At 64.3% G+C, this 441,538-nt stretch carries 468 protein-coding genes, 7 tRNA genes, 1 other RNA gene and 5 pseudogenes (2 of these 481 cut by a window edge); 213 read left to right on the top strand and 268 right to left on the bottom strand.

Features of this window, described 5'->3' with window-relative positions:
* Both NO363_RS03295 and NO363_RS03290 read right to left on the bottom strand, forming a co-directional pair.
* A protein-coding gene (locus NO363_RS03295) for a DUF58 domain-containing protein (RefSeq protein WP_256686883.1) crosses the window boundary here: on the bottom strand, window positions 1-330 show its start. The gene continues 645 nt to the left of window position 1, outside the view; only the first 330 of its 975 coding nucleotides appear in the window; the start codon lies at window positions 328-330; its stop codon lies off the left edge, out of view.
* Window positions 327-1,319: an AAA family ATPase gene (locus NO363_RS03290; protein WP_256686881.1), complete on the bottom strand. Its 993-nt coding sequence runs from the start codon at window positions 1,317-1,319 to the stop codon at window positions 327-329. The genes NO363_RS03295 and NO363_RS03290 overlap by 4 nt, the downstream gene beginning before the upstream one ends.
* A 190-nt stretch (window positions 1,320-1,509) precedes the next feature.
* Between NO363_RS03290 and NO363_RS03285 the strand changes: the two genes are divergently transcribed.
* Entirely contained in the window at window positions 1,510-1,995 is a 486-nt protein-coding gene (locus NO363_RS03285; protein WP_256686880.1) for a DUF5797 family protein, read from the top strand.
* Here NO363_RS03285 and NO363_RS03280 read toward each other — a convergent pair whose 3' ends face one another.
* Both NO363_RS03280 and NO363_RS03275 read right to left on the bottom strand, forming a co-directional pair.
* Window positions 1,996-3,036: a DUF5787 family protein gene (locus tag NO363_RS03280; protein ID WP_256686879.1), complete on the bottom strand. Its 1,041-nt coding sequence runs from the start codon at window positions 3,034-3,036 to the stop codon at window positions 1,996-1,998.
* A gap of 21 nt (window positions 3,037-3,057) precedes the next feature.
* Window positions 3,058-3,483 carry a bis(5'-nucleosyl)-tetraphosphatase gene (locus tag NO363_RS03275; RefSeq protein WP_256686878.1) on the bottom strand — a complete coding sequence of 142 codons (426 nt, stop codon included), beginning with the start codon at window positions 3,481-3,483 and terminating at the stop codon, window positions 3,058-3,060.
* 98 nt (window positions 3,484-3,581) lie between these two features.
* Here NO363_RS03275 and NO363_RS03270 point away from each other — a divergent pair, with 98 nt between their 5' ends.
* Window positions 3,582-3,896, top strand: a complete 315-nt coding sequence (locus tag NO363_RS03270) for an uS10/mL48 family ribosomal protein (protein WP_256686877.1) — start codon at window positions 3,582-3,584, stop codon at window positions 3,894-3,896.
* A 39-nt stretch (window positions 3,897-3,935) separates the two neighbouring features.
* On the top strand, window positions 3,936-5,213 hold the full coding sequence (locus NO363_RS03265) for an amidohydrolase (RefSeq protein ID WP_256686868.1): 1,278 nt from the start codon (window positions 3,936-3,938) through the stop codon (window positions 5,211-5,213).
* 37 nt (window positions 5,214-5,250) lie between these two features.
* On the opposite strand, the gene NO363_RS03260 is transcribed toward NO363_RS03265, so the two are convergent.
* The 7 genes from NO363_RS03260 to NO363_RS03230 form a co-directional block, all read right to left on the bottom strand.
* A complete protein-coding gene (locus NO363_RS03260; protein ID WP_256686866.1) occupies window positions 5,251-7,665 on the bottom strand; it encodes a heavy metal translocating P-type ATPase in 2,415 nt (804 codons plus the stop codon).
* Window positions 7,666-8,511: a sulfite exporter TauE/SafE family protein gene (locus NO363_RS03255; RefSeq protein ID WP_256686864.1), complete on the bottom strand. Its 846-nt coding sequence runs from the start codon at window positions 8,509-8,511 to the stop codon at window positions 7,666-7,668.
* A 345-nt stretch (window positions 8,512-8,856) separates the two neighbouring features.
* On the bottom strand, window positions 8,857-11,127 hold the full coding sequence (locus tag NO363_RS03250) for a CDC48 family AAA ATPase (protein WP_256686862.1): 2,271 nt from the start codon (window positions 11,125-11,127) through the stop codon (window positions 8,857-8,859).
* Window positions 11,124-11,369 carry a DUF7127 family protein gene (locus tag NO363_RS03245; protein WP_256686860.1) on the bottom strand — a complete coding sequence of 82 codons (246 nt, stop codon included), beginning with the start codon at window positions 11,367-11,369 and terminating at the stop codon, window positions 11,124-11,126. Before NO363_RS03245 ends, NO363_RS03250 begins: the two co-directional genes overlap by 4 nt.
* Before the next feature lie 224 nt (window positions 11,370-11,593).
* Window positions 11,594-12,178, bottom strand: a complete 585-nt coding sequence (locus tag NO363_RS03240; RefSeq protein WP_007742437.1) for a DUF7110 family protein — start codon at window positions 12,176-12,178, stop codon at window positions 11,594-11,596.
* 94 nt (window positions 12,179-12,272) lie between these two features.
* The gene (locus NO363_RS03235) at window positions 12,273-12,617 is read right to left on the bottom strand and encodes a glutaredoxin family protein (RefSeq protein WP_007742436.1); all 345 of its coding nucleotides are present in this window, start codon (window positions 12,615-12,617) and stop codon (window positions 12,273-12,275) included.
* 123 nt (window positions 12,618-12,740) lie between these two features.
* Window positions 12,741-14,435, bottom strand: coding sequence for an AMP-binding protein (locus tag NO363_RS03230; protein ID WP_256686857.1), 1,695 nt, complete (start codon window positions 14,433-14,435; stop codon window positions 12,741-12,743).
* 49 nt (window positions 14,436-14,484) lie between these two features.
* On the opposite strand from NO363_RS03230, the gene NO363_RS03225 reads away from it, so the two are divergent.
* Window positions 14,485-14,853, top strand: a complete 369-nt coding sequence (locus NO363_RS03225; protein WP_256686856.1) for a hypothetical protein — start codon at window positions 14,485-14,487, stop codon at window positions 14,851-14,853.
* Window positions 14,854-14,932: 79 nt separating this feature from the next.
* On the opposite strand, the gene NO363_RS03220 is transcribed toward NO363_RS03225, so the two are convergent.
* The 3 genes from NO363_RS03220 to NO363_RS03210 all read right to left on the bottom strand — a co-directional run bounded on the left by NO363_RS03220 (window position 14,933) and on the right by NO363_RS03210 (window position 17,282).
* Entirely contained in the window at window positions 14,933-15,487 is a 555-nt protein-coding gene (locus tag NO363_RS03220; RefSeq protein ID WP_256686854.1) for a signal peptidase I, read from the bottom strand.
* 108 nt (window positions 15,488-15,595) lie between these two features.
* Window positions 15,596-16,282, bottom strand: a complete 687-nt coding sequence (locus tag NO363_RS03215; RefSeq protein WP_256686852.1) for a TasA family protein — start codon at window positions 16,280-16,282, stop codon at window positions 15,596-15,598.
* Between the two features lie 199 nt (window positions 16,283-16,481).
* Window positions 16,482-17,282 carry a hypothetical protein gene (locus NO363_RS03210; protein WP_256686851.1) on the bottom strand — a complete coding sequence of 267 codons (801 nt, stop codon included), beginning with the start codon at window positions 17,280-17,282 and terminating at the stop codon, window positions 16,482-16,484.
* 348 nt (window positions 17,283-17,630) lie between these two features.
* On the opposite strand from NO363_RS03210, the gene NO363_RS03205 reads away from it, so the two are divergent.
* From NO363_RS03205 to NO363_RS03195, 3 genes are all read left to right on the top strand, one after another.
* Window positions 17,631-18,410 (top strand): helix-turn-helix transcriptional regulator, encoded by a 780-nt coding sequence (locus NO363_RS03205; RefSeq protein ID WP_256686849.1) that lies wholly within the window; start codon window positions 17,631-17,633, stop codon window positions 18,408-18,410.
* Between the two features lie 108 nt (window positions 18,411-18,518).
* On the top strand, window positions 18,519-19,151 hold the full coding sequence (locus tag NO363_RS03200; RefSeq protein ID WP_256686847.1) for a DUF7344 domain-containing protein: 633 nt from the start codon (window positions 18,519-18,521) through the stop codon (window positions 19,149-19,151).
* Window positions 19,151-19,417 carry a hypothetical protein gene (locus NO363_RS03195; RefSeq protein WP_256686845.1) on the top strand — a complete coding sequence of 89 codons (267 nt, stop codon included), beginning with the start codon at window positions 19,151-19,153 and terminating at the stop codon, window positions 19,415-19,417. The genes NO363_RS03200 and NO363_RS03195 overlap by 1 nt, the downstream gene beginning before the upstream one ends.
* Before the next feature lie 33 nt (window positions 19,418-19,450).
* On the opposite strand, the gene NO363_RS03190 is transcribed toward NO363_RS03195, so the two are convergent.
* A complete protein-coding gene (locus tag NO363_RS03190; protein WP_256686844.1) occupies window positions 19,451-19,771 on the bottom strand; it encodes a 2Fe-2S iron-sulfur cluster-binding protein in 321 nt (106 codons plus the stop codon).
* Window positions 19,772-19,876: 105 nt separating this feature from the next.
* On the opposite strand from NO363_RS03190, the gene NO363_RS03185 reads away from it, so the two are divergent.
* Window positions 19,877-21,244 (top strand): geranylgeranyl reductase family protein, encoded by a 1,368-nt coding sequence (locus NO363_RS03185; RefSeq protein ID WP_256686843.1) that lies wholly within the window; start codon window positions 19,877-19,879, stop codon window positions 21,242-21,244.
* Here the strand turns inward: NO363_RS03185 and NO363_RS03180 are convergent.
* From NO363_RS03180 to NO363_RS03165, 4 genes are all read right to left on the bottom strand, one after another.
* Entirely contained in the window at window positions 21,241-22,155 is a 915-nt protein-coding gene (locus tag NO363_RS03180; protein WP_256686841.1) for a hypothetical protein, read from the bottom strand. The genes NO363_RS03185 and NO363_RS03180 overlap by 4 nt on opposite strands.
* On the bottom strand, window positions 22,152-23,330 hold the full coding sequence (gene priS, locus NO363_RS03175) for a DNA primase small subunit PriS (RefSeq protein WP_256686839.1): 1,179 nt from the start codon (window positions 23,328-23,330) through the stop codon (window positions 22,152-22,154). Before priS ends, NO363_RS03180 begins: the two co-directional genes overlap by 4 nt.
* 259 nt (window positions 23,331-23,589) lie before the next feature.
* On the bottom strand, window positions 23,590-25,293 hold the full coding sequence (locus tag NO363_RS03170) for a glycosyltransferase family 39 protein (protein ID WP_256686836.1): 1,704 nt from the start codon (window positions 25,291-25,293) through the stop codon (window positions 23,590-23,592).
* A 6-nt stretch (window positions 25,294-25,299) separates the two neighbouring features.
* Window positions 25,300-27,180, bottom strand: coding sequence for a dolichyl-phosphate-mannose--protein mannosyltransferase (locus NO363_RS03165; protein ID WP_256686835.1), 1,881 nt, complete (start codon window positions 27,178-27,180; stop codon window positions 25,300-25,302).
* A 276-nt stretch (window positions 27,181-27,456) separates the two neighbouring features.
* On the opposite strand from NO363_RS03165, the gene NO363_RS03160 reads away from it, so the two are divergent.
* The 6 genes from NO363_RS03160 to NO363_RS03135 all read left to right on the top strand — a co-directional run bounded on the left by NO363_RS03160 (window position 27,457) and on the right by NO363_RS03135 (window position 32,223).
* Complete coding sequence (locus tag NO363_RS03160; RefSeq protein ID WP_256686834.1) at window positions 27,457-28,203, top strand: FAD-binding protein; 747 nt, start codon at window positions 27,457-27,459, stop codon at window positions 28,201-28,203.
* A gap of 293 nt (window positions 28,204-28,496) precedes the next feature.
* Complete coding sequence (locus NO363_RS03155; RefSeq protein WP_256686832.1) at window positions 28,497-28,856, top strand: DUF7552 domain-containing protein; 360 nt, start codon at window positions 28,497-28,499, stop codon at window positions 28,854-28,856.
* A complete protein-coding gene (locus NO363_RS03150; protein WP_256686830.1) occupies window positions 28,853-29,644 on the top strand; it encodes a DUF7260 family protein in 792 nt (263 codons plus the stop codon). Before NO363_RS03155 ends, NO363_RS03150 begins: the two co-directional genes overlap by 4 nt.
* 178 nt (window positions 29,645-29,822) lie before the next feature.
* On the top strand, window positions 29,823-30,470 hold the full coding sequence (locus NO363_RS03145; RefSeq protein WP_256686829.1) for a DUF6517 family protein: 648 nt from the start codon (window positions 29,823-29,825) through the stop codon (window positions 30,468-30,470).
* A gap of 72 nt (window positions 30,471-30,542) precedes the next feature.
* Window positions 30,543-31,712, top strand: coding sequence for an NAD-binding protein (locus NO363_RS03140; protein ID WP_256686827.1), 1,170 nt, complete (start codon window positions 30,543-30,545; stop codon window positions 31,710-31,712).
* A 61-nt stretch (window positions 31,713-31,773) separates the two neighbouring features.
* The gene (locus NO363_RS03135; RefSeq protein WP_256686825.1) at window positions 31,774-32,223 is read left to right on the top strand and encodes a universal stress protein; all 450 of its coding nucleotides are present in this window, start codon (window positions 31,774-31,776) and stop codon (window positions 32,221-32,223) included.
* A 4-nt stretch (window positions 32,224-32,227) separates the two neighbouring features.
* Here the strand turns inward: NO363_RS03135 and NO363_RS03130 are convergent, their stop codons facing one another.
* From NO363_RS03130 to NO363_RS03120, 3 genes are all read right to left on the bottom strand, one after another.
* A complete protein-coding gene (locus NO363_RS03130; RefSeq protein ID WP_256686824.1) occupies window positions 32,228-33,262 on the bottom strand; it encodes an LLM class flavin-dependent oxidoreductase in 1,035 nt (344 codons plus the stop codon).
* Between the two features lie 49 nt (window positions 33,263-33,311).
* Window positions 33,312-33,866, bottom strand: coding sequence for a DUF5518 domain-containing protein (locus NO363_RS03125; protein WP_256686823.1), 555 nt, complete (start codon window positions 33,864-33,866; stop codon window positions 33,312-33,314).
* Between the two features lie 120 nt (window positions 33,867-33,986).
* On the bottom strand, window positions 33,987-34,709 hold the full coding sequence (locus NO363_RS03120) for an AIM24 family protein (protein WP_256686821.1): 723 nt from the start codon (window positions 34,707-34,709) through the stop codon (window positions 33,987-33,989).
* A gap of 212 nt (window positions 34,710-34,921) precedes the next feature.
* Between NO363_RS03120 and NO363_RS03115 the strand changes: the two genes are divergently transcribed.
* From NO363_RS03115 to NO363_RS03105, 3 genes are all read left to right on the top strand, one after another.
* A complete protein-coding gene (locus NO363_RS03115) occupies window positions 34,922-35,356 on the top strand; it encodes a DUF4870 domain-containing protein (protein WP_256686819.1) in 435 nt (144 codons plus the stop codon).
* Window positions 35,357-35,470: 114 nt separating this feature from the next.
* A complete protein-coding gene (locus NO363_RS03110; protein WP_256686817.1) occupies window positions 35,471-35,917 on the top strand; it encodes a hypothetical protein in 447 nt (148 codons plus the stop codon).
* Window positions 35,918-36,083: 166 nt separating this feature from the next.
* Window positions 36,084-37,421, top strand: a complete 1,338-nt coding sequence (locus NO363_RS03105) for a tryptophanase (RefSeq protein ID WP_256686815.1) — start codon at window positions 36,084-36,086, stop codon at window positions 37,419-37,421.
* Window positions 37,422-37,439: 18 nt separating this feature from the next.
* Here NO363_RS03105 and NO363_RS03100 read toward each other — a convergent pair whose 3' ends face one another.
* The 5 genes from NO363_RS03100 to NO363_RS03080 form a co-directional block, all read right to left on the bottom strand.
* Complete coding sequence (locus NO363_RS03100; RefSeq protein ID WP_256686814.1) at window positions 37,440-38,468, bottom strand: sodium:calcium antiporter; 1,029 nt, start codon at window positions 38,466-38,468, stop codon at window positions 37,440-37,442.
* Between the two features lie 67 nt (window positions 38,469-38,535).
* The gene (gene speB / locus NO363_RS03095; RefSeq protein ID WP_256686813.1) at window positions 38,536-39,345 is read right to left on the bottom strand and encodes an agmatinase; all 810 of its coding nucleotides are present in this window, start codon (window positions 39,343-39,345) and stop codon (window positions 38,536-38,538) included.
* A complete protein-coding gene (locus tag NO363_RS03090) occupies window positions 39,346-39,723 on the bottom strand; it encodes a translation initiation factor IF-5A (RefSeq protein ID WP_007742380.1) in 378 nt (125 codons plus the stop codon). It lies immediately after the preceding gene.
* A 49-nt stretch (window positions 39,724-39,772) separates the two neighbouring features.
* Window positions 39,773-40,840 (bottom strand): aminotransferase class I/II-fold pyridoxal phosphate-dependent enzyme, encoded by a 1,068-nt coding sequence (locus NO363_RS03085; RefSeq protein WP_256686812.1) that lies wholly within the window; start codon window positions 40,838-40,840, stop codon window positions 39,773-39,775.
* 45 nt (window positions 40,841-40,885) lie between these two features.
* Window positions 40,886-41,410, bottom strand: coding sequence for a DUF7509 family protein (locus tag NO363_RS03080; protein WP_256686811.1), 525 nt, complete (start codon window positions 41,408-41,410; stop codon window positions 40,886-40,888).
* A 169-nt stretch (window positions 41,411-41,579) separates the two neighbouring features.
* Between NO363_RS03080 and NO363_RS03075 the strand changes: the two genes are divergently transcribed.
* Together NO363_RS03075 and NO363_RS03070 are read left to right on the top strand one after the other, a co-directional pair.
* Window positions 41,580-41,951, top strand: coding sequence for an ArsR/SmtB family transcription factor (locus NO363_RS03075; RefSeq protein WP_256686810.1), 372 nt, complete (start codon window positions 41,580-41,582; stop codon window positions 41,949-41,951).
* A 34-nt stretch (window positions 41,952-41,985) separates the two neighbouring features.
* Window positions 41,986-42,711 (top strand): guanosine phosphorylase, encoded by a 726-nt coding sequence (locus NO363_RS03070; protein ID WP_256686809.1) that lies wholly within the window; start codon window positions 41,986-41,988, stop codon window positions 42,709-42,711.
* On the opposite strand, the gene NO363_RS03065 is transcribed toward NO363_RS03070, so the two are convergent.
* The 3 genes from NO363_RS03065 to dacZ form a co-directional block, all read right to left on the bottom strand.
* On the bottom strand, window positions 42,708-42,983 hold the full coding sequence (locus tag NO363_RS03065; RefSeq protein ID WP_256686808.1) for a ubiquitin-like small modifier protein 1: 276 nt from the start codon (window positions 42,981-42,983) through the stop codon (window positions 42,708-42,710). The two genes, NO363_RS03070 and NO363_RS03065, sit on opposite strands and share 4 nt — an antisense overlap.
* 69 nt (window positions 42,984-43,052) lie before the next feature.
* Complete coding sequence (locus tag NO363_RS03060) at window positions 43,053-43,832, bottom strand: mechanosensitive ion channel domain-containing protein (protein ID WP_256686807.1); 780 nt, start codon at window positions 43,830-43,832, stop codon at window positions 43,053-43,055.
* Entirely contained in the window at window positions 43,832-44,644 is an 813-nt protein-coding gene (dacZ, locus tag NO363_RS03055) for a diadenylate cyclase DacZ (protein ID WP_256686806.1), read from the bottom strand. The genes NO363_RS03060 and dacZ overlap by 1 nt, the downstream gene beginning before the upstream one ends.
* A 138-nt stretch (window positions 44,645-44,782) precedes the next feature.
* Here dacZ and NO363_RS03050 point away from each other — a divergent pair, with 138 nt between their 5' ends.
* Both NO363_RS03050 and NO363_RS03045 read left to right on the top strand, forming a co-directional pair.
* Window positions 44,783-45,319: an FxLYD domain-containing protein gene (locus NO363_RS03050; RefSeq protein WP_256686805.1), complete on the top strand. Its 537-nt coding sequence runs from the start codon at window positions 44,783-44,785 to the stop codon at window positions 45,317-45,319.
* A 64-nt stretch (window positions 45,320-45,383) separates the two neighbouring features.
* A complete protein-coding gene (locus tag NO363_RS03045) occupies window positions 45,384-45,953 on the top strand; it encodes a hypothetical protein (RefSeq protein ID WP_256686804.1) in 570 nt (189 codons plus the stop codon).
* Between the two features lie 102 nt (window positions 45,954-46,055).
* Here the strand turns inward: NO363_RS03045 and NO363_RS03040 are convergent, their stop codons facing one another.
* From NO363_RS03040 to NO363_RS03025, 4 genes are all read right to left on the bottom strand, one after another.
* Window positions 46,056-46,565 (bottom strand): hypothetical protein, encoded by a 510-nt coding sequence (locus NO363_RS03040; protein ID WP_256686803.1) that lies wholly within the window; start codon window positions 46,563-46,565, stop codon window positions 46,056-46,058.
* 54 nt (window positions 46,566-46,619) lie between these two features.
* Complete coding sequence (locus tag NO363_RS03035) at window positions 46,620-47,042, bottom strand: DUF7994 family protein (RefSeq protein WP_256686801.1); 423 nt, start codon at window positions 47,040-47,042, stop codon at window positions 46,620-46,622.
* Between the two features lie 358 nt (window positions 47,043-47,400).
* A complete protein-coding gene (locus tag NO363_RS03030; RefSeq protein WP_256685615.1) occupies window positions 47,401-48,573 on the bottom strand; it encodes an ISH3 family transposase in 1,173 nt (390 codons plus the stop codon).
* A 69-nt stretch (window positions 48,574-48,642) separates the two neighbouring features.
* On the bottom strand, window positions 48,643-49,134 hold the full coding sequence (locus tag NO363_RS03025) for a hypothetical protein (RefSeq protein WP_256686799.1): 492 nt from the start codon (window positions 49,132-49,134) through the stop codon (window positions 48,643-48,645).
* A 310-nt stretch (window positions 49,135-49,444) separates the two neighbouring features.
* Between NO363_RS03025 and NO363_RS03020 the strand changes: the two genes are divergently transcribed.
* Entirely contained in the window at window positions 49,445-50,725 is a 1,281-nt protein-coding gene (locus tag NO363_RS03020) for an RNA-guided endonuclease InsQ/TnpB family protein (protein WP_256686797.1), read from the top strand.
* A gap of 8 nt (window positions 50,726-50,733) precedes the next feature.
* On the opposite strand, the gene NO363_RS03015 is transcribed toward NO363_RS03020, so the two are convergent.
* From NO363_RS03015 to NO363_RS03005, 3 genes are all read right to left on the bottom strand, one after another.
* The gene (locus NO363_RS03015; protein WP_256686795.1) at window positions 50,734-50,892 is read right to left on the bottom strand and encodes a hypothetical protein; all 159 of its coding nucleotides are present in this window, start codon (window positions 50,890-50,892) and stop codon (window positions 50,734-50,736) included.
* A 151-nt stretch (window positions 50,893-51,043) separates the two neighbouring features.
* Window positions 51,044-51,127: transfer RNA gene (locus NO363_RS03010), tRNA-Leu, on the bottom strand.
* Between the two features lie 39 nt (window positions 51,128-51,166).
* Window positions 51,167-51,682, bottom strand: a complete 516-nt coding sequence (locus tag NO363_RS03005) for an MOSC domain-containing protein (RefSeq protein ID WP_256686793.1) — start codon at window positions 51,680-51,682, stop codon at window positions 51,167-51,169.
* Between the two features lie 123 nt (window positions 51,683-51,805).
* Between NO363_RS03005 and NO363_RS03000 the strand changes: the two genes are divergently transcribed.
* The 3 genes from NO363_RS03000 (at window position 51,806) to NO363_RS02990 (ending at window position 53,818) form a co-directional block, all read left to right on the top strand.
* A complete protein-coding gene (locus NO363_RS03000; protein WP_256686791.1) occupies window positions 51,806-52,435 on the top strand; it encodes a DUF8102 family protein in 630 nt (209 codons plus the stop codon).
* A gap of 68 nt (window positions 52,436-52,503) precedes the next feature.
* The gene (locus tag NO363_RS02995; protein WP_256686789.1) at window positions 52,504-52,806 is read left to right on the top strand and encodes an antibiotic biosynthesis monooxygenase family protein; all 303 of its coding nucleotides are present in this window, start codon (window positions 52,504-52,506) and stop codon (window positions 52,804-52,806) included.
* Between the two features lie 166 nt (window positions 52,807-52,972).
* Window positions 52,973-53,818 carry an SDR family NAD(P)-dependent oxidoreductase gene (locus NO363_RS02990; RefSeq protein ID WP_256686787.1) on the top strand — a complete coding sequence of 282 codons (846 nt, stop codon included), beginning with the start codon at window positions 52,973-52,975 and terminating at the stop codon, window positions 53,816-53,818.
* On the opposite strand, the gene tbsP (NO363_RS02985) is transcribed toward NO363_RS02990, so the two are convergent.
* Complete coding sequence (gene tbsP, locus NO363_RS02985) at window positions 53,812-54,630, bottom strand: transcriptional regulator TbsP (protein ID WP_256686785.1); 819 nt, start codon at window positions 54,628-54,630, stop codon at window positions 53,812-53,814. The two genes, NO363_RS02990 and tbsP (NO363_RS02985), sit on opposite strands and share 7 nt — an antisense overlap.
* A gap of 96 nt (window positions 54,631-54,726) precedes the next feature.
* Window positions 54,727-55,131 (bottom strand): VOC family protein, encoded by a 405-nt coding sequence (locus tag NO363_RS02980; RefSeq protein WP_256686784.1) that lies wholly within the window; start codon window positions 55,129-55,131, stop codon window positions 54,727-54,729.
* Window positions 55,132-55,308: 177 nt separating this feature from the next.
* Between NO363_RS02980 and NO363_RS02975 the strand changes: the two genes are divergently transcribed.
* A complete protein-coding gene (locus NO363_RS02975; protein ID WP_256686783.1) occupies window positions 55,309-55,743 on the top strand; it encodes a DUF5804 family protein in 435 nt (144 codons plus the stop codon).
* 3 nt (window positions 55,744-55,746) lie between these two features.
* Here NO363_RS02975 and NO363_RS02970 read toward each other — a convergent pair whose 3' ends face one another.
* From NO363_RS02970 to mvk, 5 genes are all read right to left on the bottom strand, one after another.
* Window positions 55,747-56,376 (bottom strand): SDR family oxidoreductase, encoded by a 630-nt coding sequence (locus tag NO363_RS02970; RefSeq protein WP_256686781.1) that lies wholly within the window; start codon window positions 56,374-56,376, stop codon window positions 55,747-55,749.
* Window positions 56,377-56,423: 47 nt separating this feature from the next.
* A complete protein-coding gene (idsA3, locus tag NO363_RS02965; protein WP_256686779.1) occupies window positions 56,424-57,467 on the bottom strand; it encodes a geranylfarnesyl diphosphate synthase in 1,044 nt (347 codons plus the stop codon).
* Window positions 57,464-58,810 carry a ribonuclease J gene (locus tag NO363_RS02960; protein ID WP_256686777.1) on the bottom strand — a complete coding sequence of 449 codons (1,347 nt, stop codon included), beginning with the start codon at window positions 58,808-58,810 and terminating at the stop codon, window positions 57,464-57,466. Before NO363_RS02960 ends, idsA3 begins: the two co-directional genes overlap by 4 nt.
* Before the next feature lie 165 nt (window positions 58,811-58,975).
* The gene (locus NO363_RS02955; protein ID WP_256687921.1) at window positions 58,976-59,704 is read right to left on the bottom strand and encodes an isopentenyl phosphate kinase; all 729 of its coding nucleotides are present in this window, start codon (window positions 59,702-59,704) and stop codon (window positions 58,976-58,978) included.
* A gap of 169 nt (window positions 59,705-59,873) precedes the next feature.
* Entirely contained in the window at window positions 59,874-60,857 is a 984-nt protein-coding gene (gene mvk, locus NO363_RS02950) for a mevalonate kinase (RefSeq protein ID WP_256686776.1), read from the bottom strand.
* A gap of 170 nt (window positions 60,858-61,027) precedes the next feature.
* Between mvk and NO363_RS02945 the strand changes: the two genes are divergently transcribed.
* The 3 genes from NO363_RS02945 (at window position 61,028) to NO363_RS02935 (ending at window position 62,211) form a co-directional block, all read left to right on the top strand.
* Window positions 61,028-61,606, top strand: coding sequence for a GrpB family protein (locus tag NO363_RS02945; protein ID WP_256686775.1), 579 nt, complete (start codon window positions 61,028-61,030; stop codon window positions 61,604-61,606).
* 92 nt (window positions 61,607-61,698) lie between these two features.
* Window positions 61,699-61,968: a type II toxin-antitoxin system HicB family antitoxin gene (locus NO363_RS02940; RefSeq protein WP_256686773.1), complete on the top strand. Its 270-nt coding sequence runs from the start codon at window positions 61,699-61,701 to the stop codon at window positions 61,966-61,968.
* Entirely contained in the window at window positions 61,969-62,211 is a 243-nt protein-coding gene (locus NO363_RS02935; RefSeq protein WP_256686772.1) for a type II toxin-antitoxin system HicA family toxin, read from the top strand.
* Window positions 62,212-62,215: 4 nt separating this feature from the next.
* Here NO363_RS02935 and rpsB read toward each other — a convergent pair whose 3' ends face one another.
* The 13 genes from rpsB to NO363_RS02870 form a co-directional block, all read right to left on the bottom strand.
* Window positions 62,216-62,977: a 30S ribosomal protein S2 gene (gene rpsB, locus NO363_RS02930; RefSeq protein ID WP_256686771.1), complete on the bottom strand. Its 762-nt coding sequence runs from the start codon at window positions 62,975-62,977 to the stop codon at window positions 62,216-62,218.
* On the bottom strand, window positions 62,974-64,173 hold the full coding sequence (gene eno / locus NO363_RS02925) for a phosphopyruvate hydratase (protein WP_256686769.1): 1,200 nt from the start codon (window positions 64,171-64,173) through the stop codon (window positions 62,974-62,976). The genes rpsB and eno overlap by 4 nt, the downstream gene beginning before the upstream one ends.
* Window positions 64,170-64,349, bottom strand: a complete 180-nt coding sequence (locus NO363_RS02920; RefSeq protein ID WP_256686768.1) for a DNA-directed RNA polymerase subunit K — start codon at window positions 64,347-64,349, stop codon at window positions 64,170-64,172. The genes eno and NO363_RS02920 overlap by 4 nt, the downstream gene beginning before the upstream one ends.
* Before the next feature lie 5 nt (window positions 64,350-64,354).
* Complete coding sequence (locus NO363_RS02915) at window positions 64,355-64,546, bottom strand: DNA-directed RNA polymerase subunit N (protein ID WP_256686766.1); 192 nt, start codon at window positions 64,544-64,546, stop codon at window positions 64,355-64,357.
* A gap of 16 nt (window positions 64,547-64,562) precedes the next feature.
* A complete protein-coding gene (locus tag NO363_RS02910; protein ID WP_007742331.1) occupies window positions 64,563-64,958 on the bottom strand; it encodes a 30S ribosomal protein S9 in 396 nt (131 codons plus the stop codon).
* 5 nt (window positions 64,959-64,963) lie between these two features.
* Window positions 64,964-65,398, bottom strand: a complete 435-nt coding sequence (locus NO363_RS02905; protein ID WP_004055415.1) for a 50S ribosomal protein L13 — start codon at window positions 65,396-65,398, stop codon at window positions 64,964-64,966.
* Window positions 65,395-65,745, bottom strand: a complete 351-nt coding sequence (locus tag NO363_RS02900; protein WP_004055416.1) for a 50S ribosomal protein L18e — start codon at window positions 65,743-65,745, stop codon at window positions 65,395-65,397. The genes NO363_RS02905 and NO363_RS02900 overlap by 4 nt, the downstream gene beginning before the upstream one ends.
* 18 nt (window positions 65,746-65,763) lie before the next feature.
* Window positions 65,764-65,848, bottom strand: a tRNA-Leu gene (locus NO363_RS02895).
* A gap of 126 nt (window positions 65,849-65,974) precedes the next feature.
* Window positions 65,975-66,721: a DNA-directed RNA polymerase subunit D gene (locus NO363_RS02890; protein WP_256686762.1), complete on the bottom strand. Its 747-nt coding sequence runs from the start codon at window positions 66,719-66,721 to the stop codon at window positions 65,975-65,977.
* A 3-nt stretch (window positions 66,722-66,724) separates the two neighbouring features.
* Complete coding sequence (locus NO363_RS02885) at window positions 66,725-67,120, bottom strand: 30S ribosomal protein S11 (protein ID WP_007742328.1); 396 nt, start codon at window positions 67,118-67,120, stop codon at window positions 66,725-66,727.
* Window positions 67,117-67,644 (bottom strand): 30S ribosomal protein S4, encoded by a 528-nt coding sequence (locus NO363_RS02880; protein WP_256686761.1) that lies wholly within the window; start codon window positions 67,642-67,644, stop codon window positions 67,117-67,119. Before NO363_RS02880 ends, NO363_RS02885 begins: the two co-directional genes overlap by 4 nt.
* 1 nt (window position 67,645) lies before the next feature.
* Window positions 67,646-68,161: a 30S ribosomal protein S13 gene (locus NO363_RS02875; RefSeq protein WP_256686759.1), complete on the bottom strand. Its 516-nt coding sequence runs from the start codon at window positions 68,159-68,161 to the stop codon at window positions 67,646-67,648.
* A 16-nt stretch (window positions 68,162-68,177) separates the two neighbouring features.
* Window positions 68,178-68,262, bottom strand: a tRNA-Ser gene (locus NO363_RS02870).
* 157 nt (window positions 68,263-68,419) lie between these two features.
* Here NO363_RS02870 and NO363_RS02865 point away from each other — a divergent pair.
* A complete protein-coding gene (locus tag NO363_RS02865; protein WP_256686758.1) occupies window positions 68,420-69,439 on the top strand; it encodes an Mrp/NBP35 family ATP-binding protein in 1,020 nt (339 codons plus the stop codon).
* On the opposite strand, the gene NO363_RS02860 is transcribed toward NO363_RS02865, so the two are convergent.
* The gene (locus NO363_RS02860; protein ID WP_256686756.1) at window positions 69,440-69,883 is read right to left on the bottom strand and encodes a DUF7960 family protein; all 444 of its coding nucleotides are present in this window, start codon (window positions 69,881-69,883) and stop codon (window positions 69,440-69,442) included. It abuts the gene before it with no gap.
* An 85-nt stretch (window positions 69,884-69,968) separates the two neighbouring features.
* Between NO363_RS02860 and NO363_RS02855 the strand changes: the two genes are divergently transcribed.
* Together NO363_RS02855 and NO363_RS02850 are read left to right on the top strand one after the other, a co-directional pair.
* Entirely contained in the window at window positions 69,969-70,994 is a 1,026-nt protein-coding gene (locus tag NO363_RS02855) for a tyrosine--tRNA ligase (protein WP_256686754.1), read from the top strand.
* A 150-nt stretch (window positions 70,995-71,144) separates the two neighbouring features.
* Window positions 71,145-71,453 carry a transcription initiation factor IIB family protein gene (locus NO363_RS02850; RefSeq protein WP_007742319.1) on the top strand — a complete coding sequence of 103 codons (309 nt, stop codon included), beginning with the start codon at window positions 71,145-71,147 and terminating at the stop codon, window positions 71,451-71,453.
* On the opposite strand, the gene NO363_RS02845 is transcribed toward NO363_RS02850, so the two are convergent.
* The 6 genes from NO363_RS02845 to NO363_RS02820 form a co-directional block, all read right to left on the bottom strand.
* Complete coding sequence (locus NO363_RS02845) at window positions 71,454-71,942, bottom strand: phosphopantetheine adenylyltransferase (RefSeq protein WP_256686752.1); 489 nt, start codon at window positions 71,940-71,942, stop codon at window positions 71,454-71,456.
* Window positions 71,943-71,982: 40 nt separating this feature from the next.
* On the bottom strand, window positions 71,983-72,438 hold the full coding sequence (locus NO363_RS02840) for a helix-turn-helix domain-containing protein (RefSeq protein ID WP_256686750.1): 456 nt from the start codon (window positions 72,436-72,438) through the stop codon (window positions 71,983-71,985).
* Window positions 72,439-72,474: 36 nt separating this feature from the next.
* Complete coding sequence (locus NO363_RS02835) at window positions 72,475-73,584, bottom strand: glutamate--cysteine ligase (RefSeq protein WP_256686749.1); 1,110 nt, start codon at window positions 73,582-73,584, stop codon at window positions 72,475-72,477.
* 284 nt (window positions 73,585-73,868) lie between these two features.
* Window positions 73,869-74,636 carry a VOC family protein gene (locus NO363_RS02830; RefSeq protein WP_256686747.1) on the bottom strand — a complete coding sequence of 256 codons (768 nt, stop codon included), beginning with the start codon at window positions 74,634-74,636 and terminating at the stop codon, window positions 73,869-73,871.
* A gap of 31 nt (window positions 74,637-74,667) precedes the next feature.
* On the bottom strand, window positions 74,668-75,105 hold the full coding sequence (locus tag NO363_RS02825) for a TIGR04206 family protein (RefSeq protein ID WP_256686746.1): 438 nt from the start codon (window positions 75,103-75,105) through the stop codon (window positions 74,668-74,670).
* Complete coding sequence (locus tag NO363_RS02820) at window positions 75,105-76,214, bottom strand: OBG GTPase family GTP-binding protein (protein ID WP_256686745.1); 1,110 nt, start codon at window positions 76,212-76,214, stop codon at window positions 75,105-75,107. Before NO363_RS02820 ends, NO363_RS02825 begins: the two co-directional genes overlap by 1 nt.
* Window positions 76,215-76,505: 291 nt before the next feature.
* Between NO363_RS02820 and NO363_RS02815 the strand changes: the two genes are divergently transcribed.
* The 6 genes from NO363_RS02815 (at window position 76,506) to NO363_RS02790 (ending at window position 80,817) form a co-directional block, all read left to right on the top strand.
* Window positions 76,506-76,985 carry a 50S ribosomal protein L11 gene (locus NO363_RS02815; RefSeq protein ID WP_256686744.1) on the top strand — a complete coding sequence of 160 codons (480 nt, stop codon included), beginning with the start codon at window positions 76,506-76,508 and terminating at the stop codon, window positions 76,983-76,985.
* Between the two features lie 86 nt (window positions 76,986-77,071).
* Window positions 77,072-77,335 (top strand): amphi-Trp domain-containing protein, encoded by a 264-nt coding sequence (locus NO363_RS02810; RefSeq protein WP_256686742.1) that lies wholly within the window; start codon window positions 77,072-77,074, stop codon window positions 77,333-77,335.
* Between the two features lie 109 nt (window positions 77,336-77,444).
* Window positions 77,445-78,083 (top strand): 50S ribosomal protein L1, encoded by a 639-nt coding sequence (locus NO363_RS02805; protein WP_007742308.1) that lies wholly within the window; start codon window positions 77,445-77,447, stop codon window positions 78,081-78,083.
* A complete protein-coding gene (locus NO363_RS02800; RefSeq protein ID WP_256686737.1) occupies window positions 78,083-79,123 on the top strand; it encodes a 50S ribosomal protein L10 in 1,041 nt (346 codons plus the stop codon). The genes NO363_RS02805 and NO363_RS02800 overlap by 1 nt, the downstream gene beginning before the upstream one ends.
* A 20-nt stretch (window positions 79,124-79,143) precedes the next feature.
* On the top strand, window positions 79,144-79,482 hold the full coding sequence (rpl12p, locus tag NO363_RS02795; RefSeq protein WP_256686736.1) for a 50S ribosomal protein P1: 339 nt from the start codon (window positions 79,144-79,146) through the stop codon (window positions 79,480-79,482).
* A 93-nt stretch (window positions 79,483-79,575) separates the two neighbouring features.
* A complete protein-coding gene (locus NO363_RS02790; protein ID WP_256686735.1) occupies window positions 79,576-80,817 on the top strand; it encodes a tripartite tricarboxylate transporter permease in 1,242 nt (413 codons plus the stop codon).
* A 215-nt stretch (window positions 80,818-81,032) separates the two neighbouring features.
* Here NO363_RS02790 and NO363_RS02785 read toward each other — a convergent pair whose 3' ends face one another.
* The 3 genes from NO363_RS02785 to gdhB all read right to left on the bottom strand — a co-directional run bounded on the left by NO363_RS02785 (window position 81,033) and on the right by gdhB (window position 84,501).
* Window positions 81,033-82,286 carry a Glu/Leu/Phe/Val family dehydrogenase gene (locus NO363_RS02785; RefSeq protein WP_256686734.1) on the bottom strand — a complete coding sequence of 418 codons (1,254 nt, stop codon included), beginning with the start codon at window positions 82,284-82,286 and terminating at the stop codon, window positions 81,033-81,035.
* A 67-nt stretch (window positions 82,287-82,353) separates the two neighbouring features.
* Entirely contained in the window at window positions 82,354-83,190 is an 837-nt protein-coding gene (locus NO363_RS02780) for an HpcH/HpaI aldolase/citrate lyase family protein (protein WP_256686732.1), read from the bottom strand.
* A 30-nt stretch (window positions 83,191-83,220) separates the two neighbouring features.
* Entirely contained in the window at window positions 83,221-84,501 is a 1,281-nt protein-coding gene (gene gdhB, locus NO363_RS02775) for a glutamate dehydrogenase GdhB (RefSeq protein ID WP_256686731.1), read from the bottom strand.
* Window positions 84,502-84,664: 163 nt separating this feature from the next.
* Here gdhB and NO363_RS02770 point away from each other — a divergent pair, with 163 nt between their 5' ends.
* Together NO363_RS02770 and NO363_RS02765 are read left to right on the top strand one after the other, a co-directional pair.
* Window positions 84,665-85,117: a MaoC family dehydratase gene (locus NO363_RS02770; protein WP_256686730.1), complete on the top strand. Its 453-nt coding sequence runs from the start codon at window positions 84,665-84,667 to the stop codon at window positions 85,115-85,117.
* Between the two features lie 131 nt (window positions 85,118-85,248).
* Window positions 85,249-87,012: a beta strand repeat-containing protein gene (locus NO363_RS02765; RefSeq protein WP_256686728.1), complete on the top strand. Its 1,764-nt coding sequence runs from the start codon at window positions 85,249-85,251 to the stop codon at window positions 87,010-87,012.
* A 65-nt stretch (window positions 87,013-87,077) separates the two neighbouring features.
* On the opposite strand, the gene NO363_RS02760 is transcribed toward NO363_RS02765, so the two are convergent.
* Window positions 87,078-87,830, bottom strand: a complete 753-nt coding sequence (locus NO363_RS02760; protein ID WP_256686726.1) for a ribonuclease H-like domain-containing protein — start codon at window positions 87,828-87,830, stop codon at window positions 87,078-87,080.
* A 107-nt stretch (window positions 87,831-87,937) separates the two neighbouring features.
* Between NO363_RS02760 and NO363_RS02755 the strand changes: the two genes are divergently transcribed.
* Together NO363_RS02755 and NO363_RS02750 are read left to right on the top strand one after the other, a co-directional pair.
* Window positions 87,938-88,255 (top strand): cupin domain-containing protein, encoded by a 318-nt coding sequence (locus NO363_RS02755; RefSeq protein WP_256686725.1) that lies wholly within the window; start codon window positions 87,938-87,940, stop codon window positions 88,253-88,255.
* Window positions 88,256-88,298: 43 nt separating this feature from the next.
* Window positions 88,299-88,730 carry a PaaI family thioesterase gene (locus tag NO363_RS02750; protein ID WP_256686724.1) on the top strand — a complete coding sequence of 144 codons (432 nt, stop codon included), beginning with the start codon at window positions 88,299-88,301 and terminating at the stop codon, window positions 88,728-88,730.
* A 24-nt stretch (window positions 88,731-88,754) separates the two neighbouring features.
* On the opposite strand, the gene NO363_RS02745 is transcribed toward NO363_RS02750, so the two are convergent.
* On the bottom strand, window positions 88,755-90,491 hold the full coding sequence (locus NO363_RS02745; protein WP_256686723.1) for an acyl-CoA carboxylase subunit beta: 1,737 nt from the start codon (window positions 90,489-90,491) through the stop codon (window positions 88,755-88,757).
* Between the two features lie 108 nt (window positions 90,492-90,599).
* Between NO363_RS02745 and NO363_RS02740 the strand changes: the two genes are divergently transcribed.
* Entirely contained in the window at window positions 90,600-91,214 is a 615-nt protein-coding gene (locus NO363_RS02740) for a class I SAM-dependent methyltransferase (protein WP_256686721.1), read from the top strand.
* Here the strand turns inward: NO363_RS02740 and NO363_RS02735 are convergent.
* Complete coding sequence (locus NO363_RS02735; protein ID WP_256686720.1) at window positions 91,211-92,059, bottom strand: class 1 fructose-bisphosphatase; 849 nt, start codon at window positions 92,057-92,059, stop codon at window positions 91,211-91,213. The two genes, NO363_RS02740 and NO363_RS02735, sit on opposite strands and share 4 nt — an antisense overlap.
* Window positions 92,059-92,853 (bottom strand): class I fructose-bisphosphate aldolase, encoded by a 795-nt coding sequence (locus tag NO363_RS02730; protein ID WP_256686718.1) that lies wholly within the window; start codon window positions 92,851-92,853, stop codon window positions 92,059-92,061. Before NO363_RS02730 ends, NO363_RS02735 begins: the two co-directional genes overlap by 1 nt.
* 113 nt (window positions 92,854-92,966) lie before the next feature.
* On the opposite strand from NO363_RS02730, the gene NO363_RS02725 reads away from it, so the two are divergent.
* Window positions 92,967-94,406 (top strand): DHH family phosphoesterase, encoded by a 1,440-nt coding sequence (locus tag NO363_RS02725; RefSeq protein WP_256686716.1) that lies wholly within the window; start codon window positions 92,967-92,969, stop codon window positions 94,404-94,406.
* Here the strand turns inward: NO363_RS02725 and NO363_RS02720 are convergent.
* The 3 genes from NO363_RS02720 to NO363_RS02710 are packed head-to-tail and all read right to left on the bottom strand — an operon-like array spanning window position 94,403 to window position 95,424.
* Window positions 94,403-94,699, bottom strand: a complete 297-nt coding sequence (locus NO363_RS02720) for a PRC-barrel domain-containing protein (RefSeq protein WP_007742283.1) — start codon at window positions 94,697-94,699, stop codon at window positions 94,403-94,405. The two genes, NO363_RS02725 and NO363_RS02720, sit on opposite strands and share 4 nt — an antisense overlap.
* 48 nt (window positions 94,700-94,747) lie before the next feature.
* Entirely contained in the window at window positions 94,748-94,915 is a 168-nt protein-coding gene (locus NO363_RS02715; RefSeq protein WP_256686714.1) for an HEWD family protein, read from the bottom strand.
* A 53-nt stretch (window positions 94,916-94,968) separates the two neighbouring features.
* Entirely contained in the window at window positions 94,969-95,424 is a 456-nt protein-coding gene (locus tag NO363_RS02710; RefSeq protein WP_256686712.1) for a DUF7992 family protein, read from the bottom strand.
* 103 nt (window positions 95,425-95,527) lie between these two features.
* Between NO363_RS02710 and NO363_RS02705 the strand changes: the two genes are divergently transcribed.
* A complete protein-coding gene (locus NO363_RS02705; protein ID WP_256686710.1) occupies window positions 95,528-96,262 on the top strand; it encodes an NAD(+)/NADH kinase in 735 nt (244 codons plus the stop codon).
* A 36-nt stretch (window positions 96,263-96,298) separates the two neighbouring features.
* On the top strand, window positions 96,299-96,748 hold the full coding sequence (locus NO363_RS02700; protein WP_256686708.1) for a DUF7313 family protein: 450 nt from the start codon (window positions 96,299-96,301) through the stop codon (window positions 96,746-96,748).
* A 427-nt stretch (window positions 96,749-97,175) separates the two neighbouring features.
* Here the strand turns inward: NO363_RS02700 and NO363_RS02695 are convergent, their stop codons facing one another.
* Genes NO363_RS02695 through NO363_RS02660 form a run of 8 tightly spaced genes read right to left on the bottom strand, consistent with a single transcriptional unit; the run spans window position 97,176 to window position 102,288 of the window.
* Window positions 97,176-97,448: a DUF7314 family protein gene (locus tag NO363_RS02695; RefSeq protein ID WP_256686706.1), complete on the bottom strand. Its 273-nt coding sequence runs from the start codon at window positions 97,446-97,448 to the stop codon at window positions 97,176-97,178.
* Window positions 97,441-97,785, bottom strand: coding sequence for a DUF7315 family membrane protein (locus tag NO363_RS02690; RefSeq protein ID WP_007742277.1), 345 nt, complete (start codon window positions 97,783-97,785; stop codon window positions 97,441-97,443). Before NO363_RS02690 ends, NO363_RS02695 begins: the two co-directional genes overlap by 8 nt.
* Complete coding sequence (locus NO363_RS02685) at window positions 97,782-98,570, bottom strand: cytochrome b family protein (RefSeq protein WP_256686705.1); 789 nt, start codon at window positions 98,568-98,570, stop codon at window positions 97,782-97,784. Before NO363_RS02685 ends, NO363_RS02690 begins: the two co-directional genes overlap by 4 nt.
* A 4-nt stretch (window positions 98,571-98,574) precedes the next feature.
* Complete coding sequence (locus tag NO363_RS02680) at window positions 98,575-99,369, bottom strand: cytochrome b (RefSeq protein WP_004055460.1); 795 nt, start codon at window positions 99,367-99,369, stop codon at window positions 98,575-98,577.
* Window positions 99,366-100,277, bottom strand: coding sequence for a ubiquinol-cytochrome c reductase iron-sulfur subunit (locus NO363_RS02675; protein ID WP_256686703.1), 912 nt, complete (start codon window positions 100,275-100,277; stop codon window positions 99,366-99,368). The genes NO363_RS02680 and NO363_RS02675 overlap by 4 nt, the downstream gene beginning before the upstream one ends.
* Before the next feature lie 2 nt (window positions 100,278-100,279).
* A complete protein-coding gene (locus tag NO363_RS02670; protein ID WP_004055462.1) occupies window positions 100,280-100,669 on the bottom strand; it encodes a DUF7318 family protein in 390 nt (129 codons plus the stop codon).
* Window positions 100,670-100,671: 2 nt separating this feature from the next.
* Window positions 100,672-101,325: a plastocyanin/azurin family copper-binding protein gene (locus NO363_RS02665; protein WP_256686701.1), complete on the bottom strand. Its 654-nt coding sequence runs from the start codon at window positions 101,323-101,325 to the stop codon at window positions 100,672-100,674.
* Between the two features lie 57 nt (window positions 101,326-101,382).
* Window positions 101,383-102,288: a DUF7319 domain-containing protein gene (locus NO363_RS02660; protein ID WP_256686699.1), complete on the bottom strand. Its 906-nt coding sequence runs from the start codon at window positions 102,286-102,288 to the stop codon at window positions 101,383-101,385.
* A 92-nt stretch (window positions 102,289-102,380) separates the two neighbouring features.
* On the opposite strand from NO363_RS02660, the gene NO363_RS02655 reads away from it, so the two are divergent.
* Window positions 102,381-102,869 (top strand): DUF7321 family protein, encoded by a 489-nt coding sequence (locus NO363_RS02655; protein WP_256686698.1) that lies wholly within the window; start codon window positions 102,381-102,383, stop codon window positions 102,867-102,869.
* A gap of 148 nt (window positions 102,870-103,017) precedes the next feature.
* On the opposite strand, the gene nth is transcribed toward NO363_RS02655, so the two are convergent.
* Complete coding sequence (nth, locus tag NO363_RS02650; protein ID WP_256686696.1) at window positions 103,018-103,704, bottom strand: endonuclease III; 687 nt, start codon at window positions 103,702-103,704, stop codon at window positions 103,018-103,020.
* Window positions 103,705-103,774: 70 nt separating this feature from the next.
* Window positions 103,775-105,358 (bottom strand): SLC13 family permease, encoded by a 1,584-nt coding sequence (locus NO363_RS02645; RefSeq protein ID WP_256686694.1) that lies wholly within the window; start codon window positions 105,356-105,358, stop codon window positions 103,775-103,777.
* 115 nt (window positions 105,359-105,473) lie between these two features.
* Here NO363_RS02645 and mvaD point away from each other — a divergent pair, with 115 nt between their 5' ends.
* From mvaD to NO363_RS02630, 3 genes are all read left to right on the top strand, one after another.
* Window positions 105,474-106,445 carry a phosphomevalonate decarboxylase MvaD gene (gene mvaD / locus NO363_RS02640; RefSeq protein WP_256686693.1) on the top strand — a complete coding sequence of 324 codons (972 nt, stop codon included), beginning with the start codon at window positions 105,474-105,476 and terminating at the stop codon, window positions 106,443-106,445.
* Window positions 106,446-106,511: 66 nt separating this feature from the next.
* Window positions 106,512-107,636: an NAD(P)/FAD-dependent oxidoreductase gene (locus tag NO363_RS02635; protein ID WP_256686692.1), complete on the top strand. Its 1,125-nt coding sequence runs from the start codon at window positions 106,512-106,514 to the stop codon at window positions 107,634-107,636.
* 47 nt (window positions 107,637-107,683) lie between these two features.
* A complete protein-coding gene (locus NO363_RS02630) occupies window positions 107,684-108,307 on the top strand; it encodes a hypothetical protein (protein ID WP_256686690.1) in 624 nt (207 codons plus the stop codon).
* 66 nt (window positions 108,308-108,373) lie between these two features.
* Here NO363_RS02630 and ffs read toward each other — a convergent pair.
* Both ffs and NO363_RS02620 read right to left on the bottom strand, forming a co-directional pair.
* Window positions 108,374-108,686: signal recognition particle sRNA (ffs, locus tag NO363_RS02625), an RNA gene on the bottom strand.
* Between the two features lie 437 nt (window positions 108,687-109,123).
* Window positions 109,124-109,534, bottom strand: coding sequence for a DUF7548 family protein (locus tag NO363_RS02620; protein ID WP_256686689.1), 411 nt, complete (start codon window positions 109,532-109,534; stop codon window positions 109,124-109,126).
* Window positions 109,535-109,618: 84 nt separating this feature from the next.
* On the opposite strand from NO363_RS02620, the gene NO363_RS02615 reads away from it, so the two are divergent.
* Window positions 109,619-109,936: a DUF5798 family protein gene (locus NO363_RS02615; protein WP_256686688.1), complete on the top strand. Its 318-nt coding sequence runs from the start codon at window positions 109,619-109,621 to the stop codon at window positions 109,934-109,936.
* A 41-nt stretch (window positions 109,937-109,977) separates the two neighbouring features.
* Here the strand turns inward: NO363_RS02615 and NO363_RS02610 are convergent, their stop codons facing one another.
* Together NO363_RS02610 and NO363_RS02605 are read right to left on the bottom strand one after the other, a co-directional pair.
* Window positions 109,978-110,385, bottom strand: a complete 408-nt coding sequence (locus NO363_RS02610; RefSeq protein WP_256686687.1) for a CoA-binding protein — start codon at window positions 110,383-110,385, stop codon at window positions 109,978-109,980.
* 38 nt (window positions 110,386-110,423) lie between these two features.
* A complete protein-coding gene (locus NO363_RS02605) occupies window positions 110,424-111,263 on the bottom strand; it encodes a geranylgeranylglycerol-phosphate geranylgeranyltransferase (protein ID WP_256686686.1) in 840 nt (279 codons plus the stop codon).
* 87 nt (window positions 111,264-111,350) lie between these two features.
* Here NO363_RS02605 and NO363_RS02600 point away from each other — a divergent pair.
* Window positions 111,351-111,425, top strand: a tRNA-Arg gene (locus NO363_RS02600).
* Between the two features lie 68 nt (window positions 111,426-111,493).
* On the opposite strand, the gene xacF is transcribed toward NO363_RS02600, so the two are convergent.
* Window positions 111,494-112,957, bottom strand: coding sequence for a 2,5-dioxovalerate dehydrogenase (xacF, locus tag NO363_RS02595; protein ID WP_256686685.1), 1,464 nt, complete (start codon window positions 112,955-112,957; stop codon window positions 111,494-111,496).
* 96 nt (window positions 112,958-113,053) lie between these two features.
* On the opposite strand from xacF, the gene NO363_RS02590 reads away from it, so the two are divergent.
* Window positions 113,054-113,920, top strand: a complete 867-nt coding sequence (locus NO363_RS02590) for a fumarylacetoacetate hydrolase family protein (RefSeq protein ID WP_256686684.1) — start codon at window positions 113,054-113,056, stop codon at window positions 113,918-113,920.
* Window position 113,921: 1 nt separating this feature from the next.
* On the opposite strand, the gene rpiA is transcribed toward NO363_RS02590, so the two are convergent.
* The 5 genes from rpiA to aceA form a co-directional block, all read right to left on the bottom strand.
* The gene (gene rpiA, locus NO363_RS02585) at window positions 113,922-114,791 is read right to left on the bottom strand and encodes a ribose-5-phosphate isomerase RpiA (RefSeq protein WP_256686682.1); all 870 of its coding nucleotides are present in this window, start codon (window positions 114,789-114,791) and stop codon (window positions 113,922-113,924) included.
* Window positions 114,792-114,794: 3 nt separating this feature from the next.
* On the bottom strand, window positions 114,795-115,835 hold the full coding sequence (locus NO363_RS02580) for an NADP-dependent phosphogluconate dehydrogenase (protein ID WP_256686681.1): 1,041 nt from the start codon (window positions 115,833-115,835) through the stop codon (window positions 114,795-114,797).
* 126 nt (window positions 115,836-115,961) lie between these two features.
* The gene (locus NO363_RS02575; protein ID WP_256686679.1) at window positions 115,962-116,963 is read right to left on the bottom strand and encodes an AIR synthase family protein; all 1,002 of its coding nucleotides are present in this window, start codon (window positions 116,961-116,963) and stop codon (window positions 115,962-115,964) included.
* Between the two features lie 54 nt (window positions 116,964-117,017).
* A complete protein-coding gene (gene aceB, locus NO363_RS02570) occupies window positions 117,018-118,334 on the bottom strand; it encodes a malate synthase AceB (RefSeq protein WP_256686677.1) in 1,317 nt (438 codons plus the stop codon).
* 141 nt (window positions 118,335-118,475) lie between these two features.
* Complete coding sequence (gene aceA / locus NO363_RS02565) at window positions 118,476-119,531, bottom strand: isocitrate lyase (RefSeq protein ID WP_256686676.1); 1,056 nt, start codon at window positions 119,529-119,531, stop codon at window positions 118,476-118,478.
* Window positions 119,532-119,719: 188 nt separating this feature from the next.
* On the opposite strand from aceA, the gene NO363_RS02560 reads away from it, so the two are divergent.
* Together NO363_RS02560 and NO363_RS02555 are read left to right on the top strand one after the other, a co-directional pair.
* The gene (locus NO363_RS02560) at window positions 119,720-120,211 is read left to right on the top strand and encodes a DUF6789 family protein (protein WP_256686674.1); all 492 of its coding nucleotides are present in this window, start codon (window positions 119,720-119,722) and stop codon (window positions 120,209-120,211) included.
* A 113-nt stretch (window positions 120,212-120,324) separates the two neighbouring features.
* Window positions 120,325-122,091 (top strand): cbb3-type cytochrome c oxidase subunit I, encoded by a 1,767-nt coding sequence (locus tag NO363_RS02555; protein WP_256686673.1) that lies wholly within the window; start codon window positions 120,325-120,327, stop codon window positions 122,089-122,091.
* 1 nt (window position 122,092) lies between these two features.
* Here the strand turns inward: NO363_RS02555 and NO363_RS02550 are convergent, their stop codons facing one another.
* The 4 genes from NO363_RS02550 to NO363_RS02535 are packed head-to-tail and all read right to left on the bottom strand — an operon-like array spanning window position 122,093 to window position 125,148.
* The gene (locus tag NO363_RS02550; RefSeq protein WP_256686672.1) at window positions 122,093-123,262 is read right to left on the bottom strand and encodes a hypothetical protein; all 1,170 of its coding nucleotides are present in this window, start codon (window positions 123,260-123,262) and stop codon (window positions 122,093-122,095) included.
* Window positions 123,263-123,315: 53 nt separating this feature from the next.
* Complete coding sequence (locus tag NO363_RS02545; protein ID WP_256686670.1) at window positions 123,316-124,146, bottom strand: MBL fold metallo-hydrolase; 831 nt, start codon at window positions 124,144-124,146, stop codon at window positions 123,316-123,318.
* 47 nt (window positions 124,147-124,193) lie between these two features.
* Window positions 124,194-124,817, bottom strand: a complete 624-nt coding sequence (locus NO363_RS02540; RefSeq protein WP_256686668.1) for an HAD family hydrolase — start codon at window positions 124,815-124,817, stop codon at window positions 124,194-124,196.
* A 55-nt stretch (window positions 124,818-124,872) separates the two neighbouring features.
* On the bottom strand, window positions 124,873-125,148 hold the full coding sequence (locus NO363_RS02535; protein ID WP_256686667.1) for a 4a-hydroxytetrahydrobiopterin dehydratase: 276 nt from the start codon (window positions 125,146-125,148) through the stop codon (window positions 124,873-124,875).
* A gap of 181 nt (window positions 125,149-125,329) precedes the next feature.
* Between NO363_RS02535 and dnaG the strand changes: the two genes are divergently transcribed.
* A complete protein-coding gene (gene dnaG, locus NO363_RS02530) occupies window positions 125,330-126,739 on the top strand; it encodes a DNA primase DnaG (protein ID WP_256686665.1) in 1,410 nt (469 codons plus the stop codon).
* On the opposite strand, the gene NO363_RS02525 is transcribed toward dnaG, so the two are convergent.
* Complete coding sequence (locus NO363_RS02525) at window positions 126,718-127,134, bottom strand: GNAT family N-acetyltransferase (RefSeq protein ID WP_256686663.1); 417 nt, start codon at window positions 127,132-127,134, stop codon at window positions 126,718-126,720. The two genes, dnaG and NO363_RS02525, sit on opposite strands and share 22 nt — an antisense overlap.
* The gene (locus tag NO363_RS02520; RefSeq protein ID WP_256686662.1) at window positions 127,131-128,495 is read right to left on the bottom strand and encodes a DUF92 domain-containing protein; all 1,365 of its coding nucleotides are present in this window, start codon (window positions 128,493-128,495) and stop codon (window positions 127,131-127,133) included. Before NO363_RS02520 ends, NO363_RS02525 begins: the two co-directional genes overlap by 4 nt.
* Window positions 128,496-128,826: 331 nt before the next feature.
* On the opposite strand from NO363_RS02520, the gene NO363_RS02515 reads away from it, so the two are divergent.
* Both NO363_RS02515 and NO363_RS02510 read left to right on the top strand, forming a co-directional pair.
* Complete coding sequence (locus tag NO363_RS02515; protein ID WP_256686660.1) at window positions 128,827-129,435, top strand: undecaprenyl diphosphate synthase family protein; 609 nt, start codon at window positions 128,827-128,829, stop codon at window positions 129,433-129,435.
* A gap of 62 nt (window positions 129,436-129,497) precedes the next feature.
* Window positions 129,498-129,896, top strand: coding sequence for a hypothetical protein (locus NO363_RS02510; protein ID WP_256686658.1), 399 nt, complete (start codon window positions 129,498-129,500; stop codon window positions 129,894-129,896).
* A 21-nt stretch (window positions 129,897-129,917) separates the two neighbouring features.
* Here NO363_RS02510 and uppS read toward each other — a convergent pair whose 3' ends face one another.
* Window positions 129,918-130,847, bottom strand: coding sequence for a polyprenyl diphosphate synthase (gene uppS, locus NO363_RS02505; RefSeq protein WP_256686656.1), 930 nt, complete (start codon window positions 130,845-130,847; stop codon window positions 129,918-129,920).
* A 124-nt stretch (window positions 130,848-130,971) separates the two neighbouring features.
* Here uppS and NO363_RS02500 point away from each other — a divergent pair, with 124 nt between their 5' ends.
* The 8 genes from NO363_RS02500 (at window position 130,972) to NO363_RS02465 (ending at window position 136,691) form a co-directional block, all read left to right on the top strand.
* Complete coding sequence (locus NO363_RS02500; RefSeq protein WP_004055492.1) at window positions 130,972-131,166, top strand: cold-shock protein; 195 nt, start codon at window positions 130,972-130,974, stop codon at window positions 131,164-131,166.
* Between the two features lie 2 nt (window positions 131,167-131,168).
* Window positions 131,169-131,363, top strand: coding sequence for a cold-shock protein (locus NO363_RS02495; RefSeq protein ID WP_007742214.1), 195 nt, complete (start codon window positions 131,169-131,171; stop codon window positions 131,361-131,363).
* A gap of 75 nt (window positions 131,364-131,438) precedes the next feature.
* The gene (locus NO363_RS02490; RefSeq protein WP_256686649.1) at window positions 131,439-131,834 is read left to right on the top strand and encodes a DUF5778 family protein; all 396 of its coding nucleotides are present in this window, start codon (window positions 131,439-131,441) and stop codon (window positions 131,832-131,834) included.
* Window positions 131,835-131,870: 36 nt separating this feature from the next.
* Window positions 131,871-132,950 (top strand): siroheme decarboxylase subunit beta, encoded by a 1,080-nt coding sequence (gene ahbB, locus NO363_RS02485; protein WP_256686647.1) that lies wholly within the window; start codon window positions 131,871-131,873, stop codon window positions 132,948-132,950.
* A 145-nt stretch (window positions 132,951-133,095) separates the two neighbouring features.
* Window positions 133,096-133,755: a precorrin-2 dehydrogenase/sirohydrochlorin ferrochelatase family protein gene (locus NO363_RS02480; protein WP_256686645.1), complete on the top strand. Its 660-nt coding sequence runs from the start codon at window positions 133,096-133,098 to the stop codon at window positions 133,753-133,755.
* Window positions 133,752-135,086: a glutamyl-tRNA reductase gene (gene hemA, locus NO363_RS02475; RefSeq protein ID WP_256686643.1), complete on the top strand. Its 1,335-nt coding sequence runs from the start codon at window positions 133,752-133,754 to the stop codon at window positions 135,084-135,086. The genes NO363_RS02480 and hemA overlap by 4 nt, the downstream gene beginning before the upstream one ends.
* 310 nt (window positions 135,087-135,396) lie before the next feature.
* Window positions 135,397-135,738: a tRNA-binding protein gene (locus tag NO363_RS02470; RefSeq protein ID WP_256686641.1), complete on the top strand. Its 342-nt coding sequence runs from the start codon at window positions 135,397-135,399 to the stop codon at window positions 135,736-135,738.
* Between the two features lie 68 nt (window positions 135,739-135,806).
* Entirely contained in the window at window positions 135,807-136,691 is an 885-nt protein-coding gene (locus NO363_RS02465; protein WP_256686640.1) for an HFX_2341 family transcriptional regulator, read from the top strand.
* Between the two features lie 69 nt (window positions 136,692-136,760).
* On the opposite strand, the gene NO363_RS02460 is transcribed toward NO363_RS02465, so the two are convergent.
* Both NO363_RS02460 and NO363_RS02455 read right to left on the bottom strand, forming a co-directional pair.
* On the bottom strand, window positions 136,761-137,810 hold the full coding sequence (locus tag NO363_RS02460; protein WP_256686639.1) for a hypothetical protein: 1,050 nt from the start codon (window positions 137,808-137,810) through the stop codon (window positions 136,761-136,763).
* Window positions 137,811-137,879: 69 nt separating this feature from the next.
* Window positions 137,880-138,599 (bottom strand): DUF1405 domain-containing protein, encoded by a 720-nt coding sequence (locus tag NO363_RS02455; protein WP_256686637.1) that lies wholly within the window; start codon window positions 138,597-138,599, stop codon window positions 137,880-137,882.
* A 234-nt stretch (window positions 138,600-138,833) separates the two neighbouring features.
* Between NO363_RS02455 and pdxS the strand changes: the two genes are divergently transcribed.
* On the top strand, window positions 138,834-139,742 hold the full coding sequence (gene pdxS / locus NO363_RS02450; protein WP_256686635.1) for a pyridoxal 5'-phosphate synthase lyase subunit PdxS: 909 nt from the start codon (window positions 138,834-138,836) through the stop codon (window positions 139,740-139,742).
* A gap of 29 nt (window positions 139,743-139,771) precedes the next feature.
* Here the strand turns inward: pdxS and NO363_RS02445 are convergent, their stop codons facing one another.
* From NO363_RS02445 to NO363_RS02435, 3 genes are all read right to left on the bottom strand, one after another.
* A complete protein-coding gene (locus NO363_RS02445; protein ID WP_256686634.1) occupies window positions 139,772-140,998 on the bottom strand; it encodes an MFS transporter in 1,227 nt (408 codons plus the stop codon).
* 96 nt (window positions 140,999-141,094) lie between these two features.
* Window positions 141,095-142,087, bottom strand: a complete 993-nt coding sequence (locus NO363_RS02440; RefSeq protein ID WP_256686632.1) for a radical SAM protein — start codon at window positions 142,085-142,087, stop codon at window positions 141,095-141,097.
* 93 nt (window positions 142,088-142,180) lie between these two features.
* Window positions 142,181-142,321 (bottom strand): hypothetical protein, encoded by a 141-nt coding sequence (locus tag NO363_RS02435; RefSeq protein WP_256686631.1) that lies wholly within the window; start codon window positions 142,319-142,321, stop codon window positions 142,181-142,183.
* 180 nt (window positions 142,322-142,501) lie between these two features.
* On the opposite strand from NO363_RS02435, the gene NO363_RS02430 reads away from it, so the two are divergent.
* The 3 genes from NO363_RS02430 to NO363_RS02420 all read left to right on the top strand — a co-directional run bounded on the left by NO363_RS02430 (window position 142,502) and on the right by NO363_RS02420 (window position 144,821).
* Complete coding sequence (locus tag NO363_RS02430; protein ID WP_256686630.1) at window positions 142,502-143,584, top strand: DUF373 family protein; 1,083 nt, start codon at window positions 142,502-142,504, stop codon at window positions 143,582-143,584.
* An 83-nt stretch (window positions 143,585-143,667) separates the two neighbouring features.
* The gene (locus tag NO363_RS02425; RefSeq protein ID WP_256686628.1) at window positions 143,668-144,633 is read left to right on the top strand and encodes a nucleotidyltransferase family protein; all 966 of its coding nucleotides are present in this window, start codon (window positions 143,668-143,670) and stop codon (window positions 144,631-144,633) included.
* Between the two features lie 59 nt (window positions 144,634-144,692).
* On the top strand, window positions 144,693-144,821 hold the full coding sequence (locus NO363_RS02420) for a hypothetical protein (RefSeq protein WP_256686627.1): 129 nt from the start codon (window positions 144,693-144,695) through the stop codon (window positions 144,819-144,821).
* Between the two features lie 3 nt (window positions 144,822-144,824).
* Here NO363_RS02420 and NO363_RS02415 read toward each other — a convergent pair whose 3' ends face one another.
* Window positions 144,825-145,532 carry a diphthine--ammonia ligase gene (locus NO363_RS02415; protein WP_256686626.1) on the bottom strand — a complete coding sequence of 236 codons (708 nt, stop codon included), beginning with the start codon at window positions 145,530-145,532 and terminating at the stop codon, window positions 144,825-144,827.
* A 94-nt stretch (window positions 145,533-145,626) separates the two neighbouring features.
* Here NO363_RS02415 and NO363_RS02410 point away from each other — a divergent pair, with 94 nt between their 5' ends.
* From NO363_RS02410 to NO363_RS02400, 3 genes are read left to right on the top strand one after another with little or no spacing between them, the layout of a single operon-like run.
* Window positions 145,627-146,043 carry a zinc ribbon domain-containing protein gene (locus NO363_RS02410; protein ID WP_256686624.1) on the top strand — a complete coding sequence of 139 codons (417 nt, stop codon included), beginning with the start codon at window positions 145,627-145,629 and terminating at the stop codon, window positions 146,041-146,043.
* Window positions 146,044-146,080: 37 nt separating this feature from the next.
* Entirely contained in the window at window positions 146,081-146,527 is a 447-nt protein-coding gene (locus NO363_RS02405; RefSeq protein WP_256686622.1) for a DUF5810 domain-containing protein, read from the top strand.
* A 24-nt stretch (window positions 146,528-146,551) separates the two neighbouring features.
* Window positions 146,552-146,971 carry a DUF5809 family protein gene (locus NO363_RS02400; protein WP_256686620.1) on the top strand — a complete coding sequence of 140 codons (420 nt, stop codon included), beginning with the start codon at window positions 146,552-146,554 and terminating at the stop codon, window positions 146,969-146,971.
* Window positions 146,972-146,980: 9 nt separating this feature from the next.
* Here the strand turns inward: NO363_RS02400 and NO363_RS02395 are convergent, their stop codons facing one another.
* The 3 genes from NO363_RS02395 to dnaK form a co-directional block, all read right to left on the bottom strand.
* Window positions 146,981-147,562 (bottom strand): VIT1/CCC1 transporter family protein, encoded by a 582-nt coding sequence (locus NO363_RS02395; RefSeq protein ID WP_256686619.1) that lies wholly within the window; start codon window positions 147,560-147,562, stop codon window positions 146,981-146,983.
* Window positions 147,562-147,849 (bottom strand): DUF211 domain-containing protein, encoded by a 288-nt coding sequence (locus NO363_RS02390; RefSeq protein ID WP_256686618.1) that lies wholly within the window; start codon window positions 147,847-147,849, stop codon window positions 147,562-147,564. The genes NO363_RS02395 and NO363_RS02390 overlap by 1 nt, the downstream gene beginning before the upstream one ends.
* A gap of 90 nt (window positions 147,850-147,939) precedes the next feature.
* Window positions 147,940-149,862, bottom strand: a complete 1,923-nt coding sequence (gene dnaK / locus NO363_RS02385; protein ID WP_256686616.1) for a molecular chaperone DnaK — start codon at window positions 149,860-149,862, stop codon at window positions 147,940-147,942.
* A 196-nt stretch (window positions 149,863-150,058) separates the two neighbouring features.
* Between dnaK and NO363_RS02380 the strand changes: the two genes are divergently transcribed.
* The gene (locus tag NO363_RS02380; RefSeq protein ID WP_256686615.1) at window positions 150,059-150,772 is read left to right on the top strand and encodes a YqjF family protein; all 714 of its coding nucleotides are present in this window, start codon (window positions 150,059-150,061) and stop codon (window positions 150,770-150,772) included.
* Here the strand turns inward: NO363_RS02380 and NO363_RS02375 are convergent.
* Entirely contained in the window at window positions 150,762-151,388 is a 627-nt protein-coding gene (locus NO363_RS02375) for a nucleotide exchange factor GrpE (protein ID WP_256686614.1), read from the bottom strand. The two genes, NO363_RS02380 and NO363_RS02375, sit on opposite strands and share 11 nt — an antisense overlap.
* A 100-nt stretch (window positions 151,389-151,488) precedes the next feature.
* Between NO363_RS02375 and NO363_RS02370 the strand changes: the two genes are divergently transcribed.
* From NO363_RS02370 to NO363_RS02350, 5 genes and pseudogenes are all read left to right on the top strand, one after another.
* Window positions 151,489-152,826 carry a DEAD/DEAH box helicase family protein gene (locus NO363_RS02370; RefSeq protein ID WP_256686612.1) on the top strand — a complete coding sequence of 446 codons (1,338 nt, stop codon included), beginning with the start codon at window positions 151,489-151,491 and terminating at the stop codon, window positions 152,824-152,826.
* A 139-nt stretch (window positions 152,827-152,965) separates the two neighbouring features.
* Window positions 152,966-154,537: a DUF790 family protein gene (locus NO363_RS02365; protein ID WP_256686610.1), complete on the top strand. Its 1,572-nt coding sequence runs from the start codon at window positions 152,966-152,968 to the stop codon at window positions 154,535-154,537.
* 201 nt (window positions 154,538-154,738) lie between these two features.
* The gene (locus NO363_RS02360) at window positions 154,739-156,058 is read left to right on the top strand and encodes a multicopper oxidase domain-containing protein (RefSeq protein WP_370525579.1); all 1,320 of its coding nucleotides are present in this window, start codon (window positions 154,739-154,741) and stop codon (window positions 156,056-156,058) included.
* Complete coding sequence (locus tag NO363_RS02355) at window positions 156,055-157,257, top strand: ZIP family metal transporter (protein ID WP_256686607.1); 1,203 nt, start codon at window positions 156,055-156,057, stop codon at window positions 157,255-157,257. Before NO363_RS02360 ends, NO363_RS02355 begins: the two co-directional genes overlap by 4 nt.
* Window positions 157,258-157,329: 72 nt before the next feature.
* Window positions 157,330-157,695: pseudogene (locus tag NO363_RS02350) on the top strand (plastocyanin/azurin family copper-binding protein).
* Between the two features lie 115 nt (window positions 157,696-157,810).
* On the opposite strand, the gene NO363_RS02345 reads toward NO363_RS02350, so the two are convergent.
* The 3 genes from NO363_RS02345 to NO363_RS02335 form a co-directional block, all read right to left on the bottom strand.
* Entirely contained in the window at window positions 157,811-158,620 is an 810-nt protein-coding gene (locus NO363_RS02345; RefSeq protein WP_256686605.1) for a DUF7847 domain-containing protein, read from the bottom strand.
* A gap of 176 nt (window positions 158,621-158,796) precedes the next feature.
* The gene (locus NO363_RS02340; protein ID WP_256686604.1) at window positions 158,797-159,318 is read right to left on the bottom strand and encodes a DUF7122 family protein; all 522 of its coding nucleotides are present in this window, start codon (window positions 159,316-159,318) and stop codon (window positions 158,797-158,799) included.
* A complete protein-coding gene (locus NO363_RS02335) occupies window positions 159,315-160,223 on the bottom strand; it encodes an RsmB/NOP family class I SAM-dependent RNA methyltransferase (RefSeq protein WP_256686603.1) in 909 nt (302 codons plus the stop codon). The genes NO363_RS02340 and NO363_RS02335 overlap by 4 nt, the downstream gene beginning before the upstream one ends.
* Before the next feature lie 80 nt (window positions 160,224-160,303).
* On the opposite strand from NO363_RS02335, the gene NO363_RS02330 reads away from it, so the two are divergent.
* Window positions 160,304-161,041 (top strand): proteasome assembly chaperone family protein, encoded by a 738-nt coding sequence (locus NO363_RS02330; RefSeq protein WP_256686602.1) that lies wholly within the window; start codon window positions 160,304-160,306, stop codon window positions 161,039-161,041.
* 293 nt (window positions 161,042-161,334) lie between these two features.
* Here NO363_RS02330 and map read toward each other — a convergent pair whose 3' ends face one another.
* Both map and NO363_RS02320 read right to left on the bottom strand, forming a co-directional pair.
* Window positions 161,335-162,228, bottom strand: coding sequence for a type II methionyl aminopeptidase (map, locus tag NO363_RS02325; protein ID WP_256686601.1), 894 nt, complete (start codon window positions 162,226-162,228; stop codon window positions 161,335-161,337).
* Window positions 162,229-162,267: 39 nt separating this feature from the next.
* The gene (locus NO363_RS02320) at window positions 162,268-163,116 is read right to left on the bottom strand and encodes an isoaspartyl peptidase/L-asparaginase (protein WP_256686600.1); all 849 of its coding nucleotides are present in this window, start codon (window positions 163,114-163,116) and stop codon (window positions 162,268-162,270) included.
* A gap of 101 nt (window positions 163,117-163,217) precedes the next feature.
* Between NO363_RS02320 and icd the strand changes: the two genes are divergently transcribed.
* Window positions 163,218-164,471, top strand: coding sequence for an isocitrate dehydrogenase (NADP(+)) (icd, locus tag NO363_RS02315; RefSeq protein ID WP_256686599.1), 1,254 nt, complete (start codon window positions 163,218-163,220; stop codon window positions 164,469-164,471).
* A 209-nt stretch (window positions 164,472-164,680) separates the two neighbouring features.
* Here icd and NO363_RS02310 read toward each other — a convergent pair whose 3' ends face one another.
* Entirely contained in the window at window positions 164,681-165,016 is a 336-nt protein-coding gene (locus NO363_RS02310; RefSeq protein WP_256686598.1) for a cupin domain-containing protein, read from the bottom strand.
* Window positions 165,017-165,076: 60 nt separating this feature from the next.
* Here NO363_RS02310 and NO363_RS02305 point away from each other — a divergent pair, with 60 nt between their 5' ends.
* On the top strand, window positions 165,077-165,601 hold the full coding sequence (locus NO363_RS02305; RefSeq protein WP_256686596.1) for a DUF5817 domain-containing protein: 525 nt from the start codon (window positions 165,077-165,079) through the stop codon (window positions 165,599-165,601).
* 3 nt (window positions 165,602-165,604) lie between these two features.
* Here NO363_RS02305 and NO363_RS02300 read toward each other — a convergent pair whose 3' ends face one another.
* Window positions 165,605-166,771 carry a hypothetical protein gene (locus NO363_RS02300; protein ID WP_256686594.1) on the bottom strand — a complete coding sequence of 389 codons (1,167 nt, stop codon included), beginning with the start codon at window positions 166,769-166,771 and terminating at the stop codon, window positions 165,605-165,607.
* A gap of 116 nt (window positions 166,772-166,887) precedes the next feature.
* Here NO363_RS02300 and NO363_RS02295 point away from each other — a divergent pair, with 116 nt between their 5' ends.
* On the top strand, window positions 166,888-167,619 hold the full coding sequence (locus NO363_RS02295; protein ID WP_256686592.1) for an ABC transporter ATP-binding protein: 732 nt from the start codon (window positions 166,888-166,890) through the stop codon (window positions 167,617-167,619).
* Window positions 167,620-168,864, top strand: a complete 1,245-nt coding sequence (locus tag NO363_RS02290; RefSeq protein ID WP_256686590.1) for an ABC transporter permease — start codon at window positions 167,620-167,622, stop codon at window positions 168,862-168,864. It abuts the gene before it with no gap.
* Here NO363_RS02290 and NO363_RS02285 read toward each other — a convergent pair whose 3' ends face one another.
* Window positions 168,865-169,233 carry a hypothetical protein gene (locus NO363_RS02285; RefSeq protein ID WP_256686588.1) on the bottom strand — a complete coding sequence of 123 codons (369 nt, stop codon included), beginning with the start codon at window positions 169,231-169,233 and terminating at the stop codon, window positions 168,865-168,867.
* 56 nt (window positions 169,234-169,289) lie between these two features.
* Window positions 169,290-170,501: a hydroxymethylglutaryl-CoA reductase (NADPH) gene (gene hmgA / locus NO363_RS02280; RefSeq protein WP_256686587.1), complete on the bottom strand. Its 1,212-nt coding sequence runs from the start codon at window positions 170,499-170,501 to the stop codon at window positions 169,290-169,292.
* Between the two features lie 79 nt (window positions 170,502-170,580).
* Here hmgA and NO363_RS02275 point away from each other — a divergent pair, with 79 nt between their 5' ends.
* From NO363_RS02275 to nadC, 4 genes are all read left to right on the top strand, one after another.
* Window positions 170,581-172,110, top strand: coding sequence for an amidohydrolase (locus NO363_RS02275; protein ID WP_256686586.1), 1,530 nt, complete (start codon window positions 170,581-170,583; stop codon window positions 172,108-172,110).
* Window positions 172,111-172,261: 151 nt separating this feature from the next.
* Window positions 172,262-173,395 carry a quinolinate synthase NadA gene (gene nadA, locus NO363_RS02270; RefSeq protein ID WP_256686584.1) on the top strand — a complete coding sequence of 378 codons (1,134 nt, stop codon included), beginning with the start codon at window positions 172,262-172,264 and terminating at the stop codon, window positions 173,393-173,395.
* A 1-nt stretch (window position 173,396) separates the two neighbouring features.
* On the top strand, window positions 173,397-174,923 hold the full coding sequence (locus NO363_RS02265; RefSeq protein WP_256686582.1) for an L-aspartate oxidase: 1,527 nt from the start codon (window positions 173,397-173,399) through the stop codon (window positions 174,921-174,923).
* On the top strand, window positions 174,913-175,773 hold the full coding sequence (nadC, locus tag NO363_RS02260) for a carboxylating nicotinate-nucleotide diphosphorylase (RefSeq protein ID WP_256686580.1): 861 nt from the start codon (window positions 174,913-174,915) through the stop codon (window positions 175,771-175,773). Before NO363_RS02265 ends, nadC begins: the two co-directional genes overlap by 11 nt.
* Before the next feature lie 45 nt (window positions 175,774-175,818).
* Here the strand turns inward: nadC and gpmI are convergent, their stop codons facing one another.
* Complete coding sequence (gene gpmI / locus NO363_RS02255) at window positions 175,819-177,339, bottom strand: 2,3-bisphosphoglycerate-independent phosphoglycerate mutase (protein ID WP_256686578.1); 1,521 nt, start codon at window positions 177,337-177,339, stop codon at window positions 175,819-175,821.
* Between the two features lie 184 nt (window positions 177,340-177,523).
* Here gpmI and NO363_RS02250 point away from each other — a divergent pair, with 184 nt between their 5' ends.
* On the top strand, window positions 177,524-178,141 hold the full coding sequence (locus tag NO363_RS02250) for a hypothetical protein (RefSeq protein WP_256686576.1): 618 nt from the start codon (window positions 177,524-177,526) through the stop codon (window positions 178,139-178,141).
* Window positions 178,142-178,191: 50 nt separating this feature from the next.
* Here the strand turns inward: NO363_RS02250 and NO363_RS02245 are convergent, their stop codons facing one another.
* Window positions 178,192-178,533, bottom strand: a complete 342-nt coding sequence (locus NO363_RS02245; RefSeq protein WP_256686574.1) for a DUF7113 family protein — start codon at window positions 178,531-178,533, stop codon at window positions 178,192-178,194.
* A gap of 87 nt (window positions 178,534-178,620) precedes the next feature.
* Between NO363_RS02245 and NO363_RS02240 the strand changes: the two genes are divergently transcribed.
* Window positions 178,621-179,055 carry a universal stress protein gene (locus NO363_RS02240; RefSeq protein ID WP_256686572.1) on the top strand — a complete coding sequence of 145 codons (435 nt, stop codon included), beginning with the start codon at window positions 178,621-178,623 and terminating at the stop codon, window positions 179,053-179,055.
* A gap of 49 nt (window positions 179,056-179,104) precedes the next feature.
* Here NO363_RS02240 and NO363_RS02235 read toward each other — a convergent pair whose 3' ends face one another.
* The 5 genes from NO363_RS02235 to NO363_RS02215 form a co-directional block, all read right to left on the bottom strand.
* A complete protein-coding gene (locus NO363_RS02235; protein WP_256686570.1) occupies window positions 179,105-180,628 on the bottom strand; it encodes a glutamate-cysteine ligase family protein in 1,524 nt (507 codons plus the stop codon).
* Between the two features lie 114 nt (window positions 180,629-180,742).
* A complete protein-coding gene (locus tag NO363_RS02230; protein WP_256686568.1) occupies window positions 180,743-181,081 on the bottom strand; it encodes a DUF5615 family PIN-like protein in 339 nt (112 codons plus the stop codon).
* Window positions 181,082-181,084: 3 nt separating this feature from the next.
* The gene (locus NO363_RS02225; protein ID WP_256686567.1) at window positions 181,085-181,363 is read right to left on the bottom strand and encodes a DUF433 domain-containing protein; all 279 of its coding nucleotides are present in this window, start codon (window positions 181,361-181,363) and stop codon (window positions 181,085-181,087) included.
* Window positions 181,364-181,424: 61 nt separating this feature from the next.
* On the bottom strand, window positions 181,425-182,525 hold the full coding sequence (locus NO363_RS02220; RefSeq protein ID WP_256686565.1) for a DNA topoisomerase IV subunit A: 1,101 nt from the start codon (window positions 182,523-182,525) through the stop codon (window positions 181,425-181,427).
* Between the two features lie 10 nt (window positions 182,526-182,535).
* Entirely contained in the window at window positions 182,536-184,917 is a 2,382-nt protein-coding gene (locus NO363_RS02215; RefSeq protein WP_256686564.1) for a DNA topoisomerase VI subunit B, read from the bottom strand.
* A 195-nt stretch (window positions 184,918-185,112) separates the two neighbouring features.
* Between NO363_RS02215 and gyrB the strand changes: the two genes are divergently transcribed.
* Both gyrB and gyrA read left to right on the top strand, forming a co-directional pair.
* Entirely contained in the window at window positions 185,113-187,041 is a 1,929-nt protein-coding gene (gene gyrB, locus NO363_RS02210; protein ID WP_256686562.1) for a DNA topoisomerase (ATP-hydrolyzing) subunit B, read from the top strand.
* Window positions 187,042-187,280: 239 nt separating this feature from the next.
* Window positions 187,281-189,719, top strand: a complete 2,439-nt coding sequence (gene gyrA, locus NO363_RS02205; protein ID WP_256686560.1) for a DNA gyrase subunit A — start codon at window positions 187,281-187,283, stop codon at window positions 189,717-189,719.
* Between the two features lie 4 nt (window positions 189,720-189,723).
* Here the strand turns inward: gyrA and NO363_RS02200 are convergent, their stop codons facing one another.
* The 3 genes from NO363_RS02200 to NO363_RS02190 are packed head-to-tail and all read right to left on the bottom strand — an operon-like array spanning window position 189,724 to window position 192,156.
* On the bottom strand, window positions 189,724-190,128 hold the full coding sequence (locus NO363_RS02200; protein ID WP_256686559.1) for a hypothetical protein: 405 nt from the start codon (window positions 190,126-190,128) through the stop codon (window positions 189,724-189,726).
* Entirely contained in the window at window positions 190,125-191,612 is a 1,488-nt protein-coding gene (gene cysS, locus NO363_RS02195; RefSeq protein ID WP_256686558.1) for a cysteine--tRNA ligase, read from the bottom strand. Before cysS ends, NO363_RS02200 begins: the two co-directional genes overlap by 4 nt.
* A gap of 25 nt (window positions 191,613-191,637) precedes the next feature.
* Window positions 191,638-192,156 carry a DUF7523 family protein gene (locus tag NO363_RS02190; protein WP_256686556.1) on the bottom strand — a complete coding sequence of 173 codons (519 nt, stop codon included), beginning with the start codon at window positions 192,154-192,156 and terminating at the stop codon, window positions 191,638-191,640.
* A 335-nt stretch (window positions 192,157-192,491) separates the two neighbouring features.
* Between NO363_RS02190 and NO363_RS02185 the strand changes: the two genes are divergently transcribed.
* A complete protein-coding gene (locus NO363_RS02185; RefSeq protein ID WP_256686554.1) occupies window positions 192,492-193,364 on the top strand; it encodes a CbiX/SirB N-terminal domain-containing protein in 873 nt (290 codons plus the stop codon).
* Entirely contained in the window at window positions 193,364-194,422 is a 1,059-nt protein-coding gene (locus tag NO363_RS02180) for a DR2241 family protein (protein ID WP_256686553.1), read from the top strand. The genes NO363_RS02185 and NO363_RS02180 overlap by 1 nt, the downstream gene beginning before the upstream one ends.
* Before the next feature lies 1 nt (window position 194,423).
* Here the strand turns inward: NO363_RS02180 and NO363_RS02175 are convergent, their stop codons facing one another.
* The 3 genes from NO363_RS02175 to NO363_RS02165 all read right to left on the bottom strand — a co-directional run bounded on the left by NO363_RS02175 (window position 194,424) and on the right by NO363_RS02165 (window position 197,090).
* A complete protein-coding gene (locus tag NO363_RS02175; protein ID WP_256686552.1) occupies window positions 194,424-195,077 on the bottom strand; it encodes a DUF7524 family protein in 654 nt (217 codons plus the stop codon).
* 2 nt (window positions 195,078-195,079) lie between these two features.
* Entirely contained in the window at window positions 195,080-195,274 is a 195-nt protein-coding gene (locus NO363_RS02170) for a methytransferase partner Trm112 (RefSeq protein WP_004055557.1), read from the bottom strand.
* Window positions 195,275-195,725: 451 nt separating this feature from the next.
* Window positions 195,726-197,090, bottom strand: coding sequence for an adenylosuccinate synthase (locus NO363_RS02165; protein ID WP_256686550.1), 1,365 nt, complete (start codon window positions 197,088-197,090; stop codon window positions 195,726-195,728).
* 262 nt (window positions 197,091-197,352) lie between these two features.
* Here NO363_RS02165 and NO363_RS02160 point away from each other — a divergent pair, with 262 nt between their 5' ends.
* Entirely contained in the window at window positions 197,353-197,658 is a 306-nt protein-coding gene (locus NO363_RS02160; protein WP_256686548.1) for a hypothetical protein, read from the top strand.
* Between the two features lies 1 nt (window position 197,659).
* On the opposite strand, the gene NO363_RS02155 is transcribed toward NO363_RS02160, so the two are convergent.
* The 9 genes from NO363_RS02155 to NO363_RS02115 all read right to left on the bottom strand — a co-directional run bounded on the left by NO363_RS02155 (window position 197,660) and on the right by NO363_RS02115 (window position 205,674).
* A complete protein-coding gene (locus tag NO363_RS02155) occupies window positions 197,660-198,220 on the bottom strand; it encodes a GNAT family N-acetyltransferase (protein WP_256686546.1) in 561 nt (186 codons plus the stop codon).
* 59 nt (window positions 198,221-198,279) lie between these two features.
* Entirely contained in the window at window positions 198,280-198,984 is a 705-nt protein-coding gene (locus tag NO363_RS02150) for an acyl-CoA synthetase family protein (RefSeq protein WP_256686544.1), read from the bottom strand.
* 243 nt (window positions 198,985-199,227) lie between these two features.
* A complete protein-coding gene (gene lrpA1, locus NO363_RS02145) occupies window positions 199,228-199,656 on the bottom strand; it encodes an HTH-type transcriptional regulator LrpA1 (protein ID WP_004055562.1) in 429 nt (142 codons plus the stop codon).
* A gap of 58 nt (window positions 199,657-199,714) precedes the next feature.
* Window positions 199,715-200,662 carry a thiamine pyrophosphate-dependent enzyme gene (locus NO363_RS02140; RefSeq protein WP_256686542.1) on the bottom strand — a complete coding sequence of 316 codons (948 nt, stop codon included), beginning with the start codon at window positions 200,660-200,662 and terminating at the stop codon, window positions 199,715-199,717.
* A 3-nt stretch (window positions 200,663-200,665) separates the two neighbouring features.
* On the bottom strand, window positions 200,666-202,561 hold the full coding sequence (locus NO363_RS02135) for a 2-oxoacid:acceptor oxidoreductase subunit alpha (protein ID WP_256686540.1): 1,896 nt from the start codon (window positions 202,559-202,561) through the stop codon (window positions 200,666-200,668).
* Between the two features lie 172 nt (window positions 202,562-202,733).
* Window positions 202,734-204,155, bottom strand: coding sequence for a sugar transferase (locus tag NO363_RS02130; protein ID WP_256686539.1), 1,422 nt, complete (start codon window positions 204,153-204,155; stop codon window positions 202,734-202,736).
* A gap of 159 nt (window positions 204,156-204,314) precedes the next feature.
* Window positions 204,315-204,385 (bottom strand) — tRNA-Gly (locus NO363_RS02125).
* 79 nt (window positions 204,386-204,464) lie between these two features.
* On the bottom strand, window positions 204,465-205,118 hold the full coding sequence (locus NO363_RS02120; protein WP_256686538.1) for a class I SAM-dependent methyltransferase: 654 nt from the start codon (window positions 205,116-205,118) through the stop codon (window positions 204,465-204,467).
* 40 nt (window positions 205,119-205,158) lie between these two features.
* Window positions 205,159-205,674, bottom strand: a complete 516-nt coding sequence (locus tag NO363_RS02115; protein ID WP_256686536.1) for a DUF7549 family protein — start codon at window positions 205,672-205,674, stop codon at window positions 205,159-205,161.
* Window positions 205,675-205,812: 138 nt separating this feature from the next.
* Here NO363_RS02115 and NO363_RS02110 point away from each other — a divergent pair, with 138 nt between their 5' ends.
* The 8 genes from NO363_RS02110 to NO363_RS02075 all read left to right on the top strand — a co-directional run bounded on the left by NO363_RS02110 (window position 205,813) and on the right by NO363_RS02075 (window position 213,608).
* Window positions 205,813-206,271, top strand: coding sequence for a DUF5793 family protein (locus NO363_RS02110; protein WP_256686534.1), 459 nt, complete (start codon window positions 205,813-205,815; stop codon window positions 206,269-206,271).
* A 38-nt stretch (window positions 206,272-206,309) separates the two neighbouring features.
* Window positions 206,310-207,662: a phosphohexomutase domain-containing protein gene (locus tag NO363_RS02105; protein WP_256686533.1), complete on the top strand. Its 1,353-nt coding sequence runs from the start codon at window positions 206,310-206,312 to the stop codon at window positions 207,660-207,662.
* Window positions 207,663-207,708: 46 nt separating this feature from the next.
* A complete protein-coding gene (locus tag NO363_RS02100) occupies window positions 207,709-208,842 on the top strand; it encodes a BMP family lipoprotein (RefSeq protein ID WP_256686532.1) in 1,134 nt (377 codons plus the stop codon).
* A gap of 66 nt (window positions 208,843-208,908) precedes the next feature.
* A complete protein-coding gene (locus tag NO363_RS02095) occupies window positions 208,909-210,465 on the top strand; it encodes an ABC transporter ATP-binding protein (RefSeq protein ID WP_256686531.1) in 1,557 nt (518 codons plus the stop codon).
* On the top strand, window positions 210,462-211,721 hold the full coding sequence (locus NO363_RS02090) for an ABC transporter permease (RefSeq protein WP_256686530.1): 1,260 nt from the start codon (window positions 210,462-210,464) through the stop codon (window positions 211,719-211,721). Before NO363_RS02095 ends, NO363_RS02090 begins: the two co-directional genes overlap by 4 nt.
* Window positions 211,718-212,803: an ABC transporter permease gene (locus NO363_RS02085; protein WP_256686529.1), complete on the top strand. Its 1,086-nt coding sequence runs from the start codon at window positions 211,718-211,720 to the stop codon at window positions 212,801-212,803. The genes NO363_RS02090 and NO363_RS02085 overlap by 4 nt, the downstream gene beginning before the upstream one ends.
* Before the next feature lie 224 nt (window positions 212,804-213,027).
* Window positions 213,028-213,399 carry a nuclear transport factor 2 family protein gene (locus tag NO363_RS02080; protein ID WP_256686528.1) on the top strand — a complete coding sequence of 124 codons (372 nt, stop codon included), beginning with the start codon at window positions 213,028-213,030 and terminating at the stop codon, window positions 213,397-213,399.
* Window positions 213,399-213,608, top strand: coding sequence for a DUF8527 family protein (locus NO363_RS02075; protein ID WP_256686526.1), 210 nt, complete (start codon window positions 213,399-213,401; stop codon window positions 213,606-213,608). Before NO363_RS02080 ends, NO363_RS02075 begins: the two co-directional genes overlap by 1 nt.
* Here NO363_RS02075 and NO363_RS02070 read toward each other — a convergent pair.
* Window positions 213,605-214,558: an Rv3626c family coenzyme F420 biosynthesis-associated protein gene (locus tag NO363_RS02070; RefSeq protein WP_256686525.1), complete on the bottom strand. Its 954-nt coding sequence runs from the start codon at window positions 214,556-214,558 to the stop codon at window positions 213,605-213,607. The two genes, NO363_RS02075 and NO363_RS02070, sit on opposite strands and share 4 nt — an antisense overlap.
* Before the next feature lie 38 nt (window positions 214,559-214,596).
* Window positions 214,597-215,040 carry a hypothetical protein gene (locus NO363_RS02065; protein ID WP_256686523.1) on the bottom strand — a complete coding sequence of 148 codons (444 nt, stop codon included), beginning with the start codon at window positions 215,038-215,040 and terminating at the stop codon, window positions 214,597-214,599.
* A gap of 95 nt (window positions 215,041-215,135) precedes the next feature.
* On the opposite strand from NO363_RS02065, the gene NO363_RS02060 reads away from it, so the two are divergent.
* Genes NO363_RS02060 through purF form a run of 4 tightly spaced genes read left to right on the top strand, consistent with a single transcriptional unit; the run spans window position 215,136 to window position 218,072 of the window.
* Window positions 215,136-216,194, top strand: a complete 1,059-nt coding sequence (locus NO363_RS02060; protein ID WP_256686521.1) for a M20/M25/M40 family metallo-hydrolase — start codon at window positions 215,136-215,138, stop codon at window positions 216,192-216,194.
* A gap of 50 nt (window positions 216,195-216,244) precedes the next feature.
* On the top strand, window positions 216,245-216,481 hold the full coding sequence (locus tag NO363_RS02055) for an LSM domain-containing protein (protein ID WP_256686519.1): 237 nt from the start codon (window positions 216,245-216,247) through the stop codon (window positions 216,479-216,481).
* The gene (locus tag NO363_RS02050; RefSeq protein ID WP_256686517.1) at window positions 216,478-216,651 is read left to right on the top strand and encodes a 50S ribosomal protein L37e; all 174 of its coding nucleotides are present in this window, start codon (window positions 216,478-216,480) and stop codon (window positions 216,649-216,651) included. Before NO363_RS02055 ends, NO363_RS02050 begins: the two co-directional genes overlap by 4 nt.
* A complete protein-coding gene (purF, locus tag NO363_RS02045) occupies window positions 216,651-218,072 on the top strand; it encodes an amidophosphoribosyltransferase (protein ID WP_256686515.1) in 1,422 nt (473 codons plus the stop codon). Before NO363_RS02050 ends, purF begins: the two co-directional genes overlap by 1 nt.
* On the opposite strand, the gene NO363_RS02040 is transcribed toward purF, so the two are convergent.
* Window positions 218,073-218,888 carry an alpha/beta fold hydrolase gene (locus NO363_RS02040; RefSeq protein ID WP_256686513.1) on the bottom strand — a complete coding sequence of 272 codons (816 nt, stop codon included), beginning with the start codon at window positions 218,886-218,888 and terminating at the stop codon, window positions 218,073-218,075.
* A 123-nt stretch (window positions 218,889-219,011) separates the two neighbouring features.
* Here NO363_RS02040 and NO363_RS02035 point away from each other — a divergent pair.
* Window positions 219,012-219,096 (top strand) — tRNA-Leu (locus tag NO363_RS02035).
* A 589-nt stretch (window positions 219,097-219,685) separates the two neighbouring features.
* Here NO363_RS02035 and NO363_RS02030 read toward each other — a convergent pair.
* A complete protein-coding gene (locus tag NO363_RS02030; protein WP_256686510.1) occupies window positions 219,686-220,750 on the bottom strand; it encodes a polyprenyl synthetase family protein in 1,065 nt (354 codons plus the stop codon).
* A gap of 88 nt (window positions 220,751-220,838) precedes the next feature.
* Here NO363_RS02030 and NO363_RS02025 point away from each other — a divergent pair, with 88 nt between their 5' ends.
* The 5 genes from NO363_RS02025 to purM all read left to right on the top strand — a co-directional run bounded on the left by NO363_RS02025 (window position 220,839) and on the right by purM (window position 225,939).
* The gene (locus tag NO363_RS02025; protein WP_256686508.1) at window positions 220,839-222,140 is read left to right on the top strand and encodes a M28 family peptidase; all 1,302 of its coding nucleotides are present in this window, start codon (window positions 220,839-220,841) and stop codon (window positions 222,138-222,140) included.
* Between the two features lie 142 nt (window positions 222,141-222,282).
* Window positions 222,283-222,732 carry an acyl-CoA thioesterase gene (locus NO363_RS02020; protein WP_256686506.1) on the top strand — a complete coding sequence of 150 codons (450 nt, stop codon included), beginning with the start codon at window positions 222,283-222,285 and terminating at the stop codon, window positions 222,730-222,732.
* A gap of 52 nt (window positions 222,733-222,784) precedes the next feature.
* Window positions 222,785-224,281: a TraB/GumN family protein gene (locus NO363_RS02015; RefSeq protein ID WP_256686504.1), complete on the top strand. Its 1,497-nt coding sequence runs from the start codon at window positions 222,785-222,787 to the stop codon at window positions 224,279-224,281.
* Window positions 224,278-224,904, top strand: coding sequence for a zinc metalloprotease (locus NO363_RS02010; RefSeq protein WP_256686502.1), 627 nt, complete (start codon window positions 224,278-224,280; stop codon window positions 224,902-224,904). The genes NO363_RS02015 and NO363_RS02010 overlap by 4 nt, the downstream gene beginning before the upstream one ends.
* A 63-nt stretch (window positions 224,905-224,967) precedes the next feature.
* Window positions 224,968-225,939 carry a phosphoribosylformylglycinamidine cyclo-ligase gene (purM, locus tag NO363_RS02005; RefSeq protein WP_256686500.1) on the top strand — a complete coding sequence of 324 codons (972 nt, stop codon included), beginning with the start codon at window positions 224,968-224,970 and terminating at the stop codon, window positions 225,937-225,939.
* A gap of 28 nt (window positions 225,940-225,967) precedes the next feature.
* On the opposite strand, the gene NO363_RS02000 is transcribed toward purM, so the two are convergent.
* The 3 genes from NO363_RS02000 to NO363_RS01990 form a co-directional block, all read right to left on the bottom strand.
* Window positions 225,968-226,510, bottom strand: coding sequence for a CBS domain-containing protein (locus NO363_RS02000; RefSeq protein ID WP_256686492.1), 543 nt, complete (start codon window positions 226,508-226,510; stop codon window positions 225,968-225,970).
* 354 nt (window positions 226,511-226,864) lie between these two features.
* Complete coding sequence (psmB, locus tag NO363_RS01995; RefSeq protein ID WP_193788318.1) at window positions 226,865-227,578, bottom strand: archaeal proteasome endopeptidase complex subunit beta; 714 nt, start codon at window positions 227,576-227,578, stop codon at window positions 226,865-226,867.
* A gap of 48 nt (window positions 227,579-227,626) precedes the next feature.
* Window positions 227,627-227,800, bottom strand: coding sequence for a hypothetical protein (locus tag NO363_RS01990; RefSeq protein WP_004055595.1), 174 nt, complete (start codon window positions 227,798-227,800; stop codon window positions 227,627-227,629).
* Window positions 227,801-228,054: 254 nt separating this feature from the next.
* Here NO363_RS01990 and NO363_RS01985 point away from each other — a divergent pair, with 254 nt between their 5' ends.
* On the top strand, window positions 228,055-228,417 hold the full coding sequence (locus NO363_RS01985) for a DUF555 domain-containing protein (protein WP_256686488.1): 363 nt from the start codon (window positions 228,055-228,057) through the stop codon (window positions 228,415-228,417).
* On the opposite strand, the gene NO363_RS01980 is transcribed toward NO363_RS01985, so the two are convergent.
* From NO363_RS01980 to NO363_RS01960, 5 genes are read right to left on the bottom strand one after another with little or no spacing between them, the layout of a single operon-like run.
* A complete protein-coding gene (locus tag NO363_RS01980) occupies window positions 228,414-229,163 on the bottom strand; it encodes a proteasome assembly chaperone family protein (protein ID WP_256686486.1) in 750 nt (249 codons plus the stop codon). The genes NO363_RS01985 and NO363_RS01980 overlap by 4 nt on opposite strands.
* A gap of 3 nt (window positions 229,164-229,166) precedes the next feature.
* A complete protein-coding gene (locus NO363_RS01975) occupies window positions 229,167-229,349 on the bottom strand; it encodes an RNA-protein complex protein Nop10 (protein ID WP_256686485.1) in 183 nt (60 codons plus the stop codon).
* Between the two features lie 9 nt (window positions 229,350-229,358).
* Complete coding sequence (locus NO363_RS01970; protein ID WP_256686483.1) at window positions 229,359-230,159, bottom strand: translation initiation factor IF-2 subunit alpha; 801 nt, start codon at window positions 230,157-230,159, stop codon at window positions 229,359-229,361.
* Window positions 230,156-230,368 (bottom strand): 30S ribosomal protein S27e, encoded by a 213-nt coding sequence (locus NO363_RS01965; RefSeq protein ID WP_244701659.1) that lies wholly within the window; start codon window positions 230,366-230,368, stop codon window positions 230,156-230,158. Before NO363_RS01965 ends, NO363_RS01970 begins: the two co-directional genes overlap by 4 nt.
* Window positions 230,369-230,370: 2 nt before the next feature.
* The gene (locus NO363_RS01960) at window positions 230,371-230,652 is read right to left on the bottom strand and encodes a 50S ribosomal protein L44e (protein ID WP_004055622.1); all 282 of its coding nucleotides are present in this window, start codon (window positions 230,650-230,652) and stop codon (window positions 230,371-230,373) included.
* Window positions 230,653-230,794: 142 nt separating this feature from the next.
* Here NO363_RS01960 and NO363_RS01955 point away from each other — a divergent pair, with 142 nt between their 5' ends.
* From NO363_RS01955 to NO363_RS01945, 3 genes are read left to right on the top strand one after another with little or no spacing between them, the layout of a single operon-like run.
* Window positions 230,795-230,902, top strand: a complete 108-nt coding sequence (locus tag NO363_RS01955) for a C2H2-type zinc finger protein (RefSeq protein ID WP_152420480.1) — start codon at window positions 230,795-230,797, stop codon at window positions 230,900-230,902.
* A 56-nt stretch (window positions 230,903-230,958) separates the two neighbouring features.
* Window positions 230,959-231,225, top strand: coding sequence for an HAH_0734 family protein (locus NO363_RS01950; protein ID WP_256686475.1), 267 nt, complete (start codon window positions 230,959-230,961; stop codon window positions 231,223-231,225).
* A 19-nt stretch (window positions 231,226-231,244) separates the two neighbouring features.
* The gene (locus tag NO363_RS01945; protein ID WP_256686473.1) at window positions 231,245-232,252 is read left to right on the top strand and encodes a matrixin family metalloprotease; all 1,008 of its coding nucleotides are present in this window, start codon (window positions 231,245-231,247) and stop codon (window positions 232,250-232,252) included.
* Here NO363_RS01945 and NO363_RS01940 read toward each other — a convergent pair whose 3' ends face one another.
* The 5 genes from NO363_RS01940 to NO363_RS01920 all read right to left on the bottom strand — a co-directional run bounded on the left by NO363_RS01940 (window position 232,253) and on the right by NO363_RS01920 (window position 235,466).
* On the bottom strand, window positions 232,253-232,417 hold the full coding sequence (locus NO363_RS01940) for an FmdB family zinc ribbon protein (protein WP_256686471.1): 165 nt from the start codon (window positions 232,415-232,417) through the stop codon (window positions 232,253-232,255).
* A 186-nt stretch (window positions 232,418-232,603) separates the two neighbouring features.
* Window positions 232,604-232,882 (bottom strand): hypothetical protein, encoded by a 279-nt coding sequence (locus NO363_RS01935; RefSeq protein WP_256686469.1) that lies wholly within the window; start codon window positions 232,880-232,882, stop codon window positions 232,604-232,606.
* 54 nt (window positions 232,883-232,936) lie between these two features.
* Entirely contained in the window at window positions 232,937-234,862 is a 1,926-nt protein-coding gene (gene thrS / locus NO363_RS01930) for a threonine--tRNA ligase (RefSeq protein ID WP_256686468.1), read from the bottom strand.
* 61 nt (window positions 234,863-234,923) lie between these two features.
* Window positions 234,924-235,274, bottom strand: coding sequence for a DUF5802 family protein (locus NO363_RS01925; protein ID WP_256686466.1), 351 nt, complete (start codon window positions 235,272-235,274; stop codon window positions 234,924-234,926).
* 48 nt (window positions 235,275-235,322) lie between these two features.
* Complete coding sequence (locus NO363_RS01920) at window positions 235,323-235,466, bottom strand: hypothetical protein (protein ID WP_162832755.1); 144 nt, start codon at window positions 235,464-235,466, stop codon at window positions 235,323-235,325.
* Between the two features lie 118 nt (window positions 235,467-235,584).
* Here NO363_RS01920 and NO363_RS01915 point away from each other — a divergent pair, with 118 nt between their 5' ends.
* From NO363_RS01915 to NO363_RS01900, 4 genes are all read left to right on the top strand, one after another.
* Complete coding sequence (locus NO363_RS01915; protein ID WP_256686465.1) at window positions 235,585-236,154, top strand: hypothetical protein; 570 nt, start codon at window positions 235,585-235,587, stop codon at window positions 236,152-236,154.
* Window positions 236,155-236,191: 37 nt separating this feature from the next.
* Window positions 236,192-236,869 (top strand): ArsR/SmtB family transcription factor, encoded by a 678-nt coding sequence (locus NO363_RS01910; RefSeq protein ID WP_256686463.1) that lies wholly within the window; start codon window positions 236,192-236,194, stop codon window positions 236,867-236,869.
* Between the two features lie 104 nt (window positions 236,870-236,973).
* Window positions 236,974-237,501, top strand: coding sequence for a hypothetical protein (locus NO363_RS01905; protein ID WP_256686461.1), 528 nt, complete (start codon window positions 236,974-236,976; stop codon window positions 237,499-237,501).
* Window positions 237,502-237,739: 238 nt separating this feature from the next.
* A complete protein-coding gene (locus NO363_RS01900) occupies window positions 237,740-238,063 on the top strand; it encodes a DMT family transporter (RefSeq protein WP_256686459.1) in 324 nt (107 codons plus the stop codon).
* Window positions 238,064-238,110: 47 nt separating this feature from the next.
* Here the strand turns inward: NO363_RS01900 and NO363_RS01895 are convergent, their stop codons facing one another.
* The gene (locus tag NO363_RS01895; RefSeq protein ID WP_256686458.1) at window positions 238,111-238,593 is read right to left on the bottom strand and encodes a DUF8526 domain-containing protein; all 483 of its coding nucleotides are present in this window, start codon (window positions 238,591-238,593) and stop codon (window positions 238,111-238,113) included.
* Window positions 238,594-238,655: 62 nt separating this feature from the next.
* The gene (locus NO363_RS01890; protein ID WP_256686456.1) at window positions 238,656-239,546 is read right to left on the bottom strand and encodes a ribonucleotide-diphosphate reductase subunit beta; all 891 of its coding nucleotides are present in this window, start codon (window positions 239,544-239,546) and stop codon (window positions 238,656-238,658) included.
* Window positions 239,547-239,679: 133 nt separating this feature from the next.
* Here NO363_RS01890 and gatD point away from each other — a divergent pair, with 133 nt between their 5' ends.
* Window positions 239,680-240,948, top strand: coding sequence for a Glu-tRNA(Gln) amidotransferase subunit GatD (gene gatD / locus NO363_RS01885; protein ID WP_256686454.1), 1,269 nt, complete (start codon window positions 239,680-239,682; stop codon window positions 240,946-240,948).
* Entirely contained in the window at window positions 240,945-241,865 is a 921-nt protein-coding gene (locus NO363_RS01880) for a GNAT family N-acetyltransferase (protein ID WP_256686453.1), read from the top strand. The genes gatD and NO363_RS01880 overlap by 4 nt, the downstream gene beginning before the upstream one ends.
* Before the next feature lie 404 nt (window positions 241,866-242,269).
* Here the strand turns inward: NO363_RS01880 and NO363_RS01875 are convergent, their stop codons facing one another.
* The gene (locus NO363_RS01875) at window positions 242,270-243,157 is read right to left on the bottom strand and encodes a 1,4-dihydroxy-2-naphthoyl-CoA synthase (RefSeq protein ID WP_256686452.1); all 888 of its coding nucleotides are present in this window, start codon (window positions 243,155-243,157) and stop codon (window positions 242,270-242,272) included.
* 285 nt (window positions 243,158-243,442) lie between these two features.
* Here NO363_RS01875 and NO363_RS01870 point away from each other — a divergent pair, with 285 nt between their 5' ends.
* Genes NO363_RS01870 through NO363_RS01855 form a run of 4 tightly spaced genes read left to right on the top strand, consistent with a single transcriptional unit; the run spans window position 243,443 to window position 246,775 of the window.
* Window positions 243,443-244,381, top strand: a complete 939-nt coding sequence (locus tag NO363_RS01870; RefSeq protein WP_256686451.1) for a glycine betaine ABC transporter substrate-binding protein — start codon at window positions 243,443-243,445, stop codon at window positions 244,379-244,381.
* A complete protein-coding gene (locus NO363_RS01865) occupies window positions 244,378-245,091 on the top strand; it encodes an ABC transporter permease (RefSeq protein WP_256686450.1) in 714 nt (237 codons plus the stop codon). Before NO363_RS01870 ends, NO363_RS01865 begins: the two co-directional genes overlap by 4 nt.
* On the top strand, window positions 245,088-246,101 hold the full coding sequence (locus tag NO363_RS01860) for an ABC transporter ATP-binding protein (protein ID WP_256686448.1): 1,014 nt from the start codon (window positions 245,088-245,090) through the stop codon (window positions 246,099-246,101). Before NO363_RS01865 ends, NO363_RS01860 begins: the two co-directional genes overlap by 4 nt.
* A complete protein-coding gene (locus NO363_RS01855) occupies window positions 246,098-246,775 on the top strand; it encodes an ABC transporter permease (RefSeq protein WP_256686446.1) in 678 nt (225 codons plus the stop codon). The genes NO363_RS01860 and NO363_RS01855 overlap by 4 nt, the downstream gene beginning before the upstream one ends.
* A 2-nt stretch (window positions 246,776-246,777) precedes the next feature.
* Here NO363_RS01855 and menD read toward each other — a convergent pair whose 3' ends face one another.
* Both menD and NO363_RS01845 read right to left on the bottom strand, forming a co-directional pair.
* Window positions 246,778-248,544 (bottom strand): 2-succinyl-5-enolpyruvyl-6-hydroxy-3-cyclohexene-1-carboxylic-acid synthase, encoded by a 1,767-nt coding sequence (gene menD / locus NO363_RS01850; RefSeq protein WP_256686444.1) that lies wholly within the window; start codon window positions 248,542-248,544, stop codon window positions 246,778-246,780.
* The gene (locus NO363_RS01845) at window positions 248,541-249,881 is read right to left on the bottom strand and encodes an isochorismate synthase (RefSeq protein ID WP_256686442.1); all 1,341 of its coding nucleotides are present in this window, start codon (window positions 249,879-249,881) and stop codon (window positions 248,541-248,543) included. Before NO363_RS01845 ends, menD begins: the two co-directional genes overlap by 4 nt.
* A gap of 255 nt (window positions 249,882-250,136) precedes the next feature.
* Between NO363_RS01845 and NO363_RS01840 the strand changes: the two genes are divergently transcribed.
* From NO363_RS01840 to fer, 5 genes are all read left to right on the top strand, one after another.
* Complete coding sequence (locus NO363_RS01840; RefSeq protein ID WP_256686440.1) at window positions 250,137-250,352, top strand: DUF7120 family protein; 216 nt, start codon at window positions 250,137-250,139, stop codon at window positions 250,350-250,352.
* A 149-nt stretch (window positions 250,353-250,501) separates the two neighbouring features.
* The gene (locus NO363_RS01835) at window positions 250,502-250,780 is read left to right on the top strand and encodes a UPF0058 family protein (RefSeq protein WP_256686438.1); all 279 of its coding nucleotides are present in this window, start codon (window positions 250,502-250,504) and stop codon (window positions 250,778-250,780) included.
* 71 nt (window positions 250,781-250,851) lie between these two features.
* Window positions 250,852-251,247: a cytidine deaminase gene (cdd, locus tag NO363_RS01830; protein WP_256686436.1), complete on the top strand. Its 396-nt coding sequence runs from the start codon at window positions 250,852-250,854 to the stop codon at window positions 251,245-251,247.
* On the top strand, window positions 251,244-252,071 hold the full coding sequence (locus NO363_RS01825; protein WP_256686435.1) for a nucleoside phosphorylase: 828 nt from the start codon (window positions 251,244-251,246) through the stop codon (window positions 252,069-252,071). Before cdd ends, NO363_RS01825 begins: the two co-directional genes overlap by 4 nt.
* Before the next feature lie 87 nt (window positions 252,072-252,158).
* Window positions 252,159-252,812: a ferredoxin Fer gene (gene fer / locus NO363_RS01820; protein WP_256686433.1), complete on the top strand. Its 654-nt coding sequence runs from the start codon at window positions 252,159-252,161 to the stop codon at window positions 252,810-252,812.
* A 47-nt stretch (window positions 252,813-252,859) separates the two neighbouring features.
* Here the strand turns inward: fer and NO363_RS01815 are convergent, their stop codons facing one another.
* Window positions 252,860-253,336, bottom strand: a complete 477-nt coding sequence (locus NO363_RS01815) for a GNAT family N-acetyltransferase (RefSeq protein ID WP_256686432.1) — start codon at window positions 253,334-253,336, stop codon at window positions 252,860-252,862.
* 87 nt (window positions 253,337-253,423) lie between these two features.
* Between NO363_RS01815 and NO363_RS01810 the strand changes: the two genes are divergently transcribed.
* From NO363_RS01810 to NO363_RS01800, 3 genes are read left to right on the top strand one after another with little or no spacing between them, the layout of a single operon-like run.
* A complete protein-coding gene (locus NO363_RS01810; RefSeq protein ID WP_256686430.1) occupies window positions 253,424-254,272 on the top strand; it encodes a DUF502 domain-containing protein in 849 nt (282 codons plus the stop codon).
* Window positions 254,269-254,679 (top strand): archease, encoded by a 411-nt coding sequence (locus tag NO363_RS01805; RefSeq protein ID WP_256686428.1) that lies wholly within the window; start codon window positions 254,269-254,271, stop codon window positions 254,677-254,679. Before NO363_RS01810 ends, NO363_RS01805 begins: the two co-directional genes overlap by 4 nt.
* A gap of 46 nt (window positions 254,680-254,725) precedes the next feature.
* Complete coding sequence (locus NO363_RS01800; RefSeq protein WP_256686426.1) at window positions 254,726-256,183, top strand: RtcB family protein; 1,458 nt, start codon at window positions 254,726-254,728, stop codon at window positions 256,181-256,183.
* Here NO363_RS01800 and NO363_RS01795 read toward each other — a convergent pair.
* Genes NO363_RS01795 through NO363_RS01780 form a run of 4 tightly spaced genes read right to left on the bottom strand, consistent with a single transcriptional unit; the run spans window position 256,180 to window position 259,342 of the window.
* On the bottom strand, window positions 256,180-256,473 hold the full coding sequence (locus NO363_RS01795) for a DUF7969 family protein (protein WP_256686425.1): 294 nt from the start codon (window positions 256,471-256,473) through the stop codon (window positions 256,180-256,182). The genes NO363_RS01800 and NO363_RS01795 overlap by 4 nt on opposite strands.
* A 50-nt stretch (window positions 256,474-256,523) precedes the next feature.
* Complete coding sequence (locus NO363_RS01790) at window positions 256,524-256,931, bottom strand: YlbF/YmcA family competence regulator (protein WP_256686423.1); 408 nt, start codon at window positions 256,929-256,931, stop codon at window positions 256,524-256,526.
* Between the two features lie 39 nt (window positions 256,932-256,970).
* Window positions 256,971-257,630: an alpha/beta hydrolase gene (locus NO363_RS01785; protein ID WP_256686421.1), complete on the bottom strand. Its 660-nt coding sequence runs from the start codon at window positions 257,628-257,630 to the stop codon at window positions 256,971-256,973.
* A 59-nt stretch (window positions 257,631-257,689) separates the two neighbouring features.
* Window positions 257,690-259,342: an NADH-quinone oxidoreductase subunit D gene (locus NO363_RS01780; RefSeq protein WP_256686419.1), complete on the bottom strand. Its 1,653-nt coding sequence runs from the start codon at window positions 259,340-259,342 to the stop codon at window positions 257,690-257,692.
* A gap of 113 nt (window positions 259,343-259,455) precedes the next feature.
* Between NO363_RS01780 and NO363_RS01775 the strand changes: the two genes are divergently transcribed.
* The 3 genes from NO363_RS01775 (at window position 259,456) to NO363_RS01765 (ending at window position 261,950) form a co-directional block, all read left to right on the top strand.
* A complete protein-coding gene (locus NO363_RS01775; protein WP_256686418.1) occupies window positions 259,456-260,115 on the top strand; it encodes a helix-turn-helix domain-containing protein in 660 nt (219 codons plus the stop codon).
* Between the two features lie 160 nt (window positions 260,116-260,275).
* Window positions 260,276-261,325, top strand: coding sequence for a diphthamide biosynthesis enzyme Dph2 (dph2, locus tag NO363_RS01770; protein WP_256686417.1), 1,050 nt, complete (start codon window positions 260,276-260,278; stop codon window positions 261,323-261,325).
* 70 nt (window positions 261,326-261,395) lie between these two features.
* On the top strand, window positions 261,396-261,950 hold the full coding sequence (locus NO363_RS01765) for a GNAT family N-acetyltransferase (RefSeq protein WP_256686416.1): 555 nt from the start codon (window positions 261,396-261,398) through the stop codon (window positions 261,948-261,950).
* A gap of 250 nt (window positions 261,951-262,200) precedes the next feature.
* Here NO363_RS01765 and NO363_RS01760 read toward each other — a convergent pair whose 3' ends face one another.
* The 5 genes from NO363_RS01760 to NO363_RS01740 all read right to left on the bottom strand — a co-directional run bounded on the left by NO363_RS01760 (window position 262,201) and on the right by NO363_RS01740 (window position 267,197).
* Window positions 262,201-263,037 (bottom strand): aldo/keto reductase, encoded by an 837-nt coding sequence (locus tag NO363_RS01760; RefSeq protein ID WP_256687999.1) that lies wholly within the window; start codon window positions 263,035-263,037, stop codon window positions 262,201-262,203.
* 114 nt (window positions 263,038-263,151) lie between these two features.
* Window positions 263,152-263,868, bottom strand: a complete 717-nt coding sequence (locus NO363_RS01755; RefSeq protein WP_256686414.1) for a hypothetical protein — start codon at window positions 263,866-263,868, stop codon at window positions 263,152-263,154.
* A gap of 174 nt (window positions 263,869-264,042) precedes the next feature.
* On the bottom strand, window positions 264,043-265,140 hold the full coding sequence (locus NO363_RS01750) for an NADH:flavin oxidoreductase/NADH oxidase (protein ID WP_256686412.1): 1,098 nt from the start codon (window positions 265,138-265,140) through the stop codon (window positions 264,043-264,045).
* A 127-nt stretch (window positions 265,141-265,267) separates the two neighbouring features.
* Window positions 265,268-265,549 carry a DUF7550 family protein gene (locus NO363_RS01745; RefSeq protein WP_256686410.1) on the bottom strand — a complete coding sequence of 94 codons (282 nt, stop codon included), beginning with the start codon at window positions 265,547-265,549 and terminating at the stop codon, window positions 265,268-265,270.
* 76 nt (window positions 265,550-265,625) lie between these two features.
* Window positions 265,626-267,197: a restriction endonuclease gene (locus NO363_RS01740; RefSeq protein ID WP_256686408.1), complete on the bottom strand. Its 1,572-nt coding sequence runs from the start codon at window positions 267,195-267,197 to the stop codon at window positions 265,626-265,628.
* A 143-nt stretch (window positions 267,198-267,340) separates the two neighbouring features.
* On the opposite strand from NO363_RS01740, the gene hisF reads away from it, so the two are divergent.
* Complete coding sequence (gene hisF / locus NO363_RS01735) at window positions 267,341-268,156, top strand: imidazole glycerol phosphate synthase subunit HisF (protein ID WP_256686406.1); 816 nt, start codon at window positions 267,341-267,343, stop codon at window positions 268,154-268,156.
* A 31-nt stretch (window positions 268,157-268,187) separates the two neighbouring features.
* On the opposite strand, the gene NO363_RS01730 is transcribed toward hisF, so the two are convergent.
* The gene (locus NO363_RS01730; RefSeq protein ID WP_256686405.1) at window positions 268,188-268,415 is read right to left on the bottom strand and encodes a DUF7860 family protein; all 228 of its coding nucleotides are present in this window, start codon (window positions 268,413-268,415) and stop codon (window positions 268,188-268,190) included.
* A gap of 87 nt (window positions 268,416-268,502) precedes the next feature.
* Here NO363_RS01730 and NO363_RS01725 point away from each other — a divergent pair, with 87 nt between their 5' ends.
* Entirely contained in the window at window positions 268,503-268,739 is a 237-nt protein-coding gene (locus NO363_RS01725; RefSeq protein ID WP_256686404.1) for a DUF8151 family protein, read from the top strand.
* Between the two features lie 3 nt (window positions 268,740-268,742).
* On the opposite strand, the gene NO363_RS01720 is transcribed toward NO363_RS01725, so the two are convergent.
* On the bottom strand, window positions 268,743-269,024 hold the full coding sequence (locus NO363_RS01720) for a DNA-directed RNA polymerase subunit L (protein WP_256686403.1): 282 nt from the start codon (window positions 269,022-269,024) through the stop codon (window positions 268,743-268,745).
* A gap of 80 nt (window positions 269,025-269,104) precedes the next feature.
* Here NO363_RS01720 and NO363_RS01715 point away from each other — a divergent pair, with 80 nt between their 5' ends.
* On the top strand, window positions 269,105-270,769 hold the full coding sequence (locus NO363_RS01715) for a rhomboid family intramembrane serine protease (protein ID WP_256686402.1): 1,665 nt from the start codon (window positions 269,105-269,107) through the stop codon (window positions 270,767-270,769).
* 173 nt (window positions 270,770-270,942) lie between these two features.
* Complete coding sequence (locus NO363_RS01710) at window positions 270,943-272,187, top strand: divalent metal cation transporter (RefSeq protein WP_256686400.1); 1,245 nt, start codon at window positions 270,943-270,945, stop codon at window positions 272,185-272,187.
* On the opposite strand, the gene NO363_RS01705 is transcribed toward NO363_RS01710, so the two are convergent.
* Window positions 272,184-272,807, bottom strand: coding sequence for an METTL5 family protein (locus tag NO363_RS01705; RefSeq protein WP_256686399.1), 624 nt, complete (start codon window positions 272,805-272,807; stop codon window positions 272,184-272,186). The two genes, NO363_RS01710 and NO363_RS01705, sit on opposite strands and share 4 nt — an antisense overlap.
* 96 nt (window positions 272,808-272,903) lie before the next feature.
* Here NO363_RS01705 and lipP1 point away from each other — a divergent pair, with 96 nt between their 5' ends.
* A complete protein-coding gene (gene lipP1, locus NO363_RS01700) occupies window positions 272,904-273,845 on the top strand; it encodes a LipP1 family hormone-sensitive lipase (protein ID WP_256686398.1) in 942 nt (313 codons plus the stop codon).
* A 73-nt stretch (window positions 273,846-273,918) separates the two neighbouring features.
* Here lipP1 and tbsP (NO363_RS01695) read toward each other — a convergent pair whose 3' ends face one another.
* The 3 genes from tbsP (NO363_RS01695) to NO363_RS01685 form a co-directional block, all read right to left on the bottom strand.
* Window positions 273,919-274,749 (bottom strand): transcriptional regulator TbsP, encoded by an 831-nt coding sequence (gene tbsP / locus NO363_RS01695; RefSeq protein WP_256686397.1) that lies wholly within the window; start codon window positions 274,747-274,749, stop codon window positions 273,919-273,921.
* 375 nt (window positions 274,750-275,124) lie between these two features.
* A complete protein-coding gene (locus NO363_RS01690; protein WP_256686396.1) occupies window positions 275,125-277,188 on the bottom strand; it encodes a hypothetical protein in 2,064 nt (687 codons plus the stop codon).
* A gap of 174 nt (window positions 277,189-277,362) precedes the next feature.
* Window positions 277,363-277,728, bottom strand: coding sequence for a hypothetical protein (locus NO363_RS01685; protein ID WP_256686394.1), 366 nt, complete (start codon window positions 277,726-277,728; stop codon window positions 277,363-277,365).
* 105 nt (window positions 277,729-277,833) lie between these two features.
* On the opposite strand from NO363_RS01685, the gene NO363_RS01680 reads away from it, so the two are divergent.
* Window positions 277,834-278,565: an alanyl-tRNA editing protein gene (locus NO363_RS01680; protein WP_256686392.1), complete on the top strand. Its 732-nt coding sequence runs from the start codon at window positions 277,834-277,836 to the stop codon at window positions 278,563-278,565.
* 194 nt (window positions 278,566-278,759) lie between these two features.
* Window positions 278,760-279,647 carry an NAD(P)H-binding protein gene (locus NO363_RS01675; protein ID WP_256686389.1) on the top strand — a complete coding sequence of 296 codons (888 nt, stop codon included), beginning with the start codon at window positions 278,760-278,762 and terminating at the stop codon, window positions 279,645-279,647.
* Here NO363_RS01675 and purL read toward each other — a convergent pair whose 3' ends face one another.
* Complete coding sequence (purL, locus tag NO363_RS01670) at window positions 279,648-281,786, bottom strand: phosphoribosylformylglycinamidine synthase subunit PurL (RefSeq protein WP_256686388.1); 2,139 nt, start codon at window positions 281,784-281,786, stop codon at window positions 279,648-279,650.
* A gap of 142 nt (window positions 281,787-281,928) precedes the next feature.
* On the opposite strand from purL, the gene NO363_RS01665 reads away from it, so the two are divergent.
* Window positions 281,929-282,618, top strand: coding sequence for a PHP domain-containing protein (locus tag NO363_RS01665; RefSeq protein ID WP_256687997.1), 690 nt, complete (start codon window positions 281,929-281,931; stop codon window positions 282,616-282,618).
* A gap of 814 nt (window positions 282,619-283,432) precedes the next feature.
* Here the strand turns inward: NO363_RS01665 and NO363_RS01660 are convergent.
* Entirely contained in the window at window positions 283,433-283,927 is a 495-nt protein-coding gene (locus NO363_RS01660; protein ID WP_256686386.1) for an NUDIX hydrolase, read from the bottom strand.
* A gap of 83 nt (window positions 283,928-284,010) precedes the next feature.
* On the opposite strand from NO363_RS01660, the gene gatC reads away from it, so the two are divergent.
* The 3 genes from gatC to NO363_RS01645 are packed head-to-tail and all read left to right on the top strand — an operon-like array spanning window position 284,011 to window position 286,160.
* Entirely contained in the window at window positions 284,011-284,289 is a 279-nt protein-coding gene (gene gatC, locus NO363_RS01655; protein WP_256686384.1) for an Asp-tRNA(Asn)/Glu-tRNA(Gln) amidotransferase subunit GatC, read from the top strand.
* Window positions 284,286-285,551, top strand: coding sequence for an Asp-tRNA(Asn)/Glu-tRNA(Gln) amidotransferase subunit GatA (gene gatA / locus NO363_RS01650; RefSeq protein WP_256686383.1), 1,266 nt, complete (start codon window positions 284,286-284,288; stop codon window positions 285,549-285,551). The genes gatC and gatA overlap by 4 nt, the downstream gene beginning before the upstream one ends.
* Window positions 285,552-285,611: 60 nt before the next feature.
* The gene (locus NO363_RS01645; protein ID WP_256686382.1) at window positions 285,612-286,160 is read left to right on the top strand and encodes a plastocyanin/azurin family copper-binding protein; all 549 of its coding nucleotides are present in this window, start codon (window positions 285,612-285,614) and stop codon (window positions 286,158-286,160) included.
* A 72-nt stretch (window positions 286,161-286,232) separates the two neighbouring features.
* On the opposite strand, the gene NO363_RS01640 is transcribed toward NO363_RS01645, so the two are convergent.
* The 9 genes from NO363_RS01640 to NO363_RS01600 form a co-directional block, all read right to left on the bottom strand.
* Window positions 286,233-286,817 carry a helix-turn-helix domain-containing protein gene (locus tag NO363_RS01640; protein ID WP_256686380.1) on the bottom strand — a complete coding sequence of 195 codons (585 nt, stop codon included), beginning with the start codon at window positions 286,815-286,817 and terminating at the stop codon, window positions 286,233-286,235.
* Between the two features lie 68 nt (window positions 286,818-286,885).
* The gene (locus NO363_RS01635) at window positions 286,886-287,347 is read right to left on the bottom strand and encodes a NuoI/complex I 23 kDa subunit family protein (protein ID WP_007739051.1); all 462 of its coding nucleotides are present in this window, start codon (window positions 287,345-287,347) and stop codon (window positions 286,886-286,888) included.
* Window positions 287,348-287,357: 10 nt separating this feature from the next.
* Window positions 287,358-288,497, bottom strand: coding sequence for a complex I subunit 1/NuoH family protein (locus tag NO363_RS01630; RefSeq protein WP_007739050.1), 1,140 nt, complete (start codon window positions 288,495-288,497; stop codon window positions 287,358-287,360).
* A complete protein-coding gene (locus NO363_RS01625; protein ID WP_256686376.1) occupies window positions 288,494-290,170 on the bottom strand; it encodes an NADH-quinone oxidoreductase subunit D in 1,677 nt (558 codons plus the stop codon). Before NO363_RS01625 ends, NO363_RS01630 begins: the two co-directional genes overlap by 4 nt.
* Window positions 290,167-290,859: an NADH-quinone oxidoreductase subunit B gene (locus NO363_RS01620; RefSeq protein ID WP_007739048.1), complete on the bottom strand. Its 693-nt coding sequence runs from the start codon at window positions 290,857-290,859 to the stop codon at window positions 290,167-290,169. The genes NO363_RS01625 and NO363_RS01620 overlap by 4 nt, the downstream gene beginning before the upstream one ends.
* Window positions 290,856-291,257, bottom strand: a complete 402-nt coding sequence (locus NO363_RS01615; RefSeq protein WP_256686373.1) for an NADH-quinone oxidoreductase subunit A — start codon at window positions 291,255-291,257, stop codon at window positions 290,856-290,858. The genes NO363_RS01620 and NO363_RS01615 overlap by 4 nt, the downstream gene beginning before the upstream one ends.
* An 84-nt stretch (window positions 291,258-291,341) precedes the next feature.
* Entirely contained in the window at window positions 291,342-291,950 is a 609-nt protein-coding gene (gene purE, locus NO363_RS01610; protein WP_256686371.1) for a 5-(carboxyamino)imidazole ribonucleotide mutase, read from the bottom strand.
* The gene (locus NO363_RS01605; protein WP_256686370.1) at window positions 291,947-293,098 is read right to left on the bottom strand and encodes a 5-(carboxyamino)imidazole ribonucleotide synthase; all 1,152 of its coding nucleotides are present in this window, start codon (window positions 293,096-293,098) and stop codon (window positions 291,947-291,949) included. Before NO363_RS01605 ends, purE begins: the two co-directional genes overlap by 4 nt.
* A gap of 36 nt (window positions 293,099-293,134) precedes the next feature.
* Window positions 293,135-294,853, bottom strand: a complete 1,719-nt coding sequence (locus NO363_RS01600; protein ID WP_256686369.1) for a flippase activity-associated protein Agl23 — start codon at window positions 294,851-294,853, stop codon at window positions 293,135-293,137.
* Between the two features lie 87 nt (window positions 294,854-294,940).
* Here NO363_RS01600 and ribH point away from each other — a divergent pair, with 87 nt between their 5' ends.
* Together ribH and NO363_RS01590 are read left to right on the top strand one after the other, a co-directional pair.
* On the top strand, window positions 294,941-295,345 hold the full coding sequence (gene ribH / locus NO363_RS01595) for a 6,7-dimethyl-8-ribityllumazine synthase (RefSeq protein WP_256686368.1): 405 nt from the start codon (window positions 294,941-294,943) through the stop codon (window positions 295,343-295,345).
* Complete coding sequence (locus tag NO363_RS01590) at window positions 295,342-296,484, top strand: pyridoxal phosphate-dependent aminotransferase (protein WP_256686367.1); 1,143 nt, start codon at window positions 295,342-295,344, stop codon at window positions 296,482-296,484. The genes ribH and NO363_RS01590 overlap by 4 nt, the downstream gene beginning before the upstream one ends.
* Window positions 296,485-296,502: 18 nt before the next feature.
* Here NO363_RS01590 and NO363_RS01585 read toward each other — a convergent pair whose 3' ends face one another.
* The 3 genes from NO363_RS01585 to NO363_RS01575 form a co-directional block, all read right to left on the bottom strand.
* The gene (locus NO363_RS01585) at window positions 296,503-297,795 is read right to left on the bottom strand and encodes an MFS transporter (RefSeq protein WP_256686366.1); all 1,293 of its coding nucleotides are present in this window, start codon (window positions 297,793-297,795) and stop codon (window positions 296,503-296,505) included.
* A 464-nt stretch (window positions 297,796-298,259) separates the two neighbouring features.
* Window positions 298,260-299,078 carry an HD domain-containing protein gene (locus NO363_RS01580; RefSeq protein ID WP_256686365.1) on the bottom strand — a complete coding sequence of 273 codons (819 nt, stop codon included), beginning with the start codon at window positions 299,076-299,078 and terminating at the stop codon, window positions 298,260-298,262.
* Between the two features lie 47 nt (window positions 299,079-299,125).
* Window positions 299,126-299,605, bottom strand: coding sequence for a redoxin domain-containing protein (locus NO363_RS01575; RefSeq protein ID WP_256686364.1), 480 nt, complete (start codon window positions 299,603-299,605; stop codon window positions 299,126-299,128).
* Window positions 299,606-299,769: 164 nt separating this feature from the next.
* Here NO363_RS01575 and tatA point away from each other — a divergent pair, with 164 nt between their 5' ends.
* Together tatA and NO363_RS01565 are read left to right on the top strand one after the other, a co-directional pair.
* Entirely contained in the window at window positions 299,770-300,102 is a 333-nt protein-coding gene (tatA, locus tag NO363_RS01570) for a twin-arginine translocase TatA/TatE family subunit (protein ID WP_306169492.1), read from the top strand.
* A gap of 38 nt (window positions 300,103-300,140) precedes the next feature.
* Window positions 300,141-300,213: transfer RNA gene (locus NO363_RS01565), tRNA-Arg, on the top strand.
* Window positions 300,214-300,466: 253 nt separating this feature from the next.
* Here the strand turns inward: NO363_RS01565 and NO363_RS01560 are convergent.
* Together NO363_RS01560 and NO363_RS01555 are read right to left on the bottom strand one after the other, a co-directional pair.
* Window positions 300,467-301,447, bottom strand: a complete 981-nt coding sequence (locus tag NO363_RS01560; RefSeq protein ID WP_256686363.1) for an MBL fold metallo-hydrolase — start codon at window positions 301,445-301,447, stop codon at window positions 300,467-300,469.
* Between the two features lie 103 nt (window positions 301,448-301,550).
* A complete protein-coding gene (locus tag NO363_RS01555) occupies window positions 301,551-302,573 on the bottom strand; it encodes an NAD(P)/FAD-dependent oxidoreductase (protein ID WP_256686361.1) in 1,023 nt (340 codons plus the stop codon).
* A gap of 133 nt (window positions 302,574-302,706) precedes the next feature.
* Between NO363_RS01555 and NO363_RS01550 the strand changes: the two genes are divergently transcribed.
* Window positions 302,707-303,654 (top strand): diacylglycerol/lipid kinase family protein, encoded by a 948-nt coding sequence (locus NO363_RS01550; protein ID WP_256686360.1) that lies wholly within the window; start codon window positions 302,707-302,709, stop codon window positions 303,652-303,654.
* 43 nt (window positions 303,655-303,697) lie between these two features.
* Here NO363_RS01550 and NO363_RS01545 read toward each other — a convergent pair whose 3' ends face one another.
* From NO363_RS01545 to NO363_RS01515, 7 genes are all read right to left on the bottom strand, one after another.
* Complete coding sequence (locus NO363_RS01545) at window positions 303,698-304,261, bottom strand: peroxidase-related enzyme (protein ID WP_256686359.1); 564 nt, start codon at window positions 304,259-304,261, stop codon at window positions 303,698-303,700.
* An 83-nt stretch (window positions 304,262-304,344) separates the two neighbouring features.
* Entirely contained in the window at window positions 304,345-304,485 is a 141-nt protein-coding gene (locus NO363_RS01540; protein WP_256686358.1) for a hypothetical protein, read from the bottom strand.
* A 56-nt stretch (window positions 304,486-304,541) separates the two neighbouring features.
* Window positions 304,542-304,793 (bottom strand): MTH865 family protein, encoded by a 252-nt coding sequence (locus NO363_RS01535; RefSeq protein WP_256686356.1) that lies wholly within the window; start codon window positions 304,791-304,793, stop codon window positions 304,542-304,544.
* Window positions 304,794-304,869: 76 nt separating this feature from the next.
* Window positions 304,870-305,649 carry an HAD-IIA family hydrolase gene (locus NO363_RS01530; protein WP_256686354.1) on the bottom strand — a complete coding sequence of 260 codons (780 nt, stop codon included), beginning with the start codon at window positions 305,647-305,649 and terminating at the stop codon, window positions 304,870-304,872.
* A 616-nt stretch (window positions 305,650-306,265) separates the two neighbouring features.
* Entirely contained in the window at window positions 306,266-306,967 is a 702-nt protein-coding gene (locus NO363_RS01525; RefSeq protein WP_256686353.1) for a cell division protein ZapB, read from the bottom strand.
* A gap of 246 nt (window positions 306,968-307,213) precedes the next feature.
* A complete protein-coding gene (locus NO363_RS01520) occupies window positions 307,214-307,561 on the bottom strand; it encodes a DUF8112 family protein (protein ID WP_256686342.1) in 348 nt (115 codons plus the stop codon).
* Between the two features lie 175 nt (window positions 307,562-307,736).
* Window positions 307,737-308,108 carry a hypothetical protein gene (locus tag NO363_RS01515; RefSeq protein ID WP_256686340.1) on the bottom strand — a complete coding sequence of 124 codons (372 nt, stop codon included), beginning with the start codon at window positions 308,106-308,108 and terminating at the stop codon, window positions 307,737-307,739.
* 202 nt (window positions 308,109-308,310) lie between these two features.
* Here NO363_RS01515 and NO363_RS14145 point away from each other — a divergent pair, with 202 nt between their 5' ends.
* The gene (locus tag NO363_RS14145; protein WP_370525576.1) at window positions 308,311-308,538 is read left to right on the top strand and encodes a winged helix-turn-helix transcriptional regulator; all 228 of its coding nucleotides are present in this window, start codon (window positions 308,311-308,313) and stop codon (window positions 308,536-308,538) included.
* A gap of 472 nt (window positions 308,539-309,010) precedes the next feature.
* Here NO363_RS14145 and NO363_RS01510 read toward each other — a convergent pair whose 3' ends face one another.
* The 3 genes from NO363_RS01510 to NO363_RS01500 all read right to left on the bottom strand — a co-directional run bounded on the left by NO363_RS01510 (window position 309,011) and on the right by NO363_RS01500 (window position 314,777).
* Window positions 309,011-312,541 (bottom strand): S8 family serine peptidase, encoded by a 3,531-nt coding sequence (locus NO363_RS01510; RefSeq protein WP_256686338.1) that lies wholly within the window; start codon window positions 312,539-312,541, stop codon window positions 309,011-309,013.
* A gap of 141 nt (window positions 312,542-312,682) precedes the next feature.
* Entirely contained in the window at window positions 312,683-313,828 is a 1,146-nt protein-coding gene (locus NO363_RS01505) for a glycosyltransferase family 4 protein (RefSeq protein WP_256686337.1), read from the bottom strand.
* Window position 313,829: 1 nt separating this feature from the next.
* Window positions 313,830-314,777: an alkaline phosphatase family protein gene (locus NO363_RS01500; protein WP_256686336.1), complete on the bottom strand. Its 948-nt coding sequence runs from the start codon at window positions 314,775-314,777 to the stop codon at window positions 313,830-313,832.
* Between the two features lie 305 nt (window positions 314,778-315,082).
* On the opposite strand from NO363_RS01500, the gene NO363_RS01495 reads away from it, so the two are divergent.
* Together NO363_RS01495 and NO363_RS01490 are read left to right on the top strand one after the other, a co-directional pair.
* Window positions 315,083-316,291, top strand: a complete 1,209-nt coding sequence (locus NO363_RS01495; RefSeq protein WP_256686335.1) for an O-antigen ligase family protein — start codon at window positions 315,083-315,085, stop codon at window positions 316,289-316,291.
* 416 nt (window positions 316,292-316,707) lie between these two features.
* Complete coding sequence (locus NO363_RS01490; protein ID WP_256686334.1) at window positions 316,708-317,748, top strand: hypothetical protein; 1,041 nt, start codon at window positions 316,708-316,710, stop codon at window positions 317,746-317,748.
* Between the two features lie 55 nt (window positions 317,749-317,803).
* On the opposite strand, the gene NO363_RS01485 is transcribed toward NO363_RS01490, so the two are convergent.
* The 6 genes from NO363_RS01485 to NO363_RS01460 all read right to left on the bottom strand — a co-directional run bounded on the left by NO363_RS01485 (window position 317,804) and on the right by NO363_RS01460 (window position 323,205).
* Complete coding sequence (locus tag NO363_RS01485; protein ID WP_256686333.1) at window positions 317,804-318,970, bottom strand: glycosyltransferase; 1,167 nt, start codon at window positions 318,968-318,970, stop codon at window positions 317,804-317,806.
* 87 nt (window positions 318,971-319,057) lie between these two features.
* Window positions 319,058-320,239 (bottom strand): CDP-glycerol glycerophosphotransferase family protein, encoded by a 1,182-nt coding sequence (locus NO363_RS01480; RefSeq protein WP_256686331.1) that lies wholly within the window; start codon window positions 320,237-320,239, stop codon window positions 319,058-319,060.
* Window positions 320,240-320,250: 11 nt separating this feature from the next.
* Complete coding sequence (locus NO363_RS01475; protein ID WP_256686329.1) at window positions 320,251-320,952, bottom strand: phosphocholine cytidylyltransferase family protein; 702 nt, start codon at window positions 320,950-320,952, stop codon at window positions 320,251-320,253.
* 76 nt (window positions 320,953-321,028) lie between these two features.
* Entirely contained in the window at window positions 321,029-321,718 is a 690-nt protein-coding gene (locus NO363_RS01470; protein WP_256687993.1) for a glycosyltransferase family 2 protein, read from the bottom strand.
* Window positions 321,719-321,785: 67 nt separating this feature from the next.
* Window positions 321,786-322,915, bottom strand: a protein-coding gene (locus NO363_RS01465) for an IS630 family transposase (RefSeq protein WP_256686327.1) whose coding sequence is annotated in 2 segments (ribosomal slippage) — window positions 321,786-322,489 and window positions 322,489-322,915 — 1,131 coding nt in all. Because the reading frame shifts where the segments join, the coding sequence is not laid out codon by codon here.
* A gap of 41 nt (window positions 322,916-322,956) precedes the next feature.
* Complete coding sequence (locus NO363_RS01460; protein WP_306169491.1) at window positions 322,957-323,205, bottom strand: glycosyltransferase family 2 protein; 249 nt, start codon at window positions 323,203-323,205, stop codon at window positions 322,957-322,959.
* Window positions 323,206-323,327: 122 nt separating this feature from the next.
* Here NO363_RS01460 and NO363_RS01455 point away from each other — a divergent pair, with 122 nt between their 5' ends.
* From NO363_RS01455 to NO363_RS01440, 4 genes are all read left to right on the top strand, one after another.
* Entirely contained in the window at window positions 323,328-324,512 is a 1,185-nt protein-coding gene (locus tag NO363_RS01455) for a glycosyltransferase family 4 protein (RefSeq protein WP_256686325.1), read from the top strand.
* A 167-nt stretch (window positions 324,513-324,679) separates the two neighbouring features.
* The gene (locus NO363_RS01450) at window positions 324,680-325,936 is read left to right on the top strand and encodes a polysaccharide pyruvyl transferase family protein (protein ID WP_256686324.1); all 1,257 of its coding nucleotides are present in this window, start codon (window positions 324,680-324,682) and stop codon (window positions 325,934-325,936) included.
* A 27-nt stretch (window positions 325,937-325,963) separates the two neighbouring features.
* A complete protein-coding gene (locus NO363_RS01445) occupies window positions 325,964-326,962 on the top strand; it encodes a sulfatase-like hydrolase/transferase (protein WP_256686323.1) in 999 nt (332 codons plus the stop codon).
* A gap of 171 nt (window positions 326,963-327,133) precedes the next feature.
* Complete coding sequence (locus NO363_RS01440; protein WP_256686321.1) at window positions 327,134-328,453, top strand: sulfatase-like hydrolase/transferase; 1,320 nt, start codon at window positions 327,134-327,136, stop codon at window positions 328,451-328,453.
* Between the two features lie 86 nt (window positions 328,454-328,539).
* On the opposite strand, the gene NO363_RS01435 is transcribed toward NO363_RS01440, so the two are convergent.
* Together NO363_RS01435 and NO363_RS01430 are read right to left on the bottom strand one after the other, a co-directional pair.
* Entirely contained in the window at window positions 328,540-330,030 is a 1,491-nt protein-coding gene (locus NO363_RS01435) for a flippase (RefSeq protein WP_256686319.1), read from the bottom strand.
* Window positions 330,031-330,090: 60 nt separating this feature from the next.
* Window positions 330,091-332,550, bottom strand: a complete 2,460-nt coding sequence (locus tag NO363_RS01430; RefSeq protein ID WP_256686318.1) for a hypothetical protein — start codon at window positions 332,548-332,550, stop codon at window positions 330,091-330,093.
* A gap of 407 nt (window positions 332,551-332,957) precedes the next feature.
* On the opposite strand from NO363_RS01430, the gene NO363_RS01425 reads away from it, so the two are divergent.
* The gene (locus NO363_RS01425) at window positions 332,958-333,344 is read left to right on the top strand and encodes a helix-turn-helix domain-containing protein (protein ID WP_256686317.1); all 387 of its coding nucleotides are present in this window, start codon (window positions 332,958-332,960) and stop codon (window positions 333,342-333,344) included.
* Window positions 333,345-333,457: 113 nt separating this feature from the next.
* Window positions 333,458-333,724, top strand: coding sequence for a type II toxin-antitoxin system VapC family toxin (locus NO363_RS01420; RefSeq protein ID WP_256686315.1), 267 nt, complete (start codon window positions 333,458-333,460; stop codon window positions 333,722-333,724).
* A gap of 64 nt (window positions 333,725-333,788) precedes the next feature.
* On the opposite strand, the gene NO363_RS01415 is transcribed toward NO363_RS01420, so the two are convergent.
* Window positions 333,789-334,802, bottom strand: coding sequence for an alcohol dehydrogenase catalytic domain-containing protein (locus NO363_RS01415; RefSeq protein WP_256686313.1), 1,014 nt, complete (start codon window positions 334,800-334,802; stop codon window positions 333,789-333,791).
* A gap of 156 nt (window positions 334,803-334,958) precedes the next feature.
* Between NO363_RS01415 and NO363_RS01410 the strand changes: the two genes are divergently transcribed.
* Window positions 334,959-336,716 carry a MutS-related protein gene (locus NO363_RS01410; protein WP_256686312.1) on the top strand — a complete coding sequence of 586 codons (1,758 nt, stop codon included), beginning with the start codon at window positions 334,959-334,961 and terminating at the stop codon, window positions 336,714-336,716.
* A gap of 203 nt (window positions 336,717-336,919) precedes the next feature.
* A pseudogene (locus tag NO363_RS01405) lies at window positions 336,920-337,132 on the top strand (2Fe-2S iron-sulfur cluster-binding protein); the annotation flags it as partial.
* A 146-nt stretch (window positions 337,133-337,278) separates the two neighbouring features.
* Here the strand turns inward: NO363_RS01405 and NO363_RS01400 are convergent.
* Complete coding sequence (locus NO363_RS01400) at window positions 337,279-338,556, bottom strand: RNA-guided endonuclease InsQ/TnpB family protein (protein ID WP_256686311.1); 1,278 nt, start codon at window positions 338,554-338,556, stop codon at window positions 337,279-337,281.
* Window positions 338,557-338,760: 204 nt separating this feature from the next.
* Between NO363_RS01400 and NO363_RS01395 the strand changes: the two genes are divergently transcribed.
* Entirely contained in the window at window positions 338,761-340,134 is a 1,374-nt protein-coding gene (locus NO363_RS01395) for a UDP-N-acetyl glucosamine 2-epimerase (protein WP_256686309.1), read from the top strand.
* A gap of 36 nt (window positions 340,135-340,170) precedes the next feature.
* Here NO363_RS01395 and NO363_RS01390 read toward each other — a convergent pair whose 3' ends face one another.
* Window positions 340,171-341,103, bottom strand: coding sequence for an NADP-dependent oxidoreductase (locus NO363_RS01390; RefSeq protein ID WP_256686306.1), 933 nt, complete (start codon window positions 341,101-341,103; stop codon window positions 340,171-340,173).
* Window positions 341,104-341,197: 94 nt separating this feature from the next.
* On the opposite strand from NO363_RS01390, the gene NO363_RS01385 reads away from it, so the two are divergent.
* From NO363_RS01385 to NO363_RS01365, 5 genes are all read left to right on the top strand, one after another.
* Window positions 341,198-342,163: an AIR synthase family protein gene (locus NO363_RS01385; protein WP_256686304.1), complete on the top strand. Its 966-nt coding sequence runs from the start codon at window positions 341,198-341,200 to the stop codon at window positions 342,161-342,163.
* Window positions 342,164-342,236: 73 nt separating this feature from the next.
* A complete protein-coding gene (locus NO363_RS01380; protein ID WP_256686302.1) occupies window positions 342,237-342,707 on the top strand; it encodes a redoxin domain-containing protein in 471 nt (156 codons plus the stop codon).
* Between the two features lie 128 nt (window positions 342,708-342,835).
* Window positions 342,836-342,964 carry a hypothetical protein gene (locus NO363_RS01375; protein ID WP_256686301.1) on the top strand — a complete coding sequence of 43 codons (129 nt, stop codon included), beginning with the start codon at window positions 342,836-342,838 and terminating at the stop codon, window positions 342,962-342,964.
* A 3-nt stretch (window positions 342,965-342,967) separates the two neighbouring features.
* Window positions 342,968-344,194 carry an RNA-guided endonuclease InsQ/TnpB family protein gene (locus NO363_RS01370; protein ID WP_256686299.1) on the top strand — a complete coding sequence of 409 codons (1,227 nt, stop codon included), beginning with the start codon at window positions 342,968-342,970 and terminating at the stop codon, window positions 344,192-344,194.
* Between the two features lie 331 nt (window positions 344,195-344,525).
* Entirely contained in the window at window positions 344,526-344,981 is a 456-nt protein-coding gene (locus NO363_RS01365; protein WP_256686297.1) for an FxLYD domain-containing protein, read from the top strand.
* Window positions 344,982-345,218: 237 nt separating this feature from the next.
* Here the strand turns inward: NO363_RS01365 and NO363_RS01360 are convergent, their stop codons facing one another.
* Complete coding sequence (locus NO363_RS01360) at window positions 345,219-345,482, bottom strand: hypothetical protein (protein WP_256686295.1); 264 nt, start codon at window positions 345,480-345,482, stop codon at window positions 345,219-345,221.
* Window positions 345,479-345,997: a DUF7342 family protein gene (locus NO363_RS01355; RefSeq protein WP_256686294.1), complete on the bottom strand. Its 519-nt coding sequence runs from the start codon at window positions 345,995-345,997 to the stop codon at window positions 345,479-345,481. Before NO363_RS01355 ends, NO363_RS01360 begins: the two co-directional genes overlap by 4 nt.
* A gap of 237 nt (window positions 345,998-346,234) precedes the next feature.
* Here NO363_RS01355 and NO363_RS01350 point away from each other — a divergent pair, with 237 nt between their 5' ends.
* The 5 genes from NO363_RS01350 to NO363_RS01330 all read left to right on the top strand — a co-directional run bounded on the left by NO363_RS01350 (window position 346,235) and on the right by NO363_RS01330 (window position 352,583).
* Window positions 346,235-347,389 carry a metal-dependent hydrolase family protein gene (locus NO363_RS01350; protein ID WP_256686292.1) on the top strand — a complete coding sequence of 385 codons (1,155 nt, stop codon included), beginning with the start codon at window positions 346,235-346,237 and terminating at the stop codon, window positions 347,387-347,389.
* Between the two features lie 105 nt (window positions 347,390-347,494).
* On the top strand, window positions 347,495-348,022 hold the full coding sequence (locus NO363_RS01345; protein WP_256686290.1) for an SHOCT domain-containing protein: 528 nt from the start codon (window positions 347,495-347,497) through the stop codon (window positions 348,020-348,022).
* A gap of 177 nt (window positions 348,023-348,199) precedes the next feature.
* Window positions 348,200-350,230, top strand: a complete 2,031-nt coding sequence (locus tag NO363_RS01340) for a hydantoinase/oxoprolinase family protein (RefSeq protein WP_256686288.1) — start codon at window positions 348,200-348,202, stop codon at window positions 350,228-350,230.
* Entirely contained in the window at window positions 350,227-351,870 is a 1,644-nt protein-coding gene (locus tag NO363_RS01335; RefSeq protein ID WP_256686287.1) for a hydantoinase B/oxoprolinase family protein, read from the top strand. The genes NO363_RS01340 and NO363_RS01335 overlap by 4 nt, the downstream gene beginning before the upstream one ends.
* On the top strand, window positions 351,867-352,583 hold the full coding sequence (locus NO363_RS01330; protein WP_256686285.1) for a maleate cis-trans isomerase family protein: 717 nt from the start codon (window positions 351,867-351,869) through the stop codon (window positions 352,581-352,583). Before NO363_RS01335 ends, NO363_RS01330 begins: the two co-directional genes overlap by 4 nt.
* Before the next feature lie 240 nt (window positions 352,584-352,823).
* Here the strand turns inward: NO363_RS01330 and NO363_RS01325 are convergent, their stop codons facing one another.
* The 8 genes from NO363_RS01325 to NO363_RS01290 form a co-directional block, all read right to left on the bottom strand.
* A complete protein-coding gene (locus tag NO363_RS01325; protein ID WP_256686284.1) occupies window positions 352,824-353,174 on the bottom strand; it encodes a hypothetical protein in 351 nt (116 codons plus the stop codon).
* Between the two features lie 301 nt (window positions 353,175-353,475).
* Window positions 353,476-354,528 carry an RNA-guided endonuclease TnpB family protein gene (locus NO363_RS01320; protein WP_256686282.1) on the bottom strand — a complete coding sequence of 351 codons (1,053 nt, stop codon included), beginning with the start codon at window positions 354,526-354,528 and terminating at the stop codon, window positions 353,476-353,478.
* 231 nt (window positions 354,529-354,759) lie between these two features.
* Window positions 354,760-355,143: an SWIM zinc finger family protein gene (locus NO363_RS01315; protein ID WP_256686281.1), complete on the bottom strand. Its 384-nt coding sequence runs from the start codon at window positions 355,141-355,143 to the stop codon at window positions 354,760-354,762.
* Window positions 355,144-355,526: 383 nt separating this feature from the next.
* The gene (locus NO363_RS01310; protein WP_256686279.1) at window positions 355,527-357,614 is read right to left on the bottom strand and encodes a dipeptide ABC transporter ATP-binding protein; all 2,088 of its coding nucleotides are present in this window, start codon (window positions 357,612-357,614) and stop codon (window positions 355,527-355,529) included.
* Entirely contained in the window at window positions 357,611-358,522 is a 912-nt protein-coding gene (locus tag NO363_RS01305; protein WP_256686277.1) for an ABC transporter permease, read from the bottom strand. The genes NO363_RS01310 and NO363_RS01305 overlap by 4 nt, the downstream gene beginning before the upstream one ends.
* Window positions 358,522-359,514: an ABC transporter permease gene (locus NO363_RS01300; protein ID WP_256686276.1), complete on the bottom strand. Its 993-nt coding sequence runs from the start codon at window positions 359,512-359,514 to the stop codon at window positions 358,522-358,524. Before NO363_RS01300 ends, NO363_RS01305 begins: the two co-directional genes overlap by 1 nt.
* 64 nt (window positions 359,515-359,578) lie before the next feature.
* Window positions 359,579-361,552, bottom strand: a complete 1,974-nt coding sequence (locus tag NO363_RS01295; protein WP_256686274.1) for an ABC transporter substrate-binding protein — start codon at window positions 361,550-361,552, stop codon at window positions 359,579-359,581.
* Window positions 361,553-361,667: 115 nt separating this feature from the next.
* Entirely contained in the window at window positions 361,668-362,318 is a 651-nt protein-coding gene (locus NO363_RS01290) for a helix-turn-helix domain-containing protein (RefSeq protein WP_256686272.1), read from the bottom strand.
* Between the two features lie 245 nt (window positions 362,319-362,563).
* Here NO363_RS01290 and NO363_RS01285 point away from each other — a divergent pair, with 245 nt between their 5' ends.
* Window positions 362,564-362,884 carry a DUF7116 family protein gene (locus tag NO363_RS01285; RefSeq protein ID WP_256686270.1) on the top strand — a complete coding sequence of 107 codons (321 nt, stop codon included), beginning with the start codon at window positions 362,564-362,566 and terminating at the stop codon, window positions 362,882-362,884.
* Here the strand turns inward: NO363_RS01285 and NO363_RS01280 are convergent.
* Complete coding sequence (locus NO363_RS01280; protein WP_256686268.1) at window positions 362,881-364,056, bottom strand: pyridoxal-phosphate-dependent aminotransferase family protein; 1,176 nt, start codon at window positions 364,054-364,056, stop codon at window positions 362,881-362,883. The two genes, NO363_RS01285 and NO363_RS01280, sit on opposite strands and share 4 nt — an antisense overlap.
* 71 nt (window positions 364,057-364,127) lie before the next feature.
* Here NO363_RS01280 and NO363_RS01275 point away from each other — a divergent pair, with 71 nt between their 5' ends.
* The 4 genes from NO363_RS01275 to NO363_RS01260 all read left to right on the top strand — a co-directional run bounded on the left by NO363_RS01275 (window position 364,128) and on the right by NO363_RS01260 (window position 366,721).
* Entirely contained in the window at window positions 364,128-365,162 is a 1,035-nt protein-coding gene (locus tag NO363_RS01275; RefSeq protein ID WP_440939889.1) for a metal-dependent hydrolase, read from the top strand.
* Between the two features lie 37 nt (window positions 365,163-365,199).
* Window positions 365,200-365,784, top strand: a complete 585-nt coding sequence (locus NO363_RS01270; protein WP_256686265.1) for a hypothetical protein — start codon at window positions 365,200-365,202, stop codon at window positions 365,782-365,784.
* Window positions 365,781-366,449 carry a DUF2238 domain-containing protein gene (locus NO363_RS01265; protein ID WP_256686264.1) on the top strand — a complete coding sequence of 223 codons (669 nt, stop codon included), beginning with the start codon at window positions 365,781-365,783 and terminating at the stop codon, window positions 366,447-366,449. The genes NO363_RS01270 and NO363_RS01265 overlap by 4 nt, the downstream gene beginning before the upstream one ends.
* A 71-nt stretch (window positions 366,450-366,520) precedes the next feature.
* Window positions 366,521-366,721 carry a dodecin gene (locus tag NO363_RS01260; RefSeq protein WP_004053820.1) on the top strand — a complete coding sequence of 67 codons (201 nt, stop codon included), beginning with the start codon at window positions 366,521-366,523 and terminating at the stop codon, window positions 366,719-366,721.
* Between the two features lie 24 nt (window positions 366,722-366,745).
* Here the strand turns inward: NO363_RS01260 and NO363_RS01255 are convergent, their stop codons facing one another.
* Window positions 366,746-368,092 (bottom strand): alkaline phosphatase family protein, encoded by a 1,347-nt coding sequence (locus NO363_RS01255; RefSeq protein WP_256686263.1) that lies wholly within the window; start codon window positions 368,090-368,092, stop codon window positions 366,746-366,748.
* Window positions 368,093-368,224: 132 nt separating this feature from the next.
* Between NO363_RS01255 and NO363_RS14140 the strand changes: the two are divergent.
* Window positions 368,225-368,439, top strand: a pseudogene (locus NO363_RS14140) (RNA-guided endonuclease TnpB family protein); the annotation flags it as partial.
* Between the two features lie 13 nt (window positions 368,440-368,452).
* Here NO363_RS14140 and NO363_RS01245 read toward each other — a convergent pair.
* Window positions 368,453-368,581: a hypothetical protein gene (locus NO363_RS01245; RefSeq protein WP_004053815.1), complete on the bottom strand. Its 129-nt coding sequence runs from the start codon at window positions 368,579-368,581 to the stop codon at window positions 368,453-368,455.
* A gap of 161 nt (window positions 368,582-368,742) precedes the next feature.
* On the opposite strand from NO363_RS01245, the gene NO363_RS01240 reads away from it, so the two are divergent.
* The 3 genes from NO363_RS01240 to NO363_RS01230 are packed head-to-tail and all read left to right on the top strand — an operon-like array spanning window position 368,743 to window position 373,807.
* Window positions 368,743-370,644, top strand: a complete 1,902-nt coding sequence (locus NO363_RS01240; RefSeq protein ID WP_256686262.1) for a hypothetical protein — start codon at window positions 368,743-368,745, stop codon at window positions 370,642-370,644.
* Between the two features lie 2 nt (window positions 370,645-370,646).
* The gene (locus NO363_RS01235; RefSeq protein WP_256686260.1) at window positions 370,647-372,749 is read left to right on the top strand and encodes an acetate--CoA ligase family protein; all 2,103 of its coding nucleotides are present in this window, start codon (window positions 370,647-370,649) and stop codon (window positions 372,747-372,749) included.
* On the top strand, window positions 372,746-373,807 hold the full coding sequence (locus NO363_RS01230) for a phosphotransacetylase family protein (protein WP_256686258.1): 1,062 nt from the start codon (window positions 372,746-372,748) through the stop codon (window positions 373,805-373,807). The genes NO363_RS01235 and NO363_RS01230 overlap by 4 nt, the downstream gene beginning before the upstream one ends.
* A 19-nt stretch (window positions 373,808-373,826) precedes the next feature.
* Here NO363_RS01230 and NO363_RS01225 read toward each other — a convergent pair whose 3' ends face one another.
* From NO363_RS01225 to NO363_RS01210, 4 genes are all read right to left on the bottom strand, one after another.
* Entirely contained in the window at window positions 373,827-375,080 is a 1,254-nt protein-coding gene (locus NO363_RS01225; protein ID WP_256686256.1) for a M20 family metallopeptidase, read from the bottom strand.
* A complete protein-coding gene (locus tag NO363_RS01220) occupies window positions 375,073-376,491 on the bottom strand; it encodes an APC family permease (protein WP_256686255.1) in 1,419 nt (472 codons plus the stop codon). Before NO363_RS01220 ends, NO363_RS01225 begins: the two co-directional genes overlap by 8 nt.
* A gap of 86 nt (window positions 376,492-376,577) precedes the next feature.
* Window positions 376,578-377,276: a helix-turn-helix domain-containing protein gene (locus NO363_RS01215; protein ID WP_256686254.1), complete on the bottom strand. Its 699-nt coding sequence runs from the start codon at window positions 377,274-377,276 to the stop codon at window positions 376,578-376,580.
* 106 nt (window positions 377,277-377,382) lie between these two features.
* Entirely contained in the window at window positions 377,383-377,916 is a 534-nt protein-coding gene (locus NO363_RS01210; RefSeq protein ID WP_244702208.1) for an inorganic diphosphatase, read from the bottom strand.
* Window positions 377,917-378,097: 181 nt separating this feature from the next.
* Between NO363_RS01210 and NO363_RS01205 the strand changes: the two genes are divergently transcribed.
* Complete coding sequence (locus tag NO363_RS01205; protein ID WP_256686252.1) at window positions 378,098-378,448, top strand: PadR family transcriptional regulator; 351 nt, start codon at window positions 378,098-378,100, stop codon at window positions 378,446-378,448.
* 17 nt (window positions 378,449-378,465) lie between these two features.
* On the opposite strand, the gene NO363_RS01200 is transcribed toward NO363_RS01205, so the two are convergent.
* Window positions 378,466-379,014 carry a DUF7108 family protein gene (locus NO363_RS01200; protein ID WP_256686251.1) on the bottom strand — a complete coding sequence of 183 codons (549 nt, stop codon included), beginning with the start codon at window positions 379,012-379,014 and terminating at the stop codon, window positions 378,466-378,468.
* The gene (gene rnhA / locus NO363_RS01195; RefSeq protein ID WP_256686250.1) at window positions 379,007-379,597 is read right to left on the bottom strand and encodes a ribonuclease HI; all 591 of its coding nucleotides are present in this window, start codon (window positions 379,595-379,597) and stop codon (window positions 379,007-379,009) included. Before rnhA ends, NO363_RS01200 begins: the two co-directional genes overlap by 8 nt.
* A 150-nt stretch (window positions 379,598-379,747) precedes the next feature.
* On the opposite strand from rnhA, the gene NO363_RS01190 reads away from it, so the two are divergent.
* Genes NO363_RS01190 through NO363_RS01175 form a run of 4 tightly spaced genes read left to right on the top strand, consistent with a single transcriptional unit; the run spans window position 379,748 to window position 383,075 of the window.
* Window positions 379,748-380,713 (top strand): transcription initiation factor IIB, encoded by a 966-nt coding sequence (locus tag NO363_RS01190; RefSeq protein WP_256686249.1) that lies wholly within the window; start codon window positions 379,748-379,750, stop codon window positions 380,711-380,713.
* Between the two features lie 39 nt (window positions 380,714-380,752).
* Window positions 380,753-380,950, top strand: coding sequence for a hypothetical protein (locus NO363_RS01185; protein ID WP_256686248.1), 198 nt, complete (start codon window positions 380,753-380,755; stop codon window positions 380,948-380,950).
* 59 nt (window positions 380,951-381,009) lie between these two features.
* Window positions 381,010-382,278: a DNA repair protein NreA gene (gene nreA, locus NO363_RS01180; RefSeq protein ID WP_256686246.1), complete on the top strand. Its 1,269-nt coding sequence runs from the start codon at window positions 381,010-381,012 to the stop codon at window positions 382,276-382,278.
* 41 nt (window positions 382,279-382,319) lie between these two features.
* Window positions 382,320-383,075, top strand: a complete 756-nt coding sequence (locus tag NO363_RS01175) for a CPBP family intramembrane glutamic endopeptidase (protein WP_256686245.1) — start codon at window positions 382,320-382,322, stop codon at window positions 383,073-383,075.
* A gap of 17 nt (window positions 383,076-383,092) precedes the next feature.
* On the opposite strand, the gene NO363_RS01170 is transcribed toward NO363_RS01175, so the two are convergent.
* Both NO363_RS01170 and NO363_RS01165 read right to left on the bottom strand, forming a co-directional pair.
* Window positions 383,093-383,689: a CPBP family glutamic-type intramembrane protease gene (locus tag NO363_RS01170; RefSeq protein WP_370525601.1), complete on the bottom strand. Its 597-nt coding sequence runs from the start codon at window positions 383,687-383,689 to the stop codon at window positions 383,093-383,095.
* Between the two features lie 73 nt (window positions 383,690-383,762).
* Window positions 383,763-384,056, bottom strand: a complete 294-nt coding sequence (locus NO363_RS01165) for a DUF5789 family protein (protein ID WP_256686243.1) — start codon at window positions 384,054-384,056, stop codon at window positions 383,763-383,765.
* Window positions 384,057-384,568: 512 nt separating this feature from the next.
* Between NO363_RS01165 and NO363_RS01160 the strand changes: the two genes are divergently transcribed.
* On the top strand, window positions 384,569-385,234 hold the full coding sequence (locus tag NO363_RS01160; RefSeq protein ID WP_256686242.1) for a type I 3-dehydroquinate dehydratase: 666 nt from the start codon (window positions 384,569-384,571) through the stop codon (window positions 385,232-385,234).
* Here NO363_RS01160 and NO363_RS01155 read toward each other — a convergent pair.
* Complete coding sequence (locus tag NO363_RS01155; protein ID WP_256686241.1) at window positions 385,231-386,373, bottom strand: DUF373 family protein; 1,143 nt, start codon at window positions 386,371-386,373, stop codon at window positions 385,231-385,233. The two genes, NO363_RS01160 and NO363_RS01155, sit on opposite strands and share 4 nt — an antisense overlap.
* Before the next feature lie 87 nt (window positions 386,374-386,460).
* Here NO363_RS01155 and NO363_RS01150 point away from each other — a divergent pair, with 87 nt between their 5' ends.
* Window positions 386,461-386,949, top strand: coding sequence for a nucleoside deaminase (locus NO363_RS01150; protein ID WP_256686240.1), 489 nt, complete (start codon window positions 386,461-386,463; stop codon window positions 386,947-386,949).
* A 4-nt stretch (window positions 386,950-386,953) separates the two neighbouring features.
* Here NO363_RS01150 and sppA read toward each other — a convergent pair whose 3' ends face one another.
* The 4 genes from sppA to NO363_RS01130 form a co-directional block, all read right to left on the bottom strand.
* Window positions 386,954-387,862 carry a signal peptide peptidase SppA gene (gene sppA, locus NO363_RS01145; RefSeq protein ID WP_256686238.1) on the bottom strand — a complete coding sequence of 303 codons (909 nt, stop codon included), beginning with the start codon at window positions 387,860-387,862 and terminating at the stop codon, window positions 386,954-386,956.
* 77 nt (window positions 387,863-387,939) lie between these two features.
* Window positions 387,940-388,830, bottom strand: a complete 891-nt coding sequence (locus NO363_RS01140; RefSeq protein WP_256686236.1) for a coiled-coil protein — start codon at window positions 388,828-388,830, stop codon at window positions 387,940-387,942.
* 208 nt (window positions 388,831-389,038) lie between these two features.
* On the bottom strand, window positions 389,039-390,700 hold the full coding sequence (locus tag NO363_RS01135; RefSeq protein WP_256686235.1) for a glycosyl hydrolase 2 galactose-binding domain-containing protein: 1,662 nt from the start codon (window positions 390,698-390,700) through the stop codon (window positions 389,039-389,041).
* 76 nt (window positions 390,701-390,776) lie between these two features.
* Window positions 390,777-392,042, bottom strand: coding sequence for an RNA-guided endonuclease InsQ/TnpB family protein (locus NO363_RS01130; protein ID WP_256686234.1), 1,266 nt, complete (start codon window positions 392,040-392,042; stop codon window positions 390,777-390,779).
* 257 nt (window positions 392,043-392,299) lie between these two features.
* Between NO363_RS01130 and NO363_RS01125 the strand changes: the two genes are divergently transcribed.
* Both NO363_RS01125 and NO363_RS01120 read left to right on the top strand, forming a co-directional pair.
* Window positions 392,300-392,713, top strand: a complete 414-nt coding sequence (locus NO363_RS01125) for a DUF371 domain-containing protein (RefSeq protein WP_256686233.1) — start codon at window positions 392,300-392,302, stop codon at window positions 392,711-392,713.
* Between the two features lie 30 nt (window positions 392,714-392,743).
* A complete protein-coding gene (locus NO363_RS01120; protein WP_256686232.1) occupies window positions 392,744-393,547 on the top strand; it encodes an endonuclease III domain-containing protein in 804 nt (267 codons plus the stop codon).
* Window positions 393,548-393,794: 247 nt separating this feature from the next.
* Here NO363_RS01120 and NO363_RS01115 read toward each other — a convergent pair whose 3' ends face one another.
* From NO363_RS01115 to NO363_RS01105, 3 genes are all read right to left on the bottom strand, one after another.
* Complete coding sequence (locus NO363_RS01115) at window positions 393,795-394,697, bottom strand: DMT family transporter (protein ID WP_256686231.1); 903 nt, start codon at window positions 394,695-394,697, stop codon at window positions 393,795-393,797.
* Window positions 394,698-394,871: 174 nt separating this feature from the next.
* A complete protein-coding gene (locus tag NO363_RS01110) occupies window positions 394,872-395,042 on the bottom strand; it encodes a hypothetical protein (RefSeq protein WP_256686230.1) in 171 nt (56 codons plus the stop codon).
* Window positions 395,043-395,298: 256 nt separating this feature from the next.
* Entirely contained in the window at window positions 395,299-397,209 is a 1,911-nt protein-coding gene (locus NO363_RS01105) for a beta-CASP ribonuclease aCPSF1 (RefSeq protein ID WP_256686228.1), read from the bottom strand.
* Window positions 397,210-397,544: 335 nt separating this feature from the next.
* Here NO363_RS01105 and NO363_RS01100 point away from each other — a divergent pair, with 335 nt between their 5' ends.
* Window positions 397,545-398,021, top strand: a complete 477-nt coding sequence (locus tag NO363_RS01100) for a DUF7984 family protein (RefSeq protein WP_256686226.1) — start codon at window positions 397,545-397,547, stop codon at window positions 398,019-398,021.
* On the opposite strand, the gene NO363_RS01095 is transcribed toward NO363_RS01100, so the two are convergent.
* From NO363_RS01095 to NO363_RS01080, 4 genes are all read right to left on the bottom strand, one after another.
* Window positions 398,018-400,756 (bottom strand): TRAP transporter permease, encoded by a 2,739-nt coding sequence (locus NO363_RS01095; RefSeq protein WP_256686225.1) that lies wholly within the window; start codon window positions 400,754-400,756, stop codon window positions 398,018-398,020. The two genes, NO363_RS01100 and NO363_RS01095, sit on opposite strands and share 4 nt — an antisense overlap.
* A complete protein-coding gene (locus NO363_RS01090) occupies window positions 400,753-401,259 on the bottom strand; it encodes a DUF1850 domain-containing protein (protein WP_256686224.1) in 507 nt (168 codons plus the stop codon). The genes NO363_RS01095 and NO363_RS01090 overlap by 4 nt, the downstream gene beginning before the upstream one ends.
* A gap of 63 nt (window positions 401,260-401,322) precedes the next feature.
* A complete protein-coding gene (locus tag NO363_RS01085) occupies window positions 401,323-402,510 on the bottom strand; it encodes a TAXI family TRAP transporter solute-binding subunit (RefSeq protein ID WP_256686222.1) in 1,188 nt (395 codons plus the stop codon).
* A gap of 156 nt (window positions 402,511-402,666) precedes the next feature.
* Complete coding sequence (locus NO363_RS01080; RefSeq protein WP_256686220.1) at window positions 402,667-403,179, bottom strand: macro domain-containing protein; 513 nt, start codon at window positions 403,177-403,179, stop codon at window positions 402,667-402,669.
* A 185-nt stretch (window positions 403,180-403,364) separates the two neighbouring features.
* On the opposite strand from NO363_RS01080, the gene NO363_RS01075 reads away from it, so the two are divergent.
* Complete coding sequence (locus NO363_RS01075) at window positions 403,365-404,834, top strand: MDR family MFS transporter (RefSeq protein WP_256686219.1); 1,470 nt, start codon at window positions 403,365-403,367, stop codon at window positions 404,832-404,834.
* A 94-nt stretch (window positions 404,835-404,928) separates the two neighbouring features.
* On the opposite strand, the gene NO363_RS01070 is transcribed toward NO363_RS01075, so the two are convergent.
* The 5 genes from NO363_RS01070 to NO363_RS01050 all read right to left on the bottom strand — a co-directional run bounded on the left by NO363_RS01070 (window position 404,929) and on the right by NO363_RS01050 (window position 411,011).
* Entirely contained in the window at window positions 404,929-405,798 is an 870-nt protein-coding gene (locus NO363_RS01070; RefSeq protein ID WP_256686217.1) for a pre-peptidase, read from the bottom strand.
* Window positions 405,799-405,962: 164 nt separating this feature from the next.
* Window positions 405,963-407,258: an RNA-guided endonuclease InsQ/TnpB family protein gene (locus NO363_RS01065; RefSeq protein ID WP_256686215.1), complete on the bottom strand. Its 1,296-nt coding sequence runs from the start codon at window positions 407,256-407,258 to the stop codon at window positions 405,963-405,965.
* A gap of 251 nt (window positions 407,259-407,509) precedes the next feature.
* Window positions 407,510-409,054: an alkaline phosphatase family protein gene (locus NO363_RS01060; protein ID WP_256686214.1), complete on the bottom strand. Its 1,545-nt coding sequence runs from the start codon at window positions 409,052-409,054 to the stop codon at window positions 407,510-407,512.
* A 39-nt stretch (window positions 409,055-409,093) separates the two neighbouring features.
* Complete coding sequence (locus NO363_RS01055; protein WP_256686213.1) at window positions 409,094-410,128, bottom strand: lysylphosphatidylglycerol synthase transmembrane domain-containing protein; 1,035 nt, start codon at window positions 410,126-410,128, stop codon at window positions 409,094-409,096.
* Between the two features lie 4 nt (window positions 410,129-410,132).
* A complete protein-coding gene (locus tag NO363_RS01050; protein WP_256686212.1) occupies window positions 410,133-411,011 on the bottom strand; it encodes a polysaccharide deacetylase family protein in 879 nt (292 codons plus the stop codon).
* A 152-nt stretch (window positions 411,012-411,163) separates the two neighbouring features.
* On the opposite strand from NO363_RS01050, the gene NO363_RS01045 reads away from it, so the two are divergent.
* Complete coding sequence (locus NO363_RS01045) at window positions 411,164-412,261, top strand: DUF2304 family protein (RefSeq protein WP_256686211.1); 1,098 nt, start codon at window positions 411,164-411,166, stop codon at window positions 412,259-412,261.
* A gap of 108 nt (window positions 412,262-412,369) precedes the next feature.
* The gene (locus tag NO363_RS01040; RefSeq protein WP_256686209.1) at window positions 412,370-413,230 is read left to right on the top strand and encodes a glycosyltransferase family 2 protein; all 861 of its coding nucleotides are present in this window, start codon (window positions 412,370-412,372) and stop codon (window positions 413,228-413,230) included.
* Window positions 413,231-413,257: 27 nt separating this feature from the next.
* On the opposite strand, the gene NO363_RS01035 is transcribed toward NO363_RS01040, so the two are convergent.
* Together NO363_RS01035 and NO363_RS01030 are read right to left on the bottom strand one after the other, a co-directional pair.
* A complete protein-coding gene (locus NO363_RS01035; protein WP_256686208.1) occupies window positions 413,258-414,061 on the bottom strand; it encodes a class I SAM-dependent methyltransferase in 804 nt (267 codons plus the stop codon).
* 92 nt (window positions 414,062-414,153) lie between these two features.
* On the bottom strand, window positions 414,154-414,915 hold the full coding sequence (locus NO363_RS01030; RefSeq protein WP_256686206.1) for a class I SAM-dependent methyltransferase: 762 nt from the start codon (window positions 414,913-414,915) through the stop codon (window positions 414,154-414,156).
* Window positions 414,916-415,026: 111 nt separating this feature from the next.
* Here NO363_RS01030 and NO363_RS01025 point away from each other — a divergent pair, with 111 nt between their 5' ends.
* Window positions 415,027-415,491: a dTDP-4-dehydrorhamnose 3,5-epimerase family protein gene (locus NO363_RS01025; protein WP_256686204.1), complete on the top strand. Its 465-nt coding sequence runs from the start codon at window positions 415,027-415,029 to the stop codon at window positions 415,489-415,491.
* A 109-nt stretch (window positions 415,492-415,600) separates the two neighbouring features.
* Here NO363_RS01025 and rfbB read toward each other — a convergent pair whose 3' ends face one another.
* Window positions 415,601-416,530: a dTDP-glucose 4,6-dehydratase gene (gene rfbB / locus NO363_RS01020; RefSeq protein ID WP_256686202.1), complete on the bottom strand. Its 930-nt coding sequence runs from the start codon at window positions 416,528-416,530 to the stop codon at window positions 415,601-415,603.
* A gap of 52 nt (window positions 416,531-416,582) precedes the next feature.
* Here rfbB and NO363_RS01015 point away from each other — a divergent pair, with 52 nt between their 5' ends.
* The gene (locus NO363_RS01015; protein ID WP_256686200.1) at window positions 416,583-417,488 is read left to right on the top strand and encodes an SDR family oxidoreductase; all 906 of its coding nucleotides are present in this window, start codon (window positions 416,583-416,585) and stop codon (window positions 417,486-417,488) included.
* Between the two features lie 66 nt (window positions 417,489-417,554).
* Here NO363_RS01015 and NO363_RS01010 read toward each other — a convergent pair whose 3' ends face one another.
* Window positions 417,555-418,631, bottom strand: a complete 1,077-nt coding sequence (locus NO363_RS01010; RefSeq protein ID WP_256686199.1) for a glucose-1-phosphate thymidylyltransferase — start codon at window positions 418,629-418,631, stop codon at window positions 417,555-417,557.
* Window positions 418,632-418,807: 176 nt separating this feature from the next.
* On the opposite strand from NO363_RS01010, the gene NO363_RS01005 reads away from it, so the two are divergent.
* Window positions 418,808-420,703 carry an ArnT family glycosyltransferase gene (locus NO363_RS01005; RefSeq protein ID WP_256686197.1) on the top strand — a complete coding sequence of 632 codons (1,896 nt, stop codon included), beginning with the start codon at window positions 418,808-418,810 and terminating at the stop codon, window positions 420,701-420,703.
* Window positions 420,704-420,857: 154 nt separating this feature from the next.
* Here NO363_RS01005 and NO363_RS01000 read toward each other — a convergent pair whose 3' ends face one another.
* From NO363_RS01000 to NO363_RS00990, 3 genes are all read right to left on the bottom strand, one after another.
* Window positions 420,858-422,012: an MFS transporter gene (locus tag NO363_RS01000; protein ID WP_256687992.1), complete on the bottom strand. Its 1,155-nt coding sequence runs from the start codon at window positions 422,010-422,012 to the stop codon at window positions 420,858-420,860.
* Window positions 422,013-422,242: 230 nt separating this feature from the next.
* Window positions 422,243-423,289, bottom strand: coding sequence for a pyridoxal-phosphate-dependent aminotransferase family protein (locus tag NO363_RS00995; RefSeq protein WP_370525574.1), 1,047 nt, complete (start codon window positions 423,287-423,289; stop codon window positions 422,243-422,245).
* 93 nt (window positions 423,290-423,382) lie between these two features.
* Window positions 423,383-423,727 carry a pyrimidine dimer DNA glycosylase/endonuclease V gene (locus NO363_RS00990; protein ID WP_256686194.1) on the bottom strand — a complete coding sequence of 115 codons (345 nt, stop codon included), beginning with the start codon at window positions 423,725-423,727 and terminating at the stop codon, window positions 423,383-423,385.
* A gap of 251 nt (window positions 423,728-423,978) precedes the next feature.
* On the opposite strand from NO363_RS00990, the gene NO363_RS00985 reads away from it, so the two are divergent.
* The 3 genes from NO363_RS00985 (at window position 423,979) to NO363_RS00975 (ending at window position 428,467) form a co-directional block, all read left to right on the top strand.
* Entirely contained in the window at window positions 423,979-425,259 is a 1,281-nt protein-coding gene (locus NO363_RS00985) for an RNA-guided endonuclease InsQ/TnpB family protein (protein WP_256686192.1), read from the top strand.
* Window positions 425,260-425,575: 316 nt separating this feature from the next.
* Window positions 425,576-426,973 carry a ribonuclease FAU-1 family protein gene (locus NO363_RS00980; RefSeq protein WP_256686191.1) on the top strand — a complete coding sequence of 466 codons (1,398 nt, stop codon included), beginning with the start codon at window positions 425,576-425,578 and terminating at the stop codon, window positions 426,971-426,973.
* Between the two features lie 246 nt (window positions 426,974-427,219).
* Window positions 427,220-428,467, top strand: a complete 1,248-nt coding sequence (locus NO363_RS00975; RefSeq protein ID WP_256686189.1) for an RNA-guided endonuclease InsQ/TnpB family protein — start codon at window positions 427,220-427,222, stop codon at window positions 428,465-428,467.
* An 83-nt stretch (window positions 428,468-428,550) separates the two neighbouring features.
* Here the strand turns inward: NO363_RS00975 and NO363_RS00970 are convergent, their stop codons facing one another.
* Genes NO363_RS00970 through NO363_RS00960 form a run of 3 tightly spaced genes read right to left on the bottom strand, consistent with a single transcriptional unit; the run spans window position 428,551 to window position 430,879 of the window.
* Window positions 428,551-428,811 (bottom strand): lipoyl domain-containing protein, encoded by a 261-nt coding sequence (locus tag NO363_RS00970; protein ID WP_256686188.1) that lies wholly within the window; start codon window positions 428,809-428,811, stop codon window positions 428,551-428,553.
* Window positions 428,812-428,822: 11 nt separating this feature from the next.
* Window positions 428,823-429,860, bottom strand: coding sequence for an alpha-ketoacid dehydrogenase subunit beta (locus tag NO363_RS00965; RefSeq protein ID WP_256686187.1), 1,038 nt, complete (start codon window positions 429,858-429,860; stop codon window positions 428,823-428,825).
* Window positions 429,860-430,879, bottom strand: coding sequence for a thiamine pyrophosphate-dependent dehydrogenase E1 component subunit alpha (locus NO363_RS00960; RefSeq protein WP_370525600.1), 1,020 nt, complete (start codon window positions 430,877-430,879; stop codon window positions 429,860-429,862). The genes NO363_RS00965 and NO363_RS00960 overlap by 1 nt, the downstream gene beginning before the upstream one ends.
* 308 nt (window positions 430,880-431,187) lie before the next feature.
* On the opposite strand from NO363_RS00960, the gene NO363_RS00955 reads away from it, so the two are divergent.
* On the top strand, window positions 431,188-431,823 hold the full coding sequence (locus NO363_RS00955; protein WP_306169490.1) for a cyclase family protein: 636 nt from the start codon (window positions 431,188-431,190) through the stop codon (window positions 431,821-431,823).
* 305 nt (window positions 431,824-432,128) lie between these two features.
* Here NO363_RS00955 and katG read toward each other — a convergent pair whose 3' ends face one another.
* The gene (gene katG, locus NO363_RS00950; protein ID WP_256686185.1) at window positions 432,129-434,291 is read right to left on the bottom strand and encodes a catalase/peroxidase HPI; all 2,163 of its coding nucleotides are present in this window, start codon (window positions 434,289-434,291) and stop codon (window positions 432,129-432,131) included.
* A 274-nt stretch (window positions 434,292-434,565) separates the two neighbouring features.
* Here katG and NO363_RS00945 point away from each other — a divergent pair, with 274 nt between their 5' ends.
* The 3 genes from NO363_RS00945 (at window position 434,566) to NO363_RS00935 (ending at window position 436,538) form a co-directional block, all read left to right on the top strand.
* Complete coding sequence (locus NO363_RS00945; RefSeq protein WP_256686183.1) at window positions 434,566-434,961, top strand: hypothetical protein; 396 nt, start codon at window positions 434,566-434,568, stop codon at window positions 434,959-434,961.
* Window positions 434,962-435,165: 204 nt separating this feature from the next.
* Window positions 435,166-435,477, top strand: coding sequence for a stress response translation initiation inhibitor YciH (gene yciH, locus NO363_RS00940; protein ID WP_256686181.1), 312 nt, complete (start codon window positions 435,166-435,168; stop codon window positions 435,475-435,477).
* Between the two features lie 131 nt (window positions 435,478-435,608).
* Window positions 435,609-436,538: a carbohydrate kinase family protein gene (locus NO363_RS00935; RefSeq protein ID WP_256686180.1), complete on the top strand. Its 930-nt coding sequence runs from the start codon at window positions 435,609-435,611 to the stop codon at window positions 436,536-436,538.
* On the opposite strand, the gene NO363_RS00930 is transcribed toward NO363_RS00935, so the two are convergent.
* A complete protein-coding gene (locus NO363_RS00930) occupies window positions 436,535-437,329 on the bottom strand; it encodes a BtpA/SgcQ family protein (protein ID WP_256686178.1) in 795 nt (264 codons plus the stop codon). The genes NO363_RS00935 and NO363_RS00930 overlap by 4 nt on opposite strands.
* A gap of 83 nt (window positions 437,330-437,412) precedes the next feature.
* Window positions 437,413-437,803, bottom strand: a pseudogene (locus tag NO363_RS14135) (transposase); the annotation flags it as partial.
* Here NO363_RS14135 and NO363_RS14130 point away from each other — a divergent pair.
* From NO363_RS14130 to NO363_RS00905, 5 genes and pseudogenes are all read left to right on the top strand, one after another.
* Window positions 437,801-438,097: pseudogene (locus NO363_RS14130) on the top strand (inorganic phosphate transporter); the annotation flags it as partial. The pseudogenes NO363_RS14135 and NO363_RS14130 sit on opposite strands and share 3 nt — an antisense overlap.
* Window positions 438,098-438,537: 440 nt before the next feature.
* Entirely contained in the window at window positions 438,538-439,818 is a 1,281-nt protein-coding gene (locus NO363_RS00920; protein ID WP_256686177.1) for an RNA-guided endonuclease InsQ/TnpB family protein, read from the top strand.
* 379 nt (window positions 439,819-440,197) lie between these two features.
* Window positions 440,198-440,458: a winged helix-turn-helix transcriptional regulator gene (locus NO363_RS00915; protein WP_256686176.1), complete on the top strand. Its 261-nt coding sequence runs from the start codon at window positions 440,198-440,200 to the stop codon at window positions 440,456-440,458.
* A 186-nt stretch (window positions 440,459-440,644) separates the two neighbouring features.
* Entirely contained in the window at window positions 440,645-440,896 is a 252-nt protein-coding gene (locus NO363_RS00910) for a hypothetical protein (RefSeq protein WP_256686175.1), read from the top strand.
* A gap of 291 nt (window positions 440,897-441,187) precedes the next feature.
* Window positions 441,188-441,538 carry the start of an amidohydrolase family protein gene (locus NO363_RS00905; protein ID WP_256686174.1) on the top strand. It continues 444 nt past the right edge of the window, so the window shows 351 of its 795 coding nt (coding positions 1-351); it begins with the start codon at window positions 441,188-441,190; its stop codon lies beyond the right edge, outside the window.

The following is a 441,538-nucleotide window of genomic DNA, read 5'->3' as shown; positions in this document are numbered from 1 at the left end:
GTACTCGATCGTCGTCGGCACGCTCAGGGTCGCCCCGTCGAAGTTCGATGCCAATCCGTCACCGACCTGCTCGGAGAGCCGTGCGACGAGCGGGTCGTCGGTCTCGATGGCGAGTTCGATACGGCGCGTCTCACCCGGAAACCCAGCGGCTGGCGGGCGACGCCGGATGGTCGGGCGGTCGGCAAGCAGGAGCTGGACGGCGGCTGCGACGAGCGCGACGAGCGCGGGCACGACCAGGGCGTTCAGCGAGCGAGCCCCGAACGTGACGGCGAGCCAGACGGCCAGCACGACCAGCGCGATCAGTCCGATCGCCCGGCGCGTCGGTCTCATTCGACTCGAACCGACGACAGCGCCGCCCGGATCACGTCACGGCCCGTCTCGTCGCTCTCGCCGACCGGGCGGACCCGATGGGCGAGGGTGACGACCGCTTCGTGCTGGATATCGTCGGGAACGACGTACTCGCGCCCGTCGAGGGCGGCCCGTGCCTGGGCGGCGCGCAGCAGCGACAGCGATCCGCGCGGGCTCACGCCGAGCTGGGCGCGCTCGCGGGTGTGGTTGGCGAGTCGGGTGACATACTCGCGAACGGGCTCGGCGACGGTGATCGCCGCGACCCGCTCGCGGGCGGCCCGGAGCTGATCGAGGCTGGCAACCGGTTCGAGGGTCTCGATGGGGTGGGTGCCGACGACGGTTTCGAGCATCGCCGATTCGTCGTCCGGGGTCGGATAGCCGAGTTCGAGCCGTTTCATGAACCGATCGACCTCGGCCAGCGGGAGTTCGTACGTCCGATTGCGCTCGACGGCGTTCTGTGTCGCGATCACGGTGAAGGGATCGGCGAGCGCGTGCGTCGCGCCGTCGACGGTGACCTGCTGTTCTTCCATCGCTTCGAGCAGCGCGCTCTGGGTCTTCGGCGGCGCGCGATTGATCTCGTCGCCGAGCACGACGTTGGCGAAGATGGGGCCGCTCCGGAACTCGAACTCCCGTGTCTTCTGGTTGAAGACGTTCACGCCCGTCACGTCGGAGGGAAGCAGGTCGGGCGTGAACTGCACGCGGTTGAACGAGCTCTCAAACGAGCGCGCGATGGCGCGCGCGAGCATCGTCTTGCCCACGCCGGGCACGTCTTCGAGCAGAACGTGGCCGCGCGCGAGCATCGCCGTCACGATATGCTCGATGGCGTCGTGGCTGCCGACGATCACCTCTTCGGTGTTCTCGATGACGGCGGTGGCGAGTTCGCCGGTCTCGGCGATCGAGAGACGGGGCTGGCGGTCGGTCGCGGCGGCCGCGGGCCGCCCGCCATCGGTATCGGCGTCCGCATCCGTCATGGCTGCGGCGGCGTTGGGGCGCTCGGACGGGGGATGAAACACTCGTACCGACGCATTTGCACGTTTGTGGGGCCGAGCGCTTGTAACGTTGCTGCTTCACTGTGACTAACAATCGCACGATCGCTCACCGATCGACACCAGCGACGTGATTCCAGAAAGAAGTTATAGCCGCTTTCCATACCGCCGGCCGATGGCCCTCTCCGAGGAGGCACAGGAGCGTCTCGCCGACGTGGTGGCTCTCCAGCCGACGAAGAACGGCGAACTCGAGGAGCGCTGGGGGATGGACAGCGGCAGCGAGGTCCACCAGTATCTCGAAAGCGAGCTCAAAGCGTACTACTACCGCGACGAAGACAGTCTGATCCGTGCGACCGCCGACGCCGCCGATCTCGTGGGAGCTGACACCGAAAGCGACGGGCCGCGAACGGTGACAGTGCCCGCACTCCAGGCACAGGTGTTCGCCGTCGTCGCCGACGAGAACGACCGCGCCGAGAGCGTCGTCTCGGTCCTGCACAGCCTCCGCGACGCTCACGACATCGACCCCGCGCCCGAGGACGTGCGCTCGGCGCTGCGCGGGCTGGCCCGCCGCGGCGTCGTCGACGTCGTCCAGAAGACCGTGCCGACCTTCCGGCTGGCCGTCGAGCGCGAGGACGTGGTCGTCGAAGCGCTCGACGAGTAGCTACTCCTCGGCCGGTCGTTGACGCTCGCGCCGATCAGCCAGCAAGCGTCGGATCGCCTTCCCTGGACCGCCCTCGATCGGCCAGTCGCGTGATCGCCACGCAGGCGGTTCGGGCTCGAATTCCGGACAGGAACCTGCACACTCGGCGGCGCTCTGGTGCTTTTCCTTCGCCGCACACCACGGCAGGGCAGTACGACCCGACTCACGCAACTCGAAGTGCCGACAGTCGGGGCGCATCGTGTCGACGTACGACCGCCAGCCGCGCTCGTAGGCCCGCTCGGCGATGGCGAGTCGTTTCTCGGCCTTCCAGTCCGGATCGGCGAAATCGACGGTCGCCGTACCCTCGTCGCCGCTGGCCCGGTCGGTGATCCGCGTGCCCGCCTCGCTGGCGGCGAGCGTCCGAGGATGCCACGCGACGCTTGTGGTGTCTTCGTCGTCCGTGTCGACGACCAGGACGCCCGCCTCGACGGGGAAATCCTCCAGAAGGACGGGTTCGATCGAGTGCCCGGTGCTGGCGGTGGCGACCCAGACCTCGTCGCAGAGCGCGAGCGCCACGTCGCGTTCGATCTGCCCGGCGAGGGCGCGCGCAGCGCTCGCGTCGAGATCGGGTTTGTTCTCGATGGCGACGATCCGCTCGACCCAGTTCGGATAGCGCCATTTCCGCCGGAGTTCGATGCGATTGTTCTGCCGGCGAGTTTCGACGATCCCGCGGCCAGCGGCTCGATGGACCGCCTCGCGCACGTATCGCCAAGGGAAATCGGGCTCGGGCAGGGCGTCCCGATACCACGTCCACGATTCGGGGGCGTTTCTGACGACACGGAGCAGGTCGCTATCGAGCGCACGAGTGCCGAAGTGAGCGCGCCGAGCGAGTGCCTCCCTGTCGGCTTCGATTATCACCGTGTCCCAGCGCCGGTGTTTGGTGCCGAGCTGGCGAGCGACGATCGCCGCCGTGTCGGGATCGAGCTCACCGTCGGGCGGCCAGTTGCGCTCGGCCCAGCCACAGACCCCGAGTTCGAAGACGAACTCGCTGTCGGGGCTCACATCCCGTCGGCCACCGGTTCCTCAGTAGTCCGCATCGTCGATGTAGTCGTGGGCCTCCCGGAAGATGTCGCGCGGACCATCTTGGGTGATCGTGTTGAGCGCCTGCTCGTAATCGCGCCACTGGTGATCACGATGTTCGTGGGAGAGCTCGGCGCTGGCCTCGGCGGATTCGGCGATGAACAGATGCACCGTCTTGTGGATGGTTTCGCCGCCGGCCTGGAACACGTAGTTGTACTCGCGGCGGAACCCGTCGATGAGCCTGAAATCGCTAATCCCCGATTCCTCCGTTACCTCTCGAATCGCCGTCTGCTGGAGTTCTTCCTCGCCCTCGACGCCGCCTTTGGGGAACTCCCAGTCCCCGGGGCGGCTCTTGAGCAAGAGATACTCGCGGCGGCCTCTCGTGTCGCGAAAGAGGATAGCCCCCGCGCTCGTCGCTTCGACTGCCATTGGAGTGACTATTCGGGCAGCGTTTAATTGGTTGTTGTTTCACCGGGCGACGCAGCCAACCGGGGCCGTTTTGAGCGGTCGGGAACTCACTACCGAGTATGCCTTTCGTCACGAAGCTCGCCCTCACGAGCGGCGACCGGGGCGCGCTCGATCGCACGGTCACGGAGATCAAGGAGAGTGCCGCCCGCAAGGGCGTCGAGTTCGGCGGCCCGCACGCGGGTCAGCCCCGCCAGCAGCGCGCCCCACAGTCGAAACGACTCTCGACGACCGGCGGGCGGTTCGCCGACTGGACCTACACGATCTACTCGCGCACGATCGAGATCGTCGGCCACGACGAGTTCGCCCGCAGCGTCGCCGATAGCGGGTTCCCCGCCGGCGTCCACGTCGAGATCGACGTCGAACGGGTCCGCTGAGCCGTCCGGATTTAAGAATCGGGGCCCCGCAGTCGGGATATGCAGGACACCCGCCACGCCGACCTCGTCGAACTGCGCCGCGACCTCCACCGCTACCCCGAACCCGCCTGGCGGGAGTTCTACACCACGAGCCGTATCGTCGAGGAATGCGAACGCATCGGCGTCGACGAACTCCACGTCGGCCTGGACGCCCTCGCCGACGGCGAGCGCACGGCCGTGCCCGACGACGCCGAACTCCAGCAATGGTTCGATCGCGCCCGCGAGGCCGGCGCACGCGAGGACGTGCTCGACCGACAGGAGGGTGGCTACACCGGCGCAGTGGCGGTACTCGAACGCGGTGAAGGTCCCACGGTCGCGCTCCGAGTGGACATCGACGGCTTGCCGCGCGAGGAGTCGAAGAACGAGGAACACACACCGGTCAGGGAGGGGTTTCGCTCCGAAACGGGCGCGATGCACGCCTGTGGGCACGACGCGCACACGACGATCGGCATCGGGGTGCTCGAAGCGATTGCCGAAAGCGACTTCCAGGGAACCCTGAAGCTACTGTTCCAGCCCGGCGAGGAGATGGTCGCCGGCGGGAAGCCGATGGCCGACAGCGGCCATCTCGACGACGTGGACTACCTCCTGGCCGTGCACGTCGGGCTCGACCACCCGACGGGCGAGGTCGTCGCGGGCATCGACGACTTCCTCGCGGTCCACCACTTCCGCGCGGACTTCTCCGGTGCACCCGCCCACGCCGGCAACGAGCCGAACGCGGGCGACAACGCGGTCCAGGCGATGGCGACCGCCGTTCAAAACCTCTACGCGATCCCGCGCCACGGCGACGGTCCCACGAGAGTGAACGCCGGAATGGTCGGTGGCGGCAGCGCGACGAACATCGTTCCCGAGGAGGCGTTCATCGAGGGCGAGGTACGAGGCCAGAGTACGGAACTGATGGAGTACACCCGCGAGCACGCCGAGCGGATCCTCGACAACGCCGCCGCGATGCACGGCTGTTCGCTCTCGCTCTCGACCGTTGGCGGCGCGCCGAGCGCCGAAAGCGACGCCGGGCTCGTCGATATCGTCCACGAGATCACGACGGAAATGGGAAGTGTCGAGACGGCGACCGAACGCGACGCGCTCGGCGGCAGCGAGGACGCGACCTATCTCATGCGAGAAGTCCAGGAGAACGACGGGCTGGCGACCTACGTCTGCGTCGGCACCGATCATCCAGGAGGGCATCACACTGCGACCTTCGACGTCGACGAGGAATCGATCGCCATCGGCGTCGATACACTCACCGATTCGATTCAAAAGATCGCCGAACGACGACCGTAGCGCCGCGATTCTGACGATGACCGGTGTGAGCGCCAGGTCAGTTCGACTGCGGTCGGGGCTGTACCTGCGGGCGCTCGCTGGACGGTATCGACCGCTCGGACTCGTCCAGGAGCCGGCGCTTGGAGTTGTAGACGACGATGAGGCTGCTGACGGCCATCATGAGGGCGGCGAGCAGCGGCGTGATGACGCCCGCGATCGCGAGCGGAATCGCCACCGCGTTGTACGCGCCCGCCCAGAGCAGGTTCTGCTTGATGCGCCCGCGCGTCGCCGTCGCCAGCGAGAACAGTTCGGGCACGGCTTCGAGGCGGTCGTCCATCACGACGGCATCGGCCGCCTCGATGGCGATCTCGGTGCCGCTCGCGACGGCGATGCCGAGATCCGCGCTCGCGAGCGCCGGCGCGTCGTTCGTCCCGTCGCCGACCATCGTCGTCGTCCCGCGTTCGCGCAGGCCACGGACGATCGCACCTTTCGACTCGGGACGCACGCCCGAGAACACCTGGTCGACGTCGGGATGACTCGCGAAGGTTCCGGTCATCCGCTCGTCGTCACCGGTCAGCACGACGATCTCGCGGTCGTCGGCCGCGAGGTCCGAGACGACGTCGGCCCAGCCCTCGCGAGGAGTGTCGCGCACGGTCACGAGCCCGCGCACTGCGCCATCCCACGCGACTGCGGTCGGATGGGTTCCCGAATCGTAGGCTTCGGTGACGGCTTCCTCGATCCCTTCCGGCATCGCCCACTCGTCGCCGAACGAATCGGGATGGCCGACGACCACGCGAGTGTCGTCGACGAGTGCCGAGACCGTGCGATCGGCGCGCTCGAAGGCGGAGACCGAGCGGGTGGTCGGCGGTGCGGCCGCATCGATGGCGGCGGCGATCGGGTGGCTCGACCGGCGCTCGACGGCGGCGGCCATCGCGAGCACCTCGTCCTCGTTTCCGCCAACGACGTCGGCGAGTTCCATTTCTCCTGTGGTGAGCGTCCCCGTCTTGTCGAAGACGACGATATCCGAGTCGTCGACGCGTTCGAGCACGGTCTCGTTGAGCACGAGCACGCGATCGTCGGCGGCGTCGCGGGTGGCCGCCGCGAGCGCGAGCGGCGTGGCGATGCCGAGCGAGCAGGGACACGAGATCACAAGTACCGAAACGCCCGCCAGCATGGCCGTGCTCACGTCGTTGCCGAGCGCGAGCCAGCCGACGGCCGTGAGCGCGGCGATCGAGACCACGAGCGGGACGAACACGACCGCGAACCGGTTGACGAGGCGCTGAACGCCCGAATCCGAGCTCTTGACGCTCCAGAGCAGTTCGACGAGCCGATCGATCGTGCTCGTGGCGTCCGGGCCGACTTCGACGATGATCGCGCTGTCGGTGAGCACCGATCCGCCCAGCACGTCGTCGCCGTCGGATTTGCGCTGCGGGACCGACTCGCCGGTGACGAGCGCCTCGTCGATGGCCGCGGTGCCCTCGACGATGGTTCCGTCGACCGGGATGCGCTCGCCTGGCTTGACGAGCAAGTGATCCCCCGGTTCGCAGGCGTCGATATCGATCGTCTCGGTGGTATCACCGACCATCCGGCGCGCCTCGCTCGCCCGCGAGTCGGTGAGTTCGGTCCGGTTGCCGAGCGCAGCGCGCTTGACGCGCGACTCGATGTGGTTACCGATCGTGACGACGACGAGCACCATCACCGCGACGTCGAAGTACGGGTCACGCCCGCCGGCGAGCAAGGTCACCAGCGAGTAACCGTAGGCCGCGAACACGGCGATAGCGATGAGCACGTCCATGTTCGGCCGGCCGACGCGCAGGCTCACGTAAGCTCCGCGGAAGATCGGATAGCCGAGGCCGATCAGGATGAGCGTGCTCCAGACCGCGAGCGGGCCGAACACCATCGTCTCGATGGTTCCGCCGTAGAGGAAGCTCTCGGGATAGATGCCGAGATAGACGGGATAGATGAACAGGATGTAGGGGATCAGCACGGGCATCATCACCACTGCGGCGAGAATCGCTCGATATTTCCCGAACTCGACGCGCGAGCGCAGCGAGTCGTCCTCCTCGTCGGGCCCGCTCGCACGATAGCCGAGGCGACTCACCGCCTCCGCGAGTGCGTCGCGGTCGGTTTCGGCGGGATTGTAGACGATCCGGAGCATCTCGGTCGCGTAGCTCGCTCGCGCCTCGTGGACGCCCGACTCCTCCTCGGCGAGCAGTTCGATGAACCCCTCGCAGGTCTGACAGTGCATCCCGTCGACGGAGAGATAGGCCGTCTCCGCGCTATCGGGAACCGAGAGTTCGGGGTCCTCGTCGGCCGCGCGCTCGCGGATGGCCGTGATCGAGAGCTCGGTCTCCTCGTCCTCGTCGACGAGGCGGGCGACTTCGAGACAGCCACGACAGCAGAACTCGCCGTCGACGTCCGGATCGGTGATCGGTTCTTCGACGGGGAGTTCGCAGAGCGTACACGCCGCCATTCAGGCGCTCCCACCCGGTCCGAGCGGCTGGTAGTAGGGGATCTCCGGCAGCGGGAGGGTGATGCCGAAACGCATGAAACCCATCGCCAGCAGTACGTAACCGAGCCCGATAAACAGTACGCCGAGGCCGTAGTGGACGACCTGTCGCTGGCGTGCGCTCACCGACTGGATGACCGTGCCGTAGAGAAAGACACTGGGTATCGTGCCGAGACCGAGCGCGCCGAGCGAGAGGAGTCCGTGAAGGGGCGATCCCTGTGCGAACGCGTAGAGGAAGGCGGGATAGAGCAACATGCACGGGAGCAGGCCGTGGAGCGCGCCCAGACCCATGATCCCGACGCCGTTGACCCAACGGTCGATGCGCGTCGAGATGGCCGTGTAGCTCCGGGCGAACAGCGAACCGATCCCCGTGCCGGCGACGATCCCCTCGACCGTGCCCTGTTGATAGCCCGCCAACCGAGTGACGCCCATCACGACGATCGCACCACCCATCACGATGCCGATCGCGCCCTGAATCGGGCCGAGCACGCCCGCGAGTTCCACCGTGCCGTAGAGGAGTGCGCCGGCGAGGCCGAACAAGCCGCCGATGAGCGCGTAGCTAATCGTGCGCCCGAGATTGAACAGCGCGTGCTGGCGCACCTCGTAGAGGGTGAGCGCGCCCGACCAGCGGTCGTCGGTCTCCATGCGCTCTGCGTAGGTCGCGACCAGCGGTCCGCACATCCCGATACAGTGGGCACCCCCAAAGAGCCCGATGAGGAAGAACACCACCAGCCCGTAGCCACCGGTCGCGACTCCCGAGAGCTGACCGGAAATCCCCGTCCCGACGGCCGCGAGCGGGCTGGCAACCATTGCCGTCGCTACGGTACGGTCGACGTAATGGGTTCTGGTTCGATGCTCGAACCGCGACCGCGAACGCGAGTTTCGGCGGCCCGGGCCGCCCGGCGGTGGCCGCGGTGCGGTCCTGGCGGATGAAGGGCGAGGCGCGCGAGCGACCGTAGGGAGCGAGTAGCGAACGGAGTGAGCGCGCGCCGAGGGCTTCGGCGGTGCTGGGCGGTTTGTGGAGAACAAAGTGTCCGCACGAGCGTAGCGAGTGCGGTTCACCGCTCGCGCGGTTTGCGAGCGGGAGTTTTTGGTGGAGATTTTTACGAGGGGTTGAGCGCGCCGAAGGCGCGCGAACCCCGACGTAAAAAGGTCCTATTGGAAGGTACGACCGACCTCGCGCTCCTCGGTGGCGGGTTCGCCGCTGTCGAAGCGGTCCTCGATCTCGTCGTAGCGCTCCTTGGTTTCGGCGGTGACGCTCGGGGTGACCTCGTCGAGCGCCTGGTCGAAGTGCTCGTCCTCGATGCGGACGTTGCCGACGCTGCCGTCGAGATCCTCGGGATCGACGCTTTGGATGAATTCGCGGGTTGCGGCCATCGCGGCCTCGCGGGTGACGGCTTCGATGTCCGCGCCGACGTAGCCCTCCGTCCGCCGGGCGAGATCGGCGAGAGCCACGTCGTCGGCGAGTGGTTTGTCGCGCGTGTGGACCTCGAAGATCGCCTCGCGGGCGTCCTCGTCGGGCACCGGGACGTGGACGTGTCTGTCGAGCCGCCCCGGGCGCAGGAGTGCGCTGTCGATGAGGTCGGGTCTGTTGGAGGTGGCGATCACCACGACGTCCTCCAGCTCTTCGAGCCCGTCGAGCTCCGTGAGGAGCTGGGAGACGACGCGTTCGCCCACACCGGAGTCGCCCATGTTGCGGCCGCGCTCGCCGGCGATCGCGTCGATCTCGTCGAAGAAGATCACCGTGGGAGCGTTCTCGCGTGCCTTGGAGAACACTTCACGGACGCCCTTCTCCGATTCGCCGACGAACTTGTTGAGGAGTTCTGGCCCCTTGATCGAGATGAAGTTCGACTGGGCCTCGTTGGCGATGGCCTTCGCCAGGAGCGTCTTCCCCGTACCGGGCGGGCCGTACATCATCACGCCCTTGGCGGCGTTCATGTCCATCGCCTCGAACACCTCGGGGTAGTCGAGCGGCCACTGGACGGTTTCGCGGAGGCGCTCTTTGGTGCTCTCCAGGCCGCCGACGCTCTCCCAGGTGACGTCCGGAACCTCGACGAAGACCTCGCGGAGCGCGCTCGGCTCGATGCCCTTGAGCGCGCTCTTGATGTCGTCACGAGTGACCTGCATCGATTCGAGCACTTCGGCCTCGATCTCCTCCTCGTCGAGATCGAGTTCGGGGCGGATCCGGCGCAGCGCGTTCATCGCCGACTCTTTGGCGAGGCTTTCGATGTCCGACCCCACGAACCCGTGGGTGTTCTCGGCGTAGGTGTCGAGATCGATACCGTCGGCAAGCGGCATCCCGCGCGTGTGGACCTGCAGGATCTCCTTGCGGCCTTCCTTGTCGGGGACGCCGATCTCGATCTCGCGGTCGAAGCGGCCACCCCGGCGCAGCGCGGGGTCGATCGCGTCGACGCGGTTGGTGGCGGCGATCACCGTCACCTGGCCGCGCTCTTCGAGCCCGTCCATCAGGCTGAGGAGTTGGGCGACGACACGGCGCTCGACGTCGCCGGAGGTCTCGTCGCGCTTGGGCGCGATCGAGTCGATCTCGTCGATGAAGACGATCGCCGGCTCGTTTTCTTCCGCTTCGTCGAACATCTCGCGGAGCTGTTCCTCGCTCTCGCCGTAGTATTTCGACATGATCTCGGGACCCGAGATCGTCTCGAAGTGGGCGTCGATCTCGTTGGCGACCGCCTTGGCGATCAGCGTCTTGCCGGTGCCGGGCGGGCCGTGCAGGAGGACTCCCTTCGGGGGTTCGATGCCCAGCTGCTGGAATAGCTCGGGGTGGCGCATCGGCAGCTCGATCATCTCGCGGACCTGTTCGAGCTCGCGGTCGAGTCCGCCGATGTCCTCGTAGGTCACCGATGGGGTGGTGGCGCTGTCGCCGCCATCGCCAGCGTCGGAGACGATCTCCTCGGCGGGTTTCTCACTGATCTCGATGTCGGTGTTCTCGGCGACGATCACCGTGCCGTCGGGGTTCGTTTCGGCGATCCTGAGGGGGATGCGCTGGCCCGAACCGCCCGAAAACGGCCCGAAGCCGAGCGAGAACGGGATCGTCTGGCCCTGCGTGATGGCCTGTCCCGAGAGCTTGTCCTGGACGTAGGGGCCGATGTTCCCCCGGATACGGAGGTTCTGGGGCAGCGCCACCGTGACCGACTGAGCGGGCTTGACTTCGGCTTTCTCGACGCTCACGCGATCGTCGATGCCGACCTGGGCCTCGCTGCGGAGCTGGCCGTCGATGCGGATCACGCCCTGTCCCTGATCGTCAGGGTAGCCGGGCCAGACACGTGCGATGGCGCGGCCCTCGCCGCCCTCGATCAGGATGTAGTCGCCGTTTTCGAGGTCGAGCTCGTCCATCGCCGCGCGGTCGACCGCCGCCAGTCCGCGCCCGGCGTCCTTCTGTTTGAGCGGTTTGATCGTGAGGTTCATTGCGTCACCTCGACGGTAAGCACGCCGTTGTTGATGGTCGCTTCGGCCGTTCCCGACTCCGGGATCTCGAAGTCGGCCTGTTCGTCGCCGCTGACGATCATCACCGTGTCGTCGACGATATCGACCGTCGCCTCGTCGGCGTCGGAGCCGATGTCGGCCGCGTAGACGACCGACGCGTCGTACTCGTACCGGCTCAACGCGTCGCCGTCTCGGTCATCGAACTGCTGGAGTGTTGGTGTCATCCTAACTCTGAGTTAGGGCTACTACTATATAAACGTTTCTCGAAATCGACACCCCCGTGTCGGGAAGAGAGAGTGAACGATGGGGTTGCGGTTCAGGGTCGGTTGGGGTTCGGAACGAAAGAGGATATCGGTAGCTGGGGCGCTGAACTGTGGATCGATCAGTGGAGAAGCGGTTTCGGTCGTTCGCCTACTGCGGAGCCGCGATACCGTCTCGCAGCCGGTCGCTACGAGATGAACTCGTTGTTGCGCCAGTCGACGCCCTTGCTCGCGGCCGGCCCCTCGGTGGGGTCCTCGACGACTTCGAGGGAGGCCGGTCGTTCCTCGCCGTCGACGATGCGGGTGGCGGTGAGATCGCCCTCGCAGGCGGTGATCGCCGTCAGAGTGCCCTTCTCGGCGATCCGGGCGATGTCACGGAGCACCTCGAACATGGCGTACTGGACGGCGGTGTTCTGGAGAACGGTCTCCCGATCTCCCTTGAAACAGGCGTATTCGACGAGTTCGGAGGGCGGCATCTCGTCCTCTTCGCCGGGACCGCCACCCCAGCGCGGGCCGCCGGCGGGCGGTTTCTGTTCCTCTGGTGGTTCCTCGTAGACCCGGTTTTCGGACACGCTGGCTTTCAGCTGGGCCGTCGGCGTGTATTTACTCAGCGAGTCGTCCTCGGCGACGGCGCTGACGATGAGCGTGTTGTTCCGACGGGTGAGATCGATCGATTCGAGCTCCTCGGGGAGGGGTGGATCGTCGAGGAACTCGTGCAGGTCTTCGAGGGGCAGTTCGAGCGTCGAGTGGAGTTTGAATACACAGTCCTTCATGATATCACCGGCAGTCGGGCGTGCTGCCGACGCTGCCCGTTCGTCGATATATCGGTGGTCCGGACGTATATTCCCTGTCTTTCGTCCATCGCCATCACTCGCCGGCCAGCGCCGGTTCGAGATCGCCCTGCTCGTCGAGTTCGGCCAACACGTCGCTGCCGCCGATGAACTCGCCGTCGACGTAGGTCTGGGGCGTCGTCGTCCAGCCGCTGTGGGCTTCGAGCGCCGTCCGATACTCGTCGATCGATTCGAGCACGTCAACCGTCTCGAACTCGTCGCGATACTGGGAGATCAGCCCGAGCGCGCGATCGGAGTAGCCACACTGGGGCATCAGCTCGTTGCCCTTCATGAACAACACCACCTCGTTCTCGTCGATCGCCGCATCGACGCGCTCGGTGACGGTCTCCTGCTCCAGTCCGCTGTCAGGTTGGAACGGCATACCCCCTCGTAGGGGACGTTCGGTCAAATGCATTGTGCCGCCGATGTTCCCCGTTCTGCTACCCTCCATGTCCGTCCCCAGACCCTTCCCTCGACGACCGACAGGAGGCAATGGCACTGCGGACTACTCGGCGGCCTCGGTCGCCGGCTCGGTGCGCTCGCGCAACGCCTTCTTGTCCGTCTTGCCGATATCCGTCAGCGGAACGTGCTCGACGAACTCGACCTGGTCGGGCACGGCATGCTTTGCGACACGATCTTCCAGATAGTCGACGATCCCTCCTTCCGTGAGATCGCCGTCGTAGTCGGGATCGGGCTCGACGTAGACTTTCACGCGCTCACTGCCCGGTCGCTCGGGATCGGGAACCCCGACCGTTGCCGGGCGCTTGACGCCCGGATGGCCGAACAGCTCCTCGTCGATCTCCTCGGAGTAGACCTTCAGCCCGGAGACGTTGATCATGTCCTTCACGCGATCGACCACGTAGAACCGGCCGCTTTCGTCGATCCTGGCCACGTCGCCGGTGCTCACGAACCCCTCGTCGTCGAAGGGCTGTTTGTCGGCATCGAGATAGCCCTGCATGCGCTGCGGACCGTTGAGATACAGCTCGCCCTCGCGCTCGTCATCGATGGCCTCGTCGAGCGGGATCGGTTCGCCGGAGTCGATGTCGACGAGCTTCACCTCTGTGTCGGGCACCGGCACGCCGATGGTCGGCTGGTCGAACCCGCCATCGTCGGAGCTGCCGCCGGTCATCATGTCGAGCAACCCACGCGTGTTGAAATGCGTGATCGGCGACATTTCTGAGAGTCCGTAGCCCTGTGAAACGCCCGTGCTCTGCTCGGCGAAGGCGTCCTTCGTCTCGCTCGCCAGCGGTGCCGATCCCGAGATGCCGATGATATCCTGTCCCAGTTCCTCGTCGACGATCTCCATGAACTGGGTGGGCACGCCCATCATGATCACCGGATCGTGTGTCTCGATGAGATCGCGCATCGTCCCCGTATCGCGCGCGTCGGGGACCGTGAGCACGTCGAGTCCGAGTTCGATCAGCGAGTGCAGTACCGAATACCCGTAGGCGTGATAGAGCGGCAGCGCCATCAGCGCCGTCTCGCCGCCGCGCATCAGCTGTGCCATCCGACTCATGTTCGCCGTCGCCTGGAGGGCGTTCGCGGTGACGTTGCGATGGGTGAGCAGACAGCCCTTCGGCCGGCCGGTGGTGCCGCCGGTGAACAGCAGTGTATGGACGTCCTCCTCGGGATCGAAGTCGATAGCGGGCGGCGCGTCGTCAGCGTTTTCGATCACGTCGGGTAGCCATTCGGCACCAGCGACGTCGTCATGATCGGTCGGCGGATCGTCGGAATAGTCTTCGATATCGGTAAGCATCAGATGGTCGATGTCGAGGTCGTCGCGGAGCGAACACAGCAGCTCGCGGTGGTCGTCCTGGCCGATGAGCACTTCCGGATTGCCCTGTTCGAGACGATAGCGCAGGTCGTCGTCGGCGTCGAGAACGTCGTTCGGGATGTGGACGCCGCCGGCCCGCGAGATCGCGTAGTCGGCGAGCACGAACTGGATCGAGGTCGGCAGGATGGTCGCCACGCGATCGCCCGTCCCGACGCCGCGGTCCGTGAGCGCGCTCGCCAGCCTGTCGACCTGTTCGGCGAGCTCAGGGTATGTGACTTTCTCGCCGAGCTGGACCAGCCCCTGCTCGGGATGGGCGTCGGCGCTCTCGTAGAGAAAAGCGTGAGCCGGCTCGTCGGGATACGGTTCGAGGGTCTCGGGGATGCCGAACTGTTCGTACTCGTCGAACCACGGCGCGGCGTCGGGCATGGTTCGTGGTAGCCCGCAGCGTGTCTAAACTCGTCTGCGGCTATGCCCGGTGGTTCAAGTTGCCGTCCCGTTCGTCGTTGTCGTCTCGGCCGTCGTGGTTTCGGCCGTCGTCCCGTCGGTTGTCGTTTCAGATGTGGACGTGGGCGTCCCCGTAGTCTCAGTCGTCGACGGCGTCACCGTCGTGAGGGCGGTCGTGTTCGATCTCGCCTCTGTAGGCGTATCCGTCACGTTTGGTTCGGTAGTCATCGATACCGAGGTCGTGGTGGAATTTGTAGTCACACTGGACTCCATCATAGTCTCCGTTCCGTTTGCCGTCGTATTTGTTTCGTTTGGAGTCGTTGTCGTGTTCGCAGTGGTGTTCCATGTCCCAGAAGAGAAGGAAACTTCGCCAGCTGCCGAATCTCCAAGTTGGGCATAGGTAACGGCACCGCCGCCGGCACCTGCGATGGCGATAGCGCACACCGCGACAACCGTAATGAGTCGAGTTCGTTCCATCATCAATCCTCCGAGTTTGCGTCTGCCGGCCCATCGGTCTCGGTCGGTGTGCTTCGCGCCGCGGCCGCGAGATCGTAGAGCTCCCCGAGTATCAGTAGCCCGAGTGGTATCCCGACCAGCGCGAGAAATCCCATCTGGGTGCCTGCGAACTTGATCACGTACCCGATGAATGGAATCGAGAACGCGAATGTCCCGATGACATTCCTGTCGGATACTTGTTGCGGGTCTCGGTTCTCGTTTGCATCACCCTTCGTAACGAACTCTCGACCCTCGTCCATCTGGATGATTTCAACGACACGGTGAGTTGTTGGAGTTGGCTCGTCTTCGGTGGCAAATGTGATGATGTCACCGCGCTCGATAGATTCCGGTGACTGTTCGGCCACGAGGATGGCATCGCCCGTCGAAATCGTCGGTTCCATGCTCCCCGAGAGGACGACGTAGCTGTGGTCTGCGCCGACAGCATTCGGTACGGCGTAAAGGGCAAACGGGACGACTAGTGCGATCAACACGATCAGTACGACAAACCGCAGGATCGTCCCGCGATCAGGCGTGTTCATGATCGTGGTTCCCGTCTCCCAGATTGCTGTCCTGTGGATCGCGATCGCCGAGTTCGTTCAAGCTTCGTCGTTTGTATCGGTGTCATCATCACAATCAATATCGCTGTTTCAGTCACCGGTGCACGGATTGTTCGTCCCGTCGTGGTGACGGGCCTGCATCGCGTGGAATCGGAGATTGAATCCGAACTCCTTGTTCTGAACCGTGGCGTCGGTATCGTCAGGAAGTTTCCAGTCGATGCAGAGACACGGTCCGATAGTCTCGCCCGACGAACTCGGCTCGTACGCAGTCTGTTTGCCTGCATCGCGATCCCGGCCCTTGTAATCGAGCGGAACACCATCGTTGAGTGCCGAGAACACACTACTGAGGCTCCGATTCTGCTCACCGATGGGATTCCCCTTCGTCCCGTCCTGATCGCAGTAGCGAACCGTGGCCTCTATCGCATCCGCGAGATCGCTACTGGTAGTCAACTCGCCACAAGTCCAGAGGTACGCCGAGTTTTTGGCGAGCTCGAAGCAGAACTTCAGTTGCCCGGAGTCACCGGCCATGAGGTTGCTATAACCGGGTAACTCGGTCGATTCCTGACCGTCGATAGTGCCCGAATCCGTTTGTTCTTCAGTACCCACGTATGTCCTGTCGTAATGAACACGCAAGTCGAGCGATCCGCTCGTGAACGTCGCTTTCGTGCTCGCGGTGTCGCTGAAGACTGCGTACGTGCCGGCACCCCCGAGCGCGCCGATCCCGCCAGCGGTGGCGATCGCCGTCAGTACGCGTCGTCGTGTGGTTTCATCGGTCATCTGTGATCTGTTGTTTCGAAAAATCGCGCGCCGGGAGCGTTTCGACTGCCAGTGGGGCTGGCAGCGCGCTGTGCGGTCGCCAGTCTGTCATTGCCGTCAGGTCAGGGGTTCGGTGTGTTGTTCCCGGGAGCGAAGGTGTTCGGCATGTACGGTCCCTCAGAGTGACGGTATTGCTTGAACACGGTCCCGAGACTGATTGTCACGCTGTCGTTCTGTACCTCATTTCCGACTGTGTACGGAAGATGCCAGTCGTAACCGAATCTGAGGTTGTCCCCCCCCCCCCGTATAGCGGCACCGCATCCTGTGGATCGTGGTCCGTGTCATCTTTCGCGAGATCACCCGACAGGAGGATGCAGCCATCGTCGACTTCGGTATCTGCTGGAGGCGACTGATTCGGGTTGTTCCAGTTTATCGTTTCAGCTGCGCTCTGGCGTGCTGCTTGCTTGAGCGTTAGTGGCCGAAGCTGATCGAAGTCATTTGCTCCTTCGCGGCTGTTCCAGAACGCCTCCGACGTCCCGTTGGAATACTTGCCCATCGACCCATTCCAGTCGGAGTCAGGGCCGTCGATATCGAAGAACGAGTTTGTATTGCTCGGCGAGTAGAACGGGATGGTCTGAATCTTATTATCTAGCTTACCATCCTCGTTAGTAATGTCGAGGCAGGATGCAACCCATGCGGGGTTGCCTTGGAGTGAGATGTCGAGCGTGACCGAGCCGTAGTCGCCTGGCTTGATATCGGACAGTGTGACCTCGACGCCCTCGCCCTCGCCAGACACTTCCACGTTCGTGAGACTGTTACTGATGTCGTTGTCGTTGTAGCTCCCGGTGAAGGTAGTCGAACCGTCGAGTTCGCCAGCCTCCAACGTCGCATCCAGCGTCTGTGATTCGTCACTAAACGCGGCCCACGAGCCCGCTCCGAGCGCGCCCGCCGCACCGATCGTTGCCATGCCGCCGAGCACCCGTCGCCGGGTTAGCGGTGATTTGTCGTTGTCGTCTGCCATTGTCTTGGATCTCCGTGTTCCGTTCCCCATCAGCGGGGACCATCGTCCGCCGTCGCCGCACGCCCCGCGAACATCGACATCGATGCAGCGTGGCGCGCTACCTGAGGCCATGAGCCATACCTCCATTGTATCACGCTGCCTGAACAAATCGCAGGCACCGCTTGAAGCGGCGCAAACGCGGCCTGAACGGTGGTAAAGGGAGCCTGAAGAGCAGTACAGACGGCCTGAATCAGGGGTACCGACAGCCAAACGGGCATCAATACTCACGAGGAGCGTTGCCGGAACAGATCGGCGAGATCTAGTTGGCTAGAGTCCAAATCTAAGTGATACCGTGTTTCGTATTGATATATGAGTGCAATCGACACCATCGAACTGCTCGCACGGTCGGAGCATCGCGTACGGATCCTCGATCTGCTGTGCGAGAACGGCACGCTCGAAAAACACGTACTCGGAGATCGAATCGATGCCTCGCGGACGACGATCGGGCGGAACCTCGACGCACTCGAAGAGCAGGGCTGGATCAGTCGGACGAACGGGACGTGTACGATCACCCGGCAGGGCAAGCTGGTCGCGGAGGCGTTCGCCGATCTCGTGAGCGAAGTGGAGCTCACGGACAAACTGCGATCGTTCATGCGGTGGGTTCCCGACGACACGCTCGACCTCGATCTCTCGCTGCTCGCGGAGTCGAAAATCACGCTGGCACAGCCTGGCGATCCGTACGCGATGATCAACAAGCAGGTGCAGCTCATCAAGGAAACGGAGTGGTATCGGGTCGTGCTCCCGTTTACCGGACTGCACGCAACGGAGGCAGCGAACGAGCAGATCGTCGGAAACGGCGCGGAGGGCGAGCTCGTCGTCGAGCCGGATATCGCGGATCTCTACTGTTCGGCCCAGGAATACGCCGAGCTATTGAGAGAAATGGTGGCAACCGAGCGACTCGAACTGTTCGCCTACGACGGAACGTTGCCGTACTCGCTCGGAGTGTTCGACGACACAGTACAGATCGTCGTTGCCGAGGATGATGAACCGCGTGCGCTGCTGGAGACGACCAACGAAACGGTGCGTGAGTGGGCGTTGGAGCGGTATCGCAGCTACAAACGCCACGCCGACGGGTTCAGCGTATCGTAAACGTCCATCGAGAAATCACTCTCCAACAGAGAAGGCCACGCACAGCCGGTGTGCAGCCCTTGCACGCTGTGCAGGAAGTACACTAATACTGAATCCAACAAGATAGACATGGGCACGGCCACGAGCGACCCCCCGGCCGAACCGGACGTGACCGACGGACAGCCGTCGGTGGAGCCGGTGGGGGCGGACGAGAACGATCGGAGTGGCCAGAATCTCTCACGGGATGCGCTCTTCGATGTACTGAGCAACCACCGCCGACGGTACGCGCTGCACTCGCTCAAACAGCACGAGCGAACGGCGAACATCGGTGACCTCGCCGAGCAGGTCGCCGCATGGGAGAACGGCGTCCCGCAAGTCGATCTCAGCGCCGCCGAGCGAAAGCGCGTCTACACCGCCCTCCAGCAGTTCCATCTGCCGAAAATGGACGCTGCAGGCGTCATCGAGTTCGACGACGCACGGGGTACCGTCTCGCTCACTGACGCGGCCGACGGCCTCGACGTCTATCTCGATGTCGTCGGCGAGGACGACATCCCGTGGAGTCGGTACTACCTCGGCCTGTCGGCGATGGCGCTCGCGGGCGTCGGGGGCGTCTGGCTCACCGGCTTCGAGCTGATGCCCGAGCTGACGTGGGCCGCACTCGTCGCTGGCGTCGTCTTCGTCTCGGCGCTCGTCCACAGCTACTACGACCGACGGATGCAGCTCGGTGCGGCCGACACGCCACCGGACGCGCCGGAGCGCTGATGTATCTCGTTCGGACGGTCACGACGACCGCCTGCCGCCGAGGAGACGGCAACACGGTTTCGGATCGCCCACGCGAATCGATCGACGACAGTGATGCCGACCGCACTCCGTCGATGACGGTCGTTCGCGCGATCTCGCGACTCCCCGGCATTCGGAAGCGAGCACCCCGCCGGAACACGCTCGTCGTGTTCACCTATCTACTCCTCGCAACGTTTCTCGCCGGCCTGTTCGACTGGATCGTCGATACCGTTCCGCTCGCGCTGTAGTGTGCTTTGGCAGGCGGAACCCCGACCTGAGAATCAGTTGTCGGCCGGTGCGGGCTGGCCGGTCTCCGGCTCGATGCTCGGGGGGTATTTCCCCCGATCGAGCTTCAAATCGGAGAGCGGCCGCGCCATGCAGGTGAGGGCGTACTCCTCGGCTTCGCGCTCGGAGAAGCCGCGGGCGGCCGGCTGCGTGACCTCGCCCTCGACGATCTCGGCCGAGCAGGCCAGACACATCCCGACCCGACAGGAGTACTCCTGGGCGATCCCCTCTTCGAGACAGCGCGAGAGGATGGTCTCGGTCTCGGCGACGGTGATCGTCTCGCCGGTCGAAACGAACTCGACGGTGTGCTCGGTCATACACTCCACTCAGCCGGCCCCGACAAAACCCTTTACCCATGTCGGCCGACGGGATGACCGCGACGGGTGGGAAGAGTTTTCCACCCGCCCCTCGACCATCGCCCAATGCGAACGCACGAACCCGACGTCACCATCGTCGGCGCGGGGACCGCCGGCTGCTACGCCGCCGCAACCCTCTCGCGAGCGGGCTACGCTGTCGTCATCGTCGAGCGCAAAACGGCCGACGAGGCCGGCCACATCGCCTGTGGCGACGCGCTCAAGGGAGCCGACGCCTTCCCCGAGGCGATCCCGAAATCCCACATCGCACCCTCGTTCACCAACACCGCAGTCGATCACGGCCGCTTCGAGATCCCCCAAGAGGACGCCGTCCTCGACATCCCCGTCCCGGGCGAGCTCGCGGTCATCGACCGACTCGAATACGGCAAGCTCGTCATCGAGGGAGCCGAGCAAGCAGGAGCGGAGATCCACTACGACACCGTCGTCAACGACGTCCAACAGAACGACGAGCGCGTGACGGGACTGACGGGCAAGCGACAGGGCGAGCCAGTCGAGTACGAGAGCGAGCTCGTCATCGATGCCGCCGGCGCGCTCTCCGTTCTTCAGGACAAAGCCGATCTCGCGGACGCGACCTTCGACACCAACGTGAACTACTCGCAGTTTTCGTCCGCGTACCGCGAGATCGTCGAGGTCGACGAGCCCGTCGAGTGGCAGGACGCACTCGTGCTCAAGCCAACCCAGCGCGCGGCCGGCTATCTCTGGTATTTCCCGCGGACGCCGACCGAGATCAACGTCGGGCTGGGCTTCCAGATGAGCGAGGAACCGATGGAGCTCGTCGAGGCGCTGCGGCGCGATCTTCGCGAGCGCTCGGAGTTCAAAAACGCCACCGTCAAGGACAAGCTCGGCGCGGCACTCCCGACACGTCGGCCGTACGACTCGGGCGTCGCCCCCGGCTTCATGGCCATCGGCGACGCCGCCGCTCACGTGAACCCGACCACCGGCGGGGGCATCGCGGGAGCGGCCTACGCGGGCAAATACGCCGGCGAGGCGGCCATCGACGCCATCGAGGACGGTGACGTGAGCGAGGACGCGCTCTGGGAGTACAACGAGCGGGTGATGGACCACTTCGGTGGGCGCTACGCGGCGCTCGACGTCTACAACATCTTCGTCATGGCGACCGGCCTCAACAACCTCACCGGTCTGCTGGCCGCCCTGCCCGCAGCAAAGCTCTCGGACGCGCTCTACTCGGGCAGCGCGACGATCGATCTCCCGCTCAAGATCAGAACCGCGATCAAGAGCTTCGGCCACTGGAAGACGGTGTTCGATCTCTACGAGACGAAACAGGAGGCCGACCGCCTGCTCGATCACTACGAGGAGTACCCCGACAGTCCGGACGAATTCGAATCGTGGCAGGCCCAGCGCGACGGGCTGATGGACGTCATCTACGCGACAACCGGCGCGAGCGCGAAATACTAATCGAGTCGTTCGGCCGCGTCGCGCTCCAGAAGCGGCGTCACGTTCACGTCGGGCAGCGTCACCACGTCCTCGCTCGCGAGCTCGTAGGTCCGCTCGTCCGCGCCGAGGATTTCGCCGACATCGCGCGTGATGCGAACGGTCGTTCGCTCCGTTTCCCGCTCTGCATCGTCGTCAGCCGCAGTATCCCCACCCGATTCCGCGCTCGTGTCGGCCGTATCGGGCGAAGCCTGCACGGTTTCGGATGTGGGTTCGGCTGCCGATCCGCTCGACGGATCCGGCGTTTCACCCCCCATCACGTCGGCCGCGCTGACGCCGCCCTCTGCCTCCGGTGGAGATTCCCGTCCGCTCGTGCCCTCCGCAGCCTCCGATTCGACGGATTCGGGTGCTGTCGGCGGCTCCGTCGCCGCCGGCGAGGGCGCATCGACACCGTCGTGTGGACTCTCGTCGGGTGCTGTGCCGGATGTCGTGACGGCCGATTCGGTCTCCATCGAGCGGTCGGCATCGCTCGTCGCATCGGCGGAATCGTTGGCGAGAACGCCGTCGAGGACGTGCTCGCGGTTCGATTCGATCGCATCGACGAGTGTTCCAAACAGATCGCGCTCCTCCTCGGTGAGCCCCTCTTTCTCCGCGGGCATGCCGGCGGCGGCGAGACTGGCGAGTTTGACGAGTTTGCCGACGCGGCGCTCGTAGATCGCTTCGACGGTGTCCTCGGCTGTCTCGATGTCGTCGGTGAGTCGGCGAACCTCTGGTGCGTCGAAGGGGTCGTCGGCGGCGTCGGCCGCGCGCTCGCGTTCGGTTCTGAGCTCGGCGACGAACGCACCCACGTCGCTGTAAAAATCCTCGCGCAGATGCTGGAGGCTGTCCTTCTGGCGCTCCTTGCTCCGGGTCGACTGGAGATCTCCGAGGTTCATTCTTCGCCCTTCTCGGCGCTGCCACGCGTCATGAGGAACACGCCGACGTACTCCGGGACGTGAGATGTCCCCGCCGGCACCGTAAAGCTATCGCCAGCGAGTTCCGTGGTCGTTGCCTCCTCGCACTCGACGGTGATCTCCTGCCCACGGAACGTTTCCGGGATCGCGTCGACGAGCGGATCGAACCTCTCGATCTCGTCGCGTGCGAGTCGCTCGACGGAGAGCCCGCTGCCGCCGTGGAGGCTGCCCGGCAGGCGGATCAAGCGATTGGTGTCGGTGGTGACGGGTTCGTCGATCGGCGCGTTGTCCGCCGCGACCACTTCGGGGAACAGTCGCTGGGCGAGCGCGTAGAAGGCCGGATGGACGTCGACGTTTCCCGCCTCGATCTCGTCGCCGTTCGTCCGCGCGGCGCGCAGTGCAGCCGCGGCCTTGCCCTCGCCGATGCCGTCGAACTCTCGGAGGCGCGCGAGTGCGTCGTCCTCGTCCATGTCGAGCAGCTCGTCAACGAAGTCGAGGAGGTGGCGGTGGGCGCGTCGGCTCCAGCCGCCGGTCGTGTCGAGCGTGCGCTTCTGGGCCGGACTGCTCCGGCCGGCCGTGCCGCCGACCGCCTCGTGGGAGATGAGCGCGTCGATATCGAGCCCGATCCCGCGGACATAGTCGACGATCTCCCGGCGCGCGTCGCTTTCGAGCGGCTGGACGCCCGCGTCGCGGACGTGAACGTGGTAGCCACGCCCGCCCGAGAAGACGATCGTGAGCTCCCGAAAGCCGAAGTCGTTTTCCAGGAAGTCGAGCAGGCGCAACAGTGCGGCCTTGCACTTTGCGAGCATCTCCTTGTACGAGTCCACGCCGAGCTCCACGCTCGGAAGGTGGTCGGCGTCGAGATCGAAGACCAGATCGGAGCCGCGCCAGTCCTTCTCGGCCATCGAGTTCGCGCCGGGATCGTCGTATCGCCCCGCCGAGAAGTAGACGTGACGGGGGCGCTCGCGCGCGAGGAAATCCGGGAGGGAGCCGAGATCGAGCGTCGAGTTGTGGCGCACCATCGTGGTTCCGGGACCGGCGGTCCACGGGATATGGCCCCACTCGCGCGCGTCGGCGTCCGGCGGCAGCGTCGGCTCCGTTCGGCGGTAGTGGTCGCGAAAGCGCCCCCGGAGATACGCGCGCGTGCGCTCTTCCATCGGGCGACCCATTCGAGAACACCACGCAAAACGTTGCCGTCTCGCCGACGCCGACCGAACTCCACGTTCGCCATCGGATCGGACGATGGAGGGGTTCCCGTCGAATCAGTTCTGGATAGACGAGTAGTGGGTGGCTCGGTAAAGGGCCTCGTCACACGGGGCTCGGCGGGGGTAACGGTTCGTCATCGCCACCACTGGGGTCGAGCGGGGCGGCGGGCAAAAACGCTTCCACACCGCCGGGCCAGCGGCGATCCCATCGTCAGTCGTAGCGAAGCCAGATGAGCAGCCGCTCGTTCTCGCGGGTCTTCGTCGAGACGTTCCCCGGAACGCTGTGGAACGACTGCAGGCGGCCGAAGGTGACGCGATTCTCGTGGCCCTGCAGCCGCAACCACGACCGGACCGAGTGTGGCTGGAGCATCGTCGCCTTGTGCGCCCGCCCGAGTCGCTGCGGACGATAGTCGATTTTCGTGGGAACCCCGGCGATGGCGACGGGCGTCCCAGAATCGATCTCGCTCACCGAACGATCGATCTCGTCGAGCACCGACCGCGTGACGTCGCCCGTTTCACCCCAGCCCGAATCGGCGTACAGCAGCGGTGATGCGGCGAGCGACGGGATCAAGAGAACCAGCACGGCGACGACGACCAGCGCGTCGGTGTCCCGATCCGAAAACGTCCGCCATCCGTCGACGGCGGGAAGCGCGGCGTCGAGACAGACCGCGGCCAGCGCGAGCAGCGGGATGACGAAGAAATACGCGTCGCGGAAGGCGAACTGCTTGGCGAGGAAGAACAGAGGAAGCGGTGAGAGCAGCCACAGAAGGAAAAAGCCAGTCGAGCGGCCGGCGGTGAACGAGCGAGCAGAAGCGACGGCAGCCAATAGCGCGCTCGCGGCGGCGATGGCGAAGACGATCCCGGCGGTGTACCAGCCGGCGTGATCGATCGCATCGACCGACGCGAGCGGCGACGCGCCCGGAAATCGGGCGACGACGAGCAGAACGGCGAAGCCGGCGATGGCGACGACGAGCGGGAGGGCGCGCCGCGGGGCGATCCGGTCGAGCGCGCGATCGCGAGCGAACGAGACGAGCAGCGCCAGCGGGACGGCAGCCACGACGACAATCACGAGCGGCGTCGAAACACCGCCGATCGCGGCGAGAACGTCGGCCTGATAGACCAGCGAGAGCACGTACTGCACCGGAAAGAGGAGTGTCTGGGAGAGCGGTGGGTCGTGCGTGTAGCCACCGATGCCGCCGAGCACGGCGAATCGGACGGCGAGATAGCCCACCGCGACGGCCGCCAGCGGGGCCACCGCGACGATGGCGCGGCGATACGTCGAGCGTCGGCGCAGCGAGGGCCCGTCGAGCACCAGCCAGAGGAAGGCAAGCGGGCCGACGACGGCCGCGGTTTCCTTGGAGAACAGCGCGAGTCCGTAGGCCACGGCCGATCCGACGCGCAGCCGTCGGCTGTCACGGCGGACGCTCTCGACGAACAGCCAGAGCGCGAGCAACCCGAACAGGGCGAGCAACATGTCCTGCCGCCGCGAGATCGCCGGCACGACGTCGGTGCCGAGCGGGTGGATCGCGAACAGCGCACCCGTGAGCGCGCCGGCGCGGAGCGAGTCGGTGAGCGAGCGAATCGTGAGCACGACGAGCACGCTGACGAACCCGTGCAGCAGCAGGTTCGTGAAGTGGTAGCCGAACGGGTCGACGCCCCAGAGCGCGTACTCGGCGGCGTAGACGAGGTTGACGACCGGCCGGTAGAACCGCCCGGCATCGAGATAGGAGGTGCCGTACAGCAGTGGTTTCGTGAAGATCGTCCGGAGATCGGCGAGCGAGGCGATGCGACTCGTCTCGACGAGCGCGATCGAGTCGTAGGAGGTGAACCAGTAGCCGAGCGACTCGACGTGTGCCAGCACGGCCAGCGAGAACACGAGCAGCGCCGCGAGCGCGACGCCGTGTGATCGCTTCATCGGTGGTTACTCGTCGATAACGCGACCGGGGGTACTCCTCTTTGTGGTCGCCTCGCGATCCGTCGCTCGCCGAACCCAGACGAGGGTCGCCCGCTCGCGTACCTCGGCGTGGAAGTCGAGCTTGGGGAGATCGGAGACGGCCGCCGGCCGGACGAACCGAACCTGTGTGTCGGCCGTGTCGGTGAGCGAGAGCCACGCCTCAACCGAGTACGGCCGCAGCGGCGTCACCGATTGCGCGTGTGGAGACGACTGCTCGCCGGCGTCGAACGCGTTCGGGAAGCTCGCGACGTAGATCGGCTCGTCGCCGGGCGCGTCGTCGATCGTGTCGGCGAGGCCCGACAGCGAGCGTTCGTTGAGCGCGCCCGCCGAGCGCCAACTGTCGCCGGCGTAGAGAAGCGGCGATGCACTGACCACGGGAACGAGCAGGAGGAGAACGACGGCGATACGCGCCACGTCACCGGTGGGCAACGCGACGGTGTGGTCGCTTCCGAGTGTGCTGCGGGCGGCGGAGATCACTCGCTCCAGGGCGGGAACCACCACCAGCGCGAGCGCGGCCATCGCGGGTGCGGTCGCGAGATAGGCGTTGCGTATCCCAAATCCGAAGGTGAACGGCTTGCTCGCGACGAACCCCCGCGTGCCGAGCAGGACGATCGGCACGAGGATCCAGCAGGCGAAAAACGCCAACTGTCGGCATCGCAGGCCGTCGATAACGATACTGTCCGCGAACAGCGCGGTGGCGAGACCGGCGAGACAGGCACCGACGAACAGCAACCCGGCGAGGTAGCTCCCGAGAGGATCGGCGACGGCCGGTAACGCCACCGAGCCAAGCGATTCGCCGGCGAGCACGAGCGGGATGCCCGCGAAGCCGACGACGCTCGCGACCGGTGTGAGCGCCCGCAGCGAGCGAAAGCGACCACGATGGAAATAGCCCCGCCGGAGCAGCGTCATCACCGCGACTGCACCGACGATCAGCACGATGGCGACGATGACGAGCGACGGCACCCCGACGGAACGCAACGCCGGTAGCTCGACGACGGCGTTCTGCGGGACGAACAGCCAGAGGAGATATTTCACACCGAACAGGAGTCGATCGGCGAGCGTAGCGCTCGTCGGGACCGCGTAGCCGCCGAGACCGCCGAGCACGGCGATGCGGACGGCGAGATACAGCGCCGTGACGGCGACGAACGGGCCGATCGTTCCGACGAGGGTTCTGACGATCCGCGTTGGACGGTCGCTGTCGCGGTCGAGTAGTACCCAGACGATGGCTAGAACGGGAACGACGAGCGCCGTCTCCTTCGCGCCGATCGCGAGCGCATAGGCGACCAGCGCGCCCACGAGCCCGCGATGGCTCGTCCACTCCCACGGGAGTCGCTCGTCCGGCGGGGTCGCACGATACCAGCGGACGAAGAGGGTGAGCGCGGCCAGCACGAAGATCGTCAACAGGGTATCCTGTCGCCGTGCTGTCACGGGGACGACCTCGGCGCTGACTGGGTGGATTGCGAACAGCGCCCCCGCGAGCGCGCCGACCGCCCGACGGCGTGTGATTCGAGCCGCACAGACGGCGACGAGTCCGGCGGCGATCGTGTGCAGGAGGACGTTCGTGAGATGGTAGCCGACGGGGTTCAGCCCCCAGACGGCGTAGTCGATGGCGTAGCTGAGCGTCGAGATCGGCCGGTAGAACAGCGCAGTGGCGGTGAAATCCGAGCCGGCCATCAGCGGTTGGGCGAACAGTGCGGCGAATCCGGCGGGGTCGGTCGCACGGCTCGTCTCGATCAACGGTAGCGTGTCGCTCGCGACGAACCAGTAGCCGAGCGTTTCGGCGTGAGCGAGGAACGCGAGCGACACGACCGGCAGGAGCCACCGCCACCGGCCGGACCACGAGCGCATACGTCGAACAGAGCTAGTCGGCGCGCATAAGTGGGTCGAAGTCCGCTTCGGCAAGCGATCGGTCCCCACAGCTCGTTCGAAAGCGGGTTTCGACCCGTGGGAATCGGTTCGGTCGTCCCGTGGACAACTGTTTTCGTGATCGTTCTCGAACATCGGCCAACAGTATATCGATGCCGAGGAGATCGAGCGTCGTGGCGCGGCGGGTCAGCGGGCGCTCCTGAAACACATCGACAACGATCTCATCCGTGAGCACGCAGCAACCCTCGATCAGCAACGATGACTGGCAAATCGGACGATCACAGCGCGTACAGCGTCGTCATCGTCGGCGGTGGCGTGGCGGGCCTGTCAGCGGGGATCTTCACCGCACGACACGGTCTCGACACGCTCGTCGTCGACGGCGGCGACTCGATCATGCGACGGAACGCCCATCTGGAGAACTATCCGGGCTTTCCCGCCGGCATCAACGCCCGATTGCTCCTCGAAATGATGAGAAAGCAGGCCGATGGGGCCGGCTGTGATCGTCGCTCGACCGAGGCGACCGCCGTCGAGGCGAAAGCGGATGGTTTCGCGGTCGAGACGGCCAGCGACGACCGCTATCACGCCGAGTACGTCGTCGCCGCGACGAAAAACGCCACCGACTATCTCACCGACGTCGACGGAGTCGGGATCGTCGATCGCGGGAAGACCTACGTCGAGACGGACGAACGCGGGCGGACGGGCGTCGAGGGGCTCTACGTGGCGGGCCGCCTCGCCGAGAAACCCCACCAGGCGATCGTGGCCGCCGGCCACGGTGCCGAGGTCGCCGTCACGCTTCTGGAGGACGACGACCGCCCGTTCTATCACGATTGGGTCGCCCCCGAGGGCTATTTCACCGATCGCGAGCGAGAGCTGCCACCCGGTGTCGAGGAAATCGGCGAGAAGGAACGCCGTCGCCGGGCGGATGCGTCACGGGAGACGCTGCGCGAGCACGTCGCCGAACCACATCCCGACGAGCAGCAGACACATCCGAGTTTGGAGGACTGATCCCGTCGAGCGCTGAGTGAGGTTTGCGAATCGGCGGCGATGTGGGTGAGTCTCACGGTGGTTTTACATGTCTTTAGGCCGACCTAAAGTGCATGGTCGATACCAGAGTCGCGGTTCCAGTGTGCGGCGGAACGGGCACGGCTGCCAGCACGCTCGTTCGCGATGGGGTGTTCGCGGGCCGTGCGAGCCGAATCGGTGCCGATAGCGCGACGAGCGGATCGAAGACAACGGATGAAGCCACGACGATCACCGATTCGCGACTGTCCCTTCGAACGACACGAAATCAACCATCGATGACCGAACCCACGCTCGACGATCTCCGCGCTCGAATCGACTCCCTGGCGGCCGACGTCGGCCGGTACACCATCGTCTGCGCTCGCACCGGCGCGCGACCGGTGCCGATCGCCGGGCGACAGTTCCCCGATCGGGAAGCGGCCACGCGGGCCGCCCGCGCCGCCCAGCGCTACCGCATGCGGCTGCGCCGCTACGACCCCCGAGTGGCCTACCACGATCTCATCGTTCGTGAAGCGATGGCCGCCGGCGAGGATCGAAACACGTGCACGGCGACGAGCCGTGACTGGCAGTACCGGTTTTGGGCACTCGCCGACCGCGAACTCGCGCGCCTGCGTGCGGCCCGCGGGGGCGAGCCATGACTGTCGAGACCCATATTCGACAGGCGATCGATCGCGTGCACGAGGAGCAGGCGGCCATCGACGGGAAACAGGCGGCGTACAAGCGCTTCGTCACCGGCGTCGAAGGGGTTGCCGTCGAGACGCCGACTTCCCAGCGGGGCGGGCTCCGAACCGGCCCTGCCGCCACGGTGGCGGCGAGCTCGTCGGGTGGATCGAACAGTCGCCGGCAGGTCCGTGAACGGTTCGCCGAGACGGTTCGCCCGCACAGCACTGCGGACGTCGACGATCCCGAAACGCTGCTCGAAACGATCGGGGCCGAACTCTCCGAGCAAGTCGCGATGGCTCTCGCGCCGCAGAACATGACGGGGTTCACCGCCAACCTCAAGCAGGGCGTGCTCTCCGAGGCGGCACAACGACGCCACGAGCTCCGGGCGATGGAGCGGGCGCTCGACCGCGAAGAGACGTCACTCGTCGCGGCGAACGACGCCATTGACGAGCTGCTGGCGTGGATCGTCGACGCGAACGAGACGGCGCTTACCGACTGTGGGTTCGCGGCGCTTCGAGCACGACACGAGCGCTTGGACGGGTTCGATGACCAATGCGGGACGATCGCTCACGAGCGCCAGTCGCTGCTGCACGCGACCACCAGTGTCGACGCACAGGTCGGCATCACCCAACAGGAGCTCGTGAACTGTCTCTACGACGGGTTCCCGGTGGCGTATCCCGTTCTCTCGACGATCGTTCGGGTCGAACAGATCTGTGACGAGTGCCAACGAGCGATCCGAGCGCATCTGGTGCGACGGGTGTGAACGAACGATCGACAGAACGGCTGCCATCCCCGCGAATCACACACGTTTCGAGGGTTCACTCATACTAACTAATACATCGCGGAGCGATCACGCGATAGATGCATCGTCTCCTCACTCGGCGGGATATTGGGAGTCCGTAATTCGTGTGAACGCTTCTCGATGCTGCGTGCGATGACTGATGCCCATCGAGGACGTACTGCGATCGATGGCCGACATCCGAGCGCCGAGCGTTCCCGACGACCGCCTCGACGGCTGGACGATGGTCGAGGAGACGACCGAGACGCTGTTCGCGCTGCCGACGATGCGGGTGAGCGGCCACACGCTCGTCTACGAGGACGGCCCGCTCCGCGAGGCTCTGCGGGCGGCCGACGACGCCCTCGACATGCCGTGGCGGTTTTTCTTCGCCACCCGTCTCGCCTTCCGTCCGCCGCTCGCACCCGGGATCGGCACGGCGTCGGTGCTGCCGACCGTCGCAACTGAACTCCGGCGATCGTTCGCGTCCGACCTCGAAGACAGGGGCTTTCGCGCGGTCGAACGGGGGCGAAACCAGCGCATGCGTACCGATACTGGCGATCGTGCCCGCCTCACGAAATACACCGCTCGATACGCCGTCGAGCGTCACGACAACGATAGTGACGACCCCGATCACGACATCGCCATCGAGGGCTGGGTCGCCGTCTGGACGCGGCGGGGCGGGTTCCGCATCGCTGGCGGTGCCTACCCGACCCAGGGGTTCGTCGGACTGTGCGAGAGCGCCGGGGTCGACCCCGACGACCCGAACGCGTACCGTGAGGAACTGCTCGGGCTGCTCCGCGCCGTCGAGTGAGGGCCCTCCCGTTCATGAGCGGCTCGCTGACCAGCATTTTTATCCCCACGATGGGCGATTGCCCGAGCGCGCATGCGATTCAGGCGCGTTCTCGACGCGATACGAGCGACGACGCGGCGGCGGGTGGGCGCGCGACGGCTGCGCGTACTGCTCGGCCGGCGAGTAGCCGTCTGGCTGACCGTCGCGGTGGCGCTGCTGTCGATCCTCACCGGCGTGGCCGTGCTCGGCTCGCCGGAGACGTTCGGCCCGCTGACGGGGGTTATCGCCAGCGGCATCCGGCGAACTGCGGGGTTCTCGGCGGTGATCACGGGCTTTCTGCTCCTCATCAGCGCGCTCGATCTGCGCAGCGGGCGGCGCGCAGCGTGGCTCGCGACCGTCGTCCTGCTCTCGGTGACGGTGTTCGAGGCGATCGTCCAGTCGAGCGTCGTCTCGTTTCCGGTCGCCACCCTCTCGGTGGCGACGCTCGTCGTGCTGGTGCTCACCCGCAACCGCTTCGACAAGGAGCTCGATCTCTCGACAACGCAGATCGCGGCACTCATCGCCGTCAGCGGCGCGCTGCTCTACGGCACCGTCGGCGCGTACACGCTCCGCGAGTCCTTTCGTGGCGTCGAGACGCTCACCGATGCCTTCTACTACACGATCATCACCGCGAGCACCGTCGGCTACGGTGACGCGACGCCCGTCACCGGCCAGGCACGGCTGTTCACCGTCTCGGTTATCGTCGTCGGCGTGTCGAGCTTCGGGCTCGCGATCGGTGCGCTCGTCTCCCCGGCGATCGAGGACCGCCTCACGCGCGCGCTCGGAACCATGACAGACACACAGCTCGCCGAACGCGACGATCACGTGCTCGTACTCGGCTACGGCAGCCTGACCGAATCCGTCCTCGACGAACTCGATATCGACGATCTGGTGCTCGTCGTCCCGGAAGCCGACGAACCGAAACTCCCGCCGGCCGCCGAGCGCGAGCTTCCCGTCTTCGTCGCCGATCCAACCGACGACGCGGCGCTCGACCGTGCCGGCATCGACCGCGCTCGGGCGGTGATCGTCGCCAGCGACGACGACGCGACCGATGCGCTGGCGGTGCTCACTGTCCGCGAGCGCAATCCCGAGATCACGGTCGTGGCCGCCGCCACCGAGGGCGAGAACGGCCCAAAGCTCGAACGCGCCGGCGCGGACACCGTCGTCACTCCAGCCGCCATCGGCGGTCGCCGGCTCGTCGAATCCGCGCTCGGTGGGGAGTGAATCACGTGTCGGCCCCGATCGAACGACAATTTCTATAGGCGAAGCGGCGGTAGTGAGTCGTATGACCGAACACGTCCTCGTCCCCATCGACGGCTCGCCGCGCTCGGAGCGGGCGCTGGAGCACGCACTCGACATGAACGACGTCGAACTCACCGTCATCACCGTCATCAATCCCTTCGACACCGATCCGAACACGATCGGCCTGCAGTCGCCGACCGGGATTCCCGGTCTGCCCGGCTACTCCGAGGAGTGGTACGAGGGCGCGCGAGCGGAGGTCGAGGAACTCCACGCGGCGGCAAGCGAACAGGCTGCCGAGGCCGACATCGTGCTATCCGGCGAGATCGAGGTCGGCGATCCCGCACGGCGTATCCTTCGGTATATCGAGAACAACGAGATCGATCACGTGGTCGTCGGCAGCCACGACCGCACCGATCTCACGCGCATCCTGCTCGGCAGCGTCGCCGAACGGGTCGTGCGGCGCTCGCCGGTGCCGGTGACGGTCGTCCGCTGAGGGCTCAGTTGGAGGAGAGATCGAACGCGTCGGCGAGCAGTTCGTGCGAGCGGAGCACGTCGTCGGGATCGGCGAGCTGGCTCTGGACCATGACACGCTCGACGCCGGCCTGTGCGGCCATCTCTTCGAGGAGTTCGCGTGCGGTCTCGGGACTACCCGAGATCTGTCGCGGCCACTCGCCCGGTTCGAGCGGTTGCTCGGTCGGTTCGGGCACGCCGCCGAGCTCCTCGATCGCCTCCTCGGTCGAACGGATCGGCGGCGCGTCGGCGATGCCACTCTGAAGTCGCTTGCGAGCGGCTTCGGTCGTCGCGCGCAGCCGTGCGGCCTCCTCGTCGGTCTCCCCGCAGGTGACGTTCACCGCGAGCATCCCTTCTGGACTACTCGGCCCGGCACCGAACGACGAGGGCTGGAACCGCTCGCGATAGGTCTCGAACGCCTCGACGGCGGGGCCGGGTCTGATGAACGACGCGAAACAGTAGGGGAGCCCCAGCTCGCCGGCGATGGCCGCGCTCGATGGGCTCGATCCGAGCACCCACACCTCGGGAACCGACTCCGCCGAGCGAGCGATGTCGAGCTCGCTGAACTGGTGATCGTCGGGAAAGCCGTCGTGGAGGTGGGCGGCGGTCTCGTTGATCTTCTCGGCGTGGTCGTCGCTGCGCCGGCGCTGGCTGCGATCGGGCTGGAGGGCGTAGTCGCCCACCGGATTGCCGGTCGCCCGGCCGAGCCCGAGATCGATGCGATCGGGCGCGAGCGCGTCGAGCACGCCGAACGTCTCGGCCACCTTGTACGGGCTGTAGTGGTTGAGCAGCACAGTACCGGAGCCGACGCGGATGCTGTCGGTCTTGGCCGCGATATGGGGAATGAGTGCCTCCGGGGTGGTGCTTGCGAGGCGATCGGGGAAGTCGTGATGCTCGGCCACCCAGAAGCGCGAGTAGCCGAGTTCCTCGGCGTTCCGTGCGCGCTCGACGGTGTTCTCGAACGCCTCGGTCGCCGACCCGTTCTCGGGTACTGGTGCCAGATCGACTATCGATAGTTCCACATGATAAATGGCGTCGGCGGACGAATAAACCGTCCCATCGCCCGAGCAGCTATCGTCGATCGTCCAGGATCGCGTCCGTCAGCCGCGCGCTCGATCGGTCATCACGCTCGGAGTTCGCTGGCGTAGAGCCGGTATCCGCCGTGCGATCGGCACCCACTGGGCGGTCGCGGGGGCTGCGCGGGGCGTCGTTGCGGTCGCGAGAGTGCCGTCCGCTGTCGTGGTGGTCACGGCTGGCACCATCCACGAGGCTGCCGATGGCTCCGCCGAGGGCGCTGTTCGCCCCGAGGACGACGGCGACGACGACCACGAACAGGGTCGTCCCGAGCCCGGCGAGCAGGCCGCCGGATTGGCCCAGAACCCCGATCTCGATGCTCGCGATGGAGACTCCGATACCGAGAGAGATCGCCAGCAGGAAGCCGCCGAGCGAACCGGCGAGCAGCCCGTGCCAGAGCCCGCCACCGATGGAGGTTTCGGCGCGATAGCCGGCGACAAACCCGCCGACGAGACCGGCGACGAACTGTCCGATCCCCGGAACGACGAGGCCGACGACACCGAGCACGAACTCGACGGTCAGCCCCAGCCCGACTGCGCGCCAGTTCGTCATGGTCGAATTCGGTGCTGTCCGAACTAAACGGTCACGGGCGCGCTCGTGTCGAAGACGATTGATGAATGGTGGGGGAGGGTCCGAAAGAAGAACAGGGTGTTCGGTGGGCGTCAGCAGGGTTCAGAGGAAATCGCCGACGTTGATTCCCTCCCCCGTGCCGGCGCTTTCACCGCCCGATCCGCCTCCATCGGGGTTGCTCTCCTCGTAGGGCTGGACGATGACGAACCCGTCTTCGCCAGCGAACTCCAGTTGGAAGCTCTCGCCCGACGAGCGCCCGATGAAACTCTTGATGTTCAGGTCGCGCTTCGCGCTCGGCGAGACGTTCGCGCTCCAGGCGACGGTCGCGTTCGGGTCGGTCCGGACGGGCGTCGGCAGCACCAGCGGCTCGCCGTGAGTGGTGATGGCGATGTGACCCGGTCCCTTCAGGTAGACGTTGAACATACCGCCCGAGGAGACCCCGGCGATGGAACTCATCATCTTGATGTCCCAGTTTACTGACTCTTCGAAAGCGAGTACGTCGTTGCCGTTGACGCTCACCTCGTCGTCGGCGTCGAGTTCGAGGATCTGTACCTCTTTGCCGTCGTCGGCGAGATAGAGATGGCCAACGCCGCTCGCGCGCATCATCACGCCTCCCTCGCCGGTGACACGCTTTTTCAGCATGCCTTTCAGTCCGCCGGAGGATTTGCGCTCGAAGGCAACCTCACCGGTGTAGCCGATCATCGAGCCGGCCTTGGCCATGACGGCCCCGTCGAGGGCGACGTCGAGCATCTTCGAGCTCTCGCGGTCGAACGTCTTCGTGGTCTCGTCTGGTCCGTGTGATCGGACGAAATCGTCGAAATCCATTGATGTGCTCCGAGCCACTGGGTGGCTCGCCCGAAGAGAGGCCGTTTCGGGAGATATAGCCATCGCATGCTACCATCCCACAGTGTGAAACGATCCCGCGATGTGCAATGATCCCACACGATGGCTATACCATCTGCACGCGCCTTTGTTCGTCCGTTGGCGGCGTCGCCGCCGGCGCTCGTGCGAACGATCGAACCCACAGGAGACCACAGATGGCAAGCAGCACACAGGACATCGGTATCGACGAGGAATCGACGGCAAGCGAAAGCGAATCCGGACTCGACAGCACCACCGCGGGGGCACTGTCGTATCTGTTCGGCTTCGTCTCGGGACTGCTCTTCTATCTCATCGAGCGCGAGGACCGGTTCGTGCGCTGGCACGCCGCCCAGAGCATGGCCTTCACCGGCGTGCTCGTCGTCGCGTACATCGCGCTCTCGTTTCTCGGAACGGCCGTCTCGATGGCAACGGTGAGCGGGAGTTCAGGCCTCTTCCTCGCGGGGAGTCTATTCGGACTGATCCTCGGACTGGTCTGGCTCGTCGTCTCGCTCGGGAGTTTCGTCGCCTGGATCTATCTGATGATCAAGGCCTACCAGGGAAAGGTCGCCAGACTCCCCATCGCCGCGTCGATCGCCGACCGGCTCGCGTAATCGCGACACAACTCTCCCTCTTCTAACCACACACGACACACGATACGAACGCCCGATCACGGCGTGACACCGGGAGCCGACGGTCAACACGCCGATGAACACCCACAGCGAACGATGACACCGATCACGACCGAACGAAGGCTGAACGCCTACACCGACGAGGAGCACGGCTACCGTCTCGCTCATCCCGCCGACTGGTCGGTCGCGGTCAACGGCGGCGACACGACGTTCGCGGCCCCCGACAGCGACGTCAGCGCCGTCGTCGAGTGGGACGGACGAACGACGGCGGCGTCGACGACCGCGCTGCTCGCCGAACTCGACGTCGACGGATACGTCACCGGATTCGAACTGTTCATGGACGGAGCCGTACGGGTGGCGAGCGGGCAGACCGGCTGCGTGCTCGAATGCACCTACGTCGCCGGCGGCGAGCGCTGGCGGCTGTGCTATCTGTTCGTCTCCGCGAACGACACCGACTACAGCCTCGGCATCGATTGGCGCGACGCCGTTACCTTCGCAGCGACCGCCGGTGCGATGGTCGAGTCGTTCGCCGTGACGGCGTAGTCGTATCGCCGTGCGGGGGAACTCACCACGGCGCACTGGAATATCGTCGAGAGCTGCCGGTACGTCGGACGGCGATGTCCGAAATCGAACATCGAGGTCCAAAACCGGTTTTCGAGCCACTGATTTCCTCGATTAGCGTTTTCACGCGCTCGACCCTCGATGGGGTATGCGAGCGTACAAGGCGAAGTCGGTCGAGCGAATCGAACTTCCCGACCGCGAGGCGCGCGAGCGCCACCTCCGCGAGGCGGGCTACAACGCCTTCGAACTCGACGCCGAGGCGGTGTTCGTCGATCTGCTGACCGACAGCGGAACGGGCGCGATGAGCGACGAGCAGTGGGCGGCGCTCCATCGTGGCGACGAATCCTACGCCGGCAGTGAGAGTTTCCAGGAGCTCGAAGCCGCGGTCGAGGACGTGATGGGGTTCTCGCGGATCGTCCCCGCCCATCAGGGCCGCGGCGCGGAGAACGTCCTCTACGGCGCGCTCGTCTCGGAAGGCGAGTACGTCCCGAACAACACCCACTTCGACACGACGCGGGCACATATCGTCAACGCCGGCGGCGAGCCCGTCGACTGCCCGGTTGAGAGCGATCCCGGCGATCCCTTCCAGGGAAACCTCGACACCGATGCGGTGCGCGAGTTCGCGAACGAGGTCGGTGCCGAGCGGATCCCGGCCGTCGTCGTCACGATCACGAACAATTCCCTGGCCGGCCAGCCCGTCAGCATCGCCAACCTCCAGGCGGCCCGCGCGGTCGCCGACGAGATCGACGCGCGGCTCGTGATCGACGCCTGCCGGTTCGCCGAGAACGCCTACTTCGTCGCTCGGCGCGAGGCGGAATTCGAGGGCGAGAGCGTCGCCAGCGTCGCCCGCGAGCAGCTCTCGATGGCCGACGCGATCGTGATGAGCGGGAAGAAGGACGGGCTCGCCAACGTCGGCGGGTTCGTCGGTGTGCGCGAGAACGACGACGAGCTCTACGAGCAGGCCCGCCAGCGCGGCATCTTATTCGAGGGGTTTTCGACCTACGGCGGGATGGCCGGCCGCGATCTCGAAGCGATGGCCGTCGGGCTGCGCGAGGCGGTCGAGAGGCCCTACATCGAATCACGCGTCGAACAGGTCGCCGAACTCGGCACGCTCCTCCAGGAGGTCGGCGTCCCGATCCGCACGCCGACCGGCGGTCACGCGGTCTACGTCGATGCCGGCGAGTTCCTGCCGGAAATTCCACGCGAGCAGTTCCCCGGACAGGCGCTCGTCTGTGCGCTCTACGAGGAGGGTGGCGTGCGCACCGTCGAGCTCGGCGAGCTCGCCTTCCCCGGTGAGGATCGCCCCCAGCTCGTCCGGCTCTGTCTCCCACGGCGCACCTACTTCCGCGATCACCTCGAACACGTCGCCGAGACGTTCGCGGCGGTCGCCGACCGCCGCGAGGAGCTCCCGGGCTACGAGATCGTCGACGAGCCCGCGATGGCCGAACTTCGCCATTTCAGCGCCGAGCTCCGGCCGCTCGACTGAATTTGGTTATCGACGCCGTCAGGAACCGCGCAGCAGGTGTGTCACGCCGGCGGTCTCGGCGACGACCCACGCGACGAACAGTCCGTAGCCGACGAGCAGCGCGTACGATTCGAGGGTGGTGATCGAGAGTTCGGTCCGGAGAACGGTGAAGAGCAGCACCGTCGCGAGCGTGAGCACGCCGAGCATCGGGACGGCGACGGCGAAATCGATCGGGACGCTCCCGACGATAAGGACGCCGATCGGGATCGCCACGAGCAGGTCGAACGTGTTCGAGCCGAGCACGTTGCCGAGGCTGGTGGTGGAGTTGCCCGCGCGGGCCGCACGCACGCTTACGAGCAGGTCTGGCAGGCTCGTCGCCGCCGCGATGACGGTGACGCCGGCGAGGAACTCGGGCACGCCGAAGGTGGTACCGAGCGCCTCGACGCTGCCGACGAGCTGTTCGACGGCCACGAGGATGACGACCAGCCCGACGGCGAGCTTGCCCCACGCGCGCCCGATATCGGTCTCGGTGTCGCCGTCGGCGTCGTGATCGTTCACGTCCTGCCACTGGATGAAGAGATAGAGCCCGTACAGCAGCAGCGGGATCAGCGCGAGCGGACGCGTGACCTGCCCAACGAGACCGTTTCCTGTCGGGATATAGATGACCGCGAGCGAGAACGTGACGACGAGCGTGGCGACAGCGAGCATGTAGAACTGCGCCTCCTTGTAGACGATCTCGCGGTTCGCATCGAGATCCGAGTCGGTGGCGATGCCCGACAGTGCGGGGATCATCAGCACGTTGAACACCGCCGAGCCGACGATCGCCCCGACGCCCATGTCGAAGGCACCGGCGAGCGCCGTGAACACGACGCTCGACAGTTCGGGGAAACTCGACCCGACCGCGACGACGATCGAGCCTTGAACCACTGCCGGCAGGCCGTAGTGGGCGGCGAGCCGTTCGGCCGACGACTCCAGCCAGCCGCTGCCGAACCAGATGAGGCCGGTCGCGGCGACGATCACGAGAGCGTGGACGATCGGGCTGTCGGGGAACACGCCACCGAGGACCATCGTCGGTCGTTCGGCCACCCGTCGAATCAAGTCGTCGATAGCCCGCGACAGAAAAGGACCGGCGAACTCAGTCGTCCGCTCGCGCCGCGTGCGCGTAGACGAACTCGCGGAGGAGTTTCCCACCGAGGGCGGCGGCCTGGCCGTCGTCGCGGTCGTTGACTTCCACGACGTCGAAGCCGACCGATCGGGGAGCGACCGCCCGGACGACCCGACGCAGCTCGCGGGGAGCCAGCCCGAACGGCTCCATCGTCCCCGTGCCCGGCGCGAAGGCGGGGTCGGCAGCGTCGATGTCGACGCTCAGATAGGCGTCGCCGTCGAACTCGGGTTCCCAGTCGGTGATGTCCTCGGGCGGCACCACCGTGACGTCGTCGCGGTCGGCGCGCTCCCACTCGGCTTCGCTGCCGGTGCGCGCACCGAGGACGATTACCTCGTCGACGACGTCGAGGGTGCGCCGGGTGACGGTCGCGTGGCTCAGTTCGTTGCCCGCGAACTCCTCGCGGAGATCGAGATGGGCGTCGAGACAGACGAAGACATCGGGATTAGTCGCGCGCACGCCCGCGGCGCTGACGGTGTGTTCGCCGCCGACGAGTAGCGGGAGACGGCTCTCGCCCTCGATATCCGTGACCATCCCCTGGAGGAAGTCGAGATACTCGGCGGCATCCTCCCAGGCGTCGAGATCGCCGGCGTCGTGGACGCCGAGATCGGTGAAGTGGGCTTCCGTGCGTCGGTCGTAGTCGTCGAAGGTGTGTGCGTGGTGGCGCACCTCGCGGGGACCGAACCGCGTGCCGGGCTGGAAGCTCGTCGAGACATCGAGCGGTGCGCCCAGAAGGACGTAGTCGGCCGTTTCGCGCGCGTCGTTCGCGCCGGGAAAGCCCATTCAGACGATCTTTCGCTGTTCGTCCATCTCCAGATACTCGATCTCGTCGTCCGGCGAGAGCTCCGTGTCGCCAGGGGTCTTGATCGTGAACGTCTCGTAGGTGTCGAGATCCATCACCTGTGCGACGTCCTCGCTCTCGACGCTGACGACCTGGCCCTGTTTGCGCTGGATGATCGGCACCCAGACCTTGGCGTCGACGGGTTGGGTGAAGTTGCGCTTGTTGTCGTCGAAGACGCCCTTCCCCTCGACGCGTGCCTTCGCACTGCCGTGTTTGCCGGGTTTCGCCGTGCTGTAGGCGGTGATCTTGCACGGCGCGTCGTCGATCATCACGTAGCTTCCCTCGTCGAGCTCGCGGACCTGATTCTGTTGCCTAGCCATGTCCGCGATTGCTGACGGGGCGGTATAAACGGTTTGGATAGCCCGGATGCTATCGGGCGTTCTCGACGACCCGACCGACGCGCTCCAGTCCATCCTCCAACTCGTCGGTCGGCAAACCGAACCCCAGCCGAAAGCGGTCGTCGAAACCGAACAGGTCGCCAGGCGCGAGCACGACCGATTCCTCTTCGACCACCGTGCGACAGAACTCCCGGGAGTCGTCGAACCCCTCGGGAATCGTGGGAAAGGCGTTCACGCCGACGGGTTCGTGCCAGTCGAGCCCGTACGCTGCGAGGAACTCGCCGACGCGCTCGCGATGCTCCTGCGCGAGCGCACGGTTCTCGTCGAGAATCGACTCCTCCTCGGCGAGCGCCTGTCGGGCGACGTGCTGGCCGAAGATCGACGGCGAGATCGTCGTATAGTCCTTCCAGCGGCGGGCGGCGTCGACGATCTCGGGCGGGCCGGCGAGCCACCCGAAGCGCAGTCCCGCCAGCCCGTGAGCCTTCGTCAGACTCGTCGTGCTGATCCCCCGAGGGCCCAGACTCGCTACCGGCGGGAGGGAATCCTCGGCGAGCAGGCGATACACCTCGTCGCAGAGCAGATAGGCGTCGTTGTCGGCCGCGAGATCGGCGAGCGCGTCGACCGTATCTTGTGAGTGGTATTTCCCGGTCGGGTTGTTCGGGTTGTTCACGACCACGAGCCGCGTGTTCGGTTCGATCGCGTCGGCGACGGCATCGGGATCGAGGGTCCACTCCGGGGGTGCCAGCTCGACCGTCGAAACGTCCGCGATCGAGCGGGGCAGCGCGTGCAGCGACTGGTAGGTCGGCGTGACGACGACCGCGTGATCCCCGTCGTCGAGCGTCGCGAGCATGGCGAGGAGATTGGCCTCCTGCGTGCCGCAGGTGAAGACCACCTCGTCGGCCGAGCGGCCGTAGCGTGCGGCGATCTCCGCTCGGAAATCGGGGTCGCCGTCGGTCGGGATCACGTAACCGAGATCGCCCGGATCGGTGTCGAAGCGCGCGGCGGGCAGGCTTCTGATGCCGCTCTCGGCGAGCATGATATCGGCGTCGTGTTCGTACTTCCCGAACCAGCGTTCGAGTTCGAACGGTTCGATTCGCATGCTGTCGCTACGCGAACGATGGTAAAAACATGCGGTGCTGTGAGGTCAGTCCGATTCTGGTGGAAATGATAGTTTATCAGTCATTTCACGACGCATCACGTCGCGGATGAAGAGGCGTGCTTCGTCGTAGAGATCGTCCTCGGCATCAAATGTCCGAACGGTGGCATCCCACCGGTCGGCGACGGCGGCGATCATCGCGCTTCGGACACCCGCTTCGTGGAGGAAGAGCACCCGCTCGCGTGCCCGATTGCTCATGTCTTCTAACACCGCTCCCGTCTCGATCCCGACGCCGAGATTTCGTCCGTCGTTCCGAACGACGAAGATCACTGCATTGCTCGCTCGGGCAAACTCCAAACTCTGTGTTCCGGCATCCATCTCATCGAGTTCGATTCCGACATCAGTTGCGAGGAAGGCGTTGAATCCTTCCGAACGAAGCCGGTCGCGGACCTGTTCGAGAAACACGAACGCCGCCTCGTTCTCGATGTCGTGAGCCTTGTACGCCCCCATGACATACACGAGAAACCGTCGATAGCGTGTGGGTTCGAGACTGTCAAGGAGACGGTCGCGCATGCAGATGGCTAGATGAGGTTGCTACATATAAAATCAGGCTTTTTCAGTTTTTAATGACTCAACAGCAATAGAGTTATGTATGCTACATCACGTAGCGGATTTGCTGTCGGCGTCGCTGAGGACAGCAAATCCCAGTGAAATGGAAAACCAGACAGCTATCGGGACCAAAATGGCCAAAACAGAACATCGGGGTGCGCCCAAGCTACCTGAAGAGAGCGTGCTCTCGCTCGAAGAATATCTCGCCATGCAGCGCGCCATCGGCGAGGAGACACGCTACAGGGTGCTTTCCGCACTCCTCGCCGAAGGCGAACTGAGCGCAACGGAACTCGCCGAGGTACTCGAAATCCCCTCGAACCGGCTGCACTACCACCTCGACAAACTCGAATCGGTGGGGCTGATCGCCAATCGGAAGCGGAAGGAACGCGGCGCGGATGGACTGTATTCGTACTACGCCGCGACGGCGCTCGGCGAAGCGATCATGACCCACGGGATCTCCGAGCTGCTGGCCGAGGAACGCGAACTGCTCGAACGATACGGATAGACCGACTTTTCATGCCGGCCATCGAGTTCGGGACATGGCCAAACAGCCACACCTGCTCGTCGAACCGGACGATCTGAACGACGTCGCGCTGCTGCCGGGCGATCCCGGGCGTGTCGATCGCATCGCGGGCCACTGCAAGGACGCGACCACGGTGGCCGAAAACCGCGAGTACAAGATCGTCAACGCGAGCTACGAGGGGACTCCGGTGACGATCTGCTCGACGGGGATCGGCTGTCCGTCGGCGGCGATCGCCGTCGAGGAGCTCGCCAACGTGGGTGTCGAGAGCGTCATTCGCGTCGGAACGACGGGCGCGCTCCAAGCGGACATCGAGGTCGGCGACGTGGTGGTCGCGACCGGCGCGGCCAAAGACGAGGGGACGACGGGGCGCTACGAGCGCGATACCGTCCCCGCGGTGCCCGACTACGACGTGCTCTCCGGGCTGGTCGAGGCGGCCGAATCACGCGAGGAGCCCGTCCACGTGGGCGCGATCGCCTCGGACGACGCCTTCTACGCGGAGACCGACGAGTACATCGAATCGTGGGAGCGCGCGGGCGTGCTCGCCGTCGAGATGGAGGCCGCGGCGATCTTCACGCTCGCGCGCCGGAAGGGGCTCCGTGCGGGCGCGCTCTGTACCGTCGACGGCAACCTCGTCGCCGGGTCCCAGAAGGGTGAAACCGACGGCGAGGAGCTGCCCGAGAAGGCGAAGGACAACGTCGAGCGCGCCATCACCATCGCGCTCGACGCCGCGGTCGCGCTCTAACCGCCGCTGACCGGCGGAAACGCGGCGAGTTCGTCGTCCTCGTCGAGCTCCGTATCGAACCCATCGCCGACGGTGAACGGATCCTCGCCGTTGTGGAGGAGGTTGATATGTTCTCGCAGTTCGCCGTCCTGGACGATCTCGTCTTCGAGCCCCGGGTGGCGATCGAACAGCGCCGCGAGCGCGTCGTTGAGCGTCGCGTTCGGCTCCGTCTCGATCGCGACCTCGCGCTCGCCGGCGGTCTCGGCGAGCGTAGCGAACAGTTTCCACTGCATACTCACTCCACGGGCGGCGACCACAAAGAGGTTGTCCGAGTCGGCCTGGATCGAAAGGCTTGTTCGGCGCTACCGAACGCGGATGATGCCCGAGCGGAAGACGCGGTCGTTCGGGACGATGAACTCCTCACCGTCGTTCTCGACGTGAGTGACGAGGACGTCCACCTCCTGAACGATGCCCGATCGCCCGTCGATGCGGACCTCGTCGCCGATGGCGATCGGTTCGGCGAGCAGAAGATAGAAGCCGGCGGCGCTCGCGGCGAGGAGATCGCGGCAGGCAAGCCCGCCGAGGAAGACGAGTCCGAAGGCGTAGGCCCCGAGCAGCACCAGCAAGGCCACGTTCGACACGCCGACCTGTCCGAGCGCGAGCAGCGCCGCGACGTAGATGATGCTGTATTTTACCAGTAGCGCGAGCAGCCCGATCTCGGGGAGCTTCACGCTGCGGAGTCGCTCGGAGACGAACACCTCGGCCTTGTCTGCAACGATGAGTCCGAGCACGACCACCAGCGCGGCGACGAACAGCTGCGGGAGGAAGTTGATGAACTGCCGGAGATACACCCGCACGTCGAGCACGGCGGAGATGGTGAGCGCGAGCACGACGAACACGAGGACGACGAACAGCGCGAACAGCCCCGCGAGCATCGACACCGTCGAGCTGCCGAGCCGCCCGACGGTGCGCTCGAAGGCGGTGCCCTCGACGGCCTCGCCGACGCCGGCGGCCACGAGCATCCGCTCGCTCACCTGGCCGACGAGATAGGCCACCAGCACGCCGACGACCAGCATGATGACGATCAACACGAGATCGAACCGGCCGCCGAGAAGGTTCTGGAGCAGCGCCCCGAGGGCCATCAGTACTCCTCCGGATCGAGTTCGAGGATCAGCTCGCCGCCCTTGAACGCCCGCACCAGCCGATCGCTCTCGCTCAACACGACCGCCGTCGCGTTCGTATCGCGCGTGACCGACGCCGCCGCCATGTGACGCGTGCCAAGCCCCTTCGGGATGTCGACGCCCTCGGCGTTCGCTTCCAGATAGCGATAGGCCGAGACGATCTTCCCCGAATCGCTGATGACGAATGCGCCGTCGAGCCGGGAGAATTCCTTCAACATCACGTTCACGATCGGGTCGCCGACGTGGACGTGTGACTTCTCGAACGGGTTGTACGAAAGGGGGCGGGACTTGTTCATCACCTTGCCGGCATCGCCGATGACGAACAGCGCGCCAACCGGTTTCCCCTTCTGCCCTTTCTGGCCGAGTTCGACCGCCACGTCGACGACGGCGCTGATGACCGCCGGATCGGCGCGCGAGTTCGTGAAGAGATCGTAGACGCCCGAGCGATCGAGATCGCCCACACGCACCCGACAGACGCTGTCGATCACGTCGTCGAACAGTTTCAGCGCGCAGACCACCTCGTCGCCTTCGGCGAGAAATCCTTCCTCGGCCGCGCCCTCGACGCCGAAACGGATGCGCTCTTTGGCCGCGACGAACTCGAGCGGGAGCTCGACGAACCGCTCGGCTCCGACGCCGTTGTCGCCGGCACAGACGACCACCGAGACGTCCTCGATCTCCCGACAGCGTTCGTAGTAGGCCTCGCTCGGCGAGAACAACAACACCGTCTCGACCCCCTCGACGAGTTCGTCGAGCAGGTCGCGTACGTTCGCCATTCGTATACCATAGCGCCAGCCGAACCCGCAAAAAGGTTGTGACAGCGGCGTTTCTCGGTCCGTGGCCATATCACCATAACCGCCACTAAATTTCATCATCGTCCACAGGTTTTTGAGTGCCGCGGCTAACGCATCGGTATGCAACGACGCCGAGTGCTCGTCGGCATGGGCAGCGGCTGCGCCGGGCTTCTGGCCGGCTGTCTCGGCGCTGGCGAGGGCAAATACGCACGGCGCATCGCGATCAACGGCTCCCCCACCGCAACGGCGACCGAGACGACCGCAGCCACCGGGGCCACGGAAGCCACCGGCGCTACCGAAGCTACTGGAGCCACCGAAACGACCGAACTCACCGAAACGACCGATGCACCGACGAGTCAGGGACTCGTCCTGCTCGACCACGAGTTCTATCGGAGCGGTTCGGGCGGCGTCCGTGGACGCACCGCAAACCGCGGCGACGTCGATCTCGACTTCATCGCGGCGTACGCCCGGTTCTTCGATCGATCGGGCACCGACATCGGTCGCGCCTCCGACAGCCAGAGCGACTTCGCGGTCGGCGAGACGTGGGCGTTCGACGCACAGGCGCTCGACACCGACCCCGCGAACGTCGCGCGCTACCAACTCGTGCTCATCGACCAGCGCTCCTCGGAAGCCGATCCGTTCGCCGGCACGGGCTGAGTGATATAAGGGGCCGTGCTGACCTCGCCGAAGGCTTTTGCCTCGATGCACGAGTGCATCGAACATGGCCGTCCGTTCGCGTCTCGCTGCGCTTCGCTCGCGGCTCTCGCCGAGTATCGACACCAGCGCGGTCGAAGGCGTCGTCATCGGCGGGCTGTTCGGCGCGCTGCAAGCCGGTCTCGTCATGAGTCTCTATCGCACCGAGATGGTCTACGAGATCGGCGGCATCGTCGGTTTCTACTCGCTCAACGGCGGCTGGTACGTGCTGTTGGCGCTCGGAATCCTGTTCGGCATTCCGTTCGTCGCGTTCGTCTCCGGATCGATCAACTCGTTCGCCAACACGGTCATCATGCTCTCCTCGCGGAGTTCGGTACTCCAGAAACTGCTCGTCCCGCTGCTCAAGCGCTCGGCGCTCGGCGTCACCTGTGCCGGCGTGGGCCAGCTCTACGGGATCGCCGTCGGCGTGCTCTTCCAGCTGATCGCCATGCCGGTCTGGCTCCGGCTGGTGATGGGGCTGTCGGTGCCGGCACCGTATCTCACCGTCGGCGGGATCGTCGGCGTCGTGGCGTGGGCGCTCTACGGCGGGGCGATGGGGCTCGTCTACGGACTGATCCTCGAAAATTCGACGGGGTAACTCGTACTGTCGGACGGAACTGATCGGAAATCCGTGCTGCGAAACGTCGCCCATGCGACGGATCTCCACGGTCCGGTCATCGCGGACTTCCGTCCGACAGTATCAGGCGAGGCGATCACGAACCCAGCGGAGCGCGCTGCCGACCACACCGCCGACGGCACCGTCGAACCCCACGAGCACAGGGAGCACGACGAGCGTGGCGATCAGCGCGACTAGCGGCTGTCGGGAGAACACTCCCGAAATCGCCGGCGTGAACGCTCCGATGATCGTCGGCGTCTCGATGAAGACGAACCCCAGAAGCAGCCCCTGGCCCACCCCGAGACCGGCGAGGATGATCCCGCCGACGACCGCCGCGACGACGCCGTGGACGATCCCGCGCACTAACCCGCCAGCAGCGTAGGCCGCGATGAACCCGCCGACGACGCCGCCAGTGATGAAGCCGAAAAACGGGATGATCGGAACGACCAGCGAGAGCAACCCAATCAGAAACGTGGCAGCGATGCCGGCGTAGAGTGCCTTCTTGTCGATGGTGCCCGCGAGCGCTTCAACGCGCTCGGCGACGCCGGTCCGCACCGTCTGCACGCGCTCGCTCGTTCGTGACCGAATGCTCATGTCTATTCCTACCACGCCCGACGCATAGTCGTCGTGACGGCGTGAAACGGTACTTTAAGTCCGTATCGAGTCGAGGATCGGGCCGCTCTCGAACGTCGAGAGGTCGAAGTGTCGCCCGCCACGGATCCAGTCGAATCCCATGAATGCAAGTGAGCCGCCGCCACCAACGGCACAGATGACGAGAAAAATACTCTCGGTGCTGCCGTAGGGCGACGTTCCGTACACCATCGGTAGCAAGTACGAGGCGGCCATTCCGGTACCGATCAGGACGTCGCCAGCGCCGACGAACTGATACCACGTGCCCCGAGGCTGCGCGCCGGCACCGCCAATGACCATCAGAACACCGCCGAGAGCGAGGACGCCGTTCGTCGCGGCGGTCGCCGGGTTCTCGAGAACCGTCGTATCGAAGGCAAACAGGAATCCCAGATTGGCCACGATCATCCCAAGACCGAGCACCAGAAACCAGCGCCGCTTCATACGAGTCTTTTCTGCTACGATAGCAAGTAGCTTGTGCTGAACGATACCGGACTGATTTCGATGGTCCACTACGCAGATCCATTGTGTGTAGATAAGTTTGCAGAACTGCGAGCGAGCAATTGTCTATCCGAAAATGGCATAATTATTATATTATACGTATCTGATTGTCGGTAGTTCCCAACTGAAATCTCAACATCTCCTCTGAACCGGTGTGCTATCGAGGTAAACATCGTAGTGGACCGGTTGGCTGGAGGTCAGAAGCGCCGCTGCGTACTCAACGCTTCCCAGCATCGACTCCTCACGAACCCAGCCAACAGCTGGAGCTCACGAAGGGCACCCCCGAGGCCGCGGGCTGGCCTCAGCCCGCGGCCGCGGTGTATGCGTCCGGCACGCCGACACCATTCATCTCGATCTTCCACCGCCGCTCCAACTCTTCTTCCAACGCGTGTCGAATCCAGTCACAGAACACCGAGAACGTGAACTCCTCGGGCAGGTCGCGCCCGCCTCGGCGAGGGCGGGCGACGACCGCCCATCGTAGCACCAACCACAGGTTCTCCAGCAGAAAGCTCACCACCACGAACGCAAACCGCACGATCGGATCTTGCGTCGACGTTACCGCTCGTGCACTCCGAAACAGACGGTAGCTCGATTCGATCGCTGACCGCTTTCGGTAGCAGTGTTCGACCTGTGTAGGCGTGCGATCGCCCAGATCGCACGCCGCGTACCCTCGGACCACTTCACCATGCTTGCCGCGATCGCCGTTCTGATACGAGACAGAGACTGCGAGCGGGAAGCGCAGTTCCCGCTCGCTGTCCTTGTACATCCGGTAGGTCGTCATGTACGATTTGTGCGTCTCAAGCTTCTCTTCGAGCCGGTCGCCTTTCTCGGCGACCGGCACGACAGTCGCGGCGATCTCTCGTGAGCGGCGGATGACGCGCTCGTTGTAGAAGCCCGAATCAGCCAGTAGCAGCTCGATCTCGAAGGGATAGGCCTCGACGCGGTCGAGGACGCGCTCGACCGCGTCGGCCTGCTTCTCGTCGCTGCGGACGTACGTCATCGCGAGCGTGATCGGTTTCCCGTTCGAGACGAGGTAAGCAGTGCAGTATCGGTGGCAGGTCGTGGTACCGTCTTTGGGGCTCATTCGACAGAGTTCGCCTACCTCGTCGCTGTAGGTGCCGTGATAGGGGTTATCGACGAAATCGATGGAGACGATCCTCGACCGGTCAGGGTCGAGGATCGTCATAGCCAACTGCATGAACAGGAGGTTAGCGGCGAATTCGAGCCAGCCTCGATCGAGCGTGTGGAGCCACTCGAAGACAGTATCGTCACAGGGAGCCTCGTGATTCTCGGCACAGACCTCTCGAATGGAGCTCTGATTGGTGCTGGCAAGGATAACGACGGACCAGATGTCGCCAGGATCGAGGGGCGAGCCCTCGATCCCTGGCAAGGGAAGCTCTCCGATCACATCCGCCGCTACACCTTTGACATCCCACGCCGAAAGGAAGCCGTCTGGTTGCGGTAATTCTAACACATTCACCCAACCAGACATCTTCTGCAATCAGACCGACGCTTTAGCTCCGCCTCTCAACTCGATTGGGAACTACCGATTGTTTGTTAGAAGATCTTCAATATCCTCAGGGGGTCTATTTGTTTCATCCGCGATAAACATGACTGAATCCTCCGTGGCTATCTTATCAGGAAATGCGTAGTGTTGTCCATCTATTGTGATACGTTTACCGCCTTCATCCTGTTCCCGGTCTGTTTTAGTTACCTCATTCACCATATTATTTTCTAATCGACTCACCTTCTTGTCTAAGCTCGATATAGTTTTTAATATCTCAGCAAGATTTTGATCTGCTGGATTTGCACTTTCACGTAAAGATTGCATCTCTGCCGATCGGGAAATCGGATTGTCAAACTCAGAATCACCGCTATCTAGCAATTCTAATTGTGAACGAATTTTCGTTCTCGCTTCTTCAGCCATTTCTACATCCAAGCCATATTTTATTGTCCTCAAATCCGATATATCAAATGGGATTGAATCTGTCGATTCAATCAATTGAATATATGGCTCACCAGTTGCATGTCTCACTGCCAGTTCATAGAATACATTTGGGTTGTGACCCGTGAGGTCCGCTATTACCAAATCACTCTCAACTGTCTTCTGAATAATCTGGCTCGTAATGCTACCCGGCTGGTCCAATTGATCTGCTCTAGATACTGAATAATTATGTGAAAGACAGGCGCAAAACCTCTCCCTTTAGGGAGGGGATACGCGCCGTAAGCTGTGTCTCACTACTGTGCAACCACCGGCTACCCGTCGGTGGCCAGCCAGATATTCGTCGTCGGTGTCGGATCGGTGGATTCACGTTGACGTGGCGCATAACCAGTTATGAAGTTAGATGCCGACGCGAACTATCCGAACGTTCGAGGCCACCATCCCGAACCAGCAACAGGTTCAGGACGACCTCGATGCACTCGGGTGGGCCGCGTCGAAGCTCTGGAACGTCGGTCGCTACTATGCACAAGGCGTGTGGGACGAAACGGGTGAGATTCCCGATGACGGGGAACTCAAACGCGAACTCAAGGGCCACGAACGCTACACGGACCTTCATTCACAGTCCAGTCAGCGCGTTCTCGAAGAACTCGCTGAAGCGTTCAACGGCTGGTTCGGGAAGCGTCGGAACGGCGATAGCCGTGCCCGACCGCCCGGCTACCGCAAACGCGGCGATTCGCACCCACGCTCCACGGTGTCGTTCAAAGCGGCTGGCTTCAAACACGACGAACAGTATCAGCGCGTTCGCCTCTCGAAAGGCCGGAATCTCAAAGAACACCGTTCGGACTTCGTGCTCTGTGGGTACGAAACCCGTCCCGACGTGGACCTCACCGAGTGGGACATCCAGCAGGTTCGGGCCGTCCACAAGCGCGGTGAGTGGCGGCTTCAGTTCGTTTGCCGAACAACCATCGACCCTGAACCGCCGGGCGACCAAACGGCGGGTGTGGACCTCGGAATCAGCAACATCGCTGCCGTGTCGTTCGGCGACGAAACCATGCTGTTCCCTGGTGGATGGCTCAAAGAGTCCAAGCACTACTACAAGCGCGTCGAGTACGAGTGCGAAGGCGAGAACGGGCTTTCGCGCCGCGCTCGGAACGCGAAGCGCACACTCAAGGACCGCCGAAAGCACTTCCATCACACCCTCTCGAAGCGTATCGTCGTCGAGTGTGTCGAACGCGGCGTCGGACGGCTCATGGTGGGCGACCTCGGTGGCATCCGTTCGGAAGACGACGGCTCCGGTTGGGACTGGGGCCGCCACGGGAACAAGATGCTCCACGGATGGGGCTTCGGCCTCCTCACGACGATGCTCGAATACAAGGGTGAAGCCGCCGGTATCGAGGTGGTTGTGGAGTCCGAGCGGGACACGTCAAAGACGTGCTCGGTGTGTGGCCACAAGAACGGCAGCCAGCGCGTCGAACGTGGTCTGTACCACTGCCAGCAGTGCGGACGGACGGCGAACGCCGACGCGAACGGCGCGGAGAACATCAGACAAACGCTACTCCCGAATCCAGCCGCATTTGACCGGCTCGATAGGGATAACGGCTGTTTGGCACAGCCAGTAGTGTGTTCGTTCGATGCTACGGATGGTCGGTTCCATCCACAAGAACGAGCACGTTGCGAACCCTAATATCCCAACTACGGTCGGGAATCCTCGCCGTTCACGGCGGGGAGGATGTCAAAGTCAGATACTGCTTCCTCCACGATATACTCCATGAGTGTATCTGAACGTTCGCGAATGTCGCTTCCTTCATCTCCGATAGGAGCTATGAAAAAGCATTCCTCATTGTTACTCATTGCGAAGGACTATCTAATCTCCAGTATCTAAAATTTTGCTGTGATATTCGCCAGAGACAATTCAATCATATGGGGCCGTTTTCCTCTCCCCCTATCAATAATACATAGAACAAAACTCAATGACATGGGGTCAGTTGCTCCCCACTGTTATTGCGCGGGACCGGATTTGAACCGGCGGACCCCTACGGGACAGCGTCCTAAGCGCTGCGCCGTTTCCAAGCTTGGCTACCCGCGCGCAGTCTGCCTTCCGGCGAGTCGAAAAAGAATCTGTCGCTTACTGGCCCATCAGCCGGCTCTTGATCGCATCGGCCACGTCCTCGCCGTCGGTCTCGCCGAGGGGTTCGAGCTCGTCGCCGACGTGGAGATCGCCACCCTCGACGACGCTGACGCAGATGCCGCCACGGTGGTTTTTGAGCGCACGGGCGACGCCCGACTCGTCGGCGACCTGCTCGACGTGGGCACACGGTGGGCGCGGGCGCGTCCCCTCGAAGGTCGCCTCGCCGATGCGGAACTGCTGATCGAGCAGCTCCTGGACCGAGATGCCGCGCGTGACGATGTTGCGCCGGTGGCGACCGTCCGAGAGATCGATGTCGTACTTCTCATGGATCTCCTCGATGGCCTCGCTTTCGATGAGCGTTACCTCGCACTCGTCCATCCCGGAGTAGTAGCCCGTGCCCATCATGTAGCGATCGCCGCGCAGCCCCTGCCGTTCGACCGCCTCGATCCCCTCGACGGTCTCCATCGGCGCAGAGCCCTCCGGCGTGGTGTAGATCGTCTCGACGGTGGCCATGCCTCCGGTTGGCGAGCGTGTTGGAAAATCCTTCGTTCCGTGGCCAAGCGGCCGAGCACGTGAACGGGAACCGTCATGGAGCGGACCACGAACCCCTTTGTTGCCGGCCGATCGAGGGATTACATGGACCACGACGCCGACAGACCACGTGGCGTCCTCTCGCCGGCCGATCGGGCGTTCCTCCGCGGAGAGACCGAGATGACACACGACCAGTCGCGCCGGAACGCCGAGGCACGCATCCGCGAGCGCATCGTCAACGCCATCGAGGACTTCACGCTACTCGTCCACACGCTCAAACCGAAGGACAGGGAGGGGGTTTTCGACACCGTCGACGATCCGGCGTTCGTCGATGGCGTGCTCTCGATGCTCTCCTTTACCTATCTCGGACTGAAGGAAAGTGGGATGGATTTCGAGCAGGTGCTCGTCCCTGCCGTCCGCCGCGCCGAGGAGGTTCACGCCGCCGGCACGCTCGGTAGCACCGCTGACGTCGCCGTCGATTTCGACGTCCGCGCCGAGTACGGAACCTCCGTGGACGACACCGCCGACCGCATCCGCTCGGACACGCCGGTAACGCCCGAGGAGCTGTTCGCCGTCGCGATGGCCGACGATCCCGTCGTCTCCGAAGCGGAGACGATCCTCGTCCGGCTGCCCCACGGCACCGACGCCGACGACGGCGTTCTGGATCGGCTCGCGAGCTATCTCGATGCCGAGCTCACTCACCGACCGCCGAACCGCGTCGAGCTCTCTCTATAATCCGTTTTGGATTATTGTGTCGGCCATTGTTGCGGTAGGTTTATGCCGATTGCGGGACAAACGGAAGTATGTTCGTTGCAGCGAACCGATTCACGGTCGCGGACGGCTACGGGGACGAGCTCGTCGAGCGCTTCACCGAGAGCTCCGAGGACATCGCCGAACAGCCGGGGTTCGTCAGATTCGACTTCCTGACACCGCCCGAGGACGGCAACACCTACATCGCACAGACCTACTGGGAATCGGCGGAGGACTTCGAGGCGTGGACCGAGAGCGAGCAGTTCGCGAACGCCCACGACGGCGACGCGCCGACGGAGATGTTCGAGGGCCATCCGACGCTCGAAACCTACGAGACGGCCATCACACACGAATAGCACACGTCACAACCATCGCTTCTAACGCGACGGCAGCGACGACTGGATACATCCGTTTCGGCAGAAAGCGTTCGCTCCATTCGCTGCCGTCGCGCTTCCAGTCCCGTCAGCAGACGCATCTCCCAGAAACGTTATTCGTATCGCCGGAGCAGTTCAGAGCGCTACCATGACCGACCCCACGGAGCCACCGGAACTCGCACGCGAGGACGTGCTGACGCTCGACGATACCAGGTTCACGAGCGACAACGTCGCGCTCGTCACCGGCGCTGGCTCGGGCATCGGCCAAGCGACGGCGCTCGCGCTCGCCCACAACGGGCTGACGGCCGTGGCGACCGACATCGACGAGGACGGACTCGAGGAGACGGTCGCCGAACACGACGCACTCGATCTCGACGGGACAGTCGAGACGGTCGCCGGCGATCTGACCGATGACGACGACATCGATCACGTGGTCGATCGGGCAGCCGACTGTGGGCAAATCACCTTCCTCACGAACATCGCGGGCCTGCAAACCGTGGCTCCGATCGAGGAGTTCCCGATGGAAAAATACGACATGATGCAGGAGGCGATGCTCCGCGCGCCGCTCGCGCTGACGAAGGGCTGTCTCCCGCACATGCGTGAGGGCGACGGCGGCGCAGTCGGCAACATGTGCTCGATCCACGGCCACTACGTCACGCGCGACAAGGTCGCCTACAACATGATGAAGTTCGGGCTCCGGGGGCTCACCCAATCGATCGCCGCCGAGGGCGACGGCGACGTCCGCGCCTTCTCCTTCTCGACGGCCTACGTGAAGACTCCGCTCGTTACGGACCAGATCGCCGACACCGCCGAGGAACGCGGCATCAGCGAACAGGAGGTCGTGGAGGACGTCATGCTCGGCGAGGCCAGGGTCACAGAGATGATGGATCCGATCGAGGTGGCGAACGTCTTCACGATGGGCTTTTCCGAGCACGCGAGCCACCTCGACGGCGGCGATCTGCTGTTCGACGGCGGCTACACGCTGACCTACTGACGGGCCGCAGCGAGCAGCTCCGCCGCCACGCTCACGACCTCGTCGGCATCGATCCCTCGGAGGCGATCGTCGCCGAGCAGAAGCCGGAGGCGTGGGCGGCCGACGTCGATCGGTACTTTCTCGGTCTCGATGAGCCCGCCCTCTTCGAGACGCGTCTTCTTCCGTGAGAACGTCGCCCGGCTGGCGATGCCGACGCCCTCGCCCCAGGTGCTGATATCGTACAGCAGCGCCTCGTTGCGGGCGGCCGCAAGCAGGCTGACGTCCACCTCGTCGAGATCGTCGTCCGCTTCGGCGAGTGCGATGCGCATACGCTCGAAGTCGGCGGCCAGTTCCTCATCGAACTCCCGTTCGAGGCTCTCCTGGACGCGCGACAGCGGCGGCGTGCGGAGGTTGAACGACTCGGCATCCGCCCAGCGGTCGGTGTACTCCTCGCGCGCCGCATCGACGAACGACGCGTCGTCGGTGGCGAGCCCGGCGGTCCGTTCGTCGGTGGTGACGAGCGAGACGACCCGGTCGTCGGTGACCAACAGCGGTCCGTCGAGGCGCTCGGTACTCATCCGTAGCGACAGGCTCTCGTTGGCGACCAGATCGGCGATGACGCTCGCGTCGGTGAACTCGCTCACCGACGCTTTGAGCACCGATTCGGTGGCCAGCAGGCGGACCGATGGCCCGTTTGCACGGTCGGCGAGCATCGCTACCAGTCCGTCGACGACCGTCGGTGAGGGACCGACCACGAGCACGTCCTCAGTGGCGTCGTCGAGAACCGTCCGGCAGACATCGGCGACGTTCTTTTCGATCAGGGGTGGCTGCATTGTGAGACTCATCCGGATGGGACAATGAGCCGGAGCGACGTAACGAATGACTCTAGCTGTTTAAATCGAGCCGGCATCCATCGCCTGGCCGTCCGATCAATGGAGTTTGAGTTCGATCCGGCGGCCGTCGGGATCGCGGACGTAGGCCGCCCAGTCGCGGCCGTAGACGCCGAGGCGCTCGCGCGGCTCGTCGTCCTCGACTTCGATGCCGGCCTCGCGGAGCTCGTCGAGCAGTCGCCCTATCGCTTCGCGCGTGTCGGTCTCGTTCGAGCGCAGGAGAATACAGATATGCTCGCCGTCGACATCGAACGGTTCGTCGGTCGGGACGAGATGGAGATGTCGCCCGCCCGCGGCGACGGCGACGAACGGCACCTCGTCGCACTCGAAACGCTCGCGATCGCGGATCGAGAGCCCGAGCTGATCGTGATAGAATTCGAGCGCCTCGTCGATATCGCGGACGCGGATCGCGACGTGGTCGAGATCGACCGGTTCGAATGCCATGTAACCGATAGCGACCGCCGGGGCAAAAGCGCGCTGCACGGGCAGCGATTCCACCGGTTCCGAGCGATCGAATTTCCTTCGAACCGGTTTCGCCCACCAGCCGCGTGCCGTCCCGACGAGCGCCGATCGAAAACGGGCGACGAAACGGCTTTGAGCGCGCCCGTCGTCCCTCCGGCCGTGACGCAGGTCTGTCTCGTCGGCGGGGACTGCGAGCTCCGCTACGAACTGCTCTCGCGCGAGACCGCCCGGCGCGCGCTCTCGACGTACGATCTCGCGGAGCCGTACACGAACACGCTCTCGCTCACCACCGTGAGCCTCGGCGCGGCCGTCTCGCTACTCAACGATCTGAACTGGTATCTCGTCCGCTTCGCGAGCGACGCGCTCGTCCGCGATCCATCGATCAGCGACACGGAGTGGCTCTCACGCCCGCTCGCCGAGGCGATCCGTGACGGACACGTCCAGCCCGACGAGACCGGCGATGCGTATCGGGTCTACCCGATCGAAGACGAATCGCTCGCCGCGCCGTCGTTTGCCACTGGACGGGACGCGTTCGATCACGAAAACGAACTCGTTGTCCGGATCACCGAGGACGAGTACGAGGGTGAGGGCTGAAACTCACTCGCCGGTGGGCGAGCGAAGCGCGCTCTCGATCGGTTCGTCGCCCGCCAGGATTTCGAAGGTCTCGCCGTGCGTGCTCGCCATGTCGATCGCCGTCACGAGCGTCCGCGCGACGTCGGCGCGCGTGATCTCGCCGGGGTCGAGTTTCGTCGCCGCTCGGATCTCTCCGGTCGCGGGATCGTCGGTCAGCGCACCGGGCCGGACGATGGTGTACGTCAGTTCGCTCCCCTGGAGACGGTCGTCGGCCGCCTGTTTGGCGAGCAGGTAGTCGTACAGCGCGTCGGGGCCCGCCTCGGGATCGTCGGCGTTCATCGAACTGAGCATGACGAACCGCTCGACGCCCTCCTCCTCGGCGGCCTCGATCATCCGGATCGCTCCGTCACGGTCGACACCCTCGACGTCCTCGCCGCCCGAGCCCGCCGCGAAGACGATCGCGTCGTGGCCGGCGACCGCGTGTGCAACGTCCTCGGTCAAATCCGCGACGACCGTCTCGACGCCGAACGCTTCCATCTCGTCGACCTGCGATTCGGTGCGCACCATCGCCGTCGTCTCGTGACCGCTGTCGCTCAGGAGCTCTGTGATATGCTGGCCGACCTGTCCATGTGCGCCCGCAACGAGAACGTTCATGGGCAGGGTACGGCCCGCCGATCCCTAAATCGTCCGCTTCCGCGGGCTCAGTAGCCGCGCTCGATGAGATACTCCGCCAGCCCGGCGAGCAGTTCGTGTGCCTCGTTGTCCGGCAGCACGTCGAGCCGGGACTTGCCGCGCTCGACGAGATCGCGACTCAGTGTTCGCGCGTACTCGATGCTGCCGGCCTCTTCGAGCGTGGCGACGGCGGCGTCGGTCTCGGCTTCGGTCACGGCGTCCGGGTCGTCTGTCGTGACGAGCGATTCGACGTCGACGCCCTGCTCGCGGGCGTGCAGCGTCACCGCCGTTCGCTTGCCCTCGATGAGGTCGCTGCCGCGCTGTTTGCCCAACTGCTCGCTCGGCACCGTCAGATCGAGCACGTCGTCGCGGATCTGGAACGCACGGCCGACGTCGAGTCCGTACGCGCCGAGCGCATCAGCGGTCTCCTGATCCGCGCCGAGCAGGAGCGCCGGGACCCGTGCAGCGGCCGCGTAGAGCACCGCCGTCTTCTGCTCGACCATGTGGATGTACTCGTCAGTCGTGACCGCTTCGCGGCGCTCGAACTCGACATCGAGCGACTGGCCTTCACAGATGCGCGTACAGGTCTGTGCGAGCTCCGAGAGCGCCTGCACCATGCGCTCGGGTCGGCCGCCGGTTTCGAGCATGAACTCGAAGGCCTTCGAGTAGAGCGTGTCGCCGGCGAGGATTGCCGTCTCGGTGTCGAACGCCCGATGGACGGCCGGGACGCCACGCCGGAGGTCGTCGTCGTCCATGATGTCGTCGTGGATCAGCGTGAACGACTGGATCGTCTCGATGCTCGCCGCCGCCGCCATCAGATCGATCTCGTCGCTCCCGTCGAGCGTCGGCACGGCCTCGTACTGCTCGCCAGCCACGTCATCATCGACGAGCGCTTCGGCGACCAGCAGCGTCACGACCGGCCGGAGCCGCTTGCCGCCGGCGTCGAGCAGGTGGCGCGAGGCACGGTAGAGTCGCTCGGGTTCCTCGATCGGCAGTCGCTCGTCGAACGCCGCGTTGACGAGCTCCCGCCGGCTCTCGACGGCCGCCTTCACTGTCGACGCCGGGGCGCTCATTCCACCAGCGAGATGACGTTGCCGTTGCGCGTCGCGTGGACGTCACGGCCCATCCGGTAGCCCTGACTCTCGGCGAGGTCGACGTAGCGCGCGAGATGCTCCATGTCGTTGTGCGCGGGGATCACGTGCTGGGGCTGGATGGTGTCGAGCATCTCGTAGTGACCCTCCTGAGACATGTGACCGGAGACGTGGACATCGTCGTAGATACGCGCACCCTGCATCCGCAGGAGCTGTTCGGACTGGTAGCGCTGGCCCTCGTTGGTCGGCTCGGGGATGATCCGTGCCGAGAAGACCACCTTGTCGCCCTCGTCGAGCTGGTAGGGTGTCTCGCCGCGGCCCATCCGGGTGAGCATCGCGCGCGGCTCGCCCTGATGGCCCGTGACGATCGGCAGGAAGTTCTCCTTGCCCTCGTTCATGATTCGTTTGAACGTTCTGTCCACCGACTGGCGGTGGCCGAACATGCCGAGATCGTCGGGGAAGTCGACGAAGTCGAGGCGTTCGGCAGTACCGGAGTATTTCTCCATCGAGCGGCCGAGCAGCACGGGCTGGCGACCGATGTCCTTGGCGAACTCGACGATGGAGCTGACGCGCGCGATCTGGCTGGAGAAGGTGGTGGCGACGATCCCGCCGTCGTAGTCCTCCATGCTGTAGAGGACGTCTTTGACGTGATTGCGCGCGTGTTGCTCGCTCGGGGTGCGGCCCTTGCGACCCGCGTTCGTGCAGTCCTCGATGTAACAGAGCACGCCCTCGCCCTCGCGGCCGATCTCGCGGAAGCGATCCATGTCGATCGGGTCGCCGATCACCGGCGTGTGATCCATCCGCTTGTCGAGCCCGTAGATGATCGAGCCCTCCGGCGTGTGGAGCACGGGGTTGATCGCGTCGATGATCGAGTGGGTGACGTTGACGAACTCGAGTTCGAGCCCGTTGCCGATCTCCATCGAGTCACCGGCGTCCATCTTGACGAGATCGTTGCCGACGCCGAACTTTTCCTCCGATTCGACCTGCTGTTTGACCAGTTCGATGGTGAAGGGCGTCGCCACGACGGGGGCGTCGTAGCGATGGGCGAGTTTCGAGATGGCCCCGATGTGGTCGAGGTGGCCGTGGGTGGGGACGATGGCCTGGACCTCGCCGTCGAGGTCAGACATGACCCTGTCGTCGGGGATCGCGCCCATGTCGATCAGGTCGAGACTGTGCATTCGCTCGGTCTCGACGTTGTCGTGGATGAGCACCTTCGAGAGGTTGAGCCCCATGTCGAAGACGACGATGTCCTCGCCCGCCCGCACGGCCGTCATCTGCCGGCCCACTTCCTCGTAGCCGCCGATTGTCGCGATATCGATTTCCATAGTTGTTGCTCCCGAGCCGCCCGCGCGCACGAAGGACTGGCTGGCCGGTCGCGTGACCCGCCCGCCCGCCCCGAACCGCACCCGGGGCGGTCTCTCGGATAGGTGGGGCTATGGGCAGGGGTGGTATAAACTCCGTGGGTCGCTACGCAGCACAGAAAACGCCGCTCAGCCGACGCGCGTCCCGGGTGAGCCGCCGTCGAGAAACCCCTCCAGCCCATCCAGCCCGAACACCGACGCCGGCGCATCCATGTCGAGCAGCGCCCGGACTTTCGCGGCCATTCCTCCGGTGACGTCGGTCGCGTCGCTCCCGCCGAGCGCCGACCGAACCGTGGCGAACGACTCGATACGATCGATGACTCGACCCTCTTCGTCGAACACGCCCGGAACACCCGCACACAGCCCCACACGCTCGGCGTCGAACTGTTCGGCGAGTGCCACCACGAGCTCGTCACCGCTCACGACCGTGACGCCGGCCCCCGTATGGGCGATGACGTCTGCCTGGATGGTGGGAACAAAACCTTCTGAGAGCATCGTCTCGACCGGCGTCGACAGCGACAGCTCCCCGTCGCCGTCGCGGGCAGCGGCCGAGAGAGGATGGATCGGCAGCGCAGGAACGTCCCGCTCGTGCAGGGCGACGAGCACCGCGTCGTTCAGCCGTCGCATCGCGTCGTGGACCGCGAACGCGCCGGTGACGTCGTGGCTCCCTGCCTCACTGCTGATGCCGTGCTCGCTGGCGTGGTGATGGCCGAAGCTCCCGCCGCCGTGGACAAGCACCAACTCCTCGTTGTAGTCCGCGATCGCTGCGGCCGCGCGCGCGAGGTTCTCCTCGTCGAGCGTCTCCGGGGAGTGTTTGTCGGTGATGACGCTCCCGCCGAGCTTGAGAATCACGGTCATTCCGCTTCGCTCCATTCCCTGCCGTTTGCTCGTGGTTCGAAAGGCGCTTCGCGCCTTTCGTCATCTCGGAAGACCTGCGGTCTTCCGATGACTCTTCGAAGTGCCTTCGGCACTTCGAGATCACGAAACGGATTCGCCGTTTCGAACGACTTTGCTCGCAAAGACAGCGTCATCCGTCCTCCCGGCGCACGCCCTCGAAGTCGAGTTCGGCGCGGAACGACTCCACGCAGCCGGGCGTGTAGCCGAGCGCCGTCCGACTGGCTTCGCTCTCGTCGAGCGCGACGATACAGCCACCGCCGCCCGCGCCCGTCAGTTTCGCGCCGCGCGCACCCGCCTCGCGGGCGGCCCACACCATCGCGTCGAGCGAGCGCGACGAGACTCCGAGCGCACTCAGGAGGCCGTGGTTGACGTCCATCAGCCGCCCGAGTTCGGCGATATCGCCCTCGTCGAGCGCGCGCTCGCCCCGGCGGACGAGATCGCCGATGGCTTCGACCGTGTCGGCGGCGAAATCGTACTCCTCGCGGAGTGCGCGCACGCCCGCGACCAGTTCACCGGTGTCGCCTGCACCGCCGTCGTAGCCGATGACGAATGGCAGGTTCGGCGCGTCGAGCCGTCGGCAGTCGTCGCCCTCCACCCGGACTGCACCGCCCATCGCCGAACAGAACGTGTCCGCGCGCGAGGCCTCGCCGCTCTGGACTTCGCGTTCGACGCGATAGGCGCGCTCGGCGAGTTCTTCGGTGGAGAGTTCGACGCCGAGTTCGCGCGTCGCGGCGTCGATACCTGCGACCGCGACCGCCGCCGACGAGCCGAGTCCCGCCCCGAGCGGGATGGCGCTCTCGATGGCCACGTCGAAGCCCACGTCGGGCGCGTCGGCCGCATCGCGAGCCTGTGCGACCGCACCGTCGACGTACCCGGTCGCGGCCTGGACCAGCGACTGCGGGACGTCCACGTCGGGCACGCCGTCGCCGCCGTACTCGACGGTGAACCCATCGAGGGTGAGATCGCCGGCATCGACCCGGAGCCGACCGTCCGAGCGCGCCGACACCTCGACCGTCGCGCGGCGCTCGATGGCACAGGGCACTGCGGGTTCGCCGTAGACCACCGCGTGCTCGCCGAAGAGATAGACCTTCCCGGGGGCGCTCGAAACGGTCATGCGCGTTCTCTGCGGGCGAGCCTAACAGTCGTTGCGAATGCGTCGGCTAACCGGTCGATTTCGAAATCGGAAACAAAACGACAGCGATCACAGCATCGGTCAGTACATGACCCAGAAAGTGGTGAACTGACGGGACAAAACGGAAGTAGCTCGCTCCATATCGCTGAATAATGGTCAACCCAAACGACGACCCTATCGAGCTGATATCATCCCGATATGGGGAATGGAGAGAGCGATTCGCGGACGAGCGCGAGCGGCTCGACGATATCGTGTTTTCCAACGGTCTCGACGAGTGTGTCGAACGTATCGAACACGTCGGCTCGACCGCAGTTCCGGATCTGCCGGCGAAGAACATCGTCGATATCGATATCGTCGTCGAGGACAGAGCGGTGACCGATATCTCACGGATACTCGAAGTCGAGCTAGGTGGCACTCGTCTCGAAAACACGAGTAGCTGGCATCCCGTTTTCCGCCTCGACGACGGCCAGCGGTTCAACGATCACGTTTTCGCCACGTCGGGTGACAAATGGAAGATCAGCGTCGTCACCCGTGAGGTGCTCCGTGAACGTCCCGAGTTGCGCAAAGAGTACGGACAGTTGAAACGGGAGTTAGCCCACGAAAACGATGATCTGACGACGTATTCACGGGGAAAGACCGCATTTATCGGGCGTCTTCTTCGGGACGGTCGGGAAGCCGACGATCTGAAATTCGACTTCACAGTGCCGCAGCCGCAGTCAGAGCAGGCGTAGAGCAGGCGATCGGAAACCACGCTCCGCTGGCGACGGGTGTTCCTCGTGTCCCCCACACGAAGGGATAAGTAGCCATCTCCCATAGCGGAGTTATGAGCGCCGACCAGCGGCGGATCACGCTCACGGAGGAGGATGACTGGTGGGTCGCGACGGACGAAAACGTCGGCGAGCACGGCGTCACCTCACAGGGGCGCACCAGACAGGAGGCACTCGAAAACCTCGACGAAGCGGTCGCGCTCCATGCGGGCGAAGCCGGCGAAGCGATCACCGCCGAGGACCTCCGCGAGTGGGGCATCGATCCCGAAACGGTCCCCGACGAGCCGACCGTCCCCGACGCACCCTGGTTCGACACCGAGAAATAGATGGTGCGTCGATTCACCGGCGAAGAAGTCGCCACAGTGCTCATCGACAACGGCTACTATCCACAGGACAGAACCGGGAGCCATCTCAAACTCCGCTACGAACACCCCGAAACGGACGAGGTGCGAACCGTGACGGTCCCGCTACACGGCGAGATCGCGACCGGCACGCTCCGAAACATCGCTCGGCAGTGTGGCGCAAACGATTTCGAGAAGTTCCGTTCGTGGATCGATCGTAACCGCTGACGAATTAGATGCCTTCCTCGAAGTCATCGAGCGCGTAGCCCGGCTCGCCACCGGTGCGGTCGACGGTTTCGTTGGCGAGCAGCCAGTAGACGACCGACAGCGCCCGTCGCCCCTTGTTGTTCGTCGGCACGACGAGATCGACGTTGCTCACGGAGTTGTTCGAGTCACACATCGCGATCACCGGAATACCGACGGTGACGGCCTCCGTGACAGCCTGCGAGTCGCCGATCGGGTCGGTCACGACGAGTACGTCGGGTTCGATGTAGCCGTCGTAGTCCGGGTTGGTCAGCGTCCCCGGAATGAACCGTCCGGTCCGGGCACGCGCGCCGATCGCGTCGGCGAACTTCTCGGCCGGGAACCGACCGTACTGACGCGAGGAGGCCACGAGCACGTTCTCGGCGTCGTAGTTCGCAAGGAAATCGGCCGCCGTGCGGACCCGCTCGTCGGTGCGCCCTACGTCGAGGACGTAGAGCCCATCCGTGCGCACGCGGTGGATGAACCGCTCCATGTCCTGGGTCTTCTGCTGGGTGCCGATGTGGACGCCAGCACCCAGATAGTCCTCGACGGGGATGAGGAGGTCGGCCTCCTCGTCGGCCATCACGTCCTCGTCGAAGGTTGGACCCGTGTCGGTGTCCGATTGGTCGTCGCTCGATTCGTCTCTGACGTCTGTGTCGGGGTCCTCTGCGGGATTCGCGCCGGCCTCGCCGGTCGGCTCCTCGTCGATCTCCGTTTCGGCCGCTTCGAGACCCTCTTCGTTGTCGCTCATGCGGTTTCCTCGATTCTGATGAGTTCGTTCAGTTTCGCTGTTCGCTCGCCGGCGACCGCGCCCGTCTTGATGAACGGGGCGGCGGTCGCCACGGCGAGGTGTGCGATCGTCGTGTCCTCGGTCTCGCCCGACCGGTGAGAGATCACCGGCGTGAGACCGTTCTCGACGGCGAGTTCGACGGCGTCGACGGCATCCGACAGCGTGCCGATCTGGTTCGGCTTGACGAGAATAGCGCTCGCCGAGTCGGCCTCGATGCCGCGTTCGAGGCGCTCGACGTTCGTCACGAACAGATCGTCGCCACAGATCAGCGTCTCGTCGACCCGATCGGTGAGATCGGCGAAGCCCGCGAAGTCCTCCTCGTCGAGCGGGTCCTCGACATAGGCGAGATCGTACTCGTCGGCGAGCTCGGCGACGTACTCGATCTGCTCGTCGGGCGTGCGTTCGGTGTCGCTGTACCGATAGGTCTCCTCGTCGGCGTCGTACATCTCAGCTGCGGCCACGTCGAGGCCCATGCTGATCGCGAAGCCGACCTCGTTGGCCACCCTGTCGGTCGCTTCGGCGACGACCTCGAACGCCTCCTCGTCGTCGATGTTCGGTGCCCACGCGCCCTCGTCACCCTTCGCGGCCGGCACGCCACGATCGGCGAGGATCTCGCCGACCGTCTCGTGGACCGCCGCGTTGGCGAAGACCGCATCGGATGCGCTCGGCGCGCCGATCGGCACGGCGAGGAACTCCTGAATGTCGGTCGCGTCGGCCGCGTGCTCGCCACCGCCGATGACGTTGCCGAGCGGCGTGGGCAGCTCGTCGCCGCGGAACGCGCCGCCGAGATGCTGGTACAGCGGCGCACCGAGCGTGTCGGCGGCCGCCTTCGCGGCGGCCATCGAGATCGAAACAGCGCTGTTCGCGCCGATCGTCGAGAAATCGCCAGTGCCGTCGGCGGCGCGCAGCGCCGCGTCGATCGAACGCTGATCGCCGGCGTAGACCTGGCCCTCGATGCGCGGAACGGCGTGCTCGCGGGCGGCGGCGATCGCCTCGCCGGCGGGCGATGAGGTCGCTTCGTGAGCGCCCGTGCTCGCGCCGCTCGGGGCGGCTGCCCTACCGAACCCGCCGGATTCGGTCGTGACCTCGGCCTCGACGGTCGCGTTGCCGCGCGAGTCGAGCACCTCGCGAAGCCGGATTTCGGTGACGAGCGTCATCGCTCACCCCGTTTGACGGTGAACGGCAATACGTCGGCGTCGTACTCCTCGGCCGCGATGAGGATCGGTTCGGTACTGTCGGTCCCTACCAGCACGGGCGCGCCGTAGGCGATCTGGAGCGCTCGCGCGCCGATGATGCGTGCCTTCTCGTAGCGGTTGTAGCGTTGGCTTGCCATCGACATCACTGATAGGGAGCCACGATGTCCACGAGGTCGGTGTGCGAGACGAGCATCCGTCGACAGCAGTGGCGATCCACCCCGAGATCGTCGAGGACCTCGCCCGGATCCTCGCCATCCTCGACGCGGGATTCGAACGCTTCCCAGTGCTCGCTGACGACGTTACCACACGTGAAACACCGGACCGGGACCATCATAACTATCGACCACCCATCAGCGGTAGGATTTCTGGTAGCGTGCCCGTGCGCCCGGACCGCCCCACTTCTTGGATTCGGACTGGCGGACGTCGTTGACGAGCAGCGACCGGTCGAACTCCATGTACGCGTCACGGAGTTCGGCATCGTTCGAGTGCTGCACCAGTGCGCGTGCGATCGCCGTCCGCACCGCGTCGGCCTGTCCGACCGTCCCGCCGCCGCGCACGTCCACGGAGATATCGACGTTCTCGCGCTGCTCGTCGGCGATGCGGAACGGTTCGAGCATCTTCAGCCGCGCGAGCTCCGGTTCGGCGAGTTCGACGGGCTGTGCGTTGACGCGCACGCGACCCTCGCCGTCCGAGACGGTCGCGCGGGCGATGGCGGTCTTCTTCTTGCCGGATGTGTTCGTTACCATGTTAGTTACCACGTGACGTTCGCGCCCAGGTTCTCGCTGACGTCGCCGAGCTGGACGAACTTGATGTTCGAGAGCCGATCCAACGACGTCCCATCCAGGATCTCGGCGTCGGCGTCGAAGGGATCGCCGATGTAGACCCGAATCCCTTCGAACGCCTCGCGACCGCGCGGGCGCTTGTAGGGCAGCATGCCACGGATCGACCGTTTCATGATGCGATCCGGGCGTTTCGGGTAGTACGGCCCGCTGTCGGAGCCGAGCTCGGCGCGCGTCTCGAAGACGTCCATCACATCGTCGTCGCTGCCGGTGATGATGGCCTCCTCGGCGTTGACGATCGCGATCGTCTCGCCGTCGAGGGCGCGCTCGGCGACCTGACTGGCGACGCGACCGAGGATGCAGTCGCGCGCGTCGATCACGATGTCGGGCTCGAATTCGGCGCTCATCGGATCACCCGTACGTCGGCACCCTCGGGATGCCGTTCGAGCGCGTCTTCGAGCGTGAGCGGTTCACCGACCTGTTCGATCTTCGTCTCGGCCGTGCCCGAGAAGTCGACCGCCGCCACGGTGACGGGCTTTTCGAGCACGCCGCTGCCCAGCACCTTGCCGGGGACGACGACTGTCTCGTCTTCGTTCGCGTAGCGTTCGATCCGCCCGAGGTTCACCTCGGCGTACGTCCGCCGGGGCTTTTCGAGGCGGTCGGCCACCGTCTGCCAGACGGGGCTATCCCGTTCGCTGGCGGCCGACTGTAACTCGGCGATGAGACTCGTGAGTCTCGGGTTCGTTTTGTTCATAAGTTGTCTGAGAAACCATGCAGGGAGCAGGATTCGAACCTGCGAACTCCTACGAGACAGCGCCCTGAACGCTGCGCCGTTGACCTGACTTGGCTATCCCTGCACGCGAATTCGTTTTTCTCCCGTCCCCACAAACCAGTTTCGGTCGCCGACACACTTCTCGGCGTCGCCACCGCTGGCTCGCCGACCGTCGGCACGCGCGCTCGCGACTGGTTCGTGGGGCGATCGATCACAGTTGGACGGCCTCGCTGAGTTCGGTCGCGCGCGCGTCGAGCGAATCGACCGCCGCGAGCACCAGCTCCTCGACGCTCATCGAGCCGTCCGTCTCGACGTCGAAGACGAACGCGTTCGGCACGTCCTGCACGTCGAGTTCTTTCCCGGGATAGCGCTCGGTGAGGTCGTTGTCGAACTCCTCGGTGGGGATCAGCTCACCGTCGTCCTCGATCACGCCGCGGAGGATGTTCGGCTCCTCGTCGGCGAACTCCTCGCGGTCGCCGACGACGTCCACGGTCTGGAGATGACGATAGCCGACGGCGACGCCGCCCTGGTGTTTGGCGTGGGTCTTCCCGGTGTCGAGAACAGCATCGGCCTCGATTTCGAGGCGCTGGTCGTCCTTGAGCTCGATGATGGGAACGTTCTGCTCGGCGGGCTCGACCATCGAGTCCATGCTCTGGAGATCGCCCGAGTAGGCCGTGTCGGGCCCCGACACGTCGAGACCGAGGGTGACGCTCTCGCCCATCTCGAACTCGTCGGGCGGTGCGGCGAGGGGCACCATCCCCAGGCGATGGCCGATCTGCTCGTCGAACATCACCGAGGAGTTCTCGACTACCCGGACGGTGTCGATCGAGAGGGTCGGCACGTCCGCGATCATCGCCCGGCGGATGCCGTTGGCGAACGCGGGCGTGATCCCCCGGACGAGAAAACGCGCTTCGCGTTCGTCGTGATCGACGAACTCGACGTCGTACTCGGTGCTCATCGGTCAGAACCCGCTCGATTTGGGGGCGCGTGTCCCGTCGTGCGGGATCGGTGTGACATCCTCGATACGGCCGATCTCGAGACCGGCGCGCGCGAGCGCTCGGATGGTCGCCTGTGCGCCCGGCCCCGGACTCTGCTGGAGGTTGCCACCGGGACCGCGGAGCTTGACGTGGACGCCCTCGATACCCTGGGCGAGCACCTCCTCGGCGACGGTCTCGGCCATCTGCATCGCCGCGTACGGCGACGCCTCGTCACGGTTCTGCTTGACGACCGTGCCGCCGCTCGATTTGGCGAGCGTCTCGGCACCGGTCTGGTCCGTGACGGAGATGATGGTGTTGTTGAACGACGCGAAGACGTGGGCGACCGCCCAGCGGTCCTCGGTCTCGTTTTCGGCGCTCATTCCTGGCCCTCCGCGCGTTCGGGATGCAGTTCGTCCGCGAGCGAGCTCGTCTCGTCGAAGGCCACGCTGTCCTCCTCGGCGATGGCAACCTTCCGCGAGGGTGCCGTCACCCGCGCGTCGTCGACGACGATGTGGCCGTGAGAAACGAACTGACGGGCCTGTTTGGGCGTGTTCGCCAGTCCTTCCCGGTAGACCACCGTCTGCAGGCGGCGTTCGAGTACGTCGGTGACCTCGAGACTCAGCACGTCGTCGATGCTGTCGTTTTCCGAGAGGATGCCGAGCCGTCGGAGCCGGTCGAGGAACGCCTCGCCCTCGCGCTCGGCCGTCTCGGCGTCGCCTTGGGCGTCACCGAGCAGTCGTCGTGCCTCCTGGCGGAAACCACGAAGTTCGGACTGGGCGCGCCAGAGTTCCTCCTTGTTCGCCAGGCCGTAGCGGCCGATGAGGTTCGACTCCTCGGCGATGCGCTCGCCCTGGAAGGGGTGGTTCGGCGTCTCGTAGCCTTTGGTGTTGGAGCCGAGGGCCATTCTACTCGCCCTCCGCCTCCTCTTCCATCTCTTCTTGAAGCGCTTCGACGTTCACGCCGATGGTACCCTCCGAGCGGCCGGTGGATTTGGTGCGCTGACCGCGGACCTTCTGGCCGCGCTCGTGACGCACACCTTTGTAAGAGCTGATCATCTGCATGCGGTTGATGTCCTGCTGACGCGTCAGCGAGAGGTCGTTGCCGACCTCGTGGCTCGACTCGCCCGTGAAGTAGTCGTTCGGGCGGTTGGTGAGCCACGCCGGCACGTCCGATGCGAACCCTTCGACGTGCTCGACGATCGATTCGACATCGTCGTCGTCGAGACGACCGAGGGTCGCCGTGCGGTCGATCTCTGCCTGTTCGGCGATGATGCGAGCGGTGCGCCGGCCGACGCCGTTCATGCCGGTTAGCGCGCGCTCGACGCTTTTCGTCCCGTCGAGGTCGGTTTGGCCGATGCGGACGAAGTAGCGGATGTCCTCCTCTTCGTCCTCGGCCTGTGTGTCTGGGTCTTCTGCACTCATGGTGGGGTGATTCGAGCGTCGTGGCGGGGATTCGAACCCCGGAGGCTGTGCGCCACAGAGTTAGCAACCCTGCGCCTTGGGCCAGACTTGGCTACCACGACCCGTTCGTAGTTTCGCCCTCCCGGACTCGGGGGCGATCCCCCTACAGTACGTCGTATGCACTCTATCCCGACGCGGGTATTTAAGAACAACGGACCGCCCCCAGGTCGGCTCTCGACGGGTCCCAATCCTTATCGCTCGCGCAGGGCAGGATTCAGCATGAACGAATCCGACGTGCGCTCGCTGCTTCGCGAGGTCGAGGATCCCGATCTCGGCACGGATATCGTCTCGGGAAACCTCGTCAACGACGTCCGTATCGAGGACGACATCGCTCACATCTCGCTCGCGCTCGGCGCGCCCTACTCGCCCACCGAGAGCGCCATCGCCGCCCGCGTGCGCAAGGTACTCGATGCGGAGGGGATCGAGAGCGAACTCACCGCAGATATCGAACGCGAGGAGGAGGTGCTGCCGGGCGTGAAGAACGTCATCGCCGTCGCCAGCGGGAAGGGCGGTGTCGGCAAATCCACCGTCGCCGTGAACCTCGCTGCCGGCCTCTCCCAACTCGGCGCGCGCGTCGGCTTGTTCGACGCCGACATCTACGGCCCGAACGTCCCGCGAATGGTCGGCTCGGACGAACGCCCGAAGGCCACCGCCGAGGAGCAGCTCATCCCGCCCGAAAAGTACGGGATGAAGCTGATGAGTATGGACTTCCTCGTGGGCGAAGACGATCCCGTCATCTGGCGCGGCCCGATGGTTCACAAGGTTCTCACCCAGCTGTTCGAGGACGTCGAATGGGGCGCGCTCGACTACATGGTCGTCGACCTCCCGCCCGGCACTGGCGACACGCAGCTCACCCTCCTCCAGAGCGTGCCCATCGCCGGTGCCGTCATCGTCACCACGCCTCAGGAGGTCGCCGTCGACGACGCCAGGAAAGGATTGGAGATGTTCGGCAAGCACGAAACTCCGGTCCTCGGAATCGTCGAGAACATGAGCGGGTTCGTCTGCCCGGACTGCGGCAGCGAACACGACCTCTTCGGACGGGGTGGTGGTCGCGAGTTCGCCGCCGACGTCGACATGCCGTTTTTGGGCGAGATCCCGCTCGATCCGCGCGTGCGCGAAGGCGAGGATGGCGCACCGCTCGTCCTCGGCGATGGCGACACTGCCGACGCACTCCGTGAATTCACCGAGAACACGGCGAACAACGTCGGCATCGTCCACCGCAACCGGCGGCGCGAGTAGTCAAACCGCCGCGACGCCCAGCTCCTCGAAGCTCCAGAGCCGAATCTTCGCCTCCACGAGATCGCGCTGCTCGCTCAGTTCGTCCTCGTCGAACTCCCGGATGACCCGCCGGCTTTCTCGCTGCATGCGCGCTTCGAGATCGGTCTGGTCGGGTTCGTCGCGTACGTCGTTGAGCAGCGCCTCGAAATCCTCGCGGATGTCGAGGGAGGCACGGGCCGCGTTGCAGCGCGAGAGCGGGTTGAGACCCATGTCGAGCACCAGCTCGCGGACGAGCCCCCAGTCGCTCGCGCAGAAGTGGATCGACACCTCGCCGACGATATCGCGCCAGGCGATCGGGCCCGAGTTCTTCAGCAGTTGGACGGCTCGCGGGGGCAGATCGAGGCGCGTGGTGGTGTCGGGATCGCCACAGAGACAGCAGGGTTGCTCGGTCTTGCCGGTGTACACGCTATCGGTAGGGGTTCCGGCGGAATGGGTCTTTCACCGTCGGACGAAGGGAATCGCTTAACAGCGCGCACAGGACACGACAGGTATGAACGACAGCGAGCGCCGACGGCTCGTGACGCGCAACACCGCCGAGGTCGTCACCGACGAGGAGCTCGACGATCTCCTCGAGAACGATCCGACGATCTACGTCGGCTACGCGCCGACCGGCGAGATGCATATCGGCCACTTCACGACGATCCGCAAGCTCGCGGACTTCCTCCGGGCGGACCTCGACGTCACAGTGTTGATCGCCGATCTCCACGCCCACCTCGACGACGAGAAGAGCCCCTTCGAGCTGCTCGACGAGCGCACGGCCTACTACCGCGAGGCGATCGAGGGGATGGTCGCGGCGGCCGGTGCCGATCCCAAGGAAATCGAGTTCGTCGAGGGCCGCGAGTTCGAACTCGATGCCGAGTACTCGCTCGAACTGCTCAGAATGGCCGCCGACACCACCATCTCACGAGTACAGCGTGCCGGCAGCGAGGTCGTCCGCCAGTCCGAGAACCCCAAACTGGGCGGTCTCATCTACCCGCTGATGCAGACCCTCGACATCGACGCGCTCGATGCCGACATCGCCTACGGGGGGATCGACCAGCGCGGCATCTACATGCTCAGCCGTGAGCTGTTCGCCGACCGGGGCGATGAACCCCCGGTCTGTGTGTTCGCGCCGCTGCTGGCGGGACTTTCGGGCGGGAAGATGAGCGCCTCCGACGCGACCTCGAAAGTCAATCTCACCGACGACGCCAACACCGTGGCCGAGAAACTCCAGGGCGCGTACTGCCCACAGGGCGAGGTCGAGGACAACGGCGTGCTCGAATACATGGACTACCTCGTCTTCCCGATTCTGGACGAACGCGGCGAGTCGTTCGAGATCGAGCGGCCCGACGAGTACGGTGGCGATCTCACCTACGAGAGCTACGATGAGCTCGAAGCCGACTTTGTGAGCGGCGAGCTCCACCCACAGGACCTGAAAAACGCCGCCGCAGGATACGTCTCGTCGGTCATCGATCCCGTTCGCGCGCGGATCGATGCCGACCGGCTGGCGACAGCCTACCCCGAGAAGTACGAGTAGCGACCGACTCTTCTCCACCCTCTCCTCTCCCCTACTTTCTACCCTCCTCCCTCACAACTGATTGGGACGAATCCGAGCATGGCTGGCCGTTCCGATCTGCCGAACGACGGCCCGCGGACCATTTATCCCCTGTAGACCCTATCCTCGGCCATGTACCGGGCGCGCGACGAACTCGCGAACGAGGAGTGGCTCGCCGAACTCGATACGGCAGCCGACGAGCTCTCGCTCGACGACAGGGCCCGCGAGCGCGCCGCCGACCTGTTCCTCTCGACGGTGCCCGAACGCGAGCGGTCGAAACGGGCGGTGCTGGCGGCGAGCCTCTATGCCGGCGCGCTCATCGCCGGCGACCGGCGTTCCCAGTCGACCGTCGCCGAGGCTGTCGGCGTCGCGCGGCTCACGGTCCAGAAACGCTGGCGGGACGTCCTCGACGAAGCAGGGCTCGATCCGCCGGAGTGGTGATCAGTTCGGGTGCGGGCGACCCTCGCGCTCGGGCGTGAGGCTGCCGTGTTCGTCGATCTCCCCGTTGACGATGCGCGTGCTGGAGACGATGCCGCCGTCCTCGGCAGTAAGATGATCGACGACCTCGATGTCGAGGGGGTCGAGATCGCGCTCGCGGCGGCGCTCGTTCACGCGCTTGCCGCCGGTTTCGGTCTCGGGCGAGACGACGAGTACGTCGAACCCCTCCTCGACGGCGATGCCGGTCGGCTCGCTGAGACGACGGATCTCGTACGAACGGTCGTGTTCGTCGGCGAGGGCGGACAACTCGTTGGCGAGATCCGCCCGTCGCTGCTCGAACGGACGAACGTGGCGCTCCTCGTGGCGTGTTTCCTGCGCCAGTTCGTCGCTCGTCAGCCCCACCGTGACGTCGCCACGCTCGAAGGCATGCTCGAACAGCCGTCGATGGCCGTCGTGTATCGGGTCGAACGTGCCGCCGAGCGCGACCTGCATACCCGTCACAGACTCGCCCGTGGCTTAGGGATGTCGCTCCTTACCGCTCGTTGTCATCGGCCGCTTCGACGGGGATCGTCACCGGTTCGGAGCGTCTCCCCCCGTTTCGGCGCTCGCGGCGACGCGGCGCGAACAGCCCTTCGAGTTCGTCGCGGAACCGATCGATCGCGGCGTCGATCAGTTCGTCGGGTCGTGCGGCCGTGTACGTCGATTCGTCGCCGTCGTGGCGCTCGACGACCTGCTCGTCGTCGAACTCGTCGAGAACACGCCGGACGGCGGCCGGATACAACCCCGTGCCGGTGGCGATCTCCTCGACGGTCGACTCCGGCTGTCGTCGGAGATAGACGTACACTCGCGTGCGCGTGTCGGTGTCGAGCGCCCGCGAGAGCAGATCGACGAGCCCCTCGTCCATCCGGTCGTCGACGACGTCCGCTCGCTGGCGGTCGAGTTCGGCGCGGACGTCGTCGGGTTCGATCTCGTCGGCATCGTCGTCCATGTCCGAACGGAGTCGATCGCCGGGCAAAAGCCTTCCTCACAGCACGAGCGACCGACAGAGCGCGTCGAGGCCCTCCTCGCGGAGGAGCCGGCGCTGTCTGGCTGCGCCGCTCTCGGCGGCCGCGACCGCGCCGATGCCGTCGATCCCGAGGCGATCACACTCGCGCTCGACGAGCGTGTCGAGGGCGATCGTCCCCGTTCCTTCGCGATCGACGAACGACGCGTCGTGACCGTGCCGGAGCGCACGCCACTTGTTCTCGTCGAGGAACTCCCGGCGAAGTCCGTCCGACGATCCGTGGCCGTTAGATCGGTAGGCCGCCCAGGGTTCCCGCTGGTCGTTGTACCGTTCGGCGAGATCCATCACGAGCGCGTGGACGTACTCGACGAACGCGAAGACGATCTCGGGGTCGGCCTGGCCGTCGGGCGCGCGCACCTCGACGGTGCCGTGGCCGGTGTGGGGTCGCACATCGTACCAGAGCGCGCCGCGGTCGTCGATGGAGCCCAACTCGACCATCCGCCGCTCGAAGCGCTGGAACGCCGCGAAGCTCTCGAAGGGCGTCGGCATCCCCGTATTCGGCAATCCCTCGAATATTTTTGCGCGCGCGGAGGCGAGTTCGGTATCGAACCCGTTCCAGAACGGTGAGTTCGCCGACAGCGCCAGGATCACGGGGAGATACCAGCGCAGCTCGTTCGCGATCCACGTCGCCTTCTCCGCGTCGTCGACACCGACGTGGACGTGGATCCCCGCCGTCGTGTTGCGGAACTGTGGATAGCGGATTCGATCGAGCTGAGCGCGATAGCGCGGTTTCTCGGCATGTTCGAGCTCGCGCCACTGGGCTGCGGGATGGAGACCAGCTGCCGCGATGGAATAGCCGTGGGTGGCGGCGTGCTCGACGAGCGCCTCACGGACCGCGACGAACTGCTCGCGCGCATCCGCGAGATCCTCACAGATGGGCGTCTGCGTCTCGATGATGAACTTGAACAGCTCGTGGGCCAGCCTGTCGTCGAGGATCGCCGGCGGCTCCATCTCGTAGACGAGTTCGTCGGTGCCCGCCGTGGGCCGCCCCGCATCGTCGACGATGTAGAACTCCTCCTCGACACCCAGCGTTCCCATCCGCGTGAAGTTGTCGGCCGAACCCACGTCCATTGCGCCACAGCTACCCGCTCGGGCGATTAAAAGCCCACCTTTTGCTGCGGTCGGTCGCGCGCGAGGCGCGCTCCCTCCCTGGCAAAATCTGGACCAAAAACCTCCTCCCTCCCTACGGTCGGTCGTCGGCCCGCTCGCTCACTGCGTTCGCTCGCGGTACAATCACTCACCACCCGCTCCGCAAACCGTCCCGAACCGCAAACCGCACAGCACCGCCGAAGCCCTCACTCGCTCACTCCGTTCGCTCGTTCGCCCTTCATCCTCCAGGACCGCACCCGCTGCCGCTACCGCGTCACGATCTCGATCTCGTGGCCGTCGGTGTCCTTCGTGAAGGCGTACTGGTGGTCGCAGGATTCGGGATCGCGGTAATCCGCCGCGCCGCGGGTCATGAGCGTGTCCCAGGCATCGTCGAGATCGTCGGCGCGCACCGCGACGTGGCCCCATGCATCGCCCAGTTCGTAGGAGCGGTCGTCGTAGTTGTAGGTGAGTTCGACACTCATCGCCTCCTCGGGCGCGTCGGTTGGCTCGACGAAGTAGTTCGCGAAGGAATCGGCCTCCCAGCGGCCCTCGGGGCGTTCGTCGTACTCGAACTTCCGGGTCCAGAAACCGATCTGCTCGTCGGCGTCGGTGACGCGCATCATCGTGTGGTCGATGCTCCATTTCGCCCCGTGGTCGCGCTGGACGATCTCGATCTCGTGGCCGTCGGGATCCTCGACGAACGCGTAGCGCCCGCCACAGGATTCGGGATCGCGATAGTCCTCGACGCCCTCGTCCATCAGCTCGTCGTAGGCCGCTTCGAGTTCGCCTTCGGGGACTCTGACCGCGATGTGGCCCCACGCATCACCGAGCTCGTAGGAGCGCCCGTCGTGGTTGTAGGTGAGCTCGAGGAGCGCAGCGTCCTCGTGGGCGTCTGCTGGCCCCATGAAGACGTTCGTGAACGTGTCGGCCTCCATCCGACCCTTCTCCTCGTAGTCGAGATGCTCGGCGTACCAGTCGATCGATTCGTCGAGATCCGCGACCCGCATCATCGTGTGATCGAGCAGTGCGTCCATGCGCCGCCGTACCCGTCGCGCGGGCAAAAGACTACGGGACCGTCCGCCGCAGCGCGGGCCAGTAACACCACCACGCGAGCGCGAGCGCCAGAACCGGCCCGAGCGGGATCGCCAGCCGGCCGGTCCGCAGGAAGCCGACGGCGAGACCCAGATGGCTCACGCCGGCGAGGACGAGCAGCCCACCCGTCACGCGCCGATCCTCGCGACCGAGAACGCCACCGACGGCGCTGACCAGCGCGCCGAGGTAGAGCAACACGCTCGTCGGCCACGCGCGCAGAAATCCGGGTAGCGCGGCGAACCCGCCGGCGAATCGGAGGTAGTCGGTGAGCGGCGTGAGATGCAGCGGCGTCGTGTTCGCGAGCCCGAACGGGAAGACGAACGTGAGCACCGCCCCGGTGACGATCGTCCACGGGACGAGCCCGAGCACGATCACGGCGAGTAGTCGTCGCCGGGCGGAGACGCGAGCCATCAGCGGCGCGCGACGATACGGAGGACGTCCTCGTCGCGGAGCTGGTGATCCGTCCCGACCTGCTGGTCGTCGTGTTTCGCACTCGGACCGGAGACGCGCGCGAAGCGGAACCGATCTTCCAGTTCGCCACCGAGTTTCTCGCAGGCGTCGCCGACGGTCTGGCCGGCTTCCAGGATCAGCGGCTCCTCGTAGTCCGTCCCGCGACCGGGCTTGTCCATGTAGATGCGGATGAGTCCCAGCGCCTCCCAGATCCGATCGGTGAGCGCGTCGAGACCTCTCCCTTCCGCGGCGCTGATGAAGATTGCCTCCTCCGGATCGATATCCTGCTCGCGGAGCTCCTCGTTCACGGTATCGAGATAGTCGCGCTCGATGAGGTCGGCCTTGTTCACGGTGACCAGCGAGGGGAGATACACCCGATTGTCGAGGATCCCATCGAGCAGCCCGTCGAGATCGACGGGTTCGGTGATGGCGACGTCGGCGTTGACGTAGCCGCGCTCGCGGAGCACCTCACGAACGGTGTCGTCGGCGAGATCGACCTCCGGGGCGGTCGTGACGTCGATACCACCCTTGCCCTTCGGCGTGATGCGAACCCTCGGGGGCCGGCTGTCGAGACGGATCTTGTTCTCGTAGAGTTCGCGCGCGAGCGGTTCGTACCGATCGATCTCGAACACCGAGAGCACGAACACGACGAGATCGGCGGTCCGGATCACCGAGAGCACTTCCTGGCCGCCACCGCGACCGCCCGCCGCGCCCTCGATCAGCCCGGGCACGTCGAGCAGCTGGATGTTGGCTCCCTTGTGTTTGAGCATGCCGGGGTTCACGTCGAGCGTCGTGAACTCGTAGGAGCCGACCTCGCTTTCGGCGTTCGTGAGCGCGTTCAACAGCGTGGATTTGCCCGCGCTCGGCATGCCAACGAGTGCCACCGTCGCGTCACCGGTCTGTTCGACCGAGTAGCCCTGGCCACCGCCGGCGGAGGACTGGTTTTCGAGCTTCTCCTTTTTCTCGGCGAGTTTCGACTTCAGCCGCCCGATGTGGGCCTCCGTGGACTTGTTGTACGGCGTCTCCGCTATCTCGTCGCGGAGGTCCTCGATCTCGTCTTCCAGCCCCATCGCCCGGAGATGAGGCGTGGGCGTCGAAAAGTCCTTCACATCCGCTCGCCGATACTGTCGGTCGGCGCTCGGGACGTGGGCTCCCGTGACAACCGAGAGACGACGAAACGCTCGCACGACGACGAGTGGTAGCTATACTGTCTGACGGAAGCACGTGGAGCTCGGATCGGGAAAATTCACTGCAACGAGCGATAGTTCGCCTCACGGTTTCCGATCAGTTCCGTCCGACAGTATACTTCCGACCGACAGTAGAAAAGCAATCCTTAACCTCGCGGCGACGATTCTCCGGATATGGCTGGAACCATCGAAGTGCTCGTTCCTGGCGGGGAGGCCGATCCGGGGCCGCCGCTCGGCCCGGAGCTCGGCCCGACGCCGGTGAACGTCCAGGAGGTCGTGAGCGACATCAACGACGAAACCGAAGCGTTCGACGGGATGGAAGTCCCCGTCACCGTCGACTACGACGACGACGGTGCCTTCTCGATCTCCGTCGGTGTACCGCCGACCGCGGCGCTCGTCAAGGACACGGCGGGCTTCGAGACGGGCAGCGGCGAACCCCAGAAGGACTTCGTCGCCGACATCTCGGTCGAGGAGGTCAAACAGGTCGCCGAGCAGAAAGGGCCCGACCTGCTGGCCTACGGCACCAAAAGCGCCGCCAAGGAAGTCGCCGGCACCTGCGTCTCGCTCGGCGTGACCATCGACGGTGAGGACGCACGCACCTTCGACGACCGCGTCGATGACGGTCAGTACGACGACGTGCTCGCGGAAGCGTAACTGCACGAACGACCGTCTCGTTCCGATATCACAGATCCGAACCGTACCGGTAGGTTTAGGCATCGTTGTAGAGTAGCCTCGTGGGCATGTCCGACGAGTACGAAACCGAACGCGAGCTGAGCCGTGAGGCGGTCGCCGATATCTTCGAGAGTTTCGCCGAAGAGCTGCGCGGCGAGGGTGAGCTCACGCTCGCCGTCGGCGGTGAGCACGTCCGTATCGACCCGACCGACCCCTGCGAGTTCGAGGTCGAAGTCGAAGAAGAGTCCCCGCGATTCGGCGCGGCCGAGCGAACCGTCGAGTTCGAACTGGAGTGGACACGACAGGACGACGAACCCGACCTCGTCGAGTAGTCGGTTCGCTTCGACGAGTTTAAACGGACACGGCGGTGGTTTTACGACGAGACAGGCGTCGCCTGTTTCACGCCGTAGCAGCCGTGAAGGCGTACTACGGAGGTGGAAAATGGCAGATCAGGACATAGAAGAGGCCGTGACACGCGCACTCGACGAGGCCCCACCGCGGAACTTCGGTGAGACGGTGGACCTCGCCGTCAACCTGCGCGATCTCGACCTCGACGATCCATCGAACCGCGTCGACGAGAGCATCGTTCTTCCGGAAGGCACTGGCCAGGAGACCCGCATCGTCGTCTTCGCCGAGGGCGAGACCGCCCTCCGCGCCGAGGAGGTCGCCGACGACGTCCTCGACGGTGACGAGCTCGAAGAGCTCGGGGATGACGACGACGAGGCCAAAGACCTCGCCGGCGAGACGAACTTCTTCATCGCCGAGGCCGACATGATGCAGGATATCGGTCGGTATCTCGGGACGGTGCTGGGCCCGCGTGGGAAGATGCCCACGCCGCTCCAGCCCGACGACGACGTCGTCGAGACGATCAATCGGATGAAGAACACCGTGCAGCTCAGAAGCCGCGACCGGCGGACGTTCCACACGCGAGTGGGCGCGGCCGACATGAGCGCCGACGAGATCGCCGACAACATCGACGTCATCGTCCGGCGACTCGAAGCCAACCTCGAGAAGGGTCCCCTCAACATCGACACGATGTACGTGAAAACCACGATGGGGCCGTCCGTGGAGGTGGCCTGATGTCCGCCGAGGGCGACCACCAGACCGAGACGGTTCCCGACTGGAAGCGCGAGGAGGTCGCCGATCTCGCCGAGCTCATCGAGACGTACGAGAGCGTCGGCATCGTCTCCATCGCGGGGATTCCGAGCCGACAGCTTCAGGCGATGCGCCGCGATCTCCACGGTTCGGCCGAGCTCCGCGTCGCACGCAACACGCTACTGGTGCGCGCGCTCGACGACGCCGACGATGGCGTCGAGGAGCTGACCGACGAGGTCGACGGACAGGTCGGACTCATCGGTGCCGACGCCAACCCGTTCGGTCTCTACCGCGAGCTCGAAGCCTCGAAGACCCCGGCACCGATCAACGCCGGCGAGGTCGCACCCAACCCGATCGAGATCCCCGAGGGCGACACCGGGATCGACCCGGGGCCGTTCGTCGGCGAACTCCAGCAGGTCGGCGCGGCCGCGCGGATCATGGACGGTTCGATCCAGGTCACCGAGGACTCCACAGTATTGGAAGAGGGCGAGGAGGTCTCCCCGACCCTCGCGAACGTGCTCGGCGAGCTCGAGATCGAGCCCAAGGAAGTGGGTCTCGATCTCAGAAGCGTCTACGCCGACGGCATCCTGTTCGAACCCGACGAGCTGGCCATCGACATCGACGAGTACCGGGCGGACGTCGAGGCGGCCGCTGCCGCCGGGCGGAACCTCTCGGTCAACGCAGCCTATCCGACCGCAGAGACCGCCGGGACGCTGCTCGGCAAGGGCAGCACCGAGGCAAAGAGCCTCGGCCTAGAGGCAGCGATCGCCAGCCCATCCCTCGCCGACGATCTCGTGAGCCGCGCGGACGCACAGATGCGTGCGCTCGCGGCCAACATCGATGACGAGGAGGCCCTGCCCGAGGAGCTCCGCGGTGTCACGGCCCCTGCCGAGACGGGCGACGACGAATCGAGCGACGATCAATCGGCCGACACCGAGTCCGAACCCGACACTGACGCCGACGACGAAGACGATGATGACGACGGCGGCGACGCAGGCGAGGGTCTCGGCGAAATGTTCGGCTGAAAAACACTACTGATACAACAATGGAATACGTTTACGCAGCACTCATCCTGAACGAGACGGACGAAGAGATCAACGAAGAGAACGTCACGGACATCCTCGAAGCGGCCGGTGCGGACGTCGAGGAGTCGCGTGTGAAGGCGCTCGTGGCCGCCCTCGAGGACGTCGACATCGAGGATGCCGTCGAGCAGGCCGCCGCAGTGCCCGCGGGCGGCGCTGGCGGTGCCGGTGGCGCAGCGGCCGGCGGCGAGGCCGACACCGACGAGGCCGAAGAGGAAGCCGACGAGGCCGAAGAGGAGGAAGCGGATGACGACGAAGACGACGACGCTGGCGGCGAGGGCCTCGGCGAGCTGTTCGGCTAAATAGACCCCTCCCGACCCACTCACTTCTCGATTTATTCGTCGTGGATAGCGGTGCGAGCGTTTACGTCGGATGGCGCGACCACTCCGTAGCGGATGGTATCGCTGACCGAGAGCGTGGTGTTCGCCCCCGAATCCGCACTCCCAGCGCTCGGGTTCGTCGCCGGCGGGATCGCGCTCGGGACGGTAAGCGGTCTCGTGCCCGGGCTGCACGCGAACAACTTCGCGCTGCTGTTGGCGGCGGCCGCGCCGCAGGTTCCGGGACCCGCGCTGTTCGTCGGGGCGGCGATGTTGGCTGCCGGCGTCACGCACACGTTTCTCGACGTAGTGCCGACGCTCGCGCTCGGTGTGCCGGATGCGGCGATGGCCGCGTCGGCGCTGCCGGGTCATCGGCTCGTGATCGCGGGGCGAGGGCGCGAGGCGTTGCGGCTGTCGGCGCTCGGAAGCGCGCTCGCGGTCGTTCTCGCCGTTCCGCTCGCACTGCCAATGACGGAGCTGATGGTGGCCGTGTATCCGATGGTGCGGGCGCGGCTGCCGCTCGTACTGGCCGGGATCGTGCTCTTTCTGATCGTCACCGAGCGATCGAATCCGGCGCGCGTCGGTGGGCTGCTTTCGTTTCTCCTGGGTGCCGGGCTGGGCTGGCTGACGCTCGACATCGAGCCGAGCGCGCCGCTTGCGAGCGGTGGGGTGTTGATGCCGCTGTTCGCTGGGTTGTTCGGCGCGCCGGTGTTGATCGAGGCGATCGACGGGGCCGGGGTGCCAGAGCAGGCCGATACGGCGGTGACGACGCCCCGGCGAACGATCGGGCTGACGGCGTTCGTCGGGACGGTGTCGGGTGCGATCGTGGGCTATCTCCCGGGTGTGTCGGCGGCCGTCGCGGCGACGGTGACGCTGCCCGCGGTGCCGAACGACGACGGCGCGCGTGGCTTTCTGGTGGCGACGAGCGGCGTCAACACCAGCAACACGATTTTCGCTCTGTTCGCGCTCGTCGCGCTCGGATCGCCCCGTACGGGAGTGCTGGTCGCGCTCGATTCGACCGGTGTGCCGCTCGATCTCCCGCTCTTGCTGGCGGGAGTCGGCCTCGCCGCTGGGGTCGGCTTCGTGTTCGTGCCGGTCATCGGCGATCGGTATCTGCGGACAGTCGGTCGGGTCGATTACACGTATCTGTCGGTGGGCGTGCTCTGCTTGCTGGTCGTGCTCGCGTACCTCTTTTCGGGGTTCATCGGCATCGGCGCGTTCTGTGCGAGCGCGCTGATCGGGCTGGTACCCGCGATGGTCGGCGCGCGCCGCGTGCACCTGATGGGTGTGCTGATGGGGCCGCTGATGCTGGGGATCTGAGCGGTGCTGTCGGCGGTTTGCGGTGCGGAGGTTGTGCGGTGCGGTTGCGGGAGGAGTGCCACGCGGCTGCGATGGACCACCCATCGCAGCCGCACGGGGAGGGACGGGGGCTTGAGCGCGGGCCGGGCCACGCGCCCGGCGCGCGCAATGCGGTGCTGTGCGGTCCTGGTGGACATTGAAAGGGCGAGCGAGCGCGCCAGCGCGAGCGAGGGCTTTCAGGGGAAACGCCCGTTCTTCTCGGCGGCGTCAAGCACGCGCTGGATGGCGATGACGTAGGCGGCGGTGCGCAGACTGGGAAGATCGCGCTCCTCGTAGGTGTCGATGAGCGCCGCGAAGGCATCCTCGATGACGGCTTCGAGCTCGTCGTTGACGCGCTCTTCGGTCCAGTGGAAACGCTGGCGGTTCTGCACCCATTCGAAGTAAGAAACGGTGACGCCGCCAGCGTTGGCGAGGATGTCGGGGAGAACGTAGACGTCGCGGTCGGCGAGCACGTCATCGGCGGCGGGCGTGAGCGGGCCGTTGGCAGCCTCGATGACGATGTCGGCGGCGAGCTCCTCGGCGGTCTCTTCGTCGATGGCGTTTTCGAGCGCTGCCGGAATGAGGAGATCGACGTCAAGCGTCAGCAGTTCCTCGTTGGTGAGTTCCTTGGTACTCGGGTAGTCGGCGACGCAGCCGGTTTCGGTTTTGTGATCACTGACCGCGTCGGCGTCGAGCCCGTTCGGGTCGTAGATCGCGCCGCTGGAGTCGGAGACCGAGACGATGTTCGCGCCGCGGTCTTCGAGCAGGCTGGCGGCGATCGCGCCGGCGTTGCCGTAGCCCTGGACGGCGACTGACGCGCCGTCCATCTCGATGTCGAGGTAGTCGAAGGCTTCGCGGGCGGTGAGCATCACCGAGCGGCCCGTCGCCTCGACGCGGCCCTCGCTGCCGCCGGCGTCGAGCGATTTGCCGGTGACGACGCCGGGAGCGGTGACGTCTTCGAGCTGTTCGTAGGTGTCCTTGAACCAGTTCATCTCGCGCTGGCCGGTGTTGACGTCAGGGGCGGGGATATCGCGATCCGGGCCGACCAGCGGGCGGAGCTCAGTGGCGAACGCCCGGGTGACGCTTTCGAGCTCCGCCTCGGAGTAGTCGTGTGGGTCGATGACGATGCCGCCCTTGCCGCCGCCGAAGGGGACGTCGACGAGCGCACACTTGTAGGCCATCCAACCTGATAGTGCCTTCACCTCGTCGCGTGAGACGTTCGGATGGTAGCGGATCCCGCCCTTGTACGGGCCGCGATCGCCGTTGAACTGCGAGCGAAAGGCGGTCAGCGTCGTGAGTGAGCCGTCGTCGCGTTCGACCGAGAGAATGGTTTCGAGCATGCGCTCGGGCTGTTTGAGCCGTTCGAGCTCGCCGTCAGAGAGATCGAGAAAGCCCGCAGCCTCGTCGAGCTGCGTCCGGAAGCTCTCGAAGGGGTTGACTGTCTCTGTCATACATCCGCCTTGCAGAGATAGCTGTTAAGAGCGTCGCATTCCCCCGGAGTTGTCGGTCCAACTATCGTTATGGATCGTCGGTGCGAGCGCGGTCGAGGACGCGCTCGGCCTGGGCGATCAGCGGCGCGTCGATCATCTCGCCATCGACGCGGAAGACGCCCCGGTCCTCGGCGTCGGCGTCCGCTTTCGCGTCGAGGACGCGCTCGGCCCACGCGATGCGGCCGTCGGCCGGCGTATAGGCGTCGTTGATGACCGTGACCTGCGCGGGATGGATGGCGAGCTTGCCGTCGTAGCCGAGGTCGAGCGCGAACTCGGCGTCCTCGCGGAGGCGCTCGGTCGCGTCGATGTCGGTCACGAGCGTATCGATGGCGTCGATGCCGGCCGCGCTCGCCGCGAGCACGGTCCGTTCGCGCGCGTAGAGCACTTCCGTTCCCGCGTCGGTGCGCCGGGCACCGAGATCGGCGGCGAGATCCTCGGCCCCGAAACAGACCGCCGTCGTGGCCGCGGCCGCGGCGATGGCGTCGGCGGCGAGCACGCCGGCAGCGGTCTCGATCAGCGCGAACACGGGGTAGGCAGCGTCGTGTGCAGCTATCGCGTCGGCGAGCGCCGCGACGTCCTCGCCACGCTCGACTTTCGGAAGCATCAGCGCGTCGAGGCGTGGGTCGCCGTCGAGAAGGACATCGAGATCAGTGTCGTATTCCGGCGTAACGCGAACGCAGACTTCACAGTCGGGATCGAACTCACTCGTGAGCAGGTCGGCGAGCGCGTCGCGTGCCTCCTCCTTTCGGGCAGGCGCGACCGCGTCTTCGAGATCGAAGACGACGACATCGGCACCGCTGTCGGGGGCCTTTCTGCACATTTCCGGGCGATCGGCCGGCGTGAAGAGGACGCTTCGTCTGGCCATGCTGAACGGAGACGGGCGCGTGGTTTGAATCTACGGCCAGAGACCGCGGACCTCGTGAGCCGCGGCGACGCGCCGGAGACCGACGATGTAGGCTGCCTCGCGCCACGTCACGTCGTCGTGAGCCGTGTACGCCCCGCGGACGTCGTTCCACGCCGTCAACATCTCGCTTTCCAGCTCCTCGTTGACCTCTTCGAGCGTCCACGCGCGGCGGTTGATGTCCTGAAGCCACTCGAAGTAGGAGACCGTGACGCCGCCGGCGTTGGCGAGGATATCCGGAATGAGAGGGATCCCGCGCTCGGCGAAGATCTCGTCGGCGCGCGTCGTCGTCGGGCCGTTCGCCCCCTCGACGATGAGGTCAGCCTGGACGTCGTCGGCGTTGTCGACGGTGAGAACGTTGCCGAGGGCGGCAGGAATCACGACGTCGACGTCGAGTTCGAGCAGTTCGTCGTTCGCGAGGCTCTCGGGCGCATCGTAGCCCGAGACCATCCCCGGCTGTTCCTCGTGAGAGATGACGTCGTGCGTGTCGAACCCGTCCGGATCGCGGATGGCCCCGTTGACGTCGGCGAGCGCGACGACGTTCGCGCCGAACTCGTCGAGCAGGCGGGCGGCGTTCGCGCCGACGCTCCCGAAGCCCTGAATCGCGACCGTCGCCTCCTCGATATCGTGGCCGTAGTGGTCGATGGCCTCGCGGGCGATCACGGCGACGCTCCGGCCGGGAGCCTCCTCACGGCCGTAGCTCCCGCCGATCACGGGTGGTTTGCCGGTGACGACGCCGGGATGGCTCTCGCCCTCCTGCATCGAGTAAGAGTCCATGAACCACGCCATCGTCTGGGCGTTGGTGCCCATGTCGGGGGCCGGAATGTCTCTCATGGGACCAACGACGTCGCGGAGTTCCTCGGCGAGGCGGCGCGTGAGCCGTTCGTTTTCCCGCTCGCTCAGCGTCTTCGGGTTGGCGACGACGCCGCCCTTGCCGCCGCCGAAGGGGATGTCCATCACCGCGCACTTCCAGGTCATCCACATCGAGAGCCCGACGCACTCCTCGGCGGTCACGTCGGGGTGGTAGCGCAGTCCACCCTTGAACGGTCCGCGTGCGCTGTCGTGGTGGGCACGATAGCCCGTGAAGATCCGTGTCTCACCGCTGTCCATCTCGATCGGTACGGAGACCTGATGGACGGATTTCGGGTGTTTGAGTCGCTCGACGATGCCGGGATCGACGTCGATGTGTGACGCCGCACGGTCGAGCTGGTGGCGGGCGGTCTCGGCGGCGGTTTCGGGCGGGTCCTCGGACTCGGTTGGAGCTGTCGTCGTCATGATGGAATGGGTGTTCGCCGCCGGCCGTTCGGATCGATGCCGGCGACCGTGCCGTAGCCGTTGGACGCCCGGCCCTATAGATATTGGTATAACTGCATCGGCAGCGCCATCATTTGCGGGCGGCGACCGATGGCTTTTGCCCCCGGCGCGCGAGCGTCCGTCCATGACGGGGCGCTACTACGAGGAGTTCATCGAGGGCGAAACGATCGAGCACGACAAGCGGCGGACGGTGACGGAGGGCGACAACCAGCGGTTCTGTGACATGACAATGAATCAACAGCCACTCCACCTCGACAGCGAGTTCGCCGCCCAGACGGAGTTCGGCGAGCGGCTCGTCAACGGGCTGTACACGCTCTCGCTAGCCGTAGGACTGACGATCCCCGACACCTCCGACGGCACCATCGTCGCCAACCTCTCGTACGACGACGTCGAGCATCCACGACCGGTCTTTCACGGCGACACGATTCACGCGCGTTCGACGGTCGTCGAGAAGCGTGAGACCAGCGACGGCGAGCGCGGGGTCGTCACGATGCACGTCGAGGCGTTCAATCAGGACGACGAGCCTGTCTGCACGTTCGATCGGACCGTGCTCTCGCTGAAACGCCCGACCGAATGAGTTCGGAATCGGCACCACCGAAAAGAATATAGTACGGTGGTGTATCATACCCATCGACGTGAACGGAGCGACGGCGGGCGATTCGATGACCGAAATCACCGGCCGTCCTCGCCGACCATACAAACGAAATCATGACACAGGACAAGCCATATCGAAGCGTGGCTCTCGTCGCGCTGGTGGTGCTCGCCGCAGTCGTCGGCGGCATCGCCACCGCGGGGACGGTCGCCGCCCAGGACGGCGACAACGCCACCAACGACAGCGCGAGTGAGGAGGAGTTCTACAACCCATCCGACGGTGAACCGCTGAACGTCCGCTTCAGGGACGGCGCGGCGAACACCGTCGAGTCGATCGCCGAGGGCGTGCTCAATCTCAACATCGTCTACGGGCTGTTCGACGGTCCCTACGATGTCGAGATCAGCGCGCCCGGTCTCAGCGACGAGCAGATCGAGGAGGCGACCTTCGACGAGTCGGGATACGACACGCAGGACCTCGACCGAACGGATATCGTCGGGATGGATATCACCGGTCTGCCGGCCGGCAACTACGAGTTTACCGTGAGTGTCGCCGATGGTGAGGCCGAGCAGACGGTGCCCCTCGAAGTCACCGGCGACGACGGCGCAGTGGCGAACGAATCGGCCGACGGGGCGAACGAAACGACCGAGACGGCAAACGAGTCGGCCGATGGAGCGAACGCGTCGGCAAACGAAACGACGACTAACGCGACGAACGAGACGACCGCGAACGCGTCGGCGAACGAAACGGCGAACGCAACGACGGCCAATGCGACGGGCGAGACCGAGATCGGCACCGCGACGGCGGCCGGGACTGACGCCAACACCACGATCACGGCCGTCCCGAGCGCGCCGAACACCAGCGCCAACCACACGGTCTCGACGGTCGTCGGCGCGGATGCGGCGGGCAATCTGAGCGAGCTCACGATCGACTATGGCGAGAGCAACGCCTCGATCGGTCTCGTCGGCGGCAGCATCACTACTGCCACGCTCGGCGGCCAAAGCGTCGTCAACAACACGACCGCACCGACGATCGGTGCTCAGGGACAGAACCTTACCATCGGCTTCGACGGCACGGTCGACGCGAGCGAGGGCGACCGGCTGAACGTCACCTTCGGCGGCGTCACGAACCCGCCCGAGGCCGGTGACTACACGGTCGGCGTCGCGGTCAACAACGGGAGCAGCCAGAACACGACGCTCACCATCGGCGAGAACGCGACGGCTGGCGCGGCGACCGAGACCGAGATGGGGAGCGGATCGGCGGCCGCAACGAACGGCAACGCCTCGATCACGGCCGACCCCTCGGCAGCGGGCAACGAGAGCACCAACCATACGGCGTCGATCGTCGCCGGACCGAACGCGACGGGCAATCTGAGCGAGCTCACGATCGACTACGGCGAGAGTAACGCCTCGATCGGCCTCGTCGGCGGCAGCATCTCGACCGCCACGCTCGGCGGTCAGAGCATCGTCAACAACACGACCGCGCCGACGATCGGTGCCCAGGGTCAGAACCTCACCATCGGCTTCGACGGCACGATCTCCGTCAGCGAGGGCGACCGACTCAACATGACCTACGGCGGCGTCACGAACCCGCCCGAGGCGGGCAACTACACGGTCTCGATGACGCTCAACAACGGCAGCGTCCGGAACGCGACGCTCGAAATCACCGAATCGACTGCGTCCGCCACGACCGCCGGCGGCGGAGCCGACACCGCAGCGACCGACGGCGGAGCCACGACGGCGACCGGCGACGAGACCGCAGCCGGCACCGCTGATGAAACGGGCGGCGGACAGGCGACCGAGGCAGGCGGTCCGGGCTTCGGCATCGCCGTCGCGATCGTCGCGCTGCTCGGTGCGGCGCTGCTCGCAACGCGACGCAGCTGATCGACGACTTTTCGACGAACACTTTTCTCGACGAAAACGGATCGGAGACGGGATCGGTTATGAGATCAGCGCCGTTCGGTATCACCGACGAACACCGACTCGTGAAGGCGGCGCGTAACGGTGTCGAGCAGTGATTTGAGGTTTGCCGTATCGGCGCGATTGTATGCAACCAGCGTATCGAGGGCGTCCTCGTCGCCGCGTCCGTATGCGTGCCAGAGCCGGACTGCATCCCGCCCGGAGATATCCGGTCGGTCGCGCTCGATACCGATTTCCTCCTCGATCGCCTTCAGCCCGCCAGTGAGATCGAGCTGCCGACAGGGGTACATCACGTCGAGATGTGGCTGCGTGATGTCGAGCTCGAACGAGCGTTCGAGAAAGGGGACATCGAAGCGCTTGCCGTTGAACGACACCAGCAGATCGGCCGCGTCGAGTTCGCGGCGGATGGCCTCCTGTGTGAGGTCATCGCCGCGGACGAGCGTGGTCGTCTCGCCGGCACGATGGAAACTGACGGTCGTCACGTCGTTGTGGCGGGCGTCCAGACCGGTGGTCTCGATATCGAAAAAGCAGGCGTTCCCGCGGAAGTTCTCGTAGAGCCGCCAGCGACTGCCCGACGGGAAGGCGCGGTCGAAAAACGCCGCATCGCCGGCCGCGAGACGATCGCGGGCACGATCGATGTAGTCGGTGATGTTTTCGCCCTGCACGTCGCCGACGGACGAGGGTTCGAAATCGTCCCAGTGGGTGATCCCCTCGCGCCAGAGCCGGCGCTCGGTTTTCTCGCCGACACCGCGCACGGGCACGAAGCTGTTCTCGATGCGCACGAGGACACGAGGCGACGCTGACGCCTAAGCGTTGCTCATGGAGCGTACGAACCGAGCGGCGACCGGCCGGCAGTGCGCATTTCCGTCCGGCCCGCCAATCGATGGTGATGTCACACACGAAAGTGAACTACGGAGAGACCGAGACCACGTACGGAATGCACTTCCTCCGGGAGCCGCTCAACTGTGAGGATCACGGCGTCACCGTTGTCGACGCTGAACCGGGCTGGGAAGGTCCGGAGCATGAACACGGCGACGAGGACCACGAGGAAGTGTATCTTCTCGTGAAGGGCGAGGCGACCATGACCGTGGAGGGCGAGGAGTTGTCGCTCGAAAGCGGTGACGCGATTCGGGTCGCGCCGGGCGCGACGCGCCAGGTGACCAACGGCGACACCGAAAGCCAGTTCGTCATCACCGGCGCGCCCTGACGACCATCGAAATCGATATCGTTGATCGAGGCCGTTCTTGACCGTGAACGAGACGCACTTTCGAAAACTGGAGCGGATGTACCAGCGTGCACCCATCAACGCCGACGAGGGAACGAGCCTCACCGTCGCCGAGGGCGCGGCGACGCTCGACGTGCCGATATCTTCGGGGAGTCACCATCCGCTCGGTGCGGTTCACGGTGCAGTGTACTTCAAAGCGCTCGACGACGCGGCGTTCTTCGCGGCCAACTCGCTCGTCGAGGACGTCTTCGTGCTCACGACGAACTTCACCATCCATCTCGAACGCCCGGTTTCCGACGGCACGATCCACGCCGAGGGGCGCGTCGTCAACGACAATCCCAACCAGCTGATCGCCGAAGCGGTCGTCCACGACGACGCCGACAACGAACTCGCGCGTGGCTCCGGCGTCTTCCAACGAAGCAACAGCGAACTCACCGCCGACATCGGCTACGAGTAAGCGACGACGCTCGATACCGGTGATTCAGAGAATCGTACCGTGTTTCTTGTCGGGCAGCGATTTGTCGATCCCCTCGTAGAACGCGAACCGGGCGGCGAGTTCCTCGCGAAGCTCGCTCGGCGGGACGATGTCGTCGATGACGACCTCGCTCGCCATCCGGTGGGCGTCGATGTCCTCGCGATACTCCTCACGGAGTTCTGCCTCGCGTGCGGCGCGCTCCTCGTCGTCCTCGATGTCGTCGAGGCGGTTCCGATAGACCGCGTTGATCGCCGCCTCAGGACCCATGATGGCGATCTCGCCCGATGGGAGCGCGAGCGTCGATTCGGGGTCGTAGGCCGGCCCGGACATGGCGTAGATGCCCGCGCCGTAGGCCTTCCGGACGACGACGCACTGCTTTGGAACGGTGGCCGAGGAGGTCGCGTAGATCATCTTCTTGCCCTGTTCGAGGATGCCCTCCTTTTCGACGTCCGAGCCGGCCATGAATCCCGGCGTGTCGCAGAGATAGAGCAGCGGGATGTTGTAGGCGTCGCAGGTCCAGATGAACTCGGCGGCTTTCTCGGCTGCGTCGGGGAAGATCGCACCCGCGCGCTGGGCCGGCTGGTTCGCCACGATCCCCACCGGTCGGCCGTCGATGCGCGAGAACGCCGTGACGATCTCCGGGCCGTACTGCTCGCGGAGTTCGAGCACCGAGCCCTGGTCGGCGACGCGATCGATGAGCTCGTGCATGTCGTAGCCGCGGTTCGGACGATCGGGCACCACCGAGTCGATACCGGCGGGCGAGCGCGACGGTGGACGTGAGTCGGATCGTGGGGGTTTCTCGTCGGAACTGTCGGGGAGGTAGGTGACGAGTTGAGCGACGAGTTCGCGGGCGTGTTCTTCGTCCTCGGCCACGAGATCCGCACTGCCGGATTCGGCGGCGTGGACCTGCGCGCCACCCAGCTCCTGGAGATCGATCTCCTCGCCGGTGACCATCTCCACCATCCGCGGGGAGGCGATGGCCATCGCGCTCATCCCCTCGACCATCACCGTGAAGTCGGCGAATACGGGTGTGTAGGCCGCACCGGCGATGCAGGGACCGTAGAGCACGCAGATCTGGGGCACCCGACCGGAGAGCATCGAGTGGTTGTAGTAGTATTTCCCGATTCCTTCTCGGTTGGCGAAAAAGCCCGTCTGCTGATCGATGCGTCCACCCGACGAATCCATCAGGTAGAGGACTGGCCGGCCGGTCTTGAGCGCGCGCTGTTGCATACGCAGGAACTTCTCGACGCCCTTCTCGGCCATCGAGCCCGCTTTCACGGTGAAGTCGTTGGCCATCGCGTGGAGCGTTCGCCCCTCGAACTCGGCGGCCCCCGTGAGCAGTCCGTCGGCCGGCAGTTGGTCGTCGCTGTCGAAGTTGGCGAACTTGCCGTCCTCGAACGAAAATCCGTCGTCGAACCAGAGATCGAGGCGGTCGCGGACGAACAGTTTGCCCTGGTCGTCCAGGCGATCCTTGTACTTCTCCGGGCCGCCCTGTTCGATATCGGCAATCTCCTCGCGGAGGAGTTCCTCGCGTTCGGTCGGCCCGTCCGTGGTCGACGCCTGTGATCCGCCCGCCCCGTTCGCTGCGGATCGGTCGTCGCTCGCCGGCGGTTCGGCGGTCGTCGCAGGCGCGTCGCCGTCGCCAACGTACACCTCGATCGCCGTCCCGGTATGTTCGGCCAGCGCGCTGCCGATGACGCGTGCTTCCTCGTCGCTCGCCCCCTCGCCGATGCGGATCTCCATACCGATACTGTGCAATAATTGCGGAAAGACTTTTCCATGTCGTCGACCCGACCGGATCGAACGCGGACGGCGAAACGGTTTGGCCGTCGGCCGTGTCGGTACCGACGAATGACGGGCGACAAGCGCGCCATCAGGGACGGCTACGACGCGATCGTCGACGAGTATCTGGCCCGTCGAACGAACGAGCACGCCGATCGACCCCATCTCGACTGGCTATGCGACCGACTCGCCGACGGCGCACGGGTGCTCGACGCCGGCTGCGGCGCGGGCGTGCCGGTCGCCGAGCGCTTGGCCGACGATCACGACGTGGTCGGCGTCGACCTCTCACGCGAACAGCTCCGTCGCGCCCGTAAGGACGTCGCGCAGGCACGGTTCGTCCAGGGCGACATGAGCGCGCTCGGGTTCGTCGACGACGGTTTCGACGCAATCTGTGCCCTCTTCTCGCTGATCCACGTCCCGCTCGACGAACACGCCCGCGTCGCGGCGGCGTTCCATCGCGTGCTGCGACCCGGCGGACTGGCCGTGCTCACCGTCGGCGGCGACGAAGGCTGGGACGGCACCAACCCCGACTGGCTGGAGACGGGCGTGGAGATGCGCTGGAGTTTCCCCGACACCGAGACGAGCGCACGCCAGTTCGCCGACGCCGGGTTCGAGATCCACGAAACGCGGTCGATCGAAAACAGTACGTTCGAAGTGCTGTTCGCCGAAAACCGGAAGAACTAGCCGTCGAGCGTCGCTTCGAGCCGGTCGATCAGTCCCTCGTTGCCGACGTGGACCGGCACGCGCTCGTGAAGTCCGTCGGGTTCGATATCGAGCAGCGATCCGTCGCCATCCGAGGAGCGCCCGCCGGCCGATTCGACGATGTACGCGATCGGGTTGCCCTCGAACTGGAGGCGGAGTTTGCCCTCGGGGGCCGAGTCGAGCGCCGGGTAGGCGAAAATCCCGCCGTAGGTGAGCACCTGGTTCACGTCGCCGATCATCGCGCCGCCGTAGCGGAGTTTGAGCGACGAATCCGACTCGATCTCGCGGGCGTAGTCGGTGAACCCGTCGGTCCAGTCGGGTACGCGCCCGCCGAAGCCGTAGACGGTCGGCTCGTCGGGCAGCGAGAGGTCCTCGTTCACCGTGTGTCGCTCGCCGTCCTCGACGACGGACTCGGTCGCGGTGTCGTCGACGGCGGTCATCATCGTCGTGATCGGGCCGTAGAGCGTGTAGGCCGCCCCGACGAGATCGTGGCCGCCGGCCGGGAGCTGGGCGTCGTAAATCCCGACGATCGTCCCCATCGTGTTGTTCGGCTTGATGTTCGAGGAGCCGTCGAGCGGATCGACCGCGACCGAGAGCTCCGAGCCGTCGCCGATGACCTCCTCACGTTCCTCGCTCGCGTAGCTGCCGACGCCGTCGATCGCGAGCAGGCGTTCTTCCAGGAGTTGGTCGGCGTGGACGTCCGCCGCGAGCTGCTCCTCGCCGCTCGGGTTCTCGTCCTCCTGATATTCGCGCCGGCCGACGAGCCCCGCGCGGATCTCGGGGGCCGTCTCGGCGATCGTCTCGAAGATCGCGTCGATGATGTCCATCACGAGAGTGCGGCGTCGACGGATGCGCCCTCGTGGATGACCGCTTCGAGCGCATCGAGCAGCTGCGTCGGGTTCTCGCGCTGCCAGATGTTCCGGCCGACGGCGAGTCCCGCTCCGCCGGCGTCCATCACGGCCTTGACGTTCTTGAGGAACGCCTCGTCGGAGACCTTGGAACCGCCGGACATGATGACCTTCGCGCCGTTCTCCCCGCCGGCGGCCTGGACGGTGTGTTCCATCGCCTCGCGGCTGCCGGGATACTTGACCTTCGCTACGTCCGCGCCGAGTTCGAGCGCCTCGCGTGCGGCGTAGGCGATCGTGTCGGCGTCGGAGGCGTTTCTGAGCCCCTGGCCACGGGGGTACGACCACATCACCATCGGGAGATCGTGTGCACGGGCGGCCTCCTGGGCGTCGCGGAACTCCTCGGCCATCTCGATTTCGCTGTTCGAGCCGCCGTAGAGGGTGAACCCCACGGCGTCGGCACCGATGTCGGCGGCGTAGTCGACCGTGCAGTTCACGGCGCTGTCGGGTTCGCCCATCCAGAGGTTCGAGGTGCCGTTGAGCTTCGTCAGCAGCGAGACGTCGTCCTCGTAGGAGGGGTAGTAGCCCTCGGCAAGCCCCTTTTGGACGGCGACCGAGGTGACGGCGTCGTGGGTCGCGACGTCGAAGACGGTCTCGGGAGCCATCCGTTCGGGATGCTCGGTGAAGTCCGAGGGGCCATGTTCGAGGCCGTGATCGTAGGCGAGAATCAGGATCTTGCCGTCGCGTGCGAGCGGTGAGTCTTCGAGCGAGAGCATATCCGAAGTGTCCACCGACAGCGACAAATAGTTTGCGTGAGAGCAGCGCCCTCCGGGGACGACCGCCGAGAACACGCAGATTATAAACATGGCTCTCCCAGAGTGGACGGACAATGAGCACCGGTATCACGATGGCCTCGATGTCCTCCTATGCGATCTTGGGCTGTGGCAGCGTGGGCTACGCCGTCGCCGAGGAGCTCGTCGACGAGGGCAAGGACGTCCTCATCGTCGACGTCGACGAGAGCCGCGTCGAGGCCCTGCGTGACCAGGACATGAACGCCAAGACCGCCGACATCGCCGACGAGGGGGTGCCCGAGACGGTCGCCGATCGGGACGTACTACTCGTGCTGTCGACAGACATCGACGCCAACGAGGCGGCCATCGCGAACGTCCGCGCACGCGGCGACGAACAGTTCGTCATCGCGCGCGCCTCGGACCCGGTGACCGCCGACGAGCTCCGCGAAGCGGGTGCCGACGCCGTCATCAACCCCTCGTCGGTGATCGCCGACGCCGCGCTGCGCGCGCTCGAAACCGGCGAACTCGAACACAAGGCGGGACTGCTCGCCGACGTACTCGACGACACCGAACAGCGCCTGGCCATCCTCGCCAACGACAACCCTGGCCCGGACTCGATCGCCAGCGCGGTCGCACTCCGGGCGATCGCCGAGGCGCGCGGCATCGAAGCGGACATCCTCTACGAGGGCGAGATCGGCCATCAGGAGGACCGCGCGTTCGTCAATCTCATCGGCGTCGATCTGCAGGCGCGCGCCGACGTCGACTTCGGGGAGTACGACACGCTCGCGCTCGTCGATCACGCCCAGTCGATGGAGGAGACGATCGACCGGCCGATCGACGTCCTCATCGACCACCACGAACCCGACGGCGACTACGAGGCGGCCTTCTCCGACGTGCGCGCGAACGTCTCCTCGACGTCGACGATCATGACGAAATACGTCCAGGAGTTCGATCTCGGCCTCGACGACACCGTCGCGACCGCGCTGCTCTACGGCATTCGCGCCGAAACGCTCGACTTCAAGCGCGATACGACACCGGCCGACCTGACCGCCGCCTCCTATCTCTACCCGTTCGCCGACCACGACACCCTCGAACAGGTCGAATCGCCGTCGATGTCGCCCGAGACGCTCGACGTACTCGCCGAGGCGATCGGCAACCGCGAGGTCAACGGCTCGTATCTCGTCTCGAACGCCGGCTACATCCACGATCGCGACGCGCTCGCACAGGCCGCCCAGCAGCTCCTGAATCTGGAAGGGGTGAGCACGACCGCCGTCTTCGCCATCGACGACGAGCGCATCACCCTTTCGGCGCGCTCGAAGGACATCCGCATCAACATCCGTAACGTGCTCGAAAGCGCCTTCGAGGAACACGGCGAGACGGTCGGCCACTCGACGGACGCGACGGTGTCGATCCCGCTGGGCATCTTCACCGGCATCGAGACGACCGATGACAACCGCGAAACGCTACTCGCGCTCACCAAACAGGCCGTCCGGCGCAAGCTCTTCGACGCACTCGGCGTCGACGACAACGGAAATTAAACGGTGGCTTCGGCCTCTGTCTCCTCGCTCGGTTCGCGCAGGCGCTCGATCGCCTCTGTGACGAGAACGATATCGCCAACCGACCGCACCCACCGGAACGGGACGACGACGCCGCTGGCAGTGCGCGCACGCCCGGTGAGCAGTTCGCGGTTCAGTCCGCCGACCGCCAGGCCGGTGACGATCTCGCGATCGAGATCGAGGCGGACGTCCTCGACCTCGCCGACGAACAGACCGTTGTTCGAGTAGACCTCACGGCCGACGAGCGAGTCGATTTCGGCTTCCGTCGCATCCATACGCGAACGTACGCCGACGGGGACTTAACTGTTGGCGAGTTCGACCGGCTACGACTCGGCGAAGGGGTTGTACGCGCCGTTGATATCCCACTCGTGGATGCAGTGGCTGCGACCGCTCTCGACGATCCGCCAGTTGTCGGTCGTCTCGTCCCAGACGTCACGACGACCGCAGCGTTCACATTCGCGCTCGTCGGGCGGGGTGGCCGTCTCGTTCATGCGGGCCGTTCGCGGCCATGCATATCAACCCCACGGGCGGCGACGAGCGCCCGTCAGAAGTCGGGGAGGTCGTCCGGTGCGTCGTAGTCCGCCTCCCAGTCGATGTATTCCTCCTTGAGCACCTCGCAGACGAGCTGGCCGAGTTCGGTGAGTCCGGCGTTGATCGAGGAGACTTCGCCCCACGAATCGAGCTCCGGATGGAGATCGCGTTCCTTCCAGTCCTCGGGCAGCCCGGGGGCGTGGTAGCCCACCCGGTCGGCGAAATCATCCCAGAAGAAATCGAAACGATCGACGAGTCCGAGATCGCGAACGATGGCGAACTCGCGTTCGCTCATTTCGGTGTCGGCCGCCCAGTGCTCGAACGCCTCGTCCCACGCACCTGCGTGGAGGAAGGATTCGAGTTCGTCACGGCGGTACTCGTCACCGCCGACGTCGGCGTCCTCGTAGGCGTCGGCGTCGACGCCGGCTTCGAGCGTCGGCGGTGGCGGGGTCTCGACTGCGAGGCTCATACGGATCGATGGCGGCCGGCGCTGATAAAGCGTTCCCGTCGCCGTCGCGCGAACCTTGCCACGAGCCCGCAGTCTTTTGACCGGCCGGCCACAACCGACCCCGATGAGTGACGGGGAGACGGTTGACAGGGGCGAACGACCGGATATCGGGGTACTCGTGTCCGCCGACGGGGCGGCCGACGTCGTCGAAACGGTTCGGGCCACCGGCGGCGTCGCCGAAACCACCACCGTGGAGACGATCGACGGAACCGATCTCGTGATAGCGCCTGCCGGCGACGCGATCGCGGAACTCGTCACGGCGGACACCACGATACCCGTTCTTCCGCTCACCGACGATCTTCGGCCAGAAACTGCCGAGCGGCTTCTCGATGGACGATACACCGTCACGGAGCGGCCGCTCGTGGCCGTCGAGACCGACGGCGGGATCGCTCACGCACTCTCCGACGTCACCCTCGCGACGGCGGCCGCGGCGACGATCTCCGAGTTCTCGCTCGACCGGCCGAACCGGAACACACCGATCGCCCGATTTCGCGCCGACGGCGTGGTCGTCACGACGCCGGCGGGTAGTCGTGGCTACGCCCACGCCGCTGGCGGGCCGATCGTCGCGCCCGGGAGCGACGTGCTGACCGCCGTCCCGATCTCACCCTTTGCGACCGATCCCGACCACTGGGTCGTGCCGCTGGCCGATCTCTCGCTTACCGTCGAGCGCGACGACGCCGACGTGGAGCTGCTGGTCGATGGGCGGACGGTCGAAACGGTCGAGCCGGGAGCGACGGTGGAGCTTGTGCGCGCCGGAACGCTGCCGGTCGTCTCGCTGCACGATGGCGACCGGGAATGAGAAACCTTCTAATGGAGTCGCGTTGGACGATACCCTATGAATCCACTCTCGCTGTTCGGCCCGGTCGATGCCGTGCTCGGTAGCGGCGAGCCACCGCTGATCGTCTACGTGCTCGTCGTCCTCGCCGTGGTGAACCTCGCGACGCGTGCGCTCTCGCACCGCTCGAACGTCTCGCAGGCGGACGAAGGCGGTGCCGACGCCATCGAACAGCATCCCGCCCACATCGCCACCACCATCCTGCTCATCCTCGGCTCGTTCTACCTCGGCACCGTCGAACTCCACTCGGGGATGGTGCTGTCGGTGCTCGTCGTCGGCATGTTCGTCACCGACTTCTTCGAACTCGAGGCCAGACGTGTCGAGGTGCGCAACGACCGCGAGATCGGCCAGCCGAAGGCGGCCGTCGCTGCCTCCGTGCTCGTCGTGCTCTACGCGGCCTACCTCAGCGTCTTCTTCGTCATCGCCCCGCTGTGGAACGCGGTCGTCTGAGACGACGCGAGCGATCGAACCACCGGTCGAGAATGTTTTGCGACGCCGTCGGAATGGTCTGTTTCTACTCTTCGCTCAGTGGGCCGTGATCAGCGCGCTTGTCCGCGAGTCAAGCGAGGCGCGAACGGAGTAAATCCCTCAACTGACGAACACCAGTACAAATCGGCGTGCGAGGGCTGCACGAGCGCAGCGAGTGAGCGAATCGGCTGGGAGAAGTACGTGGCTGTCACGGCGGTTGGCAGTAGACTGGTAGCCGAATATACTGCGCTCTCAACGAATCGGAGTGGCCCAGCAAACTGGATCATAAACACCTGCAGAGCCGTCTCAGGTCTGGACAACAATGCGTCGTCGGGCCGTCAAGGATAGTAAGAGACGGCTGCAATCGCTGCTCGTGGAGTGTAGCAGCCGACAGAAAATGCAGACCAAATTAGTTCGACGAGCGGCGATCGCGCAGTGCGGCACGGACCTGCCGGCCGGCCGGGATGAGCACCCAGAAGGTGATCGCGCCGAAGATGGCGAACCAGAACAGCGCCTCGCGCAGGGTGAGTGCGATGTTGCCGTAGATCGCGGGATCGGTCGGGACCTCCGCGATGAGCTGCGTGCTCTCGAACCCCTCGGTCGTGTACCAGCCGGAGAAGACCATCCAGCCGAACAGCCCGCCACAGAGGGTAGCGAGCCCCTTGACGAATTCGTCACTCATTGTCCGATTCTCCACCGCTGTCGTCTTGAGCCTTTCCCATCCCCTCGGTTCGAAAGCGCGTGCCGAGGACGTAGATACCGGCTCCGAGCGCGATGAAGCCGATGCCGACGAGCGCGCTCACGAGCGTGAACAGACTCCCGCCGGCGTCCGCGAGCCCGATCGTCTCGAACAGCACCGAGAGCGGTCCGGCACCGCCGGTGGCGGCGTCGAGAAAGCCGAACCCCAAAATGACGCAGACGATCGCTAGCAGCGTCGAGAACACCGTCACCGCCTTGTAGGCGCGCAGCGGGACGACGATCTCGCGCGACTCGCTCGCGCCCTCGCTGTCGTCGCTCACCGCGGTGGCCGCAGCCGGTAATACCGCCGGTTGAGCTCGAACATGTAGCCCTCACGCATCGCCTTCAGAATACCGTAGGTGATGAACCCAGCCACGAACGGCAGGAGGAACGTCAGGTCGAACAGCAGGTGGACGTTCACCCACGCCGGCCAGAGGTTCTTGATCGACAGCCCGCTGACCATTACGGCGAAGACGACGCCGAAGACGCCGACGGCCGACCAGAACGGCTGCTCGACGGGCCGACGCGCGCTCCCCTTGTTCAGGAACGGCACGAGGGCGATGAACCCGACGACGACCAGGTTGGCGAGCACGCCGTAGGTGGCGTCCTTCATCAGCTTCTGGCCGCCGAGGATGGCGAGATCGGGGTTCAGCGGCCCGAGTTTCAGCAGGCCGAACGACCAGTAGAGATACCAGTCGGGCAGGATGATCGCCGGCGTCGTCGACGGATCGGCCGGCGCGCCGAGATGCGGCGGCAGCGCGGCCGCCAGAAAGAGGATCAGGCCGACGAAGAAACTCGTCAGCGAGAGGTTGCGGATCATCTCGTGGGGCCACGTCGGGAACGCGAGCACGTCACGCTCGACGTAGCTCGACTCCGTTCGCAGATCCTGATCCTCGCGCCGGGAGCGCTCGAAATACTCGTAGGTGAGTCGCGAGAGTCCCTGGCGGCGCTCCTTGCGTTCGCGCCACGTCGGCGTCTCGTCGTCCGGCGCGACGATTCCCGAGCCGTCGGCGGCGACCTCCTCGGTGGCGTCGTTTCTCTCGTCCGTGTCGGTAGTGTCTGTCATTGTACTAGTGTGGCTCCGCGATCCCCTGCATCCAAACGATCCCGATGTGGACGGCGATCAGCGACGTCACGACGAACGGCAACAGGAAGACGTGTAACAGATACATCCGCATGAGCGTCGCCTGGCCGAGTGCGAACCCGCCGAAGATCAGCTGGGCGACCCACTCGCCGATCAGCGGGATCGAGAGGCTCATCTCGACGCCGATCTGGCCCGCCCAGTAGGCGAGCTGATCCCACGTCAGCAGATAGCCCGTGTAGCCGAACACCATCGTCAGGCTGATCAGGACGATGCCGAGGATCCAGTTGAGCTCGCGCGGCTCCTTGTACGCGCCGGTGAAATACACCCGCAGCATGTGCAGGAAGACGGCGGCGGTCATCACCTGTGCCGCCCACCGATGGAGACTCCGGAGGAAAAAGCCGAAGTTGAGATCGGTCATGATCATCGTCAGCGCGTTGTAAGCCGCCGACGGATCGCCGGCGGTCGACGGTGCGTAGTAGAACCCGAGCAGCGCGCCCGAGAGCGCGGCGACGACGTACGCGATCGTCGAGAAACTCCCGAGCGCGTAGAGTGGATACCAGTACCAGAACTTGTTGTCGAGGTTGTACTGCTCGGTGTGGCTCTTCGGCATCTGGAGGTTGACCTTGTAGTAGAGGTTCTCCAGCACTTCGAGATAGTCGACGATGCGCAGGCGCTTGTCGAGCCACATCAACACCGTGAGATACGTGCTCTCGATCGGTGTCAGCTCTTTCTGCTCCATCCAGCCCGCGTGATCGTGTTCGTCGGGGCGTTCGAGGCTCATGCGCTGCTCTCCCCGCCGCTACTGCCACTACTACCGCCGCTTTCCCCACTATCCTCCGGTCGCGGGAGCGAGGTGAACTGAAGCTTCACGGGGTTGAACGGGTCGTACACCGACTGGTGGCAGGGACAGTAGACGTCGTTCGCGCCGCCGAACTTCGCGCTCTGAGCCGAGGACTTGAACCCTGGCACACAGCAGAAGTGGGTACACTTGTTCAGCCACGCGATGAACCCCTTCTCGGTACTCGCCTTGATCCACTCGGGGTGGTCGCTCTCCTTCGCGAGATCCTCGATGCGCGTGCTCCGGAGGATCTGTATCGGGGCCGTCTCCTGGGGCGGGAGATCCTCCGATCGCCAGCGACCCATCGCCGGCTTGCCGAGTCCGTCCTTGCCGATGTCGTTGCCCCACGACTCGTAATCGTCGAAGTCGCTGACCTTGAGCTTGTCACCGGCGCTCAGATCGCTCATCCAGTCGTAGCTCGTCGAGGCCGACTCGGAGACGCGGAAGAAGTTGTCCTGATCGGCGTCGGGCGCGATGCCAGCGTACGTCTGGACGCCACAGTACTGGAACCACTCGCTGGAGTAGGTGATGCCGCCGAGCTGCGTCTCCGCGACCTTCACCTCCTCGTTGTCGACCGTCTTCGTCTCCACCTCCGGCCAGACGCCCTTCAGATAGCCGTCCGAGTCGATCTCGACCGGTATCTGTGGCATCCCGCGTGGTGCCGGGCCGGCAGTGTTCTCGATACCGAAATACTGCGTCGCCCCACCACCGGAGCCCGAGGAGGTGGTGGCGTATTTGATCCCGGTCGCACCGGTGATGCCGGTCGCTCCGAGCGCCGATGCACCGACGACGCCCTTCACGAACCGTCTGCGTCCCGATTCAGCCGGATAGCTGTCTTCGTCTTCTGGCATTGTTATTTCTTGTAGTACGGATAGACCGCTCGTTTCACACTGTCCCACATCCCGCCACCGGCCATGCTCGTCCCCTCCATCTGCTCCTCACGGATGTAGAGGTCCTCCCACTTGCGCCGGCGTTTCTTGACGATCATCACGTCCGGGAGGAACTCCTTGCGGTAGAGCAGGAGGACGAACGCGAGGTCGACGAAGACGACCGCCAACACCGCGCCGAGATACATGTTGCCGACCTCCCTGGTCCCCCAGCCGTTGATCAGTCCGTAGGCGAACAGACCGACGAACACCACCTCGACGATGGTGAGCAACACGATGGCGACGGCCGCGGCGGTGCTCTCTCTGGCCGGCTCGTAGCGGTGAATATCGCCGTAGGTACTACCTGACGTTGACATTTTCAGTCACCTCCCTTCGCGTTCGGTGATTCGCCGTATTTCACGACGAAAAACGTGTAGACCAGCGAGAGCACCATCATCAGGATGGTGGCTATCCCGACGAAGTGCGCTTGGAACGGCACGCCCATCTCCTCGGGGCTCGGTTCTTCCTCCCCACCGCCACCACCGCTGCCGCCACCGCTCGATCCGACTTCGATGGTGCCGACCATCCCTGCCGACTCGTGTGGCGTGCAGACGTACTCCTGAGCGCCGGCTTCCTGGAAGGCCGGCGTGGTGTAGCTGAACCCCTTGTCCTCGATCGGCTCGTGGCCCCAGTCGCCGTTGCTCGGGCTCACGTTGTGACCGCTCGACTCCCAGACGAACTTCACCTTCCCGCCCGTCGGGAGCGAGAGCGTCTCGGGTTCGAACTTCAGCGAGCCGCCGGGGCCGACCTTCACCGTCTTCGTCGGGCCACCGCCGCCCCCACCGCCCCCGCCGGCGCTCTGATTGCCGCCACCGCTCTGGTTGCCACCGCCGGAGGCGTTGCCACCCCCGCCGGACGCGTTCCCGCCGCCACCGCCGGACGCATTGCCCTGCTGTGCGGCGGCGGTCCCGCTGGCGGCGGCCGAACCACCTGCCGCGGCGCTTGCTGCCAGCAGAAAATCCCGCCTGTTCATGTGTATCCACACTCTGGACTGGCTTCGCATAAGTCCACCGGATGCGGGTATCGCGCCTCAGACGGAGGAGGCCGAGTCGTCCAGTTCGTCCGTCTGTGGGTCGTCGTCGGTACCCTCGACGGCGGAGGCGTCGGCCGGCTCGCGGTAGCGCTCGGGGAGGAAGTCGGGGCGCTCGTCGGAGCCGATACCGACCGCCCGCAGCCGGTCGCGATACTCCTCCGAACGGAACTTGTCGGAGAGCCGCGCGTTCGCCACCTGGACGAACAACAGGATCGCGAAGAGGACGAACACGATCCCAGCGACCGGCGCGAACAGCGTCTCGACGGGGAAGAACACCCACGCGACGATGAGTCCGAGCCCGGCCAGTAGCTGGGCGGCGGCGACGAGCTGGAGCATCCAGTTACCGAGCTCGCCGCCACCCTCAGGGACTGCCGACGGCTCCGGCAGCAGCTCCCCTTCCGGTGGTTCGGCGACATCGTATTCGTCCATCGAACAGAGCGCGACGGTCGGTTTGACGTCCCGCAGCACGGTGCCACGCCCCTCGACGCTCCCGTCGGGGTAGACGACGGCGTAGCCCTCGTCGGAGTAGGCGAGCAGGCCGTCCTCGACACCTTCGAGCCTGGCGAACACGTCCCGCTCGGCGATGCGATTTCTGAGATCGGCCTCGACGCGCGCGAGAAGTGCGTCACCGGTGATCCACGAGTCGGCGTCGAAGGCCGCGTCCCACTCGTCGGCGCTCATCTGGGCCATGTCGGTCGGCCCGAAATCGTCGAAGTCGTACGTCTCCTCGACCCGCTGGCGGAGCTGATCGGTCGAGTCAGCCGCGTCCGCGTCGGTCGCTGCGGATTCGGCCTCGTTCCCGGTGTCGGCTTCCTCGCCGACAGCGGCGCGGCTGTCGGCGTCGGTGCCGCTCTCACCTGCTCGCTCGTCTCCCTCGTCCGCCGTGGGTCGGGAGTCGGCCATCGTCTCTCGTACGCCACCGATCGGGTTAGGCTTTCCGACCGCCAGCGCACGGGTTTCGGCAGCCTTTAGCGCCCACGACGGCGATCTTCGCCATGTTCGGGCTGACCGACGCGACGGTGGCGACGATCGTCGCGATACTGGTCACGGCGAGCTTTCCCTGCTTTCTCTACGGCGCGTGGATCATGATCGACACCGAGAAGGTGACGTGGGGCGTGCTCGTCTACCATCTCAAGTTCATCGTCACCGGACTGACGCTCACGACCGTGCCGCTGCTGGTCTGGATGCTCCCCCGCCTGTTCGGCCAGCTCGGCGGCGCGTCCGCCCTGCACGCCTTTCTCGGACTGCAAGCCTACGCGCTGCTCGCCTTCGCCTTCACGGGGATCGTCCGCATCTTCCGAGCGAAACGGAAATACAACCTCTATCACGATTACGACGAGGACGTGCTGCTCTCGGAGATCGGCTCCGACCGGATGGATCACTGGCGGAACCGGCTGCGCATCGGCGTCTTCGGCTACGTGATCTTCTGGCTGCTGGCCTATCTCGTCGGCATCGCTCGCTTCGCGTTCGCCTATTTCCTCTGATGAACGGTACACCGCCCGACGGAGGTCGGACGGTGGATGCCACGTGCAGCCCCGCCGGCTGCGTCTCGTCGCTCGACCCCCGCACAAAAACCACCGTCGATCGTTCGTTCGTTTTGCGACGAAACGACACGGAACCGTCCGAAACGACCTATGTCCACTCCTCGCCGCTGGCGAGATCGGTCGGCGAATCGAGCTTCGACGACGGACAGATGTCTTCGAGTACACAGTCCCCACACTCCGGGTTGCGGGCCGTGCAGGTCGCCCGCCCGTGGTCGATGAACAGATGTGTGAACGCCTGCCAGTGTTCGGCGGGGACGAACTCCATCAGATCCTCCTCGATGCGCTCGGGTCGCTGCTCCTCGGTGAGTCCGAGCCGTCGCGTCAGCCGCTGGACGTGCGTGTCGACGACGATCCCCTCCACCACGTCGTAGCCGTGCTGGAGGACGACGTTCGCCGTCTTCCGGCCGACACCCGGCAGTTCGGTGAGTTCGCTCATCGTGTCGGGAACGTCTCCGTCGTACTCTTCGACGACGATCTGTGCCGATTCGCGGATGTAACTCGCCTTGTTGTTGTAGTAGGTGATCGAGTTCAGCGCCTCGGCAAGCTCCTCCTGGGGCGCGTTCGCGAACGCTTCCGGCGAGGGGTAGCTCTCGAAGAGCTCGTCGGTGGTCTCGTTGACCCGCGCGTCGGTACACTGTGCGGAGAGGATCACCGCGACGAGCAGTTCGAACCGATCCGAGAAATCGAGCGAGATGGTCGTGTCCGGATACTCCGCGTCGAGACGGTCGATGACAGCAGTGGCCTGTGCCTCACGCGAATCGAGCGGCGTGCCCATGCGCCGCCTCCGACCGACCGCGGTTTGAGGCGTTCGATCGGGGACCGACGACCCCGGATTGAATGACCGCTCAGAACAGGACGATCGGCCAGACGAACCGGAACAGCAGGATGATCAGGACGGTGAGAACGGCCGTCATCAACAGATTGAGCACCACTCCGGCACGCATCATATGTGACTGTTTCATCCGACCGCTGCCGAAGACGATGGCGTTCGGCGGCGTCGCCACCGGGAGCGCGAACGCGAAACTCGCCGCGATCGCGCCGCTGACCGCGAGGACGATCCCGGCCTCGACCGACGTGATCCCGAAGGTCGACGCGAACACGCCGCCGGTACCGATGAGCAGCGGGACGATGATCGTCGAGGTGGCGGTGTTGCTCGTCATCTCGGTGAGGAAGATCACCAACACGACGACGACCCCGATGACGAGAACGGCGGGCTGGTTCGCCAACGAGCCGAAGATCGTGTCGGCGAGCCACTCGGTCGCGCCGGTCTCGGCGAACGCGTCGGCGAGCGAGATGCCGCCGCCGAACAGGAGGATCGTCCCCCAGTCGATGTCGACGAGATCGTCCCACTCGACGGTGTCGGCGAGCACGAGCGCCGGGATCGCGTACAGTCCGACCATCACGTAGTAAAGTAGCCCCTGATGGCCCGAAACACCGAAGATCGTCGGGCCGTCGCCACCGAACAGCGTCGTGAACACGCGCGGCGGGAGCACGCCCTCGAAGAGGATGTCGAGCCCGCCGACAACCCACAGCCCGGCCGTGATGGCGAAGATCCACGCCACGCGCCGCCCGCGTGCGCTCAACGAACCCTCCTCTTCGAGATACTCTTCGGCCTGTGCTCTGGCCTCGCTCACGTCCGAGACTTCGGGTGGGTAGAGCACGAAGGTGAGGACGTACCAGACGATCGGCAGCGTGATGATCACGACCGGCATGCCGACGAGCAGCCAGTCGAAGAAGGTGAGGCTGTAGTTCGACAGCGAGGCGAGCTGGGCGGCGACCACTGCGTTCGGCGGCGTCCCGATGAGCGTCCCGACGCCGCCGACGCTCGCGCCGTAGGCCGTTCCCAGGAGGGTGGCGATCTGCATGTTCGAGAACGAGGCCGCCTCGTCGTCCTGGTCCTGGATCTCGTCGCGACCGATGACCTGGGCGAGCACCCCCAGCGCGATCGGGGTCATCATCGCCGTCGTCGCCGTGTTCGAGACCCACATCGAGAGGAAGGCGGTCGCGAGCATGATGGCGAGGATCAGCAGACGGGCCGAGGAGCCGAGTCGAGCCATCATCCAGAGCGCGATGCGACGGTCGATGTTGTACTTCTGGAGCGCGTTGGCGATCATGAAGCCCGCGATGAAGAGGAAGATGAGGTGGTCGGCGAAGCCCGTGAGCGCCGGGTCGATGTCGTCGTAGACCCCGAACGCGGTGAGGAGCACGGGTATCGACAGCGCCGTCACGGGCAGGGGCAGCGCGCCCGTCACCCAGAGCGTCCCCGCGAAGAAAGTGGTGGCGATGGCGTACTGGCCTCGGATCGAGAGCGCGGCGGGCGTCGGCGCGTTGGCGATCAGCGCCGTCCCGGCGATGGCGATGGCGAACAGCAACAGCCGTCCAGCGGTCGTCTCTCGGCTCGGAAGGTTCACGATGGAAAACCGGGACATTCTCCGCTTAACGGTTTTCATTCCCGACATCGACGCGACCGTCCGCAGCGGTCACGAACCGCACGGCGCTCTCACAATTCGGGACGTTTATTCGCGCGTCACCCGCCACACAGGTATGAAAGCCACTGCGCGGGCACACCCGATCCAGGGGCTCGTGAAGTACCACGGGATGCGCGACGACGAACTCAGACTTCCCTATCACGACTCGATCAGCGTCTGCACCGCGCCGAGCAGCACCACGACGACCGTGGCGTTCGACGAATCGCTCGACGAGGATCGGTACGTCATCGACGGCGAAACGGTCGACGGGCGAGGTCGCGAGCGCATCGAAGCAGTCGTCTCGCACGTGCGCGAGCGCGCGGGAATCAGCAAGCACGTGCGCTTCGAGAGCGAGAACGACTTCCCGACGAACGTGGGCTTTGGCTCCTCCTCGTCGGGCTTCGCGGCGGCGGCGCGGGCGCTCTGTGCGGCGGCGGAACTCGATCTCTCGCTGCCGGAGATCTCGACGGTCGCGCGGCGCGGATCGGCCTCGGCTGCACGCGCAGTGACGGGTGGGTTTTCGGATCTCCACGCCGGGCTGAACGATACCGACTGTCGGTCAGAGCGCATCGAGAGCGGGCTCGAAGACGATCTCCGGATCGTGAGCGCACTCGTGCCCGCGTACAAGGAGACCGAGGAAGCCCACCGCGAGGCCGCCGACAGCCACATGTTCGAGGCACGCCTCGCCCATATTCATGGTCAGCTCGCCGAGATACGCGACGCGCTCCGAAACGACGATTTCGAGCGCACGTTCGAACTCGCCGAACACGACTCGCTCTCGCTCGCCGCGACAACGATGACCGGCCCCTCCGGCTGGGTCTACTGGCAGCCCGCGACGCTCGAAATCTTCGACGTGGTTCGCGATCTCCGCGAATCCGGTATTCCAGCCTACTTCTCGACCGACACCGGCGCGAGCGTCTACGTCAACACGACGGCCGAACACGTCGACCGCGTCGAGAGTGCCGTCGTCGACTGCGGCGTCGAAACTCGGACGTGGGAGGCCGGTGGCCCCGCACGCGTGCTCGACGAGTCGGAAGCGCTGTTCTGACGAATCAGGACATCCTGGAGGGCCGCATTCTCAAGCCATTTAACCGACTGGCCCCTACGAAAAACGATGCGAATCGCCGTTCTCGGGGCCGGCTATGCCGGTCTCACGCTGGCCCGTCAGTTGGAGAAGGAGCTTCCGGAGTCGGCCGAACTGGTCGTCGTCAACGACCGGCCGGACCACCTCGTCCAGCACGAACTCCACAGAGTGGTTCGCCGGCCGGCGCTCGCCGACGAGATCACGGTCGCGCTCGACGACGCCCTCGACCGTGCGACCGTCCGCGTCGCGCGCGTCACGGACGTCGACCACGAACAGGGTGTCGCCGAGCTCGACGACGGCCAACTGGAGTACGACGTCGCGGCGGTCTGTCTCGGTGCCGAGACGGCCTTTCACGACCTGCCCGGCGTTGAGGAGCAGGCCACGCCGCTCAAACGACTACCCGACGCTGCCCGCATCCGCGAGGAGTTCCTCGATCTCGATGCCGGCGGCCGGGTCGTCGTCGGCGGTGCGGGGCTCTCGGGCGTGCAGGTGGCGGGCGAGCTGACCGCGCTCGCGCGCGAGGAGGGGATCGACCGCGAAGTGCTCCTGCTCGAACGCCTCGACAGCGTCACGCCGAACTTCCCGGCGGCATTCCAAGAGGCGGTCCGCGAGGAGCTCGAAAGCCGTGGCGTGGTCGTGCGGACGGGACGGGCCGTCGAGCGCGCTACCGACGAGACGATCGAGTGCGAGCACGAGACGATCGACTACGACCAGTTCCTCTGGACCGGCGGCATCCGCGGACCGGGCGCACTCTCCGGCGAGCGACCGATCGTCTCCGACACGCTCGAACTCGGCGGCGACACGTTCGTCGTCGGCGACGCCGGGCGAGTCACGGACGCCGACGGGGCGGCGGTGCCCGCGAGCGCTGCGGCGGCCGTGCGCGAGGCACACAGCGTCGCCGGGAGCATCGTCGATATCGTCGAGCACGACGGGTCGACCGAGATGTTCGACCCGCGGCCGGAGCGATTCAGGTTCGACGCGCCGGGCTGGCTCGTCAGCGTCGGCGACGGCGCGGTGGCGCAGGTCGGGCCGACCGTCTTCCGCGGAACGGCGGCGAAAGCGATGAAGACCACGGTCGGCGCGGGCTATCTCTCTTCGGTCGGCGCGATCGCGAACGCCGCCGATCTCGTTCGCGAGGAGCTGGCGAGCGACTAACGACGATTATCGAGGGTATTATACGCGGCACGCCGGCTGATTGAGATATGACCAGACGCGTCGCACTGAGCGTGGTGCTCGCAGCCATGCTGTTGCTCGCAGGCTGTTCACAGCTCGCAACGGCTCCGAACGAGGCCGGCGAGACGACCACCGTCGAATCGAACGCGACCACGACCGACGTGACCGAGACGACGCAGACGGCGACCCGAGCGCCGACGCCGACGATCCAGGGACAGGTGGCGACCACGACGGCGTCGTCGACACCGACCGCGACGGCCACGCCATCGCCGACGGCCACGCAAACCGCGACGCCGACTACGACGGCGTCGCCGACCGTAGCGGCCACGCCATCGGCCACCGACACGCAGACGACGACCGGCGAGGCGAAGCACGTCGTCATCATCGGTGGCGAGCCCGACGAGAAGGTGAATTATCGAATGACGGTCACGGGCTCGATCGACCGTCGCGGGCAGAGCTACGGCGCACCGATCGACGACAGCGGCGTGACGCAGGACCCCGATCTCGACATCATCTCCGGCTCGACCGTCGCCGGGCGGCTCGGCGGTGGCGGTGACGCCTACCGGATCACCGGCGAGATCACGGACTTCGAGGGCGGGGACGACGTCTCGGTCTACGTCGACGGCGAAGAGATCGATGTCGATTCGGAGTAGCGACGGCGAGTGCTGTTTTTGATCTGAGAGGCGTTCGGTACGCTGCGCTGATTGGTATGTAACGAGAGACGGACGCCCGGGGTTGCCCGGCGTTCCGGCACGGGGAAGCCCGCGTGCCTCCTCCACCCCGCGACCCGTCGAGCGATGGCTGTCCGGCGGTCCGCTGCTCGCTTCCGCGCCTGACGGACTGCCGCCGACTAACCGCGGCCGGTCGTCCCTGCGGACGAACGCCCACGGACCGCCGCCCCCGACGGACGAGGCTTCGACGTTGGCTTGCGGGGCCCGTGCCGGTCTGTCCGGACGCGCCCAGGGTTCGGTCCCCGCTGAAGACCGTGGTGCGGGTTGAGAGCAGGGCCTAACTGCCCGACCTAGTCCGGTTCGAAATAGCTAACTCCCGCATAAGGACTTTTCGTTCCACCGTTTGCTGCACTCAGTCGCTCCCTTCGGTCGCTCCTTCGCTGTCTTCGCGCGGCTCCGCCGCGTGAATGGCCCGAGGCGCTCCGCGCCTCGCTGGCAAAATCTGGACCAAAAGCCTCGTCGTTCCCTCGTCTCGCGGCTTCGCCGCTCGACATTCGAGGCGCTTCGCGCCTCGCTTCGGTCACTCCTCGGCCCGCTCACTCGCGCTGCTCGTTCGCGGTACAAAATCACTACACGTTCCGCAAGCCGCTCCGCAACCACACCGCCGAAGCCCTCGCATCCCGTCGGGATGCTCGCCCTTCATCCACCAGGACGTGTTCTCTCGGCCAGCAGCCACGTGCACAGACACCAGAAGAGGTCATGTCTTCAGTTGTGCCCCGCCAACGATGGCGGGAACCTCTACACGAGCGCGAGCGCGCGAGCGTACCAGACGCCGCTGGCCGGAACCACGAGCGAGACGAGGGTCAGCAGCCAGCGATGGAACTCGATGAGCGAGGTGGTCGACAGCTGGAAGACGGTGCTCTCGGGCACCGTCAGGCTCCAGACGAGCGAGACCCCGGCGATCACCAGGCCGAACACGAGCGCGACGCCGGCGGCGGTCGCGGGATCGGTGCGCCCCGAGCGCCCGGCAGCGAGGACGATCACCGTCACCGCGGCGAACAGCCCGGCGACGAGCGGGTTGACCGCCCCGTCGCCGTAGTAGATGCCGATCGCGCCGGCGTCGGCACCGAGATACGGTGCGAGAAGCGCCAGCAAAACGAGACCACAGCCGACGATGCCGACAAGCGGGGCGACCCGCGACCCGTCCATACCCACGTTTCGACCGGCGGCGTCTTAATCGCCCCGTTCGAGCGCGAACCAAAGAGCCACGTAGCTTCGCGCCAACCGACCGACATGGGACTCGGCAACACGGCGAAGAAGCTCCAGCGGGTGGCCGACATGGCCGAAACGCTCTACGAGAAGGTCGACGAACTTCGCTCGCAGGTCAACGAGGTCAAGGCACACGTCGAGACGACGAGCGAGCGCGTCGAGCGTATCGAACGCGATCTCGACGACCAGCGCGCCATCCTGAATGCGCTGGCGCGCGAGCAGGACATCGACGTCGATTCACTGCTCGCCGGAGCGGCCATCGAGGAGGCCGAACCCGGCCACGCGAGCGACGCCGGATCGACGACCGACGACGCCGACGGAACGACTGCGACTGGAGAATAGCCACACGTTCGCCGCTATTTCAGTTCCTCTGACCGATCCGTTCAGCAGAGTCGCTGGTGTTCGACTTTCATACAGCGATCCTCGACGACCTGCCGGCCATCCGCCTCGGCGCGTTCGGTCGCCGCCTCGGCGCGAATACCGAGCTGTGTCCAGATGACGGGCGCGTCGTCGCGGTCGAGCGCCGCATCGACGATCCCGCTCACCTCGTCGCTCGGCCGAAACACGTCGACGATGTCGATCTCTTCGTCCACGTCGGCGAGCGAGTCGTACGCCTCGCGATCGAAAATCTCGTCGGCGTGGGGGTTCACCGGGATCACTTCGTAGCCGTGCTCGCGGAGGTAGCGCGGGATCTCGTGGGCGTCCTTGCCCGGCGTCGACGAACAGCCGACGACCGCCACCGTCTCGTGATCGAGGATCGCGCGGAGCTCGTCGTCGTCAGTGACTGGCATAGTAGTGATAGGCCGCCGGCGAGGATAAGAACACCGGCCTACACGGCGACCGCGAGCCGGCCGACGACGAACGCGCCGCCCGCGAGGAACATCGCGTAGCTCAGGTGCTCCTGCCCTGCAGTGGGGTCGCCGAAGCTCTCGACGGCGGCGACGGCCATGACCAGATCAGCGATCGCGACGACGGCGAGATACGGCCAGCCGAACGTCTCTTGGAGATAGGGCAGCGGACTGGCGAGCAGCGCGACCGCGAGCAGGCCGGCAGCGAGCCAGAGCGCAGGGCGCTTGCCGATGGCGATCGGCAGGGTGTGGAGCCCCTCGCGGCGATCGCCAGCGACGTCCTCGACGTCCTTAACGATCTCGCGGGCGACCGTCGACAGCGCCGCGAGCGCGAACAGCACGACGACCGCCTCGGTGATCCGTCCGACGGCCGCCGCGCCGAACAGGAACGTGCTCCCGCCGAGATAGCCGACGACGAGGTTGCCGACGCCGGGCAGTCCCTTGAACAGTTCCGTATAGGCGACGAGCGCGAGGAGGTTGACGACGGCGATAGCGATGGCGGCGAGCGGCAGCGCGAGCGCGAGCACGACCGCGCCGCCGAACAACAGCACGCTGAACCACAGCGCCACACGGGGCGTGACCGCACCGCGGGGGATCGGGCGGTCGGGCTCGTTGATCCGGTCGATCTCGCGATCGAAGTAGTCGTTCATCGCGTTGCCCGCGGCAGTGGCGAAGACGGTCGCACCGACGGCCGCAGCGACCGCGACCGACGCGTCGAGACCACCGGCGACGAACGCGCCGATGAACGTGAGCATCCCCGCGGCGACGGCGTTCACGGGTCTGGTGAGTTCGAGCAGGCCACGAGCACGCTCGCCGGACATGGCCTCTCTCCCGGCGGTATGCGCATAAATGGCGCGAAACGCGACGACCGGGGGATTTAACTACGACTCGGCGCAACCGAGGAGTACGGGCGCTTAGCTCAGTTTGGACAGAGTACTTGGCTTCGGACCAAGCTGTCGCGGGTTCAAATCCTGCAGCGCCCACTCCTTTCGACGAACTCGAGAAAACGTGAACAGTGTGGAGTGCGTCCGAAAGCCGGAAGATCGCCGATTCAGTAGCTGTCGTAGACGGTCTTGATGATGGTGAAGTAGTCCATCCCCTCCTCGCCCTGCTCGCGGTAGGTCTCGCTGGAGGAGGCGTTCATCCCGCCGAAGGGCACGTGGAGTTCCAATCCCGTGGTGGCCTCGTTGACCTTCACGATGCCGAAGTCGACCTCGTCGACGAACCGGTTGGCTTCGTTGTGATCCTCGGTGACGATCCCCGCGGCGAGCCCGTATTCGACATCGTTGGCGAGTTCGATCGCCTCGTCCAGATCGGAGAACGTCATGATCCCGGCGAACGGGCCGAAGACCTCCTCCTGCATCACGGTCGCGTCGGAGTCGAGCCCCGTCACGACCGTCGGTTCGACGAAGTGACCGTCCTCGTACTGGCTCCCGTCGGGCTGGCCACCCCCGTATTCGATCGTCGCGCCCTCCTCTTTCGCGGTCTCGATGTAGTCGAGGGTAGTTTCGAGCTCGCTTTCCGAAACTTTCGGCCCCATCCCGGGGTCCTCGACCGAATGGCCGATCTCGACGTTTTCCGCGTAGTCGACGAGCGCATCGACGAACTCGTCCTCGATCGACTCGTCGACGAGCACGCGCTCGGTCGCGGTACAGGCCTGTCCCGTGACGCCGAAGGCACCGCCGCCGACGATCCGGACGGCCTCCTCGATGTCGGCACTCTCGGTCACGACCGTCGGGTTCTTCGAGCCGAGCTCGGTCTGGATGCGCTTGTGCGCGTCGGTGGCCTGCTCGTAGATCATGTCGCCGACCTGCCGACTGCCGGTGAACGAGACCGCATCGACGGCCTCGTGCTGGATGATCGGCTGGCCGACCGCCTCGCCGCTCCCGGTGAGGACGTTGACGACGCCGTCGGGGACGCCAGCCGCCTCGGCAGCCTCGTCCATGCACTCGACGACCTTCAGATAGACCGTCGGTGCATCGCCCGAGAGTTTACAGACGACGGTGTTGCCAGTCGCGAGCGCCGGGGCCATCTTCCAAGCGGGGATCGCAATGGGGTAATTCCATGGCGTGATCAGCCCGGCGACACCCACCGGCTCGCGCACGGTGTAGAGGTTCTGTCCCTGCGCGCTCGGGTTGTAGCTCTCGCCGGCGTAGTCCATCGCGCGCTCGGCGTAGTAGTAGAAGATGTTGACCGCGCGACCCACTTCCCCGGACGCCTCGGAGAGCGTCTTCCCCTCCTCGCTCGCGAGCGTCTCGGCGAGTTCGTCGCGGCGCTGGTCCATCCGTTTGGCCGTCTCGCGCAGGAACTTCCCGCGTGCGGGACCGGGCGTGTCGGCCCACTCGTCCTGTGCGGCCGCGGCCGCCTCGACAGCTCCATTGGCGTCGGCCTCGCTCGATTGCTGGACCTCGGCGACGATCTGTGTCGTGTCCGATGGGTTGCGTACCTCGAAGGTGTCACCAGTTTCGCTCGCGCGCCACTCGCCATCGACGTAGTTCTCGTAAGTATCTGCCATCTCCAAACCCCTACGGGTCCAGGGCATACCGTTCTTTCGGCTTCGATAGCAAGCCCCACCCCGTGAAACTTTGTGGACGGCCCACCACGGTCCGGTATGCGCTACTACCGCACGATCCAGGACGGTGCGGCGCGGCTCGTCGCCCGCGACGGCGAGAAAGCCTACGATCTCACGGCCGCCCGCGAGGGACTCGACTCGTTCGCCGCGCTGGCGAACGTCGCCGACGTGCTCGGCACGGGCATCGACGGCGTCGTGGAGGGGTTGACCGCTGACGCGCCGCTGCTCGACGCCGACTCGGTCGCCGAGCGCGCGGCGATGCCAGCCGCCCCCGACGAGGTGTGGGCCGCCGGCGTCACCTATCAGGTCAGCAGCGACGCCCGCGAGGAGGAGAGCGGCCGCGGCGAGATCTATCAGGGCGTCTTCGAGGGCGACCGGCCGGAGCTGTTCTTCAAAGCCACCGCATCCCGGACGGTGGGACCGGGCGAGAAAGTGGGGATCCGCGGCGATTCCGACTGGGACGTGCCCGAACCCGAACTCGCGGTCGTCGTCCACCGCGGCGACATCGTCGGCTACACCATCGGCAACGATATGAGCAGTCGCTCGATCGAGGGCGACAATCCACTGTATCTCCCGCAGGCCAAGATCTACGACCGCTGCTGTGCCATCGGGCCCGCGATCGCCTCGCCCGAAACCGTCGGCGATCCACAGGATCTCGAACTCTCGATGCGAATCGAACGCGGCGAGGAGGTCATGTTCAACGATAGCACCTCGACCACCCAGCTCGTGCGCTCGCCCGAGGAACTCGTCTCGTATCTGAATCGCCACAACGCGACGCCCGAACTCGCCGTCCTGCTCACGGGCACGTCGCTGGTTCCCGAAGAGTTCACGCTCGAAGCCGACGACGAGATCGCCATCGGGATCGAGAACGTCGGTCGGCTCGAAAATGGGGTAACACCGGTTTAGTTCAGAACGAGACCGTGTCGACGTCGTCGTCGGTCCCGAGATAGACGTCGTCGACCATGTCGAGGAAGATCCCGTGTTCGAGCACGCCGGGGATCTGCTCGATGTCGCGGGCGGTCCCGCTGGTGTCGTCGAGCCCGCCGAAGTCGCAGTCGATGACGAGGTTGCCGTTGGCGGTGAATAGGGGCCCGTCCTTGCGCTCGGCCATCCGGAGTTCGGGGTCGCCGCCAACTGCTCGGAGATTCTCGGCGACGACCTCGCGTGCGTCGGGCATCACCTCCACAGGCACGGGATAGTCGAGCGGGTCGGTGGCTTTCTCCTCGTCGGTGGCGATGACGAGTCGATCGGCCATCGCGTCGATGATCTTCTCGCGGGCGTGCGCGCCACCGCCACCCTTGATCACCGTGGGCTCCTCCTCGGAATACTGGTCCGCGCCGTCGATCGTCACGTCGAGTTCGGTCACTTCGTCGAGGTTGACGAGCGGGATGCCCGTCTCCTTGGCGAGTTCGTGACTCTGGAGCGACGTGGCGACGCCGCGGACGCCCTCCAGTTCGCCCGCGCGGAGCAGCCGCCCGATCTCGGCGACCGCCCACGCGGTCGTGCTACCGGTGCCGAGACCGACGTCCATCCCGCTCTCGACGATGTCCTGTGCTGTGCGCTCGCCACCCCGCCGCCGGCGCTCGTCGAAGACGCCGTCGGTGCCGCTCTTGATGCGCCGCGGCGACGGGATGATGGCGATCTGCTCGCGGATCGCCGATTCGTCCGTCTCGACGCCCGCCGCGTCGAGTTCCTCGTGAGCGTTTTCGACCACTTCGTCCTCGGTTGCGGCCCAAACGTGGATATCGTTCTCGTCGTCGATGAATTCCTTTGCCATGGTTCAGTCCTCTTCGTCGGCGAGCGGTCCGACCGGGTCGACGTCCTCGTCGTCGCGGAGATCGTGACGCGCCTCGTTGTCGACCCGCCCGTGCAGGCGTTCGCTCCTGATACCCTCGTCCTCGCCGAAGGGGTGTTCGCCGAAGCCGTGGCGCATCATCGCGATGGCCCGGTAGGCGTGGCGTTGGTTGCCACGTGATTTGAACAGTTCGGTGACCGACTGGCTGATGACTGGGATCGGCGTCTCGCCCTTGTACGCCTCGCTCACGAGCCAGTTCACCTCGCCGGTGTCCTCGATGTAGTTCGGAATGTCGTCGAAATCGGGCGCGTCGGACTGCTGGTCCTCCTTGCGCAGGCCCTTCTCCATCAGTTCGACGAGCCAGCTCTCGATGACCGCCCCGTTCGACCAGTTGTGGAAAACGTCTGCCATGTCGAGATCGAACTGCCCCGCCTCCAACAACTCGACACCCTCGGCGATCGACTGGAGCATGCCGAACTCGATACCGTTGTGGACGAGTTTGACGAAGTGGCCGCTACCCGGCGGACCGACGTGGAGCAGTCCACCGTCGACCGAGAGCAGATCGAGATACGGTTCGGCGATCTCGAACCCGTCCTCCTTGCCGCCGACCATGAAGCAAGCCCCTTCGCTCGCGCGCGGCGGGCCGCCACTGGTGCCCGTATCGAGGTAGTAGATCCCCTGGTCCCACGCGCGCTCCTCGCGGCGGATCGAGTCGCGCCAGAAGGAGTTGCCGCCGTCCATCACGACGTCACCCTCCGCCAGGTGATCGAGCAGGTCGTCGAGTTCGTCGTCGATCATCGGGCCGGCGGGCAGCGAGAGATAGATCACCCGTGGCGCGTCGAGTTCGTCGACGAGCGTGTCGTACGCGCCCGCGTCGTAGACCTCGACGCCTTCCTCTTCGAGCTCCGGACGGTCGGCCGTATCGAAACCGACCACCCGGACGTCCTTCTCGACGGCCTGTTTCGCGAGGTTGCCGCCGATCTTTCCCAATCCGACGATGCCGAGTTCGAGATCAGTGTCTGACATGAATGGGTTCTGCTGAGCCGCTGTCGTTCCATCGCCACGATCCACTCGATCGCGTGCCGTTCGTCAATCACCTCACAGCACGAAAGTATAGAACTGTCGCCTGCATTCGTCGGCCCGTCTGAGTCACTAAACGTAGTCGGCGTAGACGTCCCACGACGGGTCCGCGGCGGGCGGTTCGATCCGCTCGCCGTCGACGTATGCCCCGCTACCCGCGGAAACCTCGCCGACGACGGCCGCGGTCGTCCCGCGGGATGCGAGCGCGTCGAGAACGGGGTCGACGCCCGAAGGATCGACCGCGATCAAGAGTGAGCCGGCGCTGGTCGCCGCCCACGGGTCGATGTCGAGGAACTCGCAGACGGGTTCGACGCCAGGACGCATCGGCACGCGCTCGCGGTCGACATCGAAGCGCACGCCCGTGCTCGCGGTCATCTCGCAGAGCGCGCCGCGGAGTCCGCCTTCGGTCACGTCGTGCATCGCCGTCACCGGGCCGGCAGCCGCGGCCGCAAGCGCGTCGCGCACGGCCCGCGCATCGTCGAGGCACTCGCGGGCTGTATCGATCGTCGATTCGGGCAGCTCCATCTCGTCGCCGAACAGCGTCGTCAGCAGACCGACCGCCTCGACCGCGGGACCGGTCGTCAACAGGAGCGTGTCACCGGGGTGCGCGCCGTCCGGGCGAACGATCTCGTCCCGATCGCCGACACCCATCACCGTCGCGCCGCCGACCCAAGGGAACGAACAGCCCTCGTAGCGGGCGGTGTGGCCCGCGACGACACTCGCACCCAGATCACTGGCCTCGCGGTCGAACGCCTGCCAGAAAGTAGCAAATTCCGCGTCGGTCATCGACGGCGGGAGCGTGAAATCGAGCGAGAGATAGGCTGGCGGGAGCCCCGAGACCGCGACGTCGGCACAAACGACCTCGAAGGCGAACCGACCCGCATGCTCGAAGCCGAGCTCCGGGAGAACGGAGATCGGATCGGTGGCGACGACCAGCGAGCGCTCGCCGAGATCGACGACCCCGAAGTCGACGCCGTGCTGTGGGCCGACGGCGACTTCCTCGCGCTCGGCACCGAGATGTGGGTAGATGTGTTCGTCGAAGAAGGCGCTATCGACTTTACCGTATGCTGGCATGACGGCGTTACTCGCTACCGATAAAAACGGTGTTCGGTTCGGATCGGGCCGGTTTCAGTTGCCGACGTCGGTGGCACGCTCGACGACATCGGGGCTGTAGAGCTCCTCGAGGTCGTCGTGCTGGTCCGGACGGTGTTCGTAGACGTCCTGGAAGAGGCTGACGGGCGTCATCGACGCCTGATAGGTCGCCTCGTCCCACATCCGGTCGTTGGCGACATCCACTGTGACGCCGTCGATCTCGATGGTCGCGGCGCGCTCCATCGCGATCGCACCCGTTCCCGCATCGCGGGCCTCTTCGAACTGCTCCATCGAGTCGACGATGTCGTCCATGCTCGGGACGTACTCGACCATGTCGAGCAGTTCCTCGCTGAGTTCCTCCTCGTCGAGGTGGCGCTCGTCGCTGCCGACCGTCAGCACGTAGCCGTCGCCGTCTTCGGAGAGCGAGAGTCGGTCGCCCGTGTAGATTTCTTTGCCGTCCTCACTGTCGAGGGCGACCTGCTGGCTACCGTCGTCGAGCAGCCACGACCCCGTCGCCGGCGGCAGGCCCGACGTGTTCGCTTCGACCACTTGCCCAGGGGTGAGCGACCAGATGCCGAGCATCCCCTTGGCCTGGTTGGCGGTCATGCGCTCGCGGTAGCCCTCGACGTCGCGGATGTCGTCGTAGGGACCGTCGACCGAGATCAGACCCGCCGCGCTCGCACCGCGCGAGGTGTTGTGACGCAGCTCCGGCCACGCCGGCAGATTGCCTGTCGGCGTGATCGCGCGCATGTCCTTCGTGTAGTCGACCTCGCCGTCGACGAGCATGAACAGCCGTTCGAGGTTGTTCGTGGGTTTGCCCATCTCTTCGCGCAGCTCGCCCATCGCGAGTTCGGCGGCACCCGACTCGACGATCACCGACATCGCCAGTGAGCCTTCTTCGAGGCCGTGCTCGTGCTCGACGATCGTGACGAACTCGTCGGCCTTCTTCCAGTCGTCGATCCCACCCACTTCCGGGATCACGAACCCGTCGAGGTGCTCGACGGCTCCCTTCTCCGGGTCGGCGATCGACAGCATGCGCTTGAGCCCCTGATGGCGCGTCTCGGGACTGTCGCGATGCCAGACCACCCGCGGGTGGATCTCGCCGGGGAACTCCGCGCCGTTCTCCGAGACTACCTCGACGATGTTCGCCGCACCCTCGTCGCGCATCGACGGTGCCGTCGCGTCTTCGTTGTCCGGCACCCACACGTCCGGTGCCTGCATTCCACGGAGTTGGCTCGCGCTGCGGATCATCTTCGCCGAGTCCTCCTCGCCCTCGACCGCCGTCGGCGAGGTGAAAAACGTCCGCACGAACTTCCGCTCGTGGAGTCGCTTGTCGTGTTCTTTTTGTTTCATATCAGTAGATGGCTGTATCGCCGCCGGGCGTCGCTGGCTGGCTATACGTGCATTCGCTGCCACGTCGCATGGACAGTTACCCAGTGGACCGATGGGGTACTGTCTGTTTCGATCCGGCGACGCGAACGCCGTTCGTGGCGTTCAGTCGTCGTCGCCGTCGGCCTCGGCCGTCAGCGGGTCGCGCTCGTCCTCCGAGAAGCCCTCCGACCCCTCGATGCGCGAGCGCGCCTCGGGATCGAACTCCATCTCGATGTCCTGGAACTTGTCGACGAACGAGAGCTCGTGGTGGCTCTCGGTCTCGTGGCCGAGATATTTCTCCTCCAGATCGAACTGACCCTGTTCGGCGTTCTCCGCGAGGTTCTTCATGTCCTCATAGGCGGCGTGCGCCCCCGAGTGCAGCGCGAACAGCGTGATGAACTGGTAGCTGTAGCCGAGATCGCCCAGCTCCTGGAACGTGAGCGGGTCGTCCTGCTCGGACCACGCGAACGAGCTGGAGTAGTTGAACGCCAGATCGAGCTCCGGGTGGGTCTCGTGGATCGTCTCGGCGTAGTCGACGGCGTCCTCGCGACTGGGGTCGGGCATCTCGGGCCAGACGATGTCGACGCCGGCGTCGGCGTACAGCCGCCCGCGTTCGAGATGTTCCTCCCAGTCACCGTTCGCCGAGCCGTAGGCGTCCGTACGCGCGATGATCACCGTGTCGTCGGACTGTTTGGCGTCGACGGCGGCCTCGAAGCGCGCCTGTGCGTCCTCGCGCGAGACGATCTGCTTGCCCGCGATGTGGCCACATCGCTTCGGCGTCACCTGATCCTCGATATGGATCGCCGCGACGCCGGCCTTCTCGTACTCGCGGACGGCGCGGCGGACGTTGTGGATGCCACCGTAGCCCGTATCGCAGTCGGCGATCACGGGGAGGTTGGTGGCCTCGACCATTCGTTTGGCGTTCTCGACCATCTCGGTCATCGTCACCATCTCCAGGTCGGGGAAGCCGAACTGGCCCAGAACGGTCGAGTAACCGCTCATGTAGGCGGCGTCGTGGTCGGCCATCTCCGCGAGCCGGGCGTCGAGAGCGTGGTACATCCCCGGCGCGAAGACGTAGTCCTGTTCGTCCAGCATTTCGCGCAGCTCGCGGGCTGCGGGGTTGTCGACGTCCTTCGTGAAGACGTCCGTGTCTCCGATGAGTTCTTTCGGCGTTGGCATGGTTGGTCTCGTGGCGGCGAACGGACCCCAGACGGGGACGGCGCGATCCGCTCGCCGACCGCATCGGCACCGACAGCAAGGAGGGTAAAAACTGTTATGATCTTTTATGATAATATTCATTAGATGGTTTTGCGATGCGGAAGGCATCTAACGGATATAAATGTCGGACGGTAGCATGGGGGTAGGCGATGGACGGGGAGACGATGGACGAAGCGGCGCGGCCGGCACGGATGACCGGACTTTTTCCTCCCCTCGACCGAGGGCCGGTCATGCACAGGGCGCTGCGTGCGATCACCGGCGGCCTCGTCGGAACGGTGGTGTTGGGTGGATTCCTGCTCGTTCTCGACACGCAGGCACGCGGCACACTGTCGGTCGCGGCCGTCGTCGGCCGCTTTCTCGGCATCGATGGCCGGCCGCTGATCGCCATCGCGCTGTTCGCGGTCGTCACCGTCGTCGTCTGGCCGGCGCTGTTCGTCGCCGTCGAGGAGTATCTCCCGTTCGGTCCCGATCCTGCAGCCCGGGCGGTGGCCTTCGCCGCCGTCATCGGGATCGTCTTCGTCGTCGTCGGCCGCGGCTCGATCACGGGCCCGATCCTCGTCATCTACGTCGGCTTTTCCGTGCTCGCCCATCTCGCCTACGGCTTCGCGTTCGGCAGCATCTACGGCCGGCTCGCTGGCTGAACGGTCATCGATGGAACCGGTCAAACCAACGGGTGAACTCACGTTTATACACGGGGGGCGAGTAGGCGAGCCATGGTTCCGGATCGACGGCCGGCAGCCGGGGAGGAGCGGCCATGATCGGCGGTGGGATCGTGCTGACGGTCATCGCCGTCCTGCTGGTTGCAGTCGGGACACGGTTCCTGCAAACCAAGGGCTGGTCCGCGCCGATCCCGCGCCCCGACGGCGGCTATCTCTCCGGCGGTGAAACCGACACCGAACACGCCGAGAAACAGTCGGGCCTGCTGCGCTGGCTGACGACCGTCGATCACAAGGACATCGGCGTTCTCTATCTCGTCTTCGGCACCGTGGCGGCGCTATGGGGTGGTACGGAAGCGATGATGATTCGGACCGAGCTGCTGACGCCGACGGCCGACGTCTGGACCGCAGCCACCTACAACGGCCTCTTCACGACCCACGGCATCACGATGCTGTTTTTCTTCGTCACGCCCGTCTTCTTCGGCATCGCCAACTACTTCCTGCCGCTTTTGCTCAACGCCGACGACATGGCGTTCCCGCGGATCAACGCCATCGCCTTCTGGATGCTGCCGCCGTCGCTGCTGCTCGCGCGGGCGGGGCTGCCCGCCGACGCGCTCGGCAAGCTCCTCTCGACCGTCGGCGTGAAGATCCCGTTTCTCGAAGCGCTCCATCCCCCAGAGACCGGCTGGACGCTGTACGCACCGCTGTCGATTCAGAGCGGAAACCCGCAGGTCGACCTGCTCCTGTTGGGCCTGCATCTGAGCGGTATCGCGACCACCCTTGGCGCGATCAACTTCATCATCACCGTCGTCTCCGAGCGCGGCGACGACATCGGCTGGCCCGATATCGATATCTTCAGTTGGACGATGCTCTCGACCAGCGGCATCGTCCTGTTCGCCTTCCCGCTGCTCGGCAGCGCCGTCATCATGATGCTGCTCGATCGCAACTTCGGGACGACGTTCTATCTCATCGAAGGCGGCGGGCCGATCCTCTGGCAACATCTGTTCTGGTTCTTCGGCCATCCGGAGGTGTACATCATCTTCCTGCCGGCCACAGGGCTGGTGAGCACGATCCTCCCGAAGTTCTCCTCTCGCAAACTGTTCGGCTTCAAGTTCATCGTCTACTCGACGCTGGCCATCGGCGTGCTCTCCTTCGGCGTCTGGGCACACCACATGTTCTCGACCGGTATCGACCCACGCGTGCGAGCGAGTTTCATGTTCGTCTCGCTCGCGATCGCCGTCCCGAGCGCCGTCAAGGTGTTCAACTGGATCTCGACGATGTACGACGGCCGGATCCGTCTGACCGCGCCGATGATCTTCGCCGTCGGCTCGATCGGGACGTTCATCCTCGGCGGCGTCACGGGCGTCTTCCTGGCGGCGATCCCCATCGATCTCGTGGTCCACGACACCTACTTCGTCGTCGGCCACTTCCACTTCATCGTCATGGGGATCATCCCGATGATGATGTTCGCGGCGAGCTACTACTGGTATCCGATCATCACGGGGCGGATGTACGATCAGCTCCTCGCCCGGCTGCAGGCGGTGCTCACCATCGTCGGCGTCCCGATAACGTTCGGCTCGATGCTCATCATGGGCGCGCTCGGCCTGCCACGGCGCTACGCCAACTACCCCGACCAGTTCGCCCTGCTCCAGCAGATCGCCTCCGTCGGCGCGTTCATCATCGGCATCGGCGTGTTGCTCTGGCTGTGGAACATGGTGCAGTCCTATCGCGTCGGCCCGCGCGTCCGCGACGCCGACGTCTGGCAGCTCAAACGTGACGACGCCTTCACCCGGGAGTGGCAGTGGTTCGAGGAGAAACTCGCCGACCGCTACGGCACCGACGGCGGCGATCCCGACGACGACTGAGTCAGGACTCCTCGGAGACGCCGCCGAGCACGCTCGAAATCCGCTCGCGCCACTCCTCGATCTCCTCGACGTCCGCCCGGAGCTCCGCGACCGACTCCTGGGTCGTATCGACGGCAGCCTCGGTGTCGTCGATGTTCTCGTCGAGCGCCGCGATGTCGTCGGCGTTCGTCTCGACGGCCGCATCGAGGCGCTCGATGGCGTCTTCGGTCTCGCTCGTCCGCTCGTCGAGCGCCGCGAGTTCGTCCTCGATGGTCGCGACCTGATCGGTCAGATCCTCGATGAGCTGGCGGGCCGGCCCGTTCTCATCGATGAACTCCTCTAGGGCGTCGGTGTAGGCTTCGAGATCGCTGATCCGTGACTGGAGGTGGGTGAGACGCACCTCGCTGCCGGCGTCGTCGGTATCGAGTTCCTCGGCGAGTAGCTCGCGATCCGCCTCCGCGAGGTCGCCGGCGCGGAGTTCGGCCGCCAGCGCCGCCCCGACGTCGCCCTCGGTAACGCCGATGTCGCCCGTATCGACCTCACCGTCACGTGGCTGGCCATCTGCCGTGTTCGTTCCGCCGGACTCTCCGGCTCCGTCCGCCGCAGCCGCTTCGGCTCCCGAGATGTCGACTTCCTCGATGGTGTCGTCGCCATCGGGACCCGCAACGTCGCGATCGCCAGCGATGACGTCGCGGGCAGCCTGGCTGCTGTCGCGACCCGACGTGGCGGCCGAAGTGTCGTCGCCATCCGATCCGTCGGCGGCGGGTTCGGCAGCGGTGTCGTCGGTATCGGCCCCACTCTCGGCGTCGGCCACTTCGGTAGTCGATCTCTCGCCATCGGGATCGCCGATCTCGACCGTCGGATCGGTCATGAACCGTTCGGGGTCGTGATCGTCGGTTCGCACGCCGTAGACCGTTCGATACTCCTCGTCGGCCGTGAGGCGGTGCTCGAAGATCGCGCTGTCGCCCTCGACGGTCCAGTCGTCGCCGCCGTAGTCGGGATGGAAGCCGAGATCCGCCGCCGGAACGCCCTCGGGGATGGGATCGACCAGCCGGACCGTCGCCTCGTCGTCGCGCTCCGAGTGGAGGCGGAAGTCGACCGTCGGGACGGGGAACTCCTCGGTTTCGTACGATTTCGTGAGCGTGATCCCGTCCTCGGAGATCGTCCGTTCATCCGTGTCAGAATCACTCATACCGAACGATCGGCCACGATCCTCTTAAACGTTCAGCGCCGTATCACCGGTCCTCAGAGTTCGATACGATCGCCGATCTCGACGATTTCGAGATCCGCGGGGTCGTCGTAGCTCCGAGCGTGGTGAGACAGCGCCGTCGGATCGGCCGTCAGCCCCTTCCACATGTCCCAGTGCGTCGGGACGAGTCGATCGATCCGGAGCTGTCCGGCGGCCTCGACGATCTCGTTTTCGTCGCAGTACCAGCGTTTCTCGGCCAACTCACCCGTGTGCTTGTCGGGAAGCAGCCCGGTCGAACCGAACGCGAGCGCGCCGAGGTCGATATCGTGGCGCTCGCCGACGGCTTCGAGGCTCGCGTCGGGTTTCGTGTCGCCGCCGTGGAAGAAGGTCCCCGCCGGGTGATCGACGACGTAGCTCACCGGCTGGGTGGCGTCGGGATCGTGTGCCGTCTCGACCGTGACGGTGAATTCGCCGAGTTCGACCGTGTCCTCGACCGCCAGTTCGGCGAGCTGGTCGGCTGCAACGTCCCACTCGTCGGTCCAGGCTTCCTCCTCGCGCGCGACCGCGATGCTGTCGGCGGGGCCGTAGAACGTGGCATCGGTGGCTTCGAGAATCGGGGCCTGCGAGGGGCCGTGGACGTGATCGGTGTGTTCGTGCGTGGCGAGGATTGCGTCGGCCGCCCTGACGTCGCTCGGCGCGAACGGAACAGGGATCATGCGCACGGTCCGCGGCGGATCGCCCGTACCGAGATACGGGTCGATGAACAGCGTCGTCGCGCCGTCCGTGAGCGCGAAACCGTTGCAGCCGAGATACCAGATCGCGACGCCGTCGGGGTCGGCGGTGTCGATCTCGCGAACGAGCCAGTCGTCCCAATCGCTGTGGACCATACCGACACCGGGCGAGCGAGTCGCCTAAAACTCCCGATCGATCCGGATCAGACCGGGAACCGTGAGATACGGTGATCACCACGGACACAGCGCCCGCGACGCTCGTGGCCGTGGCGTTCGAGATGGATGCCGTCGAGACCGGCGTTCCACGCCGCGCCGACGTCGTGGGGCCCGTCGCCGACGAGCACGCCCTCGTCACCGGCGACGCCCATCTCCTCGATCGCCAGACGGACGGGTTCGGGATCGGGTTTCCAGCCGAGATCGCTCGTACAGCAGACGACCGTCTCGAATCGGCCGTGCAGATCGAGTTCGGAGAGAACCGGCTCGGTGAGATAGCGCTGGCAGTGAGTGACGATGCCGACCGGGACGTCGAGTGACGCGAGGAATGCGGCGGCGTCGTCGTAGACGAAGGTCGCCGCCGCGCGGGCGCTCGGGTCTTCGATCGCGTGGAGCGTCGACCAGAACCGCTCGGCGTCGAGACCCCACTCACGGAGCTGTTCGTCGCGGAACCCGCCGAGGCCGTTCCAGAGCGTGTGCGCCTCGCGGTCGTCGAAAGTGTAGCCGAGGCGCTCACCCACGCGGTCGAACAGCCGACGGACGTACGTCCATTCGACGTCGACGAGCGTGCCGTCGAGGTCGCACAGCCAGAAATCGTACTGGGGTAGCTCCATCGGACTTATCAGGTATGTGCGGGAACCTCATAGCTGTTCTGCCGGCAGCACGCGCTCACCGTGCGTCGTCGAAGTGTTCGGCCATCTGGATGTCCTGATCGGTGACGCCACCCTCCTCGTGGCTCGTCAGCGCGATCGCCACCTCGTCGTAGCGGATCGTGATCTCGGGATGGTGGAACTCCTCGTCGGCGATCTCGGCGGCCTCGCTCGCGAATTCGACCCCGTCGAGATACTCGTCGAACTCGTAGGTGCGGACGATCTCGTCGCCCTCTTGGTTCCATCCCTCCGGTGTGCGATCGTCGATCTCCTCGTCGGTCAGAACGTCTGCCATGTCCGATCATGGATCAGGAAACGAATAAGCGTTGGCCGTCGGGTGTAACGACCGACGGACGTCGGACGGAGAGGGGGCATGGCGGTAGGTATATCCGTTCAGGAAGGCGAGTACGAAACGTATCAGTGTCGCAGTTCATCACGGTCACAAACCGGCCCCGACAGGGGAACACCACTCACTCATGGAGGATACGGACAAATACCTGATTCACGCGGACGTCACCGCCGACGGGGTCGTCGAGCGCAACGACGTCGTCGGTGCGATCTTCGGCCAGACGGAGGGACTCCTGGGCACCGATCTCGACTTACGGACGCTCCAGCAGTCCTCGAAGGTCGGCCGGATCGACGTCAGCATCAACTCACAGAACGGCCAGTCGTTCGGCCGCATCACCATCGCCAGCGGACTCGACAGGGTCGAGACCGCCATTCTCGCGGCGTCGCTCGAAACGATCGAACGCATCGGCCCCTGTCGCTCGACGGTCGACGTCGAGCGCATCGAGGACGTCCGGGCCGCGAAACGCCGCGAGGTCGTCGAGCGCGCCAAAGGGCTCCTCGGGGCCTTCGAGGAGAGCACGATGAGTTCGGCCGAACTCGTCGAACAGGTCCGCGAGAGCTCACGCACCGGCGAGGTCGTCGAATACGAGGGGCTACCGGCCGGGCCACGAGTGGCCGACGGCGACGCGATCACCGTCGTCGAGGGGCGCGCCGACGTGGTCGTCCTCCTCGAGTACGGCATCAAGAACGCCGTCGCCGTCGAGGGGACCAACGTGCCCGACGCGGTCGCGGCGCTCACGACCGAGCGCACGACGACGGCGTTTCTCGACGGCGACCGCGGCGGCGATCTCATCCTGAAGGAGCTCGCCCAGGTCGGCGAGGTGGAGTACGTCGCGGTCGCACCCGCCGGCAAGAGCGTCGAGGACCTCTCGCGCGAGGAGGTCCACGAGGCGCTGCGCGGAAAGGTCGCCCACGAGCTCGTCGCCGAGGCGGGCAGCCCCCGCGAGGCCGTCGCCGCGACCGACGGCAGCGCACGACCCGCGCCCGCGACCGACCGCGCCGCACCCGCGACGGCCGAGCCGGCGGTTTCGGAACCTGGAGAAACGACGACCGCCGAGGGCGAGCCATCACCCGCTCGCCCACCCCCGACGGACGCCGGGAGCGGGGCAGCCGTCGAGTCGGCCGTCGAACCGACCGGCGAAGCGACAGCCGACCCGACCGAATCGGTCGACGAGGACGAATCGGCGGCCGAGAGCGAACCTTCGTCGGAGGAAGCGGTCGAGGAGACCGACGAACCGGCGACGCTCGGCGCACACGTCCGGGGCGTCATCGACGACGAAACCGATCAGGCACGGCTGCTCGACGGCGATTTTTCCGTCATTGGGACCGTCCCGGCCGCGGAGACGTTCGACGCGGTCGCGGAGGCGTCGGCGGTGCCCGTGGCAGTGGTGATCGACGGCGAGCTCGACCAGCGCGTGCTCGACGTGGCCGCCCAGCGCGGCGTCGAGCAGATCGTCGCACGCTCGACCGGCGAATTCGTCAAGCGACCGACCGACGTGCGCGTGCGGACCGCCGATCAGCTCCGGTCGTCCGACTGATACACCATTGCCACGCCGTCGCCGTGTTCGTAGTGATCGGGAAGGAAACGATCGATTCGGAAGCCGTGGCGCTCGTAGAACCGTCGCGCACGCTCGTCGTCCGCGCGTGCGGTGAGCCGACAGTCGTCAGCATCGTCGAGAACGGCCTTCAGCAGCGCCGAGCCGTGGCCCGCGTTGCGATGGCCGGGCGCGACGGCGAGCTCGGCGAGATGCGTCGGATCACTGCCGACCGCGAGTGCGTAGCCGACGGCCGTCTGACCCGAAACGAGCACGCGTCCGGGTCCGGTGATCGCCGTTTCGAGCAGCTCCGGCCAGGTCGATGCGAGCGATGCCGATTGGATGGCGAGCAGGCGCGGGCGATCGGCGGGCGTGGCCGATCTGATCCGATGGCTCATAGCGCCGCGAGACCGGTAGCCGCGGCGAGCGCTGCACAGACCAGCGCGGCCGCGAGCGTGGCGAGGAAGTTCACCGTCTGATTGCCGATACGGCGGTCGGCGAACGCGAGACCGGCGAGCACACCGGCGAACAGATCGCCGACCGCTCGGTTCTCGAAGCGCGCACCGAGTAGACTGTCGACGACCATGCCGGCGATGCCCGCGAGTGCGACGACGATCGCGCCCGCTGGCGAGATCGGGAGGAAGAGGAAGCCGAGAACGGCGATGAGCACCGCGCCGAACAGGCCTGCGACGACCCCCTGCCACGTCACGCCGCCGTCGGTGCCCGGTGGGACGGGTTCGAACGTCGTGATGAGTCGGGGCGTGTCGAACAGCCCGCCGATCTCGCTCGACAGCGTGTCGGCCATCGCCGCGGCGAGCGAGCCGGCGAAGGCGAACACGAAGGGGCTGGCCGTGAGCGGCAACATCGGGCTCGCGGCGTAGGCCAGCACGGCACCGAGCGCGACCGCGGAGTTCGCGAGCACGTTGGCGCTGCCACGCGCGCCGTCGTTGCCCTCGGCCAGTCCGCGCTTTCGCTTCCGATCGTAGCGGAACTTGCCGGCGAGCCCGCCGCCGCCGAAGAATGTGATGAGCAGCGCGAACCAGCCGAACCCGCCGAGAACGACCATCAGCAGTCCCGCGAGCACGCCCGTCACCATCCCGGTGATCGACGCGGTGTCGAGCGCGTAGGCGAGCGCGCCGAAACCGGCCGTGACGAGGAGCGCGAGCGCGACACCGATCGGGCTGATCGTCGGTTCGAGCGCGGCCAGCAGCCAGAGCAACAATCCCATCGAGAACAGCACGAGCGGGTCGTCGCGGACGAACAGCGCGAGGCGAACCAGCGCGCCGAGCAGCGCGGCGCTCGCGGCGAAGAAGACCGCGAGCGCGGGCGACGGTGCCGGGGCGGCGAGCCCGACGACGAACTGGCCGAGCACGCCTGCGAGTGTTCCGCCAACGACGAACGCGACCGTGGCGGCGACGGGTTCGTGTCGGCGCTGGCGAGCCGCCGCCTCGGCGAGGTTGCCACCGGAGAGTACGAGCACGCTGGCGACGAAGACGAAGACGGGCATGCCGAACAGGGGGACGAACAGCGCGAGGCCGGCCGCCGCGAGCGCGAAGCCCGCCAGGCCATAGAGCGTGCGCTCCTCGTGATCGCCGGGCCGGGCGAACAGTTCGAAGGCCGGCCCGTCCTCGACGACGAACGCCGCGAGCGCGGCGACGACCACGAAGGGAGCGGCGGCGGCCGGTCCCAACAGCGGGGCGGCGAGCGAGAGCGCGCCGACGAGCGCGAACGCGCCCGCCCGCCGGAGAGGCCACGTCACTGCCCGTCGTTTCCCCGATAGCTACTTAACGCTCCCGAAGCCGCCAGCGACTGCCCGTCAGCCATTCCCAACTGAAATCGACCGCTGTGGCGCGCGATGAATCCGGCCGGAGGCCGGAGAACGCGCGAGGGATGAGCGAACGACCGAAGGGAGTGAGCAAATCGGTTGGGGAGGTATGTGGGCTGTGCGGGGCGGTTGCGGTCTCTCATTGTCGTCTACATTCCGTCGTCGCTGCTGTAATCACCAACCGAGAATGAATCCTGAGAGCGATAAACGATAATTTCGTCGACGAAACGTGAAGGCTTAGGTGAATCAACCGCTCCGTTTCACCGTGGGACTGTACGACCGCTATCTCGCCGCTCGCATCCGCCGCACCGAGGCCCCGCTGCCGGGCTGTGTCGCGGTCGTCATCGCCGAGCGCGATCTGCTTGAAGACGGTGCCTATCGAACGGTCGAGGAGTTCTTCGAGTGGGCCTTCGAGTACGACGCCGACTGCGTGCTGGTCTACGTGAGCGTGCTCGATACGGGCGCGGTGCCGGCCATCCGTCGGGTGTTCGAGCGCTGTGACGCCCCGCGCGAACTCGCCGTTCGCGGTCCGGACGACGACGAGCGCGCCGACGCACCGATCAACGTGAGCATCGGTCTCGGCGGCAAACACGAGTTCGCGGCGGCCGTTCGCGGCGCGGCCACGGCTGTCGAGGCCGGTACGCTCGCACCCGAGGAGATCGACGCCGAGACGATCGAGGATCGACTCGTCTTTCCGACCGCCCCCGATCTCGTCATCAAGACGGGTGCCGAACGGCTCTCGGATTTCATGATCTGGCAGTCGGTCTACTCGGAGCTGTACTTCACCGACGTGAACTGGCGCGATTTCCGCAAGCGCGAGTATCTCCGCGCGCTGCGGGATTATCAAAGCCGACAGCGCCGGTACGGACAGTAAAGCATCGACGTTCTCTGGTTGCGACAAGAGTTATGCTCGATTGAAGCGAAGAATCGAACACAATGAGCGTCGCGAACGATCGCGATCGCGATGAATCCGGATCGACGCTCGCCCGAGGTGCCGGACTGCTCGCAATGGTCGCCGGGTTACTCGGGGCCGGCTACCTGCTCGTAACGGCGGTGATCCCATACCTGTTCGTTGAGGGCGAAAGCCTCGCAGTAGCGAACGCGCCACTGATCCTATTCTGGTCGATCGTCGTCGTTGCCCTCTCGCTCGGAGTCGGCTACTGGACGTGGACGGAACGGCTATGGCGCGTCTGGGCGCTCGCAGTAGCGGTGTCGACGCTCGCAGTGCTTTCGTTGTTCAGTATCGGGCGAGCGATCGTCCCGTTCGCTGCGCTGTCGGTTGTCGCCGCAGCTCTGCTGACCATCGAATCGCGCCGATCGGGCGTCGCAAAATAGCGTCCCTCCGTCGTCACCGGTTCAGTCGGCCGTCGTCGGTTCGGTCTCGTTCGCGTTGTGCTCGACACCGTCGAGTTCGCCGCGTGGGAGATATTCGCGGAAGCGATCGACGATGGCGCGCGCCTCGTCGAGTTCCGCGCCGCCCACCGCACGAACCAGTGCGAGCGCGCGCCGCGCGCGGGTGCGTCGCCACGACTGCTCGCGTGATTCGTAGGTGCGGATCGCGCGCAGGAAGTCCTTCTTGGCGAAAGCGGGCCAGTAGGGTGTGCAGAAGAAGACCGCCGCCTCGTTGCCGTTGGCGTGCCACGGCAGGAAGTTCGAGGTGCGCTCGTCGCCCCCCGTGCGGATGATGAGGTCCACGTCGCGGGCGGGACCGGCGTAGAGGCGGCGCTCGATCGTCTCGGCGTCGATGTCACCCGGGGCAGTATCACCGGCTTCGACCGTGCGTGCGACGTCGCGGGCCGCGCTCAACAGTTCGGCACGGCCGCCGTAGGCGAGCGCGATGTTGAGCTGGAGAGCGTCGTAGTCGGCAGTCTTCGTCTCGGCGTAGTCGATGGCGTCACGGAGATCGTCGGGCAGTCGGTCGGTCTCGCCGATGGCCCGGATCCGCACTTCGCGTTCGTGGACGCGCTCGGCGTCGGCGAATTCGCGGAGTTTCTCTTCGAGCAGTGAGAAGAGATGGTCGCGCTCGTCGGCCGAGCGGTCGAAGTTCTCCGTCGAGAACGTGTAGAGGGTGAGCTCCTCGACGCCGATCTGTGCACACCAGTCGAGCACCGCCTCGGTGGTTTCGGCACCGGCACGGTGGCCGTCGGCGGCGTCCTGGCCGTGTTCGTCCGCGTAGCGTCGGTTGCCGTCCTGAATGACGGCGACGTGCGTGGGTGCGCCGTCGATCTCGCGTTCGAGAAGGCGCTCGTAGGCTTGGTTCAGCAGGCTGTGCGTGCGCGAGGCCATTCATGGCTCATAACCGGGGGGGTGAAATGAATCTTCTGGCATGCGGACGGATCGTGCGACGGCGGGACAGGCCGGGCGACCATTGCGCAGGTTTTTATGTTACCGGTGCATCCCATCGAGTGCAATGGCGTCAGGTACGGTTGACTTCTTCAACGACACGGGCGGCTATGGGTTCATCGAAAGTGACGACGCGGACGAGGACGTCTTCTTCCACATGGAAGACGTCGGCGGCCCCGACTTGGAGGAAGGACAGGAGGTAGAGTTCGACATCGTGCAGGCTGACAAGGGACCGCGGGCGGAGAACCTGGAGCGGCTGTAAACATGGCTGAAGGACAAGTGGACTTCTTCAACGACACGGGCGGCTACGGCTTCATCGAGACCGACGAAGCCGACGAGGACGTCTTCTTCCACATGGAAGACGTCGGCGGCCCCGACCTCGAAGAAGGCCAGGAAGTCGAGTTCGACATCGTGCAGGCCGACAAGGGCCCGCGCGCCGAGAACCTCGAACGACTGTAAACGACGGACGACTTTTCGACTCCTCGGCGCAGCGGCGACCGGGGAGCGTATCTTTATCGGGTGCGAGCGACGGGTATGAGCGAGACGCTCGACGACGAGCTCAGACGACGGACCGAAGCGCTGCTCGAACCCGGCGAGATCGAGTTGCAGGGGCTGATCGTCCACACCGAGTACGATTCGAACGAGGAGAGCATGCTCCACCGCGCGACCATCGAGATCGGCGACACGATCGCCGAACACGCCGAGACGGACGACACCTACGTCTACTCGGGCACCGACGATCCCGATTTCGGCCTCAATCAGCATCAGGGACTCACCATCGAGGGCGACGAGTTCGTCTGGGAGTGCCAGCAGCTTCTCCGCGAGGGAACCTACGACGTCGTGTTCTACTACGAGACGAGCGCCGACCACGAGGGGATCGTCGACGACCTCCAGGCGGAAGGCTACACGGTAACCGGCGTTCCCGAGTAGCGGGGCGTTTATGGCCGCCGCGAGCCGAGAGACTGTATGACGAACGCGGACGCGACGGTCGCGCTCGACGAGCGCGAGCGCGCCATCATCAACGCCTTTCAGGGTGGATTCCCGGTCGTCGAACGCCCGTTCGAGCCGGCCGCACGCGCCCTCGCCGAGCGCGGCATCGACGCCACCGCCGACGAACTGCTCGACACGATCCGACGACTCGACGAAGAGGGGACGCTCTCGCGATTCGGCGCACTGATCGACGCCGAGGCGATCGGCGGGACGGCCACTCTGGTGGCGATGCACGCACCCGAAGATCGATTCGACGAGATTGCCGAGCAGGTGAACGCCCACCGCGAGGTCGCGCACAACTACGAGCGCGAGCATCCGCATCTCAATATGTGGTTCGTCGTCTCGGTCGCCGACGACGAGGACGTCGAGGGCGTGCTCGAGGCCATCGAGGACGAAACCGGACAGGAGACCTACAACCTCCCGAAACAGCACGAGTTCCGCGTCGAGGCGAAGTTCCTGCTCGACGGCCCGATCTCCCAGGGGGATCTCGATCTGTCGGATCTCGGTCCCGACGTCGAACCCAGTGGACGAGGATCGCTAACGCCGGCCGAGCGTGATCTCGTCATCGAACTTCAGGGCGGGCTGCCGCTCACCGAGACGCCCTACGCGGACGTCGCCGACGCGATCGATCAGGACGTCGAGTGGGTCGCCGAGACGATCAACCGATTCCTCGCCGAGGGGAGACTCCGGCGTGTCGGCGTCGTGCCGAACCACTACGCGCTCGGCTACACCGAGAACGGCATGACCGTCTGGGACGTGCCCGACGACCTCGTTTCTGAGGTCGGACCGGCGATCGCCGAACTAGAGTTCGTCACCCACTGCTACGAGCGCCCGCGCCACGAGGGCGTCTGGCCGTACGACTTCTTCGCGATGACGCACGGCCGCTCCGAAGAAGAAAGCGAGCGCCGGATCGAGCAGGTGCGAGAGCGGATGGGCGACTTCTTCGACGTCGGCGACGAGGACTGGGACACGCTGTTCTCGACGCGTATCCTGAAGAAGACGGGCATCAGGATGGACGAACGCGCCGCGGCGAACACCGAGGAAAGCGAGACGTGAGCCAGCGTCGAGCAGCGTGCGGTGCGGTCGAAGCACTCAGACCGCGAGCGAGCCGCGTAGCGGCGAGTGAGCGGTTTTTTTGGTCCAGATTTTTTACGCGAGCGGTGCGCGTCAGCGCACCCGAGCGTAAAAAAGGTGGGTGGGGATGATTCCGCTGCTGCACGATTTCAGCGGGGAGGCAGTACTGATTTTCGGCGGCGGGCCGGTCGGCGCGCGCAAGGCACGCCGATTCGCGCGCGAGGCACGGGTCGTGGTGGTGAGCCCGGCGTTCACCGACGCCGAGTTCGGCGATGCGGAACGCGTGCGTGCCGCGCCGTCGCCCGACGACGTGCCTGAGTGGTTCGAGCGGATCGCCCCGGCGCTCGCGATCGCGGCGACGGACGACGAGGCGGTGAACGACGCCGTGGCACGGGTCGCGCGCGAGCGCGGAACCCTCCACAATCGTGCCGATCGGAGCGGCGGAGCCGTCGAGCGGAGCCATCTTGACGTGACCGTGCCAGCGACGGTTCGCGACGATCCCGTCCTGATGGCGGTCGCCACCGGTGGAACGAGCCCGGCGCTCAGCCGATATCTGCGCGAGCGCTTCGAGGAGGAGTTCGCCGGTGTGGGCGCGATGGCGACGCTCACGGGGGAGCTACGCGAGCAGTTGCGCGAGGACACGCCGGCCGAACAGCGACGGGCGGCCGTCCGGGCGGTCGTGCGCTCCGATCGGGTTTGGAAGGCTTTAGGTGATGGAACCCATACCGCGGAGCAAGAGGCCCAATCGGTGATCAGCGACGTGCTCTCGGGGATGAACGAACGATGACTGTCGCCACGGGGATCATTTCCGGCGTGAGCATCGCCCATCAGCGCGCGAGCGTCGAGCAGATCGAAGCGGCCTGTGCGCGCGACGAGCGCGAGACCGTCGAAGCGCTGTGCGCTCACGAGGGCGTTCGCGAGGCGTTCTCGCTCCAGACGTGTAATCGGGCGGAGCTCTACGTCGTCGCTGACGATCCCGATCACGGCCGCGAGAGCCTTTCGTCGATCGTCGCCGACAGTCCCGACGAGGTCGTCCGCGAGCTCGGCCACGAGGAAAGCCTCCGCCATCTCATGCGAGTCGCCTGCGGGCTGGAGTCGCTCGTACTCGGCGAGGACCAGATTCTCGGCCAGTTGCAGGACGCCTACACGAACGCCCGTGCGGTCGGCGGGATCGGCTCGATGTTCGAGGAAGGCATCCAGAAGGCCATCCACGTCGGCGAGCGCGCACGCACCGAGACCGCCATCGACGAGGGCGTGGTCTCGCTCGGCAGCGCCGCCGCACGGCTCGCCGACGAGGAGCGCACGCTCGCCGACGCCACGGGGCTGGTCGTCGGTGCGGGCGAGATGGGGACGCTCGCCGCCCAGTCGCTCGGCCGCTCGGTTGACCACCTGTTCGTCGCCAACCGCACCGAGGAGAAGGCCGCTCACGTCGCCGACCAGGTCGAAGCCGACGGCGCGGCGCTCGACCTCGACGACCTCCCCGAGGCGCTCTCGCTCGCCGATGTCGTCGTCTCGGCGACGAGCAGCCCCGTTCCCGTGCTCGATCGCGAAGCGCTCGCATCCGCCGGCGAAACCCTGCTCATCGACATCGCCCAGCCGCGCGACGCGACACAGGCCGCCGCCGAACTCCCGACCGTTACCCACTACGATCTCGACGCGCTCGAATCCGTCACGGAGGCGACGCGCGAGCGCCGACAGGAGGCCGCCGAGCGCGTCGAGGCGATGATCGACCGCGAGTTCGACAATCTGCTCGCCCGCTACAAGCGCCAGCGCGCCGACGCCGTCATCGCTGCGATGTACGAGAACGCCGAACGGATGAAGGAACGCGAACTCTCGCGGGCGCTCTCGAAGCTCGACACCGATGGGATGACCGACGACCAGCACGCCGTCGTCGAATCGCTCGCCGACACGCTCGTGAGTCAACTGCTCGCCGCCCCCACCAAGAGCCTGCGCGACGCCGCCGAGGACGACGACTGGGCGACGATCAACAGCGCGCTCCGGCTGTTCGACCCGTCGTTCGACGCCGACGACACACCGGCAACCCTCGGCACGAACGACGTTCCCCAGGAAACGCAGTACGCGCTCGCCTCGGCCGTTCGTGAACATCTCGATGACTGAAACCCCACTTTTTTACACGGGGTCCTCCTTCGCTCCGCTCAGTCGAACCCCGTCCAAAAACCTGGACTAAAAATCCCCGCTCGCAAACCGCGCGAGCGGTGAACCGCGCTCGCTCCACTCGCGCGGAGAGCAACGCCACCTACGACGCACCGCAACCGCCGAAGCCCTCGGCGCGCTCCGCGCGCCTCGCCCTTCATCCGCCAGGAAACCGCGGCCGCACCCGCACGGCGGCCGCACCGCATCCGCCCCGTGGCTGCCGGCCGCACATCGCTTTCGCTGGAATGATGCATATTGCACGTCCAACGATGACATGGGCATCGACGAACCCGATATCGATCCTGAACGCTTTCTCGACGACATCGAAATGCGCATCGGCGAGATCGTCGCCGTCGAGGCGTTCCCCGAAGCTAGAAAGGACGTCTACAAACTCGAAGTGGAGTTCGGCGACGAGACACTCCGATCGGCCGCCGGGTTGACGATGTACGAGCACGAGGAACTGCTCGGCCGGCAGGTGGTCGCGGTCGTGAACGTCGGCACGGTCTCGATCGCGGGCTTCGAGAGCCAGTGTCTCGTGACCGGCGTCGACGGCGACGAGGGCGTGGTCCACCTCCAACCGGAGCAGCCGGTCGAAAACGGCACGCGCGTCTACTGAGTCGAAACGGGTAGCGGATGGCGATCCGACTCGACAACCCTTATTCGTGGTTCACCGATAGAACGGGTATGCAGACCCACATCGTGCCGGTCGGCTTCGATTACGACCGGCTCATCGCGCCGCTCGTTCGGGACAAACGCGACGTCGACAGGGTGATCCTCCTCGAAGGCGCGGTCGGGAGCGAGGCGAACGTCGAATACTCGCGCAAGCTCGCGGCGAAGCTCGAACAGGACTTCACGAACCTGCTCGGCGCGGAGACCGAGCGGTTCGTCGTCGAGGACGTCTACGACTACGACGGGGCCTTCGAACAGGCCTACGCGCTCATCAACGACGAGCTCGACGCCGGCCACGGGGTCTGGGCGAACGTCAGCGCGATGCCCCGAACCGTGAGCTTCGCCTTCGCCACCGCTGCCCACTCGATCGGCGTCGAACGGAGCGAGGACAGGGATCGGATCCACACCTACTACACGATCCCCGAGAAATACCTCGAAACCGAACTTGCCGAGGAGCTCCGCCAGCAGATCGACTTGCTGGCCGATCTCGACGATGACGACGAGCGCATCGACGAACGCCTCCACAGCGCGCGGGACCTGCTTGCGGAGTTCGACGAGCGCGGGACGACGATCGGCGCGAAGGCGATCGACGGCGAACACATCCTCGAGATCCCCGTAGCGTCGTTCTCGAACGTCAAACCGTTCGAGGAGCTCATCCTGTTCAAACTCGGCGAGGACGGCCCCTTCGAGAGCGTCTCGGAGCTCGCCCAGGCGCTCGCGCGCGAGCTGAGCGAGGAGTACACCGACAGCTTCCGCTCGAAGGTCATCTACAACGTCGATCGGCTGGGGCCTGGCGGCAAGGGCTACGTCGAGCAGGACGCCCACGGGAAGTCCCACCGGACGCGCCTCTCGCGCATCGGCGAGCTCTGGGTACGCTCGCATGCGGACAGGGAGACGTGAGCGGGACGAGAATCGAATCCGAGGATGAGAGAAGAGGAAAATCGAGGGACTGCGAGTCGGCTATCGTCGTCAGACCCACTTCAGCCCGTGCGGCGACGCCGGCGGGGTGAGCAGGCTCGTCGGCAGGTCGCCGCTCGGGTCGGGATCGTTGTACGCCCGCGGGGCGACATCGTTCGGCCCGTCCGGATAGAACAGTGACGCGAGCGCGTGGATATGCTCGCGGCCGACATCGAGTTCGAACTGGCCGCCGCCGTACATCCGGATGTCGTTCTCTCGACAGTAGTCGATCGTGTCGAGTACGGACTCCACCGAGCCGAACCGCGAGGGTTTGATGTTGAGCCAGTCCGGTTCCCACGGGAGGTCCTCGATCGTGTCGACGCCCTGGATCGGGTAGTCCCACGTCACGCGTGACTCGTGACCCGCGAACAGCTCCCGTGTCTCGTCGGTCAGCGCCGGATCCTCGACAAGTGCCTCGGGAAACCCCTGGATGATCCGCTTGTAGAGATCGGGATCGGGCGGCTGGTCGACCATCGTTCCGTGGTACTGGCCCTTGAGATCGAGAATCCGAACGGCATCGGTCGCCGCCAGCCGTTCGACGAGTTCGGTCGACCAGTCCGACGTGGGATCGAGCTTGAACTCGAGCGCCGGGTTCCGGTCGAGCCAGTCGTCGACGCGCTCGCCGGTCGGTGGCTCCGCCAACCGCGTGCTCACGACGAACCGGACGGGATCGTACGAGCGATCGAGGCGCTCGGCGAGGGTCGTCCCGGCCTGTTTCAGCGCGAGATCGAGCGCTGCACTCTCGAACGCCCACCGCCGGTAGTCGCGGGCGGTCGGCTGGTCGGGCTCGTTATCGGGGAAAAGATCGATCCTGGCCAGCTGCTCGGAGAACGAATCGAGCGTGTACTCGCCCGCGACGGGGAACGTCGCCGTCGAGTCGCGGAGCGCGTAGTGGGCTTCATTGTCGTAGATGACGTCCTCGCCCTGCCCGGTCTCGCCGTCGCCGTGCAGCGAGACGACGGTCGTCGTGCGGGTGAAGCCGCTCGACGTGTCCCGTTCGCGCTGGGCCAGTTCGTAGTCGTCGATGGTGAGATCGAGATCGGCGACCCGGTCGTAGAGCATGCCCGCGGTACGCCCACCGACTATTTAACTCCACCTCGGGCCGAGTGCTCGCCAGCGGCGACGACGAACTCAAGCCCGTGCTTCGAGCTTCTTCACCCGCGTCGCCAGCGCGAGGAAGGTCGCGAGCAGCGTCAGCGCGAGCGCACCCGCCGCGACGTACTGGTGGGCGGGCACGACGTGCTCGATGACGCCGTCGACGATCGGCTGGACGGGGAGAGTCGTGTGGTGGTACGTGCCGACGACGGGGACGAAGTAGTCGACGAGGTCGTTCAGTCCGTACCACGCGAGCGCAACGGCGACCGCCCACACGGGAAAGTCGGAGTAGCGGTGGATCACGAACCCTTCGAGCGCCATCGCGAGATGGCTGAAAAAGAGGAAGACGTAGAGCCACAGCGGGGTGCTCGCGAGGAACGCATCCTGGAAGACGAGCAGCGTGTAGGGGGTCCAGAGCCCGAGTTTGAGGCAGCCGAAGAAGGCGAGCGCGTCGAGCCACTCTCGAGAGTGGCCGAGTTTCCAGCTCGCGATCGACAGCGCGATGAACAGCGTCGCCACCGGGCTATCGGGGACGAACGGCCACGCAAGAGCGGGTTCGAGACCGAACTGAAAGCGGTAGTACCAGAAGCCGAAGGCCGTGCCCGCGAGGTTGATCGCGACGACGAGCCAGCCGAGCCGCAGCCCCAGATCCTCGATCGCTTTCGGCACCGGCGCGACGTACCGCGGCAGCGCCTCGCGGTCGGGCACCGCCCCATCGAGCAAGCGACGGAGTGGGCCAACCCGTCGTTCGGCCATTGGCCAAGAATCGACCGGCCGCGACAAAACGGTGCTGATCGGTTGACGAGGGAGAGTGGGGGGACGTGTACGATGACAATAAGGGAAAACGTTCGGCGTTCGTTCGACTATCACTCCCTTAATTGATTATAAATTGAGTTTCAAGGATCGAGCTAGTTATTCAGCCATCAACGCCACCATCAGTGAGAGTTGATCAAAGAACGGCGTTAAGTGAGTGGGGATTCAACTCGTGACATGGCCGACGAGACCGATTTAGAGGAGCTGAAGCGGGGTACCGAACTCGTCAAACGCGGGTTCGCACGGATGCAGCAGGGCGGAGTCATCATGGACGTCGTCAACGCCGAACAGGCCCGCATCGCTGAGAACGCGGGTGCAGTCGCCGTGATGGCGCTCGAAGCCGTGCCGGCCGACATCAGAAAGCGCGGCGGCGTCGCACGGATGGCCGACCCCGCCGACATCACCGAGATCATCGAAGAGGTCTCGATCCCGGTGATGGGGAAATCACGGATCGGCCACACCAAGGAGGCCCAGATCCTCGAAGCCACGGGCGTCGACATGATCGACGAGAGCGAAGTCCTCACGCCTGCCGACGATGACTACCACATCGACAAGCGAGAGTTCACCGCGCCGTTCGTCTGTGGCGCGCGTAATCTCGGCGAGGCACTCAGAAGGATCGGCGAGGGCGCGGCGATGATCCGGACGAAGGGCGAAGCCGGGACGGGAGACGTGAACCAGGCCGTCTTCCACCAGCGCAACATCCGCGGCGCGATCCGCAAACTGGAGGGGATGACCCACGAGGAGCGCGAGGCCTACGCCCGTGAGATCGAGGCCCCCGCCGAACTGGTCCACGAGACCGCCGACGCCGGCCGCCTCCCGGTCGTGAACTTCGCCGCCGGCGGCATCGCGACGCCCGCCGACGCCGCGCTCATGATGCACCACGACTGTGACGGGATCTTCGTCGGTTCGGGCATCTTCGGTGCCGAGAACCCCGAAGCGATGGGCGAGGCGATCGTCGAGGCGACCAACAGCTGGGACGATCCCGAGAGGCTCGCGGCCATCGCGACGAACGCCGGTTCGGGCATGAAAGGCGACGCGAACGCCGACCTGCCAGAAGAAGAGAAACTGCAGGGTCGCGGCGTCTGAACGGTCGATTTCTCACACGCTCGATTCCTCTACGCGCGCGTTCGTGCCGGAAGGAAGACGTAACAGACGACCGCGAGTGCCGTGAGCGCAGCCAGCACGACGAACGACTCGTCGGCGAGTCCGGCATCGAAGAAGAGTCCGACTACAGTTGAGCCGGTCGCAGCGATCAGGAAGAACGTCGTCCGGAAGAAGCCCCATGCGGTGCCTTGGACCGCGTTCGGGACGACGGCGATGATGTAGGCGTTGCTCACGGGATTGATCGCGAGCCGCGAACCGAGCAGGACCGTCAATAGTGCAACCGGGACGAGTCCATCGACGAACGGCAGCGCGAGCAGCGGGAGGACGCCGAAGCCGGCGGTCGCGAGCAACACCGTGCGATCGCCGTAGTAGTCGGCGGCGTTGCCGGCGACCGACTGGGCGAGCGCCCCGCCGACGAAGAAAAGCGCGAACAGGGCGGCGGCGCGCTCCTGGGAGAACCCCTTGACCGCGATGAAGTATGTTGGTAAAAAGGAGGTCAATCCCTGCATCACGAACAGCGAGAGCGTGGCAGCGCTCACCGCCGTCACCGTGCGCCGCGAGACGGCGGTCCAGAGCGCGCGCAGCAGCCCGCGAATCGAGGGACGACCCGACGGGCTGGCGGTCGGCGTACGTCGTGAAAGCACCCGTCGGATGGCGACCGCAACGGCGAGGTAGGGAATCGCGAGCAACACGACGGTCGTCTGCCAGCCCAGCGGACCGACGAGCACGCTGGCGGCGAACGGCAACAGCGCCGAACCGACGCTGCCCGCCGCGAGCGTGAGGCCGATGGCGGTGCCGTCGTGCTCGCCGAACGTTGCCGAGAGGGCGGTGCCGCGCGCCGGGCCGTACAGTCCAGTCCCGAGGCCGAACAGCGCACAGCCGCCGAGAAACAGCACGAACGTCGGCGCGAGGCTCACCGCGACGACCGCACCCGCCGAGACCGCGAGGCTCGTCCCGAGCAGCGCGCGCTCGCCGAAGCGATCGGTTAGCATGCCGGCCGGGAACTGCATCAGCGCGTAGGCCGCCCAGACGGTCGTGACCGCCACGCCCGCCGTCGCGTTCGAGACGGCGAAGAACTCCTTGACCTGCGGGAGGATCGCCGGAAAGAGATAGCGCCCGCCGAGCACCGTCAGCCAGCCGGCGGCCACGACCGCGAGCGTCCAGCCACGCCCGTCGCCGCGCAGCACTTGCGCCGTCCGTCGCACACGATTTCTGAGCGATTCGAACGACGCCTCCATTCGATCTGGAATGGGGGAGAACGCCGTATGAACGTGGTGATACGACCACGATTCCGTTCCGTCGGCGACTCACGGTCGCAAAAACCGACGTGAGAATCAGGCCAGCGGCGTTCGCTCGACCACGGTGCCGTCGGCGGTCGGGTACTGCTCGACGATCTCGCCCCTGTTCACGTCGCCCTCGTCGATCATCTCTTCGAGGAGCCACCAGGCGAGTTCGACGTGTTCGGATTTCTGGCTGTAGAACTCCTCAGGGACGCCGAGCTCCGCCAGTCGGTCGCCGCTCTCCCAGGCCTTGCCGTAGACGAGAGTGCCGTCGTCGGTCACTTCGTCGAACTCGCGCCTGATGACCTTCGCCATCCGCTTCAGACGATTGCGGTGCTGGGCGGCGTCCTTGAACACGCTCGTACAGAAGTAGACCTTCTCGTGATCGCCCATCGCGTCGAGGATGTCGTGGGAACCCTCGACGGCGCTCATGTGGCCCTCGCGGCGCTCGAAGCCCTGCTCCTGCATCCGTTCGTAGTTGCCGTCGCTCATCTCGAATTCGTTGATGTTGCAGAAGTCGGCCGCGCCCTCGTCGAGGAACTCGATGAACTCCTCCTCGGCCCGGATGCCGGGGATCTCGAACGCTGGCGTCAGACCCTCTTCGCGGGCGATATAGAGGATCTCCTCCCATTCGGTGCCGTGCATGTCGCCCCACAGTTCGTAGGGCGGATGGAAACGGATCTCATCCAATCCGGCCTCGGAGAGCCGGCGCATGTTCTCGCGTCCACCGGTGATACCCGTGTAGAGATGGGTGTGGTGATCTTCGCCGAACTCGTCTTTGAGCATCGAAAGATAGCGGCAGGTCTTGGCCATCGCCTCCTGGGGCTCGCCACCGGTGATCGAGGTCCCGAGCGCCTCCATCCGGTGGGCCTCCTCGATCACGTCGCTGTCGTCCTCGACGAGGCGCTCGTTGGCGTAGACGTCGGTGACGTTCTTCCGGTTCTCGCCGAGCGGACAGTAAAAGCAGTCGCGCTGGTCGCAGTAGCCGTAGACGAACAGCACCATCTTCCCGCCCTTGGCACACTGTTCACAGCCCTTCGAGATCATTCGTTGAAACGACTGGGGGCGCAGTCCTGAAAAGGCGTACGGCTTGGATCGGCCGTCCTCAGTGTTCGAGCGAGACAGCGCCCGGGACGACTGCTACTCCCGATATCGATCGGGCAGTCGGTGGCTCAACACCATCTCCTCGCGGAAGCGTCGCGCGTCGGTTCGGTCGTCAGAGTCGTTGCGGCTGATCTCGGGCACCATCGGCGCGCCGGTGTTCTCGATATCCGTGTACATCTGTTGTCCTGCGAACGACGGCGACGAGTGCGCCATCGTTCGACACGAACCACTGATCCGGCCGGCCCCAATAAATGTAATGATAGAACATGTACTAAAACTCCTGTGTGGGTTAGGACGTATTAGGTGCGTAGCGGCCAGCACCGAAAGCAGTTAACGGCGGGTCGCGTAGCCGGCCGTATGCTGCTGGTGCTGTGTATCGACCTCGACGACGACCTCGGGCGAAAGGCCGGCGTCGAGACGCCCGTCGTGGGTCGGGAAGCGGTCGAGAGCGCCGCCGTTTCGCTCGCCACGGCCGATCCGGAGGACTCCGACTCGAACGTACTCTTCGAGGGGTTGCACATCCACGACGACATCACCGACGAGCAGGTCGCGGTCGCGGCCGTCACCGGCGTCGAGAGCGGCGGCGTTGCGGCCAACAGGAAGGTCGGCGAGGAGATCGACCACATCCTCGCGGGGCTGACCACCGGCGAGGACGTTCACGCACTGGTGGTCACCGACGGCGCACAGGACGAGTCGGTGATCCCGGTGATCCGCTCACGGCTCCCGATCGACGGCGTCCAGCGGGTCGTCGTCCGGCAGGCCCAGAACCTGGAGTCGATGTACTACACGATGAAGCAGGTGCTCGACGATCCCGAGACGAGAGGCACGATCCTCGTTCCGCTCGGCATTCTCCTGCTCATCTACCCGCTTGCCGAGATCGCCAGTCAGCTCGGCGTGCCCGGCGCGGCGGTGTTCGGCTTCATCTCGGCGCTGCTCGGGCTCTACGTTCTCTTTCGCGGTCTCGGTCTCGAACGTGCCATCGACGAGGCGGTCGCGCGGGCGCGGCGCGGGCTCTACGCCGGCCGAGTGATGCTCATCACGACGGTGGTTGCGGCGGCGCTGCTCGCCATCGGCGGCGTCCGCGGGATGACGACGTTCGACGCTCACAGCGCCGTGGCAGCGCTCAGCCTCGTCGAGGCGATCGCCGCCTTCATCGTCGGCGCGACGCCCTGGTTCGCGGCCGCGGGCATCACCAGCAGCGTCGGCCGCATCACCGACACCTATCTCGCCGAGCGCTTTCGCTGGCGGTATCTCAACGCCCCCTTCTACGTGCTCGCCATCGCGGCCGTGCTCTACGCCGTCAGCGCGTTCCTCCTCGGCGAGGTGGGACTGACCTACATGGCGGTCGCGCTCACCGCCGGCACGCTGTTGGGGCTCGTCAGCACGCTCGCGTTCGCCATCGTCGAGTCGCGCTTCCCGAGCACTCCGGAACCGGTCTGAGGGCCGTCCTCATCGGATGGTGGCGACCGTCACCGGAGTGGGCAATGGAAAGGGACTTATCCGGCCGCCGAGAGCGAATTTGCATGGATGCAATCGTACTCGCCGGAGGCTACGCGACACGTCTCTGGCCGATTACGAAACACCGGCCGAAGATGTTCCTGCCGGTTGGCGGGGCTGACGTGATCGACCGGATCTTCGACGAACTGGAGACCGACGACCGTATCGAGGACGTCTACGTGAGCACGAACGAGCGCTTCGCCCCGGAGTTCGAGCGCCACATCGCGGAGAGCGAGTTCACGAAGCCACGCCTCAGCGTCGAGGAGACCAGCGACGAGGACGAGAAGTTCGGCGTCGTCGGCGCGCTCGCCCAGCTCGTCGAGCGCGAGGGGATCGACGACGACCTGCTGGTGATCGCCGGCGACAATCTCATCAGCTTCCCGCTCAGCGACTTCGTCGACGAGTTCGAGTCCCGGGGCGCGCCGACGATCGCGGCCTACGACGTCGGCTCGAAGGAGCGCGCGAGTTCCTACGGGCTGGTCGAGCTCGACGGCGATCGGGTGGTGGACTTCCAGGAGAAGCCCGACGAACCGAACAGCACCCTCGTCTCGATCGCCTGCTACGCCTTCCCCGCCGAGGCGCTCGCCTTCGACGAATATCTCGCTGGCGACAACAATCCCGACGAGCCGGGCTGGTTCGTCCAGTGGCTGCAAGCCACCCGCGCGGTCTACGCCTACACATTCGACGGCGCGTGGTTCGACATCGGCACGCCCGAGAGCTACCTCGAAACCGTCGCGTGGGCGCTCGACGGCGACGCCGCGATCGACGCCGACGCCACCGTCGAGAACAGCGAGATCGGCAGCGGCGTCCACGTCATGGACGGCGCGGTCGTGCGGAACTCGACGGTCGAGCGCTCGGTCGTCTTCCCGAACGCAACCGTCGAGGACTGTACGGTGCGGGATTCGATCCTCGACGAGGAGGTCGACGTCGCCGGCACCGAGCTCACGGGCGCGCTCGTCGGCACACACACGAAACTGCCCGACGGCGACTGAGCTCGCGGGCACCCGCGACCGACCGCAGCTCTCTTTTGCACCGCCGCCCTCGCGCGGGTATGGCATCGCGTTCGACGAAACTCGTCACGGGTATCGCACTGCTGATCACCGTCTCGTTCGCCGTCCACTACGCACTGTTCGGGTCGCTGCCGGTCGGCAAGCCCGCGCTGCTCGACAGCGACGAATAAGCCTCAGGAGTCGCCGAGCCACGCATCGGTAACCTGCAACTGGCCGCGAACGCCGTCCCATTCGGTCTCGTACTCGAGCTTCAGCGGCCGCTCCATCTGCGGACTGTCAGTCACGAGCGTCTCGAACCCGCCACCCTCGCCGAGGAGGTGAACGCCGTAGTCGTCGCCGATGGCTTCGAGTTCGTCGAAGGCCTCGGCATCGAGCGTGCGCCCGAGCCAGGACTCGTCGAGCCCGGCGGCCGCCACGGCGATCACACGGATCTCGAAACCGGTAGCGAGCATCGCGTCGGCGAGCGCTCGGGGATCGCGCTGCCAGAGCGGGGCGAACAGCTCGATGTCGAGGCGTTCGCACATCGCCTCGATCCGGCTGGTCTGGAACTCGCTTTCAATCGCACCGGCAACCACGCCCGTGAGTCCGTCGTCCATGTCGGCGTCGAGCTCGCGGAGCGCGCATTCGAGCGGTTCGAGCTCGGCATCGCCGCGCGCGCTGGAATCAGTCCCCTCGTGGCCGCCCGATTCGACTTCGAGCAGCTCGATGCCGATGCTCTCGGCGGCCAGTCCAGCGAGCTCGGTCGCCGGGACGTGGTAGAGAAAGGAATCCTCGTCGGGATGGACGGTGACGAGTCGCTCGACCGGCAGTCCGTCGTCGAGCGCGCGATGGAGCGCCCACGCGGAGTCCTTCCCGCCGGAGAACAGGCTCACCCACGCCATGCCGGTGTTACCGCGCCGGCGACTAAACGCACTCCGATCCGGGCGGCGTCGTGGACCCGAACGTTCAGGAACCCCCACGAGCTACGTGGGGGCGATGAACGGACATCGTTCGGGGAAACGCCCGCTGCTCGCCGCCGCGCTGGCGCTTCTCTACCCGGGACTCGGCCACCTCTACCTGCGCGAGTGGCTGCGTGCCCTCACCTGGTTCGGGCTGACGTTCGCGACCGTCGCGATCGCGCTGCCGGCCTCGGCGATCCCCGAGAACGGGGCGGGGTTCAGCCTCGACGCGGTGATGCAGGCGAGCGAGGCGCTCCCGATGGAGGCCGAGATCGCGATCTTCGTCCTCTTCGTGCTCAACACGGTCGACGCCTACCGCATCGCCCAGGGCTCCCGAACCGAGCAATCGACCGCTGCCGACGGCAAGCAGCGTTGCCCGAACTGCGGGCGCGAGACCGACGCCGATCTCGAGTTCTGCCAGTGGTGTACCGAACCGCTCGCGGCCGACGAATGAGCGCGGGATAGAAGCGCGTCGAGGGCCAAGAACCGATATGGGCTATGCCTGTCCCGTCTGTGAGACGCCGCAGGCCGACGCGCGCCACCTCGCCAACCACCTCGCGTTCACCGCGCTGCTCGGCGACGACGACCACGAGTCGTGGCTCGACGAGCACGCACCGGGCTGGGAGCAGTCCGGCGAGGACGAACTCGCCGAGCGAGTCGAGGAGGGCGCTGCCGAGGTCGAGTTCCCCCAGGTCTTCGAGGACACGACCGGTCACGACCATCACCACGGCGACGAGCCACGGCCGGGCGAGCTCTTCGACGAGCGACCGACGCGCGGGCCGTCGAATGAAGGGAGCCTCGACGCCGAGACCGCCGCCGCGGTCGAACAGGCGCGCGCGATGACCGAGGACACAGGCGACGAGAGCGAGATGGGCGACGGAACTGCAGCGAGCGACGAGAGCGGCGACAATGGTGGCGACGCGGACGAAAACGAGTAACCGTCCGCCGGGCGAACCGCTCGTATGCACACGGTTGGACGGTTCGCGCCGAGCACCGAGGAGGCCGCCCGCGAGCGCTACGAGGCGCTCGGCCCGACGGCCCAGACCGTCGTTCGGGAGGTCGCGACCGCGATGGAGTTCGACAAGCCGGAGTACGACGAGCGCGTGACGAGCACGGTCGTCGAGCGGGCGCGCAACGCGCTGTTCGCTTCGGAACTCGAGGTCTCGGTCGGCCAGCGCGAGGCGTTCGACGACTGGCGGGCGGAGCATTCCGAGTACGAGACCCACGTCATCGGTAACGAGAACGTTCCCCGAATCGCCTGGCACACCGTCCCCTTTTCCGAACAGGCCGTCGCAGCGACGTTCGCCAACGAGGAACGCGCAGCCGTCGAGACCCTGCGCCGGCAGGCGTTCGGGCGGCTCTACCGCGATCTCGTCGAATAGGATCCCGGGTCAGCCGGGGAGGAAGACGTTGAGAACGGCGACGACGACGCCAGCGAGCCCCATGCGAATGCCGGCGACATACCAGCGCTGGCGGGAGATAGAGGCCATATATGCCCCAAACGTGAAGAGGATGCCAACGGCCATCGCGACGGAGACGAGCGTCGCCTGCAACAGCGAGAAGACCGTGCCCTCGAACAGGAACGGCACGAGCGGGACGATGAGCCCGAGCAGCGGGCCGAGCCCGCTCATGAGCGCGTTGACGACCTGATTGCTCATCTTGTCGCGCTCGATGCGCGTGTCGCTCAGGTCGGCGAGCATCGCCTCCTCGGTCTCCTGGATCTCGGCGCGCATCTCCGCACGCTCGATCTCCCAGACGCTCCACACCCCGGAGGTGGTGAGACCGACGGCCGCGGCGAGACCGAGGCTGATCACCGTGAGCCCGTCGGAGATGCCCGAGAGATACGCCCCGACGGTGACGCCGACGCCGGTGAGCGCGCCGTCGAACCCGTTCGAAACGAAATAGCGGCGGGCGATCGGGCCCACCATATCGGTGTCGACCCGGTCGGTCAACGACGTCTCGTCGTCGGCCATCAGTCCTGTGCCGTCGGGACGTCTTCGACGATGTACTCGCCGCAGGCGACCTGATCGATCGAGTGAATCCGTGCGCCGGTGTCCTCGACTGTCGCACTTACCGTCTCGAAATCGATGTCCTCGCCCTCGATGGTGAACTTGATGTTACGGACCTCCTCGTCCATCTCCAGGAGCACGGCGTTGACGCCATCGATACCGTCCAGATCGGCGATCTCGTCGGCGACCGCAAGCATGGTCGGCTCGTGGGGCTTGAGAACGTCGATAACGAGTTGGCGAATGGTGGCCATCCCGCATCCGTACGATGCAGGGCGGTAAGGGTGTGTTGGTATGTCGGTTTGTGACCGGTGATTCCTGTTCGAACGAACGGCGAGACTGGCTTAGGCCGACGACTCGTCGTCCTCGTCGTCGATGTCGACGTCCTCGAAGTCGGCGTCGACGTACTCCTCGTCGTCACCGTCGCCGCCAGCACCGCCCATGTCGCCCATCCCGCCGGGGCCGGCACCTGCTGCACCCGCACCGCCAGCGCCGCCCGCACCGCCAGCGGCCTGCTGGGCGGCCTCCTGCTGTTGGTACATCTGCTTGCCGATCTCCTGAAGCTCCGTCGAGAGCTCCTCGGTGGCGTCTTGGAGCTCCTCGGTCGTCGCGTCCTCGTCCTCCAAGACTTCCTCGACGTCCTCGATGGCGTCCTCGATGTCCGTCCGGAGGTCGTCCTCGACTTCTTCCTCGTTCTCTTCGAGGAGCGTGTTCGCGCGCTGGACCGAGCTCTCGGCCTCGTTGCGCGCCTCGATGCGCTCGCGGCGCTGCTCGTCCTCCTCGGCGTACTCCTCGGCTTCCTCTTGCATCCGGTCGATCTCGTCGTCCGAGAGCCCCGCACCGCCCTCGATGGTGATCTCCTCGGAGTTGCCCGAGCCCTGGTCGTGGGCCTCGACGTTGACGATGCCGTTCTCGTCGATGTTGAACGTCACCTCGATCTGGGGCGTTCCGGCGGGCGCGGGCGGGATGCCAGAGAGCTGGAACTCGCCGAGGAGTTCGTTCTCGTCGGCGATCTCGCGCTCGCCCTGGAACACGCGCACCTGAACCTGAGTCTGGTTCGCGGCCGCGGTCGTGAACACCTTCGACTCCTCGGTCGGGATCGTCGTGTTTTTGTCGATGAGGCGCTCGAAGAGGCCACCCTTGACCTCGATCCCCAGCGAGAGCGGCGTCACGTCGAGCAGCACGATGTCGTCGACGTCGCCCGCGAGCACGCCACCCTGGATGGCCGCGCCGAGGGCGACGGCTTCGTCGGGGTTGACGTTCTTCTGGGGGTCCTGACCGACGATCTCCGAAACCTGTTCCTGGACCTGGGGCATTCGCGTCGACCCGCCGACGAGGATCACCTCGTCGATGTCGTCGGCGTCGTAGTCCGCGTCGTCGAGCGCCTGCTGGGTCGGGTCCACAGTTCTGTCGATCAGGTCGGAGGTAAGCGATTCGAACGTCGCACGGGTGAGTTTCTCCTCCAGATGGACCGGGCCCGAATCCGTCGCCGTGATGAACGGGAGGTTGATCGTCGTCTCCTTCCGGTTGGAGAGCTCGATTTTGGCCTCCTCGGCGGCGTCCTTCAGCCGCTGGAGCGCCTGGCGGTCCTCGCGGAGGTCGAAGCCGTGTTCGGATTCGAACTCCTCGGCGAGGTGGTCGATGATGGCCTCGTCCCAGTCGTCGCCACCGAGGTCGTTGTCGCCGTTGGTGGCGACGACCTCGTAGACGCCCCCACCGAGATCGAGCACCGAGACGTCGAAGGTCCCCCCACCGAGATCGTAGACCATCACAGTCTGGTCGGAGTCGTCGTCGAGCCCGTAGGCCATCGACGCCGCGGTCGGCTCGTTGATGATGCGCTCGACGTCGAAGCCGGCGATCTCGCCGGCGTCCTTCGTCGCCTGGCGCTGGCTGTCGGAGAAGTAAGCGGGGACGGTGATGACGGCTTTCTCGATCTCGTCGCCGAGATACTCCTCAGCGTCGCGCTTGATCTTGCCGAGGATGAGCGCCGAGATCTCCTCGGGCGTGTAGTCCTCACCGTCGATCTCGACGGTGTGGTCCTCGCCGATGAACCGTTTGATCGATTCGACAGTTCGGTCGGGGTTCTGGATGGCCTGGTTCTTCGCGGGTTTGCCGACGAGGCGCTCGTCGTCGGTGAACGCCACCACGGAGGGTGTGGTGCGGTCGCCCTCGCCGTTGACGATGATTTCAGGATCGCTGCCTTCCATCACCGCGAACGCCGAGTTCGTCGTCCCGAGGTCGATACCGAGGATCTTGTTGCTCGCCATTGTTGCCCCCAACTATCGCTTTGGGCCGGTTAAAAGTTGCTAGATACGCCGACTCATCCCACCGCGCGCTGGTCTCCCCTGCTGCGGTTTTCGGGCCATCCCCACTGCCGACCCACGGCGTATAAATCGGACCGCAACACGACCGCTCGTCGGATCGATCGGAAAGGGCCAAACCGCTCGCCGCCCTCGATCGAGCATGGTCGTCGCGCTCGCGATGGAGTGGCGGGAGCTCCTGTTCGCCAACTGGCCCGTGGATCCCGACGTCGTCTCGGCACACCTCCCCGACGCGCTCGCCGTCGATAGCCACGACGGCAGCGCCTGGCTCTCCGTCGTGCCGTTCACCAACGCCGCCGTTCGCCCGCGTCGGCTGCCGAGCCGACTCGGGATCGATCTCCCCGAGCTCAATCTACGAACCTACGTCACCGTCGACGACACGCCCAGCGTCTACTTCTTCAGCCTCGACGCCGAGGGGCTGCTCGGCGTGATCGGCGCACGCCTCTTCCATCATCTTCCGTACTACTACGCGCGCATGCGCCACGAGCACGACGGGAACAGCCGCAACCGCTTCGAGAGCCGACGCCTCCATCCAGGAGCCAGACCCGTCGGGTTCCGGGCGAGCTACGAGCCCGAACCCACCAGCGAACGACTCGATCTAACTCCCGGCTCGCTGGCGACGTTTCTTACCGAACGCTACCGGTTCTACACCGAAGCGCCGGACGGGAGCGTTCGCTACTCGAACGTGAACCACGATCCCTGGCCGCTGTATCCCGCCGACGTGACGATCGAGGAGAACACGCTCTTTCGCGCGAACGGCTTCGCCGACCCACCCGGGGAGCCGGTCTGTTATTACAGCCCCGGCGTCGACATCACCGCGTCGCCGAGTCGAGTGCGAAAAAACGCTACTCGCTGACGGTGATCTGTGCCGGGCGGAGCACCTTCTCACCCATCTCGTAGCCTGGGCGGTAGAGTTCGGCGATCGTGTCTTCGGGCTGCTCGCTGTCGACGCGCAGCATGACCTCGTGGCGCTGCGGATCGACCGCGTCGCCCGCGTCGGGTTCGATCGCCGTGACGTTCTCCTCGTCGAGAATTCGGTCGAACTCCTCCAGCGTGCTCTCGACGCCCGGGCGGATGTCCGCGTCTGCGTCCTGCGAGAGCGCCCGTGAGAGGTTGTCGCGGACGTCGAGCAGGCGCTCGACGAGATCCTCGGTGGCGCGCTCGCGTAGTTCTTCCTGCTGGCGCTCGGTGCGCTGCTTGTAGTTCTGGAAGTCCGCCTGTTTGCGCTTCAGTTTCGATTCGAGCTCGTCGATTGCCGCGTCCTGTTCCTCGATGCGCCGCTCGGCGGTCGCGGCGCGCTCGCGCAGTGTGCGTACCTCCGCCGCGAGCTCGTCGGTCGTCGCCTCTGCGATGCGCGCTTCGAGGCTCTCGAACCCCTCTTCGTCCTCGCTCACGCCGTCGGTGCCCGCGTCCTCCTCGTCCACTGGCGCTTCGGCGGCCGACTCGTCGACCCCGACGTCGTTGTCGCTCATGCTCGAACCGAGTCGACACACGGACAAAAGGATTCAGAAAGCCGCTGCGCAGCGGCGAGCGGATGGACAGCGATTAACGACGCGCACCCGTACGGCGGCCGTGGCGGACGTCACGCTCAGCTTCGAGGACGGCACCATCCGCGTCGCGGGCGGTGCCGATCTCGATCTCCCCATCGACCGCGATCCGCGATCGAAGACCGGTCGTGCGCCCGCCGTGCGCTACGCGGCGCTCGTCGCGGCGCTCGACGATCGCGGTATCGACTACGACGACCGCGTTCTCGCCGCGCCAGCGCTCGACGTCTCCTCGGCCTACGAACTCCGGGAGTACCAGCGAACGGCGCTCGAGGCGTGGCGCACGAACGACCATCGGGGAGTGCTCGAACTCCCCACGGGCAGCGGCAAGACAGTCATCGGCATCGAAGCCATCGAGGAGCTGGGGACCGCGGCGCTGGTCGTCGTCCCCACGATCGATCTCCTGGAGCAGTGGCGGCGCGAGCTCGAAACCGAGTTCGGGGTGCCGATCGGCCAGCTCGGAGGTGGCGAGCAGCGTGTCGAGGCGCTCACTGTCGCGACCTACGATTCGGCGTACCTGCGTGCCGAGGACATCGGCGACCGGTTCGGACTCGTCGTCTTCGACGAAGTCCACCACCTCGGCGGCGCGGGCTATCGCGACATCGCCCGCCTGCTCGCCGCACCCGCCAGATTGGGCCTGACGGCGACCTTCGAGCGACCCGACGACGCACACGAGGTCATCGAAGAGCTCTGTGGCCCGCTCGTCCACCGCATCGCGCCCGACGAGCTCGCCGGCGATCATCTCGCGGCCTACGACATCAAGCGCCTCGACGTCGCGCTCTCCGACGAGGAACGGGCGGAGTACGACGAGCATCGCGAGACGTTCACGAACTATCTCGCGCGGTCGAACCTCGACATGCGAAGTGGCAGCGACTACCGGAAACTCGTCATGCGCTCAGGCTCAGATCCGGCGGCGCGCGAGGCGCTGCTGGCGAACCAGCGCGCTCGCGAGGTGATGATGAACGCCGACGCCAAGGTCGCAACTCTCGCCGACCTGCTCGATCGCCATCAGGATGATCGAATCATCGTCTTCACCGCGCACAACGATCTCGTCTATCGTCTCTCCGAGCGGTTCCTCCTGCCGGCGATCACCCACCAGACAGGGGCGAACGAGCGCCGCGAGATCCTCGAAAAGTTCCGGAACGGGAGCTACTCACGGGTCGTCACGGCGAACGTTCTGGACGAGGGTGTGGACGTTCCGGACGCGAACGTCGCGGTCGTCCTCTCGGGCAGCGGTTCCGAACGGGAGTTCACACAGCGCCTCGGCCGGGTGTTACGCCCCACAGAAGACGGCGGGCGGGCGCTGCTCTACGAGGTCGTCACCGAAGCGACCGCCGAGGAGCGCGTCGCCGAGCGCCGACATTGATACTGTCGGACGGAACCAATCGGAAACCCGCGAACCGGAACGTTGGCAATACTGTGGATTGCCACGAACCGGCCTTTACGTACTCCGTCAGACAGTATGAGGACGAGGGCGTTTTGGCCGTCGCGGTTCGAACAGTTCTGTGCTCACGAAGGACCTCCTCCGAGTGTCGCGGGCGGGTGGTGGCTACCACCCGCAGTTCACAGGCAGGGAAGATCGCCCGCTCGCGGCACGGGTCATCGGGGTCTATCAGGGTCACGTCGGCCGGTCGCGCGCCGGTCTCGACGACGCACTCGCGGAACTCGAAGGGGAGGCCGACGATTTCAAACTCGTTCGCGGGTTCGCCAAGCTCCTGGAACGCGAGGCGACCTTCGAGACGCGCAGCGAGCTGGCCCCCAAGCGTGCCCGCAGCACGGCGTTCGCGGCCGCCGAATCCGTCGGCGTCGTGACCGAAGACGACCGCGAACGCGCGCTGTCGCGGGCCGCAGACGGGCTCGATGCCACGTCGGAGACGGTCGCGGATTCGCTGTACGCCGATCTCGACGAGCGGCAGATTCTCGTCGACCTCGACGTTCCCTGGGACCCCGAGGAGCTCTGCGCCCAATATGACCTCTCGCTGGCGCAGACAGCTCTGTTCGACGCGACCGAGCTGCGCGTGCGGAGTGCCGACCCGAAGGCGCTCGTCTCGGCGGTCAAGCGGCTGCGACTGCTCTACGAGATCCGGAAGACAGGCGAGTCAGGAACGGCGCTCTCCGAACGCGAGGTCCGCGTAACGGGTCCCGACAGCCTCTTTCGTCGGACCAGACGGTACGGCACACGATTTGCCCGACTGCTCAGGAGCGTCACGAAAGCGGGCGAGTGGGAGCTCGCGGCGACGATCGACGACCGCGGCACCGAGCGCGAACTCCGACTCACACAGGCAGATCTCCAGCCGTCGGGAACCAAGCCGGTGATCGAAGTCGACTACGACAGCCGGGTTGAGGCCGACTTCGCCACGCGGTTCGAGGCGCTCGATCTCGACTGGGAGCTCACCCGCGAGCCCGAACCGCTTGAAACCGGCGCGCGAGTGATGATCCCCGACTTCGCCTTCGAGTGGCAGCATGGGGTTCCCGCCGATGCGACTGGTGACACGGAAGCAGGGACGACGTCTCCCCGTGATTTCCGTGTCTTCTTCGAGATCATGGGGTTCTGGACGCCCGACTACGTCGAAAAGAAGCTCGCCCAGATCGAGGAGCTGGAGTCGGTCGAGCTCGTCGTCGCGGTCGACGAATCGCTCGGCGTCGGCGAGGAGCTCGAAGCCCGCGACGCGCGTGCCATCCCGTATTCGGGATCGGTGCGGGTACGTGACGTCCGCGATGCGCTCCGCGAGTACGAGAACCGTCTGAACGCGGAGAGTGCGGCGGCGCTGCCCGACAAACTCGTCCCGGAGGACGAGGTGGTTTCGCTATCGGCGCTCGCCGCCGAGCACGGCGTAAGCGAGAGCGCCATCGAGGGCAAGGAGTTTCCCAAGCACGAACTGGTCGGCCGGACGCTCGTTCGTCCGTCCGTTCTCTCGGCGCTCGACGCCGACATCGAACCGGGGATGGCGTTCTCGACGGTCGAAGATCGGATCGCCGAGTCAGAAATCGACGACGCGAGCGCGGTGCTTTCGCGGCTCGGCTATCGCGTGGAGTGGGAGGGGTTGAGCGGCGGGACGGTGCGCGAGAAGGACTGATTCGTCCGTTTCGTGTCGTATCGATGTATTGGCCCGATCGTTCCGATAGCGCTGTCCTGCTCTCTCGTCGTTGATTAGATAAAGCTAATTCTATGTTTAGACAGAAACAACTAAATGGGTAGGTAACTCGTGTCCAATCGAAATGGTCGACGAACGATCGACTGCCCACACTGCGACGTGGGCGTCACTGCGAGGGGTATCATGCCATCGATGAACGAAGACGACGCGGCGTCGATGACCGAGCAGCTCGAGAACCGGCTGGTCGATTCCATCGAGGACCACGAGGGCGTCTCGCGCCGCTCGGTACTGGGCGGCCTCGCTCTCGCCGGTGGCTCGGCCATCACGGGCATCGGAGCCGCGCAATCGGGGAACGAAAGCGGCGGCAACGCGACTTCCGGCCACGATGCCAGCTTCGGCACCCCCGGAAAATACACCGAGAAGAACTTCGACCCACACGGCTATCTCCGGGAGTTCAACACCGGCGACTCGACGAACAAGCGTGACGCGATCTTCGGCAAAAAGGACGATCTGAACGCCGGAGTCTCGGAGGAGAACGGACAGACCGTTCGTGAGTTCAATCTCATTGCCGTCCCCCAGGAGATCGAGATCGCACCCGGCGTCACCTTCCCCTCGTGGACGTACAACGGGCAGGTTCCTGCGCCAACGCTCCGCGTCGAGGAGGGGGACCTCATTCGGATCAATTTCACGAATGCGTTCGCCGATATGGCGCACACGATCCATCCACACGTCCAGAACCTCAACCCGGCAATGGACGGGGTGCCACAGAACGGGCCGGGAGCGATCAAACCCGGCGAGACGTTCACCTACGAATGGCAGGCCCGGCCCGCCGGCACTCATCTCTACCACTGCCACATGCTCCCGCTGAAGGCGCACATTCACCGGGGCATGTACGGTACGATCATCATCGACCCGAAACCCGAGAAGGTCCGTGAGAACCCGCGGGATTACATCGATTATCACGGGCCGATCACCGACGAGGTGCGTGAGATGGCCGTCGAGCGCGCGAAGAGTCGGAACATGATCTCACACGCCGACTACGTTCCCGACGGCTACGATGATATCGACGAGATGGTGATGATGATGAACGGCTTCGATACCAACTTCGATGCCGACAACGAAGTCTACGCGGCCAACACCCGTGCGTTCGCCTACGCACCGGCGACGACCCACAAATACGAGGGCGAGTGGGAAGGCGGCAAAACGAAACACCCCATCGAGATCAAGAAGAACAACCTCCAGCGAGTGCACGTGATTCAGACGCTCGAATACGACTTCGTGAACTCGTTTCATACCCACTCACAGTTCTTCGATTACTACGATGCCGGGACGACGCTGTTCCCGAACCGGAGCACCATCGACACCGTGATGATGTGTCAGGCCCAGCGCGGCCTGTTCGAGATCGACTACAGCGACCACCAGCCGGGGCTGTACATGTTCCACGGCCACCAGTCGGAGTTCGCCGAGCAGGGCTGGATGAGTTTCTTCGAGGTGACCGAATGACGGACACACCGAAATCCGACGGCGGCGTTGCACGGCGACAGAAACAGCCCTTCGGCCTTCCACGGTGGGTCATGGGAGTCGTGCCGATCGTGTTGCTCGTGTTGCTCGTCGGCGGGTTCGTGATGACGACGCCGCTGGCTGGGCTTCAGACCGGTGAACCCCTTCCCGACGTGGGAATCAGCCAGACGTCGCTGCCGAACGACCACACGATCCGTCTCCAGGTGACGAACAACGCCCCCGAACCGATAACGATCTCACAGGTTCGGATCGACGAGGCGAACTGGGGTTTCTCGATAAGCGGAAGTGACAACACGCTCGCCCCGCGCGAAAGCGCCACGATCGACATCCCCTACAACTGGATGGAGGGATACGACTACGACGTGGGGCTGATAGCGGCTGACGGGACGACGTTCCCGGTAACCATCGAAGCGGCCCAGCTGACGACCGGGCTGACCGGACAGGTCGTCGGGACGCTCGCGTTCGTCGGGTTCCTGATCGGCGTCGTTCCCATCGCGCTCGGGATGTTGTGGTTCCCGTTCATGCAGTCGATGAGTGAGAAGTGGCTCAACGCCGTGCTCGCGTTCTCGGCCGGCGTTCTCGGCTTTCTCGTCTTCGACGCCGGATTCGACGTGTTCGAAAGCGCCGGCGACGTGCCGTCGGTCTTTTCGGGACCGATGATCGCCGTGCTCGGGATCGCCGGGTCGTGGCTGGTGCTGCAGGCGATCATGGACTGGCGAAACGACGGTGAGGAGTCGCGGCTCTCGATCGCGTACTCGGCAGGGCTTGCGATCGGACTGCACAACCTCGCGGAGGGGTTGGCCATCGGCACCGCGTTCGCCACGGGCCGCTCCGCGCTGGGCGTGTTCCTCATCATCGGATTCATGATCCACAACGTTTCGGAGGGCCCGGTGGTCGTCGCACCGCTTGCGGACGGCAAACGGCCGGCACTGAGACACTTCGTGGCGCTCGGCCTGCTCGCAGGCGCACCCGCCATCCTCGGCGGCTGGATCGGGAGTCTCTCCCAGTCGCCGCTGTTGAGCACGCTGTTCCTCGCGATCGGGATCGGCGCGCTGTTGCAGGTCGTCGTCGACATCGTCGACATGGTCCGTCGCTCGGGATCGATCCGCTCCGCGCCGAACATGCTGGGATTCGCCATCGGCCTCGTGTTCATGTACGGGACGAGTCTGATCGCAGGCTGATCCACCATGACCAAGGACAGTTCCACACGACGGGCGTTCCTCCGCGGCAGTGGCGGAATTATCACCGTTGCGATGGCCGGTTGTGTCGGAAGTTCCAGCCAGGGCGATTCGAACACGAAATCGGTCGGAATGACCGACGACCTGAAGTTCGATCCGGAGACGGTACACGTCTCCGTCGAAACGACCGTCGTCTGGGAGAACACGACCGACGCGAGCCACACCGTGACGGCCTACGAGGACGAGATTCCAGACGATGCCACGTATTTCGCCAGCGGCGGCGCGAATTCCGAGCAAGCAGCGCGGGAGAACGTCGACAGCGGGTTGCTTCGTCCCGACGAGCAGTCCGAACACACGTTCGAGTAGACTGGTCAGTACGGCTACTTCTGCATCCCACACGAACGTTCGAAGATGGTCGGCACGGTCGTCGTCGAGGAGTAGCCGGCAGTTTCCCGACGCCGGACATCGAACCGTTGACGTGACACCGATGTGAACTATGTTTCTTCGAATCACGATCGCCTCGATCGGATCATCGCTCCAATCGTCAGGAGTGCCACTACGGCGACGCGCTCGATTCGGTCGGACGGATGTCGCGATAGAACGCGACCCCGTAGGTCATCGAGAACGCGCCGACGACGCCGGTGAGTACGAGAAACACCACTGCGGCCACGGCAATGACGCCGAGCGAAGATGTCTGTACGCCCCCGGTCGCCGGGAACGTTCCGACCAGACCGAGTACAGCCCCGAACGCACCGAAAACACCGCTGATGAGCATGACGACGAGCATGTAGCCGAGTGTGCTGAGTTTGTGGCCGCGGACCGCCCCCACGCTACGCTTGAAGCCATCGACAGCGCCGAGATCGTCGATCACGATCGCCTGGCCGAAGAACTGGATGAAGAAGAACAGCACGAAGTACAGCAGGAATGCCACCAGAACGACGGCGGCGATGGCGAGAAACGCGGCTCCGCCGGACGCATCACCGCTTGCGGAAACGACGGCAAAACCGCCGATAGCGCCGATGAGGAACAACGCGATGACGTACACCACTCCCAGTCCCATCATGATGAGAAGGGCACCGAGCATGGAGACGTAGTTCGCCTTGCCGGCACGCACGAACGTCCCGAGACTCGTCGTTCCCGTGACGGCTTCGTTGCCCATGCCGATGATGCCGCCGAAGAAGAACGGATAGAGCACCAGCAAGAGCAACGAGAGCAGTCCGGAAACGATCACGATGGTGGGTGAATCGACCGACTGCATGAATATCTGTGGCAGTTGGACGAGTCCGAGCACCAACGCGACGACAACGAGAATCGGATTTCTGATCACTGCGGCGATCGATCGACGTCCTGCGGATATCGCACCCATGTCAGCACCGAATGTAGAGAGCCGCCAAATACTTTGTTACCGACACCGAGTAACGACAGAAAGTCGCTGCTGAGTCATCGATTTCGAACATTCCCTGGGCTCTCGAAACACCTGCTGAGCCTGCTTACCGTCGTCTCGCCCGTCATCAGCATGGTGGTGCTGGTGGGATGGTCCGGTTACTCTCCATCGATCAGTTCGCGGCGTCGACCCTTCGGCACCTGTGAGCGGAGCTCGCCATCGATGAAGAGGCCAACGCCAAGTGGTTCGACGTCACCGGCGAGGTCGTGCGCCGCGATCAGATAACCCCAGTCGCCGTCCCAATCCACGTGCTGGTCCTCGCCGGCGACGAACCGCCGCGCTTCGGCATCGGCCAACTCGACGACGTTTTTCTCGGCATGCCGTCCGAATCGCTGGACCGCGTTCGTGGTCGGTTTCCAGTGTTCCTGGCGCGTGCGGAGAAACGTCATCCCGAGCGCCTCGGCTTCGAGCGGGCTCGCCGCCTCGCCACGAAACGCCCAGAGCTTCCCCCCACCTTTCTCCCAGAACGAGTAGTGCTCGAAGATCCCGGGGGCGACCGCGTAGCGCTCGTCCCAGAAATCGAGGAGTTCCTGGCGCGTGGCTCGGCCCTCGACGACGCGCTCGTCGGCGGTTGCGGGCAGGCGATCGAGCTGCGAACCGTCGTTCACCCGATCGCTCATCCGCCGACCTCCACCTTCGCGCAGAAAAAGCCGCCCGTATCGTTCAGATGGGGGTAGATCCGTTTGGCCTTCCGCACACGCCGATCGAACGTCTCGCCCTGCCATTCGGTGACGCCGGGACGGGTTTCGAGCGCACAGGAGAACTCGACGAGTCGGCAGTCCTCGGCCGAAAGAACGCTGTCGAGCACGGCCTCGTTCTCCTCGGGCGCGAACGTACAGGTCGAGTAGACCACGCTCCCGCCAGAGCGGGTCGCCTGCACCGCCCGCCGGAGGATCGACTCCTGCGTTGCGGCGATGGAGTCGATATATTCGAGCGACCACTCGTCGAGCGCGTCCGGGTTCTTCCGGATCGTCCCCTCGCACGAACACGGCGCATCCACGAGCGCGCGATCGAATTCGTCGAACTCGAACGGTTTGAGCGAATAGTTCCGTGCATCGCGGTTCGTCACTGCCATCGAGGTGACGCCGAGGCGTTCGGCGTTGAATCGGAGCGCCGAGAGTCGGCCCAGACTCCGATCGTTCGCGACGATCGTCCCCTCGTCGTCAGCGAGTGCGGCGAGCTGGGTCGCCTTCCCGCCGGGGGCTGCACAGGCCGCCCAGACGCGTTCGTCGGGCTGGGGATCACAGACGAGCGCCGGCAGCGTCGAGACCTCCTCCTGGCCGTGCAGCCAGCCGTGATAGGCTCCCCACGTCCGGCCCGGACTGGTCGAATCGAGTCTGAGAAGGCCCGGATGCCACTCGACGGGCTCGTACGCCACACCCTCGTCGTCGAGTGCGTCCATCGCCCGCTCGGGCGTCGCCTTGATCTCGTTCACCCGGACGACCGACGGAAGCGGGCGCTCACAGGCCGCGCGGAACGCCGAGAAATCGTCGACGAGCGGTTCGTACCGTTCGAGAACGTCCATTAGGGAACCATCCATCCGGGGTCGCTTGTCGATTTCGGAGTCGGGGGAGCCTTAAGTCGTCCCGCGACGAAAGTGTGGGCATGGCACATATCGACGTCGCGGCGGACGATATCGACCTCGACGAACCGACGCTCGTCGAAGGGTTGCCGGGCGTCGGGCTGGTGGGCAAGATCGTCGCCGACCACCTCGTCGATGCCTTCGAGATGGATTACTACGCCGGCATCCACTGCAGCGGCGTCCCGGAGGTCGGCGTCTATCGCGGCGAGCGCTCCGCCCTCAGACCACCCGTGCGCCTCCACGCCGATGCCGAACGGGACCTCCTCGTCCTCCAGAGCGACGTCCCGGTCTCCCCGAACGAGGCGACCGGGTTCGCCGACTGCGTCACCGGCTGGCTCGCCGACAACGACGTCACGCCGCTCTACCTCAGCGGCCTGCCCGATCAGTCCGACGAAGTACCCGAAGTGTATGGAATTTCGACCGGCTCAGGCAACGACCTGCTCGACGACGCCGGCATCGTCCCGCCCGCCGAGGGCGGCCTCGTGAGCGGCCCGACCGGCGCGCTGCTCTATCACGCCGAGCAAACCGACCTCACGAGCGTCGGCCTCATCGCCGAAACCAACCCGCAGTTCCCCGATCCCGAAGCCGCCCGCGCGGTGCTCGAACACGGCATCGAACCACTCACTGGCATCGGGATCGACACCTCGGATCTCGTCGAACAGGCCGAGGAGATCCAGGAAGCGCGCGAACGCCTCGCCGAACGAATGCACCAGGCCGACGACGAGAGCTCACAGGCCGAACCGATCCGGATGTTCCAATAGTACCTTTTTACTTCGGGGGGTCGCGCTCGCTTCGCTCGCTTGACCCCCACTCGCAAAAAGCTACGCTAAAAACACCCGCTCGCTACGCTCGCGCGGACACTTTGTTCTCCGCAAACCGTACCGCACAGCACCGCTGAAGCCCTCGGCGCGCTCACTACGTTCGCTACTCGCTCCCTTCGGTCGCTCACGCCTCGCCCTTCATCCGCCAGGAGAGCCATGCTCTCCTGAGCCTGCGGTCGCAAAGCGACCGCAGACGCTAGGAACCGGACCGCCGGCGGCTGTCGGCCACCGTTTCAGCGCTGGGTCGTCACTTCGCAGCCGTCCTCAGTGACGATGACGGTGTGTTCTTTCTGGCTGACGAGATTGCCTGCGCTCTCCTTGAGCACCGGATAGCTGTGGACGACGTTCTGGCGTTCGAGCCGGCGCAGCGCCATCTCCGGCCGATCGACGTCGAGCCAGCGTGTCGCGAACGGGAGGGTACGGAACTCCTCGGTGATCTGATCGAGTGCCTCGCGCGCGTCGTGGTTCCTGACCGAGCGCTCGTTTTCGAGCGCGAAGATCTCCGCCTCGTTGCCCTCGCCGACTTTGCCGCTGCCGTCGGTAGCGAACGGTTCGATGGCGACGACATCGCCGGCTTCGAGTTCGACGCTCTGACTCACCGCGCGGTTCGGGATGTTCGGCGGGGTGTGTTGCTCCCAGTGGGCGAGCCCGTGGCCGGTGAGATTGACGACCGGGTTGTAGCCGTAGTCGTCGATGACCTCCTCGATGCGCGCACCGATCTCGCCCGTGCTAACGCCGTCCTCGACGAGTTCGAGTGCGGCCTCCAGCGCGGCTTCGGGCGCTTCGGCGAGGTCGGGATTGCCCGAGAGATCGACGGTGACGGCCGTATCGGCGAGCCAGCCATCGACGTGGACGCCGATGTCGAGGTTCACCATCTCCTCGCCGAAGGTGGTCTCCTCGTCGATGCTCGGCGTCGCGTGGGCGGCCTCCTCGTCGATCGAGATGTTGACCGGGAAGGCCGGTTCGCCGCCCAGTTCGCGTGTACGCTCCTCGGCCCACTGGGCGATTTCGAGATGGCTCACGCCGACCTCGACGCGCTCTGCGGCCTCGTCGCGCACTTGCGCGAGGATCTCGCCCGCTTCGCGACATTTCTCGTGCTCCTCGTCCGAGAGGTCCACGTCGCTCATACCGTGCGATGGGGCGTTCGGGCCAAAGGTCTGCCGTTCTCAGAAATTGGTGCTCGTCTGCATCGCCGCCGAGTTGTACGCGCTCCCCGTCTGCCCCGACTCGTCGAGAACGATAACGCCGGCCGTGGAACCGGTCAGCACTTCGAACTCGTCGATGGCGTTCGCCGCAGCGTCCGCGGGCTGCTCGCCGTCTTCGAGCCGTCGCACCGCCTCCCGCGCGAGCGTCGACCGGGCGATGTCCTCGCCGGCACCGGTCGCGCTCGCCCCGCCGGCCGGCGAGGCGTAGAACCCACAGCCGATCTGTGGCACGTCGCCGACTCGGCCAGCAAGGGCGAACCACCGCCCGCCGGTCGAAGTCGCGGCCGCGACGTGCCCCTCGTCGACGGCGACCGCACCGACCGTGTCCGCCCCGCCGAACCGCTCGCGCACCCACTCGATGCGCTCTCCGATCTCGTCCGTCTTGGGTGGGTCGGCAGCCCTAAAGCGCTCGCGCGTGCGCTCGGTCGTGAGCTCTTCCGGTTCGATGTCGAACCCCTCGGCAAGCGCGGCGGCGTGCTCGCCCGCGAGGAGCACGTGTGGCGTCTCCGCCATGACACGACGAGCGACGCCGACCGCGTGACGAACACCGGCCATCGAACAGGCCGCACCCGCCTCGCGCTTGTCGGTCATGATCCCGGCATCGGTTCTGACGACCCCATCCTCCTGGATCGCCCCGCCGACCCCGGCGTTGAATAGTGGGTTCGATTCGAGGACGTCGATCGCGCGCACGACCGCTTCGACCGGCGTCGATGCCTCCGTACCGACGGAAGCGGCCTCGTCGAGAACCGACTGTCGCCGTTCGGGGTCGTCGGGTTCGTCGCCCGCACCGCCGTGAACGATGAGCTGCATGGTTCGTGACGCGACAGCAACCGGCATAACGATCCCGAAGCCGTCCTCAACGGACGTTTGCGAAAGACAGGCCTTTTGGTACGGCCGGGCGAATCTTCGGTATGTCTTATGAACGGGTCGATGTTCCGAGCGCGGGCGAGCAGATAACCAGCGACGACAGCGAGTTCAACGTACCCGACGATCCCGTCATCCCCATCATCCACGGCGACGGCATCGGGACCGATGTCGCCCCGGCCGCCCAGCGGGTACTCGGCGCGGCCGCCGAAGCCACCGGCCGTGAGATCCACTGGATGCGCATCTACGCCGGCGAATCCGCCCGCGAGCAGTACGACGAAAACCTCCCCGACGACACGCTCGACGCGCTGCGCGAGTTCAAGGTCGGCATCAAGGGCCCGCTAACGACGCCCGTCGGCGCGGGCTACCGAAGCCTCAACGTCGCGCTCCGCAAACGACTCGATCTCTACACGAACATGCGGCCGACCTACCACATCGAGGGCGTCCCCTCCCCCGTGAAGGACCCCGACGCGATGGACATGGTCAACTTCCGGGAGAACACCGAGGACGTCTACGCCGGCATCGAGTGGGAGGCCGGCACCGACGAGGCCGAGCGAGTACGGGAGTTCGTCGAGGAAGAGATGGGCTTCACCGAGTCGATCCACGACGGGCCCGTCGGCATCGGCATCAAACCCATCTCCGAGTTCGGCACCAAACGACTGGTCCGTCAGGCCATCGACTACGCACTCGAAAACGACCGCGAATCGGTGACTTTGATCCACAAGGGTAATATCATGAAGTTCACCGAGGGCACCTTCCGCGACTGGGGCTACGAGGTCGCCCGCGAGGAATACGGCGAGAACGTGATCACCGAGGACACCCTCTGGGACGAGCGCGACGGCGAAGCGCCCGACGCCGACGTGGTCGTCAACGACCGCATCGCCGACAACATGCTCCAGCAGATCCTCACCCGAACGGGCGAATACGACGTCCTCGCGATGCCGAACCTCAACGGCGACTACCTCTCGGACGCCGCCGGCGCACAGATCGGCGGATTGGGCATCGCTCCCGGCGCGAACATTGGCGACGGCCGCCTGCTCGCCGAACCCGTCCACGGCAGCGCGCCGAAATACGCCGGCCAGGACAAGGTCAACCCGACCGCGATGATCCTCTCGGGACGCATCATGCTCGACCAGCTCGGCTGGAGCGACGCCGCCGACCTGATCTACGACGGCGTCGAGGACGCCATCTCCTCGAAGAAAGTCACCTACGACATCCACCGCCAGATCGAGGGCGGCGAGAAACTCGCCACCAGCGAGTTCGCCGACGTCGTCGTCGACAGCATCGAGAGCAACGCATAGACCAGGCCAAAGATTGACGACGGAAGCGTCGGAAGATGAGCCATGCCGGCATCCAGTATTCCGTCGGGTCCGCTTGAGCCGATACTGTTCTTCCTTGTCGTTTTTCTCGTCGGTGGGGCTATCGGACTGCTCTACAGATGGGCGCGAAAAGTCGTTCTAAGACGATTTGGCTAAATGATGACAGTGAACACCCTCCGGATTGTTATTTTTCACTCAGCCCAGTCGGGGTTCTCCCTGGGCGGGCTGAACACGTCGATGCCGCGGACGACGTCCTCGCCACGGTTCTCGACGCCGTGGGACTCCCCGCCGGCGAGCACGTAGCTGTCGCCCGGGCCGAGTTCGCGTTCCTCATTGTCCAGGAGGAAGGTCAGCGTTCCCGCGACGAGATAGCCGGCCTGCTCGTGTGGGTGGCTGTGTGCCGGGACGCTCGCACCTGGTTCGATCGCGAACCGCTGAACGTTCATCTCTTCACCGCCGGCCAGCATCGCGAGGTGGACGCCGTCGATCGCCTCGGTCGATTCGCGTTCGGTGCCGATGATTTCCATGATCCTCTCTCGTTCCGTGGCTACCTAAAGGTTCAACAGGGTCGATCTGCAAATTCGGGCATGTACGCGGTCGTCGGCTGCAGTGACTGCGAGAGCTTCTGGGTCGTCGAGGGTCGCCCGGAGACGACGAGCTGTCCCAGCTGTCGCACGCGCCATCGCTTCGAGCAGCTCGCGAAGTTCGCCGAGACCGACACCGCCGACGCCGCCCGCCAGGCCCGGACCGCGCTGCTGGCCGATCGTAGCGAACACGCGCCCGACGAGCTGGACTCGTTCACCGCGCTCGAATCACAGGCCGAACGGGGTGGGATGAGTGATGACGAGTATCTCGAACGGTCGGGGCTCGACGCCGAAACGGTGCGCGAGGCGGGCGAGCGCGCGACCGAGGGTGGCGAGGGAAGCGGAAACCAGAGCCGGATAGACGTCGTCCGCGCGGCGCTCGCCGATCTCGATCGCCCCACCGAGGAGGAGGTCGTCACCTATGCGCGCGATCGTGACGTCCCCATGGATTTCACCGAACGCGCACTCGAAAAACTCGTCCGCCGGGGCGCGGCGAGCGAGCATCAGGGACGATATCGCTCGCTCTGAGGCTTACTCGACCGCTTCGGCGAGCTCGACCGCCTCGTCGGTCGAACCCTCGGTCACGAGCGCGTGGGTGGTCTCCCCGTCGGTCCAGACGACCACCGTCCGATCGTCCATCGTCGCCGCGGTCGCGTCCGCTCCGTCGACGGTGACGCTCGTTCCGTTCAACCGTTCGTAGGGGACCTGCTCGCCGTCGGTCGTGACGAGCGTGGCGTTCGTCGCGCCGTCCGCGTACTGCTGGGCGACGATCGTTCCGTCGCCGGTCCCCGCGATGGTCGCCTCTTCGAACTCGAACCCGTCGGCGGCGAGTGTCGGGAGATCACCGTCGACGGCCTCGTTCGTGGCGTCGAACGCGTCGTAGCTCTCGGTCGTGCTCGCGGCGCGGTCGGTCGGCGGCGCGAACGTGCTCTCGTGGACGCTCGCGTTGAAGCGCTGGTCATCGTAGCGCACGGTCGTCGTGTTCACCCCGTCGGTGACGCGCGCCTCGAGCAGTCGCGAGTCGTTCGTCGCGACCCACATCGTGCCCTCGACATCGACGCTCTCGTTGTCGTGGCTGAGCGAAACGACGTACGCCTCGGTTCCGTCGACGGTTTCGGTGCCGGTCCGGGTCGCGCTGAGGTTCGCCTCGGAGAGGTTCGTCGGCAGCGAGCTTTTCGTCTCGTTCAACTCCGCCGGCAGCGACTCGCAGTCGACGGTCGAGAGGTTCGCGGCAGCCGCCTCCATCTCGTCGGTACCGGATGCCGAGTCGTTGGCGTCGAACGTCGCCGCGCGCTCGCTGGCCGCCTCGCAGAGCTCGCTCGCGTTTTCCGAACCGTTCTCGACAGTCCAAGAACGCTGGAGCATGGGCGAATCCACCCAGGCGACGCTGCCGTTGGTACCCATCGCCACCGTTCGGCCGTCCGTCGTGAGCGCGACGCGCGCGCCCTCGTCGTCGGCGAGGGCGTACTCGACGGTGCCGCTGTAGTTCGCGCTCGCGTTCGACATCGTGACGTCGGCGCTGCCGGTGAGCGTCTCGGCGCTCTCGTACTTCTCGTGGCTATCGTTGAGAATCGCCTCGCCGGACGGGCCGTCGGTCGACTGGGCGAACGCCACGCCGCCGACGACCGCCCCCACGACGCAGACCAGCACGAGGGCGATGGCGGGCGAGACGCGCCCACGAGTTCCGGAATCGTCCATTGCAAACTACTAGCACTGGACGAGTAAATACCCACGGTCGCGGCCCAAATCGTCCGTCTCTCAGTTCGGTATCGATCGACGACATCTTCATTGGGCCGAGTCCGCTATCGTTCCCAGTGAGTTCCACAGCCGAGACGCCGTCGGCCGACGATAGCGTGGTCCGACTCGCGGACGTGCGGAAGACCTACGACCTCGGCGGCACGGTCGAGGCGCTCGCCGGCGTCTCGCTCGCGCTCGCTGCGGGCTCGTACACGGCGGTGATGGGACCGAGCGGGTCGGGCAAAAGCACGCTGTTGAACCTCGTCGGCGCGCTCGACACGCCGACCGAGGGCCGGGTCACGGTCGCCGGCCACGACGTCGGGACGGATTCGGAGGCCGAACGCGCCGGGATCCGGGGAACGGAGATCGGCTTCGTCTTCCAGACGTTCAACCTCATGCCGCGCCTGGACGCGATCGAGAACGTCGCCCTCCCCCTTCTGTTCGACGACTGGTCGCGCGAGCGCCGCCGCGAGCGCGCCCGCGAACTGCTCTCACTCGTGGGACTCGGGGATCGCCGCGACCACCGCCCGAACGAGCTCTCGGGCGGCCAGCGCCAGCGCGTCGCCATCGCCAGGGCGCTCGCGCCCGATCCCGCGGTCGTGCTCGCCGACGAGCCGACCGGCAACATCGATACCGAGACCGGGGCCGAGATCATGGGGCTGCTCGACGACGTGAACGCCCGCGGCAACACCGTCCTCCTGGTGACTCACGAGCGGGCCATCGCCGAGCACGCCGAGCGGATCGTCCACATCCGCGACGGGACGATCGAGTCGATCGAACAGCTCGACGGGGCGGGACGGGACGCGTAGATGGACGCCCGCGAGACGCTGCGGATGGCCGGGCGGTCGATCCGCTCGCACAAGCTCCGGTCGGCGCTCACGGTGATCGGCGTGGTCATCGGGATCGCGTCGGTCGTGACCTTCGCCTCGGTCGGCGCGAGCGTCGAGGCGGACATCGTGAGCGAGGTCGGGTCGTCGAGCGCGAGCAACGTCTACGTGCTGCCGTCGCCGGCCGGCGAAGACGACGGCGGACCGGGCTTCGGCGGAGTCAGCCAACCCGTGTTCACCGAACACGACGTCGGCCAGCTGGAGAACACGCCGGGCATTCGACAGGTCCTTCCTCGCGGAAACGTCCGCGTGAGCGCGCTCACCCACGCCAACGACACGGTTTCGAGAAATCAGATCACCGCGACGACACCCGCCTCGTTCCCCAAGGACGCGATCGTCGCCGGCCGGGCCTTTCGCTCGGGTGCTGAGGAGGCTGTCGTCAGCCGCTCGGCGAGACAGGCCTTCGAGGGTAACCTCTCGGTCGGTGATCGACTCACGATCGAATCGGAGGACGGCAACGCAACGACGGTCGACGTCGTCGGCGTCGTCAACCGGACGGCCGGCCAGCTTCCCTTCGCCTCCTTCGCCGGCCAGCCGCGGTTCTACGTGCCGACCGACCCGTTCTACGAGCGCACCCTCGAAAGCCCGGCCGTCGGCGCGAGCCAGCGCGCCTATCCCCAGCTCACGGTCGTCGCCGACCCCGCGCGGGTGAGCACGGTCAAGGGAAGCGTCCAGAACTATCTCGCCGGATCGGACGCGGCCGAGCTGAAGCCCGAGTCGGTCGAGCTGACGGCACAGACGAGCGGCGACTTCGTCGAGGAGATCCAAGACATCGTCGGTCAGGTCACGCGGTTCGTCACGGCGATCGCGGTGATCGCGCTCGTCGTCGCCGCCATCGGCATCGCCAACATCATGCTCGTCAGCGTCGCCGAGCGCACCCGCGAGATCGGGATCATGAAGGCCGTCGGCGCGCGCAACCGCGACGTGATGGGATTGTTCCTCGCCGAGGCCACGATTCTGGGCGCTGTCGGAGCCATCATCGGACTCCCGCTCGGGGTCGCGGTGAGCTACGGCGCGACGATCTACGCCGAAGTGGCGTTCACGCCGGCCTACGGCTGGTTCGCGATCGCCGTGGCCGTTGGGATCCTCGTCGGCGTCGTCGCCGGGCTTTATCCGGCGTGGCGCGCGGCACGTGTCGATCCGATCGACGCGCTTCGCTACGAGTAGTCAGGGATCGCTGTCGTCGTACTCGACCGGAACGACGTGTTCGTCGCTCTCGCGGTCGGCGTTCAGGTCGACTTCCTCCTTCAGCTCCGGACGCACCTCCGAGCCGAGGCGCTCGGCGAGCTTCTCGATTTCTTCGTCGTCGAGCTCCGCGTCGGGATCGGGCAGATCGAGGTCGCCGACGAACCGTTCGGGCCGCAGCGCGACGCCCGATTCGGGCTGCGTGAACCCGTTTTCGTTGGCAAGGAGTTCGGTCCGTCCATCGCCGTCGACGCGGATCGCGGGCTCGCCGGGCATCGATTCGACGTACTTCTGCTGGAGCGCCGTGACGACCAGGTCCGGGTCGAGGACGACGCGTTCGATCTCGGTCATGGCGTCCCCGTTTCTCGCTCCTGATTTATGTCGTCTCTGGCCGCGGCCAGACCATCCTATCGCCCGAGTTCTGCGTGTGCACTGGAGAGATGCCGGGAGGCGAGCGCCCCCAGGAGGGACAGTTCGCCCGCGAGCGCGCCCGCGGCAATCACCTCGGCGAGCCGGTCGGCGTTCGCGCCCGGCGGATCGCCGCCGCCGCGCAGGCCGAGCACGGAGAGCCCCTCGGACTGGGTGGGGAGTTTCGTTCCGCCGCCAACGGTGCCGACCTCCAGGCTCGCGAGCGAGACGCTCGCGTACAGTTCGTCCTCGCGGGCCTCGACGGTCGTGATGGCGTTCGCCCCCTCGACGACCTGCGCGGCGTCCTGGCCGGTCGCCAGGAACGCGGCGGCGACGACGTTCGCAGCGTGGGCGTTGAAACCCAGACTCCCCGCTTTAGCTGACCCAATGAGATTCTTCCGAGTGTTGAGCTCCGCGATCGCGTCGGGGCTGGCGTGCAGGCGCTCCTCGACGACGTCGTTCGGGATCCGCACGTCGGCGGTGACGCTCCGGCCCCGCCCCTCGACGGCGTTGATCGCCGCGGGTTTCTTGTCGGTACAGAGGTTGCCGGAGAGCGCGACGAGTTCGGCTGTCGTCTCGCTCTCGACGACCTCGCAGGCCTCGCCGGTGGCGATCGTCGCCATGTTCATTCCCATCGCGTCCTTTGTGTCGTAGCCGAACCGGAGGAAGACCGAATCGCCGACCGCGTAGGGCGTGATGTCGACGAGTTCGCCGTGGCTCGTCGTCGCTTCGGCGGCGTCGGCGAGTGCGTCGCGGTTGTCGCGCACCCACTCGACGACTGCTTCGGCCTCGACGATATCGGCCACTCGAAAGACCGGCGCGCGCGTCATCGCCCGTTTCGTGACCCTGGCGTTCGCACCGTCGGCCGCCCGAAGCACCGCACAACCGCGATTGACCGAGGCGACGAGCGCGCCCTCGGTCGTCGCGAGCGGCAGATGCGTCTCGCTATCCGCGCGATCGCCGGCGACCGGTAGCGGGCCGGCGACGCCGAGCGGGATCTGTACCGTGCCGATCATGTTCTCGATGTTCGGCTCGGCATCGGCGGCGTCGATGGCGTACTCGCCGACCGTATCGAGGGCCGTTTCTGCTTCGTCCGCGACGAGCCGCCGGCGTGCAGCGGTGGCGGTATCGGCGTCGGCGTGTGATTCCAGTTCGTGCAGGGCGATCTCGCCGTCCCTGACGCGGTCGACGAGCTCCGCGGCGTCGCTCATGGCTCACCCCTCGGCGGGGCGGTTCTAACCAGTTCCGCTATCCCGAAGCGTTTTCGCGCCCGCCGTGCCTCCCAAAACCATGACCGACCCTGCCGATCTCGTGCTCACGAACGCGGAGATCCACACGCTCGCCGCCCCCGATACGACCGCCGAGGCGCTCGCGGTGCGCGACGGCGAGATCGTCCGCGTGGACTCGGCCTACGAGATCGACTTCCTCGACGGCGTCGAGACGACCACGATCGACCTCGACGGCCGCGTTCTCCTCCCGGGATTCATCGACGCCCACACCCACATGACGGCGGTCGGCAAGCGCCTCGTCCACGCCGATCTCGCGAATGCCGACGCCCGCGACGAAGCGGTCTCGCTGCTCGCCGAGCGCGCCGACGCGACCGACCGCGAGTGGATCCTCGGCTACGGCTACGACGAGAGCGACTGGGGGAGTCCACGGTATCTCGATCGATCGGATCTGGACGACGTGAGCACCGATCGCCCGGTCGTGGCGTTCCGCGAGGACATGCACACCGCCGGCGTCAACAGTGTCGTCCTGGATCGACTCGGCGAGCAACTACCCGACGACGATGTACGGACCGAGAACGGGGATCCCACGGGTGTGATCGTCGAGAACGTGCTCGGGCCGATCCGCGACGCCATTGCCCCCGATCGGGCGGAGACGCGTGAACTGCTGCTCGCGGCACAGGAGTACGCCACCGAACGCGGCGTCACGGGCGTCCACGACATGGTTCGGCAGTCACACGCACCGCGGGCCTACCGCGACCTCGATCTGGCGGACGAACTCGCCGTGCGCGTGCGCCTCAACTACTGGTCGGATCACCTCGACGCGCTCCGCGAGGTCGGACTGACGACCGATCACGGCAGCGAGTTCGTCCGCACGGGCGCGATCAAGACGTTCACCGACGGTAGCCTGGGCGGGCGAACGGCAAAGCTCACCGAGCCGTACGCCGACGCACCCGACGCGACGGGCCAGTGGGTCGTCCCGCCCGCCGACCTCGACGATCTCGCCGAGCGCGTCGACGACGCCGGCTTTCAGATGACCGCCCACGCCATCGGCGACGCGGCCATCGACGCCGTGCTCGATGCCTACGAGCGGACCGACGCCGACGAGGCGCGCCACCGCATCGAACACCTCGAACTCCCCTCCGAAGAGGCGATCGACCGCCTCGCCGACATGGGTGCTGTCGCGTCGGTCCAGCCAAACTTCCTGAAGTGGGCCGGCGAGGACGGTCTCTACGACGCCCGCCTCGGCACCGAGCGGCGGGCGCGCTCGAATCCTATTCGGAATCTACTCGATGCCGGCATCCCCCTCGCCTTCGGCAGCGACTGCATGCCGCTCGACCCGCTGTTCGGCATCGAGCAGGTCGTCGCTGCGCCGGACGAGCGCCAGCGCCTCACCGTGACCGAGGCGCTGCGCGCGTACACCGCGGGTGCCGCGTACGCCGGCTTCGACGAGGATCGACTCGGAACGATCGAGCCGGGCAAGAGGGCCGATTTCGCCGTTCTCGATCGCTCGCCGTGGGAGGCTGCCGACATCGCGGCCATCGACGTGGCGATGACGGTCGTCGATGGCACGATCGTCCACGACGCGCGCTGATAGTCGGTTGTCGACCATCGATTGTCGATTGATCAACCACGTTTCATTCGCATGTCGTACTGGACAGTCGAGCGTATGCTGAACACTGTTTGAACAGAAATTCTTTTCAAAGACGGGTACTGGTGACTAGTGCTGACGGAGAACGGGAACCATGCCAGAACTCGAAACTACATCCCTCGAAACAGAACTCAGCCTCTTCAAATACGACAATCTGGAGCGGCTGCCGTCACAGTACCGCGACCTGTCGGAACACGAGCGCTCGAAGCGGATCAAGGCCGCTCGTGACGAGCTCGGCGACGACGTCCTGGTGCTCGGCCACAACTACCAGCGCCGGGAGATCGTCGAGCACGCCGACTTCATCGGCGATTCCTACGCGCTCTCGCAGCGCGCCGCCGAGTCGGACGCCGACTACGTCGTCTTCTGTGGTGTGACCTTCATGGCCGAGTCCGCGGACATCATCACCGACGACGACCAGACGGTGTTGCTCCCGTCGATGGAGGCGTCGTGCCCGATGGCCGGGATGGCCGAGGCGCTCCAGGTCGACGCCGCGTGGGCCGAGATCACTGCGGCCGCACCCGACGAGACGATCGTCCCGGTGACGTACATGAACTCCTACGCCGATCTGAAGGCGTTCTGTGCCGATCAGGGCGGGTTGGTCTGTACCTCCTCGAACGCCCATCGCGCCTTCGAGTGGGCCTTCGAGCGCGGCGACAAAGTGCTCTTCCTCCCGGACAAACACCTCGGCGAGAACACCGCCCACAGACTCGACATGGCGGACGATACGGCCGTTTGGGACCCCTGGGATCCCGAAGGAAAGGACGCGGACGAGGTGGCCGACGCCGACATCGTGCTCTGGGAGGGGTACTGCCAGGTCCACGAGCGATTCCGCGAAGACCACGTCACGCAGATCCGCGACGAGCACCCCAACGCGAACGTGGTCGTCCATCCCGAATGTCGGCGCGAGGTGGTCGAAGCCGCCGACGTGGTGGGATCGACGAGTACGATCACCGACACGGTGGCCGACGCCGACGCGGGCGAGACGTGGGCCATCGGCACCGAGATCCACCTCGCGAACCACCTCGCACGATGGCATCCCGAGGTCGAGGTGATTCCACTCTGTGGCGACGCGTGCATGGACTGCAACGCGATGCGCCAGATCGACCCCAACTACCTGACGTGGGTGCTCGACGGGCTCCGTGAGGGCCAGGAGCGAAACGTCATCGAGGTCGCTCCCGGGGAGAAAGAGCGCGCCGCCGTGGCGCTCGACAGGATGTTGGAGATCTGAGATGGCTAACGAATCCGATCCGACGACCGACGTGCTGGTGATCGGCAGTGGCGTCGCGGGCTGTGCGGCGGCGCTCGGGGCGGCGCGGGCGGGCAAGGAGGTGGTGGTAGCGACGAAGGCCGAACGGCCGAAGGACGCGACGAGCTGGTGGGCGCAGGGCGGCGTCGCCGTCTCGCGGAGCAACGCCGAGGGGTTCAAACAGGACATCGTCGCGGCGAGCGACGACACGGCCGACCCCGACGCGGTCGACGTGCTGGTCGAGAACGCGAACGAGGCCGTCCGCGACGTGCTGATCGAGACGCTCGACGTGCCGTTCGACACCGAGGCGGACGATCCCGACACGTTCGACTACGGTCGGGAGGCCGCCCACGGCGAGCGACGCATTCTCCACGTGAACGCGAGCACCGGCCGGCACGTCCTCGGCCCGTTCCTCTCGCATCTCGACGAGCAGCCGAACGTCACCATCCAAGAAGACACTGCGGCGCTCGATCTCCTCACGCGAGAGGGGCGCGTCCACGGCGCGATCTGCGAACACGACGGTGATAGCGATCCGATATACGCCGGGGCGACCGTGCTCGCGACGGGCGGTATCGGCGCGCTCTACGGGCGCTCGACCAATCCCGACGGCGCGACTGGCGACGGGATCGCGATGGCTGCACTCGCCGGCGCTGATGTGGCAGACATGGAGTACGTCCAGTTCCATCCGACGGCCTACGCCGGCGAAGCCGCGAAGCCATTCCTGCTGAGCGAGGCGCTCCGCGGCGAGGGTGCGATTCTGAGAAACGACGGCGGGGATCGGTTCATGCCCGAGCACCATCCCGACGCCGAGCTCGCACCGCGCGACGTGGTCGCCCGCGCCGTCGCCGCCGAACGCGACCGAACGGACGACGTTCTGCTGGACGTTTCGCCGCTGGATTTCGAAACCGAATTCCCGGATCTCGCGGCGAACTGTGACGAGCGCGACGTCGATTTCCGATCGGGGATCCCGGTCGCGCCGGCCGAGCACTTCCTCTGTGGCGGCATCGCGGTCGACTCCCGTGGGCGGACGAGCCTCGATCGACTGTTCGCGGTCGGCGAGTGCTCCCGAACCGGCGTCCACGGCGCGAATCGGCTGGCCTCGACGAGCCTGCTCGAAGGACTGGTCTGGGGACTCCGTGCCGGACGGACCGCCGCCGCGAGCGGGGTCAACCCCGTGATCGTCGATGCACCCGACCTGCGCGACAGTGATCCCGCACTCCCGGCAGCGTTCGCGGCGGAGAAGTTCACCCGCCTTCGCGGGGTGATGGACGAGTTCGTCGGCCTCTCGCGGAGTCCCGATGGGCTTCGCAGGGCGAGCGCGGCCATCCGGCGGCTGAAGGGCGAGGTCGATGCCTACGTCCGCACCCGTACCTCGCGAGAGCTCTACGAACTCCGTGCGGCGACCGTGACAGCACTTTTGATCACTCGGGCCGCACGCGAAAACACCGACTCCCGGGGCTGTCATCATCTCGTCGACACTGCCGACGATCCCGAGGTCCATGCCGATTGATCGCAGTCGCATCGAGCGCTGGCTGCGCGAGGATCTCGGCCATCACGACGTGACAAACCACGTGCCGGGCGAGACCGCAGGGAGATTGATCGCCACGGAGGACGGCGTCACCGCGGGTATCGAAACCGCCGCGGCCGTCTTCGACCATCTCGACGTCGAGACGGAAGTTCTCGTCGACACCGGCGATCGCGTCGAGGCGGGCCAGCAAGTGCTGGCGGTCGACGGACCGGCGCGGGCCGTTCTCCGCGGCGAGCGCGTCGCGGTCAACGTCGCGAGTCACGCTTCGGGAATCGCGACACGAACACGCGCGGCCGTCGACGCCGCCCGCGAGGCGAGCGCGGCCCGACGAACCCCGGACGATCGAACGGCGAACAGCCGGGAGATCGGCGACGGGGTACGGATCGCCGGTACGCGCAAGACGACGCCCGGCCTCAGGGGAATCGAAAAGCGTGCCATCGTCGCGGGCGGCGGCGACACGCACCGTCTCGACTGCTCGCAGATGGTGATGGTGAAGGAGAACCACATCGCCGAGATGGGCTTCGAGAGCGCCATCGCACACTTCCGCGAGCGCGCGTCGTTCGCCACGAAGATCGAAGTCGAGGTCGAACGCCCCGCGGACGGTCGCCGGGCCGCCGATGCCGGCGCGGATATCGTGCTGTTCGACAATCTCGCGCCGGACGCGGTCGCCGAGGGTGTCGCGGAACTATCCGACGACACGCTCGCGGAGGCCAGCGGCGGCATCACGATCGAGACGGTGCCCGAGTACGCCGCCACCGGCGTCGATGTCGTTTCACTCGGTTCACTCACCCACTCGGCCCCGGCGCTCGACTATTCGTTTCGGACGGGCTGAAGCCCGGGGAGACTCCGCCGAGCGGGGGAAGGGGGCGGGCAGGCTTCAGTCGAGCAGTAAGCGGCCGGTCATCGCGTCGGGAACCTCGATCCCACAGCGTTCGAGCACGGTCGGTGCGAGATCAGACAGTTCGCCGCCGTCCCTGATGCGTTTCCCGCCGTCGCTGCCGTCGGCGGCGAGGAAGACGATCGGCACGGGGTTGGTCGTGTGCGTCGTGTCCGGATCGTCGGGCGTCCCCATGTCGTCGGCGTTGCCGTGGTCGGCGGTCACGAGCACGTCGGCCCCCGCCTCGCGGCAGGTGTTGACCAGTCTGGCTAGCTGTGTGTCGACGGTCTCGACGGCTTCGACGGCCGCCAGGAAATCGCCCGTGTGGCCCACCATGTCGGCGTTCGCGTAGTTGAGTACGAGCACGTCCGGATCCTCCGATTCGATGACGCCGATGGCCGTGTTGGTCACTTCGACGGCGCTCATCTCGGGCTGCTGGTCGTAGGTCGGTACGTCTGGACTCGCGACGATCTCCCGGTGCTCGCCGTCGAACTCGACCTCGCGCCCGCCGTTCAGGAAGTATGTCACGTGGGGATACTTCTCGGATTCGGCGATTCGCAGTTGGGTCTTCCCGCGTGCTGCGAGCACCTCACCGAGCGTGTCGGCGGGTTCGTGGGGTGCGAACGCGACCGGGAACGAGAAGGTCTCGTCGTACTCCGTCATCGTCATGAGTTCGATTGCGGGCGGGGTCGTCCCGTCGTCCCACTCCGGCCGCGTATCGGTGAGCATGCGGACGAGTTGGCGCGCGCGATCGGCACGGAAGTTGAAGAAGAGGATGCTGTCGCCGTCTCGAACCATGCGCTGCGCTGTACCCTCGATCAGCGTCGGCTCGACGAACTCGTCGGTGTCACCACGTTCGTAGGACTCTTCGACCGCTTCGACGGCCGTCTCGGCCGTGTGATCGGCCTCGCGCTCGACGATGGCGTCGTAGGCCCGTCTCGTGCGCGCCCAGTTCTCGTCACGATCCATCGCGTAGTAGCGCCCCGAGACGGTGGCCACGTCGCCCGTCCCGCACCGCTCGATCACACCCTCCAGATCCGTGAGATACTCGACGGCGCTTTTGGGGGGTGTGTCCCGCCCGTCGGTGAAGGCGTGTGTGATCGCCTCGACGCCCCGCTCGGCGGCGATCTCGACGAGTGCGTGGAGATGGCGCTGGTCGGAGTGAACGCCGCCGTCGCTCACCAGTCCCATCAGGTGGACGCGCCCGTCGTTCGCCTCCGCGTGGGCGAACGCCTCCTCGATGGCCTCGTTCTCGACGAGTTCGCCGTTCTCGACCGCCCGCGTGATGCGGGTGTAGCTCTGGTCGATGACCCGGCCCGCGCCGATCGTGAGGTGGCCGACCTCGCTGTTTCCCATCTGGCCCGCCGGGAGGCCGACCGCCCGTCCCGAGGTGTCGAGGGTGCCGCTCGCGCCGCGGTCGGTGAGCTCGTCCATCGTCGGCGTGTCGGCCTCATGGACCGCGTCGAGTCGGTCGTGGTCGCTGAGTCCCCAGCCGTCGAGCACGACGAGTGCCGCCTGCATACCCCGATTTTCGCCAGCGATGCGTAACTACCCTTCGCACTCGCTAGTTGCTAAGTCATCAATGTGGTTCCGAAAAAACGTAAATAGAACATGACTCATTCATGGTTATTTCAGTATATTCTGTGATGAGCGTTGCAAAGAATGTGTTAGGTTTAAATCCTGTACAATAGTGATTGCTGAATATATGGTTGACATAGCTATTCTCACCGGTGTAATTGGAATTATTGGTACTGCTATTGGTGCAGCTATCCAAGGTCTTGCCAGCATCAGAAAAGCTAGAATTATGGAATCTGAACGTACAGAACGTAAAAGATCAGAGTTTTACTTACAGTACAAAGTGGATACACTAATCGATTTGCATCAAAAAATCGTTCATCTTCGTAGTGCCACCTCTGGCTATTCAACAGAACATTTTGATGTGGAAGAGATGGTGCCGAAATTTCGAGACGAAAAAGACAATGTCATGTCCCGTATTAACGCTGCTCAGGAAGCACATACGAAGGCACAAATCTATCTTACTGCCCCAGAATCAGCAATAATCTCACGTTTTATATGGCAATCAATCAACGTTTGTGAGCGAATGTCGGAAATTTCTGGTTCAACATGGGCAGATGTCAGTTACGATGAAGAGCAGTATGAGGAGGCGTTCCGGAACGCACATGGTGTACTGAAACTCGCAATCGATAGTCCTGCGACAGAATATTTCGATGATGAAACGGTCACAGACGAAAATGCAGAGGAAGAAATTGAGAAAATTGAGAGAGCGATAAAAGATATACAGAGCGATAGCAACAATTCATAAGCGCATATTCTTCTCTTGTATAATATTGGCATTTTTTCGTATTTGGTGCCTCACTCGGCCGCCGAATCGGTCTTCTGCATCTCGATATCGACGTCCGATTCGGCGACGCCGACGCGAGCGAACTGTGTCCGGAGATGTTCTTTCGCGCCTTCGATGGCCTGTTCGCGCGTCTCGAAGCCGTGGGCGACGGGCGACTCGAAGGCGACGTTCACGGTCGCGCCGTCGATCTGCTGGCGCTGGCCGCCGGATTCGACCTCGTAGAAGGAATCGCAGACCCAGACGTACGGCGCGTCCTCGTCGGGTGCGCCGCTGAAGGAGGGGGCGGTCTCCCCGCGCTCGTAGAGCGTGCCGGTGAGTGCCGTCCCGCCGGCACGGCCCCGAATCAGGAGCATACCGTCGCTACCCGCCCGGCGACCAAAACCTCGGTGTTCGCCGCCCGCGGCGGAGCACTTAACAACTCACCCGTGGTACTTTTTCACATGACGAAACGGCTGCTCGTCCCGATCGACGGCTCCGAGCAGGCGTGGACCGCGCTCGACCACGCCACGACCGAGCATCCCGAGGCAGCGCTCACGCTGCTCTACGTCATCAACCCCGTCGGGGGCACCGCCGGCGTGAGCGCGGGCGCGCAGATCGCCGACGTGGGCTACGGCGAGGAGTGGTACGAGGCCGCCGAACAGCGCGCCGAGGCTCTGTTCGAGCGTGCCAGCGAACGCGTCGGCGACCGCGAGATCGAGACCGAGACGACCGTCGGTCGGCCCGCCCGTGCCATCGCCGCGTTCGCCGAGGGGAACCCCATCGACGCGATCGTGATGGGGAGCCACGGCCGCGACGGCGTCTCACGGATCGTCCTCGGCAGCGTCGCCGAAACCGTCGTCCGGCGCGCGCCGGTGCCGGTGACGGTCGTTCGCTGACCGACATCGGTCGTCTCTTTCCCACTTCCACAAGAACTCGTCTGGACGATCAGTCGGCGAGCCAGTCGGCGAAGCTGCTGTCGCCGATGATCGTCTCCGACTGGCGGTCGATGTACGCCCGCTGCATGCCGTGGACGGCCGCCTCGAAGTCGTCGCCGTCGTCGAGGCGCTCTCTGACCTCGTGGCGTTTCCAGCGCGCCGGCGTCACTTCGTGGCGGGCGCGCTGGCGCAGCGGCCAGAGATATTTGGCGGCCTCGCTCTCGGAGAGGCCGCGCGATTCGAGCCCGTCCTTCGCGTGGGCGAAGAGGTCGGAATAGAGCTCGTCGTACGAGCGCGTCTCGCGGCCGTCGTTGGTGATCCAGACGAGATCGGCGTCGAGCCCGTCGTGCATCGCCGCGTAAAAGTTGCCGTGGGCGTCCTGCCAGTCGAGGTTCGCCACCGGATGCTCGCGCCGGGTCAGACTCTCCATCAGGCCCGCGAAGATCGCCTGGAAAGCGATGGTGTCTCGCACCGTGGGCTGGCCACCGATCGGCCGGAACTCGATGCGGGCGTTCGCCGAGGACTTGCTCGCACCCTCGAAGACCGGTCGCACCCAGCGCCAGTAGGTGCCGTGTTTCTGACGGAAAGTGGCGAAGGCGTCGTCGAAGCGGTTCGACTCCTCGATCGGCATCGGCACGATCGTGTCGTCGGCTGCGATGCGATCGACGGCCTCCTCGGCCGAATCGAAGTCGTGGGGGAAGCGGACCTTCCCGGTGCCACCGTCGGGGTTGAGAATGGCCTCGAAGACGTGGATGCGGTGGCTCATCCAGCCGTCGTCGAGGATCGCTTCGGGGGCTGCATCGTCGTAGAGACTCGGTGGGAAAAACGGCGAGTTGACGCCGAGGGCGAGCAGCGGTCCCGCGATCCGCAGCGCGTAGGTGAAATACTCGGGCAGATCAGCGGCGTGGGCGACCTGATAGTGGGGCTGGATCGAGGTGATCAGGCTCTCTGGCATCACCGTATTCGCCGACAGCGAGACGTGCGGCGCGTCGACGTTCATCCCGACCGCGTCCGCGCCGGCGGTGTTGGCCATCGCGTGATAGCGGACCGAGTCGCTCATGTTCGAGGCGATGCGCACCTCGCGGTCAGTGATCGAGCCGGTGAGATAGTCGCGTGCCTGCTCGCCCTCCGAGGGGATCGTCCACATGCCGTCGCTGACGAGCCGCAGGTCCGCTGATGCGACGCAGTCGAGAGCCGTGCGGAGGCGGGCGCTGACTTCGGCCTCCTGGGCGGCGAGCCCGTGTGGATTCAGCGGCTGCGGGCTCGTGCGCATCTCGGCATTGTGCAGCCCGAGTTCTTTCTCGAAGCCGATATATTCGAGCAGGCGGCGCGGCACCCGCGCCAGCGCGCTCGTCTCGCGATCCACCCCATAGAACTCGTATTCGAGCCCGATGATCGCCTGCGGGTTGTCGAACGTGCCGGCGTCGAGTTCGCGCTTGATCACCTCGGCTTCGTCCTCGGCACGAGCGTGGAACTCCTCGTCGTCGACGGCGAGCACGTCCTCGACCCGCCCCGCGAGATCCGAGCCAGACATGCCTCGCCGTGTGCGAGCGAACGACTTTAACTTCGCGGCTGAGGGAAACGATAGACCCTCGACTACTATCTCTCGATTATCGAGCCGATGGTCGGCTCGCGCCGTGTCGGCCCGTCAGAGCCATTGACCCAGCCACTCGACGTGATCGGTCATCTCCCGGGTGGAGAGATGCGTGTCGATGCACCTGATTGCCCGGACGAACTCGCCCGGCGATCGGCCCTGGTTGCTATATCTGACAATCCCGGCGTGTTCCATCTCACGACCCAATACGGCGAAATCGTCATCGTTCGTCAGGATGATTCGTCCCCGCTGGCGACACTCCAAGAGATGAGCTTCGTCGGCGAGCCCTCGCTCGTACTCTTCGCCCACTGTCTCGACGGTATACCCTTCGGCTTCGAGTGCCGTGACGATCGCGCTATCGACGTGTTCGTCGGCGCGAAAGGAGAGACCCATTCGTCACTGCTCGATTGTTTCGGGTGCTTTCGACTCGCGGCGCAGCCATTCGTCGCGCTCGCGTCGGCGCTCGCGCGCGGCGTTCATCTCGTCGATGTGCTCGTAGTAGTACGCGAGCGCGGCGTACACTTCCGCGGGCGTGATGTCGAGCTGATCGACGACGTGTTCGGGCGTCCGACCGTGGTCGAGCACTCGCTCGGCGATGTCGAGCACCGCGATCCGTCGCCCATCGAGGCGGGCCTTACCACCGAGCACCCCCTCGGTCTTCACGATCTCGGCCATGTCTCCTTTCGTCGCTCCCGGGAGATAAGCCTCCGGGCTCGACGCCCCGTTGGTTCGCCCGTTACAGCACGCCCATCTCGGTCAGCCGTTCCGGGAGATACGTGTCGGTGACGAAGTCCAGCCCTCGGGAGGCGAGCGCCTGCTGTTCGGCCTTCTTCTCGATGTCGAGCTGGAGTTCGATCTGCTCGCGCCAGTAGTCGGTCTGGAAGCGGGGATCGCTGAGTTCGCTTTCGAGAGCGTTGATGTCCGAATCCGCGAGCGGGTCGGTCGGCAGGTCGTACTCGACGATGTCGGTCGGCTGAATCCCGATGAATCGCGCTTCGGGCGTGGCGAGATAGTCCGAGAGATGGGCCGACTTGATCGAGCCGTAGGCAACCGAGCCGTAGATCCGGTAGGACCACGGGTCGCCGTCAGTGAACACCACCACGGGAAGGTCGAGCTCGTCGTGAAGGCGCTTGGTGATTCGCCGGGTCGCGCGGGCGGGCTGGCCCTTCAGGTGGACGACGATCGTACCGTAGTCGTCGTCGAACCCGTTTTCGACGAGCCTGTCGCGCATCCCACCCGTCTCGACACAGAGGATGAACTCGGCGTCGTGATCGAGGAACTCGATCGTGTCCGGGTTGTTCGGGATCTGGTAGCCACCCTCGCCGACGTCCTTCTGGCAGTGGATCTCGCGCTCGCCACGTCTGGTTTGCTCGCGGAGGTAGAGCGGCCCCATCAGCGTCGCGCCCGACTCCTCCGGGCGCATGTGGAAGTCCTCGCGGGTCACCTCCGAGACGATTTCGAGGTCCTCGACGAGCTGGTTCGATTCGTCCTGATCCGAGAACTGCGCCTCCTCGTTGTCCCAGCTCTCCGAGAGATAGTAGAGCTCACGCAGGGTCGACGAACGGTCTTCGCCGAGCTGGTCGGCGAGGAAGTCGATCGTGTAGATCGCCTTCAGCAGTTTGCGCGCGCCGCGAACCGAGTTCGCGCTGCGCGTGCTCGTGCGGTCGCCGTAGACCCAGACGTCACTGTTCTCGTCGTACTCGATGTTGGATTTCGTCCGCGTCGGCAGCTCCATCTCGGGGATCTGGCCGGCGGCGAACTGGTCGTAGAAGTCGGCCGCGAGCTCGATGAGTCGCTCGCGCGCCGAGTCGTCGCTGTCGGATCTGTCGGTGCTCATTGTGGTGCAGCTATGTGTTGACGGTGAGTTTCGCGTTCTCGATACCGGTCACGTCGAGATCGTAGTCGCTCTCGTCGGCGAGTTCGTACTTCAGGACGCTGTCGTCGTCGCTGCCGACCTCTGGCGACCACTTGATGAACCACTCGCCGTCCATCTCGACGACGCGCGCGCCGTCGGAGACGCTCGTGGGTTCGGCCGAGACGATCTCGGTCAGCTCGGGCGACTCGCTGGTCCCGCTGTTGTTCTCGACGACGAGCTCCACGTGGGAGTTCTCGACGCGGCGCTCGACGAGGACGTTGTTCATGATGCGCGCGAGCGAGTCGTCGATCTTCAGCTCCTCGCGCTCGGTGACGGTCGCGAGCTTGTCGGCCATCTCGGGGAGAATCGAGCCGAGGACGTCCTGTTTCTCCTGACGCTGTTGCATCGAGCGGCGCTTGTTCAGATAGCTCTTCAGCTCGCGGGCGGCCTCGCGGACGGCGAGTTCGATCTCGTCCTCGATCGCCGGGATGTTGGCGATGGCGTCCTTCGACTCGCTCGTGAAGGGCACGTTCGTCGAGGCGACGTGGATCATGATCACCGCCGGCCCGTTGGGCATGCCCGAGCCGCCGGGCTGGTCGAGCCCGTAGTTGCGCCAGCCGATCCCCTTGAGAACGTCGGTGGTCGCACAGGCCCCGCGCTGGTAGACCAGCGGAACCCGGTTCGCAAAGCGGAGCAGTTCGACGCTCCCTTCGGCGGGGAGGTCGCCGCCGTAGGCGATGCCGGCCTCGACGATGAACGGGTCGCCGCCGTGGACGCCCGCGTCGCGCGTCGCCGACGCGTAGAAGTCGGCGTCGAACTCCTTTTCGAGCCCCGAGCGCACGAGATCCGCGGTGATCGGCGAGAGACAGTCCGTCGGCGGCGCGATGATGTCCGTCTCGGCCATCGCGCTCAGAAGGGCGCTCGCGGTGTCACGATCGTCGGCGACGGCGGTGACGTTCGGCGGATCGTCGGGCACCGTCCGCGCGACGTTCCAGAGCGCGTCCGTGACGTTCTCGCGGGCGGTCTCGCCGAAAGAGACGTCCTCGCGTTCGGCGGTCATCGCGGCGGCGCGCTCGACGTACTCTTCGAGCGTCTCCCGCCGCAGTCGGTCGCGCGCCCGACCCTCGCCGTCGAACTTCGCCGCCAGCCGTTCGGCGAACGATTCGATGACGCCGTCGTCCTTGCGCGTGCTCGTCGCCTCGTCGGCCAACGTGTAGAAATCGGCCGTCCGGTCGTCGCGGACGATCGCCCACGCCGCCGCGACCGCCTTCTCCTGGACCGTGTCGCCGAACGTCGTCCCCGTCTCGTCTGTCGTCGCTGCGGCGGCGCGCTCGACGAGCGCGGCGAGTTCGTGATGGGCGAGGCGGTCGTGTTCGTGAATCGCGTCGGCGACGCGGCCGGCGAACGCGTCGGTAGCGTCTTGCCCCTTGTTCACCACCGCCTCCGCGACGGCTTCCTCGATGTCCGCCTCGTGGGTCGCCGGCGTCCGCCAGGCCATCTCGCGGCCGTAGTGGCGGTCGGTGAACGCCCCGATGACGTTCGTCGCCGTCTTCGTGCCGACGCGAGTGAACTCCTCCTGGAGGAACCCCGAGACGCTGTAGGAGTCGGTCGCTTCGAGCATCTTGAGCAGCGTGCCGAGCTCGACGCCGTGGGGATGGGGGCGGATCTCCTCGGTCTCGGCGGGGAGCTGATCGGTCGCGCGCTCGGCCTTGAACTCGCCGTTGGGCTCGCGGAGCTCGATGCGGGCGTGGGGATTGACGACGGCTGTGTGTTTCACGTAGTCCCTGAGCTGGCCGCGTGCGCGCATGTTCGCCTCCATCTCCAGTTCGATGCGCGTGCCGTGGGTCCGATCCCAAGTCGTCGTCTCGTCGACGGAGACCTCGGGCTCGTTCGAGTCGGTGTCGATGATGAGCTCGAAGTATTTCGCCTCGCCACCCTGCGTCCGGCTGGTGATCTTCGCGGGTTTACCGCTGGTGAGCTGTGAGTAGAGCACCGCCGCCGAGATGCCGATCCCCTGCTGGCCGCGGGCCTGTTCGCGTTTGTGAAAGCGGGAACCGTAGAGGAGCTTCCCGAACACTTTGGGAAGTTCCTCGCTCGTGATGCCGGGTCCGTTGTCCTCGACGACGAGCCGGTAGTAGTCGCCGACCTCCTCGATCTCGATGTAGATGTCGGGGAGATGGCCGGCTTCCTCGGCGGCGTCGAGCGCGTTGTCGACGGCCTCCTTGACGGCGGTGACGAGTCCTCGGGCCCCGCTGTCGAACCCGAGCATGTGCTTGTTCTTCTCGAAGAACTCGGCGATGGAGATCGAACGCTGGCTCGCCGCCAGCTCGTCGGCGACCCCCTCGTCGTCGAGCGTCGACTGGAGGGATGGCATTACCCGGCGTATTCGAGCGACGGTTAAAACGACCGCGGTAGCAGGGTGGAAGTGGAGGTGATCGCTCGACCGACGAACCGAAACCGTGCCCGTCGGCCATCGCATCGGCCGAATCCGTTCGCTTTCGCGTGTTCTCGTCCGCGCGCGTGCGGGAGACTTATGCCCTCGGAACCACTATCAATCGATAGCTTATATATGCCCCAAGACGAGTACGGAGCCGGACAGATACAGGTCTTAGAAGGGCTACAGGCGGTACGGAAACGCCCGGCGATGTATATCGGGTCGACGGATGCGCGTGGTCTCCATCATCTGGTGTACGAGGTCGTCGACAACGCCATCGACGAGGCGCTCGCCGGCCACTGCGATTCGATCTCGGTCACGGTTCACGACGGCGAGCACCCCTCGGTGAGCGTGACCGACGACGGCCGGGGGATCCCGGTCGACGAGCACGAGGACGGCAAGTCCGCCCTCGAAGTAATCATGACCGTGCTCCACGCCGGCGGGAAGTTCGACAAGGAGTCCTACCAGGTCTCCGGTGGCCTGCACGGCGTCGGCATCTCCGTGGTGAACGCGCTCTCGAAGTGGGTCGAGGTGACCGTCAAGCGCGACGGCGCGGTCTGGGAGCAGCGTTTCGATCACGGCGAACCCGAGGGTGATCTCGAACGGGTTCGTGACCTCCGCGACGACGAATCGACCGGCACGAAGCTCCAGTTCTGGCCAGACGAGGCGGTCTTCACCGACACGACGTTCGACGCCTCAACGCTCGCCAACCGGCTGCGCGAGCTCGCCTTCCTCAATTCCGGCGTCGAGATCGAGCTCGACGACGAGCGCGACGGGAGCCGCGAACGGTTCCGCTACGACGGCGGCATCCGCGAGTTCGTCGTCTATCTCAACGAGACCAAGAGCGCCCTCCACGAGGACGTCATCTACTTCGACGACGCCGCCACCGTCGACGACGGCGAGATATCCGTCGAGATCGCGCTCCAGGCGACCGACGAGCTCCAGGGCTCGATCCACGCCTTCGCCAACAACATCAACACCCGCGAGGGCGGCACCCATCTCACCGGGTTCAAGACCGCGCTCACACGGGTCGTCAACGACTACGCGAGCGATCACGGGCTCCTGAAACCCCTCGACGACGAGAACCTCACGGGTAGCGACATCCGCGAGGGGCTCACAGCAGTAATCTCGATCAAGCACCCCGACCCGCAGTTCGAGGGCCAGACCAAGACCAAACTCGGCAACAGCGAGGTCCGTGGTGTCGTCGAGAGCGCCATCCACGAACAGCTGGATACCTACTTCGAAGAGCATCCCGACACCGCCGAGGCGGTCATCGGCAAGGCCGTCGAGGCGGCCAAGGCCCGCCGTGCGGCCAAGAAGGCCGAGGAGCTCACCCGCCGGAAGTCGGCGCTCGAATCCACAGCCTTGCCGGGCAAGCTCGCCGACTGTCAGAGCCGCGATCCGACGGAGTCCGAACTGTTCATCGTCGAGGGCGATTCGGCCGGTGGCAGCGCCAAACAGGGTCGCGACCGCGAGTTCCAGGCCATCCTCCCGCTGTTCGGCAAGGTGCTGAACGTCGAGAAGCACAGACTGGATCGCATTCTCGAAAACGAGAAGATCCGCAACCTCATCACCGCCATCGGGGCAGGTGTCGACGAGGAGTTCGACGTCGAGGAAGCGCGCTATCACAAGATCATCATCATGACCGACGCCGACGTCGATGGCGCGCACATTCGGACGCTCTATCTCACCCTGCTCTACCGCTATCTCACGCCGCTGATCGAGGCCGGCTACGTCTACGCCGCCCAACCGCCGCTCTACCGGGTTCGCAACGGCGGCGAAACCTACGACGCGATGACTGAAGCAGAACGAGACGAGATCGTCGAAGAGAAGTGTGGCGGCACGCCCGATCAGGTCCAGCGGTTCAAAGGATTGGGCGAGATGAACCCCGAGCAGCTCTGGGAGACGACGATGAACCCCGAGAACCGCATCCTGAAGCAGATCACGCTGGAGGACGCCGCCGCCGCGGACAAGATGTTCAACGTCCTGATGGGTGACGCCGTCGAACCCCGCCGACAGTTCATCAAGAGTCACGCGACCGACGCCGACTGGGTCGATATCTAATCGTGTACCGTTTTCCTTCGGGGTGCTCGGAAAAAGCTACGCCAAAAACACCCGCTCGCTGGTGTGACCGCACCGCCCCGCACAGCACCGCCGAAACCCTCGGCCCCCGAAGCGGGCCTCCCCCTTCATCCACCAAGGACAACGGTCCCCCCACTACGACCCACCGCTCCCGCAGCCGCACCGCCACAGCGCGGCAGCCGCGCTGTAACCCGTTTCAGTATCACCGATAGCTACACCACATGAGTTCAGACATCCCCCAACCAGGATCGAACGCGGCCGCGAACGTCGATTCGGTCCGCATCGAAGACGAGATGGAACAGTCGTATATCGACTACGCGATGAGCGTCATCGCCGGGCGCGCGCTGCCCGACGTCCGTGACGGCCTCAAGCCCGTCCATCGGCGCATCCTCTACGCGATGCACGAGGAGGGCGTCACCTCGAACGCGGGCCACCGAAAGTCCTCCTCGGTCGTCGGGGACACGATGGGTGACTACCACCCGCACGGCGACTCGGCAATCTACGACGCGCTCGCCAGGCTGGCCCAGGACTTCTCGATGCGCGCGCCGCTAGTCGACGGCCAGGGCAACTTCGGCTCCGTCGACGGCGATCCGCCGGCCGCGATGCGCTACACCGAGGCACGGATGAGTTCCATCGCCGAGGAACTGCTCTCGGACATCGAGAAGGACACCGTCGATTTCACGCCGAACTACGACGACCGTCTCGAAGAGCCGGACGTCCTCCCGTCGGCGTTCCCGAACCTTCTCGTCAACGGCTCCTCGGGCATCGCGGTCGGGATGAGCACCAATGTCCCGCCGCACAATCTGGGCGAAGTGATCGACGCGACGATCCACCTGATCGAGAACCCCGACTGCACTGTCGAGGATCTGATGGAGCACGTAAAGGGGCCGGACTTCCCCACGGGCGCTGAGATCGTTGGTCGCGAGGCGATCCATTCGGCGTACACCACCGGTCGCGGTCGCGTGCGGATGCGCGCGAGCTACGAGATCGAGGAGGCAGGTAGCCACGAGCGCATCGTCATCACCGAACTCCCCTACCAGCAGAACAAGGCCAAACTCGTCGAGCATATCGCCGATCTCGTCAACGACGGCACGCTCGACGGCGTGAGCGATCTCCGCGACGAGTCCGACCGCGACGGCATCCGTATCGTCGTCGACCTCAAGCGCGGCGCGCTCACCGATGTCGTCGAGAACCAGCTGCTCGAACACTGCCTCGAGAAGACGTTCGGCGTCATCAACCTCGCGCTGGTCGACGGCGAGCCGCAAGTGCTCGATCTCAAAGAACTGCTCGGCCACTATCTGGAGCACCGCCGCGAGGTCGTCCGACGACGCTCCCAACACGACCTTGACGAGGCCGAGGAGCGTGCGCACATCCTCTCCGGGCGACTGACGGCGCTCGAAAACGCCGACGACGTCGTCGAGTTGATCCGCGAGGCCGACGACCGCGACGCGGCCAAGAGCGCTCTCAGGGAAGTCTACGAGTTCTCCGAGCGACAGGCCGACCACATCGTCCGGATGCAGCTGGGGAGTCTGACGGCGCTCGAAGCCGAGGAGATCGAAACCGAGTACGAGAACGTCGAAAGCGAGATCGACCGCCTCGAAACCATCCTCGCGAGCGATGCCGAGCTCGATCGCGTCATCACCGACGAGCTGCGCGCGGTTCAGGACGAGTACGCCGACGACCGCCGGACACGGATCGTCGAGGACTACGGCACCGTCACGCGCGAGGACCTCATCCCGGACGAGGAGGTCGTCGTCGTGATGACCGAGAACGACTACATCAAGCGGATGCCGGCCGGCCAGTTCGATCCCCAGGGTCGCGGCGGCAAGGGGATTATCGGCACGAAACTCAAGGACGGCGACCGCGTCTCGGCGGTGTTCCGGGCGAACACCCACGACTACCTCCTCACGTTCACCAATCAGGGCTACGTCTATCGCCTCAAGGTCTACGAGGTGCCCGAGATGGGGCGGACCGCCCGCGGGAAATCCGCGATCAACCTCGTCGATCTCGACGATGGCGAAGCGATCACCGCCGTCGTGGCGACCGACGATCTCACCGACGAGGAATGTCTCACGATGGTCACGCACGACGGCTACGTCAAGCGGACCTGCGCGAGCGAGTTCGAGAACATCCACTCGGGCGGACTGATCGCCACCCGGCTGGAGGACGGCGACGAACTCGTCGACGTCGCAGTCACCGACGACGACGGCGACCTGCTGATCGGCACACAGCAGGGGATGGCGATCCGCTTCCCGAAGGAGGAGGCCCGGGAGATGGGACGGAGCGCCCGCGGCGTCAACGGCGTCGATCTCCAGGGGGACGACGCGGTCGCGGGGGTCGTCGCCGCCACCGACGACACCGACCTCCTCACCGTCACCGAGAACGGCTACGGCAAGCGCACGCCGATGAGCGAGTACAGCACCCAGTCGCGCTACGGCAAGGGACTGAAGGACATCAAGACGAACGAGCGCAACGGCCGCGTCACCGCCATCGAGGCCGCGACCGCCGACGACGATCTCGTGGTGATGAGCGATACCGGCCAGATCATGCGCACGCCCGTCGGCGACATCTCGACCGTCGGCCGGAACACGATGGGCGTGACGATCATGGCGCTCGAAGACGGCGACGGTATCGCCTGTATCGACGTGCTCGAAACGTAACCGGTCAGACGATCTCGTTGTCCCGCAGCAGGTCCGCGAGCACGTGTACGAAGAGAACGGATTCGGTGAGCCGCTCGACCGGACGGCTCACCCGCCGCGCGAGCGCGATCAGCGCACCGCCGATGAGGACGTGACTCAGAATCCTGAGACTGGCCATCTCGCCGGTCCCCTCGAAGAGGTTCTCCTGGTCGACGAACACCCGCTTCGGATCCCGCAGACAGTCCGTGAGATGGTGCCAGTCGCCGACGCGCAGTCGGGCGAGTACGAAGTGATCGAGATCGATGAGTACGCCGAGCCCGAGTCCGTAGGCCGCAAGCGCCGCCAGTCGGCGTGGCGAGCGCTCGTCAGTGCGTGCGAGAACCCACCCGACGACGGGGATACTGAGCAGGAAATGCTCGCCGGATTTCATTCGCCCGCCCCCAGGCGGTAGGTCGGGCCGTCGTCGGTGTCCTGAATCTCGACGCCGAGCGCCTCCAGTTCGGTCCGGAGCTCGTCGGCGCGGTCGTAGTCACCTGCCTCGCGAGCCGACTCGCGCACGTCGAGCAGGAGTTCGACGAGCTCGTCGGCGATGCCGACCTCGCCTGTCGCCCCCTCGGTGAACTGCAGGCCGAGTATCCCTTCGCCGAGCTCCTCGAACGTCTCGACCGCGCGTTTGAGCGCCCGATAATCGTGTTCGTCCTCGGCGTCGAGCCGGGAGTTGACGACCGTCGAGAGTTCGAGCAGCGCCGCGAGCGCGCCCCTGGTGTTGAAATCGTCGTTCATCGCGGTCGTGAATGCCTCGCGCGTGTCGTCGACGGCATCGCGCAGTCGCTCGTCGTCGACCTTCGTTCGTGCGTCGGGCCCGTCGAGCGCCGCGACCGCTCGCTCGTGGGTACGTTCGAGCCGTTCGGCGCGTTCGACGGCTTCCTCGATGGCCGCCTCGCTGTAGGTCTGGGTACTGTTGTAGCTGCCCGACAGCAGGAAGGTGCGGATCGCGTTCAGGCCGTAGTCGGCGAGCGCCTCGTCGACGGTGATGAAGTTGCCGAGGCTCGAACTCATCTTCTCGTCGTCCATCGCGAAGAGATCGGCGTGGAGCCAGTATTCGCTGAACGTCTCGCCCGTGGCGGCCTCGCTCTGAGCGCGCTCGTTCTCGTGATGGGGGAAGACGAGATCGCGTCCGCCGACGTGGATGTCGATCGTCTCGTCGAGATGAGCCATGCTCATCGCCGAGCATTCGATGTGCCAGCCCGGTCGGCCCTCGCCCCACGGCGACTCCCAGGTCTGGCCGGACGACGGCTCGACGCCCTCGTCGTGGCGATGCTCGGCGACGGCCTCGGGCGAGACACCGCCGGCCTTCCAGAGCGCGAAGTCGGCCGGATGGCGTTTCTCACTTCGCTCGTCGGGATCGCCCTGTGATTCGATCTCGTCGAGGCGCTGGTTCGAGAGTTCGCCGTACGATTCGAAGCTTCCCACGTCGAAATAGACGGAGCCGTTCGACTCGTAGGCGTGCCCGCCTTCGACGAGTCGCTCGACGAGGTCGACGATCTCGGGGATATGCTCCGAAACCCGCGGGTAGACCTCCGCACGCTTCAGGTTGAGCGCGCGCATGTCGTCGAGCGTCTTCTCGATGAACCCGCGCGCGACCGCGCCCTCGGAGTCGCCGAGGTCGTTCTCCCCTACTCGGGCGACGATTTTCTCGTTTACATCGGTAAAATTCTCGACGTGGCGCACGTCGTACCCCAGATGTTCGAGCCAGCGGTGCATCACATCGACGTGGACCCACGTGCGCGCGTGGCCGAGATGAGCGCGGTCCGAGACCGTCAGGCCACAGTAGTACAAGAGTACGGAATCGGGGTCCTGTGGCTCGAACGGTTCGCGCTCGCCGGTGAGGGTGTTCTCCACGCGCAGCGTCATCGTCCCATCTACGCGGGCCAGCGCTTCAATCCGTCGGAGTCGTCGCAACTCCCCCGAGCGCCTCTTCGACGACCCGCACTGCGTCGGGACCCGCCCGCCGATCCACGGCGATCAGAAGCGCGTCACCGGCAACGCCCGCAGCCGTCACGTCGATTCCCTCGACGGCCAATCGGTCGAGAACGTGCGCGAGCGCTCGGGCATCGACTTCCCCGGTGGCGAGCACGCCCGTCAGCGACCCGGCATCGGGCACGAGCGCGTGGCTGCCGACCGCGAGTAGCGCCTCGCTTTCGTCGGGTCCACCATCTCCCTCGTCCACATTTACCGCACCGAGGCCACTCTGCATCGTCACGCGGGCGTCGCGCGCATCGGATTCGTGGTCGGGCAACTCCTCGGCGTAGCGCCGCAGCGCAGCGGCAACCGGATCGAGATCACCGACATCGAGGAATCGTGCGGCGGCGGTGTAGTTGAGCACGCCCGCCTGGAGCGCCTCGAACACGAACGGGTTTCGACGCACCGCACGTCTGGTGTCGGCGGCGAGGGTCATGCTTCGGAATGAACTGTCGAGCACGAAAAACTCGACGTACCGAATCGTGGACGATGTATCGCACCGAGACCGCGAATCCTGACCCAAATGAGAGACCGCAACCGCACCACCACAGCCCACATACCTCCCCAGCCGATTGCGCTCCTCGCTCGCTCCGCTCGCTGCGGTGCTCATCCCTCACACGCCGATCCGCGCTCGGTGCTCGCTTGGCTCACACACGAGCGCGAGCGCGCGCCGACCGCAACCGTCCCGTTCGTCGATTTGATGGTGAAGTGGATTCGCCCCAAGAGTGGGGAGGCGAAGCCACTAAACCGGTCGCACTCCTCGATTTCAGTATGCCGGCACTGGTCATCGTCGCCCACGGCTCGCACCTGAACCCCGGCTCGCACGACCCGACCTTCACCCACGCCGACACCGTGCGCGCGGCGGGGGCCTTCGACGAGGTGCGCGAGGCGTTCTGGAAGGAGGAACCCTCCTTCCGGGAGGTTCTGCGGACCGTCGAGAGCGAGGAGGTCTACGTCGTGCCGCTGTTCGTGAGCGAGGGCTACTTCACCGAGGAAGTCATCCCGCGCGAGCTCCGCCTGGAGGACTGGGACGTCTCGCTGTGGGATTCCGACGGGACGGACGCCGACACGGCCACACTCACGGCCGCCGACGTCGATAAAACGATCCACTACTGCGGCCCGGTCGGCACCCACCCCGCCATGTCCGACGTCGTCGTCCAGCGTGCCGAGTCGGTGACGGGCGATCCGGACGTGGGCGAGGGGTTCGGTCTCGCGGTCGTCGGCCACGGGACGAATCGCAACGAGAACTCGGCGAAGGCGATTCACTACCACGCTGATCGCGTTCGCGAGATGGACCGGTTCGACGAGGTCAATGCGCTGTTCATGGACGAGGAGCCGGAGGTCGACGACGTGACCGACTACTTCGAGAGCGAGGACGTCGTCGTCGTGCCGCTGTTCGTCGCCGACGGCTATCACACTCAGGAGGACATCCCCGAGGATATGGGGCTGACCGACGACTACCGCGAGGGCTACGAGACACCCACCGAGGTCGAGGGCCAACGAATCTGGTACGCCGGCGCGGTCGGGACCGAACCGCTCATGGCCGACGTGTTGCTCGAACGCGCGGCCGATGCGGGCGCGGACGTCGAGGAAGCGCTCGACATCGTTCGCAAACGGACCGCCACGCCGGCGGCCGGTGATTGATGAACGATTCCCAGTTGGCGGCGCTCCGCGAGGCCGCCGCCGACGGCGTGACCTGCGATGGGCTGTCGGCCACGCAGGATGATTCGGGCTACGCGTTCGTGACGCCGGAAGTGAGCCACGACGGCCTGAGCGAGGAGGAGTTCGACGCGCTCGCGACGGAGAACCCGTGGTTCGTCTCGAACTGGCACTTCTGGCGCGGGACGAGCGAGACCAACGAAGCGTTCCTCCGCTGGGTCGAACACGCGAGCGAACTCGGCGTGCGCGAACGGTACGAGACGCTCGTCGACGGGCTCACGCGCGAGTGGGGCCAACTGCTCGTTACTGCGACGCTCGGCACCGACGGCGAGCGCAGCTACGAACTCCGCCACACGGCCGACGCGGCCACTGCCGTCACGGGGCTCGACAGCTATCACGATCCGCGCGAAGCACGCGAGATCAGCACGCTTGACGACGATGGCCGGTATCGTCCGCTGAAGACCGCACCCAGCCTTCAAGCGGGCTGGCGCTTCGGCGATCTCGACGGCCGCGATCTCGTGCGCACGGTCGAATTTTTCTACCCGGCGACGGTCGCCAACTGGTATCGCGAACAGGTCGGCAAGCTGGACGTCAGCCACTTCCGCGAAACCGCCGAGCGCCAGACGGGGATCTACGGCGTGATCGACGATCTCGACGTCGATAGCGTCGAAAACCTCGCCGAGGCCTGCTGTGTCGATTCACAGTGTCTCAAACGCCGCGAGTGGGACAAGGACGAAGAGACGCCTCTCGACGCACCCCGTGGTGACGGTGAGTTCCCCTGTCGGGAGCCGTGTTCGCTCGTCGTCGCCGCCGCCCGACAGTTCGCCGTTCTCGAAGGCGAGGAGACGCGCACCTACGAAGTCGAACTGACGCCGAGCGAGCGCTCGCAGCTGACGGAGCTGGTCGATGCGGTCGCCGACGGACGCGTCGACGAGATCCGCGAGGCCGACGTCGGCGACGGCGCGAACCGGTATCGGGCGCGCTACCTCCGGGCGAAGCGACTCGCCGACGGCGAGTTCGAGGGTCTGCGCGAGAAAAGATGAGTCAGGAGAGCAGGAGATAGCCGGCGACGATGAGTCCGGCGAGAACGGCGACCGCGCCGATGTACATGGCGACACCCTCGACGAACAGCAGCGCGATTCCCAGCAGGATCACCACCGCCGTGGCACCGAGCAGTCCCGAACTATCGAGGCCGCCTGCACTACTCGATCGCGACATGCCTCCGGTGCTCGATCGCGTTCTCCCGGTCGATCGCGACCGTGTCCCGCCGCCCGTCGACCGTGTCGGGGGGCTCGTCGGGCCGGCATCGACGGTGTCGTCGGTGCGTTCGATGAGCGATTCGTCGATCTCGACGCGCTGCTTGCCGGCGGTCGGCTCGATCGTGATCTCGACCTCCTCGGTCTGGCTGCCGTAGGCGGTGGCGACGGTGAGATGGCCCGTGACGGGGCCGCTCTCGTGGACGCGGATCGGAACGCGCACCGTCGCGCCCGGACGGACGTAGTGGTTGCTCGTCGGGATCGAAGCGATCTCGGAGAGCGCGTCGTCGATACGGAGATGGACGTGGGTCGCCTCACCGTGGTTGTCGAGCTCGACGACGAACGAATCCGAACTCGCGAACGTCGCCGGCAGCTCGACGGCGTGGAGCTCCGCACGGTTGAGATGAACCGAGAGCGTCCCCGAAGCGGTCGACTCAGCCATATTCAGGCCGGCGCGTCCTCGCGCATGTCCGGCGGAAGCAGGTTCGGAATCCCCTCCTCGATCGGGTACTCCTCGCCACACTCGGAACAGACGAGTCGCCCTTCGAGCACCTCGTCGTCGGTTCGCTGGATGACTTCGAGTTCGAGCTCCTGCTTGTCCATCGGACACCGCACGATCTCCATCAGCGACTCCTTCATCGTCGCTCGCCCCAATTCATGCGCGAGACGACGACCGGCGGTGATAAAAGCGTGGCGCTCGCCCAGCGGCGATCGCGGGGTGGCGCGGTTGCGGGGCGACCGCGCCGCGGCCTGCGGGGTAGTGCGGTCCGTGACCGCGGCTGCGGTGCTGAGGCGGCTGGCGATGCCGGGCGGTGCCTGGCGTCTCGGCGAGTGGAACGAGCCGAGGCTCAGGAGAGTGGTTCGAAAGACGCTTCGCGTCTTTCGTCATTGAGCGGGAGCGAAGCTCCCGCGAGATCCAAAAGAGCCCTCGGCTCTTTTGACGATCACGAGAGAGCTTCGCTCTCTCGAACGACTATGCTCTCTTGGTGGATGAAGGGCGAGGGGCGCAAGCGAGGCGGAGCCGAGCGAGTAGCGAACGGAGTGAGCGCGCCCCGAGGGCTTCGGCGGAGGCAGTGCTGTGCGGTGTCGTCTACCCGAGCGGGTCCTCGCGGACGATCGTCTGCTCGCGGCCCGGCCCGACGCCGACGGCGTAGATCGGGACGTCGAGTTCCTCGCTGATGTAGTCCAGATATGCGCGTGCGTTCTCGGGGAGTGCGTCGTAGCCCTCGTCGGCGATCGCGTCCCAGTCGGCGTCGTCCCAGCCGTCGAAGCTGCGGAAGGACGCCTCGCAGTCGGCCCACCGTTCGGTCGTCGCCGGTAGCGTGAGTCGCTCCTCGCCATCGAGCGTGTAGGCATGACCCACTCGCACCTCGTCGAGCCCGGCGAGCGTGTCGATATGGTTGACAACGAGCCCGGTGAACCCGTTCGCGCGCGTCGAATGGCGGAGCATCGGCATGTCGAGCCAACCGATGCGTCGTGGCCGACCCGTGACAGTACCATATTCACCGCCAGCCTCGCGGAGTTCCGTGGCGAGTGCCTCGTCGCCGCGCTCGGTGTCCTCGTCGTAGTCGGGCGTCTGGCCGACCACGCCACCGAGTTCGGTGGGAAGGGGGCCGGTGCCGACCCGTGAGAGATAGGCCTTGGCGATCCCGACGATCTCGCCGTCACCGACGATCCCCGGGCCGAGTCCCGTGCCGGTACAGGTCCCGCCTGCTGTCGGGTTCGAGGAAGTCACGTAGGGGTAGTTGCCGTGATCGATGTCGAGGATCGTCCCCTGTGCACCCTCGAAGAGCACGTCCTCGCCGTCGTCGATGCGGTCGGCGAGGAAGGTCCCGGCATCGACGGTCATGTTCTCCTCGGCGAGCCGTTCGCCGAACGCCGCATACTGGTCGTAGAGCGCGTCGATATCGAACGCCTCGCCGGTCTCGACGCCGAAGACCTCCTCGGCGAGCGCGCGTTTCTGCGGGACGACGTATTCGAGGCGCTCGCGCAGCACGTCGGTGTCGAGCAGGTCGCCGATCCGGATGCCGCGCCGGCCGGCCTTGTCCTCGTAGGTCGGGCCGATGCCGCGACCGGTGGTGGCGACGTCGAAGTCGCTCTCGCTCTTGACGTCTTCCTCGATGCCGTCGAGAACGCGATGATAGGGGAAGATGACGTGCGCGCGGCGGGCAACCCGGATGTCGGGATCGACGCCGCGCTCCTGTAGCGCGTCAAGCTCCTCGAACAGCGTCTCGGGGTTGACGACGCAGCCATTGCCGAGTACGTTGACTTTCCCGCGGATGGCACCGCTCGGTACCAGCGAGAGCTTGTACTCCTCGCCGTCGTGGACGACGGTGTGACCGGCGTTGTCGCCGCCCTGATACCGACATACCACGCTGGCCGATTCGCTCCAGCGGTCGGCCATTCCGCCCTTGCCCTCGTCGCCGAGCTGTGCGCCGACGATGGTGACTGTCATGTCCTTCGGTTCCGACCTTCCGGGTAAACCGATTTCGATGTGCCGGCAGTCATGACGGTGACGTCGAACACCACTTGATGGTATTCATCGTCATTCGGTGTCGAAGGCCAGAAAGTATATGATACATGGCCACTAACGCCCGAAATAGCGAATCCGGTGACGACGGGCCGGCCGATCGCAGTCGTCCCACTGTGGCTGGATTTTTCGACCGGAATCCGGAGGAGTAACGTTTAAACCCCTCACGCACGAGTTAACAAATGCCATGATAGACCGACTTGAGAAAGAGGTCGATATGCTGGAACGCCATCTGCAGGTGCTGCGGATGGTCATCGAGAGCGAACCGATCGGCATCGTGAAGATGTCCAACGAGACGGGCTACCCCCATCACAAGGTGCGCTACTCGCTGCGCGTGCTCGAAGAGGAATCGCTCATCGAGCCGTCGAGTCAGGGTGCCATCACGACCGAGCAGACCGAGGAGTTCGTCGACGAACTCGACGGAAAAGTCGACACGATCGTCGATAAGCTCTCGGGAATGAAGATCAGCGATACGGCCGAAGCCACCTCGTAGCTCACTGCTCGCGCCACTCGCGGCGCAACAGTCCGTACTGAACCGAATCTCGGTACTCGCCATCGATGAATCGATTCTCGCGCGCACGACCTTCCTCGACGAAACCGAGCGATTCGAGCAGCCCGCGCGAGGCCGCGTTGAAATCGAAGGCGTGCGCGCCGAGGCTGTGGACGTCGAACGTCCGGAAGACGTACTCGACGACGAGCGAGACCGCCTCTTTGCCGTAGCCCTGTTCGTGATGATCAGGGACGAGCCAGTAGGCTAGGCTAGGTCGATCCCAGTCGACGCGCCTGACAGTGACGACACCGATCGGTTCGGTTTCGTCCTCCTCGGGATGGTCCGGCCCTGCATCGTCGAGACAGACGACGAAACCGACGTTGTGTTCGTCCTCGATGAACTCCTCGAAGTAGTCGTCCATCTCGCTGTCGTTCATATGTGTGACGGTGCCGAGCGGGTAGCGGATTTCGGGATTGGCGTGTGCACGCTGGAGGAACTCGCTGTCCTCGCGCTCGACGGTCCGCAGCGTGACCCGTTCGCCCTGCTCGATGAGCGTTCCTGGCATGGCCGATGAGCGAACACCACATGGATATTTCTTTCGGATCGATTCGATGAATCGAGAACTCAGAAACAGTCCGCCGGATCAAGCGATCGCGGTTCGGGTGCGTCGTCGCTCGCGATCGCCACATCCGCGACGATATCGCCGTCAGGGAGCGTGATGGTCGCATCCGCGAGCAGTGGGGCGACGATGCCGCCCGCGACGGTTCCGGGTCGAGAGAGCGGTGCGCGCACGGCGATCGTCTCGCCCGCCTGCATGGCCACCGATTCGATCGCGCTCTCGGCGGCAGTGAGCACCGCGGTGTGCGTAACCCCTCCTCCATCGGTCGCGAGAACGGAGTCGTCAGGATCGATCGTCGCCGGGACGAGCGTCGGGTTCTCGCTCCAGACGTCGCGCTCGAAGTATTCGACGTGGGCGTCGTCCGGGGGGTCGCCGTAGGCGATCTTCGTGCCGCCGGGCGGCAGTTCGAACGCGTCGATCTCGTCGGTCGGCGCGATCACCGCACGCGCGTCGGTCGTCGGTGACGGCTCGAAGCGGGTGACGGCCCCGATCGACACCGCACCGAGAAAGCCGAGGAGCGCTTCGGGAGTCCGACCGACGATGGCGACCGTGTGACCGCTTCGGACACCGCAGTGGTGCAGGAAGTTGCCCGTTTTCCAGGCGTTCGTGAGGAGTCGGCGGGCGTCGTACTCGCGGCCGGTGGTGGCGTCGTGGAGGACGATCCCCTCGCCCCGGCGCTCGCGTACGAGGAGACCACGCAGCGTGTCCATGCCGTCGTTTCGCACCCGTAGCGTGAAAACGCCGCCGGCCGATGGTTGTGGAGGTAGTGCGGTTGCAGTCGTTCTGCCGTCTGTAGTCGCATCATGACCTGAACTCAGCGGAGCAAGTGCAAGCTATGCCGATAGAGTATCACGCGAACGATATTCAGCGAGAACCGGCGAACCCGGTGGATCGTGAACGGCGAATGGGACCGAGCAACGCGAGAGGACGCCTCGTCCGTGGAAAACGGACCCCTACTTGAGTCGTTCCTGCAAGAAGGAGGGGTGGGCGGCGGTGACGCCCTCGATCGAGAGGATATCGTCGGCGATGACGTTGCCGACGGCGTTGCCGTCAGGTGCGCGGATCTCAGCCATCAGCATGTGGTCGCCGCTGGAACTGTAGAGCGTCTCGATCTCGTCGAGCTCCGTGATGGTGCGCGTCGTCTCGACGTAGCGGCCGCTCTCGACCTCGATACCGACGAGCGCGATCGAGCGCCCGGAGAGCTTCTTCGGATCGATGTCGGCCGAATAGCCCGTGATAACGCCGTCGCGTTCGAGTTTGTCGATGTACTTGCGAACGGTGGGCTTCGAGACGTCCGCTCGGTTCGCGATGTCGGCGTACGAGGCCTGCGCATCCTCCTCCAGGACGGAGAGAATGCGGTCCTCGGTGGAGTCCGCGCTCATGTCGACTAGTTGGTGTCCATGAAAAAAGATCTTCCGAATCAGAAAACGCGCTGGCGATCTACTTGTGGGCGTCGAGGAGGTCGTAACTGCGCTCCCAGTCTGCCTCCGCGTCGAAGTAGCGCTCGGCCAGCGGCTCCTCGGGCATCTCACCAGTGGAGCGTTTCTCCTCGCCGTACGACCGGCGCTCCTCGTCGATGTAGAACCGACCGGTGAGCACCTCGCCCTCGTAGAGTTTGTCCTCGGTCTCGTGCATCATCTCGGCTGCCTCCTGGCGGTCGTGGACGTCGAAGTCGAACTCCTCGGAGTCCTGGACGTCAGTGTAGGGGACGTACTGTTTGGCGTCCTTGTTCCAGGTCGGACACTGCGTCAGGAAGTCCACGTGGGCGAACCCGTCGTGTTCGATCGCCTCCGTCAGGATCTCCGTCGCCTGCCGCGGGTTCACCGCCGCCGTCCGGGCGATGTAGGACGCACCGGACGTCAGCGCCAGCGATAGTGGTCGAATCGGATCTTTCGCCGAGCCGTGGGGCTGGGTCTTCGACTCGTGGCCCTTCGGGCTCGTCGGGGAGGTCTGGCCCTTCGTCAGCCCGAAGATCTCGTTGTTGAACACGATGTAGGTCATGTCGTGGTTCTCGCGGGCGGTGTGCATGAAGTGGTTCCCGCCGATGCCGTACCCATCGCCGTCGCCACCCGCCGCGATCACCTCGAGTCCCGGGTTCGCGAGCTTCGCCGCGCGGGCGATCGGCAGCGACCGCCCGTGGATCGAGTGCATCCCGTAGGACTCGAAGTAGCTGTTCAGTTTGCCCGAACAGCCGATGCCGGTGACGAGAAGCGTCTCGTCGGGCGTGCGCCCGACTTCGGGCATCGCACCTTTGAGCGCCTTCAGGACACTGAAGTCGCCACAGCCCGGACACCACGTCGCCTGCGGTTCGATCCCCGGCGTGAACGCCTCCCGATCGATCTCCTCGCCCTGTGCCGCCTGTCCGATCGCGCTGAATGATTTGCTCATGTCTTAATCACCTGCCGCGGGTTCGATCCGCGTCTGTGCCGTCGGCGGTTCGTCGCCGCCGTTGACCTGGATGTCGAACCCCTCGACGACCTCCGCCGGTTCGAACGGGTTGCCGTTGTATTTGAGCAGGCTCGACATCTTCTCGCCGAACCGTCCGAGTTCCTTCTGAGTGAGCCCTCTGAACTGGGCGGTGATGTTCATCTCGACGACCAGGCATTCGTCGACCGACTCGAGGAACGCCGTGACGTCTTCTTTGGGGTAGGGCATCAGGTCGCTCACGCCCAGCATCTTGACCGACTCGCCCTGCTCGTTGAGGCGGTCGACGGCCTCCTCGACGCTGCCCTGCTGGCTTCCCCAGACCAGAATGCCGTGCTCGGCGTCTTCTGGACCGTAATACGTCTGATTCGAGTGCTCTTTGTCGTCGAGATCCTCTCGAATCGATTCGAGTTTCCGCGTGCGCCGGTCGACCTGCGCGACGCGATTGTCCGGACTCTCCTCGATGTGGCCTTGCGGGGTGTGTTCGTTGCCCGTCGCCAGGAACCGACCGTCCTTCTGGCCCGGAATGCTCCGCGGGCTCACGCCGTCTTCGGGGTCGTGCCGGAACCGGTTGAACGTCCCCGACGCGTGGTGGGGTGCATCCGCGATCTCCTCTTCCGAAAGGACACTGCCGAGATCCGGGTTGGGCTCGCGATCGAAGTGGCTCGCCGGCACGCTCGCGAGTTCACCCGAAAGCTTCTGATCGATCACGATCACGACCGGAATCTGATACTCGTAGGCCACCCGGAACGCTTCCCGGGACTGCTCGTAGGCCTCCGCGACCGTACCAGGGGCGAAGACGACACGATTGGAGTCGCCCTGACTCGTGTAGAGGATGTGCTCGAGGTCGCCCTGCTCGGGTTTGGTCGGCATCCCCGTCGAGGGACCAGCCCGCATCGCTTCCACGAGCACGATCGGCGTCTCGGTCATCTCCGCCAGTCCCAGTGGTTCGGACATCAGTGCGAACCCGCCGCCCGAGGAACCGGACATCGCCTTGACACCCGCGTGGGAGGCACCGATCGCGAGCGACGCCGCCGCGATCTCGTCTTCGACCTGCTCGGAGATCCCTCCAATGGAGGGCAAGTGCTGGGTCATGATCGTGAACACGTCCGTCCACGGTGTCATCGGATAGCCCGCGATGAACCGGCAGCCCTCGTCGATCGCACCGTACGCGACCGAGTGACTCCCGTTCAAGAGGACTTGCTCTTCGTCGTGACTCCCGGTGGGCACCTCCAGATCGTGGGTGAACTCCATCTCGCTGACTTCGGCGTGAGCCTCCTCGAGCACTTCCACGTTGGTTTCGAGCATCTCGCCGCTCATCGTGTCGGCCATCAACTCCTCGAAGATCCCCGTGTCCATGTCGATCAGCGCCGCGGTGGCGGCCACGCCGGCTGTGTTGCGCATGATCTCGCGGCCGTGCTCGCGTGCGAGGCTTCGGAGGTCGAGCGGGTAGACGTGCCAGTCGTTTTCCTCGACGCGCTCGTCGAAATCCTCGACCTCGTCGGTGTCGAGCAGCCCCTCGTCGTAGACGATCACCCCGCCCTCGCGCAGCTCGTCGAGGTTCTCCGAGAGCGGTTTGACCTCCTCGTTGCCGTAGTAGGCCTCCCCGTCCTGGGGATTCCGGGCGAAACTGTCACCGAGTGCCAGCAGGAAATCGTAGCCGTCGCCGCGCGATTTCACTGCGTGGTCGGCCGCTCGCACCTCCACGTAGGTGTGGCCACCGCGGATCCGCGATGGGTAATGTCTGTGTGTGAATACGTCCAGCCCCGTGCGCATCAGCGCCTTCGTGAAGTTCTGGCTCGTCGAGTCGATCCCGTCACCGGAACCGCCCGCGATCCGCCAGATGAGTTCTTCTCCTGTCATAGTTAGCCTCGCCGCTTCCTGCTCCGATCTTTGTGAGGACATTATAAAAGGGTTTCCGGTATATCAAGACTAATCAATCATGTGGGTTTGGTATATATTCCCAGTCGATGATGACGTTCCGGTGGTCGAGACGGCTGCTAACGGCACGTCTCCGAACTCCGTAATCGGTCGATCAACGGGCGGCGACGGTCTCGACGAGATCGCTCAGAACGAGCCAGACCTGTCTGACGACGATCTGAAGATCGAACCAAAACGACTGTTCGTTGATATACTTCACGTCGTACTGGAGCTTTTTATGTGGCCGAGTGCTTGATACATCGTGGACTTGGGCGAGTCCTGTGAGTCCGGGCTTAACGAACCAGCGTTTGCGCCATGTACTGATTTCTTCTTCTAAGTGTTCTTCCTCATCAACCCAGACGGCACGCGGCCCCACAACGCTCATATTCCCGCTGAGAATCGAACCAAGCTGAGGGATTTCATCGAGGTGTGTCCGGCGGAGTAGACGGCCGACACGAGTGATTTGAGTATTGTCCCTATCATCAATAGGGGTGGAGTCTTCACTATGCGGTATCATGCTCCGGAACTTGTAGACGCGAAACGTCTCGCCGAACTCGGCGGTTCGTTCCTGACCATAGAAAAGTGGCCCGCCATCGTCGAGTTTGATCGCGGCGGCGATGGCGATGATGACCGGCGAGAGCGCCACCAGCCCCGCGAGCGCGAAGGCGATGTCGAACCCGCGTTTGATGACGCGATCCTGCCAGTCCCACGGGACGAGTTCGGTGTCGATGAGTTCGCCGACGCCCGTACCGCTCGTGAGCACGCTATCGGCGTGCTTGCGGTGGACCTTCGCGGTGACGCCGTGGTTGTAGCAGGTGGCGAGCGCACCGAAAAAGGCCGCGCGATCCGAGCGTTCGAAGGCGAGCACCGCCGTATCGATGTCATGATCGACTAACAGATCGTCGAGTCGCGAGAGACTACCCAGATGATCGATCTCGTCGAGCCGTCCATCGAGCGCTTGCCCGCCATCGGCGACGCCCATCGACGGCCGGCTCCGATCGGCGTCGTAGCGGATCGCCGGCGCGATGTAGCCGACGATCGGGAGGTCGGTCGTCGCGAGCAGTTCACCCATCGCGTCCGGATCGTCGCCGACCAACACCGCGCGCTCGGCGGTTGGCTCCGGCCGGCGACGGATGGCGACGAACCACGCCGGCAGCACGACCGAAAGCAACAGCGTCGTCGCCACCAACGTCGTCCGCGGGAGTCGATAGGTGTAATCGAAATAGCCGATCGCCGCGAGCGCGAGCGCGCCCATGAAAAGCCGCCGAAGCGTGAGTGAGATCGTATCGAGGATGCGCCGTGGATGGGGTTTGAACAGCGTCAACAGCGCGGCGGCCACCACCGCCAGCGCCGTCGCCATCGCCACCACCAGCGCCTCATCGGACAGTACCGTCACAGGGAGCCGATCGAGCAGCGGGATCGTCGTCACCAGCCGCTGGACGAACGGATAGTTCGCCACGGCGATCGCACAGACGACGAGAACGCTTGCGCCGAAACTGCTCGCGACGCGATATCGCCATCCGGTGTTGGGGTCCATGCTGAACGAGCGAATCGAATAAACCAGTGCCAGCAGCGGGCATAAGTATTGTGGAATGGCTGATGCAAGCGGAGACGCCATCGGTCAAAAGAGCCATCGTAGCGCCGAGAGAGCACGATTACTGCGGAACGGATCGAGCGCCGATCCGATTGGTTCGGATGCGCCAGCGGGGAATCGAACCCCGACCGAGGGCTTGGAAGGCCCTTGTCCTACCATTAGACCACTGGCGCGCTCACTACGTTCGCGTCGAACATCGGCAAACGTGGCTCGTCCCGACATCGACGCATATCGGCGGTTGCGGATCGGTGATTAAGTCCGTTTCCCTTCGGCACGCACCACCCCGTAGCAGTTGCCCCGCTCCTCGAAGACCCGGTCGACGGCGAGCGTACTCTCGTGCAGATCGTCCTCGAACGCCGCTGGATCGTAGATGTGGTAGTAACGGGGAACGGCCTCGCCGCCGGGCAGCGTCCAATCGACCGTCGTGTCGAACGCCTCGTCGGCCTCGAACCGGTCGTGTGACGTGCTCCACGCGCTCACGAGTGCACGCCCATCAGGGACGAGAACGCGCGCGAGTTCGTCCAGGCTCGCGATGCGTGCCTCGTGGGTCGGTAGATGGTGGATTGTGGCGATATACACCGCTAACCCCACGGTATCGGACGCGATCGGTAGGCGAGTCGCATCGCCCTGACAGAGATCGACGGGGAACCCCTCGCGCTCGCGGCGTTCGCGTGCCGCCTCGACGACCGTCCGGCTCGCGTCGAGCCCGACGACCCGGTCGGCGCGATCGGCGAGCACCGCGGCGTGGCGGGCGTTGCCACAGCCGAGATCGAGGCCGAGCGCGACGCCGTCGCTTCGATCGACGAACCACTCGACGGCCGGCCACGCGTGTGCGCGAGTCTTCGCGAAGTGGTCGCCGATGCGATCGTATGTCTCGCGCACATCGCGCCGGCTCGGATCGCCCATTGCTGAACGGAGTTCGCCGCTGGGGCGGTTCAATTCATCGTTATCCACTCGCACCGGCGCTCGTACGAGTGTCGTGCGTGCGATCGACGGTGAGCAGCCCCACACCGAACAGGAGCAGCGCGATCACGCCGATCGGGATCGGCACGGGCGATGTCGACTGCCAGAGCAGCCACATCGCGCCCGAGAGGACGAGCGCCATGCCGAGACAGAGCGCACCCATCGCCCGCACCGGATCGAACGCCCCCACGAGCAGGCGGTCGCCAGCGACGACGAGCGCCAGCGCCAGCGCCAGCGCGACGACGAGCAACGCCGCCGCGACGAGCCAGAGCGTTCCCAGCCGGGCGAGATCGCCGCCATACTGCGAGCCGATGTCGGTAATGGGGACCGCGGCCCGCGCCATGTCGAGCGAGCGTGCGCCGAAGGAGAGCTCGACCACACCGAAGACGAACCGGACGACGACCGACTCGGCGAACGCGCCGTCGGAAACCGACACCGACCACGGGACCAGCGCGGCGACGAACGCCGCGAACGCCGCGAGTTCAGGTGCACGATCCATGATATCGAATCACAGTGGTGCTATCGGTGGAGACGGGTAAAACCCATCGGTAGTTGTGGCGAGCGAACCCATGCCGGGGGCGAGGACATCCCGGCGTTACGTTCATGACGACAGGGGACATAGGCCGAACAGAACCGAATGAGGCGCGAGAACTTCGACATACACGTCACAAACACCGAGTGGGTTGCGAACGGGGGCGACCCCGGCAAGCCGACGGTCGCCATCGAGTTCGATGGGCCGAACGAGGTGCTTCAGTCGCGTCTCGCCGGCACGGACGACGCCGTCGTCGATGCCGAGGAGACCGACGTCAACTACCGCTTTCATTCCGACGAGAACGAGGGCGTGCTCTCGATCACCAACCGCATCACCGGCGATTTCGTACTCGAACTGAACGCCGACGCGGACGGCGTCCTCGATTTCATCCGCGCGGCGCGGGCCTATGGCGACCACACCGACGACGACGGTCGCTATCGCATTACCGTCGAGCAGGACGGCGAGCGACTGCTCGCCCACGAGAAATCGACGTTTCTCGTCTATAACGAGGACGGCAACCTCGTCCGCCAGCACAGCCTGATCCCCGGCGGCGTCGAACTCTAAACCGCCCGACTAAATAGCCCACCGTCCGAAAACCGTCCATGAACCTCTTCGGCACCGCGGGCATCCGCGGTAGTGCCACCGAGCGCGTCACACCGAGCCTCGCGCTCGCGGTCGGTCGTGCGGCCGGCACGGACGCTCCGAACACTGAGTTCGTCATCGCGCGCGACGGTCGCGAGACCGGTTCGGCGCTGCTCGCGGCGCTCGAAGCCGGCCTGGAAAGCGCCGGCGCGGACGTTCGCCGTGCCGGAACGCTCCCGACGCCGGCGCTGGCGTTCGCCTCGCGCGGGCGGCGCGGCATCATGGTCACGGCGAGTCACAACCCGCCGACGGACAACGGGCTCAAACTGTTCACCGACGGCCAGGAGTACGGCGACGACGCCGAGGCACGCATCGAGGAGCGCGTCGACGCCAGAGACCCGCCGGCGAGCTGGGACGAGTGGGGCCACACCGAGCACGTCGAACCGCTCGTGGCCTATCGCACGTACGTCGCGGACTACGCCCACGAACACGGCGGCAGCCTCGACGGAACGACCATCAGTGTGGACTGTGGCAACGGGATGGCGAGCCGGGCGACCCCGCAGGTGCTCTCGGCGCTCGGGGCCAACGTGACGGGCGTCAACGCGAACGTCGACGGCCACTTCCCCGCCCGTGGATCGAAGCCGACGCCGGAAACGCTCGCGGAGTTTCGGGAGTTCGTCGCCGACGGCGAGACGGAGCTCGGGTTCGCCCACGACGGCGACGCCGACCGGGTCGTCGTACTCGACGGCGACGGCGAGATCGTCCACGAGGACACGATCGTCGCGATCCTCGCCGAACGGTACACCCGCACGAGCAACGCCGGCGATCCCGTCGTCGTGACGACGCCGAACGCCTCCTCGCGCATCGACGAGCGCGTCGCGGAAGCGGGCGGGCGTGTCGAGCGCGTCCGACTCGGCGCGCTCCACGAGGGGATCGCGGCGGCGCGTGCGGCCGGCGACGAGGACACGGCGGTCGTCTTCGCAGCCGAACCCTGGAAACACATCCATCCCGCACTCGGGCCGTGGATCGACGGCGTGGCGAGCGCCGCGACACTCGCCCGACTGGTCGCCGAGACCGGGCTCGATACGCTCCGCGAACCGGTCGCCGAGCGCCCCTACCGGAAGGTGAGCGTGGATTGTCCCGACGAGCGCAAGGAGGCAGTGATGGACGAGCTGGCGGAGAGTCTCGGTGAGACGTTCCCCGACGGCGAGCGCTCGACCGCTCACGGGGTGCGCATCGAACTCGACGACGGCTGGGTGCTCGTCCGACCCAGCGGCACCGAACCCAAAGTCAGGGTCTACGCCGAGAGCGAGCGGGTCGATGCGCTCGTCGAGCGGACGGTCGGGGCGATCGAGGCGGCGCTCCCGGCGTAAACCTCCGTTACATTTAAATCATCATCGTCATTGATATGGGTAGAGTATGTCCTCAGACAGACGGCAGTTCCTCCGGATCGCGGGTGCAGCAGGTATCGCTGGCCTCGCTGGCTGTACGAGCGGCGGTGGTGGCTCGGGCGGAACGAGCGGCAACGGAAGCAACGGTTCGGGTAACGGAACGAGCGGTGGCTCGGGCGGCTCCGGTGGCTCGGGCGCGAACATCGGGATGATCTACGCGAAAGGTGGCCTGGGTGATAAGTCGTTCAACGACATGGCCAATCAGGGCGTCAAACGTGCGAAAAAACAGCTCGGCATCAGTTTCAACCAGGCCCAGCCCGAGCAGAACTCCGATTTCCCGACGTTCCAGCGCCGCTACGCCCAGTCGACCAGCCCCAAATACGATCTCGTCTCGTGTATCGGGTTCGCGCAGGTCAGCGCCCTCTCCGATGTCGCGCCGAATTTCCCCGATCAGAGCTTCCTGCTGGTCGACGGCGTCGTCGAGGAGCCGAACGTCGCCAACTACGTTTTCAAGGAGCACGAGGGTTCCTTCCAGGTCGGCCATCTCGCCGGGCTGTTGACGACCAAGGAGCTGAGCGCCGGCGGCGGCAAGACCGACCCCAGTAACGCGAAACTCGGCTTCGTCGGCGGCGAGGAAGCGCCGCTGATCAAGAAGTTCCAGGCCGGCTTCGAGAAGGGTGTCAACTACGCGAACGAGGACGCAAGCGTCAACGTCGCCTACACCGGCTCGTTCTCCGATCCCGGTGCGGGCAAGGAGGCGGCGGTCTCGATGTACAACGACGGCGCGGACATCGTCTATCACTCCGCCGGCGCGACCGGTATCGGCGTGTTCCAGGCGGCCAGCGAGCAGAACCGCTACGCCATCGGCGTCGACTCCGACCAGTCGAAGAGCTCACCGAAGTTCTCCGACGTCATCCTCGCGAGCATGGTCAAACAGGTCGACAACGCCGTGTTCACCGCGATCGAGAACGTCGTCGACGGGAACTTCAAGGGTGGCAACACCAAGACGCTCGGGCTCGAAAAGGACGGCGTCAAGGTCGCGTACGGCAAACAGCTCGGCTCCGAGATCCCCAAGGACGTCAAGGACGCGCTCAAGAAATCGCGAAAGAAGATCGTCTCGGGCGAGATCAAGGTGCCGAAGAAACCAGGTTCGGGCTCGTAATCGACCAGCCGTGTTCGACCACGAGAGAACCCACGAGAGGAACCGACCACGGAGCGTGGGCGACGCATGACGGACGCGGTCGTTTTGGACGACATCACCAAGCGTTTTCCGGGCGTCGTCGCCAACGACGCGGTCGATTTGACTGTGGAGGCGGGCAGCGTCCACGCGCTGCTCGGCGAGAACGGTGCGGGGAAATCCACGCTGATGAACGTCCTCTACGGGCTCTACCAGCCAGAGGGCGGGACGATCGAGCTCGACGGCGAGGTGCGGGAGTTCGATGCGCCGCGCGACGCCATCGACGCCGGCATCGGCATGATCCACCAGCACTTCATGCTCGTGCCGCCGATGACCGTCGGCGAGAACGTCGTGCTCGGCAACGAACCCACCAAGTGGGGCGGGCTCGCGACCGATCGCTCACGGGCGCGCGAGGCGGTTCGTGAGCTCTCCGAGCGCTACGGCTTCGCCGTCGATCCCGACGAGCGAGTGGAGGATATCAGCGTCGGCGAGCGCCAGCGCGTCGAGATCCTGAAGGCGCTCTACCGCGGTGCCGACCTGTTGATCCTCGACGAGCCGACGGCGGTGCTCACTCCCCAGGAGGTCGAGGAGCTGTTCGATGTCTTCGAGGAACTCACCGCCGAGGGGAAGACGGTCCTGTTCATCACACACAAACTCGGCGAGGCGATGACGGTCGCCGACGACATCACCGTCCTCCGCGACGGCGAGAACGTCGGCACCGTCGACGCCGACGGGACCGACCGCGAGCAGCTCGCCGAGATGATGGTCGGTCGCGAGGTCGTGCTCGACATCGAAACCGAGCCCGTCGAGGCCGGCGAGACGGTGCTCGATGTCGACGAGCTCACGGTCACCGAAGAGGGGGCCGACCAGGTCCGAAACGTCGATTTCGCGGTCCGTGAAGGCGAGATCCTCGGCATCGCCGGCGTCGACGGCAACGGCCAGGCCGAACTGGTTGAAGCGCTCACCGGGCTCCGATCACCGGACACGGGAACGGTGCGCCTCGACGGAGAGGATCTCGCGGGCGTTTCACGGCGCGGCCACATCGAACGTGGGATGGCCTACGTACCCGAGGATCGCCAGGAACGCGGACTCGTCATGGAGTTCGATCTCACCGAAAACGGCGTGCTCGGAAGCCAGCACACCCCGCCCGTCGGCGGGACACGTATCGACTGGCCGAGCGCGCGCGAGCACGCGAGCGACGTCATCGAGACCTACGACGTGCGCCCGCCGAACCCCGAGGCGAGAGCGAAATCGCTCTCCGGGGGCAACCAGCAGAAGTTCCTCGTCGGCCGTGAACTGGAGCGCGATCCGGGGATGGTCGTGGCGACCCACCCGACGCGGGGTGTCGACGTCGGCTCGACGGAGTTCGTCCACGACCGACTGCTCGCGCTCCGCGAGGCCGGCGTCGCAGTGCTCCTGATCTCGGCGAACCTCGCCGAGGTGCGCGGGCTCTCCGATCGGCTCGCGGTGATGCACGACGGCGAGTTCGTCGACGTCGTCGATCCCGATACGGTGACCGAAGAGGAACTCGGCCTGTTGATGGCCGGCGAACGCCCCGACGAGCCGACGACGGCCGAGAGCGTCAGCGCCGACGGGGGTGAACGATGAGCGCGCGCGATCGCATCGAGAGCGGGCTTCGCCGGCTCGTGGCGGCGTCGTGGGCCGAGCGGTTAGGATTGAGTTTCGCGGCGCTCGTGGCATCGGTGCTCGTCGGTGGGCTGATCGTCTTCTTCTCGGGAACGGCCGCGACCTGTCAGGAACCGGCCTACGGCGTGTTCGGCCTCACTTCCTGTTACAACCCCATCTCGGTCTACTCCGTGCTCGTGACGGGCGCGTTCGGCAGCATCCTCTCCGACCCGTTCAACTTCAACGTGGCGCTCACGTTCAAGGAGACGACGCTGCTGATCTTCACCGGGCTGTCGGTGGCGGTGGCCTTCCGAGCCGGACTGTTCAACATCGGCTCGCAGGGCCAGCTGATCTTCGGCGGGCTGGCGAGCGCCATCACCGTGCTCACCGCCGGGCCGCTGCTGACGGGCGTCGGCGGATTCCTGCTGGTGCCGCTCGGCGTCCTCGCCGGCGCGCTCGCCGGCGCGCTCTACGGGGCGGTGCCGGGCGCGCTCAAGGCCTATGCCGGCGCGAACGAGGTGATCACGACGATCATGCTCAACTTCGTCGCCGAACAGATCGCCTTCTTCGTCGTGTCGGCGTATTTCGCCGCGCCCGACAGCCAGTCGGTCGAGACGAGCCAGATCCCGCCGGCCGCGGTGCTCGAATCGGCGCTGTTCGGCTCCGGCAGCGACTTCTCGATCGTCGCGTTCGTGGGCGGACTGGTGCTCGTCGCCGGCCTCTACTACCTGATCAAGTACACCGCCTTCGGCTTCGATCTCCGGACGAGCGGGCTCCAGCCCGAGGCCGCACGGTTCGGCGGCGTCGACGCCAAGCGCACGATCGTGTCGAGCATGGCGCTGTCCGGGGCGTTCGCGGGCATCGGCGGCGCGGTCTGGGTGCTGATGGTGCTCGGTCGGTTCCAGACGGGCGTGCCCGCGCTCGGCTTCGACGGCATCACCGTCTCGATTCTCGCCGGCAACAACCCGCTGGGCGTGGTGCCCGCGGCGCTGCTGTTCGGCGTGCTCAAGAGCGGCTCGCTGGCCGTCCAGCTCTCGACCGGAGTGCCGATCCAGCTGGTCGGCGTGCTCCGTGGACTGATCATCCTGTTCGTGGCGATGCCGGAGTTCTTCCGGCTGCTCGGGAAGCAGTTCGTCACGACCGATCGCGAGCCGGCCGTCGCCACGGACGGCGGCGAACAGACCCCCACAGAGCCATCATCGACCGGTGGGACGGACGACCCGGGAGGTGAACGATGAGCGTCGGACGGCTGCGATCGGCGCTAGATGGCGGTCTTCGGCACACTCTCGCCTATGGGCTGGCCGGGCTGGTGGTGCTCGCCGCACTCTACGGCCTGGTCTTCCCGGAGACGATGGTCGGCGACCTGCTGCGGCTGGCGACCAGCAAGAGCACGCTCGGCGCGGCGCTCCGGCTCGCGGTACCGATCGCCTGTGCGGCCGTCGGCGGCATCTTCGCCGAGAAAGCCGGCGTCATCAACATCGGACTGGAGGGGCTGCTGATCATCTCGGCGTTCACCGGCGTGTTCGTCACCGACGCGGTCGGCTCGGTGTTCTCGATTCCGGGCATCTGGGTCGGCTTCGTCGCCGGCGTGCTCGCGAGCACGCTGTTGTCACTCCTGTTCGCGGTCGTCTGCATCAGGTTCCGGGCCGATCAGATCATCGCCGGGCTCGCGGTCTGGCTCATCGCGCTTGGACTCGCACCGTTCGCGGCGACGGTCATCTACGGCAGCGTCAACACCAGCAGCGTCGGCACGCTCGGCACGTGGACGATCCCCGTGCTCTCGGAGCTGCCGTTCGTCGGCCCGGTGCTGTTCGACGCCAGCCCGACGGTCTATCTGATGTTCTTGGTCGTCGGCGGCGGCTGGTACGTGCTCAATCGGACGTCGTTCGGCCGGCACGTGCGCGCGAGCGGCGAGAACCCGAAGGCGCTCGACACCGCCGGCGTCGACGTGACGCGGGTGCGCTATCTGGCGATCACGCTCTCGGGCGTGCTCTCAGGGATCGGCGGCGTCGGCCTCTCGCTCGGCCAGGTCGGACAGTTCATCGGCAACGGCCAGACGATGGTCAACGGCAAGGGGTTCATCGCCATCGTCGCCTACCTGTTCGGCAACTACAACCCGCTCGGTGCGTTCGGAGCCTCCGTTCTGTTCGCAGGGCTCGACGCACTCCAGCTTCGCCTCCAGCAGATCCCAGCCTACGCGGTGCCGAGCTCGCTCGTCCAGACGATCCCCTACGTCACGGTGATCGTCGTCCTCGCGCTCGTCGGCCACACGCGCGTCCCCTCGGCCGCGGGCGACCACTACGAATCCGGCGAGGACTGAGCCCTCTTTTTCACTACTCAGGGCCGTTCGACGACCGCTCCCGAACGAGTGTTACAAGCAGCGGGTTGATGACGACCGCACCGGTATGTGAGCTATGCGCGTTCGTGACTGGCAAGACGAGGCCGAACAATTGCTCGACACCGAACTCGACGAACTCGTCGCCGAAGACGGAACGGATCGCGGCTTCCAGTAAGTGTAAACCGGATCGCCGCCACCGCCCGACAATGAGCGCCGAAGCCACGATCGAGGAATACTACGATGCGCTCCGTGCCGGCGAGCCGCTCGCAGCCTTCTTCGCCGCCGACGCGCTCGTCAAATTCGGCATCGGCGAGTGCTTAGAGGGCTCCGACGGGATCGCCGCGGGACTCCGCGAGCAGACGCGCACGACCGAGAACTGGACCGTCGAGAGCCACGATCTGCGGGTCAGGGAAGAAGAGGAGTGGGCCTGGTTCGCAGACGATGTCCGGATGGCGTGGTACGACACCGAGAGCGACGAACACCACGACCATCGAGCGCGGTGGAGCGGCGGGCTCCGCCGGACGGACGACGGCTGGCGGTTCGTCGGGATGCACGTCAGCGTGCCCGGTGACAGCTGATGGTCGGGCCGACCACGCGCGAGGAGCGACGGACGGCCTCGCGCCGGTTCAAACTCGCGTTCGTCGTGCTCGTCGGCCTCTCGGGCGGCCTCATCGCGTTGCAGGGCGGCGGATCGCTTTTCACTGTACTGCTCGCGGTGCTCGCCGGCCTGCTCGTCGGGATCGTCATGGTCGTGTTTGCCTTTCCGAGCGGTCTTCGCGAGGATTAGTCGACGCGCGCGAGCCACGTCTCGGGTGCATCGAGTTCGTCGTCGCTCGGGAGGTTTTCGGGAGCTTCCCAGACGAGGCTGGCCGTCTCGATATCGCGCGCCTCGACGACGTATTCGAAGAAGGCCTTTCCGCGCTCGTACTGGCGGCGCTTCATGCCGAGCCCAAGCAGACGGCGGACGAGGGCGGCGATCGGACCGCGACCGCGCCGGCGCGCCTCGACTTTCTCGCGCAGGTCCTCGTACTCGTCGTCGAACGCGCGATCCATCAGCAGTTCGGCGTAGCCCTCGACGGCGGTCATCGCGGCGTTGAGCTCGCGCATCGACTGGCGGTCGATCCGGCCGTCGCCGAGTGCGTCGACGCTCTGCTCCATTCTGGCTTCGAGGTGATCGGGCAGCCACGGGGCCGCGCCGAACTCGGCGGCGTGTGTCACCTCGTGGAAGGCGATCCAGCGGCGGAACCGCTCCTCCGAGACGTCGAGTTCGTCGGCGACGCGGGCGATGTTCGGCTGGACGAAATACAGCGCGTGCGACTCGGCCGGCGATTCGGCGAGCAAGAGGGGATCGTACTGACCGAGCACGTTGTTGGCGAGGAAGGCGAGCGCGACACTCATCGAACCGGTGTTGAGCATACGTGCGAACCCGGCCAATCCAGGGCCGGTCGTTTCGAGCGTTCCCAGTACGCGCTCGAAGGTGGCCGTGTTGGCGTCGATCCAGTGGTGGCGGTTCTGCACCTCGATGGTGTCCGGTACGTCGAAATCGACTCCCGCGACCTCGCTGACGCGTGTGCGTGCGTCGCGGACGTCCCGCGCGTAGCCGTCGCGTTCCGCCGCCGAAAGCGAGAGTTCACCGGGATCGACGGCGGCCGTCGCCGCCTCGGTGACGGCTCTCCAGTCGATGAGGCCGTCGCCGGAGGCCGTCGTGATCGCACGAACGCTATCGGAGAGGGTCACGGGAGAAACGACGTACCGACCGGTCAAAGCGCTTTGCCTTACAGCTCTTCGAACTCGTTCTCGAACTCGTCGTCACCGCCGAGATAGCGCCGGACGAGCATGACGACACCGGCGAGCACGAGCAGTTTGAGCAGCGTCCGCGTCTTGCTGCGACCGCCCGACTCGTCGTCCTCGTCGGCGACGGTCTCGTCGATCTCGACGACGGCACCGTGCTCGTCCTCGTCTCCCTCGCCGACCTGTACCGTGTTGCCACCGTCGGCGCTGGCCTCGGTCGAACTCGCCTCCGTCGAACCCACCTCGGACGAATCCGATTCGGTGCCGAAGTCGGTCTCGGCGAACGACGACTGCTCGTCGTCGGTTTCGGCGAACCCGAGTCGGTCGCGGACGAGATCGCCGACGTCCGACGTGAGCTCCAGATCGCTCGTGAACTCGTTGTCCTCGGCGTGCAGGTGGAGTTCGAGCAGGGTCAAGTTGTCTGCCATGCCGACGAGTTCGCTACGAGCCACCTTATTCGTTTGGGCTTCGAGTGCCGGCAGCGTGGCGGGAGCTTCATCAGCCTCGAAGCGGTACGACGACCGTGAACGAACGACAACGTGCGTTTCTGGACGAACTGCTCACGACGCCGAGCCCGTCGGGTTTCGAGACCCGCGGCCAGCGCGTCTGGGTCGACTACGTGAGCGAGTTCGCGGATGAAGTGCGAACCGATTCGTACGGCAACGCCATCGCCGTCTTGGAAGGAGCGAGCGATGCACCGACCGTCGCGCTGACCGGCCACGCCGACGAGATCGGCTTCGTCGTGCGCGACATCGACGGTGAGGGGTTCATCAGGATCGGTGCCATCGGCGGTGCCGACAAGACCGTCTCGCGCGGCCAGCACGTCACGATCCACGCCGCCGACGGCCCGATCGAGGGCGTCATCGGCCAGACGGCGATCCACCTCCGCGACGACCACGAGACAGCCGACATCGAGGACCAACACGTCGACATCGGCGTCACGGACGAGGAGCGCGCACGGGAGCTGGTCGCGGTCGGCGATCCGATCACGATCGAGAGCACGATCAGCGAACTCGACGACAGCCGGCTCGCCGCCCGCGGCATGGACAACCGCATCGGAACCTGGGCCGCCGCCGAGGGGCTGCGCCGCGCGAGCGAGGCCGACGTCGACGCGACGGTCTGCGCCGTGAGCACCGTCCAGGAGGAAGTCGGCCTGCAGGGGGCGAAGATGATCGGTTTCGAGCTCGCGCCCGACGCGGCGATCGTCGTCGACGTCACCCACGCGACCGACGACCCCGGGACGCCCGGCAACCGCAGTACGGGCGTCGAACTCGGTGACGGACCGGTCATTGCCCGCGGCGGGGCGAACCATCCCGCTCTGGTCGACGCGCTGCGCGAAAGCGCCGACACGGCCGACATCGCGACCCAGCTCCAGGCGACGGGTTCGCGGACGGGCACCGACGCCGACGCCATCTTCACCGAGCGTGGCGGGATCCCGTCGCTCAACCTCGGCCTGCCGAACCGCTACATGCACACGCCCGTCGAGGTCATCGACACCGACGATCTCGACGCGCTCGCCGACCTACTCGGCGCGTTCGCGGCCGACGTCGAGGCCGACGACGCGTTCGCCGTCGATATCTAGGCCCGTACGCGGTCGGTACGTTTAAGAGCGCAACCCGGCGAGTGGGCCGTATGAGTGGACGCCCCCTCGACGTACTCGAAGCGAACCTCGGCGACGGCGTCGCCGTCCGACTGAAGGACGGCGTGACCTACACGGGCGAGCTCGGCGGCTACGACCAGCATCTGAACGTCGTACTCGAACCCGCAGGCGGCGATTCCGAGCCGTCGACCGGTGCGGACGAGGCGACCGAGACGGTCGAGAGCACAACGATTATCCGCGGCGACAACGTCGTCTCGATAACACCATGACATCCGGCGGAACGTCGTCCCAAGGGAAGAAGAACAAGACCGTTCACGTGAAATGTCGCCGCTGCGGCGAGGCCTCCTACCACAAGACGAAGAAGGTCTGTTCGTCCTGTGGCTTCGGGAAGTCCGCCAAACGGCGCGACTACGAGTGGCAGGACAAAGCCGGCGAGTAATGGACGAAAAGTGCGGCGTCGTCGGCGTCTCACTTGCCGACCGCGCCGCCGCCCGCCCCCTTTACTACGCGCTGTACGCCCTCCAGCACCGCGGCCAGGAGTCGGCGGGCATCGTCACTCACGACGGCTTTCAGCAGCACTCCCACGTCGAGATGGGGTTAGTCGGCGACGCCTTCGATCCCGACGACATCGCCGAGCTCAACGGCTCGAACGGGATCGGCCACGTCCGCTATCCGACCGCCGGCAGCGTCGATACCGCCTGCGCACAGCCGTTCTCGGTCTCGTTCAAGAGTGGCTCGCTCGGGCTCTCACACAACGGTAACCTTGTAAACGCGGACACGATCCGTGACGAACTCGCCGGGATGGGCCACGCCTTCACCTCCGACGGCGACACCGAGGTCATCGCCCACGACCTCGCGCGCAACCTCCTCGACGCGGATCTCGTGACCGCCGTCGAGGAGACGATGGCCAAGGTCCACGGCTCGTACTCGCTCGCGGTGATGCACGACGACCGCGTGCTCGGACTCAGGGATCCAGAGGGCAATCGCCCGCTCTGTCTCGGCGAACTCGACGACGGCTACGTACTCGCCAGCGAAAGCGCCGCCATCGACACGCTCGACGGCGAGCTCGTCAGAGACGTGGAACCGGGCGAACTGATCGTTCTCGACCCCGACGGCACGGGCTACGAGAGCCACCGACTCACCGACCCCGACAACACCGCACGGTGTTTCTTCGAACACGTCTACTTCGCCAGACCCGACTCGACCGTCGACGGTAAACTCGTCTACGAGGCGCGCCGCGAACTTGGCCGCGGGCTCTGGGCCGAGAACGGCATCGACACCGACGTCGTGATGCCCGTCCCCGACTCGGGCCGAGCGTTCGCCTCCGGCTACGCCGAGGCCGCCAACGAGGATGGCGGGGGCGTCGAGTTCGCCGAAGGGCTGATGAAAAACCGGTACGTCGGGCGCACGTTCATCATGCCGAGCCAGGACGAGCGCGAGCGCGCCGTCCGGCTCAAGCTCAACCCGATCAAATCGACCGTCGAGGGCAAGACCGTCACGCTCATCGACGACTCGATCGTCCGCGGGACGACCTCGACCCAACTGGTCGAACTGCTCCACGACGTCGGTGCCGCGGAGGTCCATCTCCGCATCGGCTCACCACCGATCGTCGCACCCTGCTACATGGGCATCGACATGGCGAGTCGCGACGAGCTCATCGCCGCCGGGAAGACCGTCGAGGAGGTCCGAGAGGCGATCGGTGCCGACAGCCTCGGTTTCCTCTCGCCCGCATCGATCGCCGACGCGCTCGACACGGCACGCGAGGACCTCTGCATGGGCTGTGTGACCGGCGAATACCCCTACGATATCGACGGCGAGGCAACCGACCGCGCCGTCAGCCGACCGGTCATCGGCGACTGATCAGTAAACGTCTTCGAGAAACGACCGGATGGCCGCGGTCGCCGCTTGAGGGTTCTCGATGTTCGAACTGTGGCCAGCCTCGGGAATCAGTTCCTGACGGGCGTCGGGAAGCGCGTCGAGCATCGATTCGGTGCGTTCGGGTTCGAGCGAGACGTCCTCCGCGCCGTGGACCGAGAGCACGGGCACGTCGATGGCAGACAGTTCGTCGGTGAAATCCGGGCGATCGAGCCACGAGTGCATCTCCCGATAGAACCCTTCCGGCGGGTAGGTCCGCCAGCGCTCGGTCCAGTGCTCGACGAGATCGGGGTTCTCCGCCAGCGTCGTCGCGCCGAACAGCTGGTTTTTCGCGACATCGACCAGATGATCGGCGAATTCGCCGTCCGCGCTGATCTGTGCGGCCATCTGTCGGTACTGCTCGCGCTCCTCGTCGGTGTGGGGCTCGGCGATGGCGTCGATCAGGACGACGCCCGCCAACTGCTCGGGATAGCGCTCGGCGAAGCGCAGCGCCATGAACCCGCCCATTGACATCCCACAGAGGACGAACGTGTCGATGTCGAGCGCGTCGGTCAGGGCGTCGAGGTCGTCGGCCAGATCGTAGAGATCGTACTCGGTCGCGTACTGGTCGGTGCGCGCACGGAGATCGTAGGCCACCGTCCGGTAGTCGTCGCTGAGGGCGTCGATCTGCGGATCGTACATCGTCCGATCCATCAGCGTCCCGTGTGCGAAGACGATTGCCGGCCCCTCGCCGCGATCGGTCACGACCGTCTCCGGACGCAGTCGGTACCGCTCGGTCGCCGTCTCGCTCGGTTCAGGCATGACAATAACACGGCTGCGAGCGGCTTATATCTAGGCGCGTGTGCTCCGGGGACGTGCAATCGTCCGACAGGGAGCAGTGAGATGGAAGCGCTTTTATTGGGCCGGGCGATAGCAACGACTCGCGCGTGGGTAGCCAAGCTAGGCCAACGGCGCAGCGTTGAGGGCGCTGTCCTGTAGAGGTCCGCCGGTTCAAATCCGGTCCCACGCATTCCTGCTGCGAGCAATCCCGCGAGCAGCAGGAATCGAACGGAGGGATTTAAACCCTGCCAGTCGCAGCCGGCGAGCGCAGCGAGTCGGATTGTCTGGCTCCGGTTCAAATCCGGTCCCACGCATCCACCTTTTGCTGTCGTTCGAAAATCGCTGCGCGATTTTCGTGATGACGAGACGCCGGAGGCGTCTCGAACCACGCTTCGCTCGCTCGTGGCAAAATCTGGACCAAAAGCCACCGGCAGAGCGAATCTCTCCCGAGCCTGCGCTCACTTCGTTCGCGCAGACAGCGTCACCCCCTTCGGGGGTTCCTCGGCCCGCTCACTCGCGTTGCTCGTTCGTGGTTCGATACCTATGACAACCGCAGACCGCACAGCCACCGCCCCGCACAGCACCGCAGAAGCCCTCGCATCCCTCCGGAAGAGCTTCGCTCTTCCGTGCTCTCGTTCGCTTCGCTCACGAGAACTCCGGTCGCTCGTTCGCCCTTCATCCGCCAGGAGAGCACACTCTCCTGAGCCTCGGCTCGTTCCACTCGCCGAGACACCAAGGTCAGCAGGCCGCACAGCACCGCCACAGCCACAGCAGCCGTCTCAAACGTCGCGTTCGACGACGAATCGAGTGAAATCGGCGAGGTTGTCGGCGGGCTCGTCGGCGAGATCGAGTTCGGCCAGATGGTCGCGTGCTTCGGCGGCGATGTCGAGGGCGCACTCGCGGGCGTAGGCGACGCTGTCGGTCTCCTCGAAGATGGCGATGACCTCGGCGATCTCCTCGGTGCTGTTCTCGTCGGCCCAGAGCAGTTCTTCGAGTCTGGCGGCACGCTCGGGGTCGGCCTCGCGGGCGGCGTGGATCGCCATCAGCGTCTTCTTACCCTCGCGGACGTCGTTGCCGATCCCTTTGCCGAACGCGCCGCCGGCCTCGGTGGCGGTCTCGACGTCCAGAATGTCGTCGCCGATCTGGAAGGCGATCGACATCAGTTCGGCGTAACGTGCGGCGTGGTGTTCGACCTCTTCGGGCTGGTCGGTGAGGATCGTGGCCAGCCGGGCGACGATGCGCCCGAGACAGCCGGTCTTGCACGCACACATCTCGAGATACTGTTGCTCGGAGATCTCGATTTCCTGTTGGTTGTGCCAGTGGATGTCCATTCCCTGCCCGAGATGCGTCCGATTGAGCTCGTGCATCAGCATCTCGTAGATCGCGAGGCGTGTCTTGGCCGCGAGGTCGGCAGGGTCGCGCGAGACGATCTTGAGCGGGAAGAAGTACATCGCGTTGCCGGCGTTGAGTGCGACGTCGGTGCCGAACTCGTGGTGGAGCGCCGACTCGCCGCGGCGCATCGTCGCGCCGTCCTCGACGTCGTCGACGATGATCGTCCCATTGTGGAGGATCTCCGGGATGCAGGCGTAGGGCAGATACTCGTGTGGATCGGCACCGAACCCATCGATGAGCAGACAGCAGACGACCGCGCGCCAGCGCTTGCCACCGCGATCGAGCAGGTTCCAGACGGGTTCGGAGAGCGCGTGCTGGATCGCCGTCGCGTCGTAGTCGTAGGTCGGTGGGCCGAAGAACGATGTCGCGTAGTCGGCACTGGTCTCGCGTGGCAGCAGCCGCTCGATCTCCTCGTCGATGACCGGCCGCCACGCCGCGAGCACGTCGCGCATACACCGAACGGGTCGGGGATGAGCTAAAAAGGCTCGCTCTCACCCGCGAAGACGAAACGCTTAGCACGCGCTCGCCGGCAGCTATCGCATGCACGACTGGATCGGCGAGACGTTCACGAGCGACACTGGCTGGAACCACCTCGAGGCCCTCGTCGATATCGGCAACCGTATGGCCGGCAGCGAGGGCGAGCGCCGCGCCGCAGCACTCACCCGTAACGCGCTCGCCGACGCCGGCGCGCGTAACGCCCGCCTGGAGGAGTTCGACATCCAGGGCTGGACGCGCGGTGAGAGCGCGATCCGCACAGATGATACCGACGCATCCTGCATCGCGCTCCCGCGAAGCCCGAGCGCCGACGCGACCGGCGAGTTCGTCGATCTCGGTCACGGTCTCCCCGAGGACTTCGCGGCTCGCGACGTCGAGGGTGAGGTCGTGATGGTCGCGAGCGACGTCCCCGACCACCACGACCGGTTCGTCCACCGCAGCGAGAAGTACCACCGCGCGGTCGCGGGCGGGGCGAGCGCGTTCGTCTTCCGCAATCACGTTCCCGGCCAGCTCCCGCCCACGGGGAGCGTCGCCGGTGCCGACGGCCCGATCGGCGAGATCCCGGCCGTCGGCGTCTCGAAGGAGGTCGGCGCACGCCTCGGTCGGCGGTACGACGGAGAGCAGGTGAGCGTCGCCGTCGAGGCCGACATCCACGACGCGACGAGTCGGAACGTCCACGCCGAACTTGGACCGCAGAGCGACGAACGAATGCTCGTGACGAGCCACGTCGACGCCCACGACATCGCCGAGGGCGCGATGGACAACGGTGCGGGCACGGCGATGGTCGTCGAACTCGCCCGCGCGCTCGCCGATCGGGAGGACGAGCTCGACATCACAGTAGAATTCGTCGCGTTCGGGGCCGAGGAGGTCGGTCTCTGTGGCTCCGAGCATCTGGCCGCGGAGACCGATCTCGATTCGGTGAAGGCGATCCTCAACAACGACGGCGTCGTCGCTGGACGCACGCTGGCGCTGCTGACGCACGGCTTCGACGAACTCGGTGCGGTCGCGGAGGAGGTCGTCGATCGCTTCGATCATCCAATGAAGACAGTCCCGAAACAGGGCCCGCACAGCGATCACTGGCCGTTCGTCCGCTGGGGCGTGCCGAGCTATCACGTCAAGAGCGACACGGGACCGGATCGTGGCTGGGGACACACTCACGCCGACACGCTCGACAAGCTCGACTCGCGCACGTTCCGCGAACAGGCGATCCTCCTCACCGAGCTCGCTGTCTCACTCGCCGACGACGAGTTCACGGTTTCCCGCGCCGATCCCGACGAGATCGCGGCCGCGCTCGAGGCCGAGGGCGAGGCCGCCGGGATGAAAGTCACCGGCGAGTGGCCGTACTGATACTGTCGGACGGAAGTACGTGAAGTTCAGATTGAGAAAATTTACTGCAACGAGTGATGTTTCACCTCACGATTTCCGATCAGTCCCGTCCGACAGTATGAGAGATACAGCAGGCTCATTCCGCTGCGCGCGAAGGACCGATATGACCGATCTGCGATCGACCTACATCGAGAACCGGGAGATGGTCCAGCCAAACCACGCGAACAACCTCCAGAGCGTCCACGGGGGCAACGTGATGAAATGGATGGACGAGATCGGTGCTATGAGCGCGATGCGCTTCGCGGGCAACTCCTGTGTCACCGCGCGGATCAATCAGGTCGATTTCGAGCGCCCCATCAGAGTCGGCGACGTCGCGCTCATCGAATCCTACGTCTATCAGGCTGGCCGGACGAGCGTCCACGTCCGTCTCCAGACCTACCGCGAGGACCTCACCAGCGGCGAACGCGAGAAGACCACCGACTCGTACTTCGTCTACGTCGCCATCGACGAGGACGGCAACCCGACGCCGGTGCCCGAACTCACCGTCGACTCCGAGGAGGGCGAGCGACTCCAGGCCGCCGCGCTCGACGATGCGGACGAGCGGCACGAGTAGCTCGGAACGCTATCCCGACAGGGGTAAGGAAGGCCAGTTCGTCCACGTCGTAATGAGCGATTCGACGGCGACGACGGACGAGGGAAGCGTCCACGTCGTCGGGACGGCCCACGTCTCTCACGAAAGCGTCGACGAGGTCGAGCGCACCATCGCCGAGGAGCGCCCGGACGTCGTGGCGGTCGAACTCGACCAGGGTCGCTTTCGCCAGCTCAAGGGCGAGCAGCCCGACGATCTGTCTGCGGGCGATCTTCTTCGTGGGAACACGGTCTTTCAATTTCTCGCCTACTGGATGCTCTCCTATGTGCAGACGCGTCTCGGTGACGAGTTCGACATCAACCCCGGAGCGGACATGCTCGCGGCCGTCGAAACCGCCGAGGAGCACAGTTCAGATGTCGCGCTCGTCGACCGCGACATCCAGATGACGATCCAGCGGTTCTGGGCGCGGATGACCGCCGGCGAGAAGCTCAGCATGCTGTTGAGCCTCCCGCTCGGGTTCGCCTCGCCGCTGGCGGTCGGCATGGGGATCGGCATCGCGCTCGGGACCTTCCTCGCCATCCCGATCGAGGCGTTCGTCGGTCCGCTCGTGCTGCCGGCGACGGCCGCAGTTCCCGGGCTCGTCGTCGCGGTGGCCGACTTCCTGGCGGTGGCGATCCTCTCCGGGCTCGTCCTCGGGACGATCCTCACCGCGGCGTTCGTCTGGAGCATCCCTGAGGAAGAGGAGGAAACCGAGGAGTTCGATATCGAGGACATGACCGACACCGACGTCGTGAGCACCATGTTGGAAGAGTTCCGGGCATTCTCGCCGGGCGGTGCGGAGGCACTCATCGACGAACGGGACGCGTTCATCGCTCACCGGCTGGTGGCGCTCCGCGAGCAGGGCCATCGGGTCGTCGCGGTCGTCGGTGCCGGTCATCGCGAGGGCATCGAGCGCTACCTCCGCGAGCCGGGGGCGCTCCCGCCGATGGACTCGCTGGTCGGCCACGAGAGCGGCCGACGGTTCTCGCCGTACAAACTCGTCGGCTACCTGTTCACGCTCGGCTTCCTGGTCTTCTTCGTTCTGCTGGCGATGGCCGGCGCGCGCAACGGCTTCCTTCTCAAACTGTTCGGCGCGTGGTTTCTCGTCAACGGCGTCTTCGCCACCGTGCTCGCCAGACTCGGCGGCGCACACTGGGCGAGCGCGCTCGTCGGCGGCGCGGTCGCGTGGCTCACGAGCGTCAACCCCCTGCTCGCGCCGGGCTGGTTCGCCGGCTACGTCGAACTCCGCTATCTCGACGTCAACGTCGGCGACATCAACACGCTGAACGAGATCCTGAGCGACGAGGAGAGCCCGCTCGGCGAGCTCTGGGAACGCCTCCGTGAGGTTGCCCTCTTCCGACTCATCGCGATCGTCGCACTCACCAACGTCGGCTCCATCGTGGCGAGCTTCCTATTCGCGGCCATCGTTCTGCCGATACTCGCGGCGGGTGTCGGTGGCGTCGACGGCGTCGTCGATCTGATGATCCAGGGAGCCGAGAACAGCGCCGACCTCATCTGGGGGGCGCTCACGTGAGATTCGGCCGGCGCGAGCTCGTCGATCTCGCGATCGCGTGGATCGCGCTCGGCGTCGCGTTCGCGCTCTTTTTCACGCCACCGCTCCGGCGGATCCTCCTCGCCGGTGACGTCGATCTGCTGCTCTCTGGGCCCGTTTTCCGCTCGTTCGCGCTCAGCATGCTCACCGCCGGTATCGGCTTTCTCCTCCACGAGCTGGCGCACAAACTCGTCGCCCAGCGGTTCGGCCAGGTCGCCCAGTTTCAGGCCGACTACGGCATGCTCTTCCTGGCGGTGGCGAGCGCCTTCGCCGGCTTCCTGTTCGCCGCCCCCGGCGCGGTCTACCACCGCGGGCGCATCACGAAGCGCCAGAACGGGCTCATCGCGCTCGCCGGCCCGGTGACGAACCTCGTTCTCGCACTCGGGTTCGCGGCGCTCACGCTGTTCGCCACCGGCTTTCTCGGCACGGTCGGCACGTTCGGCGTCGGCATCAACCTCCTCCTGGCGGGGTTCAACATGCTCCCGTTCGGCCCGCTCGACGGGCGCACGGTGCTCTCCTGGAGTGTCGTCGTCTTCGCGGTCGCCTTCGTCGCGAGCGCCGGTTCGGCGGTCGCGGTGTTCCTGACGTTCGGTATCGGCCTCTGAACTGGCGAAAGCGCTCGCCCCCTCACCGACGGGCTTTTGTCCGCCTCCACCGGCGCTTTCGCCATGACCGACGACGCGGACGACGGACTCACGTACGCCGGTGCGGGCGTCGATATCGGCGCGAGCGAAGCCGCGACGGCGGCGCTCGTGGGGGCGGTCGACGACGAGGACGGCGAAGGTGACTACGCCGGACTGATCGACATCGGCGGCCAGTATCTCGCGCTCGCGACCGACGGCGTCGGCACCAAACTGCTCGTCGCCGAGGCAGTCGGCGACTACTCCACGGTGGGCATCGACTGCATCGCGATGAACGCCAACGATCTCGTGGCCGCCGGGGTCGATCCCGTGGCCTTCGTCGACTACCTCGCGGTCGACGAGCCCGACGAAGGGACCGCCGCCGAACTCGGTGCGGGGCTCGCGACGGGAGCCGAACGCGCGGATGTCGCGCTTGTCGGTGGTGAAACGGCAGTCATGCCGGAGGTGATCCGCGGGCTCGACATCGCCGGAACCTGTGCGGGGCTCGCCGACGAGAGCGATCTCTTCGGCGAGGCGACGGTCGGCGACGCGCTCGTCGGGTTTCCCTCCTCGGGTATCCACTCGAACGGGCTGACACTCGCACGCGAGGCCGCGACGCGCGCGGGAAGCTACGACGACCTCTTCCCCGATTCCGAGAAAACGGTCGGCGAGGTCCTGCTCGAACCCACCAGGATCTACACCGATCTCCCACTACATTCTCACGACACGCACGCCGCGGCTCACGTCACCGGCGGCGGCTGGACGAACCTCACACGGATGGGGGCTCACCGCTACGAGATCACGAACCCGCTCCCCGTCCCGCCGGTCTTCGAGTTCATCGCTGACCAGGGAGATGTGGCCGACGAGGAGCTCTACCGAACGTTCAATATGGGAATGGGGTTCATCGCGGCGCTCGCCCCCGACGACGCCGCCGCACTCGCCGACGCGACGGACGGGCAGGTCGTCGGTCACGTCACCGAGGGGACGGGCGTCGCTACCGACGGGCTGGAACTCGATTAAGAAGAAGACAGCACGGCATCGGAAACCGTCAGGACAGGTGTGCAGCGACGTCAGCCTCGGTGATGATGCCGAGCATCTGCCCGCTCTCGACGACGATGACGGCGTCGTGGTGATCGAGATGCGTATCGACCGTATCGAGCGTCGCCTCCGGAGCCACGGTCGTGATCGACTCGCGCATCACGTCCGCAACGGGGAGTTCGGCCGCGTTCTCCGAGGACGCCCGCCGGACATCACCGTTCGAGATGATACCGACGGGATAGCCATCGTGGACCACCGGTAGTTGCGAGTAGCCCTCCTCGCCCATCCGATCGATCGCCTCCCGAACGCTGTCGTCGGGCGCGATGGCGATCACCGAGGTGTGCATCAGATCGCGCGCACGCCGAATCCCACCCTCGGCGGCGTCGAGCGCCGTCACGATACGCCGCAGCGTCGACAGCCGCGGATCGACGTCGCCGCTCTCGATGCGTGCGATGAGCGGCTGTGAGACCTCGGCGCGATCGGCAAGCGCACTCTGGGTGAGTCCGACGCGATTCCGATGCTCGCGCAGATCCTCCGGCGTCGGCAGCTCCATACCCGCTGATAACCGTGGGTAATCAAAAGGATTGCGGACCCCCACCTTTTTAGACGGGGTCCTCGGCTCGCTCACGTCGTTCGCTCGCCTCGAATCTCGTCCAAAAATCTGGACCAAAAACTCCCGCTCACTCGGCCTGCGGCCTCGTTCGCGGCGAACCACGCTCGCTCCGCTCGCGCGGATACTGGTGCTTCCGCACCCGCCCCGCACAGCACCGCAGAAGCCCTCGACTGTTCGCTTCGCTCACAGTCTCGCCCTTCATCCACCAGGAACCGCACCGCCACTGCTCCGCAACCGCAGCTGAAATCGCTACAGCGACCGCTCGGCAGTTGCGACCGGCAAAAAGCGGTTGCCTCAGAGAAGCTGCTCGATGTCGTCGTGCTCTTCGATCTCGACGCCGTCTTCGGTGATCTCGGAGAGGATGATACCGTTGCCGCTGGCGGTGTCGCGCTCGACGGCGCTTTTGACTGCGCGCGCGGCGACGGTTCTGGCCTCGTCGTTGCTCAGACCGTCCTCGTACTGCTGTTCGAGCACACCGTAGGCGAACGGCGAACCGGAGCCGGTCGCGTCGTACTCTTCTTCCATGACGCTGCCCGCGGGGTCGATGCTGTAGATGTGAGCACCTTCGTCGTCGACGCCGCCGAGGATCGGCTGAACGATGTAGAAGGCACCGCTGCGCAGGAAGTTCGAAGTGAGCGTCGAGAGCGCCTGCATGCTCATCTCCTCGCCGCGGCGAGCCTCGTAGAGATCGGCCTCTGCACGGAGGTTGCTGATGAGCGCCTGTGCCGCGCTCACCGCCCCCGAAATCGTGAGTGCACCACGGGGGTGGATCTCGGCGATTTTCTGAGCGCGTTTGCTCGCGACCATGTTGCCCGCGCTCGCCCGGCGATCGGTGGCGAGCACGACGCCGTCGGTGGTCGTGATCCCGACGGTCGTCGTCCCGGTCTTGGTGATCTCGGCGTCGTCCATGTCGGGACTCGGCAGCGAGCCAAGCTCCGGACCGTAGATGTCGTCGGTCGCCTGTCGGCCGGGTTGCTCCAACTCCGGAGCGTCTGGTAGGTCAGGCATTGCGCCGTGTACTCGCCGGACGCTTAAAAGACCAGTCCTTCAGAAGTCCTACTCCTCGCTCGCGCGCTCGTACGCCTCGCCGAGACGCTCGACGAGCCGGCCGATCGGCAGCGAGAGGCCGGCGCGTTCGGCAGCCAGCGCGAGCGGGAACGTGACGATACCCAACAGCAGCACAGTCTGATACGCGGCGAACAGGGACGCGCGGTGCAGTCGTGCTTTCATGTCCTCGACGAGGGGTACCCGACCGTGTATATAACTGTATCGCACCAAAATCGTGAATGACAACCGACCGCATACCGCCGCAGTCGTGCGATTAAACCGTATTTGTGTCGGACACAATTCGGAGCGCGAATGCGTCGATAGAGGGCAGGGCGACCGACGACCCAGGACGTTCGTCGGCATAACCTATCGATGAGTTCGCGTTCACGTGCGCGGGAAACCACAAGGTACGACACGTTGGGGCCCCAGCGTAACGCATGGCAGATTATCTCGTTGCGATGGAGGCGGCGTGGTTGGTTCGTGACGTCGACAGCATCGACGACGCCATCGGCGTCGCGGTCAGCGAGGCCGGCAAGCGACTGAACGACGAGGATAAGTCCTACGTCGAGGTCGACGTCGGCGCGACCGGCTGTCCGGCCTGTGGCGAACCGTTCGACTCGGCGTTCGTCGCCGCAGGCACGGCGCTCGTGGGGCTGGTGCTCGAAATCGAGGTGTTCAATGCCGACGGCCGCGAACACGCACAGCGCATCGCCAAAAGCGAGGTCGGCGGCGCACTCAGAGACGTGCCCCTCGATATCGTCGAGGTCATCGAACACGACGTCGAAGAAGAAGAGAACTAACCGATATACCGGAGGTCGTCGTCGGTGGCCTGCTGGCCCTGCTCCATCTGTTGGATCTTCTGGACGACCTCCTCCATCTCGTCGGCGCGCTCTTCGAGCGACTCGAAGCCGACCTCGAACCCGACGAGATCCTCAAGTACTTCGAGCACCGCCCGCGCGCTTTTCGGATCGACGAGATAGCCGCTTGTCTCACCCATCAGACACGCTGCCGGCAGATCGCGGCGCTCGCCCAGCCCGAGCAACAGGCCGGAGACACCGACGATCCCGCCGGCGGGTTCGCCTTCACGGAACTCCACACCGTCGGTTTCGAGTTCCTCGGCGAGTTCGTCGGTCGTCGCGGCCCCGATGACGCCGTACTCGTCGATCAACTCGCCCGTCGGCACGCCGCCGAGCGCGAACACCCGCTCGGCCCCGTGATCGGTCGCGAGATCGAGAAAGAGATCCGTCATCCGGTAGTGGCCGGCAGCGTCCTGGGCCTGATGGTCGCCGGTGAGCACGAGCAGGTCCCGCCCGTCGGCTTCGATCGCATGGAGCTCGGCCGATGCGAGCTTCGCACGGCCGTTCTCGATGTTCACCTGCGGCGGGAAATGCTCCGAATAGACCCGCGCGACGAGCTCGCTGTCGAGTTCCTCCAAGAGGTGCTCGGCGACGAGCTTGCCGACGTGGCCCACGCCGGGCAGCCCCTCGACGAGCACTGGCTCGGCGAGCTCCGGCTCCGCGAGCGTCTCGACGTCGAATTCGTCCATGGCTCAATCCGCGTCGCGGCGCTTAAGAGCGCGTCGGTACTCGCCATATGGGTCCTCAGGGTTGTAGGGCGCTGGCGCGCTGTTGACCGCCGGACCGCCGCAGTCGGGACAGGTAGCGCCGAGGGTGTAGATCGGTCGGTCGTGAGTCGATTCCCACGCCTCACAGACGTGGATGGCGGCTTTCATCGCGACGGATTACTCGTCGTCGCTGCGGCGTTCACGGTGGAAATCGGCGGTGCCACCGTGATCGCCGATGTTGGCCGCCGCGCGGTCGGCGCTGGCTTCGAGCTCGCGCTCGGCGATCTTGTAATCGGGTGCCTGCACGCGGATGCGATATTCGGGCGAGCCGACGTAGGTGACGTCGAGATCGACTTCCTCGGGGATCTCGCCGTTACCCTCGGCGGCGTGGAGCGCATCGCGAATGACGTCGACACCGGCGCTGTCCGGGCTTTCGAGATCGACGTAGCCGGAGACCTCGACGTACGGCACCGAGACGTTCTCGCGGGCGGTCTGGACGATGGCGTCTATCTCCTCGTCCGAGAGATCGGTGTCGGCGAGCGCCTCCGTGCCGTGGATGGCGGCCTCCTCGAACCCGTCGTAGAGCGAACCGAACGCGGCGAGGAACTCGTTGGCCACCGTGGCGTACTGCTCGTCGGAGATCTCCTCGCCGAAGGCGATCGTCATCCAGTTGTCGGCCTTCTGTTCGGATTTCCACTCGCGGACTTTCTCCGAGCGCTGGTGATCGTTGACGTCCTTGAGCGAGAGGTCGATCTGCTGGGAGCCCTCGTCGACGTCGAGCACCTTCGCGACCACCGTCTGGCCGACGCTCACGTGATCGCGGACGTTCTTGATCCAGCCCGAGGCGACCTCGGAGATGTGGACGAGACCGCGTTTATCCTCGTATTCGGAGAGATCGACGAACACGCCGAAGTCGGTGATCTCGTCGACCTTTCCGACCACCAACTCGCTCGGATCCGGCCAGCCGCTGTATTTCATTGGGCCTCTGATTCACCCGCGATGGTGTCGGTCCGTTCGCGGCGCTCGACGGTGTCGAGGACCTCGCCCTCGAAGACGGCCTTGCCGCTCGTGGGTGTGGCGAGCGTCGTCCCACAGACCGCACACGGGACCGTGCTCGCGGCCTTGCCGAAGACGGCCTGTTCGTTCTCGCAATCCGGACAGCGGACGGTGTAGAAGTTCCCGGGCATGATTACTCCTGAAATTCGACGCGGCCGGCACGCCAGCCTTCGCGCAGGTGAGCGTTGCCGCACTCGCCACAGCGGTATTTGAGGTTCGTCTTCTTCGTGGGTTTGTCCCCACCCGGCACCTTCGAGAACTTGCCGGCGTTGCCGATGACCGACGTGCCCCGCTCGCGCTGTCGGTCGATCCACTTCATCCCGGTCTCGCGACCACTACGGACCTTCTCGACCTCGTGTTCGTGATGTTCGTGACAGTTCGGACAGTACGTGTTGAACCGGCGTGGTATCTGCATAGCTACTGCGCGTCGGTAACGGGCGGGCGGATAAAACCCGTTTGGTCTGGCGGGACCCGGCCGCGATGGCGTCGGCTCACCCGATCGGGACCCGTCGTTTGCCAGTGAAAGCGTTTTTGTCGGTCGCGGCGTTGTACGAACGATGAGTTCACCAGACATAAGCTGTCGTATCTGTAATGAATCGTTCGGAAGCGAGGAATCACTCAACGAACACATGGCCGAAGAACATCCCGAGCAAGGAATGGCCTGAACCGACCTCCCATGTCCGTCCGAAGCGCTTAGGTTCGTGTCGGCTGACGTTCAGTCATGAAGCGGCTCATCATCAACGGCGACCCCGACGTCCGGAAAGGGGGCATCATCGAACACGACGGCGAGGAGCTCGTCTGTTTCGGCATCAGCAAGCAGGGCGAGTGGCACGGCCCCGATCGCCCGCAGCTGTGGTGTACCGTCGGCACGGAAGACGAAACCGAGACCTACGAGCGCCGCCAGTTCATCCCGATGCATCTCGACGTCGAGGCCGTCGACGCCGAGTCCGTCGAGGTGCTCCAGCGCAAGGGCGAACTCACCATCTGAGCGCGCCCGTGAACCAAGCGTGAGAGGGACGAACCGCCGGACGACCGTTCTGTCGGTGCTCGTCGTCGCCACGCTCGTCGTTTCGGCCGGCTGTATCGGTCTCAGCGAGCGGTCGCTGCCCGACAGCCTCGCTGGCTACGCGGGCGATCCCGACAACCCCTACGGCGACCGAAACATCACCGTGGCCGTGGCGGCCACCGACTCCGGGCGGTCGTTCGCACCGCTGGTCGCCGACGCCGCTGACTACTGGGAGACACGCGGCGAGCGCTATCTGAACTACTCGGTGAACGTCACGTTCGTCGCGAACGAGAGCGATCCGGACATCCGTGTGTCGTTCGTGCCGCGGATCGATCGCTGTGGCGAGGTCGAGAGCGCCGCCGGCTGCGCGCCCGAGATCACGTCGCCGTCACAGACGGGCGAGACGGTCGGAGTGCGCGCGCTCGACAACCTCTCGGCGAACTCGACGGTGCGCGTGCTCGAACACGAGTTCGGTCACGCGCTCGGGCTCGGCCACGGCGATCCGCCGCGCGAGCTGATGGCGACACACACGACGCTGACGAGTCTGCCGAAACCGAACGCCAGCGAGCGCGCGCTCGCGTGGAACGATTCGACCCTCTCCGTCTTCGTCGCCGATGGGGTCTCGGCGGCCGAACGCGAGGGGATCGACCACGCGCTCGACTACTACGACCGCGGTGCGGAGGGCCACGTCCCGAAAAACGTCTCCTTTCGCGTCGTCTCTCGCTTCGAGAACGCCGACGTCGTGATCCGCACCGCCGAGCGCTCGCCCTGTGGCCCCGGCGCGGGCTCGTGTGGCTCGGTCTTCGGCAGCGACAGCGACGGCGACGGCGCGCTCGAGACGTACACGCGCTTGGAGATCGTCTACAGCGATCTCGACGCCGACGCCGTCGGCTGGCACGTCGCGCGGTGGCTCGCGCTCGGCTTCGGTATCGAGAACGAATCGGCCTACCCGCCGGTGCTGCGCGAAACGACGGGTCACGACGAGCGCCGGGGCGACTGGTGGCGCTAGCTACCGCACCGAGCCCCACTCGCGCCGCCGAACCGAGTAGCTCCCACACTCCGGACAGACCTGCCAGCGTTCGTCGAAGCCCGAAGCACAGTCTCGGCAGACGTATTCGGTCCCCTCGCTGTCCTCCCGTCCGATATACCGGTTGAGTCGTTCGAAATAGCTCATCCGCAGGCCACTCCCATTCGACCATCGGCCACAAGCGGTAAATACTTTGTCTGATTCGTCACATCATTCGTCCAATTGATATAGATTGTCATTCTCTCGTCATCGAGTCGTTCGTGGCTTCCCACTCCCGCTCCCGATATCCTCCTTCTTTCCCCCGTCACCACTTACACGAGGCAGCCACGATGGCTACCCGCGCCAGTCACGGACGTGTTTCGATTCGTCGACGTGGACGGCTTCCTTGTCCGTCTTCCGAATCCAAGACGTGAACTTCTGCATCTCCTCGCTCTCTTTGAGGTCGGCGACGGTGTTGAACCGCTGTTTCAGTTCGTGGTTGGTGAAGACGGCGTGGATCTGGCGGTGGCAGGGATCACAGATCCTGGCGATCGGGCTTTCCTTACGGTTCTGCGGCGTCAGATGGTGTCGCGTCGTCTCGACGGAGCGCTCGCAGATGGCGCACTCGCCCATGGTGATCCTCCGGCGCGCTCGGTCTTGACCCTTCGGCGGCGAAAAGGAGTAAGTTCAGTCGAGAAACGCCGGCGAGGTCAGTTTCTCGTCGCGTTCGCGTTCGAGATGGTCGCCGAACGCCTCGACCGAGACCCCGTCGCGCTCGCGCTCGGCACGGTCGCGGACCGACACCGTCCCGTCCGCCTCCTCGGTGTCGCCAACGATCAGCATGTACGGCACTCGGTCGTCGTGGCCCGCACGGATCTTGCGCCCGACCGTCCACGAACGCGTCTCGACCTCGGTGCGGAAGCCGTCGAGGTCGTCGGCGACCGACTGCGCGTAGGCGATGTTGTCGTCGCTCACCGGGAGAATCCGGACCTGCTCGGGCGCGAGCCAGAGCGGGAAGTCGCCGCCGAAGTGCTCGATGAGTACGCCCATGAACCGCTCGAAACTGCCGAGCAGCGCACGGTGGACGACCACCGGCCTGTGCTCGTCGTTGTCCTCGCCGACGTAGCTCAGATCGAGGCGTTCGGGTATGTTGAAGTCAACCTGCACGGTCCCGATGGTCCACTCGCGCCCGAGCGCGTCGAGGGCATTCAGACCGATCTTCGGGCCGTAGAAGGCGGCTTCACCGTCTTCGATTTCGTAGTCCAGCCCTTCGGATTCGAGTGCTTCCCGCAGCGCATCGGTGGCATCGCTCCAGATATCGTCGCTACCGATGGCGTTGTCACCCTTCGTCTCGATCTTGTAGAGCACGTCGAGATCGGCGTCGCTGTAGATTTCCTCGATGATCTGGAGGGTATGGGTGATCTCATCGCGGATCTGGTCACGGCGGACGAACGCGTGACCGTCGTCCTGGGTCATCCCGCGCACGCGAAGCATACCCGAGAGCTCGCCGGACTGTTCGTTGCGATAGACGGTGCCGAACTCGGAGTAGCGGATCGGGAGGTCCCGGTAGGAACGGCGCTCGCGGCCGTAGAGGTAGGCGTGGTTCGCGCAGTTCATCGGCTTCAGGCCGTACTCGGTGTCGTCCTGCTCCCAGTTGAACATCTCACCCTGTTCGGTGAAGTTCTCGTAGTGACCCGTCGGCTTCCAGAGCTCGGCCTTGTTGAGTTCGGGCGTCCAAACCTCCTCGTAGCCCAACTCGTCGTTTTTCGTCCGAATGTAGTCTTCGAGTTCACGGCGCATCGCCATGCCGTTCGGATGGAAATGCACACAGCCGGGCGAGTGTTCGGGCACGCTAAAGAGATCCATCTCCTGGCCGATCTTGCGGTGATCGCGTTCCTTGGCCTGTTCGCGCCGTTCGAGGAATTCCGCCAACCCGTCCTCGGTCGGGAACGCCGTCCCGTACACCCGCGTGAGCGTCTCGTTGTCCTCGTCGCCACGCCAGTACGCCGCCGAGGTTTCGAGCAGCGAGAAGCCGCCGATCTCGCCCGTCGAGTCGACGTGTGGCCCCTGACAGAGATCGAAGAAGTCGCCCTGCTCGTAGAAGCTCACGGGGTCCTCGCCGGCGGCCTCGGTTTCGAGGATTTCGCTCTTGAACGGGTTGTCGTCGTAGATCTCGATCGCCTCCGCGCGCGGGCGTTCGACGCGCTCGATAGGGAGGTCGGCCGCGATGATCTCCTCGGCTTCGGCCTCGATCGCGGCCAGGTCGTCCTCGTCGAGATCGACGTTCGCGATGTCGTAGTAGAAGCCGTCGTCGGTCCACGGCCCGATGGTGAGTTTCGCAGCAGGACGGAGACGGCCGAGCGCCTGCGCGAAAACGTGCGCTGCCGAGTGGCGGAGCACGTCGAGATACTCGTCGGACTGGTCGGTGACGATTTCGAGATCGATGTCCGTCTCGATCGGTTCGGCGGCGGCGACGAGATCGCCATCGACCACGCCCGCGACCGTATCGCGGCCGAGTCCAGGACCGATCTCGTGGGCCACGTCTTCGACCGTCGAGCCGCGCTCGACCTGCAGTTCGGAGCCGTCCGGCAGCGTCACGACGACATCGCTCATGGCACCGATAGGTTCCACGCGGGGGATAAGCCTGTTGAGACGACGCCTCCGTCGCAGCGCCTCAGACCGCTTGCCCGGAGAGGCGCAACAGCTGTGCGGCGCGGTCGGCCTTGGCGAGGAACACCTCCCGGAGAGTGGGCGGCGTCTCGATGCGGGTCTCGGCGAGCAGTGATTCGGGCACCCAGAGCGTGTCCTGGGGCACGCCGCTGTCGCCGTCGACGGCGAAGTGGCTCGTTTCGAGCTTCATCACCAGCGGCAGGTCGGTCCGTTCGATCCCCTCGCCGGCGGCGTACAGCTGCTCGTTGAGCCGCTCGTGGGTGGCGCGCTGGATGAACGCGCCCGTCTCCGCGTCGGGGGTGGGTTCGATGGAGAGCCGGCCGACGTAGTAGCCGCGCGAGAACCGTTCGAACATGCTGTGTGTACTACTACCACACACCCAGGGATAAGCGTTTCCGCGGCCTCAGTCGTGCCCCCAATCGGAGATGCCGAGCACGACGTCACACTCGGGACAGGTCCAGACCTTCGGCGTGCTTGCGGCGCTGGCCTGCTGGAGTCGCTCCGTCCAGGTGCTGATATCGGCCTCACAGTGTGGGCAACGAGCCATGTCTTGTCGTACCACAGGAAACCACTTGTAGTTTCGGGCGGCCCAACCGATGGATACAGTCGGACCGAGGCACGGACGGCCAGCGCGCTTTTACTGCTCGACCCCCGAACGACAGTCAGTGAACACGAACGCCGTCGCGGTCGTTCTCGTGTCGATACTGTTCTGTGGACTCGTGGGCGTCGGTGTCGGACCACAGCTCGGAGCGACCGAAACGACCACTCACACCGCGACCGAGGACGTCGGCCGCGACGTCTCGGTGTTCATGCAGCGCGGCGTCGCCACGGCCAACGGCTCGGTCGATTCGGGCATGTGGGTTGCAGCCTTCGAGACTGCCGAGAACCAATCGCGCAGGGAGGCGCTCGTCGCCAAGCGCGCGGCGACACTCAGCGTGCGCCTCGACAGGCTCGCGACCCGTATCGAAGCGTTCCGGACGCAAGCGAACGGCTCCGCCAGCCACCGAGCACGGAGAGCACGCCTCACTGCCGACCACGACGCCCTCAGCACCGCCATCAGCGAGGCGAAGACGACCGCGACGAGCGAGGGCGTGAACGCATCGTCGCTCGACCGGCTCGGCCAGCGCGTCGAGAACCTTTCGGCGGTTCCGACGGCAAGCAACGGGAGTGCGCAAACCCCCGGACGAACCCCCGGAACGATGGACACGCGAACGAGCGATCGAACCGACCGCTAAGACAACGTTTTACGCCTCGGGCACTAACCGTAAGTGAATGGACTCCGCGGCGCTGCTCGACCTTCTCGGCAACGAGAACCGCCGACGCATCCTCCGATTGCTCGCCCAGCGGCCGTTCTACGTCACCGAGATCAGCGATTCGCTCGGCGTGAGCCCGAAGGCCGTCATCGACCACCTCCGGAAGCTGGAGGAGGCAGGGTTGGTCGAGAGCCATGTCGACGACGGCCGGCGGAAGTACTTCCGCATCGCGCGCAACCTCAGACTGGAGGTGAACGTCTCGCCGTACGAGTTCGGTGCCAAAAGCGCCTATCCGGCGAGTTCGAGCCTCGATCTCACGACCTGTCGGTACGTCTCCATCGACGTCTCGCGAACGGAGACGAGCGATCTCGCCGAGCTCGCCGCCGATCTCCGTCGGTTCGAGCGACTGGAAGACGAGCTCTCACTGGCCCAGCGCTGGGTGCAAGGCCGGCTGGCAGCGCTACACGACACGCTCACCGACCGCCTCCAGGACCGACTGAACGGTGACGGGATCGCCGAGCACGGCGACGCGCGCTTCTGTGCGGAGGTTCTCGGTGCCATCGAGACCGGCACCGATACCGCCGACGCGATCGCCGAACGGCTGGGCGTCCCGCTGGCGATCGTCGAGGACGCGCTCGATCTGTTGGCAACGAACGACCTCGTCCATCGTGAAGACGGACAGTGGACCGTCGAATGACGGATCGGCGGGAAAAACATCAAGCAGGGGAGTAGCTGCGTACAGAGAACTAAATACATCGAACCGCCACTAGTATTTATTACAGAACAGACGGTAGTTCTGTTATGGAGAGCAAACGTATTGCTGTACTTGCTGGGGTTATTGGGATCATCGGTGCGGCCGTCAAGATCGTACCGGAGATTCTTCTAGAGAGTCTGTTCGAGCAGCCGCTACCGGGCTGGCTACCCACGTTTGGAACGATCGGGGAGACAGTAACACTGTATAGCTATGGAATGGATGTCATCGGAGCGCTGCTGATGGTGGTCCTCGCGATCGGGTTCGGCTATTCCGTGATCCGACAACTCGATCTCAGCAACGAGTATCGACAGTTCTGTGGTGCAGTCGTCGCCGGAACGACGGTTCCGCTCGTTCTGCTATGGACGGTAGGCGTTGGAGCCTTCATTCTCGGGAAGGTCAGTGCGTTCACTGTGCTTGTGACGACCGCGATGGTTCTGCGTCTATTCGCCACCGTCTCGCTACCTGTTATGGTCAGTATATTCGCTGGTGCAGCGTTCGGTCACTTCTCACGGGATAATGCCTCGCCGCCCGAGCCAGACGAGATGAGCGCTGACACGATGTCTCCGACGAGCTAAATTAACCTCTACTGCAACTGTCAATTACGTGCCGTAAGGAGGCCGGCGACAGTCGTTGGGGACACACTCGGTCTTCTGGCGACGAACGATCTCGTCCATCATGAAGACGGACAGTGGACCGTCGAATGACGGATCGGCGGTGAGTGTCTGCAAGCAGAGAAGGAGCGTCTGCAGTAGTCGACCATCCCGCGGGTCCGATTCCGCAACCGCTATGCGCCCGGGTTCGCATGCCTTTATGATGGTCTCAGCGTGGCTGTACCTCGTCGTTGCAGCGATCTTCGAAACCGGCTGGGCGCTCGGTCTCGAACTCTCGGACGGCTTCACGGAACTCGTCCCCAGCGTCGCGACGGTGATTTCGATGGCTATCAGCGTCGTGTTGCTGGCCAGAGCCGTACAGTCGCTCCCGATCGGAACGGCCTACGCCGTCTGGACGGGCATTGGAGCCGCCCTGACAGCCATTCTGGGCGTCGTTCTGTTCGACGAGGCCTCGAGCATCGCCCGCTTCGGGTTCATCGGTCTCATCGTCGCTGGCGTCGTCGGACTAGAGGTTACGGGCCATTGAGGCTCTCCCACGGCCTCGACGGGTCGTCCGGTTTGGCGAAGTGCGCACTACAGTTCGCGCGTCAGCCCGTCACGCAGATCACGTCCGAAGTAGTGACCGACGAGTCCGGCGAGCAGTCCGACGCCGGCGGCGACAGCGATGACCGGAGCTCCGACTCCGCCGATCGTCAGTGCGAAGTAATCGAGCAGCGTGCCGAGGGCGGGCACGAGCGCACCAGCCAGACCGGCTTCGACGTAGTGGCGGCGCTCGCTCGCCGCGCCGAGTGCAAAGGCCGCGAAAAAGACGCCGACGTATCTGAGTATCGCGCCGAGGATCGGGACGAACCCGCCGAGAGCGACGCCGACGCCGGTAAGCACGAGCGCGACCAGAAAGACCCGCGGCGAGAACAGTTCCTGCACGCGCTCGCGCAGCGTCGGGCCGTCGCTCGCCGTCGCCGGTTCGTCGTCGACCGCCTCGGCCGTGGTCTCGACCTCCGCGAGCAGCTCGTCGGTGTCGCGGGTCGTCGTTTGTTCGCCGGCACGGTCGGCCATACGGGAACGTGTGCCCCGAACGACATGGACCTTTCCCTGTCGATCGGTTCGATCGTGACCCCTCAGTCGCCGAGCGCGGTCAGTTCGTCGACGTCGGGGATCGCATCGCTCGCGGCGGTGATCTGCTGCATGCGCTGGCCGTGTTTGCTGGTGGCGTATTCGACGAGTTCGTTCGGCTCGATACCTGGTTCGTCGCTCTCGTAGTCGGGGATCGACGCCTGCACCAGCGGGAGCAACTCGCCGACGGTGTCCTCGATGACCGACGCATCGACCCGTTCGCTTTCGACGAGCTCCTTGAGTTTCGCCATGCCGAAGCCGACGTGGCGACCCTCGTCGCTGCGAATCGAGGTGAGCCCCTCGACGAGCCCCGGCAGGTGCGGTACGTCGGGGTAGGTGTCGGTATCGAACTGGCGGGTGAGGCCGTAATAGCCAGTTTGAGCGAGAATTCCCTCGACAGTCATGTGGTAATGTGAGTACGCCTTCGCACGGTTTTCCGGCGTGTCGTCGTCGAGTAGCCGTGCCATCGCGCGCTCGTTGCGCTCGAACAGTTCGTCGTATTCGTCGGAGAACCACCGTTCGTCAGCCGGCGAGCTGCGCTCCGCACCGCGGTCGTCCTCGGCCGGGTGAATGACCTCGCGCCAGTACCGATCGAAGAAGTCCGCGTGTTTGGCCTCCTCGTAGAGCTGGGTCGTGATGAACAGCTGATCCTCGAAATCGTCGAGGACGACCGACAGCGGCGCGAGGTCCTCGGCGACGGCGTCCTCGCCAGCACCGAACAGCGCGAGCGCACGCTTGAGCCCCTCGAAACCGACCTCGTCGAGATCGGCCAGCGCAGCACGGTCGGCTGTGAGATCGATCTCGTGGGGATCCCAGTGTTTCTCGACGGCGTGACGGTAGTAGCGGTACGTTCGTGCGTCGGTGTCGATCTGCATCGGCGGTTCGGTCCCCGACATCTCGTGTGAGATACACGCCACCGACTCATGAAGCTCCCGCCGGTTCGACGAGGATATTTATATATCGATATGCGGTTCAGTGGCGCGATCGGCGGAAGGACGAATTGAAGTCCGCGAGGGCGGTAGTCGGGGTATGAATCCGGGCGATCGCGTCCGTCTCACGCGCGAGGGACGGACCCACGAGGGCGTTCTCATGCCCGCCACGACGGCCGAGCGCGCCGTGCTCAAACTCGACGGTGGCTACAACGTCGGTATCGATAGAGAGGGAAGCGAGATCGAGGTCGTCGAGGTTGGTGTCCACGACGTCGGCGGCGCGGACGCGAGCGAGTCCTCGGAGGTGGCGCTCGACGAGGAACTGCCGACGATCGCGCTCGTTTCGACGGGTGGCACGATCGCCTCGACGGTCGACTACCGAACGGGAGCCGTGACGGCGCGGTTCGACGCCGAGGACGTGCTCCAGGCGGTGCCCGATCTCGCGGGGCGGGCGAACTACCGCGGGCGGGTCGTGGCGAACATCCTCTCGGAGAACATGACTCCCGACGTCTGGCAGGAGCTGGCCCAGGCGGTCCACGAAGAGATCGAAGCGGGTGCCGACGGCGTGGTCGTGATGCACGGTACGGACACGATGCAGTTCTCGGCGAGCGCGCTCGCGTTCATGCTCGATACGCCGGTCCCAGTGGTCTTTACGGGCAGCCAGCGCTCGGCCGACCGACCCTCCTCGGACAACGTGATGAACGCCGTCTGTGCGGTCGAGGCGGCCAAGAGCGACTGTGCGGAGGTCATGGTCTGCATGCACGCGAGCGATTCCGACGACCGGTGTGCGCTTCACCGGGGAACCCGCGTGCGGAAGAACCACACCTCGCGCCGTGACGCCTTCGAAACCATCGACGGGACGCCGCTCGGTCACGTCGACTACGAGGCCGACGAAGTGAGCGTCTACGAGGAGTATCGCGAGCGCGGCACAGTTGACCTCGCCATCGCATCGGCGCTCGAAACCGACGTCGAACTGGTGAAGTTCACGCCCGGCACGAGCGAACGATTCCTCGACGTCGTCGAGGGGAGTGCGGGACTCGTCCTCGAAGGCACAGGGTTAGGTCACGTCCACACCGACTGGATACCGCGGATCGAGGAGCTGATCGATGGGGGGACGACGGTCGTGATGACGAGCCAGTGTCTCTCGGGGCGGGTCTGCGATCGGGTCTACGACACCGGGCGCGACCTGCTCGATGCGGGCGTGGTCGAGGCCGAGGACACCCTGTCCGGCACTGCAAAGGTGAAGCTGATGTGGGCGCTGGCGAACGAGGACGACGTCGCCGGGGCGATGAGCACGTCGCTGGCCGGCGAGTGCACCGAGCGATCGGTGCCCGCCGAGAGCCTCGCCGACGGGGGTCGTGTGCAGTGAGTACGGGCATCCACATCCGACAGGCTCGCCGAGAGGATTACGAGGCGGTCGTGGAGTTCACCCGCGGGACGTGGGCCAATCGCGAGGCGAGCGATTACATCCCGGACGTCTATCACGAGTGGGTCGCGAGCGACGGCGATCGCCAGCGGACGTTCGTCGCCGACGCCGGCGACGACATCGCGGGCATCTGTCAGGGCGTGCTGCTCTCCGGGCACGAGGCGTGGGCCCAGGGGATGCGCGTCAACCCCGACTACCGCGGGGCGGGTCTCAGCACGAAACTGAACGACGCGCTGTTCGCGTGGGCGCGCGAGCACGGAGCAGCCGTTTGTCGGAATATGGTCTTCTCGTGGAACGTGGCCGGACTGGGCGGGTCGCGCGCCGCTGGGTTCGATCCACGGACAGAGTTCCGCTGGGCGCATCCTGAGCCCAAATCCGAGTCGAATCGTAGTAGAAGGGGGTCGGACTACGACGTGATCGACGCGCCCGACGATGCCTGGGGCTACTGGCAGCGCTCGGCGGCACGCGACGCTCTGGACGGACTCGTTCTCGACGGGAACGAGTCGTGGGCCGTCTCGGAACTCACCCGCGAGCGCCTGCGCCGGGCGGCCGACGAAACGCAGGTGTTCGCCGTCCAGGAAGCGGATGGCACCCGGGGGATGGCCCATCGGGTGCGCGACTACGAGCGCGAGCAGGACGGCGAACGCGAACACTGGGCCGAGTACGGTGTCGGCGCGTGGGATGATCTCGATGCCGCTCGCGCCCTGTTCGACGCGATCAGCGCCGATGCCGCCGAACTGGATGCCGACCGCACGCGAGTGTTGATCCCCGAGACGTCGCGGCACGTCTCGGACGCCGCGGCCGCCCGCGTCGGGGTGAGTGGCGAGCCTGATTTCGTACTCGAAGCTGATCTCTCCTGAACTCGTACGTCAGTCCGCTCGCGAAACTACCACGAGCGAGCCGCAGGTGAGCGAGCAGTCCTTTGCTTCGCCCGGCGTCTCGGCGAGCGACGCGAGCGGAGGCTCAGGAGAGCAAGCTCTCCTGGTGGATGAAGGGCGAGGCCCGCGAAGCGGGCCGAGGGCTTCGGCGGTGCTGTGCGGAGAATGGATAGCATCCGCGCGAGCGAAGTCGTTCGAGAGAGCTTCGCTCTCTCGTGATGACGAAAGACGCTCCGCGTCTTTCGAACCACGAGCGCGGTTCGCCGTGAGTGACCGAGCGTAGCGAGGGAGCGAGCGGGAGTTTTTAGTCCAGGTTTTTGCAAGTGGGGGTCAAGCGAGCGAACGTAGTGAGCGAGCGCGACCCCTCGCAGCAAAAAAGTGGGGTCCTAGTAATACCAGGGAACGTCCTCGAACTCGGGATCGCGACCGTCCATGAACGCCTCCCGGCCCTCTCGCGCTTCGTCGGTCATGTAGGCCAGGCGAGTGGCTTCGCCGGCGAAGACCTGCTGGCCGACCATGCCGTCGTCGGTGGCGTTGAAGCCGTATTTGAGCATGCGGATGGCGGTCGGTGATTTGCCGTTGATCCGGTCGGCCCAGTCCAGAGCCGTGGCTTCGAGCTCGTCGTGCGGGACTGCCTCGTTGACCATGCCCATCTCGGCGGCTTCGTCGGCGTCGTAAGTTTTCCCGAGGAAGAACACTTCGCGGGCTTTCTTCTGGCCGATCTGTTTGGCGAGATAGGCGGAGCCGAAGCCACCGTCGAAGCTCGCGACGTCGGGGTCAGTCTGGAGGAATTTCGCGTGCTCCCGGCTGGCGATGGTGAGATCGCAGACGACGTGGAGGGAGTGGCCGCCGCCGACCGCCCAGCCGGGGACGACCGCGACGACGGGTTTCGGGAGGTGGCGGATCGCGCGCTGGACTTCGAGGATGTGGAGCCGGCCGGTGTTCTCGCTGTCGCCCTCGCTCCCGTCGTATTCGTAGCCGGAGCCGCCACGGACCGATTGATCGCCGCCCGAGCAGAAGGCCCAGCCGTCGTCCTTCGGCGAGGGACCGTTGCCGGTCAGCAGCACGCAGCCGACGTCGGTCTGGCGTTTGGCGTGGTCGAGCGCCGTCGCGAGCTCGTCGACGGTTTTGGGGCGGAAGGCGTTGCGTACCGCGGGGCGATCGAAGGCGATGCGCACGGCCCCCGACTCGGTGGCCCGGTGGTAGGTGATATCCGTGAAGTCGAACCGATCGATCGATCGCCAGCGGTCGGGGTCGAACAGTGCCGAAACCATACCGGTACTGCGCCCGGATGAGCGAAAAACCTTGGTAGTCGGGCGGTGGCGGCGGTAACGTTACGTGAGCGGCCGACCGACTTGTGGCGTATCGTCACTGCCGGAGTTGTTCGGCAACTCGCGGTTGTGTGGCACACATGCGCACTGGCAAGCCAAGAGACTAAGTGTCCGACTCCGTGTTATCCCAGCGCCACAGCGATACATGCACTCGATGCATCCAGACAACCCAGAGAACCGTCCATCCAGCGCGCAGGCGCTGTCGAAACGGATCGCGGAGGATAGAACGTGACCACACGACGCGACTTTCTCAAATACGGCGGCGCGACGGCCGCGACGGCCGGCATGGGCGCGACCGCAGGCTGTACGGCCGTTCTCGGTGCCAACACCGACGCCGTGACGGTGAGTTCACAGCGGTTCCCGGAGGGGGTCCTGTTGAGCTACATGGCCATCGAATCCCTTCGCAAAAACACCGATCTGTCCGTGATCGACGAGACCTCCCTCGGTGGTGACCCGATGAACTTCCGGGCAGTCAGAAGCGACGAGACCGATCTGTTCTGGCTGTACACCGGGACGGCGTGGGCGCTCTTCCCGCCCAAACGGGACAAGATCATCTCGAAACCGGAGAAACTCTTTCGGAAGGTCAAGCAGTCGATGCAGCGCAACTACGGACTGACGATGCTGAATCCGGCCCCGTTCAACAACACCTACGCCCTCATCGCCGAACCGGAATGGATAGAGAAAACGGGGGTAAAAACCATCAGCGACTTCGCAAAATACGTCAAGAACAACCAACTGAGCGCGCCGGTCGTGCTCGGTATTTCGTTCTCCCAACGAGACGATGGTTGGCCGGGAATGATCAAACGGTACGGGTTCGAGAAGGCCGCCTCGAATCTCAACACTCGTACCGCCAGTTCGTCGCTCACCTACCAGATAATCGATAGCACACGGGCTGTTATCGGGATGGGGTTCACCACCAACCCGCAGCTCCGCCAGTACAACCTGAAGGTACTTGAAGACGACAAGAGCTTCTTCCCGACATACAATCCGGCACCGATCACCAACGACATCGTCGAAGAGAAACCCCAGATCCGTGAACCGCTGAACGCCATCGGGCCGACGCTGACCTACGAGAAGATCGTTGACCTCAACAAGAAGGTGCAGATCGAAAAGCAAGACCCCCAGAAGGTCGCGCGGCAGTACCTTCGCTCGGAGGGGTTGATATGAGCGGCGTCGTTTCGTTTTTCGATTCGCTCGTCCAGTTCACGGCCGACAACAGTGACCGTCTGTTGCGGCTGTTCGGCGAGCACATCATCCTCGCGGTCGAGACGCTGGTGATCGCGTTGCCGATTGCCATCGTACTCGGGATCGCCATCAGCTACAACGAGCGCGCGGCGACGGTCGTGCTCTGGATCGCCAGCATACTGCTCACGATCCCCTCGATCGCTTTCTTCGGGATGCTCGTCCCCATCTTGGGTATCGGGACGCCGCCGGTGATCGTCGCGTTAGTGGCGTACTCACAGCTGCCAGTCATCAGAAACACCTACCTCGGCGTCACGGGGGTCGACCCCGCTGCCATCGAGGCCGGCACGGGTCTCGGGATGAACCGGTTCGAACGTCTCTGGCGCGTTCGCCTGCCCGTGGCGCTCCCGGTCGTGATGGCCGGGGTGAGAAACGCCGTCGTCCTGCTGGTGGGGCTTGCAGCCATCGGCGCGTTCATCGGCGGCCCCGGGCTCGGCTTTTTCATCTTCTACGGCATCAATCAGGGCAACACGGCGATGATCGTCGTCGCTACGGTGTTGGTCTCGGTGCTGGCGCTGGCCTTCGACTACCTGTTTGCCGTGACCGAACGTGGTCTCCGCCTGCGTAACGGCGAGGACCTCGAACCGACCTACACGACACGACTGCTCGACGCAATCCGCACACAACTCCAATGATCGAGTTCGACAACGTTCACAAACAGTACAGCGACGGTACACAGGCGGTCAACGGCCTCAGCTTCGAGGTCGAGGAAGGGACGACCACGGTCCTCGTCGGTCCCTCCGGCTGCGGGAAGACGACGACGATGCAGCTGGTCAATCGCCTCGAAGAGCCGACCGAGGGGACGGTCTACTACGACGGGACCGACATCCAGGAGCTACCGGCGACGGAGCTCCGCCGGCAGATCGGCTACGTCATCCAGGACATCGGGCTGTTCGACCACATGACGATCGCCGAAAACGTCGCCACGGTGCCCGAGCTCAAGGGCTGGGACGACGACCACACCGACGAGCGGGTCGACGAACTGCTCGATCTGATGGGGCTCCCGCCCGAGGAGTATCGGGACAGCTATCCGGGCGAGCTCTCGGGCGGCCAACAGCAGCGCGTCGGTGTCGCCCGCGCACTCGCGGCCGGGCCCGACGTCATGTTGATGGACGAGCCGTTCGGCGCGCTCGACCCCATCACTCGCGAGAACCTCCAGGACGAGTTCCTCGACATCCAGGAGGAGATCGACACCACGATCATCTTCGTTACCCACGACATCAACGAGGCGCTGAAGATGGGCGACAAGATCGCCATGATGAACGACGGCGAGCTCGTCCAGTACGACACGCCGTCGGCGATGCTCGAAGCGCCGGCGACGAAGTTCGTCGAGGACTTCATCGGGCCGGATCGCACGCTGAAACAGCTGCGCGTGCTCCAGGTCAGCGAGATCATGCGAACGGACGTGCCCGACGAACACCGGGACGTCGTCGATGCGTTCGACCCCGCCGACACCGTGATGGCCGACGGCGGCGAGCTCATCCCGGTCACGCCGAGCGATAGCGCACAGGTCGCGCTCTCGCGGTGTATCCAGGCCGGCGTGCGGGCGCTCCCGGTCGTCGAGGACGCCACGGTCGTCGGCGTCGTCACCGAGGAGGACATCAGAGGCTATCACGCCGACGAGATCGAGGCGGCGAGCGAATGAGCGATCTCATCAACCTGCTCGCGGAGACGTGGGCGTATCTGCTGGCGAACTCGGCTCGGTTCTTCGAGCTGCTGCGCGAGCATCTCACGCTCGTGTTCGTCTCGGAGGCACTCGCGATCATCGTCGCCGTCCCCCTGGGGATCGCCGCGACGCGCAACGATCAAGTGAATTCGATCGTCTCCGGGTTCGGCAACGTCGCTCAGACGGTGCCGACGCTCGCGGTCATCGCGCTCGCCTTCCCGATACTCGGGCTGGGCTTTCTCCCCTCGGTCGTCGGCCTGTTCGCCTACTCGCTGCTGCCGATCCTGACGAACACGATCGCGGGCATCGAGAGCGTCAGCGACAGCACCGTCGACGCCGCCCGCGGGATGGGGATGACCGACTGGGAGATCCTCCGGAAGGTCCGCCTGCCGCTCGCCCTCCCCGTGATCTTCGCCGGCATCCGCACGAGCGTCGTGCTCAATGTCGGCTCGGCCTATCTCGCCTTCTTCATCGGCGGTGGCGGGCTCGGCGTCTGGGTCATCGGCGGCATCAAACTGTTCAGCACCACGCAGCTGCTCGCGGGCGCGATCCCGGGGGCACTGCTGGCGATCACGCTCGACGGACTGCTCGGGCTGGCCCAGCGGCGACTCGGCACCGAGACGGCAAGCGACCGGACCGCCGCGGCGGCCTGAGATTACTCGTTGAACTCGTCGAGAACGCGTTTCTGTACGTCGTCACGGTAGCGGTGGCTCCGTTCGGCGTCGAACGAGAGTTCGATGACCTGCGTGCCGGCGCTGTCGAGCGATGCTCGGTAGGCGTCCCGAAACGATTCTCGGTTGTCGGCATGGACGAACTCGAACCCGTACAGCTCGCCCGTAGGCGCGAAATCGAGTCCATGAGGAGTGGCGAACTGTTCGAACACCGAATCGAACTCGGCGATCGGCAGCAGCTGGAAGATGCCGCCGCCGTCGTTGTCGAGAAGGACGATCGTGGCGTCGACATCGCAGCGCGAGAGCGCGAGCAGGCCGTTCATGTCGTGGTAGTAGGCCACGTCGCCGATGACGACGACGAGTGGCTCGTCGGTCGCACTGCCGGCACCCAGCCCCGAGGAGAGAATGCCGTCGATACCGCTCGCGCCGCGATTACCGAGCACCGTGAGCCCGGCGTCGCGCGGTGCGCCGAAGCGATCGGCGTCACGGACGGGCATCGAGTTCGATAGGAACACCGTCGCGGGATCGGGGGCGTCGGCGAAGACGTCTCTCAGAGCTGTGCCCTCGAAGAACTGTTCACTATTCGCTTCGTCCACGAGTCGCCAGTAGCGTCGTTCGGCCGCAGCGAAGCGTTCGCGCCATTCGTCGCTCGCGCTCGTCTCGACGCACTCGGCGAGTGTGCGCGCGAGCCGGTTCGGGTCGGCAACGAGCAGGTCGCTCGCCACGAACGTCGCCTCGCGCCACTCGCCAGCGGGATCGACGACGAACTGGCGGGTATCCGACTCGCGGACCGAACGGCGGAGATACTGTCTGAGAACCTTCGAGGTCGGCGATGCGCCCACGCGGATCACGATCTCCAGTGTGGGCCACGCGTCCGCATCGAGGTATGAGTCGTAACCGCCACAGACGAGGGCGTCAGTTCGGTGCGGGCCGAAGCGTAGTCCAGATAGCGGGTCGGCACAGATCGGGAAGCCGGTCGCCTCGGCCAGAGCAGCGATCGCCGACGCGTCGAGGGACGTGCTCGGGCCGGCGACGATGAGGCCACGGTCGGTCGCGAGCGCGTCGGCAACCCGATCGACGGTGGCATCGTCGAGCACGGGACGACCCTGGGTGGTGTGGACGAACGGCCCGTCGCGTCCCGTCGCGCCGAGTGGCTCCGTATCGGCGATGTCGTCGGGCACGTCGCCCGATACGGGAGTTGGTTCGAGCGGTTTGCGAAACGGAACGTTCAGATGGACGGGCCCGGGCGGCGTGCCGGTGCTGGCGGCGAGCGCGTGGGCGACCGTCACCCGCAGCGAGCGGAGTTTGCGACCGTTCGCCTCGGGTTCGGGCAGCTCGTGATACCAGCGGACCGCCGACCCGTACAGCTTCTGCTGATCGATCGTCTGATTCGCGCCGCTGTCGCGCAGTTCGGGCGGGCGGTCAGCGGTCAGCACCAGGAGCGGGACGCGTGCCTGGTTCGCCTCGATGACGGCGGGATGGAAGTTCGCGGTCGCGGTGCCGGACGTCGAGAGCACGGGGACGAGTTCCCCAGTACGTTTGGCGCGTCCGAGCGCGAGGAAGCTCATCGAGCGTTCGTCGAGATGGGAGAGAACCTCGATCGCCGGATGCTCGGCGAAAGCGACCGTCAGCGGTGTCGAGCGGCTCCCTGGCGCGATACAGACCGTCGAGACGCCCTGTGCGACGAGTTCGGAAACGAAGACCTCCGCCCAGAGCGTGTTCCGGTTCGGCCAGCGCGAGTCCCGATTCATTCGTCGAGTTCGTCGAGCACCGGCTGGAACTTCGGCCCGAGCTCGGCCCACTCCTCGGCGGGGTCGGAGTCGCCGACGATGCCGTCGCCCGCGAACAGCGTCGCGTCGTCGCCGCCAGCGACCGCCGATCGGATGCCGACGACGAACTCACCGTCGCCGCTGGCGTCGAACCACCCGACGGGAGAGGCGTACCAGCCACGGTCGAACGGTTCCGTCTCGCGGATCACCGACCGGGCGCGCTCGGGCGGGAGACCGCCGACCGCCGGTGTCGGATGGAGCGCCTCGACGAGATCGAGAACGTGGCTGTCGTCGTCGAGCGTCGCCGTGATCGGCGTTCGGAGGTGTTGGATGTTGGAAAGACGCTTGATCCCGCGCTCGCCGACGCAGACTGTGCCAAAGGGAGCGAGGCGCTCGCGGATGGTGTCGGTGACGAGCGCCTGCTCGTGGCCGAGTTTGTCGCTTGCTTCGAGCGAGCGCGCGAGTTCGGCGTCCTCCTCGGGCGTGTCGCCGCGCTCGACCGAGCCCGCGAGCGCCTCGGTGGCGACGTGGTCGCCGTCCATCCTGACGAGTCGCTCCGGTGGCGGCCCGAAGAACCCCTTCTCCTCCGTCGGCTGGACGAGAAATCGGTAGCATTCGGGGTAGGTTCGCCGGAACCGTTCGAGCGTGTCGGGAACGTCGATCGGCGCATCGAGCGTCACGTCGAGCGCGGTGGCTAAGACGACCTTCCGGAGATCGCCGCTCCGGATCGACGCGACGGCGCGCTCGACGCTTTCGGTCCACTCGGCGTTGGTAGTCAGTCGACGGGTGGTGGCGATCCCCGGTCGCTGTCCGCTCGGGCGCAGCATCGGCAGATCGGCGATCGTCTCGTGGACGGTGTCGAGACGCTCAGCGACGCTCTCGGAGGTTGCGTCGGTGTCGTAGGACGCGACGCTCAGCCACGTCCGATCGTTCGCACGCGTGAGCTGGACGCGCGGCAGGACGAACAGCGCCGCCGGAAACCCCTCCCACGGCGGGGCGGGCGTATGGTCGGCCTCGAAGGCAAGCCCGCCGAGAAGGCGCGGGCGGGCGGCGGGCGGGCCGTCGGCATCGACGTCGTCGAACAGCGCTGTGGCGTCCGCACGGAGCGTATCGAAGCGATCGGTCCCCTCGGCACGGACGACCGCCGCCGCGCCGCCACCGACGAGTTCGAGGCCGTCCGGCGTCGCCCACGAGACCCGCGGAGACGACTGTGCCGAGAGAAACGCACGGAACGAACAGTCGTCGATCTCGCGGCTGCGACTCACCAGCCGTCCGTCGCCGATGCCCGGCGGCTGCTCCTCACGTCCTGCCTGTGCCATCACGGATAGTTGGGATGGGAGGCCCTTGAGCGTGTCCTTCCGGTTTCGGGCGCGCTCCCGCCGTGATTCGCCCGATGTGCGTTTCGATGAGCCGTTCGCGACCAGTGGAGATCAGGGAACTATTCACCCACAGACAAGAAGTTTTGATCGCGATATTGAAATTATTATTTGCTTTCTATAAGCAAAGGTTGTTCTCAGCCGAACCAATTTCCCCGTCAGAATTAAATACCCCTCTACCGAAGCCCCGGTGTTCCGATGGCTAAAGTAGAGATCACGATCCCGGAGCAGCTCGAAATGCAGATCGCGCGCATGGTCGAGGAAGGGGAGTTCCTCAACCGTCAGGAAGCGGTCGAAGAGCTTCTCTCGTCGGGAATGCGGGCATATCAGACGAATGGACCGATGGACGACGAAGAGGGCACTGGCCTCGAAGACGACGGGATGATGGGCCACGAAGACGAGTACGTCTTCTGATATTTTTGGGGAGCTGATCGGGAACCCGTGACGCGACGATCCATTCATCGAAACGGTATCGAACGCCGATCGTTCCGTACTGCTGTCCGACGGTGAGGCCGGTCGTGAGGACAACCGTTAAACCGACCGAACTCCTCTAGATACCCAATATGCACAAGGAGGAACTCCTCGAACTCCACGAGGAGATGGTGACGATCACCGAATTCGTCAACAACCGCGAGGACGTCGACCCGGAGCTGTTCGAGGCCTACGAGGAGCTCGACGTCACGCCCGACGACGTTCACAAATCGAAAAACGAGCACAAACACGCCGTCTTCATCCTCGGCAACGCCCTCGCCGAGGCGATGAGCGACGACGAGTTCTCCGACGCCGGCCGCATCGGCAAGCGCATGCGCGAGCTCGCCACCGACGCCGAAGGCAAGCTCTGAGAGGACAGCAGTCCGTCACGCGCCGTCGAATCCCGGTGGGTATTTGACGCCACGCGAGTGACTCCACGGGCATGGACGACGACGAACTCATCGCCCGCGCCCGTGACGCGACGGAAAGCGCACACGTCCCCTACTCCAACTACCGAGTCGGGGCAGCGCTCGAAACGACGGACGGAACGGTCTTTCTCGGCTGCAACATCGAGAACGCCAACTACTCGAACAGCCTCCACGCCGAGGAGGTCGCGCTCGCCGAAGCGGTCAAGAACGGCCACCACGACTTCGCGCGCCTCGCGGTCGCCTCCTCCGAGCGCGACGGCGTCCTTCCCTGCGGGATGTGCCGCCAGAGCCTCTCGGAGTTCTGCGACGACGACCTCCGGGTGCTCTGCGACGAGGGCGAATCCAGGAGCGAGTACCGACTCGGCGAGCTGCTGCCGGACGCGATCTCGGCCGATACGTTAGGACGATGACCGGCGATAGCGAGGATCCGAACGACGAAACGCAGTATCACCTCGGGGTCGCTCCCGACGACGTCGCCGACACCGTGTTGCTACCGGGCGATCCCGAGCGCATCGAGAAGATCACGAACCAGTGGGACGAATCGGAGATCGTCGCCGAACACCGCGAGTTCCGCACCGCGACGGGCGCGTACGACGGCGCGCCGATCAGCACGACCTCGACGGGTATCGGTAGCCCCTCGGCGGCGATCGCCGTCGAGGAGCTCGCACGCGTCGGCTGCGAGACGTTCCTCCGGGTCGGCTCCTGCGGGGCGATCCAGCCCGAGATGGACGTCGGCGATCTCGTCATCACTTCGGGGGCCGTCAGACAGGAGGGAACCAGCGACGAGTACGTCCGCGAGGAGTTCCCGGCGAGCGCCGACGACCGCGTCGTGGCGGCGCTGGTCGCCGCAGCTGAGGAACTGGGCCACAACTACCACGTCGGCGTGACCGCGAGTACCGACAGTTTCTACGCAGGGCAGAGCCGGCCGGGCTTCGAGGGGTTCGAGGCCGCCGGCAGCGAGGAGCGCTTCGAGGAGCTGCGCGAGGCCGGCGTGCTCAACTTCGAGATGGAATCGAGCGCGATCCTCAGTCTCGCGAACCTCTACGGGCTCCGGGCGGGCGCGATCTGCACAGTATATGCCAACCGGACGACCGGCGAGTTCCGCACCGAAGGCGAGAACCGGGCGGCCGAGACGGCGAGTCTCGCGACGGCGCTGCTCGCCCGGATGGACGAGCGGGCGCGCGAGGCCGGTGCCGATCGCTGGTATCCCGGACTCGGCCTCGGCGACGACTGATCACGCGGGCGCTCGATGGCCGGCAGAGCGGCCACAGCGCCGTTCCGCATCGGGAATCCTTTTCAGTCGGGGTACGGTATATTCGGTGTGGCGTCCCCGTTCGAGGTTTTGGACATCGACCCCGACGCGAGCGAGGCCGACCTCCGGAGAGCCTACCGCGAGCGCATCATCGAGGCCCATCCCGACCACGGGGGATCGACCGCGGAGTTCCAGCGCGTCCGGGCGGCTTACGAGGCGGCCAAGGCCGGCCGCGAGCTCGAAGCACCGCCCGAGGAAGAGGAGATCGAAGACGAGCCCGAACCGGACGACGGCCCGGACGGCGCACACGTCGAATATCTGAACTACGCCGTGCTCGACGATCACGGCTGGGACGTCGGCGACAGCGATCTCTTCGGGAAGGCGGGCGACGCGGATCTCGACCCGGTCAACCACGGCAAGTTCGTCGTCGAGCCGGGCGAGTCGCTGCTCGAAGCCGCCGAGAACCGCGGGTTCGCGTGGCCCTACGCCTGTCGCGGCGGCGCGTGCGCGAACTGTGCGGTCGCGGTCGTTGAAGGCGAGCTGGAGATGCCCGCCGACACGATCCTCCCGCCGGAGATGAAGGCCCACGGGATTCGCCTCTCCTGTAACGGCATCCCGCTCACCGACGAGATGAAGGTGATCTACAACATCAAACACCTGCCCGGACTCGACGAGCTCAGGCTGCCGCCCAGACCGTTCGAGCAGGCCCACGCCAGCGACTAAGGCAGTCGCTGCAGGGACGAGGTTTTTCAACGGGTCGGAAAGGATAGTCAACCGCGGAAGAACGACGAGATGCGATCGGTGAGACCGCCGTCACCGAGTTTGAGATAGTAGGCTGCGCCGCCGTCCTCGTAGTAGTGATCGATGTGGCGCTGGACCTCGAAGCCGATGTGTTCGTAGAAACCGACGGCGTCCTGATTGCTCGCGCGGGCGTGACAGCTCACGGAGCCGTGCTCGTCGGCGACGGTGGCGATGAGGCGCTCGCCGAACCCCTCGCCACGATGGGGCATGTCGACGGCCAGAAAGAGCACGTAGCCGTCGCGGCGGACGGCCGCGAAGCCGATGAGCTCCTCCTCGCCCGCGAAGACGAGATGGACGGTCGCTCGGCGGTAGGCGTCGGCAAAGAAGCCGCGGCGCTGTTTGAGCACCCCCTCCTCGCGGCGGATGCGCTCTTTCAGCTCCCACGCGGCGTCGAGATGCTCGTCACTGCCGGGCTCGACGACGCGATTCGTGACATCGATACTCACCGTCGGGCGTTACGTGTAGGGAACTATAACTCCACCGCCCGCAGATGAAGGCACAACGCTTTCGACGCGGCACCCGCTGGCAGGGGTATGGCTTCGGCGTCGGACTCGCGAGAATCGTCGGGATTGCTCTATCAGGTGCGTGAATGGCTGATCACGGGTGCCGCGCTCACAATCCCGTTTCTCGTCACCGTGATGATCCTCGGGTTCGTGCTCAACTTCCTCAGCAACGTGCTCACGCCGGTCGTCGCCGCCGCGCGCGTACTCGGCCTCGTCAGCCCAGTTATCGGCTTCGCCCGCGCGATCGGCCTCGGCCCCGAGTTCGGCTCCGTGCTTATCGAGTTCGGGACCGTCTTCGCGCTCGTGGCGATCGTGCTCGTCGTCGGCTTCGTCGCGCACGCGACCTCCTCGGACCGCAAGCTCTCGGCGTGGTTTCACACCGCGATGGAGGCGATCCCCGGCGTCGGCTCGGTCTACACCAGCTTTCGGCGCATGAGCGACGTGCTGCTCGAAAGCGACACCAGCAGCTTTCAGGAGGTGAAGCTCATCGAGTTCCCCAACGAGGGGACCTACTCCTTCGCGTTCGTGACTGCGAAACCGCCGGCGACCGTCGACGAGGCGGCGAGTCACGACGATCTCAAAACGCTGTTCATGCCGCTCGCGCCGAACCCCGTGATGGGTGGGTTCCTGATCCACGTCCCCGCGGCGAAGGTCTACGACGTCGATCTCACCGTCGAACAGGCCGTCAGCGCCATCGTCACGAGCGGCGTGGCGATCGGCGATACGGAGGGTGCGGCGAGCCTCTCGGCCGACGAGATGGCGGCGCTCGGCGAGTACGACGCCGAACGGACGACCGTCGCGGAGGGGGTCGTCGGCGGGCCGGGCGAACCCACCGACGAATCCGGCGAGAGCGACCGATCGGAACGGGGCGAGTCGTGAGCTTCGAACTCCGCGAACATACCGCCGACGTGGCCGTCGCCGCCGACGGGGAAACCCTCGACGCAACGTTCGGTGCGGTCGCCGACGGGCTGGCGGCGGCGATGTGCGAGACGATCCCCGACGACGGCGACCGCTTCTCGTTCGCGGTCCAGGCCGAAAACCGCGAGGCGCTGCTCTACGAGTATCTCGCCGACTGTATCTACCAGCGCGACGTGCGTGGCGTGCTTCCCGTCGAGAACCGGGCGGCGGTGGATCGGACGGGCGACGGGTGGCGACTCGACGCGAGCGCACGGGGCGTTCCACTCGGGACGATCGATGCGCGCGAGGTGAAGGCCGTGACGTACTCCGAGATGCGCATCGAGCAGGATAGTGACGGCTGGAACGCCTACGTCGTCTTCGACGTCTGACCCAGGCAGACGAAACCTATTCCGGCAGTGCTCGAATACGATTCGTATGGACACGTACGACGCCGACGGGATCACGCTCGAACGAGTCGAGGAGTACGTTTGGGAGATCCCGCAGGACGAGGAGATGAACGCCCCGGCACGGGTGCTCGCTAGCGAGGAACTGCTCGATCAGATCGCCGACGACAAGACGCTCCAGCAGCTGAAGAACTCGACACAGCTCCCGGGCGTACGGAAGTACGCGATCTGTATGCCCGACGGCCACCAGGGCTACGGCTTCCCGGTGGGTGGTGTTGCCGGCATCGATGCCGAAGAGGGGTGCATCTCGCCCGGAGCTGTGGGCTTCGACATCAACTGTGGCGTGCGGATGATGACGACGAACCTCAGCTACGAGGACGTCCAGGGCCACGAGGAGGAGCTGGTCGAGTCGCTCTTTGCGAACGTCCCCTCGGGACTCGGCGGCGGTGGCGTCGTCGAATCGGGCGTCGAGACGGTCGAGGAGATCCTCGATCGGGGCGTCGAGTGGGCGCTCAACGAGGGTTATGCCGTCGATGGCGATCTCGCCCACTGCGAGGACGAGGGTCGCCGACCGGACGCCGACCCCGCTGCGGTCTCGCAGAAGGCCAAGGACAGGGGGAAAAACCAGATCGGCAGCCTGGGATCGGGCAACCACTTCCTCGAAGTCCAGCGCGTGACCGACGTGTTCCGCGAGGGCGTGGCCGATTCCTACGGGCTCTCGGCGGATCAGATCGTCGTGCTCATCCACTGTGGCTCGCGCGGGCTCGGTCATCAGGTCTGTACCGAGTACACCCGCGAGGTCGAGCAGGCCCATCCGGAGCTCCTCGATCAGCTGCCGGACAAGGAGCTCGCGGCCGCGCCGGCCGGGAGTCGGCTCGCCGAGGAGTATTACGGCGCGATGTGTGCGGCGATCAACTACGCGTGGGTCAACCGCCAGCTCATCATGCATCGCACCAGGCAGGTGTTCGAGCGGGTGTTCGACCGCTCGTGGGAGGAGATGGAGATGAATCTGCTCTACGACGTCGCCCACAACATCGCCAAGAAGGAGGTCCACGAGGTCGACGGCGAGGAGCGCGAACTCTACGTCCACCGCAAGGGCGCGACGCGGGCGTTCCCGGCCGGGCGCGAGGAAGTGCCCAGCGCCTATCGCGACGTCGGCCAGCCGGTCATCATCCCAGGGAGCATGGGCGCTGGCTCGTACGTCCTGCGCGGCGGCGAGAGCTCGATGGAGACGACCTTCGGCTCGACGGCCCACGGTGCCGGCCGGACGATGAGTCGCACGCAGGCCAAAGACGAGTTCTGGGGCGAGGACGTCCAGGACGAGCTACGGGGCCAGAAAGTGTACGTGAAGGCCCAGAGCGGCGCGACGGTCGCCGAGGAGGCCCCGGGCGTCTACAAGGACGTCGACGAGGTCGTGCGCGTCTCCGACGAGCTGGGCATCGGCGACACCGTGGCCCGGACCTTCCCGGTCTGCAACATCAAGGGCTAGCGCAGGAAGTCGAACGAGACGTCCGCTGGCGTCGTGCGTGCCTCGACCGCACGACCCTCGTCGTACTTCACGAAGTTCAGGTAGAACAGTTCGCCACAGCCTTCGCCGTCGGTCTCGGCCGCGCCACAGACGATCTCGACGCCGTCGGCGCTCTCGAAGGCCTCGTGTGGAGCGGCGTACTCCCAGCCGTCGAGGGCGAAGGGCGTCACCGACTTGTCGGCGAGTTCGGCCGCGCGATCGAGCGTGACGAGCGCGTCGCAGCGCGGACAGGTGTAGCGGACGGCGACCATACAGAAATCAGGTGCTGGACGGCTATATACTGCCGGACAACGTCGGAGGGTTAGTCGTTACAGCAGCCGCCGATGCGGTCGCCGAAGTCGATGTCGAGGTCGGCGGTGATCTCCTGGTTGAGCCGTTCGAGACGCGCGTCGAGCTCGTCCTGAGCCTGCAGGAACTCGGCCATCTCGGGGACCTTGTGTAGCTCCTGCTGGGCGTTCTGGAGGGTTTCGAGGTCGTCCTGCGTGGCCTCGCCGGTCTGGCGAGCCTGGACGAACTGATCACGGAGGCGCTCGAACTCTTGGACCTTCTGCTGGGCCTCAGGATTGCGCTCGACGGCGGCTTTCGTCTCGACGAACTGCTCGTATTCGGGCATGTCGGCGATGGCCGCGCCGAGGTCGCCCGCGACCGTCTCCGGCTGGCTACCCGTCGTGGCGTCGATCTCCGGTTCGACTTCCGATTCGGTGCTCATCGCCACAGGGTTGGGTCGTGAGCGTCTTCAACGTGGCGGTCAGGCGAGTCGATCCTCGACCCACCCCACCAGATCGGCGAGTTCGTCCGGACCGATGCCGTGGGCACTCTCGTATCGATTGAATTCGACGTCGCAGTCCCACTCGCGGAGGCGTTCTGCGGCCCGCTCGGCGCGCTCGGCCGGGATCATCCGATCGGCGGTGCCCGAGCCGACGAACACCGGCGTGTCGGCGATGTCTTCCGGCTCGCTATCCGCATGTATTGCGGCCAGATAGCCGTGCGAACAGACGACCCACGCGAACCGCTCGGGCACCTCGCAGAGCAGCGAGAGGCTGGTGATGGCTCCCTGGCTGAATCCCAGCAGACCGATGCGATCACTGTCGAGATCGTAGCGCTCGGTTGCGGCAGCGATGCTCTCGTCGACGAGATCGAGACATCGACGGAAATCTTCGGGTTCGGGCTGGCTGCGCCCGATGTCGTCATCGGGGAGCTCCATCTCGAACCACGTGTAGCCATGCATGAGCCGATCGGGTGCGCGCAGGCTGACGACGTGGAGTTCGTCGGGGAGGCGCTTGGCGACCGGGAGGAGGTCCTGCTCGTCCGCGCCGCGGCCGTGGAGGACGAACACCGCCGGAGCGGGACCGTCGGTCGGACTGTCCGGTTCGACGTGGACGTGTTCGAGCGGGAGGTCGGCGGGCATGGATCGGCGTAGACACGCGGCGGGTTTCAATTGCCCGCGTATCGGACCGGGACGCGTGGTCAGCGATCGACCTCGCCGAGAACGATATCGAGGCTCGCGAGCGACGCGATGAGATCCGGGACGTACTCGCCGACGGCCATCTCTTCCAGCGCGTGGAGGTTCGCAAAACACGGACTGCGGATCTTGAATCTGGCCGGTGTGTCGGTGCCGTCGCTCCGGATGTAGATACCGAGCTCGCCCTTCGCGCCCTCGACGGCGCGATAGAGCTCGGCGTCGTCCGGGCGCAGCGTCCGGGGCACGTTCGACTGGATCTCGCGGTCGTCTGTCGGCCAATCTTCGAGCAGATCCACACACTGATCGATGATACGTGCGGACTGCTCGATCTCCTGGAGCCGACAGAGCACGCGTGCATAGTTGTCGCCCTCCTCGGCAGTCACGACGTCCCAATCGAGTTCGGGGTAGTAGCCGTAGGGATCGTCACGGCGCAGATCGTAGTCGACGCCCGAGGCGCGGGCGACGGGGCCGGTGCAGCCGTACTGTTTCGCCGTCTCGGCGTCAAGGACCCCGGTATCGACGCATCGAAGCTGGAAGATCTCGTTCGTCGTGAGCAGATCGTGATACTCGTCGAGTTTGTGTGGGAGTTCGTTCAGGAAATCACGGATCTTCGTGAAAAACGCTGCGCGCGGTTCGGGCAGGTCCCAGGCCACGCCACCGAGCCGGAGGTAGTTGAACATCAGCCGCTGGCCCGTCAGGTCTTCGAGGATTCCCTGGACGATCTCGCGGTCGCGGAGAGCGTACATGAAGGTCGCGGTGAACTCCCCGTAGACGTCGAGCGCGAACGTCCCGATCGCGAGCATGTGGGCGAGGATTCGCGAGAGTTCGCCGCTCATCGTGCGGATGAGCTGTGCGTATTCGGGTACGTCGAGATCCGCGAGCTCCTCGGCGGTACGGGCGTACGCCCACTCGTTCAGAATCTGTCCGCCAAGGTAGTCCCAGCGGTCCGGGTAGGGCATGATCTCGTGGCGGTAGGTCCCTTGCTGACACAGCTGTTCCTCGCAGCGATGGAGATAGCCCGGATCCGGATCGACGGCGGCGACCTGTTCGCCGTCGAGCACCGTCTCGATATGGAGCACGCCGTGGGTCGCCGGGTGGTGTGGGCCGATGTTCAGGAACATCGTATCCGAACCGGCGTCGTGTTGGTCGTCTTCGAGCGGGTTGGCGTGCGCTTCGAGCGTGACGATCTGGGGTTTCTCCTGGTTGTACTCCAGCCCCATCGGATGGCCCTGCCACGTCTCGGGCAGGAGGATCCGGCGTAGATCCGGATGGTCCTCGTACTCGATACCAACCAGATCGTAGGCCTCGCGCTCGTGCCAGTCGGCGGTTCGGTAGACCGGCTCCGCGCTCTGGCTCACGGGATCGTCCCGCGGTGTGGGGACGATGACGCTTACTTCGGCGGTCGGATCGGCGTATTTCTTCAGGTGATAGATGCTCTCGAAGCGGTCTTCGTACTCCTGAGCGGTGACGTTCGAACAGTGATCGAAGCCCGCCTCGTCGCGCAGCGTGAACAGGACGTCCTGGACCTCGTCGGGTCGCACGACGAATCCCGGTGCGTTGCGGTGGTCGTCGCGGGCGACGGTGTACGGGGAGAGCAGTTCCGCGAGCGGTTCGTCGAGATCGTCGTTCCGCGGTTCGATGGGTGACTGCGAGCTCATGCTGTGAACTGTCGGCTTGCCGGCCGACGATACCGGACGATCGATCGCCAGCATCGAGCGCGTTCTGCCTCGCTAGCGAGGCTAGTTTAAGTTCCAGGACGACAACACCCGTCATGAAATATCTGCGACTGCGCCTCGGCCAGAGCGAAGGGATCATCCATCCGATGCACGAGTTCGTCGCCAGCCACGAGGGATACGAGTCCTATCGCCTCCTCCAGTGGAACCCCGCCGTCGGCGAGACGAACACGATGATATTCTACGCCGAGGGGCCGCCCGAACCCTACGCGGAGACGCTCGCTGACGTCGCGACGGTCCTGGAGCACGAGGTGGTGTCGACCGACGGCGACGGGTTCTACGTCTACGCGCGCGAGCGACTCGACGCCGGAACGCGGCGACTGACCGACGCCTTCACGCACGGCAGCATCGTCGTGATGCCACCGATCGATTACCGCACCGACCGCACCATCGGCCTCACCGTCGTCGGGACGGCCGCATCGCTCCAGCGCGCGCTCGACGAGGCCCCGCCCGGCGTCGACGTCGACGTTCGACGCGCCGGCCAGTACGACGCGGGGCGGATGGATGCCGCGAGCGCCCTGAGCGAGCGCCAGTCCGAGGCACTGACGATCGCGCTCGAACGCGGCTATTACGAGACACCGCGGGAGGCCACGGTCGCCGACGTCGCCCAGGAGTTGGACTGTGCGCCCGGGACGGCCGCCGAGCATCTCCGGAAGGCCGAAGCCGCGCTCGTTCACCATGTCGTCGGCGAGGGGTAAGAGGTGGTGGACGTGAACGGACCGACGAGAGCTGTGGATGGGGACGGTGTCGCTCCGTTCGCACAAAACGGGATCACGGCGGAGCCGTTCCCCGCGTTGCCATCGTCTCGTCGCTCGTCAAAACGCCGAGACTAAACGGCAGGAGGCGGTAAACCGGCCAATGAGCCACACGTCGGAATCGAAATCGGGCGACCTCACCAAGACGGGGATGGCGCTCAAACACGACCGGGAGTGGGACTACGAGCTCGACAGGATCGTCGAGGCGGTCGACGAGCGCGACGCGAAGAAGGTCGGGTTGCAGTTCCCCGAGGGACTGAAACGCCGCGGCCCAGCAGTGACGGACGACCTGCGCGAGCGCCTGCCCGACAACGTTCGAGTTCTCCTGTCGGGTCAACCCTGCTACGGGGCCTGTGACCTCGACACATACATGATGCGCCGAACTGATGTGTTCGTCCACTTCGGCCACTCGCCGATGAAGGAATCGGACAAGATCATCTACGTGCCGCTCTTCTCGAACGTCGACGTCGAGCCGATCCTGGAGGACTCCCTGAACGAACTCGCCGATCCCGACGAGAACCCCGACGTCGGCCTCGTGACGACCGCCCAGCACATGAACAAGTTCGAGGAGATGCGCACGTGGCTCGAAGAGCGGGATTTCGACGTTCACACTCGCCGCGGCGACGAGCGACTCACCCACGAAGGACAGGTACTGGGCTGTAACTACGCCTCGGCGGACATCGACGCCGACCAGGTGCTCTACGTCGGTGGCGGGAAGTTCCACCCGCTCGGGCTGGCGATGGAACACCCGGACAAGAAAGTCGTGATCGCCGATCCCGTCAACAACGCCGTCTCGATCGCCGACACCGAGAAGTTCCTCAAGCAGCGCTACGGTGCCGTCCACCGCGCGATGGACGCCGAGAAGTGGGGCGTCATCTTCTGTACGAAGATCGGTCAGGGTCGCTACGATCAGGCCGAGGAGATCGTCGAGGCGAACGACAACGCCTACCTCATCACGATGGACGAGGTGACGCCCGATCGGCTCCGGAACTTCGACATGGACGCGTTCGTCAACACCGGCTGTCCGAGAATTACGACCGATGACGGCCCGCAATTCCACAAGCCGATGCTCACGCCGGGTGAGTACGAGATCGCCGTCGGCAACGAGCCGCTCGACTCGCTCTCGTTCGACACGTTCCACGGCACCTGGTAGGTGACAGAGATCTGACTATTGGAACGAACTGAGTCGGAACGCATAACCTGTTCATCCGGGATGTACGGTCATGCCCGGCGCACGCATCGAGCGCGGCGAGCGCGTCACGCTCCGCACCGTCGAGGAAGAGGACGTTCCGTTCACCCAGCGCGCATCCGCGAATCCCGAGATTCGCTATCCGCTCGGTTCCCCACTCAGAAATCGAAAACAGGTCGAGGAGTGGGATACCGAAGCGACCGATCGCTTTCTCGTCTGTCTCGATGATGACGCGGGCCCTGGCCAACCCAACGAGGGAGCGGTCCGACGAGTCGGCGTCGTCTCGGTCGAGGACGCCGACTGGAAGCGCCCGGAGCTCGGCTACTGGCTCGTGCCGGAGGTCCACGGTGAGGGCTACGGCACCGAGGCAGTCGCGCTCGTCGTCGAGTACGTCTTTCGGAGCTACGAGACACCCGCCATCGGCGCGGGGGCGTTCGATTTCAACGACGCATCCCAGGGATTGCTTGAATCGCTCGGCTTCAGCAAGGAAGGTCGCCGCCGCAAGTATATGTTCATCGACGGCGAGCATCGCGACATGCTCCAATACGGCCTGTTGCGGGAGGAATGGCTCGAACAGCGCGATTCGTGAATCCCACACCCACGCATCAAGATTTTCCGACATTTTTTATCAACTTTTAGCCAACTAAGCGACGACCTCACAGCGAATTCTGGCGAAAATGAGAACCGCAAGCCACACCCTCCCCAGCCGATTCGCTCACTCGCTTCGCTCGTTCACTCATCCCTCGCGCGTTCTCCGGCCTTCGGCCGGATTCATCGCGCGCCACCGCCACCGACAATGGTTGGTCCAGAAAATCGAGTGTGATTGCTCGTTTTCCGGTTCAGTTCTCGATCGTCTCGATCTCCTCGTCGGTGAGCTCGATATCGCTGGCGGCGATGTTCTCCTCGACGTGCTCGACGCTCGACGTGCCCGGGATCGGGAGCATCACGGGCGAATGCTGGAGCAGCCAGGCGAGCCCGACCTGATACTCGGTCGCGTCGTGGTTGTCCGCCACCTCGCCGAGCCCGTCGAGGTCGCCCGAGCCAAGCGGTGCCCACGGGATGAAGCCGATGTCGTGCTCCTCGCAGTAGTCGAGGACTTCCTCGTGCTCGCGGTCGCCGATGTTGTACTGGTTCTGGACGGTGGCGATCTCGACCACGTCGCGGGCCGTTTCGAGCTGCTCGACCGAGACGTTCGAGACACCGACGTGGGTGACCTTCCCCTCCTCTTTGAGATCGGCGAAGGTCTCGACCGCCTCGGCGTAGTCCACGTCGGGGTCCGGACGATGATACTGGTAGAGATCGATCGTATCCGTCTTGAGTCGGTCGAGACTGCCCAGAATCGAGTTGCGGATGTAACCCGGTTGGCCACATTTCGGCCACGAGCCGTCCCGGTCGTCGCGCCAAAGCCCGCCTTTGGTCGCGACGAACACGTCATCGTAAGGCGCGAGCGCCTCGCCGATCAGGCGCTCGGAGACCGCCGGCCCGTAGGAGTCAGCGGTATCGATGAAGTCCACGCCGAGTTCGGTCGCTCGGCTGAGGACATCCTTCGCTTCCTCCTCGTCGTTCGGCGGGCCGATGATCTCCTCGCCGGTGAGTCGCATCGCACCGTAGCCCAGTCGGTGGACGGTGTCCTCGCCGCCGATGTCGAACGTATCGCTTCGGTTTTCGGTTGCCATCGGGTAGAGAACGGCCACCAGACGGGTGCCTCTTTCGGCCCCGGCAGTCGATCGTGCGTTTCTCGGACTCGAAAGAGACGAGGACGATCGGGAGACGGTCCTCGACGCGACGGTTCAGTCGGACGAGGCGAGCTTTTCGGCTTGCTGTCGGGCGAACCCGATGAGTTCGGTCAGCCGTGCAGCGCGGGACGGCAGGCTGGCCGTACCCTCGTCCACTTGCGCCGCGAGTGGTGTGTGGGTCATACGGAACACGTGATCGGCCGCGACGACTTCCATGTCGGTCCGTGGCCCCGACCACCACGCGAACGCGGTCTCGCCGATCGAGGGATCCGCCGTCTCGATGTCGTCGCGCGAGCGATATCGGCTGGGGAGGCTCCCGAGCGAACACGTTCCGCCGAGCGCGTCGAGCGTCCGACCCTCGCACGGCCAGAGTCGTGTCCGAAGGGTCCGCGCGTACGCCTGCGTCCCACGATAGAGCGCCGTTATCGTGCCGTTGTCCCGAACCCGTGGCGCGGAGCCGTCGACGTACCCCCAGCCCGTACCGAGTGCCGGCGCGAGCAACAGCCTGTTCGCGGGCGGTTCCGGCGTCGGGATCGGTGTCACCGTAGTCGTCGGCTGGGCCGTCTGGCTGGCGGTCGGTTCATCGGCGGTCCGGGTGGTCACCGATCCCGGCGCAGTGCGTTCGGTGCGTGGCTCGTCGGGTGCGTTTCCTGCTGGCTCCTGGGCCGTCGGACCCGCGACCGATTCCTCGAAAGTGCTCGACGAACAGCCCGCGACACCGACGATGCCGGCGATCGCACCCAGCCCGCGAAGGTAGTCCCGTCTCCGCATCACAGGGTCCTATCTCGGGACGACGCGTGCCGACAGTCACCAGAAGTAGTTCCATCCATCGGCTGTGCTGATCGTGCGAGGCCAGTGGTAGTGAGAGTGACGGTTCAATTCGAGCACCAGTCGACGTCTAGCGCTATCTCGGTGCTGGTGTGGGACTCGCAACGATCGAGCCGCTCAGAACCCGCGCCGATACTGGATAGGTGGCTCGGCGGCCTCAGGCCGATCGAGCTCGCGGGCGGCGTGCAGCGAGAAATACGGATCACGGAGATGTTCGCGGCCGACGATGGCCATGTCGGCCCGGCCGTTGCGGACGAGCGCGTCGGCCTGCTCAGGGGAGGAGATACCGCCGACTGCGCCGACGGCGATCTCCGACTCGCGCTCGCGGCTAATGCGGTCGGCGTAGGGGAGCTGGTAGCCCGGTCCCCGATAGGGGATCTGTGGGTCGGGATCGTTACCGCCGGCGCTCACGTCGATGAGGTCCGCGCCCGCTGCGGCGAGATCGTCGGCCAGTCGCACCGAGTCGTCGACCGTCCAGGATTCACGGTCGGGTAGCCAGTCGGTCGCCGAGATCCGAACGAAGACCGGTTTGTCGTCGGGCCAGACCTCCCGTACCGCGGCGGTCACCTCGCGGACCAGCCGGCTCCGGCCCTCGTAGTCGCCGCCGTAGTCGTCCGTCCGATGATTGGTGACCGGCGAGAGGAACTCGTGGAGGAGGTAGCCGTGGGCCGCGTGGACCTCGACGACGTCGAAGCCCGCCTCGTCGGCACGCTCGGCGGCAGCGCTGAACGAGTCGATGACGTCCTCGATGTCGTCCTGGTCCATCTTCGCGGTCGCCGTTTCGCCGTTCTCGTAGGGCCACGGCTGGTCGCTCGGTGCGATCGTCTCCCAGCCACCCTCGTCGGGCTGGAGCGGCTCGCCGCCGTCCCACGGCCGGGCCTTCGACGCCTTCCGGCCGGCGTGGGCGAGCTGGATCGCGGGCACCGAGCCCTGCGATTTGACGAACTCGGCGATCGGCGCGAGCGCCTCGGTGTGTGCGTCGCTCCAGATGCCGAGATCCTCCGGCGAGATGCGCCCACGGGCTTCGACGGCGGTCGCCTCGGTCATCACGACGCCGGCCCCGCCGGACGCCCGACTGCCGAGGTGGACGAGATGCCAGTCGGTCGCCAGCCCGTCGCGGTCGTCACAGGAATACTGACACATCGGCGAGACCATCACCCGGTTCGGGATCGTCGTCTCGCGCAGTTCGAGCGGTGCGAAGAGATCTGCTGTCATCGATCCTGCCTACTCGCTCGCCGGGAAAGACGGTGACGGAAAGGGCCGCTCAGGCGTGAAAACGAGCGAACACGAACCGGAATCGAACGGACGATCGGACGGGTACGGTCGGTGTGGACGAGCCGACTCAGCCGAGGGTGAGCAGTAGCGGGATCGCGAACGTGACGACGAGTCCGACGACCGCCACGAGCGCGCCGATGCCGGCCTGTCGCCCCGTGAACTCGCTCATCGGCGACGTCTCGCGGGTGGCGACCGGTTCGACGCTTCCGTGCGTGCCCTCGTCTGCGTCGTCGGGGTGGCTCTCGCGCTGCTCGCGATCGCCCTCAACCATCGTCTCGTCTACGGTGTCGGTCGCCTGCTCCTGGCCGGATTCCGACTCGCGCGGCTCGGTCGGCGCGTCGTCGCTCATGGTCGCAAATTGATGAGGAGCGTATAAAATGATTCGAATGTGCCGAAGAGTAGCTCACGGAACCTCAGTGCATTCATTACAGTCCGACAACTGTTTTGCGTCGGTAGAGATAGAGCGGCGCAGCAATGAACACCACGAAGAACATTCCGAGAAGATACAGCCACGTTTTCGGTTGCCACTCGGTAGTCACTGTACGTACATCTCGGATATCAAGATACGTGATGGGAAGCAGTAACAGAATGGAGAAGCCAGCAACATCAGCAACTCCCGCGAAAAGTCCGAGGATACTGATTGCAGAGAGCCCAATGACACCATAGTGCCAGTTTCCGGCTGATTGCGAGTTGGCGATTACATCGTCAGCTCCCGTCTGATCGGCCGTTCTCGTTTGATCCCTCGTTTCGAGGGCAGATGATTCCTGATCAGTCGTCTGATTTGTGGCACCCACGATTCGGTCGGCAACGTGAAGGATCGTCGAATCGCCTTCGTCGGAGGAAATAGCCTCCAGTTCGTGATCCGGTGCAGGACTCGCATGTCCCATAGCAGCCGTATCAGGAGAGTCTGTTCCGTGATCGCCCATCGGCGTAGACCCGAGTTCGGAATCGAATTCCGATTCGGCAGATGATTCAAGAGGAATATCAATATAATCCGTGACGAGATTGCGCGCATCGAGATCGTCAACCATGCTTACAATTCCGTCTCCATCAACGGTTTTGACGTTGAGATCGGTAGCACGTTTTTCAGCAGCGTTGGTGAACGATCCCGTGGTAACGACGATTACCGAATCAGTACCTGAGACCTGTTGTTTGAGACTCGCGTATTGTTGTATGTCCGGACCGCCAACACTCGTGTTTTCACCGTACCGTTTGGCCTGGATTATGTTCTTCTCTGGGTAGGGGTTCGATTTCGTAGCGGTCACATCGATTCCAGCGTCCACCGATGCTTGCGAGACTTCTGTCTCCCATCCCATCTGCTCCCAGATATCGGCGACGAAGTACTCGAAATCGTAGTTATCCATCGACTGAAGCTCGGAAAGCAACTCGGATTGTGAAAGATCAGCGATGGCTGGGTGCTGGTAATCCGTGCTACTGTCAGTAACGGGTTCCTGTGTGCTCCGACCCCTTTCAGTTGCCGATGGTTCTCTGTCCCGTCCGTGATTCCGTTCCGTATTGCCGCCGGGTCCATTGTTGAAGCCCGGAGTAGTTTTCGAGTCGTTTACCCCATTGATGTGAGAGTGTGATTCGATTTGGAAATCGTCATCATAGACGCGCTGAACACCACCACTCAGGACTGCCTCGGCAAATTCGCCTGCACCGTTGATATCGAGATCCCATTCTTGAGTGAGTCCGTCCGTTCCTACGATAGTCAGTGTTCGACTCAGGATTCCTTCTTCGAAGTCGGCGTGTGAGATATTTGCCCGATCAATTTCGGAAAGAGGGCTTGTAGCATTTTTCTGGCTGAACGTGAGGAGACGCTGATCAGTCAGGATCAAACGGGTTTGTTGGCTTGCTCGGAAAGCGTCCGTCGCCGTAATACCACCCAAAAACCGCTCGTTTTCATGCAAGGCGGTAAGGATACTATATCGTGTTTCCTCGTCTATATCGTCAAGAGTGGCATATTTTGGCATATTATATCCGAGTGAGCCTGTCATAATCAATGCATGGATGGTCTTTCCATCAGTGGCGAATTCACGATTTGTGTTTGCTCATATGCGGTCTCCGCGGAAGCTGCCATACATCATATGTAGCGCCAAAGCCTTCGAGTTAAGAATGAGTGGCACGGTGTCAACAGTATATGACACTCACCAAGCGCGTTATCCCCTGTATCGACGTCGATCTCAACGACGACGGCGAGCCGGCGGTCTACACCGGCGTGAACTTCGAGAACCTCGAACACACGGGCGATCCCGTCGAGATGGCCCGCCGGTACAACGAGGCGGGTGCCGACGAGTTCGTCTTCCTCGACATCACTGCCTCGGCCGACGGCCGCGAGACGATGCTCGACGTCGTCTCGCGCGTCGCCGACGAGGTGTTCATCCCCCTGACCGTGGGCGGCGGCATCCGCACGCGCGCGGACATCAGGGAGACCCTGCGGGCGGGCGCGGACAAGGTCTCGATCAACACGGGCGCGCTCGATCGACCGGCACTCATCACCGAGGGTGCCGAGAGCTTCGGTAGCCAGTGTATCGTCATCTCGGTCGATGCACGCCGTCGCTACGACGAGGAGGGCGAACATTTCGTTACGACTGACGGCGAATCCTGCTGGTTCGAGTGCACGGTGAAGGGCGGCCGCGAGGGCACGGGTATCGACGTGGTCGAGTGGGCGCGCGAGGCCCAAAGTCGAGGAGCCGGCGAGCTGTTCGTCAACTCGATCGACGCCGACGGCACGAAGGAGGGCTACGACGTCCCGCTGACGCGCGCGGTCTGTGAGAGCGTCTCGACGCCGGTCATCGCCTCCTCCGGCTGTGGCGGCCCTGCCGACATGGAGGAGGTGTTCACCGCGGCGAATGCCGACGCGGCGCTCGCCGCCTCGATCTTCCATTTCGACGAATACTCGATCGAGGACGTGAAGGAATACCTCGACGAACACGGGGTTCCGGTGCGGCGCTGAGAAGGCAGTCGCCGTCGTGGGTGGAGCGTGCTCACTCGGTGAGCGGCAGGACGATCCCGAAGACCATCACCGAGAGGAAGGCGATGACGATGCCGGCGACTTCGCTGTCGGTGAACAGGGTCGCCTCCCAGCCGGGGAGCGAGCCGAACAGCGCCGGACCGGCGATCGAACCCAGCGCGCCGAGAACGAACAGGGCGACGCCGAGCCCGAAGCCGTGTTTCGTGAGCCAACCGTAGTTGAGATCGCCGTAGCGGGCCATACCGCCGATTCTCGCCGAATTCCCTCAAGGATTACGTTTCGCCGCCGAAGCAAAAGCACTTTGACAATCCACGAATGAGCGACCTCAATGATCGAACCAGTTCTAGAGTTGGTGGCGGAGTTCGGCTCGGCCGCCATGCGCGCCGTCGGGGCGACGCTTGCGGCCGTTGCCGGTGTGTTTCTCGAACTCAACGGTATCGAGACGCTCGGTGCGGGCGAACAAACCATCGGGCTCTGGATGGCGGTGTTCGGCGGCGTGTTGCTCATCGCGGGCTTCGTACTCGCCCGCGAGGCCGTCGGTCTGTACAGACAGCCCGCGAACTGATCCTCAGGCAGCGCTCTCGAAAGCCGTCCGGAACGCCGCCGTCATGTCGTTCACCCGTCCCGCGCCGTCTTCGAGCGCGTCGAGCGGGTCCGTCCCCTCGGTACGGATCGTGAGCACCGGCTCGGTCTGGCCGCCGGACTGCTCGGGATTGACGTCGTAGGTGGCCGTCGTGACACCCTCGGTTTCGAGCAATGCACCTTTGAGTACGTTCATGAACGTGTGCCCCTCGTCGGCGACCTCGATCGAGAGCTCGTTCTCGTCGCTTTCGATGACCCGCAGTTCCATACACTACTGTTCGTTCTCGCGCGCTTGAACCTGACGACTGGCCGCGACAGAGTGAAACCCACGCACGCTCAGGATTGGCCATGTCGCCGTGGCTGGCGCTCACCCGCATCGCCGTCGTCCTCGCGGTCGTCCTCTCGGCGCTCGTGGCGTGGCGACTCGACGCCCGTGACCGGACGGCGGCGCTGCGGGCGCGCTTTCTCGCCGGCATCCCCTGGGGAACGCTGCTCACGGTACTCGGTGTGCTCGCCGTCTATCTGTTCGTACAAGGTGGGTTCCAGCATTGGTACGGCCCGCTCGCGCTTCCCTTCCGCGCGTGGTCGTACGGCTCCCCGCTCGGCATCGCCCTCTCCTCGTTCGCCCACGTCAGCCCGAATCATCTGGTTGGGAACCTGGTCGGAACGCTCGCGCTCGCCCCGCTGGCCGAATACGCCTGGGGTCACTATCCGGACGAACGGGGTCCGAAATCGCCACTCGTGGAGAGTCCGATCGCCCGCGTACTCGTGATCCCGGCCGCGGCGCTGCTCGTCGGGCTGTTCGTCGCGCTGTTCGCGGTCGGCCCGGTCATCGGCTTCTCGGGCGTGCTGTTCGCTATCGCCGGGGTCGCGCTCGTCCACTACCCGCTGGCGACGGTGATCGCGCTCGCGGCCAGCGACGCGATCCGGCGAGTGTACACCACCATCCAGAACCCGGTCGTCGAGGCCAGCGCCGACCCGTCGTTCGGCGCGCCGTGGTGGGCCGGCATCGCTATCCAGGCCCACGCGATTGGCCTGCTCGTCGGCGTGCTCGCCGGGATCGCGCTCGTCCGGCGGCGTGGAACCGGGCCCACCGCGGGCCGGCTCTGGCTCGGTACAGTTCTGTTCGCCATCTCGCAGTCGCTGTGGGCGGTCTACTGGTTTCGCGGCAACGGCGGGTTCGTGCTCTACCGCGCGCTCGGCGTGGTGCTCGTCTTCGGGCTCGCCCTTCTGGTCGTCGCGAGCGTCGTCGCCACCGGACGCATCCCATCGACGGTCCCGCTTGTCGGCGGCACCGAGCGATGGGCCGGCACGGCCGTGGTCGTACTGCTCGCGCTCGCGGCGCTGTCGGCACCCGCGATTCCGGTAAATCTCACGACCGTCGAGTCGTCGACGGCGCGGGCGGCCGCTACACCCAACGCGACACCCACCAACGCGACGAGCGAGCAGTCGGAGGCGATCGCCGTCAGGGACTACACCGTGCGATACGCCGAGAACGTCACCAACCGACAGGTGTCGGTCGTCGACGTCGCGGCGTTCGGCGAGAGCACCACGGTGAACGCCAGCGGCGTCATCGTGACGAGCGAGCGCCGCCACCTCTGGACGACCGCCGTCCAGGCATCGCGGCTCGCGTTCACCGGCCGGGCGGCCGTCCGCCTCGGCGGCCTGGGCTGGGACGAACGGATACGGGTCTCGCGCAGCGGCTGGCGGGCGGGCGACGACCGCGCTTACAAGGTCTGGCTCAATCGGAGCACCGAAAGTCACGTCGGCTACCGCTCCGCGCCGGCGACCGCCGACGCGACGATCCGAGGAAAGAACGTCTCGATCGTCCCCCGACGGAAGGGGTTCGGACTCGTCGTCTCGCGAGCCAACGGGACGCTCGGACGTGCGCCGCTCCCGAGCAACGGCACGACGCGCGCCGCGAACATCACCTTCAGCCGCGAGGGACGGACGCTGTTCGCCGCGACCGGCGAGACGCGCGTCCCGATCGCCGAACGCGAGCGCTATCGATGAGCGGTGTCGCGGAGCCATTCGATCCGATCCCCGCCGGCGAACAGCCCTGAATCGGATCATCGCGGTTAAAGGAGCCGTCCTCTGCAGGCGACCGATCCAACCAGCTAGGCATCATGTGCCATCTATAGTCATGGAGGACGAATATAGATGACACGATCGTGGGTGAGTCGACGATGAGTTCGGCGGACAGTTACGTCCCCTCCTGGCTCCCGGTGGAAGGGCCGAAACGGTTCGTCGAGGCGTACGGTCTCGGGCTGCTGTTCTCGGCGAACGTGTTCGGGGCCGGCTCGGTGTACATCCTCGCAAACACGGGAGCGAACTGGGGGTTCCTCCTGCTGTGGGCGCTCCCGGTCGCGCTCGTCGTCGATCTGGCGATGCACGAGATGTCCGGCCGGCTCGCGACCATCGACGAACCCGTCGTGAGCTACATCCGTGGGGCGATCGGCGCGGGGCCGACGAAGGCGATGGCGCTGTTCATCGCCTTCATCATGCAGTTCTGGGCGATCTCGAACTACGCGGTCGCCGGCGCTGCGCTGGCCTATCTGACGCCGCTCGACAACGTCTACCTCGGTGCGATCCTCGCTGGCGGCATCGGCATCGCGCTGGTCGAACTCCGCGTCTACGACCGCATCGAGGCCGCCATCGCGGCGATCATCCTGACCGTGTTCGCCATCTACATCGTTCTCACGCTCGGACTCGATCTCCCGATCGGGCGGGTCATGTCAGGGTTTGTGCCATACCTGCAGAGCGACATCGGCTTCCTGACCAGCCTCATCGCGCTGTTCGGCACTACGGTCTACTACCCGAACTTCATCATTCAATCGAGCATCCAGCCCTCGAAGAACTGGACCGAGATGGGGCCGTACCGCCGGGACAACTTCGTCGGCATCGCCTTCATCGTGCTCCTCAGCGCGGCCGTGATCATCGTCTCGGCGCTGACGATGGAGCCGGGAACCCCGACGCTCACCAGCCCCGGCGTGCCGTTACAGGCCATCTTCGGCGGCTGGGCGCTGCCGGTGTTCGTGCTGGCGGTGTTGCTGGCGACGTTTTCCTCGGCGACCGGCACGCTGTTCGGGGCCGGCTTCCTCATCCCGCAGGCCTGGGATCGGACGACCGTCTTCGGCGATCGGGGCTTCCGGCGCACCGTCGAGATACTCATCGTGATGGCGGTGGGTTTCGCCGTCCTCCTGCTGGAGTTCACCGATATCACGCCGGTGCGACTCGGCATCGTGATGCCCGCCGTCAACGGCCTCATCGGACTGCCGATCTTCGCGCTCGCGCTCTTCTTCGCCAATCGGAAGTTCTTCGATCACCCGCGCTGGCTGAACGCCGTCTTCGCCGTCGTCACCGTGCTGATGTTCGTCTTCACGTTGCTGACGGCGCGCAGCCTCTACAGCCAGATCGTGACGTGGCTCTAGGCCCACTCGATGCGAAAAATCTCGGTCTCGACGGTGTGGGAGTCCTCGTCGTGGAAGTCGAACTGTCGGGGGAGATCGAGTTCGGCGCGAAACGAGCGCATGACCGTCCCGCCGTTGTCGGCGGCGAACGATGCGACGAACTCCTGGCTGCCAGCGTTGTGGACCGAGTAGGAGACGTCGCCCAGGCGGGCGGCCGTCGCGAGGAACGCGCGATCGGCGTGTTCGTTGCCCGCTTGCGCGCCGAACGGCGGGTTCATCACGACGGTCGTTTCGCCATCCGTGTCGAGCGGCGCGTCGGTCGCGTCGGCGCGCAGCCACGAGATGTCGGCGGCCGTGCCGACCCGCCCCTCGTTGTCGCGCGCCGTCGAGAGCGGATCGGGGTCGATATCGACACCCACCACGCCGCGCGGCCCACGGAGCGCGGCCGCAAGCGCGAGCATCCCCGTCCCCGTTCCGAGATCGACGACGAACCGTCCCTCGATGTCGCCCTGCAGATCGGCGTCGTGGACCAGCCTGGCCGCCAGCCCCGGCGGCGTCCGGTACTGCTCCAGGCTCGTCCGTGGGTTCTCGAAGCCGGCGACCACAGCGAGTCGCTGGGCCAGCGCGCTCACGGAACTCATCGCCAGTCATATCCATCGGGCATACGAAAACCTTTCCACATACCTCGGAGTTATTCAGGGACAGAACTACGTCGATCGTCGCCGTCGGTCCGGCGGATGGACGACCCCGATCCACAGGTCGAACGGCTGCTCGAACGGATCGACCAACAGCGCACGCCGCCGACCCACGGCATGTCGGTCCCGACCGCCCGCGACCGCCTCGACGAACTGTTCACGACGCCCGATCCGGAACCCGTCGGCGAGATCAAGGAGTTCTCGATCGAGGGGCCGGGCGGACCGCTGCCGGTGCGCGTCTACGCACCCGAGACGGGGACGGAGCCCTACGGCGTGTTCGTCACCTTTCACGGGGGCGGATGGGTCGTCGGCGGGCTCGACACTCACGACCCGGTCTGTCGCGCGCTCGCCAATGCGGTCGAGTGTCTCGTCGTCTCGGTCGACTATCGCCTCGCGCCAGAGCATCCCTTCCCGGCGGCCGTCGAGGACTGCTACGCGGCCACCGAGTGGGCAGTCGATTACGCCGACGAGCTCGGCGGCGACGGGGAGCGAGTCGCGGTCGGCGGCGACAGCGCGGGCGGCAATCTGGCCGCCGCCGTCACGCTCGTCGCCTGCGACCGCGACGGGCCGGAGCTCTGCCACCAGTCGCTCGTCTACCCGTCGGTCAACTCGCCGTCGCTCCAGGAGTTCGACTCCTACGAGGAGAACGCCGAGGGCTATCTCCTTGAACGGGCCAGCGCCGAGTGGTACTACGAGCGCTATCTCGACCAGCCGACCGACGCGCGCAACGCGTACGCCGCACCGCTCATGGCACGCGATCTCTCCGGCCTCCCACCAGCGACCGTCATCACCGCGGGGTTCGATCCGCTGCGCGACGAAGGGATCGCCTACGCCGATCGCCTCGACGCGGCGGGCGTGCCGGTCACTCACGAGTGTTTCGAGGGGATGATCCACGGTTTCCTCAATCTGGTCGATACCATCGACCGCAGCCGCGACGCGATCGCGGTGCTCGCGGACGATCTCGACGAAGCGTTTGCTGACTAGGCCGGAGAGGACGAAGCAATCGATCGGCAGTGAGAGCGTCGTTTCCGGTGCGATCGGCGACGATCCGACGGAGTCAGGACGCGTCGGTCGAGAGGATGCCGGTGGCGACGGCCGCCAGTTCGTCGGCGTCGGCCTCGCTGAGGCGCTCGTCGCCGAGCAGCAGCCGCAGTCGCGGGCGGCCGACGTCGATGGGCACCTTCGTCGTGTCGAGCAGCCCCATCTCTTCGAGGCGGGTTTTCGTCCGCGAGAAGGTGGCCTTGCTCGCGACGCCGGTGTCCTCACCCCACTTCGAGATGTCGTAGAGCAGCTCCTCGTTTTTCGCCGCGACGAGCAGGCTGATCGTCACCTCGTCGAGACCGTCGCCGTCGCCGCGGGCGGTGTCGAGCGAGGCGAGCACGGCGTCGAAGTCGTCGCGGACGCCGGGATCGAACGCCTCGGCCATCGTCTCGCGGATCCGCGAGAGCGGCGGGGTTCTGAGGCTGTACGACGAGCTCGCTTCCCAGCGCTCCTCGGAGCGCTCGTTGGCGTTCGCGACGAACTCCCCGTCGTCGGTGCCGAGGGCGGCCACCCGCTGGCCCGCCGTGACGAGCGAGACGACCGTTTCGTCGGTGACGATCAGTTGGCCGGTGCCGGCTTCCTCGATCGTCCCCAACGAGAGCGTGCCCTCGTCGATGAGATCGGCGGCGGTGCTGGCAACCAGGAAGTCGTCGAGAACGTCCTTGAGCGTGCTGTCGAACGCGAGTAGGCGCACTGTCGGCGGGCTGTCGAGACCGTCGAGCACCGTCACGAGCCGTTCAACCGATGCCGCCGCGGGCGCGACGACGAACGCGTCGTCGGTCGTTTCCGAAAACACGGCGCGATATACGTCGGCAACGTCCGTTTCGATTCGGTTCGTGAAACTCATAGCAACTAAACGGAGGTTTTCCATCTATTTAATTTTATTGGCCAACCGAACCTGAAACGCACAAAGTAAATGCATATTGTAACTTCCGGGCACGATATCCGCAACGATATGCATGTCATGCAGACAGAAGATGACGTCTGCACCCTCGATCAGCCGTTGATCGTTCGGCTGATCGACGGCCGTCGCGCGACACGGTTTTGACCGTATACGTTGCTGTTGGAAACCATACGATAGTTTCATCCCGGACACGGATGAATATCGACCAGTTGTGAGTGATAGTCAACAACCATCGGAAGCGGAGTCGCCGAGCGAGAGCATTCAGTTCACGGTGGCGTGTTGTGGCGTCACCGACGTGAGCGGTGCCAGCGCCTGCACTTACTCCGGTCCCTGAAGCACGCCGAAATCCAGCCGGTCGCTCCAGTGGAGCTGGCCGTCGATCTTCACCGGCATCGCTTCGAGCGTGAGAAACGCCCAGAGTTCGTGTGCCGAGAGATTGAGCCGACGGACGCGACCCGAGGAGAGATAGCAGTCACGGTCGCCCGAGGTAGCAGGAATGAACAGGCTGCCGAGACCGCGCTCGCGCGTCGGATACGTGATCTGATCGATCCGGAACCCGTCCCCGGTGCGCTCGATCTCACAGAGCGTCGGCGTGCCGCCCGCGGCATCGGCGATGGCGAAGCCGCCGTCACCGACGACGAGATACTGCCCGCCGACGATACTCTCGCCACGGGCGATTTCGAGGGCAGGCCCGAGCGGAAAACCGGCATCGAGCAGGCAGGCGAGCGCGCGGCCCATCTTGACGCCCTCGCTGTTCAAAATATCTGAAATTGTGACGATCCCACCGATGGCACCGGCCTCGATCAACGCCATTCCCTGACGGTAGGACTGACAGGCATTCAGGAGAAACGCATCGACACCGACCGAATCGAGCTGCCGGGCGTCGAGACGGCCGTCCGCACACGCGAACCCCTCGTCGTCGACGTGGCCGATGTAGTGGAGGAAATCCGTCCGGGCGGCGAGCACGTCCGCCAACTCGTCGGTCGTCAGGTCGTGGGCGACGGTCACGTCGAAGGGAAGATCGGCCCGCTCGCCATAGCTCGCCTCGACGACGCGCTCGTCGTCCATCGCCGCGTCGTTACAAACGACCGTGATCTCGATGTCACCCTCGGCGGGTGTGCGCTCCAATCGGTTGCGATAGGCCGCCAGCGACGCCTTGCTCGCCCCCAGCGGCGTCCCCTCTCCGATCCACGTCTGCTCCAGCGAATCCGACCGGAGCGGTTTGACGTACGTGTTCTCGCCGCCCGGCTGGGTGCCCGTACTCCGCGTGTCGTCGCGCAGGAACGTGTCGAGCGCGGCCGATCGAACGTTCGGCACCGAGACCTCGCGCGTCCGTGCGGACCGAACGACGGCGAGATCGGACACGACGAAGGGTAGATGTTCGATGCTGTCGGCCGTCGCCGTGACGGTGGCCGTGAGCTTCCACGCCGGCACGTGCTCGGCGATCGTCCGGTAGGGAATCGAGAGATACGTTTCGAGCTGCGCGGCCAGCGGTTGCTCGTAGAGCGCCGGGAAATCGAACTCCAGCTCGTCCTCTAACAGCCGTCGCTCGTGGAGGTCCATCGGCGTCCAGCCCTCGGTTCGGGTGAGACAGTCCATGAAGAACGCTTGCTTGAGCGTCCGTGCAACCGTTTGCTCGAACCCCTGCGGACCGGCGAGCGACTGTTCGAACCCGCGATCGGTCCGCAACAGCGGTTCGGAGCCCGGTTCGATCGTCGCACCCAAATAGTACGCAAGCGGCGCAACCGCGTAGATCGAGTCGTATTCAGGAGGAATCTCGATCGTCACACCCGTTTCGGGTGGTTCGAGTCCCGCCAGATCCACGGAGTCGCCCAGCTTCACCGTCGGCGGATGGCCCCGGAGTGTCGGATACGACCGTTCCGGACTGGTCGTCTTCAGCGCCGATCCGAACGTCGAGATCGTCTTCATCATCGCTTCGGGATCGGCCGGCGTTTGTACCGTCGCCGCCGGTCGCTCGTGATGCGAGCGCGCGCCGACCAGCACCTCGTGTTCGCCACCGAATTCGATCGCCATTCCCTCGGCGTCGGCGCTGATCCGAAGCGGACTTTCGACTCGCAGGTAAAGTTTGATCGGCGCGCTCACCTCCAGGATGTATTCGCCGGCCGGGAACCGTTCGTCAGCGTGATGCTCGGCGCGGTCGATCACCACGCCCGACCCGTCACGGACGTGGACCGAGACGACGCTCGGCAGCGTGATCCCGTCGGTCCGGACCGACACCGCGCTCTCGATCGGAAATAGAAAGTTCGACCGCTCGACCGACGTCGGTCGTACCGCGCTCGTGGCCAGCTCGTACTGGCGGCGCTCGATCGGGTCCACGATCGCCAGCCCGTCCGTCGACCGTTTGAAGAACACCGCAGCCATTACTCGCCGACCTGTCTCGTCGCATTCATTCGTTATCGTCGATCAGGTTCGTCCTGTATGTGACGTCACGGCAAGCCACAAAAGTCTATCCGTTCGGCTTGCCGCGGCCGTGAGCGAAGCGAAAACGAACTATCGAACACCGATCGAGGCCGATGGATGGCCGATTGCGCGGAGCTACAGAACCGCGCCGAGAACGATGCCGGTGAGCAGCGAGAGCAACATGACGCCGCCGGCCGTCTCGAACGGGATCCGTTCGACGTGCTGGGTGGAACGGCCCAGTCCGGAGTCGGTTTCTGTTGAGGCGAGCACGACGATGCCGGCGGTGGCGAAGGCGAGACCGATCACCAGTCCCCAGAGGAAGGTGATTCCGGACGCACCGGCGAGAACGATGGCGATCGCGCGGCTCAACACGAACCCCGTGCCGGCGATGATCGGCGCGCTGCCGACGACGCTGGCGCGATCGACCGCGTCCATGCGCTCGCGGAGACGATTCACACCGGCGAGTGTCCCCGAGGAGTCGAGGCGGTGGCGACGCGACATAGTTCCGGATATGAATCCAGCTATATAATACCCCGTCAGACGCTCGTCAGCTACCGGCGTTGGCCGGCAAACAGATCCATAGTCGTGCGTGCCGTTGACACCTCTGTGACCGAGCAGCTCTATCTGCCGGACGACGACTATCGCCGTGAGTTCGACGCGCGCGTCGAGGACATCGACGAATCGGATCGAACGATAGTGCTCGACCGAACGCTGTTCTACAAGGAGGGTGGCGGACAGCCACCCGACCACGGCCGCCTCTCGTTCGAGAGCGGTGAGTGCCGCGTCGTCGACGTCAGGAAGGATCACGGCGAGATCCGGCACACGATCGAGGGCGATCTCCCGAAAAAGGGCGCGACCGTCCACGGCGAACTCGACTGGGAGCGTCGTTTCGCGCACATGCGCTATCACACTGCCCAGCACGTCGTCTCGAAGGTCGTCCTCGACGAGTACGGCGCGAGCACCGCCGGCAATCGGATCCACGACGATCATGCACGCATCGACTTCGCACCGGCGGCGTTCGACGAGGACGATCTCCGCGCCATCGAGGAGCGCTCGAACGCCCTGATCGAACGGGACCTCCCGGTCGAAAAGGAGAACCGCCCGCGGGCAACCCTCGAAGCCGAAACGCCCGACGGCCGGTCGAACCTCGATTTGATCCCCGACGACGTCGATCCGCTGCGAGCGGTCACGATCGGCGACGTCGACGTCTGTCCCTGCGGCGGCACGCACGTCGATCGGCTCGGCGAGCTGGGCGAGCTGACGATCGTCGACCGGAGCTCGAAAGGTGCCGACACCGAGCGCATCGAGTTCGTGCTCGACGGGCCGGAGCGAGCGTGAGCGGGGTTCGTGTGCACACAAAACTTATTACAACACCCGAATCAGTTCGGAACGGAGCCAACACGGCTCCGCGCCAGCGGGGGCGACTCCGTTGCCTGGCATCATCACACCCCTCTCCACCTTCGTCCCCGCTTTCCGTTGCCGCTAGCACCGTGAGTGAGAGGAGCTATGCGGACGGACGTTCTCGGTGAGACATGCGCGTTCTAGTGACCGGTGCGACGGGGTTCGTCGGCGGACGGCTGCTCCCCGCTCTCGCCGCGGCCGGTCACGACCTCACCGTGCTCACTCGCGACGCCGAGCGCTACGACGGCCCGCCGGCGCGCGTCGTCGAGGGCGACCTGCTCGACACCGGCAGTTTCGAGGCGGCGTTCGAGGGCTGCGAAGCGGCGTACTACCTCGTCCACTCGATGAATGCGGCCGATTTCGTCGCGCGCGATCGACGAGCGGCACACAACTTCGCCCGCGCGGCGGGTGCCGCCGACTGTTCGCGGGTGATATATCTCGGCGGGCTCGGCCGGGAGTCCGACGCGCTCTCGCCACATCTCCGCTCGCGCCACGAGGTCGAGCGACTGCTCGCCGCGGGCGACTACGATCTCACCGTACTCCGGGCGGCGGTCATCGTCGGCGCTGGCGGGGCGAGCTTCGAGATGGTGCGCCAGTTCGTCGCCCATCTCCCGCGCGTGTTCGTCCTCCCGCTCCCGACGGCGGCGCGAACGAACTGCCAGCCGATCGCGATCGACGACGTCGTCGACTATCTCGCTGCGGTGCTCGACGTACCGGAAACCCGCGGGCGATCGTTCGACATCGGCGGGCCGGCGGTGCTCACCTATGCGGACCTGCTGCGGCGCACGGCACGCGCGGACGGCCACTGGCTATTCGTCGCCGCCGTCCCGTGGTTGAGCGAGCGCCTCGCGGCACGCTGGCTCGCTCTACTCACCAACGTACCCGAGACCGTCGTCGCACCGCTGATGGCCGGCCTCGACAACACGGTCGTCGTCAGAAACGGCGGGCTCGACGATCTCGTCTCGGTCGCGCACACACCGCTCGATGCGGCCATCGAACGGGCGATCGCCGGCGAGTGATCAGTTCATCGCGCGATCGAGCACCGCCCGTCGCTCGGCGATCGTTCCGGCCGCGAACGACAGGTCGCCGTCGTCGGTTGCGAGATCGAGCCGGCCCGTATCGGTCGCCGTGCCGATCTCGTGAACCGGAGCGATATCCACGAACGCCTCCCGAACCGCATCGGGAGTCGTCGTCTCGACGATCGCCCGCCCCGGCTGTTCGTGAAAGAGCTGTTCGGCGGCGCTCGCCGGGCCATCGAGTGCCACGTCCGCGCCCGCAGCCGGCGAGACCATCTCGGCGAGCGTCACCGCGAGACCACCGTGGCTCGCGTCGTGGACCGCGAGTGTTCCGTCGTGGTTCGCCACGTCGGCGAGCGTCTCGATCAGCGCGTGTGGCTCTTCGGGTAGCGTCGGGAAACGATCCGTGCCACCAGTGGTGTCGAGATACGCCGAGCCGCCGAGTCCCCCCTCGTGGCCAGCGAGCGCACGATCGCCGATCACCAGCAGCGTTCCGTCACCCGAGAGTTCGGTCGGTGGCGCATCGTAGCCGTCGCGCGCGCCGAGCATCGCGATCGTCGGCGTCGGCGGGATCGCGCCCGCCGCCGAGTCGTTGTAGAGCGAGACGTTGCCGCCGACGACCGGTACTGAGAGCGCGTCGCACATCCACGCGAGCCCGTCGACGATGGCCGAAAAGCCGCCGTAGACCTCCGGTTTTTCGGGATTGCCGCCGTTGAGACAGTCGACCGCGGCGAGCGGCATCGCGCCCTTCGCGGCGAGGTTGGTGGCGTTTTCGAGCGCGATCGCGCGCGCACCAGCGTGGGGATCGGCCGCCGTCCAGTTCGGCTCCGCGCCCGCCGACAGCGCGAGCCCGGTCCCCGTCTCCTGGATCGCCAAGACGGCGCTGTCGTCGCCGGGACCACGGGCGGTCCGGAGCCCGACCTCGTGATCGTACTGGCGATAGATCCACTCGCGGCTGGCGGTGTTCGGATCGCCGATGACGCGCTCGAACGCCGTGTCGAGTGCCGTCTCGGGGAGGTCACGGGTCGGCTCCGGTGGCTGCTCGGCGGGGAGATCGTTTGCCGGCGCGCCGTCGGCGAGGAATTCGGCGGGAACGTCGACGACGGTCTCTCCGTCGAAGGTGCAGGTGTAGTTGCCGTCGGTCACTTCGCCGATGACCGAACAGCCGAGATCGAAACGGTCGGCGATCGCGGCGACCCGCTCGGTGTTCTCGGGAGCGACTTCGTAACACATCCGCTCCTGTGATTCGGCGAGCAAGATTTCGAGCGCGTTCATCCCGGGCTCGCGCTGATGGACGGCTTCGAGGTCGATGCGCGCGCCGCACTCGCCCTTGGCGACGAGCTCCGAAGAGGCTCCGCCGAGTCCCGCCGCGCCGAGATCGCGGGCCGACTCGACGAGCGATTCGTCGACGAGGGCCTCGTTCGCCTCGATCAGTCGTTTTTCGGCGTAGGGATCGCCGACCTGGACCGCCGGGCGATCCTCAGTCGCGGCGTCCTCGCCGAGATCCTCGCTCGCGAAGCTCGCCCCGCCCAACCCATCGCGTCCCGTCGCGTTGCCGACGAGGACGAGCTCGTTGCCCGTGCGCTGGGCCTCGGCGGTGAGCAGTCGATCAGGCGAGAGGAGGCCGACGCAGGCGACGTTGACGAGCGGGTTGCCCTCGTAGCCTTCGTGGAAGGCGAGGCTACCGCCGACCGTCGGCACGCCGATCGCGTTGCCGTAGTCGGCGATCCCCTCGACGACGCCGTCGAAGAGGTACTGCGAGTGTTCGCGGTCGAATGCGCCGAAATACAGCGAATCGAGCAGCGCGATCGGGTACGCGCCCATCGAGAGCGTGTCGCGGACGATGCCGCCCACGCCCGTGGCCGCGCCGTCGTAGGGATCGACGTAGGAGGGGTGGTTGTGGCTCTCGATGCCGAACGTGACGTACAGTTCGTCGTCCGGCAGCGCGACCACGGCGGCGTCGTCGCCAGGGCCGATCACGACCTGCTCGCCCTCGCTCTCGAACGCCGACAGTAGCGGTCGCGAGGAGCGATAGGCACAGTGTTCGCTCCAGAGGTTTTCGAACAGCGCGGCCTCGGCGCGTGTCGGTTCACGGCCGAGCTCCTCGACGACGCGTTCGCGATCGGGCGCGGAGAGGGACATGTCTCCCCGTTCGGGACACCGGCAAAGTCGCTTGCGATGAGTCGGGCGGCTCCGTGGGGCGTCGGCGACACGGACTGTGCGATCGACTCGTCCGCGACGGCAATACCGGGGGCTTTTCGTGCCAGCGCCCGAAGCCCGTGCCGTGCTGTCGGCCGAGCTTCACTGCCACTCCGAACTGTCCTTCGACGGCCGTGATCCCATCGAACTGCTGCTCTCGCAGGCCGACGCCGTCGGGCTCGACGCGCTCGCGGTGACCGACCACGACGAGATCGACGCGAGCCTCGCGGCCGCCGACCGCGCCGCCGACTACGGACTGATCGGCATCCCCGGCTCCGAAGTGACGAGCGCCGCCGGCCACGTTCTCGCGCTCGGCATCCATGAACGCGTGTCGGCCGGCCTCCCCTTCACCGAGACGATCGAACGGATCCACGATCAGGGCGGCATCGCGGTCGTCCCCCATCCCTTCCAGCGCTCGCGCAGCGGTGTCGCCCCGCATATCACGAGCGAGGAACTCGCCAGCGCCGACGCCATCGAGATCTACAACTCCCGGCTGCTGACCGGCCGCTCGAACCGCCGCGCCGGCCGATTCGCCCGCTCGCACGACCTCCCGATGACCGCCGGCAGCGACGCCCACATCGCCGAGATGGTCGGCCAGGCCGTGACGCACGTCGACGCGACCGACCACACGGCCGCCGGCGTTCTCGACGGGATACGGAACGGGCACACCGAGATCACCGGCAAACGCACACCGTGGTATATCAGCTTCCGGCAGGCCGCCGGCGGCGTCAAACGCCGAATCAAAAATATGACACACAACATAATGCAGATGTGATACAGATTCAGCTTCGCACAATCGTTTTCTCACTATACAAATGAGGAGTTCATTATTCCCACGATGAATAATAATATCGAAATTATCGAAAAATACATCGACATTGCTACAGTTGCTATCCCTGTTTGAATGTTTTTGTCATTCTGTGACAGAGACCGATAATACTCATCGACTACTAAAATCTGAAACATAGTATATGTATGCCTTCTATCATGGAGATTGTCAATTGTATTCGTATTAATTCCGCCAGAATACGTTACGATAGTATACCCAACTAAAGCTACAACTATTGACAATCCCCATGCGACAACACCTGCTTTCGAATATATACTCGTAGCTAAATTTACGACTGTATCAGACCTAGAACGTGCGAGTACTGAAAATCCAGCAGATACTACGCTTGCTATAATTAGATTTAGCCGAATTATCTTGACACAATCATTTTTTACATCTCTAATAGCGTCAATTTGATTATCAAGAGTGCTTCGCGCTTCTTTACGGATTGCTCTAAATTCTTTATTTGGGTGAGTAGTTTGTATTCTCTGAGACGGTTGGTCAATAGCTGTAGGCTCCACATACAACCCAACTGCTATAGCGAGGAGTGATGGTATAGAAAGAAAAAATAGTACAGACAAGACTCCATACTTTGAGATGAAATAGACAATGATCGGCGAAGTATACTCTACTATTGAGGTGAAAATAAAAACAGCTGCCATTGATGAAATGAAAAGCATTGACAATGCGCCAAGGTAAAGTATATTTTTTTTCCAGCTCCCATTCTCGTGGGGTCATAGCTCTTAGGACCTAATGATTGTTATCTTGTATCTATACTCCGTTCAGAATTGTTGTTTTCTATGATCGCCTCACAGCCGATTTCCACCGTGTCGGCGTCGATATCGCTCGCACGGAGCTCCGCTGGCGTATACCACTCCCATGCCTCGGATCCCGGCTCGTCGTCGCCGTCGGGAGCGATGGCCCGACATCCGACGCGCGCGAAATAGACGAAGTCGATGTGCTGGTGGCTCACCTGGCCATCCGGGTGGACGTCGATGTCGTAGAGCATCTGATAGCGGGGTTGTGGGAGCGCACGGCCGGCTGGCGCGTCGATTGCCGGCGCACTGCCGAGGGGGTCGGCATCCAGCCCCGTCTCCTCGCGCACCTCACGCAGACCGGCCTCGTGAGGCAGTTCGTCGCGGTCGACGTGCCCGCCGGGCGGGAGGCGAATGCCCAGTTTCGGATGGCGATGGAGTGCCGTCGCCCCGTCGTTGACGAGATAGACCGTCGCAGTGAAATGCCGGGTCGTCTCCATGCGAAACGAAAACGGCCGGTGGCTTTCGGTATTGCGGAGTCCGCTTTCGAAACGCTTAGTGGTGGCGCTCGCCCTCTCTCCGTATGAGCGATGCGAGCGTCGACCCGGCGACGGTGGCCCACGTCGCCGACCTCGCGCGGGTCGACCTCGACGAGGACGAAGCCGAGGCGTTCGCCGCGCAGTTCGCCGACGTGCTCGACTACTTCGAGACGCTCGACGAGGTTCCGGAAATCGAGTCCGAGCCGGAGCTCGTCAACGTCCTGCGGACCGACGAGGCACGCGAAAGTCTCTCGCAGGACGAGGCGCTTCGAAACGCCCCCGAAACCGAGGACGGCTACTTCGAGGGGCCGCCGGTCGGATGAGCGACGCCTTCATCACCCGGACGGAGATCGACGGCGACGCCGACGGTCCGCTCGACGGCCAGCGGATCGCGGTCAAGGACAACATCAGCACGGACGGAACGCGAACGACCTGCGGCTCGGCGATGCTCGCCGAGTACGTCCCGCCCTACGACGCGACCGTGATCGAGCGCCTCAAGCGAGCGGGAGCGACGATCGTCGGGAAGACGAACATGGACGAGTTCGGGATGGGAACCACGACCGAGAGCTCACACTTCGGCCCGACGACGAACCCCGTCGACGAGGAGCGCGTGCCGGGTGGCTCCTCGGGCGGCAGTGCAGCCGCCGTCGCCGCCGGAGAGGCCGATCTCGCGCTCGGCACCGATACGGGTGGCTCGGTGCGCTGTCCGGCCGCCTTCTGCGGCGTCGTCGGCATCAAACCGACCTACGGGCTGGTCTCGCGGTACGGGCTCGTCGCCTACGCCAACTCGCTCGAACAGGTCGGCCCGCTCGCACCCACGGTTGAAGGGGCCGCTTCCCTGCTCGACATCATCGCCGGCCCGGACGAGCGCGACGCGACGACGCGCTCAGAGGGTGCGGACACGGACTACGCGAGTGCCGCCGACGGCGATATCGACGGGACGACGATCGGCGTTCTCACCGATCTCGTCGATGGGGCCGACGAGCGCGTCGCGGCGGTCTTCGAGGAGCGCATCGCGGAGCTCGAAGAGAGAGGGGCGGAGATCCGAGAGATCGAACTCGACTCGCTCACCCACGCCGTGCGGGCGTACTACGTCATCGCCATGTCCGAGGCCTCCTCGAACCTCGCGCGCTTCGACGGCGTCCGCTACGGGATCTCGGGCGGGTTCGACGGCGACTGGAACGACGCGTTCGCCCGAGCGCGCGAAGCGGGGTTCGGCTCCGAGGTGAAACGGCGGGTCCTGCTCGGCACCTACGCGCTATCGGCTGGCTATCACGACAAATACTACGAGAAGGCTCAGGACACGCGCGCGTGGATCAAGCAGGAGTTCGATGCCGCCTTCGAGCAAGCGGACGTCCTCGCATCGCCGACGATGCCCGTTCTGCCGCCGAAACTCGGCGAGAGTCCGGAAGACCCGCTCCAGCACTACCTCATGGACGCCAACACCGTCCCCGTGAACCTCGCCGACCTGCCGGCGATCTCGGTGCCGGCCGGCACTGCTGACGGTCTGCCCGTCGGCGCGCAGTTCGTCGGCCCGGCCTTCGGCGAGCGCGCCGTGATCCGGGCCGCGAGCGCGCTCGAGTAGCCCGCTTCTCGACCGACGGCCATCGTAATGTTCAGTAGCGTCGCCCCGTGAGAGTGAAGCATGGACGATACCGACGCCGATAGCAGCGTGAGTCGACGGGGCTTCCTCAGGACGGCTGCGGGAACGGCGGCCGTCGCGGGCGCGAGCGGGACGGCCGCGGCCCAGGAGGACTCAGGGGGATCGGGCGGTGGCTCGGCGAAAACGGTGAAAGTCGGTCCCGGAGGCTCGCTCTCGTTCGAGCCCGCCGAACTGACGATCGCGCCCGGCACGCCCGTGAAGTTCTCCTGGGAATCCGATGGTCACAACGTCCACCCCGACGACGGCGATTGGGGCCATCAGCCGATCGAGGACAAGGGGTTCAGCTTCACGACGCCACCGTTTCAGGAGACCGGCGAACACAGCTACGTCTGTGACCCGCACGCATCCGCCGGGATGGAAGGCACCATCATCGTTCAAGAGGGTGGTGGCAGTAGCGGCTCCTCCGAACCCGCGATCCCCGGGTTCGCCAAACAGCTCGGCGTCGCCGCGTCGACGTTCCTGCTCTCGACGCTCGGGCTCGCTTACTTCTTCATGCGCTACGGCGGCGATTTCGAAGGCAGCGCCGAGTAGCGCTGCCAGCGGCACTCGGTTGCAGTGATCGAGAGAGTCGTGAAAATCGCAGCGACGATACGCAAGTGTCGCTCAGCCGTCGTTCCGTTCGATCTCGAACAGAATCCGCTCGCCCTTGGCAGTGAGGCTGTAGATGGGCGTTTCGTTATCGACGAGCAGTTCGACCAGCCCGCGATCGCGGAGTGTATCGATCGCGGATCGGGTTTTGCTGACACTCAGATTGCCCGTGACGCCGTGCATGTCCTCGACGTTCGGCGGATCACGCGTGGCGATGTCGCTGGCGTTCGCCGGCCCGGTGACGAGCCGTTCGAGTACCGCCGTCCGTGTCGACGACCCCCCGGCGAACGCGGTCAGTTCCGCGTCGGCGTCGCTCTCCTCGTCCGTGATCTCGGTCGCTGTAGTAGTGCTCTCAGTTGTCGTGGTTTCGGTCCCGGTCGTCGTGTTCGTCGTTTCGGTCGCCGTTTCCGTGGTTTCGCTTGGCGTCTCCGTCGCCGTCCCTGTGGTTTCGGTCGCCGTCGCAGTACCGTTGGTCGTGGGCTCGCTCGTCGTAGTCGCTTGCGCCGTGCCGTTCTCCGTGGACTCGGTCGCCGTTCCCGTCGTTTCGCTCTCTGTGTCCGTCGTCTCGGTCGCCGTATCTGTGGTGTCGGTCGTTGGCATCTCGTTTCACACGCTCCGCTTATCGATGAAATGAATCGCCATCATATAAATATTCCTGCAGCCGACGGCTACTGGTAGTCGAGTTCGCCCTCGCCCTCGCCGACCCATCCGCCACGGTCGGGTTCGCGGGCTTCGAGCGGGTCGATGTCCTTGTACCACGGGACGTTCTTCAGCTCCTCTTTGTTGAGCGCGAACTCGTCTTTCGTGTCGGCGGTGAACTCGAAGTTCTGGGTCAGGAGGATCGCGTCGACGGGACAGACCTCCTCACAGAGCCGGCAGTAGATACACTGCCCGATGTGGAGGTTGTACTGCTCGCCGTTGCGCTGTTCGTCCATCACGATCTGGATGGTGTCGTTCGGGCAAACGTTCTCACACTGCCGACACCAGATACAGCGCTCCTGGCTGAACTTGTGGACCCCACGGAAACGGGGGCTGACCTCGGGTGCGGTATCGGGATACTCGACGGTGAACGTCGAGCCGTCGAGTGCGTGTCTCATCGTCGTCGCCATCGATTTGAGCAGTCCGATCATGGGTTTGTAGTTAGGCGATCACGCCCACGAGGATCGCCGTGAGCACGAGGTTGGCAAAGCTCATCACGAGCAGGCCCTTCCAACCGATCTCGATCATCTGGTCGATACGAACGCGCGGCATCGCCGAGCGCATCCACTGGGTGAACAGATACACCGCGAGGATCTTGATCACCATCCAGACGAGCCCCGGCAGGACCGGTCCGGCGGGGCCGCCGAGGAACAGCGTCGCGACGATCGCGCCGCCGAGGAAGATGTGGAGGAACTCGCCGAGATAGAGCAGCACGAAGTACGCGCCCGAATACTCGGTCATGTAGCCCGCCACCAGCTCGCCCGGCGCTTCGGGCGTATCGAACGGGTTGCGGCCGACTTCGGCGAGGTTCGCGATCAGGAACAGCACGAATGCGAACGGGTTGACGAACGCGAACCACGACGGGATCGTCAGCCCGCCGATCGTCAGCAGCGGCTGACTCTGAACGGCGACGACCTCGCTTAGCTTGAGCGTGCCGGTAAACAGGACGACCGACGCGCCCGTCACCACCAGCGGGATCTCGTAGGCGAGGTTCTGTGCGAGCGCGCGCAGCCCGCCGAGGAACGAGTACTTGTTGTTCGACGAGTAGCCGGACATCAGGAGTCCGAGCGAGGCAAGCGAGGAGGCCGCGAAGACGAACACGAAGCCCGTCTCCGGGTCGGCCAGCTGCAGCCCGCTGCCAAGCGGGATCACCGCGAAGCCCAACAGCGCCGAGAACGGGAGCACCATCGGCGCGATATCGAACGCCGGGCGGTCGACGGCGTCGGGAATGATGACTTCCTTCGAGAGCAGTCGCACCGCGTCGGCGACGATGATCAACAGGCCGAACGGACCGACCCGATTGACCGCGATCCGGTCGGTGAACGCGGCCGTGATCTTCCGCTTGCCCCAGATACCGCCGACCGCGGCGATCGTCAAGAAGAGCACGGCGATAAGCGTCGCGCCGACGATCGCGAACAGGAACTGCAGGCCGGGATCGGGGTTCGGCCCGAGGCCGAGCAGCCCGCTCAGGATCTCGGGGAACGTCTGTCCGCCGCCGGCCGCCGAGGCGTTCGTCGCGTTCGCCGCCCCGGAGCCGTTCGTGGCGTTGCCCGCCTGGAAGACGATCTCCGAAACGCTCATCGATCGACCTCACCGAGGACGATATCGAGGCTCGCGAGCGACGCGATCAGGTCCGGCACGTACTCGCCGACGGCGAGCTCCGGCAGCGTCTGCAGGTTCGAGAACGCCGGACTGCGGATCTTGAACCGGGCCGGCTTGTCGGTACCGTCGCTCCGGATGTAGATGCCGAGTTCACCCTTCGCGCCCTCGACGGCGCGGTAGATCTCCGCATCGTCGTCCGGACGGAGCGTCCGGGGCACGTTCGACTGGATCTCGCGGTCGTCTTCCGGCCAGTCTTCGAGCAGGTCGACACACTGGTCGATGATGCGTGCGGACTCCTCGACCTCCTGGAGCCGACAGAGCACGCGCGCGTAGTTGTCGCCCTCCTCGGCGGTCACGACGTCCCAGTCGAGTTCGGGGTAGTAGCCGTAGGGGTCGTCGCGCCGGATGTCGTAGTCGACGCCCGACGCGCGGGCGACGGGGCCGGTCGCACCGTACTGTTTGGCCGTCTCGGCGTCGAGCACGCCGGTGTTCGCACAGCGCAGCTGGAAGATCTCGTTCGAGGTCAGCAGGTCGTGGTACTCGTCGAGCTTGTGGGGGAGCCCGTCGAGGAAGTCCCGGATCTTCTCGAAGAAATCCTCGCGCGGTTCGGGCAGGTCCCACGCCACGCCACCGAGCCGGAGATAGTTGAACATCAGTCGCTGGCCCGTCAGATCTTCAAGGATGTTCTCGACGACCTCGCGGTCGCGGAACGCGTACATGAACGTCGCGGTGAACTCGCCGTAAACGTCGAGCGCGAACGTGCCGACCGCGAGCATGTGCGCGGCGATCCGGCAGAGCTCGGCGCTCATCGTCCGGATGACCTGTGCGTAGTCGGGTACGTCGAGGTCGGTCAGTTCCTCGGCGGTACGGGCGTACGCCCACTCGTTCAGGATACCGGCCGAGACGTAGTCCCAGCGATCGGGATAGGGCATGATCTCGTGGCGGTAGGTGCCCTGCTGTGCCATCTGCTCCTCACAGCGGTGGAGATAGCCGATGTCGGGCTCGACGTGGGCGACCTGCTCGCCGTCGAGCACCGTCTCGATGTGGAGCACGCCGTGTGTCGCCGGGTGGTGTGGGCCGATGTTCAGATACATCGTGTCCGCACCGGCATCGTGCTCGTCGTCTTCGAGCGGGTTGGCGTGCGCTTCGAGCGTGACGATCTGGGGCTTCTCCTGGTTGTAGTCGAGCCCCATCGGGTGGCCTTTCCACGTCTCGGGCAGGAGGATCCGACGCATGTCGGGATGGCCCTCGTACTGGATGCCGACCAGATCGTAGGCCTCGCGCTCGTGCCAGTCGGCGGTCCGGTAGACCGGCTCCGCGCTCTGGCTCACGGGGTTGTCCTTCGACGCCGGCACGACGACGGAGAGCTCCTGCGTGGGATCGACGTATTTCTTCAGGTTGTAGACCGTCTCGAAGCGGTTTTCGTACTCCTGGGCAGTGACGTTCGAGCAGTGATCGAAGCCTGCCTGATCACGCAGCGCGAACAGCACGTCCTGGACCTCGTCGGGCCGGATGGTGAAGGCCTCCGTGTGGTGGTGCTGTTCACGGCTCACCACGCTGTCGCCGAGCAGATCGGCGAGCGCGTCGTAGTCGAGTCCCTCTTCGGTGACGCCGACGGCGTCGGTTCGATCGGTCGGTCGTTCCAGACTCATGGCGAATCGTTCCAGTTGTACCGCATGACGAGCGTGTCCCGATCGATCTCGTCGGCGAGCTCGTCGACGAGCTCGTCGCGCTCCAGATCGCCGAACTGTTGGAGTTCGTACGGCTTGACCGTCACCGGAGCCGACTCACCTTCGGAGATGCGCTCCTGAAGCTTCGCGACGCCGTAGATGAGCGCTTCCGGTCGCGGCGGGCAGCCCGGCACGTGGATGTCGACCGGGATGACCTCCTCGGCACCCTTGACGACGTTGTATCCCTTCTGGAACGGGCCGCCCGAGATGGTACACGAGCCCATCGAGACGACGAACTTCGGTTCGGGCATCTGGTCGTAGACCCGCTTCATCCGCGGGGCGAACTTCGAGACGATGGTGCCCGGCACGATGATCACGTCGGCCTGTCGTGGCGACGCCCGGGGGACGCCGGAGCCGAAGCGATCGAGGTCGTGTTTCACCGCGTAGGTGTGCATCATCTCGATCGAACAGCAGGCGATGCCGAACTGGAGCATGAACATCGAGGAGCCACGCACCCAGTTCATGAACGAGTCGAACTTCGTGAGGATGAACGGCGAGGAGCCGAAGGCGTTTCTGAGCTTGGAGTTGAACCGGTTGTCCGTCCCGCCGCCCATCCGGGCCTCCTGAGTCGTCTGTGCGTCCGCGGTCTGAGGTTGATTGTCGCTACTCATTGTCGTGTCGTACTGTTCGAATTCTGGCTGTGGATCCACTGCACCGCGCCGTTACGCCACGCCCACGCGAGCCCGACGACGAGCACGCCGATGAAGATCAACATCGGCACGAGCGCCGCGGCCAGCCCCGCGCTCTGTACGGCGTCGCGGTAGATGACCGTCCACGGGAAAATGAGCACCGTCTCGATGTCGAAGACGAGGAACAACAGCGCGACCATGTAGTACTGGATGTTGAACCGGATGCGCGTGTTGCCCGTCGGGACCTCACCCGACTCGTAGACGGCCGCTTTTCCCTGTTCGGGCACGCTGGGTCGCAACAGGAACGATACGCCCAGCAACGAGAGCGGGACTGCGATGGCGACGAACGCCAGCGCCCCGACAGCTATCCATTCATTCATGTGCTTGGTTGCTCGTGGCGATGCTTTGGAGCGCACTCACATAAGGATTGATTCTTTCCGCCCGCGAGCGACCTGACACGCCGTTCAGTGGTCCTCACGGAACACCTCGATCCCCTGCTCGTGGAGCTCGCGCGAGATCGTCCCGACCCCGCTTTCGAGTTCCTCGTGATAGTCGATCAGACGCTCGGCAAGCTCATCGTGATCGCTCGCGAGCAGCTGGGCCGCCGACAGCCCGGCGTTGAACGACTTGCCCGCATCGACCGCGACGATCGGCGCGCCGGTCGGCATCCCGATGACCGAATCGACCGACTTCTCCTGTACCGGGACGCCGATGACGGGCACCGGAAAGGCGATCGAGGCGGTCATGTTCGGCAGATCGGCCGACTTGCCGCCCGCGCCCGCGATGATGACCGAGAGTCCGCGCTCGTGGGCTGTCTCCGCGTAGGCGTACATCAGATCGGGCGTCCGATGGGCCGACACCACGTAGCTCTCGTAGGAAAAGCGGCTCTCCACTCCCTCGCCCGTGTCCTCTTCGAAGCCGAGCTCCGAGAGCGCCTCGTAAGCCCCCGCCATCGTGTCGAGATCCGAATCCGACCCCATGACGATCCCCACATCGGGCGTCTCAGCCGACGGGCGATCCGTCGCTGCCTCGCTCCGTAGCTCGTCGATCAGATCGTCGATTTCCGTGCTCATGAGTCGAAGCTCCAGTGGTTACGCAGTTCGCGGGCGTCCGCGAGCAGTTCGTCGGGCTCGGTACGGGCGTCGGTGAGCGTGACGTGGCCCATCTTCCGGAGCGGGCGCGCCTCGCGCTTGCCGTACCAGTGGAGGTTCGCCGTCGGCGACGAGAGGATCGCATCGACGCCGTCGAGGGCGGCGGGTCGCGGCTCCGCGACGTCACCGAGCAGGTTCTTCGTCACCGTCCGGCCGCGCCGGTCGGTCGCGCCGAGCGGCCAGCCGAGCACGGCGCGGATGTGCTGTTCGAACTGCGAGGTCCGCGCGCCTTCGATCGTCCAGTGGCCCGAGTTGTGGGGACGGGGTGCGATCTCGTTGACAGAGATCTCGCCGTCGGTCTCGAACAGCTCGATGCCGAAGACGCCGCGCCCGGAGAGCAGATCGAGCACCTCGCGGGCGACGCTCTTGGCGCGCTCCCGGACGTCCTCGGGCACGCGCGCCGGCACGACCGTCTCGCGCAGGATCTCCTCCTCGTGGACGTTCTCGCCGGGCGTGAACACCCGCCGTTCGTCGTCGCCGCGAACGCCGATGACCGAGAGTTCGCGCTCGAAGGGGACGAACGCCTCGATCATCGCCTTTCCCTCGATCTGCTCGAAGGCTGCCTCGACACCGCCCGGCGATTCGATCGGAACGTTGCCGCGGCCGTCGTAGCCGCCCTCCCGTGCTTTGAGCATCGCCGGATAGCCGAGTTCCTGGAGCGCCTTCCTGAGTTCGGCCGTGTCGTCGACGGCGCGGAACTCGGGCACCGGGATCCCGGCCTCGCGGAGATGGCGCTTCTGGACGAGTTTGTCCTGGATCATCCGGAGCGTATCGGGGGCGGGATGCACGGGGACGTCGTGGGCCTCGCTCGCGCGTTCGAGCGCGTCGGGATCGGCGAGTTCGATCTCGTAGGTCAACACGTCCGCGCGTGCAGCGAGGGCATCGATCGTGTCGGGGTCGTCGAAATCGCCGTGCAGCGTGTCGGTCACGACCGGTGCGGCCGGCGGCTCCGGCGTCGGATCGCTCGCGACGACGTCGACGCCGATGGGTGCAGCGGCCTCGCCGAGCATCCGCCCGAGCTGGCCGCCACCGACCACTCCCACGACCGGTCCGTCTGTGGTGAGTTGCATATCCGGCGGTTTCCGACTCGCGCGCTTAAGCGTTGTTTACTGGGTCGCGTTCCTCGGCAGCCGGCTCTCGTCGACGAAAAACGTCGTGTTGGTCTTCGCCGTGTCCTGGGTCCGGAGCACGTACGCCCGCTCGTCGTAGCCCTCCAGATTGGCCGCGAGGAACTCGCTGTCGGTAGTCAGCCCGATCACGACCGGTGGACTGCTTTCGTTCACGCGCTGCTCGAAGCCCGATGGCTCCGTCGCACACGAGACGTTCATATTGTGTGCTTCGATATACCAGGGTAACGGGAGGATGTTGAACCAGTCGGAGCATTTCGGTTCCCGGCTTCCAGGCGAATCGGCGACGAGGTGATCGCCGTAGAGCAACACGTCCGGTCCTCGATTGTTCGCGCTCAGGGCGACCATCTCCTCGATCGTCGGGCGGAGGTCGTCGGCGGGCTGGGCGTACTGGACGAGCGCGTTCGATTCCGACTGGTCGTCGAGATAGACGTTCCCGATCCCGACGTAGCCGACTTGGCCGACGACGAGCAGGGCGATGACGAGCGCTGCGGCGACTCCGGGACGGTCGTCGTTGGCGAGCGCCGCTTTCCCCCGTGTGTAGAGCACACCCGTGCCGACCGCCGCCGGTAGCATGAGGAAGACGACGGCGTGGACGGTCGCCCACGGAGCCATGATATCGGTGATGATGGGATAGCCGAGAACGCTCACGAACCCGGAGTAGAAGGCGAACGCGACGAGATCGCGCGGGCGCTCGCCGGAGTAACGGTCGGTGAGGAAGCCGATGACCGCGAGCACGACGAGCGCGCCCGATCCAACGACGAGCGTCTCGACGAGATCGCCGAGATAGGGCAGGTAGGCGTGGCTCTGGCTATCGCCGTTGATCCACTGGGAGACGAAGGCGTTCCACGAGCCGAGCGTCGCCTCGCCGATCACTGCCGGTAGTGCCGTCGGATCGGAAAGGAGCGTGTCGAATCCCGGCGTCTCGCCGTTCGTCCGTGGTGCGTAGAAGCACACGACGATGACGAGGAATTCGACGACGGCGAGGAGCAGGTGGGGGACCCACATGCGCAGAGTCGAGCCGAATGCCTCGATGCGCTCACGCGTGGCTTCGCGGTCGAACGAGAGATCGCGGTCGGCGAGCGGTCGGCGATCGAGGAGTAGTCGACGGTCGACGAGCAGGGCGAGCGCGCCAAGCCACGTCACGAGGTAGACGAGGACGTTTTCCTTCGTCGTAAAAGCGAGCGCGAGCGCGACGATGCCCGCGTGGACGTACCGGGGGCGGCGACTGTCGAGCGCACGAACGAAAAAGCCGAGCGCGAACAGCATGAACGCCGCCAACGGCAGGTCGCTGCGCATGAACCGCGAGTAGTAGAGCAAGATGGGATCGACGGCGAGAAACAGGGCGAATGCAACCGTCTCGACATCGGAGAGTCGCTTTCGGAAGAGCAGCGCCGCGAGCGGCAGCGCCGCCCCGAGCAGCGCGACCACCAGCCGCATCGTGAAGTCGTTCGCGCCGAACAGTTCGAAGACGACCCGATTGACCTGCTGAAGAAATGGCCCGTGGATGATCGGTTGGTATTCGAAAGCCCCAGTGTTGGCGTAATCCAGGATCCAGTAGGCGACGCGTGCCTCGTCCCAGTGGGCGATGCGATCGCCGAGCAGGAGGATGCGGGCGACGAGTGCGAACAGCGCGATGGCGACGACGGCGAGCGTGACGCGGCGGCCGCGCCCGGCACTGCCGTCGGTCGATGCCATACGGGTGAGGGTGTCGGGGCGGTTAGGAGCGTTTCGTTTGTGCTCGCGGAGCGGTAGGCCTTTGACGTGCGCTCTGCATCCGCACGTATGCCCAGTTTGGGATTGGTGGTCGCGCAGTTCTACGGGGAACTGGCGGCCGAAATGGAGCAGCACGCACGCGACGCCGCCGCCGAGCACGGCGCGGAGATCGCCGAGACCATCCCGGTGCCCGGCGCGTACGACACGCCGCTGGCGGCCGATCGCCTCGCGCGCCGGGACGGCATCGACGCCGTTGCGGCCCTCGGCGCGATCGTTTCTGGAGATACGGACCACGATCAGGTAATCGCTGGCGCGGCCGCACAGGGGCTGACCGACGTGAGCCTTGACCGCGACAAACCCGTGGCCTTCGGCGTTCTCGGACCCGGAATGAGCGGTGCCGAAGCACGCGAGCGCGTCGACTACGGTGCGCGTGCCGTCGAGAGCGCACTCGACCAGCTGGAGGCGCTCGCATGAAGTTTACAGACCGAGTCGAGCGCGTCGAGCCGAGCGCGACGCTCGCGATCAGCACGCTCGCTGGTGAGCTCGAAGCCGAGGGCGCGGACGTAGTCGATCTGAGCGTCGGCGAACCCGACTTCCCCACGCCCGAGAACATCATCGAAGCCGCGAAGGACGCGATGGACGCCGGCCACACGGGCTACACCGCCTCCAACGGCATCGTCGAGCTCCGGGAGGCGATCGCCGCGAAGCTCGACGACGACGGGCTCGACTACTCGTCCGAGGAAATCATCGTCACGCCGGGCGGCAAGCAGGCCCTCTACGAGACGTTCCAGACGCTGATCGAGGACGGCGACGAGGTCTGCCTGCTCGATCCCGCGTGGGTCTCCTACGAGGCGATGGCGAAACTCGCCGGCGGCTCGCTTTCCCGTGTGGACCTCGCGACCCACGACTTCCAGCTCGAACCCGCACTCGACGAACTCGCCGAGAGCGTTTCGGACGAGACGGAGCTCCTGGTGGTGAACTCGCCGTCGAACCCCACCGGTGCCGTCTACTCGGACGCGGCACTCGAAGGCGTCCGCGATCTCGCGGTCGAACACGACATCACCGTGATCTCCGACGAGATCTACAAGGAGATCACCTACGGCGTCGAGCCGACGAGTTTGGGCACCCTGGACGGGATGGGCGATCGCACGGTCACGATCAACGGCTTCTCGAAGGCCTACTCGATGACCGGCTGGCGGCTCGGCTATCTCGCCGCGCCCCAGGAGATGGTCGACCAGAGCAGCAAGCTCCAGTCGCACTCGGTCTCCTCGGCGACGAACTTCGTCCAGCACGCCGGCATCGAGGCGCTCGAAAACACCGACGAAACGGTCGTCGAGATGACCGAGGCCTTCGAGGAACGGCGTGATCTGCTGGCCGACCTGTTGGCCGACCACGGCATTGAGGTCTCGAAACCCGGGGGAGCCTTCTACATGATGGTGCCGGTGGCCGAGGACGATCAGGAGTGGTGTGAGAACGCCATTGAGGACGCCCACGTCGCGACGGTCCCCGGGAGCGCGTTCGGCACGCCGGGCTACGCACGGATCTCCTACGCGAACAGCCAGGAGCGGATCCGCGAGGCGGTCGATCGGCTCGCCGACGCGGACCTGCTCTAACGGAGGACGGTTTTTTAGTCAGTCGCCCGGCGTCGGCGTCGCGCTCGGTGCGGGTTCGGTCCGGTAGAGCAGGACGAACACGCCCGTCGAGAGCACGATGAAGCCCGCGGCGGTGAAGAAGGCGGTGAACACCGAGGCGGCGTCCCAGAGCGCGCCGACGGTGAGCGGGCCGACCACCTCGCCGACCTTCCAGACGACCGAGCGCAGCGAGAGACTCGCGGCGACGGCGTCGAAGCGCTCGCCCTCCTCGACGAATAGCGCCATGCTCGCGGGCAGGCGGAGGCTGTCGGCGACGCCGATGACCGCGTAGGCCGCGAAGAGGACGAAGAAGGCGGGCTGGAGCGTCACCGATCCGCCAAACGCCGACAGCGAGACTGCCGGGAGGAATCCGGCGGCGCTATCGGCGAAGGGGACCATCGCCGTCCCGAGCGCGTAGGTGAGCGCGCCCGCGATGACGAACTGGTGTTTGTGACCCACCCGGTCGGTGTAGCTGCCGACCACCCCTTGGAGGAGTGATTTCGTGAGCTTCCCGCCGGCGAGGATACCGCCGACCATCAGCGGGTTCATGCCGAACTCGGTGTGGGCGTAGATCGGGAGGAAGATGATGACGGCCATCTTCCCGAAGCCGAAGCCGAGGCGGAAGACGACGAGCGCGCGCACCGCCGCCCGGTCCAAGAGTGTGCGCAGCGTCTCGATGCCCGTCGCTTCCTCGGGATCGGTCGTCCCACCGGGATTGTCACGGAGGAAGGCGAGCACGGCGAGCGTCGCCAGGATCGTCACCAGCGAGAGCACCGCGTAGGTGAGCGTGAAGCCGTAGGCGAAGAGGAGGAAGCCGCCGACGAGGTCGCCCGCGAGGCTTGAAAACGCCGTCACCTGGTTGTAGGTGCCAAGCCAGCGCCCGCGCTCGTCGCCGGGGCTGAGTTCGCCGACGACCGCCGAGCCCGTAATCCAGAGCACGCTCGCGCCGGCCCCCTGGAGAATGCGGACGAGGATGACGTCGGTAGCGCTGCCGACGAGCGCGAACCCGACGAAGGCGAGGACGTTGATTCCCAACCCAACGACGAGAAAGCGCTTGGCGTTGTGCGTGTCGACGGCGCGACCGAGCGGCAGGACGATGAGCAACTGGGCGAGCGCGAAGGCCGTGCCGAACAGGCCCTCGACGGTCCCGGTGGTGCCGAAGATATCGGCGTACAGTCCGAGTGCGATCAGGATGGTCGAGAACGCCTGCGAGCGGGCGAAGGCGGTGCTGGCGAGGGCGACGAACTCACGGTTTTTGAAGAGGCCCAGCGAGCCTCCGGCTGCTTCCGACACTGCTAGAACGGTCGCCGTGAAGCTTCAAAAAGCCATCCGTTCGAACCCTCTGCGGACAGTTTTGTCATGCAAATAAAACACACGGAAAGCCGCCGCTGACGGCCACTGTGGGTGATTTGTGGCCTGCGGCTGCGATGCGGTTGCGGTGCGGCTACGGTGGCGGAGCGGTTGTGGTGCGGTCCTGGTGGATGAAGGGCGAGGGGGCGAGCGAGCGGAGTGAGCGCGCCCCGAGGGCTTCGGCGGTTGCGGTGCTGTGGTGGGAAGTGTCCGCGCGAGCGTAGCGAGCGCGGTTCGCCGCGAGTGAGCGGAGCGAACAAGCGGGAGTTTTTAGTCCAGGTTTTTGGACGGGGGTTGAGCGCCGCGAGGCGGCTCCGCCGCCTCGGTCCGTGCGAGCGGGCCTACGGCCCGCGAGCAGACGCCGTAGGCGCGCGATGCCCCCGTCTAAAAAAGTGGAAGTGCGGGTTTTAGAGTTCGACGCGTTCGACGAGCTGTTTGTCGGGCTCGCGGGTCGTGACGGCGACGATGCGGACGTCGTCTTCGAGCCCTGAATCAGTGAGTTTCGCCATGAGCAGGCTGTCGACCTGATAGATGCCGGCGGCGTCGGTCATCTCGATCTCGACGACGACGGGGACGTCGTCACCCGCTCTGAGGCTTAGCTCGCGGATGGCCTGACTGGAGACGGTGTTGATTCCGCGCCCGCCCTGTTCGTACGGGCGGCGCGAGCGACCGTGTTCCATGTCGAGAGCGTCGGAGATTCTGACGACGCCGGCTTCGAGCGTGAGCGGCATCTCGGCGGTATGATGACAGAGGATCGCGTGGAGCACCTCACCTTTGAGTCGGACGCGTTCCTCGACGTCGTACCATCCGAACTCGGGGAGGAGGCGGTCGAGCACGTCGGCGGCGAGCGGGATCGAGTAGTAGGGGTGATCGGTCCGGTGGACGACGTGGCCGATGTCGTGTAGCGTCGCAGCCAGCGCGATGATCACCGACTCGTCGGCCTCGGCGAGTCCCTGATCGCCCGCACCGTTGAACGTGACGCCGCCGGCTTTCAGTAGGTCGTAGAGACAGAGCGCGCGGTTGCGGACGATCGAGATGTGTTTCGACCCGTGATCGTTGTAGCGCTTTCTCGTGACCGGGTTCACGTTCTGGGCGTCGAGATAGGCCTGAATCTCGGCGTCGTTCTCGACCGTTTCGAGCACTTCGTTGAGTCGTTCGTCGGGAAACGCGTGTTCGATATCGGGATCGTACACTCGGTCCTTGCGGACGCTATCGGTGTCGCTCATGGAACGGACTAGGTGGCCGCCGGGAAAACCGATTGGGTTCGCTCAGTTCAGGCTGCGTTGCGGGCTGCGCTCACGACTTCGTCGTAGTCCGGTTCGACGCCGGGATCGTCGGAGCGCCACGCGTAGGTGATCTCGCCGTCACCGTCGACGACGAACACCGCGCGCTGGGCGACCTCGTCGATGCCCAGTTCGTCGAAGCTCATCGTCGCGTCGTAGGCGTCGACGATCTCGTGGTTCGCGTCGCTGATGAGATCGTATTCCAGATCGTTCTCCTCACGGAAGGCATTGAGCGCGAACGGCGAATCGACGCTGATACCGTAGATCCGCGCGCCGGCGTCTGCGAAGTCGCCGAGACGTTCCTGAAACGTGCGCATCTCGCCGGTGCAGACGCTCGAAAACGCGCCGGGGAAAAAGGCGAGCACGAGCGGCGCGTCGTCGAGGCGTTCCGAGAGCGTGAACGTCTCGCCGAGATCGCCGTTCGCGAGCGGTGCGGTGAACGCCGGTGCCGAGTCGCCATCGGAGAGCATCGTACCCACCGGTCGGTGCCGCCCGCGCAAGACTGTTGTGCCCGATTCGGGGAGACCGGACGGCCGGACAGTCGGGCGGTCGGCGAACGCATGCCTGCTCGCCCACAGCGGTCATTTCGGTGAGCAAAAGGCCTATAATGGATAGTTCGTAAGCTACAGCCACAATGATGGGATTATCGCTGCTGCAGATCCCGGGTATTCCCGGCGGACCGGAGGTGTTGATCATCCTCGTGATCATCGTCCTCCTGTTCGGCGCGAACAAGATTCCCCAGCTCGCTGGCGCGCTCGGTCAGGCCCGCGGCGAGTTCGACAAGGGACGGCAGGAAATCGAGGAGGAACTCGACGAGATGCAGGAGGGCGACGCCGAGGGCGGCTCGGGCGCTAGTGAAACGACCACCACGACCGACGCCGACGCGACCGACACACAGACCGACACCGTCGATCACAACCCGCCCGAAGTCGAAGAGCGCAACACCGAAGTCGAAAGTAACCAATAACGCAACGGTTTTTCGATCCGCCGCCCCAGACCTCGCCGGGGCGTGTGGCCTAGCGGATAGGGCGAGAGGTTCCTAACCTCTAGACCGCGGGTTCGAATCCCGTCACGCCCGAATAGTACCTTTTTACTGCGTCGGGTGCGCTCGCCTACGGCTCGCGCACCACTCCTTGCAAAAAGCTACGCTAAAAACTCCCCGCTCGCTCGGCCTCCGGCCTCGCTCACGGTGAACCGCGCTCGTTCCACTCGCGCGGATACTCTCACGCCACAGCACCGCAGAAGCCCTCGCATCCCATCGGGATGCTCGCCCTTCATCCACCAGGACCGCACCGCAGCCGCCGCGACTGCGACCGCACCGCCGTCGTAGGTCACTCGGCGACTGCAGGGAACAGCTCGTCGAGGTCGGGCTCGCTGTCGAGCAGCCGGTAGCCGTCGTCGGTCGGCTCGGTCACATCGTGGGCGCTGAGATGTTCCAGATGGGCGTAGGCTTCGCCCGGCCCGTGGAGGATATGGATCGCCGAGAGATCGCCGAACAGGTGTGCGCTCACGGTCCATGCGGATGCCGGTCCGTGCTCGCGCAGTACGTCGAGGACGTTGCTGGTTCGCTCACGATGGTGGACGATGATCTCGCGAGCGCGACCGGCGGGATCGTCGATGGGATCGCGATGGCCGGGCCACGCGCGGGCGAACCCCGCGTCGACGATGCTGGAAAGCGTGTCGAGATACTGCGCAAGCGGGCGCTCGACGCGCACGTCGGCCCCGCCGACGTTCGGCGTGTAATGGGGGAGCAACGCATCCCCAGAGAACAGTTCACGACCGTCGGTGCCGTCGAAGGCAAAGCCCGCGAGCCCGGCGGCGTGGCCCGGCAGATGCAGCGCTTCGAGGGGTCCCTCGGGTGTGTCGAAGCGCGCGCCGTCCTCGAACGGCTCGACGGTCGGCGGCGTTCCCTGCAGACTCCCGTCGAGAAAGCCGAGCAGTTCCTCTCGTGGCTCGGCGGGCAGTCCCCACTCGTCCAGTAATGTCCGCTGGCGATCGTCCATCGCGTCCCACGCGCTCTCCTCGCCGCCGATGAGCGGTGCGTCGGCGGCGTGGGCACGAACCGTCGCGCCGCTCTCGTCTTGGAGTTCGCCCGCCAGCCCCGCGTGATCGCCGTGCCAGTGGGTGAGCAGGATCTGCTCGATATCCGCGATCGCCACGCCCGCGTCGGCGAGCCCTTCGTCCAACTGCGCGCGCGTCTCGACTGTCGCCACGCCGGTATCGATCAGCGTCGGCGCGTCCGACCCCGCACCGAGGACGTAGACGTTGTTCAATCCCTCGAAGACGGTGTTTTCGAGCGTGATGCGCTCCATCTACCGGTACTCACCGTACATACCACGACCAGCGGGCTGACGATACATACCACTCGCGGTCGGCGAACGCGCACCTGTCGATCGTGTGCAAGAAAAACCGATCTCAGTCGTCGCCCGTGGCACGGGCGGCCGAGCGCTCGCGCAGCTCGTCGGAGATCGCGGGGACGTCGTCGGCCGCGATCTCGCCCTCCGCTTCGAGCTCGTCGAGGCTCATTGGGAATCGTCGGAGGTCGTAGTGGATATCGATGCCGGCCTTGGCTCCCTGACCCATCGCGACGGGGATCTGGTTGTGACCGGGGACGAGATCGCCCACGGCGTAGACACCGTCGGCGGAGGTGTTGCCGTGGTCGTCGACTGCGACGGTGCCGTCGTCGTTGATCTCGCAACCGAGTTCGCGCGCGAGATCGTTGTTGTACTCGGAGCCGTACATTCCGAACCCGCCCATGTACTCGCGGCGCTCGCCGTTCTCAAATTCGAAGCCGCCGAGCCACTCCGGATCGTCCTCGTCGGCGAACTTGCTCTCGACGTCGCTGTCGACGATGTCGACCGGATGGGCGCGCAGCTGGCGGTCGGTCTCCTCGGACCACTCTGGATCGTGCCCGCGCAACAGGAGATCCACATCGTCGGTGAAGTTGAGCATGATCATCGCGACGTGGGCGGCCGACTCGCCGTGGCCCATCACGTAGACCGGCTCGTCGACGAACATGTAGGCATCACAGTGCAGACAGTAGTGCAGGCCGCGTCCAGTACGGGGGAGCGGCGGATCGGGATGGGCGTCCGAAAAGCCGGTCGCGAGCACCACGCGATCGGCGAACAGCTCGGCGTCGTTCGTCGCGAGCCGGAACGCCCGTTCGTCGTCGACCCGCTCGGCATCCGTCACGAACGTCTGGCGGTAGTCCGTGCCGTAGCCTTCGAGCTGTTCGATCGCGGCCTGGAGGAACTCGTTGCCGCTGGTTTCCTCGGTGACACCGATGACGTTGTGCGTATCGCGCATCATCGCGGCACGACCGCCACCTCGATTGAGCACGACCGTATCGTGGCCGAGCCGCGTCGTATACAGTGCTGCGGTCAGACCCGCCGGCCCACCGCCGATAACTGCGACGTCGTAGCCTGCGCTGTCGTCCATATACCTAGTGGTAGGGCCGCGAGACTCATAACGAATGTGGTCGACGCGCACAACACTACCCGGAAACGACCGCGCCAGCGCGGTGAGCAGTCCGATGGCCTATCCGTCTCGGCGTGCAATCCGCGATGAAACGATGGCTCGGGACCCGGAACGGACAGTGACTGGCGCGGGACCGCCCGACGGGGCGACGCGCCGCATCATCGTGAACCCGACGAGCGGTGACGGCGAGCACGGCCCGTCGGTCCGGCGACTGGCCGACCGCCACGGCTACTCGGTCGTCGAAACCACGGCGCAGGGCGACGGGGCGGCGCTCGCACGCGAGGCCATCGCCGACGGCGTGACGGTGCTGGGAGCGTGTGGTGGCGACGGCACCGTCCAGGAGATCGTCCAGGGGCTCGCCGACGCCGACGCGCTCGATACGGTGCGGTTCGGAGTGCTCCCCGCCGGCACGGCGAACATCTTCGCCGGCGATATCGGCGTTCGGAGCATCGAGCACGGTTTCGAACTGCTCGAAGAGGGTGAGGCGCGCGAGATCGACATCGGGTTCGCCGACGACACGCCGTTCGTCAAATCCTGCATCGCCGGCCTGACCGCCGACACGAGCGCGGCGACCACCTCGGACATGAAAGAGCGGTTCGGGCCGCTCGCGTTCGTCATCACGGGCGTCCAGCAGGCGACGACGTTCGAGGGGCTCGCGCTCGATATCGATGCCGTCACCGACGAGGGCGAGCACACCTGGTCGGGCGAGGCGCTCTCGGTGCTCATCGGCAACGCCCGCCGATTCGCGAAGGAGCTCGGCCAGGCGAACGTCGAGGACGGACTGTTCGACGTGACGCTCATCGAGCAGATGCCCCCGAGCGAGGCGGTCGCGGAAGCCATCGCCCAGCAGCTGTTGGGCCGCGACACCGAGCACGTGACACGCCTCGACGCCGAACGCATCGAAATCGAGAGCCGGGCCGACGCGGTGGATTTCAGCCTCGACGGCGAGATCTATCGCCGTGAGCGCCTCACGCTCACCGTGCAACCGGCGGCGCTGTCGGTCTGTGTCGGCCCGGAGTACGACCCCGCGCCGACGGTCTGAGTGCTGTATTGGTTCGATGCGTTCGAGATCGGGTCGGCAGCGATCAGCGCCCGAGCGTGTGGAACTCCTCGTTGGGACGCATATCGGCGAAGTTCGCCAGCCGGTTCGAGAGGTTGTAGTAGGCGGTGACGCTGGCGATATCCCACGCTGCCTTCTCGGAAAAGCCGACCTCGCGCAGGCGCTCGATGTCTGCGGAATCGACCTCGCCGGGCGATTCGGTGAGTGTGACCGCGATGTCGAGCATCGTTCGGTGGGGTTCGGAAAGGTCGGCCGCGCGATGGTTGGCGGCGAGCTGATCGGCGAGATACGGATCGTCGGCGTAGATGCGAAGCAACGCACCGTGGGCGACCGTACAGTAGTAACAGTCGTTGACGCCACTGACGGTGACGATGAGCATCTCGATTTCCTCGCGTTCGAGAGCCGACTGCTCGACGAGGGCGTCGTGGTAGGCGAAAAACGCCCGGAACTGTGCGGGACGGTAGGCAAAGGCCGAAAAGACGTTCGGCGTAAAGCCCGCGTCCTCAGTTTCGGCTTCGATGCGTTCGCGCACGTCTTCTGGGAGATCTTCGACATCGGGCACCGGGAACTCGCCCATCGCGTCGCTCATGATTGATTGGGCGAGAGGTGTGCGCTTAGGTGTTGTGGCGATCGTGGCGATTGTGGCGATCGTGGCGATTGTGGAGGGGCGGGCTACGACCAAGTGTCGAGCCAGCGGTTGAGCACGAAGAGGAGTGCGTAGCCGGCGAGGCCGATGACGAACACCGTCGCAGGGATGACGAACGGGCCGAACGTCCGCACCAACGCTTCGACGAGCGCCGCCACCCCATCCATGTGCGGCGTTCGACCGCCGGCGAGTTAACTTCGCCCCTTTTGGTGAGAGTGCCGACTCAGATCTCGTCTTGCTCGTTGAGCTGTTCGATGACGTCGTCGACGAAGCTCTCGGGGCTCTCGTAGGGGAAATCGCCCCCCGAGAGCTTCGTGTTGAGCTCCATCGCCGTCATCGAGAAGTCGCCCGATTCGAACGTCGTCGACGGCCCGTTGGGCAGGGCCGGCACGAGATCCATCGGACTCGAAATCGGGTAGTCGGCCTCTTCGAACGCGTCGATCATCTGGCTTCTGAGTTCGTCTTCGTCTGCCATAGCCACCGATTGTTCAGCGACTGTCAGTAAAAGCGTTCGGGAACGTCTACTGTGTTTGGCAGGATTGTCGGCCGACTCACTGGAGTATTCGTTCGATCTCGCCCAACGAATCGAGAACGTGATCGGGCGTGATGTCGCTCGTGGCGAGCGTATCGTCATCGGTCGTGCCGGTACGAACGAGGACGGTCTCGAAGCCACCGCGTGCGCCCATCGCGATATCGGTGTCGAGACGGTCGCCAACGACGAGACAGTCCTCGGGGGCGGCGGCAAGGCCCGAGCACGCAGCGGAGAGGGCATGGTCGGATGGTTTGCCCACGATGATATCGGGTTCACGTTCGGCGACGCCCGCGATGGCACGGATAATCGCTCCCGAGCCAGGAACGGCTCCGTTTGCGGTCGGGATCGTTACGTCGGGATCGGTACCGACGAAGGCCGCCCCCGCGTCGAGTGCGCGCAGGCCGTCGGTCATGTCGTCGTACTCGAAATCGCGAGCGTAGGAGGCGACGAGGACGTCGGCGGTCGTGGGCTTGTCGGTCAGCGTGAGGTCGGCGTCGTCGAGCTGGCTGCGCAATCCCGGTGCGCCGACGAGGAAGATCCGGTCGGTGGCGTGTTCGGTTGCGAGATAGTCGACGGTGACGGTGCCCGCGGACTGGATTTCGTCGGGGCGGACGGTGAGGTCCATTGCGGCAAGGCGGTCGGCGAACTCGCCCTGGGAGTTCGTGGGATTGTTCGAGAAAAAACAGAGGTCGTACTCGGCAGTGCGAAGCGCTTGGATGCCCTGGTGAGCACCCGGGATCGGCGCGTCGCCACGATAGACGGTGCCGTCGAGATCGACGATCGCGCCACGAGAGGGCATGGGGACGGTAGGAGTCAGGGTGGGTAAATCCCGTCGATCTCGGGCTGGATGGCAGTGTTCGGATGAAGGCGAGTGGTCCATGTTGTCGGCGGCCCTGAGAGAACTCGGCCGAAGCAGTAGTTCCAGACAGAGACATACACACACGTAGTTCCGCTGGAGATCGATCGCTATACCTGAGGAATCCACAAGCACATACACACTCGTAGTTCCGCTGGAGAGATATCTTGGGCGAAGGATTCAGACACACTGCCCCGACAAATCGGAGAAACAGCAACCGAGAGATGTCGATGCCAATCGCAGGCAGTACAGAGACATCGACAGCCGAGAAGCTATCGCCGATTCCGGTTTGAAGTGTTCACGCCGATGTAATCACAATATCTGCAAGCAACATCTGGTCGAGCTCTTGGGATTCGACTCGGACTGCTCTCTGCTGAGGCGGGATCCACTGACGACTGTCGTCAGCACTCGATTCAGCCGGGTTGTCTCTATTTCAGCTATGAGGCTGTCTGAGGCGGTATACCCGGCGGTAGACGACCGATGCATACACTGCATTCGTGTGTGAGAGTATTGTTCCTGTTAGCGATCTAGTGGGTGGCAGGCGGGTCTCTGACGTGGCTCATGGTGTGGCCGCTGACGACGCCCGACAGTCACGGTTCGTCGATTGGGATTCGACTAGCATCTTTCCATGACGGGAGTGGTCGGTGAGCTCGATGTTGCCTTTGGAGAGTTCCTCAAGGGCGTTGGCGGCACGATAGACCTGCCGCCACGCGAGTCGTTCGTCGGTTGCAGTACATAGGAGTTCCTTGAGGCCGTCTTTCAGCACACGCCCATTCGGTGTCTTTGTCGACCACTCGTGCCAGTGGTCAAAGATGACGACCGCCCGCTCGATGGATGGGGTCACGTTGATGCTCACCTCCTCGGTTTCTAGCCGGGCAACGCGCTCGATCGGAGTGAGTGCAGGACGCTGGGGCGTGCTGTCGCCGTCGGTGCGTTCGCCTTGCGGGGCGGATCGCTCCTCCAGCTCGGAGAGTTGCTCTTCGAGGTCGACGATATCCTCGAGGAGATAGCCGTCTTTGTCCTCGGCGTTCCCGACGCGCTCTTGCAGTCGGTCCTGTCTGTTGCGAAGCTCGTGATTTTCGCGGGCGAGAGCATGGCAGTCCTCACGCTGTCGATCGTGAAGCTCGTCGAGTTCGTCGTGAAGCCGTTCGTTCTCGGCTTCGAGTGTCTCGACGCGGTCGATCAGTTGGGCGATCAGCTCGGACGATGCGTGTTCAGTCGGGTCGGTTGGGGCGGTACCGAAAGCTCTGTCTGATGTCATGAGCGAACTGGAGTCGCGATGTCGGGAGTGAGATCGTCACTCCCAGTCTTGGCGGTGGTTCAGCGAGCGATGCTTAGTGGTATGAAACGACGGAGGCGAGACGGGCTCAGCCGCGAGGGATCGCACGCGAGTGTCCGTCGTGGCTCCGGCACGGCGACAGTACGGTCATCGCTCCGGCAAGCCGGACTACTGGATATCGCAAGCGGCGAGATCTGGCACTCATCGCCGTGGCATCGAACACAGCAGTCATCGACTGACACCTGCCTCGGGACCGTGTTCGACGAGTATTTCGACGTTACACAGCGTGAGATTGTGCGACTGCTGAGCAACATCGGCAGTGAGTGCGAGCCGCGCTTCGGCTAGCCATTCAGAACAGCCACAGGTGGGGTGTTCGATCGAACGACGGTCACAGTCTCGACAGTAGAGGCGCGGGACGGACACGAGCTGCTCACCGGCGCGGCGGTAGGCATAGACAGTGATCGCACTCCCTTCACCGAGGGTGGTCTTACAACGCTGACAGAGCGCCGTTTCACCGACGCCGACGCACCATCCGGTGAGGATCAGTTCGACCGTCTCGATCCCAGCGACAGTCATTCGTCATCGCTCCTGATTGAACCGGAAAGCGTGGTTCGAGCGGTTGTGCTGGTATGGGTGAGTGATCCGGTCCGCCCGCAGTCCTCACACTCGTAGCTCTCGTAGGCCGTGCCGTTCTCAGGGTGAGATTGAGTGGTGATCGTGAGGGCGTACGACCCACACGTACACAGAAGGGTCATCGTCGCTCCTCCTGCTCGTGAGATTCAGCATACGAGACGGCTGTCAGCGCACGCTCCGGACTGTTGTGATGGAGCCAGCGACCGTTCTCGAACGCGCGCTCGATATCGACGTCCCGGTAGTTCGCGGCGGCGAGCTGTGAGCGAACAGCGTCCTCGTTGGAGACATTGAGGACGAACAGCGGAATATCGCCGTCGTAGCGCTTGCCGTGCGGGGTCTCTTCATAGCACTCACAGAAGATTACCGTCGCGCCGGTACAGGCGACTGGCGTCGCAGTATCGAGCGTGAGCGTTCGCTTGGGTTGTTGGTCGGCGGTCGATGCAACTCGTCGGTCGGCAGTTTCAAGACTGCCGTGTGTCTCTATGGACATGGGCTGGTCGATTCGGTACGGACTGCCCACGTGGTCGGTGCTCTGAACACCGGCCACAGATTCTGTGGCGTCGTGGGTGTCCTAGTAGTGTCTGCGAGAGCCGCCTACTTAAGAGTTTACAAAACATAGAGACTGATATAGAGTATTTCTTGTGAAGAGTATAAAACAACGCACACCATATGTTCTTGTAGGTGCACTAGCTATGGCTTCTACAATGGAACCGCGGCTGAACGAGACGGATCGCGCGATCATTCGTGAGATACGTGACAACGGTCGAGCGACAACGACACTGGTCGCAAACGTAGTAGATGTTTCACGTCCTTACGTCTCAGATCGAATTACCCGAATGCGCGAACATGGCTTTCTGACTGAGGTCGCGCCGAATCTCTATGATATTACTGAGAAAGGGCGCAATACACTTGATGAATAGGATATATACATGCTTCCAACGATATAATCGAATATCAGTCACATCTGGTGATAGTGGATTGTATTTGCGTCCTACGATGTGACAGTAATTCTACGAAGATCGAACGAACGGTTCGTACCACTCACATTTCTTTTGATACCAGTCAATGAACTCTCAACGCCGCTACGGATGGATAGGGACACTTTTCCACAATTAATCCTGGTGTTTGAGAAGGCAGAAATTATCATCCTCGTTGGAGACTAGAAAAGTCCCTAACACACTCGATAAACTGGCCTCGTCACTGGAACATCGCGAAGCGTACGGCGAGCGTGAACGGGAGTTGGTCGTTATAAGCGTACATGGAACGATACGGTGGCACAGACGACGGCGGCACAACTAGAAACGTTCCGTGAGAACGATAATTGGCAAGCCACTCGAATCAGTTGAGCGTCTGTGGCTCCAGAATGGCAGATTTAGCCCGTCTGCGGTCGGTTCAATCGTCACTGACGGCCTGTTCTGCAGCATTTGCTTCCGCTGTCGCCGCACCGCCGATAGTCGCGTACGTATCGATCGCTTCGCGATAGGCACTGTATGCATTGACCTGCCTACCGTTGTGACTAAGTCGCTCAGTACCACGCTCCCCGTTGAAGACTGCCCAGTCGGTCTCTTTGTCCTCGTTAAACCAACACCACATATCGACGCCGCGATTCTCGAAGTATGCGAGCGCGTCGCGAATCCACTCTCCTTTGCGCCGCGGATCGTGGCCACCGTTCACCTTCGAGGAAGAGGCGAATTCCGCGACACAGACCGGCTTGTTCGAGAGACCAGAAAGCCGATCGAGCATGCCGCCGTAGATGCTCTCGGGCGAATCCCAGCTCGACCAACTCTTGCTACGACCCCAGTTGTAGCCGTCGAGACCAAGCCAGTCGACGTATCGGTTGCCTGGGAACAGTTGTTCGGCACTGTGGGAGCCAACGTCCTCGGCATTCACACACCACATCCACTGGAGGTCGTCGCCGATGCCCTGCCGGTCGAATCGGTTGTGGACGTGTCGCCACATCTTGACGTAGCTCCGAGGGCTAGAATTGCCGACGGTCGGTGACCATGGATACCAGTCGCCGTTCATTTCGTGAGCGAGTCGGAGATACGCTCGTCGGCCGCTAGATTTCGAGAGGGAATCTCGCAGTCGGCCTGCCCAGCGGTCGATGTATCGGTCGTAGTCACCGTTGCCGATGCGAACTTCGATATTGTTCGGTGTGGTGTCGGCAAGACTCTCGATGTAGGTGTCATATTCGTTTTGCTCAACGAGTGACTGGGTATCGACTGAGGCAGTTCGTGCGCCGGGCGTGTACGGTTCCCACGTGATCAGTGGTGTTCGTCCGGCGTTCCAGATCCTCGGAAGAATATGATCAAATAGCCAGTTCATATGCCCTTTGTTGGGATTCCACGGAACGAACAAGTTCTGGACATCGTAGCCGGTGTTCTGCCACGTTTCCATCTGATCGACGGTGCTAAAATCCGCGTCGGAGAGGCCGCTGTAGATAGCGACAGACGGCGACTCAGTATTCAGTTCTTCACCATTAAGGTGAATCGTGCTATCGTTATCGATATTAATCTTACGCAACTCGCCGGAAAAGGCATAGCTGTCGGTGCCACCCCAGACGTAGCCCGTAGCAGTCGATCCCGATATTTCGGAACTGGAACCGGTCGTTCCACCGTTGGCCGTGCTTTTTGCGAGGTCTCCTGAGACAGAGAATGTATAGTCAGCGCGGGAACCATGACCTTCTATCGAGAGGATGTTATCAAGATATTCGGCAGGATCTATTCTTTTGCCGTTGAGGAAGACTTCAGCGTCGCCACCGAGATTGAATGATTCAATATTGCCAGAGAAGGCATAGCTATCGGTTCCACCCCAGACGTAACCAGTCGCGGTCGATTCCAATACCTTGGTACTGGAGCCGATCGTTCCATCGTTCGCAGTACTCTTTGTGAGTTTACCTGAGACAGAGAACGTATAGTCGGCACGTGAATCCTGACCCTCGATCGAGAGGATATTATCGGAGAACTGCGTGGGATTGATCTTTTGACCGTCAAGATATATCGACGCATCACCGTCAAGGCTGAGAGAGGCGATCTTCCCGGAGAATGCGTAACTGTCGGTGCCACCCCAGACGTAGCCCGTGGCGGTTGATCCCGACACTTCGGAACTGGAGCCGATCGTTCCGTTGTTCGCAGTGCTCTTCGAGAGGTCTTCTGTGACAGAGAGTGTGTAGTCGGCACGTGAGCCTTGACCTTCGATCGAGAAAATATGGTCAGGTCGTCGACCGACATGAGCCGGTTCGTTGTTGAGGGTGACGTTAGCTTTTCCATCGAGATTGAATGATTCAATATCACCGGAAAAGGCGTAGCTATCGGTGCCACCCCAGACGTAGCCCGTGGCGGTCGATCCCGACACATCGGAACTGGAGCCGATCGTTCCGCCATTCGCAGTACTCTTTGTGATTTTACCTGAAATGGAGAACGTATAGTCAGCACGTGAATCCTGACCCTCGATCGAGAGGATGTTACCGGCGTACTGATTGGGATCGGTCCGTTCGCCGTTAATAAAGACATCGGCACCGGTACCGATATCGAGGTTAATGATTTCGCCGGAGAAGGCATAGCTGTCGGTGCCACCCCAGACATACCCCGTGGCGGTCGATCCCGATATTTCGGAACTAGAGCCGATCGTCCCACCGTTCGCAGTGCTCTTTGCGAGATCCCCTGAGACAGTAATACTGTAGTCTGTATGCCGTCCGGACCCGTCGATGCTTATGATATTCTCCGATGAATGTGAAAGTCCACCCACATCTGCTCGACCAGCACCCTGCTCATTACTAGCCAGGCCGCTGTCGACTGCGTTGTCCTTGAGATAGGTACGGAGCTGTCCAGTTGAGTAATCACGTTGGGACAGCACTAACGCTGAAATTCCTGCGACAACCGGTGTTGCCATCGATGTGCCAGAGAGCGTCGCATAGTCGTTATCAGTCCACGTCGAAAGGAGGTTCGTTCCCGGCGCAGCGAGTTCAACTTGAGAGCCTGTATTCGAGTAGGACGCAAGGCTACCATCAGGATCAAGTGCTGAGACAGCGATACATTCGTCGTAGGCCGCTGGATAGCTAACTGGACCTCTGTAGTCGTTACCCGCGGCAGCGACGAGCAGCACGCCTTTCTCGTGGGCATAGGTAACAGCCTTTTGCAGCGTCGCAGAATTTCCACTACCACTGAGTGAGAGGTTAATGATGTCCGCACCGTTGTCCGCAGCCCACTGGATTCCGTCGGCAATATCGGAGGAGTATCCTGATCCAGTTTCATTGAGTGCACGAACACTGAGCAACGTCGCGTTACTGACGCCCGCGATGCCAGTAGCGTTGTCGGTCCCAGCGGCCGCAATACCCGCAACGTGGGTGCCGTGATGTTCGTCCGCAAGTACCTCGGGATACGGATCACCGCTATTATTGACGAAATCCCGGCCAACGTTGCTCGCAATGTTATCCTCAAGATCCGGGTGGTCGTACTTAACTCCTTGATCAACGACAGCAATTGTGACGTCAGCATCGCCGAGGGTTGTGTCCCACGCATCAGGTGCATTTACTGTCTTTGATGCGTACTGATCACCGAAGCGAGGATCGTTCGGAACAAGGGCCGCCTCGTAAATCACGTTTGGTTCGGCGTACTCAACGCCTGGCCGACTAGCAACTCTGCTAGTGGTTCGGGACTTTGAGGCCACAGATGCCTGTTCCGGTAGTTCAGCCCGCACATAGCCAAGAGTGGTGTTTTGGCTGATGATTCGAGCCCCGGTTGGTAGCGCGCGTTTGGCTGTCCGAGCGGAGTTCGCCGTCGGGTTGATTCCGATAAGCAATTCATTCTGTTTACCGTTTGACGGCAAAGCGGTAGCTTTGATCGTTGACGCCCCGCCAAGCAAACCAAAGAAACCTGCTGTCTTCAAGAATCGCCGTCTATCGAAAGACAGATCATCATCCATAAGTGGTACTGAGCATATAATGGAATAAATCTTTATGTTGATAGTGTTATCTTTTCAGATGTGATATATTATGTATTCATATGGCATTTCGAATGTCAATGTTGTTGGTGCTTGGGTAGACGAACACTTATCGTGTGTATTTTACGTAGTGCCAATCACACTATTATAAACACGTTCGTAGTCAGCTACCATTCGCTTGGCTGTATAGTGAGACTGTGCGACCGTCTCAGCGTGTGCACTCATTGCCTTGCGACGTTTGGGATCAGCGACAAGTTTCTCAACTCGATCAACGAACGCCTCCTGGTTGCCAGATGGAATCACAAACCCGGTTTCGCCGTCGGTAACTGCTTCCGCTATTCCGCCAACGTCGTAGGCGACGACCGGAACACCGGCGTGGAGGCATTCGAGCACGGTGATCGGGAATCCCTCAAACCGAGATGGCATGAGAAATACATCGAAATCTTCGAGGAGTTCGCGTGCGCGCATATAAAATCCGAGAAAATGAACGTCGATATTATGCTCATCAGCGTATCGTTCGCATTTCTCAGCAAGTGGTCCATCGCCGATCATGACGAGTTCTATCTCGTGACCTCGTTGCTGGAGTTCGCTACCGATTCGAAGTATTTCGATCGGGTTTTTCGCTGGATCAAGCCTCGCTATCGCACCGATAACGAGCGAATCCGGTTCGATATCAGCCTCTTCGGAGAGAGTTAGACGGTTCTGTGGACTCGAAAGCGATGGAATTCCGTTGTGAATGACGGTCGTTTCTGTATGTTCTACGATGCCACGACTTCGTCCTTCGACGAGATCGTTTTCCGCAACACAGACGACAGCATCCGTGATTCGTGCGAGCGCACGTTCGCCGTACGCGATGACTGGCGCGGCGCGATCGTAGCCCGTGTTGTAGAATCCCCAGCCATGAACGGTGAAAATGGTTGGTGTCCCTGTGAGTCTCGCGGCGAGCCGTCCCAGCAATCCAGCCTTCGTACTGTGACAGTGAACGAGATCGAACGATTCGCGCCGGAACAGACGGTACAGATCGGCGAACGCACGTGTGTCGGCCACTGGATCTGGTGGGCTTTGCAGTGACGGCTGCTCAAACACGGGAACGTTCTCCTGTTGGAGTTCGTCGATCAATCTGCCACCGGTACCGCAAGCGACTGCCGTATTTGCCTCGGTGCGGGTTGCGAGAAGTTTGACGACGAGCGGCGCACCACCCCAATCGGAGCGGGTGATAACTTGGAGAATATTCGCATCCGCGAGAGATGAGCTGTGGCTATCAGACATGCTATGTTCTGTAGCCCAAATCTCGAAGGTTCTGCTCGATCTGTTCGATATCGAAATCGTCCGTCGTCTCCGTCGGTTGTTCGGCGATGATGTCCCTCCGTTCGCCGTTCTGATAGATATGCCAGGGGACTTTGACCAAGCTGTCAACATAGACGCCTTCGGGATGGCGATAGAGTGTCACCGGGATCGGTCGCTCGCGGTCGCCGAGGAGCTCGCCGTGATCAGCGGTCACAACGGTTTTCCCGAGAAGATCATCGAGGAGTGGTTCGATTTCTTCCAGAACGATATCGAGGTTTTCGCGGTAGGCTTGCATCACGTCCGCGTGGGTCACATCGGTTTCTCGGATCGTATCACCGAAGCGTCCGTCGATGAAATGCTTCGCAGTGTGGTCGAACCGCTCCGCGGTCGGGCCGAGAAACGGGTGATGCGGCTGCATGAAATGGACGACGAGGCGTTTGTCAGGATATTCTTCCGCAGCCTTACGTGCAGCATCGGCGACTGTCTCTGGGTGTGATGTTCGTCCGTCGAACAAGTCGCGGTCAACGAAATCGAGGGCATGGATCTCCGCGTCGATGTCGTCTTTGGTCTTCGCATACCAATCGTTGGCGGTCACGTAGACGACATCGTGCAGACGCTTTCCGCCAAAGTTTCCTCGGACAAACTCCGGGCTCGTACTTCCGCGCGATATGCGGTGCTCAGTGGTACCGGGAAGATTCGAACGGCGAGTGAATTCGTCGTAGCGGCAGGCGTCGAGGATGAGGAGGTTATCCCAGTCCTCCTCAAAGACGTCAGTTCCCGCGGGATTGTAGGCTTGTCCTGCTCGCCAATGGTTGTACAGCTGGTTCAGCTCGGATGCAACTTCACGAGGATGTTGGAGGCCATGGACGAGATCATCGAATCTGTAAGGAAATCTTTTCCGGAGACCAGCAATCGCTTTGGAGACGCTCATTGTCGGTTATCGTTCCGGTCGGTACACCGGTTCTACCTATAAGAGTTGCTGAACGTATTCTCAAGGAATTGTGTAGCAACAGACGGCGCTATTTAGTTAAGTCATCTTTGTCGCAATACGGTCATTATGTGCTGTGAGTAGCGAACGAAATCACGGAATCCAGCGACAGGTGAAGATATGTTCAGCTCTGTAAAAAGGATAGTCACTGTGTTGTATGTTCGGTTCGTATTTTTTGCTGCCTATCGATTCAGGATCCGGAACAGCCGATCAGAATGTTTTTTGACGGAGTGGAACAAGGCAGTTGCGTGCGCCATTCGCTTGCGGCTGCCTCTGCACTCATCCTGACCTCCTCAATAACGGTCATTCCGGAGATACCTCAAACAACGTCATATATTATATTTTCACTCGTATTTATTATTGTATTCGTGTATGCTCTGTGGACTCGCAGCAATCTCGCGATAACGGCTCGACCGGGAATCCTTATCGGAACTGCCACGGTATGGTTTGCACTCTTCGTTGGACTCGTCCGCTCACCGACGGTCGGCGGAATATTACGTGTTGGTGCGTTCATTGTTTTCAGTGGTGCTACGATGTTCGTTCTCCCATCGATAATTCCACGACGGACTGCTTACCGCTCGCTAGTGGTAATTGCAGCTGGATTTGGAGCGTTTGGTATTATCACAGCAATCATCGGTCCTGTTGGTCCACTAGGAATTTATCGCCGAGTATCGATTATCGACATCAGTTATGGTGTCCCACTCTCATTGTTCAAGAATCCAAATATACTCGCAAATGTTGCCCTTCTTGGAACACTTGCAGCTGGCGGGATCGTATTCAATCATCAATCGGAGAATACAGCATCAAATCGTGGTGCAGCCGCCATTCTCGGAATTATTTGTGCTATCGTGGTCGTCATCTCGGGATCACGAGCAGCGCTTCTCGCACTGTTAGCAGGTGGTGGAGTGCTTGTTGTTGCACATAGAACCAATCCACAGATAACGGCAATTGCTACACTCGGCGGGTTAGTTGCTATCGTAGCAGTTATTGTTGTTGCAGCCACCATCAATGTTGATTTTAGTGGTCGGTTTGAACTCTGGGCGGCGGCCCTCAGAGCCACCATCGAACGCCCGGCATTTGGATGGGGGCCAGGTGCTAGTGCAGACGTTCTCAAGTCGTTTCTGTCGCCCGAATCACAATATTCTGGCTTCAGTACCCACAACAGCTATATCCGGATGTTTTTCATGGGAGGAATTGTCGGGGGTGTCGGCTACCTCTTCTTGAGTATGAGTGCGCTACGTGTTGCACTGAGGGCATCCGATCCAACAACTCTCGCCCTCGTAGTCGCGGCGCTCGTGTTCTTTGTATTTGAAACGGGGACAATATTTGGTCTTGCACCGATATCGTTTGCCAGTGCACTCGCGATTGGATACGCGCAACAGGATGAAAATGCGATTATATTGCGGTTTAGATCATCCGAAGCGTGGCGATGGGGTATCATACGAATATTTACCTGACCATTTCAACAATGAATCCCGTATTGGTTAGACACAGTACACTCAAACTCAGGCATCTCGTGTGTTCTCCCAATGCCTGGTGTCTGCACCGTCTCTGTGAGGTGATCGCTACAATCTCACTGTACTCTTACTGCTGTTCCAAAGGCAGTGGTTTCTGGCACCAGTATACACTAACCCAAATCGTGATAGAAGTCCAGCCACGGATTGTATAGATAGTTCAAAGACTATATTCCACCATCAGAAAAAACACAATCACATCCATGCAATCCACTCGATCAGGCCCTCTTCCAGAGTTTGTTCTCCTTGCAGTCGCGGCGCTCGCCCGGCTCCTTGGCGTTGGTCTCGCGACTTTCGATATCAACCCCTATGCACTGAACGATGCTCCGAGAATAGCTAGCCACGCCAGCCACACTGCGATGACAATTCTGGCAGGTAATCCACAAACAGGGCTGTTGTTCTCACCGCCGCTGGATATTCTCGGCGGCATCGTTAATGTGTATAACTTTTGGGGGCTAGTACTCTCACCGGCCTATCTGTTGTGGGGGCCAAGTGATGTCTATGCCCGCATCAGCCTCGCGGCTCTCGGTGTCCTTGCTGTTTGGAACGTTTTTACTCTGGGTCGGTTCCTTCGTTCTCGGTGGGTAGGGCTTCTTGCCGCGGTCCCAATAGCTGTATACCCGAGTTTCGTCCTCGTCGAATCAACGGTTTTGCGTGAAAGTGCAGTGTTATTTCTGCTGACGAGCGTCGTCCGTCTTGCCATCGGTCCTTCGTCACTCTCGCAAGCGCGCCGTATCGCCCTCTGTGGGGCAGGACTTATCATGTTGCCACTCCTGCGATGGGAACTATGGATACTTGAGGCACTCGCGATCAGCGCTGCCGCGGTAGTCTATCTCGATGCAAGGACGGACGGGGATGTACGTGATCGGCTCCACACTCATTGGGTCGGAACAAGTGCTCTTTCTATAGCTTTCCTCTATGGAATATGGCAGGTGTCCAAACGGGCTGCCCGCTATTTGTCATTCCTCCATTCCGAACGTGCAGTTGGTCGAACCGCTTACCTCGCTAGCGTGACGTTTCGGCAACCACTCCGGATGTTCGCATTCGCACCTGTCGCAGTGGTCTACTTTCTGTTTACTCCATTCCCATGGATGGTTGGTACAGCCGCCGATGTAGTGGTTGCAGCCGAAGCTCTCGGAAATGTTGCATTCACCGTCGCCGCTGTGCGTGGTATCCGCTCACTACTCGCTCACCAATTGGATTGGCGGGTATCTACAGGCTGGGTAGCACTCGGAGTCTGGGTGATTACCGGAAGCATCCTATTTGGCCTTGGTACTGCAAATGTCGGAACAGCTGTACGTCATCGCCAGATGTTCATTTGGGTAGTCTATCTGTTCGGTGCTGTTGGCATTGTGGAATGGTTCTCTTCATATTTACTCGATTCGAAAGTTTTATATTAACGAATGCGTATGCATTCAGCAATACAGCGACTATCACCATTTCACTACCTGAGTTTTAATTAGTATATTGGTTTTTCTCACTATTCTCATAAGATTGTAGTAATTTTTCATAGAGTTGTAGATAAGATGATACAGTTTGTCCGATGTCGAAATTGTTGAGAACATGGTCGTAACCTTGGCGTCCAAACGCAGATCGCTTCGATTCTGATCGAAATTCAATCATCGCCTCAGCAAGATCTTCCGGCGAACCAGCCGGAACAAGCAAACCAGTCTCATTATTATCGACCACTTCACGCGGGCCAGGGATATTGGTGGCAACGATAGGAAGTTTAGCAGCCATTGCCTCTAATAGAACAATACCAAATGATTCGCGCTCTGACGGGAAAACAAACACATCTGCTGCGGCATAATACGGTTCCACGCTCGGGACTCGACCAGTTATATGCACGCTTCCTTCTAGACCGCACCTGCGTACGAGTTCCCGAAGTTCGTCTTCAAGCGGTCCCCAGCCAATTACGAGCAATGTAGCGTCAGGGATTTTTTCAGTGACGCGTTTCATCGCTCGAATAAGAACGTCCTGACGTTTTGGGGAAACATATCTCCCAGCAGTCATGAATATTGGCCCTTGGCCAATCTCCCACTCATCGTATACTAACGTATTGTTAGATTGTTCTAAATATTCTGAGAAATTGTCCACACCAATCCCATTGTGAATCGTACACCAACCATCGCCATGATCCGGGTAGAGATGCGATTCCCCGGTGAAATCTCGTTCAACGCTGCGAGAAACAGCTACAGTCATCGTATCAAGAGGTCGCGTCACTCGTTCAAGGGTACGTGTAACAGGATGGTACTTATTACGAAAGTCATGCTGAGTGCTTACTACTGTTGTCTGACCACCAAGCCGTCCGAATATTCGTCCAAGAGTCTGTGAATAGGGAAGGTGAGTATGCAATATGTCGAATTCCTCGCGCTGAAAGAAGCGAGCCAGTCGCCACATCGCTCGTGGATCGAACTTGAATTTCGCCTCGAAGTCGACGACGCGGGCACCCGTGTTCTCGAACTCCGGAACAAGCGTGTCCTCTCCTTCAAGGAAGCAAACAGTGTAATCGATATCAGCGTCAGCATCGGTATGGGTAACGATATCAAGCAGTAGCGTTTCTGCACCAGCTGGCCCGAGTCCGTTGATCAGAAAGCACACTTTCATTGGTGAGTGCGACACGGGCGTATCTGCTCGAATCGCGTCCAAAAGGATATCGTTTCGGTCCCCAACGTTGAGCGGATTTTTATAACTCTCCGCGCTCGCAGCTCAGTCGCATGTCGCATCGAACCGATCACAAATGGTTTTGCAGCGGCTTTCGATCGGCTGCTGGAGATATTCGTCACGCACTACTTGACGTTCCGTCGCAAACGTATCCACTTCAGCCACTTCGTTCAGATGCTCTAACAATTCATCGAAATCAGTGGCCACTGGACCGGGCGTGACTCGCTCGTAATCAAGGAAAAAATCACGCTCTTGCCGATATTCTTCGAGATCGAACGGATAGAACACGATCGGCTTATCGAGCAGAAGATAATCGAAATAGATCGATGAATAGTCTGTGAGCAGTGCGTCAGTGTATTTCAACAGCGGATAGATATCGATTGTCGACGGGAGCGTGGTGATTCTCGATAGCTTCGTACTATCGACGTCGAATTCATCGTGAGGATGTAGCTTGACGATCAGATATGCGTCGATTTCGGCCAGCAGTGCGTTGAGCTCCAGCAGACTAAGATGGTCTTCGATACGTTCGCCGGTTTCAGTGTGATAGGTAGGAACATAGAGGAACATTGTTCCGTCTTCCGATAGTTGTCGGCACTGCTCGTACACCTTGGTTTCGGCCGCGAGACTGTGGCCTGGAACGATGTCTTCCAGAAAATCATTTCTCGGATAGCCAGTCGTGAGAATCCGATCTGTAGGCTGTCGGCGACCCGCTGCAAACGGTTCAACCATCGCCTCACTCGTCACCACGAACCAATCGCACCGTTTGAATAGTCTGTATATGGGCCAGTCAAACAGTTTCCCGAATAGTGGACCGGTCGTGGTGTTACTATCCCATCGGACTTTCTTCAAGCCGACCCCATGCCACAAGTTGACAACCGTTGCACCACCGAAACACCATCGGTTCGTGTCCGCCACGCCGTCGCTGACGAAGACAAACCCTGCCCTGAGATTGAGGTAAATTCCACGCAGGGAATCCGTGTGGTACGCCTCGTATCCTGCTGCTTGCAGCTCCTCGATAACGGTCTCGTTTTTCGAAAGCCAGACTGGGCGAATGTGTTCGCGCTCCGCAGCCGTGTAGAGGTACAGATATTTCGAGTTGTCGACGAACGCTGTCCCGCCTTTCGCACCGAACACCCACAGCGACTCGTCTCTCGGCCAGAGATACGAAAGTACGAACAGCCCGCCAAGCAGCGCGTATTTCACGCCGTCGAACAGGCGCTCGATCACTCCTCGTAGCGTTACCACTGTTCTCTGGCGTGTTCCAGATCGTCGGGGGTGTCGATCTCGGCCCACGACTCGTCGATACGAACGAACCCGACATCCGCATCGTCGAACAGGCGATCGAACGCTGCCTCGTACCAGTCGTTGACGGCATCACGCTCGATGAACTCCTCAATGTGTTCGAACAACGTCGTTGCGTGCTCGGCGGTGAACTTTGCAACACCGATGTACTCGCCGTCGCCATCGATCTCCTTGCTGATGTCGCTAATTGTGTCCAATCCGAACGCGACCTGCATCTCTTCGTCGTCGAGTTCCTTTTCTGTGTCGACGAGCAGCGCGCTCCCCGATGTGTCCTGTAGTTCGGAGAGGCTGGCTGCTGAGAAGATGGTATCTGAATTGATAAGAGTGAACCCGTCAAGAGCGTATTCCTTCGCGAGCCAGAGCGAGTAGATGTTGTTGGTCGAAGCGAACTGGTCGTTGTGAACGAACTCGACATCGAGCTCTTCACGCGGCTGGCAGTGGGTCTCGATTTGTTCGTTACCGAAGCCCGTGACCACCACTACTCGCTCGTAGCCCGTCGTTTCGAGCGCTTGAAGGATGTGTTCGAGGATCGCGTGTTCGCCGACATTCAGTAGCGTTTTCGGTGTCTCGTCAGTAAGCGGACGGAGTCGTTTGCCCTGTCCGGCTGCAAGGACGATAGCTTGGCGTCGACCGTTCATAGGCCACCTGCATGAGCCGGATACATGAATTGGACGGTTTCAGAATAACCGGCCAACGAATTCAGTTGAGCTCGCTTCACCTTGTGCCATCTGTTCCTTTGGTATGTTTCTCGAATTTCGCTCGATATTGTTCACGGAGACTACCTACAGTCCGGGCATACTTGCTAGCGGTGTCGAGTGCGTAGAATGCAATACTTTCAGCCAGCGTGGGATCGTCAACTGCATCCGTAAGTCGTTCGTGGAAACGACCAGGGTGAGGCGGGAGAAAGCGGCGGGGATTCGATAATGTAGATCCCCATACAATCTCCGGATGCAGTCGGCGCTTCTCTGTGGCCCCACGCCCAATACGAGATTGTTTCTTGAGCCACGTATGTAGGTTTGTACGTGCCGGATGATACATCACTGCTTCAGAGATGAATTGTTGATTAAATCCGGCATCAGATACACGCTCCCCGAACTCGTGGTCTCCCTGCGAGGTCATCTGGGTGTCAAACAGCCCTACGGTGTTGAATACATCTTGTGTTGTCGTCAAACAGCCGGTGTGGACGAAATTACGCTCTTTTAGATACTTCTCGACGGGAAATCCATAGAGAGTCTTATCATACCTGGCAGTCCAGGTGTCACACTCAGTGTATACGGCCATCTCACAGCCGGCGTAGTCCCATCCATGTTTGCGATGTGAGAGAGCAAGCGATTCGAGCCAGTCCGCGCGAACGGTCATATCGGCATCGATAAACGCGATCAGTGAGCCCTTTGCCTGTCGCACCCCCTTGTTACGAGCGGCATAGGACCCTTGGATCTCATCCTCAACGAGCAGCGTAACTAGTGTGCTGTCAGTCGTCAATTGAAGGATATAGCCGCTTCAGTTTGATTCGGGCATCGTCGGTCGTGAACCGCCAGTCAATGTCGGTATCATCGCTGTTTCGTTCCTTCTTCCACGCGGCGACCTCCTGACGGAGCGTCGCCGCGTCGGGGATGCGTCTGTCGAGACACTGCTGCTGGAGCGTATTGAACTCGATTTCCGCCATATTGAGCCAGCTACCGTGTACTGGCGTGAAGTGAAATTCGAGCTTGTCGAGTATCCGCCGTGCTTCAGCTGGATCGAAATACTCGTAGAAGGCTGCCGGCTTGTGCGTGTTGAGGTTGTCCAGCACCACCCGGATGCAGTCCGCATCCGGGTAGTGCTGATCAACGAGGTGCTGCATGAAGTGAACCCAGTCTTCAGTGGTTCGGCGATCTTTGACCCTCACCGCTCGCCAGCCGGCAAGCGGTTCGGAGGCCAGAAACAGGTTCTTGGTGCCGTTACGCTCGTACTGGTAGTCTTCGCGGGCAACCGTGCCCGGCTGAGCCGGGCGCGGTTGCTCGACCTGCTTGAGTAGCTGTTTGGGATGCTCGTCGAAACAAACGAGAGGCCGGTCTGGGTCGTATGGTTCGCGGTAGAGTGAGAGGACGTCCTCCATGTGGTAGATGAACTCGGTGTCTTGCTCTGGCGGGATCACCCATTGCTTGGATCGGTGAGGCTGTAGCTCGTTTTTTTGAGGACTTGACGCACGGTTTCGTGAGAGACTGATTCGTGATCGATCTCGTCGAGGACAACAAGTTTGTCGGAGAGAAGACGGAGCGTCCAGCGAGCGCGCCCGTCGGGCGGCTCGCTGGTAGCAAGGGCAATGAGATGAGCTTCGTCCTCACCGTCGAGTTTGCGTTCGTAGGTGCGGTCAGGATTTTTGCGTTCGATGGCATCAAGCCGGTCGCGTTCGTGGAACTTTTTCCGGGTTCGCCACGCTGTAGCTGGGCTACAGCCGAGTGACTCGGCGATATCCGAGTCACTCTTGCCGTCGTCTGCTTGGAGTAGGATGCGCGCACGAGTAATCTTCTGTGCTCGGTGAACGCCGTGGGATGTGATCGCGTTGAGAGTGTCGCGTTCTTCTTCGGTCAGCTCGATCGGGTACGTTGACTGGCTCATTGCCATACCGTATTGATGCGCAGTAAGATAGCATTTTCAGTTTATAGTTGACGACTCACTAGAGCAGGATAGCGTTCGCTATAGGTTTCAATGACATCACGGGTCCGGTCATCGGACCCATTATCCACAGCGAGGACTTCATAGTTGTCAGTCGGATAAGTCTGTCCGGTCACCGATTCTAAGGTCAGCCGGATTCCGTCGGTATCGTTGTACACCGGGATGACGACTGAAAATTTCGGGTCCGCTGTTGAGTGTTCGTCTTGACGGGTCACTATTGTAGAGGGTATCATCTGCCAGCCTAAAACCGTCGGTTCTGATTGGCAGTATCAAAATTCCACAAATAGCACCCAACCACCACAAAATAGAAAATCAGTTGCTTAAAGAGGATAGCCACAGCAGATATCATCAACGGATGCACGTTTTGTACTCCCTTAGTAGCTTTCCGAAGCTCTCGGAGAGTTTTGTGCTAAACGAGATTGATGAGCTAACGCGGCGAGGTCACGACGTTTCTGTATTCTCTTATCACAACCCGAATGATAAAATCCATCACGAGGAACATCAGCATCTTGGTGTACCGGTACGCTACGCCGAACAAACGACAATATCCGACGCTCCCAAATTAGTCACATCCGAGTTGCTCAATAGTCGTGTTTTGGGTCGGTCTTTGTACTATGATCATCCAAAAGATCACATTAGAACTCTTAATTTCGCTCGGCAGCATATCGAGTTCGTAGACGATCTCGATAAACCGATCGACCATATTCACAGCCATTTCGCTCGCCGAGACAAAATCGCCGCGACCTACGCGGCTGCCCATTTTGGAGTTTCCTGTACTGTAACTGCCCACGCGTATGGACTGTTCGCTGACCCCGATCCACACGAACTCGGGATACTGTTCGACCGGACCGACCGTGTAATCGTCCCCTCTCGATACAACCGATCGTATCTCCGCAAGCAGTTCGGTGTCACGAGACCGATCGATGTTGTTCCGGCGACGGCACGGGTTTCGAAATTCGAGCCCACGGACCGAGAGGTACCGAACCGGCTCCTGACCGTTGCCCGTTTGGTCGAGAAGAAAGGCATTATCTACGCAATCGAGGCGGTTGCTCGTCTCGCCGAAACCAACCCGGACACCGAATACCACATCGTCGGGACCGGCGAACGCGAGGAGATGCTTCGCCAGCGTGCGGACGAGCTGGGCGTTGCGGACCGGGTGACGTTTCTCGGGAACGTGAGCGACGAGCGTCTTCGGCAGGAGTACGACGAGGCCGCTGCGTTCATCCTCCCGTGTGTGATCGCCACCGACGGAGATCGTGACGGGTCGCCGGTCGCCATCAAAGAAGCGATGGCGATGGAAACACCATGCATCTCGACGACTGTGACCGGGATTCCCGAGATGATTGACGACGAAACCAACGGCTTGCTGGTCGAACCACGTGATGCTGACGCACTTGCCGAGGCGATTGCAACCATGCTGGCGGACGCGAACGCTCGAATGGAGATGGGCCACAACGCACGCGAGACGATCCGCGAGAAGTTTGGCCTCGAAATAGCTGTCGAGAAATTGCTTTCCTCGTTTCAGAAATCGATACAATAAAATTCAACCTCAGTCTAAAGCCCCAATATTATATATTATCTAAAATATGGGATGAAAAATTCTATTGAAAGGAAAAGGACAACATGATTGGACCATTAAGCAGATTGCAGCCATACAATTCCATAGCGTATCGAAACTCATTTACGCGCAACTTATGAATTGATGACATGAATATTCTCATTACGGACTACCACTGCGCGTCGAACCGTGGTGATGCGGCTATCCTCGAAGGCGAATTGGTGGCCCTCCGAGAACAATTTCCAGATGCAAGTATCACGGTCGCGACCGAGTACCCCCACGCTGCGCGAACCATCAACGGTGTCGATGCTGTGAAGCAGCGAACGACTCCATTCAGTCGAACAGCCTACAAGAAAAACGCTGCTGGCGCATATCTCCTCGCTACTGCCCCGCTACGAAGGGTTGGTCTGAAACCGCCCAAAGCGGAAGCGATTGATGACTGGCTCGAACTACAACCATACCACGATGCCGACCTCGTGATCAGCACTGGCGGGATGTTTTTGACTGGAAATTATTTCCCGGATAAATATGCCGTCCTGTGGGAGCTTCTATTCGCCAAAGCGCTCGGAAAAACCGTCGCACTCTATGCTCAGACGATTGGCCCATTCGAGAACGAGACGGTGCGCTCGCGGGCGTGCTGGGTACTCAACCGCGTCGACCTCATCACAACACGTGATGCGGAATCGAAGTCGCTACTTGAGGACATCGGCGTGACCGAGACACCGATCGAGTTCACCGCCGATGCAGCGTTCACAATGACTGATGACCCTCCAGAACCGAAGCCGATCCAGCGTATAACCGAGAATGGGCCCGATAAAGCATCGTCCGATGCCCTTGCGGTCAGTATCTCCGTTCGGACGTGGGGGTACATCGACCGAGAGGGGGGACAGGACGCCTACGAACGGGTGATAGCCGAAACCGCCGACTGGCTCATCGATGAACACGACGCCAATGTACGGTTCCTGTCAACGTGTACGGGATGGGCAGGATACCATACAGACGACCGTATTCCGGCGCTGTCGATCATTGATCAAATGAGTCACGGTGGCTCTGACCGGGTTTCGGTCGATACTCAGGAATACACCACTCACGAACTACGGGACAGGTATGGTCAAATGGATCTTCACATCGGTACGCGGATGCACTCAAACATTCTCGCGATGTTGGCCGAGACACCTGTCGTTGCTATCGCCTATGAATTCAAAACCAAGGGGTTGATGCGACAGTTCGGTCTCGAAGACTATCTCTGTGACATCAATGCTGTGGATGCTGACTCGCTGACGACGATGGTTGATAACGCCTTCAGCAATCGTGATGAACTCGCTGAGCAGATCGCGAACCAACTCCCCGAGCAACAAACGCAGTCTCGGAAGACCGCAACACTAATCGCTGAAACGATGGGTTGAAATGAGTCTTGGCGGAACTCTCCACCGATGAAATCGCCATTCTCGTTGGTACGCCGGGGAGTACACAACCCAGGAAAGGTCCCGTCCTACCTCGGACGGAAGCTCTCGTCAGCGACGCGACGCGGACGAGAAGAACTCTTCCGGCGCAAATATTCGATTCCACGCCAGAAACCACGAGTCACCGAGTTCGTCGACCAGGACGAATTCACGCTCGTAATCCTCGATTCCTGTCGATATGACATGTTCGCAGCAGCCTATGCTGATTTTCTCGGTGGCGATCTTTCGGCGGTCTGGTCCAGCGGCCGCTGGACGGGCGAGTACATCCACAATATGTGGGACAGATACCACGATCTGACATACGTCAATGCTGCGCCAGTGGTGTCGGACTTTTACTTCGAAAATCGGGCGAGTGGCCCGAATCCAGAGCAATACTTCAGAGAGGTCATCCCCGTCTGGGAGGGCGGTTGGGATGATGATTTGGGAACGACCCCAGCCGAAGAGGTTACAGAGACGGCACTCCGCGTGGCTGCGGACAGCGACCACCCGCGTCTGGTCGTTCACTACATTCAGCCGCACTTTCCGTACGTCGGCGACTATCGGCCAGACGCATTGGAGGGCGGCTACGCGCATATTAGAGAGCGCGCTGATGCAGATGGGGATCGAATGACTGACCAGTGGATCGCGAGAGTCGAATCTGGCGATCTCACCAACGCCGAAATCAGACGGGCGTACAAGTCGAACCTCGAATACGTGCTTAGCGAAGTCCAGCGTCTGATCCGAGCGCTTGATTGCCCGATCGTGGTGACCGCCGATCACGGCGAGCACCTCGGCGAAGGTGGAAGATACTTGCACGAAGAGTCTTCCAAATATACCCGGACAGTGCCGTGGTTCCGTGTTGAATCGGTCGTCGGAGAGAGCGAAACCAACCCACTCGATGAGGTTCAGCGGAGTGACGGGGAAAACGAGTCATCCGTGGACGACGATGTTGTCGAAGAGCGGCTGGCCGATCTCGGTTACATAGAGTGAATCGCTGCTCGACGAATTCATACGTGAATTCGTCCTGAGTCCTACTTTGACCTCCAGCGACATGTGATTGGTATGGGTGATACAGTAGTGAAGTCACTACTGACTTTCTGCGCTGATTATATCGCCTCACCTAACGAAACGTATTTTCCCGTTCTATGAATAACGGTCGCAATGACTTCTTCGAACATCGCAGTCGTTGTTCTTGACACGCTCCGATACGACCGATTCGAGAAGTATTTTTCCTGGCTCGATGGGATTCGATTTACGAACGCATATTCGACGTCACACTGGACCGGATCGGCCCATGCCTCGCTGTTCACCGGACGGTATCCAAGTGAGGTCGGCACGACGAATAAATCCCGGACGCTTGAGTGGGACGGCGCAACGCTTCCCGAAGCACTCCAGCGCGAGGGCTACACGACACGGATGTTCTCCACCAATATGCAGATATACGTGTGGGATGGATGGGAGCGCGGCTTCGACGAGCGCTTCGGACCAGGCGCAAGGGAGGTCCAGCCGGTCCCCGAAGGAGTGTTCGATTGGTCGGGGTTCGCGGAAACGACTGAAGCGACCGGTGCAAAACAGTACGTAAACGGGTTGCTACAGTGTCTTCGTGGTGGATACCCGGTCGTTCCGTCGCTCAGGGAAGGATATCGAATCAAGACTACTGAACTCATGGATACACAGGCGGTTATGAATCGCGTACAGGACACTACTTTCGGTGATCGGGAGTTTTCATTCATCAATATCATGGATGCGCATAAACCATATAATCCACCAAAAGTATACCGGGAGACTGACCACAGCCTGGGACCTGAAATAGAGGACGGGCTGGCAGATCGTGTCGACAATCTAGATATGATTAAACGTGCATACGACAAGTGTGCTCAGTACATCTCCAACGCATACCGACATCTGTACACCGACCTTATGGACGAATTCGACTATGTCATCACGCTTGCCGATCATGGCGAACATCTCGGTGAACACGGGCTCTGGGCACACGTTTATGGACTCAATCCCGAGCTCACGCATGTCCCGCTCGTCATCTCCGGCCAAGGCGTTCGATCAAAGACGGTGAATACTCCGGTCAGTATTCTTGACGTTCATCGGACAGTCGCCGACATGGCTGGTAGCAACGTTGACTCGCGTGGACAGAATCTCTTGGGGGAGATAGAACCACGTGACAGGCTCGTCGAGTATCACGGTCTCGCTCCCGGACGTCGACAGCGGTTCGAGGCTGCTGGTGTCGGCGATAGATACGAACCGATGGATCGCCCACTCGACGCAATTGTCTCCGCAGATGGGTATGCTCACGAAACTCACCAAGACGGACTTGAAGTGACTGGCCAGTGGTCCCACGACGAAGCATCTCACCGACTCGATGAACTGCTGAATTCCATCAATCGACAACAAGTTACGTCGGCTGCGGACGACACTGATGTTTCGGATGAAGTCCAGAGCCGCCTCGAAGAACTCGGATACGTATGATCACTAGTCCCGTTGATGTAACTGGCTATCAGAATCAGTCAGCGCCGACAGGCGGATAAATTCTAATCTTCAAATCTACCATCGGATCAGAGGATGAGTTCTCGAAAGAACTCCCTATCTTCTGCCTCGATTCCCGTCATGATGAGGACAACTCCAAATGATACTGTGCCAACAACAGCGCCAACAATCAACAATGGAACTCCCGATAGAGGCGAAATTATTCGCCAGCCTTCCATTACTACCACACTGACGAAACCGGCAGCGATTGGTTTCAGGAATTTGGATGAATAGGGGAGCAACTGTTCTGTGTACCAAACTTCGACTACGCGAACAATGTTGACAAAAGTCAATGTACCAGCAGTAGCGAGTGCCGCGCCGATGAGACCGAACTGAGTGATGAATATATAATTAAAGATTGCATTGAGAATTCCGAGTCCCCACTCGTTGACCATTCTGAGATACTGATGATTGGTCATTGTTAGCACATATCCGCTCGGACCGACTGCAGTACTCGTCAGATTAGCTATGATGAATAGCGAGAGCACTTCACTCCCCGCAGCGAAATCTTGGCCGAAGATCGACAGCACTTCGCTTGGATACACCAACAGTCCGAGCGACGGCAGCAATGATAGCGTGAACGACCAGCGAGTCACCCGGGTGAACAGCGCTTCGAGGTCTGCGAGTTCGCCATTGCCGTACATCCGAGCAGCGATTGGCGGGAACATCGTGTTGAGCCCAATGAGCGGCAATCTGAGAGCTTGCGAGAGCACGGTTGAAAGGTTGTAGATGCCGACCGCACTCCCGGAGAGAAACAGTCCAACCATGAGTACGTCGACTCTGTTTTGAAGCATTGTGCCGACGTCTCCAAGCGTGAGTGGTAGCGAAAAATTGTAGAACTCTCGTAACCCTGGCTGGGATCCTTTGATCCCCGGCCGGAAGTCGGTACGAGAGAACAGTAGTCCGACCCCGAAGAAGAACGCGAGAATCCACGCGGTGACCAGCGCCGCGGCCATGCCCACAACCGAGGCACCGATTGCCACTGCGATTGCAACCGTGATGAGCCGGAACACTTGGCGTCCGATACTCGATGTCACGACCTGATAGCCAGGGAGTTCGATAGCCCGGAAGACGCTCGCAACGCATCCATTCAGCGTCTGGAATGGGAGGACGAACGCGAGTACCCGCAGGACATCGGTGAGTATCGGCTGATCCAATGTCAGCCTCGTCAGAGTCGGGGCGGTGGCGTACAATATGGCTCCAACAACGAGGCTTGCAACCAACGTGGTGAGAGACGCCAGCCCGATCACGCGGTTCTGGTCCGCGCGGTCGTCGTACTGTGGAATGAATCGAACTATCGACAAGTTTGTTCCGAGATTCGTGATGATCCCCGCGATAGACAGCAACGTCTTTCCAAACGAATAGACGCCATAGAGGCTCGTGCCAAGGGTTCGGGTTAACAGAAAAGTGGTGATGAATCCGAGGATTCTCGTCGTTCCCTTCCCGGCAAGCTGTGCCCCGACACCGCGTGTGACCGACCGGAGCGCCGAAGTCACTCCCGAGTCGGGTTTTTCAGCCATTCGACCCACAATCACCCCGATTCCGATATGAGTTTTTCCATCCGTAACTCATCCTCTGGCCTATCTGATCCGATCGTCATTTAGGAAGACATCCGCATTACCGTCAAGCGAGAACGATTCGAGATCGCCTGAGAACGTGTAGGAATCGGTTCCGCCCCAGACGTATCCTGTAGCGCTCGATCCTGAAATGGAATCGGACGAGCCAGTGGTGCCGCCGTTTGCGGTACTCTTTTCGAGGTTATTTGTAACGGAGAACGTGTAGTCGGCATGTGAGCTGGTCCCCTCAATCGTGAGAACGTGATCGGGACGCCGGCCGACATGCGCTGGCCTCCCATCGAGCGTGACCGTTGCTCTTCCATCCAAATTGAACGCAGCGAGATCACCCGAAAATGTGTAGCTGTCGGTGCCACCCCAGACGTATCCCGTTGCACTCGATCCCGAAACGGTCATCGATGAACCAGTTGTGCCGCCATTAGCCGTACTCTTCGCGAGGTCACGCGTGACAGTAAAGCTGTAATCGGTACGCGATCCGGTTCCTTCTATCGAGAGCACGTGATCGGGACGCTGGCCGACGTGGGCTGGCTCGCCATCAATCGTAACCGTTGCTTCACCGTCCAAATTGAACGATTCGAGATCACCGGAGAACGTGTAGCTGTCGGTGCCACCCCAGACATATCCCGTTGCACTCGATCCAGATACATCGGTACTAGAGCCGATCGTTCCACCGTTGGCCGTACTCTCTGCGAGGTCACGCGTGACAGTAAAGCTGTAATCGGTACGCGATCCGGTTCCTTCTATCGAGAGCACGTGATCGGGACGCTGGCCGACGTGGGCTGGCTCGCCATCAATCGTAACCGTTGCTTCACCGTCCAAATTGAACGATTCGAGATCACCGGAGAACGTGTAGCTGTCGGTGCCACCCCAGACGTACCCCGTTGCACTCGATCCCGAAACGGTCATCGATGAACCAGTTGTGCCGCCATTGGCCGTACTCTTCGCGAGATCGCTCGTGACTGTAAAGCTATAATCGGCTCGCGATCCGGTTCCCTGTATCGAGAGCACGTGGTCGCCTGTATTGCTGTCGGGCGTCGGACAGGAGCCACTCGCATCGATATTGCGCGTCCGGACCCACGAGTTGTCCTCAACGACACGCTGCCCATTGACGTCGATCGTACTGTTGACTACTTTGCTGCCGTCTGAGTCGACCAGTCGCACGCCATTGCGATTACCACCGTTCTGATCGATACAACAGCCCTTCACCACCGAATCGTCACGCTGATCGATACGAACCGCATCCGCACCGGACGCCGACCCGGTCACACTCACGTTTTCGAGCGTCGTCGCGTGTGGCTTCGGGGGCGGACCACGGTTGCCGAAGCCGACCGGTGCCTTCGAGTAGACACCACGAATCGAATCGACATCGACCTTGATACGCGTGTTCCGGATCGCGTGATCGGCCCCGTCGCTGCCGACCACGACGCCGCCGCTCGAATGCGGGGTCGAGGCGATGGTGATGTCGCAGTTTTCAACAGATGCACCGCGATAGCCGAACTTCCCGGCCTCGAAGCGCACGCCGCGGGAGTTGAGCGTATCGCCGGGGTTCGGGCTATCGCTGTTGTCGAGATCCGCCACGATAACCGCGTTTTTCACGTAGCTGTCACTACTGCTGAGCCGGACCTGTGTGATGTCGTTGTTCCGGAAGACGCCACCCTCGACTTGGACGGCACCACCCGTCCGACTGCAGTAGAGGCCGTTGTTGGGAAAGCCCTCGAACTGGCAGTTCTTGAGCGTGACCGTCCCCTTGTGACTGAGCCCGATCCAGACGCCGACGCGACCGTCGCCGTGGTTGTACGCACCCATCAGCCCGTCGTTTTTCGCCACGACGTTCGAGACCGTCCCCGTCCCATCGGGCGAGCGAATGATCGGATAGAGTGCATAGGTGACGTCGGGGTTGCCGTTGCCGCCACCTCGTGGGTCGCTGTTTGGATGGATCCCCTGTCCGAGATACTCGACGTCGTGGACTTCGAGATCGTCGTCGACACCGAAATGGAGCCCCGGCGTCGCCCCCGCCGCCCGCAGGTCGACGTCGATGTTCTCGAAGAGCAGCCCCGTCCCGTCCTCGACGACGAACATCTTCTCGTTGTATCGCTCCGGGACCGTAAACCGAACGTCGCCCTCCCCGAGGAAGCCGAGGTTCGTCGTATTCAGAATAACGTTTTTCTCGGTGATCTTGTACTCGCCGGGCGGGAACTTCAACAGCGTGTAGTCGTCAGCTGCGTTCCGGATCTTGCTGTCGCAGGGCTCGTTGCCCGACGGATCACAGCCTGCATCCGCCACCATATCGACCGTGTGCTTGAATCTGATCCCCCGGCGCGTGAACGCCGCGCTCGCCGCGCCCGAAAGCATCGATGCCGAGCCGGCTGCAACGCCAGCAAGCTTCAGATACGATCGCCGATCGACCGAAAGCGACGTGTTATCCCCTACTGTCTCCCCCTCGCGATTCCCATCGCTGCGTAGCATCACTGCATTAGGCATCACCTTACTAAAAAAAAGTTACGGTATGTTTTCCAATAGAGATAGGTGGTCTTGACAGAACAGTCATCGCCACCGACACAGAAAACACACTCGAACGAACAGTCCATATCACAGCGGTAGCTACCAGGACCTGCAGGTGTAGCGGGGTTGATATACTGATCGTCTACGATGATCTATTATGTCGGTACGACCGTCGGGAGTCTTGACCGCTGGTCTCGGCGTTTGATGGCTGTCCGATCCACGAGACAGCCAGCGTCGGTGCCCCACCCACCGGCGCGTTCTGTCCGCACGACCGTACCCGGGGAGTCGGCCCGTCTCTGTCACAGATCTGTTGGTGTACATCTCGTGGCGAACGCCAACAGGAGTATGTTAATCGGTTACGTAGTGATGGTATGAGCCGCAACCGAAGTGACTCGGGCGAGTTCATCGAATCGATCACGCTCCCGTCCGTGGTCGAGGTGTTCAACGAGGTCGAGGGGCCAGTCATTACGAGTGGCGACGTCGCCGACGCGCTCGGATGTTCGCGCGAGACCGCCCGACGAAAGCTCACAGAGTTGCACGAAAAGAGACGTGTCTCTCGACGAAAGACCGCTGGGAGAGTCGTGTGGTGGCGCACCGACAGTGAGCGGTCGCGGGGAGGGTCCGCAGAACCACTCCGCGAGCTGGTCGGTCTCGTCGACGACGAGGGCACAGAGCGCATCAAGAGGCGTTCGCGGGAGTTCCGCAAGGAGTTCAACGATCGGATGGACGCTCGGCGAACCGACCGCGCGGAGGAGTAGATGATACTCGATACGACGTTTCTGATTGACCTACTCGATCAACTCGACACAGCGGAGGACGCACTCGCCGATCTCATTGAGGGAGCGACGCCGTCGCCGTCTCACCGCTCACAGTGTATGAAACGGGTCTCGGGCTCCACGAGCGTGAATACACCCGTTTCGACGAGATTCTCGCATCGATGGTCGTTCTCCCCCTCGGTCGTACCGAATCACGCCGAGCGCTGTCCATCCAGCGCACACTCGGTGACCGGGGCGAACCGATCGGCGACATTGATGCATTGACAGCGGCGACCGCTGTCGAGAGCGCAGACGCGCGTGTACTCACCCGGAACGTCGACGAGTTTGCCCGAGTCGAGGACCTCAACGTCGAGACGTACTGACCGCGCGATCAGGGTTTCGACGCGACTCTACAGGAGTATATGTCACAATCTCACCACACCACGATCACGGCCGAACGACGAGCTTGCCGAACGCATCCCGGTGCTGCATATCGGCGAACGCCTGGCCCGTCTCGTCGAGTGCATACTCGTCGCCGACGACCGGCTCGATCGCTCCGTCAGCCGTGAGGGCGACGAGCGTTTCGAGATCGGGCTGGGTGCCCATCGTGCTGCCGATGAGCTGGTTGTGTCCGAGATACAGCTGTGGGATCTCGATCGTCGATCGATCGCCCGCAGTGCGGCCACAGACGGCCATCCGACCGCCCTGCCGGAGCAGTTCCAGCCCCAGGTCGGTGTAGTCGCCACCGAGGTGGTTGAGGACGGCATCGGGCTCGCCGATCTCGTCGACCGCCGCTCGAATTGCGTCCGTGGCCCCCGATTCGACGACGTGGTCGGCTCCGATGTCGGCCAGTCGGTCGGCCTTTGTCGCCGAGGTCGTCGTCCCGATCGACCGTGCACCGAGCGCGTCGACGAGCTGTACGCCGGCGACGCCCACGCCGCCGGTCGCGCCGGGGATGAAGACGAGATCGTTCGCCCCCACCTCGGTACGCCGGAGCATGTGGTAGGCGGTCATATATGCGGTCGGGAGCGCCGCCGCGTCCGTGAACGCCACCGATTCCGGGAGCGCAACGAGTCGGTCGGCATCGACGAGTGCCTGTTCTGCAAGACCACCGTGATACAGGCTGTACTGTTCACAGCGGTTTTCGGGGCCTTCACGACAGTACCGACAGGTCCCACAGGTCTCGTTGGGACACAACAGGACGCGATCACCGCTCGTAACCGACTCGACGTCGGGACCCGTCGCAGCGACCTCGCCGGCGACGTCGAGGCCGCTCACGAACGGGAGCTCGTCCGTTCCGACCATCGCCGAGTCGCCCTCGAGGATCCAGAGATCGTGGTGGTTGATCGAACACGCCGCGACGTCGATGACGGCTTCGCCAACCGCCGGCGTCGGGTCGGGCCGTTCCCGAACGGCGACGTCGTCGGGGCCATCGATACCGGTGAATGCAGCGACACGCATGCGAGAGATTCGGGCCACGAGCCAGTACTGTCTGTCGGTTCACGAACCGTCGTCCGCGTTCGACACGACCGCTTAGCACAGACGCTGCGCCAGGACACACCGAGGCGACCGACACCGTCCACGCAGTACTTGATGGCTCGCGATCGAACGGCTGGTATGTCGCTGCAGGACTATTGGGGGATCGGCCCGAAGACAGCCACCACGCTCGCCGAGGGGCTGGGCACCGAGCGGGCGATTCGCGCGATCGAAGCGATGGATATCGGGACGCTCGCCGATGCCGGCCTTGCGCGCGGCCGAGCGACGCGCATCCTCCGGCATGCCCACGGCGAACAGGGGATGGGGATTCTCACGACGCCGGATGCGCGCAGCGTCTACAAGGACCTCCTCGAACGGGCACAGGAGTTCGCAATCACCAATCACGCCGGCGACCGAATTCGCGTGCTGACGCCGCTCACGTCGGTCGATGCGATGACCAAGCGCCTCGACGCGGTGACGCTCGCGACCGAGACGTGGAGCGATCTCGACGATGCCACCCGCGAGGCGGTGCTCGACGCCTTCGCTGACTTCGACGAGATGGGTGGTGGCGAGCGTGCCGCCGTCGAGACCGTCCTCGCCCTTCAAGAGATCGGTGTCGACACCGGCGTGTTCGCCGCGATCGACGCGATCGCTGCCGACGCGCTCGCCGATGCCGCCGGGGCGCTCGGTTCGCTCGATACTGCAAACGGTGATCCAACCGTCCGCGAGGGCGTCGACGACGACCTCGATACGGCCCGCGAGCAGCTCGCGGCGGTCGAACAGCTCGATGCCCAGGGGATCGACGTCATCGACGCCATCCAATCCGACGGCGTCCGCTCAAGCGCGGAGTTCCGCGAGGCATTCGTCAGCCACGTCGCCGCCGAGACGCCACTCCCCGCCCCGCGCGTCCGCGAAGCGACACCCACCGACGCCGCCGACGCGACCGATTTCGTGACTCAGGGACTTCGCGAGCTGCTCGCGTCACTCCGTGAAACGGTCGAGGAACGCGAGCAGGCGGTCGTGGACGATCTCGAAGCCGCTCTCGACGACAGCCGTGACGCGATCGAGACGGCCGTCAGTGCGGTGAACGAGACGGCCTTCCAGCTCTCGCTTGCCCGGTTCGTGACAGCGTACGATCTGACCCGTCCGACGTTCGTCGAGTCGGGCTGTGTCGGGGCCGTGAACGCACGCAACCTGTCGCTCGTGGCGACCGCCGAGACGGCCGTCCAGCCGATCACGTACGCTGTCGGCGATCACGACTGTGCAACAGAGGTCCCGACCGACGATCGGGTCTCGGTGCTCACCGGGGCCAACAGCGGCGGGAAGACCACGCTTCTGGAGACGCTCTGTCAGGTGGTCGTACTCGCACATATGGGTCTGCCCGTGCCGGCCGACGCAGCCGAGGTGAGTCGTGTCGATGCCATCGTGTTCCATCGCCGGCACGCGAGTTTCAACGCGGGCGTGCTCGAATCGACGCTGCAGACGATCGTGCCGCCGCTGACCGACAGCGACCGGACGCTGATGCTCGTCGACGAGTTCGAAGCGATCACCGAACCGGGGAGCGCTGCGGATCTCCTTTACGGGCTCGTGCGTCTCGCCGTCGATGCGGGTGCGATCGGTGTCTACGTCACTCATCTCGCCGACGATCTCGCCCCACTGCCCGACCGAGCGCGCACTGACGGCATCTTCGCCAGAGGTCTCAACGACGATCTGACGCTCGACGTGGACTACCAACCACAGTTCGAGACCGTCGGCCGATCGACGCCGGAGTTTATCGTCTCGCGACTGGTGGCGAACGCGAGCGATCGCAGCGAGCGCGCCGGCTTCGAGGCGCTTGCCGAGGCTGTCGGCGAGGACGTCGTTCACCAGACCCTGCTCGATGCGGAGTGGTCCGCCTGACGGGAAAATCACCGAAAAACGGACTGAAACAGCTGTATACCCTTCCCCAACGTGACGGGCAGCACTGCTATGGCCCACGATCCGACAGCCGAAGGCACCGATTCGCCCTCAGAGGACGAATCGAACCTCATGGATTCGTCGATCATCTCGCCTACGACGGAGCAGTCCACCACGGAGAGTGACCACGATGTCGGCGACGATCCGCCACCTGTGGCGGGCGAGGACTGTGTGCGACCTGTACCGTCGCGGTCGATCCCGCACCGGAGCCGACACACTGGCACGACGCCGCAGCGGTTCGATTCGGCTACCCACGCCTCTCGTGTTGTCTCACGATCGAGGAACCACTGCGGGTCGAACTCCTCGATAAGTACGTCTGGGGGCAGGTGCTCCCCCGCCGGCTGGGGCGTGAATTGTGAATCAGAATCTGGTGGGCTCGACATGCGGAGTACAGAGATGAACCGAACAGAGTCGTACACGCGTTCGTACGGCTGAATGATCTACCATCTTGCAATGACATCCTCCTCGGCGTAAACGCCGAGGTTTCCCGACCGCAGTTGGGATATTAGGGTTCGCAGCGCACCCGTTCTTGTGGAAGGAACCGTCCTTCCGTAGCATCGAACGAGTACGTCGCTGGCTGTGCCATACAGCCGTTATCCCTATCCAGCCGGTCGAAAGCGTCTGGATTCGGGAGTAGCGTTTGTCTGATGTTCTCCGCACCGTTCGCGTCGGCGTTCGCCGTTCGACCACAGTTCTCGCAGTGGTACAAACCGCGCTCGACACGCTGGCTACCGTTCTTGTGGCCGCAAACCGCACAGGTTTTCGACGTGTCGCGTTCGGAATCCACAACCACCTCGATACCGGCGGCTTTGCCCTTGTATTCGAGCATCGTCGTGAGTTGCTCAAACGCCCATCCGTGGAGCATCTTGTTCCCGTGACGGCCCCAGTTCCGACCGGCCCCATCGTCTTCCGAGCGGATGCCGTTGAGGTCGCCGACCATGAGCCGTCCGACGCTGCGTTCGACGCACTCGTCGATGATGCGTTTCGAGAGCGTGTGATGGAAGTGTCGGCGGCGCTCTTTGAGCGTGCGCTTGGCGTTCCGAGCGCGGCGTGAAAGCCCGTTCTCGCCTTCGCACTCGTACTCGACGCACTTGTAGTAGTGCTTGGACTCTTTGAGCCAGCCGCCGGGGAACAGCAGGGTTTCGTCCCCGAACGAGACAGCGGCGATGTTACTGATTCCAAGGTCCACGCCTGCCGTTCGGTCGCCGGGTGATTCGACCTCAATTTCGTGGCGGCAAACGATGTGGAGCCGCCACTCGCCGTGTTCAAAGACGGCGCGAACGACTTGGACGTTCTCGATTGTAACGTCCGGGTTGGCGTCGTAGGCACACAGGATGAAATCAGACCAGTGTTCCTTCGTGTTCCGGCCCTTCGAGAGACGGATGTAGCCGTTCTTTTCGTCGTGCTTGAAGCCGTCCTCTTTGAACGTGACCGTTGCACGAGGATGTTCGTCGCCGCTCTTGCGGTAGCCGGGCGGGTTCGCTTTTTCGTTCCCGTTGTCGCGGTGGCCGTACCACCCACGGAACGCCTCATCGAGTTCTTCGAGAACTCGCTGACTGGACTGTGCGTTGAGGTCCGCGTAGCGTTCGTGACTCTTGAGGTAGGACTTGAGTACCGAGTCGTCGGGAATCTGGCCGCAAGCGTCCCAAACGCGTCCTGCCGTCCACCGGGCGACGTTCCAGAGTTTTGCGGCGGCGAAACCAAGCGTATCCAGCCCGTCGCGCACCTGCCGCTGGTTCCGTATGGAAGCGCGGTGGGTGCGGGTAACGGACTGAATCGCCATACATAGCCTATGTCACTGAACATACCTAAGCGTTCCGCTTGTAGAATATCCGGTCAGTTATCGCCGTGTAGTCGGTCGTTGCACAGTACCGAGACACAGCTTACGCGATTCACGCCCGCCCCTCGGCCTGCGGCCTCGGGACGGGATTCTCTCGCTGTTGAAAGATAGAGAAACGTATTACCCGGGTCCTCGAAAGCCACGATCATGAATGCGTCTCCAACGGTCTACGAGGATCGCCTCGCCGCTCAGATGGATCGTGGCAATCTCGTCCTCGCAGTTGTGACAGCAACGAAGCCGGACTTCTACAAACAGGCGCCGGTCGTTGCCGCCGCCGACGCCAATGGCCTCCCCTGTTTCGTGATCCACACCGGCCAGCACTACGACGACGTGCTCGGTCACGGGCTCGAAGAGTACGGTCTCGAAACGCATATCGGAGCTGATCTCGGGATTCGCGGTGATCTGAGCCAGAAGACCGCCGAGATGATGCTCGCCGTCAAGGAACTGGCGGCGAAACTCGACGAATGGCCCGATACGACCGTCCTCCCCATGGTCCACGGTGATACCCATGCTGCGGCCATCTTCCCGCAAGCGTGGATGTTCGCTACGAATCAGCAGGTCGTCCACAATGAGGCGGGTCTCCGTGGGATGGCACCGGCTTACGATACGACCGCCGACCCCACAGCGGTCGTCAGCGAGCAATGGGACGGCGAGTGGCACATTGAGCGGACTGAGCCGTTTCCCGAGCAGTACGATACCTTCATCGGCTCTGCGGCTTCGATATATCAGTTCGCGCCTGTCAAATTGAATCGCGAGCATCTCGAACGTGAGGGCTATCCTCGCGGTGTTGACGGTCAGGAGCGTATCCCGGTGGTCGGCAACTCGGTGGTCGACGCCATCGAGATGAAACGCGCTCACGACGGTGAGAGCGTCTTCGATGTGTATCCCATCCTGGAGGCGCGCGACAACTGGATCCGCGTCGACATCCACCGGAGGGCAAACCTCCTCCCCGAGCGGTTCACCGCCATCATTGAGGGCGTGATCGAACTCGTTAATCGTGGGTACAACGTCAACTTCGTCGAATTGACCGCTACCGAGCAGGCCCTTCGTAACTACGGCTATCGCGAGCGTCTCCAGCAGTTGGCCGACGAGCGCGAGAACTTCTTGTTCACCGGACTCTGGAAGAAACACGCCCATGTCTACGAGTTCCTCGCTTCCGGGCAATGCCTTGCCGAGTTCACCGACTCCGGGAGCATGCAGGAGGAACTCAACCATATCGACGAGGCGCTTTGTCTCACCGCTCGCTTCAACACCGATCGCCCTGAGACGGTTTTCGAGGCGAATACGAATCTCCTTGTCCCACCGACCGACGGCGAATTTATTGCCGACATGATCACTCACGTCGTCGAGACCGATTCAATCCGTGAGCGCATGCGCTCAGGGCAGCATCTTTATGGCAACGACGTGGGTGAGCGCATCGTCGAGTTCCTCACAACGCGCAATACCGATCGGGTCTTCGATTGGGCTCACGAGCGCCTCGGTTTCGAATCCGGCGACAGTTCCGAGTTCGAGTATCTATAATCACTATCAAAACTGCAACAAGTCGGCATGTCTGTATCAGACGTCGAGAACGAGCTTGCCACGGACGTGCTCCGTTTCGACAATCTCGTGGGCACGCGTCACCTCCGCGAGCGGGAGTTCGGTGCTGACCGTCGGGCGCAGCGTTCCATCGTCGATCGCCTCGCCGATCGTGGCGAGGAGCGCGGGCTGTTCCGAGCGGCCGCTCACCGCTCGCACGGCGATATCGCGGCCCTCGGCGATCGGATCGGCGGGAGCACCGACGACCGAGACGAGCACGCCACCCTCATTGAGCACGTCGACCGAGCGACGTTGAGTCTCGCCGCCGACGGTATCGACCACGATGTCGACGGGATCGACGACCGATTCGAATTCCTCCTCGCGGTAGTTCACGAACTCGTCGACCCCTAGCTCGCGGAGATAGCGCTCGCTGTATCCCGAGGCGGTAGCGATCACGTCGGCTCCCTTTGCTGTGGCCATTTGGACGGCCATGTGGCCGACACCACCGGCCGCCCCGTGGATCAGCACTCGATCGCCGGCAGTGCAGTCGGCGTACTCGAACAGGGCCTGCCAGGCGGTCCGTGCGACGACCGGTACGCCGGCGGCCTCAACGAACGTGAGCGCGTCGGGCATCGGAGCGAGCTGGTCGGTACTCGTCGTCGCGTACTCCGCGTAGCCACCGAAGTCGGGGAAGCCGTTGACGCCGAACACCGCGTCGCCGCGCTCGAAGTCGGTGACGGCCGTACCGGTTGCTTCGACGACACCCGCGATATCCATCCCGAGAACGAGCGGAAAGGGATCGTCGGCGAGCATCTGCGTCATCAGCCCCTGCCGAAGCCGGCAATCGACCGGGTTGACGCCCGCGGCACGAACACGAACCAGGACCTCGTCGTCGTGGGGCTCCGGACGGGGCGTACGCTCGTAGCTGAGGACGTCAGGCGAACCGAACTCGTGGATACAGGCAGCTCTCATCTGCCGTTCGTCGTCTCACAGCACATTGAGCCTTCTGGAGGCACGGGCGTTCGCAATGGAAAGGCGAATGGGATCGTTCGCCAAACGGGGACCCATGAGCAAGCTCTCACCGGCGGAGCTGGAGCAGTACGTGTTCTCACGGACCGGCGATGCGAACGAGAACCTGCTCGTCGGTCCCCGCGAGGCCGAGGACGCCGCCGCGATCGAGACGGGGGCCGGAACCCTCGTCGTCAGCACCGACCCGGTCTCGCTGGCCGTCGAGCGCATCGGACGGATCGGCGTCGCGGTCGCCTCCAACGACGTCGCTGCATCGGGTGGCGTGCCGGAATACGTCGTGTCGACGATTCTGCTGCCGGAGCTTGACGAGGACGTGCTCGATACGATCACCCGCCAGTTGCACGCGACGTGCGAACGACTCGGGCTGACGATCGTCGGCGGCCACACCGAATCGGTCGCCGGTCTCGAACGGCCGTTGCTGTCGCTAACCTGTCTGGGATACACCGATCGGTTCGTCTCGACCACGACGGCCACGCCGGGCGATCGCGTGCTCCTCACGAAAGGGGCCGGGATCGAGGCGACGGCGGTGTTGGCGTCCGATTTCCAGGAGCGGATCGACACCGACGAGGACACGTTCGAGCGGGCGCTCTCGTTTTTCGACGAACTGAGCGTCATGGCCGAAGCAGCGGTTTGTACGCCCGTCGCGACCGCGATGCACGACCCGACCGAGGGTGGCGTCCTCGGTGGGCTCGTCGAGATCGCCCGCGCGAGTGACGTCGATCTCGTTCTCGATGGCGATGCGGTGCCGGTCCGCCCGACGACCCGCGAGTTCTGTGCCGCGATGGACGTCGATCCGCTGCGCGTGCTAGGATCGGGTGCGTTGCTCGCGACAGTGCCGGCTGACGAGGCCGCAGGGACTCTCGATGCGCTTGAGGAAGAAGGTATCGCCGCGACCGATATCGGGCACGTCGGGATGGTTTCAGGGAATGCACCGGCGGTCGTTCGTGACGGCCAGCGGCGAACGGAGATGGTTCAGGATGGGATGTACGCGCTTTGGGGGTAGAGGATATTTGCTCAGCGAACCACGAACATGTTCGTAGCAGTAGTTAAGACTACCCCGCTCATAGTATGATGTGATGATTTCCAACGGCGATACTGCACCCACATTTTCCGCGACGGTCGGCACGAGCGACCACGAACCGTTCGAACTCGACGAGCATCTCGGCGACGGACCGGTCGTTCTCGCGTTCTTCCCGGGTGCGTTCACGCCCCCGTGCACGAACGAGATGGTCGCCCTGCAGGACCACCGAGAAGAGTTCCAGGACGCCGGCGCGACCCTGCTCGGCGTGAGCGCCGATTCAGCGTTCTCGCTCGGTGCATTCCGCGATGAGTACGACATCGAGTTCGATCTCGTGAGCGACATGAGTCGTGAGGCGATCGAAGCGTACGATCTGGAGATCGACATCGAGGATCTGGGTCTCTACGGCATCGCGAACCGCGCGGTCTACGTGCTCGACGAAGACGGCACCGTGATCTACGACTGGGTCGCCGACGATCCGACGAACGAGCCGGAGTACGACGCGATCCTCGACGCCGTCGAATCGTAATCCCACCGGAGTCTACAGGTAGTGCAGCGAGAGTGCCGCGGGGCTTGATCCGCGGGTGAATCGCGTAAGCTCAACGGACACCCGACGCATTTATGTGTGCGAAATTGCCAACTGGATCTGTAACGGATATGGAACAGCGACACCTTCGCGTCGACCTCACCGACGAAGACATCGAGCGAGCGACCGAGTACGCCGAGGAACACGGGCTTCGGATGCCACGTGCCTACGGCGACCTCATCCGTGAAGGCCTGGACTAGTCGATGGACCTCACGCTTCGTTTCCGTGCATATCCCGACGATCCCACGGAGAGCGAGGCGTGGCGGCACATCGACATCCACCGCCAGATACGGAATCACGCGGTGCGTGACTACTATCACGCCGAGTGGAACGACCGACCGAGTGCCTACGACCAGCACTCGAAACTCACCGATTGGAAGCGCGAGTGGCCGACCTTCGCGGAAGTTTCGGCGCACGCCGCCCAACAGACCGTCTCGCAGATCCACCGCGACCTGACCGTCCTCAAGGAACATCGGCAGAACGGGCGGAAGGTCGGACGGCTCAAGTGGCAGGGCGCGGGTGACTTTCGTTCGGTTGCGTATCAGTCCGAGGGCTACAACGTGGATCACAACACGGGCCGGGACGGATATGCAACCCTTCACCTCTCGAAGATCGGCGATATGCCCATTCGCACCCATCGGAACCTGCCGGAAACGGATGATATCAAACGGGTCGCTCTCAAGAAGGAGACCACCGGCGAGTGGTTCGCCACGTTCGTCATCGAGGCCGACGAACCCGAGAAGCCCGACCCGAAGGAGATCGACCGTAACGACTGCGTGGGCGTGGATCTCGGCATCCTCTCGTACATCCATACGTCCGATGACTGCTCGGTCGAGCCGCTCGCCCTCTCCGACGAATACGACCGCTATGCGCGCGAACAGCGGTCGCTCGACCGAAAGGAACACGGGTCGGCCAACTGGGAGAAACAGCGGCGGGCGGTGGCGACGGCGAGACGCCACATCAAACGGAAAGTCCTCGACTTTCAGCACAAGCTGAGCTCGTGGCTCGTGACCGAGTACGAAGTGGTGTGCGTGGAAGACCTCGATGTGAAGCCGATGCTCGAAACTTCACAGTCGGCGAAGAACAAACAGGACGCGGCATGGTCGCAGTTCCTCTCGCTCCTTGAATACAAGGCCGATCTGCATGGAACACACATCGTGTCGGTCGATCCTCGGAATACGACGAAGGAGTGCAACCGATGCGGCGTGAAGACCGACAAGCCGCTGTGGGTGCGCGAACACTCGTGTCCGGCCTGCGGCCACGAGGAAGACCGTGACCTGAACGCGGCGAAGAATATTCTTGACAGAGGTCTCGAACAGATAGGGGCGGGATGCTCCGAATCAACGCCCGTGCAGACTGCGCTCCCTGCGTTCACTCGCGTTCGAGTGGATGCAAAGCGCGTCGTCGAAGCGGGAAGCCCCGCGGCTTGACCGCGGGGTCCGTTCACCACATCATCGGTCGGACGTGGGCCGACCTCCAGCCGATCGCGACGCGCGACAACAGCGCGGTCGACGACCGACCGGTGGCCTGAGAACAGCCGACCGGCCCGACCGGCCCGATCGGACGAGTTCGCGACGCTCGTGCCGGAATCGTCGTTTTTGTCTGTATTTCGTTTTGGCTGTATCGACTGCACGAAGCCCTTCCCGCGATCGATCGGGAATCGATTTCTGAGCGCGATCGATACGCGTGGGTTACGGACGAATCCGTTCCCCCACATCCACGTTTCGAAGTGCTATCGTTCCTGGAGTGTCTGGACGGCCCATGAACCGCAGGGAGTTCGTCGCCGTCGGTGCTGGGGGCGGGGCACTGCTGGTCGCCGGTCTGGGGGCCGTCCTCGGCGACGGCCGTCTCGACGACGGTCCCGCCTACGGCGCGGTCGCCACGCCGCCCAGCTCCGGAACGATAACGCTCGACAACGGGCTGGAAGCCTCGCTGTACGCCAACGGCACCGTCGCCCTCTTCGGCGCGTCGCTGACCGTCGACATCGAGGGTGGGACGGCCATCGCTGGACGACTGCGAAACGTTTCCGAAGAGCCACTCGAGGAGGTCCGGCTCAGGGTGGAATTCCTCGGCGAGGGAGAGGCAGTTCTGGCGCAGGGCTGGGTCGCCGAACGGAGCCTCTCGACCGGCGCAGACTGGGAGTTCGTCGTCTCCTACCCCGGCGACGACCCCGACCGCATCGCGGCGGCGGCCATCGCCGAAATCGACGCCTACTGAGGATCGTCGGTGTCGGCCGGCGTGCAGTACCGACCGCGTTCGTTCGAACCGAACTCCATCACCGGCGGACTTCCGTGTGTTCTGGAATCACCTCCTCGAAGAGCCTCTCACAATACTCCCAGAGGAGTCTTGGAGGCGATTCCGCGTCGAACGCGACGGCTTCCCGATGTGGTCCATCGCGGCCGTTCGATACTGAAAATGTGCTGTGCCGAGATTGCTGTGGCCTTCGTCTTGGTGTCAGCCACAATGAAACTCCGTGTTCGGATCGGAGTAGTCGATCCTGAACTCGTCGTGTGGTGGGACGAGCTTCCAGTGGACTTCGATCGTCGGCGATGCGGGACCGCTCGGCGGAACGACACGGTGTGGATCGATTGTAGCGACGAGATATCGTTTTTGGATCGCGTCCGGTTCGAACCGGACGGCAGTTATCTCCGCTTGCCGTTTCAGGATGTCTTTGAGCGTTTGGTAGAGCGCCGGATTTTCCGCTCCCGGCCCGTTCATACAGATGCCGAACGCGGATCGCTGGGAAACCGATCGTGAAGGCGAAGGGCGTCCTCGACGAGCCGACGACGCGCCGCGAGATGTTCCCATTCACGAGCGGTACGACGACGCTCGCCGCCGTCCCTACTGTCGTCTCCACTCGCGAGACTCGCTCGCAGCTGATTCGGTGTTTTGACGTCGTATTTGTCCTTCCAGCCGGCGATTTGCTCGTTCATGTCTTCGAGACTGGCGGCAAGTTCGTCGGGTGAGTGTGAGTCGTAGAGCTCACGCATCTCGACGAGATACTGACCGACCGGATCGGGCTCGTAGGTCGTTTGCCGACCTCGCGAGTCCGTGCGTAGTTTTCCGTCGTCGACGAGCCGTTCGAGATACTTCGTTGCCGTCTCGTGGGCGACCTCTGCCTCTCCGGCGATCCAGTTGGCCGTTCGGGGCTGACCGACCGTGAGCGCAACCGCCTCGACACGCTCGGCCGCCGACAGACTCTCGGTCCAGTTTCGATTCGGCTCGTCGCTCATGACTTCGTCTAGTCATCCCATGCAGAAATAAGTTGAGACGATTCGGTTTATTCCGAACTCCCGTCTCGATCCGTCTGGACTCCGGTTCGAGAGCGGTCCGACAGCGATATTTGGATTACCTCCGTTCGGCGCGTTGTCCTTTCCGATTCGTGTGCCATGTAGTTCGCCACTTCCGACCGTCCGGATCGCCTGGTATGCGACCCACTCCTTTTTGCCGCCTTGGCTACGAGCGTCGCCGTGCTCGTCATCGAGAACGCGACCGTCGTCGACGCGACCGGTGCCCGAGAGGGGCCACTGACGATCGAGAACGGCCGGATCGAACACATCGGGAAAGCTCCGGACGACCCCGACGACGTCATCGACGGCGGTGGCGGCGTGATCGCCCCGGGGCTGATCGACTCGCACGTCCACGTCTCGATGGATGGCCGAGCCGATACCGCGTCGCTGACTGGGCAATCACCATCGACGCTCGCCTACCATGCCGCCGCGAACCTCGAACGGACGGTCCGTGCGGGCGTGACGACGGTTCGCGATCTCGGCTCGCCGGGGACTCTCGGGCCGGACACGCGCGATGCGATCGCCGAGGGGATCATCGACGGCCCGCGCGTGATCCCCTGCGGTTCGCCAGTCGTCATCACCGGCGGTCACGGCCACTGGTTCGGACGGGAAGCCGACGGGCCGGCCGAGGTGCGAAAAGCAGTCAGGGAGCAGTTGAAGAACGGGGCCGAGGTGATCAAGACGATGGCGAGCGGTGGCGTGCTCACCGAGGGTGCCGACATCGGCGGTCATGAGATGTCGCCCGACGAACTCGAAACGCTCGTCGCCACGGCGAACGCGAAGGACCGCCCGACCGCGGCGCACTGTCACAGCACCGAGAGCATCGCCAACGCGACGGCCGCCGGCATCGACAGCATCGAACACGGCACCTTCATGGACGACGCGACGGCGGCGGCGATGGCCGACGCGGGAACGTACTGGGTGCCGACGGCCTCGGCCCTCCACGGGATCGTCGATCACGGCACCGACGCCGGAATCCCCGACTGGGCGGTCACGAAGGCTCGGGAAGCGACCGACGCTTTCGAGGACGCATGGACGCACGCGCTCGACCACGACGTCCCGATCGCGATGGGCACCGACGCCGGCACGCCGTTCAACGATCACGCCGACGCCGCCCACGAGCTCGAACTGATGGTCGAGTACGGACTGGATCCCGAACGGGCCTTCGCGGCGGCGACGGTGAACGCCGCCGACCTCCTCAGGCTCGAAGACGTCGGAACGCTCGAACCGGGCTCCCGTGCCGACTGTGTCGTGCTCGACAGCGATCCTCGCGAGGACGAAAGCGCATACTGCGACCCGCAGGCGGTCGTCGCGGATGGCACTGTCGTTCGGTGAGCGGCCACCGACACAGTTACGCGATTCACGCCTGCCGTCGCTTTCCGATTTCAGGTCGGAATTCCCGCTGATAAAGATAAGTGATCGGCAGCCATAGCGGCTCGCATGGGCTGGTTGCGCAGACACTCGCTCGCGATCTCGTCGATCGTGTTGCTGGTCTCTAGCGTCCTGTTGGCCGTCGTGCTCGGCTACGCGGGGTTGGTCGCCTACTCGGGACTCGCGGCGGGTACAGCGCTCGCCAGCGTGCTCACGGAGCTCGCCGTCCCCTATCTCCCGATCGTGGCATTGCTGCTGGTGCTCGTCGTCGTCTCCGGGACCGTCGCGACGTGGAGCGCGCTGCGCCGGCTGTCGATCCCGAGAAGCGAGCGGTTCGGCACCGCGGCCGAACGGATCGAGCAACGCTATCCCGCCATCGATGGATTGGGGATCTCCGAGTTCGTCTCGCCGCCCGAACCGACGACCGAGGACGCGCTCGCGGACCTGAAGCGACGGTACGTCGCCGGCGAACTCGACGAGGCAGCGTTCGAGCGAAAGCTCGACCGCCTCGTTGCTAACGAATCGGTCGACGACGTCCGTGCTGAGCGCGAGCGGAGAGCCGTTCTGGACGAATCCTCGAACGGTTCCGGTCGTTGAACGGCGACGGACTCCGATGGGTCTCCATCGATCCGATCGATCGAGTCCGCACATCGGCGAAAGAGTGTGATTCGCGTGGCTCTTGGAATCCATAATGAGCGAGAAGACACGCAAACGTTCACCGCGCAAGTGTCGTAGTCGATGCCGGGAACCACTCCCCTACGCTGGAGACCATCGATGAGCGATGCGAATCCAGACATCGAGGCTCACGACATTCGCCTCAGTGTCGACGTCGGCGGGACGTTCACTGATGTCGTCCTCCTCGGTGGCGACGACCTCACGACCGCGAAGGTGCCGAGCACCGCGGACCAGAGTGAGGGCGTGATCGAGGGCATCGAGAAAGCCTGCGCCGAGGCCGCCGTCGCCCCCGAAGAGATCGACTCGTTCGCCCACGGGATGACCGTCTCGGTCAACGCCCTCCTCGAAGAGGCTGGCGCGACGACGGCGCTGGTCACGACCGCCGGATTCAGGGACGTCCTCGAGATCGGCCGCCAGGACCGGCCCGCGCTGTACGACCTCGACGCCGAGAAGCCGACGCCACTGGTCCCCCGTCGGCGACGGTACGAACTCACCGAACGCGCGACCGTCGACGGCATCGAGACGCCGATCGACGAGGACGAGGTGCGGGCACTCGCTGCCGAACTCGACGAGGATGTCGAATCCATCGCGGTCTGTCTGCTCCACGCGTACGCCCATCCCGACAACGAGCGCCGTGTCGCCGAACTCCTCCGCGAGGAGTGTGACGCCCACGTCTCGGTCTCCCACGAGGTACTGGCGGAGTTCCGCGAGTACGAACGCACCGCCACGACAGTCGCCGACGCGTACGTCACCCCGGCGATCGACAGCTACATCCGTCGGCTCGAAACCCGTGCCGAGGAGTTGGGCGTTCCCGCACCGCGCGTAATGCAGTCCAACGGCGGCATCGCCGACCCGACGACCGTCCGCGAGAACGCCATCACCACCGTCCTGTCAGGACCGGCGGCGGGCGTCGTCGGTGCCGAAACGACGGCTACCGGCCAGGCCGACGATCTGGAGGGGCTCATCACCTTCGATATGGGCGGGACCTCCTCGGACGTGAGCCTCGTCCGCGACGGCGATGTCGAACGCACGACCGACGCCACGATCGATGGCCGTCCGATCGGCGTGCCGATGGTCGATCTCACGACCGTGGGTGCTGGCGGCGGTTCGGTCGCGTGGGTCGATACGGGCGGCGCGCTGCGCGTCGGCCCCGAAAGCGCGGGGGCGAATCCAGGGCCTGCCTGCTACGGCCGCGGCGGCACCACGCCGACGGTCACGGACGCGAACGTCGTCCTCGGCTATATCGGCGGGAGCTCCGCGCTCGGCGGCGAACTCGAACTCGACGAGGAGGCGGCCCACGACGCGCTCGCCGCTCTCGCCGACGAAGCCGACCTCGACGGGCCGGTCGAAGCCGCCCGTGGGGTCTACCGCGTGGCGAACGCGACGATGACCCGCGCGATCCGCTCGATTACCGTCGAGCGTGGTCACGACCCCCGCCGGTTCGGCCTCGTGGCCTTCGGCGGCGCGGGACCGATGCACGCGACTGCGCTGACCGACGCCCTCGATATCGAACGGGTCGTCGTCCCGCGTGCCTGTGGCGTGCTGTCGGCCTACGGGCTCCTGGCGGCCGACGAGAAACACGACGCCGTTCGTACTCACCGGACATCGCTCGCCGATCTCAATACCGATGCCGTCGAGACCACCTACGACGAGATCGCCGCACGCGTCAGCACGGATTCGTCGGATCCGGACGCGGCCCGCATCAAGCGGGCGGCCGACTGTCGATACGCCGGCCAGAGTTTCGAACTCACGATCCCTGTCGAGGAGCCGATCGATCCGGACGGGCTCGCCGAACGGTTCCAGCAAGCCCACGAGACCGTCTACGGCTATCGGATGGACGATGCGGTCGAACTCGTCACGCTCCGGACGACGGCCACCATCGAGCGCGAACCGACGACACCCACGTACGTCGGCGACGGCGAACCACGAAAAGACAGCCGAACGGTGATTTTCGGTGATGAACGCTACGAGACGCCGGTCTACGCTCGCGAAGCCCTCGCCACCGACCACGAACTGACCGGCCCGGTGATTCTTGAAGGTGGCGAGAGCACCGTCGTCGTGCCACCGTTATGGAGCGGGACGATCAGTACGGACGGCACGCTCGTCCTCGAACGGGAGGTGAGTCGATGAGCAGTGACGAGCCGGCACTCGATGCGGTCACGCTCGAAATCATCCGGAACCAGCTCGAAGGCATCGCCGAGGAGATGGGCGAAGTGCTCATCACGAGCGCGTACTCGCCGAACATCAAGGAACGTCGGGACTGCTCGACCGCGCTGTTCGACGCCGACGGGCGGCTCGTCGCCCAAGCCGAACACATTCCTGTGCATCTCGGTGCGATGCCCGAGGCGGTCGCCGCGGTTCTCGACCACGATCCACGTCCGGGCGACGTGTTCGTGCTCAACGATCCCTTCGCCGGCGGAACGCATCTCCCGGACATCACGATGGTCTCGCCGATCACTCTCGGGGAGGACGCTGCCGACGACGAGATCGTCGGCTACGCCGTCTCGCGCGCTCACCACGCCGACGTCGGCGGGATGACGCCCGGGAGCATGCCGGCCGGTGCGCGCGAGATCCACCAGGAAGGGCTGCGCCTCCCGCCGACGCGACTCGTCGAGGGTGGCGAGATCGACACGGATGTTCGCGAGCTGATCCTCGCGAACGTTCGCAACGCCCGAGAGCGCTGGGCGGATCTGCGCGCCCAGCTCGCGGCCAACGAGCGCGGCGGCGAGCGCCTGCGATCGCTGCTCGACGAGCACGGCCGCGAACAACTGCTCGCCGCGTTCGATGCGGTGATCGACTACTCGCGCGAGCGGATCACGAGCGAACTCGCCGCCCTGCCCGACGGCACCTGGAGTGCGAGCGATGCCCTCGAAGGCGATGGCGTGACCGACGCCGAGATCCCTGTCGAGGTGCACGTCACGCTCGACGGCGGCAAGGCGAAGGTCGATTTCACGGGCACGGCCGACCAGGTCGCGGGCAACCTGAACGCGCCGCTCGCGGTGGCCAAGAGCGCCGTCTACTTCGTGTTTCGCTGTGTGACCGATCCCGAGATCCCGCCGAACCAGGGCTGTTACGAACCGATCACCGTCACCGTCCCCGAGGGAACGCTACTGAATCCCGAGCCGCCAGCGGCTGTCGTCGGCGGCAACGTCGAGACGAGCCAGCGCGTGACCGACGTCACCTTCGCCGCGCTCGCCGACGCCGCACCCGAGGTGGTGCCCGCAGGCGGTCAGGGAACGATGAACAACCTCACGATCGGCGGGCGGACCGACGGCGGGAACGAGGAGTTCTCGTACTACGAGACGATCGGCGGCGGTTTCGGTGCCCGGCCCGACAAGGACGGGATGGACGGCGTCCAGGTCGGCATGACGAACACCCTGAACACGCCCGTGGAGGCGCTCGAAGCGGCCTATCCGCTCACCGTCGAGCGCTACGCGCTCCGCTCGAACAGCGGCGGCGCGGGACGCTATCGCGGCGGACTGGGGATCGAGCGCTCTGTCAGACTCGAAACCAGCGCGACGGTGTCGCTACTCACCGAACGACGCCGCATCGCACCCCGTGGCATCGCCGGCGGCGAGGACGGCGCGACCGGCGAGAACCGCATCGACGGGGAGCCCGTCCCGGCGAAGACGACCCGTGAGGTGGCGGCCGGCACCACGGTTACCGTCCGCACGCCTGGCGGTGGCGGTCACGGCGAACCCGCCGAGCGTGATCCGGAACTCGAAGCCCGCGATCGTGCGGACGAAAAGACGGGGGTCGACGAGCCATGACTGGTTGGCGCGCCCGGCTTGGGCTCATCGTTCCCTCCTCGAACACGACCGCCGAACCGGAGCTGACGACCGCTTGCCCGGCGGGGACGAGCGTCCACGCCGCCCGGATGCCTCTCGAAGACGTCACCGCGGACGATCTCGACGCGATGGCCGACCGCGCGATCGAGTGTGCGGAGCTGCTGGCTCACGCCGGCGTCGATGTCGTGGCCTACGACTGTACGACCGGCAGTCTCCTGCACGGACACGGCTTCGACGCCGAGCTGGAAGCGGAGATCGCGACGACGGCGGACTGCCCGGCCGTGGCGACCGCGCTCTCGGTCGAGCGGGCTCTCGATGCGCTCGACTGCCGGCGTATCGCTCTCGCCACACCGTACGTGGACGATCTCACCCAACGGGAGGTGGCCTACCTCGAAGAAAGCGGCCGCGAGGTCGTCGCCGTCGACGGACTCGAAATCACGGCGAACACCGACATCGGCGCACTCACGCCCAAAGACGCCTACCAACAGGTCGACACGCTTCTGGCCGACGCCGACGATCCCGACGGCGTCTTCGTCTCGTGTACGAACTACCCGTCATTGCCGGTCGTCGAGACCCTCGAAGCCGATTTCGGGCTGCCGGTCGTCACCAGCAACGCGGCGACGCTGTGGGATGCGCTCCGGACGGTCGATGTCGATACTGCCGGTTCAGGCCAGTTGTTCGCTCGCGGACGGTAGCACGGTCCACGCACCGTCTGTTTCGAGCAGTCGTCAGGGTAACGCTCGTCGTCATCTCATACGTCGTCTGGATCGAGGACGGTGCACCCAAGTGTCATCCTCCCCGCCCTACCGCTCGCCTGACGGCTCGCTCCTTGAGAGATGGGCTTTGATGTGAGAGTTATTTGGTCGCCGATTGCTTGACTGTGTCAGTCGGCCACAGATGTCCATGCAGAAGATGTTCCGTGCCGGATTGTTGGTTTATTTCGAATTATCGTTTTCAGAACCTTTCTCTATCTCATCAGCTTCGTCCTCCGCCTCGGACTGGACGCTCTCCATATCGACGTCCGTGTCGAGTTGCTCCTCGTCGACGGCCGATTCGAGCGTCTCGCGATCGGTCACCGCGCCGATCCCCTGCTCCTCGACGGCCGATTTGATCTGATCGGTGTCGATCGCCGAATCGACGTTCTCCTCGCTCGTTCGCGATTTGAGCGCCCGCTTGACGACCACGTATCCCACGGCCGCTGCACCACCGGTCGCGATCGCACCGGGGATGCCGGCGCGTTTGTAGCCATGCTTGACCGCCTTCTTGCCGAGTGCGAGTCCGATCATTACACCGAAAATCGTTGCTCGGCGATCAAAACATCGGGGCGCTCGTTTGCAAGCACGTTGACATCCTCCCCGCCCTAAAGGGCGAGGATTCCCCGAAGGGGATATTGGGGTTGCGCGTTTCCTCGGCACTCAAGTTCCCGTTCGGGAGGTGCTTCAGCGGTTGCCGCCCAATTGTGACCGAGGGCGTGCGTTCCAGCGCGTGCAGCCGTGTCAAAGCGGCCTTCCCACCCGCACACGGCGGGCGTCAACGACGGCAGGTTGTTCAGCCTGCTGGGGAGCACGGTTCGACTCAGCCGAACTGTTAGCCCGTGCATGGTTCCCCCTCTCTGACGGCGATGTTCGCCGCCGCGTTCAAATCCGCGTGACGCTCGTACCCGCACGACGGACACACGAAGTGGTCGCCGTTGCGGTCGCCGCGTTCACCACACCGAGAACAGGTCTGGCTCGTGTACGCAGGGTCCACGCTTTCGACGCGGATACCCTCGCGTTCGGCCTTGTAGGTGATGAACCGGCGAAGCTGGTCGAAGTACCACGAATGGACGCCCGACCATCCAGTCCGGTCGCGGATACCTTCGAGGTCTTCGAGGCGAATCAGCGGATTGTCGAACTGTGCGGCGAACTCCACGAGTCGTTTCGAGAGGGTGTGATTCAGGTCACGGATACGGCGATGTTCTTTGTCACCCACGCGGTTGCGAGCACGAAGTGCTCCCGCTTCCGCAAGCGAATCGCGTAGGGAACGAAACGTTCGCCGGACGTACCGTGCTTCTTTACCTGAAACCAGCATCGACTCATCGGAATGCGGTTCGTGAACAGCAAGGATGTGACGCTCGCCGATGTCCACGCCGATAGGCGTCTCACCGTCCGCTTCGGCGTCGTACTCGACGGTGAACGAACAGAACCAGTCGTCGCCACGGCGGTACACTTGTAGCCGCGACCGCTCGGCTTCACCGTTCACGAGGTGTTCGACGGGTTCGCGGATGTGGTCATGTACCTCGATAGGCGTGTACCACCACTGGTTGATGCAGGGGAATCCGACGACGACCGAACCGTTATCGGTGCGGTCAATCTCCCAGTTCTGGTTGTTCGTGGCGAACGGTTGCGCCGCCGTGTAGGTGAGCGCACCGTCGCGGTTGTGGTCGGCTTTCGCCTCACGGATGGCCTGATTCTGGATGGCGGAGTAGAGTGGCGAGTCGATGCTTCCGGTCGTGATGGATTTGCCGAACTCGTTGGATTCCCACCCGTCGATGAGAAACTGCTTCACATCACGATACTCGTGTATGGCCTGTTGCCACTCGCGGCGGCGCTTTCGCGTCGGATGCGAAAACTTCGTCGTCACGGTGGCGGTCACGGCCATTACATATGTAATTAGAGATGGAGATACTTGAACGCTACGACCAATATCCGGTCGCACGACACACGAAACCGGCGGTTGCATAGTCACAGAATCAGCTTACGGCGCGTATCCCCGCCGTGAACGGCGAGGCTTTGCGCCTGTCTTTCACGTAACCCGACACAGCTTACGCGATTCACCCGGGAGGTCAAACCCCGCGGCACTCTCGCCGTCTTTTCTGTAGCGAAACCAGCGCTATCGGAACTGATCGAGATCACGCTGGAGGCTCACGAGCTCGGCGCGCTGGGCCGCGAGGTTGGCGATGTGGTCGTCGAGCGCGTCGAGTGCACTCTGAACCTCCTTACCGATCGCGTCGAGATCGCGACTGCCGGCCTCGATGCGGGCGCGACGGATGTGCTTGCAGTCGGCTTCCCGATAGATGAAATCGGGACAGGTACAGGACGGCTTCCGGATGTCGACGAGATACTCGACACCCTCCTCGCTGTAGACCTGATAGACGTCGGGTCCATGCTCGATGACGGTCAGGCGCTCCGAGAGCGCCCGTCGATCGCGCTTGTCGATCTCGTGCTTGAACGGTTGCGTTGCGAGTGCTTCGTCGTAGGACGGGGACGTGCTCATGACTGAATATCCGATTCGGTGATCAGCCCCGCGTTCGCGACTCGCATCACCGCCTCGTCGTCGCGACGGTTCTCTCGGTCTGCGGTCACTGTCATATATCATTGAAGGTACTCCACTGGGATAAGACGTCGTTAACAGCATACTGGAAGTGAAGTCACCACGATTGAAACGGTCGAAATCACTCGGTAGTGGTGCTGTGGCGGTGATCAGTGACACATTCGCCCCGTTGGCTCCATTGTGGATCGAGACAACCCTCGTTGCCATCGTTCCCGTACAGCCGATCGGCGTCCGCTGCGGTTCGAACGTCCGATCCACGAACGGAGGACGGTACAATCGACGATGGCTCGTCACGGAGGCACGTAGAGAAGACGGGGTATCGAGGCTCAGTCGCCCGTCGACTCCCCGCGCGTGGCCGACTCGAACGCCTCGTCGATGGACGAATACTGTGCCTCGTCCTCGGGATAATAGCAGGCCGCCGTGTGTCCACCATCCGCCGTTTCGTCCGCGCTCGGTTCGGACTCCCGACATTCCTCGCTGGCTTTCGGACAGCGTGGGGCGAACGCACAGCCCTGGGGAAGATCGACCGGATCCGGCGGTTCGCCGTCGAGGAGGACCCGGTTGCGGTCGACCGAGGGATCCTTCTCGGGCGATGCCGAGAGCAACGCGTTCGTGTAGGGGTGTTTCGGTGCCGACACGACCGCTCCGGTTCCGCCCATCTCGACGATCCGGCCGAGATACATGATGGCGAGCCGGTCGGAGACCTGTGTGAGACTCGCGAGATCGTGCGAGATGTAGATGATGCCGATGCCCGCCTCGGTCGCGAGCTCCCGCAGGAGGTTGAGGAGGTTGACCTTCAGGGAGACGTCGAGCATCGACGCGGGTTCGTCACAGATCAGGAAGTCCGGATCGAGTACGAGCGCACGAGCGATGGCGACGCGCTGGCGCTGGCCGCCCGAGAGCTCGTGTGGATACTGATCGAGGAACTCCGCAGCGGGCGTGAGACCGACCCGTTCGAGCGTTTCGACGATCGCCTGCTCGCGCTCGTCGGTCCGGTAGTCGTGGATCGTCAGCGGTTCGCCGACGAGCTCCCTGACACGCTGACGCGGGTTCAACGCATCGTAGGGATCCTGGAAGACGAACTGCATCTTCCGCCGGAACTTCTTCATCTCCCCGTCGCGATACTCCTCGAACGATTTCCCGTCGAAGGAGATCTCGCCGTCGGTCGGCTCTTCGAGCAGTGCGATCGTCTCGCCGAGCGTGGATTTCCCACAGCCCGACTCCCCGGCGACGCCGAGGATCTCCGAACGCTGGACGTCGAGCGAGACGCCATCGACCGCCCGGACGTGCGCTCGCTCCTCGCCCCGAAGCCGCGCCATGAGCGGCTGGCTTTGATCATAATGCTTTTCCAGTCCGTTCGCTTCGAGTAGCGTCTCGTCGGTCTCGGCTGTCGTCGCCTCGTCCTCGGTGATCCCCCACGTCGCCGGATCAATGGCGTCGCGGCGCATCCGTGCTGCCTGCTGGACGTGATGGCAGGCCGAACGCTGGTTGCGGTTCGGGAGGTCGACCACGTCCGGATGTGAGGCCTCGCACTCTTCGGTGGCGAACGGGCAGCGATCGACGAAGACGCACGACGAGGGGTCTTCGGTGAGGTTCGGCGGCGATCCGGGGATCGACACCGGGTTCTCGTCGGTGTCGTCGACCGACGGAAAGGAGTTCTTCAGCCCCATCGTGTAGGGGTTCGCCGGGTTGATCAGCACGCTCTCGACGCTCCCCTGCTCCATCACCTTGCCGCCGTAGAGCAGCGACAGTTCGTCGCAGGTCTCGGCGATGACGCCGATGTCGTGGGTGATCAACAACAGCGAGCTGTCGATGCGCTCCTGGATGTCGAGGATCGTGTCGACGATCCTGTCCTGGACGATGACGTCGAGGCCGGTCGTCGGTTCGTCGGCGATAATGAGCTCCGGATCGAGTGCAAGCGCCATCGCGATCGTCACGCGCTGGCGCATCCCGCCGGAGAACTCATGAGGATAGTCGTCGATGCGGTTCGGATCGAGCCCGACGCGTTCGAACAGTTCCCGAACGCGATCACGTGCCTTCGCCGACGAGACGTTGCGGTGTTTCTGGATCGCCTGTCTGATCTGTGCACCCGTCGTCATCACGGGATCGAGCGAATCCATCGCACTCTGTGGGATGTAGGCGATCTCCTCCCAGAGGACGTCGCGGCGTTGTTCGGTCGAGAGCGCCGTCAGCTCCGTTCCCTTGAACTCGATCGTGCCGGATTCGACGGTTCCGTTGTCGGCGAGCAGACCGAGGATCGCCTCGGCGGCCGTCGATTTCCCGGAACCGGACTCGCCGGCGAGGCCGTAGTTGACGCCCTCGTCGATGCTGAACGAGATGCCGTTGACCGCGTGGATGGTCTCGTCGTCGGCGCTGTACGTGACCGTGAGATCGGTGATGTCGAGCAGTGTCATTGGCTGGATTGAATTTCGGGGTTGATTCGTTCCTCGTACCGTCGGCCGATGAGGAACACCGATGTCGTGACGGCGGCGATACCGATGGCGGGCGGCAGCACCCACCACCACGCGACCCGGATCGCGCCGGAAGCGAACACCTGCCGAAGCATCCGCCCCCAGCTCGTCGCGGTCGGATCGCCGAAGCCGAGAAACGCGAGGCTGGCCTGGAGCGAGATCGACCACGCGATCCCGTAGGCCGTATACAGGAAGCCCGTGGCGAGCACGTTCGGAGCGATGTGGTAGAACATCGTCCGCAGGTGGCCGGCCCCGCTCGCGCGCGCCGATCTGACGAACGTCCGATTTTTGACCGCGAGCACCTCCGATCGGACGACCCGCGCGGGCATCTTCCAGAGGAACAGCATGATGATGAGCGCGATGAGCCAGACGTTCGGCCTGACGAACGTCAGCAACAGCAGCGCCATCGGCGTCAACGGCAGCGAGAACGTCAGATCCGTCAGCCGCATCAGCAGCTCGTCGACGTAGCCGCCGAAGTAGCCGCTCGTCAGCCCGACGAGGAAGCCGATGACGCCGGTGCCGATGCCACCGACCAGTCCGACGATGAGCGTCGGCCGCGCCCCCGCGAGGAACTGGCTGAACACGTCCTTGCCGAAGGCGGTGGTGCCGAACCAGGAGTCGAGATTCGGGGCGTCGAGCACCGCGATCGAACCGCTTGCCGTCCGGGCGCTGTACGCGACGGGATCGTGTGGCGCGAGCAGCGGGCCGAACAGTCCGAGAAAGCCGAACAGCGCGATGACGACCGCACCACCGAGGGCGAGCCGGTCGCCGGCGAGAAAGCGGAGCTGATCGACGATCCAGCCGTACCGACCCACGAGACGCTCGCGAACGGAGGCCGAGCCGGTGCTCATCATGTACCACCCCCGGTCGTCGAGACGGTCGGATCGAGATACTCGTAGAGGCTATCGGCGACGAGGTTCATCACGATGACCGCGAGCGCCATGATGAACACGGCCGCCTGGATCAGCGGGTAGTCCTGTTGGCGGATGGCGACGACGAGCAGCCGGCCGATGCCGGGCCACGCGAAGACGACTTCGAGCAGGATGAGCCCCTGGAACACCATCCCCAGTCTGAGCGCGAAGTAGGTGATGATGGGCAGCAGCGAGTTCCGGCCGGCACGGAGAAGCTGCTCAACTTCGGTGAGACCCTTCGCCTCGTGGAGTTTGAGGAACGCCGATCCCTTCTTCTCGACGACGCCGTTGCGCGCGAGCAACAGGAAATCACCGCTGTAGAACAGGACTGCCACGGTGAACGGCAGGACGTAGTGATGCAGGAAATCGACCGAGAGGTAGGTCTCGATCAGTCCGTCGGGCGAGGCCGTCAGGCTCCGCATCCCGAACGTCGGGACGAGCCCGAGCTGATAGCCGAAGACGATCAGCAGGAAGATCGCCGTGATGAACACCGGCGTCGACCGGAGGAACGTCGTCACGACGATGCTGAGCTTCTCGGTTATCGAGCCGCGGTTCCAGCCGGCGTACATCCCGAGCAGGCTGCTCAGAACGGCGGTCGTGATCAGCGCCGGGATGAGCAACAGTAGCGTGTTCAACAGTCGCGGCCCGAGGATCGCCCAGACCGGCTGGCTCCGGCGTATGGAGTAGCCGAACTGGAAGGTCAACAGGTTCTCGACGTATTTGATGTACTGCTGGAGAATCGGCTCGTTTAGCCCGTAGGCCGCGATGATCTCCTGTGCCTGCTCGGGCGTGAGATTGCCGGTCGTGATCAGCGTCTCGAACGGCGAACCCGGCAACAGTCGGAGGATCACGAAGATCACCGAGATGGCGACGAGGGTCAACACCGCCGCGATCGCGGTCCGTTTGACCAGGAACCGCTGGAAATCACTCATCGGCGACCACCGTGGCCGCGATTCGGCTCCGTCCACCGTGCCTGTCGTGTCGCTGTCGGTATCGTCATTGTGACTCCGTCCCTTGTGTGTTCGAGAAATCCGGTTGCCCGAGTTCAGTGCGCCGTTTGTGCGTGTTCCCGTTCTGAATGCGCTCGACGAACGCCGCCCACGCCTGTCCCTCGGGGAATTGAAGGGTGCCCTCGTCGCTCCACGTGTAGCCCGCCTTTCGCAGGATGGCTCGCGCCGCCGAGCGGTCGTAGCCGTAACGCTTTGCGTTCGGGTTGTGCCACGTATCGAGCAGCGGCGAGATCGGGTTCTCGCCCTGGACCGTCGCCCGGCCGTTGAGGAACGTGTCGACGAACCCCTGCTTGTCGATCGCCTTCGCCAGCGCGACACGGAACTCCTTGTCGCGGATGAGCGGCACCGAAAACATCAGCTTCGTATCGAGTGGGGCGAAGTTCTTGGCGGACATCTTCGAGATCGCCGCGGGCTGGCTCGCCCGATCGGCCTGCGTGTTCGAGAGCACGCCGCCGACAGCGTCGATCTCGCCGCTCTGGAGCGCGCCGATCATCGCCGTGCTGTTTGCGACGTTGACCCAGAGCACGCTCTCGATACCGGGGCCGCCCTCGAAGTAATCGCCGAGCGCCTTCGACCGGAACTCGTCGTTCCACATCCAGTTGTTGTCCCAACGTTCGACCCGGAACCGGGTCCCCTGACTCCAGTCGACGAACTTGAACGGACCGGTGCCGACGGGGTTGTCGGGGTTGTACTGGGTGGGCGAGCTGACGTCCTTCCAGCGATGTTTCGGGATGACGGTGCTCTGAACCACCCCCTGCGTCATGAACGTCGCGTCGGGGCCGGTGAGATTGAATCGAACCCGTCCGCCGTCCGTCCGCGAGAGGATCTCGGTGCTCTCGACCGGTTCGTAGAACGGGACGACGCTGGTCGCGCTGTGCTGTTCGAAGAAATCGAGCGAGAACGTGACGTCCTCGGGTGTAAACGGCTTGCCATCATGCCATTTCACCCCGTCACGGAGATCGACCTCGACGGTAGTGTCGTCGACGAACCCGCCGCCGGTCGCGAGCGCGGGGATCACGTCGAGGTCCGGCGAGGCGTCGAACAGCCCGTCGTAGATGTATTTGAGGCGGTACTCCTCGGCACCGCCGGCCGACCACGGCTGATTGAGCGAGTTCATCGACGTGGTCGTCCCCTTGACGTAGCTCCGATCACCCGTCCGCGGTTGGAGGTTGACCTCCGTCCACTGGAAGGTGTCCCGGGTCGGGCCGGGACCGGGCGTCGGAACGTATCCGTTGAAATTACGCGTGTTCGCCGCGGTGATCACGTCCGGAAAGAGGCTGATGATCGCGCCGACGTCCTCGGCGAAGATCGCCTGGATCTCCCGCACGAGTTCGGCCCGTCGTTGCTCGTCCTCGGTGATTTCGTCCTGTTCGTCGAGGAGTTCGTTGATCCGCGGGTGCCAGTAGTTGTCGTAGTTGAACGGACTGTCCTTTGAGCGCCGCGTCAACAGTGCATTCGGTCCGATCCCGCGGACCGGGTCCGGGCCGTGGGTGCTCATCGAGAACACGTGTTCGAGTCCCGGCGTGTCCCAGCTCTGTGCGTACAGTTGGTTCAGCGGCCGGTCGACGATGCGAGCGGGAGCGCCCAACGCGTTGACGCTGCTCTTCATCATCAGCGCGTGCTGTTTGCTCCACGGGTCGTCGTCGCTCGAAAACTCCATCGTCAGCGTTTCGAGCGCTGCTCCCGCACGTGCGGTGTAGTCGAGCGGGGGACCCTCGGCCTGTGTCGCGTCGTCGAGTGTCGGCCAGTCGTGCCAGTATTTCGTCTCGACGCTCGCGGGCGTTCCTTTCGGAACGTCGGCGTCGAGGGTGTTCCCGGCGTCGCGCCCGCCGAGAGCCGAGCTACAGCCCGCGAGCATCGACAGGCCGGCGGTGCCGGCCGCGGCGGCGAGCCATCGTCGACGGCTGATCCGCCGCGTGCTGGTGGCATCGGTCGGTTCGTGGTGGTCGTTCGGTACCATGCTACGAACTGGCGAATGGAAGGTGTCTCATTGAAACTACTCCCGATACCCGTCGGTCACGACCGATCTTTATATACCAGTACTTTGCACCGGCCAGCATCTGCTGATCGTGCTACTACTCGCGTGAGCCGTAGAGCAGCGCGAGGAGGTTTCGTTCTGCGACCCGCAGTCGCTCGCTGGCTGTCGACTGGGAGACGTCCAGCGCCTCGGCGATCTCGTTCGTCGACGCCGTTCGCGGAACGTCGAAATAGCCCAGTTCGTAGGCGGTTTCGAGCACCGCGAGCTGTTCGTCCGCGAGCTTCGTCGTGACGAACTCGGTTATTCGGCCACCGTCCAGCGGCTCGCCGGGGTTCTCTATTTGACTCACGCTCTGCAGCTCGAACGCACCCAGTGATTCTTCGAGATCGTCGGCGAGCGCCCGAAACGACTCCCAGTTCCGCGCGGTCACGACGGCCTCGAACTCGTTCCCCTGGAGAACGATCCGGTTCGGGATCGCCTCGCGGCGCAGCACCAGTCCGAGGATGAACGGATACGACTCGTTGGCGACGAGCGTGAGCCGACGGACGACGATATCGGACGGCCCGGTCGGAATTTCGTGCGTGTAGAACATCCGCACGCCCCAGATGTCCGCGATGGCGTCGTGGGGATCGAAATCAGTCGTCGAGGATATGGTGAGCGATTCGATCCACTTCCCGTCCTCGATGTAGAAGGCGTTGTCGAGCTCGATGCTACGGACGCCGTCGACGCGAGAGCCGAGCTTTTCCATCACACCGGTCGGGACGGTGCGGAATTCGACGCGAAGGATCGCTGATCACTCCGTACCACCCTCATCATCAACCGCGGTATATGCCTCACGGAACGCGCCGTCGACGGTCTCTCACCCGACAGTACGAAAACTCCTGTCGGGCGATCCGATGAGGGGAACTCGCCCTTCTAGTGGGAGGGAATGTCAAAACAACGATATTGTTTGGCACGAACGTTTATGATGTCGGCATGCGTACCTCTCTGCCAATGGGGACTGTTACCACAACCCCGTCCGAGGAGGCCCGGTCGATATTCACGGAACTCGGCTACACCGTCTCGGGCAGCGGCTGCGAGCTCAGAGCCGAACGCAAGTGGCGCGTCGTCCGCGTCACGGCCGCCGACGAGGCGACCGAACTGCCCGAATCGGGCGAGCTTCGCTGTTTCGTCGCGTGGATGGACGCGGCCCACGATCTCAGGGACCGCCTGCTCGACGCCAAACCCGACTACGACTGGGCAGTCATCGGTGTCGACGGTACGGGCGAGTACGACGTGCTCCACCCGTCGCTCGGGCCGACGCTGCTCGCCTAGTTCGACAGCTCTTTTCGCGCCGCCGCGAGTCCCGCGTCGGCGTCGATCCCGTCGCTCTCGCCGAGAACGTCGCCGAGCGCGCCGAGAACCGATAACACGTTCGAGCGGCGCGCAGAATGGCCCATACAGCCGACCCGGAGGATCTCGCCGGAGAGATCGCCCAGCCCGCCTGCGACCTCGATATCGTAGCCGTCGAGCAGCGCGTCGGTCACGTCCGCGTCCTCGACGTCGGCGGGCAGGCGAACGGTGTTCAGGCTCGGCAGCCAGCTCGTGCTCGCGAGTTCGAGGCCCATCGCCTCGATGCCGGCTCGGAGCCCGTTCGCGACGCGTTCGTGGCGCTCCCAGCGCGCTTCGATCCCTTCCTCGGCGGCGAGGCGCAGCGCCTCCCGCAGCGCGTAGACGTTCGTGATCGGCGCTGTGTGGTGGTAGGCACGCTCCTCGCCCCAGTAATCGGTGAGCTCGGTGAGATCGAGATACCAGGAGTTCACCGACGATTCACGCCCTTCGATCTTCGCCATCGCCTGCTCGCCGAGCGTGAGCGGGCTCGCCCCCGGCGGCGCGGAGAGACACTTCTGGGCGGCCGAGTACGCCGCGTCGACCTCCCACTCGTCGACTTTGAGCTCGACGCCACCGAACGTCGTCACCGCGTCGACGATGGTGAGCGCGTCGTTGTCGTGGGCGAGTTCGGTGAGCGCCGGCACGTCGGGCTGGAGCACACCGGTGCTCGTCTCGCCGTGGACGAACGCCAGCAGGTCGGGATCGTGAGCGTCGAAGGCCGCACGCACGTCGTCGATATCGAGCGGTTCGCCCCACGGGGCGTCGACCGTCACGGTCTCGCCGCCGACCCGCTCGACCATCGACGCCATCCGCCCGCCGAAGTAGCCGTTGCCGGGGACCACGACCGTGTCGCCCGGTTCGGTGAGGTTCGCGATGGCGGCCTCCATCGCCGCCGAGCCGGTCCCACTGATCGGGATCGTCCACTCGTTGTCGGTCCGGAAGACGTATCGGAGGAGGTCCTGGACTTCGTCCATCAGATCGACGAACGCGGGGTCGAGATGACCGACGAGCGGCGTGGCCATCGCGCGGCGAACGCGCGGGTGGACGTCGCTCGGGCCGGGACCCATCAGCGTTCGGTTGGGCGGGGTGAGTTCACCCACCGCGGGTCGTTCCATACCGGGGTGATTCGGGCAGCGTTGAAATGCCGTTCGTTTCGTGATGCTGACGATCCCACCACGAACGGTTTATGCCCGTCCCGGCCGTCAGCAGCGGTATGTTCGTCGGCCACGCACTGGGTGCGTTCGCGACCGTCGCGGGCGGAGCGCGCCTGGTCGGCTGCTCGCGCAAGCGCTCGTTGGCCCTCGGCGCGTCGGCGGGCGCGTTCGCCACCGCCCCCGACGTCGACATCCTCTACGCGCCGGTCGGGCTGGCCTCGGCCAGCGGTGTCGCCGACGCCGCCGAGAGCTTCTGGTCGGCCGGCAACCTCGTCCACCGCGCCGTGACCCACTCGCTGGTCGTCGGCACGGTCGTGGCCGTCGCGCTCTGGTTCTGGAGTCGTGCACGGAGCGAAGCAGCAAGCGACGGGAGCGACGAGTCGCCGCCGAACAGCGAGCGTCTCCGCTCGCTGTTGAACGCCGAGAGCGGTGGCGCACTGGTCGCGCTCGGCGGGCTGGTCGCGGTCGCCGGCGTCGTGAGCGGGCCACTCGGCGCGCTCGTGATGGCCGCGTTCGCGCTCACGAGCCTCGCGATCGCCGAACTCGGTGCGCACTACGGCGATCTCGGGCCGAAAGCGATACTGTTGACGGCGCTGATCGGCTTCATCAGCCATCCGTTCGGCGATCTGTTCACCGGCGAACCGCCACACATGCTCTACCCGTTCGCCACTCGGCTCGTGAGCGAGCGTATCGTCCTCACCGCCGATCCGACGCTGCATCTGCTCGGCTCGTTCTGGCTCGAACTGCTCACCATCTGGCTCGCGGCGATCGTCTACTGCGAGCTCACCGACCGCAGCCCGACGAGCTACATTCACGGGCGCGCGACGCTCGGGGTCGCCTACGCGGTGGCCGCGCTCGCGGTGCCCGCGCCGACGGTCGATTCGTCCTACGAGTTCGTCTTCAGCGTGCTCGCGGTTGGTGCCGTCGGGCCGGCCCCGCTCGTCCGCCGCCTCCGTCGATCCCGACGAGCGCTCGACGGCGAGAGCGTGTTGACGGCCACACTCACCGGGCTGGCGGCGGTGACGCTCGCGTCGATCGCCTACGCCGCCGTCTATCTCGTGCTCTGAGGGGAGGGATGAAGTCCCCCGCCGACGAAGGCGAGCCATGTCACGCGCGGAGCTCGACCGACTCCTCGAAAGCAAGCGGGCCAACGCCCTGCTCGCCTGGACCTTCGTCGCGTTCGTCGCCGTCGTCGCGGTCGTCTCGCTGGTTCGCGGCCGGCTGCTCTGGGCGATCTTCGCCGCGAGCATCGTCGTGCTCTCGGTGCTGCCGGCCGTCGCGCTCCGCTCAGCGCTGGTGATGGTTCCCTGGGAGGTGCTCGCCCTCGCAGCCCTGCCGACGCTCGCGCGTGCGTTCAGTCCCCCAGTCAGCGGGGTTGCGACCTATCTCGCGGTGGCGGCGCTCGCGCTCATCGTCGCGGTTGAACTCCATCTGTTCACGTCCGTGGAGATGAGCTATCGCTTCGCCGTCGGCTTCGTCGTGATCGCGACGCTCGCGGCCGCGGGCGGCTGGGCGGTCATCCGCTGGGTCGCCGATCTCTATCTCGGCACCGGCTTTCTCGGCTCGGAGGACGCGCTGATGTGGGAGTTCGTCGCCTCGACGGTCGCCGGCGTCGGTGCCGGCCTCTTCTTCGAAGGGTACGTCCGTCGGCGACTGCCGCCCGAACGGCTGCCCGAGGTGGCTCGATGAGGCTGCGCGATCGGCTCGGTATCTCCGAACGCCGCCAGCGCCAGCTCACGCGCGCGATGGAGGTCGGCCTCGTCGGCATGTTCGTTCTCGGCCTCCTGCAGGGCAACACGACCGTCATCGTCAATACGCTGCTCGCGCTCGGGGTGACGCGACTGCCCGGAATACTCCAGCGTGATTACGGCATCCCGATGGACGCGGGGCTGACGCTCTGGATCACGGCCGCGGTCTTCCTGCACGCCTTCGGCGGCGTCGGCCTGCCCTGGACGTCGCTGTCGCCCTACCAGTCGCTGTGGTGGTACGACCATCTCACCCACGGGCTGTCGGCGTCGGTCGTCGCCGCCGTCGGCTACGCGGCCGCCCGCGCGCTCGACGTCCACAGCGAGGAGGTCTCCTTTCCCTCGGAGTTCATGGTCGTGTTCATCTTTCTGTTCGTGCTCGCCTTCGGCGTTCTCTGGGAGGTCATCGAGTTCACCGTCAGCTCGCTCTCGGCGCTGATCGGCTCGGGCACTGTCCTCACCCAGTACGGGCTCGAAGACACGATGCTCGACCTCATCTTCGATACGATCGGCGCGGCCGTCGTCGCCATCTGGGGCGGCGCACGACTGAGTGGCGTCGTCGATGCCATCGTCGCACGGCTCGACACCCGCGAACGCGAGACCGGATAGCCGTCCACAACCGAGTGAGAAGGGCCGCGAAGTGGGGTTTTATACTCCTACCGGCTGAAGCGCATGCCGCGATGGTCTACAAGAAAATCACGATGATCGGAACGAGCGACGACGGGTTCGAGGCGGCCGTCGACGATGCCGTCGACCGCGCCGAGGACACGCTCAACAACGTCAAATGGGCGACGACCGAGAACCTTGGCGTCGAGATCGCCGAAGTCGACGGTCGCGAGTATCAGGCCGAAGTCGAGATCGCCTTCGAACTCGACGAATAGCGGTTCAGTTCTAGATTTTTCCGCTCAGGCGAGGCTCGCACCGTCGAACTCGCTGCGGTCGTAGTCGATCTCCATGAGATCGAGCAGCGTCGGCGCGACGTCGAAGAGGTCGGTGTCGCCGCCGATCCGGGCGGTCGGGTCGTCGACGAGCAGCGTGGCGTTGTCGAAGCTGTGCATCCCGTTGCGCGGACCGGTGTCGAAGACCTCGTCGTGGCCCGAAAAGCCCGCTTTGAGGTCGAAACCGTGGTTCGGGATCGCCACGAGATCGGGGGCGATGTCGTCGTGCGCGCCCCGGAAGGCGTCGCCCTTCTCGACGACGCGCTCGCAGACCTTCCGACCGTCGGGGCCTTCGAGCGTTTCGAGGGCTTTCTTCAGTTCGGTGCGCTTGTCCTCGTAGTCCTCTTCGGCCACTGCGCCGCGTGGCTCGCGTCCTTCGAGATTGATGTAGAACCGTCCGGGGATGAACGCGTATGCCTCGGTGTCCTCGGAGATGTCCGCGAGGCTGTCGTGATCGTCCTCGCCGTACGAGAGCCAGCCCTCGCGCTGGAGCCATTCGTTGAAGTGGACCTCGTGGTCGAGGCTGGTGAAGCCGTGATCGGCGGCGACGACCATCGTCACGTCCTCGGGCAGCATCTCGCGCAGACGGCCGAGGTAGTCGTCGACTTTGCTGTAGATGTCGAGGAACTCCTCTTTGTACTCGCCGTCCTCCTCGTAGTGTTTGAACAGGAAGTGGTTCACTCGATCGGTCGTCATGAACACGCCGAAGAAGAGGTCCCAGTCGTCCTGCTCGATGTAGTGGGAGAACCCCTCGAAACGGCCGTCGAGAGTCGCGTGGGCGTCCTCGACGAAGTCGGTCTTGTCGTCGTCGTGGCCGAGCTTCGCGTTGTTGTCGATCCGGTAGCCGGTCCCGTTGAGCGTCTCGCGCAGTTCGTCGGGGTAGGCAGCCTCGTCGACACCCGGCGAGAGAAAGCCCGAGACCATCCGCTGGACGTCGCGCTGGGGCGGGAACGTGACGGGCACGTTCATCACGGTGGCGTCGCGGCCCTCCTCTTCGACGCGATCCCAGACGCGGGTCGCCTGCACGTCACGACCCATCGGCACGTAGGTGTCATAGGAGCCGATCTCGCGGTCCTGGAAGCCGTACACTCCCGTCTCCCCGGGGTTGACACCCGTCGTGAGCGCGGGCCAGCAGGCGCTCGATTCGGGCGGTACGATCGAATCCATCGGGCCGGCGCTGCCCTCCTCGGCGATCGCGGTGAGGTTCTCGAAGACGTCGGGGTTGTCTTCGATCAGGCTGTACGGAACCCCGTCGATGCCGAAGAAGGCAACCCGCGGAGCGTCGTCGCCAGTGAGGCGGTCGAACAGTCCCATGAGTGGGTCAGTTCGGGCGCGCACAAAGAAGATTCGTTTCGATCTCCTTATCTAATTTCAGGCGCTGACCTTCCGAGATTTCGGCGTGTCAGCTAACTGGACCACGAGCGATAGGCTTAAGCGTATCTACCACCGGCGTGTGGCTTCACCGCCGACCGAGATGAGAACGCCGCGTGGAACGTCCTCCAACGCGGTGTCGAAAAACGGATATAGGCATGGGCACTGCCGAATCAACGCCTGCGGAGACCGTGGTCCCTACGGCGACCGCCTTTCAGTCGGTCGCTGCAAACCACGTCACGGAAACAGGAAGCCCCACCCTCAAGCGTAAGCCGTCAGGCGAGCGGTAGGGTGGGGAGGATGTCACTCGTGGTCGGCCAGCGGCCGGCCACAGGCCGGACAGCGCACGATATGCTGCTCGTGCTCGTCGTCGGCGCTGTCGGGGACCACCGTGGGATGATCCAACGCGACCGTGGTTCGTTTCGCTGCCATCACACCAGCACTACCGGCCACGTACGCAAAAGACTACCCATAATTCCAACACATTCGTGGGGAACACCGGATAACTACGAGGAATATCCTGAACGATTATCGTAATTTTCCGACGCTGTTCGCCGCACACGAACCACGGAGCTTCCCCATCGAAGCCATTTATGTACCCGCTCTCGAAGCGCTTCTCGAATGGCGGTGAGTATCTCCCCGCGTCAGAACCGGCTGGCTCGGAGACGTCGATCGTGATTCGACGGTCGCGGTTGTGGGCCGTCCTGCGCGACAGTCGCTCGCTGTGGCTGCTCGTCGTCTTCGCCATTGCGATCGCCACTCACGCGGAAACACTTCAATACTGGTTCGTCGCGACCGATACGCTGCCGCTGATCGAAACCAGTCGCGTGCAGAGCCCGAGCGGCGTCGCCGAACTGTTCACACAGCCGTTGATGGCGGGCACGGATTTCGTCGATACTGCGCTGTTCTACCGGCCGGTGTCGAGCCTCTCGTACACGCTCGAATACGCAGTCTGGGGGCTCTCACCGACCGGCTATCACCTCACGAACCTCCTGCTCCACGGGACCGCAGCGGTGCTTGCTGCCGTCACCATCGCCGAGATCACGCGCCGGCCCGCCGTCGGCTATCTCGGTGCGGTCCTCTTCGCCATCCATCCGCTCACGGCCGGTGTCGTGCCGCCGATCGCCCGCCGCCAGGACGTGCTGCTGACGGTTTTCGTTCTCGGTGCATTCCTCCTGTTCATCCGTAGCCGTCGCGCGAACTCCCGCCGGCTGCTTGTCGGGGCGCTCGGTGCGTATGCAGCGGCCCTCGGAACGAAGGAGCCGGCAGTCGCCCTTCCGGGGATGATCTTCATGTGGCTCGTCCTCTATCGAGGGATCGACGAGTGGCGATCAACCCTCCGGCGGGCCGTGACGGGAACGGTCCCGTTCGTGGCGGTGACCGTCGCCTACGCCCTCGTTCGGCTCGTCGTTCTCGGTGGGGTTGGCGGCTACCGCGCCAGTGCTGCGTCGGGACCGGGACTCGCCATCCTGTTCGTCCCGCTCAAATATCTTCGATGGGTGTTCCAGCCGACGGACGTCGTGGAGAGCGTCCTCACCGCTCTCCCGCGATCGGTACTCCTCGTGGCGGTGCTCGGCGGTGCGGCCATCGGCCTCGCACTCGTTCGGTACGCCCGGCGTCGCGGTCTCGACACAGTCGGACTGGTGGCGCTGGTCGTCGCCAGTGTCGCCGTCGAGGGGATGCTCGGGGTACACCTGCTGGCTCCCGCCATGGAAACCGTGCTGCCGTTCGACCCGACCGAGTCGGCCATCGCGATCGGCTATCTCGTCGATTCGCTGTTCATCGTCGGCTGTATGGCAGGGCTACTGGCGGCGATCCGCGGCTGTCGGACCCTCAACTCGTCGATGCGGACCCATCTCGTGTTCTTCGCCAGCTGGTCGGTGATCGTCCCCGGACTGCTGCTGGCGACCGGTGCTGGCATCGGCGATCCGTTGCGGATCGACGATCAGATCCAAACCGGCTATCTCTGTCTCGTCCCGGCAATGGCCGCCCTGAGTTTGCTCGGGCTCACTGCCGCCGAAGCGGTCGCCGCTGCGATTCGGTCGAGGACGGCCCGCATCGATGCGACCGTCGCACTCCTCGTGCTCACAGTATCGTTGGTTCTCCCGCTCGTCGTGACGTCTCCCCTCATCGTATCGAATGGTGATTGGAACGCCGCAGGCCAATTGAACCAGCAGCTTCTCACCGGGCTCAAGGACGAACTCGACGGAACAGCGGCCAACGCGCCAGTCCGCCTGCTCGCCCAGCCGACGACCGGCAGTGCCGATCCACCCCACACGACGTCGGTCAAACGGCTCCAGTCGTACTCGTTCGAGGCGTGGTTCGAGCTCCAGGAGCCACCGCAGAACAGGGCGGTCGAACTGGTCGGCCATCACGAACTGCGGCCACCGTACGACCGCCTTTCGGTCGAAGCAACGAGGGAGAACGGAACGGTCGTCATCAGAGCCGCCCCAGAATGTACTAGTGTCTTTATGCTGCGTCCCAATGGTCGCTAGTGATGAGTGAACTCCCGGGCCTGTTCGCCCCCGAGCGCGTCGCCATCGTCGGTGCAACCGAGCGCGACGGGTCGGTTGGGCGGGCGGTCACGGCCAACCTCCTCGAATTCGACGGTGACGTGGTTCCCGTCAACCCGGGCACGGAGACGGTGTTCGACCGCGCGTGCTATCCCGATCTCGGCTCGGTTCCCGATCCCGTCGATCTCGCCGTCGTGGTCGTGCCGGCAGACATCGCCGTCGACGTCGTCCGCGACGCCGGGGAGGCCGGTATCGAAAACGTCGTCGTGCTCACGGCCGGCTTCGGCGAGACCGGCAGCAAAGGAGCCACACGCGAGCGCGACCTCCAGGAGACGGCCAGCGAATACGGGCTGAATCTCGTCGGGCCGAACAGCGTCGGCGTGATGAGCACCGCGGTAAACATGAACGCGACGTTCGGTCCCGAGAGCGCTCGAGACGGCTCGATATCGTTCATGAGCCAGTCGGGTGCGTTCATCACCGCCGTGCTCGACTGGGCCAACGACCGCGATATCGGCTTTCGCGACGTGGTGTCACTCGGCAACAAAGCCGTCCTCGACGAGCGCGATTTCGTCGCGGCGTGGGGCGAGAGCGACGACACGAGCGCCGTTATCGGCTATCTGGAGGATATCGCCGACGGCAGCGGCTTCATCGAGACGGCCCGGGAGGTAACGCAGGAGACGCCGATCGTGGTGGTGAAATCCGGTCGGACAGAGGCTGGCGCGCAGGCAGCCTCCTCGCACACGGGAGCGATCGCCGGCAGCGAGCGCGCGTACGAGGCGGGTCTCGAACAGGCGGGCGTCATCCGTGCGGAGACGGTCGAGGAACTGTTCGACGCCGCGACCATGCTCGACGGCCAGCCGCTCCCCGAGAGCGATGGGGTTGCCGTCATCACGAACGCCGGCGGGCCGGGCGTGCTGGCGACCGATGCGATCGGCGACTCACAGCTGGAGCTGGCCTCGTTCACCGACGACACGCTCGACTCGTTCGCGGAGATCCTCCCCGACGAAGCGAACATCTACAATCCGGTCGACGTCATCGGCGATGCGGCGGCCGAGCGCTTCAGCGACGCGCTCGACGTCGCGCTTGCCGATCCGAACGTCGGTGCGGCGCTCGTGCTCGCCTGTCCGACGGCCGTGCTCTCCTTCGAGGAACTCGCCGAGATCACGACTGCGACACAGGCCGAGCACGGCCTCCCGGTGGCCGCCTGTCTGATGGGCGGCGAGTCGACACAGGCGGCCCAGTCAATCCTCGACGACGCGGGCATCCCGACGTATTTCGATCCGGCACGAGCGGTCACGGGTCTCGACTCGCTCGCGCGCTATCGGGAGATCTCGACCCGCGAGTACGCAGCCCCGACGACGTTCGACGTCGACGAGACGGCCGCCCGGGAGATCATCGAGCGGGCGGCCGACCGTCCCTCGAACGCGCTCGGCATCGAAGCGATGGAGCTGCTCGATGCCTACGGGATTCCAACGCCCGAAGGGGCCGTCGTCGACACGCCAAGCGACGCCGAACGCCGTGCGGCCGAGATCGACGGCGACGTCGTCATGAAAGTCGCCAGCCCGGATATCCAGCACAAATCCGACATCGGCGGCGTCCGTGTCGGCGTTCCCGACGACGCGGTGGCGGACACCTACGAGGATCTCGTCGCTCGCGCGAAGAACTACCAGCCGAACGCGACCGTGCTCGGTGTCCAACTCCAGGAACAGGTCGACCTCGACGCCGGTACCGAGACCATCGTCGGCGTGAACCGCGACCCGCAGTTCGGTCCCCTGCTCCTGTTCGGTCTCGGCGGGATCTTCGTCGAAACGCTCGAAGACGTTGCCATCAGGGTCGCCCCCGTGAGCGAACCGATGGCGGCGGCCATGATCGACGGGATCGATGCCGCGCCGTTGCTTCGCGGCGCTCGGGGCCGCGATCCTGTCGACGAGGCGGCGCTCGTCGAGACGATCCAGCGCATCTCGCAGCTGGTGACCGATTTCCCCTCGCTTCTCGAACTCGACATCAACCCACTCGTCGCCACGCCGGACGGCGTCGTGGCGGTGGATCTCGCGGCGACGATCGACCCGGAGGAACTCGACCGATGAACCCGATACTATTCACCACGACCGACGAAGGCACCGGCAAGACGGCCATCGCACTCGCGATCGCACGGATCGCCGCCGACCGCGACGTGGACGCCGGCTACATGAAACCGAAGGGCACGCGCCTCCAGAGCAACGTCGGCAAGACACTCGACAAGGATCCGCTACTCGCGGGCGAACTGCTCGATCTCGATGCCGAAGTGCACGACCTGGAGCCGGTGGTCTACTCACAGACACTCGTCGAAACGGCACTGCGTGGCCAGGCCGATCCGGCGGAGCTGCGCGAGCGTGTCACCGAGAGCTACCGCGAACTCGCCGCCGATCACGAGCTGATCGTAATCGAGGGCGGCAGCCGACTCTCGACGGGCGGGATCATCGGTCTCACCGATCGGGACGTCGCGGAGCTGCTCGACGCACGGGTGATTCTCATCGCCCACTACGACGAGCCCGGCGATATCGACGACGTGCTCGCGGCGACCCGACAGCTCGACGAGGTGGATGGCGTGCTGTTCAACGGCGTGTCGGACGACAACTACGACGAGCTGACGACCGACGCCATCCCCTTCCTCGAAGACCGTGGAATACCGATCCTCGGCGTGGTGCCCCACCAGCGCGAGCTCGCGGGCATCACGGTGGCGGATCTCGCCGACGAGCTCGGCGCACGAGTGCTCACCGACGAAACCCCGCTCGACGGTCTCGTCGAACGGGTTTCCGTCGGCGCGATGGGATCCGAAGCCGCACTCGGGCAGTTCCGTCGCACGCGCTCGGCCGCGATGATCACCGGTGGCGATCGATCCGAGATACAGACCGCGGCGCTGCAGGCGTCGGGCATCGCCTGTCTGCTTCTCACCGGCGGTCACAGCCCCCCACAGGCGGTTCTCGGCCGCGCTGAGAAGGCAAACGTGCCGGTGCTCCGCGTCCCCTCCGACACGATTACGGCCGTCGACCGCGCCGAGGACGCCATCGCTGCTGGCCCTGCACGGAGCGCCGACACCATCGAACGGATGCAGTCGCTGCTCGTCGATCGTCTCGATGTCGACAGGCTACTCGACAGGGAGTGACTGATATACCCAGAAACGGTCAGCCGAGCAGGGAGGCACAGCCAGCGGCGACGATGCGTGCCACGTCGACCACGTCGTCGGTGTGGACGAACTCGCCGGCACCGTGGATATTCTCGCCGTCGGGACCGACGATCACGGTCGGCAGATCGGCACGGTGGCCGAAGTAGTTGAAGTCGCCGACGCTCGAAAAGTAGCCGATGGCTGGTTCGTCGTCGGTGACCGTCTCGACACCACTCGATAGCGCGTCCACGAGCGGGTCATCGGCATCGGTGACGTAGGGACCGTAGTGAACGTCCGGAGCGGGTGCTTCCCGAAAGTCGATCTGTACGTCGGAGTCGGGGTCGAGATCCGCGACGACGCGTTCTGCGTCCGCTCGGACGACGTCTTCCGTCTCACCGATGACGACGTGGCGATCGACAAGCAGACGGCACGATTCCGGTACAGAAAGTGTCTCACCGCCACCCTCGATTTCGATCGGACAGACGGAGCCATCGCCGAGTTGCTCGTGTGTGCCGACGTCCATCGCCGCGAGCGCATCGGCCAACCGTCCCGCATCGACCACGGCGTTCGTCCCCTTCCGCGGCTGTGAGCCGTGTGCGGCCTCGCCAGTCACGGTGATGTCGTAGAGGAACCGTCCGCGCGCACCGAGCAGCAGGGCGGGGTTCTCGATCGTCGTCTGGGCGAGAATCGGGCCGGGTTCGGTGACGATCGCAGCGTCACACTCGTCGGTGATTCCGTCACGAATGAGTTGATTTGCACCCAGTCCGTAGGGACCTTCCTCGTCGACGACCGCGCTGAAGAGAAGATCACCCGCGAGATCCACGTCTGCCGCAGCGAGCCCGTCGAACGCGACCATGATGCCCGCGAGACCGCCCTTCATGTCACAGGCACCCTGGCCGTAGAGTTTGCCGTCCTCGATCCGTCCTGAGAGCGGATCCTCGTCCCACGCCTCGACGATCTCGACGGTGTCCAGGTGGGCGTTCAACAGCAGCGTTGGAGCCTCCGGGTCGGAGCCTTCCAATCGGGCGAGGACGTTGTTGCCCTCGAACTCCGTGATATCGGGTTCGTTCACTGGATGGTACTCTGGATCGTGCCCTCGTGAACTGAGCCAATCGTAGACGAACTCGGCGATCGCTTTCTCCTCGAAGTACGGACTGCGGATGCGGACGAGATCCTGGAGGAGCTCGATGGTTTCGTCGTGATCGATTCGCTCTGCGAGCCTTCCTGGGTCGACCGTTGCAGTGTCGAGCATGTCGGCGGGATCGTCAGTCATCGGCGGTGATCTCCTGAATATCGGGATCATATTCGGCAGAGGGGACACCCGGCAGCGTGTCGAGGATCGATTCGACGTCGGTGCCGGACTGCTGGCCACGATACCAGTAGATGCCGAACACGATGAAACCGATAATCACCCACGGGACGTAGACCGTGAGCGTGCCCTGGTAGGCCTGGATGAGTAATACGAACGCGCCGATCGCACCGACGAGGCCCGAAACGAGGAGACCGACGCGGGGGTTGAAGTCGGCCTGTTCGACGATATCCGGCCTGGCGTACTGGGCATACAGCAACGACACCGAGACCGCGAAGTACGCGATGAGATAGCTGAAGGTAGCGATCACGATCACCTGATTGAGTCCCGAGGCGTAGAACGTCAGTGCTGAGGAAACCACGTACAGCGTGAGCAACGACCAGTGGGGCGAGCCGAACCGCTCGCTCACCATCGAGAACCGCTGCGGGAAGATCTCGTCCCACGACCACGAGTAGGGCATCTTGATCGCCGCCGCCATCACGGCGTTCACGCTCGATGCGGTGGCGAGCAGGCCGCCGAAGGCGACGATGGCGGTCGCGTCCGTCCCGAGGAACGTCTCGGCGGCGGTGGCGAGCGGGCGCGCCGAGTTGGCGAGGACGGTGTAATCGCCGACTACGCCGTAGATCACCGCCGCGGTCCACATGTACAGCAGGGTGAGGATGATCGTCCCGCCGATCATCGCCAGCGGGAGGTTCCGGCCGGGATTTTTCACCTCGGCACCCATCTGGCCCGCGACGGCGATCCCGATGTAGGCGTAGAACAACGGCGCGGCAGCGGCGAGGAAGCCGCTCGATCCCCCGGTGAAAAACGGTCGATAGTTCGCGGTGTCGATGGAGAGTGATCCGGGGAGGACGAGCACGAGGATCGCGAGAACGAGCACCCCGAGAATGGCGCTTTGGGCGATGCTGTACCCGCGCGTTCCGACGAGATTGATCAAAAAGAGGACGGTGAGAACCCCGAAACCGGCGAGAGCGATTCCGGTCCGACCCGCGATGAGATCGGGAAAGAACACCTGGAGATAGCTTCCGAAACCGATGGCGAGGCTCGCGTCGGCGGCCATATACCCGAGCCATTTCGACCATGTGACGATGAATCCGGGCAGACGGCTGTTGAACGTGCGCGAGACGTACGAGTACGACCCCGCCGCGGCGGGAAAGATCGTCGACATCCAGCTGTAGTTGATGGCGACAGCTGTTGCGACCACGCCCGCGAGCAACACCACGAGGATCACGCTCGGGCCGGTCGTGGAACTCGCGGTCCCGAGCGTGACGAACAGCCCCGCTCCGAGCGTCCCGCCGATGACGGTGCTCATCGCTCCATACGGTCCGATATCGCGTGCGAGACTACGGTCGTCTTTCTCGCTCGATTGTGCCATATGCTATCATACTATAGTGGATCAATAAGCCACCTCCCTAGCATGAACGGGTCGTTCACACAGCGACATCCCCACTCCGATCGGGGTCACTCGTGGCCGAGAAGCTTGGCCTCGGCTTTCCGGAGATGTTCGAGAAGGGTCGTCTTCGCGATGCCGAGTTCCTCGGCCAGCTCGGCGGCGCTCGCCTCCCGTGGCCACGCGTAGTAGTTCCGTCGACGGGCGAGATCGAAGACCTCCCGCTGGCGTTCCGAGAGGTCGTCCGTCGGGAGCACGCCGGGTCCGCCGCGGGGGACCACGATGTCCTCGATCCGGATCTCGGCGTCCTTCTCCGCGCGGACGGCGTCGAGGCGCTCGCCGAGCGTCTCGCGGTCGGTCTCGACAATGACCGTCCAATACTCCCTTCCGCCGTGCATTCTAACCGGCTCGTCCGGGATGAAGCCGCGTGAGACGAGCGCGTCGTTGATCGAGTTCTCCATCGCATAGCGTACGACGATCGCACGGGAAGCGCTCCCGGGAACCGCCTCGCCCGTGGCGTCGAGACGGTCCGCCTCCCAGACTGAGTCGGTAAGCGGCGAGTTCCGGATAGCGGCGACGAGTCGCTCGACCGAACTGTCCGTCTCACCGTACACGGTAAATCGACCGGTAGCGGCACCATCGATCGGATAGACCCCGTGGCCGAGCAGGCCGCCATCCCTATCTTCGGTCACCGCGAGCGTCCAGCAGTCAGGGTGCCAGATATCGAGAGTCACACGCAAGCCCACTGCGGACTGCGACGGCGGGACCATCGGGAAGCATAGGATCAGTGGGGGCAAAAATCGTTCGCTCGGCTGGTCTTGTCGCTGAGGTGTTACGATATATCGAGATGAGTGCGGCTATTTTGACCGAAACGACTCAGGCGAACTGCTCGTCGTAGAGATCCTGGGCGTGTTCGATGGCGTCGTAGGCGGCCTGTCGGTCCTCCCAGCCCTGGGTTTCGACTTCCTTGCCGGCTTCGAGGTTCTTGTAGGTCTCGAAGAACTCGTCGATCTCGTCGAGTTCCTGCTGAGGGATGTCGTCGAGGTCTTCGATATGATCGAATCGGGGGTCCTCGGCTGGGACGGCGATCACCTTGTCGTCCTGTTCGCCGTCGTCGTCCATGCGCATCAGTGCGACGGGGCGGGCCTCGATGATGCAGCCGGGGAAGGTCGCGTCCTCGACGAGCACCATCACGTCGAAGGGGTCCTCGTCGTCGTAGTACGACTGCGGGATGAAGCCGTAGTCGTTGGGGTAGTGGACGTTCGAGTGGAGCACGCGATCGAGAACGACGCCGGGTACGTCCTTGTCGTACTCGTATTTGTTGCGCTCGCCCTTGAGACACTCGACGACGGCGTGGATCGTCTCGGGTGCGTTCGGGCCGGTTTCGAGGTCTTCCCAGAGGTTCGTCATCACCCCCTCGTCCGACGAGGCGACGAAAAAGCGTTTTCTATCGCATCGCCCGCGCCGATTGGCGGTTCGACGGTAGTATTAATAAGTGGTACCACCTGTTTATTCCAGTCACGTTCCCTATTTTGGACAACGTCCGTTATGGTTGCGAAGGATTAAATATGTGGGTGACATCTTCCTGCTGATGCCAGAGGCAAAAGCGGTCCAGGACAGTGGTATCGCCCGCGATCTTACGGCGTTCCAACAGAACATCCTCGCCATCCTGTCGGACGAGCCGATGTACGGTCTTGCAATCAAGCGCCAGCTTGAATCGTACTACGACTCGGAGGTCAACCACGGCCGACTCTACCCGAACCTCGACGATCTCGTGGAGATGGATCTGGTCGAGAAATCCGAGCGGGACAAGCGTACCAACGACTACGCGCTCACCGACGACGGCTACGAGGCGGTCGTCGACCAGCTCGACTGGACGCTCGACAAGTTCGTTACCGACGGGGAACGCGCCGAGACCGTCCGTGACCTGATCGACAACTAACCACCGCTCACGCGGTTTTACTCGGTCGTACTGTCGAGAGCGTCGGCTTCAGCGAAGACGAGCGACAGTGATTCCTCGATGGCCGTGCGCTGCTCGTCGGTCGGCCACGCGTTACGGACGAAGTATTCGGTGCGGAACTCCCGGCGCTCGGCCTCGGTGGCCGACTCGACGGGTCGTGCGTAGTGGTTGCTCATGAAATCAGCGAAGGCCCGTGCGTTCGCGCCGTGGATCGTGCCGTGTGCGGCGACCGCCTCGACGACCGTATCGTTGTGCGCCGCAACCTGCTCCCAGTCGTCGGGATCGCCGGCTCCCGACAGCGATCGCTCGACAGCCCGATCGGTGTCCTCGATGCGTTCGGGGCGGATCTCGCCATCGACGAGCCACTCGTCGGGATGACAGACGAGCGTGTCGTCGGTCTCGCGGACGCGCACCCGAAAGTCGTGCTCGGCGAGCAGTTCGCGGCGGCGCTCGCGGTAGGCCTCGCGCTCGTCCTCGTCGGTGACGGTGCGTGCCAGCCGCGTGAGTCGTTCGGCCTCGTCGACGATCCTTTCTGGAAGCTCACTCATCGAAGGCCTCGTTCGCGCGGGCATCGGCCCGTTCGTTCGCCTCGCGCGGGACGTGCTCGATCGACCAGTCGTCGAACCGTTCGAGCAGCTCGCGCACCCGTACCCGGCGCTCGCGCAGTTCGGGGTCGTTGGTCTGCCACGCGCCCCGGACTTGCTCGACGACGAGCTGTGAGTCACCACGGAGTTCGACAGTGTCGAACCCGTAGTCGGCGGCGCGTTCGAGCACCCGAGTGAGCGCGTCGTACTCGGCGCGGTTGTTGGTCGTCTCGCCGACGCGCTCGCCACCCTCGGCGACGATCCCGCTGCTGTCGACGATCACCCAGCCGATGGCCGCCGGACCGGGGTTGCCACGCGATGCGCCGTCGAAATAGCAGTGTGCGCGCCCGCCGTCCTCCCGGAGCAGCCCTTCGAGACGGGCCGGTGTTGCGCCCTGGATCACGACCTTGCCGTCGTAGGCGACGGCGGTCGCCTCCGCATCGACGGCTCGCCAGCGCTCGTGATCGGTGTTGCCCGGTTCGATCGCGACCCCGGCTGATTCGAGGCGCTCGCGGGCCTGATCGACGTCACACTCGATGACCGGCATTGTCGACATTCGCCGTAGCGGTCGCATAGCGGTTGCGATACGATACTGTCGAGAGCGCACACCGAGCGGCAGCGGCGATCCGATGGGTCGAATATCGGCCGTTCGCCCCCAAGAGTTTATACGCTCTGAGGATACTACTATAAAAGTGCAATGACACGGTCCACTCGTCAGCGGGAGCGTCAGGCCGAACCGGAGCAGGTGGACGACGAAAACGAGGGGGTACGTCGCTGTCCGGAGTGTGATTCGGACAATCTCGCCAAGAGCACCGACCGTGGCGAGCTGGTCTGTGAGGACTGCGGGCTGGTCGTCGAGGAGGAGAACATCGATCCCGGTCCCGAGTGGCGGGCGTTCAACCACGCCGAACGCCAGCAGAAATCCCGTGTGGGTGCGCCGACCACCCAGACGATGCACGACAAGGGACTCACGACCACGATCGACTGGAAGGACAAGGACGCCTACGGGCGATCGATCTCCTCGAAGAAGCGCTCGCAGATGCACCGGCTGCGCAAGTGGCAAGAGCGCATCCGAACGAAGGACGCTGGCGAGCGCAACCTTCAGTTCGCGCTCTCGGAGATCGACCGGATGGCGAGCGCACTCGGCGTCCCGCGGTCGGTACGGGAGGTCGCCTCGGTCATCTATCGTCGTTCGCTCGCCGACGATCTCATCCGCGGGCGCTCGATCGAGGGCGTCGCCACATCGGCGCTGTATGCGGCCTGTCGGAAGGAAGGCATCCCCCGAAGCCTGGAGGAGATTTCGGAGGTATCGCGCGTCGAACGCAAGGAGATCGGTCGGACGTATCGGTACGTCTCCCAAGAACTCGCCCTCGAAATGCGCCCCGTCGACCCCAAAAAATACGTCCCCCGCTTCTGTTCGGAGCTCACCCTTTCGGAGGAGGTTCAGGCAAAGGCCAACGACATCATCGAGACGACCGCCGACGAGGGGCTCCTCTCGGGCAAATCGCCGACCGGCTACGCCGCCGCGGCGATCTACGCCGCCTCCCTCCTCTGCAACGAGAAGAAGACCCAGCGCGAGGTCGCCGACGTCGCCCAGGTCACCGAAGTGACGATCCGCAACCGGTATCAAGAGCAGATCGAGGCGATGGGCATTCACAGCTAGGACCGAACCACATACTTTCGCGGGCCGCATCGTGAGCGTATGGACGAAGCGACGCTGCGAGCGGTGCTGACGGGCTTCGGTGGTGGTCTCGTCGGCGCGCTTATCGGTGGACTCGTCCTTTTTTGGCTCGGGTTCTACGACAACCAACCCGTCTGGGTGACTGTCATCACGCTCGTCGGTGCCGCGGTCGGGAGCGCTATCGGATTCGGGCTGAACGAGGACTCGAAGACGGCGTGACGAACGGTCGTCTTCGCCCATCCGAGGGTTGAAGCGTCCGAGAGCCCTCGATTCAGTCGATGCGGCTCGACGAATACTTCGAGGAGATCGAACGCGACGAGCGCGCCGAGCGCCGGCAGTTGGCGGCCGAGAAATCCTACGCCATCACCGACTACCTCGACGATGTCGAGACGAACTTCGAGCAACGGGTCTCCGACGACGCGCTGCTCGGCAGCACCTCGCCCACGATCTTCGTCGGTCGCTCCTCGTATCCGAACGTCTCGACGGGCGTGCTCTCGCCCGTCGGCCACGAAGAACGCGCCGCCGACTTCGAGACGGGTGGCCACTGGTACGATCGCGACTTCTCGATCGAGGACGTCTTCCAGCATCGCACGGGACTGGTGAACACCGCGAAGACGACCAGCGTGACGAACGTCGCCGACGCCTGGACCGGCTTTCTGGGGACGCAGCGTGAGGTCGCTATCGCCGACAGACCCGTGGATGTGGAGATCGGGCTCGACAGCTCGCTCGACGTGGATTTCTCCGTGTCGGCCGAGGACGTCACCTCGCCGACCGGGCCGCGCGCACGGGCCGAGAGCGCGACGCTGACCGAGAATCCACACGTCACGCGGCCGGTCAAGAAGACCCTCGAAGACGACGACTGGCGCGCCGAGGGTGCGATGAACTACCTCTACAATCGTGGCTTCGACGTCTACGACATCAACACGATCCTCTCGGCCGGCGCGCTCGGCGAGAGCGACAACCGGCGGCTCGTCCCTACACGCTGGTCGATCACCGCCGTCGACGACACGGTGGGGCAGTTCCTCCGCGGACAGATCCGCAATGCGACGGCGGTGGACAAACCCGAACTGTTCTACAACGAGTATCTCGGCAACCGGTTCTGGATCCTATTCACACCCGGCCAGTGGGAGTTCGAACTCGTCGAGTGCAAGGCTCCCGGCAGCGTCTGGAACCCCGCCCCCGAGCGAGGGATGGTGCTCGCCGCCGATCGCGAGGGCCACGAGGGTCGGACGTCCTACGTCGACGAGACCGCCGGCGCGTACTACGCCGCTCGCTTGGGCGTGCTCGAACAGCTCGTCGAGCGTGGCCGACAGGCGTCGGTGCTCGTCGTGCGCCACGTGACGCCCGACTACTGGGGACCCACAGGAGTGTGGCAGGTCCGCGAGTCGGTACGAAACGCCTTCGACGGCGAGTCGGGCACGGCCGAATCGTTCGGTGACGCCCTCCGCCAGCTCGAACCCCAGCTGCCGATCTCGCTTGCGCGCCTCCGCCGGAAGTCATCGCTCGTGGCGGGCGTTCAGTCCAGTCTGTCGTCGTTCGGGAACTGAAAGGCGGAATCCTTTCGCCCCCCGGCCACTCGACACGAGACATGAGCGTCACAGGCGGGCAGACTAGTCGCGTGCGCGCCCTCGTCGTCGCGCTCGCCGTCGGGGGTCTCGGTATCGGGGTCGCGTCCGTTCTCGGCAGGGCGATCGTGCGCTCGCTCGCGTTCCTCGATATCGAACTCAGTGCACTGGGATTGCTGGTCATCTCCCTGATAACGGGGCAGGGGGTCGCCTTCGGCAGTGCCGCCCTGTTGTATCTCCGATTCAGAGGTCTCGGACGGACGTATCTCGGCATCGATGTACCCTCGCTTCGGGACGTCGTTACGGCGCTGAGCGGCTATGCGCTGGCGCTCATCGCACAGTTCGTCGGATCGATACTGCTCACCGTCGTGGGGGTCCAGCCGGCGGAAAACCAGATCGGGCAGATCGCCGCCCAGAACCCCGAACTGCTGCTCCTGTTGATTCCAGCCTCGTTTATCATCATCGGCCCCGGCGAGGAACTGCTCTTCCGTGGCATCGTCCAGGGTCGGCTCCGGGAGTCGTTCGGCCCCGTCCCCGGTGTAGTGCTCGCGAGCGCCGTCTTCGCCGCGATCCACTTTCAGTCCCTGACCGGCGGCGTCGGCGGGCGGCTGGCGACCATCACGGTGCTCTTCCTGCCGAGCCTGGTCTTCGGTGCGGCCTACGAGGTCTCCGACAATCTCGTCGTACCGGCGTTCATCCACGGCGCGTACAACGCGACGCTGTTCACGCTGCTCTATTTCGTCCTCCAGGCGGACCTGCCGGTCAGCGTGCTTTTTTGATCGGCCGCTGGCTCACATTACACCGGCACCGGGAGCCACCGCAGCCAGCCGGCCACCTGCTCAGGCGCGAGCAGCGGCGGATGAAGCACGAGCCAATCGAGCAGCGTCAGCCCGAACCCATGAGCGACGACCGAGGGGAGAATCGATCGGCTCCGATAATCGACTGCGCCGAAGAGCACGTCCGTCGGCCCCGACAGCAGTAGTTCGATCGGTGGCTTGCTCGCGTGCTGGAGCGCGTAGACCACCGGACTGATGAACACGCTCTTGAAGCCGATCTCGCGCACGCCGACACAGAGCAACCCGCGAAAATAGGTTTCGGCGGCGAGCACGACGACGAACTGTCCGACAGCGTGGGGCACGAACGACGAAACGGTCGGCTCGACGCTCCACATCGGGTAGTACGCCCGCACCGTCGGCAACGACGACCCGACCAGATAGAACGGCAGCACGAACAGGGCGAGCAAAAGCGTGTTGCGCAGCGCGCGTCGATCGACACGCCAGCCGAGCCGCCGGCCGTACAGTCGCGCGAGCGCCGCCGGCCCGACGAGATAGAGCAGTCCGTCACGGACGACACGCGCCCACAGCGCCGTGCTCGTGCTGCGTTCGAGCGCCATCCACGCGATCGCGAGCACCGCGCCCCAGAGGAGCGCGAGCACGACCCACCGCCGCCCCGACGAGCGACCCACCCTACTCCTCGGTCTGGACGGGCCCCGATCCGACGACCTCGCGCACGCTTTCCTCGAACTCCTGACGGCGTTCGAAGTACGGCTTATCGACCTCCGCGAGCACGTCGCTCAGACTGGTCGGGCCGTCCGGCGTCCGGATCTCGATATCGCCCACGCGCTGTTCGACCGTCGAATGCTCCATCCCCCACGTCAGCCGCGAACTGACGCGCGCCAGCGGCACACCCTCGACGGACGGGCCCTCGCCCAGCTCGACGACTGGTCCCTCTGTTTCCTCGTCGGCTTCGTCATCGGCCATACGAACACCGCGTGACGGCCCGCTTTGTGTTTTACGAACCACTTTTTTAGACGGGGGTTGAGCGCACTCGTTTCACTCGCGCGCTCAACCCCCGACCAAAAACCTGGACTAAAAAGGACCGCTCACTCACTCGCTCCGCTCGTTCGCTCACGGCGAACCGCGCTCACTGTGTTCGCACGGACACGACCATTCCGCCCCGCACAGCACCGCCTCCGCCGAAGCCCTCGGGGAACGCTCACTCCGTTCGCTACTCGCTCGGCCTGTGGCCTCGCTCGCGCCCCTCGCCCTTCATCCACCAGGAGAGCATAGTCGTTCGAGAGAGCGAAGTTCTCTCGTGATGACGAAAGATGCCTCGCGTCTTTCGAACCACTCTCCTGAGCCTCGGCTCGCTCCGCTCACCGAGACGCCAGGACCGCACCGCTCCGCAACCGCCACCACGGCCGCGCCGCGACCGCACCGCGGCCGCAGCCGCAGGCCGAACGAGTTTTCGCCCGCTCGGGCCGAGGGCGAACATGGACTTTGACTCGCTCGTGCTCGCGGCGGCCACCGCCGATCTGAGCGACGAACCCGCTGCCCGCGCCCACGCCGATGCCGTCGAGTTCCGCATGGACCTCGCCGACGACCCGCTCGACGCGCTCGCGACCTACGACGGCGAACTCCCACTGATCGCGACCAACCGAACGGTCGAAGAGGGTGGCGAAGCTCCCGAAAATTCCGATCGACTCGATGCGCTCGCGCGTGCTGCCGAGTTCCCGACCGTCGCGGCGATCGATATCGAACTGGCGACGGTCACGGACGAGGAATGGCTCGCCGACGAGGCTCGCGACCACGACGCGGACTGTATCGTCTCGACGCACGATTTCGACGCGACCCCATCACGATCGGCGATGGAGGGCACGCTGGCACGCGCGAGCGAGTACGGTACGGTCGCGAAACTTGCCGTCACGGCCACCGATCCGGACGATGTACTCGATCTACTCGCGGCCACACACGCCTGCACGGAGCGCGGCGGCCGCGTGGCGACGATGGCGATGGGCGCGATCGGCGGCCACTCGCGGGCCATCGCCCCCCTTTACGGCTCGCGCATCGCCTACGCACCGGTCGATCCAGAACGGGCGACCGCACCCGGCCAGTACGATCTCGCGACGCTCGCCGGACTGCTCGATACTCTCGACTAGTCGATGCTCTCCGTGCGTTCGTCGGCGCTGCTCTCGCCCATCCGCATTGCAACGACGACGCCGAGCAGGCTCACGAACACGCCGGCGATCACGAACGCCACGAGTCGGGCGTCGCCGCCGATCGTGAACCCACGGATCGAGACGACACCGAGACTCGTCGCCGGCATCCGTAACGGGTCGATGACGGCGGCACGTTCGAGGAAGTAGGCTCCGAACCCTCTGACGACGAGTCCGACCGCCGCCAGCACGAACGGGAGGTTGAGCGTGGCGTTGCCGACGCGACCGCTGTGCAGCCACTCGTCGATCGCCCGACCAGTGCTCGCGGTCAGCCCTGCTGTCGTCAGCCACGGTACGCTGTCGAACAGAAACGCCATGACCGTCACGAGCGCACTCGCCTCGCCCGCGAGCGGCGAGGCACTGATGACTCCCACGACCAGGCCCACGAGCGCGAACCCGCCGGCGATCACCCCCGTAACGACCGAGAGCCGGCCGGTGTAGAGCCCGTCGCGCACCCCGCCGGTGAGCGCCGCGAGCACGTCGTCGACACCGAGCCCTTTGTAGAGCACGAACAAACCCGTGATGGCGGCGACGGCGGCGACGGCGGCCCGCAGGCTCTGTGCGAACACCACCAGCACGGGCACTGCGAGCAGCGCGACGCCGATCGGTACCAACACTGTCTGTCGGAGCTCCTCGTTGGCGAGGAACTGCTTCAGGAGATAGTAGGTCGATTCGAGATCGCGAGCCTGCCGAACGACGACCCGCGAGACGGCATCGACGCGCACCCGGCTCTCGACGACGTGGACGACGCGTTCCTCGGCCGTGCTGTCGGTGACGACGACCGCCGACTCGATCGACCGATCGGCGAGCAGGCGTTCGATCTGTCTCGCGAGAGCGCGGTCGGCATCGACCGAGTCGTCGACGCCCGAAACGACCGCAACCACCGGCTCCGCACCCGAGTCGCGAAGCTCGCCGGCGAGGCGCAGCCCTTCGAGCAGGCAGTTCACGCGGCTGCTCTCGGGGTCGGCGAGGCCCACGTCGGTGACGAGCGAGCGGACTGCCCGCTCGCCGACCACCGGCAGCTCGCCAGCGACGTCGGCGACGGTCTCGCCGCGGTCGATACAGACGACGAGCGTACTCACGGCTCACTGTTCACGACCCCGCCATGAAAACACCCGCGATGGTGCCGGTTTGCGAACATCCATGTCGCCGGCCGGCGTCGTTCGGTCGTGTCCACCACTGCAGACCCCGAGTTCGTCGACCGAACCCTAGAGATCGCTCGCGAGAACGTCGAGGACGGCGGGCGACCTTTCTCCTGTCTCATCGTGCGCGACGGCGAAATCCTCGCCGAAAGCCCCAATCTCGTCGCCCAGACGAACAATCCCGTGGCCCACGCCGAAACCGTGGCCATCGAGCAGGCCTGCAAACGCGTCGGCAGCGAGGACCTCTCGGGCTGTGACGCCTACGTAATGGCCCACCCCTGCCCGATGTGTCTCGGTGCGCTGTACTACTGCAGTCCGGACAACGTCTTCTTCCTCACCCAGCGCGAGAGGTATGAGGAATACTACACGGACAGTAGAAAGTACTTCGAGTTCGGCGAGTTCTACGACGAGTACGAGAAAGACTGGGAGGATCGGAACCTCCCGCTGGTCCACGCCGACGAGGCCGACGAGGACGCCCTCTCGATCTACGAGCGCTGGCAGGAACTGAACGAGTAGCTCGCTATCGGAGTTCCAGGCTGAACTCGTCGCTGACGCCGACCGAATCGGCAACACCCGCACCGAACGCGTAGGCCACGCCCTGCGACTGGCTTCTGATGCGCTCCATCAGGCTCTGCTCGGGCGTGAACTCCTCGATCTCGACGTCGTGGCCGAGGCGCTCTTCGATGCGCTCCTCGACGTCCTCGCGGGTGCCGAGCTCGTCGACGAGCCCGTTCTCGATCGCGTCGGTCCCGAGATAGACGCGGGCTTCGGTCTCGCGGATCGTCTCCTCGTCGAGCCCGCGGCCCTCGGCGACGTGTTCGACGAACGTCTCGTAGTAGTCGTCGACGAGTCCTTGGAGGTATTCGTCGTCCTGCTCTTCGGGTTCCTTGAGCGGGAAGCCCGCGTCTTTGTACTCGCCGGCGGTCTTCGGGCGGTAGTCGAGTCCGAGCTTGTCGGCCAGTCCCTTCGCGTTGACCGACGAGCCACGCACGCCGATGCTCCCGACGACGCTCGCCTCGCGCGCCCAGAGTTCGTCACAGCCGGCGGCGATCCAGTAGCCACCGCTCGCGCAGGTGTCGGTCGCGTAGCCGATCGTCGGACCGTCGAAGCGCTCGGCTGCAAGCCGGATGTCCTCGCTCGGCAGGACCTCGCCGCCCGGCGTGTTGAGCTTGACGACCAGCGCCTCGACGTTCGGGTCCTCGTCGGCGCGCTCGATCTGCTCGACGATCTTGTCCGCCGGGATCGAACGCTGACTACTGCTCGGAAGGCGACTCCCTTCGCGGGAAATGGGGCCCTCGACGGCGACCTCGACGGTGTTGTACCCGTTTTTCGTCTGCGCGCGGAGCCGTTTGACCGTCCCCCAGATGCCAGCGCCCGCGCTCGCGCCGATGGCTGCACTCATGAATTTCGCTCGTGAATCGGTCGGCATACCTACTCGTCGGGCGCGCGGCGGATGAATCGTTCGCTCGTGGCGGCGATCGTGGGTTTCGCTGTCGATCGTGGTAACTAGAGCTTGCCGGCTTTCTGCAGTTTCATCAGGTCCTCGGTGTCGAGGGTCTCGCCCTGCTTGAACTGCTCGTAGATCTCCTCGGCCTCGGCCTCGGCCTCCTCGCGACGCTGGTCGCGCTCGGATTTGCGCTCCTCTTCCTCCTCTTTGTCCATCTCGCGCAGGCGCTTTTGCACCTCGACGAAGTCCTCGTGGTGGCGGTCGGCGGCTTCCTGGGCGTCGACGAACTTCTCGTGCCACTCGTCGGCCTCGTCACGGACGTCGTCGGCCTCGCGGTAGGCCTCGATCATCTGGTTGTGATGCTCCTGGGCCTCGTCGGCGAGCTCCGTCACCTTCTCGTGGTGCTCGGAGGCTTCGGCGCGGATCTCCTCGGCCTCGGCTTTGACTTCCTCGAGCCCGTCAGTGTCGTCGAGCGCCTCCTTTCGCTCGCGATACTGCTCGCGTTTGTTCTCGATTTTCTCGATGAGTTCGCGCTCGTCCTCCGTCGAGAGCACCTCGGTCTGCTGGCGGAACTCGAGTTTCTCGATCTCGTCTTCGAGCTCGTCAAGGTCCTTCCCCTCGTCGAGTTCGAGGTCGCCTTTCATCTCATCGACCTCGTCGAACAGCTCGTTGGCCTCGGCGTTGAGCTCGTTGCGCTTCTGTTTGTGCTCCTGTACCTCTTCGTTGAGCTCGTCGCGTTTCTCGCGGTGTTCCTGTGCGAGGTCGACCTGCTCTCGTGTCTTCGCGTTGAGCTCGTCGCGCTTGTCGGCGCGCTCGGAGGCCGCCTGGTTCAGGTCGTTGCGCCGGTCGCGGAGCTTGCCGGCGAGTTTGATGAGCTGTCCTTTCGAGTCGCTTTCGAGGTCGTCGTCGGTCAGTTCGACGTTTTCGGATTGATCGATCGTGCTTGCCATGGTTCTGTTGCTATCCCAGCCGTGCCAGCGTACGGTTGCCACTCACGGGCGCTCGTCGTCTCTGAGGAGTGGTCCGTATCATTCTCTGTGCGATACCACTGTGACGCCGGCAGCGTTCTGGCATGTACCAATACTGCCAGAAACGGTTTAAGCGTTGTGATCGTGTGGGTCGTTCTCTCTCTCTCTCTCCCTCGCCCTCTCGACCCGTTCACCGCTCGTTCTCGTGTTCCACCTGCCGATCGTCGGTCACGAGCGTCAACGCGATCCGTTCGCGGTCGGTCGACGCGTCGAGTTCGCCAGCCACCGCCTGCGAGAACGGACCGACGGTGACTGACAGACTTCCGCTCTCGGTGTCGGCCTGCCAGTCGACCTCGCCGGTGACCGTTTCAGGTGTGTCGTTGACGACGACGGCCCGTGACTCCGCCGCCGTGTCGTCGAGTATCACCGCGACCGGCTCGAAGGCGGCTTCGACAGTGTCGATACCCTCTCCCGACGGATCGAAGGCCGTGACGAACGGTTTCGCCGACAGCCGCAGCGTCCCGATCGCCCGTCGTGCCCGCGTCGCCTCGCCATCGGCTTCTGGCACCACGTAGCGCGTTCGGGCTCCGTCGCTCGCATGGCCATCGAGCATCCAGGATTCCACGGCCTCGTCGTCGGCATCGGCCCCGGTATCGAGACCCGGTATCGAGAGCACGATCACGTCGTCGGGCAGCGACGTTTTGGCTGCCGTCGCCGTCGCCGCGCCGCCGTCACCGTCCCCCGTCGAGCGGAGCACGCGCCAGTCCGCTTCCTCGGTCGTGACATCGAACCCGTGGGCGTCGTCGCGAACGCCGAACGCGGCGAGGCTCGGCCGATGACCGACCGCGCCAGCAAGCGTGCGCGCGACTAGCCGCGCGCGCTCGACGTCGAGCGCACCCGCACTCATCGGCACGTCCTGACAGACGAGCATCCCGGCGGCGTCGGCAGCCTCGTAGAACGATTCGGGCAGCACGTGGCCGTACGGGCGAACGAGCGTCGCGTTCGCCGCGATCGCGCGGTCGATGATATCGGTCGCGCTTTCGCCGGGCAGCGAGACGAGCCCGCGAACCGGGACGTGCGTTCCGTTGATCGACAGCCCGTCCGGGCCGTAGTCGACACTCCGAAAGCCGGTCGTCGCCGTCCGTTCGTGCCTGCCGAGCTGTGCACGGACGGTGTAGCGGTTCTGTGGACCGGTGCCGCGAGGCCACCACCGGTCGGGATCGCGCACCGACAGCTGTCCCTGGACGACGACGCGCTCGCCCGCACTCGCCTGGACGCCGACCTGCGTCAGCGCGCTCGCGCCGTCGCTCCCTTCGGGCTGCAGCGAGAGTCGCACGCGGCCGTCGAGATCGCTGCCAGCATCGATCGTGACGATGGCGTTGACGCCCACTTCCTCGTCGGCCTCGGTAGTGCGAACCGTGAGATCGGTGATGACGGCTTCCGGCACGCCCTCGACGCTGGCACCCCAGCGTATCCCGGGCACGCGTTCGCGTTCGGAGACGAGTTCCGTCCCGAAGACGCCGCCGAAACGGTCCTCGGGCGCGCGACACTCGACGAGCAGTTCGTTTTTCGTGTCGGGATCGACCACCGTTCGGAACGGCGTGAAGTAGGTGTCGTGGCGGCCGACGAACGCGCCGTTCAGCCAGACACGAGCGTGGGCGTAAAGTCCGCGAAGGGTGAGCAGCGCCCGTTCGTCGTCCTCGCGCGGATCGGCGAACTCCGTTCGGTAGGCGACGGCGTGCTCGCCGGCGAACTCGTCGGGGGCCGCCGGATCGACGGCGTGCCAGTCGTCGGCTTCAGGTGGGCCGTCGCCGGGCTCGACCGTCGCGGCCGTCCACTCGTGCAGTTTCATAGCAGTTGGGTGTTCGCCGCAGCCATGACATCCTCCCCGGCATGAACGCCGGAGTTTCCCGACCGCAGTTGGGATATTAGGGTTCGCGGTCTGCGACCTGTTCTTGGGGGGCGAAAACGCCCTCCCTGCAGTCGAACAGGCGGACCGCTGGCTGTGCCATCCAGCCGTTATCCCTATCCTCTCGTTGAGGATTCGAGAGTACCTTTTGTCGGATGTTCTCCGCGCCGTTCGTGTCGGCGTTCGCCACGGTCCCGCAGTCGTCGCACACGTACAGCCCGCGCTCGACGCGCTGGCTGTCGTCGCACCGGCCACAGACCGAACACGACTTCGACGTGTCGCGTTCGGACACCTGCTCAACGGTGATACCTTCGGCTTCGGCCTTGTAGTCGAGCATCGTCGTGAAGCGGTCGAACGCCCACCCGTGGAGGTCGAGATTGCCGTGGTCGCCCCAATTCGTCGGGTTGCCGTTCTCATCGTCGCGGATTCCGCTGAGGTCGCCCACGACAAGCGTGCCGACGCCCCGCTCAACACACTCCGCGACAATCGCTTTCGACAGCGCGTGCAAGAAGTGCGTGCGGCGTTCAGTGCGCTTCCGGTCGAGGCGCTGTGCCTCGCGTGAGAACGAATCGTCGCACTCCGCACGCTGTTTGGCGAAGTAGTATTCGTCCTCTTTGAGTCCGCCGCCAGGGAACAGCAACGACTCGTCGCCAAAGGAGACGGCGGCGACGTTGCATATCCCGAGGTCAACCCCGGCGGTTCGGTCGCCGGGTGGTTCGACCTCGATGTCGTGGCGACAGACGATGTGCAACCGCCACTCGCCGCGTTCGTACACGGCGCGCACCTGCTGGACGTTCTCGATGGCAACGTCCGGGTCGGCGTCGTAGGCACACAGGATGAAGTCGGACCAGTGTGCCTTCGTATTCCGGCCTTTCGACAGCCGGATGTAGCCGTTCTTTTCGTCGTGCTTGAAGCCGTCTTCTTTGAACGTGACCGTCGAGCGCGGGTGGTCGTCGCCATACTTGCGGTAGCCGGGCGGGTTCGCTTTCTCGTTCCCGTTGTTCCGGTGGCCGTACCAGCCTTTGAACGCTTCATCCAACTCTTCAAGAGTTGCTTGACTGGACTGAGCGTTGAGGTCCGCGTAGCGTTCGTGGCTCTTGAGGTACGACTTGAGTACCGAGTCGTCAGGGATCTGGCCGCAAGCGTCCCAAACGCGCCCTGCCGTCCACCGGGCGACATTCCAGAGTTTTGCGGCGGCGAAACCAAGCGTATCCAGCCCATCCCGTACCTGTCGCTGGTTCCGTATGGAAGCGCGGTGGGTGCGAGTGATGGACCGAATCGCCATGTATAGCCTGTTGTGCTAAGCCGACATAAACGTTCGGAGTGCAGAGTGAAAGTGAACGCCACGGTGGAATATCCAGCCGGGCCGTCGCCGGGTGGCCTGCGGTTGCGACCCTCTGGGATGAAGCTTACGCGATTCACGCCCGCCCCTCGGCCTCCGGCCTCGGGACGGGATTCTCTCGCTGAATTAAGATAGCCCTTGTGTCGTGGGTCAGCGCCCGAAACACGAAGCTATAACCGTCGATTCCGGCGATGGCTGGTATGGACGAACGCGTCCGTGCGCGCGGCCACGAGAACGTCACCGCGCGCCACGCGAGCACGCTCGAACTGACCCAAGACGACTATCTGACGCCGGCGGGCGACTGCATTCTCGGCATCGAGGCCGACCGCGCGCCCGCGGATTTCGACCCCGCGTTCGTCGAGGCCTGCCGTGACAGCGAGGCGACGATCACGCTGACGCTCGACGCCGGCGATCACACCGAGACCGTCACCGGACGCGGCCATCCGGAGCTCGAATTCACGAACGACCGAAGCTTCGTCTGCCGGACGAGCGACTACGTCGACGATCGAACCGTGATGGTCGGAGCGGATACGGCGGCCGCCAATCTCGACCGAGCTTTCGTCGACGCGCTCGCCGAGGGAGCTGAGATCACGGGCGTGTTCCGCGTCGAATAGCGTTTTGTGGTCGGCCCACGAGGGTAGTTCATGAGCGAGGACGAACCGACGGAGAACATCAGTGGTGGGTCCGACGGTGGCGGTCTCGCCGCGGAATTCGACGAGCGCGACGCCGAAACCCGTGCCGAGGCGGTCGTCGATCGGCTCGGCGAGCTCTACTGGCAGAAGACGTACGGCGGCCAGGATGCTTTTGAGTGTCTCGTGCGCACGATCCTGAGCCAGAACACGAGCGACAAGGCGAGCCAGCCCGCCCACGACGCGCTGATGGCACACTACGGCGAAGGGGCGGATCTCGCGAAAGCACTCGCCAACGCCGAGCAGTCGACGCTCGCCGAGACGATCGAATCGGCGGGGCTCTACAACCAGAAATCCGAGACGATGATCGCTATCGCCGAGCGCGTCGTCGAGGAATACGGGAGCGCCGCAGCGTTCGACGAGTTCGTCACCGACGAGGAGCCCGCGACGGTACGCGAGACGCTGCTCGACTTCTCGGGTGTCGGACCGAAAACCGCCGACTGCGTGCTCCTGTTTTCCGGCGGGCGTGCCGGCGTCTTCCCGGTCGATACACACGTCCACCGGATCTATCGCCGGCTCGGGATCGCCCCGGCCGACGCCGATCACGAGGGTGTCCGGGAGGTGCTCGAAGCACAGGTGCCCGCCGAGAAATGTGGATTCGGCCACACGGCGACGATCCAGTTCGGGCGCGAGTACTGCACCGCACGCAGCCCCGCCTGTCTCGACGATCCCGACGCCTGCCCGATGGGCGATCTCTGCGAGCAGGTCGGCGTCTATCCCGCGACCGACGAGGTCGTCGACCCGTCCGAGGCGGAGTGAGGTCGTCGAACATACTCCGATTTTCGTCCCGGTGACTCAGTCCGCGTCGAACGGATCGAACTCCGGCCCGTCGTAGTCGATGTCGACCGCAAGCTCGCCCGCGACGATGCGGTCGGCCAGCGAATCGACACGCTCGCGAACGTCGTCCGGCACGTCCGGTGCGAGCGACAGCCGGACGACCTCCGGCCCCTCCAGTCCGCTATCGATTACCGTCGACTCGATGGCTGTTTCTCGTCTTCCGGCTGGATCACAGCGTCAGGAACCGTGGTCCGGTGATGAGCACGACACCCGATATCACCAGAACTGCCCCGACGAGCAGCCGTCGTGTGATCGATTCGACCTGGCGGAAGAACAGAGCCGTCACGAGGATCGCGAACAGGGAGGTCGGACTCGAAAGCGGGTCGACGACGGTTACCTGGCCCCGTTCCAAGGCAGCGAACAGCCCGAACAGCGCGAGCGCGCTGAAGACGCCACAGCCGACGAAATACGCGTACGCCTCACGCGGAATCCGGAAAAACGAGCGCAGCTGCCCACGTTGCGAGTAGAGGATGAAGGATAGCAGTCCGACGAGACCGGCGAGTTCGTTGAGTGCGACCGCATCCAGCGGTGTCGCAGCCGTGTTGGTGAACAGAAATCGGCGGGCGACGTTGCCGAACGCGAACGTCAGCGCCGCCCCGAGCGGGAAGAGCAGATCACGTTTGTTCCAGCCGGTGATGTCACCGCCACCCGAGAACGCGACGAGTCCCAGCCCGCTCACGACACAGAGAATGCCCACTACTCCCTGGGCCGTGATCGATTCACCGAGAAAGACGATCGCGAGGATCGTCGCCCACAGCGGACGCGTGTTGACCGTCGCGCTGTTGACGCTGGCCCCGGCGCGCTCGACGCCGACGTAGTTCAGCAGGCGAGCGAGCCCGGTCGAGACGAGCCCGATCCCGAAAAACGCACCCACCACCCAGAGCGGGAGCGCGAAGAGATCGAACCCTCTGATGACGAGCGAGAGCCAGTAGCCGATCACGCTCACCGAGACGACGACGATCGATGCCAATAGTGGCGTTCCACCCCGCTCCATGCCTGCCTTCGAGAGCGGATCCGAGATGCCCCAACTCGTTGCAGTCAGAAGAGCAAGCCCCACAACAACAGTATCCATGGCAGAGACTGTATCGATCCCTGGATAGCTTTTGTGATCGATTTACGATCAATAACGATGTCGAACCGAGTCGTGACGCAGCGAGCGGCGCATTTCACTGGAACACGTCCACCCGTACGCAAGGCGATTCGCTGCCTCGTTCGTGGCACGCTGGGCAACAGAATCAAGCAGTAGTTATGTTGAATCGCGCTCCGTCTGCCATTCCCAGAGCAGTTCGAGACCGATCCACGCGAGACACCAGACGAGAACGACCGCCGAAACGAGCGCCGTCGTGGCAAGCATCTCGAGTCCGAGTGCGAGCGAGACCAACAGCGGGTAGAACAGTACCGTGAGTACGATGGCCACCAGCAAGCCGCCAGCGCCACAGAGATGATGCTCGAGCGATCCGATGCGTTTTGCCCCGTCACTGTCGGAGACGGTCGGCCGGCCGTTGCCAGTCGATCCGTGTGGTGTGTACACTCTCGACACCCATGTGAAGATACGCTGTCGCTCCGTGTTAGTCGTTTCGCCGACAGAACTGAGTCTGGAAGGACGCTGTGTCGCGCCAAACGACAGTCAAGACAGTCAGCACACGCCGCCCCGTGCAGGGTCGCTATGCTCGCTACTTGAATCGGAACGTTTCGAGGTTCTTCGGCGCGAACGTCCGCATGTTGTAGTTGTGATAGAGCGCCGAGGAGAAGTCCTGAACGCTCTGTTCGTCGCCGTGGACGCAGAGCACCTTCTCCGGGCGCGGGTTCATCGTCTTGACGAAGTTCTCTAGACCCTGTCGGTCGGCGTGGCCCGAGAACCCGTCGACGGTTTCGACTTCGAGTTCGAGGTTCAGCGTGCCCGAGCGCCCGCGCCCGCCGTTCATCGGGATCTCGTCCCACCCGTTCTGAATGCGGCGGCCGAGCGTCCCCTGTGCCTGATAGCCGACGAAGGTCATCGTGCTGTCGGAATCGGTTCCCAGATGTTCGAGCCAGGACATGATCGGGCCACCGGTGACCATCCCCGACGTCGAGAGGATGATCGCGGGATCGCCGGCGGCGACCTCCTCGCGTTCGTCCTCACCCTCGTCGATGTGGTTGAACTGCGGCGCGAGGAAGGGGTTCTCGTCGTCGTGGAAGATGCGATCGCGGAGGTCGTCACGGAGATATTCGGGGTAGGTCGAGTGGATCGCCGTCGCCTCCCAGATCATCCCGTCGAGGTGGACCGGCATCTCCGGGATCTTCCCGTTGCGCATCGCCTCTTCGAGCACGAGCATGATCTCCTGGGAGCGCCCGACCGCGAAGGAGGGCACCAGGACCTTGCCGCCGCGATCGGCGGTCTCGTTGATGATCTCGACGAGGCGTTCCTCGGAATCGGCCTGGTCGGTCTTGTAGTCGTTGCGCCCGCCGTAGGTCGACTCCATCACGAGCGTCTCGACGCGCGGGAAGTCGTTGACCGCACCGTTGAACAGCCGGGTATCGTCGTAGTGGATGTCGCCGGAGAAGGCGACGTTGTAGTGGCCCTCGCCGATGTGGAAGTGCGAGACCGCGCTCCCGAGGATGTGACCCGCGTTGTGCATCGTCAGTTTGACGTCGGGCGCGATGTCGGTCACGTCGCCGTACTCGATGGGGATCGTGTGTTTGACCGCCTCGCGCACCATCGCGCTGTCGTAGGGTGGGCTGCGGCCTTCTTTCGCCGCGACGTCCAGGTAGTCCAGCTGGAGCAGCCCCATCAGATCGCGCGTCGGCTCGGTCGTGTAGATCGGGCCGTCGTAGCCGTATTTGAACAGCAGCGGGATCAGCGCCGAGTGATCGAGGTGGGCGTGCGTGAGGACGACGGCGTCGATCGAGTTGAGTGGGTTCGCTTCCGGCACCTGGAGGTAGGGCGCGTCGTCGGAGCCGGGTTTGTCGCCACAGTCGATGAGGATGCGCGTCTCCGGCGTCGAGAGGATGAAGCTCGCTCGGCCCACTTCGCGACAGCAGCCGAGCGTCGTGATGCGCACCCACTCGCCATCGGACATCTCCTCGCGGTGGATCTGGCGGCCGACCCGTTCGAGGATGTCACGGCGCTCCTCGCGTTCCTGTTTGAGGAAGTTTCTGACATTTGAGACCGTCGAGGACTCGATCGGCGGCGTTCTGACGACCTCGGGCGTCCAGCCGACCTCCTGGGTGATCTCCCGGAGAGTCGAGCCGTGGCGGCCGATCACCATGCCCGGTTTCGCGGCCTCGATGACGACTTCGCCGGTGTCCTCGTGGAAATCGACGTTCGAGACGTCGGCATCGTCGGGGATCACCGACCGCACCGTCTCGCGGGCGCTCTCGGGCGGCGTGAGCGCGTCGGGCTCGGGGCGCACCGTGATGCGCTTTCTGAGTTTGCCCGCGAGGGTCCGGATCAGGTCGCCGTTGCGCGCGAACTTCTTCGGGTCACGCGTGTAGATGACCAGCTCCGGCCCTTCGTAGGTGACGTCCGAAACCGAGATGTCGTTTGGCAGTTCGTCCGTTATCGTCGACGTTATCTCGTCGAGTTGCTTGTCTACCGTGCTCATACTGGAACTCAGTCCATGAGATTTCGCCCGTCCGGGTCACCCCCGATCGCCACCGGCGATCGGATCTCGTCGCTCGCCGTCGCGAACACGACGCGTAGCCTATGCGGTACGCTCTGGAGGTCTTCGACCCAGCGGGCGGGTTCGGGTTCGGACCCCGCGTTCGGTGCTGAGAGTCCGGAAAACCCGCGTGTATTCGGAGGTATAGGACGGCGATTATAAAACCTTTCGCAAAACCGTGACATCCTCCCCATCCTACCGCTCGCCTGACGGCTCGCGCTTGAGGATGGGGCATTGGCGGCCGACAGTTTTGGTATCCCCGGCCCCTCCGGCGACACATGCGAGTCACTACCGACACCGTCGCCGCCGCCCACGAGCACACCGTCGACCGCGCCCCAACGGTCGTTGCACTCATCAACGACGTGCGCGCCGATCTCGGCGACGCCTTCGACACCGACGTCGCGAGCGTCACCGTCGAGGCCTACCGCGACGAGGCCGACACCGTCTTCGCCGACGGTGATCGCGCGGTCAACGTCGCCGCGCTGCTCGCGCTGCTCGAAGAGCTCGACGTCGAGGGCGACTATCCAGGGTTCGTCGTCGACGAACTGCTCGGCCGCGAGCTCGCCGGGACGATCGCCGGTCAGCAACCGCTCAGACTGCTCGGCGAGGCGACCTTCCACTACACGGATATTCACACTCACATCGAGGGACCGGCGGGTGCCGACGACGCGCTCGCGGCGCTTGCGGCAGGGTTTCAGACGCGGCTCCCCGGCTGGGAGTGGAAACGAAGCGAAAGCCCGTTCGCGGTCGACTAGGCCTCAGCTGCCGCATCGTCGCCTTGCTCCGCGCGCTCGGCCTCCGGCTTCATCTGCCGGCGATTGGTGAGCGCGAGCGCGGCGAACAGCACGCCGCCGATGGCGCGCAACGCGAGATCGAAGGTGAGCGCGTCGAACGAGACGGCCATGCCGAGCGCCGCGAGGATGCTCTCGGCGCTGTTGAACAGCAGTCCGGGGGCCATCAACAGGAGCGCCGTGAGCGCGAACGCGGCCCGCTCGGCCCACGACACCTCGCTGTAGAGGAAGCCGATGACCGTCGCCCCGAGCGCGACCACGCCGAGGAACACGCCCACGATCGGGATCAGTACTTCAGGAACGAAGTAGCCGACGTCGAGTACGTCACTGACCCCGATGACGCGGTAGACCTGATCGGCGTCGGCCGGCACGCCCGGGATCCGCCGCAGCAACACGACGCCCGGCACCAGCACGAACGCGAACGGCACGATCGCCTTGTTGAGCGACAGCGAGAATGCCTCGATACCCGTCTGAAACGGGTCGGATTTCGCCACGCCGGAGGCCGCATACGCCGCGACCGCCACCGGTGGCGTGATGTCGGCGATCACACCGAAGTAGAGGATGAACAGGTGGGCGGCCAGCAGCGGCACCTCGAAGTTGGAGATGGCCGGGCCGAGCAGCGAGACGAGGATGATGTAGGTGACGGTCGTCGGCATCCCCATCCCGAGGATGATCGAGGAGATCGCGGTGATCACCAGCAGGAGGACGAGCGAATCGCCCGCGACGCTGAGGATCAGCGTCGTCAGGTTCGGTCCCAGCCCCGTGGTACTGATGACGCCGGGGATGATACCGGCGGCGGCGACCGCGATCACCACGGGGGTGGCGGTGCGCGCACCGGACTCCATCGCCTTTTCGAGGAACGTGAGAAATCCGACCGCCCGGTTGTTGCCGAACTGTGGGCGACCAACCGCGCTCGTCACGGTGTCGATGGCGTCGTCGACCTGATCGTCGTAGTCGATCAGCGGCGCGTCACCGTGTGAGCGCGCGAGCAGCGTGAGGAAACTCACGGCGATGACGAGCCAGCCCATCTTGCCCGCGATAGCCGCTGCGGCCGCGCCGGGAGCCATCCCCGCACCGCCCGCACCGGTGAGCGCAGCGATGACACCGACACCGGCAACGAGATGGGCGAGGAATTCCGCGATCGCGAGCCCGCCGATGACGCCGACCAGCGGCCAGCGCGTGCGCTTGTTGTAGGCCGCGACGAACGCGATGAGCGCGGTGATCGCCAGGATCGTATACCACGCCGAGCGCGCGACCGTCAGCCGTGCGACGAGAAGGTAGTAGAGCAAGAGCACGAGCGGTACGAGATAGAACCAGCCCTGTCGCAGATGCGAGCGAAGCCCGACGAGATCGGACGCATCGACGCCGCCGATCCCCGCCCGCGAGGCTTCGAGATGGACCATCACCCAGACGCCGAAGAAGAAGACGATCGCGGGGATCGCCGCCGCGACGATGACGTTCGCGAACGGCGTCTGGGTGTACTCGACGATGAGGAACGCCGCCGCACCCATCACGGGCGGGAGGATCTGCCCGCCCGAGGAAGCGGAGGCTTCGACCGCACCGGAGAACTCGGCCCGGTAGCCCGTCTTCTTCATCAGCGGGATCGTGAACGCGCCGGTGGTGACGGTGTTCGCGATCGACGAACCCGAGATCATCCCCATGAACCCCGAAGCGAGGATCGACGCCTTCGCCGGCCCGCCCTTGCGTCGGCCCGTGACCGAGTAGGCGAGATCGATGAACCACTTGCCCGCACCGCTCATCTCGAGGAAGGCCCCGAAGAGGATGAAGATATAGATGAACTGGACGCTCACCCGAACCGGAACGCCGAAGACGCCGTTGGCGGTGTTGTACCAGAGGTTCTGGATGACGGTCGACCACGGACTCTGCGGGATCTGTCCGAGTACGCCGACGATCGGTGCGTCACCCGGGATCAGGTAGCCAAAGCGCGCGTAGACGATGAACAGCCCGACGATCGACATGAGATAGAAGCCGAGCGTCCGCCGGGTCGCTTCGAGCACGAGCAACACGCCGAGCGCCCCGAGAACGAACGCGGCCGAGGTCTCGTCGAGAGGGATCCCAATCGCGGAGAGCGCGCCGACGGGTGTCGACAGTGCTGGCACCAGTTCGGCGATCGTCTGCCCGGAGTCAAGCCCGAGCGAGCGGAGCAGCTGGACCTCGTCGAAATCGAGCAGGATGTAGAGTGTGGTGAGGATCGAGACGGCGATCAAGAGAATATCGACGGGCGTGACGCGTTCGCGGTCGGGATCGAGCAGGAGCCAGCGGATCACGCCACGAACGCCGCGCGCCCCGCGAGTAACCGGGTTCGTCTCGCCCAGCCGCGTTTCGAGTATCGGGACGAGCCGTGCCAGCCGCCGCGAGAGAAAGCCATCGCCCTGCGTCGCCGGAAAGAGCAGGAAGGTGAGCAACAGGCCAAACGTGACGTGGATGCTGTTGACCTGCAGCGACTGGAGCGAGCCGAGGTTGATCTCGCCATACAGCGGGAGCGAGAACGTGAACGTGAACCCGCGGGCGGCGAGCCAGAGCTGGTACGCCGAGAACGCGACTGCGACGACGATGACGGCCATCCCCGCCAGCCCACGCAGCGAGCGCCGGCGTTCGAGTTCGTCGATCAGTTCGTCGGCGTCTTCGGCAGCGTCACCTGTGACGCCTGTCTCGTCGGTTGCTGTATCAGTGCTCATGAATCAAGAGTATCGAGTGTGTTCTGCAGGACCGATCGTTCGGTGAGGTGGAGGCGGACACCCTCGGCATCCGACCGTGCAACGAGATCATAGCTGGTGTTGCCCACCCGAAGCCGGTGGCCGGCGGTCCGACCCGGTTTCACGTACAGTTCCTCGTAGCGTCCCTGCGGATCGAAGGTGAACGAACCGTTCTCGCGGGTGACGTTCGCGCGCGCCGGTAACCCCCAGCCATAGGACTGAAACTCCATGCCCGTCATCACGAGCGAGTCGTTCCGGACGACGTAGATGTCGTGGACGGGCGTCTTCTCGACGCTGTGATTGTAGCTGAGGACGACCGGCGTCCCGTTCGAGACGGGGGTTGCGAGCAGTTTCTCGCCACTGCTTGCATCGTTGACGACGAGCGTACGCCCGGCCGGCGTCGCCGCGGCGACGGCAGTGACCGCCAGCCCGATGGCTACTACCACGAGTAACAGACGAACGGTCCGTCGCTGTCGGTCGGTCATCGGTAATGCTGTTCGGTCGTCGGTGTTCGACGGACGGTTCGAAACGCGTGGTCGGCCACCGCGTTAGGACGAGGTGGTGTCGTTGCCCATCGCGGTTCCGGCCTCCGTTCCCATCCCCTCGTCGGTACCGCCATCCATCGTCGTCCCACCGCTCGCGGTGCCGGAGCCACCGCCCGCCGAGTCGAAGTACGCCGCCGCACCGGGATGGAGATCGATCGACATCCCGTCCTGGGCGGAGTCGGCGCTGATGGAGTCCGTCTTGATCGTGAGATCGGAGACGTTGTCGAAGATCGCGGCCGTCACGTTCTGGACCGTCTCCTCGGGCACCTGCGTCGTCGTGGCGATCATCGCCTGGACGGCGACGGTGGGTTTGGCGTCGCTGACGCCCTGGTAGGTGCCGCCCGGAATCTCGTCGTTGGCGAAGAAGTCCGCGGCCTGTTTGACCTGCTTGCGCTCGTCGCCGTCGATGGCGACGATGCCGATCGAACTCGTCTCGGCGAGCTCCGAGATCGCGCCGACCGGCCAGCCGCCGACGACGAACGAGGCGTCGATGTCGCCGTTCTGGATCTGTTCGGCGGCCTGCGAGAAGTCGGTGTTCTGTTCGGTGAAATCGGAGACACCTACTGCTTCGAGGATCGTCTTCGCGTCGACCTGCGTCCCGCTGCCGAGATCGCCGGTGTTGATCGTCTTGCCGCTCAGGTCGGCGATCTTTTCGACGTCGCTGCTGCCGGGCGTGACGACGGTGATCGTCTCCGGGTAGAGCGTGGCGACGCCGCGCAGGTTCTTGATCGCGTTGTCCTGGAAGGCGTCGATACCCGTGCCGTTTTTCGCGAACGAGGCGATGTCGTTCTGGATCAGCGCGAAGTCGGCCGACCCGTCGGCGAGGCTGCCAACGTTCTCGACGGAGGCACCCGTCGAACGCACCTGCAGGCTGAAGTCGGTGTTCGACTGGACGATCTGTTTGATCTCGTTCGAGAGCGGGTAGTAGGTCCCGCCGGTGCCGCCGGCGTCCCAGACGAGGTTGTTGGAGCCGCCCCCACCACCGGAGCCGTTCCCGCCGGAGCCGTTGCCACCACCGCTCCCGCCGCTCGTCCCGTTGCCGCCGGAGCCGTTGCCACCGCCGCCACCGGCACAGCCTGCGAGCCCGGTCGCACCGACGACGCCGAGCGCGCCGGCCGTTCGCAGGAACGTCCGTCGGGAGGAGCCCGTCGTGTCTCCCTTCAGGTTCCCACTAGAGTCATTTTTTGCCATACATTATCGAGGCGGCTCCGCCGGCATTAATCTACCGGAGACGATCGTCCATGATAGTCGTGCCGTGACGCGATTTTTTCGCTATCGATGCCGTGGAGCGATGATGCCCGCCTCAGCGATGGTCAGGTCCGTGTCGAACCTGTACGGCTCCTACATTTACTCGTCGTCATGAACGTCGGTCACCACTTCGCGGATGGTTTCGACCTCGCTGTCGCTGTAGCCGATGAGTCGAACGTCGGTCAACGAAGCCGGATCGTACGCTGCGAGTTCCTCGCAGATGAGTCGGACGCCCTCCCTGAGATCGAATCCGGCGACGCCACAGCCCAGTGCCGGCAGCACGAGCGACTCACAGCCCAGATCGTCGGCACGTGCGAGGCTGTTTCGCGTCGCCGCACGGATGCTCTCGGCGGTGGCTTGTCCGTCCCCGTAATGTGGCATCGCGGCGGCGTGGAGCACCCACTCGGCATCGAGGTCGTAGGCGTCGGTGACGGCCACGGTACCGAGATCGATGGGTCCCTGTGAGACGGCCGCCTTGTTGATCTCCTCGCCCGCACCGCGTCTGAGCGCCCCCGCAACGCCCGATCCCATCTCCAGACTCGTGCCGGCGGCGTTCACGAGCGCATCGGCCTCCTGGGCGGCGATATCGCCCTGTACCACGGTGAACTCCATACCTACTGTCTGACCGCCGGCGGCTAAAATCCTCCACCCTTCCACCCAGGGGCCGACGGCAGTAGTGACGGGAAGATGGAAGCTGGGGGCCCCGAATTTAAAAGGCCAAATCGAGTACCATCCCCATGCACGGAACACGCAGCGTTCGATCGGATGGATCCCGCAGTCCTCGGGAGGCTTAGTCCGTGGAGGAGCGAGAACGGCAGTTCGTGACCATCGGCGTACTGGTCGGGATCTTCCTCGCCGCGATCGACGGCACCGTCGTGACGACCGCGATGCCGACGGTTGTCGCCGCGCTCGGCGGGCTCGAACTCTACCCATGGGTGTTCACCTCGTATATGCTGTTCACCGCGGTGACGATGCCGCTGTTCGGCCGACTGGCCGACGCCTACGGCCGGAAGAAGCTCTTCTACGTCGGCATCGCCGCCTTCGTCGCCGGTAGCGTGCTCTCGGGTGCGGCCGGCAGCATGGCCGAACTCGTCGCCTTTCGTGCGATCCAGGGCATCGGCGGTGGGGCGATGCTCGCGCTACCCTACACCATTCTCGGCGTGATCTACCCGCCAGAGCGCCGTGGCTGGGCCATCGGACTCGGCGGCTCGGTCTGGGGCGTTGCGAGCGTGCTCGGCCCACCGCTCGGCTACGCGATCGTCTCGACGCTCGGCTGGCGCTGGGTCTTCTACGTGAACGTCCCCGTCGGAATCATCGCGGTCGCGTTCATCGCGACGACGCTCGACGAATCGACGGGCGCAGCCACGGGCGATATCGACTACGCAGGGGCACTCGCCATCGCAGTGGGCGTCGGCACGATCCTGATCGGCCTCGAACTGCTCACGACTCAGCCGCTCGCTGCCGGCGTCGCCGTCGTGATCGGTCTCGCCTCGCTCGGCGGCTTCTATCTCGCCGAACGCCGGGCCAGCGAACCGATCATTCCACTGGCGCTGTTCGGCGATCGGACCTTTCTCGCCACCATCACCGCCGGTTTCCTCACGAGCTTCGTCGTCTTCGCCGGGCTGACCTACATCCCGCTGTTCGTCCAGAGTGTTCACGGCGGCGCGAACAGCTCGGCGATCGCGGTCGTGCCGATCTCGATCGGCTGGTCGGGCATGAGTGTACTCGCGGGCCGTATGACCGAACGCATCGGCGAACGCCGGCTCTCGATCGTCGGCACGGCCTGTATCGCGGTGAGTTTCGCCGCGGGCGCGTTCTGGACGCCCGCAACGTCGCTCGTCGTGATCGTCGCCGTCGCGTTCGTCATGGGTGTCGGCATGGGGACGGTGACGCCACCGTTGCTCACCGTGATCCAGAACCATCTCGGAGCCGAGCAGATGGGGCTCGCGACCTCCTCCCAGCAGTTCTTCCGCCAGCTCGGCGGCGCGATGGGTGTGTCCGTGCTCGGGTTCGTGATCACGACGCTCGCACGCGGACAGCTCGCGGCCGTCCCCGGCGTGTCGACGCTCGGTGACCTCCAGCGCGTGCTCTTCGAGACGAACACGCCGCCGGCGGGGGCGGCCGCCGCGCTGGCGAGCGGGCTCTCGTCGGCGTTCGTCGTTTCGGCTGTCATCGGGCTCGTTTCGCTCGTGGTCGTCTTCGGGCTCCCACGCGGGGAAAGCGGAGATGGTGCGAACACCGAACGGGCCGATCCCGCCACGGACTGAGCGGTGGTCGCGATCAGCCGACTGATACACCCGAAAAACACAGGAAGGGAACGAATGTAGTATTTGGGCAGTTCGGGGACGATCGATATCGTTCTCAGTAGTCGGTTCTGGTGACGACCTCGTCGTTGCTGTGTATCACGGGCGAGCAGTCGTCGGGGTACGTGAGTTCGGTCAGGTCGCCATCGTAGGTGTACGTGTCACGTCCGTCGCCGCTCACGGCACCGGAGACGGTGGGGCTGTCGACGATAGCCTGTTCCTCGTCGATCTCGATTATCCCCCGGATCGAGCCGCTGACCGAGAGCTCGTAGGGGGTGTACTCGCCATCGCCGGCGATCGTCAGCGTTCGATCGGGACGCCGGCCGACGTGGGCGGCCTCCCCGTCGATGGTGACGTTGATCTCGCCGGTCCGATCGAAGTCGAACGACTGGAGGAAGCCGTCGTAGACGTACGCGTCCGTTCCGGACCGGACCGCGCCGCCAGTGCCGAAGTCGGTGGTACGGTCGCTGTCGTTGACGCTTGCATCGCAGGCGTCGCTCTGGCTGGCAGTCCCCTTCCCGATGACGAACGAGTAGGGCGTGGTCGTGCCGAACCCGTCGATGACGAGCGTGTGATCGGGGCGGTTCCCGACGTGCGCTGGCTCACCATCGAGCAGGACGTTGATCTCGCCCGAACCATCGAAGTCGAACGAGGAGAGCTCGCCGGTGAACGTGTAGGCGTCTTTGCCGTCGCCGACCGCCCCGTGGGCGCTCCGATCGACGATCCGGTCGCTGCGATCGATCGTTGCGCCGTCGGCCGTGCTCTTTTCGAGATCGCCGCCGACGGTGAACGAGTAGGTGGTCGACGGGCCGAAGCCGTCGATGGTGAGCGTGTGCCTGTCGGGGGCCGCGCGTGCGCTGCCGAGCGTGCCGAGTCCGGCGATCCCCGCTGCCCCCGCCGTGAGGAATCGCCGGCGTGACGTCTTCACGGCGGGCGATGGATCGGAAGCCTGTACCCTCCCCACCTCGTGACGGGATGCAGTGAATTGCATCACTAGTAAGCAGTCAGAAGGGTTTGCATTGACATCCTCCCCGCCCTGCTCACCCCTTCGGGGTTCGCTGAGGACGGGGATTCCCGACCGCGTTTGGGATATTAGGGTTCGCGGTTCGTTTGAGCGACCTGTTCTCGCGGGGCAAAACGGCCCTCGCTACGGTCGAACAGGCGAACCACTGGCTGTGCCAACCAGCCGTTACTCCTATCCGAGCGCGGAGCGCTCGGATTCGGAGGTACTTCTGCTCTCTGCCGGATATTCTCCGCGCCACCACAATCGGCATTCGCCACGGTTCCGCATTTCTCACAAACGTACAACCCACGCTCTTTGCGCTGACTCTCATCTTCGTGGCCGCACACGGCACACGTCCTCGACGTGTCCCGCTCGCTCTTGCGAACCACGTCGATACCTTTGATTTCGCCTTTGTACTTGAGCATCTTCCACAAGCGGTTGAACGGCCAGCCGTGTAGATCGAGGTTGCCGTGTGTACCCCAATTGACGGCCTCGCCGGTCTCAGTATCTTCGCGGATGCCGCCGAGGTCCCCGACGATCAACGTCCCGACCTCTCGCCCGACACATTCCTCGATGATGTCTTTCGAGAGGGTATGGAAGAAGTGCGTACGGCGGTCGGTTCGCCGTTGGTCGAGTCGTCGCGCTTCGCGCGACGTACTCTCATCACATCTGGCCCGCTTCTTGAGGAAGTAGTATTCGTCCTCCTTGAACGCGCCACCAGGATACAACAGGGATTCGTCACCGAACGAGACGGCAGCGACGTTGCAGATACCGAGGTCAACCCCGGCAACTCCGTTGCCGGGTGTGTCGGAGGCCTCGATTGCAACGTCACAGACGATATGCAAGCGCCAGACGCCGTGTTCGTAGACGGCACGCACCTGTTGGACGTTCTCGATGGTTGTTCCGCGTGGACCGATGACATCGTACTCGCAGAGTACGAAGTCAGAGCGGCTTTCTTTGAGATTTCGTCCTTTCGAGAGGCGAATTCGGCCGTTGTCGGCGTCGTGTTTGAAGCCTTTCTGCTTGAACGTGACCGTCGAGCGTGGGTGTTGTTCGTTGTGTTTGCGGTAGCCGGGCGGGTTCGCTTTCTCGTTCCCGTTGTCGCGGTGGCCGTACCATCCGGTGAACGCCTCATCGAGTTCTTCGAGAACTCGCTGACTGGATTGGCTGTGTAAATCCACATAGCGTCCACTGCCTTTGAGGTACGATTTGAGGTCGCCAGCACCGGGAATTTGGCCGCAAGCATCCCAAACGCGGCCCGCTGTCCAGCGGGCCACGTTCCAGAGCTTGCTGGCGGCGAACCCGAGCGAATCGAGGTCGTCACGCACCTGCGAGAGGTTGCAGATGCGAGCGCGCTGGGTGCGCGTGACGACCTTTTTCGCCATACATAACCATGTATCTGTCCGCTAGTAAGTGTTTGGTCTGGTGAATATCCGACCCGGCAACCACCGCCGGGAATGTAACCAAGCTTACGGCGCGTATCCCCTCCCTACTCGCTTGTGCGTCCGATAAATCGGACGACCCTGCGCTCCTTGAGGGAGGGGTCTTGCGCCTGTTACCCGGATAAGACGGCACTGTTTCCATCGAATGGCGACGGCGCTCCCGTTCGATCCGACCAGTACGCTGGTCGGTGAGACTACTCCATATACCCCAACTGCTTGAGTCGGTCCGAGACCTGTTCGGAGTGTTGCTTCGTGTCGTGCCGATCCAGCTGTATCGGCTCACGAGAGTCCCACGAGGGGTCCTCAGTGAAGATCGGCAGCACGTCACCACGCATGTCCTCCGGAACGGCAGTTCCGTTCGTGACCAACAGCGTCGGTGCGATATCGAGGATACTGATCCGGTCGATCTCACCGCGAGTGTCGAAATCGGGGCCGTTGGCCATGAAGATGCCGTGTGGTGTGTTCTCCGCTGCCCAGCGGTCGGGATCGGTGTGGATCGAGCCACCGCCGACCCCATCGTTGACGTGGACGCCTGATCGCTGGTCGACGACGATTTCGGGTGCGAGGTCGAGATATGGACCGGAGTAAACGTCCTCACCGCGATGAACTGCAGTGAACAGTGGCCCCTCCTCGTCCGAGACCGAGCGGAGCGTCTCGATGAGTTCGTCGCGGAGGGCGTCGGTCTCGAACTCGGGGTTGAGATAGATCGGACCCTGTGAACTCGCGACGGCGCTCGTCCGATCGAGATCGATCGCTTCGAGTTTCCGTCCGCGCTTGACGCCCGCTCGCTGTGGGACCAGCTGTTGAAGCCGTTCGGGAACGGTTCGTTTCAGGACGTCGACGGCACCGACGCGTTTTGCGACGCGCAGAACGTTCTCCCGATCGAGACCGACCGTTCGGAGGACGTCCTCGATGGTCCGTTCGCGGGACTGGTAGTCGTTCTCGGCGAGCCACTCGTTGATATAGAACTCCGTCGTCGTCGGCGCGCTCCCATGATCCGAGAGAACGACGAGGTTGGTGTCGTCGAGGTCGTCCAGTCGTCCGAGCCACTCGTCGACGAGTTTCCACGCCCGCAGGGTTGGCTCGTCGTCCCAGAAGAAGTGATGCAGGACGTTGAGGTAAAACAGCGTCACGTGCATGAAATCGAGCTCCTGCTCCTCGAACAGCCGCAGTGCGACTTCGAAGCGGCTTTCGAGCACCGAGAGAATGGCGTCGACTTCCGCACCGCGTTCCTCGTTCGAGGAGAGGAGCGGTTCGGGATGGACTCGGTAATCGAACTCCTCGGTGAGCCGCTGATCGAGTCCCTCGGGATAGGTATACCCCGAACTGATCGAGCGATACTCCCCCTCGACGGTGCTCGGTCCGCCGGAGACGACGACGCCGTCGAGTTCACGCGGCGGGTACATCGTCGGCATGTTGACGACGCCCGTCGAGCGTCCGGCGTCGTTGAGGTAGTCCCACAGCTCCGCAGTGTGGAAATCACGGCTGTCGGTCGTTTCGATGCGTTCGTTCGCGAGGTCGACGTTTTCGAACCAGAACACGCCGAAGCCGCCGGGATCTTTGCCGGAAGAGTAACACTTCCAGTTCGGGAACGTCACGGGCGGGAGGCAGCTCCGACTCTCGGCCCACACGCCGCCGGACCGAAGCGCGGCGAGATTCGGGAGCTCACCGGCCTCGATCCACGGTTCGAGCAATCGCCAGCCCGCACCGTCGAGACCGACGACGAACGTCCGTGTCATGCCCGCCATGATACTGCAACGAGGAAATAGGTTCTCGTTTCAGTCCTGACTCGGTGACTCGACGAGTTTCGAGAGATCCATCTTGAGGGAGGGATACCAGCCGACGAGCGCTGGGAGATAGGAGCCGAGCAGTCGATCGACGAAAATCGCCGTGACGATCGCCGTACTCGGCACGCCGAGGGCGATGAACACCGCCGTCGCCGTCGCCTCGGTGACGCCGACGCCGCCCGGCGTGAGCGGTAACAGCGTGACGCTGTATGCCATGATGAGATAGAACGGCAGGAAGAGCGCTGGCTCCAGACTGACGCCAAGACTCTCGAAGATCAGCCACACTCGCAGGCCGGGGACGATCAGCTGTGCAACCACGAACCCGGCCGTGTAGGAGACGATCGCAACGGGGTCGCGCAGCAGCGTACGGAAGGTAGCCGCCGATGCCGCCGAGAATTCGGGGAGTTTTCTCGCAAGTGCTGCGAGCCGATCGCCCACGACCGGAACACGGCGAGCGATGCGCTCGATCCCGCCCGCAATGCGCTCGACGGCGCTGAGATTGATACCGGCGAGCAACACGGCCGTTCCGGCGGCGGCATACAGTGCGGTCGAGAGCACGAGAACGAGCGCAAGTCCCAGCGGCAGTTGGCCCACACTGAGTACGAGACCGAGGAATGCAACGAGACCGTACAGAATCGCATACAGGCCGGTGTGAACGCCCGAAACGCCGACGGCACCCGGATACGCCATGCCGGTCCGGTGGTGGACGACGAACGGGGCGACGGCCCGCCCCGACAGCCGTGATGGCAGGAGATGGTTGACGAAGAGGACGATGAGACCGGTATCGATGGCGGCCCGAAAGCGTGTGTCTTCGATCCTGTCGAGCAGCACGTGCCACATGGCAAGCGCAACGAGAAGTCCAACGCCGCTCACGGCGATGAGCGCCACGGTCGTTTCGATGGAGACCGAAGCGAACAGCGATACCGTGCGTTCCCACTCGACCTGTCCAAGCACCCATGCGAGCGTGAGCGCTCCGAGGAGATACTGGGCAGCTCTGAACAGCCATGCCCGACGTTTCGAATCCATCACGCTACCGCCCTCCAACGACAGTGTCGCTGGCGGTACTGCTGGCCGGGTCATCGCTCTCGGTCGCGCTCTCGACGGCCGACCGTGCGGTGACGAACTCGAACGGACCGTCGAGTATCCTGAGCAGTGAGCGGCGCATCCAGCTACCGGTGTGCCAGTACACCCGGTTCGGAACGCCTGCCACGTCCGGAAGGTCGGCGAACTCCCACGGATGGACGTAGAGAACCGGACGGATCCCACGACGGGCGAGCAGTCGCATGCCAGTGGTCGTATATCGGGGACCGAAAAATCGGAGCCAGGTACCCGTAAGCGGAAGGCGGAGCCCGGGGAAGGCACTCACCGGCAGTTCGGTGATCGTGTCGGGAGCGGCCGACTGCACCTGCGTCGCCGGCACGGGGCTGTCGATATCGTGGTCGCCGCCGTACCAGCCCGGAATCGACCGACACGGAACGATGCTGGAGTCGTACTCGTAGCCGGCTGCCGCGAGCATCGAGAAGTGGTCCGCAGCAGTATCGAACGACGGCGCACGAAATCCCGTGACCGACGTTCCCGTCACGTCTTCGAGGAGCGTCCGAGAGCGATCGATTTCGTCGCGACGATCGCGCTCGTCCAGCGTCGTGAGATGGCGATGGCGGTGGGTATGTGAGGCGATCTCGTGACCAGCAGCGGCGACCCGTTCGACACAGTCGGGATGGCGCTCGGCGATGTCGCTAACCACGAAAAACGTCGTCGATACGTCGTAGTCGTCGAAGACGGCGAGGAGATCGTCGACGGCAGCGAGACCGATGTCGTCTCGGTCGGTCCGCCCGCGTGCGTTCCGATAGGCGGGAAGATGGGTGAAGAATTCGAGATCGACCGAGAGAACGGCCGGCGAGTGAGTCATCGATCAGACGATACTGGTTTAGCAGTCGGGATAACTCATGTGCTTTGTCAATGTCGATACCGGCGGGTCCGGCCAGCAGCCACCAACCGGGAGAGCGGGGCTGCAGCCACAAGCGCTAATAGTCGTGTCGTCGAGAGACCGAACAGGCAACAATGCCGGTGTGGGAAGCAGGCCTGCAGACTGCAAACGGACCCGTGTTGCAAGCCTTCGGGCTCGACAGTGGCACGCTCACCGCGTTCCTCATCGGCCTCGCCGTCGTGATTTTCCTCTGGGGGTTCGAGCGCTACCGAACCACGTTCTCGCGGCAGGAGTTCCTGATCGCGATCGCCCTCTCGCTCGGCGTGTTCGCCGCCGGAGCGTTTCCGGCCGTGTACAGTGCCCTCGCGTCGGCGTTTCACGTCGAACGCCGGTCGCTCATCGTGTCGTTGCTCGCGAACAGCGCGCTGGTGTTGCTCGTCCTGTATCTGTTGGCTCAGGTGCGGAGCAACCAACTGTCGATCACCGAACTCACACGGGATCTCGCAGTGGAGCGAGCCACCGAGACGGCCAGCAACGACACCAGCACGGAACGAACGGTCTGTGTGGTGATTCCCGCCTACAACGAGGCCGAAAGCATCCGAAACGTCGTCAGTTCACTGCCGGAATCGGTCCACGGCTACGCGGTCGAAACGCTCGTCGTCTCCGATGGATCGACCGATGGAACGGTCGACCGGGTTGCATCGACCGGGGCGACTGCCGTCGAGCATCCGCTCAATCAGGGACAGGGCGGCGCACTCAAGACGGGCTTCGAACTCGCCCAGCAGCGCGGTGCCGACATCGTCGTCACGATCGACGCCGATGGCCAACACCCGATCGACCAGCTCGACGCGCTCGTCGCGCCGATCGCCGACGATGCGGCCGACTACGTGGTCGGCTCACGGTATGCGGGTGTCGACGAATCGGGGAACGGTGTCGCTCGCCGAGCCGGAATCCGACTGTTCACGAAGGTGATCAACGTGATCACCAAGTCGAACATCACCGACTGTACGAACGGGTTTCGCGCGATCCGCGGGGCACAGCTCGACGACCTCACACTCACCGAAGAGCGGTTCAGTGCGCCCGAACTCATCATCGAAGCCCGCAAAAACGGGCTGCGGATCCGAGAGATCCCGGTCTCCATCGCGCAGCGTGAAACCGGAACGACGAAAAAGCCGAAACTCGGCTACGCACTCGGCCTCGCTCGCACCATCTTCACCACGTGGATCAGGTGAACGAGCGTGACCGAGACGACTGTGCCGTCAGTCTGATAGCAATCTCGATGGAACGAAGCCACGATCCATGACCGTTTCACCAATGCGCTGTCGACCAACAAACCAGTGATGGAGACGGACTCGCGGCCGCTGTTCTCGCTCGTATTTCTCACGTGGAACGCAGGAGAGGCGATCCTCCGGACGCTCGAATCGGTCGAGCAGCAGTCGTTCACCGACTACGAGGTCGTCGTCGTGGACAACGACAGTCAGGACGACACGGTACAGCTGCTTCGGAACGCCTACTCGGAGGACGATTCGGTACGGATAGTCGAAAACGAACGAAATCGTGGCTTCAGCCGGGGTATCAACCGAGGCATCCGCGAAAGCGATGGGCAGTATATCTGCTGTTACAATCACGATACGCTGTTCCCTGACGGATACTTGCGGACGCTTTCCGAGCGGGTCACGCCGGACGCGGTATGGACGACGGCCCGGCGCAACTACCGTGTGTCTTCCGAACGGACGTGTGTACGCCTCCTCTCCCGGTATCGGTTTACGCTCCCGTATCGCGTCGATTCGCTGTCCGGGGATGCTGCGGTGAACTACGTTCCCGGTGATGGCGTGATCGTTCCCCGAGAGATATATCGGACCGTGCTTTCGGGGCAGGTGTTCGATCCGGCGATGCCGCTGCGCGTCGAGGACGTCGATCTGTCGTTGCGGCTCGCCGATGCCGGCGTGCCGATGCGAGCGATACTGGACACACACTCGATCCACCCGGACAACGACGATATGTACGCCCCAAGCATACGAAATTTCGTCACCTTGGCGAAGATGATCCGGGCGCGGGTCGTCGTACATCGGAAAAACACCGATTCACTGCTGCCAGTCGTCGTTGCAGCCGCCAGTATCGTTCTCAATCCGCTGGTGATCTACTGCACTGCCTACCCTCGTTCGGCCGACGCGTTCGTCGATGCGACGTCCGTATCGTGACCAATATCGGCGACAGCGATGGACTCGTCACCAGTGAACGAGACCGACGCCGCCGCGATCCTGCTGTGGATCGGCAACGATCTCGGTCGTCTCGTACTCCTCACGGAGTTCGCGCCAGAATCGGTCGACCTCGCAGTCGGGGTCGTGGTCGATAGTGACGATATCGTGGAACGCGATGAGCCCGCCGTCGGCGACGAACGGTGAATACCGCTCGAAGTCGTCTTTGACACCGTCGTAGGTATGATCGCCATCGATAAACAGGAAGTCGATGGTATCACCGTCGAGGATCTCCTCGACGTGGCGAGCGGTCGCCGGCGAGTGGGAATTGCCGCGGAGAAACGCCTGGTCGATGTCCGGGCGATCACAGACGTCGCGGAGGAACTCGGCACGTCTGAGCGAGTGTCCGCCGCCGAAACGGCCGCCGGGAAGGTCGATGCTGAGGTAGTTCGTGGCAGCGAGATACTGCGCCCACACGTAGTAGCTCCCGCCGCGGGCGGTGCCGATCTCACACACCGTCTCGGGATCGCTGGCAGCGACCGCTTCGACGAAATCCCGGAGCTCCGAACGGATCTGCATCGGCTCGATGGATCGATACGCACCGTAGCCCCGATAGTCGTACGCTGTGTCGATGATATCGGTGAGATCGTCCTCGGACGATTGGTAGCCACGCAGCTCTCGGACGGACAGCGCTCGACAGAGGGTATCGCCGATGGCGGGGAGTGCATTGCCCACGTCCCGTTCGACCTTTTCGAGACCGCGGCGAAAGACCGAATCGAACCCGTCGCGACGGTAGAGTCGGCCTGCACCGGTTACATACGATCTGAGAGCCATACGAACATCACTACCGCCGCCCGTGATGGTTCTTTCTAGATGGAAACAATCCGACCATCGATTTCGGTCTCGAAAATCGGACGGAAGACGATCTACGGAGCCGCCGTCGAACCGAGTTTTCGGAGGACGGCGAGGCCACTACAATACGGATACTGTTCGAAGACAAAGTCATCCAGAACAGTGACGAACGATTCGGTTTCGTCGAGGTCGCAGTCGAAGTGGTCCTCTATCGCTCGGATGACGCCCCGGTCCGCGATCGGACTCAACCCTCTCGTCCGGTCTTTGCGCCGATAAAATCGCTGCATGTTGGTGTCGTGAAAGAGGACGACTGCGTTCTCGCTGAGATGGGGAAACCACGCCTCGATCTCGGCGAGCGTGTGCTCGTAGCGATGGCTCGTGTCCACGAACAGGACGTCGATGGCGGGATCGACGTCGTTCTCGTCACACCAGCTCCCAAACTCCGCGGCGAAATCGACATCATCGGCGTTGACGAACTGCCAGCCGTCGTAGTCGGTGGTGTAGGACGTCGCCTCGATATCGACGCTCACCACGTCGGCGTCAGTGAGGCGTGCAACGCGCTCGAAGACGAACGTCGACTCGCCACTGCGGACGCCGCATTCGACGATGGTGTCGGGAGAAGCCTGCATCGCCTCGACGAACAGTCGTTCGAGATGATCACTGATATCGGTCGGTTCCTGCGAGTGGCGTCGCACCGCACGAAACTCGCGGTGGTCGGTCGGGGGGTCGTACGGTGGAGATCGGTAGATCCGGTTGTACCGGTCGATCGCCGTTCGAATCCAGTCGAGAACCCCACTCCGGCGAAGCGAACGGCGAAGCAGGCTGTCGTCCGGCATACGCCGATCACGAACGAGCAAGGAGAATAAACTACCTGTTCGACGACCGCCGACGCTCATCGACGTCGCTCCGGAGTATTTATACGCACAGCATTGGACGTGTGGACAGCCATGATAGAGGGAGTGACAGCGCGCGATCTGCAGGTCAACGCGGACGAGCGCGGCCATCTCGTCGAGATCTTCCGCGAGGACTGGGAGCTGTACGACCCCGATCCGGCGATGAGCTACTACTCGATGAGCTATCCAGGCGTCGTCCGCGCGTGGCACCGCCACGAGCGGGGCCAGATAGACCACTTCGTCTGTCCGACGGGACGCATCAAGGTCGCCATCTACGACGATCGCGAATCGTCACCGACACGCGGGGAACTCGATACGTTCGTCATCGGCGAACACAACCAGCGAGTCGTCCGTATCCCCGGTGATTGCTGGCACGGGTTCAAGACGATCGGTGACGACTCCGCATTGCTGATCAACTTCCCGACGAACCTCTACGACTACGACGACCCCGACGAGGAGCGGCTACCGCCCGATACCGACGAGATCCCGTACGATTGGGACGAGACGCATCAGGGATAACGATTCGACTCGACGCGCGACTCGGAGTGTACTGTCGGACGAAAGTGCGTGGGGAGCAGATTCAAAAACGCCGCTACAACAAGCGACGTGTCACCTCACGGGGTTCCGATCAGTTCTGCCCGACAGTCAGTTCGACCGTTCGTTCGAGCCCCTCCTCGAACGACCACTCGGGTTCCCAGCCGAGCGCCGCCATCTTGCTTGCATCGAGTGCGTACCGCTCGTCGTGGCCAGGACGATCCTCGACGAACTCGATGAGGGTTTCGGGTGCTCCCACGGCATCGAGCACCGTCCGAGCGACGTCGAGGTTCGTCCGCTCGTCACCGCTGCCGACGTTGTATATCTCACCGGTCGTTCCCTCGTCGAGAACCGTCCGGATCGCGCGACAGTTGTCCTGTACGTAGGTCCATTCGCGAACGTTCGACCCGTCGCCATAGATCGGGAGCGACTCCCCGCGTGCCGCGCGGTCGATGAGTTTGGGGATGAGTTTCTCCGAGTGCTGGTGTGGCCCGAAATTGTTCGACGAACGGGTGACGAGCACCGGTAGATCGTACGTGGAGTGGTAGCTCAATGCGAGTAGATCCGCACTCGCTTTCGTGGCGGCGTAGGGGTTTCGCGGGTCGAGTGGGTCCGTCTCGGCGAACGTCCCGTCGTGGATCTCGCCGTAGACTTCGTCGGTCGATATCTGGACGAATCGGTCGATGTCGGCGTCCCGTGCGGCGTCGAGAAGCGTCCGCGTTCCCTGAACGTTCGTCGCAACGAACGGTTCGGCCGAGTCGATCGAGCGGTCGACGTGTGACTCGGCGGCGAAGTTCACGACGCTATCGATCTCCTCGAAGAGCTCCGCAATCAGCGACTGATCTCGAATATCGCCCTCGACGAAATCGTGGCGCGGATGGTCGAGGACATCGTCGAGATGACGCATCGAACCGGCATACGTGAGCGCATCGAGAGTGATGACCGATCGGTTCGTCGTGTCGAGGAGGTGGCGAACGAAGTTCGAGCCGATGAACCCTGCACCACCGGTGACGAGCACGCTCATGGAGGGACGTCGGTGACAGTATGTATTTAGGTTTTCATCGGCTGTACCGCGTATGCAGCTGCTCGTCGTTGGGGCGAACGGACTTCTCGGGAGCAACGTGATCGCGAAAGCGCTTGCGCGCGACTGGGAGTGTACCGGAACGTATCACGCGACCGAGTCCATGTTCGACATCCCGCTACACGAGTTGGATATCCGAGACACCGATCGGTTCACCACGATACTCGATGCACACGAGTTCGATGCCGTTCTCAACTGTGCGGCCATGACCGATGTGGACGGCTGTGAACGAAATCCGGAGCACGCCCACGCCGTCAACGGGGCAGCACCCGGTGAGCTGGCGCGTGTCTGTGCCGACCGAGAGCTCGCGTTCTGTCACGTTTCGACCGATTACGTGTTCGACGGGAACGCCGAACGGAGATACGCCGAGTCCGCACCGACGAATCCACAACAAGTGTATGGCGAGTCGAAACTCACTGGCGAGCGAACTGTCGAAAAGGCCCATGACGGAGCCCTCCTCGCCCGGCTTTCGTTCGTCTATGGAACCCACGGTGCCACGGGAACCCTCACCGGCTTTCCGGCGTGGGTCAGCGACCGCCTCGGAAAAGGAGAATCGATCCCGCTGTTCACGGACCAGACCGTGACGCCGAGCAGGGCCGGGCAGGCGGCCACAGCGCTGCTCGATCTCCTTGCAGCAGACGTCACGGGGACGGTGCATATCGCCAGTCGATCGTGTATCACACCGTACGAATTCGGCGAACGAATCAGGGAGCGACTCGCTGCGTCACGCTCTCTGGACGTGCCCGTGGAACTGTTGGCCGAAGGCTCACAGTCGGCCGTGGACCGTGCCGCAACGCGACCGCTGCATACCTGTCTCGACGTTGAGAAGGTCGAGCATGTGCTCGACCGTGAACAGCCAGCGCTCGCCGACGATCTCGACGCGATCACCGATGCGCTATGATCCCCAGCACCCCGTGCGATATCGGTGGCTCGATGCGAGATAGATCGGACGTGACGGGACGCGATCTCAGAGATCGAGATTCGAGTTCTCGCCGACGACCAACCGGCGACCCTCGGGAAGCAGTCCGTCGGCACTGCCGATCGACGTGCCACGGCCGATGAGACTGTCGACGATCTTGCCATCGGTCGCGATGGACGAGTCGCCCACGATCACGCTGTTTTCGAGATGGACGTTCCGAAGGGTCGAGTTCGGGCCGATCGAGGTGTACGGCCCGACGTAGGCACCGGCTTCGATCGTCGTGTCCGCGCCGATGGATACCGGACCACGAACGACCGCCCCCGCTTCGATGGTCGCCGTGTCGTGGACGTCGAGATAGCCCGTGGTCTCCGCGTCGCTCTCGCTATCGATCGCCGGCGTCTCGTCCCGTCGGTCGTCGAGCACCAACCGGTTCGCTTCGAGCACGTCGGCCGGCTTGCCGGTATCCTTCCACCAGCCCTCGATGACGAGCGAGTCGATCGCACAGCCGTCGTCGAGCAGCGTGCCGATGGCCTCGGTGATCTCGTACTCGCCACGCCACGACGGTTCGAGTCGTTCGATGGCGTCGAAGACGACAGGTGAAAACACGTAGACGCCGATGAGCGCGAGATCGCTCGGTGGGTCGTCGGGCTTTTCGACGAGTCGCGTGACGTCGCCGTTCGCATCGACGTCGGCAACGCCGAACTGTTCCGGCTCCGCGACCGATTGGAGGGCGATACCCGCATCGTACTGGCCGTGCTCGAAGCTCTCGACGAGAGCGGAGATGCCCTGTTTGAGCATGTTGTCACCGAGATAGACGACGAAATCGTCGCCATCGACGAACTCGCGCGCACAGCCGACTGCGTGGGCGAGCCCGAGCGGATCGCCCTGCACGATATACGTGATATCGACCCCGAAATCAGTACCGTCACCGAGGTAGTCCTGGATCGCCTCGCGTCCCTTGTTCCCGAGGATGACGCCGATATCGGTGATGCCAGCGTCTTTGAGGTCTTCGATGGCGTACTGGATGACGGGCTTGTTCGCCACCGGTACCAGCTGTTTCGGGCCGGTATGTGTGATCGGTCGGAGGCGGGTGCCCTTGCCCCCGGCGAGAAGTACGCCTTTCATTGCCGGCGACACGACGAGCGAGGTAATAGGAGCGGCGGTTCCTTGCAGTCACGATCGCGCACGACGACAACCGTCCATCCGATTGGGGGCCGTCGATCGTGGGCGGAGCGGTCGAGTGGCCGGCCGTCGTGACGGGATGACCCGCTTTTAATACGGATTGCGCGCAAGCCGAGTCAATGCGAGGAATCGGCGGTGGACTGCTGGGTCGCGCGAAAAAGCGAGTCGGCGACGATCTCACGACCGACCCCTATCTTCGATACATTCTCCTCTTGGCGGCGGTACTCGCCGGATTCTGGTTCTGGCACGGGATTCCCGAGTTCGCGACGATCGACGAGCGCTGGCGGCTCATCGACGCACTCGCGGCGGTCGGTACCGTCGTCGACGACCCCGGACTCGGTGCGATTCGACCGGCGATCCTGGCACAGCAGCCCGCTGGGGCGACGTTCTACGTGAATCTGCTCGCCGTGCTCCCGGTCGCGATCGTCGCGCTCGTGACGGGACAGCTCGGCGCGTTCGTCGGGTTCAATCCGCAGCTTCGAACGGCCGGTCTCTGGCAGTTTCGTACCGGCACGCCCGAATGGATCTGGACGGGGAGTCTGTTTTTCGCGCGGCTGCTCACCGTCGTGCTCGCGATCGGCTGTGTCTACCTTACCTACCGTCTCGGAAGGACGATGCGCGATCGGACGACCGGACGCCTGGCAGCCGTGTTGCTCTCGCTGACGTGGGGATTTCTCATCATGGCCCACGAGGTGAGCGAGGACATCCCGGCGTTGTTTTTCCTCCTGCTGGTGTTCTACCTCGCGCTCCGATACATCGAGACGGGCGACAGGGCGGTCTATCTTGCCGGCTGTATAGCGGGCGGGATCGCCATCGCGTTCAAACTCACTGCCGGAACGAGCGTCATACTCCTCGGTCTCGCGTACGTCCTGCGAGCGCGGAGACCGGGCGTGAACCCGCGCGACGCACTCTTGCAACCACGACTGTTGGTCATGGCGGTCGCATGCGGTGCAGGAGCGATCGTCGTCGGATTTCCCGAGGTGCTCGCTGCCGGTCCCGAAGTACTCATCGAGCGGGTTGCCGGCGGCGGTTCGCGATCGGTCGGTGTGGCTGCACCGGTCGCGCCGAGCTGGTGGTGGCTGGTGCGCGGCTATCTCAACGGTCTCGGACTTCCGTTGTTCGTCGGCGCGCTCGGTGGCATCGCGGCGGGGATCGGTCGCCTGCGCGAGCGTTCGATCGAGGCGGACGCGACAATACTGTTGCTCGTCGGTCTCGGGATGTATCTCCTCGTATACTCTCGCTGGGGCTACGTACGTCTGCATCACCTCCTCCTCACGTTTCCGCTGCTTGCACTCTTGCTCGCAGCCGCACTCTCCCGGCTTCGCGGCCACAGCCAGCGCATCATGTGGGCGCTCGTCGCAGTGCTGTTCGTCACGAGCAGCGCGTATGCCGGTGTCGGCGATCTTCATTACGCCACCACACCGCGTGACGAAGCGGCGGAGTGGCTGGACGCGAACGCGCCCGACAACGCGACGATGGAGGTGTATCGGTCGCGGTTCAGGGATGCGACGTTCCCCCGCGACATGCAGATCAACAGCTATCGCAAAGCACGGATGACGGCGGGTTCCGACCCACCGACGCGCGCCCAGTGGATGAACAACCTCTCGACCCGGTGTCCGGAGTTCATCCAGCTCACCTACTGGGATCTCGTCCATCTCGGTACCGCGAGTCCGATCCGGGCGGACTCTGGAAACCAGAAACAGGTCGCCGACGGGTACAGACGTGGACTGCCGCCCAGATCGCCGAGACCGAAACGGGCCGAACACGTGCGGAGCCTGCTCACCGGACAGTACAACTACACTGTGGCAGCCGAGTTCGGCCCGCAGCCACCGATGTGGCCACAGCCACGGACTCAGACGTCGCTGTTGGACCTCCTGAAGACCGGCGTCGATCCGTGGACGATCACCTACGGCGACGATCAGGATTTCCGGGCCGAACAGTACACGCTGATCCTGAACCGAACCGGACAGTGTGGATCGGCTCGGAACGCGTCCCCACGCCGTCGCGCGCCCTAGCACCGTTCGTGTGATGGATTCCGTTTCCAGCGAACACTCTATTGGTGTTTCTGCGATTCAATAGTGCACTCCAGACGTCGGTGGCAGTCGAGATCGAGAAGTCCACTACACGGTGATGGCTCTCGATATCGATCGGGGTGTTCGGATCGTCGTTTCAGAAACCGAGGTCGAGCACCCGATTGCCGACGAGCGACAGACAGATCACCGAGAGGAACACGACGAAGGTGCCGAACGCGATCCCCCAGCCGGCAGTGTCCGCGATCGTGCCCACGACGACGCTGCCGGTCGCGCTCAGCATCATATACGTCGTCCGCACGAGACCGAACCCAGCACCGCGTTCTTCGTTCGAGAGGTTGTCCACAAAGCGCGGGAGGAGGGCCGCACCCCAGCCCATCGAAACGCCGACGAGAACGATGCCGACGAGAAGCACCGCCAATCGCGATCCGACGAGAAGCAGCGTGAACCCGCTGATTCCGAGCACTGCACAGAGCCCTGCCGTCTCCTCGCGCCCGTACCGATCCGACAGCGAGCCCACGCCGGGCTGTGTCAGCCCCTGGATGACGAAATACGCCGAAAACAGCGTGCTGGCGAACGTCACCGAGTAGCCGTGGTACGCGATCAGAAACGTCGGGAGAAAGGAGGCCGTCGCCTGCCAGACGAATTCGAACAGAAACGCCAGCACGGCAGTGAACGCGATCTTCCGCCGGGAGAGCAACTCGATGACCGGTTTGAGTGCGAACCGATCTCCCATCGGCTGTTCGGGCCGTGCAGGTTCCGTCGGGCGTACCTTCCACCGAAAGAGGACGAACACGGGCAACGCAGCCACGGCTCCGAGCGCGATCGCCGCTCGCCAGCCGAACCGCTGGCTGACGGCGGCCGCCGCGATCGGCGCGAGCAATCCGGCCAAGGGTGCCCCGGAGTTGTGCAGACCGATCGCGGTGCCGATGTTGTTCAGTTCGCGAGTCAGCAGTGTCGTCGCAACGCTGTAATGCAGTCCGGCGACGCCACCCAAGATGAGCGTGAGGACGAGAAAGATCGGCATCGACGGCGAGAGCGCGAGCAGAGCGCTCGCAACCGTGGTCAGCCCAACTGCCACGAGGATGATGATTCGCTCGCCGTATCGGTCGGCGAGCACGCCACTCGGGAACTGTGCGAAAGCGTACGCCATCCAGAGACCGGTCAAAGCGAGTCCGAGAACGCCGGTCGACGAACCGAACGTTTCGACGATTTCGGGAACGACCGGGCTGATGACCAATCGTGCGACCATCGTCGCGAAAAACGCCAGCGTACAGAGTGCGACGAGCGTCACTCGATAGTCCCAGACTCGCTTCACTGTGTCCGGTAGCTCCGTGGGCCGGTAAAACGTACTGACTTCCACGAGGCATTCCGTAGCGGATCTCAAGGGATGTGTTCCGGAGGGTAGTTGGTCAAGCGACGGATGGCTGCAACCACCATGCCTTCTCTCTATCGGACAGCTCAGGAAGCGGAGGAAATCCACGCTGCTGTTCGCGTTCGCCCCAACTAGGCGGCGAGAGGTCGTCAAACGGTTTCGGCCAATGCGTCCATCGTCCGTTCGACCAGTTCAGTATCGGCCTGATAGCCCATATGCCCGACCCGGATGACGTCGTCGGCGAGCGGCCCGAGCCCGGTTGCCAGCGTGATGTCGTACTGCTCGTCGAGCGTTGCCTGGAGGTCTGCTGCCCGGCCGGGAACGTGGAACGCCGACACGGTCGGTGAGGATCGCTCCGGGCCGGCGAACAGTTCGAGCCCGATATCCGAGCCACGCTCGCGACAGCGACTCGCCGCCGTACGGTGGCGTTCGTACACCGTGTCGAGACCCTCCTCCAGGATTCGATCGAGGGCAACGTCGAGCGCGACGACGTTCGTCGAGAGATGGGTGTAGGGGAATCCCTCACTGGTATCTCGCCACGGGAGAAAGTTGGTGTACAGGCTGTCCGGATCGATCGCTTCCTTGCGCTCCCAGGCACGCTCGCTGATGCTCGCGATCGCCAATCCCGGTGGCGCGCTGAAACATTTCTGTGAGGCACCGAGGCAGACATCGACGTTCTCGGTCGGTACGGGTACCCCGCCCAATGACGAGACGGCATCGAGGATCGTCACCGCACCGTGATCGTGGAGGCGCTCCAGGGCGGGTTCGATGTCGTTGAGCGCGCCCGTTGGCGTTTCACAGTGGACGAGCGTTGCAACATCGTAGTCGCCCGCAGCGAGTGCGTCGTCCAACTCCGACAGCGCGAGTTCCGTGTCGTAGTCGGTACCGACGACCGTCGGGGTGCCCCCGTAGTTCTCGACGAAATCGGCGAACCCATCGCCGTAGAGCCCGTTCGAGAGGCAAAGCACGTCGGTGTCCGCGTCGACGAGACACGCGATAGCGGACTCCAGTCCGAGAATGCCTTCGCCACCGGTGACGATCACCTGATCGTCCGTCCCGTAGACGTCGGCCAGCTTCTCGCAGACCCGAGCGTAGAGCTCGTTGAACTCCGACTCGACGTCGGGGTTGATCAGCTCTCGGCTCATCGCCTCGCGGACAGGGTCTGGGACCGAGGTAGGCCCCGGTGTCATCAGCATACACACCATTTGACCGACATCGGCTTAGTCACAATGGTCTGCCAAGGGAGAACACGGACTCTCCAGGACTACTGTCGATCGGAGAATGCATTGCTAATCAGTATGCGCTTCGACTCTGGAAGCGCAGTCCTCGCAGCGGCCGAGAAGGTCGGCACGGTTCGCTTCGAGATCGATCATGCCAGCTCCGTAAGTGGGACCGTCGTACGCGAGCGGTGAGTCGTGGTTCATGCCGCGTCGCTCCATTGCCGCGGCGAGTTCGGCGTGCCGTTCTTCGAGGCGTGTCGTGTCGATGTTGCCCTTCTCGGCGTGGCCCTCGGCGATCGCCTCGCCGTGAGGGTGGTTGTTGATCGTGCCGACGAGTTGGTGGTGTTCCGCGTGCTCGCCGCGGAGATGGTCGTCACAGAGGATCGCCGTCGGTAAGCACCACATCCGTGTCATCACCCGTATAAGGAGATTCACGCATAGAGTGTCACCGATTTCGCCGAACGAGATTCGGCGTGACGACGACCGATGAGTTATGTGAAAGACAGGCGCAAAACCTCTCCCTTTAGGGAGGGGATACGCGCCGTAAGCTGTGTCTCACTACTGTGCAACCACCGGCTACCCGTCGGTGGCCAGCCGGATATTCGTCGTCGGTGTCGGATCGGTGGATTCACGTTTACGTGGCGCATAACCAGTTATGAAGTTAGATGCCGACGCGAACTATCCGAACGTTCGAGGCCACCATCCCGAACCAGCAACAGGTTCAGGACGACCTCGATGTACTCGGGTGGGCCGCGTCGAAGCTCTGGAACGTCGGTCGCTACTATGCACAAGGCGTGTGGGACGAAACGGGCGAGATTCCCGATGACGGGGAACTCAAACGCGAACTCAAGGGCCACGAACGCTACACGGACCTTCATTCACAGTCCAGTCAGCGCGTTCTCGAAGAACTCGCTGAAGCGTTCAACGGCTGGTTCGGGAAGCGTCGGAACGGCGATAGCCGTGCCCGACCGCCCGGCTACCGCAAACGCGGCGATTCGCACCCACGCTCCACGGTGTCGTTCAAAGCGGCTGGCTTCAAACACGACGAACAGTATCAGCGCGTTCGCCTCTCGAAAGGCCGGAATCTCAAAGAACACCGTTCGGACTTCGTGCTCTGTGGGTACGAAACCCGTCCCGACGTGGACCTCACCGAGTGGGACATCCAGCAGGTTCGGGCCGTCCACAAGCGCGGTGAGTGGCGGCTTCAGTTCGTTTGCCGAACAACCATCGACCCTGAACCGCCGGGCGACCAAACGGCGGGTGTGGACCTCGGAATCAGCAACATCGCTGCCGTGTCGTTCGGCGACGAAACCATGCTGTTCCCTGGTGGATGGCTCAAAGAGTCCAAGCACTACTACAAGCGCGTCGAGTACGAGTGCGAAGGCGAGAACGGGCTTTCGCGCCGCGCTCGGAACGCGAAGCGCACACTCAAGGACCGCCGAAAGCACTTCCATCACACCCTCTCGAAGCGTATCGTCGTCGAGTGTGTCGAACGCGGCGTCGGACGGCTCATGGTGGGCGACCTCGGTGGCATCCGTTCGGAAGACGACGGCTCCGGTTGGGACTGGGGCCGCCACGGGAACAAGATGCTCCACGGATGGGGCTTCGGCCTCCTCACGACGATGCTCGAATACAAGGGTGAAGCCGCCGGTATCGAGGTGGTTGTGGAGTCCGAGCGGGACACGTCAAAGACGTGCTCGGTGTGTGGCCACAAGAACGGCAGCCAGCGCGTCGAACGTGGTCTGTACCACTGCCAGCAGTGCGGACGGACGGCGAACGCCGACGCGAACGGTGCGGAGAACATCAGACAAACGCTACTCCCGAATCCAGCCGCATTTGACCGGCTCGATAGGGATAACGGCTGTTTGGCACAGCCAGTAGTGTGTTCGTTCGATGCTACGGATGGTCGGTTCCATCCACAAGAACGAGCACGTTGCGAACCCTAATATCCCAACTACGGTCGGGAATCCTCGCCGTTCACGGCGGGGAGGATGTCAATGTTGATGGTGTCCGTCTCGTCGGTTCTGCCTCACCAAAACGGAGGTCCGATCCCCATCACGAGAGCGCGAACGGATCTGCAAACCCTCAACTTCGCTCCGACTCCGACGTTCTATCGATGGCGTTCGCACACACCTACCGAAAAGTCGTCGAGGACAAGGGGTGCCCCCTCCGAGGCGCGCTCGAACACGGAGTTCCCAGGGGTTCCGAGAGTAAGTGCCGTGAACCATCTCCTCGCCAGAGCACTGTCGGACACGTCGGGCCATGAGAGTCCGGATTCGTGGCATCTACGCGACTGCGCTGACGCGACTCTTCGATGACGCCGACCATGCAGTAGTGCAGGCATCGCAACCCATCCGCGAGCGCTTCGAGGGAGAGTTCGCCGTCAAGGAGTCCGAGATCGCGATCGAGACGACCGACGATCGGCAGGGCATCGGCATCCACGGCGAGTCAGGAGCTGTCGACACTGCCGTTAGCCAGCTCGCCGATCTCGAAACGGATACGTTCAGTTGGACTGGGGCGCTGCCGCGTGAAGCGGTGTTTGCCGGGGAGGTCACGGAAACGCTTGGAAGCGGTGCTGTCGTCGACTGTGGCACTGGCTCGGGTTTTCTTCCCTTCTCGAACACGGAGCAGCGAGTCGACGACGGCGATCGGCTCAGGATACAGGTTCGCGATCCGGTCCCACCGTGGAGCGACGATCGCCCGGTGCTCGATGCGAATTTCGAAGTGGGCGGTGGCCTGGTTCGGCTCGTACGCGATGGCTCCGTGGAGACGTCGACGGGGCCGGGCATGGCGACCGACGTGACCGACCTGCTCCCGAACGACCCGCCCGATGGGTGGCGGGCACGCTGGACGGACGCGAGCGAGCAGGCGGAGTTCGCCACGCTGTCGGACGCGCTCGCAGCCGCGAGCGACCGAGCCACGGGGATCGATGCGGCGCTCTCCGCTGCACCCGAAACGGAGGCCGAATCCGGCGTCCTCTGGGACGACCCCGCGACGAAATGGCTCTGGTTCGGCCGCGCGTCACGATTCGACCTCGACGAGATGCGCCGTACCGTCTGTCCGACGATGGCAGGCCACCATCGCATCAAGGCCGGCAGTACGGACGCGAGTGCTGCCGTCGACTTCGTGGAGGCCGTCTGTGATTCGGACGGAGCGCTGCAGTCCGACTTCCCGTTCGCAACCGTCGTCCGACAGTTCGGGCCGGCCGAGAACGATGGCGTGAGGATCGTCCACGGCAAGCCTGACGGCAGCCGAATCACGCTGGGCGAAGGCATCGTGACCGATCGCGACGAGTCGAGTATCACGGTTCGACGGGAGATGACGGCCGGCGGAACCTACGATGCGTTGGACATCGAACGCCACGCCGGCGACACCGCCATCACGAAGCTGACCGAGGGCAAGTGGTGGTACCCGACGGTCTATCGGGATGCGGACGGGAAGCGCCGGGGCACGTACGTGAACATCTGTACGCCGGTCGAGATCTTTCCCGACGCTGCCCGGTATATCGATCTCCACGTCGACGTCGTGAAACACGCCGACGGGCGAATCGAACGGGTGGACGATGCCGAGCTCGATGCTGCCGTCGCGGAGGGGCACGTGTCCGAGACGCTCGCCGAGAAAGCACGCGAGGTCGCGGATATGCTCGAAAGCGCGCTCTAAGCCACCGTTCTCAGGACATCAATAGGCGTGCTCGTGTATCGTCGGCCCCGTTGATATCGCGGACCCCGCTGTCGTTTATAGCAACATCACTCATCCTGATACAGCGAGGAAACCCTGCCGTTTACGGCAGGGAGGAATCGCGTACGCTGTCTCTCGGTACTATGCAACCGCCGTCGGTGGATTCGGTGGCCAGCCAACTCCCCACTGAATCGGTGGCTATTTACGTGTATGGTCATCATATGAAATATGGACGTTCGGCGCACCGTTCCGGTGAAACTCGACGTGAGCGACGCCGACGCCGAACTCCTCCATAATACATTCGCCGAGTTTCGAGACGCCGCCAACTACGTCGTCTCTCACGCGAGAGACGACAGCGGCAATATCGAAACCAGCAAGCAACGCCTTCACGAACGCACCTACACCGAAGTCCGCGACCGAACGTCGATACAGGCGAACCTCGTCCAAGCCGCCCGCTCGCGGGCGGCGGACGCCCTCAAAGGCGTTCTCGCGCGGTGGTCGAACGGCGACTACGCGAGTCTGCCGACGTTCACTGCCGACTTCGCCGAGTACGACAAGCGAAGCGCCACGTTCCACGAGGACTACGCCTCGCTTTCGACGGTGGACGGCAGAGTCGAAGCGGAGTACGTTCTACCACCCGAGACGGATGGGACGCCGTTCGGCGAGTACGTCGCCTCCGGCGACTACTCGGTCAAGGGCGCGACCCTTCACCACCGCGACGGTGCGTTCTACCTTCACCTCCGTACAACAGCGGAGGTGGACGACACCGAACCCGTCGAGCACCCTACGGTCCTCGGCGTGGACCTCGGAATCGAGAACGTGGCGGTCACGTCGACCGGCACGTTCTGGTCGGGTGGATTGCTGAATCACCGACGCGAACAGTACGAACAGGTGCGTGGCGGTCTACAACAAATCGGGACCGAATCGGCTCACAATACCATCGAGTCCATCGGCGACCGCGAGAGCCGATGGGCGGAGGACTTCTTGCACAACCTCTCGAAAGAGTTAGTCGCCGAAGCCGTTGAGCACGGCTGTTCGACCATCGCTTTCGAGCGGTTGAACGGCATCCGCGAACGGATGCCGAGAGCCAAGAAATTCCACACGTGGGCGTTCAACCAGTTGTACGGATACGTCGAGTACAAGGCCGAAGCGGTCGGTATCGACGTGACGAAAGTGCCACCACAGTACACCAGCCAACGATGCTCTCGATGCGGCCACACGGCACGGGACAACCGACCCACCCAAGCCGACTTTTCCTGCCAGAAGTGTGGGTACGAGGTTCACGCCGACTACAACGCCGCGAAGAACGTTGGCTTCAAACACGTCCGGTCGGGGCAAAAGTCTCCGTCCGGACGGGCAAATCGTCAGCTTGCCCTCAAGCAGGGAGCACTGAGCGCGAATGGTGAGTTTTCACCTGCCACCGGCGAGAGTCGTGACGGCCAGAGCGGGAGTTCACCTGCAAGCTCCGCCCTTTAGAGCGGAGAAGCTGACAGCGAGCGCTGCTGACCTTTACCCTGATTTCGGCATCTGTTGCGTGCCGTATTGGCGTTAGATGTTCATTAGTCCGTAGAGATTCGAGCCAGTGTGTCCCCTCGTTCGAATTCGCTCTGTTCATCGACCAATAGCTCACATATTTCACCGGTTGCTGGTGCCGGGACATCGAGACTCACCTTTTCGATCTGGATCTCGGCGATGGGGTCGCCCTCGGTTACCGTCGTCCCTTCACGGACGAACCAGTTCGAGACGATCGCTTCCTCGACGTCGTCGGAATCCGCAGGCCAGATCGTTTCGGATTCCACTGCAACTGTCTCATCACTCATTTTGTGTGGGATTATTCCGTGGTTGACTGAACGGCCTCGATGATATCCTCGCGTCCCGGATTGACTTCTTGCTCAAGCGGTCGAGCGTACGGAATGGGTACGTCCGGCATCGTCACGCGGCGCACGGCCGAGAGGTCGGCGAGCGCCCCTTCCGTTGCCCGGGCAACGATTTCGCCAGAGAGTCCGAACGAGTGGTAGTCCTCGTCGACAACGACGAGTCGGCCGGTTTTCCGGACCGATTCGAGCACCGTCTCGGTATCGAGTGGAACCAACGTCCTGAGATCGATTACCTCGACATCGACCTCCTCTGCGAGATCGTCAGCGGCTTCGAGCGCCCGGTGGACGTGGAGACCAAGCGTCACCACGGTCACGTCATCGCCTTCACGTTTCACGTCCGCCTCGCCGAAGTCGATGGTGTAGTCGTCTTCAGGTACCGAAGTCTTTGGCCCGTCCGGCGCGGGCATCCAGCCGATTCCCATCAGGCGTTTGTGAAACATGTACACCACGGGATCGTCATCACGAATCGCCGTGTGCATCAGCCCCTTGGCGTCGGCAGCGGTGCTTGGAACCACCACTTTCATCCCTGGCAGATGAGCGAACGTTCCGTAGAGTGTCTGTGAGTGTTGGGCGGCATCGTTGTACGTGCCACCGACAGCGGTCATGAGCACCATCGGGACGTTCACCGTGCTGCCGCTCATGTAGGTGTTTTTCGCCATCTGGTTGTAGATCTGATCCATTCCTACGCCGAAGAAATCGGCGAACATCAGCTCCGCAATGGGACGCATTCCGGCCTGTGCGGCCCCGACGGCGGCACCAATGAACCCCGTCTCGCTGATCGGGACGTCCATGATCTTCTCGCGTCCGAACTCTTCAAGCAGGCCGTCAGTGCTGTCGAAGATCCCACCGTAGTCAGCAACGTCCTCGCCCATCACGAACACATCGTCGCTGTCACGCATTTCCGACGCGATGGCGCTCACCATCGCTCGGCTCATCGTCGTCTCACGCTCGCCGGTCGTTTCGGCCGTTTCAGGTTCGTCTGCTTCTACCATCAGTCGTCATCTCCTGCGGATTCGGTCTGTCCCGGCTTCGTGTTGGGCGTCCAACCTGCCGGCGGGTTCGTGAACACGTCGTTGTAAGCCTCGTCAGGGTCGGGTTCCGGTTGGTCTTTGGCCCATTCGATGGCCTCTTCAACTCGTTGGTGGCTTCGATCGCGGATGTCGTCGACCGTATCGTCATCGATCCCTGCCTTCTGTAAGGTGGACTCCATCCGTTCGATAGAATCACGCTGTTTTGCACGCTCGCTATCACCCTCAGGACGGTACCCTTCTGCGTCGCCCATGAAATGACCCATCCGTCGATGGACCTGTACTTCGAGGAGCGTCGGTCCGTTGCCATCACGTGCGCGCCCAATGGCTTCGCCTGCGGCCTCATAGACCGCGCATGCGTCGTCATAATCGACACGTTTGCCGGGCATATCGAATCCGCCGGCGCGTTGGGCTCCGTTCCCGACGTCGGTGACCCGCCCTTTGGGCATACTGATGGCCCAGTCGTTGTCCTCGATGACGAACAATACTGGTAAGTTCTGGACGCTTGCGAGGTTGAGTGATTCAAGGAATCCACCCTGGCTGATCGCGCCTTCACCGAGATACGCAACTGCAACGCTGTCCTCGGCGCGCTTTTTGGCCGCGAGTGCCGCCCCGACTGCCGGCGGGCATCCTTCGGCGATGATGCCACTACCCGCAAAGTTCACCGCGGAATCGAAAAGATGCATGTGGCCGCCCTTCCCCTTGCACAACCCGGTACGGCGGCCGAAGATCTCGGCAGTCATTCGTTTGAGATCGACACCTTTGGCGATAGCCACGTGGTGAGGGCGATGCGGAGCGGTTACAGTATCGGCATCATCAAGATGGGAGCAGACGCCGGCAGCGGCAGCTTCCTGCCCAGCAGCGAGATGCAGCTCGCCCGGGATCGGGCCGGCCGAGATATCGAATGCGGGTTGTTTCCCTTCCAGATACTCCTCTTGGAGACGCTCTTCGTAGTATCGAGCCGTCACCATCCAGCCGTACATTTCTTGCAATTCGGTATCGCTTATCATGGTATCCTCCGTGCGGACATCGCACTACGCTCACATAAACGTGATCGATCCTCCTGTTTTTCTGATGACAACAGCCACAATTTGCACCTGAGAGCGAATGATATCCCAATTTCCTGGCCACATCTGTGACCCACGCTCTACGTCACGCAGTTTCCGAGGCATCCGTTATCGATCCAGTGCGGCAACGACTGGTGATCGCGGAAACACCGTAGCATCTACGAACGAGTTCGAAGCAAGCGATCGAGCGTGCCACTATTTGCCGTCCGGACACGACCACCGACATGCAGATCGATATGAGTCACCGAATCGAAGCCGGGATGACCGTCTATCCGGGTGATCCGTCAGTTTCGGTTGAGCCACATGCGACGCATGCCCGGGATGGCTGTCGAGTCAGGGTCGCACAGCTGGGGAGCCATACGGGGACTCACATCGACGCACCGGCTCACGTCATGGCGGAGGGGCGAACGCTGGACACCTATTCGCTCGATCGGTTCACGTTCGATGCAGTGCGCGTGGATTGCACGGACATGGCCGATCGCGAACCGATCACGGCAGCGGACGTTCCTGACGAGGCCGCCGATATGGTAGTCTTTTGGACGGGGTGGGATTCGTACTGGGGAACGGATCGATATCTCGAACATCCATATCTGACAGCCGGCGGGGCTGCGGCCTGCGCCGAGCGGGGCTACGCAGTCGGTGTCGACACCCTGAGTCCGGACCCGACGTCAACTGACAGCACTGCTGAAGGTGAATCGAGTGGCCTGCAGGCTCATCGCGCCCTATTGGGTGCCGACAACCTCATTATCGAAAACCTCTGCAATCTTGAACGGACACCGGAACGATTCGAACTGCGTGCGTATCCGGTGGCGCTCGGTGGTGATGGTGCTCCGGTCCGTGCGGTGGGCGTCGTCAAGTAGTTCGGATGGACGCTCCTGGATCGCGGTTGAGCTGAGCGGAGTCCCTCGAAGCAGGTGATCGCGATGGCGATGACCCCGTCGCTGAGCGCGAGCAAACGGTCGGTCTCGGTGGATTCGTGGCTGTACGATGACGACATGCACTATATCGACGACTCAGTAACCAAGTGACTATCGTCATTCTATCGAAACGATCGGGAGTTCGCGACGGCGTCGGCCGGATCGCGGTGGATGTTCGGCACCGATTTGGTCGTTTCGGGGAACTTCCTGAAAAGAGCTAACAGATGAAGAAAATCCTGCGGGAGTACCTACTCGAGATCGAAGCGGTCGAGCTGCATCACGTGGCTCCAGGCGTCCACGAAGTCCTCGACGAACTGCTCTTCGTCGTCGTCGGCGAAGTAGGCGTCCGCGGTGGCGCGGAGGCGAGCGTTCGAACCGAAGATCAGGTCGAGGCGAGTGGCCTCCCACTCGACCTCGTCGGTGTCGCGGTCGCGGACCTCGAAGAGCTCGTTGTCTTCGTCGACCGGCTCCCATTCGTAGTCCATGTCGAGCAGGTTCACGAAGAAGTCGTTCGTCAGCGTGCCCGGCTGGTCCGTGAGGACGCCGCGACCGGTGTCCTGGTAGGTCACGCCGAGAGCCCGCATCCCGCCGAGGAGCACCGTCATCTCCGGAACGGACAGGTTCAGCAGCTCTGCCTTGTCGACCATCCGCTCCTCGGGGGAGTCGTAGAGGTCGTCGTACTCGCCGCCGAGGTAGTTCCGGAACGCGTCGGCCCTCGGTTCGAGCACCTCGAAGGACTCGACGTCGGTCTGAGCCTGGGTCGCGTCCGTGCGACCGGGCTCGAACGGTACGTCGACGTCGTAGCCGGCGTCCGACGCGGCCTCTTCGATCGCCGCGTTCCCGCCGAGCACGATGAGATCGGCCAGTGAGACGCGCACGTCGTCGGAGCGGGAGTCGTTGAACTCCGTCTGGACGGAGTCGAGGGTCTCGAGCACCGTCTCCAGTTCCTCGGGTTCGTTGACTTCCCAGCTCCGCTGGGGTTCGAGACGGAGGTGTGCGCCGTTTGCACCGCCGCGCTTGTCGCTGTCGCGGTACGTCGACGCCGACGCCCATGCGGTTTTGACCAGCTGGGAGCGTGAGAGATCCGAAGCCAGAACTGTCTCTTTGAGGTCGTCGATCTCCTCGTCGCCGACGAGTTCGTAGTCGGCGTCCGGAACGGGATCCTGCCAGACGAACGTCTCGTCGGGGACCTCCGGGCCGAGGAACCGCGTGGGCGGGCCCATGTCGCGATGGAGCAGTTTGTACCACGCCCGCGCGAACGCGTCCTGGAACTCCTCAGGGTTCGCCTGGAAGTTTTCGAGGATCTCCCGGTAGTCGTCGTCGTGTTTCAGAGCGACATCCGTCGTCAGCATCATCGGTTCTTCGGTCTCCGAGGCGTCCCGCGCACCGGGTGCGTCGTCGATGTCGTCGCCGACCGGCTGCCACTGCCAGGCACCGCCGGGCCCCTTGACGGAGGTCCAATCGTAGTCCAGCAGGTTGTCGAGATAGTTCATATCCCAGATGGTCGGCGTCGCGTTCCAGGGGCCTTCGATACCGCTCGAGATCGCGTCGAGACCGCCGATCTTGTCCCCGTACTCCTGGTCCCAGCCGAGACCCTGCTCCTCGACCGGTGCTGCCTCGGGTTCGGGACCGACGTGCTCTTCGGGGTCGTCCGCGCCGTGGACCTTCCCGAAGGTGTGGCCGCCGGCGATGAGCGCGACGGTCTCCTCGTCGTCCATCGCCATGCGGTCGAACTCCTCGCGGATGTTCGCCGCGGATCCCTCGACGTCTGGTTCGCCGTACGGGCCCTCGGGGTTCACGTAGATGAGGCCCATCACGGTGTTCGCGAGCGGGTCCTTGAGATCGCCGACCTCGCCGTCGTTGAATCGCTCGGGCGAAGTCGTTTCCCACTCCGTCTCGGGACCCCACTCGACGGCTTCGTTGGAGACGAATGCGTCCTCACGGCCACCGGCGAAGCCGAACGTCTCGAAGCCCATCGATTCGAGGGCGACGTTCCCCGCGAGCAGGATGAGGTCGCCCCACGAGAGCTTCTTGCCGTGTTTCTTTTTGACCGGCTGGAGCACGCGACGGGCCTTGTCGAGATTCACGTTGTCCGGCCAGCTGCTCTCCGGCGGGAGGCGCTGGCGGCCACCGGCCCCACCGGCACGGCCGTCGGCGGTTCGGTACGTCCCGGCGCTGTGCCACGCCATCCGGATGAAAAACGGCCCGTAGTGACCGTAGTCGGCCGGCCACCAGTCCTGCGAGTCCGTCATTACGTCCTCGATGTCCGACTTCACTTCATCGAAGTCGAGCTTCTCGAACTCCTCGGCGTAGTCGAACTCCTCGCCGTACGGATTCGTCTCCGCAGAGTTATCGTCGAGGACGTCCAGCCGGAGTCGATCCGGCCACCACTCGTCGTTTGACCATGGCATATCTATCCGAAGGGTCGTATCGGCGTTAAGCCTGTTGACTTCGATCTGTAACTGTGCATTATTTTTCCTTTCATAGACAGGAGTTGGAACGACAGTTTGGACGACTGAAACGGGAGCAGAAACCGTCTGCCACCGCACAGTCCGACGATCGTATGCGATCGCTCACGAATCGGTCGTCGAGTGGACAGTTTGCTATACAGAGCTGCAGTCCGACTCCGACTCGGGCTTCCCACACGGCCGCCGCTACTACTGGAAATCCGTCTACGTCGACGAGTTGACCGAGGCGATCCGAACGAATCTCGGCCGTCGTGCTGCGAGCGCACCGAACGAGGAGTTCAGTGTCATCGTGTGGCCGATGGGCGGTGCGGTCAATCGTGTCGAGAAAGACGAAAGCGCGTTCCGTCGTCGCGACGCCGCGTTCGTCTGTAGCATCGAAGCGAACTGGGACGATCCGATGACCAACCACGAGAACATCGAGTGGGTACGGGGAACGGCCGAGGCACTCCGGGACGCCGGCGCTGGCGGGCCGATCCCCAACTTCGAAGGCGAGACCGACGCCGCGACGACAAGTGATCTCTACGGCGAGCACTACGAGCGACTCCACGAGATCAAGGAGACGGTCGACCCCGAAGGCCGCTTCGTCGGCGGACGGTTCGACAAGAGTGGGTAGGATTGATGTGTGGCATGGGTTGATCGACGGGTGACGACGTCTGCGTCGTCGATCGTTTCCGTCGAGATACGTATGCATGCGAGAGACCAACAGCCAAAGGGTCAATATGACTGAAAGCCGACGGCTTCGTCGTGCGGACTGGGTTCGGAGTGAGAAATATCCACCGCCAGTGGTGTTTTACGTGGGAAACCCCTATTCATCGGTGTGTCAGGAAACGATTTCAGTTCAATCACGGGCTTGCCCGAGGAGCTCGACATCGAGGACGATCTCGAACGCTCACAACAGCAGGTCTCGATTCGCGTCGACGAGCGGCGCTACGGCAAGGCCATGACCATCGTCGACGGTCTCGATCTTGCGGACGACGACGTTTCGGAACTCGCGTCGGAACTGAAGAGCCAGCTCGCTACTGGCGGGACGGTCGATGAGGGGCGCATCGAACTGCAGGGTGATCACAGCGATCGGCTGCCCGAACTGCTCGCAGAGCGCGGGTTCACCGTCGAAGCTGACGCCCGCTAGATCGACCCGACGTACTGTGTTCTCAAAGCCAGGCAGCCGTGGCTGTGTTCACCGACCGTTCCATCCGGACGATCTACCCCCTCAAAGCTCGGAGCCACACGTTCAAGCGGGCGCAGTTGCGAGTGAACGTGATGGCTTCGCTGGACGTCGTCACGGTCGGCAGTGCGCTCATCGATCACGTCTATTCGCTATCGAATCTGCCGGAGCCCGACGGTGGGGCGTTCGTCCACGACCACACGACGACCGTCGGTGGCGTTGCGGCGAACGTCGGGACCGGTCTCGACGCCCTCGATCACGACGTCGGTATCGTTGCCCGTCTCGGCGAGGACGCCACCGAGGAGGTCGAGACGACGTTGCGAACGCGCGGGCTCGATGTCACACGGGTGCGTTCCGGGACCGAAGAGTCATCCTACACGCTGATCCTGCGAGGGCCTGACGGAGAGCGGATGGTCGTCGCCGGCGGACGGAGCGTGCCACGGCTCCGTCTCGACGACACCGATCGGGAGTATCTCGCCGACGCGGACGTCGTCTTCACCAGTGCCTATGCTCCCGACGCGGTCGTCGCCGAACTCGTGGCGGCTCGCGAACGAGGGGAGATCGCACGGCTCGTCTTCGATCTCGCCGGCCCGCTTTCGGAGCTCGAAGGACGCGGCACGACGCCGGACACGATCGATCGAGTGCTCTCGGTCGCCGATCTGTTCGTGGTCGGCGAGGTGGCTGCGCGCTCGTATTTCGGTGGAGCGGTCGCGGATGCCGTCGCCGCTCTCGAACACCGCTCCGTCCCGCGTGCAGCCGTCACGCGTGGCGACGAGGGGGCGGTGCTCCTCGCCGGCGAGCGGACGATCGACGTGCCGGCGCTATCGGTGCCGATCGAGGACACGACGGGTGCGGGCGATGCGTTCACCGCGGGACTCATTCATGCCTGGCTGCTCGGTGGAGCGCCACCGGCGGACGCGGGACGGTTTGCCGCGGGCGTCGCCGCGCTCAACTGTACCGCTGAAGGCGCTTGTGGCCGTCTGCCCGACGAGGTCAGCGTCCGTGCGTTTCTCGCCGACGACTAGGGGACGGACGCGACGAGGCGCTCGACGGCCCCTTCGTCGACCGGAGCGGTCGTTTCACCGTTGCGTTTCAGCGCCGTGCCGACGATCGCGCCGTCAGCGATCGAAAGCAGATCGGGTGCCGTTTCTGCTGTGACACCGCTTCCGAGCAGGACCGGAACGTCGAACCTGTGGTCGTCACGACATTCCACCACGCGATCGAGCACGGTCGTATCGACGGCCGCGCCGGTGCCGGTCCCGCTCACGACGACGCCGTCGGCACCGCCGCGTTCGACAAGGTCGCCGACGGTCGCTTCGAGCGTCCGGTCGGCCAGCGGTGCGGAGTGTTTCACGTCGATGTCGGCGAGAACGGTCACGTCCGCATCGAGTCGGTCGCGAAGCCGCAGCGTCTCGTGGGCCATCCCCTCGACGATGCCCTGGTCGGTGAGCCGAGCACCGGTGTGAACGTTCACGCGGACGAACGCACCGCCCGTCGCGGCGGCGATACCGAGCGCGCTCTGGACGTCGTTTCGGAGGATGTTCACGCCGAAGGGTATCGACACCTGGTCGCTGAGTGTCTCGGTGAGGGCGGCGATATCGGCGACGACGTGTCGGGGTACGCGGTCGGGATAGAACGGTGTGTCGCCGAAGTTCTCGAGCATGATACCGTCGACGCCGCCCGCTTCGAGCGCGTTGGCGTCCTGAGAAAGCCGGTCGCGGATCGCGGTTCGATCCCCGTCGAAACCGGGTGCGCCCGGCAGTGGCGGCAGATGAACCATACCGATGATCGGCGTTTCGGTACTGAAGACGTCCATATCCCCCTTGACATTCCCCATCGGCCTAAAGGCCGGGGAATCCCACACGGTGGGAATCCGGTCTTCCGGAGAGGTTTTAGCCCCCACTCCGCGAGCGTCATCTGCGCGGGTTTCGCGCTCGGCTCGCGGCGGGCTGTGGCGCTGTCAAAGGCGCTCCCGTCCTGTGGCGTCGAGGGAAATCGAAGATTTCCCGACCATTGGAAAGCTTCGCTTTTCAAGAAGTCATCGCCCGCCGATTTCAGCGGTAGGCTCTCCCCACGGGTCAACACGACTGGCGATGTTCGCCGCCGCGTTCAGATCAGCTTGGTACTCCGATACCCAGCAGTCGGCGTTCATACATCCAAACTCCGCTTGTTCGCTTCGCCGGCCGATGTGGCCGCAGGCGTGACACGTCTGCGAGGTGTACGCTGGGGCGACGAACTCGACAGCGATACCAGCCTCGCGGGCTTTGTCCACGATGCGGCCTTGAAGCTGCCGCTCGTGGGCTTTTGGATCTCGATGGTGGTCGGCCGGTATTTCTATCCCCGGATCAACCGCTGGATCGCGATCACGAGCACCGAGGGCGCGCTGCTCGAACTCGATCGTACCGGAACGATTCCGAGACCGCGGCGCGGGGCGAACACCACGATGCGAGAGCTGGCCGGCGCGGTGGTCGTCGTTGCCATCGCGTGTGTGATGGCGTTCTCGGCGGGGACATCGAACATGGCGAACGCGATCGCGCCGCTCTATGGAGCCGGCGTCTCGCTGAACCCGCTGATCGTCGACGGAAGCCGTGTCACCGAAATCCACCCCACTGCATTCGCTCAGGGTTGCCACCAGTAGCGTAGCACGCAAGGACTGACCGCCGCTTCATGCCGCTCGATGGTTCGATGTGGATCCGGAACTGCAGATCGTTCTGGAGTATCTCCGCAGCAAGCGTCGTCGCTCGATCTGATTTGGCAATGAGTTCACCAGTGGTATCTGCTCCAACTCTCACTACCCCAGAGTCGACATGGACAGTCATACCCGCACCGAGATAGACGTCACCGTCTGGTTTATGTGAAAGACAGGCGCAAAACCTCTCCCTTTAGGGAGGGGATACGCGCCGTAAGCTGTGTCTCACTACTGTGCAACCACCGGCTACCCGTCGGTGGCCAGCCGGATATTCGTCGTCGGTGTCGGATCGGTGGATTCACGTTTACGTGGCGCATAACCAGTTATGAAGTTAGATGCCGACGCGAACTATCCGAACGTTCGAGGCCACCATCCCGAACCAGCAACAGGTTCAGGATGACCTCGATGCACTCGGGTGGGCCGCGTCGAAGCTCTGGAACGTCGGTCGCTACTATGCACAAGGCGTGTGGGACGAAACGGGCGAGATCCCCGATGACGGGGAGCTCAAATCCGAACTCAAAGGCCACGAATGCTATACGGACCTTCATTCACAGTCCAGTCAGCGCGTTCTCGAAGAACTCGCTGAAGCGTTCAACGGCTGGTTCGGGAAGCGTCGGAACGGCGATAGCCGTGCCCGACCGCCCGGCTACCGCAAACGCGGCGATTCGCACCCACGCTCCACAGTGTCGTTCAAAGCGGCTGGCTTCAAACACGACGAACAGTATCAGCGCGTTCGCCTCTCGAAAGGCCGGAATCTCAAAGAACACCGTTCGGACTTCGTGCTCTGTGGGTACGAAGCCCGTCCCGACGTGGACCTCACCGAGTGGGACATCCAGCAGGTTCGCGCCGTCCACAAGCGCGGTGAGTGGCGGCTTCAGTTCGTTTGCCGAACAACCATCGACCCTGAACCGCCGGGCGACCGAACGGCGGGTGTGGACCTCGGAATCAGCAACATCGCTGCCGTGTCGTTCGGCGACGAAACCATGCTGTTCCCTGGTGGATGGCTCAAAGAGTCCAAGCACTACTACAAGCGCGTCGAGTACGAGTGCGAAGGCGAGAACGGGCTTTCGCGCCGCGCTCGGAACGCGAAGCGCACACTCAAGGACCGGCGCAAGCACTTCCATCACACCCTCTCGAAGCGTATCGTCGTCGAGTGTGTCGAACGCGGCGTCGGACGGCTCATGGTGGGCGACCTCGGTGGCATCCGTTCGGAAGACGACGGCTCCGGTTGGGACTGGGGCCGCCACGGGAACAAGATGCTCCACGGATGGGGTTTCGGGCTACTCATGACGATGCTCGAATATAAGGGCGAAGCCGCCGGTATCGAGGTGGTTGTGGACTCCGAACGCGACACGTCAAAGACGTGCTCGGTGTGCGGCCACAAGAACGGCAGCCAGCGCGTCGAACGTGGTCTGTACCACTGCCAGCAGTGCGGACGGACGGCGAACGCCGACGCGAACGGTGCGGAGAACATCAGACAAACGCTACTCCCGAATCCAGCCGCATTTGACCGGCTCGATAGGGATAACGGCTGTTTGGCACAGCCAGTAGTGTGTTCGTTCGATGCTACGGATGGTCGGTTCCATCCACAAGAACGAGCACGTTGCGAACCCTAATATCCCAACTACGGTCGGGAATCCTCGCCGTTCACGGCGGGGAGGATGTCAACCATGGTCCTGAGAACGATGTGATCTCCGGTCCGAGTGCTAAACGTGTTCATGGGTTTGTTGTACGATTGCGGTAGTCGTCAATAGATGCTTCCGGTCGCACCGGTGTTGACGGTTGGGTTGACTGCGGCACTGGAGCGGGCGGGGTGCAGAATAGCATCGGGTACTGTCGCCGACTGGTTTGGATGGTAGTTGTGAGTTTGCTATCAAAACGAACTGGGGAGCGATATCGAAGGGGCGATCGACTAGTCAGATATTTTTATAATACAGCTTCCAAATTATTGGATTTTCGATAGATTTACCCCGGGGCTGATCGTAGGGATAGTCGATGGGTAGCTCCGAAACAGCGGAGATCGACAGTCTCGCACCGAGCGGGAAACTCGTCGCAAAAGTGCTCGAATACGAGGGCCCACTAACGCAAAAAGAGCTCATCCGCCAGTCGCATCTTTCGAGTCGGACGGTGCGGAACGCGCTCAACCAGCTCGAACGTATCGACATGGTCGAGAAAGGCATCTGTATCGACGACGCTCGACAGAACAGCTACCAGCTCGTGTCCGATGGTGATCGGATCGAGCAAAGCGACGATTGAATCGCCAGCGAGCATCGCCCTACGGTACGCGAAATTCATTGACGGAGCCACACAGAAGCCGTGTGGAGTCGGGAGGTGAGAACGTGCAGACGAGACAATTGAGAGCTACTGCAGCGTATCGGTCGAAGCCGTCAGTTTCTGTTGTGTCTCGAGACCGGTCCGAAATCGCTCGATGATCTCCTCTTGATGGTCCGGACAAGCGAGGACGGCAACGGCTCCGTTCTGTACCGGAACAAGAGGGTGCTGTGGATTGTACGGGACGAACTGACAGCTGGGGCAGTTGATACCGCCGGCCGGGCGGTGCGAGAGGAGTTCAGCGGTATCCTCTGTGGTGAATCCACAGATGGACGTGAACTGCTCGAGATGGTCGTCGCAACCAACGAGGGGGAGTGTAAGCTGATCCATGAGGAGAAAGGAAATCGAGTGATCGTGCTGTGAGTTGAGGGCGGACTCGCATGCGTCACAGGGGATGGACGGATGGCTTTGGAAGTCGTCGTGTGATTGCTGGGAAGCGTCTGCTGGAGGCACAGGCAGGGTTCGTTCGCCAAGCAGGTAAGGTATTGGGGAAAGATTCTGCAGCCAAGAACATGACGTAGCGAGCTTCAGCAGTCGTCCCGGAACACCAGTCGAGTACCGACGGAGTCTTTTTCTCGGTTAGTGGAGAAAAAAGAGACAATGTCACACACGGAGGTTCCCGTTACCAACGCGATCGACGGACACGTGCATCTAATGCCCGACCGGCTGATGGCCGCCATTCGCGAGGCACTGACCGATGCCGCGGGGTGGGAGTTCGACCATCCAACCGAGAGGACGGCACTCGAGGCCGCTCTCCGTGAGGCCGGGATCGACCGGTACGTCGCGCTACCGTACGCGCACAAGTCAGGTATGGCCGCCGAACTCAACGACTGGCTGCTCGAAGCGGCGAGCAGCTCGGAGATGTGTCTTCCGTTCGCGACGGTCCATCCCGCCGACGACGTGCACGCGGTCGTCGAGGCGGCCTTCGAGAACGGTGCCCGCGGGCTGAAGTTCCAGTGTCCCGTCCAGGAGGTCGCGCCGGACGATCCACGCTTGGATCCCGCC

The sequence above is a fragment of the Halococcus qingdaonensis genome, assembly GCF_024508235.1.
Lineage (GTDB): Archaea > Halobacteriota > Halobacteria > Halobacteriales > Halococcaceae > Halococcus > Halococcus qingdaonensis.
This window is presented reverse-complemented; position numbering and strand designations above follow the sequence as displayed.

What these genes read in the sequence shown, in the direction of transcription:
- NO363_RS03290 (WP_256686881.1), bottom strand. Translation starts at nt 1,319, where the DNA reads ATGACGGATGCGGACGCCGATACCGATGGCGGGCGGCCCGCGGCCGCC.
- NO363_RS03285 (WP_256686880.1), top strand. Translation starts at nt 1,510, where the DNA reads ATGGCCCTCTCCGAGGAGGCACAGGAGCGTCTCGCCGACGTGGTGGCT.
- NO363_RS03275 (WP_256686878.1), bottom strand. Translation starts at nt 3,483, where the DNA reads ATGGCAGTCGAAGCGACGAGCGCGGGGGCTATCCTCTTTCGCGACACG.
- NO363_RS03270 (WP_256686877.1), top strand. Translation starts at nt 3,582, where the DNA reads ATGCCTTTCGTCACGAAGCTCGCCCTCACGAGCGGCGACCGGGGCGCG.
- NO363_RS03265 (WP_256686868.1), top strand. Translation starts at nt 3,936, where the DNA reads ATGCAGGACACCCGCCACGCCGACCTCGTCGAACTGCGCCGCGACCTC.
- NO363_RS03260 (WP_256686866.1), bottom strand. Translation starts at nt 7,665, where the DNA reads ATGGCGGCGTGTACGCTCTGCGAACTCCCCGTCGAAGAACCGATCACC.
- NO363_RS03255 (WP_256686864.1), bottom strand. Translation starts at nt 8,511, where the DNA reads ATGGTTGCCAGCCCGCTCGCGGCCGTCGGGACGGGGATTTCCGGTCAG.
- NO363_RS03250 (WP_256686862.1), bottom strand. Translation starts at nt 11,127, where the DNA reads ATGAACCTCACGATCAAACCGCTCAAACAGAAGGACGCCGGGCGCGGA.
- NO363_RS03245 (WP_256686860.1), bottom strand. Translation starts at nt 11,369, where the DNA reads ATGACACCAACACTCCAGCAGTTCGATGACCGAGACGGCGACGCGTTG.
- NO363_RS03240 (WP_007742437.1), bottom strand. Translation starts at nt 12,178, where the DNA reads ATGAAGGACTGTGTATTCAAACTCCACTCGACGCTCGAACTGCCCCTC.
- NO363_RS03235 (WP_007742436.1), bottom strand. Translation starts at nt 12,617, where the DNA reads ATGCCGTTCCAACCTGACAGCGGACTGGAGCAGGAGACCGTCACCGAG.
- NO363_RS03230 (WP_256686857.1), bottom strand. Translation starts at nt 14,435, where the DNA reads ATGCCCGACGCCGCGCCGTGGTTCGACGAGTACGAACAGTTCGGCATC.
- NO363_RS03220 (WP_256686854.1), bottom strand. Translation starts at nt 15,487, where the DNA reads ATGAACACGCCTGATCGCGGGACGATCCTGCGGTTTGTCGTACTGATC.
- NO363_RS03215 (WP_256686852.1), bottom strand. Translation starts at nt 16,282, where the DNA reads ATGACCGATGAAACCACACGACGACGCGTACTGACGGCGATCGCCACC.
- NO363_RS03210 (WP_256686851.1), bottom strand. Translation starts at nt 17,282, where the DNA reads ATGGCAGACGACAACGACAAATCACCGCTAACCCGGCGACGGGTGCTC.
- NO363_RS03205 (WP_256686849.1), top strand. Translation starts at nt 17,631, where the DNA reads ATGAGTGCAATCGACACCATCGAACTGCTCGCACGGTCGGAGCATCGC.
- NO363_RS03200 (WP_256686847.1), top strand. Translation starts at nt 18,519, where the DNA reads ATGGGCACGGCCACGAGCGACCCCCCGGCCGAACCGGACGTGACCGAC.
- NO363_RS03195 (WP_256686845.1), top strand. Translation starts at nt 19,151, where the DNA reads ATGTATCTCGTTCGGACGGTCACGACGACCGCCTGCCGCCGAGGAGAC.
- NO363_RS03190 (WP_256686844.1), bottom strand. Translation starts at nt 19,771, where the DNA reads ATGACCGAGCACACCGTCGAGTTCGTTTCGACCGGCGAGACGATCACC.
- NO363_RS03185 (WP_256686843.1), top strand. Translation starts at nt 19,877, where the DNA reads ATGCGAACGCACGAACCCGACGTCACCATCGTCGGCGCGGGGACCGCC.
- NO363_RS03180 (WP_256686841.1), bottom strand. Translation starts at nt 22,155, where the DNA reads ATGAACCTCGGAGATCTCCAGTCGACCCGGAGCAAGGAGCGCCAGAAG.
- priS (WP_256686839.1), bottom strand. Translation starts at nt 23,330, where the DNA reads ATGGAAGAGCGCACGCGCGCGTATCTCCGGGGGCGCTTTCGCGACCAC.
- NO363_RS03170 (WP_256686836.1), bottom strand. Translation starts at nt 25,293, where the DNA reads ATGAAGCGATCACACGGCGTCGCGCTCGCGGCGCTGCTCGTGTTCTCG.
- NO363_RS03165 (WP_256686835.1), bottom strand. Translation starts at nt 27,180, where the DNA reads ATGCGCTCGTGGTCCGGCCGGTGGCGGTGGCTCCTGCCGGTCGTGTCG.
- NO363_RS03160 (WP_256686834.1), top strand. Translation starts at nt 27,457, where the DNA reads ATGACTGGCAAATCGGACGATCACAGCGCGTACAGCGTCGTCATCGTC.
- NO363_RS03155 (WP_256686832.1), top strand. Translation starts at nt 28,497, where the DNA reads ATGACCGAACCCACGCTCGACGATCTCCGCGCTCGAATCGACTCCCTG.
- NO363_RS03150 (WP_256686830.1), top strand. Translation starts at nt 28,853, where the DNA reads ATGACTGTCGAGACCCATATTCGACAGGCGATCGATCGCGTGCACGAG.
- NO363_RS03145 (WP_256686829.1), top strand. Translation starts at nt 29,823, where the DNA reads ATGCCCATCGAGGACGTACTGCGATCGATGGCCGACATCCGAGCGCCG.
- NO363_RS03140 (WP_256686827.1), top strand. Translation starts at nt 30,543, where the DNA reads ATGCGATTCAGGCGCGTTCTCGACGCGATACGAGCGACGACGCGGCGG.
- NO363_RS03135 (WP_256686825.1), top strand. Translation starts at nt 31,774, where the DNA reads ATGACCGAACACGTCCTCGTCCCCATCGACGGCTCGCCGCGCTCGGAG.
- NO363_RS03125 (WP_256686823.1), bottom strand. Translation starts at nt 33,866, where the DNA reads ATGACGAACTGGCGCGCAGTCGGGCTGGGGCTGACCGTCGAGTTCGTG.
- NO363_RS03120 (WP_256686821.1), bottom strand. Translation starts at nt 34,709, where the DNA reads ATGGATTTCGACGATTTCGTCCGATCACACGGACCAGACGAGACCACG.
- NO363_RS03115 (WP_256686819.1), top strand. Translation starts at nt 34,922, where the DNA reads ATGGCAAGCAGCACACAGGACATCGGTATCGACGAGGAATCGACGGCA.
- NO363_RS03110 (WP_256686817.1), top strand. Translation starts at nt 35,471, where the DNA reads ATGACACCGATCACGACCGAACGAAGGCTGAACGCCTACACCGACGAG.
- NO363_RS03105 (WP_256686815.1), top strand. Translation starts at nt 36,084, where the DNA reads ATGCGAGCGTACAAGGCGAAGTCGGTCGAGCGAATCGAACTTCCCGAC.
- NO363_RS03100 (WP_256686814.1), bottom strand. Translation starts at nt 38,468, where the DNA reads ATGGTCCTCGGTGGCGTGTTCCCCGACAGCCCGATCGTCCACGCTCTC.
- speB (WP_256686813.1), bottom strand. Translation starts at nt 39,345, where the DNA reads ATGGGCTTTCCCGGCGCGAACGACGCGCGCGAAACGGCCGACTACGTC.
- NO363_RS03090 (WP_007742380.1), bottom strand. Translation starts at nt 39,723, where the DNA reads ATGGCTAGGCAACAGAATCAGGTCCGCGAGCTCGACGAGGGAAGCTAC.
- NO363_RS03085 (WP_256686812.1), bottom strand. Translation starts at nt 40,840, where the DNA reads ATGCGAATCGAACCGTTCGAACTCGAACGCTGGTTCGGGAAGTACGAA.
- NO363_RS03080 (WP_256686811.1), bottom strand. Translation starts at nt 41,410, where the DNA reads ATGCGCGACCGTCTCCTTGACAGTCTCGAACCCACACGCTATCGACGG.
- NO363_RS03075 (WP_256686810.1), top strand. Translation starts at nt 41,580, where the DNA reads ATGGCCAAAACAGAACATCGGGGTGCGCCCAAGCTACCTGAAGAGAGC.
- NO363_RS03070 (WP_256686809.1), top strand. Translation starts at nt 41,986, where the DNA reads ATGGCCAAACAGCCACACCTGCTCGTCGAACCGGACGATCTGAACGAC.
- NO363_RS03065 (WP_256686808.1), bottom strand. Translation starts at nt 42,983, where the DNA reads ATGCAGTGGAAACTGTTCGCTACGCTCGCCGAGACCGCCGGCGAGCGC.
- NO363_RS03060 (WP_256686807.1), bottom strand. Translation starts at nt 43,832, where the DNA reads ATGGCCCTCGGGGCGCTGCTCCAGAACCTTCTCGGCGGCCGGTTCGAT.
- dacZ (WP_256686806.1), bottom strand. Translation starts at nt 44,644, where the DNA reads ATGGCGAACGTACGCGACCTGCTCGACGAACTCGTCGAGGGGGTCGAG.
- NO363_RS03050 (WP_256686805.1), top strand. Translation starts at nt 44,783, where the DNA reads ATGCAACGACGCCGAGTGCTCGTCGGCATGGGCAGCGGCTGCGCCGGG.
- NO363_RS03045 (WP_256686804.1), top strand. Translation starts at nt 45,384, where the DNA reads ATGGCCGTCCGTTCGCGTCTCGCTGCGCTTCGCTCGCGGCTCTCGCCG.
- NO363_RS03040 (WP_256686803.1), bottom strand. Translation starts at nt 46,565, where the DNA reads ATGAGCATTCGGTCACGAACGAGCGAGCGCGTGCAGACGGTGCGGACC.
- NO363_RS03035 (WP_256686801.1), bottom strand. Translation starts at nt 47,042, where the DNA reads ATGAAGCGGCGCTGGTTTCTGGTGCTCGGTCTTGGGATGATCGTGGCC.
- NO363_RS03020 (WP_256686797.1), top strand. Translation starts at nt 49,445, where the DNA reads ATGCCGACGCGAACTATCCGAACGTTCGAGGCCACCATCCCGAACCAG.
- NO363_RS03015 (WP_256686795.1), bottom strand. Translation starts at nt 50,892, where the DNA reads ATGAGTAACAATGAGGAATGCTTTTTCATAGCTCCTATCGGAGATGAA.
- NO363_RS03005 (WP_256686793.1), bottom strand. Translation starts at nt 51,682, where the DNA reads ATGGCCACCGTCGAGACGATCTACACCACGCCGGAGGGCTCTGCGCCG.
- NO363_RS03000 (WP_256686791.1), top strand. Translation starts at nt 51,806, where the DNA reads ATGGACCACGACGCCGACAGACCACGTGGCGTCCTCTCGCCGGCCGAT.
- NO363_RS02995 (WP_256686789.1), top strand. Translation starts at nt 52,504, where the DNA reads ATGTTCGTTGCAGCGAACCGATTCACGGTCGCGGACGGCTACGGGGAC.
- NO363_RS02990 (WP_256686787.1), top strand. Translation starts at nt 52,973, where the DNA reads ATGACCGACCCCACGGAGCCACCGGAACTCGCACGCGAGGACGTGCTG.
- tbsP (WP_256686785.1), bottom strand. Translation starts at nt 54,630, where the DNA reads ATGCAGCCACCCCTGATCGAAAAGAACGTCGCCGATGTCTGCCGGACG.
- NO363_RS02980 (WP_256686784.1), bottom strand. Translation starts at nt 55,131, where the DNA reads ATGGCATTCGAACCGGTCGATCTCGACCACGTCGCGATCCGCGTCCGC.
- NO363_RS02970 (WP_256686781.1), bottom strand. Translation starts at nt 56,376, where the DNA reads ATGAACGTTCTCGTTGCGGGCGCACATGGACAGGTCGGCCAGCATATC.
- idsA3 (WP_256686779.1), bottom strand. Translation starts at nt 57,467, where the DNA reads ATGAGCGCCCCGGCGTCGACAGTGAAGGCGGCCGTCGAGAGCCGGCGG.
- NO363_RS02960 (WP_256686777.1), bottom strand. Translation starts at nt 58,810, where the DNA reads ATGGAAATCGATATCGCGACAATCGGCGGCTACGAGGAAGTGGGCCGG.
- NO363_RS02955 (WP_256687921.1), bottom strand. Translation starts at nt 59,704, where the DNA reads ATGACCGTGATTCTCAAGCTCGGCGGGAGCGTCATCACCGACAAACAC.
- mvk (WP_256686776.1), bottom strand. Translation starts at nt 60,857, where the DNA reads ATGACCGTTTCGAGCGCCCCCGGGAAGGTCTATCTCTTCGGCGAGCAC.
- NO363_RS02945 (WP_256686775.1), top strand. Translation starts at nt 61,028, where the DNA reads ATGGTCAACCCAAACGACGACCCTATCGAGCTGATATCATCCCGATAT.
- NO363_RS02940 (WP_256686773.1), top strand. Translation starts at nt 61,699, where the DNA reads ATGAGCGCCGACCAGCGGCGGATCACGCTCACGGAGGAGGATGACTGG.
- NO363_RS02935 (WP_256686772.1), top strand. Translation starts at nt 61,969, where the DNA reads ATGGTGCGTCGATTCACCGGCGAAGAAGTCGCCACAGTGCTCATCGAC.
- rpsB (WP_256686771.1), bottom strand. Translation starts at nt 62,977, where the DNA reads ATGAGCGACAACGAAGAGGGTCTCGAAGCGGCCGAAACGGAGATCGAC.
- eno (WP_256686769.1), bottom strand. Translation starts at nt 64,173, where the DNA reads ATGACGCTCGTCACCGAAATCCGGCTTCGCGAGGTGCTCGACTCGCGC.
- NO363_RS02920 (WP_256686768.1), bottom strand. Translation starts at nt 64,349, where the DNA reads ATGGCAAGCCAACGCTACAACCGCTACGAGAAGGCACGCATCATCGGC.
- NO363_RS02915 (WP_256686766.1), bottom strand. Translation starts at nt 64,546, where the DNA reads ATGATGGTCCCGGTCCGGTGTTTCACGTGTGGTAACGTCGTCAGCGAG.
- NO363_RS02910 (WP_007742331.1), bottom strand. Translation starts at nt 64,958, where the DNA reads ATGGTAACGAACACATCCGGCAAGAAGAAGACCGCCATCGCCCGCGCG.
- NO363_RS02905 (WP_004055415.1), bottom strand. Translation starts at nt 65,398, where the DNA reads ATGAGCGCCGAATTCGAGCCCGACATCGTGATCGACGCGCGCGACTGC.
- NO363_RS02900 (WP_004055416.1), bottom strand. Translation starts at nt 65,745, where the DNA reads ATGAACAAAACGAACCCGAGACTCACGAGTCTCATCGCCGAGTTACAG.
- NO363_RS02890 (WP_256686762.1), bottom strand. Translation starts at nt 66,721, where the DNA reads ATGAGCACCGAGTACGACGTCGAGTTCGTCGATCACGACGAACGCGAA.
- NO363_RS02885 (WP_007742328.1), bottom strand. Translation starts at nt 67,120, where the DNA reads ATGAGCGCCGAAAACGAGACCGAGGACCGCTGGGCGGTCGCCCACGTC.
- NO363_RS02880 (WP_256686761.1), bottom strand. Translation starts at nt 67,644, where the DNA reads ATGGCCCTCGGCTCCAACACCAAAGGCTACGAGACGCCGAACCACCCC.
- NO363_RS02875 (WP_256686759.1), bottom strand. Translation starts at nt 68,161, where the DNA reads ATGAGTGCAGAAGACCCAGACACACAGGCCGAGGACGAAGAGGAGGAC.
- NO363_RS02865 (WP_256686758.1), top strand. Translation starts at nt 68,420, where the DNA reads ATGAACGAATCCGACGTGCGCTCGCTGCTTCGCGAGGTCGAGGATCCC.
- NO363_RS02855 (WP_256686754.1), top strand. Translation starts at nt 69,969, where the DNA reads ATGAACGACAGCGAGCGCCGACGGCTCGTGACGCGCAACACCGCCGAG.
- NO363_RS02850 (WP_007742319.1), top strand. Translation starts at nt 71,145, where the DNA reads ATGTACCGGGCGCGCGACGAACTCGCGAACGAGGAGTGGCTCGCCGAA.
- NO363_RS02845 (WP_256686752.1), bottom strand. Translation starts at nt 71,942, where the DNA reads ATGCAGGTCGCGCTCGGCGGCACGTTCGACCCGATACACGACGGCCAT.
- NO363_RS02840 (WP_256686750.1), bottom strand. Translation starts at nt 72,438, where the DNA reads ATGGACGACGATGCCGACGAGATCGAACCCGACGACGTCCGCGCCGAA.
- NO363_RS02835 (WP_256686749.1), bottom strand. Translation starts at nt 73,584, where the DNA reads ATGGACGTGGGTTCGGCCGACAACTTCACGCGGATGGGAACGCTGGGT.
- NO363_RS02830 (WP_256686747.1), bottom strand. Translation starts at nt 74,636, where the DNA reads ATGGACGCACTGCTCGATCACACGATGATGCGGGTCGCGGATCTCGAC.
- NO363_RS02825 (WP_256686746.1), bottom strand. Translation starts at nt 75,105, where the DNA reads ATGGCTCGCGTCTCCGCCCGGCGACGACTACTCGCCGTGATCGTGCTC.
- NO363_RS02820 (WP_256686745.1), bottom strand. Translation starts at nt 76,214, where the DNA reads ATGGGGCTGGAAGACGAGATCGAGGACCTCCGCGACGAGATAGCGGAG.
- NO363_RS02815 (WP_256686744.1), top strand. Translation starts at nt 76,506, where the DNA reads ATGGCTGGAACCATCGAAGTGCTCGTTCCTGGCGGGGAGGCCGATCCG.
- NO363_RS02810 (WP_256686742.1), top strand. Translation starts at nt 77,072, where the DNA reads ATGTCCGACGAGTACGAAACCGAACGCGAGCTGAGCCGTGAGGCGGTC.
- NO363_RS02805 (WP_007742308.1), top strand. Translation starts at nt 77,445, where the DNA reads ATGGCAGATCAGGACATAGAAGAGGCCGTGACACGCGCACTCGACGAG.
- NO363_RS02800 (WP_256686737.1), top strand. Translation starts at nt 78,083, where the DNA reads ATGTCCGCCGAGGGCGACCACCAGACCGAGACGGTTCCCGACTGGAAG.
- rpl12p (WP_256686736.1), top strand. Translation starts at nt 79,144, where the DNA reads ATGGAATACGTTTACGCAGCACTCATCCTGAACGAGACGGACGAAGAG.
- NO363_RS02790 (WP_256686735.1), top strand. Translation starts at nt 79,576, where the DNA reads ATGGTATCGCTGACCGAGAGCGTGGTGTTCGCCCCCGAATCCGCACTC.
- NO363_RS02785 (WP_256686734.1), bottom strand. Translation starts at nt 82,286, where the DNA reads ATGACAGAGACAGTCAACCCCTTCGAGAGCTTCCGGACGCAGCTCGAC.
- NO363_RS02780 (WP_256686732.1), bottom strand. Translation starts at nt 83,190, where the DNA reads ATGGCCAGACGAAGCGTCCTCTTCACGCCGGCCGATCGCCCGGAAATG.
- gdhB (WP_256686731.1), bottom strand. Translation starts at nt 84,501, where the DNA reads ATGACGACGACAGCTCCAACCGAGTCCGAGGACCCGCCCGAAACCGCC.
- NO363_RS02770 (WP_256686730.1), top strand. Translation starts at nt 84,665, where the DNA reads ATGACGGGGCGCTACTACGAGGAGTTCATCGAGGGCGAAACGATCGAG.
- NO363_RS02765 (WP_256686728.1), top strand. Translation starts at nt 85,249, where the DNA reads ATGACACAGGACAAGCCATATCGAAGCGTGGCTCTCGTCGCGCTGGTG.
- NO363_RS02755 (WP_256686725.1), top strand. Translation starts at nt 87,938, where the DNA reads ATGTCACACACGAAAGTGAACTACGGAGAGACCGAGACCACGTACGGA.
- NO363_RS02745 (WP_256686723.1), bottom strand. Translation starts at nt 90,491, where the DNA reads ATGGAGATCCGCATCGGCGAGGGGGCGAGCGACGAGGAAGCACGCGTC.
- NO363_RS02740 (WP_256686721.1), top strand. Translation starts at nt 90,600, where the DNA reads ATGACGGGCGACAAGCGCGCCATCAGGGACGGCTACGACGCGATCGTC.
- NO363_RS02735 (WP_256686720.1), bottom strand. Translation starts at nt 92,059, where the DNA reads ATGGACATCATCGACGCGATCTTCGAGACGATCGCCGAGACGGCCCCC.
- NO363_RS02730 (WP_256686718.1), bottom strand. Translation starts at nt 92,853, where the DNA reads ATGCTCTCGCTCGAAGACTCACCGCTCGCACGCGACGGCAAGATCCTG.
- NO363_RS02725 (WP_256686716.1), top strand. Translation starts at nt 92,967, where the DNA reads ATGAGCACCGGTATCACGATGGCCTCGATGTCCTCCTATGCGATCTTG.
- NO363_RS02720 (WP_007742283.1), bottom strand. Translation starts at nt 94,699, where the DNA reads ATGGATGCGACGGAAGCCGAAATCGACTCGCTCGTCGGCCGTGAGGTC.
- NO363_RS02715 (WP_256686714.1), bottom strand. Translation starts at nt 94,915, where the DNA reads ATGAACGAGACGGCCACCCCGCCCGACGAGCGCGAATGTGAACGCTGC.
- NO363_RS02710 (WP_256686712.1), bottom strand. Translation starts at nt 95,424, where the DNA reads ATGAGCCTCGCAGTCGAGACCCCGCCACCGCCGACGCTCGAAGCCGGC.
- NO363_RS02705 (WP_256686710.1), top strand. Translation starts at nt 95,528, where the DNA reads ATGAGTGACGGGGAGACGGTTGACAGGGGCGAACGACCGGATATCGGG.
- NO363_RS02700 (WP_256686708.1), top strand. Translation starts at nt 96,299, where the DNA reads ATGAATCCACTCTCGCTGTTCGGCCCGGTCGATGCCGTGCTCGGTAGC.
- NO363_RS02695 (WP_256686706.1), bottom strand. Translation starts at nt 97,448, where the DNA reads ATGAGTGACGAATTCGTCAAGGGGCTCGCTACCCTCTGTGGCGGGCTG.
- NO363_RS02685 (WP_256686705.1), bottom strand. Translation starts at nt 98,570, where the DNA reads ATGACAGACACTACCGACACGGACGAGAGAAACGACGCCACCGAGGAG.
- NO363_RS02680 (WP_004055460.1), bottom strand. Translation starts at nt 99,369, where the DNA reads ATGAGCCTCGAACGCCCCGACGAACACGATCACGCGGGCTGGATGGAG.
- NO363_RS02675 (WP_256686703.1), bottom strand. Translation starts at nt 100,277, where the DNA reads ATGCCAGAAGACGAAGACAGCTATCCGGCTGAATCGGGACGCAGACGG.
- NO363_RS02670 (WP_004055462.1), bottom strand. Translation starts at nt 100,669, where the DNA reads ATGTCAACGTCAGGTAGTACCTACGGCGATATTCACCGCTACGAGCCG.
- NO363_RS02665 (WP_256686701.1), bottom strand. Translation starts at nt 101,325, where the DNA reads ATGAACAGGCGGGATTTTCTGCTGGCAGCAAGCGCCGCGGCAGGTGGT.
- NO363_RS02660 (WP_256686699.1), bottom strand. Translation starts at nt 102,288, where the DNA reads ATGGCCGACTCCCGACCCACGGCGGACGAGGGAGACGAGCGAGCAGGT.
- NO363_RS02655 (WP_256686698.1), top strand. Translation starts at nt 102,381, where the DNA reads ATGTTCGGGCTGACCGACGCGACGGTGGCGACGATCGTCGCGATACTG.
- nth (WP_256686696.1), bottom strand. Translation starts at nt 103,704, where the DNA reads ATGGGCACGCCGCTCGATTCGCGTGAGGCACAGGCCACTGCTGTCATC.
- NO363_RS02645 (WP_256686694.1), bottom strand. Translation starts at nt 105,358, where the DNA reads ATGTCCCGGTTTTCCATCGTGAACCTTCCGAGCCGAGAGACGACCGCT.
- mvaD (WP_256686693.1), top strand. Translation starts at nt 105,474, where the DNA reads ATGAAAGCCACTGCGCGGGCACACCCGATCCAGGGGCTCGTGAAGTAC.
- NO363_RS02635 (WP_256686692.1), top strand. Translation starts at nt 106,512, where the DNA reads ATGCGAATCGCCGTTCTCGGGGCCGGCTATGCCGGTCTCACGCTGGCC.
- NO363_RS02630 (WP_256686690.1), top strand. Translation starts at nt 107,684, where the DNA reads ATGACCAGACGCGTCGCACTGAGCGTGGTGCTCGCAGCCATGCTGTTG.
- NO363_RS02620 (WP_256686689.1), bottom strand. Translation starts at nt 109,534, where the DNA reads ATGGACGGGTCGCGGGTCGCCCCGCTTGTCGGCATCGTCGGCTGTGGT.
- NO363_RS02615 (WP_256686688.1), top strand. Translation starts at nt 109,619, where the DNA reads ATGGGACTCGGCAACACGGCGAAGAAGCTCCAGCGGGTGGCCGACATG.
- NO363_RS02610 (WP_256686687.1), bottom strand. Translation starts at nt 110,385, where the DNA reads ATGCCAGTCACTGACGACGACGAGCTCCGCGCGATCCTCGATCACGAG.
- NO363_RS02605 (WP_256686686.1), bottom strand. Translation starts at nt 111,263, where the DNA reads ATGTCCGGCGAGCGTGCTCGTGGCCTGCTCGAACTCACCAGACCCGTG.
- xacF (WP_256686685.1), bottom strand. Translation starts at nt 112,957, where the DNA reads ATGGCAGATACTTACGAGAACTACGTCGATGGCGAGTGGCGCGCGAGC.
- NO363_RS02590 (WP_256686684.1), top strand. Translation starts at nt 113,054, where the DNA reads ATGCGCTACTACCGCACGATCCAGGACGGTGCGGCGCGGCTCGTCGCC.
- rpiA (WP_256686682.1), bottom strand. Translation starts at nt 114,791, where the DNA reads ATGGCAAAGGAATTCATCGACGACGAGAACGATATCCACGTTTGGGCC.
- NO363_RS02580 (WP_256686681.1), bottom strand. Translation starts at nt 115,835, where the DNA reads ATGTCAGACACTGATCTCGAACTCGGCATCGTCGGATTGGGAAAGATC.
- NO363_RS02575 (WP_256686679.1), bottom strand. Translation starts at nt 116,963, where the DNA reads ATGCCAGCATACGGTAAAGTCGATAGCGCCTTCTTCGACGAACACATC.
- aceB (WP_256686677.1), bottom strand. Translation starts at nt 118,334, where the DNA reads ATGAAACAAAAAGAACACGACAAGCGACTCCACGAGCGGAAGTTCGTG.
- aceA (WP_256686676.1), bottom strand. Translation starts at nt 119,531, where the DNA reads ATGCCAACGCCGAAAGAACTCATCGGAGACACGGACGTCTTCACGAAG.
- NO363_RS02560 (WP_256686674.1), top strand. Translation starts at nt 119,720, where the DNA reads ATGGACGGGGAGACGATGGACGAAGCGGCGCGGCCGGCACGGATGACC.
- NO363_RS02555 (WP_256686673.1), top strand. Translation starts at nt 120,325, where the DNA reads ATGATCGGCGGTGGGATCGTGCTGACGGTCATCGCCGTCCTGCTGGTT.
- NO363_RS02550 (WP_256686672.1), bottom strand. Translation starts at nt 123,262, where the DNA reads ATGAGTGATTCTGACACGGATGAACGGACGATCTCCGAGGACGGGATC.
- NO363_RS02545 (WP_256686670.1), bottom strand. Translation starts at nt 124,146, where the DNA reads ATGGTCCACAGCGATTGGGACGACTGGCTCGTTCGCGAGATCGACACC.
- NO363_RS02540 (WP_256686668.1), bottom strand. Translation starts at nt 124,817, where the DNA reads ATGGAGCTACCCCAGTACGATTTCTGGCTGTGCGACCTCGACGGCACG.
- NO363_RS02535 (WP_256686667.1), bottom strand. Translation starts at nt 125,148, where the DNA reads ATGGCAGACGTTCTGACCGACGAGGAGATCGACGATCGCACACCGGAG.
- dnaG (WP_256686665.1), top strand. Translation starts at nt 125,330, where the DNA reads ATGGAGGATACGGACAAATACCTGATTCACGCGGACGTCACCGCCGAC.
- NO363_RS02525 (WP_256686663.1), bottom strand. Translation starts at nt 127,134, where the DNA reads ATGAGCCATCGGATCAGATCGGCCACGCCCGCCGATCGCCCGCGCCTG.
- NO363_RS02510 (WP_256686658.1), top strand. Translation starts at nt 129,498, where the DNA reads ATGAGCGTCGCGAACGATCGCGATCGCGATGAATCCGGATCGACGCTC.
- uppS (WP_256686656.1), bottom strand. Translation starts at nt 130,847, where the DNA reads ATGGCCTCGCGCACGCACAGCCTGCTGAACCAAGCCTACGAGCGCCTT.
- NO363_RS02500 (WP_004055492.1), top strand. Translation starts at nt 130,972, where the DNA reads ATGGCGTCAGGTACGGTTGACTTCTTCAACGACACGGGCGGCTATGGG.
- NO363_RS02495 (WP_007742214.1), top strand. Translation starts at nt 131,169, where the DNA reads ATGGCTGAAGGACAAGTGGACTTCTTCAACGACACGGGCGGCTACGGC.
- NO363_RS02490 (WP_256686649.1), top strand. Translation starts at nt 131,439, where the DNA reads ATGAGCGAGACGCTCGACGACGAGCTCAGACGACGGACCGAAGCGCTG.
- ahbB (WP_256686647.1), top strand. Translation starts at nt 131,871, where the DNA reads ATGACGAACGCGGACGCGACGGTCGCGCTCGACGAGCGCGAGCGCGCC.
- NO363_RS02480 (WP_256686645.1), top strand. Translation starts at nt 133,096, where the DNA reads ATGATTCCGCTGCTGCACGATTTCAGCGGGGAGGCAGTACTGATTTTC.
- hemA (WP_256686643.1), top strand. Translation starts at nt 133,752, where the DNA reads ATGACTGTCGCCACGGGGATCATTTCCGGCGTGAGCATCGCCCATCAG.
- NO363_RS02470 (WP_256686641.1), top strand. Translation starts at nt 135,397, where the DNA reads ATGGGCATCGACGAACCCGATATCGATCCTGAACGCTTTCTCGACGAC.
- NO363_RS02465 (WP_256686640.1), top strand. Translation starts at nt 135,807, where the DNA reads ATGCAGACCCACATCGTGCCGGTCGGCTTCGATTACGACCGGCTCATC.
- NO363_RS02460 (WP_256686639.1), bottom strand. Translation starts at nt 137,810, where the DNA reads ATGCTCTACGACCGGGTCGCCGATCTCGATCTCACCATCGACGACTAC.
- NO363_RS02455 (WP_256686637.1), bottom strand. Translation starts at nt 138,599, where the DNA reads ATGGCCGAACGACGGGTTGGCCCACTCCGTCGCTTGCTCGATGGGGCG.
- pdxS (WP_256686635.1), top strand. Translation starts at nt 138,834, where the DNA reads ATGGCCGACGAGACCGATTTAGAGGAGCTGAAGCGGGGTACCGAACTC.
- NO363_RS02445 (WP_256686634.1), bottom strand. Translation starts at nt 140,998, where the DNA reads ATGGAGGCGTCGTTCGAATCGCTCAGAAATCGTGTGCGACGGACGGCG.
- NO363_RS02440 (WP_256686632.1), bottom strand. Translation starts at nt 142,087, where the DNA reads ATGATCTCGAAGGGCTGTGAACAGTGTGCCAAGGGCGGGAAGATGGTG.
- NO363_RS02435 (WP_256686631.1), bottom strand. Translation starts at nt 142,321, where the DNA reads ATGTACACGGATATCGAGAACACCGGCGCGCCGATGGTGCCCGAGATC.
- NO363_RS02430 (WP_256686630.1), top strand. Translation starts at nt 142,502, where the DNA reads ATGCTGCTGGTGCTGTGTATCGACCTCGACGACGACCTCGGGCGAAAG.
- NO363_RS02425 (WP_256686628.1), top strand. Translation starts at nt 143,668, where the DNA reads ATGGATGCAATCGTACTCGCCGGAGGCTACGCGACACGTCTCTGGCCG.
- NO363_RS02420 (WP_256686627.1), top strand. Translation starts at nt 144,693, where the DNA reads ATGGCATCGCGTTCGACGAAACTCGTCACGGGTATCGCACTGCTGATC.
- NO363_RS02415 (WP_256686626.1), bottom strand. Translation starts at nt 145,532, where the DNA reads ATGGCGTGGGTGAGCCTGTTCTCCGGCGGGAAGGACTCCGCGTGGGCG.
- NO363_RS02410 (WP_256686624.1), top strand. Translation starts at nt 145,627, where the DNA reads ATGAACGGACATCGTTCGGGGAAACGCCCGCTGCTCGCCGCCGCGCTG.
- NO363_RS02405 (WP_256686622.1), top strand. Translation starts at nt 146,081, where the DNA reads ATGGGCTATGCCTGTCCCGTCTGTGAGACGCCGCAGGCCGACGCGCGC.
- NO363_RS02400 (WP_256686620.1), top strand. Translation starts at nt 146,552, where the DNA reads ATGCACACGGTTGGACGGTTCGCGCCGAGCACCGAGGAGGCCGCCCGC.
- NO363_RS02395 (WP_256686619.1), bottom strand. Translation starts at nt 147,562, where the DNA reads ATGGCCGACGACGAGACGTCGTTGACCGACCGGGTCGACACCGATATG.
- NO363_RS02390 (WP_256686618.1), bottom strand. Translation starts at nt 147,849, where the DNA reads ATGGCCACCATTCGCCAACTCGTTATCGACGTTCTCAAGCCCCACGAG.
- dnaK (WP_256686616.1), bottom strand. Translation starts at nt 149,862, where the DNA reads ATGGCGAGCAACAAGATCCTCGGTATCGACCTCGGGACGACGAACTCG.
- NO363_RS02380 (WP_256686615.1), top strand. Translation starts at nt 150,059, where the DNA reads ATGGTCGTCGCGCTCGCGATGGAGTGGCGGGAGCTCCTGTTCGCCAAC.
- NO363_RS02375 (WP_256686614.1), bottom strand. Translation starts at nt 151,388, where the DNA reads ATGAGCGACAACGACGTCGGGGTCGACGAGTCGGCCGCCGAAGCGCCA.
- NO363_RS02360 (WP_370525579.1), top strand. Translation starts at nt 154,739, where the DNA reads ATGCCATCGATGAACGAAGACGACGCGGCGTCGATGACCGAGCAGCTC.
- NO363_RS02355 (WP_256686607.1), top strand. Translation starts at nt 156,055, where the DNA reads ATGACGGACACACCGAAATCCGACGGCGGCGTTGCACGGCGACAGAAA.
- NO363_RS02345 (WP_256686605.1), bottom strand. Translation starts at nt 158,620, where the DNA reads ATGGGTGCGATATCCGCAGGACGTCGATCGATCGCCGCAGTGATCAGA.
- NO363_RS02340 (WP_256686604.1), bottom strand. Translation starts at nt 159,318, where the DNA reads ATGAGCGATCGGGTGAACGACGGTTCGCAGCTCGATCGCCTGCCCGCA.
- NO363_RS02335 (WP_256686603.1), bottom strand. Translation starts at nt 160,223, where the DNA reads ATGGACGTTCTCGAACGGTACGAACCGCTCGTCGACGATTTCTCGGCG.
- NO363_RS02330 (WP_256686602.1), top strand. Translation starts at nt 160,304, where the DNA reads ATGGCACATATCGACGTCGCGGCGGACGATATCGACCTCGACGAACCG.
- map (WP_256686601.1), bottom strand. Translation starts at nt 162,228, where the DNA reads ATGAGCGACGTGGACCTCTCGGACGAGGAGCACGAGAAATGTCGCGAA.
- NO363_RS02320 (WP_256686600.1), bottom strand. Translation starts at nt 163,116, where the DNA reads ATGCAGCTCATCGTTCACGGCGGTGCGGGCGACGAACCCGACGACCCC.
- icd (WP_256686599.1), top strand. Translation starts at nt 163,218, where the DNA reads ATGTCTTATGAACGGGTCGATGTTCCGAGCGCGGGCGAGCAGATAACC.
- NO363_RS02310 (WP_256686598.1), bottom strand. Translation starts at nt 165,016, where the DNA reads ATGGAAATCATCGGCACCGAACGCGAATCGACCGAGGCGATCGACGGC.
- NO363_RS02305 (WP_256686596.1), top strand. Translation starts at nt 165,077, where the DNA reads ATGTACGCGGTCGTCGGCTGCAGTGACTGCGAGAGCTTCTGGGTCGTC.
- NO363_RS02300 (WP_256686594.1), bottom strand. Translation starts at nt 166,771, where the DNA reads ATGGACGATTCCGGAACTCGTGGGCGCGTCTCGCCCGCCATCGCCCTC.
- NO363_RS02290 (WP_256686590.1), top strand. Translation starts at nt 167,620, where the DNA reads ATGGACGCCCGCGAGACGCTGCGGATGGCCGGGCGGTCGATCCGCTCG.
- NO363_RS02285 (WP_256686588.1), bottom strand. Translation starts at nt 169,233, where the DNA reads ATGACCGAGATCGAACGCGTCGTCCTCGACCCGGACCTGGTCGTCACG.
- hmgA (WP_256686587.1), bottom strand. Translation starts at nt 170,501, where the DNA reads ATGAGCGACGCCGCGGAGCTCGTCGACCGCGTCAGGGACGGCGAGATC.
- NO363_RS02275 (WP_256686586.1), top strand. Translation starts at nt 170,581, where the DNA reads ATGACCGACCCTGCCGATCTCGTGCTCACGAACGCGGAGATCCACACG.
- nadA (WP_256686584.1), top strand. Translation starts at nt 172,262, where the DNA reads ATGCCAGAACTCGAAACTACATCCCTCGAAACAGAACTCAGCCTCTTC.
- NO363_RS02265 (WP_256686582.1), top strand. Translation starts at nt 173,397, where the DNA reads ATGGCTAACGAATCCGATCCGACGACCGACGTGCTGGTGATCGGCAGT.
- nadC (WP_256686580.1), top strand. Translation starts at nt 174,913, where the DNA reads ATGCCGATTGATCGCAGTCGCATCGAGCGCTGGCTGCGCGAGGATCTC.
- gpmI (WP_256686578.1), bottom strand. Translation starts at nt 177,339, where the DNA reads ATGCAGGCGGCACTCGTCGTGCTCGACGGCTGGGGACTCAGCGACCAC.
- NO363_RS02250 (WP_256686576.1), top strand. Translation starts at nt 177,524, where the DNA reads ATGGTTGACATAGCTATTCTCACCGGTGTAATTGGAATTATTGGTACT.
- NO363_RS02245 (WP_256686574.1), bottom strand. Translation starts at nt 178,533, where the DNA reads ATGCTCCTGATTCGGGGCCGTGCCGGCGGGACGGCACTCACCGGCACG.
- NO363_RS02240 (WP_256686572.1), top strand. Translation starts at nt 178,621, where the DNA reads ATGACGAAACGGCTGCTCGTCCCGATCGACGGCTCCGAGCAGGCGTGG.
- NO363_RS02235 (WP_256686570.1), bottom strand. Translation starts at nt 180,628, where the DNA reads ATGTCTGGCTCGGATCTCGCGGGGCGGGTCGAGGACGTGCTCGCCGTC.
- NO363_RS02230 (WP_256686568.1), bottom strand. Translation starts at nt 181,081, where the DNA reads ATGGGTCTCTCCTTTCGCGCCGACGAACACGTCGATAGCGCGATCGTC.
- NO363_RS02225 (WP_256686567.1), bottom strand. Translation starts at nt 181,363, where the DNA reads ATGGCCGAGATCGTGAAGACCGAGGGGGTGCTCGGTGGTAAGGCCCGC.
- NO363_RS02220 (WP_256686565.1), bottom strand. Translation starts at nt 182,525, where the DNA reads ATGAGCACCGACAGATCCGACAGCGACGACTCGGCGCGCGAGCGACTC.
- NO363_RS02215 (WP_256686564.1), bottom strand. Translation starts at nt 184,917, where the DNA reads ATGCCATCCCTCCAGTCGACGCTCGACGACGAGGGGGTCGCCGACGAG.
- gyrB (WP_256686562.1), top strand. Translation starts at nt 185,113, where the DNA reads ATGCCCCAAGACGAGTACGGAGCCGGACAGATACAGGTCTTAGAAGGG.
- gyrA (WP_256686560.1), top strand. Translation starts at nt 187,281, where the DNA reads ATGAGTTCAGACATCCCCCAACCAGGATCGAACGCGGCCGCGAACGTC.
- NO363_RS02200 (WP_256686559.1), bottom strand. Translation starts at nt 190,128, where the DNA reads ATGAAATCCGGCGAGCATTTCCTGCTCAGTATCCCCGTCGTCGGGTGG.
- cysS (WP_256686558.1), bottom strand. Translation starts at nt 191,612, where the DNA reads ATGACGCTGCGCGTGGAGAACACCCTCACCGGCGAGCGCGAACCGTTC.
- NO363_RS02190 (WP_256686556.1), bottom strand. Translation starts at nt 192,156, where the DNA reads ATGACCCTCGCCGCCGACACCAGACGTGCGGTGCGTCGAAACCCGTTC.
- NO363_RS02185 (WP_256686554.1), top strand. Translation starts at nt 192,492, where the DNA reads ATGCCGGCACTGGTCATCGTCGCCCACGGCTCGCACCTGAACCCCGGC.
- NO363_RS02180 (WP_256686553.1), top strand. Translation starts at nt 193,364, where the DNA reads ATGAACGATTCCCAGTTGGCGGCGCTCCGCGAGGCCGCCGCCGACGGC.
- NO363_RS02175 (WP_256686552.1), bottom strand. Translation starts at nt 195,077, where the DNA reads ATGGCTGAGTCGACCGCTTCGGGGACGCTCTCGGTTCATCTCAACCGT.
- NO363_RS02170 (WP_004055557.1), bottom strand. Translation starts at nt 195,274, where the DNA reads ATGAAGGAGTCGCTGATGGAGATCGTGCGGTGTCCGATGGACAAGCAG.
- NO363_RS02165 (WP_256686550.1), bottom strand. Translation starts at nt 197,090, where the DNA reads ATGACAGTCACCATCGTCGGCGCACAGCTCGGCGACGAGGGCAAGGGC.
- NO363_RS02160 (WP_256686548.1), top strand. Translation starts at nt 197,353, where the DNA reads ATGATAGACCGACTTGAGAAAGAGGTCGATATGCTGGAACGCCATCTG.
- NO363_RS02155 (WP_256686546.1), bottom strand. Translation starts at nt 198,220, where the DNA reads ATGCCAGGAACGCTCATCGAGCAGGGCGAACGGGTCACGCTGCGGACC.
- NO363_RS02150 (WP_256686544.1), bottom strand. Translation starts at nt 198,984, where the DNA reads ATGGACACGCTGCGTGGTCTCCTCGTACGCGAGCGCCGGGGCGAGGGG.
- lrpA1 (WP_004055562.1), bottom strand. Translation starts at nt 199,656, where the DNA reads ATGAGCGCGGACTCCACCGAGGACCGCATTCTCTCCGTCCTGGAGGAG.
- NO363_RS02140 (WP_256686542.1), bottom strand. Translation starts at nt 200,662, where the DNA reads ATGAGCAAATCATTCAGCGCGATCGGACAGGCGGCACAGGGCGAGGAG.
- NO363_RS02135 (WP_256686540.1), bottom strand. Translation starts at nt 202,561, where the DNA reads ATGACAGGAGAAGAACTCATCTGGCGGATCGCGGGCGGTTCCGGTGAC.
- NO363_RS02130 (WP_256686539.1), bottom strand. Translation starts at nt 204,155, where the DNA reads ATGGACCCCAACACCGGATGGCGATATCGCGTCGCGAGCAGTTTCGGC.
- NO363_RS02120 (WP_256686538.1), bottom strand. Translation starts at nt 205,118, where the DNA reads ATGGGCGATCCGAGCCGGCGCGATGTGCGCGAGACATACGATCGCATC.
- NO363_RS02115 (WP_256686536.1), bottom strand. Translation starts at nt 205,674, where the DNA reads ATGGATCGTGCACCTGAACTCGCGGCGTTCGCGGCGTTCGTCGCCGCG.
- NO363_RS02110 (WP_256686534.1), top strand. Translation starts at nt 205,813, where the DNA reads ATGAGGCGCGAGAACTTCGACATACACGTCACAAACACCGAGTGGGTT.
- NO363_RS02105 (WP_256686533.1), top strand. Translation starts at nt 206,310, where the DNA reads ATGAACCTCTTCGGCACCGCGGGCATCCGCGGTAGTGCCACCGAGCGC.
- NO363_RS02100 (WP_256686532.1), top strand. Translation starts at nt 207,709, where the DNA reads ATGTCCTCAGACAGACGGCAGTTCCTCCGGATCGCGGGTGCAGCAGGT.
- NO363_RS02095 (WP_256686531.1), top strand. Translation starts at nt 208,909, where the DNA reads ATGACGGACGCGGTCGTTTTGGACGACATCACCAAGCGTTTTCCGGGC.
- NO363_RS02090 (WP_256686530.1), top strand. Translation starts at nt 210,462, where the DNA reads ATGAGCGCGCGCGATCGCATCGAGAGCGGGCTTCGCCGGCTCGTGGCG.
- NO363_RS02085 (WP_256686529.1), top strand. Translation starts at nt 211,718, where the DNA reads ATGAGCGTCGGACGGCTGCGATCGGCGCTAGATGGCGGTCTTCGGCAC.
- NO363_RS02080 (WP_256686528.1), top strand. Translation starts at nt 213,028, where the DNA reads ATGAGCGCCGAAGCCACGATCGAGGAATACTACGATGCGCTCCGTGCC.
- NO363_RS02075 (WP_256686526.1), top strand. Translation starts at nt 213,399, where the DNA reads ATGGTCGGGCCGACCACGCGCGAGGAGCGACGGACGGCCTCGCGCCGG.
- NO363_RS02065 (WP_256686523.1), bottom strand. Translation starts at nt 215,040, where the DNA reads ATGGCAGACAACTTGACCCTGCTCGAACTCCACCTGCACGCCGAGGAC.
- NO363_RS02055 (WP_256686519.1), top strand. Translation starts at nt 216,245, where the DNA reads ATGAGTGGACGCCCCCTCGACGTACTCGAAGCGAACCTCGGCGACGGC.
- NO363_RS02050 (WP_256686517.1), top strand. Translation starts at nt 216,478, where the DNA reads ATGACATCCGGCGGAACGTCGTCCCAAGGGAAGAAGAACAAGACCGTT.
- purF (WP_256686515.1), top strand. Translation starts at nt 216,651, where the DNA reads ATGGACGAAAAGTGCGGCGTCGTCGGCGTCTCACTTGCCGACCGCGCC.
- NO363_RS02040 (WP_256686513.1), bottom strand. Translation starts at nt 218,888, where the DNA reads ATGCCTGAACCGAGCGAGACGGCGACCGAGCGGTACCGACTGCGTCCG.
- NO363_RS02030 (WP_256686510.1), bottom strand. Translation starts at nt 220,750, where the DNA reads ATGCGCGACGTGCTCGCGGCGTGGCGGCCGGTCATCGACGAGGAGATC.
- NO363_RS02025 (WP_256686508.1), top strand. Translation starts at nt 220,839, where the DNA reads ATGCACGACTGGATCGGCGAGACGTTCACGAGCGACACTGGCTGGAAC.
- NO363_RS02020 (WP_256686506.1), top strand. Translation starts at nt 222,283, where the DNA reads ATGACCGATCTGCGATCGACCTACATCGAGAACCGGGAGATGGTCCAG.
- NO363_RS02015 (WP_256686504.1), top strand. Translation starts at nt 222,785, where the DNA reads ATGAGCGATTCGACGGCGACGACGGACGAGGGAAGCGTCCACGTCGTC.
- purM (WP_256686500.1), top strand. Translation starts at nt 224,968, where the DNA reads ATGACCGACGACGCGGACGACGGACTCACGTACGCCGGTGCGGGCGTC.
- NO363_RS02000 (WP_256686492.1), bottom strand. Translation starts at nt 226,510, where the DNA reads ATGGAGCTGCCGACGCCGGAGGATCTGCGCGAGCATCGGAATCGCGTC.
- psmB (WP_193788318.1), bottom strand. Translation starts at nt 227,578, where the DNA reads ATGCCTGACCTACCAGACGCTCCGGAGTTGGAGCAACCCGGCCGACAG.
- NO363_RS01990 (WP_004055595.1), bottom strand. Translation starts at nt 227,800, where the DNA reads ATGAAAGCACGACTGCACCGCGCGTCCCTGTTCGCCGCGTATCAGACT.
- NO363_RS01985 (WP_256686488.1), top strand. Translation starts at nt 228,055, where the DNA reads ATGGCAGATTATCTCGTTGCGATGGAGGCGGCGTGGTTGGTTCGTGAC.
- NO363_RS01980 (WP_256686486.1), bottom strand. Translation starts at nt 229,163, where the DNA reads ATGGACGAATTCGACGTCGAGACGCTCGCGGAGCCGGAGCTCGCCGAG.
- NO363_RS01975 (WP_256686485.1), bottom strand. Translation starts at nt 229,349, where the DNA reads ATGAAAGCCGCCATCCACGTCTGTGAGGCGTGGGAATCGACTCACGAC.
- NO363_RS01970 (WP_256686483.1), bottom strand. Translation starts at nt 230,159, where the DNA reads ATGAAATACAGCGGCTGGCCGGATCCGAGCGAGTTGGTGGTCGGAAAG.
- NO363_RS01965 (WP_244701659.1), bottom strand. Translation starts at nt 230,368, where the DNA reads ATGCCCGGGAACTTCTACACCGTCCGCTGTCCGGATTGCGAGAACGAA.
- NO363_RS01960 (WP_004055622.1), bottom strand. Translation starts at nt 230,652, where the DNA reads ATGCAGATACCACGCCGGTTCAACACGTACTGTCCGAACTGTCACGAA.
- NO363_RS01955 (WP_152420480.1), top strand. Translation starts at nt 230,795, where the DNA reads ATGAGTTCACCAGACATAAGCTGTCGTATCTGTAATGAATCGTTCGGA.
- NO363_RS01950 (WP_256686475.1), top strand. Translation starts at nt 230,959, where the DNA reads ATGAAGCGGCTCATCATCAACGGCGACCCCGACGTCCGGAAAGGGGGC.
- NO363_RS01940 (WP_256686471.1), bottom strand. Translation starts at nt 232,417, where the DNA reads ATGAGCTATTTCGAACGACTCAACCGGTATATCGGACGGGAGGACAGC.
- NO363_RS01935 (WP_256686469.1), bottom strand. Translation starts at nt 232,882, where the DNA reads ATGGGCGAGTGCGCCATCTGCGAGCGCTCCGTCGAGACGACGCGACAC.
- thrS (WP_256686468.1), bottom strand. Translation starts at nt 234,862, where the DNA reads ATGAGCGATGTCGTCGTGACGCTGCCGGACGGCTCCGAACTGCAGGTC.
- NO363_RS01925 (WP_256686466.1), bottom strand. Translation starts at nt 235,274, where the DNA reads ATGTTCGAACGGTTCTCGCGCGGCTACTACGTCGGCCGGCTCTCCATC.
- NO363_RS01920 (WP_162832755.1), bottom strand. Translation starts at nt 235,466, where the DNA reads ATGGCTCGTTGCCCACACTGTGAGGCCGATATCAGCACCTGGACGGAG.
- NO363_RS01910 (WP_256686463.1), top strand. Translation starts at nt 236,192, where the DNA reads ATGGACTCCGCGGCGCTGCTCGACCTTCTCGGCAACGAGAACCGCCGA.
- NO363_RS01905 (WP_256686461.1), top strand. Translation starts at nt 236,974, where the DNA reads ATGGAGAGCAAACGTATTGCTGTACTTGCTGGGGTTATTGGGATCATC.
- NO363_RS01900 (WP_256686459.1), top strand. Translation starts at nt 237,740, where the DNA reads ATGGTCTCAGCGTGGCTGTACCTCGTCGTTGCAGCGATCTTCGAAACC.
- NO363_RS01895 (WP_256686458.1), bottom strand. Translation starts at nt 238,593, where the DNA reads ATGGCCGACCGTGCCGGCGAACAAACGACGACCCGCGACACCGACGAG.
- NO363_RS01890 (WP_256686456.1), bottom strand. Translation starts at nt 239,546, where the DNA reads ATGTCGGGGACCGAACCGCCGATGCAGATCGACACCGACGCACGAACG.
- gatD (WP_256686454.1), top strand. Translation starts at nt 239,680, where the DNA reads ATGAATCCGGGCGATCGCGTCCGTCTCACGCGCGAGGGACGGACCCAC.
- NO363_RS01875 (WP_256686452.1), bottom strand. Translation starts at nt 243,157, where the DNA reads ATGGTTTCGGCACTGTTCGACCCCGACCGCTGGCGATCGATCGATCGG.
- NO363_RS01865 (WP_256686450.1), top strand. Translation starts at nt 244,378, where the DNA reads ATGAGCGGCGTCGTTTCGTTTTTCGATTCGCTCGTCCAGTTCACGGCC.
- NO363_RS01860 (WP_256686448.1), top strand. Translation starts at nt 245,088, where the DNA reads ATGATCGAGTTCGACAACGTTCACAAACAGTACAGCGACGGTACACAG.
- NO363_RS01855 (WP_256686446.1), top strand. Translation starts at nt 246,098, where the DNA reads ATGAGCGATCTCATCAACCTGCTCGCGGAGACGTGGGCGTATCTGCTG.
- menD (WP_256686444.1), bottom strand. Translation starts at nt 248,544, where the DNA reads ATGAATCGGGACTCGCGCTGGCCGAACCGGAACACGCTCTGGGCGGAG.
- NO363_RS01845 (WP_256686442.1), bottom strand. Translation starts at nt 249,881, where the DNA reads ATGGCACAGGCAGGACGTGAGGAGCAGCCGCCGGGCATCGGCGACGGA.
- NO363_RS01840 (WP_256686440.1), top strand. Translation starts at nt 250,137, where the DNA reads ATGGCTAAAGTAGAGATCACGATCCCGGAGCAGCTCGAAATGCAGATC.
- NO363_RS01835 (WP_256686438.1), top strand. Translation starts at nt 250,502, where the DNA reads ATGCACAAGGAGGAACTCCTCGAACTCCACGAGGAGATGGTGACGATC.
- cdd (WP_256686436.1), top strand. Translation starts at nt 250,852, where the DNA reads ATGGACGACGACGAACTCATCGCCCGCGCCCGTGACGCGACGGAAAGC.
- NO363_RS01825 (WP_256686435.1), top strand. Translation starts at nt 251,244, where the DNA reads ATGACCGGCGATAGCGAGGATCCGAACGACGAAACGCAGTATCACCTC.
- NO363_RS01810 (WP_256686430.1), top strand. Translation starts at nt 253,424, where the DNA reads ATGGCTTCGGCGTCGGACTCGCGAGAATCGTCGGGATTGCTCTATCAG.
- NO363_RS01800 (WP_256686426.1), top strand. Translation starts at nt 254,726, where the DNA reads ATGGACACGTACGACGCCGACGGGATCACGCTCGAACGAGTCGAGGAG.
- NO363_RS01795 (WP_256686425.1), bottom strand. Translation starts at nt 256,473, where the DNA reads ATGGTCGCCGTCCGCTACACCTGTCCGCGCTGCGACGCGCTCGTCACG.
- NO363_RS01790 (WP_256686423.1), bottom strand. Translation starts at nt 256,931, where the DNA reads ATGAGCACCGAATCGGAAGTCGAACCGGAGATCGACGCCACGACGGGT.
- NO363_RS01785 (WP_256686421.1), bottom strand. Translation starts at nt 257,630, where the DNA reads ATGCCCGCCGACCTCCCGCTCGAACACGTCCACGTCGAACCGGACAGT.
- NO363_RS01780 (WP_256686419.1), bottom strand. Translation starts at nt 259,342, where the DNA reads ATGAGCTCGCAGTCACCCATCGAACCGCGGAACGACGATCTCGACGAA.
- NO363_RS01775 (WP_256686418.1), top strand. Translation starts at nt 259,456, where the DNA reads ATGAAATATCTGCGACTGCGCCTCGGCCAGAGCGAAGGGATCATCCAT.
- dph2 (WP_256686417.1), top strand. Translation starts at nt 260,276, where the DNA reads ATGAGCCACACGTCGGAATCGAAATCGGGCGACCTCACCAAGACGGGG.
- NO363_RS01765 (WP_256686416.1), top strand. Translation starts at nt 261,396, where the DNA reads ATGCCCGGCGCACGCATCGAGCGCGGCGAGCGCGTCACGCTCCGCACC.
- NO363_RS01760 (WP_256687999.1), bottom strand. Translation starts at nt 263,037, where the DNA reads ATGGCAACCGAAAACCGAAGCGATACGTTCGACATCGGCGGCGAGGAC.
- NO363_RS01755 (WP_256686414.1), bottom strand. Translation starts at nt 263,868, where the DNA reads ATGCGGAGACGGGACTACCTTCGCGGGCTGGGTGCGATCGCCGGCATC.
- NO363_RS01750 (WP_256686412.1), bottom strand. Translation starts at nt 265,140, where the DNA reads ATGACAGCAGATCTCTTCGCACCGCTCGAACTGCGCGAGACGACGATC.
- NO363_RS01745 (WP_256686410.1), bottom strand. Translation starts at nt 265,549, where the DNA reads ATGAGCGACGACGCGCCGACCGAGCCGCGCGAGTCGGAATCCGGCCAG.
- NO363_RS01740 (WP_256686408.1), bottom strand. Translation starts at nt 267,197, where the DNA reads ATGACAGGCTCACTCGGATATAATATGCCAAAATATGCCACTCTTGAC.
- hisF (WP_256686406.1), top strand. Translation starts at nt 267,341, where the DNA reads ATGACACTCACCAAGCGCGTTATCCCCTGTATCGACGTCGATCTCAAC.
- NO363_RS01730 (WP_256686405.1), bottom strand. Translation starts at nt 268,415, where the DNA reads ATGGCCCGCTACGGCGATCTCAACTACGGTTGGCTCACGAAACACGGC.
- NO363_RS01725 (WP_256686404.1), top strand. Translation starts at nt 268,503, where the DNA reads ATGATCGAACCAGTTCTAGAGTTGGTGGCGGAGTTCGGCTCGGCCGCC.
- NO363_RS01720 (WP_256686403.1), bottom strand. Translation starts at nt 269,024, where the DNA reads ATGGAACTGCGGGTCATCGAAAGCGACGAGAACGAGCTCTCGATCGAG.
- NO363_RS01715 (WP_256686402.1), top strand. Translation starts at nt 269,105, where the DNA reads ATGTCGCCGTGGCTGGCGCTCACCCGCATCGCCGTCGTCCTCGCGGTC.
- NO363_RS01710 (WP_256686400.1), top strand. Translation starts at nt 270,943, where the DNA reads ATGAGTTCGGCGGACAGTTACGTCCCCTCCTGGCTCCCGGTGGAAGGG.
- NO363_RS01705 (WP_256686399.1), bottom strand. Translation starts at nt 272,807, where the DNA reads ATGAGTTCCGTGAGCGCGCTGGCCCAGCGACTCGCTGTGGTCGCCGGC.
- lipP1 (WP_256686398.1), top strand. Translation starts at nt 272,904, where the DNA reads ATGGACGACCCCGATCCACAGGTCGAACGGCTGCTCGAACGGATCGAC.
- tbsP (WP_256686397.1), bottom strand. Translation starts at nt 274,749, where the DNA reads ATGAGTTTCACGAACCGAATCGAAACGGACGTTGCCGACGTATATCGC.
- NO363_RS01690 (WP_256686396.1), bottom strand. Translation starts at nt 277,188, where the DNA reads ATGGCTGCGGTGTTCTTCAAACGGTCGACGGACGGGCTGGCGATCGTG.
- NO363_RS01685 (WP_256686394.1), bottom strand. Translation starts at nt 277,728, where the DNA reads ATGTCGCGTCGCCACCGCCTCGACTCCTCGGGGACACTCGCCGGTGTG.
- NO363_RS01675 (WP_256686389.1), top strand. Translation starts at nt 278,760, where the DNA reads ATGCGCGTTCTAGTGACCGGTGCGACGGGGTTCGTCGGCGGACGGCTG.
- purL (WP_256686388.1), bottom strand. Translation starts at nt 281,786, where the DNA reads ATGTCCCTCTCCGCGCCCGATCGCGAACGCGTCGTCGAGGAGCTCGGC.
- NO363_RS01660 (WP_256686386.1), bottom strand. Translation starts at nt 283,927, where the DNA reads ATGGAGACGACCCGGCATTTCACTGCGACGGTCTATCTCGTCAACGAC.
- gatC (WP_256686384.1), top strand. Translation starts at nt 284,011, where the DNA reads ATGAGCGATGCGAGCGTCGACCCGGCGACGGTGGCCCACGTCGCCGAC.
- gatA (WP_256686383.1), top strand. Translation starts at nt 284,286, where the DNA reads ATGAGCGACGCCTTCATCACCCGGACGGAGATCGACGGCGACGCCGAC.
- NO363_RS01645 (WP_256686382.1), top strand. Translation starts at nt 285,612, where the DNA reads ATGGACGATACCGACGCCGATAGCAGCGTGAGTCGACGGGGCTTCCTC.
- NO363_RS01640 (WP_256686380.1), bottom strand. Translation starts at nt 286,817, where the DNA reads ATGCCAACGACCGACACCACAGATACGGCGACCGAGACGACGGACACA.
- NO363_RS01635 (WP_007739051.1), bottom strand. Translation starts at nt 287,347, where the DNA reads ATGATCGGACTGCTCAAATCGATGGCGACGACGATGAGACACGCACTC.
- NO363_RS01630 (WP_007739050.1), bottom strand. Translation starts at nt 288,497, where the DNA reads ATGAGCGTTTCGGAGATCGTCTTCCAGGCGGGCAACGCCACGAACGGC.
- NO363_RS01625 (WP_256686376.1), bottom strand. Translation starts at nt 290,170, where the DNA reads ATGAGTCTGGAACGACCGACCGATCGAACCGACGCCGTCGGCGTCACC.
- NO363_RS01620 (WP_007739048.1), bottom strand. Translation starts at nt 290,859, where the DNA reads ATGAGTAGCGACAATCAACCTCAGACCGCGGACGCACAGACGACTCAG.
- NO363_RS01615 (WP_256686373.1), bottom strand. Translation starts at nt 291,257, where the DNA reads ATGAATGAATGGATAGCTGTCGGGGCGCTGGCGTTCGTCGCCATCGCA.
- purE (WP_256686371.1), bottom strand. Translation starts at nt 291,950, where the DNA reads ATGAGCACGGAAATCGACGATCTGATCGACGAGCTACGGAGCGAGGCA.
- NO363_RS01605 (WP_256686370.1), bottom strand. Translation starts at nt 293,098, where the DNA reads ATGCAACTCACCACAGACGGACCGGTCGTGGGAGTGGTCGGTGGCGGC.
- NO363_RS01600 (WP_256686369.1), bottom strand. Translation starts at nt 294,853, where the DNA reads ATGGCATCGACCGACGGCAGTGCCGGGCGCGGCCGCCGCGTCACGCTC.
- ribH (WP_256686368.1), top strand. Translation starts at nt 294,941, where the DNA reads ATGCCCAGTTTGGGATTGGTGGTCGCGCAGTTCTACGGGGAACTGGCG.
- NO363_RS01590 (WP_256686367.1), top strand. Translation starts at nt 295,342, where the DNA reads ATGAAGTTTACAGACCGAGTCGAGCGCGTCGAGCCGAGCGCGACGCTC.
- NO363_RS01580 (WP_256686365.1), bottom strand. Translation starts at nt 299,078, where the DNA reads ATGAGCGACACCGATAGCGTCCGCAAGGACCGAGTGTACGATCCCGAT.
- NO363_RS01575 (WP_256686364.1), bottom strand. Translation starts at nt 299,605, where the DNA reads ATGCTCTCCGATGGCGACTCGGCACCGGCGTTCACCGCACCGCTCGCG.
- tatA (WP_306169492.1), top strand. Translation starts at nt 299,770, where the DNA reads ATGATGGGATTATCGCTGCTGCAGATCCCGGGTATTCCCGGCGGACCG.
- NO363_RS01560 (WP_256686363.1), bottom strand. Translation starts at nt 301,447, where the DNA reads ATGGAGCGCATCACGCTCGAAAACACCGTCTTCGAGGGATTGAACAAC.
- NO363_RS01555 (WP_256686361.1), bottom strand. Translation starts at nt 302,573, where the DNA reads ATGGACGACAGCGCAGGCTACGACGTCGCAGTTATCGGCGGTGGGCCG.
- NO363_RS01550 (WP_256686360.1), top strand. Translation starts at nt 302,707, where the DNA reads ATGGCTCGGGACCCGGAACGGACAGTGACTGGCGCGGGACCGCCCGAC.
- NO363_RS01545 (WP_256686359.1), bottom strand. Translation starts at nt 304,261, where the DNA reads ATGAGCGACGCGATGGGCGAGTTCCCGGTGCCCGATGTCGAAGATCTC.
- NO363_RS01540 (WP_256686358.1), bottom strand. Translation starts at nt 304,485, where the DNA reads ATGGATGGGGTGGCGGCGCTCGTCGAAGCGTTGGTGCGGACGTTCGGC.
- NO363_RS01535 (WP_256686356.1), bottom strand. Translation starts at nt 304,793, where the DNA reads ATGGCAGACGAAGACGAACTCAGAAGCCAGATGATCGACGCGTTCGAA.
- NO363_RS01530 (WP_256686354.1), bottom strand. Translation starts at nt 305,649, where the DNA reads ATGCCCTCTCGTGGCGCGATCGTCGATCTCGACGGCACCGTCTATCGT.
- NO363_RS01525 (WP_256686353.1), bottom strand. Translation starts at nt 306,967, where the DNA reads ATGACATCAGACAGAGCTTTCGGTACCGCCCCAACCGACCCGACTGAA.
- NO363_RS01520 (WP_256686342.1), bottom strand. Translation starts at nt 307,561, where the DNA reads ATGACTGTCGCTGGGATCGAGACGGTCGAACTGATCCTCACCGGATGG.
- NO363_RS01515 (WP_256686340.1), bottom strand. Translation starts at nt 308,108, where the DNA reads ATGTCCATAGAGACACACGGCAGTCTTGAAACTGCCGACCGACGAGTT.
- NO363_RS14145 (WP_370525576.1), top strand. Translation starts at nt 308,311, where the DNA reads ATGGCTTCTACAATGGAACCGCGGCTGAACGAGACGGATCGCGCGATC.
- NO363_RS01510 (WP_256686338.1), bottom strand. Translation starts at nt 312,541, where the DNA reads ATGGATGATGATCTGTCTTTCGATAGACGGCGATTCTTGAAGACAGCA.
- NO363_RS01505 (WP_256686337.1), bottom strand. Translation starts at nt 313,828, where the DNA reads ATGTCTGATAGCCACAGCTCATCTCTCGCGGATGCGAATATTCTCCAA.
- NO363_RS01500 (WP_256686336.1), bottom strand. Translation starts at nt 314,777, where the DNA reads ATGAGCGTCTCCAAAGCGATTGCTGGTCTCCGGAAAAGATTTCCTTAC.
- NO363_RS01490 (WP_256686334.1), top strand. Translation starts at nt 316,708, where the DNA reads ATGACAATTCTGGCAGGTAATCCACAAACAGGGCTGTTGTTCTCACCG.
- NO363_RS01475 (WP_256686329.1), bottom strand. Translation starts at nt 320,952, where the DNA reads ATGAACGGTCGACGCCAAGCTATCGTCCTTGCAGCCGGACAGGGCAAA.
- NO363_RS01460 (WP_306169491.1), bottom strand. Translation starts at nt 323,205, where the DNA reads ATGATACCCTCTACAATAGTGACCCGTCAAGACGAACACTCAACAGCG.
- NO363_RS01455 (WP_256686325.1), top strand. Translation starts at nt 323,328, where the DNA reads ATGCACGTTTTGTACTCCCTTAGTAGCTTTCCGAAGCTCTCGGAGAGT.
- NO363_RS01450 (WP_256686324.1), top strand. Translation starts at nt 324,680, where the DNA reads ATGAATATTCTCATTACGGACTACCACTGCGCGTCGAACCGTGGTGAT.
- NO363_RS01445 (WP_256686323.1), top strand. Translation starts at nt 325,964, where the DNA reads ATGAAATCGCCATTCTCGTTGGTACGCCGGGGAGTACACAACCCAGGA.
- NO363_RS01440 (WP_256686321.1), top strand. Translation starts at nt 327,134, where the DNA reads ATGACTTCTTCGAACATCGCAGTCGTTGTTCTTGACACGCTCCGATAC.
- NO363_RS01435 (WP_256686319.1), bottom strand. Translation starts at nt 330,030, where the DNA reads ATGGCTGAAAAACCCGACTCGGGAGTGACTTCGGCGCTCCGGTCGGTC.
- NO363_RS01430 (WP_256686318.1), bottom strand. Translation starts at nt 332,550, where the DNA reads ATGCTACGCAGCGATGGGAATCGCGAGGGGGAGACAGTAGGGGATAAC.
- NO363_RS01425 (WP_256686317.1), top strand. Translation starts at nt 332,958, where the DNA reads ATGAGCCGCAACCGAAGTGACTCGGGCGAGTTCATCGAATCGATCACG.
- NO363_RS01415 (WP_256686313.1), bottom strand. Translation starts at nt 334,802, where the DNA reads ATGCGTGTCGCTGCATTCACCGGTATCGATGGCCCCGACGACGTCGCC.
- NO363_RS01410 (WP_256686312.1), top strand. Translation starts at nt 334,959, where the DNA reads ATGTCGCTGCAGGACTATTGGGGGATCGGCCCGAAGACAGCCACCACG.
- NO363_RS01400 (WP_256686311.1), bottom strand. Translation starts at nt 338,556, where the DNA reads ATGGCGATTCAGTCCGTTACCCGCACCCACCGCGCTTCCATACGGAAC.
- NO363_RS01395 (WP_256686309.1), top strand. Translation starts at nt 338,761, where the DNA reads ATGAATGCGTCTCCAACGGTCTACGAGGATCGCCTCGCCGCTCAGATG.
- NO363_RS01390 (WP_256686306.1), bottom strand. Translation starts at nt 341,103, where the DNA reads ATGAGAGCTGCCTGTATCCACGAGTTCGGTTCGCCTGACGTCCTCAGC.
- NO363_RS01385 (WP_256686304.1), top strand. Translation starts at nt 341,198, where the DNA reads ATGAGCAAGCTCTCACCGGCGGAGCTGGAGCAGTACGTGTTCTCACGG.
- NO363_RS01380 (WP_256686302.1), top strand. Translation starts at nt 342,237, where the DNA reads ATGATTTCCAACGGCGATACTGCACCCACATTTTCCGCGACGGTCGGC.
- NO363_RS01375 (WP_256686301.1), top strand. Translation starts at nt 342,836, where the DNA reads ATGGAACAGCGACACCTTCGCGTCGACCTCACCGACGAAGACATCGAG.
- NO363_RS01370 (WP_256686299.1), top strand. Translation starts at nt 342,968, where the DNA reads ATGGACCTCACGCTTCGTTTCCGTGCATATCCCGACGATCCCACGGAG.
- NO363_RS01365 (WP_256686297.1), top strand. Translation starts at nt 344,526, where the DNA reads ATGAACCGCAGGGAGTTCGTCGCCGTCGGTGCTGGGGGCGGGGCACTG.
- NO363_RS01360 (WP_256686295.1), bottom strand. Translation starts at nt 345,482, where the DNA reads ATGAACGGGCCGGGAGCGGAAAATCCGGCGCTCTACCAAACGCTCAAA.
- NO363_RS01355 (WP_256686294.1), bottom strand. Translation starts at nt 345,997, where the DNA reads ATGAGCGACGAGCCGAATCGAAACTGGACCGAGAGTCTGTCGGCGGCC.
- NO363_RS01345 (WP_256686290.1), top strand. Translation starts at nt 347,495, where the DNA reads ATGGGCTGGTTGCGCAGACACTCGCTCGCGATCTCGTCGATCGTGTTG.
- NO363_RS01340 (WP_256686288.1), top strand. Translation starts at nt 348,200, where the DNA reads ATGAGCGATGCGAATCCAGACATCGAGGCTCACGACATTCGCCTCAGT.
- NO363_RS01335 (WP_256686287.1), top strand. Translation starts at nt 350,227, where the DNA reads ATGAGCAGTGACGAGCCGGCACTCGATGCGGTCACGCTCGAAATCATC.
- NO363_RS01330 (WP_256686285.1), top strand. Translation starts at nt 351,867, where the DNA reads ATGACTGGTTGGCGCGCCCGGCTTGGGCTCATCGTTCCCTCCTCGAAC.
- NO363_RS01325 (WP_256686284.1), bottom strand. Translation starts at nt 353,174, where the DNA reads ATGATCGGACTCGCACTCGGCAAGAAGGCGGTCAAGCATGGCTACAAA.
- NO363_RS01320 (WP_256686282.1), bottom strand. Translation starts at nt 354,528, where the DNA reads ATGGCCGTGACCGCCACCGTGACGACGAAGTTTTCGCATCCGACGCGA.
- NO363_RS01315 (WP_256686281.1), bottom strand. Translation starts at nt 355,143, where the DNA reads ATGAGCACGTCCCCGTCCTACGACGAAGCACTCGCAACGCAACCGTTC.
- NO363_RS01310 (WP_256686279.1), bottom strand. Translation starts at nt 357,614, where the DNA reads ATGACACTGCTCGACATCACCGATCTCACGGTCACGTACAGCGCCGAC.
- NO363_RS01305 (WP_256686277.1), bottom strand. Translation starts at nt 358,522, where the DNA reads ATGAGCACCGGCTCGGCCTCCGTTCGCGAGCGTCTCGTGGGTCGGTAC.
- NO363_RS01300 (WP_256686276.1), bottom strand. Translation starts at nt 359,514, where the DNA reads ATGAGTGATTTCCAGCGGTTCCTGGTCAAACGGACCGCGATCGCGGCG.
- NO363_RS01295 (WP_256686274.1), bottom strand. Translation starts at nt 361,552, where the DNA reads ATGGTACCGAACGACCACCACGAACCGACCGATGCCACCAGCACGCGG.
- NO363_RS01290 (WP_256686272.1), bottom strand. Translation starts at nt 362,318, where the DNA reads ATGGAAAAGCTCGGCTCTCGCGTCGACGGCGTCCGTAGCATCGAGCTC.
- NO363_RS01285 (WP_256686270.1), top strand. Translation starts at nt 362,564, where the DNA reads ATGGGGACTGTTACCACAACCCCGTCCGAGGAGGCCCGGTCGATATTC.
- NO363_RS01280 (WP_256686268.1), bottom strand. Translation starts at nt 364,056, where the DNA reads ATGGAACGACCCGCGGTGGGTGAACTCACCCCGCCCAACCGAACGCTG.
- NO363_RS01275 (WP_440939889.1), top strand. Translation starts at nt 364,128, where the DNA reads ATGCCCGTCCCGGCCGTCAGCAGCGGTATGTTCGTCGGCCACGCACTG.
- NO363_RS01270 (WP_256686265.1), top strand. Translation starts at nt 365,200, where the DNA reads ATGTCACGCGCGGAGCTCGACCGACTCCTCGAAAGCAAGCGGGCCAAC.
- NO363_RS01265 (WP_256686264.1), top strand. Translation starts at nt 365,781, where the DNA reads ATGAGGCTGCGCGATCGGCTCGGTATCTCCGAACGCCGCCAGCGCCAG.
- NO363_RS01260 (WP_004053820.1), top strand. Translation starts at nt 366,521, where the DNA reads ATGGTCTACAAGAAAATCACGATGATCGGAACGAGCGACGACGGGTTC.
- NO363_RS01255 (WP_256686263.1), bottom strand. Translation starts at nt 368,092, where the DNA reads ATGGGACTGTTCGACCGCCTCACTGGCGACGACGCTCCGCGGGTTGCC.
- NO363_RS01245 (WP_004053815.1), bottom strand. Translation starts at nt 368,581, where the DNA reads ATGGCAGCGAAACGAACCACGGTCGCGTTGGATCATCCCACGGTGGTC.
- NO363_RS01240 (WP_256686262.1), top strand. Translation starts at nt 368,743, where the DNA reads ATGTACCCGCTCTCGAAGCGCTTCTCGAATGGCGGTGAGTATCTCCCC.
- NO363_RS01235 (WP_256686260.1), top strand. Translation starts at nt 370,647, where the DNA reads ATGAGTGAACTCCCGGGCCTGTTCGCCCCCGAGCGCGTCGCCATCGTC.
- NO363_RS01230 (WP_256686258.1), top strand. Translation starts at nt 372,746, where the DNA reads ATGAACCCGATACTATTCACCACGACCGACGAAGGCACCGGCAAGACG.
- NO363_RS01225 (WP_256686256.1), bottom strand. Translation starts at nt 375,080, where the DNA reads ATGACTGACGATCCCGCCGACATGCTCGACACTGCAACGGTCGACCCA.
- NO363_RS01220 (WP_256686255.1), bottom strand. Translation starts at nt 376,491, where the DNA reads ATGGCACAATCGAGCGAGAAAGACGACCGTAGTCTCGCACGCGATATC.
- NO363_RS01215 (WP_256686254.1), bottom strand. Translation starts at nt 377,276, where the DNA reads ATGGTCCCGCCGTCGCAGTCCGCAGTGGGCTTGCGTGTGACTCTCGAT.
- NO363_RS01210 (WP_244702208.1), bottom strand. Translation starts at nt 377,916, where the DNA reads ATGACGAACCTCTGGGAAGACCTCGAAACCGGCCCGAACGCACCCGAG.
- NO363_RS01205 (WP_256686252.1), top strand. Translation starts at nt 378,098, where the DNA reads ATGCCAGAGGCAAAAGCGGTCCAGGACAGTGGTATCGCCCGCGATCTT.
- NO363_RS01200 (WP_256686251.1), bottom strand. Translation starts at nt 379,014, where the DNA reads ATGAGTGAGCTTCCAGAAAGGATCGTCGACGAGGCCGAACGACTCACG.
- rnhA (WP_256686250.1), bottom strand. Translation starts at nt 379,597, where the DNA reads ATGCCGGTCATCGAGTGTGACGTCGATCAGGCCCGCGAGCGCCTCGAA.
- NO363_RS01190 (WP_256686249.1), top strand. Translation starts at nt 379,748, where the DNA reads ATGACACGGTCCACTCGTCAGCGGGAGCGTCAGGCCGAACCGGAGCAG.
- NO363_RS01185 (WP_256686248.1), top strand. Translation starts at nt 380,753, where the DNA reads ATGGACGAAGCGACGCTGCGAGCGGTGCTGACGGGCTTCGGTGGTGGT.
- nreA (WP_256686246.1), top strand. Translation starts at nt 381,010, where the DNA reads ATGCGGCTCGACGAATACTTCGAGGAGATCGAACGCGACGAGCGCGCC.
- NO363_RS01175 (WP_256686245.1), top strand. Translation starts at nt 382,320, where the DNA reads ATGAGCGTCACAGGCGGGCAGACTAGTCGCGTGCGCGCCCTCGTCGTC.
- NO363_RS01170 (WP_370525601.1), bottom strand. Translation starts at nt 383,689, where the DNA reads ATGGCGCTCGAACGCAGCACGAGCACGGCGCTGTGGGCGCGTGTCGTC.
- NO363_RS01165 (WP_256686243.1), bottom strand. Translation starts at nt 384,056, where the DNA reads ATGGCCGATGACGAAGCCGACGAGGAAACAGAGGGACCAGTCGTCGAG.
- NO363_RS01160 (WP_256686242.1), top strand. Translation starts at nt 384,569, where the DNA reads ATGGACTTTGACTCGCTCGTGCTCGCGGCGGCCACCGCCGATCTGAGC.
- sppA (WP_256686238.1), bottom strand. Translation starts at nt 387,862, where the DNA reads ATGCCGACCGATTCACGAGCGAAATTCATGAGTGCAGCCATCGGCGCG.
- NO363_RS01140 (WP_256686236.1), bottom strand. Translation starts at nt 388,830, where the DNA reads ATGGCAAGCACGATCGATCAATCCGAAAACGTCGAACTGACCGACGAC.
- NO363_RS01135 (WP_256686235.1), bottom strand. Translation starts at nt 390,700, where the DNA reads ATGAAACTGCACGAGTGGACGGCCGCGACGGTCGAGCCCGGCGACGGC.
- NO363_RS01130 (WP_256686234.1), bottom strand. Translation starts at nt 392,042, where the DNA reads ATGGCGATTCGGTCCATCACTCGCACCCACCGCGCTTCCATACGGAAC.
- NO363_RS01125 (WP_256686233.1), top strand. Translation starts at nt 392,300, where the DNA reads ATGGACGAACGCGTCCGTGCGCGCGGCCACGAGAACGTCACCGCGCGC.
- NO363_RS01120 (WP_256686232.1), top strand. Translation starts at nt 392,744, where the DNA reads ATGAGCGAGGACGAACCGACGGAGAACATCAGTGGTGGGTCCGACGGT.
- NO363_RS01115 (WP_256686231.1), bottom strand. Translation starts at nt 394,697, where the DNA reads ATGGATACTGTTGTTGTGGGGCTTGCTCTTCTGACTGCAACGAGTTGG.
- NO363_RS01105 (WP_256686228.1), bottom strand. Translation starts at nt 397,209, where the DNA reads ATGAGCACGGTAGACAAGCAACTCGACGAGATAACGTCGACGATAACG.
- NO363_RS01100 (WP_256686226.1), top strand. Translation starts at nt 397,545, where the DNA reads ATGCGAGTCACTACCGACACCGTCGCCGCCGCCCACGAGCACACCGTC.
- NO363_RS01095 (WP_256686225.1), bottom strand. Translation starts at nt 400,756, where the DNA reads ATGAGCACTGATACAGCAACCGACGAGACAGGCGTCACAGGTGACGCT.
- NO363_RS01090 (WP_256686224.1), bottom strand. Translation starts at nt 401,259, where the DNA reads ATGACCGACCGACAGCGACGGACCGTTCGTCTGTTACTCGTGGTAGTA.
- NO363_RS01085 (WP_256686222.1), bottom strand. Translation starts at nt 402,510, where the DNA reads ATGGCAAAAAATGACTCTAGTGGGAACCTGAAGGGAGACACGACGGGC.
- NO363_RS01080 (WP_256686220.1), bottom strand. Translation starts at nt 403,179, where the DNA reads ATGGAGTTCACCGTGGTACAGGGCGATATCGCCGCCCAGGAGGCCGAT.
- NO363_RS01065 (WP_256686215.1), bottom strand. Translation starts at nt 407,258, where the DNA reads ATGGCGAAAAAGGTCGTCACGCGCACCCAGCGCGCTCGCATCTGCAAC.
- NO363_RS01060 (WP_256686214.1), bottom strand. Translation starts at nt 409,054, where the DNA reads ATGACACGGACGTTCGTCGTCGGTCTCGACGGTGCGGGCTGGCGATTG.
- NO363_RS01055 (WP_256686213.1), bottom strand. Translation starts at nt 410,128, where the DNA reads ATGGATTCGAAACGTCGGGCATGGCTGTTCAGAGCTGCCCAGTATCTC.
- NO363_RS01050 (WP_256686212.1), bottom strand. Translation starts at nt 411,011, where the DNA reads ATGACTCACTCGCCGGCCGTTCTCTCGGTCGATCTCGAATTCTTCACC.
- NO363_RS01045 (WP_256686211.1), top strand. Translation starts at nt 411,164, where the DNA reads ATGCCGGTGTGGGAAGCAGGCCTGCAGACTGCAAACGGACCCGTGTTG.
- NO363_RS01040 (WP_256686209.1), top strand. Translation starts at nt 412,370, where the DNA reads ATGGAGACGGACTCGCGGCCGCTGTTCTCGCTCGTATTTCTCACGTGG.
- NO363_RS01035 (WP_256686208.1), bottom strand. Translation starts at nt 414,061, where the DNA reads ATGGCTCTCAGATCGTATGTAACCGGTGCAGGCCGACTCTACCGTCGC.
- NO363_RS01030 (WP_256686206.1), bottom strand. Translation starts at nt 414,915, where the DNA reads ATGCCGGACGACAGCCTGCTTCGCCGTTCGCTTCGCCGGAGTGGGGTT.
- NO363_RS01025 (WP_256686204.1), top strand. Translation starts at nt 415,027, where the DNA reads ATGATAGAGGGAGTGACAGCGCGCGATCTGCAGGTCAACGCGGACGAG.
- rfbB (WP_256686202.1), bottom strand. Translation starts at nt 416,530, where the DNA reads ATGAGCGTGCTCGTCACCGGTGGTGCAGGGTTCATCGGCTCGAACTTC.
- NO363_RS01015 (WP_256686200.1), top strand. Translation starts at nt 416,583, where the DNA reads ATGCAGCTGCTCGTCGTTGGGGCGAACGGACTTCTCGGGAGCAACGTG.
- NO363_RS01010 (WP_256686199.1), bottom strand. Translation starts at nt 418,631, where the DNA reads ATGAAAGGCGTACTTCTCGCCGGGGGCAAGGGCACCCGCCTCCGACCG.
- NO363_RS01005 (WP_256686197.1), top strand. Translation starts at nt 418,808, where the DNA reads ATGCGAGGAATCGGCGGTGGACTGCTGGGTCGCGCGAAAAAGCGAGTC.
- NO363_RS00995 (WP_370525574.1), bottom strand. Translation starts at nt 423,289, where the DNA reads ATGCTGATGACACCGGGGCCTACCTCGGTCCCAGACCCTGTCCGCGAG.
- NO363_RS00990 (WP_256686194.1), bottom strand. Translation starts at nt 423,727, where the DNA reads ATGACACGGATGTGGTGCTTACCGACGGCGATCCTCTGTGACGACCAT.
- NO363_RS00985 (WP_256686192.1), top strand. Translation starts at nt 423,979, where the DNA reads ATGCCGACGCGAACTATCCGAACGTTCGAGGCCACCATCCCGAACCAG.
- NO363_RS00980 (WP_256686191.1), top strand. Translation starts at nt 425,576, where the DNA reads ATGAGAGTCCGGATTCGTGGCATCTACGCGACTGCGCTGACGCGACTC.
- NO363_RS00975 (WP_256686189.1), top strand. Translation starts at nt 427,220, where the DNA reads ATGGACGTTCGGCGCACCGTTCCGGTGAAACTCGACGTGAGCGACGCC.
- NO363_RS00970 (WP_256686188.1), bottom strand. Translation starts at nt 428,811, where the DNA reads ATGAGTGATGAGACAGTTGCAGTGGAATCCGAAACGATCTGGCCTGCG.
- NO363_RS00965 (WP_256686187.1), bottom strand. Translation starts at nt 429,860, where the DNA reads ATGGTAGAAGCAGACGAACCTGAAACGGCCGAAACGACCGGCGAGCGT.
- NO363_RS00960 (WP_370525600.1), bottom strand. Translation starts at nt 430,879, where the DNA reads ATGTACGGCTGGATGGTGACGGCTCGATACTACGAAGAGCGTCTCCAA.
- NO363_RS00955 (WP_306169490.1), top strand. Translation starts at nt 431,188, where the DNA reads ATGCAGATCGATATGAGTCACCGAATCGAAGCCGGGATGACCGTCTAT.
- katG (WP_256686185.1), bottom strand. Translation starts at nt 434,291, where the DNA reads ATGCCATGGTCAAACGACGAGTGGTGGCCGGATCGACTCCGGCTGGAC.
- NO363_RS00935 (WP_256686180.1), top strand. Translation starts at nt 435,609, where the DNA reads ATGGCTTCGCTGGACGTCGTCACGGTCGGCAGTGCGCTCATCGATCAC.
- NO363_RS00930 (WP_256686178.1), bottom strand. Translation starts at nt 437,329, where the DNA reads ATGGACGTCTTCAGTACCGAAACGCCGATCATCGGTATGGTTCATCTG.
- NO363_RS00920 (WP_256686177.1), top strand. Translation starts at nt 438,538, where the DNA reads ATGCCGACGCGAACTATCCGAACGTTCGAGGCCACCATCCCGAACCAG.
- NO363_RS00915 (WP_256686176.1), top strand. Translation starts at nt 440,198, where the DNA reads ATGGGTAGCTCCGAAACAGCGGAGATCGACAGTCTCGCACCGAGCGGG.
- NO363_RS00910 (WP_256686175.1), top strand. Translation starts at nt 440,645, where the DNA reads ATGGTCCGGACAAGCGAGGACGGCAACGGCTCCGTTCTGTACCGGAAC.